Origin of the sequence: Pontibacter chinhatensis (assembly GCF_900113285.1) — a bacterium.
Taxonomy (GTDB): domain Bacteria; phylum Bacteroidota; class Bacteroidia; order Cytophagales; family Hymenobacteraceae; genus Pontibacter; species Pontibacter chinhatensis.
This window is the reverse complement of record NZ_FOOT01000001.1, coordinates 865,072-1,280,063: the sequence shown is the minus strand read 5'-3', so window position 1 is coordinate 1,280,063 and position 414,992 is coordinate 865,072. Positions and strand designations below refer to the sequence as shown.

Annotated in this window: 342 protein-coding genes, 5 tRNA genes and 2 riboswitches (1 of these 349 running past the window's edge); of the genes, 185 read left to right on the top strand and 162 right to left on the bottom strand. The window is 52.8% G+C overall.

Translation table 11 applies throughout. The features are described 5' to 3' along the window. Nucleotides 1-798: 798 nt before the first annotated feature. Nucleotides 799-1,563 (bottom strand): transcriptional repressor AgaR, encoded by a 765-nt coding sequence (gene agaR, locus BM040_RS05350; RefSeq protein WP_092099413.1) that lies wholly within the window; start codon nt 1,561-1,563, stop codon nt 799-801. 929 nt (nt 1,564-2,492) lie between these two features. Between agaR and BM040_RS05345 the strand changes: the two genes are divergently transcribed. From BM040_RS05345 to BM040_RS05310, 8 genes are all read left to right on the top strand, one after another. Beyond that, entirely contained in the window at nt 2,493-5,675 is a 3,183-nt protein-coding gene (locus BM040_RS05345; protein WP_217646693.1) for a SusC/RagA family TonB-linked outer membrane protein, read from the top strand. Between the two features lie 22 nt (nt 5,676-5,697). After that, complete coding sequence (locus BM040_RS05340) at nt 5,698-7,281, top strand: RagB/SusD family nutrient uptake outer membrane protein (RefSeq protein ID WP_092099494.1); 1,584 nt, start codon at nt 5,698-5,700, stop codon at nt 7,279-7,281. Between the two features lie 197 nt (nt 7,282-7,478). Beyond that, nucleotides 7,479-9,218, top strand: a complete 1,740-nt coding sequence (locus BM040_RS05335; protein ID WP_092099493.1) for a GMC family oxidoreductase — start codon at nt 7,479-7,481, stop codon at nt 9,216-9,218. A gap of 28 nt (nt 9,219-9,246) precedes the next feature. Then, a complete protein-coding gene (locus tag BM040_RS05330; RefSeq protein WP_092099412.1) occupies nt 9,247-9,915 on the top strand; it encodes a gluconate 2-dehydrogenase subunit 3 family protein in 669 nt (222 codons plus the stop codon). A 56-nt stretch (nt 9,916-9,971) separates the two neighbouring features. Next, a complete protein-coding gene (locus tag BM040_RS05325) occupies nt 9,972-10,745 on the top strand; it encodes a 3-keto-disaccharide hydrolase (protein WP_092099411.1) in 774 nt (257 codons plus the stop codon). Between the two features lie 264 nt (nt 10,746-11,009). Continuing rightward, entirely contained in the window at nt 11,010-11,399 is a 390-nt protein-coding gene (locus BM040_RS05320; protein WP_092099410.1) for a hypothetical protein, read from the top strand. 142 nt (nt 11,400-11,541) lie between these two features. Then, a complete protein-coding gene (locus BM040_RS05315) occupies nt 11,542-13,020 on the top strand; it encodes an alpha-L-fucosidase (RefSeq protein WP_092099409.1) in 1,479 nt (492 codons plus the stop codon). A 55-nt stretch (nt 13,021-13,075) separates the two neighbouring features. Next, the gene (locus tag BM040_RS05310; RefSeq protein ID WP_092099408.1) at nt 13,076-15,472 is read left to right on the top strand and encodes a glycoside hydrolase family 3 N-terminal domain-containing protein; all 2,397 of its coding nucleotides are present in this window, start codon (nt 13,076-13,078) and stop codon (nt 15,470-15,472) included. A 60-nt stretch (nt 15,473-15,532) separates the two neighbouring features. Here the strand turns inward: BM040_RS05310 and BM040_RS05305 are convergent, their stop codons facing one another. Then, nucleotides 15,533-16,090, bottom strand: coding sequence for an RNA polymerase sigma-70 factor (locus BM040_RS05305; RefSeq protein ID WP_092099407.1), 558 nt, complete (start codon nt 16,088-16,090; stop codon nt 15,533-15,535). 541 nt (nt 16,091-16,631) lie between these two features. Between BM040_RS05305 and BM040_RS05300 the strand changes: the two genes are divergently transcribed. The 10 genes from BM040_RS05300 (at nt 16,632) to BM040_RS05255 (ending at nt 31,803) form a co-directional block, all read left to right on the top strand. Next, entirely contained in the window at nt 16,632-17,825 is a 1,194-nt protein-coding gene (locus BM040_RS05300) for a FecR family protein (RefSeq protein WP_092099406.1), read from the top strand. A gap of 113 nt (nt 17,826-17,938) precedes the next feature. Next, on the top strand, nt 17,939-21,487 hold the full coding sequence (locus BM040_RS05295) for a TonB-dependent receptor (protein ID WP_217646691.1): 3,549 nt from the start codon (nt 17,939-17,941) through the stop codon (nt 21,485-21,487). Nucleotides 21,488-21,513: 26 nt separating this feature from the next. Beyond that, the gene (locus BM040_RS05290; RefSeq protein ID WP_092099404.1) at nt 21,514-23,250 is read left to right on the top strand and encodes a RagB/SusD family nutrient uptake outer membrane protein; all 1,737 of its coding nucleotides are present in this window, start codon (nt 21,514-21,516) and stop codon (nt 23,248-23,250) included. 13 nt (nt 23,251-23,263) lie between these two features. After that, nucleotides 23,264-24,226, top strand: a complete 963-nt coding sequence (locus tag BM040_RS05285) for a sugar phosphate isomerase/epimerase family protein (RefSeq protein WP_092099403.1) — start codon at nt 23,264-23,266, stop codon at nt 24,224-24,226. A 61-nt stretch (nt 24,227-24,287) separates the two neighbouring features. Continuing rightward, nucleotides 24,288-25,973 carry a BACON domain-containing protein gene (locus BM040_RS05280; protein ID WP_092099402.1) on the top strand — a complete coding sequence of 562 codons (1,686 nt, stop codon included), beginning with the start codon at nt 24,288-24,290 and terminating at the stop codon, nt 25,971-25,973. A gap of 150 nt (nt 25,974-26,123) precedes the next feature. Beyond that, nucleotides 26,124-27,371 carry a hemopexin repeat-containing protein gene (locus BM040_RS05275; protein ID WP_092099401.1) on the top strand — a complete coding sequence of 416 codons (1,248 nt, stop codon included), beginning with the start codon at nt 26,124-26,126 and terminating at the stop codon, nt 27,369-27,371. Nucleotides 27,372-27,412: 41 nt separating this feature from the next. Beyond that, nucleotides 27,413-28,297: a phosphodiester glycosidase family protein gene (locus BM040_RS05270; protein ID WP_092099400.1), complete on the top strand. Its 885-nt coding sequence runs from the start codon at nt 27,413-27,415 to the stop codon at nt 28,295-28,297. 143 nt (nt 28,298-28,440) lie between these two features. Further along, entirely contained in the window at nt 28,441-29,532 is a 1,092-nt protein-coding gene (locus BM040_RS05265; RefSeq protein WP_092099399.1) for an SGNH/GDSL hydrolase family protein, read from the top strand. A 488-nt stretch (nt 29,533-30,020) separates the two neighbouring features. Then, entirely contained in the window at nt 30,021-30,854 is an 834-nt protein-coding gene (ygiD, locus tag BM040_RS05260) for a 4,5-DOPA-extradiol-dioxygenase (RefSeq protein WP_092099492.1), read from the top strand. Between the two features lie 454 nt (nt 30,855-31,308). Continuing rightward, entirely contained in the window at nt 31,309-31,803 is a 495-nt protein-coding gene (locus BM040_RS05255) for a hypothetical protein (protein WP_139217765.1), read from the top strand. Nucleotides 31,804-31,838: 35 nt separating this feature from the next. On the opposite strand, the gene BM040_RS05250 is transcribed toward BM040_RS05255, so the two are convergent. After that, entirely contained in the window at nt 31,839-32,486 is a 648-nt protein-coding gene (locus BM040_RS05250; RefSeq protein WP_092099397.1) for an SIMPL domain-containing protein, read from the bottom strand. A 215-nt stretch (nt 32,487-32,701) separates the two neighbouring features. On the opposite strand from BM040_RS05250, the gene BM040_RS05245 reads away from it, so the two are divergent. Next, the gene (locus tag BM040_RS05245) at nt 32,702-33,208 is read left to right on the top strand and encodes a cupin domain-containing protein (RefSeq protein ID WP_092099396.1); all 507 of its coding nucleotides are present in this window, start codon (nt 32,702-32,704) and stop codon (nt 33,206-33,208) included. A gap of 84 nt (nt 33,209-33,292) precedes the next feature. Here BM040_RS05245 and BM040_RS05240 read toward each other — a convergent pair whose 3' ends face one another. From BM040_RS05240 to BM040_RS05225, 4 genes are all read right to left on the bottom strand, one after another. Beyond that, entirely contained in the window at nt 33,293-34,330 is a 1,038-nt protein-coding gene (locus BM040_RS05240) for an SDR family oxidoreductase (protein ID WP_092099395.1), read from the bottom strand. Nucleotides 34,331-34,505: 175 nt separating this feature from the next. Continuing rightward, nucleotides 34,506-35,825 (bottom strand): toxin-antitoxin system YwqK family antitoxin, encoded by a 1,320-nt coding sequence (locus tag BM040_RS05235; protein WP_092099394.1) that lies wholly within the window; start codon nt 35,823-35,825, stop codon nt 34,506-34,508. Between the two features lie 216 nt (nt 35,826-36,041). Further along, entirely contained in the window at nt 36,042-36,599 is a 558-nt protein-coding gene (locus BM040_RS05230) for a HEAT repeat domain-containing protein (protein ID WP_245756107.1), read from the bottom strand. A gap of 102 nt (nt 36,600-36,701) precedes the next feature. Then, nucleotides 36,702-37,886 (bottom strand): acetyl-CoA C-acyltransferase, encoded by a 1,185-nt coding sequence (locus tag BM040_RS05225; RefSeq protein ID WP_092099392.1) that lies wholly within the window; start codon nt 37,884-37,886, stop codon nt 36,702-36,704. 307 nt (nt 37,887-38,193) lie between these two features. On the opposite strand from BM040_RS05225, the gene BM040_RS05220 reads away from it, so the two are divergent. Further along, complete coding sequence (locus tag BM040_RS05220) at nt 38,194-41,067, top strand: S9 family peptidase (RefSeq protein ID WP_092099391.1); 2,874 nt, start codon at nt 38,194-38,196, stop codon at nt 41,065-41,067. A 284-nt stretch (nt 41,068-41,351) separates the two neighbouring features. On the opposite strand, the gene BM040_RS05215 is transcribed toward BM040_RS05220, so the two are convergent. Next, complete coding sequence (locus BM040_RS05215) at nt 41,352-41,822, bottom strand: PaaI family thioesterase (protein ID WP_092099390.1); 471 nt, start codon at nt 41,820-41,822, stop codon at nt 41,352-41,354. Here BM040_RS05215 and BM040_RS21560 point away from each other — a divergent pair. Together BM040_RS21560 and BM040_RS05210 are read left to right on the top strand one after the other, a co-directional pair. Then, nucleotides 41,805-42,071, top strand: coding sequence for a hypothetical protein (locus tag BM040_RS21560; RefSeq protein ID WP_139217764.1), 267 nt, complete (start codon nt 41,805-41,807; stop codon nt 42,069-42,071). The genes BM040_RS05215 and BM040_RS21560 overlap by 18 nt on opposite strands. A gap of 64 nt (nt 42,072-42,135) precedes the next feature. After that, a complete protein-coding gene (locus tag BM040_RS05210) occupies nt 42,136-42,525 on the top strand; it encodes a VOC family protein (RefSeq protein ID WP_092099389.1) in 390 nt (129 codons plus the stop codon). Nucleotides 42,526-42,671: 146 nt separating this feature from the next. On the opposite strand, the gene BM040_RS05205 is transcribed toward BM040_RS05210, so the two are convergent. The 6 genes from BM040_RS05205 to BM040_RS05180 all read right to left on the bottom strand — a co-directional run bounded on the left by BM040_RS05205 (nt 42,672) and on the right by BM040_RS05180 (nt 45,337). Beyond that, the gene (locus BM040_RS05205; protein ID WP_092099388.1) at nt 42,672-43,307 is read right to left on the bottom strand and encodes an HD domain-containing protein; all 636 of its coding nucleotides are present in this window, start codon (nt 43,305-43,307) and stop codon (nt 42,672-42,674) included. 174 nt (nt 43,308-43,481) lie between these two features. Next, nucleotides 43,482-43,991 (bottom strand): acyl-CoA thioesterase, encoded by a 510-nt coding sequence (locus BM040_RS05200; protein WP_092099387.1) that lies wholly within the window; start codon nt 43,989-43,991, stop codon nt 43,482-43,484. Nucleotides 43,992-44,041: 50 nt separating this feature from the next. Further along, on the bottom strand, nt 44,042-44,635 hold the full coding sequence (locus BM040_RS05195) for a TetR/AcrR family transcriptional regulator (protein ID WP_092099386.1): 594 nt from the start codon (nt 44,633-44,635) through the stop codon (nt 44,042-44,044). 273 nt (nt 44,636-44,908) lie between these two features. Beyond that, nucleotides 44,909-44,982: transfer RNA gene (locus BM040_RS05190), tRNA-Arg, on the bottom strand. A 71-nt stretch (nt 44,983-45,053) separates the two neighbouring features. After that, a tRNA-Pro gene (locus tag BM040_RS05185) sits at nt 45,054-45,127 on the bottom strand. 123 nt (nt 45,128-45,250) lie between these two features. Next, a tRNA-Ser gene (locus BM040_RS05180) sits at nt 45,251-45,337 on the bottom strand. 349 nt (nt 45,338-45,686) lie between these two features. Here BM040_RS05180 and BM040_RS05175 point away from each other — a divergent pair. The 3 genes from BM040_RS05175 (at nt 45,687) to BM040_RS05165 (ending at nt 49,099) form a co-directional block, all read left to right on the top strand. Further along, a complete protein-coding gene (locus BM040_RS05175) occupies nt 45,687-46,658 on the top strand; it encodes a VWA domain-containing protein (protein WP_092099385.1) in 972 nt (323 codons plus the stop codon). Then, on the top strand, nt 46,655-47,587 hold the full coding sequence (locus tag BM040_RS05170) for a tetratricopeptide repeat protein (protein ID WP_092099384.1): 933 nt from the start codon (nt 46,655-46,657) through the stop codon (nt 47,585-47,587). Before BM040_RS05175 ends, BM040_RS05170 begins: the two co-directional genes overlap by 4 nt. 210 nt (nt 47,588-47,797) lie before the next feature. Next, nucleotides 47,798-49,099 carry a retropepsin-like aspartic protease gene (locus BM040_RS05165; RefSeq protein WP_092099383.1) on the top strand — a complete coding sequence of 434 codons (1,302 nt, stop codon included), beginning with the start codon at nt 47,798-47,800 and terminating at the stop codon, nt 49,097-49,099. Between the two features lie 159 nt (nt 49,100-49,258). On the opposite strand, the gene BM040_RS05160 is transcribed toward BM040_RS05165, so the two are convergent. Continuing rightward, nucleotides 49,259-51,784 carry a M14 metallopeptidase family protein gene (locus BM040_RS05160; RefSeq protein WP_245756102.1) on the bottom strand — a complete coding sequence of 842 codons (2,526 nt, stop codon included), beginning with the start codon at nt 51,782-51,784 and terminating at the stop codon, nt 49,259-49,261. A gap of 382 nt (nt 51,785-52,166) precedes the next feature. Next, nucleotides 52,167-52,267: riboswitch (SAM riboswitch) on the bottom strand. 288 nt (nt 52,268-52,555) lie between these two features. After that, nucleotides 52,556-52,659: riboswitch (SAM riboswitch) on the top strand. 458 nt (nt 52,660-53,117) lie between these two features. Here BM040_RS05160 and BM040_RS05155 point away from each other — a divergent pair. Both BM040_RS05155 and BM040_RS05150 read left to right on the top strand, forming a co-directional pair. Beyond that, entirely contained in the window at nt 53,118-56,102 is a 2,985-nt protein-coding gene (locus BM040_RS05155; protein ID WP_092099490.1) for a SusC/RagA family TonB-linked outer membrane protein, read from the top strand. 13 nt (nt 56,103-56,115) lie between these two features. Next, complete coding sequence (locus tag BM040_RS05150; protein ID WP_092099382.1) at nt 56,116-57,477, top strand: RagB/SusD family nutrient uptake outer membrane protein; 1,362 nt, start codon at nt 56,116-56,118, stop codon at nt 57,475-57,477. A gap of 408 nt (nt 57,478-57,885) precedes the next feature. Here the strand turns inward: BM040_RS05150 and thrC are convergent, their stop codons facing one another. The 4 genes from thrC to BM040_RS05130 all read right to left on the bottom strand — a co-directional run bounded on the left by thrC (nt 57,886) and on the right by BM040_RS05130 (nt 64,307). Further along, nucleotides 57,886-59,187, bottom strand: coding sequence for a threonine synthase (gene thrC, locus BM040_RS05145; protein WP_092099381.1), 1,302 nt, complete (start codon nt 59,185-59,187; stop codon nt 57,886-57,888). Beyond that, nucleotides 59,187-60,140: a homoserine kinase gene (locus BM040_RS05140; RefSeq protein ID WP_092099380.1), complete on the bottom strand. Its 954-nt coding sequence runs from the start codon at nt 60,138-60,140 to the stop codon at nt 59,187-59,189. Before BM040_RS05140 ends, thrC begins: the two co-directional genes overlap by 1 nt. A gap of 18 nt (nt 60,141-60,158) precedes the next feature. Continuing rightward, on the bottom strand, nt 60,159-62,609 hold the full coding sequence (thrA, locus tag BM040_RS05135; protein ID WP_092099379.1) for a bifunctional aspartate kinase/homoserine dehydrogenase I: 2,451 nt from the start codon (nt 62,607-62,609) through the stop codon (nt 60,159-60,161). 585 nt (nt 62,610-63,194) lie between these two features. Further along, nucleotides 63,195-64,307, bottom strand: a complete 1,113-nt coding sequence (locus BM040_RS05130) for an acyltransferase family protein (protein WP_092099378.1) — start codon at nt 64,305-64,307, stop codon at nt 63,195-63,197. A 486-nt stretch (nt 64,308-64,793) separates the two neighbouring features. Here BM040_RS05130 and BM040_RS05125 point away from each other — a divergent pair, with 486 nt between their 5' ends. The 4 genes from BM040_RS05125 (at nt 64,794) to BM040_RS05110 (ending at nt 70,268) form a co-directional block, all read left to right on the top strand. Beyond that, entirely contained in the window at nt 64,794-65,165 is a 372-nt protein-coding gene (locus BM040_RS05125) for a hypothetical protein (RefSeq protein WP_139217763.1), read from the top strand. A gap of 176 nt (nt 65,166-65,341) precedes the next feature. Beyond that, on the top strand, nt 65,342-66,151 hold the full coding sequence (locus tag BM040_RS05120; protein WP_092099376.1) for a FixH family protein: 810 nt from the start codon (nt 65,342-65,344) through the stop codon (nt 66,149-66,151). A 71-nt stretch (nt 66,152-66,222) separates the two neighbouring features. Next, on the top strand, nt 66,223-68,241 hold the full coding sequence (locus BM040_RS05115; RefSeq protein WP_092099375.1) for a TonB-dependent receptor: 2,019 nt from the start codon (nt 66,223-66,225) through the stop codon (nt 68,239-68,241). 698 nt (nt 68,242-68,939) lie between these two features. Then, entirely contained in the window at nt 68,940-70,268 is a 1,329-nt protein-coding gene (locus BM040_RS05110) for a DUF3472 domain-containing protein (protein ID WP_092099374.1), read from the top strand. An 89-nt stretch (nt 70,269-70,357) separates the two neighbouring features. Here the strand turns inward: BM040_RS05110 and BM040_RS05105 are convergent, their stop codons facing one another. The 5 genes from BM040_RS05105 to BM040_RS05085 all read right to left on the bottom strand — a co-directional run bounded on the left by BM040_RS05105 (nt 70,358) and on the right by BM040_RS05085 (nt 73,071). Continuing rightward, nucleotides 70,358-70,768, bottom strand: a complete 411-nt coding sequence (locus tag BM040_RS05105; protein WP_092099373.1) for a c-type cytochrome — start codon at nt 70,766-70,768, stop codon at nt 70,358-70,360. Continuing rightward, complete coding sequence (locus BM040_RS05100) at nt 70,755-71,438, bottom strand: SCO family protein (RefSeq protein ID WP_092099372.1); 684 nt, start codon at nt 71,436-71,438, stop codon at nt 70,755-70,757. Before BM040_RS05100 ends, BM040_RS05105 begins: the two co-directional genes overlap by 14 nt. Continuing rightward, nucleotides 71,422-71,856, bottom strand: a complete 435-nt coding sequence (locus tag BM040_RS05095) for a hypothetical protein (protein ID WP_092099489.1) — start codon at nt 71,854-71,856, stop codon at nt 71,422-71,424. The genes BM040_RS05100 and BM040_RS05095 overlap by 17 nt, the downstream gene beginning before the upstream one ends. 379 nt (nt 71,857-72,235) lie before the next feature. After that, complete coding sequence (locus BM040_RS05090) at nt 72,236-72,661, bottom strand: DUF2267 domain-containing protein (protein WP_245756101.1); 426 nt, start codon at nt 72,659-72,661, stop codon at nt 72,236-72,238. An 80-nt stretch (nt 72,662-72,741) separates the two neighbouring features. Beyond that, nucleotides 72,742-73,071: a DMT family protein gene (locus BM040_RS05085; protein ID WP_092099370.1), complete on the bottom strand. Its 330-nt coding sequence runs from the start codon at nt 73,069-73,071 to the stop codon at nt 72,742-72,744. Nucleotides 73,072-73,219: 148 nt separating this feature from the next. Here BM040_RS05085 and BM040_RS05080 point away from each other — a divergent pair, with 148 nt between their 5' ends. The 3 genes from BM040_RS05080 to BM040_RS05070 all read left to right on the top strand — a co-directional run bounded on the left by BM040_RS05080 (nt 73,220) and on the right by BM040_RS05070 (nt 76,772). Continuing rightward, the gene (locus tag BM040_RS05080; RefSeq protein ID WP_092099369.1) at nt 73,220-73,867 is read left to right on the top strand and encodes an SIMPL domain-containing protein; all 648 of its coding nucleotides are present in this window, start codon (nt 73,220-73,222) and stop codon (nt 73,865-73,867) included. 367 nt (nt 73,868-74,234) lie between these two features. Then, nucleotides 74,235-76,193 carry a DNA topoisomerase (ATP-hydrolyzing) subunit B gene (gyrB, locus tag BM040_RS05075; RefSeq protein WP_092099368.1) on the top strand — a complete coding sequence of 653 codons (1,959 nt, stop codon included), beginning with the start codon at nt 74,235-74,237 and terminating at the stop codon, nt 76,191-76,193. A gap of 309 nt (nt 76,194-76,502) precedes the next feature. Next, nucleotides 76,503-76,772 (top strand): hypothetical protein, encoded by a 270-nt coding sequence (locus BM040_RS05070; RefSeq protein WP_139217762.1) that lies wholly within the window; start codon nt 76,503-76,505, stop codon nt 76,770-76,772. Between the two features lie 155 nt (nt 76,773-76,927). On the opposite strand, the gene BM040_RS05065 is transcribed toward BM040_RS05070, so the two are convergent. Next, nucleotides 76,928-77,917, bottom strand: coding sequence for an IS110 family RNA-guided transposase (locus BM040_RS05065; protein WP_092099366.1), 990 nt, complete (start codon nt 77,915-77,917; stop codon nt 76,928-76,930). A 533-nt stretch (nt 77,918-78,450) separates the two neighbouring features. Between BM040_RS05065 and BM040_RS05060 the strand changes: the two genes are divergently transcribed. The 7 genes from BM040_RS05060 (at nt 78,451) to BM040_RS05025 (ending at nt 85,174) form a co-directional block, all read left to right on the top strand. Then, the gene (locus tag BM040_RS05060) at nt 78,451-79,044 is read left to right on the top strand and encodes a Crp/Fnr family transcriptional regulator (RefSeq protein WP_217646690.1); all 594 of its coding nucleotides are present in this window, start codon (nt 78,451-78,453) and stop codon (nt 79,042-79,044) included. A 24-nt stretch (nt 79,045-79,068) separates the two neighbouring features. Beyond that, entirely contained in the window at nt 79,069-79,521 is a 453-nt protein-coding gene (locus tag BM040_RS05055) for a RidA family protein (protein WP_245756100.1), read from the top strand. Between the two features lie 23 nt (nt 79,522-79,544). After that, nucleotides 79,545-79,865, top strand: coding sequence for a hypothetical protein (locus tag BM040_RS05050; protein WP_092099364.1), 321 nt, complete (start codon nt 79,545-79,547; stop codon nt 79,863-79,865). Nucleotides 79,866-80,379: 514 nt separating this feature from the next. After that, a complete protein-coding gene (locus tag BM040_RS05040) occupies nt 80,380-80,775 on the top strand; it encodes a rhodanese-like domain-containing protein (protein ID WP_092099362.1) in 396 nt (131 codons plus the stop codon). Between the two features lie 166 nt (nt 80,776-80,941). Beyond that, nucleotides 80,942-81,316: a hypothetical protein gene (locus BM040_RS05035; RefSeq protein WP_092099361.1), complete on the top strand. Its 375-nt coding sequence runs from the start codon at nt 80,942-80,944 to the stop codon at nt 81,314-81,316. A 345-nt stretch (nt 81,317-81,661) separates the two neighbouring features. Then, nucleotides 81,662-83,713, top strand: a complete 2,052-nt coding sequence (locus BM040_RS05030) for a M13 family metallopeptidase (protein WP_394333071.1) — start codon at nt 81,662-81,664, stop codon at nt 83,711-83,713. Nucleotides 83,714-84,331: 618 nt separating this feature from the next. Continuing rightward, nucleotides 84,332-85,174: a 1,4-dihydroxy-2-naphthoyl-CoA synthase gene (locus BM040_RS05025; protein ID WP_092099486.1), complete on the top strand. Its 843-nt coding sequence runs from the start codon at nt 84,332-84,334 to the stop codon at nt 85,172-85,174. Between the two features lie 65 nt (nt 85,175-85,239). Here the strand turns inward: BM040_RS05025 and BM040_RS05020 are convergent, their stop codons facing one another. From BM040_RS05020 to BM040_RS05010, 3 genes are all read right to left on the bottom strand, one after another. Further along, nucleotides 85,240-86,427 carry an acyloxyacyl hydrolase gene (locus tag BM040_RS05020; RefSeq protein WP_245756099.1) on the bottom strand — a complete coding sequence of 396 codons (1,188 nt, stop codon included), beginning with the start codon at nt 86,425-86,427 and terminating at the stop codon, nt 85,240-85,242. Between the two features lie 390 nt (nt 86,428-86,817). Next, nucleotides 86,818-87,960: a DEAD/DEAH box helicase gene (locus BM040_RS05015; RefSeq protein ID WP_092099360.1), complete on the bottom strand. Its 1,143-nt coding sequence runs from the start codon at nt 87,958-87,960 to the stop codon at nt 86,818-86,820. A gap of 351 nt (nt 87,961-88,311) precedes the next feature. Beyond that, complete coding sequence (locus BM040_RS05010; protein ID WP_092099359.1) at nt 88,312-89,253, bottom strand: DUF5996 family protein; 942 nt, start codon at nt 89,251-89,253, stop codon at nt 88,312-88,314. A 182-nt stretch (nt 89,254-89,435) separates the two neighbouring features. Between BM040_RS05010 and ppk1 the strand changes: the two genes are divergently transcribed. Beyond that, a complete protein-coding gene (gene ppk1, locus BM040_RS05005) occupies nt 89,436-91,556 on the top strand; it encodes a polyphosphate kinase 1 (protein ID WP_092099358.1) in 2,121 nt (706 codons plus the stop codon). A 140-nt stretch (nt 91,557-91,696) separates the two neighbouring features. Here the strand turns inward: ppk1 and BM040_RS05000 are convergent, their stop codons facing one another. Beyond that, entirely contained in the window at nt 91,697-92,599 is a 903-nt protein-coding gene (locus tag BM040_RS05000) for a Ppx/GppA phosphatase family protein (protein WP_092099357.1), read from the bottom strand. Between the two features lie 841 nt (nt 92,600-93,440). Further along, the gene (locus BM040_RS04995) at nt 93,441-94,799 is read right to left on the bottom strand and encodes a M23 family metallopeptidase (RefSeq protein WP_245756098.1); all 1,359 of its coding nucleotides are present in this window, start codon (nt 94,797-94,799) and stop codon (nt 93,441-93,443) included. Nucleotides 94,800-94,978: 179 nt separating this feature from the next. Between BM040_RS04995 and BM040_RS04990 the strand changes: the two genes are divergently transcribed. Then, nucleotides 94,979-95,824: a murein L,D-transpeptidase catalytic domain family protein gene (locus BM040_RS04990; protein ID WP_245756097.1), complete on the top strand. Its 846-nt coding sequence runs from the start codon at nt 94,979-94,981 to the stop codon at nt 95,822-95,824. Here BM040_RS04990 and BM040_RS04985 read toward each other — a convergent pair. From BM040_RS04985 to treZ, 8 genes are all read right to left on the bottom strand, one after another. Then, a complete protein-coding gene (locus BM040_RS04985) occupies nt 95,796-96,362 on the bottom strand; it encodes a thioredoxin family protein (protein WP_092099356.1) in 567 nt (188 codons plus the stop codon). The two genes, BM040_RS04990 and BM040_RS04985, sit on opposite strands and share 29 nt — an antisense overlap. A gap of 265 nt (nt 96,363-96,627) precedes the next feature. Next, the gene (locus tag BM040_RS04980; RefSeq protein WP_092099355.1) at nt 96,628-97,515 is read right to left on the bottom strand and encodes a dienelactone hydrolase family protein; all 888 of its coding nucleotides are present in this window, start codon (nt 97,513-97,515) and stop codon (nt 96,628-96,630) included. Nucleotides 97,516-97,629: 114 nt separating this feature from the next. Continuing rightward, the gene (locus BM040_RS04975; RefSeq protein ID WP_092099354.1) at nt 97,630-98,097 is read right to left on the bottom strand and encodes a hypothetical protein; all 468 of its coding nucleotides are present in this window, start codon (nt 98,095-98,097) and stop codon (nt 97,630-97,632) included. Nucleotides 98,098-98,176: 79 nt separating this feature from the next. Next, a complete protein-coding gene (locus BM040_RS04970; protein ID WP_092099353.1) occupies nt 98,177-98,746 on the bottom strand; it encodes a hypothetical protein in 570 nt (189 codons plus the stop codon). Between the two features lie 593 nt (nt 98,747-99,339). After that, complete coding sequence (gene malQ / locus BM040_RS04960) at nt 99,340-100,848, bottom strand: 4-alpha-glucanotransferase (protein WP_092099351.1); 1,509 nt, start codon at nt 100,846-100,848, stop codon at nt 99,340-99,342. Nucleotides 100,849-100,939: 91 nt separating this feature from the next. Continuing rightward, on the bottom strand, nt 100,940-103,645 hold the full coding sequence (treY, locus tag BM040_RS04955) for a malto-oligosyltrehalose synthase (protein WP_092099350.1): 2,706 nt from the start codon (nt 103,643-103,645) through the stop codon (nt 100,940-100,942). 2 nt (nt 103,646-103,647) lie between these two features. Then, entirely contained in the window at nt 103,648-106,071 is a 2,424-nt protein-coding gene (locus BM040_RS04950) for a DUF3536 domain-containing protein (RefSeq protein WP_092099349.1), read from the bottom strand. Between the two features lie 3 nt (nt 106,072-106,074). Further along, nucleotides 106,075-107,925 (bottom strand): malto-oligosyltrehalose trehalohydrolase, encoded by a 1,851-nt coding sequence (gene treZ, locus BM040_RS04945; RefSeq protein WP_092099348.1) that lies wholly within the window; start codon nt 107,923-107,925, stop codon nt 106,075-106,077. A 215-nt stretch (nt 107,926-108,140) separates the two neighbouring features. Between treZ and BM040_RS04940 the strand changes: the two genes are divergently transcribed. From BM040_RS04940 to glgB, 3 genes are read left to right on the top strand one after another with little or no spacing between them, the layout of a single operon-like run. Next, the gene (locus BM040_RS04940; RefSeq protein ID WP_092099347.1) at nt 108,141-110,162 is read left to right on the top strand and encodes an alpha-1,4-glucan--maltose-1-phosphate maltosyltransferase; all 2,022 of its coding nucleotides are present in this window, start codon (nt 108,141-108,143) and stop codon (nt 110,160-110,162) included. Between the two features lie 24 nt (nt 110,163-110,186). Next, complete coding sequence (gene treS, locus BM040_RS04935; RefSeq protein WP_092099346.1) at nt 110,187-113,525, top strand: maltose alpha-D-glucosyltransferase; 3,339 nt, start codon at nt 110,187-110,189, stop codon at nt 113,523-113,525. Further along, on the top strand, nt 113,518-115,833 hold the full coding sequence (gene glgB / locus BM040_RS04930) for a 1,4-alpha-glucan branching protein GlgB (RefSeq protein ID WP_092099345.1): 2,316 nt from the start codon (nt 113,518-113,520) through the stop codon (nt 115,831-115,833). Before treS ends, glgB begins: the two co-directional genes overlap by 8 nt. Before the next feature lie 142 nt (nt 115,834-115,975). Here glgB and BM040_RS04925 read toward each other — a convergent pair whose 3' ends face one another. Next, complete coding sequence (locus BM040_RS04925; RefSeq protein WP_092099344.1) at nt 115,976-116,575, bottom strand: DUF2179 domain-containing protein; 600 nt, start codon at nt 116,573-116,575, stop codon at nt 115,976-115,978. Nucleotides 116,576-116,974: 399 nt separating this feature from the next. Between BM040_RS04925 and BM040_RS04920 the strand changes: the two genes are divergently transcribed. Next, nucleotides 116,975-119,194: a bifunctional alpha,alpha-trehalose-phosphate synthase (UDP-forming)/trehalose-phosphatase gene (locus BM040_RS04920; protein WP_092099343.1), complete on the top strand. Its 2,220-nt coding sequence runs from the start codon at nt 116,975-116,977 to the stop codon at nt 119,192-119,194. A gap of 262 nt (nt 119,195-119,456) precedes the next feature. Next, complete coding sequence (locus BM040_RS04915; RefSeq protein ID WP_092099342.1) at nt 119,457-120,308, top strand: universal stress protein; 852 nt, start codon at nt 119,457-119,459, stop codon at nt 120,306-120,308. Between the two features lie 68 nt (nt 120,309-120,376). Here the strand turns inward: BM040_RS04915 and BM040_RS04910 are convergent, their stop codons facing one another. Both BM040_RS04910 and BM040_RS21660 read right to left on the bottom strand, forming a co-directional pair. Next, complete coding sequence (locus tag BM040_RS04910; protein WP_092099341.1) at nt 120,377-120,793, bottom strand: hypothetical protein; 417 nt, start codon at nt 120,791-120,793, stop codon at nt 120,377-120,379. Nucleotides 120,794-120,859: 66 nt separating this feature from the next. Then, entirely contained in the window at nt 120,860-121,504 is a 645-nt protein-coding gene (locus BM040_RS21660; protein ID WP_175490973.1) for a T9SS type A sorting domain-containing protein, read from the bottom strand. A 1,039-nt stretch (nt 121,505-122,543) separates the two neighbouring features. Between BM040_RS21660 and BM040_RS04900 the strand changes: the two genes are divergently transcribed. The 8 genes from BM040_RS04900 to BM040_RS04865 all read left to right on the top strand — a co-directional run bounded on the left by BM040_RS04900 (nt 122,544) and on the right by BM040_RS04865 (nt 132,679). Next, on the top strand, nt 122,544-122,843 hold the full coding sequence (locus BM040_RS04900; RefSeq protein ID WP_092099339.1) for an ArsR/SmtB family transcription factor: 300 nt from the start codon (nt 122,544-122,546) through the stop codon (nt 122,841-122,843). A 96-nt stretch (nt 122,844-122,939) separates the two neighbouring features. Then, nucleotides 122,940-123,338 (top strand): rhodanese-like domain-containing protein, encoded by a 399-nt coding sequence (locus BM040_RS04895; RefSeq protein WP_092099338.1) that lies wholly within the window; start codon nt 122,940-122,942, stop codon nt 123,336-123,338. Between the two features lie 184 nt (nt 123,339-123,522). After that, a complete protein-coding gene (locus tag BM040_RS04890; RefSeq protein ID WP_092099337.1) occupies nt 123,523-124,755 on the top strand; it encodes an exonuclease SbcCD subunit D C-terminal domain-containing protein in 1,233 nt (410 codons plus the stop codon). 230 nt (nt 124,756-124,985) lie between these two features. Further along, a complete protein-coding gene (locus tag BM040_RS04885; protein WP_139217760.1) occupies nt 124,986-125,531 on the top strand; it encodes a hypothetical protein in 546 nt (181 codons plus the stop codon). Beyond that, nucleotides 125,491-125,973 carry a hypothetical protein gene (locus BM040_RS04880; RefSeq protein ID WP_092099335.1) on the top strand — a complete coding sequence of 161 codons (483 nt, stop codon included), beginning with the start codon at nt 125,491-125,493 and terminating at the stop codon, nt 125,971-125,973. The genes BM040_RS04885 and BM040_RS04880 overlap by 41 nt, the downstream gene beginning before the upstream one ends. Next, nucleotides 125,970-129,623 (top strand): AAA family ATPase, encoded by a 3,654-nt coding sequence (locus BM040_RS04875; RefSeq protein WP_092099334.1) that lies wholly within the window; start codon nt 125,970-125,972, stop codon nt 129,621-129,623. Before BM040_RS04880 ends, BM040_RS04875 begins: the two co-directional genes overlap by 4 nt. A 119-nt stretch (nt 129,624-129,742) precedes the next feature. Further along, nucleotides 129,743-131,752: a tetratricopeptide repeat-containing sensor histidine kinase gene (locus BM040_RS04870; protein WP_092099333.1), complete on the top strand. Its 2,010-nt coding sequence runs from the start codon at nt 129,743-129,745 to the stop codon at nt 131,750-131,752. An 87-nt stretch (nt 131,753-131,839) separates the two neighbouring features. Then, nucleotides 131,840-132,679, top strand: a complete 840-nt coding sequence (locus tag BM040_RS04865; protein WP_092099332.1) for a thermonuclease family protein — start codon at nt 131,840-131,842, stop codon at nt 132,677-132,679. Between the two features lie 71 nt (nt 132,680-132,750). Here BM040_RS04865 and BM040_RS04860 read toward each other — a convergent pair whose 3' ends face one another. From BM040_RS04860 to BM040_RS04845, 4 genes are all read right to left on the bottom strand, one after another. Then, a complete protein-coding gene (locus BM040_RS04860) occupies nt 132,751-133,077 on the bottom strand; it encodes a HesB/IscA family protein (protein WP_092099331.1) in 327 nt (108 codons plus the stop codon). A gap of 12 nt (nt 133,078-133,089) precedes the next feature. Then, nucleotides 133,090-133,497 (bottom strand): hypothetical protein, encoded by a 408-nt coding sequence (locus tag BM040_RS04855; RefSeq protein ID WP_092099330.1) that lies wholly within the window; start codon nt 133,495-133,497, stop codon nt 133,090-133,092. Between the two features lie 14 nt (nt 133,498-133,511). After that, complete coding sequence (iscU, locus tag BM040_RS04850) at nt 133,512-133,925, bottom strand: Fe-S cluster assembly scaffold IscU (RefSeq protein WP_092099329.1); 414 nt, start codon at nt 133,923-133,925, stop codon at nt 133,512-133,514. Between the two features lie 86 nt (nt 133,926-134,011). After that, nucleotides 134,012-135,226: an IscS subfamily cysteine desulfurase gene (locus BM040_RS04845; RefSeq protein WP_092099328.1), complete on the bottom strand. Its 1,215-nt coding sequence runs from the start codon at nt 135,224-135,226 to the stop codon at nt 134,012-134,014. Between the two features lie 181 nt (nt 135,227-135,407). Between BM040_RS04845 and mce the strand changes: the two genes are divergently transcribed. The 3 genes from mce to BM040_RS04830 all read left to right on the top strand — a co-directional run bounded on the left by mce (nt 135,408) and on the right by BM040_RS04830 (nt 138,102). After that, entirely contained in the window at nt 135,408-135,809 is a 402-nt protein-coding gene (gene mce / locus BM040_RS04840) for a methylmalonyl-CoA epimerase (protein ID WP_092099327.1), read from the top strand. 101 nt (nt 135,810-135,910) lie between these two features. Then, nucleotides 135,911-136,486 carry an L-threonylcarbamoyladenylate synthase gene (locus BM040_RS04835; protein WP_092099326.1) on the top strand — a complete coding sequence of 192 codons (576 nt, stop codon included), beginning with the start codon at nt 135,911-135,913 and terminating at the stop codon, nt 136,484-136,486. 167 nt (nt 136,487-136,653) lie between these two features. Then, nucleotides 136,654-138,102, top strand: coding sequence for a CCA tRNA nucleotidyltransferase (locus BM040_RS04830; protein WP_092099325.1), 1,449 nt, complete (start codon nt 136,654-136,656; stop codon nt 138,100-138,102). Nucleotides 138,103-138,567: 465 nt separating this feature from the next. Here BM040_RS04830 and BM040_RS04825 read toward each other — a convergent pair whose 3' ends face one another. Both BM040_RS04825 and BM040_RS04820 read right to left on the bottom strand, forming a co-directional pair. After that, the gene (locus tag BM040_RS04825; protein WP_092099324.1) at nt 138,568-141,078 is read right to left on the bottom strand and encodes a PspC domain-containing protein; all 2,511 of its coding nucleotides are present in this window, start codon (nt 141,076-141,078) and stop codon (nt 138,568-138,570) included. Nucleotides 141,079-141,080: 2 nt separating this feature from the next. After that, nucleotides 141,081-141,419, bottom strand: a complete 339-nt coding sequence (locus tag BM040_RS04820) for a PadR family transcriptional regulator (protein ID WP_092099323.1) — start codon at nt 141,417-141,419, stop codon at nt 141,081-141,083. A gap of 283 nt (nt 141,420-141,702) precedes the next feature. Between BM040_RS04820 and BM040_RS04815 the strand changes: the two genes are divergently transcribed. Both BM040_RS04815 and porU2 read left to right on the top strand, forming a co-directional pair. Then, nucleotides 141,703-142,800, top strand: coding sequence for a putative type IX sorting system protein PorV2 (locus BM040_RS04815; protein WP_245756096.1), 1,098 nt, complete (start codon nt 141,703-141,705; stop codon nt 142,798-142,800). A 25-nt stretch (nt 142,801-142,825) separates the two neighbouring features. Next, nucleotides 142,826-147,892, top strand: a complete 5,067-nt coding sequence (gene porU2, locus BM040_RS04810; RefSeq protein WP_092099322.1) for a putative type IX secretion system sortase PorU2 — start codon at nt 142,826-142,828, stop codon at nt 147,890-147,892. A 69-nt stretch (nt 147,893-147,961) separates the two neighbouring features. Here the strand turns inward: porU2 and BM040_RS04805 are convergent, their stop codons facing one another. Genes BM040_RS04805 through BM040_RS04795 form a run of 3 tightly spaced genes read right to left on the bottom strand, consistent with a single transcriptional unit; the run spans nt 147,962 to nt 150,609 of the window. Continuing rightward, nucleotides 147,962-148,450: a dihydrofolate reductase gene (locus BM040_RS04805; protein WP_092099321.1), complete on the bottom strand. Its 489-nt coding sequence runs from the start codon at nt 148,448-148,450 to the stop codon at nt 147,962-147,964. A gap of 3 nt (nt 148,451-148,453) precedes the next feature. Further along, entirely contained in the window at nt 148,454-149,380 is a 927-nt protein-coding gene (gene fmt / locus BM040_RS04800; protein ID WP_175490972.1) for a methionyl-tRNA formyltransferase, read from the bottom strand. A gap of 2 nt (nt 149,381-149,382) precedes the next feature. After that, nucleotides 149,383-150,609 (bottom strand): exo-beta-N-acetylmuramidase NamZ family protein, encoded by a 1,227-nt coding sequence (locus tag BM040_RS04795; protein ID WP_092099320.1) that lies wholly within the window; start codon nt 150,607-150,609, stop codon nt 149,383-149,385. 65 nt (nt 150,610-150,674) lie between these two features. Between BM040_RS04795 and BM040_RS04790 the strand changes: the two genes are divergently transcribed. Continuing rightward, on the top strand, nt 150,675-151,883 hold the full coding sequence (locus BM040_RS04790; RefSeq protein ID WP_092099319.1) for an ABC transporter permease: 1,209 nt from the start codon (nt 150,675-150,677) through the stop codon (nt 151,881-151,883). Beyond that, the gene (locus BM040_RS04785; protein ID WP_139217758.1) at nt 151,876-152,205 is read left to right on the top strand and encodes a hypothetical protein; all 330 of its coding nucleotides are present in this window, start codon (nt 151,876-151,878) and stop codon (nt 152,203-152,205) included. The genes BM040_RS04790 and BM040_RS04785 overlap by 8 nt, the downstream gene beginning before the upstream one ends. Before the next feature lie 81 nt (nt 152,206-152,286). Here the strand turns inward: BM040_RS04785 and BM040_RS04780 are convergent, their stop codons facing one another. From BM040_RS04780 to BM040_RS04770, 3 genes are all read right to left on the bottom strand, one after another. Continuing rightward, nucleotides 152,287-153,129, bottom strand: coding sequence for a mechanosensitive ion channel family protein (locus tag BM040_RS04780; RefSeq protein WP_092099317.1), 843 nt, complete (start codon nt 153,127-153,129; stop codon nt 152,287-152,289). Between the two features lie 78 nt (nt 153,130-153,207). Further along, entirely contained in the window at nt 153,208-153,912 is a 705-nt protein-coding gene (locus BM040_RS04775; protein WP_092099316.1) for a peptidoglycan DD-metalloendopeptidase family protein, read from the bottom strand. A gap of 54 nt (nt 153,913-153,966) precedes the next feature. After that, the gene (locus tag BM040_RS04770; RefSeq protein WP_092099315.1) at nt 153,967-154,536 is read right to left on the bottom strand and encodes an HNH endonuclease; all 570 of its coding nucleotides are present in this window, start codon (nt 154,534-154,536) and stop codon (nt 153,967-153,969) included. A gap of 258 nt (nt 154,537-154,794) precedes the next feature. On the opposite strand from BM040_RS04770, the gene BM040_RS04765 reads away from it, so the two are divergent. The 3 genes from BM040_RS04765 to BM040_RS04755 all read left to right on the top strand — a co-directional run bounded on the left by BM040_RS04765 (nt 154,795) and on the right by BM040_RS04755 (nt 158,769). Continuing rightward, complete coding sequence (locus BM040_RS04765) at nt 154,795-155,880, top strand: ferredoxin--NADP reductase (protein WP_092099314.1); 1,086 nt, start codon at nt 154,795-154,797, stop codon at nt 155,878-155,880. Nucleotides 155,881-155,996: 116 nt separating this feature from the next. Continuing rightward, nucleotides 155,997-157,730 carry a M3 family oligoendopeptidase gene (locus tag BM040_RS04760; protein WP_092099313.1) on the top strand — a complete coding sequence of 578 codons (1,734 nt, stop codon included), beginning with the start codon at nt 155,997-155,999 and terminating at the stop codon, nt 157,728-157,730. Between the two features lie 235 nt (nt 157,731-157,965). Then, the gene (locus BM040_RS04755; RefSeq protein WP_092099312.1) at nt 157,966-158,769 is read left to right on the top strand and encodes an META domain-containing protein; all 804 of its coding nucleotides are present in this window, start codon (nt 157,966-157,968) and stop codon (nt 158,767-158,769) included. A gap of 73 nt (nt 158,770-158,842) precedes the next feature. Here BM040_RS04755 and paaD read toward each other — a convergent pair whose 3' ends face one another. From paaD to BM040_RS04730, 5 genes are all read right to left on the bottom strand, one after another. Beyond that, nucleotides 158,843-159,328, bottom strand: a complete 486-nt coding sequence (gene paaD / locus BM040_RS04750; RefSeq protein WP_092099311.1) for a 1,2-phenylacetyl-CoA epoxidase subunit PaaD — start codon at nt 159,326-159,328, stop codon at nt 158,843-158,845. Between the two features lie 104 nt (nt 159,329-159,432). Then, nucleotides 159,433-160,188, bottom strand: coding sequence for a 1,2-phenylacetyl-CoA epoxidase subunit PaaC (gene paaC, locus BM040_RS04745; RefSeq protein WP_092099310.1), 756 nt, complete (start codon nt 160,186-160,188; stop codon nt 159,433-159,435). Next, a complete protein-coding gene (locus BM040_RS04740; protein WP_092099309.1) occupies nt 160,188-160,823 on the bottom strand; it encodes a phenylacetic acid degradation b in 636 nt (211 codons plus the stop codon). The genes paaC and BM040_RS04740 overlap by 1 nt, the downstream gene beginning before the upstream one ends. A 116-nt stretch (nt 160,824-160,939) precedes the next feature. After that, complete coding sequence (gene paaA, locus BM040_RS04735) at nt 160,940-161,926, bottom strand: 1,2-phenylacetyl-CoA epoxidase subunit PaaA (protein ID WP_092099308.1); 987 nt, start codon at nt 161,924-161,926, stop codon at nt 160,940-160,942. 111 nt (nt 161,927-162,037) lie between these two features. Beyond that, nucleotides 162,038-162,613: a TetR/AcrR family transcriptional regulator gene (locus BM040_RS04730; RefSeq protein ID WP_092099480.1), complete on the bottom strand. Its 576-nt coding sequence runs from the start codon at nt 162,611-162,613 to the stop codon at nt 162,038-162,040. Nucleotides 162,614-162,842: 229 nt separating this feature from the next. On the opposite strand from BM040_RS04730, the gene BM040_RS04725 reads away from it, so the two are divergent. From BM040_RS04725 to BM040_RS04675, 11 genes are all read left to right on the top strand, one after another. Continuing rightward, nucleotides 162,843-163,616 (top strand): enoyl-CoA hydratase/isomerase family protein, encoded by a 774-nt coding sequence (locus tag BM040_RS04725; protein ID WP_092099479.1) that lies wholly within the window; start codon nt 162,843-162,845, stop codon nt 163,614-163,616. Between the two features lie 49 nt (nt 163,617-163,665). Further along, nucleotides 163,666-164,157, top strand: coding sequence for a sterol desaturase family protein (locus tag BM040_RS04720; protein WP_092099307.1), 492 nt, complete (start codon nt 163,666-163,668; stop codon nt 164,155-164,157). Continuing rightward, nucleotides 164,138-165,013, top strand: coding sequence for a MerR family transcriptional regulator (locus tag BM040_RS04715; RefSeq protein ID WP_092099306.1), 876 nt, complete (start codon nt 164,138-164,140; stop codon nt 165,011-165,013). The genes BM040_RS04720 and BM040_RS04715 overlap by 20 nt, the downstream gene beginning before the upstream one ends. A 250-nt stretch (nt 165,014-165,263) precedes the next feature. Then, entirely contained in the window at nt 165,264-165,779 is a 516-nt protein-coding gene (locus tag BM040_RS04710; protein ID WP_092099305.1) for an RNA polymerase sigma factor, read from the top strand. A 24-nt stretch (nt 165,780-165,803) separates the two neighbouring features. Continuing rightward, on the top strand, nt 165,804-167,300 hold the full coding sequence (locus BM040_RS04705; protein ID WP_092099304.1) for a phytoene desaturase family protein: 1,497 nt from the start codon (nt 165,804-165,806) through the stop codon (nt 167,298-167,300). Between the two features lie 17 nt (nt 167,301-167,317). Continuing rightward, nucleotides 167,318-168,154, top strand: a complete 837-nt coding sequence (locus BM040_RS04700) for a phytoene/squalene synthase family protein (protein WP_092099303.1) — start codon at nt 167,318-167,320, stop codon at nt 168,152-168,154. After that, nucleotides 168,155-168,688 (top strand): hypothetical protein, encoded by a 534-nt coding sequence (locus BM040_RS04695; RefSeq protein WP_092099302.1) that lies wholly within the window; start codon nt 168,155-168,157, stop codon nt 168,686-168,688. A gap of 135 nt (nt 168,689-168,823) precedes the next feature. Further along, the gene (locus BM040_RS04690; RefSeq protein WP_092099301.1) at nt 168,824-169,522 is read left to right on the top strand and encodes a lycopene cyclase domain-containing protein; all 699 of its coding nucleotides are present in this window, start codon (nt 168,824-168,826) and stop codon (nt 169,520-169,522) included. A 5-nt stretch (nt 169,523-169,527) separates the two neighbouring features. Then, the gene (locus BM040_RS04685; protein ID WP_092099300.1) at nt 169,528-170,379 is read left to right on the top strand and encodes a 4-hydroxy-3-methylbut-2-enyl diphosphate reductase; all 852 of its coding nucleotides are present in this window, start codon (nt 169,528-169,530) and stop codon (nt 170,377-170,379) included. Between the two features lie 163 nt (nt 170,380-170,542). Continuing rightward, the gene (locus BM040_RS04680) at nt 170,543-171,235 is read left to right on the top strand and encodes a fatty acid desaturase (RefSeq protein ID WP_092099299.1); all 693 of its coding nucleotides are present in this window, start codon (nt 170,543-170,545) and stop codon (nt 171,233-171,235) included. A gap of 103 nt (nt 171,236-171,338) precedes the next feature. Then, complete coding sequence (locus BM040_RS04675; protein ID WP_092099298.1) at nt 171,339-171,935, top strand: hypothetical protein; 597 nt, start codon at nt 171,339-171,341, stop codon at nt 171,933-171,935. A gap of 213 nt (nt 171,936-172,148) precedes the next feature. Here BM040_RS04675 and BM040_RS04670 read toward each other — a convergent pair whose 3' ends face one another. The 3 genes from BM040_RS04670 to BM040_RS04660 all read right to left on the bottom strand — a co-directional run bounded on the left by BM040_RS04670 (nt 172,149) and on the right by BM040_RS04660 (nt 175,234). Further along, nucleotides 172,149-172,505 (bottom strand): heavy-metal-associated domain-containing protein, encoded by a 357-nt coding sequence (locus BM040_RS04670; RefSeq protein ID WP_092099297.1) that lies wholly within the window; start codon nt 172,503-172,505, stop codon nt 172,149-172,151. Nucleotides 172,506-172,540: 35 nt separating this feature from the next. Next, on the bottom strand, nt 172,541-174,751 hold the full coding sequence (locus BM040_RS04665; protein ID WP_092099296.1) for a TonB-dependent receptor: 2,211 nt from the start codon (nt 174,749-174,751) through the stop codon (nt 172,541-172,543). Nucleotides 174,752-174,835: 84 nt separating this feature from the next. Then, complete coding sequence (locus BM040_RS04660) at nt 174,836-175,234, bottom strand: HYC_CC_PP family protein (RefSeq protein ID WP_092099295.1); 399 nt, start codon at nt 175,232-175,234, stop codon at nt 174,836-174,838. Between the two features lie 382 nt (nt 175,235-175,616). Here BM040_RS04660 and mraZ point away from each other — a divergent pair, with 382 nt between their 5' ends. From mraZ to ftsZ, 13 genes are read left to right on the top strand one after another with little or no spacing between them, the layout of a single operon-like run. Further along, nucleotides 175,617-176,084 (top strand): division/cell wall cluster transcriptional repressor MraZ, encoded by a 468-nt coding sequence (gene mraZ / locus BM040_RS04655; RefSeq protein WP_092099294.1) that lies wholly within the window; start codon nt 175,617-175,619, stop codon nt 176,082-176,084. After that, nucleotides 176,084-177,004 (top strand): 16S rRNA (cytosine(1402)-N(4))-methyltransferase RsmH, encoded by a 921-nt coding sequence (rsmH, locus tag BM040_RS04650; protein WP_092099293.1) that lies wholly within the window; start codon nt 176,084-176,086, stop codon nt 177,002-177,004. Before mraZ ends, rsmH begins: the two co-directional genes overlap by 1 nt. A gap of 27 nt (nt 177,005-177,031) precedes the next feature. Beyond that, complete coding sequence (locus tag BM040_RS04645; RefSeq protein WP_092099292.1) at nt 177,032-177,463, top strand: FtsL-like putative cell division protein; 432 nt, start codon at nt 177,032-177,034, stop codon at nt 177,461-177,463. Then, on the top strand, nt 177,453-179,552 hold the full coding sequence (locus BM040_RS04640; protein WP_092099291.1) for a penicillin-binding protein: 2,100 nt from the start codon (nt 177,453-177,455) through the stop codon (nt 179,550-179,552). Before BM040_RS04645 ends, BM040_RS04640 begins: the two co-directional genes overlap by 11 nt. Further along, complete coding sequence (locus BM040_RS04635; RefSeq protein ID WP_092099290.1) at nt 179,552-181,015, top strand: UDP-N-acetylmuramoyl-L-alanyl-D-glutamate--2,6-diaminopimelate ligase; 1,464 nt, start codon at nt 179,552-179,554, stop codon at nt 181,013-181,015. The genes BM040_RS04640 and BM040_RS04635 overlap by 1 nt, the downstream gene beginning before the upstream one ends. Before the next feature lie 49 nt (nt 181,016-181,064). Next, nucleotides 181,065-182,285: a phospho-N-acetylmuramoyl-pentapeptide-transferase gene (mraY, locus tag BM040_RS04630; protein WP_092099289.1), complete on the top strand. Its 1,221-nt coding sequence runs from the start codon at nt 181,065-181,067 to the stop codon at nt 182,283-182,285. Between the two features lie 32 nt (nt 182,286-182,317). Continuing rightward, entirely contained in the window at nt 182,318-183,661 is a 1,344-nt protein-coding gene (murD, locus tag BM040_RS04625; RefSeq protein WP_092099288.1) for a UDP-N-acetylmuramoyl-L-alanine--D-glutamate ligase, read from the top strand. Between the two features lie 24 nt (nt 183,662-183,685). Further along, nucleotides 183,686-184,852 (top strand): FtsW/RodA/SpoVE family cell cycle protein, encoded by a 1,167-nt coding sequence (locus BM040_RS04620; protein WP_092099287.1) that lies wholly within the window; start codon nt 183,686-183,688, stop codon nt 184,850-184,852. Next, a complete protein-coding gene (gene murG, locus BM040_RS04615; protein WP_092099286.1) occupies nt 184,845-185,957 on the top strand; it encodes an undecaprenyldiphospho-muramoylpentapeptide beta-N-acetylglucosaminyltransferase in 1,113 nt (370 codons plus the stop codon). The genes BM040_RS04620 and murG overlap by 8 nt, the downstream gene beginning before the upstream one ends. Beyond that, nucleotides 185,954-187,366, top strand: coding sequence for a UDP-N-acetylmuramate--L-alanine ligase (murC, locus tag BM040_RS04610; protein ID WP_092099285.1), 1,413 nt, complete (start codon nt 185,954-185,956; stop codon nt 187,364-187,366). Before murG ends, murC begins: the two co-directional genes overlap by 4 nt. Further along, entirely contained in the window at nt 187,350-188,111 is a 762-nt protein-coding gene (locus BM040_RS04605; protein ID WP_092099478.1) for a cell division protein FtsQ/DivIB, read from the top strand. Before murC ends, BM040_RS04605 begins: the two co-directional genes overlap by 17 nt. Before the next feature lie 11 nt (nt 188,112-188,122). Continuing rightward, on the top strand, nt 188,123-189,421 hold the full coding sequence (ftsA, locus tag BM040_RS04600; RefSeq protein WP_092099284.1) for a cell division protein FtsA: 1,299 nt from the start codon (nt 188,123-188,125) through the stop codon (nt 189,419-189,421). A gap of 43 nt (nt 189,422-189,464) precedes the next feature. After that, nucleotides 189,465-191,021 (top strand): cell division protein FtsZ, encoded by a 1,557-nt coding sequence (gene ftsZ, locus BM040_RS04595; RefSeq protein ID WP_092099283.1) that lies wholly within the window; start codon nt 189,465-189,467, stop codon nt 191,019-191,021. Nucleotides 191,022-191,185: 164 nt separating this feature from the next. On the opposite strand, the gene BM040_RS04590 is transcribed toward ftsZ, so the two are convergent. The 4 genes from BM040_RS04590 to BM040_RS04575 form a co-directional block, all read right to left on the bottom strand. Beyond that, on the bottom strand, nt 191,186-191,710 hold the full coding sequence (locus BM040_RS04590; protein WP_092099282.1) for an NADPH-dependent FMN reductase: 525 nt from the start codon (nt 191,708-191,710) through the stop codon (nt 191,186-191,188). 190 nt (nt 191,711-191,900) lie between these two features. Next, nucleotides 191,901-192,653, bottom strand: a complete 753-nt coding sequence (locus BM040_RS04585) for a succinate dehydrogenase/fumarate reductase iron-sulfur subunit (RefSeq protein ID WP_092099281.1) — start codon at nt 192,651-192,653, stop codon at nt 191,901-191,903. A gap of 116 nt (nt 192,654-192,769) precedes the next feature. Continuing rightward, nucleotides 192,770-194,704 carry a fumarate reductase/succinate dehydrogenase flavoprotein subunit gene (locus BM040_RS04580; RefSeq protein ID WP_092099280.1) on the bottom strand — a complete coding sequence of 645 codons (1,935 nt, stop codon included), beginning with the start codon at nt 194,702-194,704 and terminating at the stop codon, nt 192,770-192,772. 22 nt (nt 194,705-194,726) lie between these two features. Further along, the gene (locus tag BM040_RS04575; protein WP_092099279.1) at nt 194,727-195,401 is read right to left on the bottom strand and encodes a succinate dehydrogenase cytochrome b subunit; all 675 of its coding nucleotides are present in this window, start codon (nt 195,399-195,401) and stop codon (nt 194,727-194,729) included. Between the two features lie 232 nt (nt 195,402-195,633). On the opposite strand from BM040_RS04575, the gene BM040_RS04570 reads away from it, so the two are divergent. The 4 genes from BM040_RS04570 to BM040_RS04555 all read left to right on the top strand — a co-directional run bounded on the left by BM040_RS04570 (nt 195,634) and on the right by BM040_RS04555 (nt 200,822). After that, entirely contained in the window at nt 195,634-198,399 is a 2,766-nt protein-coding gene (locus BM040_RS04570; protein WP_245756095.1) for a T9SS type B sorting domain-containing protein, read from the top strand. Beyond that, nucleotides 198,399-198,824 (top strand): thiol-disulfide oxidoreductase DCC family protein, encoded by a 426-nt coding sequence (locus BM040_RS04565; RefSeq protein ID WP_092099278.1) that lies wholly within the window; start codon nt 198,399-198,401, stop codon nt 198,822-198,824. Before BM040_RS04570 ends, BM040_RS04565 begins: the two co-directional genes overlap by 1 nt. Before the next feature lie 149 nt (nt 198,825-198,973). After that, nucleotides 198,974-199,852 carry an ACP S-malonyltransferase gene (fabD, locus tag BM040_RS04560; RefSeq protein ID WP_092099277.1) on the top strand — a complete coding sequence of 293 codons (879 nt, stop codon included), beginning with the start codon at nt 198,974-198,976 and terminating at the stop codon, nt 199,850-199,852. Between the two features lie 160 nt (nt 199,853-200,012). Then, nucleotides 200,013-200,822 carry a CPBP family intramembrane glutamic endopeptidase gene (locus tag BM040_RS04555; RefSeq protein WP_092099276.1) on the top strand — a complete coding sequence of 270 codons (810 nt, stop codon included), beginning with the start codon at nt 200,013-200,015 and terminating at the stop codon, nt 200,820-200,822. 7 nt (nt 200,823-200,829) lie between these two features. On the opposite strand, the gene BM040_RS04550 is transcribed toward BM040_RS04555, so the two are convergent. The 5 genes from BM040_RS04550 to BM040_RS04530 all read right to left on the bottom strand — a co-directional run bounded on the left by BM040_RS04550 (nt 200,830) and on the right by BM040_RS04530 (nt 204,044). Next, nucleotides 200,830-201,375, bottom strand: coding sequence for a GNAT family N-acetyltransferase (locus BM040_RS04550; protein WP_245756094.1), 546 nt, complete (start codon nt 201,373-201,375; stop codon nt 200,830-200,832). Nucleotides 201,376-201,510: 135 nt separating this feature from the next. Then, the gene (locus BM040_RS04545) at nt 201,511-202,140 is read right to left on the bottom strand and encodes a DUF3885 domain-containing protein (RefSeq protein ID WP_092099275.1); all 630 of its coding nucleotides are present in this window, start codon (nt 202,138-202,140) and stop codon (nt 201,511-201,513) included. An 80-nt stretch (nt 202,141-202,220) separates the two neighbouring features. Further along, the gene (locus tag BM040_RS04540) at nt 202,221-202,646 is read right to left on the bottom strand and encodes a hypothetical protein (protein WP_092099274.1); all 426 of its coding nucleotides are present in this window, start codon (nt 202,644-202,646) and stop codon (nt 202,221-202,223) included. A gap of 74 nt (nt 202,647-202,720) precedes the next feature. Then, nucleotides 202,721-203,206: a 2-amino-4-hydroxy-6-hydroxymethyldihydropteridine diphosphokinase gene (folK, locus tag BM040_RS04535; protein WP_092099273.1), complete on the bottom strand. Its 486-nt coding sequence runs from the start codon at nt 203,204-203,206 to the stop codon at nt 202,721-202,723. Then, on the bottom strand, nt 203,199-204,044 hold the full coding sequence (locus BM040_RS04530) for an alpha/beta hydrolase family protein (protein WP_245756093.1): 846 nt from the start codon (nt 204,042-204,044) through the stop codon (nt 203,199-203,201). The genes folK and BM040_RS04530 overlap by 8 nt, the downstream gene beginning before the upstream one ends. Nucleotides 204,045-204,226: 182 nt before the next feature. Between BM040_RS04530 and BM040_RS04525 the strand changes: the two genes are divergently transcribed. The 3 genes from BM040_RS04525 to BM040_RS04515 all read left to right on the top strand — a co-directional run bounded on the left by BM040_RS04525 (nt 204,227) and on the right by BM040_RS04515 (nt 206,407). Continuing rightward, nucleotides 204,227-205,204: a polyprenyl synthetase family protein gene (locus BM040_RS04525; RefSeq protein ID WP_092099272.1), complete on the top strand. Its 978-nt coding sequence runs from the start codon at nt 204,227-204,229 to the stop codon at nt 205,202-205,204. A gap of 8 nt (nt 205,205-205,212) precedes the next feature. Beyond that, on the top strand, nt 205,213-205,554 hold the full coding sequence (locus BM040_RS21655) for a hypothetical protein (RefSeq protein WP_092099271.1): 342 nt from the start codon (nt 205,213-205,215) through the stop codon (nt 205,552-205,554). A 235-nt stretch (nt 205,555-205,789) separates the two neighbouring features. Continuing rightward, a complete protein-coding gene (locus BM040_RS04515) occupies nt 205,790-206,407 on the top strand; it encodes a class I SAM-dependent methyltransferase (RefSeq protein WP_092099270.1) in 618 nt (205 codons plus the stop codon). A 653-nt stretch (nt 206,408-207,060) separates the two neighbouring features. On the opposite strand, the gene BM040_RS04510 is transcribed toward BM040_RS04515, so the two are convergent. Next, nucleotides 207,061-208,236, bottom strand: coding sequence for a peroxiredoxin family protein (locus BM040_RS04510; RefSeq protein WP_092099269.1), 1,176 nt, complete (start codon nt 208,234-208,236; stop codon nt 207,061-207,063). Nucleotides 208,237-208,511: 275 nt separating this feature from the next. Between BM040_RS04510 and BM040_RS04505 the strand changes: the two genes are divergently transcribed. Further along, the gene (locus tag BM040_RS04505; RefSeq protein WP_092099268.1) at nt 208,512-210,785 is read left to right on the top strand and encodes an aconitate hydratase; all 2,274 of its coding nucleotides are present in this window, start codon (nt 208,512-208,514) and stop codon (nt 210,783-210,785) included. Nucleotides 210,786-210,888: 103 nt separating this feature from the next. Here BM040_RS04505 and BM040_RS04500 read toward each other — a convergent pair whose 3' ends face one another. Next, nucleotides 210,889-214,113, bottom strand: a complete 3,225-nt coding sequence (locus BM040_RS04500; RefSeq protein WP_245756092.1) for a S8 family serine peptidase — start codon at nt 214,111-214,113, stop codon at nt 210,889-210,891. A gap of 263 nt (nt 214,114-214,376) precedes the next feature. On the opposite strand from BM040_RS04500, the gene paaN reads away from it, so the two are divergent. Then, nucleotides 214,377-216,050, top strand: coding sequence for a phenylacetic acid degradation protein PaaN (gene paaN / locus BM040_RS04495; protein ID WP_092099267.1), 1,674 nt, complete (start codon nt 214,377-214,379; stop codon nt 216,048-216,050). 54 nt (nt 216,051-216,104) lie between these two features. Here the strand turns inward: paaN and BM040_RS04490 are convergent, their stop codons facing one another. Then, nucleotides 216,105-216,401, bottom strand: a complete 297-nt coding sequence (locus tag BM040_RS04490; protein WP_175490970.1) for a sll1863 family stress response protein — start codon at nt 216,399-216,401, stop codon at nt 216,105-216,107. Between the two features lie 331 nt (nt 216,402-216,732). Between BM040_RS04490 and BM040_RS04485 the strand changes: the two genes are divergently transcribed. Further along, nucleotides 216,733-217,182: a response regulator gene (locus tag BM040_RS04485; protein WP_092099266.1), complete on the top strand. Its 450-nt coding sequence runs from the start codon at nt 216,733-216,735 to the stop codon at nt 217,180-217,182. Nucleotides 217,183-217,210: 28 nt separating this feature from the next. Here the strand turns inward: BM040_RS04485 and BM040_RS04480 are convergent, their stop codons facing one another. The 7 genes from BM040_RS04480 to BM040_RS04445 all read right to left on the bottom strand — a co-directional run bounded on the left by BM040_RS04480 (nt 217,211) and on the right by BM040_RS04445 (nt 224,145). Beyond that, nucleotides 217,211-218,563 carry a sensor histidine kinase gene (locus tag BM040_RS04480; protein WP_092099265.1) on the bottom strand — a complete coding sequence of 451 codons (1,353 nt, stop codon included), beginning with the start codon at nt 218,561-218,563 and terminating at the stop codon, nt 217,211-217,213. Nucleotides 218,564-218,569: 6 nt separating this feature from the next. Further along, the gene (locus tag BM040_RS04475) at nt 218,570-219,613 is read right to left on the bottom strand and encodes an ATP-binding protein (protein ID WP_092099264.1); all 1,044 of its coding nucleotides are present in this window, start codon (nt 219,611-219,613) and stop codon (nt 218,570-218,572) included. Then, entirely contained in the window at nt 219,603-220,007 is a 405-nt protein-coding gene (locus BM040_RS04470; RefSeq protein ID WP_092099263.1) for an anti-sigma regulatory factor, read from the bottom strand. Before BM040_RS04470 ends, BM040_RS04475 begins: the two co-directional genes overlap by 11 nt. Further along, nucleotides 220,000-220,410 (bottom strand): STAS domain-containing protein, encoded by a 411-nt coding sequence (locus tag BM040_RS04465; RefSeq protein WP_092099262.1) that lies wholly within the window; start codon nt 220,408-220,410, stop codon nt 220,000-220,002. Before BM040_RS04465 ends, BM040_RS04470 begins: the two co-directional genes overlap by 8 nt. 11 nt (nt 220,411-220,421) lie before the next feature. Beyond that, nucleotides 220,422-221,297 (bottom strand): STAS domain-containing protein, encoded by an 876-nt coding sequence (locus BM040_RS04460; RefSeq protein ID WP_092099261.1) that lies wholly within the window; start codon nt 221,295-221,297, stop codon nt 220,422-220,424. Nucleotides 221,298-221,832: 535 nt separating this feature from the next. After that, nucleotides 221,833-222,549 (bottom strand): acetolactate decarboxylase, encoded by a 717-nt coding sequence (locus tag BM040_RS04455; RefSeq protein WP_175490969.1) that lies wholly within the window; start codon nt 222,547-222,549, stop codon nt 221,833-221,835. A 552-nt stretch (nt 222,550-223,101) separates the two neighbouring features. Beyond that, complete coding sequence (locus BM040_RS04445; RefSeq protein WP_092099259.1) at nt 223,102-224,145, bottom strand: alpha/beta hydrolase; 1,044 nt, start codon at nt 224,143-224,145, stop codon at nt 223,102-223,104. A 21-nt stretch (nt 224,146-224,166) separates the two neighbouring features. Between BM040_RS04445 and BM040_RS21550 the strand changes: the two genes are divergently transcribed. Beyond that, on the top strand, nt 224,167-224,349 hold the full coding sequence (locus BM040_RS21550; RefSeq protein WP_139217757.1) for a hypothetical protein: 183 nt from the start codon (nt 224,167-224,169) through the stop codon (nt 224,347-224,349). 129 nt (nt 224,350-224,478) lie between these two features. Here the strand turns inward: BM040_RS21550 and BM040_RS04440 are convergent. Then, a tRNA-Pro gene (locus tag BM040_RS04440) sits at nt 224,479-224,552 on the bottom strand. 173 nt (nt 224,553-224,725) lie between these two features. Here BM040_RS04440 and BM040_RS04435 point away from each other — a divergent pair. Continuing rightward, complete coding sequence (locus BM040_RS04435; protein WP_245756091.1) at nt 224,726-225,280, top strand: DUF4136 domain-containing protein; 555 nt, start codon at nt 224,726-224,728, stop codon at nt 225,278-225,280. 4 nt (nt 225,281-225,284) lie between these two features. Here the strand turns inward: BM040_RS04435 and BM040_RS04430 are convergent, their stop codons facing one another. Beyond that, nucleotides 225,285-225,863 carry a serine acetyltransferase gene (locus tag BM040_RS04430; RefSeq protein ID WP_092099258.1) on the bottom strand — a complete coding sequence of 193 codons (579 nt, stop codon included), beginning with the start codon at nt 225,861-225,863 and terminating at the stop codon, nt 225,285-225,287. Between the two features lie 769 nt (nt 225,864-226,632). Here BM040_RS04430 and BM040_RS04420 point away from each other — a divergent pair. The 19 genes from BM040_RS04420 to BM040_RS04330 all read left to right on the top strand — a co-directional run bounded on the left by BM040_RS04420 (nt 226,633) and on the right by BM040_RS04330 (nt 246,818). Next, nucleotides 226,633-227,310 (top strand): response regulator transcription factor, encoded by a 678-nt coding sequence (locus BM040_RS04420; protein WP_092099256.1) that lies wholly within the window; start codon nt 226,633-226,635, stop codon nt 227,308-227,310. A gap of 1 nt (nt 227,311) precedes the next feature. Further along, on the top strand, nt 227,312-228,694 hold the full coding sequence (locus BM040_RS04415) for a sensor histidine kinase (RefSeq protein WP_092099255.1): 1,383 nt from the start codon (nt 227,312-227,314) through the stop codon (nt 228,692-228,694). A gap of 390 nt (nt 228,695-229,084) precedes the next feature. Next, nucleotides 229,085-230,416 (top strand): porin, encoded by a 1,332-nt coding sequence (locus BM040_RS04410; protein WP_217646689.1) that lies wholly within the window; start codon nt 229,085-229,087, stop codon nt 230,414-230,416. A 29-nt stretch (nt 230,417-230,445) separates the two neighbouring features. Next, complete coding sequence (ureA, locus tag BM040_RS04405; protein ID WP_092099253.1) at nt 230,446-230,751, top strand: urease subunit gamma; 306 nt, start codon at nt 230,446-230,448, stop codon at nt 230,749-230,751. Between the two features lie 31 nt (nt 230,752-230,782). Continuing rightward, a complete protein-coding gene (gene ureB, locus BM040_RS04400) occupies nt 230,783-231,178 on the top strand; it encodes an urease subunit beta (protein WP_092099252.1) in 396 nt (131 codons plus the stop codon). A 28-nt stretch (nt 231,179-231,206) separates the two neighbouring features. Next, nucleotides 231,207-233,042 (top strand): urease subunit alpha, encoded by a 1,836-nt coding sequence (ureC, locus tag BM040_RS04395; RefSeq protein WP_092099251.1) that lies wholly within the window; start codon nt 231,207-231,209, stop codon nt 233,040-233,042. A gap of 50 nt (nt 233,043-233,092) precedes the next feature. Then, complete coding sequence (locus BM040_RS04390; RefSeq protein ID WP_092099250.1) at nt 233,093-233,572, top strand: urease accessory protein UreE; 480 nt, start codon at nt 233,093-233,095, stop codon at nt 233,570-233,572. 9 nt (nt 233,573-233,581) lie between these two features. Further along, nucleotides 233,582-234,268 carry an urease accessory protein UreF gene (locus tag BM040_RS04385; protein ID WP_092099249.1) on the top strand — a complete coding sequence of 229 codons (687 nt, stop codon included), beginning with the start codon at nt 233,582-233,584 and terminating at the stop codon, nt 234,266-234,268. Between the two features lie 24 nt (nt 234,269-234,292). After that, nucleotides 234,293-234,919 carry an urease accessory protein UreG gene (gene ureG / locus BM040_RS04380; protein ID WP_092099248.1) on the top strand — a complete coding sequence of 209 codons (627 nt, stop codon included), beginning with the start codon at nt 234,293-234,295 and terminating at the stop codon, nt 234,917-234,919. After that, nucleotides 234,912-235,829 (top strand): urease accessory protein UreD, encoded by a 918-nt coding sequence (locus tag BM040_RS04375; protein ID WP_092099247.1) that lies wholly within the window; start codon nt 234,912-234,914, stop codon nt 235,827-235,829. Before ureG ends, BM040_RS04375 begins: the two co-directional genes overlap by 8 nt. 56 nt (nt 235,830-235,885) lie before the next feature. Beyond that, nucleotides 235,886-236,230: a hydrogenase maturation nickel metallochaperone HypA/HybF gene (locus BM040_RS04370; protein ID WP_092099246.1), complete on the top strand. Its 345-nt coding sequence runs from the start codon at nt 235,886-235,888 to the stop codon at nt 236,228-236,230. A 19-nt stretch (nt 236,231-236,249) separates the two neighbouring features. Then, nucleotides 236,250-236,966, top strand: a complete 717-nt coding sequence (gene hypB / locus BM040_RS04365) for a hydrogenase nickel incorporation protein HypB (RefSeq protein WP_245756090.1) — start codon at nt 236,250-236,252, stop codon at nt 236,964-236,966. A 24-nt stretch (nt 236,967-236,990) separates the two neighbouring features. Then, nucleotides 236,991-237,452: an urease accessory protein UreE gene (locus tag BM040_RS04360; RefSeq protein WP_092099245.1), complete on the top strand. Its 462-nt coding sequence runs from the start codon at nt 236,991-236,993 to the stop codon at nt 237,450-237,452. 196 nt (nt 237,453-237,648) lie between these two features. Then, the gene (locus tag BM040_RS04355; RefSeq protein WP_092099244.1) at nt 237,649-238,662 is read left to right on the top strand and encodes an ABC transporter substrate-binding protein; all 1,014 of its coding nucleotides are present in this window, start codon (nt 237,649-237,651) and stop codon (nt 238,660-238,662) included. Continuing rightward, nucleotides 238,659-239,666, top strand: a complete 1,008-nt coding sequence (locus BM040_RS04350; RefSeq protein ID WP_092099243.1) for a FecCD family ABC transporter permease — start codon at nt 238,659-238,661, stop codon at nt 239,664-239,666. The genes BM040_RS04355 and BM040_RS04350 overlap by 4 nt, the downstream gene beginning before the upstream one ends. Beyond that, entirely contained in the window at nt 239,663-240,424 is a 762-nt protein-coding gene (locus BM040_RS04345; RefSeq protein WP_092099242.1) for an ABC transporter ATP-binding protein, read from the top strand. Before BM040_RS04350 ends, BM040_RS04345 begins: the two co-directional genes overlap by 4 nt. Before the next feature lie 6 nt (nt 240,425-240,430). Further along, nucleotides 240,431-240,979 (top strand): GNAT family N-acetyltransferase, encoded by a 549-nt coding sequence (locus tag BM040_RS04340; RefSeq protein ID WP_092099241.1) that lies wholly within the window; start codon nt 240,431-240,433, stop codon nt 240,977-240,979. A gap of 15 nt (nt 240,980-240,994) precedes the next feature. Next, nucleotides 240,995-243,439: a TonB-dependent receptor gene (locus BM040_RS04335; protein WP_092099240.1), complete on the top strand. Its 2,445-nt coding sequence runs from the start codon at nt 240,995-240,997 to the stop codon at nt 243,437-243,439. A gap of 781 nt (nt 243,440-244,220) precedes the next feature. Continuing rightward, on the top strand, nt 244,221-246,818 hold the full coding sequence (locus BM040_RS04330; RefSeq protein WP_175490968.1) for a family 20 glycosylhydrolase: 2,598 nt from the start codon (nt 244,221-244,223) through the stop codon (nt 246,816-246,818). A 350-nt stretch (nt 246,819-247,168) separates the two neighbouring features. Here BM040_RS04330 and BM040_RS04325 read toward each other — a convergent pair whose 3' ends face one another. Next, the gene (locus BM040_RS04325; RefSeq protein WP_092099238.1) at nt 247,169-248,146 is read right to left on the bottom strand and encodes a ring-cleaving dioxygenase; all 978 of its coding nucleotides are present in this window, start codon (nt 248,144-248,146) and stop codon (nt 247,169-247,171) included. Nucleotides 248,147-248,382: 236 nt separating this feature from the next. On the opposite strand from BM040_RS04325, the gene BM040_RS04320 reads away from it, so the two are divergent. The 7 genes from BM040_RS04320 (at nt 248,383) to BM040_RS04290 (ending at nt 256,148) form a co-directional block, all read left to right on the top strand. After that, complete coding sequence (locus tag BM040_RS04320) at nt 248,383-249,144, top strand: SDR family NAD(P)-dependent oxidoreductase (protein ID WP_092099471.1); 762 nt, start codon at nt 248,383-248,385, stop codon at nt 249,142-249,144. Nucleotides 249,145-249,221: 77 nt separating this feature from the next. Beyond that, the gene (locus BM040_RS04315; protein ID WP_092099237.1) at nt 249,222-249,884 is read left to right on the top strand and encodes an NADPH-dependent FMN reductase; all 663 of its coding nucleotides are present in this window, start codon (nt 249,222-249,224) and stop codon (nt 249,882-249,884) included. Nucleotides 249,885-249,958: 74 nt separating this feature from the next. Further along, nucleotides 249,959-251,425 (top strand): MFS transporter, encoded by a 1,467-nt coding sequence (locus BM040_RS04310; RefSeq protein WP_092099236.1) that lies wholly within the window; start codon nt 249,959-249,961, stop codon nt 251,423-251,425. A gap of 39 nt (nt 251,426-251,464) precedes the next feature. Beyond that, entirely contained in the window at nt 251,465-252,730 is a 1,266-nt protein-coding gene (locus BM040_RS04305) for a M20 family metallopeptidase (protein WP_092099235.1), read from the top strand. Between the two features lie 19 nt (nt 252,731-252,749). Beyond that, nucleotides 252,750-253,400: a trimeric intracellular cation channel family protein gene (locus BM040_RS04300; protein ID WP_092099234.1), complete on the top strand. Its 651-nt coding sequence runs from the start codon at nt 252,750-252,752 to the stop codon at nt 253,398-253,400. A 417-nt stretch (nt 253,401-253,817) separates the two neighbouring features. Then, nucleotides 253,818-254,006 carry a hypothetical protein gene (locus BM040_RS21545; RefSeq protein ID WP_139217756.1) on the top strand — a complete coding sequence of 63 codons (189 nt, stop codon included), beginning with the start codon at nt 253,818-253,820 and terminating at the stop codon, nt 254,004-254,006. A gap of 393 nt (nt 254,007-254,399) precedes the next feature. Then, complete coding sequence (locus BM040_RS04290; protein ID WP_092099232.1) at nt 254,400-256,148, top strand: amino acid permease; 1,749 nt, start codon at nt 254,400-254,402, stop codon at nt 256,146-256,148. 305 nt (nt 256,149-256,453) lie between these two features. Here the strand turns inward: BM040_RS04290 and BM040_RS04285 are convergent, their stop codons facing one another. The 3 genes from BM040_RS04285 to BM040_RS04275 form a co-directional block, all read right to left on the bottom strand. Then, entirely contained in the window at nt 256,454-256,939 is a 486-nt protein-coding gene (locus BM040_RS04285) for an SRPBCC family protein (protein ID WP_092099231.1), read from the bottom strand. A 29-nt stretch (nt 256,940-256,968) separates the two neighbouring features. Further along, the gene (locus tag BM040_RS04280; protein WP_092099230.1) at nt 256,969-257,382 is read right to left on the bottom strand and encodes a DUF2569 family protein; all 414 of its coding nucleotides are present in this window, start codon (nt 257,380-257,382) and stop codon (nt 256,969-256,971) included. Nucleotides 257,383-257,775: 393 nt separating this feature from the next. Then, nucleotides 257,776-257,849: transfer RNA gene (locus BM040_RS04275), tRNA-Arg, on the bottom strand. Between the two features lie 145 nt (nt 257,850-257,994). Between BM040_RS04275 and BM040_RS04270 the strand changes: the two genes are divergently transcribed. Continuing rightward, a complete protein-coding gene (locus BM040_RS04270) occupies nt 257,995-258,417 on the top strand; it encodes an organic hydroperoxide resistance protein (protein ID WP_317040159.1) in 423 nt (140 codons plus the stop codon). A gap of 408 nt (nt 258,418-258,825) precedes the next feature. Here BM040_RS04270 and sucC read toward each other — a convergent pair whose 3' ends face one another. Then, nucleotides 258,826-260,022: an ADP-forming succinate--CoA ligase subunit beta gene (gene sucC / locus BM040_RS04265; RefSeq protein ID WP_092099470.1), complete on the bottom strand. Its 1,197-nt coding sequence runs from the start codon at nt 260,020-260,022 to the stop codon at nt 258,826-258,828. A gap of 180 nt (nt 260,023-260,202) precedes the next feature. Between sucC and BM040_RS04260 the strand changes: the two genes are divergently transcribed. The 5 genes from BM040_RS04260 (at nt 260,203) to BM040_RS04235 (ending at nt 266,930) form a co-directional block, all read left to right on the top strand. Further along, nucleotides 260,203-261,273 (top strand): AI-2E family transporter, encoded by a 1,071-nt coding sequence (locus BM040_RS04260; protein WP_092099228.1) that lies wholly within the window; start codon nt 260,203-260,205, stop codon nt 261,271-261,273. A 119-nt stretch (nt 261,274-261,392) separates the two neighbouring features. Next, nucleotides 261,393-262,061, top strand: coding sequence for an ABC transporter ATP-binding protein (locus BM040_RS04255; RefSeq protein WP_092099227.1), 669 nt, complete (start codon nt 261,393-261,395; stop codon nt 262,059-262,061). Between the two features lie 493 nt (nt 262,062-262,554). Next, nucleotides 262,555-263,337 carry a hypothetical protein gene (locus BM040_RS04250; protein WP_092099226.1) on the top strand — a complete coding sequence of 261 codons (783 nt, stop codon included), beginning with the start codon at nt 262,555-262,557 and terminating at the stop codon, nt 263,335-263,337. Between the two features lie 135 nt (nt 263,338-263,472). Then, nucleotides 263,473-264,243 carry a transporter gene (locus tag BM040_RS04245; protein WP_092099225.1) on the top strand — a complete coding sequence of 257 codons (771 nt, stop codon included), beginning with the start codon at nt 263,473-263,475 and terminating at the stop codon, nt 264,241-264,243. A 776-nt stretch (nt 264,244-265,019) separates the two neighbouring features. Then, complete coding sequence (locus BM040_RS04235; protein WP_092099223.1) at nt 265,020-266,930, top strand: RecQ family ATP-dependent DNA helicase; 1,911 nt, start codon at nt 265,020-265,022, stop codon at nt 266,928-266,930. Here the strand turns inward: BM040_RS04235 and BM040_RS04230 are convergent. Beyond that, nucleotides 266,927-268,414 carry a DUF6056 family protein gene (locus tag BM040_RS04230; RefSeq protein ID WP_092099222.1) on the bottom strand — a complete coding sequence of 496 codons (1,488 nt, stop codon included), beginning with the start codon at nt 268,412-268,414 and terminating at the stop codon, nt 266,927-266,929. The two genes, BM040_RS04235 and BM040_RS04230, sit on opposite strands and share 4 nt — an antisense overlap. A 211-nt stretch (nt 268,415-268,625) precedes the next feature. Here BM040_RS04230 and BM040_RS04225 point away from each other — a divergent pair, with 211 nt between their 5' ends. Beyond that, nucleotides 268,626-269,360 (top strand): head GIN domain-containing protein, encoded by a 735-nt coding sequence (locus BM040_RS04225; protein WP_092099221.1) that lies wholly within the window; start codon nt 268,626-268,628, stop codon nt 269,358-269,360. Between the two features lie 5 nt (nt 269,361-269,365). Here BM040_RS04225 and BM040_RS04220 read toward each other — a convergent pair whose 3' ends face one another. Both BM040_RS04220 and BM040_RS04215 read right to left on the bottom strand, forming a co-directional pair. Beyond that, nucleotides 269,366-269,617, bottom strand: a complete 252-nt coding sequence (locus BM040_RS04220; RefSeq protein WP_092099220.1) for a hypothetical protein — start codon at nt 269,615-269,617, stop codon at nt 269,366-269,368. Nucleotides 269,618-269,673: 56 nt separating this feature from the next. After that, nucleotides 269,674-269,901: a VF530 family protein gene (locus BM040_RS04215; protein WP_092099219.1), complete on the bottom strand. Its 228-nt coding sequence runs from the start codon at nt 269,899-269,901 to the stop codon at nt 269,674-269,676. Nucleotides 269,902-269,973: 72 nt separating this feature from the next. Between BM040_RS04215 and BM040_RS04210 the strand changes: the two genes are divergently transcribed. Both BM040_RS04210 and BM040_RS04205 read left to right on the top strand, forming a co-directional pair. Next, on the top strand, nt 269,974-270,594 hold the full coding sequence (locus BM040_RS04210; protein WP_092099218.1) for a hypothetical protein: 621 nt from the start codon (nt 269,974-269,976) through the stop codon (nt 270,592-270,594). Between the two features lie 45 nt (nt 270,595-270,639). Next, nucleotides 270,640-271,167 (top strand): DinB family protein, encoded by a 528-nt coding sequence (locus BM040_RS04205; RefSeq protein WP_092099217.1) that lies wholly within the window; start codon nt 270,640-270,642, stop codon nt 271,165-271,167. A 7-nt stretch (nt 271,168-271,174) separates the two neighbouring features. Here the strand turns inward: BM040_RS04205 and BM040_RS04200 are convergent, their stop codons facing one another. The 4 genes from BM040_RS04200 to BM040_RS04185 form a co-directional block, all read right to left on the bottom strand. After that, the gene (locus BM040_RS04200; RefSeq protein WP_175490967.1) at nt 271,175-272,566 is read right to left on the bottom strand and encodes an amidohydrolase family protein; all 1,392 of its coding nucleotides are present in this window, start codon (nt 272,564-272,566) and stop codon (nt 271,175-271,177) included. A 187-nt stretch (nt 272,567-272,753) separates the two neighbouring features. After that, nucleotides 272,754-274,043, bottom strand: a complete 1,290-nt coding sequence (locus BM040_RS04195) for an acetyl-CoA hydrolase/transferase family protein (protein ID WP_092099468.1) — start codon at nt 274,041-274,043, stop codon at nt 272,754-272,756. Between the two features lie 169 nt (nt 274,044-274,212). Then, entirely contained in the window at nt 274,213-275,415 is a 1,203-nt protein-coding gene (locus tag BM040_RS04190; protein ID WP_092099216.1) for a phosphoglycerate kinase, read from the bottom strand. A 141-nt stretch (nt 275,416-275,556) separates the two neighbouring features. Further along, a complete protein-coding gene (locus BM040_RS04185; protein ID WP_092099215.1) occupies nt 275,557-276,144 on the bottom strand; it encodes a nitroreductase family protein in 588 nt (195 codons plus the stop codon). A gap of 243 nt (nt 276,145-276,387) precedes the next feature. On the opposite strand from BM040_RS04185, the gene BM040_RS04180 reads away from it, so the two are divergent. Both BM040_RS04180 and BM040_RS04175 read left to right on the top strand, forming a co-directional pair. After that, complete coding sequence (locus BM040_RS04180; protein WP_245756089.1) at nt 276,388-277,638, top strand: PAS domain-containing protein; 1,251 nt, start codon at nt 276,388-276,390, stop codon at nt 277,636-277,638. A gap of 44 nt (nt 277,639-277,682) precedes the next feature. Continuing rightward, complete coding sequence (locus BM040_RS04175) at nt 277,683-278,039, top strand: CZB domain-containing protein (protein ID WP_092099214.1); 357 nt, start codon at nt 277,683-277,685, stop codon at nt 278,037-278,039. Between the two features lie 65 nt (nt 278,040-278,104). On the opposite strand, the gene BM040_RS04170 is transcribed toward BM040_RS04175, so the two are convergent. Together BM040_RS04170 and hppD are read right to left on the bottom strand one after the other, a co-directional pair. Beyond that, nucleotides 278,105-279,838 (bottom strand): phospho-sugar mutase, encoded by a 1,734-nt coding sequence (locus BM040_RS04170; RefSeq protein WP_092099213.1) that lies wholly within the window; start codon nt 279,836-279,838, stop codon nt 278,105-278,107. 203 nt (nt 279,839-280,041) lie between these two features. Continuing rightward, entirely contained in the window at nt 280,042-281,166 is a 1,125-nt protein-coding gene (gene hppD, locus BM040_RS04165; protein WP_092099212.1) for a 4-hydroxyphenylpyruvate dioxygenase, read from the bottom strand. A 144-nt stretch (nt 281,167-281,310) separates the two neighbouring features. Between hppD and BM040_RS04160 the strand changes: the two genes are divergently transcribed. The 5 genes from BM040_RS04160 (at nt 281,311) to BM040_RS04140 (ending at nt 284,928) form a co-directional block, all read left to right on the top strand. Continuing rightward, nucleotides 281,311-281,709 carry a hypothetical protein gene (locus BM040_RS04160; RefSeq protein ID WP_092099211.1) on the top strand — a complete coding sequence of 133 codons (399 nt, stop codon included), beginning with the start codon at nt 281,311-281,313 and terminating at the stop codon, nt 281,707-281,709. A gap of 235 nt (nt 281,710-281,944) precedes the next feature. Then, on the top strand, nt 281,945-282,316 hold the full coding sequence (locus BM040_RS04155) for a hypothetical protein (RefSeq protein ID WP_092099210.1): 372 nt from the start codon (nt 281,945-281,947) through the stop codon (nt 282,314-282,316). Between the two features lie 92 nt (nt 282,317-282,408). Beyond that, on the top strand, nt 282,409-282,957 hold the full coding sequence (locus tag BM040_RS04150) for a hypothetical protein (protein ID WP_092099209.1): 549 nt from the start codon (nt 282,409-282,411) through the stop codon (nt 282,955-282,957). 213 nt (nt 282,958-283,170) lie between these two features. Next, nucleotides 283,171-283,719 carry a hypothetical protein gene (locus BM040_RS04145; protein ID WP_092099208.1) on the top strand — a complete coding sequence of 183 codons (549 nt, stop codon included), beginning with the start codon at nt 283,171-283,173 and terminating at the stop codon, nt 283,717-283,719. A 291-nt stretch (nt 283,720-284,010) separates the two neighbouring features. Then, complete coding sequence (locus tag BM040_RS04140; protein ID WP_092099207.1) at nt 284,011-284,928, top strand: hypothetical protein; 918 nt, start codon at nt 284,011-284,013, stop codon at nt 284,926-284,928. A gap of 9 nt (nt 284,929-284,937) precedes the next feature. Here the strand turns inward: BM040_RS04140 and BM040_RS04135 are convergent, their stop codons facing one another. Genes BM040_RS04135 through BM040_RS04125 form a run of 3 tightly spaced genes read right to left on the bottom strand, consistent with a single transcriptional unit; the run spans nt 284,938 to nt 288,976 of the window. Continuing rightward, on the bottom strand, nt 284,938-286,608 hold the full coding sequence (locus BM040_RS04135; RefSeq protein WP_217646688.1) for an efflux MFS transporter permease: 1,671 nt from the start codon (nt 286,606-286,608) through the stop codon (nt 284,938-284,940). Between the two features lie 3 nt (nt 286,609-286,611). After that, nucleotides 286,612-287,643 carry an HlyD family secretion protein gene (locus tag BM040_RS04130; RefSeq protein WP_092099206.1) on the bottom strand — a complete coding sequence of 344 codons (1,032 nt, stop codon included), beginning with the start codon at nt 287,641-287,643 and terminating at the stop codon, nt 286,612-286,614. A gap of 13 nt (nt 287,644-287,656) precedes the next feature. Next, nucleotides 287,657-288,976 (bottom strand): TolC family protein, encoded by a 1,320-nt coding sequence (locus tag BM040_RS04125; protein WP_092099205.1) that lies wholly within the window; start codon nt 288,974-288,976, stop codon nt 287,657-287,659. A gap of 154 nt (nt 288,977-289,130) precedes the next feature. On the opposite strand from BM040_RS04125, the gene BM040_RS04120 reads away from it, so the two are divergent. Beyond that, on the top strand, nt 289,131-290,033 hold the full coding sequence (locus BM040_RS04120) for a helix-turn-helix domain-containing protein (protein ID WP_092099204.1): 903 nt from the start codon (nt 289,131-289,133) through the stop codon (nt 290,031-290,033). 1,050 nt (nt 290,034-291,083) lie between these two features. Here BM040_RS04120 and BM040_RS04115 read toward each other — a convergent pair. Further along, complete coding sequence (locus BM040_RS04115; RefSeq protein WP_092099466.1) at nt 291,084-291,296, bottom strand: cold-shock protein; 213 nt, start codon at nt 291,294-291,296, stop codon at nt 291,084-291,086. A 363-nt stretch (nt 291,297-291,659) separates the two neighbouring features. Between BM040_RS04115 and BM040_RS04110 the strand changes: the two genes are divergently transcribed. Then, nucleotides 291,660-292,040 carry a methylglyoxal synthase gene (locus BM040_RS04110; RefSeq protein ID WP_092099203.1) on the top strand — a complete coding sequence of 127 codons (381 nt, stop codon included), beginning with the start codon at nt 291,660-291,662 and terminating at the stop codon, nt 292,038-292,040. A 320-nt stretch (nt 292,041-292,360) separates the two neighbouring features. Here the strand turns inward: BM040_RS04110 and BM040_RS04105 are convergent, their stop codons facing one another. The 9 genes from BM040_RS04105 to BM040_RS04065 all read right to left on the bottom strand — a co-directional run bounded on the left by BM040_RS04105 (nt 292,361) and on the right by BM040_RS04065 (nt 301,810). Then, nucleotides 292,361-293,524, bottom strand: coding sequence for an acyltransferase family protein (locus BM040_RS04105; protein ID WP_092099202.1), 1,164 nt, complete (start codon nt 293,522-293,524; stop codon nt 292,361-292,363). Between the two features lie 178 nt (nt 293,525-293,702). Next, complete coding sequence (trpS, locus tag BM040_RS04100) at nt 293,703-294,677, bottom strand: tryptophan--tRNA ligase (RefSeq protein ID WP_092099201.1); 975 nt, start codon at nt 294,675-294,677, stop codon at nt 293,703-293,705. An 86-nt stretch (nt 294,678-294,763) separates the two neighbouring features. Then, on the bottom strand, nt 294,764-295,324 hold the full coding sequence (locus tag BM040_RS04095; RefSeq protein ID WP_092099200.1) for a copper resistance protein NlpE N-terminal domain-containing protein: 561 nt from the start codon (nt 295,322-295,324) through the stop codon (nt 294,764-294,766). 306 nt (nt 295,325-295,630) lie between these two features. After that, a complete protein-coding gene (locus BM040_RS04090) occupies nt 295,631-296,542 on the bottom strand; it encodes an EamA family transporter (protein WP_092099199.1) in 912 nt (303 codons plus the stop codon). Between the two features lie 247 nt (nt 296,543-296,789). Beyond that, complete coding sequence (locus BM040_RS04085; protein ID WP_092099198.1) at nt 296,790-297,569, bottom strand: queuosine precursor transporter; 780 nt, start codon at nt 297,567-297,569, stop codon at nt 296,790-296,792. A 269-nt stretch (nt 297,570-297,838) separates the two neighbouring features. Beyond that, entirely contained in the window at nt 297,839-298,762 is a 924-nt protein-coding gene (locus BM040_RS04080; RefSeq protein WP_092099197.1) for a ribonuclease Z, read from the bottom strand. Nucleotides 298,763-298,776: 14 nt separating this feature from the next. Beyond that, entirely contained in the window at nt 298,777-299,154 is a 378-nt protein-coding gene (locus BM040_RS04075; protein WP_046313463.1) for an STAS domain-containing protein, read from the bottom strand. Between the two features lie 54 nt (nt 299,155-299,208). Beyond that, nucleotides 299,209-300,156, bottom strand: coding sequence for a phosphoribosylaminoimidazolesuccinocarboxamide synthase (locus BM040_RS04070; protein WP_092099196.1), 948 nt, complete (start codon nt 300,154-300,156; stop codon nt 299,209-299,211). Nucleotides 300,157-300,331: 175 nt separating this feature from the next. Further along, on the bottom strand, nt 300,332-301,810 hold the full coding sequence (locus tag BM040_RS04065; RefSeq protein ID WP_092099195.1) for an SDR family oxidoreductase: 1,479 nt from the start codon (nt 301,808-301,810) through the stop codon (nt 300,332-300,334). A 148-nt stretch (nt 301,811-301,958) separates the two neighbouring features. Here BM040_RS04065 and BM040_RS04060 point away from each other — a divergent pair, with 148 nt between their 5' ends. Then, nucleotides 301,959-302,396 carry a nucleoside deaminase gene (locus tag BM040_RS04060; protein WP_092099194.1) on the top strand — a complete coding sequence of 146 codons (438 nt, stop codon included), beginning with the start codon at nt 301,959-301,961 and terminating at the stop codon, nt 302,394-302,396. 225 nt (nt 302,397-302,621) lie between these two features. On the opposite strand, the gene BM040_RS04055 is transcribed toward BM040_RS04060, so the two are convergent. From BM040_RS04055 to BM040_RS04045, 3 genes are all read right to left on the bottom strand, one after another. Then, nucleotides 302,622-303,671: a CNNM domain-containing protein gene (locus tag BM040_RS04055; RefSeq protein WP_092099193.1), complete on the bottom strand. Its 1,050-nt coding sequence runs from the start codon at nt 303,669-303,671 to the stop codon at nt 302,622-302,624. 81 nt (nt 303,672-303,752) lie between these two features. Then, nucleotides 303,753-304,124 carry a hypothetical protein gene (locus BM040_RS04050; RefSeq protein ID WP_092099192.1) on the bottom strand — a complete coding sequence of 124 codons (372 nt, stop codon included), beginning with the start codon at nt 304,122-304,124 and terminating at the stop codon, nt 303,753-303,755. Between the two features lie 96 nt (nt 304,125-304,220). Beyond that, on the bottom strand, nt 304,221-305,648 hold the full coding sequence (locus BM040_RS04045) for an aldehyde dehydrogenase (protein WP_092099191.1): 1,428 nt from the start codon (nt 305,646-305,648) through the stop codon (nt 304,221-304,223). Between the two features lie 334 nt (nt 305,649-305,982). On the opposite strand from BM040_RS04045, the gene BM040_RS04040 reads away from it, so the two are divergent. Together BM040_RS04040 and BM040_RS04035 are read left to right on the top strand one after the other, a co-directional pair. Further along, the gene (locus BM040_RS04040; RefSeq protein ID WP_092099190.1) at nt 305,983-306,828 is read left to right on the top strand and encodes a hydroxymethylglutaryl-CoA lyase; all 846 of its coding nucleotides are present in this window, start codon (nt 305,983-305,985) and stop codon (nt 306,826-306,828) included. Nucleotide 306,829: 1 nt separating this feature from the next. Further along, entirely contained in the window at nt 306,830-307,570 is a 741-nt protein-coding gene (locus tag BM040_RS04035) for a (Fe-S)-binding protein (RefSeq protein WP_092099189.1), read from the top strand. An 84-nt stretch (nt 307,571-307,654) separates the two neighbouring features. Here BM040_RS04035 and BM040_RS04030 read toward each other — a convergent pair whose 3' ends face one another. Beyond that, nucleotides 307,655-308,326, bottom strand: a complete 672-nt coding sequence (locus BM040_RS04030) for an outer membrane beta-barrel protein (RefSeq protein WP_092099188.1) — start codon at nt 308,324-308,326, stop codon at nt 307,655-307,657. Nucleotides 308,327-308,471: 145 nt separating this feature from the next. Next, a complete protein-coding gene (locus BM040_RS04025) occupies nt 308,472-309,119 on the bottom strand; it encodes an outer membrane beta-barrel protein (RefSeq protein WP_092099187.1) in 648 nt (215 codons plus the stop codon). 163 nt (nt 309,120-309,282) lie between these two features. Here BM040_RS04025 and BM040_RS04020 point away from each other — a divergent pair, with 163 nt between their 5' ends. After that, nucleotides 309,283-310,152, top strand: coding sequence for a TIGR02587 family membrane protein (locus BM040_RS04020; protein WP_092099186.1), 870 nt, complete (start codon nt 309,283-309,285; stop codon nt 310,150-310,152). A gap of 15 nt (nt 310,153-310,167) precedes the next feature. Next, nucleotides 310,168-310,584, top strand: coding sequence for a hypothetical protein (locus BM040_RS04015; RefSeq protein WP_092099185.1), 417 nt, complete (start codon nt 310,168-310,170; stop codon nt 310,582-310,584). A 600-nt stretch (nt 310,585-311,184) separates the two neighbouring features. Here BM040_RS04015 and BM040_RS04010 read toward each other — a convergent pair. The 3 genes from BM040_RS04010 to BM040_RS04000 all read right to left on the bottom strand — a co-directional run bounded on the left by BM040_RS04010 (nt 311,185) and on the right by BM040_RS04000 (nt 313,366). Beyond that, the gene (locus BM040_RS04010) at nt 311,185-311,514 is read right to left on the bottom strand and encodes a 2Fe-2S iron-sulfur cluster-binding protein (RefSeq protein WP_092099184.1); all 330 of its coding nucleotides are present in this window, start codon (nt 311,512-311,514) and stop codon (nt 311,185-311,187) included. Next, nucleotides 311,514-312,527, bottom strand: coding sequence for an NAD(P)/FAD-dependent oxidoreductase (locus BM040_RS04005; RefSeq protein WP_092099183.1), 1,014 nt, complete (start codon nt 312,525-312,527; stop codon nt 311,514-311,516). Before BM040_RS04005 ends, BM040_RS04010 begins: the two co-directional genes overlap by 1 nt. A gap of 101 nt (nt 312,528-312,628) precedes the next feature. Beyond that, nucleotides 312,629-313,366, bottom strand: coding sequence for a DUF72 domain-containing protein (locus BM040_RS04000; RefSeq protein WP_092099182.1), 738 nt, complete (start codon nt 313,364-313,366; stop codon nt 312,629-312,631). Nucleotides 313,367-313,666: 300 nt separating this feature from the next. Here BM040_RS04000 and BM040_RS03995 point away from each other — a divergent pair, with 300 nt between their 5' ends. From BM040_RS03995 to BM040_RS03985, 3 genes are all read left to right on the top strand, one after another. Then, nucleotides 313,667-314,179, top strand: coding sequence for a hypothetical protein (locus BM040_RS03995; protein WP_092099181.1), 513 nt, complete (start codon nt 313,667-313,669; stop codon nt 314,177-314,179). A gap of 143 nt (nt 314,180-314,322) precedes the next feature. Further along, nucleotides 314,323-315,033, top strand: coding sequence for a hypothetical protein (locus BM040_RS03990; RefSeq protein ID WP_092099180.1), 711 nt, complete (start codon nt 314,323-314,325; stop codon nt 315,031-315,033). Between the two features lie 140 nt (nt 315,034-315,173). Continuing rightward, nucleotides 315,174-316,037, top strand: a complete 864-nt coding sequence (locus BM040_RS03985) for a pirin family protein (RefSeq protein ID WP_092099179.1) — start codon at nt 315,174-315,176, stop codon at nt 316,035-316,037. A gap of 4 nt (nt 316,038-316,041) precedes the next feature. On the opposite strand, the gene BM040_RS03980 is transcribed toward BM040_RS03985, so the two are convergent. Next, the gene (locus tag BM040_RS03980; protein ID WP_092099178.1) at nt 316,042-316,449 is read right to left on the bottom strand and encodes a hypothetical protein; all 408 of its coding nucleotides are present in this window, start codon (nt 316,447-316,449) and stop codon (nt 316,042-316,044) included. A gap of 121 nt (nt 316,450-316,570) precedes the next feature. On the opposite strand from BM040_RS03980, the gene BM040_RS03975 reads away from it, so the two are divergent. Beyond that, nucleotides 316,571-317,149, top strand: coding sequence for an AraC family transcriptional regulator (locus BM040_RS03975; RefSeq protein WP_092099177.1), 579 nt, complete (start codon nt 316,571-316,573; stop codon nt 317,147-317,149). Nucleotides 317,150-317,231: 82 nt separating this feature from the next. On the opposite strand, the gene BM040_RS03970 is transcribed toward BM040_RS03975, so the two are convergent. From BM040_RS03970 to BM040_RS03945, 6 genes are all read right to left on the bottom strand, one after another. Next, nucleotides 317,232-318,644, bottom strand: a complete 1,413-nt coding sequence (locus tag BM040_RS03970) for an MBL fold metallo-hydrolase (RefSeq protein WP_092099176.1) — start codon at nt 318,642-318,644, stop codon at nt 317,232-317,234. A 182-nt stretch (nt 318,645-318,826) separates the two neighbouring features. Then, complete coding sequence (locus BM040_RS03965) at nt 318,827-320,314, bottom strand: S8 family peptidase (RefSeq protein WP_092099175.1); 1,488 nt, start codon at nt 320,312-320,314, stop codon at nt 318,827-318,829. A gap of 229 nt (nt 320,315-320,543) precedes the next feature. Continuing rightward, nucleotides 320,544-322,838 (bottom strand): patatin-like phospholipase family protein, encoded by a 2,295-nt coding sequence (locus BM040_RS03960; protein WP_092099174.1) that lies wholly within the window; start codon nt 322,836-322,838, stop codon nt 320,544-320,546. 183 nt (nt 322,839-323,021) lie between these two features. Further along, nucleotides 323,022-324,431: a sugar MFS transporter gene (locus tag BM040_RS03955; RefSeq protein ID WP_092099173.1), complete on the bottom strand. Its 1,410-nt coding sequence runs from the start codon at nt 324,429-324,431 to the stop codon at nt 323,022-323,024. 135 nt (nt 324,432-324,566) lie between these two features. After that, nucleotides 324,567-325,610 carry an aldose epimerase family protein gene (locus BM040_RS03950; RefSeq protein ID WP_092099172.1) on the bottom strand — a complete coding sequence of 348 codons (1,044 nt, stop codon included), beginning with the start codon at nt 325,608-325,610 and terminating at the stop codon, nt 324,567-324,569. Nucleotides 325,611-325,774: 164 nt separating this feature from the next. Then, nucleotides 325,775-326,446 (bottom strand): RNA polymerase sigma factor, encoded by a 672-nt coding sequence (locus tag BM040_RS03945; RefSeq protein WP_139217755.1) that lies wholly within the window; start codon nt 326,444-326,446, stop codon nt 325,775-325,777. A gap of 345 nt (nt 326,447-326,791) precedes the next feature. Here BM040_RS03945 and BM040_RS03940 point away from each other — a divergent pair, with 345 nt between their 5' ends. Continuing rightward, the gene (locus BM040_RS03940; protein ID WP_092099170.1) at nt 326,792-327,715 is read left to right on the top strand and encodes a mechanosensitive ion channel family protein; all 924 of its coding nucleotides are present in this window, start codon (nt 326,792-326,794) and stop codon (nt 327,713-327,715) included. A 137-nt stretch (nt 327,716-327,852) separates the two neighbouring features. Here the strand turns inward: BM040_RS03940 and BM040_RS03935 are convergent, their stop codons facing one another. The 8 genes from BM040_RS03935 to BM040_RS03900 form a co-directional block, all read right to left on the bottom strand. Beyond that, entirely contained in the window at nt 327,853-329,505 is a 1,653-nt protein-coding gene (locus BM040_RS03935; protein ID WP_092099169.1) for a M1 family metallopeptidase, read from the bottom strand. A gap of 124 nt (nt 329,506-329,629) precedes the next feature. Further along, complete coding sequence (locus BM040_RS03930) at nt 329,630-329,914, bottom strand: GNAT family N-acetyltransferase (RefSeq protein WP_092099168.1); 285 nt, start codon at nt 329,912-329,914, stop codon at nt 329,630-329,632. A gap of 54 nt (nt 329,915-329,968) precedes the next feature. Beyond that, on the bottom strand, nt 329,969-331,042 hold the full coding sequence (gene namA, locus BM040_RS03925) for an NADPH dehydrogenase NamA (protein WP_092099167.1): 1,074 nt from the start codon (nt 331,040-331,042) through the stop codon (nt 329,969-329,971). 114 nt (nt 331,043-331,156) lie between these two features. Then, nucleotides 331,157-332,209: an FUSC family protein gene (locus BM040_RS03920; protein WP_092099166.1), complete on the bottom strand. Its 1,053-nt coding sequence runs from the start codon at nt 332,207-332,209 to the stop codon at nt 331,157-331,159. Between the two features lie 83 nt (nt 332,210-332,292). Beyond that, nucleotides 332,293-332,697 carry a response regulator gene (locus BM040_RS03915; RefSeq protein ID WP_175490966.1) on the bottom strand — a complete coding sequence of 135 codons (405 nt, stop codon included), beginning with the start codon at nt 332,695-332,697 and terminating at the stop codon, nt 332,293-332,295. A gap of 223 nt (nt 332,698-332,920) precedes the next feature. Further along, a complete protein-coding gene (locus tag BM040_RS03910; RefSeq protein ID WP_092099164.1) occupies nt 332,921-334,042 on the bottom strand; it encodes a PAS domain-containing sensor histidine kinase in 1,122 nt (373 codons plus the stop codon). A 60-nt stretch (nt 334,043-334,102) separates the two neighbouring features. Further along, nucleotides 334,103-334,498 carry a response regulator gene (locus BM040_RS03905; RefSeq protein ID WP_092099163.1) on the bottom strand — a complete coding sequence of 132 codons (396 nt, stop codon included), beginning with the start codon at nt 334,496-334,498 and terminating at the stop codon, nt 334,103-334,105. After that, complete coding sequence (locus BM040_RS03900) at nt 334,491-335,981, bottom strand: sensor histidine kinase (RefSeq protein WP_092099162.1); 1,491 nt, start codon at nt 335,979-335,981, stop codon at nt 334,491-334,493. Before BM040_RS03900 ends, BM040_RS03905 begins: the two co-directional genes overlap by 8 nt. 354 nt (nt 335,982-336,335) lie before the next feature. Here BM040_RS03900 and BM040_RS03895 point away from each other — a divergent pair, with 354 nt between their 5' ends. The 6 genes from BM040_RS03895 to BM040_RS03870 all read left to right on the top strand — a co-directional run bounded on the left by BM040_RS03895 (nt 336,336) and on the right by BM040_RS03870 (nt 349,124). Next, complete coding sequence (locus tag BM040_RS03895) at nt 336,336-339,155, top strand: DUF4961 domain-containing protein (RefSeq protein ID WP_092099161.1); 2,820 nt, start codon at nt 336,336-336,338, stop codon at nt 339,153-339,155. 102 nt (nt 339,156-339,257) lie between these two features. Continuing rightward, entirely contained in the window at nt 339,258-341,840 is a 2,583-nt protein-coding gene (locus BM040_RS03890; RefSeq protein WP_092099160.1) for a cellulase family glycosylhydrolase, read from the top strand. Between the two features lie 189 nt (nt 341,841-342,029). Further along, nucleotides 342,030-343,058, top strand: coding sequence for a FecR family protein (locus tag BM040_RS03885; RefSeq protein ID WP_092099159.1), 1,029 nt, complete (start codon nt 342,030-342,032; stop codon nt 343,056-343,058). Between the two features lie 8 nt (nt 343,059-343,066). Beyond that, on the top strand, nt 343,067-346,399 hold the full coding sequence (locus BM040_RS03880) for a SusC/RagA family TonB-linked outer membrane protein (protein ID WP_245756088.1): 3,333 nt from the start codon (nt 343,067-343,069) through the stop codon (nt 346,397-346,399). 15 nt (nt 346,400-346,414) lie between these two features. Further along, complete coding sequence (locus BM040_RS03875) at nt 346,415-348,004, top strand: RagB/SusD family nutrient uptake outer membrane protein (protein WP_092099158.1); 1,590 nt, start codon at nt 346,415-346,417, stop codon at nt 348,002-348,004. A gap of 79 nt (nt 348,005-348,083) precedes the next feature. Then, nucleotides 348,084-349,124, top strand: coding sequence for a SusE domain-containing protein (locus BM040_RS03870; protein WP_092099157.1), 1,041 nt, complete (start codon nt 348,084-348,086; stop codon nt 349,122-349,124). Nucleotides 349,125-349,272: 148 nt separating this feature from the next. Here the strand turns inward: BM040_RS03870 and BM040_RS03865 are convergent, their stop codons facing one another. Further along, complete coding sequence (locus BM040_RS03865; protein WP_092099464.1) at nt 349,273-350,928, bottom strand: M28 family peptidase; 1,656 nt, start codon at nt 350,926-350,928, stop codon at nt 349,273-349,275. A 298-nt stretch (nt 350,929-351,226) separates the two neighbouring features. Between BM040_RS03865 and BM040_RS03860 the strand changes: the two genes are divergently transcribed. Together BM040_RS03860 and BM040_RS03855 are read left to right on the top strand one after the other, a co-directional pair. Next, nucleotides 351,227-352,381: an acyl-CoA dehydrogenase family protein gene (locus BM040_RS03860; protein WP_092099156.1), complete on the top strand. Its 1,155-nt coding sequence runs from the start codon at nt 351,227-351,229 to the stop codon at nt 352,379-352,381. A 6-nt stretch (nt 352,382-352,387) separates the two neighbouring features. Continuing rightward, the gene (locus BM040_RS03855; RefSeq protein ID WP_092099155.1) at nt 352,388-353,926 is read left to right on the top strand and encodes a sensor histidine kinase; all 1,539 of its coding nucleotides are present in this window, start codon (nt 352,388-352,390) and stop codon (nt 353,924-353,926) included. Between the two features lies 1 nt (nt 353,927). Here the strand turns inward: BM040_RS03855 and BM040_RS03850 are convergent, their stop codons facing one another. From BM040_RS03850 to BM040_RS03815, 8 genes are all read right to left on the bottom strand, one after another. Then, nucleotides 353,928-354,437, bottom strand: coding sequence for a hypothetical protein (locus tag BM040_RS03850; protein ID WP_092099154.1), 510 nt, complete (start codon nt 354,435-354,437; stop codon nt 353,928-353,930). Between the two features lie 654 nt (nt 354,438-355,091). Further along, nucleotides 355,092-356,033, bottom strand: a complete 942-nt coding sequence (locus BM040_RS03845) for a radical SAM protein (RefSeq protein ID WP_092099153.1) — start codon at nt 356,031-356,033, stop codon at nt 355,092-355,094. Continuing rightward, nucleotides 356,030-356,767, bottom strand: a complete 738-nt coding sequence (locus BM040_RS03840) for an ABC transporter ATP-binding protein (protein WP_092099152.1) — start codon at nt 356,765-356,767, stop codon at nt 356,030-356,032. The genes BM040_RS03845 and BM040_RS03840 overlap by 4 nt, the downstream gene beginning before the upstream one ends. After that, nucleotides 356,767-357,528, bottom strand: coding sequence for an ABC transporter permease (locus tag BM040_RS03835; protein ID WP_092099151.1), 762 nt, complete (start codon nt 357,526-357,528; stop codon nt 356,767-356,769). Before BM040_RS03835 ends, BM040_RS03840 begins: the two co-directional genes overlap by 1 nt. Then, entirely contained in the window at nt 357,521-358,399 is an 879-nt protein-coding gene (locus BM040_RS03830; RefSeq protein WP_092099150.1) for an ABC transporter permease subunit, read from the bottom strand. The genes BM040_RS03835 and BM040_RS03830 overlap by 8 nt, the downstream gene beginning before the upstream one ends. Continuing rightward, nucleotides 358,362-359,579 carry an ABC transporter substrate-binding protein gene (locus BM040_RS03825; RefSeq protein WP_092099149.1) on the bottom strand — a complete coding sequence of 406 codons (1,218 nt, stop codon included), beginning with the start codon at nt 359,577-359,579 and terminating at the stop codon, nt 358,362-358,364. The genes BM040_RS03830 and BM040_RS03825 overlap by 38 nt, the downstream gene beginning before the upstream one ends. A 298-nt stretch (nt 359,580-359,877) precedes the next feature. Continuing rightward, on the bottom strand, nt 359,878-362,934 hold the full coding sequence (locus BM040_RS03820; RefSeq protein WP_245756087.1) for a TonB-dependent receptor: 3,057 nt from the start codon (nt 362,932-362,934) through the stop codon (nt 359,878-359,880). 89 nt (nt 362,935-363,023) lie between these two features. Continuing rightward, complete coding sequence (locus tag BM040_RS03815) at nt 363,024-363,713, bottom strand: TIGR04282 family arsenosugar biosynthesis glycosyltransferase (protein WP_092099147.1); 690 nt, start codon at nt 363,711-363,713, stop codon at nt 363,024-363,026. Nucleotides 363,714-364,685: 972 nt separating this feature from the next. Here BM040_RS03815 and BM040_RS03805 point away from each other — a divergent pair. From BM040_RS03805 to BM040_RS03785, 5 genes are all read left to right on the top strand, one after another. After that, nucleotides 364,686-366,071, top strand: coding sequence for an NAD(P)/FAD-dependent oxidoreductase (locus tag BM040_RS03805; RefSeq protein WP_092099145.1), 1,386 nt, complete (start codon nt 364,686-364,688; stop codon nt 366,069-366,071). An 8-nt stretch (nt 366,072-366,079) separates the two neighbouring features. Then, nucleotides 366,080-367,624 carry a 4Fe-4S binding protein gene (locus BM040_RS03800; protein WP_092099144.1) on the top strand — a complete coding sequence of 515 codons (1,545 nt, stop codon included), beginning with the start codon at nt 366,080-366,082 and terminating at the stop codon, nt 367,622-367,624. Next, the gene (locus BM040_RS03795) at nt 367,624-369,093 is read left to right on the top strand and encodes a cellulose synthase family protein (RefSeq protein WP_092099143.1); all 1,470 of its coding nucleotides are present in this window, start codon (nt 367,624-367,626) and stop codon (nt 369,091-369,093) included. The genes BM040_RS03800 and BM040_RS03795 overlap by 1 nt, the downstream gene beginning before the upstream one ends. Nucleotides 369,094-369,096: 3 nt before the next feature. Continuing rightward, entirely contained in the window at nt 369,097-369,462 is a 366-nt protein-coding gene (locus BM040_RS03790) for a hypothetical protein (protein WP_092099142.1), read from the top strand. Nucleotides 369,463-369,540: 78 nt separating this feature from the next. Further along, complete coding sequence (locus BM040_RS03785; protein ID WP_092099141.1) at nt 369,541-370,443, top strand: hypothetical protein; 903 nt, start codon at nt 369,541-369,543, stop codon at nt 370,441-370,443. An 843-nt stretch (nt 370,444-371,286) separates the two neighbouring features. Here BM040_RS03785 and dinB read toward each other — a convergent pair. Continuing rightward, on the bottom strand, nt 371,287-372,369 hold the full coding sequence (gene dinB, locus BM040_RS03780) for a DNA polymerase IV (RefSeq protein WP_262502444.1): 1,083 nt from the start codon (nt 372,367-372,369) through the stop codon (nt 371,287-371,289). A gap of 117 nt (nt 372,370-372,486) precedes the next feature. Further along, entirely contained in the window at nt 372,487-373,875 is a 1,389-nt protein-coding gene (locus BM040_RS03775) for an FAD-binding oxidoreductase (RefSeq protein WP_092099139.1), read from the bottom strand. Nucleotides 373,876-374,193: 318 nt separating this feature from the next. On the opposite strand from BM040_RS03775, the gene BM040_RS03770 reads away from it, so the two are divergent. The 4 genes from BM040_RS03770 (at nt 374,194) to BM040_RS03755 (ending at nt 378,469) form a co-directional block, all read left to right on the top strand. Further along, nucleotides 374,194-375,501, top strand: a complete 1,308-nt coding sequence (locus BM040_RS03770; protein ID WP_092099138.1) for a PQQ-dependent sugar dehydrogenase — start codon at nt 374,194-374,196, stop codon at nt 375,499-375,501. 79 nt (nt 375,502-375,580) lie between these two features. Next, on the top strand, nt 375,581-376,261 hold the full coding sequence (locus BM040_RS03765; protein ID WP_092099136.1) for a type 1 glutamine amidotransferase domain-containing protein: 681 nt from the start codon (nt 375,581-375,583) through the stop codon (nt 376,259-376,261). Between the two features lie 124 nt (nt 376,262-376,385). Continuing rightward, the gene (gene cysM, locus BM040_RS03760) at nt 376,386-377,273 is read left to right on the top strand and encodes a cysteine synthase CysM (RefSeq protein WP_092099134.1); all 888 of its coding nucleotides are present in this window, start codon (nt 376,386-376,388) and stop codon (nt 377,271-377,273) included. A 341-nt stretch (nt 377,274-377,614) separates the two neighbouring features. Beyond that, on the top strand, nt 377,615-378,469 hold the full coding sequence (locus BM040_RS03755) for a pirin family protein (RefSeq protein WP_092099133.1): 855 nt from the start codon (nt 377,615-377,617) through the stop codon (nt 378,467-378,469). Nucleotides 378,470-378,559: 90 nt separating this feature from the next. On the opposite strand, the gene BM040_RS03750 is transcribed toward BM040_RS03755, so the two are convergent. The 6 genes from BM040_RS03750 to BM040_RS03725 all read right to left on the bottom strand — a co-directional run bounded on the left by BM040_RS03750 (nt 378,560) and on the right by BM040_RS03725 (nt 385,749). Continuing rightward, the gene (locus BM040_RS03750; RefSeq protein ID WP_092099131.1) at nt 378,560-379,594 is read right to left on the bottom strand and encodes a pseudouridine synthase; all 1,035 of its coding nucleotides are present in this window, start codon (nt 379,592-379,594) and stop codon (nt 378,560-378,562) included. 149 nt (nt 379,595-379,743) lie between these two features. Continuing rightward, nucleotides 379,744-380,718, bottom strand: coding sequence for a 23S rRNA pseudouridine(2604) synthase RluF (rluF, locus tag BM040_RS03745; protein WP_092099129.1), 975 nt, complete (start codon nt 380,716-380,718; stop codon nt 379,744-379,746). A gap of 186 nt (nt 380,719-380,904) precedes the next feature. Further along, nucleotides 380,905-381,327: an STAS/SEC14 domain-containing protein gene (locus BM040_RS03740; RefSeq protein WP_092099128.1), complete on the bottom strand. Its 423-nt coding sequence runs from the start codon at nt 381,325-381,327 to the stop codon at nt 380,905-380,907. Nucleotides 381,328-381,507: 180 nt separating this feature from the next. After that, nucleotides 381,508-382,851: a branched-chain amino acid transport system II carrier protein gene (gene brnQ / locus BM040_RS03735; RefSeq protein WP_139217754.1), complete on the bottom strand. Its 1,344-nt coding sequence runs from the start codon at nt 382,849-382,851 to the stop codon at nt 381,508-381,510. A gap of 232 nt (nt 382,852-383,083) precedes the next feature. Further along, nucleotides 383,084-383,986, bottom strand: a complete 903-nt coding sequence (locus tag BM040_RS03730) for a universal stress protein (protein WP_092099126.1) — start codon at nt 383,984-383,986, stop codon at nt 383,084-383,086. A gap of 176 nt (nt 383,987-384,162) precedes the next feature. Then, the gene (locus BM040_RS03725; protein ID WP_092099125.1) at nt 384,163-385,749 is read right to left on the bottom strand and encodes a M20/M25/M40 family metallo-hydrolase; all 1,587 of its coding nucleotides are present in this window, start codon (nt 385,747-385,749) and stop codon (nt 384,163-384,165) included. Between the two features lie 250 nt (nt 385,750-385,999). On the opposite strand from BM040_RS03725, the gene BM040_RS03720 reads away from it, so the two are divergent. Continuing rightward, the gene (locus tag BM040_RS03720) at nt 386,000-386,260 is read left to right on the top strand and encodes a hypothetical protein (protein WP_092099123.1); all 261 of its coding nucleotides are present in this window, start codon (nt 386,000-386,002) and stop codon (nt 386,258-386,260) included. A gap of 107 nt (nt 386,261-386,367) precedes the next feature. On the opposite strand, the gene BM040_RS03715 is transcribed toward BM040_RS03720, so the two are convergent. Beyond that, nucleotides 386,368-387,762 carry an NAD(P)-binding domain-containing protein gene (locus BM040_RS03715; protein WP_092099122.1) on the bottom strand — a complete coding sequence of 465 codons (1,395 nt, stop codon included), beginning with the start codon at nt 387,760-387,762 and terminating at the stop codon, nt 386,368-386,370. Between the two features lie 706 nt (nt 387,763-388,468). Beyond that, nucleotides 388,469-390,916, bottom strand: a complete 2,448-nt coding sequence (locus tag BM040_RS03710) for a zinc-dependent metalloprotease (protein ID WP_092099120.1) — start codon at nt 390,914-390,916, stop codon at nt 388,469-388,471. Nucleotides 390,917-391,093: 177 nt separating this feature from the next. Here BM040_RS03710 and BM040_RS03705 point away from each other — a divergent pair, with 177 nt between their 5' ends. Then, nucleotides 391,094-391,549, top strand: coding sequence for a c-type cytochrome (locus BM040_RS03705; protein ID WP_245756086.1), 456 nt, complete (start codon nt 391,094-391,096; stop codon nt 391,547-391,549). Nucleotides 391,550-391,589: 40 nt separating this feature from the next. Here the strand turns inward: BM040_RS03705 and BM040_RS03700 are convergent, their stop codons facing one another. Continuing rightward, entirely contained in the window at nt 391,590-392,216 is a 627-nt protein-coding gene (locus tag BM040_RS03700) for a class I SAM-dependent methyltransferase (RefSeq protein WP_092099117.1), read from the bottom strand. A gap of 120 nt (nt 392,217-392,336) precedes the next feature. Here BM040_RS03700 and hutU point away from each other — a divergent pair, with 120 nt between their 5' ends. The 3 genes from hutU to hutG all read left to right on the top strand — a co-directional run bounded on the left by hutU (nt 392,337) and on the right by hutG (nt 397,138). Further along, nucleotides 392,337-394,049, top strand: coding sequence for a urocanate hydratase (gene hutU / locus BM040_RS03695; RefSeq protein ID WP_092099115.1), 1,713 nt, complete (start codon nt 392,337-392,339; stop codon nt 394,047-394,049). Between the two features lie 698 nt (nt 394,050-394,747). Then, on the top strand, nt 394,748-396,067 hold the full coding sequence (gene hutI / locus BM040_RS03690) for an imidazolonepropionase (RefSeq protein ID WP_317040157.1): 1,320 nt from the start codon (nt 394,748-394,750) through the stop codon (nt 396,065-396,067). Between the two features lie 96 nt (nt 396,068-396,163). Continuing rightward, the gene (hutG, locus tag BM040_RS03685; RefSeq protein ID WP_092099113.1) at nt 396,164-397,138 is read left to right on the top strand and encodes a formimidoylglutamase; all 975 of its coding nucleotides are present in this window, start codon (nt 396,164-396,166) and stop codon (nt 397,136-397,138) included. 104 nt (nt 397,139-397,242) lie between these two features. Here the strand turns inward: hutG and BM040_RS03680 are convergent, their stop codons facing one another. From BM040_RS03680 to BM040_RS03640, 9 genes are all read right to left on the bottom strand, one after another. Next, nucleotides 397,243-397,647, bottom strand: a complete 405-nt coding sequence (locus BM040_RS03680) for a hypothetical protein (protein ID WP_092099111.1) — start codon at nt 397,645-397,647, stop codon at nt 397,243-397,245. Between the two features lie 60 nt (nt 397,648-397,707). Next, nucleotides 397,708-398,625 (bottom strand): DUF1835 domain-containing protein, encoded by a 918-nt coding sequence (locus tag BM040_RS03675; protein ID WP_092099109.1) that lies wholly within the window; start codon nt 398,623-398,625, stop codon nt 397,708-397,710. Nucleotides 398,626-398,725: 100 nt separating this feature from the next. Continuing rightward, the gene (locus BM040_RS03670) at nt 398,726-399,601 is read right to left on the bottom strand and encodes an SMP-30/gluconolactonase/LRE family protein (protein ID WP_092099108.1); all 876 of its coding nucleotides are present in this window, start codon (nt 399,599-399,601) and stop codon (nt 398,726-398,728) included. Nucleotides 399,602-399,660: 59 nt separating this feature from the next. Then, a complete protein-coding gene (locus BM040_RS03665) occupies nt 399,661-400,773 on the bottom strand; it encodes an AMP-binding protein (RefSeq protein WP_092099106.1) in 1,113 nt (370 codons plus the stop codon). A 181-nt stretch (nt 400,774-400,954) separates the two neighbouring features. Continuing rightward, on the bottom strand, nt 400,955-401,410 hold the full coding sequence (locus tag BM040_RS03660) for a DoxX family protein (protein WP_175490965.1): 456 nt from the start codon (nt 401,408-401,410) through the stop codon (nt 400,955-400,957). A 143-nt stretch (nt 401,411-401,553) separates the two neighbouring features. Next, a complete protein-coding gene (locus tag BM040_RS03655) occupies nt 401,554-401,997 on the bottom strand; it encodes a DoxX family protein (RefSeq protein ID WP_092099103.1) in 444 nt (147 codons plus the stop codon). 197 nt (nt 401,998-402,194) lie between these two features. Next, nucleotides 402,195-403,898, bottom strand: a complete 1,704-nt coding sequence (gene menD, locus BM040_RS03650) for a 2-succinyl-5-enolpyruvyl-6-hydroxy-3-cyclohexene-1-carboxylic-acid synthase (protein WP_092099101.1) — start codon at nt 403,896-403,898, stop codon at nt 402,195-402,197. Between the two features lie 142 nt (nt 403,899-404,040). Next, nucleotides 404,041-405,231 carry a chorismate-binding protein gene (locus tag BM040_RS03645; RefSeq protein WP_245756085.1) on the bottom strand — a complete coding sequence of 397 codons (1,191 nt, stop codon included), beginning with the start codon at nt 405,229-405,231 and terminating at the stop codon, nt 404,041-404,043. 28 nt (nt 405,232-405,259) lie between these two features. After that, on the bottom strand, nt 405,260-405,679 hold the full coding sequence (locus BM040_RS03640) for a hotdog fold thioesterase (protein WP_092099099.1): 420 nt from the start codon (nt 405,677-405,679) through the stop codon (nt 405,260-405,262). Between the two features lie 53 nt (nt 405,680-405,732). On the opposite strand from BM040_RS03640, the gene BM040_RS03635 reads away from it, so the two are divergent. Together BM040_RS03635 and BM040_RS03630 are read left to right on the top strand one after the other, a co-directional pair. Further along, nucleotides 405,733-406,362 carry a histidine phosphatase family protein gene (locus BM040_RS03635; RefSeq protein ID WP_092099098.1) on the top strand — a complete coding sequence of 210 codons (630 nt, stop codon included), beginning with the start codon at nt 405,733-405,735 and terminating at the stop codon, nt 406,360-406,362. A gap of 206 nt (nt 406,363-406,568) precedes the next feature. Beyond that, nucleotides 406,569-408,272, top strand: a complete 1,704-nt coding sequence (locus BM040_RS03630; RefSeq protein ID WP_092099096.1) for a pyruvate dehydrogenase complex dihydrolipoamide acetyltransferase — start codon at nt 406,569-406,571, stop codon at nt 408,270-408,272. A gap of 446 nt (nt 408,273-408,718) precedes the next feature. Here BM040_RS03630 and BM040_RS03625 read toward each other — a convergent pair whose 3' ends face one another. After that, nucleotides 408,719-411,310 carry a M1 family metallopeptidase gene (locus tag BM040_RS03625; RefSeq protein ID WP_092099095.1) on the bottom strand — a complete coding sequence of 864 codons (2,592 nt, stop codon included), beginning with the start codon at nt 411,308-411,310 and terminating at the stop codon, nt 408,719-408,721. 277 nt (nt 411,311-411,587) lie between these two features. Here BM040_RS03625 and yjjX point away from each other — a divergent pair, with 277 nt between their 5' ends. The 5 genes in view from yjjX to BM040_RS03600 are tightly spaced (at most 19 nt apart) and all read left to right on the top strand, a layout consistent with a single transcriptional unit that may run on beyond the window. Beyond that, complete coding sequence (gene yjjX / locus BM040_RS03620) at nt 411,588-412,142, top strand: inosine/xanthosine triphosphatase (RefSeq protein WP_092099093.1); 555 nt, start codon at nt 411,588-411,590, stop codon at nt 412,140-412,142. Between the two features lie 19 nt (nt 412,143-412,161). Beyond that, nucleotides 412,162-412,896 carry a 5-oxoprolinase subunit PxpB gene (gene pxpB, locus BM040_RS03615; protein ID WP_092099091.1) on the top strand — a complete coding sequence of 245 codons (735 nt, stop codon included), beginning with the start codon at nt 412,162-412,164 and terminating at the stop codon, nt 412,894-412,896. Then, nucleotides 412,887-413,900, top strand: a complete 1,014-nt coding sequence (locus tag BM040_RS03610; RefSeq protein WP_092099089.1) for a 5-oxoprolinase subunit C family protein — start codon at nt 412,887-412,889, stop codon at nt 413,898-413,900. Before pxpB ends, BM040_RS03610 begins: the two co-directional genes overlap by 10 nt. After that, nucleotides 413,897-414,658 (top strand): LamB/YcsF family protein, encoded by a 762-nt coding sequence (locus BM040_RS03605; RefSeq protein WP_092099087.1) that lies wholly within the window; start codon nt 413,897-413,899, stop codon nt 414,656-414,658. Before BM040_RS03610 ends, BM040_RS03605 begins: the two co-directional genes overlap by 4 nt. 6 nt (nt 414,659-414,664) lie before the next feature. Next, nucleotides 414,665-414,992: the start of an NRAMP family divalent metal transporter gene (locus BM040_RS03600; RefSeq protein ID WP_092099085.1), read on the top strand. 863 nt of this gene lie beyond the right edge of the window; only the first 328 of its 1,191 coding nucleotides appear in the window; it begins with the start codon at nt 414,665-414,667; the stop codon falls past the right edge of the window.

Sequence of the window (414,992 nt, the reverse complement as noted above, 5' to 3'; positions counted from 1 at the left end):
TGCTTATCATCGCTGTGTGAATGGTTATGGAAGTTAATAAAAAAGGTCCGAACTTGCGCCCAAACCTCCATTTACACAGTTAATTAGATACTGCCGGATTAGTGGTTTGATTTTATACTTTAGCTGTACTTTATACTTGCTGACTCACACTTTATACTTTCCTAGCCACTGCTTCCTTCCACTTGAACCAAGCTATCCTTGCTAGCTTCCGTTCATCCTCCAAACTTACATACCTATCGTTTCATCTACACTTTCTGCCCTCCTAGGCCGGGAGGCCTCGCCTTCGGGCATCGCGCTGCTTTCGCTTCCTTTGCTCCTGACGTCGCAATGCCTTTCAGGCACCGGAACCTCTCGAGGCGCTCAACCCAAAGGCTGGGAACAAGTTCGATAGCCGCTGCTGATGCAACTTCACCCAAAGTCCCCCTTTGAAGGGGGTAGGGGGATGTAATCGTACGCAGAAGTTCCCCTCCTCGCAGGGGTAAGGGGTGGGTTTTACATTGTGCGGACAGGTCGTGACCTGTCCGCACGGGAGCAGATACTATGAAATTTATACTTTGGAGAAAGTAATTACAAGCTCCCCTCCTTGGCTAAGGAGGGGTAGGGGTGGTTGGACCCGGTTTGGTAGGAACTTCCTATTCTTAAACTGGGGGAAAGTATCATTGCTCTTTCATCAACAAGCCAATAAGTTAATCGGAACAGCTTATAAGATAACAGGAACCTTTGCCAGGGGCACAGAACAGAAACAAAGCCTTAACAAAAGAGCCGCATTACTGCGGCTCTTTTGTTAAGGCTTATACTTTACACAATCGTGACTTTAATGCCCATTCCCTCCAATGCCCTTACCACATAGTCGGAAACGCCTTTGTCTGTGATGATCTGGTCGATATCCTCAAAGCCACAGATCTTACCGAAACCTCTTTTACCGAATTTTGTGGAATCGGCTAAGAGGATTGTTTTCTGGGATACTTTGATCATCTGCCGGTTGAGGTGCGCCTCCATCACGTTGGTAGTAGTCAGTCCAAACTCAAGGTCTATCCCATCAACTCCTAGAAACAACTTGCTGAAAGAGAAATCCTCTAAAACACCCTCTGCATAAGGACCCGTTACCGAAGAAGAGCTTTTCCGGAGCAACCCGCCCAGTTGAATTACTTCGATGTCCGGATGCTTTATCAGTTCTAAGGCTACATTCAAGGCCGAGGTAATAACTGTAAGGTTGCCTTTCGGCTGAATGTTTTTGGCTAGTGCCAGAACCGTGGTGCCGGACGCAATCAGGATGGAATCGTTAGGTTCTAAAAGCCTGGCGGCGGTGGCTCCTATGCGCATCTTCTCACTCGACTGAATCTTTTCCTTTTCGTTTACGGAGCGGTCGATGGTGTACGGGTTGTGCAGGGTAGCACCGCCATGTGTCCGGAAAAGCAGTCCTTTGTCCTCTAATAGCTTGAGGTCCTTTCGGATAGTGACCGAGGAAACGTTCATGTCGGTGCATAGGTCGGCCACATTGACTTTCCCTTCCTTTTGCAGTCTGTCAATGATCTGCTGATGCCTTTCGGCTATACTTACCATATTGTGCTATTTGCTTAAACAAGGAATGAGAGGTTGAAAATAGCATTTATTTTGCACCGGACATAGGGAAAACCTAATAATTATCGAAGAATTGGTGGCCGACATAGTAGGTTATTTCCTCAGCGCTGCATTGGGTGTATAGCTCCACAGGTCCGCTCCTAACCTGAAGTAAAAGACGCCTTGCGCATCCATTGCCATCACAAATGAACTCCCAAGTGTTGCAAAACTGGCTTTACCGTAAATAATGTAGTAGCAAGAACTGCACTAGCCCACATGATAATGCTTTAGCTAAGCTTATTTGCCTCATGGGGACGATTATATAGCGCCATAGTATATGTGCAGAATAGCACTGATGGTAGATGTTTAATGTCACTATATTTTAATATATTATTTTAAATCTTTTTGTATTCTGCTCTCGTTATCAAAAACTTCAAGTATTCCGTAAAGGGCTTGTTATACTAGCTTATAAGTAAGAATACATTACTTCTTTTTGTACCTTTTTCTGCTGTTCCATATTGAATTAACAGCTTTGTAGGGCGGGCTCCGCTCTACAGCATGCTGTTTTAAGGGTAGCGCCCATAAGTTCACAGGGATTTTATTTAACATGTTGGTAGGTGTTTCCTTAATGTCGATAAGTCGAGTTCCATTGTATTAATTCGATAACTGACTTACGCTGGAACGCCTTACTTTTAGGATAGTTTTTATCAGTGACATTACAGATAGATGCTTAAATAGCAGGTTTCTGAATTGGCTTACTGATTTTCTGCAAGGTGATTTTGCATTCGTAGAGGGTGAAAGGATAGTTGTTAGGTATTCTTCGCTCACACATAGTGGAGCGAAGAATGGGAGATGCAAAAGTGCTTATGCTAAATCGTTTTTCCGTAACGATTTGCTTGGTTTAGAACTCATCTTATAACAAATATATCCCTATGAAACACTGCTTTACGGAATTGCTTAACAGTAGCCATGTGAAGGAAAAGGGGCAGGTATGGCGCGCCATACTTTTCTCTGTAACCACAATGTGTGCGGGAATGAGCCCGGCGCAAGGCTATTCTGCTGATCATTATCAGCTTCAAATGACCTCCTTTGCTCTGGCCCTTAGCCCAGAAGTCAGCACGGCTGTTGCTAGCAAGTATGAATTTCAGATAACAGGCACGGTACGGGATGATAATGGCGTTCCGCTGCCTGGGGTTACGGTGCTTGTAAAAGGAACCAGCCTGGGCACCTCCACCAATACCGATGGTAGTTTTACCCTTTCTTTGCCTGATGAGCAGAGCAATGGCACGCTTGTCTTTTCTTTCATAGGCTTTGCAACCCAGGAGATCCCGATAAGCGGCCAAAGAGTCATAGACGTGACGATGGCAACCGATGCTAAAGCGTTGGAAGAAGTAGTGGTGACAGGGTATGGCACACAAAGAAAATCGGATGTAACTGGCTCGGTTGGCGTGGTAAGTTCAGAGGAGTTGCTCAAGGCGCCTGTTACGAACGCACTGCAGGGGTTGCAAGGTAAAATCGCCGGCGTGAACGTGAAGCTGAATTCAGGTTCACCGACCAGTAGCCCCCGCGTGGTTATCAGAGGGGTCGGGACGATTAACTCTTCCTCCAGTCCGCTTTATGTAGTGGATGGCGTGGTGATGGAAGATATCCAGTTCCTCAATCCGAATGACATAGAAAGTATAGAGGTGTTGAAAGATGCCTCTTCTACAGCTATTTACGGAGCGCGCGGAGCTAATGGTGTCATTCTGGTGACTACCAGAAGGGGAGCGGCGACGGAAGGGGTTGTCGTAGGGTATGATGGCTTTGTAAGCGTTGGGAAAATGCGCAAGAAAATGGACCTGCTCAACGCCGAGGAGTGGCTGCAGGTGGTGGAGACAGGCATGGCGAATACGCCCAAGTATCGGCCTGGTGTCACGCCAACCTTCACTAAATCAGACCCCAGACTTTTCGACGCCAGCGGCAACCCCTTGTATGATACAGACTGGCAGGAGGAAGCCACCCGCACGGCTATCTCCCATAACCACCAGCTCTCCTTACAGACAAGAGGTAATACGTCTTCCTTTGGAGCTTTCCTGAACTACGCCAAAATGGAAGGCATCATGCTGAACAGCTGGTTAGAGCGCGTGAACGGTAAGGTAGCCTACGATGCCACTCCTAAAAAATGGCTTTCTGTTGGCGTGAACCTACTCGTTAATTATACCCGCGAAAACGAGGCAGAAGAAGGCGGTGGGCACCAGATGCCGCGCCGTACCATGATAGAGATGCCCCCAATCTTCCCGGTGAAGTTCCCGGACGGTACCTGGAGTAACAGTAGCTTAATCAGCGATGCCTACAACCTGGAGGGAATGGCCAATCCGGTGCACGTGCTCCAAACCCAGGATCGCTTGAGAGATCGCACGCAGTATTTTGGCAATACCTACCTAACTTTCCACCTGTTACCCGGTCTCGATTTACGGACGCAGTTTGGCTTCGACAAGCACAACAGGAGCTTCAAAGAGTATTACCCTACTGACCTGCTGAACATTTCGAGCCCGTTGGGAAGAGCCTTTATCGGGGATTACTACATGAATTACTGGCAGGAGGAAACTTTCCTGTCCTACAACAAGGAACTCGGAGACCACCGGATCAACTCAGTGCTCGGCCTGAGCTGGCAGGAACGCTCCTACGAATACAACACAGCGGAAGCCAGAGGTTTTGCTGACGATTTTTTCAGGTACCATAACATGGGGGCAGCCAGTCAGCCGGGTGCGCCACAGTCAGGGTATGAGAAATGGTCTATGAACTCCTACTTCCTGCGGGGCGGCTATGCTTACAAAGACAAGTACTTGCTGACGCTGACCGGAAGAGTGGACGGCTCCTCTCGCTTCGGGAAAAACAACAAGTATGGTTTTTTCCCTTCCCTGGGTGTAGGTTGGGTGGTATCGAATGAGCCCTTCCTGCAGAATGCTACCCTCCTGGATCATCTTAAGTTCAGAAGCAGCTACGGGGTCACGGGCAACACCGAAATACCCACCTACCAGTCATTGGCAACCGTTTCCTCCGGCACAGTGCTGATAGGCGGGGAAAGACAGACGGCAAGCTTTCCATCACGCATGCCTAACCCGGATCTGAAATGGGAAAGGACCAAGCAGTTTGATGTGGGTTTTGATGCCCGCCTTTTCAATAACCGGGTAGGGCTGGAGTTTGACTACTACTATAAGCTGACCACTGACCTGCTGCTCGACCGGCCTATCCCTCACTCCACAGGCTTCAGCTCTGTTAGGGACAACATCGGTTCTGTGTCTAACCGGGGCATCGAGGTGATGCTCACCACCACCAACATCGACAACAGCGCCTTCAGATGGGAGTCTACCCTGAACTTCAACTACAACAAGAACAGGATAGAGAAGCTGGGAGAAAATGATGAAGACATTGAGATGGGGCCGTGGTGGGTATCAGGTAGCCAGACCATCCTGCGTGTTGGGGAGCCTGTCAGCTCTTTCTGGGGCTATGAACGCCTAGGAACCTGGGGCACAGACGAGGCGGATGAAGCCGCCAAGGTAGGTGCCGTACCGGGCGAGGCAAAGCGGGCACGAGAGAAGTCCATACTTGGCAAAGGCCTTCCGGATTGGACGGGCAGCTTCATCAACAACTTCCAGTACAACAACTTCGACCTTTCTGTTGACCTGCAGTTTGTTTACGGTGTGGATATCCTGCAGCAGTTTTATCACTCCACCGAGGATAGATCCGGCATTGCCAACGGTCTGCGTACCATTTTAACTGAAGGCTGGACACCGGAAAGACAGAACACCATGGTGCAGGAAATACGAAACCAGGCCTACGCCGGGCAAAACAGCGAGGTGGACAGCAGATGGGTAGCCAATGGTTCGTATCTGCGTGGCAACCTTATCTCGCTGGGCTACAACTTTGACAACACCTTCTTGCCAGCGCTGAACTTGAAGGCGCTAAGGGTTTACGCAAGTGTACAGAATGCTTTTGTCATTCACGCGGACGAGTTCCAGGGATATGACCCGGAAGCTACCTCCTGGGGAGGCGATCAATGGGGGCAGAACATCTTCTTCTTCCAGTATCCCAGACCGAGGACTTATACCTTGGGCTTAAACGTGAAATTCTAAAAAGACGCAAATGAAAAGCAATATGAAAAAGATAAGTGTAATACTCGCGTTGACAGGCTTAGTATGCTTTTCCTGTGAGGACTTTCTGGATGAGGTGCCAAAAAACCAGCTAAGCGCTGAGCAGAACTTTACCTTGCCGGCCCACGCCTATAATGCTGTGAACTCCCTGTATCGGAACGGTGCCCCGCAGCTATTTGATGGTGGAGTATACTTTGGAGCCGAAGCCATCATTGGCAACTATATGTCCGGCTTCTTCGACAACGAGTACAAGGGGCAGGAGGTGCACGTGCAACATGCCCAGCAGCTTACGCTGAACGGCAACAACCTAAATGGCTTCCTGGGAGGCATCTGGGACGACCTGTACCGCGGTATCTCGCGGGCGAATAATGCTATCAAGTATATTCCCACCACACCAGACTTAACAGATGCCGAACGTAACAAGCTGCTGGCCGAAGCCAAATTCTTCAGAGCCTATGCCTACTTTTACCTGGTTAGAATGTTCGGAGAGGTGCCTGTCGTAACAGAGCCCTACGAATCGCCCACTGACCTTTATGCTGCGCGGAATTCAATAAAAGAAGTATATAACCTGATTGAGGAGGATCTGAAGTTTGCCGTTAACGAAGGTGGCCTTGCCGAAACATCCATGGCCAACAACGGTAGCCGTATCACGAAAGGAGCTGCAGCCACTTTGCTTGCCGATGTTTACCTGACTATGAGCGGCTACCCGCTGCGGGAGGACAGGTATGCTGATGCAGCGGCCATGGCAGAGAGCGTTATTAACAGCGGCGCCTACAGCCTGACGCAGCACGACAGGGCAGGAGGTAATGTGGTGCTGGAAAACAGCGCCTACAATAAGCTCCGCAAAGGCGATGCCTCAGCTAATGAGTATGTGCTATACCATGAGTACGCGGTGGGCATTTCGGATAATGCTTATCCACAGTGGTCCTATCCTGTGTCGATGGCGCAGCACGTGGCTTACGCCCTCACCAACGGCGCCTACCAGCCAGTAAGGGCCTTTTTACTTGGGTATGATTCGGCGAAAGACCTGAGAGCACAGGAAAAGCAGTACTTCCACACAACACTCACGCTAGGAGACGGCAAGGTAGTCACGTTTGAGCCTTCGCCCTACATGTGGCACGACGACAATGCCATTTTTGAGACAGCCAGCTCCGGCAAAGACGTTGTAATGTACAGCTACTCGGATGTGTTGTTAATTGCGGCTGAGGCAAAAGCCAGATCACAGGGAGTATCGGCTGTAACTGCAGATTACCTGGCCCAAGTGAGGGGAAGAGCTTATTGGAAAGAGGACATGGCACAGATTAGGAATGGACTTGCCTCACTGTCAACGGAAGCTTTTGTGGAAGAAGTATGGAAGGAGCGATACCGGGAGCTGGTGTTCGAGTTCAGCTTATGGTTTGATATGATACGGACCAGAAAGTATCCCGAAACATCCGCTAGCAAGCCTGGTGAGATCACCTTTGTGGAACTGGTAGGGCATGCCAACAACTGGAATAAGGTATTCGAGGAGAAGCATCTGCTCTTCCCTATCCCAGAGGCAGAAAGACAGCGAAACCCGAGCCTGGGCGCTCAAAACCCGGGCTATTAATCGTTTCTTGAACTGAAGCAGCTTGCTAGTCCTGCTTGCAAGAGTTCAAAGCATAAATAAATTACAATTTCCTACGATTGCTTTTGTATATTAGATCTTAGCAGCCTTTCAGAAACTCCCTGGAAAGCCGCTAAGATCTACTATATTATGGTAACCATCTTCTCTGGTAGCCGACAACACCCTTGATAAAAAAGCATATGAAAGATTTTCAGGTCAAAAAAGAAGCAAAAAAGTACGATGCCGTGATTGTCGGCTCAGGCGCGGGAGGGGGCATGGCCGCCTATGTGCTAGCCAAGGCAGGGCTTAAAGTATGTATGTTGGAGGCAGGGGCAATGTACGATCCCGCCACAGACTCAGCACAGTTAAAAAATCCATGGGAGTCTCCCAGAAGAGGGGCTAGTACCAAGTTCAGGCCTTTTGGTGATTTTGACGGCTGCTACTGGGGATGGGAAATAGACGGCGAGCCTTACACAAAGGCAGAAGGAACCGAGTGGGATTGGTGGCGTGCCCGCATGCTGGGCGGAAGAACAAACCACTGGGGCAGAATCTCCCTGCGCTTTGGACCAAAAGATTTCAAGCACAAAAGTATAGATGGCCTTGGGGAAGACTGGCCCATCGGCTATGAGGATGTAAAACCATACTACGATAGGGTGGACAGGCTGATAGGGGTGTTTGGTACAAACGAAGGTTTGGAGGATGAACCCGACGGAGTTTTCCTGCCGCCACCGCTACCGCGTTTGCACGAACTGATGATCAAAAAAGCGGCCACCGGAATCGGCATCCCTGTTATACCTTCGCGCCTGTCGGTACTTACCAAAAAGATTAACGACGAGCGGGGGCAGTGCTTTTACTGCGCACAGTGCGGCCGTAGCTGCAAGGCTTACGCAGATTTTTCCTCTTCCTCCTGTTTAGTTAAGCCTGCTGTGGAAACTGGCAACCTGGATGTTATTCCGCATGCCATGGCACGCGAAGTAATCACGAACTCAGAAGGCTTGGCAACCGGTGTGTCTTATGTGGATACCCTGGACATGCAGGACTACCAGGTGGACGGAAGAGTAGTTATTTTGGCGGCAAGCGCCTGCGAAAGCGCGCGTCTGCTGCTCAACTCAGTTTCCCGGCGTCACCCGAACGGCTTGGCCAACTCCAGCGACGTAGTGGGCAAATACCTGCACGACTCCACCGGGGCTGCGATGGGAGGAGTGCTCCCGCACCTCATGGGCCGCAAGCGCTACAACGAGGATGGTGTCGGTGGCATGCACGTTTATACTCCCTGGTGGCTGGACAACAAGAAGCTGGACTTCCCGAGAGGTTACCACATTGAGTACTGGGGAGGCATGCAGCAACCAGCGTATGGCTTTGGCTGGGGAATTGAAAACCTGAATGGAAAGATGCAGGTGCATGGCAAAACCAAAGAGGCGGGCGGCTACGGTAAGTCCTTGAAAGACGACTACCGGTTCATGTATGGCGCGGGTGTAGGTATGGCCGGCCGTGGAGAAGCCATCGCTTTTGAGCACAACTATTGCGAGATTGACCCCAACGTGGTGGATAAGTATGGCATTCCGGTGCTGCGCTTTAACGTGAAGCACTCTGATTATGAGATTAACCAGGCCAAACACATGAACGAGACCTTCAAGGAAATCATGCATGAAATGGGTGCCGTCATCACATGGGGTGGCGACAACGGACCTCACAACAAATGGGGTTTGGAGAATCCCGGCAAGATCATCCATGAGGCGGGCACCGTGCGCATGGGCAACGACCCAAAGCGATCAGCCTTGAACAAATGGAGCCAGGCTCATGATTGCAAGAACCTTTTCTGTGTAGACGGAGGGCAGTTTGTATCCCAGGCAGACAAGAACATTACCTGGACGATTATGGCCCTGTCGATGCGCGCCTCCGAGTACATCGTGGATCAAATGAAGAAGCAAAACCTCTAGGAATATTTCCGATTAAAATCAGAACAAAATGGATAGAAGAGAATCATTCAAGGCAATCGTATTAGGTGCTGTTTCTTCGGCGATACTCCTGGAGTCCTGCGGTACCAAGACTGAGGAGAACGTTGCAGAAGTTATTGAAACGCCTGCCGGAGAACCCGGACGCATGCCGGAAGAGGTGGCGCACCAGGAAGCGGTAAGCTCTAAAACTTTCTTTGCAGAGCATGAGATGGCTACCATCACCTTGCTGGCCAACATCATCATCCCGGCAGACGAGAAAAGCGGAAATGCAGAAGAGGCGGGTGTGCCGGAGTTTATCGAGTTCATCGTCAAAGATAAGCCTGAGTTCCAGACTCCCATGCGCAGCGGCCTGAAATGGCTGGATATAGAGTGCCTGAACCGGTTTGAAAAAGCCTTCAAAGACTGTGATGAAAAGCAGCAGATGCAAGTGGTGGATGCCATCGCTTACCCTCAAAAAGCTGCACCTGAGATGAAGAAGGGCGTCGCCTTCTTTAGCCTGATGCGCAACCTGACAGCCACCGGCTTCTTTACTTCTGAAATGGGAGTAAAGGACCTGGGCTATGAGGGAAACCGCCCGAACCTTTGGAAAGGGGTGCCGGACGAGGTTTTGAAAGAGTATAACCTGGCCTATACCGAAAAAGAATTGCGGGAGTGCGTGCGGTATGATGACCTAGCCTGATGAGGCATTGCTTCAGTAAAAAGTAATAAGAATGTGTATTATTAGCTATACCACATATGAAGTATAAACTACTCTTCACCGCTATTTTAACAACTACTTTAATGGCAGCGCAGGCGCAGCAAAAAGCAAAACCGGAAGACACGGAAGTATGGGAGCCGGTCCCGAAGGTGGTGCAGCCCGGGCAGGTGCACCTGCAGGCCCCCTCAGATGCTTTCATGTTGTTTGATGGGAAAAACCTGGACCAGTGGGTATCAACAAAAGACAGGACCCAACCTGCCGGGTGGACCGTCGCCAATGGGGTGATGACCGTGAACAAACCGGCCGGCAACATTGAGACAAAAAAGACCTTTACCGATTACCAGTTGCACATCGAGTGGCGCATTCCGGAGAACATTAACCTGGAAGGGCAGTCGCGGGGCAATAGTGGGATTTTCCTGGCCTCCACAGGGAAAGGGGATGATGGCTACGAGCTGCAGGTGCTGGACTCCTACCAGAACAAGACCTATGTAAATGGCATGGCGGGCAGTATCTACAAACAGTTTGTGCCGTTGGCAAATCCAGCTAAAAAGCCTGGCGAGTGGCAGAGCTACGATATTTTCTGGAAAGCGCCGGTGTTCGAGGCAGATGGCACCATGAAGTCTCCGGCACGCGTCACGGTCCTGTTCAACGGGGTACTGGTGCAGAACAACGTGGAGTTGCTTGGGCCAACGCAGTATATCGGAACACCCACCTACAAAGCGCATGGTGCCAGCCCCATCAAACTACAGGCGCACGGAGACAAAAGCGAGCCCATTAGCTTCCGCAATATCTGGATAAGGGAGTTGAAATAGCCTGTTAACGGGTAAAAACCAGCCGTTTATACTTGGTTGAGCTACCTTCTCTAAACGAGCAAGTATAAAATGGCTCAGGTATTTAGATGATAGGTTGTGAGTTATTAAGTGAGGTTAATTGATGGTCCTGGCTTTAGGTAATGGAGTCAGGACCACCTTGCTTTCACGACATCAGGAAGTATAAAAAACTCCGGTGCTATCGAGGAATGTTGGCAAGCAGAGGAGAACTTCCCTATACTTCTTAATTAGGCACTAGCTAATTTCATGAACGAGAAAATTCAAACATATTACCTTCTGCATTTCATCTATTTGCCGATTATCTTGATCGTATCCTTAATAAACGAAGAAGGGGATATAGGTACAATAGGATTGGTGATGTTTTTATATACAATTATTCTAGCGCTGAATTATCTATTCAATATGGCTATCACCATAGTCACTTTAAAATTGATTAAGAATAGGAATTACAATATTGTTGGTTATTTGATGCCTGCTGTTATTGCACTAGCATTGTTTAACCCGCTACAAGGATTGATTGAATTTCTTGACCTCGGAGGAGCTAATTTATATTGGATGCTTATCGGTAACTCGGTAATTATGAATTTGATTACTTACTTGATAATTGATAGAAATAGGAAAAAAGCCAGTGCCTGACAAAGTTCAGCCTACATGCTTCGCCTCGCCCATAGGCTGCACCAGTTCAGTATAACATGCATCTTCGTGCTATCCTGTAGCTTACTATCTTACTATAAGGTAAACACTACCATTTCTTTCCCATAAACCCTAAAACCTACTGATGAAGAAATTAAGCATTTGGCTGGCAGCGGCATGTACCGGCGCCTTCCTTTCCTGTTCAAACAGCAGCAACACCTCTGTCCAGGAAGTTGCTCCTCCTCAGCCCCTGCTTCCTGTTCCGACGGAAGCGCAACTGGCCTGGCACGAGATGGAAATGAATGCCTTCATCCACTTCACCACCAATACCTTTACAGACCTGGAGTGGGGCTACGGAGACGAAAGTCCTACCATCTTCAACCCTTCTCAACTGGACGCGGAGCAATGGGTGCGCACGCTGAAAGAGGCAGGCTTTAAGGGCGTAATTCTTACCTGCAAACACCACGATGGCTTTGCCCTGTGGCCTAGCAAGTATACGGAGCACTCGGTGAAGAACAGTCCCTATAAGAATGGACAGGGAGACGTGGTAAAAGAGGTCGCTGAGGCCTGCCGAAAGTATGGGTTGAAGTTTGGCGTATACTTGTCGCCCTGGGACCGGAACCGGGCAGATTACGGGCAGCCTTCCTATGTGGAGTATTACCGGAACCAGCTGCAGGAAATATTTGCCAACTACGGCCCTGTGTTCGAGATGTGGTTTGATGGAGCCAATGGCGGCGACGGGTACTACGGAGGCGCACGCGAAAAGCGCAACATCGACCGCAGAACCTACTACGACTGGCCTAACACCTTGCAAATGGTAGAAGGATTGCAACCGGAGCCTAAAGTGCTATTCTTTAGCGATGCCGGTCCGGACATCCGGTGGGTGGGCAATGAAAAGGGCTTTGTGAGCGAAACGAACTGGAACACCATCAGCAACGATACACTTTATGCAGGTCAGGCAGGTATAGAAAAACTCCTGGGCACAGGCGCTGAAGACGGCGACAAATGGATTCCGGCAGAGGTGGACGTCTCCATACGGCCCGGCTGGTTCTACCATGCCAAGGAAGACTCGCTCGTAAAAACGCCTGAAAAGCTGTTTGATATATACCTGACTTCCGTGGGGCGCGGCTCTACCTTGCTGCTGAACGTGCCTCCCGACAAGCGTGGGCTTATTCATGAGCAGGATGTGAAAGCACTGCAGGAGTGGAGGCAAATGCTGGACCGGGAGTTTAAAACCAACCTGGCGGCGAAGGCAAAAGTGAAAGCCGACTCTTACCGCGGAAACGCAGAGGCCTTTGCTGCTTCTAATGTGACGGACGGGGACAAAGAAACCTACTGGGCGACAGACGATGCGGTTACCTCAGGTATACTGGAAGTGGATTTAGGCAAAACACAGCCCGTGAAGTATGTACTGCTGCAAGAGTACATCCGGCTGGGCCAGCGGGTAAAATCCTTCTCCGTGGAAGTATGGCAGGACAATGCCTGGAAGCCGGTGGCCGATGCCACCACTATCGGGTATAAACGCATCCTCAGGCTCGATAGCCCAATCAACACCGATAAAATCCGCATCCACATTAGCGAGGCCAAGGCAAGTCCAGTCATCGCTAATGTAGAAGTATATTAGAGTGCCCATCAGCAAAGTATAAAATCTCAAGCACCTATACTTGATCCATCTCGGCATGATCAGAAAGCTTATACTTGGCCTGTGCCTGTTTTGCGCGACAACAGCGGTGGCGCAACAGGCAAAGCCGCTTTACAAAAACAGCAAAGCCCCTATCGAAGATAGGGTGAAGGATTTGCTCGGGCGTATGACGGTGGAAGAGAAAGTGGGGCAGCTGTCCACCTTGCTTGGCTGGGAGATGTACCAAAAGCAGGGCAAAAAAGTGACGTTCAGCCCGGAGTATAAGAAAGCGGTGGATGAGCGGCATATCGGCATGCTGTGGGCCACTTTGCGGGCCGACCCCTGGACACAGAAAACCCTGATCACCGGCCTGAACCCTACCTTAGCTGCCCAGGCTACCAACGCGCTGCAAAAGTATGCCGTAGAGCAGACCCGGTTAGGCATACCGTTGTTACTGGCTGAGGAGTGCCCGCACGGACACATGGCCATCGGTACGACCGTTTTCCCTAGCTCCATCGGGCAAAGCAGCACCTGGAACCCGGCCCTGATTCAGCGTATGGCGGCGGCCATTGCCGCAGAGGCGCGCGCCCAGGGCGCTCATATCGGCTACGGGCCGGTGCTGGATTTGGCGCGGGAGCCGCGCTGGTCGAGGGTAGAGGAGACATATGGCGAGGACCCGGTGCTCACCAGCCAGATGGGGATGGCCATGGTCAAAGGGTTTCAGGGGGATAACCTGAAAAGCGGCGCCAATGTGATCTCCACGCTGAAGCATTTTGCGGCTTATGGTGTGCCGGAAGGCGGGCACAACGGTGGCAGCATCAGCACTGGTCATCGCGAGCTGCACCAGAGCTACCTGCCTCCGTTCCGTGCTGCCGTAAAGGCCGGTGCCTTGTCTGTGATGACGGCTTATAACTCCGTTGATGGCGTTCCTTGCTCCTCCAACGAATACCTGCTGTCTGATTTGTTGCGGGATGAATGGGGTTTCGATGGCTTTACCGTTTCGGATTTGGGAAGTATCTCCGGCCTGGTGGGAAACCACCGGGTGGCAGCCACACCCGCCGAGGCCGCAGCACTGGCCATTAACGCGGGCCTGGATGCCGACTTGAGCGGATACGGATACGATAAACATTTACTCGAAGCCATCAGGAGCGGCCAAGTATCGATGGCTATACTTGACCAGGCCGTGAGCCGGGTGCTGCGGGTAAAGTTTGAGATGGGCCTGTTCGAGAACCCGTATGTCGACCCTAAGAAAGCGGCCAGGGTGGTGCGGAACGAGGCGCATGTGCAGCTGGCCCGCCAAGTGGCGCAGGAATCAATCGTGTTGCTGAAGAATGAAAAGCAGCTGCTCCCGCTCAGCAAAAACCTGAAAAGCATTGCCATCATCGGTCCCAATGCCGATAATAGCTACAACCAGTTGGGCGACTATACCGCCCCCCAACCAGAGAGCAACATCACCACCGTGCTGGAAGGCATCAAGGCCAAAGTATCCGGCCAGACAAAAGTTACCCATGTAAAAGGAAGCGCCATCCGCGACACGACTGCTGTCAACATTGCCGAGTCGGTGGAGGCAGCAAAAAATGCCGAGGTGGCCGTGGTGGTATTGGGTGGCTCCAGCGCACGCGATTTCAAAACCGAATACCAAACGACAGGCGCGGCCACGGTTTCAACTCCGGAAAAGGTGCAGGGGTTAAGCGATATGGAAAGCGGTGAGGGTTTCGACCGTGCTACGCTCGACCTGCTCGGCAAGCAACTGGAATTGCTGCAGGAAGTGGTTAAAACCGGCACCCCCGTAGTGGTGGTGCTTATTAAAGGCCGTCCGCTCAACCTCAACTGGATGGCCGCGCATGTGCCCGCTATGCTGGATGCGTGGTACCCAGGGCAGGAGGGAGGCCATGCGGTCGCGGATGTGTTGTTCGGAGACTATAACCCGGCTGGGCGCCTGTCCATTTCCGTGCCGAAGCATGTAGGGCAGCTACCTGTTTACTACAACGCCAAACGACCCGCCAAGCATGATTACGTGGAAATGGATGCGCAGCCACTGTATAGCTTCGGTTATGGGCTGAGTTATACCACGTTTGAGTACAGCGGTCTTGAGGTTAATTCAGCAGAGAACCAGGGCAATGTAGAGGTGAAGGTGCGTCTCCAGGTGAAGAATACCGGCTCACGCGACGGGGATGAAGTGGTGCAGCTATACTTGCGCGACAGGGTAAGCTCGACGGTTACACCGGACAAGCAACTAAAGCAGTTCCAGCGAATACACCTGAAAGCAGGAGAGCAGAAAGCTGTGGAGCTGGTGCTGCAGGCAGAGGACCTGATGCTGCTGAATACAAAAGTGCAGTGGGTCGTGGAGCCCGGTGATTTTGATGTAATGGTAGGCGCCTCGTCTGATGATATCAGGTTGGAGAGCTCCTTTAAAATCAGGCAGGCTATTCAACCGCTTTCGCTGGAGAAATAGCGCTATGGCTCGTTTTAGTAGTATAAGTGGCCAGCAGCCTGAGTATGAAATTTGAGAAATCTAAAGCTCCAGGAAGAGCAGCATAGCACACAGTTCAGGGTTTAGCTTTAGGCGCAGCAGCTGCAGGGCCCTTTTTTTCTGTGTCTTTACTGTGTTAATGGAGATTCCCAGTTCTTCAGCTACCTCCTGATTCTTCTTCCCATCCAGATAGCACATCCTGGAAATCTGCTGACAACCTTCCGGAAGCTCACTTAGGGCGCTGTGTAGCTGGGCTAATACTTCGGCATGAATGATAGCACTGTCCAGGCTTTCTGTAACTGCCGCCATTTCGCTGAGGCTGGCGGCATAATCCGCTTTTACCTTCTGATGCCGCGCTACATTTAAGCTGGCATTTTTCACCGTACTATACAGGTAGTTCTTAATGGCCAACGGGTGTGGAAGAATATCGTATCGCTGGTTCCAGTATTTAATGAAGGCATCCTGGGCGATGTCTTCGGCAGCGGCCTGGGAGTCTACTATCTGGGCGGAGAAATATACCAGACGGGTATAATACCTGTCGAAAAGCTGCTTTAGGTCTGAATTATCGCTGGGTACAGGCTGATCCTCGTTCACGCTCATTTGGAAGTACTTTTATTTAATGCAACTTGTATTCGTAGGATAACTAGAGTTTAAGTATGGATATGGGAGCAGCGTCATTCTTGCTGCTGAAAAGCTGTTTTGTCGAACAAGCATTTGCTAAACTTACAAAGAAAGGAATCGAAATCAAATATAAGTCTATAATGAAAGTAAGCGCTCGCTTTTGACACCCTTTTCATTGCTCCTTTTTGCTACTCAACCACTGATTTATAGTAGCTTTATTTATGCTTGCACCGCCGCTGATTACCTCGTTTTAAAGTAGCAGCAATGGGCACTTGCTCGTCCCGATTCCCTTGTTCCGATGCCCCAAAGCTATCCTTAAAATCATTTATCATGCCCAGTTAGCTGGTTAAGTTAATGTTATGTTTAGGTTAAGGCGCTGAGATGCCCCTTTGCATGAGCCTGCCATACTTGCCGCGAAGGAGAAGGCACTTTTCTCCCACTACCTAAACCAGGATAAAATTTTTTGTATTCCTTTCACCCCTTTTGCTTCCATAGGTGTCTTTACTGCAACATAACCCTTATGGAGAACAAGCAAGAACAATTCGAAAGAGCCGACCTTATCCTTAAATACCTTAGAGGCGAACTCACCCTGCAGGAAGAGCAAGAAATGGAGGCATGGATAGCGGAGAGCGAGAGGAACCGGCACTTTTTTGACAGAATCCAGAACGAGCAGGCCTTGGAGGAAGAACTCGAGTTCTTTTCGAGGATAGATACTGACAAAGCCTGGCAGCGGATCGCTGCACAGACAGTAGACCAGCAGAAAACCAGAAGCCTGTGGAGCAGCAGGTCAGTATGGAAGTATGCCGCAGCCATCACGCTGCTGCTTGCCACTGCTTTTCTTATTTACCAGTCACAGCGAAGTAAACATGCCGCTCCGGCTGCCATAGCGGAAGTTACACCAAACAAGCAACCGGAGGAAATACTCCCAGGTGGCGACAAGGCAAAGCTGACGTTCAGTGACGGCTCTGTCTTCCTGCTGGAGGACATGGAAAACGGCACGGTGCGCGAGGAGCAAGGTGTAAAGGTTGCCAAACTGGATGGTATTGTCTCCTTCGAAATTGCCGACAGCAAAAGCGAGCAGGTGTTCTATAACACCATTTCTACACCAGTGGGCGGGCAGTACCAGGTCGTGTTGCCCGATGGCAGCAAAGTATGGCTCAACTCCGCTTCTTCCCTATACTTTCCATCCGCCTTTGCAGGAAACGAGCGGATCGTGGAGCTGACAGGTGAGGCATACTTCGAGATAGCCAAAAATCAGCAAAAACCCTTCAGGGTTAAGGCTGACAAGGCCACCGTGGAAGTATTGGGAACGCATTTCAACGTGATGGCTTACCCTAATGAGGGGCAACCGACAGCCACGCTACTAGAAGGTTCTGTGCGGGTAGGAAATGGCTCGGTGAGCAAGGAAATAGTGCCAGGCCAGCAAGCCACCATCGGGGAGGATATCAAGCTGCGAAAGGTGGATGTGGATGAAGCGGTAGCCTGGAAGAACGGGCTTTTCTACTTCAACAGTGCTGACATTACCACGGTGATGCGGCAGTTGGAGAGGTGGTACGGCATTGAGGCGGCTTATTCCGGTAAAATGTCTTCCAAGCACTTCTCCGGAATCATCTCACGGAATACGGAAATCAGCAAAGTGTTGGAAATGCTGGAGCTGACCGGGTCAATCCAGTTCAAGAGAGAGGGAAGAAGGATTGTTGTCTCAACGATCTGATGGAAGAGCCGGGGTGCCGAAAGTATAAAGTGCCCCCGACGGAAAGTATGGATTAAGCGCAAGTACAATCACTAAATAACTGTCTTTACCAATTACCCAAACACCCTTCTTTTATGAAACAAAATCTACTACACAGGAGCGGCAGAGGCATCTGTAAATGGCTGCCCAGGATGGTTCCTGCCAAGAGGATAACGATTATGGCCTCGATGGTGACGTGTATGCACCTGCACGCCCACGGCTTCTCGCAAGGGATCTCCATCACAGAGAAGAACGCTTCCCTGCAGCAGGTGTTTAAGACCATCAGCAAGCAAAGCGGCTACCTGTTTCTCTACAACGACGAGCTCTTGCAGCTGGCAAAACCAGTTTCGCTTGATTTAAAAGACGCCGACCTGGAGCAGGCCCTGGCGGAGATCTTCCGCAACCAACCGCTGGCCTACAGCCTGGTAGAAAACACCATTGTGGTGAAGCCTGCCGAGCAAAGTATAAAGCGGCAAACAGGCATTACGGTTACAGGAAAGGTTACCGACAAAAACGGCGTTGGCCTGCCCGGCGTAACGGTGGTGCTTAAAGGAACAAACAAAGGAGCGCCAACGGACGGGGAAGGGAACTACTCCATCGCTGTCCCGGACGGCAATGGTACCCTGATCTTCTCCTACATCGGCTTTATAGCCCAGGAGGTAGAGATCGGCAGCCGGGCTGCAATCAACGTCACACTGTTAGAAGATACCAAAGCGCTGGAAGAGGTGGTGATTGTGGGCTACGGTACCCAGAAAAAAGCTAACCTGACCGGCGCGGTAGACCAGATAAATGCCGAAGACATCGCCCTTCGCCCGGCTAATGACATCACCAGTTCCCTGCAGGGCCTGCTACCCGGCCTGAACATACAGGTGAATACCGGTGACCCGACTGCTACGCCGGACATCAACATCAGGGGCTTTAACTCCATTAACGGCGGCGGGCCGCTGGTGCTCATCGACGGCATCGAGGGAGACATCACGCGCGTGAACCCGCAGGATGTGGAGAACGTGACGGTGCTCAAGGACGCTGCCTCTGCGGCCATTTATGGTGCCAGGGGCGCTTTTGGGGTTATCCTGATCACGACTAAAACAGGTAAGGCCGGCGACATGGTGGTGAACTACTCCAACAACTTCGGCTGGACCACACCTACTACCCGCACCGATTTTATCTCAGACCCCTATGTGTATGGCAAGACGGTGGATGCCGCTATTTTTGGCTACAATGGAACATCCTACACCGGCTACAACGACCTCGACTGGGAAACAATCCGAATGGTATCCAGGGGAGAGATTGCGCCTTTCCATGAGCTGCAGCCAAACGGCACCTACAAGTTATTCTACAACACCAACTGGTACGATTACCTCTTCAAGAAATACCAGTATTCAAACATGCACAACATCTCTGTATCAGGTGGTACGGAGAAACTAAAAGGCTACCTGTCGGGCAGGATTTTCGAGCGGGAAGACATCAACAACATTGCTAACGGGGGCATGGACCGCTACAACCTGAAGGCCAACGTAAGCTTTAAGCCTAACAAGTGGCTGGAGGTGTCGAATAACATCCTCTTCAACCAGGAAAAGGACGAGCAGTTTGGCGGCTACCGCAATGGCTACGGCGGCATGTGGAGTACCACCACCTGGTACTACCTGTATCCCTTCCAGCCCAACATGGTAGATGGCGTGCCAGTGGACGTGTATGGCCAGGGCGGTCCGGCTGCGATGGAGTATGCACAGAACTGGGAACGCACCAATATCGAAGAGCTGACGAACACCTTCAGGGCCAGACTCACGCCACTGAAAGACCTGGAGTTCAACTTCAATTACAGCAACCGCTTCACCAACGAAGCCAGTTCTACTCGCCTCAACTCGTTTGAGTACCTGACCGGCGCACGCCTGGATAGGCAGACAGTAGGCCTTAACCGCCTGAATGAGTGGCGCTGGAAAGATAACTACAATGCCCTGAATGCTTACGGTACATACGAGCGGGAGGTAGGGCGTAACCACCACTTTAAATTGATGGCGGGCTTTAACCAGGAGGATTTTGAGCGTGACCGTGTGTTTGCCCAGCAGGGTGGACTGTTGATGCGGGACCTGGCTAACCTGGCACTTGGCACCGAATTGATGGCTGCCGACGGGTCGGCAGAGCTGTGGTCGGTGCAGGGTTACTTCGGACGTTTTAACTACGATTTTGACGGCAAGTACCTGCTGGAGGTAAATGCCCGCTACGATGGCTCCTCCCGCTTCCCAAGCGAGAGCAGATGGGGGTTGTTCCCTTCTGTGTCGGCAGGCTGGCAGATGAACCGGGAAAGTTTCTGGCAACCCCTGGAGAACGCAATCAGCTTCTTCAAACTGAGAGCCTCTTACGGATCACTGGGTAACCAGAACATCAGCACCAATACCTTCCAGCAAACCATGGGCGTCGGCAGGTCCGAGTGGCTCGATGGTGGGCAGAGAATCATCTATGCCAGTGCTCCCGGGCCACTGCCAAAAGTGGTAAGTTGGGAAACCACCAGCACGATCAACTTCGGGGCTGACTTGGGCTTCTTCAAAAACAAGTTAATGGCCTCCCTCGACGTGTTCCAGAAGGAGACAGAGGATATGTACCTGCCGGGCACGCCACTGCCAGGAGTGTTCGGGGCAGCCGAGCCAAGAGAGAACCTGGCCTCCCTGCGCAACAGGGGCTTTGACCTGAGCCTGAGCTACAACAACAGCTTTGACGTGGGCGGATCGCCGCTTTCTGTACGCGCCACGGCCAGCGTGTCCAACTTTAAGGGCGTGATTACCAAGTTTGATAACCCGAACGGGCTGATGAGCACTTACTGGGAAGGGCAGGAACTGGGCCAGATTTGGGGCTACCATGTGGCCGGTCAGTTCCAGACAGACGAGGAAGCACAAGCTTACCAAAACTCTTTCGTGAACCCTGGCAACAGCCTAGGCAACGTGTATAACTACATCCTGAACGTGGTGCAGAACAACGATTGGAACAGGCTGCGCGCCGGCGACATCAAGTATGTGGACGTGGACGGTGACGGCCGAATCGACCGTGGTAACTATACACTGGAAGACCACGGGGACCTGCAGCCAATCGGTAACGCCATGCCGAAATTCCCATTTGGTTTTAATGTGAGCGCCAGCTGGAAAGGCTTCGACCTATCCGTGGCCGGTGCCGGCGTGGCAAAGCAGAACTGGTACCCAACCGGTGATATTTACTGGGGCACTTACCAGCGGCCATACTTGTCCTTCCTGCGCAAAGACCTGGTAGACAACGCCTGGACACCGGAAAACCCTGGCAAGTATCCGCAGATAGAGCGTGGCTACGCCTCGCTGAACGGCGGCCGATCCCTCTACGAGATGAACGACTATTACCTGGAGAATGTGGGTTACATGCGCGTGAAGAACCTGACCTTTGGGTATACCTTGCCGGAGGCCCTGACCTCCAAAGTTAGCGTGAAAAGGCTGCGGGTATACTTTAGCGGGGAAAACCTGTTCACGGTGCGCTTCGGCGGCCTGAGCAAGTACATCGACCCGGAGCAGGCAGGTTCTGCCATCAACTATTCTAACCCGAGCAGCGCCGTGGGTAGAGCCGACTTAAGAGACTATCCGATGGGTAAAACGTATTCGCTGGGCATTAACGTGACGCTATAACTCACCCTGATGATTTCTACTAAAAGATGAAAAGAATATACATAACTTCCGTTTTCGCTTCCATCGCCCTTCTTTTTACCGGTTGTGAGAAAGACTTTCTCGACAAGCCCCCGAAAGACGTGGTGGACGCAGAATTCTTCTTCAAAACCGCTACGGACCTGGAGGTAGCCACCAATGATTTTTACACCATGTTGCCTACCACCGGGGTGTACAGCGATGACGCCTCTTCGGACAACATTGTGCCTTTGACTGCAGCCGACAGGGTACGTGGTAACCGCATTGTGCCTACCACCCGTGGCAGCGGCGGCTGGTCCTGGGGCAGGTTGCGTGACATAAACTTCTTCCTGGAAAACTACCACCGGGTGCCCGACGAGGCAGCCAAGCGCAAGTATAGCGGCATCGCCCGCTTCTTCCGCGCCCACTTCTACTTCGACAAGGTAAAGCGCTTTGGGGATGTGCCTTGGTATAACAAAGTGCTGGATGCCGGAGACCCTGACCTGTACAAGGCCCGCGACCCGCGCAAACTGGTGATGGACTCGGTGATGGCCGATATTGACTATGCCATTGCCAACATTCCGGCGGAGGTAAAACTAAACCGCATCACCAAGTATACTGCCCTGCTTCTGAAAGCGAGAATCGCGCTGCATGAAGGCACCTACAGAAAATATCATGGGCTGGGCGATTATGAGGGGTTGCTGCAGCAAGCCGCTGCCGCCTCAGAGGAACTGATTAATTCAGGAGCCTATAGGTTGTTTACGGCAGGCGGGCCTAATGTGGCTTACCGCGAGTTGTTTTCCCGTAACGCACAAGATCCTACAGAGACTATCCTGGCCAGGGACTATGAGCGTGATCTAGGCCAGCACAACCTGGGCTACCTCATGACGGCGCCTACCCAAGGGGCCTGGGGTATTACCAAAGATCTGATCAACAGCTACCTGATGAAGGACGGTAGCCGGTTCACAGACCAGGCAGGGTATGAGACCATGGAGTTTTATGAGGAGATGCAGAACCGCGATCCCCGTCTGACGCAGACCACCGCCGGACCGAATTTTACCGTGTACGGTGAGAGCACGCCTGAGCCGGTGAATCTGAACGGCACCACCACCGGTTACCGCGTAATTAAAGCGCTTCCTTCCCGTGATCAGTGGACAGCCTCTTACATGGACATCATCATTTTCCGTTATGCTGAGGCCTTGTTGGTTTATGCGGAAGCCAAAGCCGAGTTGGGCACTCTTACGCAGCAGGATCTGGATATCAGCATCAACAAGCTCAGAGACAGGGTAGGCATGCCGCACCTCAACCTGGCACAGGCCAATGCCAACCCCGACCCATACTTAGCGGCCATGTATCCGAACGTGGACGCAGGAGCTAACAAGGGGGTGATCCTGGAACTTCGTCGGGAGCGCAGGATTGAGCTCTTCAACGAGGGGCACCGCTGGGATGATTTGATGCGCTGGAAAGAAGGCAAGAAAATAGAGCAGCCGATGGTGGGCATCTACTTCTCCCGCCTGGGCGCGCACGACTTCAACAACGACGGCAAAGCCGATGTGTTCCTGCACGATGGCAATGCCTCCGGTGCGCCGAAAGAGGCTTCCACTATCATCAACATCCAGCAGCGGCCCTTAACCAACGGCACCTCAGGCTACTTGAACCCTTTCCAGTTGGGTGGCTACTTCGACGAAAGCCGGGACTATTATTACCCGCTGCCGATCGAGGACCTGCGGTTAAATGAGAACCTGGAGCAAAACCCGAACTGGGAGTAAAATTTTCACACCCATGAAAAGAACCGAAATGTTAACAATACTACTTGCCTGTTTCCTCAGCTTCAGCGCCTGCGACTCGGGAAAAGATGAGCCCAAGCCGGAGGAGCCAGCGAAAGAAGACCCGGTAGCGCCCCTGAAAATTGGCTATGGCTTAGCCATCGGCAACTTTACTGCCGAAAAACTAACCTACGCCAAATCGGTGGGGGTGAGCTATGTGGAGGCCTCGGGTATGAGCCTGTTCCTGGACGGGAACCGGAACTTTAAGCTCTCGGATGAGGAGATCATCAAGCGACTGACGGAGGCGAAGAAAGCAGCGGACGCGGCCGGCATCAAAGTATGGTCGGTGCACATGCCCTACGGCCAGAACATCGACCTCTCTATCATCAACGAGGAGGACAGGCAGGATGTGGTGGACAAGCACAAAAAGCTGATCGGATTCCTGAAGATTCTGGAGCCGCAGATTATACTTTTCCACCCGAGCTACTACCTGGGCCTAAATGAGCGCGACAGGCGCAAAAGCCAGCTGATCAAGTCGGCTACGGAGCTCGACAAAGCGGTGCAAAGTATAAACGCCACCATGGTGCTGGAGAACATGCTCGGCCCGGAATTAACGGCCAGCAATGGCCGGGAGCGCCCCCTGATGCGCACGGTAGAGGAGACGGTGGAAATCTTTCAGAGACTGCCCAAGACCATCTACTCAGCCATCGACATGAACCACATCAAGAACCCGGAGAACCTGATTAAGGCCATGGGCAGCCGCCTGAAAACGGTGCACATCGCGGATGGTACCGGGGCGGCGGAGAACCACTTCTTCCCGTGCACCGGCGAGGGCAAGAACAATTGGAACGCCATTCTGGCGGCTTTGGAGGAGGTGAAGTATACCGGACCGTTCATGTACGAGAGTGCCTTTGAGGATGAGAAGGACTTTGCCACGTGCTACCAGTCGCTTTATACCAATTATATCAACAGCAAATAAGCAGGGTGCCGGCGGGGCAGACCTGTCCCGCCGGCGCCATTGCTAAAAACCAGCATCAACCATGAACAGAATACGACAATTCAGTTATATCACGCGGTTCTTCCTGGCTGCCTTTTTACTTATCGCGGTGGCGGGCTGCAAGAAGGATGAAGAGGATTTTGAACCCAAGCTGTTTCTGGAGAACGAGGCATTCTCCGTGGCCAACACCAGCAGCAAACACGCTGTTGTTTTTCTAACCAACCAAGCCTGGCAGGCAGCGACCGACGTGGATTGGATTACCCTGGAACAGACCGCTGGCGAGAAAGGAAAAGTGAACCTCTCTTTCACGGTGCAGGAAAACGATGACGATGAGCGAACCGGCAAAATTACGGTAACAGCCAATGGCGTTACGCAGCAGGAAATTGTGGTAACGCAGGAAGCCGGCAACCGGGATGACATCTACGTGAAGGTAGGCGGCACGGGAGAAGGCTACTCCTGGGACGAGGCCACCAGCCTGGAGAATGCGCTGGCCATCGCGGTGAGCGGCAACACCATCCACATCGCAGAAGGCGTTTACACGCCGACTGTGACCGTAACCGGTGGTGAGGCAGGAGACGCAGGCGACGTGACCTTTGAAATCAGCAAGTATATTCGCTTAAGAGGGGGCTACCCGGCTGATGCCACAGAGGGCAGCGAGGCAAATCCGCAGCAGTATAAATCCATACTTTCCGGCGGCGGCGTGGCCTATCACGTGGTAACTGTGTCGGCACCGAAAACAGAAGGCCAGAAAGTAGTGCTGGAGGGCCTGAAAATCACGGAGGGTAAAGCGGGTGCAGCCACCACTTCGGCCAAAATTAACGGAACAAACTTCCGAAGAGACTACGGCGGCGGCATCACCATCGGTAACGCTGTGGTAGACATCCTGGACACCGAGATTGTGGACAATAACTCTGAGAAGAACGTAGCTGGCCTGTATGCTTTCGGCGGCTCGGTGGTCACCATCCACAGAAGCAAAATAAACAACAACAACTCGGCTGGCAATGCCGGTGGCGTGTGGATCAGCGAGTCTGTTGCTAACATCTACGACACGGAGGTGATAGGCAACTCTGGCGGAACAGCCGCAGGTGTGCACGGTTACCCTGAAGCCACGGTGAACATGTATAATTCTGTTATTGCCGATAACAAGGGCCGGTCTTATGGTGCCGCCTACTACATCCGCCAAAATTCCAAGGGCCTGCTGGTAAACTGCCTCATCTACGGCAACACCAGTACCTCTGCCAACGGGGGCGGTGGCGTAATGCTATACCAGGACAACGAGGCAACAATTGTGAACACCACCATTACCGGTAACGCCATCGCCGGACCTGGCGGTGGTATTTACAGAAGAGCAGGGGTTAACAAGGTGAATATCTACAACTCCATTGTGTCAGGCAACACGCAGAAAGACGACGGGCCGGATGTGGATGCCTACGAAGCCGATGCGCCAGCACCGGTGGTGCAGTCCTCGGTGTTGGGAAGTATAGCCTACGACGCGACCGGCGAGGCCATCGAAGGAGCCAGCTTCAGCGCGGGCACTATGTTGACTGAGGCCTATGTGCCGGTGGGGGAAAACAACCCTGCCCTGGAGCATGGTATGAGCACTGATGACCTAACCAGGTTGGGTGGTAGCCTTACCCCTGCCGTGGAAAGCAGCATGATAACAAAGGACCAGCAGCAAAAGAGCCGCTCCGGCTTGCGCACCATGGGCGCGCTAACTGGCGGCAACTAATTACTTATAAAGTATGGGGAGTTATACTTTATACTCCCCATACTTTTTATACTTGTTGCGCTACGTTTTCTTGACGGAGGGCATGTAGAAAGTATAGGTGCTGCGGTTGCCAAAACCCGACACCTTTTTGTGTAAAAATAAGAGCGTATTATGAGAAACGGAATCCTCGGCAAGCTATCAATAAGGTGGGTATTTATACTTTTGGCGATACAGGTAACCAGCCTGCAGGCCGTGGCGCAGCAACAGCCGGCCGCCCAGCGGAACGGCATGCTCATTTTAGGCTCTGCCGACCGGAACACGCTGGTGGAAAGGGTGGAGGTGGGCTACCGGCTCTTCGCCTCGTCCCCCTCGTTCGATTACATCGTGGTGTCAGGTGGGTGCGCCGCGCATCAATCCAAAATCTGCGAAGCCTCTGAGATGAGGGAACTGTTGGTAGCCAAGGGCGTACCGGCAGAGATTATCTTTGAAGAGGAGAAATCCAAAACTACGGTGCAGAATTATACTTATAGCCGCCTGCTCCGGAAGGCCGACGGCACCAAAGTCATAAGGCCCGGCGACAAGCTTTACGTGGTCTCCAACCACTGGCACGCCATTCCGGTGGCAGCGCGCTTCACGGCCAACGACAGTGTCACGGCCGTGTACCACATCGAGGGCGGTATCCTTCCCAAAAGCACCGACAAGGTAAACTACACGAACATCTTCGACCCGCAAGTAAAAAGCGAGGTGTATGTTGCCAAGGCGCTTTGGCCCATGGTGGGCGCAGGCTTTACGGTGGAAAACAAGAAGAAACGCGAACACACGACTTATCGCCTGATAAACGACCTGGTGTATGTGGAAAGCACAGGAAAGGCTGGCAGTGGAAGCGTTGAAAAGATTGCCCATACGTTGCCTGCCATTCCCGCTGCCTGGGTTGGTGAGGTAGACGCCGTTTACTTTAACAGCAGTGATAACAAGGTCTATATCTTCAAAGGTACGGAGTATGCCCGCTTCTCCCCGGAGGCCAAAACGCTGGATGCGGGCTTTCCAAAACCCTTGGCAGACCTAGTGAAAAACCTGCCCACCCATTGGCACAAGGGCTACCTGGATGCGGCCTTCTATAACCCGAAGAGCAAAGAAGTTTTCCTCTTTAAAGGGGAGGAGTACCTGCAAGTGCCGGCTGGTAAAAACAAAGGGGCGGGAGAACCTCAGCAGATTAGCACGCTGGTGTCCGACTGGCCTTTTGCCTGGGGAAGCGGTAACCTGGATGCCGCCGATTACAACAGCCGGGAGAACAAGGTATACTTGTTCCGGGGGAAAGAATACGTCGTGATATCGCTGGAGGGAGGTATGAAAGTGGAGCCGGACTACCCGAAAAACATAGAAGTGGCGTGGCCGGAAAGTATACTTGGAAAGAAGTAAACCGCTGCACGCTGAAATTCAACATCGCTTAAGAATTGCATATGAAAAAACTTTTAGCCCTATTGTTGCTCCCAGCCATGCTCTTGGCCGGCTGCTCGAAAGACGAAGTAACGCCGGACAACACGCCACCTGTCGTGCAGGTGCCCCAGACCGTAGCCGAACAACTGGCCAACGCAACCTGGGAAACCAAAAAAGTATCGGAGTCTATTGTCTGGAAGTATAAGCACTTTGATAACCTTTTCAATTCCAACCAAAGCATCACCATCCTGGAAATCGACCTGAAAGACGAAAAACTGAAGGTGGATATGCCTTACGTGACGTCGGGGTTCCTGAAGACAAGCGAGGGCGCCGCCCGCGTGAGGGCCACCGCAGCCATCAACGGTTCATACTTTGATACTTCCAAGGGAGGCTCCACCGTCTTTTTTAAGAAGGATGGCCAGGTGATTAATACCACCCGGAGCGGCTTTACTCCTTACCGCGAGAACGCAGGCTTTGCCATAGCGGCGGACAGAAGTATCTCGATTGAGAAGAAACCCGCAGCAGGCTGGAGCTCGCTAAGCGAAGCCAATACGTTGCTTACCTCGGGGCCATTGCTTGTGTACGAAGACAAGCCGGTAACGCAGGTGCAGGAAGTCTTTAACACCAACCGCCACCCCCGGACGGCAGTGGGGCTTACGGCCGATAACCGCCTGATTGCGGTGGTGGTGGACGGCAGGTTTTCGGAGGCCCACGGCATGACCACCGAGGAACTGGCCACCGTGATGCATGCCCTGGGTTGTGTGGAGGCCATGAACCTGGACGGCGGAGGCTCTTCTACTGCTTGGCTCCGCAACCGCGGTGTGGTTAACTACCCCTGCGACAACAAGAAGTTTGACCATGAAGGTGAGCGTGGCGTGGCCACGGTCATTGCCTTTGTGGAGGAGTAAAATGAAATATCAAGTATAAAACGAGTAGGGCAGGCATGGGGAATATTTCATGCCTGTCTCGTTTCCTAGCCAAAGCCTAAGCTTAAAACGCAACGCATGGTGGCTGCCAGCCATCGTTTTGACCATCGCATAAACCCCAACAGATGAAAGAATTTAAACTTACCTGGGCGCTGCTTATACTTTTCCTTGCCGCTGCAAATCCATCCTTTGCGCAATCTACCGTCTATACACCTGCCACCGATTTAACGTTGGTTGGCAAGGTGCTACCCACCCAGCAAGTATACCATCGGGTGGATACGGTGGATCACCCGGATATGCCTAAGGCAGTAAAAAGACTTCTGACCAACTCAGCCGGCCTGGCCATCGCCTTCAAGACCAACAGCACGACAATCTCTGCCAAGTGGTGCACCAGTCCCCGCACCACCTTGTCTAACATGACGGCCATCGCCTACGAGGGGCTGGACCTATACATTAAAAAGGATGGGCGCTGGCAATTTGCCGGTGTGGGCAGGCCCAACGGCGACTGCACCGAGTATACGCTGGTGCGCAACATGGCCGAAGGAGAGAAGGAATGCCTGCTCTACCTGCCCCTCTACGATGAAACCACCAGCCTGGAAATCGGCGTTGCCGCCGGGGCCACCCTGCAGCCACTGCCTGACCCTTTCCAGAAGCGCATCCTGATGTATGGCTCCAGCATTTTACAGGGCGCCTCGGCCAGCAGGCCGGGAATGGCCTACCCGGCGCGGATGAGCCGCGCCACAGGACTGAACTTTATGAACCTGGGCCTGAGCGGCAGCGCCAAAATGGAAAAAGCGGTGGCTGATATGATTACCACCATCCCGGCGGATGCCTTTGTATTGGACTGCGTGCCCAACTCCTCTCCGGACGAGATACGCGAGCGAACCGCTTACCTGGTGAACACCATCCGGCAGCATCATCCGAAAGCACCCATTTTTGTTATTCCCAGCACCGTGCGGGAGAACGGGGCCTTTGACCAGGAGGTAGGCAAGCGGGTGCAGGCGCAGAACGAACAGATAAAGCAGGAGGTGGCGAAGCTGCAACGCAGCGGCGTGAAGGATTTATACTTGCTTTCCTATCCCCGGCAGCTTGGCGATGACCACGAAGGCACCATAGACGGCAGCCACCCCAACGACCTGGGCTTTGACCGGATGCTGCAGCAACTGCAGCCGCAATTGCTGAAAATACTGCGCAAGTATGACCTGGCCGGCAGGTAACAGAGAGGGGTATCAGGTTAGGTGTATACTTCATCTATACTTGTAAAACGCTGAATCAGAGTTTAAACAGTAAAGCGAAGCCTGCTTGCAAGAAGATAAAAAGTATAGAATAAATTTTTCTTAATAATGTGTTTGCGTGTTCGTACACATTTTATATATTTGTGATATGATAGGTTAAGTTATTAGGGGCTATTAGTGACATTTTAGTTTTCCTGATTGTGTTAAATGCCTCCGCAGATGCGGGGGCATTTCTCGTTTGTATACCTGCATAGTTCAGCACATCCCCAAAACCCTTCACCGCATCCGCAAACAGCTCTCCACCTGACGCATTTCTTAACCTAAATCAAGGCGCGGGAGGGGGCAACGGTGGTACCTTTGTAAATGAAGGTACAGTTATACTTTGGCAGGCTGTACGGTTAACATTTATTAAGAACTGAAACATGAAGCGAAAGCAGTTCATTAAAACACTTGTAGCAGGAACAGTAGGTATGACCACTTTATCAGCATTCAATAGATTTACAGAAGACCTGGGGGAACAGGACCAGCTGATGCCGGTGCTGTTTATGGGCCACGGCTCCCCGATGAACGGCATCCTGGACAACGAGTTCAGCCAGAAATGGGCCAAGGTAGCCAAAGAGATTCCGACACCGAAAGCCGTGTTGGTGGTGTCGGCGCACTGGCTGAGCAAAGGCACCCGCATCACGGCCATGGATTTCCCGAAGACCATCCACGACTTTGGCGGCTTCCCGCAGGAGTTGTTCCAGGTGCAGTATAACGCGCCGGGCAGCCCTGAGCTGGCCAAGGAAACAGCTTCCATCATCACCTCCACGCAGGTAGAAATGGACCACGACTGGGGCCTGGACCACGGCGCCTGGACGGTGGTGCGCCACATGTACCCCGAGGCCAATATCCCGGTGCTGCAGCTAAGTATAGACTATACCAAAGGCCCGCAGTACCACTACGACCTGGCCAAGGAGCTCATGAAGCTGCGCAAGAAGGGCGTACTGATTATGGGCAGCGGCAACATGGTGCACAACCTGCGCATGGTGGCTTGGGACAAACTCAACGACGATGAGTACGGCTACGACTGGGCCATCCAGATCAACAACAAGTTTAAGGAGCTCATCCGAAACGGGGAGCACGACAAACTCATTAAGTATGAAAAACTTGGCCGCGAGGCAATGATGGCCATCCCGACGCCGGAGCATTACTGGCCATTGCTTTATACTTTAGGTTTGAAAGGCAGCAAGGATGACATCACCTTCTTTAACGACAAGGCCGTAGCGGGCTCACTTACCATGACCTCGGTACTGATTGGGTAAGTGTTCCTTTGTTAGCTCAAGACAAGATTTTATACTTTACACCCGGCGCAGCAGCAAGCGTCGGGTGTTTTTGTTCTCGCCCTCACCGGGATTTTAGCAAACCGCCTTTTTTGTCCGGTTGCCGGTAGGTAGTATTTCGCGAAAGAGGTGTGGCGGGAAGCGGTGCTTGCGTAGAAACTACTAAGCGGGTATGGTGCACTTTAAGTTTTGTACTTAGTTGGCAAAGACTTCTCCGGAGGCTACCAAAAAGTATAAGGTAACGGAAAGTATAAAATCTGTTTTGTGTGCTGAATCCTTTTAATCATAAAAGAGTTTCTACCTTTGCAGCCATGTAGTGCAGGCAAAGGGCTGCCTCTTATTATTTTGTACTTTTTATACTTTGCTCCGGTAGTTCTCCATACCATGAGGGCTGCTGGTAATGATAGTTTATTATATGGCGAACAGGGCTGATAATTTGAAGAGGCGCACGGACGAAGACCATGTAGGGGCTGGCCATAACTACATGCCAGAAGCCTGTATGTCTGTGTCAGGGAAAGGCGACGCCGACAGGGAGTTGTTGTACCACACGGATTACGTAGATATTATTTTTGACAAGCCCAACAACCTGCTGCATGTGTGCTGGCGGAGGTCGGTCAAAAGCCACGAGTACCGGGATGGAATAGAGGAGACCGGCAGGCACCTGCTGCGCCTGGATGTAGGAAAGTTGCTGGTCAATAACCAGCGCATGGGTGTGCTCACCATGGATGACCAGGGATGGCTGGCCAAAATCTCCATCGAGGTAATCTCCAAAAGCCACCTGAAGTACCTGGCTATCGTGTCCTCCACAGATGCGCTGCAGCAAATGACAAACGAGGTGCTCGACAAACGGGTGAAGGTTAAAGCTCCGCCCTTTATTACCCAGTATTTTCTCTCAGAAGAGGATGCCCTGGAGTGGCTGGTTGCAGCATAACTGAGCCAGGGCTATCCTACCTGCCTGTCAGCCTTCTAACCTATCTTCCAGGTGATGGTAATGGTCTCCGATACATCAATGTCATCGGGCTCAAAGTCGGGGGCAGCATCGTAGGTAGACACTACATCCGTTTCATACAGCCGGTAGTCGTGGCGCTGGGAGCGGATGGTAAGCTCCCGGAAGGAGTAATCGATGTCGAGGATTTCCTGTAGCTGCACGCCGGTGGCCTCCGCGATGAGTTGGGCGTTTTCCTTGGCTTTGGCTATGGCCTGCAACACCAGTTGCTGCTGCTGTGCGACGGCGTCGCGCACCCCAAAAGCGATGCTGAAATCCAGGTTGTCGAGCTGCTTTGCGAGCTGACCCAGCAGGCGGTTGAGCAGGTGTTTGTCCAGCGGCAGCTCCAGCTCCAGGTGGTGCGTGGCCCTGAAACCGTTGAATTCATGCTTCTCAGTCTTCTTGTTCCAGGTCGTTTCCTTCCGGATGCTGAAGTCTTTTGTCTTCAGGTTCTTGCGTTCCACGTGCACGCTCTCTAATATGGCACGTAAACTTTCCACCTTATTGTTGAGGGCATCTACCGTTTTCTCGTACTCCCATTCGTGTGCCGAGGCATCAAAAGAAAGTATAACGATGTCTGGTGAGACGGACAGTTTGCCCCGCCCCGTTATCTGCAGTTTTCGCTCCATGGATGTGTGGGTTTTATATCAGCAAGTATAAATATAGTTAAATTATTCAGAAGCAGGAGCGAAGTATAAAAGTATACCTGGAGGGGGCTCATACTTTCTCTTCGGGTTAGACATTTTAAAGTCCTTCTGAATTTTTAGGAATTTCTGACGTTATTTGCGTAAGGCTATATTCGGCTCTTAAAATAGAACTAAAGTATAAAATAAAAGAACGAAGGATGACAACGGAAGCAGAAACGAAAGACAGGCTTTTCGCGGAACTGGAGCAGGAGCTGCAGGCAAAAGGCTTTAACATAGACAAGCAGGACCGCACCCGCCCCTGGGGAGGCTTTTTTGTAATCGACGAGTCGCAGGCCCAGTGCTTTGCCGATACTTATTTTAACGGCATTTCGGTGGATGACCTGAAGATTTCCGGCAAACTGAGCCCGAAGATTCTGGTAGTGGCCCCGGAGAAACGTTTGTCGTGGCAGTACCACCACCGCAGAGCCGAGATCTGGCGCGTGGTAAAGGGCACTGTGGGCGTGGTAACGAGCGATACTGATGAAGAGGGAGCGCAAAAAGTACTTAACCCCGGCGATCAGATAAAGCTGCAGCAAGGCGAGCGCCACCGCTTGGTGGGTCTGCAGGACTGGGGCGTACTGGCCGAGATATGGCAACACACCGATGCTGCCCAGCCTTCTGATGAGGAAGACATTGTGCGCGTGCAGGACGACTTCGGCAGGTAAGTTATACTTGCTACAACATCAAAAAAGCGGCCGCTGCTTATTCAGCAACGGCCGCTTTTGTTATTGTATACTTGTCCGGTCGGTTTATGCTTCCTTTCCGTTCCAGTTTTTGGCAAACAAGCTGCCAACTACAAGTGCTCCCAGGGCCAGGGCACCGGTGAGTACCTCCTGGCGGTGCAGGCTCAGCCATGTCTGCGGGCTGCTGTAAGTAGCCTGGTCGTCGAAGGTGCCGTGCGCGCCGTGGTCGCCGGGCAGCGGCTCGTAGAGGTTGTCTTTGCGGTTCGGGTCTTCGGGCTGGTCTGTCTGCTGCCCGTCAAAACCTGTGTTAGCCAGTACATAGTCGGCATACCAAGGGGCGATTTTGTTGCCGATAATGGCCTTCAGGGTAGGGTAGCCCACGCGGTACTCGCGGCGCTCGTGCTCGGCGGCATATACAATCACTTCGGCGGCCACCTCGGGCTGGTAAATGGTGCCCATCGGGCGCGGCTTGTTGGGCAGGCGCGACTTCACGAAACCGAACTGGGTGGTGTTCATGGCCGGCAGCTGCACCATCGTGATTTTCACATTGCTTTTGTCGTGCATCAGCTCAGTGCGCAGCGAGTCGTAGAAGCCCTGGATGGCGTGCTTAGCCCCGCAGTACGCCGACTGCAGCGGAATGCCGCGGTAGGCCAGCGCCGAGCCCACCAGCACAATAGAACCACGGTCTCGGGGCAGCATGCGTTTAAGCGCCGACAAGGTGCCGTACACCTGGCCCAGGTACGTTACGTCGGTCACGCGTTTATAGTCCTCAGGCTCCATTTTCTTTACCGGGCTGAAAACGCTGTTCATGGCGTTGTTCACCCATACGTCAATCTCGCCCAGTTCCTGCTCTATTTTCACGGCCGCTTCTTCCACCGCCTTTGCATCGGCCACATCCACCTGCACCCACACGGCCCGGCGGCCCATTTGCTCTATTTCCCGTTTGGCGCCTTCCAGGCCATCTTTGCCTCGGGCCAGCAGCCCCACGTCATACCCTTGCTTGGCGAACTCGCGGGCGCAGGCGCGGCCTAACCCGGCAGAGGCACCGGTAATCACCACTACGCCTTTAGAGGCTCCGTTTCGGTTATTTTCATCAGTCGTCATGTTGTATATCGCTTCTTGAGTTTATACTTTCTGTTTGCTGATGTTACGCCTGCCTACCTTTCATAGTTATGTGAAGCGGGGAAGGGCGAAGTATAGCTTGCTATACTTTGAAGCAGCCTAAAAGCAAAAAGCACCCACTGTGGAGTGCTTTTATACTTTGGAAAGCCGTTTGTACTTACTTCTCTTTTTCCTCCATGACCTGGCCGTTGCGGTAGACGCGGGTTTTAATCACTTTGCCCTCGGGACTGTGGTACTTCCAGGTGCCGGTTTCGCGGTTGTTGCGGAACTGCCCCACGACTTCTGTTTTGCCGTCCTCGAAGTATGCCTTGTAGGGGCCGAAGCGCAGGCCATCTTTGTGGTTGGTTTCTGATTTGGTTTTGCCGGACGGATAGTAGGTATAGCTCACCCCGACAATTTTACCGTTCTCATAGACGTGCTTTTCCTGCACCTGCCCGTTGTCATAATAGCTCAGTCGCTCTCCCGTCAGCCTGCCGGTGTTATAGTTTTCGCTTAACTGTACTTTCTTGCCCGGGGCATCAAAGTATACCTTCCAGTTGCCATGCTTTTGTTTGTCTTTGAGCTGCTCCTCGGCCTGCGGGTTGCCGCTCAGGTAGTAGCGCACAGTTTTCACGTTGCTGCCGTTGCCGCTGGCGGTAATCTCCTCTTTGAGTTTCCCATCCTCATAGAAGTACTGCGCCGTGCCGTTTATTTCGCCGTTTCTGTAGTTGATGACGCTGCGCGGCTGGCCGTTCTCAAAGTATGATTTGGCCGGACCGTGCATCTTGCCTGCCAGGAACTGACCCTCGGTGCTGAGCTGTCCGTTGCGGTAGAAGCTCTTGAAGGTACCCTGCTTTTGCCCGGCCACGTTCTGCACCTCGGTTTCTACCTGGCCATTGTCGTAGTAGGTTTTGTAGGAGCCCTGCAGCATGCCGCCGCGGTAGCTGGCCTCGGTTTCGAGGCTGCCGTTAGGATAGTAGGTTTTGGCCGGGCCGTTCTGCTTGCTGTTCTGGTAGGTAATCTCAGACTTGAGTTTGCCTGTAGGATAATACTCCCGCACCACGCCCTCCGGAAAGCCGTTCACGAACTCGGTCTCTTTCTGCACCGTGCCATCGGCATAGAAGGTTTTGTACAGCTTGCTCTGCTTATCGTTCTCGAAGTAACCCTCCTGCAGCAGCTTGCCATCGGGGCGGTACGCCCGGAAAGGGCCCTGCTTTACATCCAGGTGGTAGCTGATCTGCATTTTGGGCTGGCCGCTCGGGTAGAACTCGGTGTACACGCTGTCCTTTTTGCCCTCCACAAACTTTATCAGCGCCTCGCGCTCGCCGGTAGGGTAGAAGCGTTGGTAATAGCCCACAATGGCAGAGTCGGGGGTGATATAGTACTCTTCCTTAATTTGGGTGAACGCCTCGTCGTGGTAAGTGGTGACCTGCTGTTGCGCCAGGGCCATACTTTGCACCAGGCCCAACGGAAGCAGTAATGCCAGGAGTTTACGCATGTTCTTTAACTGTGATGTTATACTTTGTCAGCATTAAGGGAAACAGGATTTATACTTCAATCATTCCCAACCTGCTTGCTATCAGGTGGTTTGTAGCAGGAACAGGCACCTTATACTTTCCCGCAAGTATAAAGTATAATACTGTAAGTATACTGCCTTCCTCCTGCTCATCCTAAAATTCTGTCCATCCTGTTCCAAAATGTGAATTGGATAAGGTTATACTTTCTTTTTCGTGATCTCCTTAGAAACCAACTTCAGGAAGGGGTCTGTGTCTTTCAGAAATTTTTGTGCTACTTCAACCGCCTTAGGATGGTTGACTTTGCTCAGGCTCAACAAGGCCCTTCTTTTTATATACTTGTCGTCGTTGCGGTTAATCAGGTTAAGCAGAATCTGCTCTCTGTTCTCCACATCCACATTTCCGAGCAACTCGGCAATTTGCCATTTAGCCTGTGGTTGGTTTGAATTAACTGCTTTTTTAACAAACCGCAGCTTGCTTTCCAATTTCTCCTCAACAATCGCCAGAACTTGTCCCGATTCATTGTCTATGGCAAGGGCATAAACGAGCTGCTGGGCCAGGTCATGGTTAAATTCAGTGTTCAGTTGCACAACCACTTCCTTTGCTGCCTTATACAAAGCCTCCCAATCCGTGTACTCTGTTTCCCACTCTCCGAGGCCCCTGTTTTCAGGGTAAGTCTCGGGCGTCATGCCGGCCCATTCCCAAAATTTAGCTAATTCGGTTTCTAATAACATAGGCTCTCTAGAATTGGTAAACATCAAAAAGATAGGAATCAGTTTAATACACAGGCTAAAGTATAAAAAGAAAGCCTTACGCGCTTAACGTAAGGCTTCCTGCAAATTATATACCGAAGGTACAGGTTATACTTTCTCAATCACGATGGCAGAGGCGCCGCCGCCGCCGTTGCAGATACCGGTCACCCCGATCTTGCCGCCTTTCTTGTCGAGCACGTTGCAAAGGGTGGTCACGATGCGGGCGCCGGAGGCTCCCAGCGGGTGGCCCAGCGATACGGCACCACCAAACACGTTCACGTTACCGCCTTCCAGGCCCAGTTTCTGGTTGTTGGCGATAGAAACCACGGAGAACGCCTCGTTGATTTCATAGAAGTCCACTTCCTCCGGAGATACGCCTGCGTTTTTCAGCGCCTTCGGAATAGCCAGCGATGGGGTAGTGGTGAACCATATTGGATCCTGCTCGGCGTCGGCAAAGCCACGGATTTTGGCAATTGGCTTCACGCCCAGTTCCTCAGCTTTTTCCTTGCTCATGAGCACCAACGCCGCGGCACCGTCGTTCAGCGTGGAGGCGTTGGCGGCCGTTACCGTTCCCTCCTTGTCAAACACCGGCTTCAGGCCTGGTATTTTCTCGAAGTTTACTTTTCTGAATTCCTCGTCTTCGCTAACCATCAGCGGGTCCTTGCCGCGCTGCGGGATTTCTACCGGAACGATCTCGTCTTTCAGCAGGCCGGCCTCAGCGGCAGCAGCCACTTTTTTGTAGGAGCTGATGGCGTACTCGTCCTGCATCTCGCGCGTAATCTTCAGCTCGCGGGCCGTGTTCTCAGCAGCATTGCCCATGTGGAAGTTGTTGTACACATCCCACAGGCCATCCTTCAGTAAGCCGTCAATCATCTGGCCGTGGCCAAGCTTGGCACCGAAACGGGCTTTGTCTAGGTAGAAAGGTACGTTGCTCATGCTCTCCATACCGCCTGCCACGATCACATCCTTGTGGCCCAGCATGATGGCCTGCGCAGCAAACATAATAGCCTTAGAGCCGGAGGCGCATACTTTGTTGATGGTGGTGCACTCTACCTCGTGGCCAAGGCCGGCAAAAATGGCTGCCTGGCGGGCCGGAGCCTGGCCCACGTTGGCCGACAGCACGTTGCCCATGATCACTTCCTGCACCTCTTTTTTATCAACGCCGGCTCGCTCCAGGGCTCCCTTGATGGCTGCCGCACCCAGCTGCGTAGCCGAAAGGCTGGCCAGTGCACCACCGAAAGAACCGATCGGAGTACGAACCGCCGATATAATATATACTTCTTTAATCTGCATAGTTTTGATGTTTATTGGGTTTGGTTGTGAAGTTACAGGGATTTGCGCTCAAAACCAAACGAGCGTTAGGCCTGATAGCCCCTAACGAATAGACCAAACTTAAGAGTATTAGAGTTCCAACTTTTTAACTTTCTAACCTTTTAACTTTCTAACTCCTAAACTCTCTAACTCCATTTATACTTTTTTTCTGTGTGCTATAAACTCCCGGGGTATTTTACTGTCTAAACTGCAGAACGGCTATACTTTTGGCCGATATTGTTTAGCTTTATTCACAACACTTACCTTATTATCAAGCTTTTCACCCGAAATGAAGAAACTTTTATGCCTGGCTGCTCTCTTTGGCGCCAGCCTCCTGCAGGCCGAGGCACAAGGACAGGCAGCTAAAAAAACACTTTCCCACGATGTATACGACAGCTGGAATGCGCTGGGTGGGGATGAACTTTCCCGCAACGGACAGTACGTGCTCTACAGCATCAACCCGCAGGAGGGCGACGGCGCGCTCCACATCCGGAACCTGCAGCGCAATGCCACCTCCACGTATAGCCGGGGCACCAAAGCCAGCTTCAGCACCGACAGCCGCTATGCTGTTTTCCAGATAAAGCCCGAGCATGACAAAGTGCGCGCCCTGAAGCTGAAAAAGAAGAAAGGCGACGACCTGCCCAAAGACTCGCTGGCGATTGTGAAGCTGGAGGACATGAGCGTGGTGAAGCTGCCGCGCGTGAAATCCTACAAGCTGCCGAAGGAGGGAAGCGGCTGGCTGGCCTATCACCTGGAAAAGCCGCTGCCAGAGAAAAAGGAAGACAAGAAAACGGAGGCAGCCGAAGGTGAGGCAAAAGCAGAGGCCAAGAAGCCGGCTCTCAAGCCAAACAAGGACGCCAAAGGCACCGATCTGGTGCTGCGCAACCTGAGCACCGGGCAGGAGCACCGTTTCCCACGCGTGGTGGACTACATTTTCTCCGAGCAGGGCAACATGCTCTACTTTGTGAAGGATGAGCTCGACTCGTTGCATCGTGCCGGTGTGTTTGCCTTCAACACAGCTGAGCTTAAGGAGTTGCCCATTGATACGGGCCTGGTGACCTACAAAGGCATCAGCACCGATAAAGTGGGCAACCAGCTGGCCTATGTGGCCACAGCCGACACGCTAAAAGCTGATATCCGCTACTTCAGCCTGAACTACTGGAACACCAAAGACCGCAAAAAGCAGGTGCTGGCCGACACGGTGGCCAAAGGCATGCCGCAAAACTGGATGGTGAGCGAGCATGGCAGCCTGAACTTCTCGGAAGATGGCAAGCGCCTGTTCTTCGGCACCTTCCCGCGCCCGGTTCGCTACGAGAAAGATACCACTCAACTGGAAGAGGATAAGGTAAGCCTGGATATCTGGACCTACAAAGACCCGCTCATCCAGCCGATGCAGCTCAAGCAAAACGACCGCACGCTCAAGCGCTCCTTCCTGGCCATGTACGACCTGAGGGGCGGTAAAATGCAGCAGTTGGCTACCCTGGAGATGCCGGACGTATACCTGGACGCGAACAAAACTGGCGATGTGGCGCTGGGTGTGAGCGATGAAAAGTATAAAATCACCATCGGTTACGATACCCCCACCCGCAAGGACGCTTTCCTGATCGACCTGAAAAAAGGAACGGTAAAGCAGGTGCTGACCGAGTCAAGGGGCAACCCGCGCCTTTCGCCGATGGGCAAGTATGTGTACTGGTACGAGCCGCTGGACAGCAGCTGGCACGTGCTCGGCACAAAAGGTGGTGCCAGCCTCAACCTGACTAAAAAGGCAGCTGTGCCGTTTTATGAGGAGGACAACGACATGCCGATGCTACCGGGTAGCTACGGGCTGGCCGGCTGGGTAGAGGGCGACAGCCACCTGCTCGTTTACGATCGTCACGACATCTGGCAACTGGACCCAACGGGCAAAAAAGCCGCTGTTAACCTGACCGACACGTATGGCCGCCAGAACAACCTGCGCCTGCGCTACGAGAAGCTGGACCCGGAGGAGAAGTTCATCCCGGCCAATGCGGAGCTGGTGCTGGCCGGCTTTAACTATGAAACCAAGGCAGCAGGCTACTACAAAGACTATGTGGGCAGAAGCGCTCAGCCGCAGCCGCTCATCAGCTCTGACCATGCTTATACCTCGTTGAGCAAGGCCCAAAACAGCAACCGCGTTACCTTCCGCCGCGGCGACTACCGTAACTACAACGACCTGTATACTTCGGATCTGAGCTTTGCCAAGGTAGACAAACTCACCGACTCCAACCCGCAGACCGCAGAGTATAAGTGGGGAACAGTGGAGCTGGTAGATTGGAAGTCCACGGATGGTATTCCGCTGCAGGGCCTGCTCTACAAGCCGGAGAATTTCAACCCGAATAAGAAGTACCCGATGATGGTTTACTTCTACGAGCGCTCTTCGGACGGCATCCACAATCACCGCGTGCCGGCCCCAAGCGCCTCTGTTATCAACATCCCGCTCTTTGTGAGCAACGATTACCTGGTGTTTGTGCCGGACATCGTGTACCAGGATGGCTACCCGGGCGAGAGTGCGATGGACTGCATCATCCCGGGTGTGCAAATGCTGGTGCAGCAGGGCTTTGTAGATGAGAAGAACATGGCGCTGCAGGGACAGAGCTGGGGTGGCTATCAGATTGCTTACATGGTGACCCGCACCCACCTGTTTAAGGCCGCCATGGCCGGCGCACCGGTATCGAACATGACGAGTGCTTACGGTGGTATCCGCTGGGGCACGGGCCTGAGCCGCCAGTTCCAGTATGAGCGCACCCAGAGCCGCATCGGCGGTACGCTGTGGGAGAAACCGATGCAGTTTATCGAGAACTCGCCACTCTTCTTCGCCGACCGCGTGAAGACGCCGCTGCTCATCATGCATAACGACAACGACGGCGCTGTGCCGTGGTACCAGGGCATCGAGTATTTCATGGCGCTTCGTCGCCTGAATAAGCCTGTCTGGATGCTGGTGTACAACGGCGAGGAGCACAACCTGATGGAGCGCAAGAACCGCAAGGACCTCTCCGTACGCATGTCTCAGTTCTTCGACCATTACCTGAAAGGAGCTCCGGCTCCGGTATGGATGGAGCAGGGCGTGCCATCAGTGGTGAAAGGCAAGAACTACGGCCTGGAGCTGGTAGCCGAGCCGGAAGTAGCCGGAGAGGCAAAAGAATAATTTATACTTTCCGATAAACAGAAACGGGAGCAAGGTTATACTTGCTCCCGTTTTTTATGCTGTTAGCTGATGTATAGTTGAAGTATGGTTGGAGTATAGTTTATACTTTTTAAGCCGTTCTCGCTCGCCTCCGGCGAGTGTGCGCTATCCCCAGGCCTCTGGCCTCTAAAGTTTATACGTTATGCTTTGGTTATACTTTTATACTTGTTGCGTAGCGTGGCGGGACGCCATCTAATACCTCACACTCGCCGGAGGCGAGCGAGAGGCCTATACTTTCTAACCTTCTAACTTTCTAACTCTTTAATTCCTAAACTCTCTAACTCCCCAACTCCTAAACTTTCCAACGGTTGCGTGGTGCGCACAAATTGGCCGGTGCCGAAGGCCACTTCCTTGCCGCGTTCGTTGTAAAGCGTGGCTTCCGCAATAAATAGATTCTTGCTTTGGGAGCGCAGGGTGCCAACCGCTTTTAGCACACCGCTTGTTACAGGGCGCACTAGGTTTAGCTGGAAAGAGGCCGTGACAATAAACACATCGCGCACCACGGAGGCTACGGCAAAGTAAGCAGCATCGTCGAGCAGCTTGAAGTAAACCGCCCCGTGCAGCGCGTTGGCCCCATGAAAGTAGGCATCCCGGACGGGCAAGGTAATTTCGGAGCGGCTGTGGCTTACGCTGATGGAGCTGCCACTGAAGAGTTCCTGCACCTTGGCCTGGTGGTAGAGCCGCTCCAACCGCTGGTAATGTTCCTGGTGTTGCATGAGGCAAGTATAAGTATAAATCAGGAAAACCGGCGCTTGACAGGTCGGTGCCAAAGTATAAAGTATAGCTTGGGCTACCAATATGACTCACGCGGACTAGGAAGTCCGCAGCAGATTAGTTCCGGACAGGGATGTCCGGAACAGCGAAGATATATTTGGAAGTATAGCCGCAAGTACAAGCATGGCAAGTATAGTCACGGCATTTCAGGTACGTTATACTTCATCATAGGCCAGCGGAAGCAAGTATAAATGTGACGCCGCATTCTTTTCCGGATTTTTATACTTTAGTGGACATTAAACGCGAATTTAAAGTATGGCATACAAGTATGGCGTGGGCATTAGCCACCTGGAGTTCTGGGTAAAGGACCTGGAAGAATCGCTGGCGTTTTACGGGAAACTGTTTCCGATGATTGGATGGGATGCGCTTAACAAGACCTCCTTTAGCTGCGGCTTGCACGAAATATACTTTAAGCAGATGCCCGTGCAGCTGCACGATAGCCTAGGCGTGCGTCATATCTGCTTCCATGCCCAAAGCCGGGAGGTAGTGGAGAGAGTAGGGGAGTGGCTCCGAAGTATAAACGGCAGCATCATCCGCGGACCGCAGGCCATGCCGCAGTATACACCTGAGTACTACACGGTAGATTTCCGGGACCCGAACGGCTTTGTGCTGGAAGTGGCCTATGCTCCAGACATTGAATTATAAAAAAGCCCCGGCTTTTTGGTGCCGGGGTTAATCTTATCAAAAATGCATGGCTTAAAGCGCGCGGCTGCCTTCTTGTTGTACCGCACAAAGTAATTTATCCTGATGGCGCAACATCTGTAAGACCCAGTGCTAATGTGTTGTTTGGCCTATACGGTGAGTGCTTGTTTTAACAGGCGTTCTTTAACAGAGGCTACGCTTATGCCGCCCTCTTCCATTTTCTGTACCGCCTGTTCTTCAATCAACTCCCTTAACTGATCCAAGCAGGAGTCGAACCAGGTATGGTTGTCCATTCGGAAAACAGCCTCCTGCTCTACCTCCAGCCAAGTATCCAGGGCGGCGTGGTTGTGCTGCAGGCGCAGTTCGAGTTTGTCCAGGGCGTTGGCTACACGCGCCTCGTACGTGAGCTTGTCCTCAAACTCGTGCCAGAGCTCGTACACATGTTGTCCCAGCCCGTGGCCAAGGGCCTCGCGCAGGTTCTCGATAGCTCGCAGCTCCTTCTGACGCTTCAGTTCCTTCAGCGCCAGGGTTTTTACCTCGAAGGCAGGTATATCGCCGGCCTCGGCCTCCACCAGGTCGTGCACAATCACCATTTTAAGGGTGCGCGCCACGTCTATCTCCTGATCCAGGTAGGGTTCCAGCAGCACCACCATCAGCGACATGCGCCACGTATGCTCTGCCACGCTCTCCTGCCTGCCATTCGATAGCCAGCTGTGGCGCAATTCATACTTTAGTTTTTCAGCAAGGGTAAGTACTTCAAGCACCTGTCTCAGTTGCTCCTTCATAAATTTATTTTGATTTGAAGATGGAGGCTGATCTTATGATAGAATCCGAAGCAGAAGGTTTAAAAGCATGATCAAAAGTAATTAAATAAATAAGCTGCCGGCAGCACAGGTCATATCTAAAGCCCTGTAGAACACAGCCCTTAGAGTATTACTGCTTGCCTGCCCGCTGAGGGATTATTCTGCAACAGCCATAGTGCGCAGTTCCCGGACGCGCTCCTCAAAATACTGGTCTGGTTTCCCGGCGCCTTTTACTGCGGCTGCTTCAAACAGCTCCGCCAGCTGTGGCTCATGGGTGGCTTTTATACCTTTGCGTACGTTCAGGTAAGCGAAGCGCAGCCAAACTACTGCCTTCACCCTGTCCGTTTCGGGGTGGAGCATCAGGCCTTCCATAAACAGGTCAGATGCTGTAAACCAGCGCAGGCTGGTGCGGATGATTACTTCTTCGTTCAACTTCACTTCCTGCAGATAAGCCACCTGGCTGGATGCCACGACCCATACATTGCCGGTTTGCTGCATGTGCTGGTAAATATCGAGCTGGTAATGTTCCCGCAGCTGGTCTTCGCGGGCATTCATAAAATAGTCGATATAGCGGCCGTTGTTCAGGTGCCCGAAAGGGTCGCAATCCTCAAAGCGGATGCGGACTTTGCTTTCCAGTTGTTGTGCGATACTTGTTGCTTCTTTCATGGTTTGATTAGTTTAAAAAAGACCGATTGGTTTGTTTTTGGGTAAAAAAATTATACTTTCAGTTCCTGCTCTATCAGCTGCTTCAGGTGCTGCAGCCCGGTATGCAGGTATTTTGCTTCGCCGTAGGCCTTCGAGACCATCATGCCGCCCTCAATTATACTTACAAAAAGTATAGAGAAGCGCTCTGCGTCTGTGTCGGCCTTAAATTCTCCCTGTGCCACGCCCTGGCGCACGATGTTGGCCACCGATTTGTGCAGTTTGTTCAGCACCCGCACCACACTTGCCCTTAGCAGCGGATTGGTATCGTCAGCCTCTACGGATGTGTTCAGCACCGGGCAACCGCCTTGTATAGGAGGTGCGTAAAGGTATGTTTTGTAAAAGGAGATAATTGCCTCCAGCTTTTTGGTGGCAGAAGTATGTGGCGTGATGTTGTCGCTGAGCAACTGCAGCAGGTGCGCGGCAGCGTACTCGAATGCTTGCAGGGCTATTTCCTCTTTGCTCTCAAAGTGGCCATAAATCCCGCCCTTTGTCAGCCCGGTCGACGCCATGATATCCTGCATGGAGGTGCCGGCATACCCTTTCTGGTTAAAAAGGTGGGCCGATTTCTCGATGATCAGTTGGCGTGTGCGTTCTGCCTTGCTCATGGGGCGCTACTTATACTTTGGTAAACGCAAAATAAACCGATTGGTTTTTAAATTGCAAGTACAATCCCGACAACTTAAGCATTAAAAGAGAATTAGCAGTAAGATCCCTGCTTTATGGAACTCGGCCTGCTTAGCGATACTTAAGGCCAGACTGTGATAATAAACCTTGCCCGAAGTAAGAGTTGGAGGCACGTATGATACTGCCCTCGGCAAAATGTGTGGAAATAAAAAAAGCACCTATAAGTTTTAGCTTATAAGTGCTTGATTTTCAGGTGATCCCGTTTGGATTCGAACCAAAGACCTACTGCTTAGAAGGCAGTTGCTCTATCCAGCTGAGCTACGAGACCAGCGTTTGTAAGGAGAGCGGATGCTCTACCCTTAAACAAAAAATTTCGGAATCTCTTCCGAAATTTTTTAGTCGGGGTGGCAGGATTCGAACCTACGACCTCCACATCCCAAATGTGGCGCGATACCGGGCTACGCTACACCCCGAACTATGGTTCGCTTTCGGATTTTCCGGTGTTTGAACCGTGTTATCTGATTGCGATGCAAAACTAAGGAAGATTTCAGATTAGCAAAAGTTTTTTTTAACTTTTTTTCATCATCATCTTGCTGCGGAGAGGGGGGGATTCGAACCCCCGGTACCGTTTCCAGTACGGCAGTTTAGCAAACTGCTGGTTTAAGCCACTCACCCACCTCTCCGTGGAAAATTCTCTTACTGCTTAAGAGACTGCAAACATACTACATCGTTCTGTACAACGCAATACCCTTCCGCAAAATTCACGCGAAACATTTCAACTCCCCTCCCCGCTCAAAAGCTAAGTCATTGATCCATCAGCCCTTCATTTGAGAAAAATATTTAGAAATTTTTAGAAAGGCCCTCCTATACCCTCCCTTTGCCCAATTGCGGTTATCGAAAAGGACATTTTTATACTTAGCTTCTCACCACCGAAAAAATGACCCTCCGCTGCAGTATGGTACCGGTTTAGTATATTTGTAGCTGTGGCACGGGTTTGTTCATAATCTGGCGCCGCACTTTAACTACTTTATAATGACTTGGTATCAGAGCCTGACCTTGCTGGAGCTACTGCTTGGCGCTGCCTTTCTGGTGTTGTACACCGGCTATCTGTTGCGTGTGCGCAGGGTGGCGCTGTTCTTTAAGCAACGGCCGCACGGCGTCTGGTTTAAGTTTGTGCTACGCCACCTGTACCTGGTGCTCCTTATCGTTGCCATCCTCGGCCCCTCTTTCGGTGCCATGAAAAAGGAGATCCGTACCATAGGTAAGGACCTTTACATCGCCGTGGATCTTTCGCTTTCCATGGATGCGACGGATGTGCAGCCCTCGAGGCTGGAGAGGGCAAAACACGTCACACAGCGCCTAATCTCCCGCTTTAACTCCGACCGTATCGGGCTAATGGTTTTCTCTGACGAGGCACACATCCAAAGCCCGCTCACTTACGACCAGAATGCCCTGCAGCTCTATACCCAGACGCTGCGCACCAGCCTGCTCCCCCACACCGGCACCAGCTATGTCCCGGTGCTGGAGCTGGCCCTGGATAAACTCCGGCAGCGCTCTAACACCGCCGAGGAAGAGCAAAAGGCACGGGTGCTGGTGCTCATTAGCGACGGGGAGGATTTTGGCAGTGATGTAACGAGGCTGGCTGGGCAACTGCAGCGGGAAAACATACGGGTGTATGCTCTCGGAATCGGCACAACGGAGGGAGGCCGCATCCCGGCAGGGCAAGCCTTCAAAACCGACCAGGAAGGCAGGGAGGTGATAACAAAACTGAAGCCGGAGCCCCTGGAGCAACTGGCAGAGTTAACGGATGGTGCATATTTTGAGGTGAATGACCGGGTGAGCGAAACAAGCAAGCTCATCAGCGCCATCAATAACATAGAGGGCGAGCTGCGCGAGAGTAAAACCATCGATGTGACCGCCAATAAGTATGTATACCCGCTGGCGCTGGCCCTGTTCCTCATCCTGCTGGACATCCTGATCACCGTAAAACTTATCCGGATATGAAAGGCCTTACACTGGCAGCTATACTTTTGGTGAGCCTCTTCAGCGGGGGGATTTCCATTGTCACGCGCATCAACCAGCACACGCAGGAAGCCGCCGTCGCCTACAAGCGCCAGGACTTTATTGAGGCCATCGCCTCCTACAATTACCTGCTGGAGGACCTGAATGTGGATGACGACCAGCTGCGCCTCAACCTGGCGCACTCTTACTACCAAGCGGGTTTACTGCCACAGGCTACAGCCGCATACCAATACCTGGCCGACCATCCGCAGCCGAAGCTGCGCGCACTCGCCCACCTGCAGCTGGGCAATATCTATACCCGCCAGAAAAAGTATAAGCGGGCGCTAGCCCTATACAAGCAAGCGCTGGTAACAGAACCAGGCAACGAGGCAGCCCGGTATAACTTTGAGCTTCTGAAAAAGTACCTGCTGCTAAACCCCGAGGCTGGCATAGAGGAGGAACCAGTGGAAGATACGGCCGGAAGTATGGATCAGAAGCCTGCGCCACCCGCCACTGCCGATAGCCCCAAACCAAGGCAAAACCCTGATGAGCAAGGCGACCAGCAAGAGGAAATAGACAATCCTGAGCCCGATCAGAATGGACAGGAACAGCAGCCCGCAGGAAGCCAGGAGCAGCCGCAGGGCGAGAAGGAGCGTGAAGAGGCCACCGGAGAGGAAGAAGGCGATGAGCGGGGCCAGAAGCAGGACAATCCCTTCGATAAGAACGGCCAGCAGCACAAAGGCAGTGCAGAAGGAATCTCTGCCGAGGATGAAATGGCGCAAACGCGCCGCGCCCGCCTGCGCCAGGCTAACATGAGTCCGGAGAAAGCCCGACTGTTGCTGGATGCTATGCGCAACGCGGAGATGCAGTACATCCAGCAACTTCCCAAGCAAAGTACTAAACAGCCAGACCGTAGCAAACCCGACTGGTAAGATGCCCCGCTGCAGAAAGCAAAGCTTTACTTTGAATCATGAAGTGCGTTCAGCATCGTGTCCTTTTGCGAAATGAGGTACTGAAATACCCGGACAGTCTGTTGCTGCTATAGTAGTTGGTTCGATTCGTAGTAAGACTTGTAAGGCTTACTTTTACAGGCTGTTCCCTCAGTGCATATTTGCTCCGTTACGCTATACAATGATAAAACTATGAAACGTACATTAGGTAATGCCTCCAAGGGTGGCGTTCTGCTCTTTCTGCTCTTATTCATTTCTTTAAGCTCCTTGTTCGGGCAAACGCATGAGCCGTATGGCCTTTACCGACGGAAAGACCTTTCGGCCCTTTCCCAGTTGATCCGGGACAACGGGCAGCTTGACAGGAAGACGAGACAAATATATCAGGCAACGGTTTACAATGCCTACGGGAAGGCAAAAAAGTCAAACAAACTTCTCAGGTCTGCCAAGGCAGGTGCTACAAACCTGTCAGCCGAGGATACCTTGTCTTATGTTGCCTTGAAAACCGCCTACGACAACCATATAAAGCTATTTGATTACCAAAGCGCTGCCCGGACAGGAACCCTGCTGCTTTCTACCTACAGGGCGTTTTTCACGCCGGAGGAGTACCAGGAGGAAGCAGAGGCGCTAAAGATCTGGAGGCTGCTCTCCGGCGTGCCTTCGCAAGTGGTGGAGAAGGTTCGCGGTTTGGAGATCCAGTTAAAGAAGGACAAAGCAGGCCTGTTAAACATTCCGGTGCAGGTAGGGGAACAGGTGCACGACATGGTATTTGATTCGGGGGCCGGTTTATCCGTACTGTCTGAGAGTTATGCCAAAGAATTGGGCTTTGAAATTGTGAGTGATTCGACGATACCTGTGAAGAGTGGCATTACCGGCCTGGCTACGCCTGTGAAACTGGCGCTAGGGGAGCGGTTTCGCGTCGGGGGCATTGAGGTTTCCAATGCCGTGTTCCTGGTCTTCCCTGACAGTGCCTTAAGCTTTGGAGGGGGCTTTTACAAGATAAATGGTATCATAGGCTTTCCCATTATCAGCCATTTCGGGACCTTAACCTTTACCGACCGGACGCAGCTCACGGTTAATGGGGAGAAAGCGAAGAGGGATGTAAAACCCAACATGATTATTGACGGGCTCAAGCCGGTGATTTACCTTTCTTTCAACGGCGAAGAGCTCCCCTATACTTTTGATACGGGCGCTGACAGGACGAAGCTGAGCGATAACTTTTTCAAGAGGTATAAACCCACTGTAGAGGCAGAGGGCACTTCGCAGGAACTTAAGGCAGAAGGCACGGGTGGCGGTCTGGTGCTAAAAGGGTATGAAGTGCCGGAGCTTACCTTCTTCCTGAGCGGGAAGCCCGTCAGCCTGAAAAAGGTGTTTGTCAGCCAGGATCCTATCTCTACGAACGGGGAGATTTATTTTGGCATCATCGGCCAGGACTTCATTAGGCAATTTAGAACCATGACAATCTCCTTTGAGGGAGCCTACGTCGCCTTTGAGTAGCGTGGATACAGGAGCCTGGATTGTTAGCAGGAAAGAGTTGCTAATGAATGTTCATACAGATAGAAAGAGCCTGCACTTATAAGTGCAGGCTCTTTCTATCTGTACAGGAGCTAATATAACGCTTGGCTTATCGTGTAATCGCTCCAGGCTGCAAGATTCCTAGTGTTCAGTTGCCACTGCCGTGCCAGGTGTTTTAATCACCGATCCGAAGAAAAGAGCATTAAAGAACAGGCGGTTGGTGCCGTACCAGGTGCCGCGGAAGTTCGGGTTGTCTGAGAACAGGATCACGCGGCCCTGCCCCTGATCGCTGACCAGCAGCGCCGCTGAATTTTTGATCTTGTTCAGGTTGGCCTTCGATACATAGCCGCTCAGCCACGGCTCATTCGTATACTGAGCCACTGTGCTGTAAGGGTTTTTGGCAGGCGCCAGAATGGTGGTACTGTTGCGGTACACCGGCAGCTTACGGTTAGTAAAGCCAAAGCCCAATGGGTGTGAGGTATCCAGGTCAACCTCATAAATCGAGCCTCCTACCGATTTGGCTCCCTCTGTCGGGCGGGCATCGGCAAAATCAATGCGCGCAGCATTGCTGGCTGTGTCTTGGGCGGGTATGGCCTTGCCCTGCGCCAGCCCTTGTTTGATGGCCCACTCCGCAGCCGACTTGAAGGTAATCAGCGTGCCCCCATCTGTCACCCAGCGCTTGAGTTTTTCCACCGAGGCTTTGTCGAGGCTGTTGTACATGCCGCTTACCAGCACGATGGTGTTGTAGCGGCGCAGGCTCAGGCGTGGAAAGGAAGCCAGATCCACTTTGGAGATAGGCATGTGGAGCTGCTCGTCGAGCAGAAACCATACTTCGCCAGCCTCATACGAGGTGATACCCTGGCCGGTGAGCAGTAGCGCCTCTGGCTTGCGCAGCGTCTGGATGTTGTTGCTGCCCAGGTCAATGCCGTTCAAACTCAGGCCAGTCTTCACTGACTCAAAGCTGATCTGCTTTAGCTGCGCGACCTCTGTTATCACTTTATATAACGAATCAGAAGAGATCTGTTGCGACGCCACCGGTATGGTAATCGTGCCAGGCTGGTAGGCTTTAGGTCCGGAGGAGGTGGAGGCTGTAAACGGTTTAAAGATCGTTTGCGTGATCACGCCTTTGTCCTGCAGCAGGTACAAAGCACCGGCCGCGTTATAGTCTGCCCAATCCAGCAGGTACGCATAGTGGCTTTGCGCTGGTACGTTAGGTGTTAGAGGCGCCAGTTCGGTAATGCGTTTGCCCAATGCTCCCTTAGCCTTCAGGCCTGCGTGCGGCAGGTTATAAGCCAGTGCCAGCGTCCAGGTCGATGCGTCGTAAAACACGCTGTCGTCAAACTCTTTTGTTTTGGCAAAAATGGACTCCACCAGGCGGTATTGGGGCTGTTCGGTTGGCACAACGTAGGCCTTGCCTTTCTCGAACTGCTGCCCGTTTATACGTTGTGATTTCTCCAGTTCATACACTTCAATGCGGTGGGCCAGCAAAAGCTCGGTGAACTTGCGCAACCGGGTGGCGTCGTAATTCTCACCGTAGATGTATGCCCGCACCCCGTTCCTGCGTCCGTCGGCCAAGGCCGACTCGTAGAACTCGCGCTGATGCCTGAGCAGCGTCTCACGGTTTTCGACGGCTGCTTTTACCGTGGCCAGACCAGTGGTCAGGTGGTTGCGGATGGTGAAGGCAAAGGTGAGCACGCCCAAGGAGTGCTCCTGCTTGTTGCCCCGGGAACTGGCCTGCTCAAACGTAATGCCTACCCCTCCCTGAAAATCCGGATAAGTAGAACCGTAGCCCGGGTAAATGTTGTCGTACTGCTCCTTGGTAAAGTATAGCGAACCCAGCTCATCCAGCGCCTCGGCATGGTACCTGGCCATTAATACATTCAGTCCGTCGTAGGTGCTGCGTGGGATCAGGCGGTTTTCCGAACTGTAGGGTTTGCTCGGCTCAAAGTAGTAAGTCGAGTTAGTGCCCATCTCATGAAAATCGATGAACACGTTGGGCAGCCACTTGTGGTAAAACTCCATGCGGTTGCGGCTTTCCACGTGCGCCAGCGGCAGCCAGTCACGGTTCAGGTCGAACCAGTAGTGGTTGCCACGGCCGCCTGGCCATACTTCGTTGTGCTCTCGGTCAGCGGGGTCGCTTACGGCGGGGTTGCCCTGGTGCATGCTGACCCAGTTGGTGTGGCGGTCACGACCATCGGGGTTCTGGGCCGGTTCGATGAAAACCACTGATTCTTTGAGGTAGCGCTGGGTTTCCGGATCCTGGTTGGCCGCCAGGTAATACGCTGTGAGCAGGGATACTTCAGTGCTGGACGATTCATTGCCGTGCACGTTGTAGGCCAGATGCACCAGCACCGGCATGTTGGTAAGGGCTGGCGCCGCCTTGGCCGGATCGGTTAGTTGCAGGTGCTCCTGGCGGATCTGCTCCAACTGGCCGTGGTTCTCCGGCGAGGTGATGGTGACAATCACCTGCGGGCGGTGCTCGTAAGTATACCCAATGGTCTCGATGCGCACCTTATCGGACACCCGGTCTAGCTCCTGCAGGTAAGCCACCACGCGGTCATAGCGCGTTTGCCGCTCCCCGATGCCGTAGCCCAGGAATTGCTCCGGCGTCGGAATTTTCGGATCAAAGTTTTTGGTTTTGGGAAAGTAGTAGCTGTTCTGCGCCAACAATGGCAGCGCAGCAAATGCCCATAAGACGAGAGTGAAGAGAAGCCCTAAAGCAGGCCTCCGGGAGTTGGAATGCATGGTGAGTTCAAATATAGATGAAAGAAGGACCAGGCGCAGATGCCTTGTCTGAATAAACAGGTTGAAAAGGCTGGCTCTGAAGCAGGTGAGCGAGGAGGTAGCAGGCAGAAAGCCTGCAAACGCAACCAAACGCTCCTTGTTCCTAAAGACTTGAGAGGGTACTTGCCGTGTCGGCTGGCAACTGCCGAAGCCAAAAGGTTACTTGCTACAACAGCAGGAAAGCGAGTAGGAGGTAATGCTCAGGAAAGAGATGAAGAAACCCGTGCGCCCCGGAAAGGAGCTGTAGACTGTTTGCATGATGTAAAACTTATAGTTCCCAAAAATTGGGCAGGACGTAGCACCTGGTTCATCAACTGGTTGCTAGAAGGTCATGGAGCCTGCTCTCTCGCTTCTTCGGTATAAATTCATGGCAAAGGTATGCCCGCGACATTCAGAATTCCAAATATTTTTTTAGGGTTTCATTTCACCAATGACATTTCATACCAGTTATCGGATGTTCTTTGCAACCGGAAACAAACAGGTGAATCACCCGAAAAAGGGGGGAGGAGTTGCTTTTAAGTAGTTTTGTGTTTTAGCAAGATGCCTTCCAAGGTGGTTCTGAATCGTCTGATTTAATTTTAAAATGAAAATAATTTTGACAAAAAGCTTGCATCACTAAAAATCCTGCCCTTACCTTTGCAGCATCTTTATCAAGATTTATAAAGAAGAGGGAAGAGAGCAGGCTCCGTGAACCTCTAGCAACCAGCAGTCATACTGAAAAGGTGCTAACTCCTGCCCAATTTTGGGACATATAAATTGAACGCATGAACGCACAGCACACCAAACCAGCATTTTTGACAACCGTTTTATCATTTGAAGCAGCGCCCGCTGCCCTGATGTGTTGTTATAGCTGTTGTTGTTAAGCTCCAACCATTTCTCTGTTTGCAGCTAAAAGCACCCTGCCGGTGCAGCAACTTCTTCGTATTCTTTTCTACCCATTTTTTTAATCTTGTTTGATCATGGGCAATCATCTACCCCAGATTACGCCATGCCTTTATGCACTGGCCTATGCTTTCCGGAGGTTCATTTCTTCCTCTTTCACGCCGGTTCACCAGCGAATGTGCATGTGCAACTGTTGTTGCTAGCGCAGTAGTTGCACTAATCCCATAAATCCTTTTCTATAATTTGCCATTACTGCAAACTTCCCATTTGCAGCATGGGAATACTTTGTCTAATTATTAACGCTAAAATGCAAACATATACTATATCCAAACTTGTGCGGCTGCTACTCTCGCTGGGCCTCTTGCTGGCCTTCGGTGGCAGTGTGCTGGCACAAAGCACCCTAACACAGGGCACAGTGAAAGACGCCAAAACCGGTGAGCCCCTGATCGGGGCCCGCGTGCAGATAAAAGGCACTGACAAAGGCACCGTAACCGGTGTGGACGGCAGCTTTAACCTGCCAGTTGAAAATGGCCAGACGCTTATCATTTCCAGCCTGGGCTATACTTTAAAAGAAATAAAAGCAGAAGGCCAGGCCTTGAACGTAACCTTGCAGGAAGACACCAAAGCCCTGGAGGAAGTGGTGGTTGTAGGTTACGGTACACAGTCGCAGAAGGCTGTTTCCAGCGCCGTGACCTCGGTTAACCCACAGGAGCTGAAAGGCATACCGGCTCCGTCCCCGGACCAACTGTTGCAGGGAAAAGCGTCGGGGGTGCAGATAGCGGCCGCTAGCGGCACGCCCGGGGGAGGTATCTTCGTGCGTATCCGGGGCAATACCTCGATTAATGCCAGCAACGAGCCGCTTTACGTGGTCGACGGTGTGTTTATTAACAACCTGTCCCTTTCAGGCCTGAGCCTGGGCGGGCAAACGACCAACCCGCTGGCTGACCTGAACCCGGCAGACATCGAAAGCATCGAAATACTGAAGGACGCGAACGCCACGGCGATTTACGGTGCGCGTGGCGCAAACGGCGTCGTGCTCATCACTACGAAGCGCGGCAAAACCAATGCCGGCACGCGCATCAATTTCCAGACTTATTTTGGCGTTGCGAAGGCGCCCAAGATCTATGAAACCGTGAACGCGCAGCAGGAAGCGGAGCTCATCAACGAAACGCATCTTAACGATGGGGGTAGCCTGTCCACCCTGCCATTTCGCCCTAGGAGCGAAGGCGGCTTAGGTTTGCCGGAAGAGCAGACCACCTATTCCCGCATTCCGGATGTGTTCCAGACAGCAACTACGCAGAGCTATGACCTATCGGCCTCGGGCGGCGGCGAATCCAACCGCTTCTTTCTGGGCGGCGGGTACTTTAAGCAGGAAGGCATCGTGAAGCCGGCAGAGTTCGAGCGTTTCAGTGGCCGGTTCAACTACGACCATCTGGTAAACAAGCGCCTGACCATCGGTACCAGCACCTCCATCTCGTATAGCAAGCGCAACCAGAGCCGCAACGACGACAGCGCTCAGGGCGTGATTAACTCGGCTTTGTACGTGCCTACTTACCTGCCGGTGTTTAACGAAGATGGCAGCTACGCGCGTCACTCAATCTTCGATAACCACCTGGCCCTGATCGAGAACCTTAACATCCAGGGCGAAAGCAGCCGCCTGATTTCCAACCTCTACGGGGAGTATGAGATCCTGGACGGGCTGACCCTCAAGTCGAACTGGAGCATCGACTACAATGCGTATGCCGACAAAGTATACAACAACACGCAGATCAGCGTGGGCCTGCCGGCAGGTAACGCCAGCCGCAGCGAAAGCAAGCTGGTAACGCTCATTAACGAGCAGCTGCTTACCTACAACAAGCGCCTCGGCAACGACCACTTCCTGAACGTGATCTTGGGTAACACGGTGCAGCAGACCAAGTATAACTTCCTCTCGCTGACTGGCCGCAATTTCCCGAGCGACAACTTCCAGGAGATTGCCTCCTCGTCTTTGCAGACGGCTTCAACCAACTCCAGCCAGAACGGGTTGATATCGTTCTTCTCCCGCGCCGGCTATACTTTCAAGGACAGGTACAGCATCGACGGCAGCGTGCGTGCCGACGCCTCCTCCCGTTTCGGCACTTCCAACCGCTGGGGCGTGTTCCCGTCGCTGGGTGCTTCCTGGATCATTTCCGAGGAAGCCTTTGCCCAAGACCTGCCTTTCGATTTGATCAAGCTGCGCGCCAACATCGGCGTGACGGGTAACCAGAACGGCATAAACGACTTTGCTTCGCTCGGGCTATGGAGAGCGGGCCGCAACTATGAGGGCCTGCCGGGCATCAGCCACCAGCAACTGGCCAACCCGGACCTGAAGTGGGAGACCACGCGTCAGTGGAATATCGGCCTGGACCTGGGGCTGCTCCAAAACCGCCTGAAAGTGGAGGCCAACTACTATAACAAGTATACCAAAGACCTGCTCCTGGAAGTACCGGTGGCGTCTAAAACCGGCTTTAGCAGCGTGTTCGAAAACCTGGGAGAGATCAGCAACAAAGGTGTAGAACTCAACATCTCTACCACCAACATCGAACGCGAGGACCTCACCTGGACCACCAGCCTGAATATTGCCCGCAATGTGAATAAGATCGAAAAGCTCCCGATTCCGATTAACCAGCACTCCCGCGATTGGGTACGGATGGAAGAAGGCGGCTCGGTGTATGACTTTTGGGTGTACAAGCAGCTGTACGTAGACCCACAGACCGGCGACGCCGTGTACGACGACGTGGACCAGAATGGTAGCATTACGGTGGCTGACCGCCAGATTGTGGCCAATGCCGCCCCGGACTTTTTTGGTGGCCTGAATAACACGGTGCGATACAAGAATTTTGATCTGGGTGCCTTAATCTATGGGGAGTATGGCAACGAGATCCTGAACCTGAACCGTTACTTTATGGAGCACGGGGGCACACGTAATGGCTCCATCTCTTACCTGCCAGGCCAACTGAACCGTTGGCAGCAGACGGGCGACATGACAGACATGCCACGCCTGACCAAAAAAGGCAACAACTATACCTTGCCAAGCAGCCGCTTCATCGAGGATGGCTCGTTCCTGCGCCTGCGCTCGGTAACGCTGGGTTACACGGTGCCTTCTGCCGCCCTGAGCAAGTATAAAATTTCCAGCCTGCGCGTGTATGTCTCGGGCACTAACCTCTGGACCCTGACCAACTACAGCGGCTTGGATCCGGAAGTGAACGTAGCCGGCAACAATCAGAACGTGCGTGGCATCGACCACGCCGTCGTACCGCAGCCCCGCTCGTTCCAGGCAGGTTTAAATGTTAGTTTCTAATCAGGCAATTATCATGAAGAAAATATTGACCAACTATAAAGTACTCGCGCTGGCCCTGCTGGTATCGCTCTCTGGCTGCGACAACATCCTGGAGCCAGAGCCAAGGCTGGACGTTTCCACAGCTCAGGCCATCACCGACAAACGCAGCGCTGAAGCGGCCCTGTTAGGTGCCTATAGCGAACTGCAGAGCAACAATTACTACGGCTTCGAGTACCCGGCCCTGGCGTATCTGTCTGCCGACGAAGTAGACTGGTCCGGCTCCTACAACTTTTACCAGCAGTTTGATTTGAACGCCATTCCGGCTGAGAACAGCTCCCTTAAATCGGTATGGAGCCAGATCTACCGGGTGATCAACGTGTCGAACAACCTCATCGACAAAGTGCCTGCTATCGAGGACCGCAACCTGACGGAGGCCCAGCGCCAGAAGATCCTGGGGGAGGCGTATTTCCTGCGGGCCCTTTCCTACTTCGACCTGGGCCGCGCCTGGGGCGGAGTGCCGCTCGTGCTCAAGCCAACAATTGATAAGAACAGCGGTGCGGGCATCAAGCGGGCTACCCTGCAGCAAACCTACGGGCAGGTGCTGGCCGACCTGGACCAGGCAGAAGCTTTCCTGCCTTCGCTCACTTCCCGTGCCAGGGCTTCAAAGGAGGCAGTTTGGGCGCTGAAGGCCAGGTTATACTTGTACCAGCAGAACTGGGAGAAAGCCGAGGAATATAGCACGCTTGTGATCAACAGCGGCAAGGCCAGCCTGATAAAACCATACAGCGCGTTTTACAAAGGTAAGCTTACCGAAGAGAGCATCCTGGAACTGGTGTACGATAACTCTGACCGGAACTCGCACGCCAACTACTGGCTGACCAGCAGCAAAGGCGGCCGCTACGAGTGGAAGCCTTCGGCCAGTATCATTCAGGACTTACGCAACCCACAGGTAGGTGGCTCCCGAAGCGCTGTTTTGGGTTCGCAGGTAGATAACGGCAAGGAGACTGTGTACGGGCAAAAGTATAGCAAAATTGCCACTGGCGAGGACGGTGCCTTTATACTGCGCATTGCTGAGCAGTACCTCATTCGGGCTGAGGCCAGGCTGAAGCAAAGTAACTTGCTGGCTGGATTGTCGGACCTGAACGAAGTTCGCAAAAGAGCTGACCTTACCCCGCTGGTTCTAGCTGATCTGAACGCAGCCCTGCTGGCCGTGGAACAGGAGCGGGAAGTAGAACTGGCCTTTGAGGGCCACCGCTGGTTTGACCTGATACGGACTGGCAGGGCCGAAACAGTGTTGGGTATCAGTGACCAGAACAAATTCCTGTTCCCGATTCCTAACAGCGAAATTCTGGCTGATCCGGATCTGGGACCGGAAGAGCAGAACCCCGGTTACTGATTTAACCTAAATAGACTGGCCGACTAAAGTGAGGCGGTCAGTCTATTGTAAGGGCAGACAAGTGTTCTGCTGCGTGGCATCTGTGGATGCTGGATTAGCCATTCTCTATTTAATTAAGGGGAAAGCTAAACCAGCATCCATTGCCATTTTTTGAAGGAGATCAGGTGCAATTGGTCAGGAGCTGCAAGGTTTATAACCATGTCCCAGGTAGAAACCCCGGCTAAAGAGGAATCGAGTTGCTTCGGAACAGGTCAGGCTGTAATTTTTGAAAAAGGCTAAAGGACGTAGGTTTTCCCTCCCGGACAAGGCCCTGTCAATTGGCAAGCCTCCGGGTAAACATATATCATCCTTGCGATTTGGTACCATAAACGGTGCATCTTGACACTTAAGTGGGCCATCCCTCTTCCTTTATACTTCCGAAAGTATACTCTTCAACTCCTCAAAGCTATTCTGCATCGGCACGATGTGTTCCTGCTTTTCCGCAAATCGCTGTAGCTTGGCAGGTATGGCAATAGCCTCTCCCAACGTATCTTCCATGACTTCCCTGAATTTGGCCGGGTGCGCTGTTTCCAGAAAGACGGCAATGGTTGGTTCCTTGGTTTGGGAAAGGAGTTTCCGGGCTCCGCTGAAGGCTACTGCTCCGTGCGGGTCCAGGAGGTAGCCGTTCCGCTGGTACACCTCCCGTATGGTTTTTTGGGTTTCCTCATCGGTGAAAGTATAGCCAGCGATGCGACGGCGGAACTGCTCCAGCTCTCCACTAAATAAGGCTTCCATGCGGGCGTAGTTGCTGGGGCTGCCTACGTCCATGGCATTGCTGATGGTTTGCACGGAGGGCTTGGGTGCGTATACCCCGGTCTGGAGGTACTGCGGCACGACATCGTTAGCATTGGTGGCGGCGATGAAACGGTGTACCGGTAAACCCATGGCGGCGGCGAGCAAGCCACCAGTCAGGTTACCGAAATTGCCGCTGGGTACGCTGAACACGATAGGCTTATCCTGCTGCTGCAGCTGGCCATACGCATAAAAGTAATAGAACGACTGTGGGATGAGCCGTGCAATGTTGATGCTGTTGGCCGAGGTGAGCAGATGACGCTGGTTGAGCTCCTGGTCGGCCAGTGCCTGCTTGGCCAATCGCTGGCAATCGTCAAACGTGCCTTCAACCTCAATGGCCGTGATATTATCGCCCCAGGTGGTGAGCTGCTTTTGCTGCAGTGGGCTTACCTTTCCTTTTGGGTAAAGGATGTATACCTGTATACCCTGCACCTGGTGGAATCCGGCCGCCACGGCGCTGCCCGTATCGCCGGAGGTAGCCACGATCACTTTCAACGCCTCGTTTTTACCCCGGGTGAAGTAGGCCATCAGCCGCGACATAAAGCGGGCGCCCACATCCTTGAACGCCATGGTCGGGCCATGGAACAGCTCCAGGCTATAGATATCCTTTTCCACCTTGACCAGCGGAATCTCGAAGTTCAGGACTTCCTCCACCAAAGATTTTAGAACCTGAGCCGGAACATCTTCCTGCAGAAATGCAGAGGCGACGGTATAAGCTATTTCCTGGAGAGAAAGCTGGTGCAGGCTTTCCAGGAAAGCCGGTGGGAGCACAGGGACAGACGCAGGCATGTAAAGGCCTCCATCATCGGCCAGCCCTTTTAATACCGCCTTCTCCAGAGGTACGTGTGTTGTTAGTCGGCTAGTGCTGCTATATAACATTATGCTTTGGCTAAAACAGGTTGAACGTTTTTTACTACTGGCCCCTGCAAGTTTATCTCCGAGACATAGGCGGTGCTGCCGATGCCCGCCTCGGATAGCTTTGCCTCTAAGGCGGCTGTTACCTTATGGGCAACGGCGAGGCTGCTGCAAAGTGCAAATACAGAGGGGCCGGAGCCGGAGATACCAAAGCCGAGCGCCTGCTGCTCCAGCGCAAGCTGCCGCAGTTCATCGAAGCAGGGGATGAGCATGGCGCGCATGGGTTCTATCACCACGTCCTGCATGCTCCGGCTGATCAGGCCCAGGTCGCTGGTACAAAAGCCCGCCACCAGACCTGCCACGTTACCCCATTGCGTCACAGCATCCCGAAGCGGGATGTGCGTCTTGAGAATCTGCCGCGCCTCCCGTGTGGGAATTTCTACATGCGGGTATACTAATGCGCAGGATAGTCCCTGCGGTACCGGCAGCCGGACCACATCCAGTGGATGGTAGCTGCGCACCAGCACCAGGCCGCCCAGCAGGGCAGGAGCCACGTTATCGGCATGGGCGTTGCCACAGGCCAGCCGTTCCCCCTCCATGGCAAAAGGCAGCAGTTCTTCTCTCGTCAGGGGCTGCCCCATTAGCTCATTTATTGCCACCAGTCCGGCCACAGCACTGGCGGAGCTGGAGCCCAGGCCACTGCCAAAGGGCATCAGCTTGTAGAGCTCAATGCTCACTCCCTGCGTTACCCCTAAGTGCCGAAGGTAGCTGATGACCACGGCGCTCACCGTATTCTTCTCGGGGTTTCGGGGCAAGCGTCCTTCGTCACCCTCCAGCACGTCCAGTGTCACCTGTCCGCTGTTGTTGAGGTGCATGATCACTTCATCGCCAGGCGCATGCACGGCAAGGCCCAGCACATCATAGCCGCAGCTCAGGTTGGCGACAGTGGCCGGGGCAAATACTTTTATTGATTTCATGTGTTCTTCTTTTTAAGGTTAATAAGCTGCCACCCGTACCAAGTCTGCCAATACCCCGGCGGCCGTTACCTCGGCGCCGGCACCTGGCCCTTTGATCACCATCGGGTTTAGCCGGTAGCGCTCTGTGGTAAAGGAGATGATGTTGTCGCTGCCGGAAAGGCCAAAGAAGGGGTGTTCGGGACCGGCCATGACCAGCGCTATCTTTACCTTTCCATCCTCCAGCGAGCCGATGTAGCGCAGTACTTTCCCTGAGGCCGCCGCTTCTTCTTTCAATCTGGCAAAGTAAGGTTCAGATTTTTCCAACTCCTGGTAAAAGGCCTCCACCGTAGGGGCAGCAACGCAGTTTTCCGGCAGAATAGGTTGTATCTGCACCTCCGGCAGCTCCATCGGAAGCCCTGTTTCGCGGGCCAGGATGAGCATTTTCCGGGCAAAGTCCAGCCCGCTGAGATCATCCCGCGGGTCGGGTTCTGTAAAGCCTTTCTGCTGCGCCTCCCGCACGACCGCTGCAAAAGTTTTGTCGCCTTTGTACTCGTTGAAGATGTAGGAGATAGTGCCGGATAGAATGGCCTCTATCTTCAGCACCTGGTCTCCGCTGATAAGCAGGTCGTGGAGTGTCTTGATGACCGGCAGGCCGGCACCCACATTTGTCTCAAAGTAATAGTCCACGCCATACTTGCGCACCACCTGCTTGTCCTTGTAGTAGTCAGAGAAGGTGCCGCAGTTGCGGATTTTGTTGCATGTAACGACTGAGAAACTCTGCTCGAATAACTGCCTGTAGCTACTGGCCACGTCAGCGCTGCCGGTGTTGTCTATAAAAACGGAGTTGGGCAGGTTGAGAGACACCGCCTGCTCCATAAAGCGCTCCAGGTCGGCCTGCTCCCCATTCTCCACGAGCTCGTCTTGCCAGTTTTTAAGGCTGATGCCGTCACGGTTCCAGAGCATCTGTCGGCTGTTGCACACGCCCGCCAGGTTGATTCTCAGGTGCCGGCTGGCCTGCAGGTGCTCCTGGTGCTGCTCCAGCTGCCGGAGCAGGGTGGCGCCGATATTGCCGGTGCCGCAGCAGTATACATTCAGCGTTTTCACAGGCGACAGAAAAAGCGCGTCGTGCACAGAGTTCAGCGCCTTGGACAGGTCTTCGCTGCTCACCACGACGGAGATGTTAAGCTCAGAGGAGCCCTGTGCGATAGCATTGATGTTCACGCCACTGCGCCCGAGCGCGCTGAAGAGCTTGCCTGACAGTCCGATGGCCTGCTTCATGTTCTCCCCGACTACAGCCATCACGCTGTACCCTTCCTCTACCGTGGGTTTGGAAAGCCTGCCGGACAGCAGCTCATACCCGAATTCTGCCTCAATGGCGGTACTGGCAGCCCGGGCCTCCGCTGGTGACACGGCAAGGGTGATGCTGTGCTCCGAGCTGGCCTGCGTGATGAGGATGACGTTTACGCCTGCCTGGGCCAGGGCGCTGAACAGGCGGCCGCTAAAGCCCTTGTACCCGACCATACCGCCACCCTGCACCGTGAGCATGCTGACTACAGGAATAGAAGTAATACCTTTCACCAGGGAGCCGTTCACAGAGGCTTTGGGGCCAATGAGGGTCCCGGAAAAGGAGGGGTTAAAGGTGTTTTTGACCACAATCGGGATACCCTTGGCAATAGCCGGCAGCATGGTAGGCGGGTGCACGACCTTGGCGCCAAAGTATGAAAGCTCAATGGCCTCGTTGTAAGACAGTTGTTTGAGTGGAAAAGCCTTCTTTACCAGCCGCGGGTCTGCTGTCATGAAGCCATCCACGTCTGTCCAGATCTGCACCTGGTCGGCGCCCACAGCGGCGCCTACCAGAGCGGCCGTATAGTCGGAGCCTCCACGGCCCAGCGTGGTGGTGTTACTGTGCAGGTCGGAGGCGATAAAACCTGTGATCACGGGAACGGCGCTGGGGTGCTGGCTGAAGAAATCGTTTACGAGCTGGTTTGTCAGCGCTTCGTCCACGGCGGCGCTGCCATGGTTGCTGTCCGTTCTGATGAGCTGGCGGGCATCGGCAAACACCGCCTTGACCCCATGCTGCCTGAGCACGTGCGCGATGGTGTAGTTGGAGCAGAGCTCGCCGTAGGCCACTACCCGATCGTTGGTTCGGGGAGAAGCTTCGCCCAGTGCCCGGACTCCTGCCAGCAATTCTTCCAGCTCATTAAAGTATAGCCGAAGTCCCAGCAGGGCTACATTCTGGTGCTTTACCTCCAACAGGGTCTTCACCAGCGCAAAATGGCGGTCCTCGATCGTCTTTAGCCCGGTCCCATATTCTTTGCCTGCCGACGCTTCTGCCACGAGCTGTAAGAGGGTGTTAGTCACCCCGCTCATGGCCGAGCAGACGACGGCCACTGCCTCGTCCTGCTGCTTTTGCTCTTTAACTAGTTGCACCAGGGTGCTGATCGATTGCGCGGATCCGACCGAGGTACCTCCGAATTTCAGGATTTTCATGTTGTAAAGGGGTTAAAACAAAAAGGCCTTCCTCAGGAAATGAGGAAGGCCTTTTTGTAGGTTATGATGTGTTTTTTCTAACTCATACTACGATAATATTCCTTACCCCATGTGCAATAGCCTGTTGTCCCGGTAATCGTAATGATCCCGGTGGAGATAATAATGGTAGTTGAAAACAGGTTGTTGCTCATGGATTGCATGCCGGTAATATGGAAACTATTTTCTATATATGCTAATTAAATCGACTTTAATGTGTTAATGGTCAATATATTAAAGTAAGAATGCTGATTTGGAGTGTTTACTAGAGCTAAATCAATGTTATGGATTGTAGCTCAGAACGGGTTCTTTTTGCTGAAAACGGAGCAGGGCAGAAGCCAGTTGTTTTGATGCTGTTCGTTGGCCTTATCCCCGCGGTTTTGGTAGCTGACTTTGCGGGAGCATTCCGTTGTTGAGCGGGGGCAGGGCCTGATTCGAATGCTCCCCGAGATCCGGATTTCTATTGCTTAAAAAGAAAACGGCCAGCGGAGGAGTCCTCTGCTGGCCGTTTGGAAAGGCGTGGCTAAAGTATAACTACGGTTGCTAAGCCTATTTTTGATGCCTCTTGCTGCTCAGGTACCTCCTCACAGGCACATCATACACTACCATCACGAGATAGGCAAAGCCCACCAACAGAAGTGTTCCTATCGACACGATAAGAAACAGCTCGTTTGTTCCGGGCTTTTGGCTTGTGAAATAGTTGCCAAATATCCAGATGACGGCGTAGTGGGTCATGTAGAGGGGGTAGGAGATATTCCCGGAGAACACGCAGAGTTTTTTAACTCCTGGCGACAGGCTGGAACCGGCTCCTAATGCAACAAGTAGCGGGAAATAAAACAGGACAACCAGCGCCTCTGTTACCCAGTTCCATCCATCAAAGTGGGGCATCACAAAGGCCAGCGACAGCAAAACAGCCAGGCCGATGAAGCCGAGGTTGTTTTTGATTATCCAGTTAGAACGGTAGATTAACAGTCCTGCAGAGAAGGAGTAGGCGATACGCGCACCGCCGTCCAGGAAGTTCTCTCCTGCCCAGCCGCCCAAGAGATTGCCAGCACGGTAGCTAACAAAACAAAGGGTAATCGCGGCTAGGGCTGTCAAAACAACTAAGCTGCGGCGGGAGAGCCTGTAGAGGACAAGGGCATACACAATGTTAGCAACGTATTCCCAGAACAAGGACCACGAAGGGGCATTGAGGCCGAACAGGTTGAACGCTCGCTCTTCCATCACTGGATAGGGAATGAGGAGCGCGGAGCAGAGGAATAACAGGAAAAGTCCGCCTGCGGTATAAGCTTCTGAAGGAGCGGCGAACGGATCAAAGAGGAAAGCCAGCAGGCCCAGCACCGAGCCAAGTATAACCAGCGGGTGCAGCCTTATCAGCCTCGATTTAAAAAATTCCTTAACGCCCATTTTCCCAATGCGGTCGTCATAGGCGTACCCGATTACGAACCCTGACAAACAGAAAAAGAAGTCTACGGCCAGGAAGCCATGCCCGATGAAGATTTTGCCGGAGTCTGGCGGGTGAACCCACTCCGCGAAATGGAAAATAACAACAGCCAGGGCCGCTACCCCTCTTAACCCATCGAGGATAACAAAGTGCTGTTTTGGTTTGAGAAGGCCCGAGTTAGCCTCCAGGTTGCCTGTGTTTACTTTAAGCTTATTCATCTATTTTGATAAGGGTGAAGCGCCATAGCAACGAGCCTCTAAAAGGAACCCTTTGCAACAGCATCTATTAGATAAGTCCGTAAGATATTAAGTTAATCGCATTTAAGCGCAGAAACCTAAGCGTAAAATGTTGTAGACGCTATGCGTTAAAGCTTGAACTGTCGGGCTTACTTAGCTCTAGCAGCCTATCGGAGGGCTGCACAAGTGGCTAAAAAAGCTGGTAAGACAGCTGCAAATTCATGTGGTTAAAACATTAGGATACTTGCTGCATCTGCGCTTCCTCGGAAGAACCAAGTTCTGGTGTAATGCCCGTCTGTCCCTCCATCAGCCATTATACTTTTGGCTGATCAGTTCCCAAATCTGAAACAATGGTGGCATGAAGTCTTGCCTTTGAATTATATTTGCGGCGATCCTGACAATTGCTGTACTTCCAGGTGATGGATGTCATTTAATTAGGCAATGCGTGGCCATACCTTTGCCATTGAAATGAGACCGACGATAGCTGCCATATTGCTCTTGCTCTTAACCTTGCAGGTAACCTACAAGGGCATCGTGTTCTCGTCTTATTTCGCCAACAAAGCCTACATTGCCGCGGTGCTCTGCGAGAACAGGGATAGGCCTGAACTGGAGTGCGAGGGCAAGTGCTACCTCAAAAATCAACTGCAAAAGGCGGATGCTCCTGAGAGCAACGCTTCCGGGCTCAGCCTGAAGTTGGAGATAAGCCCCTTTACTGCCCCGACTATCTTCTGGAGCCCGCTTCTTCCTGCAAAACCCGAAACCACTCTGTATTATACTTTTAGCAGCGGTGCCTATCTTAGCGCCTACCTCTCCGACTGCTTTCACCCTCCCCGGATATAAGCTGCCGTTTCCTGCGTCCCTACGCAGCGCCACCTGACGTGCTGTTGCTGCTAGTTGGGACACTGCCTGCACCCACAGAAACGTGGAAGCACACGTATGCGTGGCCCTTGCGCCCCGCCAGCTAAACCTATATCCAATTATTACCCTTCATCAGGGGACAAAGAAGTATAAGCATCATGAAAAAGTATAACTGGCTCACCTTGTGGGCCCTCGCAATGATAACATTTTTCTCCACCGGCTGCGACTCTGAGGATGTTGCGCCCATGCCAACGATAAACTACCAAAAAATCGCCGGAGGCCTGACAGAAACGGCCGATATTAAAGTGGAAGTATACAGCACGGACAAACTGTTTACAGGCTATAACCCGCTGCACATTGCCCTTTTCGATGCTGCCTCCGGTAAACAGATAGAGCAGGCAAGTATAAAACTGCAGCCCATGATGCACATGATGGACAAGCAGCATGCGGCTCCGGCAGAGAACCCAACCACCGACCGTGCAGTGGATGGACTTTTCAGTGGGGCAGTGGTCTTTACCATGCCCTCCGGCGACATGGGTTCCTGGACACTGGTAGTAGAAGTAGAGGCCGATGGACGGAAAACCAAAGCGACGGTGCCTGTAACGGTTGTAGAGTCAGCTACCTCCCGCCTCAAATCCTTTGTATCGAAGACAGACGGGGCCAAGTACCTTGTGGCCTACCTGCAGCCGCAGCAGCCCAAAGTTGGCGTGAACGACCTGGAAGTGGCGGTATACCGGGTGAACAGTATGATGGACTTCCCGGCAGACAGCAAGCTGACACTGGAGCTCAATCCCGAAATGCCTGCTATGGGCCATGGCTCCCCCAACAATGTAAACCCGGTGCATCAGAGCGTCGGGCACTACATAGGCAAGGTAAACTTCACGATGACGGGCTTGTGGCACCTGCACCTGACGCTGAAGGACGGCGCTGAAGAAGCAGGCAAAGTATACTTCGAAGTCAATTTTTAGCAGGCCGGCAGCCGTGCTGAAGCAATAGCCATAAGTACGGCTGCCATCCATTTATCTTAACAGCGAAGGACATGAAAACGCCTATCCTGATCGGGGGCTTTGCGTTGGCAGTACTGCCAGCCTGGGCCCAGCTACAGCCCATACCTGCTGACTCTATCCGCACGATTCTGCTACAGGAGGTAGCCATATCAACTAAAAGGCACAACCACCAGCAACACCTGCAGGAGTTTTATACTGCCAACAAAGCTGCCACCACCGAAGAACTGCTGTCACGCATGCCGGAAGTATCATTCATCCGCCGGGGCAGCTATGGCATGGAGCCGACCATCCGGGCCTACAGCGCCAGCCAGGTAAGTGTAACGCTGGATGGCATGCGCATACAGGGGGCTTGTACCGATAAAATGGACCCCGCTACCATCTACATCGAGCCGCTTAACCTGCAAAGTATAGAAGTGCAAACAGCCGGCGGAAGCGCGATGCAGGGCGCGGCCATTGGTGGTAGCCTCAACATGAAGCTGGCTGAGGCCGAGCTGGCAGATGAGCCCAGGCTTTCGGGGGCTGTCAGTACAGGCTATCAGTCTGCGGCCAATGCGGTGCTGGGAGGTTTGCGCCTGAATTACGCCACTCCAACCTGGGGCCTGCGTGCCTCGGGCACCTACCGCAATGCCCAAAGTTACCGCAACGGCAACAGCGAAAAGGTACTTTATTCACAGTATGAAAAGGCCAATATCGCGATCAATGGCAAGTATTTGTTGCAGGAGGACCTGATACTGAAAGCTGATTTTATTGCGGATGACGGCTGGAACATCGGTTTCCCGGCCCTGCCGATGGATGTGGGAACAGCCAAGGCGCGCATCGGTTCTATAAGTTTAGTGCGGGAAAATGAGGAAAAGCGCTGGACCCGGCTGGAAGCCCGCCTTTATGCCAACCGCATTGCTCACTCCATGGACGACAGCGCCCGTCCGGATCTGCCGGTGCGCATGGACATGCCTGGACTGAGCCGTACCAGCGGCTTTTACGTGGAGGGCACCACCGCTCCGGGAGCCAACCAGCAGCTCAGCGTGCGCGCCGATGCGTCAGCTTCATACCTGGAGGCCTCCATGACGATGTACCAGGAAGGACAGGCACCCATGTTCATGCTGACCTGGCCTAACAACCGGCAGCTGCAATCGGGGGTGGCGGCACAGTACAGCTGGCAGGTAAACACCAAAACCCAGCTACAGCTCAACAGCCGCCTGAACGTGTCTGACTTCTCGGTTACCAGCAGCGAGGGCCGCGACCAGATGGCTGTGTTCGGCTCTACCGGCACAGAGCGCCAGTTCGTCATTCCGGCTGCCACGGTGCAGCTAAGCCGCATGGTGTATAAAAAACTTAAAGCTTCTATTTCGGGGGGGATAAACGGGCGTACGCCAACGGCCAGCGAGCTTTACGGCTTCTACCTCTTCAGTCAGTTTGATGGCTACGACTATGTGGGCAATCCGGATTTGAAGCCGGAGCGAAGCATGCAGGGAGAGTTTACCTTGTCCTGGCAGGAGCCGCGGGTGCGGGTGCAGGCCACCACCTATGCCTCCAGGGTGGAAAACTATATCGTGGGCGCTCACAAGCCCGAGCTAAGCGCTATGACCATGGGCGCGCGTGGCGTGAAAGTATACTACAATGCTCCTTATGCGCTCCTGATGGGGGCCGAGGCCAGTGCCGTGTACAACATTAACGGGTATACCCAATTGGTAAGCACGCTAAAGTATAGCTACGGAAGAGACGCAGCCGGAGAGCCGCTGCCCATGATTGCCCCGCTCCGTCACGTGAGCTCGCTCCGCAAATACTTCGGGGATAACCTGTGGGTGCAGGGAGAGACAGAGATAGCCGCCGCTCAGCACCGTAACAGCGAAAGCTTTGGAGAGCAGCCCACCGATGCCTTCATGCTCTGGCACCTGCGCGCCGGTTACCAGAAAGAAACCGCCAGGAAAGTATGGCAGCTCAACGCGGGGGTAGAGAATATCTTCAACGTCAATTACCGCGAGCACCTCGACTGGGGACAGATTACCCGTCCGGGACGGAATATGTTTGTGCAGCTAAGTATGAGTTTCTAGTATACACGGGCTCGAGTATAGGCAGAAGGGGAGGCGCTGGAAAGAGTCTCCCTTTTTGTATTTGATGAGGTAAGAAAAACTTGGCAAGCCTGCGCTTCTGAGTTAGTCAGTACAATGCGTGGCTATACTTTCCGGGATGAAAAAAACATATGCTCACAAATGCTCTTTCGGATTTGCAATCCGAAAGTATAGGAACCGCGGATTTGTAATCCGCAGCGGCAAAGGCTATAGCTATCAGCAAAAAGGCGGATTACAAATCCGCTGTTAAAAAGCTCCGGATGGCAAATCCGGAGCAGCAGTAAGGACCGCAGCAGCATAATGCTTGGCCATACTTTGATTACCTAACTTCTTGCTCATGTAAACCCACCCCAGCCCCTCCCAGGAGGGGAATTTGCAAAGAGTAAGTTGCTCGCCTCCTCCTAAAGAGTTGGGTAGTTTAATCGCAACTAAAGCTCTGGGCTATGCTTTCCGGAGATGATGTGAAAATAAGCGTGTTCGTTAACACTTTTCTTCTGAAATATTTGCATAGCTGAATACTATTGCAGAATTTGATAGCTGTAAAGGCAGGTAAAACCAGGCCAGGATGCGTGTTCGAATAACATCAAGGCTGCATTTTTATACTTGCTATACTTCCACACGGGCTGAACTTATGGCGGTTTATACTGCCAGTTAACGCCCCATACTTTAGAGTTGCTTATATGACTACAGCTTACAGATTCTCTTTTGCCTTATTGGCTTGCCTGGCAGTGCTGTTTAGCTCCTGCGCCAGCAAAAGTATAACCGCCTCACCTGAGGGCACCGTAACCAACAGCAGCGCCGTTTACACCATCCCGCTCGGGGGCAACACCTACCTTACTTCCGGGGCTGGCTCCGGGGATAAGGTAACCGCAGATGGAATTACGAGCTGGAGCAATCCGCAGAGCATCTTCTCCACTTACTTTAAAACCGAGAGTGCCGGCAGGGTGCAGCTGCAACTAGCCTTGGACGGACAGCAAGCAGGAAGCACCATCAAAGTAAGTATAGATGGGCAGAGCCGGGAGGTAAAGGTAAAGCCGGGAGACCAGCTGGTGGAAGTCGGAAAGTATGACCTGAAAGCGCCGGGCTACGTGCAGGTGGATGTGCAGGGGCTGCAGAAGAGCGGCACTGATTACGGAGCGGTAAAAGAGCTGATCGTGAAAGCGGATCAGGATCTTGGGCTGTCCTTTGTGAAGGATAACGAAGCCAGCAGGTTTTACTGGGGCAGAAGAGGGCCGTCGGTGCACCTTTCCTATACTTTGCCGGCGGAGAAAAATTTCAAATGGTTCTACAGCGAGCTGGAAGTACCGGAGGGCGACGAGCCTATCGGTTCATACTTTATGGCCAATGGCTTTGGAGAGGGATACTTCGGCATACAGGTAAACTCGCCTTCGGAGCGACGGGTGTTGTTCTCAGTCTGGAGCCCGTTTGTAACCGACAACCCGGAGGAGATACCCGAGGAGGAAAAGATAAAGCTGCTCAAAAAAGGCGAGGGCGTGTATACCGGTGAGTTCGGCAACGAAGGCTCCGGCGGGCAGAGCTATTTTAAGTATAACTGGAAGGCCGACAACACTTACCGCTTCCTCAACTCTGTGGAGCCCGACGGCAAAGGCAACACCATCTATACTGCCTACTTTTACGCACCCGAAGAGGGAAAATGGAAACTGATTGCCAGCTTCTTAAGGCCCAAAACCGACACTTGGTATAAAAGGCCGCACTCCTTTCTGGAGAACTTCCACGACACACGAGGCCACATCAGCCGCCGCGGGCTGTACAAAAACCAGTGGGCCAGGGATGTGGACGGAAATTGGGTGGAATTGACTGAGGCCCGTTTCACAGGTGACGACATTGCCAGAAGAGCCTACCGCCTGGATTACAGCGGCGGCCGGGAAGGAACACAGTTCTTCCTCCGAAACGGCGGCTTTTTCGATGAGACGGTGGCCATCGGCACAATGTTCAACAGACCCGCCTCCGAAACGCCACCTGTTGTAGATTTCGACAGCCTGCCCTAATCTGGCAGCGCACTGGCAAAGTATACTTTCTGCTAAATGAAAAAAGAGGCCGGCTGTGACAACAGCCGGCCTCTTTCAGTTCCAAAAAACTACCGCTCTGGCGGGCAGCTTTCCAGCAGTTCTTGCACCTCCGTCAAAGTATAGCGCGGGTTGTTGTTGCCGAAGTTGGTCTGGATGTAGTTGAGCAGGTTTGTTATATGGTCCGCTCGCAGGTCAACGCCCGGCATTTCCTTGTTGTACTCCACGCCATTCACGATAATAGAGCCATCCATGCCATGCCGGATAATACAGGGCAAGGCATCGCGGTGCGTCTGCAGGTAGTCGGCGTTGGCCAGGGGCGGGATCAGGCCCTTCAGGCCGCTGCCGTCATCCATGTGGCAACTCTGGCAGTGCTGCTCGTACAGGCGCTTTCCTTCGTCCTTCTTCTTGGTAAAGCACTGGGTAAGGGTGGTCAGGGCGAAGCCTGCCATCGCCACCATCACCAGCTTATTTTGTCTCATGCTCCTTCTGGCTTAGTAGCAGCGGGATGTCTTTTATCAGCCTGTCCACATCTTCCTCCAGGGTGCCGTTGTAATGCCCCCTGATGCGGCGCTGCTGGTCAATCAGGTAAAAGTCGCCGGAGTGGGAGAAACCGCCCTCTGCGTTGGCATCCTCTTCTACGGCGGCCAGGTACTGCTTGGCAATGTCGTAGATGCTGTCCATATCGCCCGTAAGCATGTGCCACTTGGCCGTTTCAATTCCCAGCCTGTCGGCATAGTCCTTCAGCACGGCCACCGTGTCGTGGTCCGGGTCGATGGAGTGGGAGAGCAGCACCACGTTCGGGTTATCCTTGTAGGCCTCATACACGCGCAGCATCTGCGATTTCATTTTGGGGCAGATGGTAGGGCAGCTCGTGAAGAAGAAATCCGATACGTATACTTTGCCCGCCACTGTTTCCTGCGTTACCAGCTGGCTGTCCTGGTCCACGAACGCGAAATCGGGGATCTGGTGGTAGATGGTATCAACTACCGTTTCGCCGTTTACCACGCGCTCCACCGGCTCCCGCTCGCCATAAATGGGCAGGGTTGTAGACTTGCTGCCGGAGTCGCAGCTATAAAAAGCGGTTGATGCCAGGGCGAGGAATCCAGCCGCCAGCCCGGTTTTCAGGCTTAGATTATTTCTCTTGCTCATACTTCTTTGCGGTTTCCTGGGCAGCGGAAATAGTGCTGTCCATGATCGTCTGTACTCGTTCTATCTTCTTCAATTCAGTTTGCAGATACTGCATGGCTTGCTCATGTTGCAGGGTATCCGGGGAGCTATACTCGCGCATCCATTGCCGCATGGCCTCATCCGCCTGCTCCAGGCCGCCGATCTCCTGCTCCAACGCGCGCAGGGAGGCAGTATCAGCCTGCTGTGCCTGCAGGGTATCGCGCACGTTGCGCAGCGAGCGACGCAGCTTCAGGATTTCCCCCATGCGGGCCATGGCCTCGTCGTGGATGTGCAGCACCTTTGCCTCCAGCTCAGTTTTCTCCGTTTCCGGGGAGGAGCCTCCCTGGCAGGCCGAGAACAGCACCAGGGGCAGGGCAAGCAGTATCAAATATTTCTTCATGGTAAACTTTATCTTACAAAGCATGGCCACTGCCATCTGTCTTTAAAATGATTTGAAAGGGGAAAAGTTTGCTGCTCATAGGCTTTTTCCAACATATGGAACAGGCACGCCACTGCGGCTGAAAGGGAGCGAAAGGTAAAGCCAGGGTGATGCCGGGCTCAGGTAAAGCAATCGGTGTGGCAGGCACTGCACGGCCTGTGCAAAATCACGGAACATAATCAGCAGGTACACTACCGTAAAGCTGAGGCTTATAACATTGCTACGCCACATACTACAAAGGTAGGGGCAAAGGCCGGCAACTGCAAGCATAAAAATGCCCGGCCATAACCGGGCATAAGGGATTACAAAGTATAAATGAGCCTGGGGAAGTATAAAAAGCCTAGGCCGGTACGGTGATCTCGGAGTGCAGTGCCTGCGACACCTGACGGTACTGGCCCTCGGAGATGTGGTCGCGCAGGAAACTCATCACGTCATGGTAGGCGTAATAGGCATGGTCCAGCGTCGGGAAATCGGCCTGGTCGGCACCGGAGTCCTTGCTGCGAATATACTCCAGCCACTCATCTTCGTGGCGGATGCGCACCGGGTCGTGCAGCGAGAAGCCATCGAAGTAAATGCCCTTCCAGATGATGGGGAGCTGCGCCCCCAGGTGAATGGCCTCTCCGGGCTGTATGCGGTCGCGGATGGCGTGCAGCACGGATCTGAAAATACGGGCCGCCTTCATCTCGTCATCAATGCCCAGGTAAGTACACAGCTCGTGCAGCCATGTCTTACTTTCCTTTACATAATTATCAAAATTCATCGCCATAGTTTGTCTTCGGTTTTAGATGGAACATACTCTCCCTGTAAAGAACGAAGACACCATGGAAGGGTTTAGGCGACAGTTAGTTACCACTTTTTAAACACGAAGAAGACTGCGGCAAGTATAAGTATAAAACCCACGATGTAATTCCACTTCACCTCCTCGCGCAGGTACAGCACCGAGAATGCGATGAACACCACCAGCGTGATAACTTCCTGAATGGTTTTGAGCTGAAAAGCGGTGAATTGCCCGTGCCCGATGCGGTTGGCCGGCACCTGAAAGCAGTATTCGAAGAAGGCAATAAGCCAACTTATCATGATCACTTTCCAGAGGGCGGTTTCTTTAAAGCGCAGGTGGCCGTACCAGGCGAAAGTCATGAAGATGTTGGAGATGAGTAGCAGCAGAACCGTTTTCATACTTCTTTTTCTTGCAAATCTGTGCATTTTACCCTTTTCAAAGTATAGCTTTTAAAAAAATATTTGGCAGGAACACAGGCTATAGTTCCGGTACGGCACACTTTTCGTTAGCGGCATTCTAAATATCCATCTACTACTATAAAAAACTATGAAAAAGATGAATGCCTGGGTACTGGCCGCGCTGCTAGGAGCAGTTACCCTGAGCGGTTGCCAGACCCGAACCGCCAACCCGGAAGAGGATTACCTGCAGGTAATTGGGGAGTATGAACAGCCCATGCCCGAAGCAGGCTACCGGCTGAGCCTGACCTACAACGGCCCCATGAACATGCGCCAGGAGTTTATCCATTGGGCTGATTCGCTGCGCGAGGAGGTGCCCAGCATGATGCTCACCAACGACAACACCTACTTCACCTACATGCCCGAGCAGATGGCGAAGGAAAAAATAAAGCCGTCCATGTTCCAGACCAGCATGACCTACAACATCGTGGTGCCCGACAGCGCCACTTACGGCCGCATCATCCAGAGTGTGCTGGATAAACGCTTCCCTTTCAACCTGAATGTGTCGGGTACTTTTGTGGAACCTGCGGAAAAGCAGAAGCTGCAACAGGAGCTGATGCAGAAAGCCCTGGACAACGCCAAAGCCAAGCTCAACTTCCTGAGCGGGGGAGAGGGCAAGTATAAGATTGTGAGAATCGAGGAGATGGACAACATGCAGCCCTATGGCCCGGAATACTATGAGTTTAACCGCAAGATGGCCTCACGGGTAAAGGTGAAGGCCCGATTGACCTCCAACTAAACGAACCTTGTGCTATTTTACTCCGCCCCTTGCCAGCGCAAGGGGCGGAGCTGTTTTAGGGCAGGCCATAGGGCACCTCCCCAGTAGCTAGGCCCAGGATGATGGAAGCAGTAAGTATAAAAACAGTAGTTTCCAGCAAAAGAAAGGGCGCTTTTTAAAGCACCTGCTATTTGTGTTTTTTGAGGGCAAAAAGTAGCTGATAAGGCACCTTTAAGGTAGGTAAATTGTTATATTTTAGCCATTTATACTTTGTAGAGCCGGGCCGGACGACCATCGGGTGCGGCAGCGTGGTTTTAGCGCTTCAAAAGTATAGTTTAAACGAAATAAAAGTGGTAATTTTACCTATTCAATCTACCCTGATACATACATGAGTGAAGTAGAAGAAAAATCATTAGCAAACGATTATTCAGCAAATAGCATCCAGGTACTGGAAGGGCTTGAGGCGGTTCGCAAGCGCCCGGCCATGTACATTGGCGACATTGGCATCAAAGGCCTGCACCACCTGGTGTGGGAAGTGGTGGACAACTCTATTGACGAGGCCCTGGCCGGTCACTGCGACGAGATCAACGTGACCATCAACCCCGAAAACTCTATCACGGTATCGGATAACGGCCGTGGCATCCCTACGGATTTCCACCAGAAGGAAGGCCGCTCGGCCCTGGAGGTGGTAATGACGGTGCTGCACGCCGGTGGTAAGTTCGACAAGGACACGTACAAAGTGTCCGGCGGTCTGCACGGCGTGGGGGTATCCTGCGTGAACGCACTCTCGAGCGACATGCACGTGACCGTACACCGCAAAGGCAAGATCTTCGAGCAGCATTATAACATTGGGGTGCCGGCCTTTCCGGTACGCGAGATTGGGGAGACAGACAAAACAGGTACTATCGTAACTTTCCACCCAGACGCCTCCATCTTTACGACTACCGAGTATAAGTATGACACCATTGCCAGCCGCCTGCGCGAACTGGCGTTCCTCAACAAGGGCATCCGCATTAACCTGCAGGACCTGCGGGAACTGAATGAGCAAGGTGAGCCGCTGAGCGATACCTTCTACTCTGAAGGCGGCCTGAAGGAGTTTGTGACTTACCTGGACGAGACGCGCGAGAACCTGATTCCGGAGCCGATTCACGTGGAAAGCGAGAAGAACGGTGTGCCGGTAGAGATTGCGCTGCAGTACAACACTTCCTATACCGAGAACATTTTCTCGTATGTAAACAACATCAACACCATCGAGGGCGGTACGCACGTGGCCGGTTTCCGCCGCGCCCTGACCCGTACCCTGAAGTCCTATGCCGAGAAATCCGGCATGCTGGATAAGGTGAAGATCGATATCAACGGTGACGACTTCCGTGAGGGCCTGACGGCCGTTATCTCCGTGAAGGTAGCTGAGCCGCAGTTTGAGGGACAGACCAAAACCAAGCTGGGTAACTCCGAGGTTTCCGGAGCCGTGGACACCGCGGTGGGTGAGATGCTGAACCAGTACCTGGAGGAGAACCCGAAAGAGGCCCGCACCATTGTAAACAAAGTTATACTTGCTGCCCAGGCCCGCCATGCAGCCCGCAAGGCCCGCGAAATGGTGCAGCGCAAGAGTGTGCTCTCCAGCACCAGCCTTCCAGGCAAACTGGCCGACTGCTCGGATAACAACCCCGAGAACTGCGAGATTTACCTGGTGGAGGGTGACTCGGCGGGTGGATCGGCCAAGCAGGGCCGCGACCGTAAGTTCCAGGCCATTCTGCCGCTGCGCGGTAAGATCCTGAACGTGGAGAAAGCCCAGGAGCACCGCATCTACGAGAACGAGGAGATCAAGAACATGATCACGGCCTTCGGGGTGAGCTTCGGTACGGCAGAGGACGACAAGGCGCTGAACCTGGAGAAACTGCGCTACCACAAGATCATCATCATGACGGACGCCGACGTGGACGGCTCCCACATCCGTACCCTCATCCTGACGTTCTTCTTCCGCTACATGAAGGAACTCCTTGAGAAAGGCTACATCTATATTGCACTGCCTCCGCTGTACCTGGTTAAGAAAGGCAAGGAAGAGCGTTACTGCTGGAGCGAGCAGGACCGTATGGATGCGATTGCCGAGCTTGGCAAGGGCAAGGATGAGAGCGTGAACGTGCAGCGCTACAAAGGTCTGGGAGAGATGAACCCGGAGCAGCTCTGGACCACTACCATGAACCCGGAGGTGAGAAGCCTGAAGCAGGTAACGATCGAGTCTGCCGCAGAGGCCGATCACCTGTTCTCGATGCTGATGGGCGACGAGGTAGGCCCACGCCGCGACTTTATCGAGCGCAACTCCAAATACGCCCGCGTAGACGTGTAAGGCTTAGGCTTTAGCGATAAACAGGAGCGGCGGCTATACTTTAAAAGTATGGCCGCCGCTTTTTTATTAACTAAATGCTATATTGAGTAGCAGATGTATGTGGATGAGTATCAGCAGTTACGCACATAGTGCAGTTAAGTGTATGGTTACATTTAGCTGGTAGTTAGCCAAAATGAAAGTTATAGAATGAAGGGATTCACTTTATCAATCTTTACCATACTATCAGTCCTTTATTGTCTTCGCTTCGGCTACATCTGGACAGCCTATGGGCATGGGGGGCAACTGATGGGTATACCCTTCGCTCTAATTATGATTGGCTTAACAATATGGTATGTGTCAGCAAATAATGAAATAAAAAAAGAGAAGGTGTTCTACGGAGCTCTATTTTACTTTTTGTCGTTGGCCTTTTTCAGCATAACTATAGAAATAATCAGAAGCACTAACCCGAATCACTTTGAGCTACTTTATGTAGAGCCAGAAGATATAGTAAATAAAATTTTCATGGGGCTTGCAGCAGCTGGAATTTTAGCCACAGTTCTGAAATTTCGACAAATAAACAAGCAGGAAGCTGTGCAGTAGAATCTCTTTGGCTAACAAGGCGTTCTATTAGAAAAGCAAGTTTCAAAGTAGAATTTTTTTAAGCTGTACCAGCGTATAGTCAATAGGCTACTGCCCCTCTAACTTTTCTTAGAAGGTGTCCCATATTTCCGCTCCCATTATGCCGCCCTTTCTGTCTACAACTGCAGCGCCACATACGGCGTGTTGCGTCGCACCACGGCAAACATACGACTCAGGAGCTTGTTGCGGATGCTGTTAAGCACGACCATGTGGTGCTTTCCCTCCTTGAGCTTCCGCTCATAATACTTCCTGTACTCGCTTCCCCGCTTGAGGGTGTTGACCGCCCCGATGGTCATCAGCCCCTTGAGCCGCTTATGGGCGATGTGGGAGACCTGGGTGCGGCCCCGCACGCTGGTGCCGGACTGCCTGGGAAAAGGGGCCGTGCCGATGAAGCAGGCAAACTTGCGCCAGTCGCGGAACCTGGTGAAGCCCTCACTGAAGGCCAGCACGTGGGCGGCAATCATCAATCCCACACCCGGCACCGAGCGCAGCAGCCGGTACTGTTTTGAAAGCTCCTGCTCCGTCTCAAGCAATTGCTCGATCTGCTCGTTTACCTTCTCCAACTGCTTTTTGACCTGCTCGATCTGCGCCCGCAGCGAGGCGAGGATGAAGCTGATGTCGAGCACACCGGCCGCTAGCTTAGTCTCGGAGAGGGTGACTGTGAGGCGGCTCTTGTGGCGGATCAGCCTGGCCCGGTGCGCAAGCAGGAACTTCAGCTCGGAGAGCCTAGTGGAGGCGAGCCTGTGGGGCGTGAGCTGGTCGTGAAAGCGGTGAGCGTAGCGGGCGATCATGGCCGCGTCCGTCTTGTCTGACTTGCCCCGGACGATGCCCATCGAGTGCTTGATGCGGTAAGCCGACTCAAGTACGTAGTCGAGCCCAGCAGCCGAGAGGAAGTGACAAAGGGAGAGGGAGTAGACGCCGGTGTCCTCCAGGCAGAGGAGACACTGCTCTGCAGGGGCATGCTGCTTTACAAAGGAGAGCAGCTTTTTAAAACCCTTGGCTGCGTTAGTAAACTGTCCGTGGTGCTGTTTCAACTCCGGAACGAGCAGAGAGACATCAAGCGTAGCCTTGCTCACGTCGATGCCGATAAACACGCTTTTTTTCATAACTTGAATGAGTATAGGTGAGATAAGGGAAGTAAAAGTTGAACCAACCACCACCTTTATGAGGCCTTGAAGCCTAGCGTTCTATCAGGTCAGGTGTTCAACCCAAAGCAGCCGGAGGACTAACACCTTGTCAAGGTACCAAGCCTACACATAAGCAAAAGTTCTCCCCCGGTTGCTTATAAGTTAAGTAATTGTATTTATTTAGGAGGGTAAAAATAAAGGCATATAAGCCTTACTTCGGCTGCGGCTCGTTCATCAGCTGCACGAACACGTTATAAGCCATTTTAACCGACAGACAAATCCGTAATTTTGATAGACGAATGACAACGACATAAAATTACTTTCACAACTAACTGCAGTGCTCACAAAGGTCAAAAATGGCAAAGAATTAATAGAGTACTTTTTAAATTTGATTAGGACAGTTAGAAGAATGCTGTCAGCTTCGCTTGTTTTTTTCGAACGTTCGGAAATACGACGAAAATGCATTGGCGAAAATGCTATCTCTTTAGGACAAAACTGAAACCCTAACAATTTTGATTAAGAAATCCATGCAAAATGCTGACCTTTCTATCAAAAAAGATGATATAGACCTGTTCGAAAACCTTACTGACAGTGAGTTTCTTGAGTTAAAAGACCTTTTTCATTATAAAAAATACAAAAAAGGAGCTTTCATCATTGCAGAAAACGATATGGTTAAGCACGTTTATTTCATTCGATCAGGCTTAGTAAAGCTCTCCTATTTTGATGATGATAATAAAGAATTTATTTTATCATTTGCTCAAGAAAATTGGTGGGAAACAGACTTTCCAGCTTTTTATAATCAGACCAAATCATCATTAACACTTCAATGCATAGAAGACACCGAAACTTACGGGTTGAGTTTCGATGATTACACGGCGATATTGGATAAACACAGCTTGTCAAAATATTTTCTTGAGAAATCTATAAAAGGGCATATCGCCAATCAAAATAGAATTCTTTCCCTACTGAAGCACAAGCCCAAAGAACAATATGAACAATTCCTGCAATTATATCCCTCTCTTTTACAGAGGATTCCAAAATCCGTGCTATGCTTATACCTTGGCATTTCGAGAGAAACTTTGAGCCGATTGTATAAAACACGCTAAGAAAGTGATTTCGGTCACACGTCCATGCCAATAGATAATGGGAATTTTGCATCAATTAAAATATGTAAAATTTTAAATGAATCAGAAATGGTAAAAAACATTATCAATCCTTGGTCTTGGCAGGATGAGAGAAATTATGTACAGGCAGTGGAAGTGAAAAATATTGAAGGCACTTTGTATGTTTCAGGACAAACAGCTATTAGCGATGAGGGCATCTCCAGTAATGAAGATATGCGTTCACAATTAATCCAGACCATTCAAAGTTTAGAAAAAGTTATTAGGAAAGCTGATTATGAATTGAAAAACATTGTACGATTAAATATTTATACCACTTCAAACACCGAATTGCTTGAAAATTTTGACATCATTCAAAATTGGATAACTGAAAACAAAATCAAACAAACATCGACCGTATTGGAAGTAAAAAGTCTTTTTGAAACATTAAAGGTGGAGTTTGAAGCAACGGTAGTAAAGTAAGGTTAAAAAAATCGGTTTATTATATGGTATTGCCAAAAGCGGGGCTAAATGGACTCGATTCCACGTTTGTGCAAAGTTCGACATTCTTTCTTCAATTGAACTTTTATGATAAAAATCCCCGCCTTCGGCAATACCTTTACCGTTGGGTTAAGCTTGCAGCACAAAATTCCAAACAAATTAAAATGGACAACCAAACATTGCTTCTCCTCTCAGTATTAGGAGTAATTGTATTCTCATTTATTGCAGGGTACTTTTACCGATATGCAGACGGAAAATTCAATATTCAAGAGGGTGATAAAAAGAAAAGTATCTGCAATGGCAGGCGACTCATGGAGCCAGTGTAAAAAAAGTAATTACAGCCTTATCAATCCTGTTTGGAGTCCTAATGTTTTTTCAAATATTAAGTGTATTATAGGAAGCCCAGACATATGATACATCATCAGCCCGCATCTACGAAAATTTAAAAAGAGATTCGTCTTTGTATTGAAGGAAAATATTAGCCGGCTAGAATCGAGAACGAGTTTTAGGGCTGCTTTTCTGGAAAATGCTTACATAGTAAACAGCGAACAAGATGATTAAAGGGTATTCCTGAAGAACAAATTTGCCACACTACCTAAACGTCAGCCTTTGTAGATGGCTGAGCCCAGCTCTGACCGCAAAAAACATGTGAGGGCAGAATGAGTAAAGTATAAACCCGCCGCTTTCCGCCCATAGCTTTCCAATTAAAAGAAAAACGCGCCCTGCTAAATTATTGACAGAGCTATACTTAGCCACTATATCCTGGGCAACCATTCAAAGCACCTTCCGCTATAATAGTATATTTTATAGTTAGGTTATACTTTAAAGTACTGTAAAGCGATGAAGGAGGGAAAATCCGCTACCGACATGGTGGCCGAGGCAAAGCAGCAGGTGGAGAACCTTTCTCCCGACCAGGTAGAAGCAGAGCTCGCCAAAGGGAATGCAACGCTAATCGATATCCGGGAAAGTGAAGAGCTAAAGCAGTACGGCAAAATTGCAGGCTCCGTGCACGCGCCTCGCGGGATGCTGGAGTTTTATGCCGATCCGGCGCAGCCTTACCACAAACCGGAATTTGATAAAAACAGCCGGCTGATTCTGCATTGCGCCTCTGGCAGCCGCTCCGCATTGGCCACAGCTACTTTAAACAAAATGGGCTACCGCAACGTGGCACACCTCGATGGGGGCTTCAAAGCCTGGAGGGAATGCGGCAAAAGCGTAGAGCAGCACGAGGAGTAAACCTTTCTTATTGTAAAGTATGTGTAAAGCAAGCCTCGTCAGTTTGGTATTGATGCAGGCCACGGATATCTTTGGGCTTATACTCCAGGTAGTTGGATGATGGTTAGTGCAGTTGGCAAGCTACCAGGAACATTGCTGGAAAGCTTAAGTCTAAATCGAACCGCCCATGAAAACCACCGTACTCGTTGCTAGAATCCTGCTGGGGCTAATCTTTCTGGTGTTTGGCCTGAACGGGTTTTATACTTTCATACCGGTGCCGGAGTACCATCCCTTCATGGCATTACTGGTATCAAGCGGGCTGATTTTCTTTGTAAAGACCATTGAGGTACTAGCAGGCCTGCTGCTTTTGCTCAACAGGTTTGTGCTGGCTGCCTTGGTGCTTTTAGGTCCGGTGGTAGTCAACATCGCATTGTTTCACTTGCTCATCGATCACCGCAACTGGCCAATCGCCCTAGTCAACCTGCTGCTGTACGGCATTCTGGTCAGTAACTATTGGTCGTATTTCAAAGTCTTTCTTAAGCCCAAAGTGGAACAGCTGTAAAGGGTTTTATACTTGCCACAGGCATTTTCCAGCTCATGCTTATTTCCACCCCGATCGCTGCACGGCGAGCTAATGATTTATACTTCCTGATTAAACTTTATACTTCAAATACACTCTAAGAGCACGGCGGTTTATACTTGCGGAATGGTAATCTGAGTATCGCTATACCTGTAAGTATGAATTTTATAGAGGCCTTTCTTGTTAAAGGTGAATAAAAGCCGCTAAAATACGCTGCCGTACGGCTGTTTTTATATGAAAGTGCTATTTTTGGGCCGGGGAAGTTACCACGTGTGGCGCTCCGGCATTAGTCTATACTTTACAACCTAAAACAAAGTCGATTTAAACATGTCGAACTGGAAAAATCACCTGAAATTACTGCTATTCGGTGCTGCCGTGCTGTATGGCGCAGAAGCATCCGCGCAGCAAAGCGCATCACCTAAAGGGCCCTTTATCGATAAGGCCAACATGGATCTGTCCGTAAAGCCGGGCGACGATTTTTACAACTACGCCAGCGGCGCCTGGGTAAGAAGCAACCCGGTGCCAGCTAAAGAAACCCGCTGGGGCAGCTTTAACCTGCTGCGCGATTTTAACATTCAGGCCGTAAAAGACATTCTGGATGAGGCCGCTGCCGACAAGAACGCCGCAGCAGGCTCTGTAAACAAGCGCGTGGGCGATTTCTACGCCTCTGCCATGGATAGCGCCGCTATCGACAAACTGGGTTACAAGCCAATCAAAAAAGACCTTAAAAGAGCCGGCAAGGTAAAGAACCTGCAAGGTGTTCTGAACGAGGTGGCTTACCAGCGTACGTCTGGTGTGGGATCTCCGATGTTCGGTTTCTACGTGGGTCAGGACCGCAAGGACCCGAACACCATGATTCCGCAGTTCAGCCAGGGCGGTACTACCCTGCCGGACCGCGACTACTACCTGAAGAATGACGCCCGTAACCAGAAGATTCAGGAGGCTTATAAAACCTACATCACGCAGTTGTTCACGCTGACAGGTACGCCGGAGGCCAAAGCCAAGCAGCATGCCGAGACTATCTTCAACCTGGAGAAGAAAATGGCCGAAGCGCAGATGGCCCGCGTGGAGATGCGCGACCCTTACAAAACCTACAACAAGTTTGCTGTTGCCGATTTTAGCAAAACCACGTCAAACATCGACTGGCAGCCGCTGATGGCCAAAATGAAGGTAACCGGCGAGGACACCATCCTGGTGAACAACCCGAAGTTCTTCTCAGAGCTGAACGACCTGCTGACTTCAACACCAATCGCTGACTGGCAGACATACCTGCAGTGGAACATCCTGAAGTCTTCTGCACCCTACCTGAGCACGCCGTTTGCCGACGCTAACTTTGCCTATACCCAGGCCCTGACCGGCCAGAAAGTACAGACGCCACGCTGGCAGCGCATGTCTCAGCTGACAGACCGCACCATCGGCGAGCTGCTGGGCCAGCTGTATGTGCAGAAGCACTTTAAGCCGGAGGCTAAGGCCAGAATGAACGAGATGATCGCCAACCTGATCAAAGCCTACGAGATCCGCATCAACAAGCTGGAGTGGATGAGCCCTGCCACCAAGGAAAAAGCGCTGGCTAAGCTGCATGCCTTCCGTCCGAAAGTAGGTTACCCAGACAAGTGGGAGACGTACGACGGCCTGGAGATCAAGCGCGACGCCTTCTTTGCCAACGTACGTAACTCCGGCGAGTGGGGTTACAACAAAATGGTGAACCAACTGGGCAAGCCGGTAGACCGCGAGCGTTGGGGTATGACGCCTCCGACCGTGAATGCCTACTACAGCCCGGTGATGAACGAGATCGTGTTCCCGGCCGGTATCCTGCAGTTCCCGTTCTTCGACCCGAAAGCGGATGACGCGGTGAACTACGGCGGTATCGGTGCAGTAATCGGTCACGAAATCTCCCACGGTTTCGACGACTCCGGTAGCCAGTACGACAAAGACGGTACGCTGCGCAACTGGTGGCAGGAAGAAGACCTGGCTAAGTTCAAAGCTAAGGCTAAGTTGCTGAAAGAGCAGTACGATGGCTACACGGTGCTGGACTCTATCCACGTAAACGGCCAACTGACACTTGGCGAGAACATCGGTGACCTGGGTGGTCTGGCTGGCGCTTACGAGGCCTTTAAGATGACCAAGCAGGGACAGTCTAACGAACTGATTGATGGCTTTACGCCGGATCAGCGTTTCTTCCTGTCGTGGGCGCAAGTATGGAGAGGCAACATTCTGCCAGAAGCCGCTGCCCAGCAGATTGTAACCGACCCGCACTCACCAGGCCAGTACAGAACGATTGGACCGCTGGTGAACATGGATGCCTGGTACGAGGCGTTCGACGTGCAGCCTGGCGACAAGCTCTACAAAGCACCGGAAGAAAGAATCAGAATCTGGTAATTCGGTTCTGAATCAAGTATAAAGTATGAAAAGCCGCTCCGGAAGTATAACCGGAGCGGCTTTTTTGTTTTTAGTGGCTATACTTTTTTCCTATGGCGCGAGCGTCCACGCTCGTGACGGGCTATAGTTTGGGCCTCCGGCCCAGCCGGATTGCAAATCCGACCTCATAAGTAGGCACGGGTTGCAAACCCGCGCCAGCAATAGTTTATGCTCTGTAGGGATAGGTCGCGGCCTGTCCGCGCGAGGACTGTGGCTATGAAACTTATACTTTAGACACAGCAAATTCAAGTTCCCCGCCTTTGACAAAGAGGGGGGAGGGGTGGTTGGACCCGGTACTGCAATCCTTTCACCCTCTAAATATTTATTAAGACAAAGTATAAACTGTAGCTGCGGCCTTGGCACGCTTTGATTTTTAAAACAAGGCAGTTACAAACTGCCCTCATGCAAGCCACAAGTTGCACTTGCGCTAAACTTGCTGCATATATGGGGTTGGATAAAGCACAAGCAAACGGATCCCAAAGTATAAACTACAGCCTCAATCACACCCAAACCACCAAATCCTCCCCTGAATTGGCAACGAAGTTTGAAAAGCCGTATTTTTACAAAAAATCTGAAGATATGAGCAAAGCTAACTGGACAACAGTCAAAGAATACGAGGATATCACCTACAGAAAATCAGGTGGGGTGGCGCGTATCGCGTTTAACCGACCGAACGTGCGCAATGCCTTCCGTCCCAAAACGGTGGCAGAGCTGTTCGAAGCTTTCCTGGACGCCCGTGAGGATACTTCCATTGGCGTGGTGCTGCTTTCTGCCGAAGGACCTTCTACGAAAGACGGAGTATACTCTTTCTGCAGCGGCGGCGACCAGAACGCGCGCGGTTTTCAGGGTTATGTGGATGAGGCAGGCATGCCGCGTCTGAACATCCTGGAAGTACAGCGCCTGATTCGCTTTATGCCGAAGGTGGTGATAGCCGTAGTGCCGGGCTGGGCTGTGGGTGGCGGCCATTCGCTGCACGTTGTTTGCGACCTGACACTGGCTAGCAAGGAGCACGCGATTTTTAAGCAGACCGATGCCGACGTGACGAGCTTCGACGGGGGCTATGGCTCGGCTTACCTAGCTAAGATGGTAGGGCAGAAGCGCGCTCGCGAAATCTTCTTCCTGGGCCGGAACTACTCCGCGCAGGAGGCCTTCGATATGGGCATGGTAAACACGGTGGTGCCGCACGAAGAGCTGGAGGATACCGCTTACCAGTGGGCGCAGGAAATCCTGGCCAAATCACCAACCTCTATCAAAATGCTGAAGTTCGCCTTTAACCTGACCGACGACGGTATGGTAGGGCAGCAGGTGTTTGCCGGCGAGGCTACCCGCCTGGCCTACATGACCGAGGAGGCAAAAGAAGGCCGCAACGCATTCCTGGAGAAGCGCAAGCCGGATTTCTCCGACATCAAGTGGATTCCGTAATTGGGAAGTATAACAATTATAAAGCAGCAGGCGAGCCTTTGGGTTCGCCTGTTTTGCTTAAAGGCTCAGTCCGCACCAAATCGCCAGCCCACCCGCGCGTCCAGGAAGTCAGCCACATGGCGGTGCGCCTTCAGGTTGATGCCAAAGTATAAACCCCTGGCTGTGTGATACTCCAGTCCCCAGCGCTGGTATACCGGGTCGCGGGCCTTGTGGGGCGAGTAGACATAGATGCCGAGCATCTGGTTAAACCGGAACCTGCCGATGTAAAACTCATGCCCTGCCAGCAAGGCACCCCGCCCAAAGGCAGTATGCTCCTTTTTTTCGTCCAGCTCGTCTTTTATAGAATAATCTGCCACCCACTCGGCCCCGGCTGCCAAGGCGCTTAACCTGCCCACCCGCTGGCTGGCATAGGCCGTAAGCCCCAGCAACGGAAACTTCTCTGTGGCGTCGATTCTCCCATCCTTACCGGTGCCCAGTAAGGCGAGCAAATAATACCGCTCCGGCGCCTGCGGGCTATACGTTTGCTGCTGGCGTTCCGGGAAATCAGCTGGGCGCAGGGCATAGTCAACCCCAACTGTGGCCATCGGGAAGTTAATGCCTTTGTTAGGCTGGCGTATTCCCCCGTTGGAAATATGGCTGTATGTGCCGCCGGCCCGTAGCATCCAGGTATCGTTTAATTTATAATTGCCCATCAGGTTTGCTGTCAGCGGGAAAGCTACTTTGGTGCTGTAAAACTGGTTCTGCGGATTGCTGATGGAGTCGTAGACATTGCTTTGGTAGGAGAGGCCGGCCCCAAACCGAAAGGACAGGCTGAAACGCCGGTGCGCCGATAGAAAAGGCTCCACATAAAGTATAAACGTATACGCATCGCCCAGCACCTGCGGGTTATCGAAGTTGATGTAAGAGAAAGAAGCACCGAGCCGGGGGTAGCCTTGCAGGAATTGCCAAGCCTTTTCGCTTGTAAAGTGCAGGCTTAGGTCCAGTTCCAGGGCGCGGGGGTGTGAGTAAGACACCTCCCGGATGGCCTCGGAGTGGGGGATGATAAAGCCGTAATGCGTGCGCAGCCCCAAGTTAAGGGCAGGCTTGGTGGCTTCCGTTTGTGCTGCAACCGGTGCAGCAGGAGAAAGCATAAAGGTAAAAAGCAGCAACAGGTACAGTGCAAGGAAGGTCTTACTAATAAAATAGGGCATCACAGAGCTATACTTGATCGGAACCATCAGCGGCCATACTTGCTGGTGTAGGCGCTTAACCACACGGCGTGGTTGGTGAAAGTATACTTCGTAAGTACTGCAGTGGTTTTGCAGAAAGCTTTACCTGGATGTGCTGCACATGTAGGGCTGAAGGGTTTATGTGCCCTCGCTCGCCTCTGGCGAGTGTGAGCTATAGGGCGGCCTCTGGTCGCTTTAATTTTACTGTATAAGTATAAGTATAAGTATAAATGGCGGGACGCCATCAAATGACGCACACTCGCCAGAGGCGAGCGAGGGCACAAGCTAAGGAGCACAGCTTATTCAATATTGGTATTACAGAAAAACTTCGCCCTGAAGTGCAGCACATCCGAGCCTAAGTGTTAGTGTGGAAAACTATACCTAATACATTCTGCAAAGGCTAACTTCTGTTAAGAACCAAGCCCGCTACCTTACTTAAGACCCAGCTAAATCAATCTCTTCTGTCGGAGTCAGGGGTACGCGCTGCCCCATCTTTTTCTGGATTACCTTGAAGTGGTGCTCCTCTTCCGGGGAGATAAGCGAAATGGCTTCGCCGGAAGCTTCGGCACGGCCGGTGCGGCCAATGCGGTGCACGTAGTCTTTGGGAGAGCGCGGCAATTCGTAGTTAATCACGTGCGGCAGAAACTTGATGTCGATGCCGCGAGCCGCCAGGTCGGTAGCTACCAGTACGCGCAACTTGCCCGCTTTAAACTGGCGCAGCGCCTCCGTGCGGGCGCCTTGGCTTTTATCCCCATGGAACGCGGCGGCTTCGATGCCGTTTTTTACCAGCTTGCCCACCACGTTGTTAGCCGTGCGGATAGAAGAGGCAAATACCAGCACCTGTTGCATGTTGTGTTGCTTAATGAGGTAGCGCAGCAGCGGCCCCTTGCGCTCCGCGGCCACCTGGTAGGCTGTCTGGTTAATCAGTTCAGGTACAACGGCTTCTTCCTCTATTTTAATTTTAACAGGGTTGTGCAGGATATCGGCCACCAGAAAAGCCACCTCCTCATCCAGGGTAGCCGAAAAGAGCACGTTTTGCCGCCGGGCAGGCAGCAGGGCGAAAATCTTCTCCATCTCTTCCTTAAAACCCAGGTTCAGCATCTTGTCAGCCTCGTCCAGCACCAGTACCGCCACCTCTGAGAGTTGCACCGCCTTGTGTTCCACCAAGTCGAGGAGGCGGCCGGGTGTGGCGATAAGCACATCAGTGCCGTGCAGTTTCATCATTTGCGGGTTAATCGACACGCCTCCGAACACCGCCATGGCTTTTACCGGACGCGGCAGGCCGGCGGAGAAGGACTGCACTACCTCGCCTACCTGCATGGCCAGCTCACGTGTCGGTACCAATACCAGTACGGGCACGGACCTGTTGGTGGTGGGCGCCTGGCGTTGCAGCTTCTCCAGAATGGGCAGCACATAGCTGGCCGTTTTACCGGATCCGGTTTGTGCCAGACCCAGAATGTCTTTGCCCTGCAACATCGCCGGAATGGCCTGTTGCTGGATAGGGTAAGGGGAGGTATAACTTTGCTGCGCTACAGCTTTTACCAGCGGTGACGATAAGCCAAGGGAAGAAAAGGACATGCGTGTCAAAATAATGTTGCCTGTAATGCGGTAAAGATACGGCTTATACTTTAGAAGGGAGGATATCTTTACTTTATACTTTGATAACGCAAGTTTTATACTTTGCTGAGCTTGCGATTTGCAATGTGATATGAAGGTGAAAACCCATTCAACTTGCTGGCGCGGGTTTGTAACCCGTGCCTTGTTTATGAGGTCGGATTTGTAATCCGACTGGGGCGGAAGCCCAAACTGTAGCCCGTCACGAGCGTGGACGCTCGAGCCATCACAAGTATTGAGCTAGCGCGAGCATAGGTCCAAGGGGTGGGGCTAATCACAACTTGGGATTTATACTTTGTTTTAGCCGATTCTCACTTATAGCGCCTGCAGCGGCTTTACCGTCAACTCCTCCACAGGCCATTTGGCCAATTTGGCCCCGGCCTGGTAAGCACTTTCCAGAAAGTCGAGCAGGGCCTGGCGTGGGGCGTCGAGTAAGCGGAGTTCCTCGTAGTTGAGGACGGCCATCGGGCTTCCGTTCGCGTCCTGCCAGGTTGCTTGCTTGGGCTGTAACGGCTCCTTATCCAGGCCTTCAGGGGAGGGGAAAGTATACGAGTAAAAGGCTGGAAAGCGCACATCGTTATCGCCGGGCCAGAAGCCGAAGCTAATCACCTCATGCGAGTAAGCATCCTTCTCCACAATACTTGCTTCCGGTTTCACGGGGATTCTCTTGCCCGAGAAGCGCGTCACGGTCAGGTCGAGGTGGTGCCAGTAGAGCTGCACCGGGCAGGTTTTGCCGTAAAAGCGCCCGCTGAACTCTTCCAGCACCTGGTCTATGGTGACGAGGACGCGCCAGTAGCGGTGCACCTGCTCGGGGTTATAGGTGGCATGGGTGTGGTCCTGGGCAAAGGGAATGCTGCTCTTGTTGTCGTAAGGCTTGGCCAACAGCTCCACCTGGATACCCAGCACCTCCAGCGCCTTCATCACCTGCAGGTAAAACGCCGACACGCTCAGTCCATCCTGCAACTTTATACTTTCAGTGGCGCCCGTGCTGGTGCGCAACAGCAGCTGGTGCTCTATCAAATCAAACTCACACTCAAACGTATAAAACTTGTAGGGGATAGGGCCCGTACCCAGGCCGCGGCTGGTGACGTAGAGCGTCACGTTCCACCAGTGGTTGCGGCGGGGCATGAGCTTTAACCTGATTTTGCCCACCACCTGCAGGTACAGGTGCAGCGTGTCTTTGGTTTTCTCCCACTCCTCGAGGGGCAGCGGCGGAAACTCATCTAAAACGGGAGGACTTACAAGTGTTGAGGCCATAGCGGTTTTTTAGGTTATTCCCCTGTTGTACGCGGCAATTTGGACCACGGTACAAACGGAAACCCGGCCGCTGAGAAAAATTCCGTGAATATGGAGGTTAAGCTATACTTTATCCCTATATTTTGAGTTTATGAATGATAGCGGGCGCTGACACCCAAAGTGGCCCCAAATAAGGAGAAAACATGCTTATCAGTAAGGTTTCTGACCAAATAAAGAAAAGTAAATATATCAGCCGCGACCTGAGCTGGCTACGCTTTAACTACCGTGTGCTCGACCAGGCCCGCGACGCAAACAAGAGCCTCTTCGACCGGCTAAAGTTCATGGCCATTACCTCGTCTAACCTCGACGAATTTTTCATGATTCGGGTAGGCAGTTTGTACAACTATCTCGACTACGGCAAGGAGCGCCTCGATTACTCGGGGCTGCGCGAACTGCCCTTCCGCAAGAAGCTGCTCGACTACGCCCACCGCTTCGTAAACGATCAGTACCTGACCTTTAACAACGAGCTAAGGCCGCTGTTCCACAAGGGTGGCTTCGACATCCTGAAGGTGAGTGAATTGACGGAGATAGAGCAGAAGAAAGCCGATTCATACTTTAAGAACACGATTTACCCGCTGCTCACGCCCATGGTGTTCGATAACTACCATGGTTTCCCGCTGCTGATGAACCAGCTGCTCACCTTCGGCGTGGTAACCCGCACCACCGACGAGGGCAAGCCGCAGGACCGGGTGACGTTTGTGCAGATACCGCAGAATTTGGCGCGTTTTTACGAGATAAACCGCAAGGACCGGATCATTTTTGTGCCGATTGAGGAGATTGTGCGCTGGAAGATAAAGAAGCTGTTCCGCAACGTGGATATTGTGTCGGCTAACCTGTTCCGCATCACGCGCAACGGCGATTTTACCCTGGAGGAGTCGGATGACCTGGAGGCGGACTTTGTGCAGGAGATCAAATCGAAGCTGAAGACGCGCAAGAAGGGCCGCGTGGTACGGCTGGAGATTGAGCGCAACCCGTCGCAGTTCATGATGAAGATCCTCAAGGAGCGCTGGACCATCGACAATGCCAACGTGTTCACCATTAACAGTCTGCTGGATTTGCGCGGCCTGTGGCAGATCATCAACCACCGCCAGTTCCGGGACAAGGGCTTTAAGCAGCCGGCACCGGTAACGCCGCTTAGCCTGCCAAGCGATGGGGTGGATATGTTTGAGTATCTGAAAGAGCACGACGTGCTGCTGCACCACCCTTACAACAGCATGGAGCCGGTCGTGAACCTGCTCGAGCGCGCCGCCGAGGACCCCTCGGTGCTGGGAATCAAGCAGACTATTTACCGCCTGGCCGACCAGAGCCGCATCACAGCCGCCCTGCTGAAAGCTGCCGAGAACGGCAAGCACGTATCGGTATTGTTCGAGGTGAAGGCCCGCTTCGACGAGGAGCGCAACCTGCGTGAGGGCGAGCGCCTGGAGAAGGCCGGCTGTTTTGTCATCTACGGCATCAGCAAGTATAAAACGCACACCAAGATGATGATGATCATCCGAAAGGAAGGGGAGAAGGTGACGCGTTACGTGCACATCGGCAGCGGCAACTACAACGAGCAGACAGCCCGCCTGTACTCAGATATCAGCCTGCTGACGACGAATGAGATCTATGCCCACGACGTGTCGGAGTTCTTCAACGTAATCACGGGTCACTCGCGCCCGAACGAGTACAAGTACCTGATGACTTCGCCCAAGGCGATGCGTGCCCAGTTGATGGAGCTGATCCGCATAGAGGCCCGCAATGCCAAAAAAGGCCTGAAGAGCGGTATTGTGGTAAAAATAAACTCGCTGGAGGATAAAGAGATCATCGATGAGCTGTACAAGGCCTCTAAGGCCGGTGTGCCGATTAAGTTGATAGTGCGGGGCATCTGCTGCCTGCGCCCCGGCCGCGAGGACCTGAGCGAGAACATCACCGTGAAAAGTATAGTGGGGGAGTACCTGGAGCACTCGCGGCTTTACTACTTCCATAACAACGGCGACCCGAAAGTATACAGCGGCAGCGCCGACATGATGGTGCGCAGCTTCGACAGGCGCATCGAGGCACTCTTCCTGATAACTAACGCCGAGCTGAAGCGGGAGGCAATCAACATCCTCTACTACAATCTGCAGGACAACCACAACTCTTACATCATGCGGGAGGACGGTACCTACATTAAACGCCGCCCTGGTGCCAACGAGGAAGTGGTGGACATCCACAAGTTGTTCTTCAACAAGGCCTACGCAACGGAAGATGTCGAGCTTTTTGAGCAACTAAAAGTGAACAGCTAACACTTATCAGTTATCAGTTATCAATAAATAAAAAAGGCTGCAGCCCTTCAGATGAAGTATACTGCAGCCTTTTTTGATATGATGAAGCGTAATGAGTTTACTGATAAATGTAAATTGATAACTGTTAATTGACAAATGTTTCAGCTGATGCTGCTGATAACAAAGCGCTCCGGGTGGTAACGCTCGTAGAGAGCATGCAGCATGCCGTCTTTCAGGCCAACCGCAGGCACGATCATACTTTCCAGTTTGGCCCACTTCATGGCAGACAGATAGATCTCAGAGGCCGGAACTATAACATCGGCCCGGTCGGGGTTGAGGAGCAGATCGGTGATGCGTTGCTCCATGGTAAGGCTGGCAATGTAAGAGGCTACCTCCTCTATCTGCTTCCTGAAGATGGGTTTGCCCGCCGTTTTACCTGCTATTTCAAATATCTTGTTGATGTTGCCGCCCGTGCCTACAGCGCGCGACAGGTGATATTTTTTGGCGTTTTCCTCAATCCATACTTTCATCCTGTTCCACAGCTCCTCTGAGTCGCGGCCCTGCATGTGGCGGATAGAGCCCTGCTCAAACGACTGTGAGGCAACTTTCTGGCGGTTTACGTAGATGTTAAACTCGGTGCTGCCGCCGCCCACGTCGATGTGCAGGTAGTTGCGCTGCTCATCCAGAAAATTGTAAATAACCTTGTTGATAAGCTCCGCTTCCGACTCCCCGTCAATCACCTGGATTTCCATACCAAGCTGCTGCTGTACCCGGTCAATTATCTCCTGGGCGTTGAAGGCGTTGCGCATGGCCGAGGTGGCGCAAATCATGTGGTAATCCACGTCGTGCACATCCAGCAATAGCTGAAAAGCATGCAGCAGCTTTACAAATTTCTCTACTTTCGGATCGCTGATGTAGCCGGAGCTGAATACATCCTCGCCGAAGCGGATGGCATAGCGCACATACTCCACTCTTTTGAAAAACACTCGCCCGTTTTGGTTAAGCACACTGGAGATCTGGCATCTCACCGCATTCGATCCGATATCTATCGCAGCTAATTTCAAAGGCAACTAAGGGTAGGTTTTGAGCTTGTAAAGTTAATAATTATCGTTTATTGTGGAGGCATCAGGGGGGATAAAAGGTGAAATAACTGGTGTTTGCACTTTTCCGGTCCTCCTTGTCCGAGGCTACTTCTGCTGTAGATTTCTAAATCCGTGTAAATCATACATGCTTTTATACTTGCCGGTTTATACTTTCATAGCCGCTGCTTCCAGCAATTTGAACCGAGCTATCGTTTCTAGCTGCCGTTCCTCCTCCAGCCTTACTTAAGCTATTGTTTCATCTCTTGCTTTGGAGCTCTCAAGCCCGAGAGGGCTCGCCTTCGGGCATCGCGCGGTGTGCCTGAAGCTGCCTCCGCGCTGCTCCGGCTGCCCTGGTGGGCACCGCAACATCCACAAGGCGCTCAACCCAAAGGCTGGGAACAGAATCGATAGCCACTGCCGTTACTGTCATCTCGACCTTTGGGAGAGATCTGAAGAGAATTCCAGATAGATCTCTCACTGCGTTCGAGATGACAGAGAAAGTAGCAAGAACAAACTGTCCCCTTGAGGACAAGTGAGAACGGGAGTTCGAAACTTGCGAGCAAAGCTCAAGAGGGGTGTAATCATCTGCTGGGTTTATACTTTGTAGGGACAGGTCGCGACCTGTCCGTGCGAGAACTGCAACTATAAAACTCATACTTCACCCGCAGTAACTACAGAACTCCCCGCCTTGGTTAAGGAGGGGTTAGGGGTGGTTGGAGCCGGCACTGCTGAATCCTCCCTCCCCTGTGTTTGGGAGGGTTAGGGGTTTATACTTTGCAGAAGCACAGTCACAGGAAAACCGCAAAAACCAACTTAAACCACACTACCGTAAACTCACCGTCTGTTGCGGGTTAATCCAGCCCAATTCCCCGGCTTCATTTCGAACAAGGTCGAAGCCCTGGTAGCTGCCAAGTATGGCAATACTTACGCCGGCGGGCAAACTGTCTTTCGCGGCGGCCTGCGGGTGTGCCTGATCCAGTAAATCGGTTTCGGAGGCGAGCTTTTTGTAGGTTACCGGCTGGTTGGCTGGCTCTACGACACTGCTGGCTATGTAAGCCTCCTTTCCATCAGGCAGGGCCACCCGGTACCAACTGGAGGTGCCGCCTGTAACCTGCAGTGGCGTGTGCTGTGGCAGCGTGCGGTACACGCCCGATGCGGAGCCTGGCTGTAGCCGCACATTGGCATTCCGGCTTCGTACCCGTACCCAGTTGCCTACCAGCTCGGCGTTAATCTTAACTGCCGGCACGGGTGCAGTAGGTTGGTGCACGTAAGGGTAAGGGTTTGTGGCGCCACGGCCGTAGCGGTAAATCCCGAAGTGCAAATGCGGACCAGTGGTGCGGGCATTACCGGTATTGCCAATCAGTCCCAAAGTGTCGCCGGCCTTTACTTGCTGCCCCACCTGCACCAGCTGGCTGTCGAGGTGGGCATAGTATAAACTTTGCCTTCGGTTAAGGTCGGTGAGCCATACAACCTTACCGCCGCGAGGCGAGGTGCCTACCTGCCGCACGATACCGTCTGAGGCGGCAACGGCTGGCGTGCCGCGTTTGGCAAACACGTCAATCCCTTCGTGGCTGCGGGCACCGGCGTCGCGCGGGTCGCCCCAGATGCTGGCTATGTGGCGGCTGCTCTTGCCGGCAACCGGAAAAGCAAGTATGGGCTCTGCCTGTATGGTAACGGTATACTGGCCGCTTCGCAGCAGCTCCGGCTGCACCCGCAGGATATGCTGCTGGTTTTCCTCCACCTCATAAGCCAGGGTCCTGGCAGCCGTATCGGCGGCAGCCACATGCTCAGGCTTTCCTCCCTCCGTCTCAAACAAATCCATAAATACCTGTAGCTGCTCCCGGGCCTGTACTTCCAGGTTCACGATAAGGCGCTGGCCACGCTGGGCTGGTATGCGGTACCCCAGTGCCCGGGGCTTGTCGGCGGCAAAATAGCCTGTTTCCTTAAAAGGCAAGGTGATGGTAATGGAGTCCTGCAGCGCCTGCTCGCTGGCCTGTAGCCACTGTTGCCCCAGGGCCGTTTCGTGCAGGTTAGCAACCTTTAGTTTGGCTGCGTATTTCTCGTGTGGCGTCTGGTTTTTAAACACACCGCGCAAGGTCTGCTGCTGGCTACAGCTGGCAAGTATAAAAATCAGAAAAGTATAAAATAGGGCGCTTGTAAAGCTGCGTCTGTTTCGATACATGTAGAGAATGTTAAACTGAGTATAAGTAACACGGATACAGGCAAAAATGGTGCCTTTAAAAGAATAAACTGCTGTGATATAGTTGCTTGTGGGAGATAAGTATAACGTGGTGCATATGCCATATGTTAAACCGTGCCGGAGCCATCCCGTAAAACCAATAAGTATAAAATTGTGGAGATATGAGAAAGCCGAGATGGAGATACATGCGCCGCAGACTGAGCCGCAAAATGCTGCCCCTGTTTGCGCCACTTATACTTTCGCCGCTGGCAACACCCGCGAATCAGGGCACTGCCATGCCCCACCCGGATGCTGCCACCCTGAAACGTAAGATGACGAATATCAGGCTGATGCACTTTAACCAGGTGGCCTATAACCTGTACAGTACCATGGGCTTGCAGGAGGCCGGAATGCGGTTCGAAGTGTTTAACAAGGCGCTCACTGGTTTTTACAACATGCGCCATAACAACGAGGTATCAGACAAACCATACATCACCATTGTGGATTTTACCAAGTCGTCAAATGAGAAGCGGCTTTGGGTGATTGATGTGGAGAAGAAGGAGCTGCTGTTCAATACCTATGTTTCGCACGGCCGGAACTCCGGGCAGGAGTTTGCAACGGATTTCTCTAACGAGAACAAGTCGTTTATGAGCAGCATTGGCTTTTACGTGACCGAGGACATCTACTACGGCAAGCATGGCCTTTCGCTGCGGCTAAACGGCATGGACGAAGGCTACAACACCAACGCCAGGGAGCGCTGCATCGTGATGCATGGCGCCGAGTATGCCTCAGAGGCTTTTATCGAACAGGCAGGCCGGTTGGGCAGGAGCCTGGGTTGCCCTGCCATCCCGATGGAGGATCATGAGGCAATCATCGGGGCTGTAAAAGGAGGCACTACTATGTACATACACGCCGAGAACAATGCCTATACTTCGCAGTACCTGGACCACGTTTCGGCCATGACCGAGCTGGTGCACGAAAATAAGCGGGATATACCGCCTACGCCGGGTTCGGAGCCCGCCACTTAATGCCGCAGCCGATACTTGGGTGCTGCTCCTCAGCCACAGGTTTGCCTGCCAGCAAGGCATCCAGCGCCTGACTCAGGCCCTCGCCTGTAACAGGTATGTTGTTGCTGGGGCGGGAGCCGTCAAACTGCCCGTGGTAAGCTAGGCGCAGGCTGCCATCATACACGAAAAACTCAGGAGTACATTCAGCCTGGTAGTTGCGCGCAATCTGCTGCGTCTGGTCGTTGAGGTAGGGGAAGGGGAACTGCATCTCTCGGGCCAGCTCCTTCATCTGCTCCGGTCCGTCTTCCGGCGAAACAGCAACATCGTTGGCATTGATGGCGACAAAGTTTACACCCTGGCTTTTATACTTAGCGGCTAGTGGCACCAGTGTCGGCAGAATGTGCTTAACGTAAGGACAGTGGTTACAGATAAACATGATAACCGTAGCCTTGGGCGAGGCCACATCCTGCAGCGTCACGATTTTATCAGAAACCATATCCACCAGGGCAAAATTGTGTGCCTTAGATCCAAGAGCTGTCTGTATGCTTTGCTGTGCCATAGTTTTAAGGGTTAGAGGGTAGGGGTAAAATCGTTTGTTACCATGCTTTGATACTAATATAAGCTTTTGCCCGGATATAACCAACAGTATGTAAGCAGGTTAAACTTCCGGTAAAGTATAGCTTCTCCTGAAAATATACATTAAGAGAAAAAGCCGTGGCTGGTATTCCCTGGGGTTTACCGGCCACGGCTTTTTGCTTTAAGAAAGTATAAAATACAATAGGGAAGGCCTGGAGTCCTGCTAGTAGGAAACTGTTCAGCTATACTTACCTCAGCTCCTTCTTAAAGAAATCGATGGTGCGTGTCCAGGCCAGCTCGGCTGCCTCTTTGTCGTAGCGCGGAGTGGTGTCGTTGTGGAAGCCGTGGTTGGTGTTGGGGTAGAAGTAGGCTTTATACGTTTTGCCGTGCTCTTTCAGGGCTTTTTCATACTCCGGCCAGCCGGCATTCACGCGCTCGTCGTGCTCGGCGTAGTGCAGCAGCAGGGGCGCCTTAATTTTCGGGACATCCTCGGTGGGAGCCTGACCACCGTAAAAAGGCACAGCCGCTGCCAAATCCGGAATGCGCACGGCCATCATGTTCGAAATCCAGCCTCCGAAACAGAAGCCCACCACACCTACCTTGCCGTTGCAGATAGTATAATTTTTCAGGTAATCGTAAGCGGCAATGAAATCCTCCAGCATCTCGTTCCGGTCGCGTTTGCTTTGCAGCTCGCGGCCCTCGTCGTCGTTACCGGGGTAGCCGCCGAGCGGGGAGAGGGCATCCGGGGCAATGGAAACAAAGCCTGCCAGAGCGGCTCTTCGGGCTACATCCTCGATGTGCGGGTTCAGACCCCGGTTTTCGTGCACTACCACGATACCGCCCAGCTTTTTCTTGCCGCTGGCGGGCATCGACAGCAGGGCCTTTATCTTGCCGCCACCGTTTGGCGACTGGTAATAGATGTATTCTGATTTGATGCGTGGGTCTCCCGATTTTATCTGTATGGCGCCTTGGTAATCGGGCATCAGAAAGCTCATCAGGGAGGTCACGGTCAGGCCACCAACGGCATAAACGGAAAGCTTCTGCACAAAGTCGCGGCGGTTGATACGGTTGTGCGCGTAGTCATCGTAGAGGTCAAATACTTCCTGTTTGATGTCTTCTTTTATGATTTCGTCCATGGTGGTTGGGTTTTATATACTTATGATGTTGGGTTGAGAAGAGTAGTTTATAAGTTAGTCAAAAACAACAGCATTGTAAAATCCGATGAGCCAAAAGCAGTCGTGGCATAAGGTTTAGTTCTTTCTGAAGGCTTCCCACTCTTCTTCAGTGAAGCCTTTTGAGCCAAACAGCGTCCCGGCGCCGAAGCTGCTATCCTTTAAATCAACTAACTCTCCCCGAAAATCCTCGCTGACGGTAAATTTGATAGACAAGCCAAAAGCTGTATTTAGTGCAAGGATATTATCAGAGGGATCATAGGTGATTTCGTTTATAAAATGATTGTCTCTGAACCTCTCGTCTATACCTTCTAACTCTATTTTACTAACCCCTGATAACCTGATGACGGAGGTTTTGCCGCCAAAGCTGGTGCTGGTCCAAAACAGGAACTTCTTCCTTTTCACCCTTTCAAAGCATCGTCTTTCTATCTCAATGGCTATGGGCTTTTCTATACTTAAGCCCTGAAGATCCTCGAACTGAGCATTCGCATCAAAAATCAAATGATTTATACTTTCCAGATCTGCTACGTCAATCTTATAAATCATACTTTAAAAGGCTGGTGTGGGGTAACGAATTAGTTTAGGCGGCGAACGAGGCGCAGCCGAGTTTGGAACCTGTGCCGTGTTATACTATGCTTTTTCTTCTAAAATGACTCATGTAGAAACCAAAAACTATTAAAGCCAAGGCAAGAATGGCTACAACAGCTATCAATAACACCTTTTCGTTGTCACCTTTGCTTTCTATTTCATAGTTTTCACCAAAATAGGTGTTTAAAAAACTTACTTGAGAAGATGCTTCTGCGATTACAGCATTGTCGCTGCATAAGTAAGTGTACAATCCTTTGTCGCACTTATGTACAACAATCAAATACTCTTTTCCTACTTCGAATATTTCTCCGCAGTCACCTTGTCCTTTCCCGCCTTGAATTACCTGTGTGCCACTGAGATTCCCTTTGTAGGAAAAATCAGTTTGTATGGTATAGAGGTAGCTTGTTGTAAACTCATAATCATTATTTCCTTCAGGGTAACTGCAAGTCACCCATTCAGACTTTTCTGATGTTACCTTACCTACAACTATGTCATATGCCTTGTCTACTTCCCTGTCGATACTCTGGTCGGGGCATTTGCATGCGTACCCTTGATTTGATACAACAAGGAATGCTAATATGAACAACATCACTACAGGTTTCTTCATAAATTAAGTAAAGTATAACGGGCTGGTACATGAGGTGAGCCAGGCGAAGCCGCAGCTTGGCTCATGTGCTGTGTTGGCTTAAGTAGTTCTCTGTTCAACAGTAGCTATTCCATAGCGTTGCTTTTCTTAGCTTTACTTTCACTTGATGTATTCTTTGCGCGCATTAGATATACTACGAACCAAGTGATAAGCAACATTATGGATTGAATGCCTAAGACAGGATAAATGTTTTTACTTTCTGCATACCTGTACCCAAAGCTGATAATAGTTACTGGAAAAGTGGCCAATAGCCCCCATAATGACCATCCACCATACAATGGGTCAGCAGGGTAAACAGACAAAACTGACAGGGTCCCTAAACCAACGTAGGCGAATGCTCTGAAAAACGATTTTTTTATTCTATCCATTATTATTTACGCCAACTAGCAGCTAAACAGAAGTCTATTCGGGTTATCAGTATTATATGCGGAGGTGACCTAACTATAACTTTTTATTAAACATAGTCTTTTAACCAAGGTAACATAATTCCTGCAGTCATAAAAGAAGTATAGCCTCAGCTATACTTCTTTCGTTTCATCTTCCTCCGGTTCCTGCTAGCGGCCATACCTTACAGCCAAATCCCTCAGCTCCTGTATGTGGGCTTGGGTGAATTGCTGGGGTTGCAGGCGCCACTCCCAGTTGCCGTTGCCGGTGGAGGGCTTGTTCATGATGTGCTCGTGGCCCAGGCCCAGCACGTCCTGTAGGGGCAGCACGGCCAGTTGCGAGACCGAGCTATACGCAAGCCAGTTCAGAATAGTGTGCACGTTAGCTTGGTTTACGCGGTGGGTGCTGTAGGCACGCAGGCGACGTTTGTCGTCGCGGGAGGCGTCCTTGTCGTACCAGCCGCGCGCGGTGTTGTTGTCGTGGGTGCCGGTGTACACGATACTGTTTTGGGTGTGGTTATGCGGGGCGTAGAGGCTTTGCGGCAGGTCCTCGCCGAAAGCGAACAAGAGCACGCGCATGCCCGGCAGCTTAAACTTGGTCATCAGGTCACGCACGGGCTGGTCTATCTCGCCCAAATCCTCGGCTACGATGGGTAACTCCTTGAACTGTTGCTGCAACAGCTTGAGCAGCGGCGCGCCGGGCGTTTTCACCCATTTGCCGTTGATGGCAGTTTCCTCACCGGCGGGCACTTCCCAGTAAGCCGAAAAGGCGCGGAAATGGTCGAGGCGGAGCAGGCCGAACAGACGCAGGTTGTGCTCGATGCGGTGCAGCCACCAGGCAAAATCCTGCTCCTTCAGCGCCTGCCAATCGAACACCGGTGTGCCCCATAGCTGCCCTGTCTCACTGAAATAATCCGGCGGCACTCCGGATACAGCAGTGGGTTTGCCATCACGGTCGAGCTTAAAAATACTGGGGTGGCTCCAAACGTCAGCGCTGTCGTGGCTCACGTAAAAGGGCATGTCGCCAAAGAAAAGGATGCCTTTGCTGAGGCAGTACTCCTTCAGCCGCTGCCACTGGCGATAGAACAGGAACTGCAGAAACATCTCATACTCCACCTGCTCGCGCAGCTTTTCGGCCAGCTGCTCCACAGCCTGCCCGTCGCGCCACTTTATCTCTTCGGGCCACTCTGTCCAGCTCTTGTTTTTGAAATGATGCCTGAAGGCGACAAAATGTGCGTAATCCTGGAGCCACCGCTTCTGCTCCTTCTGAAAACTGGTAAAATCTTTCCAGAGCACGTCCGGTAGTTCCTCGCTAAAGTTCTGGTAGGCCTTGCGCAATAGCTTCAGTTTATACTTTGTCACTTGCTCAAAGTCCACACGGGCATCGTCAGACTTCTCTTTGTGCTGCAAATCCTTGTTGTGCAGCAGGCCATCGTGCACCAGTTCCTCCGGGCTGATGAGCAGCGGGTTTCCGGCAAAGGCCGAGTGGCTGCTGTAGGGTGAGTTGCCCGTACCAACCTCGGTAGGGTTGAGCGGCAGGATCTGCCAGTATCGTTGCCCCGCCTCCTGTAGCTGGTCGGCAAACCTAAACGCCTCCGGCCCCAAGTCGCCGATGCCGAAGCGGGAGGGAAGGGAGGTGATGTGAAGCAGAATGCCTGCGCTGCGTTGAGGTACAATCATGGGGAGTTTGGGAGTTAGAGAGTTGTAGAGACGCAATATGTTGCGTTTTTCAGTTAGAAAGTTAAAAAGTTAGAAATCTAATAATTAACAATTAAGAACCGGCAGATAAAAGTGCTACCGGGAACGTTTTAAGAACGTCCGCTACTGGCAGGGCATTGGTTGCGTTTAGAGTGCCGTTGCCAAGTGCCTGCTGCCATACTTTCGGGGCGTTGTCCGGCAGGATTATACTGGTGTCCTGCCATACTTCCTGGCCCAGCGGCTGCTCGTGGCTGCCTACCAGACTTACCAACAACAGTGGAACGGCCACCAGCGCCCACTGCCCCTGGTGGTGGCGGGCGAAGGCCAGCACGTGCTCCTGCTTTGGCCCCTGCACCTGCAGCGGAATGTACTCCCCCTTATCGTAAAGGGCTTGCAGGTCGCGGCGGGTGGTGAGGGCTTTGTGCAGCAAGTATAACTTCACTTTACCGGTCTCAGGATGTTGCAACAGCGCCTCGTGCAGCTTTTCTATACTTTGCGCCTCTGCCTGCTGCAGCTCCTGCAGGTAGCGGCGGCGCTGGTCGTAATCCACAGGGCGGCGGTTGTCGGGGTCTACCAGGCTCAAGTCCCAGAGCTCGGTGCCCTGGTACACATCCGGCACGCCGGGACAGGTGATTTTGAGCAGCGTCTGGCCAAGCGAGTACAGCCAACTATAGTGCGCCACTTTCAGGAAGAACGGCTGAAAGGAGTGCATAAAGTCCTCGTCCTGCATCAGCAACTGCTGCACCAAGTCCTTCATGGCCTGCTCATACTTCTCGTTCGGCGCCGACCAGTCGGTTTTGTTTTTGGCCTCCCGCAGCGCTTTTTCCAGGTATTCCTGCACCCTTGTCACCAGGGTTTCGTCAACCTCGCCGTTCAGCGGCATCACGCCCAGCAAGGTCTGCAGCAGAAAGTATAAATCGTTCTCCACCGGCTCCGAAGTACACTTTCTCGAGATCTCCATCCACTCTTTTGCCTTCTGTTCCCATTCGTCAACCAGCTCCGTCAGCACGTTCAGGCGCAGGCGGGCGTCCTCGCCGCGCTTGGTGTCGTGGGTGGCGGTGGCGTTGATGGAGTGTGGGTAGGTACGCTGCCGGTATAGCATGCGCTCATGGAAGTCCTGCGCACTCAGATGGAATATTTCCGGGCTGTTGCCCACTTCGTTGAGCGAGATAAGCCGGTTATAGTTGTAGAAGGTTGTGTCCTCCACGCCCTTGGCCGCCAGCGGTCCCGTAAACTGCTGACTGCGCATGACAAAGTATAACTTGTGGTGCTTCCGGCTTTCGGTGTCCTCCGGCTCCAGTATAAAAAGCGAGTGCAGGTGCTGCAACTGCTCTTTCAAAGCCGGAGCTTGCCTATGTGCTTCCTCAAACGCCTCTTCCACCACCTTCAACTCTTCTTTGGCGATCGGCAAATCGTTGCTATAGATACGGTACACCGGCCAGGCGGCCAGCAGTGTTGCCAGGGCCTTTCGCCACTGCTCCTCCGGCTCCAGCGGTATCAGCTGGCGCTCCTGCAGTAGCCGCAGCAGATTCTCCAGCTCCCCCTGCATGTAACTAGTCAGGATGAACATTTTCTTGTCGAACACCAGCTGCTCATAGTCAGTGGCGGCATCGGCTACCAGGCGGCTATAGGCCTGCGTGATCTGCTCGCGGCCGCTGGCGGAAGTATAAAGGTTGCTGATCCAGGCCAGGAAGTCGTAGCCGCTGTTGCCCTGGATCGGCCAGTTCTCCGGCATGTGCTCCTCGCCCTCCAGAATCTTCTCCACCACCACATATTGCTCCGGCCCGGCCAGCTGGCGCAGGCGCTTCAGGTACGTAGCCGGGTCAAACAGGCCATCCACATGGTCCACGCGCAGGCCCTGCACCAGCTCCTGGTCACAGAGCTGCTTGATGAACTGGTGGTACTGCTCAAACACCTCCGGCTTCTCCATGCGCAGGCAGATCAGGTCGTTTACGGTGAAGAAGCGGCGGTAATTTATCTGCCGCTCCGTATCCTGCCAGTGGCAAAGTGTAAAGTGCTGCTTCTGCAATAGCTTCCGTAGCTTCTTATCTTTGCCGTTTATACTTTGCAACACCTGCTCCAGCGCCTGACGCAGGGTTTCGTTTTTGTACAGCTTCCGCTTAAAGTTGCCCCAGGCAGCAGGGTTTATACTTTCCTCCGCCTCGTGCAGGGCCAGCTCCTTCATGCTTTGCTCCGCCAGTGGCGTTACCTCGGGGTTGCCCGACACCTGCAGCGCCTCCTCCAGCAGCGGCCGGTAACACGAAACACATAACGGATAGGCATTGTCAAAATAGTTGATCGAGATGCCCTTATCGCTCAGTTTCAGCTCCAGCTGGTTCTGCTCCAGCACCTTCTCCAGCGGCTCCCCCAGAAACGGCACCATCACCTGCCCGCTGAAATCCGGGTGGTGGAAGTGAATGTCGAAGAAAGTGTAAAAGTGCGACTGCGGCCCCTTCTCCAGCACATCCATCAGCCACACGTTGTCGGGGTGAAAAGCCATATGGTTAGGCACGATGTCTTGCAGCCAGCCCATGTTGCGGCGCTTCAGCTCCAGTGCTATCTCCTGCAGCTCCTTTTTGGTGCCGATATCGGGGCTAATGTCGTAAGGGGCGGTAACGTCGTAGCCATGCTCACTGCCGGGGCGGGCGCAGAAAAAGGGGGCGGCATAGATGGTGCTAACGCCTAGCTCGTGCAGGTACGGGATCAGCTGCCTGATGTCGCTGAGCTTCAGCTTTGGCGAGATCTGCACACGGTAGGTGGCCGAGGGAATATAGGTCATAGTTATACTTTCAGGTTGAGGTTTTGGTAGAGCTTTTCAAACTTTTCGGTCCATGCTTTGGCCTGCTGGTCGCCTTGTTCGCCGCGTTGTTTCAGATCCTGGTAGCCATCCTGCTGCATCCGGAAGGCGATGTTCTGGGCCTGCCAATAGTCAGTTTGCAATTTGGAGTTCGCCACCACCTCCAGCAGCTCTATCAGCAGGTTCATGGTGGCTTCGTCCTGCGGGTTTTCCTGTAGCTTTTTCATCATCTGGTCCACGCGCTGCGTCAGGGCAAATTCCAGATCCTCGTAGTTCAGCGTTACGTCCATGCGCTGCACTTCCTCCAGCAGGCGCTTTACCTCCTGCGGGATGGGCTGCTCCGACTCAAACTCGTGCAGCAGGCTTGTGTTTACGATGTAGTCCACAGTGGTTTGCAACGGGCGCGGCATTTGCATGCCGATGGTCTGGATGGCCGAGATAAGGGAGTAGTTGTTGTCGTAGAGTTGCTGGAAGTCGTTCTCCAGGTTCTCCATTGTTTGGGCCAAAACCTGATCGAGTATCTTTTTCTGATCATCCTTGAACAGGTGCCAGAACGAGTAGTTGTGCGACTCAAAGTGCTTGTCGAGCAGCATGATTACCTCGCTGACGTAGCCGCGGTCAAAAGCCGAATTGAGTGCCTGCGACAGCCGTTCATAGTCCTCCGGGCCCATAAATTCGCGCACCCCGCCAAAGAGCTGGTGGTCGCCCAGGTGCAGCACGGCAAAGGTGACGGTTTGCTCTTCCCAGGTTATTTTACTCTTGATGCGGGCCCGCCCCACTGCCAGTTTCTGCCGGCCGGCTTGTTTGTACTCATACGCCTCGGAGGTGGCGGCGTAGCTGTAGAGCTCCATCACCTCACCTTGTTCGCGGAACAGGGAGGCCACCGCATAGTGGGCGCCCACACGCAGCAGGTCTATCATGGTTGGCTTTACTGTGCGCATGTAGCTGGCGGCGGCGTCGCCACGCTCCTTGTAGTTGCTCTTGGCCTGGCGCAGGCGCTCTACAAATTCAGGCTCCAGGTCGCGGCTGCCCAGGTTTTGTGCTAGTTGTAGGACGCGGGCGGCATAGAGGATGTCCTGCACGGTTTCGATGCCGGTAACCTCATCAAAAAACCAACCGCAGCTGGTGAAGATAAGCAGAGCATGGTACTGCATTTCCATCAGCTTCAGAAAGCGCACCTGCTCCTCCTTGGAGAGCTCCCGGGAAGTATGGCTTTTGATAAAGGTGGCCACATTCTCCTCCGAACGGTCCATGATCACTTCTATATAATCGTTGCGGGTAGACCAGGGGTCGGCGCCAAGCTTGGTAAGCTCCTGCTCATAAAGCGGAGTGATCTCATCGCGTAGCCAGTCGAAGGCTTCGCGGATGGGTTTTCGCCACTCCTGGTTCCAGGTGGGGTGGCTGCCGGTGTTGCAGCCGCAGTTGCTGCGCCAGCGCTCCACGCCGTGCGCGCAGCTCCACGAGCTGGGCTCGATGATCTGCACCTCATACTTTGGCGGGTACTTGGCCATAAACTCACCATACACCGTAACCTGCGCCATTTTTTCCTCCTGTATATGATGGAGGGCATAGGAGAGGGCCATCTCCCCGAACCGGTGGTGGTGGCCGTAGGTTTCGCCATCGGTGGCAATATGCATCAGCTGCGGCTCCTTGCTGCCTTCCTCAAAGGTGCTGCTCAGGCGGTCGGCAAAATCCTCGCCACGCGAAAGCAGCCCCTCAAAAGCGATGCCCTGCGACACCGGCCCGTCATAGAAAAACAGCACAATCTCCTTGCCCGAGGGCAGTTTGCATAGGTAAGGGCGGCGCGGGTTGATGCTGCCTCCATTGGCATCCGTCCAGTCTTTATCTCCGATCTTACGGAAAGCCTTGGCCTGGTAGGGCGACAGGATGGTGAACCGGATGCCGTACTCGGCCAGGACCTCCAGTGTTGGAATGTCAGCGGCCGTTTCAGCCAGCCACATTCCCTCCGGCGCGCGCTCAAAGCGTTGCTTAAAGTCGTAGATGCCCCAAATAACCTGCGTGTGCTTGTCGCGCTCGTTGGCCAGCGGCATGATGGCGTGGTTGTATACCTGCGCCAGCGCCGAGCCGTGGCCGGAGAAGCGTTTCATACTTTGCTTGTCGGCATCAAGTATAGCCTGGTACGTTTCCGGGTCTTTTTTCTGCATCCACTCCAGCAAAGTGGGGCCGAAGTTAAAGCTGATGTAGCTGTAGTTGTTGATGATATCGACGATGTTGCCGTCGCTGTTAAGGATGCGCGAGGCGGAGTTGCGGGCATAGCATTCGTCGGAGATGCGCTCGTTCCAGTCGTGGTAGGGGGCCGCAGACTCCTGCAGCTCCACCTCGTTGAGCCAGGGGTTTTCGCGCGGCGGCTGGTAAAAGTGCCCGTGTATGCAGATGTACTTGTTCATGGGCTATTGCTGTTGTTGAAGTATAAGTACCGACTTTGGAGGCAGCGTCACTTCCGACTGATGCTCCATCGTCTCGGGTAAGTTTGCGTTCGCACCGCCCCATGCTGTTGAGGCGGAATGAAGGATGGGCTTCCAGCTGCCGGAGGTCTCCAGGGCTGGGGACAAAGTGGTGCTTTGCTCCGCGTCGCTGAGGTTGAAGAGGCAGTACAGGTTGGGCTCTTTTGTCTGGTGCACCAGGTGCAATACGGTTTCCTGGGCATCCAGGCGGGCCGAAACCTTGTCTTTGTCGGGCCTTTGGAGGGCGACGGAGGTTTTGCGCAGCTGCAGCAGGCGCTTGTAAAACTCGCGGAGCTGGTTTTGCCGGGTATCCGAAGTATAACTGCGGCTGATTTTGGAGCGGTTAAAGGTGTCCTCGCTCTGCGGGTCCGGCGCCTCGCCCTGCCAGGCAAAGCTCTTGAATTCCTCGCGGCGCCCTTTGCGCACGGCCTCTATCAGTTCCTCATCGCCGTGGCTCACAAAGTATAAAAATGGGTTTTTCTCGCCATACTCCTCGCCCATAAACAGCATCGGCACAAAAGGCGAGAGGATCACCAGGCCGGCCACCAGTTTTAGCGTCTCAAAATCCACCAAATCCGACAGGCGCTCGCCCAGCATGCGGTTGCCCACCTGGTCGTGGTTCTGTGAGCAGACCACAAACTGCTCGGCCCGGTTGTGCTCGGTGCTGCTGCCGAAGGTGCGGTGGCGGTGCTCGGAGTAGAGCCCGTCGTACATAAAGGCTTTTGTCATCACCTTGGCCAGTTGCTCGGGTTTGCCGAAGCCCACATAATAGCCTTCCTGCTCGCCGGTTACCAGGGTATGCACCACGTGGTGGAAATCGTCGCTCCACTGCGCATCCAGTCCGTAGCCGCCGCGCTCCACGGGGTTTATCAGGCGCACGTCGTTCAGATCGCTTTCAGCAATAAGTATAAAATCGCGGCCGACTTGTTGCTCCAGCTCCTGCACGTGCTCCTGCAACTCCTGCAGAAAATGGCGGGCACCCATGTCGTAAATGGCGTGCACGGCGTCCAGGCGCAGGGCATCTATGCGGTAATCGCGCAGCCACATCAGGGCATTCTGGATAAAGTAGTTGCGCACCGCATCCGAGTGGTTGTCGTCGAAGTTCAGGGCCGAGCCCCAGGGCGTTTTATACTTGTCGGTGAAGTAGGGGCCGAAGTCGTTAAGGTAATTCCCCTCAGGCCCCATGTGGTTGTAGACCACGTCCAGCACCACGGCTATGCCCTGCTCATGGCAGGCGTTGACGAGTTTCTTCAGCCCCTCGGGGCCACCGTAGGAATTCTGCACGGCAAAGGGAAGCACGCCGTCGTAGCCCCAGTTGCGGTTGCCGGGGAACTGCGCCACCGGCATGATCTCGATGGCGGTGATGCCCAGGTCCTTCAGCTCCGGCAGGCGCTCTATCATACTTTCGAAAGTGCCCTCCGGGGTAAAGGTGCCCACGTGCAGCTCGTAGATGATGTACTCGTGCAGCGGCAGGTTTTTCCAGTTTTTGTCGCTCCAGGCAAAGGAAGTATGGTCTACCACGGCAGAGGAACCATGCACGCCGTCGGGCTGAAAATGGGAGGCGGGATCGGGCCGCTCGGTCTCTTCGTCAAGTATAAGGGTGTAGCGCGTGCCGGAGTTGGCAAACTCGCTCAGGGCAGTCCAGTAGCCCATGGCTTCCTGCTGAAGGGGCACGCGTATGGGCTCCGGCTTGTGCAGCAACACATCCACCTGCTTTGCCTTTGGGGCCCAAACGGTAAAAACTGTGCCTTCCTTCTCCGGCGAATAATGCGCTCCTATCTCTCTTTGTATGGCCATAAAAAACGTGATTTTACTCAGCACGTATTAACTGACTTTGCGGGTAATAGGTTGTGCGTTATCCCGGTGCAAAAGTATAATAAGGCCTCTTTTTAGTGATTTGGCAGGTAATGCCAGGAGCGCCGGCAAGCCTTGGGAGGCTATCACTAAATATTCAACGAAACATATTTATCCAGGATAAGTACGTACAACGGGTAAAGTATAAACAAAGCTTAATGGAACAGCTCGAAGGAACAAAACGTGTAGTAATTGAGAATGTAAAACCTGAAATAAACGGTGGCAGGTTTCCGGCAAAAAGGGTAGTGGGAGAGGAGATAACCGTTACCGCCGATGTGTTTTCTGATGGACATGATGAGGTGAAGGCGCGCCTGCTGTACCGCCACACACGCCGCCGGAAATGGGAGACAGTGCCCATGGAGTTTCTGGGCAACGACCGCTGGCAGGCCTCTTTCACCCCGGATGCGATGGGCCGCTACGAGTATACCATTGAAGGCTGGGTAGACCACTTTTATACCTGGCAGAAAGGGCTGAAGAAGAAGTTTGAGGCCAACCAGGACGTGCGCGTGGAGCTGCAGATAGGTGCCCAACTCATGGATGCCGCCGCCGAAAAATCCAAGCCCGGCCAGCAGAAGCGCCTGCGCAAATGGGCCGAACAGCTGCGCAACAGCCACTCTCCTGCCGAGGATGTGGCCTTTGCCACCGGTCGCGATGTGAGCGAGCTGATGGATGTGTGCTGCGAGAAAGAGAACGTTACTACCTACGATAAAATCCTGCAGCTGGAAGTGGAGCGCCAGAAAGCACTTTTCAGCGCCTGGTACGAGTTTTTTCCACGCTCTGTGGGGCAGGAGGCGGGTCGCCACGGTACCTTCCAGGACTGTATCCGACTGTTGCCGCGCATTGCCGAAATGGGTTTCGACACTATTTATTTACCGCCCATCCACCCCATCGGCCGCGCCTTCCGCAAGGGCAAGAACAACTCCGTTACCTCCGAGCCGGGCGAACCGGGCTCTCCCTGGGCCATTGGCGCGGCAGAGGGCGGACACGACGCCATCCTTCCGGAGCTGGGCACGCCGGACGACTTCCGGGAGCTGGTGCAGCAGGCGCGGGAGCACGGCATCGAGGTGGCCCTGGACTTTGCCATCCAGTGCTCCCCCGACCACCCTTACGTGAAAGAGCATCCCCAGTGGTTTAAGTGGCGCCCCGACGGCACGGTGCAGTATGCCGAAAACCCGCCCAAGAAGTACCAGGACGTGCTGCCCGTGAACTTTGAGACGGAGGATTGGCCGAACCTGTGGCGCGAGCTCAAGCGTGTGCTGGTGCACTGGATTGAGCAGGGCGTTTATGTGTTCCGTGTGGATAACCCGCATACCAAGGCCTTTGCCTTCTGGGAGTGGGTGATTGCTGACATCCGCAAGCAGTACCCGCAGGTGATTTTCCTGAGCGAGGCCTTTACCCGTCCGCGCGTGATGGAGCGCCTGGCCAAGATTGGCTTCACGCAATCCTATACGTACTACACCTGGCGCAACTCCGCCGAGGAAATCCGCCAGTACATGACCGAGCTGACGCAGACCGAGCTGCGCGAGTACTTCCGCCCCAACTTCTGGCCCAACACGCCCGACATTCTGCCCTACGCGCTGCAGGAGGGCGGCGAGCCGGCGCATATCACCCGCGTGGTGATGGCGGCCACGCTTTCCTCCAACTACGGCCTCTACGGGCCGGTGTACGAGTTCGGCATCAACCAGCCGGTACCGGGCAAGGAGGAGTATTATGACTCAGAGAAGTATGAGATCAGGCACTGGGACTGGGGCAAGCTCAACAAGATACGCGAGGTGATCACGCTCATCAACAAAATCCGTAAGGTAAACCCGGCCCTGCAAACCACCTGGAACATCCACTTTGGCGACTGCGACAACCAGGCCATCCTCAGCTACGCCAAGTGGAGCAGCGATTACAAGAACAAGATTTTTGTGGTCGTGAACCTGGACCCGCATAACACGCAGAGCGGCTGGGTGAAAGTGCCCCTCTGGAAGATGAAGATGCCGTCCGACAAGCAGTACCTGGTGCACGACCTGTTGACCGAGCGCAAGTATACCTGGACCGGAGAGTACAACTTTGTGGAGCTGCGCCCGCACGAGATGCCTGTGCATGTGTTCCGTATAGAAGAGGCCAATCCGGGCATGGGCCACGACAACCTGGACGATACCTGGCTACCATCCGACCACCACACCAACGAATAAGCAAGAACCCTTTTGACCACAATTATGGCAGACGAAAAATTCGAGTTTGACGACAACATCCACTGGTACAAAGACGCCATCATCTATGAGCTGCACATCAAGGCTTTTAAAGACGGGAACGGCGACGGCATAGGCGACTTCAAGGGCCTGATGCAGAAGCTCGATTACCTCGAGGACCTGGGCGTGACGGCCATCTGGCTGCTGCCCTTTTACCCTTCGCCCCTCCGCGACGACGGCTACGACATTGCCGATTACTTCAGCATCAACCCGAGCTACGGCACCATGCAGGACTTCAAGCTGTTTGTGCGGGAGGCGCATAAGCGTGGTCTGAAAGTGATTACCGAGCTGGTTATCAACCATACTTCCGACCAGCACCCCTGGTTCCAGCGCGCGCGCCGCGCCAAGAAGGGCTCTAAGTACCGCGACTGGTACGTGTGGAGCGACGACCCGAACAAGTATAAGGACGTGCGCATCATCTTCACCGACTACGAGCCGAGCAACTGGAGCTGGGACCCCGTGGCCGGACAGTACTACTGGCACCGCTTCTTCTCGCACCAACCCGACCTGAACTACGACAACCCGGCTGTGCAGAAAGAGGTGTTCCGGACGCTTGACTACTGGTTCGATCTGGGAGTGGACGGCTTCCGTCTGGATGCTGTGCCATACTTGTTTGAGCGCGAGGGCACGAACGGCGAGAACCTGCCCGAGACGCACGACTTCCTGAAAAAACTCCGCGCACACGTGGACCAGAAGTATAGCGGCAAGCTGCTGCTGGCCGAGGCCAACATGTGGCCCGAGGATTCGGCGTCCTACTTTGGTAACGGCGACGAGTGCCACATGAATTACCATTTCCCCATCATGCCGCGCCTGTTCATGTCGGTGAAGATGGAGGACCGCTACCCGATCATCGACATCTTTAACCAGACGCCGCCCATACCTGAGAGCTGCCAGTGGGCCATGTTCCTGCGCAACCACGACGAGCTGACGCTGGAGATGGTGACCGATGAGGAGCGCGACTACATGTACAAAGTATACACCAAGGACCCGATGGCCCGCATCAACCTGGGTATACGCCACCGCCTGGCCCCGCTGCTGGGCAACGACCGCGCCAAGATAGAGCTGATGAACGTGCTGCTCTTCTCGATGAAAGGCACGCCGGTGGTATACTATGGCGACGAGATCGGCATGGGCGACAACTACTACCTCGGCGACCGCGACGGCGTGCGCACTCCGATGCAGTGGAACGACAACCGCAACGCCGGCTTCTCCGACGCCAACCCGCAGAAGTTATACCTACCAGTCATCATCGACCCGGAGTATAAGTATGAATCGGTGAACGTGGAGACGCAGAACCACAACGCCAACTCGCTGCTGTGGTGGATGCGCCGCATCATCAACATGCGCAAGCGTTACAAAGCCTTTGGCCGCGGAAGTATAAAGTTCCTCAACCCGAGTAATGCCAAGGTGCTGGCCTTTGTGCGCGAGTACGAGGACGAAACCATCCTGGTGATTGCCAACCTGTCGCGCTTCCCGGAGGCGGTGGAGCTGGATTTGCACGAGTACAAGGGCTACACGCCGATGGAGGTATTCAGCAAGAACAAGTTCCCAAGTATAAAAGACGAGCCATACCTGTTCACCATAGCCGGCCACGGCTACTACTGGATGGAGCTGCGGCCGCAGGTGGTCGTGCAGGAGTCGGAGCAGGACCAGGCCAAGCCAGCCCTGAAAATGGGTAACCTCCGGCAGCCGTTTGACGCCCGCACCCTGCGCGAGCTGGAGAACCGTGTGCTGCCGAACTATATCTGGCAGCGCCGCTGGTTTGGGGGCAAGGCCCGCACGCTGCAGCGCATGCAGGTGGTGCAGAACATTCCGCTGCCGATGCTCAAAGGGGGAGGAGCCTCCCTTTTGTTTGTGGAGGTAAGCTACAACGAAGGCCTGCCGGAAGTATACCAGCTGCCCATAGCCTTTGCCGCCGGCGATCTGGAGCAGCAGCTGCGCGATCACTGCCCTGATGCCGTTATTGCCCGTGTAAGTATAGACGGTAAAGAAGGTATACTTTACGATGCTCTCTACAGCGACGATTTCCGGCAGATGCTGCTGCAGCTGATGGTGCGCCGCAAGAAGCTTCGCCACGAAGGGGCAGAGCTGGTGGGCTACAGCCACCGGGAAGTAGCCTCGGAGCTGAAGAACATAGAAGGGCCGCTCACCTCTAAAATCCTGTCGGCCGAGCAGAGCAATACATCCATCGTTTACAACAACGCCTTCTTCATGAAGGTATACCGTAAGCTGGACCGCACCCTGAACCCGGACGTGGAGGTGGTGCAGATGCTGACCGAGCAGGTGGGGTTCGAACATGTGCCGCGCTACCTAGGCTCGCTGGAGCAGCAGGAGGGCAACAAACCGCCTATGGTACTGATGATGCTGCAGGAGCTGGTGCCCAACCAGGGCGATGCCTGGAGCTATTTTGGTGACTCGCTCAAGCGGCTCTACGAGCGCCTTAAAACGCAGACGGAGCGCCTGAAAGCGAACGCGGTTTCTGGTTCCCTGTCGCGGCCGCTGGCTTTCACTGAGATTCCGGAGGAGGTGCAGCTACAGATAGGCGGCGCCCACGTGGAACGCCTGGAGTTGCTAGGCAGCCGCACTGCCGAAATGCACCTGGCGCTCGGCTCCATCAACGACAACAAGGATTTCGTGCCGGAGAACTTCTCGCTGCACTACCAGCGCTCGCTTTATTCCTCGCTCACTTCGCTGGTGCGCAGCAACTTCGATAGCCTGCAGAAACACCTGCCGGAGCTGCCGGAGCAGGTGCGCGCAGAGGCCCAGGAGGTGTTGCAGATGCGCGGTGAGATCCTGGATCGCCTCAAGATGATTTTTGCCCACAAGATAGATACCCAGAAGATCAGAACCCACGGCGATTACCACCTGGGCCAGGTGCTGTTCACAGGCAAGGACTTCTACATCATCGACTTTGAGGGTGAGCCGGCCCGCTCTTTCAGCGAGCGCCGCCTCAAGCGATCTGCCCTGCGCGATGTAGCGGGTATGATCCGCTCGTTCCACTATGCCGCCTACAGCGCCCTGTTCCAGGAGGAGGGGCTGCGCAAGGAGGATGTGGATTACCTGGAGGCCTGGGCCGAGCAATGGTACCACTACGCCAGCGGCTTCTACATGCACGCCTACCTGGGTAAAACCATGGGCACTGGCATTGTACCGGCCAAGGAAGAGGACTTTGAGACACTCATCCATACTTTCCTGCTGGAGAAAGCCATCTATGAGCTGGGCTATGAACTGAATAACCGTCCGGATTGGGTGCTCATCCCTATCAGAGGCATCAAGTACATCATGAAAAAGTATAAGAATGGCTAAGAGAAAAGAAAGCAATACCCCCGAGACTACCGATCAAAACAAAGTAACCGAGGCCAACACAGGCGCTATAGGAGGAACGCAGGAGAATTCGCTGGCCCCTGAGGAAGCGGCGGCTGCAGCCAAGCCCGCTGCCAGGCGAGGCCGCAAAAAAGCAACGGAGATTCCTGCCGCTGAAATGGGAGCGCCCCTGACAGCACCGGAAGCCGCGCCTGCCAAGAAACGCGGGCGGCCCAAAAAGGTGGATGAGGTGCCGGTGCAGGTAGCTGCCAAGGAGGGGGTGCAGGAGGTGGTGAAGGCCAAAACCCGCACGCGCGCCAAAGCCACTGCCACCAAGGCGCCTGCAGCGGCCACTAGTGTGACTGCGCCGGCGGAGCAGCAGCCGGACCAGCCGGTGTGGTATGCCAGTCTTTTCACGGACTTCGACATTTACCTGTTCAAGGAAGGAAAGCACTATAGCCTGTACCAGAAGCTGGGCTCTCATCCGATGGAGATGCACGGGCGGCCGGGAACATACTTTGCCGTGTGGGCCCCGAACGCGGAGGAGGTTTCGGTGATGGGCGAGTTCAACGGCTGGAACCGCGGTAGCCACCAGTTGCACATCCGCCAGGACGGTTCGGGCATTTGGGAAGGATTTGTCCCTGATGTGCGCACGGGCATGATGTACAAGTACCACATCAAATCCAAGTACCACCTCTACCACGTGGAGAAAAGCGACCCCTTTGCCTTCTGCCGCGAGGTGCCGCCGCAAACCGCTTCCATTGTGAGCGAACTAAAGTATGAGTGGCAGGATCAGGCCTGGCTGGAGGAGCGTAAAAACAAGGCGGGGCAGCCGCAGCCCTACAGCGTGTACGAACTGCATCTGGGCTCCTGGCGCCGCAAGCCGGAGGACAACAACCGCCCGCTCACTTACCGCGAACTGGCGGAGGAATTGCCAGCCTATGTAAAGGATATGGGCTACACGCACGTGGAACTGATGCCCGTGATGCACCACCCCTTCAGCGGCTCGTGGGGGTACCAGATCACCGGCTACTTTGCGGCGCACAGCCTGCTGGGCTCCCCAACCGATCTGATGCACCTGATTGATGTGCTGCACCAGCACGGCATCGGCGTGATCATGGACTGGGTGCCCTCTCACTTCCCTTCCGACGAGCACGGGCTGGCCTACTTCGACGGAACGCATCTGTTCGAGCACGCCGACCCGCGCAAAGGCTTCCATCCGGACTGGAACAGCTACATTTTTAACTATGGCCGCAACGAGGTGCGCTCCTTTTTGATCAGCAATGCCTTGTTCTGGCTCGATAAATACCATGTGGACGGACTGCGGGTGGATGCTGTCGCTTCGATGCTATACTTGGACTACAGCCGCAAGGAAGGCGAGTGGATTCCGAACGAGCACGGCGGACGCGAGAACCTGGAGGCGATCTCCTTCCTGAAGGAGTTCAACCAGGCGGTGCACAACACCTTCCCGGAGGTACTTACCATTGCAGAGGAATCTACGGCCTGGCCTGCCGTGACGGGGCCGGTAGAAAATGGTGGCCTCGGCTTTAACATGAAGTGGATGATGGGATGGATGCACGACACGCTGCACTACTTCTCCAAAGACCCGATCTACCGCCGTTACCACCAGGGCGAGATCACCTTCAGCCTGGTGTATGCGTTCTCAGAGAGGTTCATGCTGCCGCTCTCCCACGACGAGGTGGTGCACGGCAAGGGCTCCCTGCTTGGCAAGATGCCCGGCGACGAGTGGCAGCGCTTTGCCAACCTGCGCGCGTTATATGCCTATATGTACGCCCACCCGGGCAGCAAGCTGATGTTTATGGGTGGCGAGCTTGCCCAGGGCAGCGAGTGGAACCACGACAGCAGCCTGGACTGGCACCTGCTGCAGTACCCTAACCATCAGGGCATCCAACAGCTGCTGCGGGAACTAAACGCTATCTACAAGGCAGAGCCTGGCATGTACAGGCACAGCTTCAGCCCGGAGGGTTTCGAGTGGGTAGACCTGAACGATGCCCATAACTCAGTGATGAGCTTCCTGCGCAAGGCTGACAAGCCGGAGGAGGAGATATTGGTGATATGCAACTTTACGCCAGCTCTGCATGAGCATTACCGCATCGGCGCCCCGCACGCCGGCCAATGGGTGCAGATCTTTAACTCCGACGACAGGCGCTACGGCGGCAGTGATGTGCACAACCTGGAGCCTGTTCAGACAGTAGCAGAGCCGTTCCACGGCCAGGCCCACTCCATGACCCTGAAGCTGCCGCCGCTGAGCGTGGTATACTTTAGGCTTGCAAACGGGCAGCAACAATAGTGACATAGGGAGTGATTGAAATCACCTCCGGTTAAAGTATAGAAGGCGCCCTGCCAAAGTATAAATCATACTTTGGCAGGGCGCCTTCTTGTGTGATGCTAGAGTAGCGCGAGCTTATGCTCCTCGCTATACTTTCATCTTGTTATTTACCTTTTCTGAGCGGGAAAAACCGCGACATTCTAGCCTGGCGCCCTCCCTTAGCTTGTGGCACCTCCACATCGGCCACGGAGCGCACATCCTCTATCGAGTAAAACGCCTGCGGGTTGTAGCTACGGATGATATCGAGCACATGCTGCAGCTTTTTACGTTTCACGATCATAAACAACAGGTTCACCTTGCCTCGGGTGCCGCGGGCATCCACGCAGGTAAGGCGGTAGCCGTGGCCGGAAAGCCGCTTGATAAGTTCATCGGCTGGCTCCACGGTAATGACGCGCACCACCATTTGCCCCAGCGCCAGCTTCTGCTCCACCCGCAGCCCTAGAAAGTTGCCCATCGCAAAACCGCCGGCCCAGGCCAAGTAAGAAGCCACGTTGTCCAGGTTCTCCATCACCTGTGTAATGGCAACAAGCCAAATCAGCACCTCCAGAAATCCAAGTATAGGGGCCACTACCTTATTGCCTTTTGACACAAACACAATGCGGAGGGTGCCCAGGGTAACGTCGCAGATACGGGCTAAGAAAATAAGGGCAGGTATGATTACCCAATCTACAATCGTCGGGTCAATACCATCGAAAAAATCCATAGTTAATGCTTTTATAAGGGCAGTAGCTAAGTTACGAAAGCCTTGCTACAGCGGCAAACCAGGCCGGCATAACCTGTTGCCTTAAGTAATTTTTGAGTATGAATACAGCAGGACCAGGAGCAGTACGTAAACCGGAAACTCAGTGTTTATACTTGCTGGTGAATGTATACTGCCATAAAAAGAAGGTCTGTTAACGGACGCTCCAAAGGGATAGTACCTGCTAACCATTGGTCAATATATATTTTCCTATATTATAGAACGTGCTGCGCCGATTATACGTATGTGAGGTAGGTTGATGTGTGTCAGCCAGAGAAATAAACAATTACCCGGCGCAAATTGCAGTAATTTTTTACAACTAAACTCCCGCTGTACGGCTTGCCGGGGAAATTACCACAGAGCATGGCAAAACTGATTATCGTATCTAACAGGCTACCTGTTAAGTTGCAAGAGAAAGACGGAGAACTGAGCTACAAAACCAGTGAGGGAGGCCTGGCTACCGGCTTGGGCTCCATCTACAAGCAGGGAGACAACGTTTGGATTGGGTGGCCGGGGCTGGTAGTGACAGCGCTGGAGAAGCAGCAGCAAATTGCCTCTGATCTGGTAGGGGAGAACATGAGCCCCGTTTTTCTGACGGAGACCGAGATAAAAGAGTTCTACGAAGGCTTCAGCAACGAAACGCTCTGGCCTACATTCCATTACTTCAGCCAGTATGCCATCTACGACCAGCAGCTCTGGGAAACCTACGTGGAAGTGAACCAGAAGTACTGCGAGGCAGTAGTGGCACAGGCCGGTCCGGAGGATACAATTTGGGTACACGATTATCAGTTGCTGCTGTTGCCAAGCATGCTGCGCGAGCGGCTGCCCGACAGTACCATCGGCTTCTTTCAGCACATTCCGTTCCCCAGCTACGAGGTGTTCCGTCTGCTGCCCTGGCGCAAGGAGCTGCTGGAGGGCATGCTGGGGGCCGACCTTATCGGCTTCCATACTTACGATGACATGCGCCACTTCCTGAGCTCGGTGAACCGCATTGTGGGCTACGGCAGCATGCACGGCTGGGTCAACACGCCAAACCGCTCGCTCCTGGTCGACTCCTTTCCGATGGGCATTGACTATGAGAAGTATGCGGGCACTGCCGCTACCGACGAAGTAATGAAGCGCGAGCGGATTTATAAAAGCAACCTCAACGCTGAGAAAATCATACTTTCCATCGACCGCCTCGACTACTCGAAAGGTATACCGCAGCGCCTGCGGGCTTTTGAGCTGTTCCTGGAGAAATACCCCGAGTTTCATGACAAGGTAACGCTGCTGATGCTGGTGGTGCCTAGCCGCGACGCCGTGGAAAAGTATAAAGAGCTCAAAGAGGAGGTGGACGAGCTGGTGGGCCGCATCAACGGCAAGTATAGCCACATCAGCTGGAACCCGATACAGTACTTTTACCGCTCTTACCCGATCGAAACGCTTTCGGCCTTCTACCGCATGGCCGATGTGGCGCTTGTAACCCCGATGCGCGACGGCATGAACCTGGTGTGCAAGGAGTACGTGGCCAGCAAGCTCGATCAGAAAGGGGTACTTATACTTAGCGAGATGGCCGGAGCCTCCAAGGAGCTTTCCGACGCCGTTCTCATTAACCCGAACGATATCAACCAGATGGTGGAGTCCATCTACCAGGCGCTTACCATGCCGGAAGAAGAGCAAATTCAGCATATGGCCAACATGCAGGAGTCCCTGCAGCGCTACAACATCCATCACTGGGTTAGCATGTTCATGGACCGCCTGTCTTATGTCAAGATAAAGCAGCTGTCGCTGGCCACTACTTACCTCGACGAGTCTACCTTCCTGGAGATGAGCAACGCCTACGATTCAGCCAGCTCGCGCCTGTTCTTCCTGGAGTATGACGGTGCCCTGGTAGACTACCGCAACCGTCCGCTGATGGCACGCCCTGACGATGACCTGATGGACCTGCTGGAGCGCCTGGGCAATGATCCGAAGAACAGGGTGGTAGTCATGAGCAGCCGCGAGAAAGCTACCATGCAGGACTGGCTGGGCCACCTTAACATTGATATTATCGCCGAGCACGGCGTTTGGATAAAGCAGCGCGGCACGGGCTGGCAAACCATGCTCAGCCTGATGGATGACTGGAAAAAAGACATCCGCCTGATTCTGGACCTGTATGTAGACCGTACGCCCGGCTCCTTTATAGAGGAGAAAGAGTATTCGCTGGTGTGGCACTACCGCCGCGTGGAGACCGGCCTGGGCGAGTTGCGGGCCCGCGAGCTGGTGAGCCACCTCAACTTCCTGGCCACCAACAGCAACCTGCAGGTGCTGGATGGGCAGATGGCCGTGGAGGTGAAGGCGCAGGAGATAAACAAAGGCAAGGCGTCAAGCTACTGGCTGAGCAAGTTCCCGCACAAGTTTGTGATGGCCGTAGGCGATGACTGGGGCGATGAGGATATCTTTAAAGCCATGCCGCGCAACGCCTATACTATAAAAGTGGGTAATGCCTCCTCTGTGGCCAAGTATCATGTGGATACTTGCCAGGAGGCCCGCGAGATGCTTGAACGCTTGCTGCAGGGCACTAACCAGGAGCAGGCGACGGGCGGCGCGCTCATGACTGGCTGATGAATCTTAAAGTATAAAAGCCTCACCCGTTAACAGTGTTCGGGTGAGGCTTTTGCTTTTTTGTACCAGTTGCTGCAACGTGTAAAGATGCTTCGGTGGGCGTAATTGGATTATTAATGGAACTAGCGTCTGCAGCGCCGCCTTTGGCTGGTATTTTATAAGAAGCGGTTAAAAAATTATTGAATCATCCTTTGTATATTTCCTTTATAGATAGTAATATGTTGATATAATCAAGCATGCAACGCAACCAACAAACACGAGAATGAACAAAATACTATGTCCTACGGATTTCTCCGGCACGTCGGATAAAGCCGTAGAGTATGCAGTGCATATCGCACAACATGCGGGGGCCCACCTCACGCTGTTGCACGTGGTGCACCTGCCTATTGTAGACACGTCCGAAACGGCGTTGGTAGCAAGCGAGCTGCTGGGGGAGCAGATGCGCAACGCTACTGACAAGCTGAAAGCTACTGTGCTACATTTGGAAGAAATATACGGCGCCAACCGCGATGGCGGCTTCACCTGTGATTATCTGGTTAAGGAGGCGCTCCTAACAGATGTGGCCAAGCAACTGAGCAAGCAGGAGAACTACGACCTGATTGTGATGGGGACCACTGGCTGCGACAGCACCATGGAGGAACTGCTGATAGGGAGCAATACTGAGGCTGTGATGGAAGAGGTGAAGTGCCCGGTTTTCTCTGTACCTCGGGATGCCGCTCCAGCCAAAGTGGAGCGCATCGTATATGCATCGGATTACAGCGAAGAGGACATTGCTGCAATGCGGGAGGTGGTGCAACTAGGCAGTTGCTTCGGAGCCAAAATAGATGTGGTGCACATTGTAAAAAAGCCGGGGGAGCAGGATGGGGAGGATGCCGCCGCCTTCAGGCTGGAAATGCAGGGGCTTTTCCCGGATGTGCCGCTCACATTTCAGGAAGTGGTAAACAGGCACCGCGACGAGGGGCTGATGGAGTTCTATAACCAGGCTGGCGGTGATGTACTGGCGATGGTAAGAAGAGAGAAGGGCTTTCTGAAAAGCCTGTTCACGCAGAGCCTTGCCGAGCGCATGACTTACCAGGCAAAGGTGCCGCTCTTAATTCTGCACGGAAAAAAGTAGGTCCACTATAAGATAAATCTGCCGTACTGCAGTAAACAAAAAGCCCCTGCCAAAGCAGGGGCTTTTTGCTACGCGCCCATTTCCCGGACAGCGTCTTTATCAAATATAACGTCAAGGTCTTTGCTGCACTCCTGGCAGTTGTAGCGGCCAAAGTCTTCTATGGCGCGTGGCAGCAGCAGGTTCCGGAACGAGCCCTTGCACTTAACAAGCACAGGGCAATCGTGCTGCACATGGAAAATGTCGGACACATTATCCTCGCAAATCCAAACACGCTTCCGAACCATATCCTCGGGTATCACGAAAAACTCCGGGGCGGGTCTCTTTGCTGTTGTGTCTGCTGCTGCTGTCGCTGTTTCGGCTACGGTACCGGCTTCTGCGCTGTCTGCTGTTTCCGTTGGCTGGCAAGAGGCCATTGCGCAGAGGCAAAGTATAAAGGCGATGTTTGTAATGCTTTTGTAGAAGGATGTTGTCAAGTTCAGTTTCATATTTATGTGGCCAGGAAAAGCCAAAGGTATGAAATTAGCCGAACATGCTGCAACCCATCCTGCCTGCTATTGCTTTACAAACCTTTTCACGTGGCGTTTGCCTTCAATATCCAGCAGCACAAGCACATAAGTGCCACTATCAAGCCGGCTTACGTCCAAGCTATACTTTGTTATAGCACTCTGGTACTGCTCTTTCAGGTGGCTGCGCCCCATGGCATCCACCACCATTACCTGCTGAACTCCCGTTCCGGAGCTAATTTCTAGCCTATGAGAGGTGATGGTGGGAAATACAGCCACTTCCTGTGTTACTGATCGGGTAACAGCTACAATGTTAGAGTAAGTATAAGTCTCATCCTCGTCCACCTGCTTCAGCCTGTAGTAGGAGGTGCCTGGCAGCGGCACCAGATCCAGGTAAGTATAATTGGTGGAAACTACCGTAGTGCCCTTGCCCTCAACCATACCAATGCTTTCAAAAAGCTTTCCATCGTGGCTGCGCTCTACTACAAAATGGCTGTTCTGGTCTTCGCTGGCCGTTTGCCACTTCAACGTGACGTGCTCCTTGCTGGCGCTTGCCCTAAAGTAGGCCAGTTCTACCGGTAGCGGCGCCGGCATCTGCATCATCTGGGGTTGGGTATGCCAGGTCACGGTTACATCGTCTATGGCTAAGCCGTGGTCAGCTTCCTTCTCGTCACTATCAAGCCATCGAAGCATGAGATAATGACCAGTAGGTACCTCAATTTGCAATACTGCCCGTAGTAATTCCCGGTTATCTGCAGCATTCCCGTCTAATTCTGTGCCTTTTGTTCCATATTTTGGTCCACTAAACTTTAACTCCGACACTTCTGTCCAACCCTGGTTTGACTTGAAAGTAGTGTTAAAACCACTTATATCGCTACTGATAGCGTACCAGAAGGTAAGGTGGTGCTGTGGCGCACTTATATTGATGAGGCGCCACTGTTCCCCTGTATAATCTACTTCTACTGCTTGAATAGCTGTACCCGTATTATTCTGCAGGAGCAAAGTATACATGAACTCACCAGCATTGGCAGAAGCGATCGAGCCTAAGGCCCGCTCAGTTGAGCCTGTAGCCCCATAACTTAATAGACCTCCCGTATTACCGGAACCGTTGTTGGCAGTTATTAGATTATTTGCTATCGAGCGATAAACAGCCCATCCGGGAAAATAATATGCACCACTTTCCCAAACACCAGTCCCTGAGGCGGGCAACCCGTTAAAGTCCTGGCTGTAAGTGTTGATGCGTGGCCCCATACTGATTTGGGCAGCGGCCGAGGTGTTGATAAGAAGGGTGAAGCAAAGTATAGCCACTTTGCAGGCAGTAGTAAAAGTTGTTTTCATTAGCTTGGAAAGGATAAGTGGTTAAGTGTTAGGGTTTCATGTGAAAAAAAAGTTATAGCCCGAACTATACAGAACTTCATAAAGTTCAATCTAGATCTAAAATTTATCCTTATATACTTACAGATGTCGCCACAGCTATTAATAGCGAGCTACAGAGATCTGCATACCGCTCAAGCAGAGGAAGAAAACAGAATAGCAAATGGCGAGATCAGAGGCAGTGAACACGATCAAACCATCTATACCAGCAGCATGATTTTATACTTTCCAATCAGGTCTGAAGCATCCACCTAAGTCGTGCGGCAGGAACTTTAAGCAAACAGGAATTGTACTAAAGTATGCCATATGAAAATATGTTCATGCATACTTCCAACCTAATATTACAGATTACCCTTACATGGATAAGTTAAAAGTTCGGGTGGACCAGAAGAAGCTGGAGAGAGCTGCCTATGTGCTGAAGTGTTTGGCGCACCCGGTACGGATTAGCATCATAGACTTGCTGGAGCAGCGGGAGCGCCTGTCGGTGAGCCAGTTGCAGGAGGTGTTGCAGGTAGAGCAATCGCTGCTGTCGCACCACCTGACCAACATGCGCGATAAAGGCCTTGTGGAGACGCAGCGCGAAGGCAAAAATGTCTACTACTCGCTCAGCAATGCTGCCGTTACCACCATCATCAGCTGTATTCACGGCAAGCTATAGCACCTGTCGTGAATTCACATTGCACGCCAAAGTATGAGTATAAATAGCACAGGATACCTATCTTTACAGGATAGCATCAGCAAGAAAGTATAAGAAATGAGAATAATTATCATAACCCTGTTGGCAGTGCTTACGCTTGGCTGCACCCGCACGCCACAGCAGGTACCGGCCCAGGTGCAGCGCTTAACGCCAAATGAGTTTAAGGAGCAGCGGCTGACCAGCAAAACAGTGGTGGTGGATGTGCGCACACCTGAGGAATATGCTGCCGGCCACCTGGATGGCGCCACACTATCGGATTTCAGGGGCGGGGAATTTGCACAGGACATCCAAAACTGGGATAAAAACAAAGTATACTACCTGTACTGTGCCTCGGGCAACCGCAGCGGTAAGGCCGCCGAACTCATGAAAGAGGCCGGCTTTAAGCACATCTTCGATCTTGGCGGCTATCAAACCCTGAAAGAAGCAGGTCTGCCCACCGAAACCGGGCAGGAATAGAAGTATAACATCTGCAAAGGAGGGGCAGGAAATGGCTATGGCGCTGTTGCTGCCCCTTTTTCTTTACCCAAAGTATAAAATGCCATTTCCATACTTTTATACTTTAAAGAGATAATCACCTGAAACTTCTTGCCATATTCCTATATTCTGATGTATCTTTAGGCGGATTTGGAGAAGAAGAGCTATGCGCGTACTACACACCTCAGACTGGCACCTGGGCCAGCGCCTCGTTAACCTCGAACGCACCGAAGAACACCAGCATTTTCTGAACTGGCTGCTGCAAACCATCGAGCAGGAGCGGGTAGAGGTCCTGCTGATGTCCGGCGACGTGTTCGACAGCGGCGCTCCCTCCAACACCGCGCTAAAGTTATACTATGACTTTCTGCGGAAAGTATGCGCTACCTGCTGCCGCCATATCATCATCACGGGGGGCAACCACGATTCCGTTTCTACGCTTAACGCTCCAAGGGAACTGCTCGAGTGCTTCAATATTTACGTCATTGGAGGGGCCTCTTCTGATCCGTTGGATGAACTCATCGAGCTGAAAAACGAGCAGGGGGAGGTGCAGTTGGCCGTCTGTGCCGTGCCTTTCCTCCGCGACCGCGACGTGCGTTTGTCTGTGCCTGGCGAGAGCTTTGAGGAGCGGGAGCAGCGCATCAAGCAGGGCATCGCCGCGCATTACCAGGCCTTTGTGCCGCATATCCAAACGTATAAACAGCAAAGTATACCGGTGGTGGCCATGGGCCATTTGTTTGCCGCCGGCGGCTCGGCGTCCGAAAGCGAGAAGGAAATCCACGTAGGCAATTTGGGCCAGATAGGAGCCGACCAGTTTCCGCAGGAGTTCGACTACGTGGCCCTGGGCCATTTGCACCGCCCGCAGCAGGTAAATAACCGCCACCACATCCGCTACTCGGGCTCACCGATTCCGCTTAGCTTTAGTGAGGTGACGGACAAGAAGGTAGTTTTTATACTTGATTTTGAAGAAGGCAAACTGACTGACCTGCGCGAGGTAGCGATACCTGTTTGCCGCCAACTGGTGCGCTTTAAAGGGCCGCTGGAGAAGGTGAAGCAGCAGATAGCCCTGTACGATAACAGAGCCTACACGCTCACGGCCTGGGCCGAAATACAGCTGGAGTTGGAAGCACACCTGCCCGACCTGAACCAGCAACTGGAAGAGGTGCTGCACCTGAAAAAAGACGAGCTGCAACTGCTTATTCACCGTCCGCCTATTATTCAGAAAGCCGCCCAAACCCTGGAGCAGCAGGTGCAGGAAGAGGCTGATCTGCACACCCTCCGCGAGCAGGACGTGTTCCTCAAACGTTGTGAGAGCGCCTTCCCCGATGCGGACCATTCGGAACTGGTGGCCACTTTCTCGGAGCTGCTGGAGCTGATGGGGCAGGAGGAGCTGGAAAGTTAGAAGGCTAAAAAGTTAGAAAGTCTTGGGAGCTTATAGTGTCTCTTCAACTGGTGTAATCTAGCGGTAATATTCCAGATAAAGTATGGGCAGCGTGTTCAAATCCAGATTCCGATAAGTATAAAGTATAGCACATGAAGAACCTCCTGTTATTTATACTTCTGTTGCCATGCCTGGCAAAGGCACAAACCCTGAAGTCAACGGAGTTGTGTGGCAGGTATAAAAAGGAATATGTGCATCATTTAAAAAATGGTTCTGTAACAACAGCGGCTTATACGGTTACCTTAAAAGATGCAGGGGAATTTCCGCTGGAACCGGTCCATGAAGAAGCGGCTTTACAACATCAGCGAGAAAGGGCGGCATGTGCGGAGGAAAGTTTCATCAAAAAGCAGGTCAGAACGAAAAAGTTGCAGGCGCAACTGAGGCAGAACCATACTATACTGGAGGAGAAGCTCTACCGGACAAAAGATAACCTGCTAATCGGCGTGCTGAAGTCTGTGTCCGGTGACACTTATAAGCTTTACTCCAATACCCTTATCTTGGTGGATGGGGCTACTATCCATAGCTTTACTGACCGCAGTGAGGAAGATTTTAACATCACCCTACACGGAGCGGAGAAAACTGGGGATTATTATGCGCTCTACGGTATGGAAGACGAAAACCAGGGTTCTTTATACTTTGGCAAATTCGTTATCCTGTCCAACACAGAAGAACAGGTCAGGTTCTATGAAAGATATCATGAAAGCAACCGATACCTTCGAGTCCAGGTTTCCGGTTAATTGCTACAGCATCTTCCCTAAAACACTGGTGGTGGCTGCACTTGTGTATGCTTTCTCAGAGAATTGGTTACTAACGATAGCAGGCGGTGTTCCGGCTGGTTTGCTCCTGCATTTCATCCCGAACGCATACGATTGTAAAGTACGCCTCGAAGGCTCCCTGCTTAGCTTTTACTTCTTTCGGCCATGGTTCAGGAAAGAAGCATACGATTTGTCTAAAGTAGATAAGGCAGCTATTGAACCTGAAAATGCCGAGCAAACTTTAAAAGAAATTTGGTGGCGGTCTGATAGGCTCTGGCCTTTAGGAAACAGCAGGCTAAAGCTATACAGAAACAACCAGGTTGTTTATACTTTAAATTTCAGAACAAACCCAGAAGATACCCGCAGGCTGGCCGAGCTTATCAGCCTTAGGTTCCCTACTGAAACACATATAGTTCACCCATGAAAATTCTCTCCGTACGCTTCCAGAACCTGAACTCGCTGAAAGGTGAGCACGAAATCCGTTTCGACCAGAGTCCGCTGGCAGAGGCGGGCTTGTTTGCTATTACCGGCCCTACCGGCGCGGGCAAAACTACCATTCTGGATGCCATTACGGTGGGCCTCTACGGGCTGGTGCACCGCCACAGCAACGACAAGCCGCTGGAGCTGATGACGCGCCACACGGCTGAGAGCTTTTCGGAGGTGGAGTTTGCGGCCAACGGCAAGCGCTACCGCTCCAAGTGGCACCTGCGCCGCAGCCGGGGCAAGGTGGACGGCAACATACAGCCGGTGCACATGGAGCTGTATGCCTTTGAGGAGGATGAGCTGTTCGATTTAAAGCCCAGCGAGGTGCCGGGTAAAGTGGCTGTATTGTGCGGCCTGGACTATAACCAGTTTCTGCGCTCGGTGATGCTCTCGCAGGGCGATTTTGCCCGCTTCCTGAAGGCCAGCCCCAACGAGCGCAGTGGCCTCCTGGAGAAAATCACGGATACTGGTATCTATTCGGAGATCTCCAGATTTGCCTATGAGAAGGCGAAGCAGGAGCGGCTGAAGTATGAGGGCCTGGAGCAGCTGCTGAAGAACACCCAACTTCTGCCCGAGGAGCAGCGCGAGGCCTATGCGCAAAGTATAAAAGAACTGGCCGGGCAGGAAGCCATACTTCAAACAGATATTGTAGGCCTGCAACAGAAACTACAGTGGCTGCAGCAGGTGGCCCAGCTACAGGCCAGACAACAGCAGCACCAGCAGGCGCTGCAGGTGCAGGAGCAGAAACTGGCGCAGTTGCAGCCGGAGTTCATCAAGCTGCACCAGCATGAGCAGGCACACCAGTTTGTAGGCGAGTTAGCCGAAATCCGTAGTGCTAACAGCAAAGTGGCCGAGGTGCAGGAGCAGCTGCAAACGCTGCAAAAGCGCGTGCCGGTATTGGAAACAGAGCTGGAAGCCGCTGGGAAAATAGCCACCGAAGCTACCAAGGTGCATCAGCAGCAGGAGGAGGCCGTGCAGAAACTGGAGCCGCTGCTGGCGCAGGTTTCGAGGTTGGATCACCAAATCAGTACTATCCGCGAAGCTTACAGCAAAAACAAGAACGCCTATGTGGGCTTTGAGCAGCAACTGCAGCAGGAGCAAGCCCAGCTGCAGGCCAGGCAGCAGGAACTGGAGAAGCTGACGCAGGAGGCGACAAGTATAAAAGCCTGGCTGGAGCAGCACGCCCAGCTACAGGATTTAAAAGAGCACCTGCCGGAGTTCAAAGCCACCCTCCGCGATTTGCAGGAGGTAGAGCAGCGCATCAGGGGCAACCAGCAGGAGCAGCAGGAGCTTGAGCAGCAACGCCAGCGGGAGGCAACACAGCTGGCCGACCTGCAGCAGCAACAAGCGCAGCAACAGGCGCAACAGAAGCAGCTGCAGCAGCAGAAAGAGGAAAAGCTCGCAGCGCTGCAAAGCATACTGGCCGACAAAAGTATGGAGGAACTGGAGCAGGCGTCTCAGTCGCAGCCGGCGTTGGTGGCCCGATATGAGCGCCTGCAGGAGCTGGCGCAGCAGCACGCGGGGCAGCACCAAAAGCTCCAACGTATAAACGAACACCTTTCGCAGCTAAGGCAGCAGCAGGAACAGGCACGTGCAACGCTACAGGACAACCAAGCGAAGTATAAACAGGCCGATGAACATCTGCAAGCGCTGCAGAAACTGGTGGCTCTGCAGCAGCAGATACAGCAGTACGAAGAGGCCCGCCATACGTTGACTAAGGAGGAACCTTGCCCGCTTTGTGGCTCCACGCATCACCCTTTCGCCGAGAATGGTTATGCTTTTGACCTGCCGGAAGAAGTGCAGAAGCGCGACAGGCAGCTGGAACTGGTCAAGGAGCTGGAGCAAGGTATAAACCAGCTGCAACTGCAACTCGGCTCGCTGGAGCAGAAACTGCAGTTGGGCACTACAGCCAAATCAGAAACAGAAAGTGAACTGAATCGCCTCGGTTATACTTTTGAGCAGCTTGCAGAGGGGCTTCCGCAACGTGTAAGTATAGCAGATGTAGCGCAGCTGGCCCAGCTGAAGCAGGCGCAACAACAGTCAGCCTCGGCCTTGCAGCAGCAACTGGCGCAGGCTCGTGGCCTGAGCCGCGAGCTTGAAAGTATAAACCACCAGAACCAGCAGCTACGGGAGGCGCAGGTACAGGCGCAGGGCCAATCAAACCAACTGCAGGCATCGGATAAGCTCCTGCAAAACCAGCTGCAAAAGCTTCAGGAAAAACTTGCCGATGAGCTGGAACAGCAGCAGGCGCACACCCAAACGGCCGAATCCTTTGCCGCTACCTTTGGCCTGAAGTATAAACCAGACGAGCGCCATACGTTGCTGCAGACCTTGGAGCAGCAAGCGGCGGCCTATGCTAAGAAGCAGCAGGCGCTGGAAAGTATAGAGAAGCTTCAAACTTCTCTGTCAGAACAAGTAAAGCACCTGACAGTGAGGGTAAATGAAAAGAGTGAAGAGCTTAAGGAACGACAGCAGGTACTTAGAGAGGAACACCAACAGCTTACTCACCTCAAGACCGAACGTTATACTTTGTTTGGGGATAAAAATACGGAGCAGGAACGCACGTTGGCCGGCCAGGAACTGAAAGCACGCGCCACACAGGCGGAGGAAGCGCGCCGCCAGCTCTTGCAGAAACAGCAGGAACTACAGCAAGCCCGAGCACGGCAAACGGAATGCCTGCAACAGCAGCAGCAGAACCAATCAAAGCTAGAGGATTTACGCCGAGGGCTGCTGCATGTGCTCCAACAAAAAGGCATCGAAACGATTGAGGCGTTGAGCCAGATGCTGTTGCACCGCGACGAAGCCGACCGCCTGGCAAACCTGAAAGCCCAGACCGAAAAGCACCTGACCGAGCTTCGCAAATCTTTAAGCGATGTGCAGCAGGGGCTAAGGCAATTGCAGCAAATGCAGCTGACCGAGGAAAGTATGGAAACCCTGCAGGCGCAGCATCGGCAGAAAACAGAACAGCAGCGGGAGCTGATCTCCCAGCGGGCCCGCCAGCAGGAGCGCCTGGACCAGGACGCGCAGCAGCGCGAGAAAAACCGGGAACTGGCCGAACAGCTGAAAACGCAGCTGCAGGTGTGCCATCGCTGGTCGCAGCTGGCCGACCTGATTGGCTCTGCCGACGGCAACAAGTTCAGTCGTTTTGCGCAGGGGCTCACGCTGGCACGGCTGGTGGAGCTGGCCAACCGCCACCTGCAGAAGCTAAACGACCGCTACCGCATCCTCAAATCCGCAGCCGAAGACCTGGAGCTGTTGATTGTGGACATGTACCAGGCCAAGGCTGTTCGCCCGATGAACACGCTGTCGGGCGGTGAGAGCTTCCTGGTAAGTCTGGCGCTGGCGCTAGGCCTATCTGACCTGGCAGGTCGTCGTACGCAGATCAACTCCCTGTTTATTGATGAAGGCTTCGGTACGCTGGATGCAGAAACGCTGGACGCTGCCATCTCCACCCTGGAGAACCTGCAGGCCAGCGGCAAGATGATCGGCATAATTTCGCACGTGGAGGCGCTGAAAGAGCGCATCAGCACCCAGATCAAAGTACAGCGACAGGCAGGGGGCGTCAGCAAAGTGGAGGTGATAGCAAGCTGAGCAGGCCAGGCTTGAAGTAGAGGGCAGCTAAGTATATGAGTCAGAAATATATAAACCTATAACTGTATATTTTAAGATTCATATAAATCAGTATATTTGATGAGTCTAACCCACTCGGCATGAAGCACATCCTACTTCTGGTTTTACTGCTGGCTTTTTATCCGGCGCTCGCCAACCACGATAAAATCTCTGAACTCAAAACGAAGCTGGAGACCACACACGATGCAGAGGAGAAGGTTTTCCTGCTCTGTGAGCTAAGCAAGCTGTACTGGAACTCCTCGTTTAGCACCTCCCTGAAGTATGGCAACCAGGCACAAGTACTGGCGCGTGAGCTGAATAACCAGAAGGCGCTGGCCCTGGCCTATAATAACATCGGCGTGGCTTACGACATTTACGGCAATTACAGCGAGGCCGTAAGCTACTACTATAGATCGCTTCGGATAAGGGAGTCCATAGGCGACACAGCCGGTTTGAGTGCCAGCTACAACAACATCGCCATCGCTTTTGCCTCTCAGAACGAGCTCGAAAAGTCTATCGAGCTCTATAACAAGTCACTGGAGATTTCGAGGGCCACACACGATACAATTGGCCTTGCCTTGAGCCTGAGTAATATCGGGTCGATTTACCAGCAAAAGAAAGACTATGACCAAGCCATAAGCTACGTGCTTCGCGCCCTTCAGCTCCTCGACCCCAACAGCAGTGTGTCCCTGATCAGCATGAACAGCGCGGGCTTTATTTATTCTGAGATGGGGGAGTGGGAAAAGGCGCTCTCTTACCACCACAGGGCCCTGAACTTAGCCCGTAAGGTAGGAAGCAAGATAGATGAAGTGCACGCATTGTGTGGGCTGGCTGAGGCCTACATGGCGGCCAAGCAGCCTGAGATGGCGCTGCCCTACGCCCACCGGAACGTGGAACTGGCCCAGGAGATAAACTCCAAGAATGAGGTGAAGATCGCGGCTGAGCTACTCAACAAGCTCTACACCCAGGTTGGCGATTTTAAGAATGCCCATAAATATCTAACCCTCCAGAAAGAGTATGCTGACAGCGTGCAGGCTGCAGCCGTTAAAATGCAGCTGACCGAGCTGGCGTTTAAACATGAGAATGAGAAGGCGATGCAGGAGAACCTCCTGTTGAAAGCCCAAACGAACTTGCAGCAGCAGATGATTGAGCGAAGAAACGCCGCACAGGTTTTTACCGGTGCCATGCTGCTGCTGGTAGGGGTGTTGGCCGTAGTGTTCTTCCTGGGGCGCCGGCGCATGCACCGCCTCAACGACTTGCTCACGCAAAAGAACATTGACATCCTGGAGCATAGTGAGGCCCTGGCAGCCAAAAAGGAGCAGCTGGCGCTGCAGGCTAACCTGCTGCTTGAGCAGAAGGAGGAGCTGGAGAAACTGAACTCTGTAAAAGATAAGCTTTTCTCCGTGATAGCGCATGACCTGAAAGGTCCCCTCACATCGCTGCAGGGGCTGTTGCAACTCATTTCGAAGGGGGCTGTGCCGCAGGACAAGCTTGGGCCATTTATGGCCTCGCTCGAGGCGAGTCAGCAAAACTCGCTCTGGCTGTTGGATAACCTGCTTTTATGGTCCCGGGTGCAGATGCGCGGCCTTACGGTTAAGCCGGAAGAAACTAACCTGGCGCTGCTGGTAGAGCAGAACCTGCGTTTGCTCGAGCCGCAGGCCAAGTTCAAGCAACTGCAGTTCGCCTGTCAAATTGCCGACGTACATACTCTTTATGCGGATAAAGAAATGGTAAACCTGGTCCTGCGCAACCTGATCGGCAACGCGATTAAGTTCAGCAAGAAAGGCGGGGAGATCCGAATCAGGTCCGAAAGGCATGGAGGGTGTGTTACCATATCAGTAAAGGATACCGGCATTGGCATGGCGCCGGAAAAGCTCGCTTCTCTTTTCAGCGGGGGTAGCAACAGCAGCAGCAAGGGCACTGCAGATGAGCGGGGCAGCGGGCTGGGCCTGCAACTATGCCAGTATTTTATTGAACGCAACCGTGGCAGCATCTGGGCCGAAAGCGAGACAGGCCAGGGCAGCACGTTCTTCTTCAGGTTACCGGCCATGCCCTCCCTCCAGGAGGATGCAAACGAAGTGATGGAAGCAGAGGCGGTGGAACTGGCATAAGTGTTTCGCTTGGCATCCGCTCTTCATTTTTATACTTTTGTGCCGTCAGGCAGCCCATGCCGTACAAAGTGTAAGACCCGGTTTAGCATGAAAAAATTTATATACCTGCCCTTAGCGCTGCTTGCTCTGTTTTCCTGCAAAAGCGATAGCAAAGATGCGCAGCAGCAGTTCAGGGAGCGGCAGCGTGCCATTGAAGAACGCAGCAGGCAGGGGGGAGATGGTGCCGCAACAGCATCCGACACTATTACGGTCGCGGAGCAGCCGAGCAAAGAAGCTGCAGACAAACCTACCCGCACCCCAGCTACCACTGCCGGGGATAAAGTAGTGGGGGTAAAGGATGGCGATACGATTGTGTTGCTGGTAAATGGGGAGGAAGTAACGGTTCGCCTGTATGGGGTGGACACGCCGGAGAAGAACCAGGCTCATGGGCAACGTGCCAAGCAGTATACTTCCGATCTGGCTTTCGGCAAAACGGTTCGCCTGATTGTGAATAACAAGGATAGGTATGGCCGCACGGTAGGCACTATTATACTACCGGATGGGAAAAATCTGAACGAGGAACTGGTGCGCAATGGCTTTGCTTGGCACTATAAGGAATACTCCAAGGACCAGAACCTGGCTAACGCAGAGGCCGATGCCCGCCGCTTTAAACGTGGCTTATGGCAGGACCCGAACCCCGTGGCACCTTGGGATTTCCGGAAGGAACAGCGCTCAGGCGCCTCAAAACCCAGCACCGCCAATGCTCCTATACCTGCAGGGGCTACCAAGCGCACTGTTTATATCTGCAACAGCACCAACTCCGCTGTATACCACTACGACAGCAATTGCCATGTGCTCAAGCGCTGCAAAGACGAGGTAATCAAAACCACGGAGGCCTTAGCCATTCGCGAACACGGCCGCCGTGCCGACAAAACCTGTTCGCCTTAACATCAGCAAGCTAAAGTATAAAAAAGGCTCTGCCGCAGTGGCAGAGCCTTTTTAAGTGATATTATTAGATATTATACGGAGAAGCTGTCGCCGCAACCGCAGGTACGGCTGGCATTCGGGTTGTTGAAGAAGAAGCCTTTGCCGTTCAGTCCGTCTGAGAAATCTAGCTCAGTGCCGGCCAGGTACAGGAAACTCTTCATGTCTACCACCACTTTTACGCCCTTGTCCTCAAATTCCTGATCCATGGGTTTCACCTCATCGTCGAAATCAAGGTTGTAGGACAAACCGGAACAGCCACCACCTGCTACAGAGGCACGCAAACGAAACGTATCGTCAAGCTGCGCTTCCTGCTTCAGCTTTATAACCTTCTCTTTTGCTTTATCTGAAACTGTGATCATAATCTTTAAATTTTAGGAAACCGGATTCATTACAACACTAAAAACAGTGATCGTGTTCATGTCCCGGCCATAGTACAACTTATCTAACGCCTCATACATATTACGGGCCCTGAAGTAGGAAGTGTTCAATTCCTTGTCGTTGCGGGCCATCCACTGCACTGTAAAAGAGCTCTCGCGGTCGCGGTAGTTCTTTACGTAGGCCAGCATCTTGCGCAGCACCTCCAGGCGGTCAAAGCCTACCTCCGAGTGAAAGAGGAAGGACTGCTGGTGGCGCGGGTTCACCGTTATCAGATCGAGGCGCGTTTTATTGTCGAGCTGCCGGAACTCAAAAAGCAGACTGCTACCGCTTATGCCTAAGTGGTGCTCAATCTGCTTTTGAATACGGGCACTCTCAACGTGTACGTCCGAAGTTGACTCCATTGAGTCCGTTTTTCTTAGTGGTGAGACTTAGGCAGTTCCAGCTCCGGAAGGCCGTTCTTTACTCTGTAGTCGTTGATCGCCGTTTTGATGGCATCTTCGGCAAGTACAGAGCAGTGAATCTTAACCGGAGGCAGCGCCAGCTCCTCTACAATCGCCATGTTGTCGATAGCCAGTGCCTCGTCAACGGTTTTGCCTTTCAGCCACTCGGTGGCAAGAGAAGAAGAAGCGATAGCCGAGCCGCAGCCAAACGTCTTGAACTTGGCGTCTGTAATTACCTGGTTCTCGTCTACCTCAATCTGCAGGCGCATTACGTCGCCGCACTCAGGGGCACCAACCAGGCCAGTACCTACGTTTTTCTTACCCTTATCAAGTGTACCAACGTTGCGTGGGTTGGTATAATGGTCGATTACTTTATCTGAATAAGCCATAGCTGTATTTAATTACTAATTGTTAATGATGAATGACTAATAAAGGCGAGTAATTATTCATTACTCCTTTTCCATTATTAATTATCTTAATGTTCTGCCCACTCAATAGAGTTCAGGTCGATGCCTTCCTTAAACATTTCCCACAGCGGAGAAAGGTCGCGAAGCTTGGCTACAGCCTGTTTCACGTGGTCGATGGCGAAATCAATCTCCTCCTCAGTCGTGAAACGGCTCAAGCCAAAACGCAGGGAAGAGTGTGCCAGGTCGTCACTCAGGCCCAGGGCCTTGAGAACGTAAGATGGCTCCAGAGACGCAGAAGTACAGGCAGAACCAGACGAAACAGCGATGTCTTTTACACCCATCATCAGGCCTTCGCCCTCTACATACTTAAAGGAGATGTTGGATACGTGCGGCAGGCGGTGCTCTGTAGAACCGTTCACGTAAGACTCCTCGATGGTAAGTAGCTCGCGCTCCAGTCTGTCACGCATGGCGGCAATACGCTTCGTATCAGCTTCCATGTCCTGCTTGGCAACCTCGGCAGCTTTTCCAAGGCCTACAATGCCTGGCACGTTCAGGGTGCCGGAGCGCATGCCACGCTCGTGGCCGCCACCGTCCATCTGGGCAGTAACTTTAACACGCGGGTTCTTGCGGCGCACATACAGGGCACCTACACCTTTAGGGCCATACATTTTGTGTCCGGAGAAAGCCATCAGGTCAATGCCGTCAGCCTCTACATCCACCGGAATTTTACCTACCGCCTGCGTCGCGTCTGTAAAGAACAGGATGCCGCGCTTCTTGGCGATGGCAGAAATCTCACGGATTGGCTGAATAACACCGATCTCGTTGTTGGCATACATCACGGAGATGAGGATAGTCTTATCGGTGATAGCCTCCTCAAGCTCTTTCAGGTCGATAAGGCCTTTGTCATCTACCTTCAGGTAGGTAACCTTGCCGCCCAGCTTTTCGATGTGCTTGCAAGTATCCAGCACCGCTTTGTGCTCGGTGGTAACGGTGATGATGTGGTTGCCTTTGGAGGCATACATCTCGAACACGCCTTTGATAGCCAGGTTATCCGACTCTGTGGCACCTGAGGTAAAGATGATTTCCTTAGGAGAACAATTAATCAGAGACGCGATTTGCTCGCGGGCGTAATCCACGGCCTCCTCAGCCTGCCATCCAAATGGGTGGTTACGGCTGGCAGCGTTACCAAACATATTGGTCATGTAAGGCATCATTGCGTCCAACACACGCGGGTCTAGCGGCGTAGTAGCATTGTTATCCAGGTATATCGGTAGTGTTAACATAGTAACTGCGTTTCTTTTGATATTATTGGCACTTTGAATTAACATTTCAACAGCGTCCGGCATATTTTGGTTCTAATTCCTTAACACACATCAGCTGAAAGAGTTTAAGCGAAATATAGTAGTTTTGAATCCGGTACAAAAATAGTAAAAATTCTCTACTTAGACTAATTACAAACTATAAATGAAAAACGTAGAACATATAGGAATAGCGGTCAGGAACTTCAGCGAGGCCAACGGGCTATACTTTAAACTGCTCGGGGTGGAGCCGTACAAGACTGAGTATGTGGAGTCGGAGGCGGTGAATACTTCCTTTTTTAAGGTGGGGGACACCAAGATAGAATTGCTCGAAGGAACCACGCCTGACAGCGCCATCAGTAAGTTTGTGGAGAAGCGCGGGGAGGGCATCCACCACATTGCCTTTGAGGTGGAGGACATCTACGCGGAGATGGAGCGCCTGAAGGGGGAAGGATTTATACTTCTGAACGAGCAACCCAAGAAAGGCGCCGACAATAAGCTCGTTTGCTTTGTGCACCCCAAAAGCGCCAACGGCGTGCTGGTAGAACTGACGCAGGAAATAAGATAAACCGTTATTGGTTGTTAGTTATGCGTTATCCAAATAGTATTTTTAGATGCTACAATTTACGAGCAACGAATAACTGACAATCAAAAACCAACTAGAAAACTATGAGCCAATTAGTGAAAGAAATACAGGCGGCGGAGGAAGAGGTATTACTGGGCAACGTGATCCTTTACCCTACCGACACAGTTTGGGGCATAGGCTGTGATGCTGAGAACGCAGAGGCCGTCCGCAAGATTTTCAAGATAAAGGAGCGCGAGGAGTCTAAGTCGATGATCCTGTTGGTAGCCGACCACAACATGCTGCGAAACTATGTGGAGGAGCTTCCGGAAGACTTTGAGGAGATGGTAAAGCAGCAGGAAAGGCCAACCACCTATGTGTTCTCTAACCCGAAAAACCTGCCCCAGGAGGTGCTGGCCAGCGACGGTTCAGTGGCCATTCGGGTGGTGGAGGGGGATGAGTTCTGCCACCGCCTTATCCGGCAGGTGGCCAGGCCTATTGTTTCTACCTCGGCCAACATTAGCGGAGAGTCGGCCCCCAAAACTTTTGCCGAGATTAGTGAGGTGCTCAAGAAGCGGGTTGACTTTGTGGTGAACTGGCGCCAGGATGAAGATATGGCCTCCAACCCATCCCGCATTGTAAAGATTGAGCCAGACGGTAGCCAGCGCATCCTGCGGGATTAAGGCAAAGTATACGGTATGGCAACTATACTTACGGACCGGCGGCAGGTGGCGCGCAAACCAAAGTATAAGCAGCTAAAAGTATAGCCTTTCTTAAAAATTGAGAGGCTTATGCGTACTTTTGTCCCTCAGGCCGCGCTGCAGTAGCCTGAGGTTTTTATTTTTTTAGAATGGAGAAAGTACAGTTACCAGAACACCCGATTTTCAATGTAATAGCCGAGGCGGCCGGAGAGCTAGGCGTAGATGCCTATGTGATAGGCGGTTTTGTAAGGGACCTGGTGCTGAAGCGGCCTTCCAAGGACATTGACGTGGTATGCGTGGGCGATGGCATTGTGCTGGCCACACAGGTGGCGCAGAGACTGCCGCACAAACCCAAGGTGTCCGTCTTCAAGAATTTTGGCACTGCCATGCTGCGCGACGGAGACTGGGAGGTAGAGTTTGTAGGGGCACGCAAGGAATCTTACCGGGAGCACTCGCGCAAGCCGGAGGTGGTGCAGGGCACACTGGATGATGACCTCAAACGCCGCGACTTTACCATCAACGCACTCGGCATCAGCCTGAACAAGGAGAGCTATGGCGAGCTGATAGATGAGTTCGAAGGTATAAAAGACATGCGCCGCCAGATCATCCGCACTCCCCTGGAGCCCGGCATCACGTTTTCAGACGACCCCCTGCGCATGATGCGCGCCATCCGCTTCGCCTCCCAGCTCGGCTTCGACATCGACCCGGATACTTTTGACGCCATCACCGACAATAAGGAACGCATCAAAATTGTGTCGCAGGAGCGGATTACCGACGAGTTGAATAAGATTATACTTTCGCCGGTGCCCAGCTATGGCTTCAAGCTGCTGTTCGCCTCGGGGCTGCTGCACCTGATCTTCCCGAAAATGGTGGAGCTGCACGGGGTGGAGACCATTAACGGTAACTCGCACAAAGACAACTTCTACCATACGTTGCAGGTGCTCGATAACGTGGCGCAGGTGTCGGATGATTTGTGGCTGCGCTGGTCTGCTATACTGCACGACATTGCCAAGCCCGATACAAAACGCTATCACCCCAAGGCAGGCTGGACCTTCCATGGCCATGAGGACCGCGGCGCCCGCATGGTGCCCCGTCTGTTCCGCGACCTGAAGCTGCCCCTGAACGAGCACATGAAGTATGTGCAAAAACTGGTGCGCCTCCACTTGCGCCCCATCGCCCTAGTAAAGGAAACCGTGACCGACTCAGCCATCCGCAGGCTTCTCTTCGAGGCTGGTGACGATATTGATGGCCTGATGAAACTCTGCCGCGCAGACATTACCTCTAAAAACGACACCAAGGTAAAACGCTATCTGCAGAATTTTGACAAGGTGGAGCGGCGCCTGGTGGAAGTAGAGGAGAGCGACAAGCTCCGGAATTTCCAACCGGTCATCACTGGCGAGATCATCATGGAAACTTTCGGACTGAAGCCATCCAAGGCGGTGGGGGAGTTGAAAGAGGCGCTGACAGAGGCTATATTGGAGGGAAAGGTAAAGAACGAATACGCCGAGGCCTACGCCTTTATGGTTGCCTTAGGAGAGCAGAAGGGGCTGTCGGTGGTGCAGAATCTGGCCATTCCCGGCAATCAGGGCGACAACTAGCCTATCAGTTTTAAGGGTAGTTTATACTTTATCAGGGGTGCTTGCGCGAATGACTCGGTAGCTCGCTCGAAGATTATACTTCATCTATACTTTTATACTTGTTGCAAAGTATGGCACTGCCCGCGAGTGCAAAGCGAGAGCGAACAGGAAGAGGGCGACACGCAAGTATAGTTTCGTTAGTGAAAAGTATGGGAGGAACAAGTTCAGCCCCGGCTAAAGTATAAAGGCAGTGCCAGGGAACAGTAGTAGCAGGTTTTCTTAAGGATTATAAGCGACGAAGCCCATCCGTGTTATAAACAGGATTGGGCTTCGTGACTTATACTCAAACAACTAAACAAACACTACTGTAAGTATAACCCGGAGTGGGCTGATATTATTGTGGGGTATAGTTTTATCTTGTACTAAGAGGCAGCGTAAGGGCTGACGGATTGATTAACTGGTCCGTCAGCCTTTCATAATTTTAGATTAGCGCGATTTCACGGTGCTTGGGCCGGAGCTGTCGATCACTTTATCTTTAGGATTGCCGCGGTACACGATATGGCTGGTTCCGGAGGCATCGGCGCGTAGGGTATTGGAGGCATATACTTCGGCAACGCTCGCACCGGTCACATCGGCGTCTACATAACTGGCTTCCAGTTTATCAGCGCGGATAACGCAGGCACCGGTGGCGTCGAGCTCAAAGCGCTCGGCTTTGCCGAAGAAGGTACTCGCTGTGGCGCCGGCAGCGTCTACACGCAGGTTGCGCACGTTCAGGTTAGCCACCGACTGTATCGCCCCCGACAGGTTCAGGCGCAGGTTTTCTCCTTTTATAGTTCCCAGGTCCGCTTTGATGGCGCCGTTCAGCTCAATCGTATGAATGTCGGGAGCTGTGATTTGTATCAACACCGGATCCTGCTCACTAAACAGCCTGAACACTTTCTGGTCGCTGCTGATTTCCAGCTCATCACCGCTCATGTCAAGCTCCATGCGCTTCAGGTCCTGCTCCTTGGCACGCACCACTACAGCGTAACTATCACCCTGGCGCAATTGCACGTGGTAAGGGCCGCTTACCGTGATACGCTTGAAGTCGCGGAAATCGAAAGCCTGGGAGTTGCTGCTGTAGTCGCTCTCGTTTAAGAGGACACTTTCGCCTTCGCCCATGTCGGTGGTAAAGCCACCCATACTTGCATCAGTCTCTGCATCTAGGGTATCGGCGGCGCAGGTCAGGCACTGCAGACGGTTTCCGTTAACTTGCCAGGTGTTTCGCAGCACCTTTGCGCGGCTATAGTCGCCTTCGAGGGCACTACCGGGCAGCAAGTGGTAAAAGCTGTTGGTCAGGCGCAGGGGCTTGTCTTTCGGCAACTTCAGCGTCAGGCTGAGTTCCTGGTCTCGGAACACTGCTCCGGGTTTAAACTCGTAGCTGTCGTCAAAGCGCAAGGTGGAGTCGCGCAATACGGCGCGGTAAGTTATCATGCGGGCATTCTGCTGTGCCTCCTCCTCCGTTCTGCCTTTGGCCTCCACGCGCTGCACCAGTTCTACGTCGGCGCCGCTGCTTTCCTGAACTTCCATGTAGATGCGGTCGAAGCTCATCCCGGTGTCATAGGCATCCAGGGTAAGGGTTCGGACATCGCCCACAGGTATGGTTCTGGAGGTAACTACCTCACCGCTGCGTTTGAAGTTGGTTCCGAACATCACGCTGGTGGCGATTAGGGTGAACAGGGCCACCAGCCACACACCGAACATAGACCAACCCACGATAGGGCGCATGAAGGTACGCTTGATTAGCAGGCTAACGGCCAGCACCATCAGCAGCAGAAGCGGAATTAAACCTACAAAGAAACCAGCCACCAGTCCGAGCCTGGGAAAGCCTCCGAACACGGCGGAGGCAGGAAAGTTACCAAAGGTAAAGTTTTCAGGTTCGGTGATAATGCCAAGAGAAACAAAGAACGCAGAGAAGAGGGCAACAGTAAGGCCTATCGAAATTATAAGGAGCAGGATACCGGCCGTCACGCGGATGAGAGAGATAAGGAAGGCCAGCACAGGGCCAAGCGCTCTGCCAATCCAGTTAACCACTTGCGATACCAGGCGAATAGGCAGCAGTAATAGTTTAGCCAGCGTGCTTTCCTCGCCGTTGCTGTCGCGCATGTTCAGGTTCTCCTTCAGCGTGCGCTCAATGCCTGCCAGGGTTACAGGGTCGCCCTGCATCTGCATACGCTCCGTCAGTGTGACTGCCTCCGGCATGGCTATCCAGAGCACAATGTAAGCAAAGATGCCAAAGCCGCCCAGGAAGATGGAAACCAGGAACAGGAGCCTCACTACGGTTGCGTCTACGCCAAAGTATTTGGCAATGCCGCTTGCCACACCGGCCAGCTTCTTGTCGTCCGGGTCGCGAAACAGCTTTCTTACCTTGGTCTCGGGCAGCAGGTTTGTCTCCGGCATGGCAATCCAAAGTATAACGTAAATAATCATACCCGTGGCAGCCGAAACACCCGCCGAGAAAACGCCCAACAGCACCAGCAGCACAAAGCAGAGCCGTATCCAGAGCGGATCGATGCGCAGGTAGTTGCCAATGCCCGATGATACACCGGCGATAACCTTGTGGTTCATGTCGCGGTAGAGTTTCTTCGGTCCGGCGGAAGTATGGTCGTAGGCGCCGCTGGCAGTGCCTTCCTCGGCAGCACCCGCACCAGCACCGGCCGTAGCGTGGGCATGGGCAGTCTCCTCTTGTGGCTCCTCTACCTCAAAGTCCGTTACGTTGCCCATGCGGGTGATGAGGTATTGCACATCCTCCTGGGTAATCACCTGCTTGGAGGCAGACACGCGGGCAGAGAAAATCTCCGCTACGCGGGCCTCTATGTCGGCTACAATCTCCTCGTGGCCCTCATAGTTAGAAAAGTACGTTCTGATAGAGGCGAGGTAGCGGCTAAGCTGCTCATACCCATCTTCTTCAATCTGGAAGATGATGCCTTGCAAGTTTATACTTATATTCTTTTTCATGATTACTGGGCTTTCTTGTTTCGGATAATGAATTCTGTGGAGTCAACTAGCTCGGACCAGGTTTGCCGGAGCTGCTCCAGAAACTCTTTGCCGGTATCGGTGAGGCGGTAATACTTTCGCGGCGGGCCTGAGGTAGATTCGACCCAGTTGTATTCCAGAAGCTGAGCGTTTTTGAGGCGGGTTAGCAGAGGGTAGAGCGTACCCTCCACAACGATCATTTTGGCCGCTGTGAGCTCTTCCAGCATGTCGGACGCATAAACTTCACCACGAGAGATAATCTCCAGTATGCAGAACTCCAGAATTCCCTTCCGCATCTGCACTTGTGTGTTTTCTACTTTCATGATGATTCCGTTATAATGTTGAGGCAAAGTTATAATAAGGTACTATGTAAAGCAAGGTACTGTTTAAATTTCTTTACGCCCTTTTTTTATAATGGTTGTAGGACTGCTGAATTGTTGATATAAATGATTATTTTTGGACAAAAATAAATTCAGGCCGGAGTCAACTTAAAAGCCTCACTGCGTGTTAAGGAGGCACAAAAAGAGAGGGGGAGAGCCGCTGGGGCATACTTTGGTAAATGCAATAAAAAATTTTTATAGATTGATATAACCTATACTGTCGAGGATGAATAATTTTTTGCTTCGCTGCCTGCTCGCGGTGATGTTTCTGCTGACGGTGTCGGAGGCCTGGGCGCAGGTATCCACTCCAAAGTATAGCAACGAGTTCCTGAACCTGGGGGCGGGGGGCAGGGCCTTGGGCATGGGCAATGTGCAGTCAGCCCTGGCCGATGACGCCACGGCGGGCTACTGGAACCCGGCCGGCCTGCTGCGCCTGCCGCACAAGTATAATGTGAGCCTGATGCATTCCGAGCTTTTTGCCGGCATCGTGAAAAATGATTTTGCCAGCTTTGCCATGCCCCTCGACTCCAGCAGTTCCCTTGCCGTGTCGCTCATCCGGATGGGGGTGGATGACATTGCCGATACCCGGCGCCTGCAAAATGAGTATGGCTACATCCAGTACGACAGTATCCGTTTCTTCTCGGTGGCAGACTATGCCATGTTACTCTCCTATGCACGCAAGAGCAACCTGGTAGAAGGCCTCCAGCTGGGTGCCAGCGCCAAAATTATCTACCGTAATGTAGGGGACTTTGCGAACGCCTACGGCTTTGGCATCGATGCAGGGGCACAGCTGCAGCGCGGCACCTGGCAGTTCGGCGTCATGGCCAAAGATATCACCACCACCTTTACCGCCTGGACCCACAACATAGAGGAGCTGGAGGAGGCTTACCTGCAAACAGGAAACGACTTGCCTGAAAACACAGCTGAACTAACCTTGCCCCGGGTTATACTTGGTGTGGGCAAATCCTTCCGCTTCACCGATAGCTTTACCGCCACTCTGGCCACCGACATCGACTTTACTTTTGACGGAAAGCGCAACGTGCTGCTAAAGTCCGATGTGGTTTCGGTTGATCCGCATGTGGGCCTGGAACTGGCTTACGCCAACTCCGTTTTCGTGCGCGGCGGGTTGAACAACTACCAGCAGACGCAGAATTTTGATGGCAGCACTGCCAAACGCATACAGCCCAACTTCGGGGTAGGTATCAAAACAGGTGGCCTAAACCTGGATCTGGCCATCTCCCGCATCAATAACAGCGAGAACAATGCGGTGGGCAGCCGCAACACTTCCTCCGTTATAGTTTCATTAGGATACGCATTCGACTAAAGTATAAGGTTTTAGCAATCAGCACATGTATAAGACTTTTACCATAAAGGCATTTTTTACGGCAGTTATACTTGTATGGGCGGGCTTTACGGCAGGCACAGCACAAGCGCAGCAAGTATATGGGAATGAGTGGATAGACTACTCCAAAACCTACCATAAGCTGCAGGTGGTGGAGACAGGCCTTTATAAGCTGGACTATGCTTACCTGCAGCAGTTGGGCCTTGAAAGTGTAAATCCGCAGCACCTGCAGCTCTTCCGCCGCGGAAAGGAAGTACCCATCTATGTGGCCGGCGAAGCAGACGGACGCCTAGACCCGCAGGACTTTATGGAGTTCTACGGCGAGCGTAACGACGGCGCTCTAGATGAGGAACTATACAAGAATCCCGCGCATCAGGTGCACCAGCTCTACAGCATGTATACCGACACCGCTGCCTACTTCCTGACCGTGAATCCGGCCGGTGGCAACAAGCGCATGCGCGAGGTTAATCCTTCCCCTAACGGATTGACGCCTGAGCCTTACCATTGGCAGAAGGCTTTGTTGGTAAGTACTGGAGTTTATAGCATTGGAAGGGCGCGTAGTGAGCAAAGTAACTTTATGCCATGGATGGATGAGGGAGAGGGTTATTTCTCAACGGTAAGTACTTCTGCTAAAACATTGACTTTTGAGTTTTCGGGAATTTCTAATGTTGAAACAAGTGGTGGTGTTAATCCAGCGCTAAAGCTTGTAACAGTTGGACCAAATGAAGGAAATCACAAATTCGATGTGAATGTTATCGGGGCTGCTACTCGTACGTTAACTAATATTGAATACGGAAACTTCGGAGTCTCTAAAACTTCTCATATTCTTAATTTCTCAGATATAAACCTGAGCAATGGAAAGTTTTCGTTCCAATTTGTACCCCAGTCTGTTAATGGAGCTAAAGCAGTTGGAGTTGGTTTAGCTTATGCACAGCTTACTTATCCTCAGAAAAGTATTTTCTCGGGGCCCGCGATGTTTATTTACTCTGATTCTACTCGGTCAGGTAATTTATACTATGAATTTGCTCAGGTTCCAGCCACTGTGGTTGGCTATGATGTAACTGTAGCTGGGGATGTGATAAGAATACCCGGAACAATAAGAGAAGGGAAAAAGGGTTTTGTGCTTAGCAGCAGTAACCAAACTAGGAAAGTACTTTTAGCTGATCTTGACAGGCCGCTACTCCCTGCCTCTTTTACTCGGAACGTAAGGTTTAGAGCCATAAATCCAGGCGAACACAACTTTGTTATTATCACAAATAAAGCCTTAATGAAGAGGGCGGGAGGTAGCAGCCTTCCGGCTCCGGTGGAATATGCCTCTTACCGAAGTTCCGCTGCTGGGGGTGGGTATGACACGCTCCTGGTATTTATGGATGACTTGGTAAATCAGTTCCATTACGGCGAATTCTCTTCTAATAGCATCAGAAGGTTTTGTTCATTCCTAAATACTTCTGAACGTGAGAAACATTTGCTGCTACTGGGCAAAGGGGTAGAAATTAATACAATAAAATATAGGGATCCGGCAGCAAGAGCATTTGACCTTGTGCCTACTTTTGGAATTCCGGCCTCCGATCTGTTATTTTCTACCGATTTTAGAAACAATAGCTATGTGCCTTCTATAGCTACTGGAAGGGTTTTTGCTCGAACACCTGAAGATGTTATCAACTATTTGAATAAAGTAAAAGAGTACGATGCGCTGCCTGATGGATTAGAGTGGAGAAAGAATGTATTGCACTTGGGCGGAGGAAAAAATATTAAGGATATACCTAAGTATGCTGGTTACATAAAGAAGTACACGGCAAAAGTCAAAGGGCCTTTATTAGGAGCCAACGTTATAGAGAAGACCAGGCAAAACCTTAGTGATGTAGTTGAAAACATAAATATTTCGAAAGAAGTAAATGAAGGCCTCTCACTTGTTACCTTTTTTGGGCACAGCGCACCTGGAATTACTGACTTGGATATTGGATATCCGTCTATACCGACAAATAACTACAGAAATGCAGGCAAGTACCCTGTAATATTAGTTAATGGGTGCAATATAGGTAATTCATATGTAGTGAGTGATCCATATGTAAGCAACTTCAAACCGCTAGGGGAAGATTGGGTTAATGTGCCAAATAGGGGAGCAATTGCTTTTCTAGCTCACTCAGCAACAGGCTACGACCAACTACTTGACGCGTACACGACTATAATGTACTCAGTTGCTTTCAATGAAGAAGAGCATTATGGCAAGGCACTTGGCAACATGCAGCGAGAAGTCATCAGCCGTTTACTAAGAACATATAGAAACAGCGCTTATGAAAATTTTGCTATAACACAAGCCCTTGAAGTTGTGATACAAGGGGACCCTGCCATACATTTATACAACCCTGCGAAGCCTGATTATTTAATTAAGGCCAATAGCTTTAGTTTGAAAGACCGTTCCGGAAGCGTGGTGACTGCAGCGTCTGATTCTCTGATTTTAAATTTTGACATCAAGAACTTAGGCAAAGCTATAACTGACTCTATTTATATATCTGTAAGGCGAACATTTCCTGACGATTCAGTAATCCTCCATGACTCTATCAAAGTGGGACCAATTTATAATGAGAGTTCAGTTGCTGTCATGCTCCCTAATTCAGGCTCCTCTATTGTTGGTATAAATACTTTTGAGGTAAAGCTTGATATCCCAAATAACATTGAGGAATTAGATGAGGAAAACAATACCGCAACCTACCAAAAGTTCATCTCTGCGAGTGATATAACCACTGTTTATCCTGTTAAATATAGTATCGTTGGTATTAATAATGTCTCCCTCATTGCCCAGTCTACTATTACTCAGGAGGGAAGGGGAATATATTTCGAGATTGACACAACAAATACCTTTGACAGCTCCTGGCGCAAAAACACCACTGTTGAGAGATCGAGCTTTGCTACCTGGGATGTTAACCTGATTAATAGTGTCAAAGACAGCGTAGTATACTTTTGGAGAGCCAGATTTAGTACGTATAGCCCCGGTGAAGATACCATATGGGTCAATAACTCTTTCAGATATATTCCTGACGTTAAGTCAGGATGGTCGCAAAGCCACAAGGGGCAATTTGCAGAGGCTAAGGCAGAAGACTTTAAGCCAGTAAAACAAATTACTGATAAATGGGAGTTTAAAGAAACACGTAGATTCTTGAGCTTAAGGACTGTAGGAGGTGGAGTCAGATTTGCCCACCCACCGCAAGGCTTATATATAGATGGTACCCAAGTGTTAAGCTGGCAATGTGGTAACCCGAATCATAACACTTACGGGCAATTATTCATGGTCGTCTATAACGATGCTACTTTAGAAGCCATGACTAACCTAGGGGGAACTGTTACTTGCTCTGCCACTCCTTATATATTTACTACGCTTAACCTTTCAACTGCAGCAAACAGAGCTAAAATAAAGCGCTTCATTGATGCTGTGCCGGAAGGATATTACGTAGCAATCATGACTGCGAATAGTGTACCCTTTGATGCTTTCCCAGAAGATGCAAAGGCAGCGATCAGAGGCATTGGTTCAAAGTTAATCGATGAATTGAAGACAGGTGATCCATTTGTTATTGTTGGCCGCAAGGGGGCAGCCCCTGGGACCGCTCAGGAAAGAACTTACTCAAAAGAGGAGGCTGAGCGGGAAGGAGGCATAGACCGTGCCTCGCAAAGTACAGTGCTGGATGTTACGCTGGAGTCGAACCGCCAGTCCGGAACCATTACTTCGACTATGATTGGCCCGGCTCTGAGATGGGGCTCGCTGCACCACAGCATCAAGCCTTTTGCGGGCGGGGATGACACGTATAAACTGAGCCTGATCGGCGTTAACACTGCCGGAGAGGAAGTTATGTTAGTGGATGAAGTAAATGAGAGAGCCTTTGATATCTCGCATATAGATGCTGCTCAGTACCCAAGCCTGAAGTTGTCGGCATTTCTCTCGGACCCCACCATGCGCACAGCACCGCAGCTGAAGGAGTGGTTTGTGCTGTATGACCCGGTTCCGGAAGGCGTGATAAGGCCCGATCTGGTGAAGGCAAGCAGTGAAGAACTGACGCAACTGGCTGGGCGGGGAACATTGACGGTGCCCATGGCCTTCCAAAATGTTACCTCTACAGCATTTACTGACTCTCTTACAGTGGAGGTTGTCTTTTCAGGAAGCGGCATCTCTTCTACTACATCGCGCTTTAAAATAAAGCCGGTGGGTCCGAATGAAACAGTATACTTTAACCACACACTTGCCACCTCTGATCTAGATGGTGATTACAGGATAAGTTTCTATGTGAACCCGCGCCTCATCCTGGAGCAGGAGTACTCCAATAATATCTATGAGGTAGACTTCGGCGTGAAATCCAAGCTGCACCCGATTATGGATGTGGCCTTTGATGGCATCCATATCCTGGACGGAGATATTGTGTCGCCGAGTCCGCTGATTAGTGTGACGGTGAAAGACGAGAACAGGCATGTGTTTTTGCAGGATCCGTCTAAGATGTCGGTGGTGCTAATAACTGAGCAAGAAGGCGGCCACAAGCTCGAAAAGGATATTAACTTGGTGAATAACCCTGAAGTAACGTATACGCCGGCTACGGAGACAAACGACTTTAAGCTGGAGTATAGACCCTCAAAGCTTACTGACGGCAGCTATACATTACAGGTGAGGGCTACCGATGCGGCCGGCAAAGAATCGGGTGTCTCTCCGTATAAGATTGGCTTTAAGGTGGTGGGCGAGTCGAGTATTTCGAATTTCTATCCTTTCCCGAACCCGTTCTCTACTAAAACCAACTTCATCTTCACCATCACCGGCAGCACCATCCCGGAGAATATCAAAATCCAGATCCTGACGGTAACTGGTAAGGTGGTGAAGGAAATCATGAAGGAGGAACTTGGGCCGCTGCGCATCGGTAACAATAAAACAGAGTATGCCTGGGATGGAACCGATATGTATGGCGATAAACTGGCCAACGGCGTTTACCTCTACCGTGTGGTGATGACCAAGGGCGAGGAGGAGATGAAGCACCGCAACACCTTTGGCGATGGAGCTTTCAAGAACGGCTACGGCAAACTTTATATCCTGCGCTAGCCGGGCAAAGTATAAAGTATAAAAAAGGGGCACTGTACGCAGTGCCCCTTTTTTATACTTTATACTTTGCTATTTCCTTGTCAGCGTCAGGAAGGTATAGCTATACTTGTTTTTCTCGTCCGGCTCGTGGTGTTCCTGTTCCACCACCTGCCACTCGAGGTCGGACAACTCCGGAAAATAGGCATCGCCTTCAAAGCTTGCATGCACGCGGGTCAGGTATACTCTGTCAGCCAGCGGCAGTGCCTGCTGGTACACCTTAGCTCCCCCAATGATGCTTACCTGGTCAGCATCCAACTCCCTGCCTTTCGCAATGGCCTCCTCCAGCGAATGAACCACCACGCACCCTTCCGCCTGATAGTCTTTCTGGGAGGTAATGATGATGGACGTTCGGCCGGGAAGCGGTTTACCAATCGCCTCAAAGGTTTTGCGGCCCATGATCATCGGGTGCCCCATGGTCAGGCTTTTGAAATGCTTCAAATCAGCTGGCAGGTGCCAAATCAGGTCATTATCCTTCCCGATGACGTTGTTCTCTGCGGCGGCTACTACAATGGCTAGCATAGCTTATATCTCAAATTTATACCCGCGCAGCAGGTCCTGCACCGGCATGCGCTTTTTGCCCTCCATCTGCAGGTCAAGTATGGCAATGGCCCCGGCTGCTGTCTGCAGGTGCAGATACGTTTTGTTATCGGTATGGATGGTGCCCGGCTCGGAAGTATAACCTGTACTTTCCAACGCCTCTACTTTGAAAACCTTGAAGTTCTTGCCATGAAGTATGGTCCAGGCGGCAGGGTAGGGGCTCAGGCCGCGTACAAAGTTGCGCACCTGCTCGGCAGGCTGATCCCAATTTATCTGGCAGGTATCCTTAAAGATTTTCGGGGCAGTCTTGGTTTCGGAGGAAACTACCTGTGGCTGCGTTTGAACCTGGCCACGCTCGATGGCCTTTACAGTCCGCAGGGCAAGCTCCGATCCGGTATACTTTAGCTTTTCATACAGTGTACCAAAATCATCCTCTTCCAGTATCGGCACGCGCTCCTGGAAAATCATGTCACCGGTATCTATCTCGTGCTTGAGGAAAAAGGAGGTAACACCAGTTTCTTTCTCGCCGTTGATGATGGCCCAGTTGATAGGCGCCGCGCCGCGGTACTGCGGCAACAGGGAGGCATGGATATTAAAAGACCCAAGCTCAGGCATGGCCCAAACTGCCTCCGGCAACATTCTGAAAGCGACGATAATCTGCAGGTTAGCCCTGTAGCTTCGCAGTTCCTCCAGAAATGTCTCTGACTTGAGGTTTGTCGGCTGCAGTACCGGGATTCCCTGGGCTACGGCATACTCCTTCACCGGCGACTGGCTGAGCTTTTGCCCACGTCCGGCCGGCTTGTCGGGCGCGGTGATAACGGCTACGACTTTATACTTATGTTCGACAAGTGTCTGCAGGGTAGGCACGGCAAAATCGGGCGTACCCATGAACACGATGCGTATATCTCTCATACTTAGTTAAAGTCCGGGTAAAGCAGGTACTGCTTGCGCAACGTTTTGTACTCGGTAAGCGCCGGCTCCCAGCTGGCTCTTATCTCAGCCTCCGTTTTACCGGCAATTACTTGTTTTCGTAGGTCAGATGTGCCGGCCAGCTTCTCGAAGAAGTTGTTAAAAAACTTCTCCTTGTTGGTAGAGTTGTTATACATCTCCAGCAGGTAGGCCAGCGTAAACGGCTGGGCATGCGACGGGTCGGTCAGGTCCAGGCCATAGCAGGTAACGTCTTTATGCGGCGGGTTGGTAGCGCCCGGCGTGCTAACCGGCGTAAAGCTGAAATCCTTTTTCTGATAGTATGGGCTCCCGATGATCTGGAATGGCGTAGGGGTGCCGCGGCCCACGCTCACGTCAGTGCCTTCGAACCAGCAAATGGAGGGGTAAAGCGCAATAGACTGGGCGTTAGGCAGGTTAGGTGAAGGCCTTACGGGCAGGTTGTATGGCATGTTGTGATCGTAATTGTCCATCGGAATAACCGTCAGTTTTGCCTGACGCCCGCCATCCAGCCACTTTTCTCCGTTTATCATGTTTGCCAGCTCGCCCACCGTCAAGCCATGCACAATCGGAATAGGATGCATGCCTACAAAAGATATGTGCTCCTTCTCCAAAACAGGTCCATCTACGTAATGTCCGTTAGGATTTGGCCTGTCCAGCACCAGTACTTCCTTGCCGTTCTCGGCGGCGGCCTCTATCACGTAATGCATCGTGCTGATGTAGGTGTAGAAACGGGTGCCGACATCCTGAATGTCGAACAAGAGTACATCCAGGTCCTTTATCTGCTCTGGTTTTGGCTTTTTGTTGCTGCCGTAGAGCGATATGATGGGCAGGCCAGTTCTGGAGTCGGTGCCATCCTTAATGTGTGCGCCTGCGTCAGCCTCCCCGCGGAAGCCGTGCTCCGGGGCAAAAATGGTTTTTATTTCTATTCCGCGGCTCAGGAGCGTGTCCACCAGGTGTGTTTGACCAACCATCGAGGTCTGGTTCACAATCATGCCGACGCGCTTACCCTGTAGCTGGGACAAGTATAGCTCCATTTGCTCGGCACCTAGCTTAAGTGGCTGTGCTTGTTCCTGGGCAGGGGCAGCCGCTGTGGCTTCCACTTCAGAAGCCGTATTGGCAGGAACTTGCTTTGAGTTGCAGCCGCCCAGGGCGAGCAGCAAAGATGCGGATAGTAGCAGGTAAGGGTTTGTCATCGTTTTTCTAAGGTAGAAGTCAAAATTGATACCTATCTTTAAGGCCGTTAATCTGATTTACACGCGTGAACATCTCCAAATACATATCCGATAAAACATCAGAAGTACAGGCCGGCTCCTTCACGCAGTCGGTTACAAAAATAGCAATTATAAGTATAGCAGCAGGCATAGCTATCATGATTGTGTCTTTTGCCATACTTGAGGGCTTTCGCAACGAGATCCGGGATAAGATCTTCAGCTTTGGTGCGCACCTGCAAATCAGCAAGTATGATACCAATAATTCTTACGAAGGCGCGCCCATCAGCCAAAACATCGGTGTGACGGAGGAAATACCAGGTATCAAAAAAGTGCAAGGTTTTGCCCGCAAGACGGCCATTATCAAAACGGAAGACGAGGTGCTGGGCGTGGTGGTGAAGGGCGTGGATAAGGACTACGACTTAAGCGCCATGCAGCAGAACCTGGAGGCCGGTAAGCTGATCTCCTTCCCGGATACGGCTGCCTCGCTGGACGTGCTGGTGAGCAAAAGTATAGCCAGCAAACTTAAACTGGGTGTGGGCGATGAGGCGATCTTCTACTTTATCCAGAACCCGCCCCGGGCCCGCAAGCTGAAGGTAACCGGCATTTACAATACCGGGCTGGAGGAGTTTGATGAGGTCTTTGTGATTGGGGATATCCGGCTGATTCGGGAGCTGAACAACTGGCCGGACACGCTGGTGGGCGGGGTAGAGGTAGTGCTCAACGATTTTGAGCAGATAGACCAGGCCGCAGAGCAGGTATTTGAAAGTATGAATTATGATTTGCAGCTCGAGAAAATCACCGACCGCCACGCGCAGCTGTTCGACTGGCTCCGGCTGCTGCAGAAGAACGTGGTCATTTTTCTGGTGCTCATCATCTTTGTGGCCACCTTCAACATGGTTTCCACAGTGTTTATCATGATCATTGAGCGGATAAACATGATTGGCGTGCTGAAGGCAGTGGGGGCCACCGACGCGCAAATAAGGCAGGTGTTTTACTTTAGGGGCCTGAAGCTAACGCTCAAGGGACTACTGTGGGGCAACATCATCGGGATAGGCTTCTGTGCGGTGCAATACTACTTCGAGATTATTCCGCTGGACCCGGAAAACTATTACATGGACCGCGTGCCGATTAACTGGAACATTCCGGCCATACTTATACTAAACGTACTTACCCTGGTGCTGACCATGCTGGCTATACTTATACCTGCCGCCATGATTGCCCGCATCAAGCCGGTGAAGGCGATAAAGTTTGACTAAGGCTGGCAAACTCAGGTTTACTGCAGTTGCTTCACTGACAGGCGCCGCTGCGCTTAGCTGGATGAACCTGGAGGAGTGGTATCGGATAGCTGTGCTAGATGAAACAGGCGGTTATCCCTTTGGCCACGAAGGTCCTGTGCCATACTTCTACAAGTTCCCGGAGCTATATGCAATGGTGGCTGCTACCTGGGGTACTATTTTCTTAACGCTATCTTTAGGTAGCCTTTATACTTTGAAGTATGGAAACTCTAGGGTGCTGCTTCTAACTGGCCTGGTATTTATTGTAGCGCTTGTGCTTATGCTGCTGCAAGCTGCCTTTTAAAAGCCGGAACCAAAGCATAAAGAGGCAGTTCCAAAGTATAAAGCAGCCTTTAAAAGCTGCTTTATACTTTAGGGGGAATGATTAAACCGCTGCTTTGGCCGGAGCGCCTCCGCTCTGCTGCAGCACCTCGCGGCGTGGAACCGGAAGGGCGATGTCATTTCGCTCAAATGTATCCTTAGCGCGTTCATTCATGTCCCAGTACAGTGCCCAGTAATCTTCGCGTTTGCACCAGATGCGGGTGCTTATCGTAATGGAATGCTCTGCAAAATTCGTAACCACGATGGCCGGGGCCGGCTCCTTCAGCACACGCTCATCCTGGCTTATCAGTTCTGAGATTAACCGGCGTACCTTGCCAATGTCATTGTTCACCGAAACTGTGAAAAGCAGCTCCACACGGCGCGTACTTTCCACTGAGTAGTTTACCACCACCGCTGAAGCCAAGGGACCGTTGGGAATAAAGATGGTCTTGTTATCGGCAGTTTTGAGTACGGTATTGAAAATATTGATGAGCTGCACGGTACCGCTTTGGCCCTGCGCCTCTATAAAATCTCCTACCCGGAAAGGTTTGATGGTAAGTATAAGTACCCCACCGGCGAAGTTTGCCAGGCTACCTTGCAAGGCTAGGCCGATGGCCAGGCCGGCGGAGCCCAGCACTGCAATAAAGGAGGTCATCTCTAAGCCCAGCTGCGCAATTACCAGCACAAGCAGCAGCACCCATAGCGCAATGCTAAGTATGCTTATCAGGAAGGGCCGCAGCGACTCATCCACGCTTTTGCGCAGCATGATGTTGTTAAGGAAAGCTTTCAGCCGCCTTATAATCCAAGCACCAATAACCAGAAGGAAAATAGCTACTACTAACTTCAGGCCATACAGCACGGCAAAGTTCACAATCATTTCCCGGATAGAATCAAAATCCAGTACCATAGATGGGTAAGAGTTAAAAGTTTAAAGTTAAGAGTTTAAAGTTGACGGCTCAAATCGCGGGATAGTGCATGTAAGAGCTTAGCAAGGTGGTAGGTGGCGGCAGTTCAGCACCAGGTTGGGGTCAGGACACAGCTGCGCATACTTAGCGCGCTCTGCTGTGGTAGCCACGCCAGGATAGTCGCCATACCTGTTGCCCATATCGGCAATAATCTGGAAGTGCAGGTGCGGTGGCCAATGCCCGTTTTCGGGGTAGGGTCCCACCTCGGCAATCTTGGTGCCTTTAGAAAAGTGTTGCCCCTGCTGCAGGCCGAGAAGGGAGGCGCGGCTCAGGTGGCCGTACAAAGTATAAAACGTCACCCCCTCCAGTTCATGCTGCAGGATGATGGTTGGACCGTAGTCGCCGAAGTTGTCGTTATCCTGAAAGCTGTGCACCATAGCGTCCAGAGGCGTGAACACGGCGGTGCCGGCGGCGAGCCAAACATCCACCCCCAGGTGCAGGTTGCGACTCTGGGTCTCCGCATCGAAATGGCGGCTCCGGCGGTAGATAAAGCGATCCTCCAGGTAGCCTCCTACGCCTATGGTGGCCTGTTGCTGTTGCAGCAGCTGTCCCACGGCGGCATTGAAAGCATCTGTGTCTTGCAGGTCAGTATGCTGCAGCAGCTGGTTCTTCTCAGAAAAGTCGAGTAAGCACACGCCGTCGGCGTTCAGGTCAATATCCAGAACAGGGGCAAAGGTGTGGCGGTGCCTCCTTAATAAGGCGCTGAGGGTTGTTTCTTCTTTCATATACTTGCATAAAAGGCACGTAAAGGAGGTGCCTTTCATGCAAGTTAAGCAGAATTAGCTTAATGGTGCAGACTCCTCTTCTTCCAGCACCTTGGAAAAGGTCTTCAGGCTTTTGGTTTTACCGAAAAGCTCCTCTGATTTTCTGCTGTAAGCCAAGGCGGCCTCCTGTAGTGTCTCGAAAGTACCCAGGTTAATACGCTGCTTGTTATGGTGGATGATGGCCCGGTATTTCTGAGCCTCCTTGTGCACACCGCGCACGCCGAGCTTATTCTCGGTTTTGGTGGTGTTGCGCACGATTTTGCAAAGCGGGGCCCACTCCAGGTTCTCGCGGCGGCAATCGAGCTTGTTGCCGTTTTTAAAGTGTACGTACAGCTTCAAGTCGCTCTCCGGTTTGTCCAGCAGCTGTTCGCCAATCATCTTGTGCAGATAGATGGTTTCGTTACGGTACTTTCCGTTCTTGAGCGGCCAGTTTTTCTGGAAGAAGGCGTACCCGTTGGAGTGAATGCGCAGGTGCTTCAGAAACTCAATTTGCTGCAGGTATGCATTGTTTTGAATGTAATCATACGTAGTGTCGTCCACCACTACCGTTTTTTCACAGTTTTTTAGCGTTAGTTTGTACAGCATGTTGTTGTTTTCATGTTAAAAGGATGCGTTGATTATAGAAGTATGGGCACAGGCGTGAACCATTGCCATAGCAGCGTTCGGTAAAGTTCAGCTTTTTTTTAATATATTTTACAACTAATATTCAAAAATATTATTGTGTAGTCGGCTCCTGCATCCTAAAATTTATACGATACTTTCCAGTAACAGGAGGGATTGTCGTAACTTTCAGCACCAAAAGAAGTTTTACACCTTAGACTAATCAGAGCAAAGTATACGAACATGAGTAGCCCTTATCTAAACCTGAAGGTTGTAGAGATTACCCGCGAAACGGCTGACGCCGCCACCATACATTTTGAACATCCCCAAAAACAGAAGATAGACTACAAACCCGGCCAGTTCCTGACGCTGATCCTGCCCATTGAGGGCAAGGAAGTTCGCCGATCCTACTCCCTGTGCAGCACCCCGCACGAGGCCCCGCGCCTGTCGGTAACGGTAAAGCGCGTGGAGGGTGGCCTGGTATCGAACTACCTGCTGGATACCCTGCAGGTGGGGCAGGAGGTGAAGGTGATGGAGCCACTGGGCAATTTCTGCCTTACCTGCGCCCCCGCTAACCAGCGGCAGGTGCTGCTGTTCGGTGCCGGCAGCGGCATCACGCCCCTTATGTCCATCCTGAAGGCGGTGCTGCACGAGGAGCCCAACAGCAAGGTGACGCTGCTCTACGGCAACAGCAACGAGGATTCCGTTATCTTTAAGGAGCAGCTGCAGCAGCTGGAGGCAAATTACCCGGAGCGCCTGCACGTGGTCTACATCTACAGCCAGCCCAAGCAAGCCTGCGACTACCGCGGCCGCATGAACCAAAGTATGATTATCCGTATACTGGAGCGCCTGCAACTGGCCAAAATCAGCAACGGCGTTTACTTTATGTGTGGCCCTGAGGGGATGATGGAGGAGGTGCGGCACGCGCTGGATGTGCTGCATGTGCCGGCAGACCAGATTTTCCGGGAGAGTTTTGTAAGCACAAAGCTGCAGGACAAGCAACAGCAGGATCAGCACGGCACCGTGGTTTCATCAGAAGATGACGGAGGGATTACCACCCAGACCGTGACAGTAATTTACGAAGGCACGGAGTATAGCTTTGTGGTGGAGCCGGACCAAACCATCCTGGAGGCAGCTCTGGAGCAGGATATCGACCTGCCATACTCTTGCCAGGCTGGTCTTTGCACCGCCTGCCGCGGGAAATGCCTGAGCGGAAAGGTGCACCTTGAAGAGCGTGAGGGGCTTTCTGATGCCGAGATGGAAGAGGGCTATACCCTTAACTGTGTGGGACATCCGCTAACCCCTAACGTAGTGATTGAGATAGGATAAGCCAAAACTATCGTATACATAAGCAGAATCTGTGGAGATTTTTCCAGCTTCTGCTTATTTATTTGTACTTTCGTAAGAAGTGCCTATATTGTACTTCTGAAATATACATTGCTGTAATGACAATACACCATACACCTGACCTTACCATACCCAAGCGTTTGCCGCGTACCTACCTCTCTGAAGATTTTAAGGTAGAGAAGTGGGAAACCATACAACCATACTTCGAGGAGTTACAGGCCCGCCAAATAAACAGTGTAGAAGAGCTGGAGCAGTGGATGCACGACCGCAGCGAGCTTGAAAGCGTGCTTTCTGAGGACTTGGGCTGGCGCTACATCCGCATGACCTGCAACACGCAGGATGAGGAAACTACAAAGGCTTTTCAGTACTTCGTTTCGGAGATAGAACCCAACATTGCGCCACTGGACCACGAACTGAATCTGAAGCTGATGCACTCGCCATACGTGAACGGGCTTGACAAGGAAAAGTACAAGATTTACCTGCGTGGAGTAGAGCGGGCGTTGGAAATTTTCCGGGAAGAGAACGTGCCGTTGCAAACGGAAATCAGCACCAAGCAGCAACAATATGCGGCAATTACCGGTGCCATGACCGTGACGCTGGACGGGGAGGAAATGACCCTGCAGCGTGCTGCAGACCGCCTGAAGCGCACAGACCGCACGGTGCGGGAAGAGGCCTGGCGCGCCGTGCAGGAGCGTCGCTACCAGGATCACGAAAAGCTGGACAACCTGTTCGACGAGCTGTTGAAGCTGCGCCACCAGGTAGCAGCCAACGCTGATTTTGAGAACTTCCGCGACTATATGTTTGCCGCCATGGGCCGCTTCGACTATACGCCGCAGGATTGCTTCGACTTCCATACTTCCATCGAAGAAACCATCGTGCCCCTGCTCACGCAAATTGATGAAGAGCGCAAGCAACAGCTGGAGCTGGATACGCTCCGGCCATGGGACCTGGACGTGGACCCGAGTGGCAAAAAGCCGCTGGAGCCCTTTAAGAAAGGGGAGGAGCTTTTAGAGAAAACGATACAGGTTTTCTACAGGCTGGATACCTACCTGGGCGACTGCCTGGCTATTATGCGCGAGATGGGGCACCTGGACCTAGAATCGAGAAAGGGAAAGGCGCCGGGCGGCTATAACTACCCGCTGGATGAGATCGGGGTGCCGTTTATTTTTATGAATGCTACTTCCAGCCTGCGCGATGTGATCACCATGCTGCACGAAGGCGGCCACGCGGTACATTCTTTCCTTACCCGCGACTTGTGGCTTAACTCCTTCAAGCATCCGCCGTCAGAGGTAGCTGAGCTGGCCTCTATGTCGATGGAGCTGATTTCGATGGATTACTGGGATGCTTTCTTTGAGGATGAAGACGAACTGCGCCGCGCCAAGAAAACACACCTGGAGAGCGTGCTGGAAACCTTCCCGTGGGTGGCTACCGTGGACAAGTTCCAGCACTGGATTTACGAGCATCCAGAGCAAACGCAGGAGCAGCGCCATCAGGAATGGCTGAATATTTTCGAGACCTTCAACCACAAAACCGTAAGCTGGCAGGGGCTGGAGAAGTATAAACCGTTTATGTGGCAGAAACAGCTGCACATCTACGAAGTGCCATTCTACTACATCGAGTATGCCATGGCCCAGCTCGGCGCCATTGCTGTCTGGAAAAACTACAAGGAGAACACTGCCGAAGGGCTAGCGGCTTACAAACGCGCCCTGAGCCTCGGCTACACGGTATCCATCGGCGAAGTATATGAGGCGGCTGGCATCAAGTTCGACTTCAGCACCGAGTACATCAAGAGCCTGGTGGATTTTGTACGTGGCGAAATGGAGAAGCTATAAGTACAGGTTCCAGTTTATACTTATAAATCGCCCCGCTGTCGTCACTTGGCAGCGGGGCGATTCTTTTTTTTAAGAGGTATAAGTCTGGTTACCGGAGTGTTACTTCTGTAGCGGTATTCCTGGCAAAGAGAAAGTATAGCAGAAGCTTAATACTGGCATAGCTTTTGGTTTGGGGTTGAGCGTCCGCAGCAGAGCGGAAAACGTTAATTATGTTACCCATTATTCTACTAAAACTATGTTAAAAACCAAATTTTACCTGCCCCTGTCACTGTTCATACTTTTGCTGGTCAGTTCGTGTGCCTCTAAAAAAGCGGTTACTCATCAGCAAACCGATACGCAGAAAGCTGCCACACCAGAGCAGGTGGAGGACAACCCGAAGCTCTGGCAAGAGAAGTTTGAGCAGGGTATTGATTTTGTTGCCACAGGAAACGAGCCGTTCTGGTCGCTGGAGCTGGATGAGGAAGGCCAGCTTACGTTTAGGACGCTGAGTGAGGGAGACCAAAGTATAAAAATACCGATGCCGGCTGCTGAAAAGGTTTCCGGGGAGGAAGGGACCGTCTACAAAGCACAGACAAGTTCCGGACCTTTGGAAATAAGACTGTTGCGCCAGCCCTGCGAGGATACGATGTCTGGAAAAAAATCCCCTTACACGGTAGCGGTGCGCTACAAAGGCCAGGAGTATAGCGGCTGCGGCAACTACCTCAGCGACGCCAGGCTGGAGCGAACCTGGTTGCTGCAGCAACTTCGTGGGAAAGAGGTGACCGGTGAGCGTTTGCCCTTCCTGAGTTTTTCTCTGTCTGAAAGCAGAGTGTCTGGCAACGCGGGCTGCAACCGTATCTCCGGAAGTATGGAGGCCCGAGGTAACAAGTTATACTTTGGCGCAATAGCCGCTACCCGCATGGCCTGCCCGGATATGGAAATTGAAAATCAGGTGCTACAGGAGCTGAGTAAGCGCGAGTTTGAGTACCAGATTGAGAAAGATAAGCTGCGGCTGCTGCATAACGGAACTGAGGTGATGGTACTACAGCCTGAGAAGTAATTTATACTTTCCAAATACCAGAAGCGCCGGCTAAAGTATAGCCGGCGCTTCTGGTTTATACTTTATGGGTTGTCTATAGCGGCTTAAACTGCTCGAACATCTGGCGGCAGTTGTTGCAGTAGTGCATGGAGCGGCAAAGCGTGGGGCCGAAAGGGGTTCTAAGGGTGGTATCCTCGCTGTCGCAGTAAGGGCACCTGACGTGCTCCAGAATATCCAGGTCCAGGATCAGGTCATACTTGGGCGGCGGGGCGAGGCCAAATTCTTTTAGATGCTGCCGGCCTCTCTCGCTAAGCTTGTTGCTGTCCCAAGGTTTGTCGAAACTCATGTTAACCGTATACTTGCTGATGCCATACTTCTCCAGAGTGCGCTCCACGTCCTTTTTCATGTAGTCCATGGCCGGACAGCCGGCAAAGGTTGGCGTCATGTTTACGGTTACGTGGTTCTCTTCCGAAATGTCCACCCCCGTAATCACCCCCAAATCCACCAGCGACAGCACCGGAATCTCCGGGTCTTTCACCTCCTCCAGCAAGGTTAATATGTGTTCTTTGGTCAGGTTCATAATTTGGATACTAGACAAAAGACTATGTGACAAAGGACAAAAGAGATGCGTTACTTATGAATAGAGTCGGTTGTCCTTTGTCAAAAAGATATTTCGTCAAAAAATTACCATTCAGCAGTCGGGTCAATTTTGAAGACCTCGGCCATCTCGTCCAGCAGCGGCTGCAGGTGCTCGGTGTGGTTGCCATAGCGTCCGCCATACCTGGGGGCTATACTTTCCAGGTCAGGCAGCTTCAGCTCCGTCTTTTCGATGACAGCCTGTATGCGCTTGAGCCATTCCGCTTTCACTGCTTCTTCTCCTGCGTACACACCAGAATCAATCAGCTCCTGCTCATACTTTGAGGGTTCGAACATTCCCAGGGCATAGGGCAGCGCCTCGTTTAGCGATGACTGCAGACGAAGTATGGCTTCTTCCGTGGAGGAGCCGAGGTTCTTTATCCAGGTGTTGGCGTGCAGCACGTGGTACTTCACCTCGCCCTTTAGTTTGGTGGCTACCTTGGCAATCGGCTCGTAGCTCGACTGGCTCAGCATCTCAAAGCGGATGATTTCAGCGTTGTCAAAGAGGAAGTGGCGAATTAAACTAAAGTCATACTCGCCGTTTGGCAGCTCAACCAACTGGCTGTTGTGGAACTGGTTGGCGTTGCGCGTAAACGCCACTGTGTCCGGGTCAGCCTCGCCAAGCTCCTGCAGCAACGTATAAAATGCCAGGCTATGCCCAATCTTATCCTGCGCCATCGACGAGAAGGCAATGTCCTCCTCCAGTATCGGGCCGAAGCCGGTCCACTCGGAGTTGCGGTGGCCAAGTATAAGCTGGTCGTCGGCCAGTTTGTATAACAGGTCTTTTATCGCTTGCTCGTTCATTATGGGGCTGTACTTTTTTGTTCCTCCTTATACTTTGTGATCTTGTCCATCACCTTATAGGCGGTGGCTTCGCGATACTTCTTTTCGGGCACCGTCAGCCACATGTCCTTGTCCTCTTCGGCCGACTGCAGCACATGTTTCGACTTTACCACCCACACATTCACAATTGGGCCTTTGTCGCCGAACTGCTGCTTTGCCTCTTGCAGCGCCTCCTGGTAGGAGGTGGCTATCACACGACCGGCATGGGTATGGGCTTTGCCACGCTTCTTCAGGTGGAAGATTTCGTAAGGCTCCCGCTGTTCGCTGCGCTCGGTGGGCTCCTCCAGGCGGATCACGTCGTACACGTTCTCAGCATCGCCTACATAGGGCGTTACCATGATGTGCGAGGTGCGGGCCACCCACATGCCACTGCAGGCGGCGCGGCGGCTGTATTGCTCCTTCGAGAAAAGGAAAGCGACCTCCTCGTTAGGGGCATGCACCGGCCCTACATAAGTATAAGCAGCGCCTTCTTTTTTCTGATGGAAAGTCTCGTAGGTTTCAAACTGATCCAGCTCAGGCTTTGGCTCCGCAGGAGGCAGTTCGCCCTCGGGCAGGTTCAATCGGGTTACTCTCGGGTCTAATGATGTCAAAGACATAAGTTATGAGTTAAGAGCCTTGATTAGTTAAGAGTTAAAAGTTGAGAGCTAAGAGTTGTTTGAGTGAATCATTTTTAACTCTTAACTCTCAACTTTTAACTGAAGCCGTTACGCTTTTAGGCTAACGGCTTCACATACTTTGCTTTCGGATGGAGCAGGGCACGGCGTACCCAGGCGCCGCGTTCTTCGGCAGTGCGTCTCACGGCCAGGCGCTCGGTGTTACATGGACCATCTCCGTTGATGACGCGCTTGAACTCCTCCCAATCCGGCTCAGTGTAGTCCCATTTACCGGTCTCCGGGTTCTTCTTCAGGTTCGGGTCCGGAACTGTCAGGCCAAGTTCCCAGATCTTGGGCACGTACATGTCCAGAAACTGCTGGCGCATGTCGTCATTGCTGGCCATTTTCACTTTCCAGCGCATCAGGATCTCGGTGTGCGTGCTCATCTTGTCGGGTGGCCCGAAGAAGTGCATAATAGGCGTCCACCAGCGGTTGAGGGCGGCCTGAATCATCTCGCGCTGCTTAGGCGAACCGGTGGCCATGTGCACCACGGCATCGTGGCCATACTTCAGGTGGAAGGCCTCCTCGGCGCAAATGCGGTCCAGGGCACGGCAGTACGGGCCGTAGCTGCCCTTGGCGTTGGCCAGCTGGTTTACGATTGCTCCCGCGTCAATCAGCCAGGAGATAATATTGGAGTCGGCCCAGGTAAAAGCCGGGTAGTTAAACACGTTCGAGTACTTGGACTTGCCATTGATCAGGTCGGTCAGCATTTGCTCGCGTGACTTGCCCAGCGTCTCGGCGGCAGAGTATAGGAGCTGGGCATGGCCCACCTCGTCCTGCACCTTGGCCATCTGGGCCATTTTGCGGCGGAAGCCGGGGGCACGCGTAATCCACGTACCTTCAGGCAGGGCGCCGATGATCTCGGAGTGCGCGTGCTGCTCGATCATGCGGATGAGCTGCTTGCGGTAGAGTTCCGGCATCCAGTCAGTAGGCTCTATTTTTTCGCCGCGTGCGATGCGCGCCTCAAACTCGGCCAGCTTTGCAGGGTCTTCGTTCTGCAAGGTGTCGAACTTGGTGGCCTCAAAAACGTTTCCTCCTCCGTACATAGTATTTACAGTTTTAGGGTTCGGTAAAAGTGCCGGGCCGCGTTACCAGCCCGGCGATTGTTTGTTTAAGGTGTATTAAGGTGAGAGTAGGTATTGTATATGGCCTTTGCGTTAGCTCCGCAGGCCGTTTAGTAGCATCTCCGATAGGTTCTCGGCAATCTCTGTTGGCGTCATTTTACCCTCTGGCTTGTACCAGGTGTGTATCCAGTTAAGGGCAGAAAGTATGGTAAGCACGGCAAATTTTTCGTCCGGCACCGTAAACTCCCCGCGCTGAATGCCTTCGTGTATAATCTCCCGGAAGCGGGCCTCATACTTATCGCGGAGGGCCAGAAAGTTGCTGTGCAGCGGCTCGCTCAGGTGGCGCCACTCGTGCAGGAAAACGGCCGAGGCTTCTGTGTTCTGCGTCAGCACCTGCACATGGGCGGCAATGGCGCGCTGCAGGCGCACGGTGGCGGTGCTTTCCATACTTTCGGCGGCATCCAGGGCATCAAAAAACTCGTCGGCCATCTTAAAGCACACCCGCTGCAGTATCTCCTCTTTTGATCGGATATGCGAGTAAATGCTGGCGGCTTCGATGCCAAGCGCATTGGCCAGATCGCGCATTGAGGTGGCCGCGTATCCCTTGCTTTTAAAAAGGGCCGTGGCGGTCTTCTCGATTTGCTCTTTCCTGGTCAATACTGCTTCCATACCATAAGTAACAAACATACACAACCTAACGTTCGTTAGCAAATTTATTTTATAAACGTTTATACTTTTAGAAGGTTTATAGGAGTACGGGCCAAGTATTTTGAGGGGAAATCATATGTCTCCGATTTAATGTAGCGTTGCTTCGGCGGTTCCGTATATTTACAAAGCCCTTATTTACTAAACGACAAACATCATGACTGACCTGACTAATACGGCCGAGCGGCTGACAATGGAGTTCGTGCACTATGAGGTAAAAGAGCGGGTAGGGTACATCACCCTGGCCCGGGCAGAGAAACGCAATGCTTTAAACTATGAAGTAGTATCTGAACTGAAGCGCGCTTTCAGCATCGCCGAGGAGGACGAGGCCTGCAAAGTGATTGTGCTGCGGGCGGAGGGCAAAGTATTTTGCGCCGGTGCCGACCTGGAGTACATCCAGCGCCTGCAGGAAAACGATTACCACGAGAACCTGCTGGACTCTACCCACCTGATGGAGCTTTTCCGTTTGATTTATACTTTAAAGAAAGTGGTTATCGCCCAGATACACGGCCACGCCATTGCAGGCGGTTGCGGGCTGGCTGCCATCTGCGACTTTGGTTTTACCGTTCCTGAAGCCCGGTTTGGCTATACAGAGGTGAAAATCGGCTTTATCCCGGCGATTGTGAAGGTGTTCCTGCTGCGCAAAATAGGGGAGTCGAGGGCCAAGCAGCTGCTGCTGACAGGCGATTTAATATCGGCTGAGGAGGCCGAACGCTATGGTTTGGTAAACTATGTGGTGCCCGTGCAGGAGTTGGAGGAGCGGGTGTTTGCCTTTGCCCAGAAACTCTGCGCCGAGAACTCCAGACAAAGTATGGAGGTAACCAAAGAGATGGTTGCCCGTGTACAGAGTATGTCGCTGGAGGAGGGGCTGCAGTATGCCGCCGAAATGAATGCCGTGGCGCGCGGTAGCGAGGACTGCCAGCGCGGAATTGCCGCTTTTCTGAACAAAGAAGAAATAAAGTGGTAGCCTTCTGTTTAAGTTTTTTAAACTATTCCTTAAACTTGCTGTTTTGTGTATGCTGACAGGCATCGGAGTTATGCTTCTGACTTTTGTGGCGATGGAGGGCGTGGCGTGGCTCATGCATAAGTATGTATTGCACGGCTTCCTGTGGTTTCTGCACAAGTCGCACCATACACGCCATCAACACGCTTTTGAGTGGAACGACCTGTTTTTTGCCTATTATGGGGCGCTGGCGATGCTTTTTTTCATCTTCGGCACTGACCCCATAGATTACAGGTTCTGGATCGGCGCAGGCATTACCCTGTATGGGGTCGCCTACTTTCTGATTCACGATGTGTTCATTCACCGGCGGTTAAAGTTGTTCGGTAAAACGTCTAGTGTTTACCTGAAAGCTTTAAACATGGCGCATAAGGTGCACCACAAAGAACAGGGCAAGCATGGCTCAGAGTCATTCGGAATGCTGTGGGTAGCCCCGCGCTATTTCCGGTTGGCCCAGGAATTAGTTAAGAAACAGGAACAGGAGAATCGTGGCTCAGTATACTATTAAAGAACTTGAACATCTTTCGGGCATCAAGGCCCATACCATCCGGATATGGGAGCAGCGCTATGGTATCCTCAATCCCATGCGCACCGAAACAAACATCCGCTATTACGACGACGCCGATCTGAAGTCGCTGCTCAACATCTCGCTGCTGAACGAACGGGGCTACAAGATCTCCAAGATTGCGCAGATGGATGAGCAGCAGATACAGGAGACGGTGCAGCAACTGTGCGAGCAGCCCTGCGCAGGGGCACACCACGTAAAGGAGCTGGTGTCGGCGATGGTGGACATGGACGAGCAGCTTTTCGACCGCGTGCTCTCCAAGGCTGCCCTGCAGATGGGCTTTCAGGAGACGATGCGGGAGGTGATTTACCCTTTCCTGAACAAGATTGGCGTGCTTTGGCAAACCGGAAACATTACGCCGGCACACGAGCATTTCGTCAGTAACCTAATCCGGCAGAAGCTGCTGGTGGCCATAGACGGCCAGACAGCCCGATGGGCGGAGGACGCCCCCGTTTATATTTTATACTTGCCTGAGGGGGAGCTGCACGAGCTGGCGCTGCTGTACATGAACTATGTCCTGCGGGCCCATCATCAGCGGGTCATTTACATGGGGCAACACCTGCCATTTAAAGATCTGGAGCTCACTCATGAGCAGTTTAAGGCAGAATACCTCTGCACGGTGCTCACCACCGTTCCGGAGCGGGAGCAGGTCCAGGCTTACATCGATAAATTGTCGGCGCGTTTCCCCGATAGCACTGTTTACCTGTATGGCTACCAGGCACAGCACGACTTCCTTGTGTTCCCTGAGAATGTGGTGCGCCTAACCTGCGTGGAGGACCTAATAGCCAAAATAAACTAAAATTTTTGCACCATTTCCCGGTCGGGCCACCGCTCTTTTCGTTTAAAGGGAGCGGTGGCCCGATTTTGTTTGGCTCCCTTTCGTCGGGCTATCCTGTCGTTTACCCTGAAAATATGTACGTACACGGGTTAAGAATGCGTTATTTGTCGAAATTGTTTAAGTAAATGCAAAAATAGATTACACAAACCTATTTTTATTTGACAGATAATCGTATATTTGTTTATGGTTTAACCATAAAACTTTAAACAGAATGACAGCTCTGGAATTTAATACCCTTGTACAAAATGTGGCGCAGTCGCTACGGCCTGCTGCCATGAACCTTACCCGCAACCTGGACGATGCCAAAGACCTGGTGCAGGAAACCATGCTGAAAGCCCTTACCAACCGCGAGAAGTTTAAAGCCGGAACTAACCTGAAGGCCTGGCTCTATACTATCATGCGTAACACCTTCATTAACAATTATAATAAGGTAACCAAGCGCAGCAGCAATGTTGACAGCACCGAGTACCTGCAGTACCTGAACACCGACGAAAACTACGTGACACAGAACAAAGGCACGGCAACTTTCGTCATGAATGATATCAACAAAGCCATCGCTGCGCTGAACGAAGAGCATCGCACGCCTTTCATGATGTACTATGTGGGCTACAAATACCTGGAGATTGCAGAAAAACTGCAGATTCCAATCGGTACGGTGAAAAACCGCATCCACATTGCCCGCAAGGAGCTCAAACAGATGCTTAAGGTATACCAACTGGATGCATAATAAAGTATAACCTAAACCTACTATATGGGTGGAACACGAGTGATCGTTATCGGCTCGGGCTTTTCGGGTTTGTCAGCTGCTACCAGCCTGGCTGCCAAAGGCTATGAGGTAACCGTGCTGGAAAAGAATAGCAGCCCCGGTGGCCGCGCCCGAAGCTTCACCGCCGATGGATTCACGTTTGACATGGGCCCCAGTTGGTACTGGATGCCTGACGTGTTCGAGTCATACTTTAACAGGTTCGGGAAAAGCACTTCCGATTATTACGACCTGCGCCGCCTGGACCCTTCCTATACGGTTATCTTTGGCGAGGACGATTTTGTAGACATACCAGCCCGGCTGCCGGAGCTGCAGGCGCTCCTGGAAAGTATGGAGCCCGGCAGCGCTGCGCAGCTGGATTTGTTTCTGGAGCAGGCCGCCTATAAGTATGAGGTGGGCATCAACCAGCTCGTGTACAAACCCGGCCGCTCCGTAACCGAGTTTATGAGCCCGCGCCTGCTGCTGGATGTGCTGCGCCTGGATGTGTTCCAGTCGTTTCACAAGCACATTCGCCGCTTTTTCCGGCACGAGAAGATTATCAAGCTCATGGAGTTCCCCATCCTGTTTTTGGGAGCTTTGCCGCAGAACACCCCTGCCCTGTACAGCCTCATGAACTACGCCGACATCAGCCTGGGTACCTGGTACCCGATGGGCGGCATGTATAAGATTGTGGAGGGAATGGTGCAGCTGGCGGAGGGGAAGGGAGTACGCTTTCTCTACAACCAGGATGTGCAGCGGCTGGAGGTGCAGGCCGGAAGTATAAACCAGGTGGTGACTACTACCGATGTGTTTGAGGCAGACGTGGTAGTGGCCAGCGCCGACTACCACCACGTGGAGACGGAGCTGTTGCCGAAATCCAGCCAGAGCTACTCTAATACTTACTGGGATAGCCGCGTGATGGCGCCTTCTTCGCTCTTATTTTACGTAGGGGTGAATAAACGCCTGCAGCACCTGCGCCACCACAACCTTTTCTTTGACGAGGACTTTGGCCCGCATGCCGAGGAGATTTATACTTCACCGCAGTGGCCCCGCAAACCGCTTTTCTATGTTTCTGCGCCTTCCGTAACCGACCCTAGCGTGGCGCCGGAGGGCTGCGAAAACCTGTTTATACTTATCCCTGTCGCGCCGGGCCTGGAGGATACCGAGGAGCTGCGCGAGAAATACTTTCACCTGGTGATGGACCGCCTGGAGCGCCTGACGAAGCAGGAGATCCGAAGCCATATTATTTACAAGCGCAGCTATGCGCACCGCGATTTTATACAGGACTATAACGCTTTTAAAGGCAACGCCTACGGCTTGGCCAACACGCTGCTTCAGACGGCCATCCTCAAGCCCAGCCTGAAGAGCAGGAAAGTCCGTAACCTCTACTATACCGGGCAACTCACCGTGCCCGGGCCTGGCGTGCCGCCCTCACTTATATCAGGGCAGGTTGTGGCGAAGGAAATTGAGAAGGAATACGCACCGCCGGTTACCGTACATGTATAACCCAGAACCCATAGCGTATGGAGCAGCTCTTTGAAGACACCTGCATGCAATGCAGCAAGATTATTACCCAAGCCTACAGTACCTCATTTTCCCTGGGCATCAAGTCGCTGGACAAGAAGTTTCACCTGCCCGTTTACGCCATCTATGGCTTTGTGCGCTGCGCAGACGAGATTGTGGACACGTTTCACAACCACGACAAACGCAAGCTGCTGGCCGATTTCAGGCAGCAAACCTACGAGGCCATCGACCAGAAACTCAGCCTGAACCCGGTGCTGCACGCCTTCCAATGCGTAGTCAACAGGTATGGCATCGACAAGGCGTACATTGAGGCCTTCCTTAAAAGTATGGAAATGGACCTGGAGCCACACGAATACGACCGCGAGCTCTACAACGAGTATATCTACGGCTCGGCAGAGGTGGTGGGGCTGATGTGCCTGAAAGTGTTCTGCGAAGGGGACCAGGAGATGTTCTCCAGGCTGGAGAAGCCGGCGCGCAGCCTGGGCGCGGCCTTCCAGAAAGTGAACTTCCTGCGCGACATGAAGAGCGACTTTGATGAGCGCGGCCGGGTATACTTCCCGAAGGTGGAGTACAGAATGTTCAGCAACCAGTGCAAGGCCGAGATAGAGCAGGATATCATGCAGGATTTTAACCGTGCCTACGTGGGTATCATGGCCTTACCTCGCTCGGCCCGCATGGGCGTGTACCTGGCGTATGTGTACTACCTCAAGCTTTTCCGCAAGATCCAAGGCCTGCCGGCAACCCATATCCTGAAAGAGCGCGTAAGAGTACCTGATAACACTAAGCTGGCACTGCTGCTTAGTTCCTACGTCAAGTACCGATTTAACGCGATTTAGATGCTGCATAAATTACCCCTTATATTTTTACTGTTTATGGCCCAGGTAGCGCTGGCTGACACTAAAGCCCGCTACAACCTGAGCGAACTGCGAAACGAGTACCTGGAGGCAAGCCTGGACAAGGCCGCTGCCGAACAGTTTAACAAAAAGATGGCTGGCTATAAAGGAAACGACCCCCTGATGCTGGCCTACAAAGCCGCCTCGGAGGCGGTGATGGCCAAGTACGTCTGGAATCCCTATAGTAAGCTGAAGCAGGTGAAAACCGCAGCCGCCCTTTTCGAGGAGGCGGTGCAACTGGATGAGAAGCATCCGGAGATTCGGTTTCTACGCTTCACGGTGGAGCATTACGTGCCCCGCTATCTCAACCTGAGCCCCAACCTGGAGAGCGACAAGCGGGTGATGATCAACAGCCTGAAAGCACACCCTAAGTCGGGTGTTTCCACGGAGTTTGCCCGCACCATGCGCGACTTCCTGCTCTCCAAGGACCATTGCACCGAGGCGGAGAAGGAGGAAATCCGTAGCATCAGGATTTAGGGGAAAGTATACGGGGTGGTTGGTGCGTGCCTGTTGCTAAACCAAAGTATAGGGTGTGGTTAAAGTATAGATGCTGTCAAATTTGTTTCCTTAATCTTTTACCCATTACCCGTTCTTCATTAATCATCCGGAAGTATGTACCTCTACCTGTATCTGAATATTTTCACTATTTTATTCCCTTTTCTGCTGTCCTTCGACCGCAAAGTGGCTTTCTATAAAGATTGGGGGGCGCTGTTTCCAGCCATCCTTGCCAACGGAGTGTTTTTTATAGTATGGGATGCCCTGTTTACCGAGGCGGGTATCTGGGGCTTTAACGAGGAGTACCTGACGGGAATCTACCTCTTTAATCTGCCGCTGGAGGAGGTGCTCTTCTTCCTGACCGTGCCTTATGCCTGCGTGTTTATCTACGATGTGCTCAACGCCTACATCACCAAAGACCTGCTGCAGCCATACGCTAAAACTATTGCTGTGGGGCTGATGCTGGTGCTGCCGCTGATCGCCGTCTTCCATATGAGCCAGATTTATACTTCCATCACTTTTATGCTGCTCACGCTCCTGCATTTGGTGCACCTCCGGTTTTTTGGCACGCGCTATCTGGGACGTTTTTACCTGGCGTACCTGGTGCACCTGGTGCCGTTCCTGCTGGTGAACGGCGTACTTACCTACATGCCCATCGTGTGGTACAACGATGCCTACAACCTGGGCCTGCGCATCGTTTCCATTCCGGTGGAAGATACCTTGTATTCCATGCTGATGCTTTTGCTGACAATCTCTGTGTATGAGGGGATTAGGAGGCGAAAAAGCGTTAAACAATATCGGCCTGTAGCGGTATAGAGAGTATGGGCACCCTGCACGTAACAATCGATAATAACTCCGGCTTCTGCTTTGGGGTAGTGTATGCTATCCAGATGGCAGAGGACATGTTGGAGGAGCAGGATTATTTATACTGTCTGGGGGATATCGTGCACAACGATGTGGAGGTGGAGCGCTTGCAGCGCCGCGGCCTGCGCATTATCTGCCATGAGCAGCTCCGCGAGCTAAAGAACGAGACCGTGCTTATACGCGCACACGGCGAGCCGCCCGAAACTTACCAAATCGCCCTGCAAAACAACCTGACGCTCATCGATGCCAGCTGCCCGGTGGTGCTCAAGCTGCAGAACCGCATCAAGTCGTCCTTTGATAAAAGCGAGCAGATTTACATTTACGGCAAGCACGGGCACGCCGAGGTGATGGGCTTGCTGGGCCAGACAAACAACCAGGCCGTGGTGTTTGAAAGTATGGAGGAGTTGCTGCAACACCAGTTGCCGCCCAAAATCACACTCTACAGCCAAACGACCAAGAGCACCGATAATTTCTATAGTATAAAACAGCGACTGGAAGGCCAGGGCTACGAAGTGGACGCCAACGACACCATTTGCCGTCAGGTATCTAACCGCGACAAGGAACTGCGCACCTTTGCCGCTAAATTCGATAAGGTAGTGTTCGTGTCCGGAACCAAGTCGAGCAACGGAAGGGTTTTGTACCAGGTGTGCAAAGATACCAACCCGCAGACATACTTTGTCTCCAAGGTAGAAGAGCTGCAGCCGGAGTGGTTTGCCGCCGGTGAGTCGGTGGGCATTTGCGGAGCTACTTCCACACCCATGTGGCTGATGGAGCAGGTGCGCGACGAACTGCTGAAGTATGAACTTTAAGCGCGAATCACGCAGTCCGTATAAGGTATCACAGCTGGGTGTTTGCCGCTTTAACAGGCTACTTGGTAAAGGATTTTAAACCTCAGGTATCTTAGTCTTTTGTCCTTTGTCACTAAGTCTATTGTCCTGAATTGGGATACGGTAAGCGAGACGTATAAGCAAAATGGCCATAGCAAGAAAGAGCGATTTCCGGGGAGTATGGATTGCGGCAGGTATACTTGTCTGCTGGGCCGTGCTGTTGGTATACTTGCTAACAACCATCACGGTAAACTTCGCCTCGCCGCTGACTTATCTCTTTATCCTGCTACAGACACACCTCTACACTGGCCTGTTCATCACGGCCCATGATGCCATGCACGGCGTGGCCGCACCCGGCAAACCCAAGCTAAATCGGCTAATCGGTACCCTCACGGCCTTGCTGTTTGCCTATAACTGGTACCCGCGCCTGTTGCCGCGCCATCATCAGCACCACCGCCACGTGGCCACTGAGCAAGACCCCGACTACCACCACGGTTCTTTCTGGCCATGGTACCTGAGTTTCCTGCGGCAATACATTACCTGGTGGCAGTTGCTGCTCATGGCCCTCACGTTCAATGTGCTCAAGTTATACTTCCCGCTGGAGAACGTAGTGCTTTTCTGGATGCTTCCTGCCATCCTGGCGACGTTCCAGCTGTTTTACTTTGGCACCTACCAGCCGCATCGGGGCGAGCATCCAGATGAAAATCCCCATAAATCCACTACCCAGGCCAAAAACCACCTGTGGGCTTTCCTGAGCTGTTACTTCTTCGGCTACCACTACGAGCACCACGACAAGCCTTACATTCCGTGGTGGCAGCTCTATAAAACAAAAGTATAGGTGGATAAAGTATAAATTGTTGCACCCTGTTTCGCAACAGCAGCGGGGTGGCTGCCGTATCGGTAAAGGTTTATAAAGACGTTAACCTTTGCCATTCCTCTACATGAAATCCAGATCAAGCTTTTTGGCTCTTGGTGCCCTGCTGAGCCTGTTGGTGCTGTGCCAGCCCCATGCGGCTGCGCAAACCTTTGTAAATGGGGGGGCAGGAAAGGAGCCTGCTTCGGTAAAAGCAGGCGTCAGTTTTGTGTGGCTTTCCGAAAACGACAGCCAGGGACTAATGTTTAGCAATAACTTTAGCCATTACCTGGGCAAGCGCCTGGCGCTGGGGCTCAACCTGGGCCTGTTGTCTGCCAAGCGCTACGACGATGCCAAGCAAATCTATACTATCCAGAATACCTTTTACATGGGCTCTTTAGAGGCTGCCTTTGATGTAATGAACGGCGAAAAGGTGGATGTGCGATTCGGGGCAGGCCCGGCCTTCCGCCACCGCGCCGAGATTAACTCCGACCCGGAGGGGCAGGGGACGCAGGACGGCTCTGTTACCCACATCAAAACGTCCGACGTAGGCTTCCACGGCTTTCTGGAAAATGACTTTGACATACTCCGCAACGGCATCGCCGGGGGTAAAATATCTTACTTCCACTTCAACAAGGGTACGCCCATACTTTCCATCGGCCTGCACCTGGGCTTCAGGTTTTAGAGAGCACAACTGCAAAGTACAAAGTATAAAAAAGGAGCCTGGTCAGGCTCCTTTTTTATACTTTGTAACTCAGGCTGAGACCTGTACTTTTTGTATGTGTAAACCCACTCCCGCCACTCCCGAGAGGGGAATTCCTGTAGAAATAAAGATACTCCCCTCCTCGGAGGGGTTAGGGGTGGGTCTGCCGCAACCTGGACTTTAACTTTAAAAAGCCTAGTGGTCGCCCGCTTCTTTCTTGCAGCAGTCGTCGAGGCGGTTGTAGGCGCGCGCATCGGCCGGAAGCTCGTTGGCGTCGTAGCCTGCCTTCGTTACCGCCTTCAGCACGTTGTCGGTGTTGGTCTTGCGGGTATCAAACACCACGGTCAGCACCTTCGATTTCACGTCCAGGTTCGAGGACTTTACCCCCTTTTCGTAGGCCATGGCTTTCTCCAGCGTGTTTTTGCACATGCTGCACACGGCAGAGGTTTTAATCTGTACGGTCTCGGTATTGCCTTTCTGGCCTTGTGCGTTCGCGGCCATACTTACCAGGGCCAGCGCCATCGAGAAGAATAAGATACGTAGTTGTTTCATCTGTAGTTGATTTTAAGGTATAACAGGATAAAAGCTTAATTAATTCTGAATCGCAAGCCGGCATAGATAATGCGGCCGGTTACCGGTCCCCAGACCATGCTTGCATCAAAGTTACTGCCAAACGGGTCGTTGGCACCCATGATAGGATCTGCCTGGCGGTAATTTAAAAGGTTTTCTGCCCCCAGGTAGATATCCCACCCCTTAAACGCACGGGTAATCTGGGTGTTGACCGTGGCAAAGCGCTTGGAGGTCTGCACCGGTTCCTCAGCGTTTCCGGTTACAGGCGCCAGCGGCATCAGGCCGAAGTACTGGGTGGTCAGGTCGGCGCGCCACTTGTCAAAGGGGGTGGCAAAGCCGAGGTTTACAAAGAAGCGGTGCTCCGGTATCATGGGCCGCTGCAGCAGTTCTCCTTGGTAGCTGGTCTTCACGTCGTAGTACTTGTAGGCGGCCTTGGCGTCCAGCCCCTTCAGGACCTCATACTGCAGTTCGGCCTGGAAACTGTTGGAGTAGGAGCGACCCTCGAGGTTGTAAAACAGCACCTGTCCCGGCTGGCTGTACATATCCGCCACCACCTGATTGAGGAAGTCTGTGTGGTAAAAGTCCGTCACGAAAGCGCCCGGTCTTCCGGCTAGCTCAAAATAATGGGTAAATGATCCACCCACATTCCATGCCTCTTCAGGCTGCAGTTCTTCCTGCACAGTAAGCCTTCTGGAGCTGACAAGCGCGGAAGTGTTCTCGGCTATCGCGTTGGCTACCCGGAAGCCCTTGCCAGCTGCCAGGCGTACGATCGTATTGGGCGTGAAATCATACTTTACATTGAGCCTTGGCGTGAACACGTTGCCATAGAGGTTGTGAAAATCCAAGCGCGCCCCGGCTACCACCGTTAGGTTTTCGGCGTTGTTGTAGATGTACTCAGCAAAAGCGCCCGGTACTTGCTCGGTGCGGCTGTAGGCGGAATCAGTTAAGCTCTCTTGGTAATCCTCAAAAGTATAGCTCAGGCCGGTTTTGTACGTATGGCGCGTGTCGCCGATAATGGACTGGAAGATAAGCCGGGCGTTGGCGCTGTTCTGTTCCCCGTTGTAGGTGCGCAGGCCGTACTGTGAGTCGAACTTGTGGTGCGTAGCGGAGGTAATGAGGCCCAGGCTCTGGTAAGGCTTTCCGGGGAAAGTATAGGAAGTCTTGTTGAAGCCCGAGAGCCGGTCCACTTCCGATTCGGTGCCGTAGTAAGGTTGCTCGGCTTGCGGGATGTCCTCTTTATACGCCATCTGCCCACCCACCTTTGTCTCGCGCAGCGCATTCAGCCCAAACTCCGATACCCAGGCGCCGTGCTCATACTTCCACTTGTTCAGCACGTTGTACTGCGAGCCCAGCGAGAGGTCCATAAAGCCGTCGTCGTTGCGGTCGGTGCGGTTGTGGAGCTGGTTGGTGTGCAGCATGAGCAGCGTGCTCCACTTTTTGCCCAGGCCTGTGGCCAGGTTCAGGTTGGCATCGTAGCGGGCCAGGCTGTTGCCATAGAGGTTAAAGTATAGGCGCTCGGCCTTGGCCGGGTCACGCAGCGTCACGTTCACCTGTCCCGAGATCGACTCATAGCCGTTCAGCACCGAGCCCATGCCTTTGATGATGTCGATGGACTCAATGAAGGTGCCGGACAGGTAGTTGAGCCGGTACGGCGTAGCCAGTCCGTGCAGGGCAGGCACGTTATCGGTGGTCAGCAAGGTATAGGAACCGTCCAGACCCAGCATCTGTATCTGTTTGGCCCCGGATACGGCGTCGGTCATACTTACCTCCACCGAGGCATTGGTCTCGAAGCTTTCAGCCAGGTTGCAGCAGGCCGACTTTTCCAAATCCCGCCGGGTGATGATTTCCGTCTGGGTAGGGGTGATGGCCGAATGGCGCTCTATCTGTCCCTCTATCACCACCTCTTTCAACCCGGAAGCGGGGCTCAGCGAAAGTATAACCTGGTTTTTGCCGGCCACATCTACCGTGTCGGCAGTATAGCCAATATAGGTCACCACTACCTGGGGCGTAGCGGCATCGGCCAGTTGGAGGGTGAAGTTGCCGGAGCCGTCGGTGGCGGTGCCTTTGTCAGTACCCAGCCACACCACATTGGCTCCTATCAGGGGCTGGGCAGGATTGGTTTTATCTACCACTTTGCCCTGCAGTTGCTGGGCAGTGGTTTGTTGTATGGAAAGGATGGCAAGCAGAAGGAGCAGAAAGCCTCTGGTGTTGCCGCTTATGTTGGACATTGGAAGTAATCGTTAAGCCTTCAGGATGAAAAAAGTATAGGCGCAGGACAATGGGCCGCGCACAGAATGGTTTTCCGAAGCAAGCTAAACGATCAGGGTCTGAAGGAAATGCAGCAACCGCCTGCCGTACAGCGGGGGCGAGCTGTCGCTGTAAGTATAAACGCGTTGTGATGGGGCTTCGGCTGCCAGAAAGGGGAGAGCAGGGCGCAGCGCGGCACTGTGGGCCAGCAGGGGCTGGGGCAGGTGGAAAGCCTTGTGTTCCTGGACCGGCTCCAGCTTTTCGTAAGACACCTGCTTTTCGCAGCAGTCATCCACCTCCCCGTCCTCCGGATGCTCACAACACGCGTCTGGCTGCGCGGCAACCGCATATGGCGTAAGGCCGGTCACCTCGCAAAAACGGGTGCTCAAAGCCACCCCGAAGGAGCCCAGCAGTATGCTCAGGCTCAGGGCCAGCAGAACCGTATGTCGGAAGCTGTTTTTCACGTCACAAATATACGAAAATCTCTCCCACTTTGCTCCACCTTGGTATAGTCCCTTCCACTTTCTCCCACTTTTGCCACTTTGCCCCACTTTGGGTGTGGGAAAGTATAAAAAATAGCGGATGTTCTATGCTGTATGGTTAAAGCATTGTAAATCAATATGTTGAGATTTGACAAGCTCGTATTTTACAGATTTTAGGGATACGTAGCAAATTTAGTTATGCCCAAAATTAGGGGGCGGTGGTGTGGATAATGTGGATAAGTGGTGTGGATTACCATAATTTATCCACAAAGTGGTAAAAAGTGGTAGATTGTGGTTGCTATCTTTGGTTGAATGGCTACATTTGTATAGTCCAAAGTCTATACGGACCAAAGCGACATCGTCTATGAACTTCCTCTCTGGCGAATACGAATGCAAGATCGATCCAAAGGGAAGGTTGGTTTTACCTGCAAAGATAAAATCCAACCTGCCGGAGGCGTCTGGCAATCATGTGGTGCTGATGAGGGGGTTTGAGCCGTGTCTGGTGCTGTATCCGAAGGCAGAGTGGAAAGTGATTTACGACAAGGTGGCCGGCCTGAATGAGTTTAACGAGGAGTACCGCCACTTCCAGCGTAACTTCTTCCGGGGCAACACCGAGATAGAGCTGGATGGCGCCGGGCGCTTTATCGTGCCCAAGACCATGGCCCGTTTCGCGGACCTGGAGAAGGAGGCGATTGTGGTGGGGCTGGGCAACCGTGTGGAGATCTGGAACCCGGATAAGTATGAGGAGTTCCTGATCAAGGACCAGCAGAATTTCTCGCAGCTCGCCCAGAAGTTTTTGGGTGATAAACCGGCAGAGGAGACAAGTATATAATGGAATATCATCGCCCAGTTCTACTGGAGGAGTCGGTTGAAGCGCTGGCCATAAAACCGGACGGAATATATGTGGATGTGACGTTTGGGGGCGGAGGCCACTCAGCACGCATCCTCAAAGAGCTGACAACCGGTAAGCTCTACAGTTTTGACCAGGACAGCGACGCGCAGGAGCAGTCGAAGAAGCTGGAGGGGCCAAACTTTCAGTTCGTGCGCGCCAACTTCCGGGACTTGAAAAAGTACCTGCGGCTGTACGGCGTGAAGAAAGTGGACGGGATTCTGGCAGACCTGGGGGTGTCGTCGCATCAGTTCGATGTGCCGGAGCGCGGGTTTTCCACCCGCTTCGACGGCCCGCTGGACATGCGCATGAACCCGGACGCCGGCATTACGGCACAGGAGGTGCTGGAGACTTACTCGGAAGAGCAGTTGCACCGCATCTTCGGCATCTATGGGGAGGTGAAGAACGCCAAAACCCTGGCCCGGACGGTGGTAGAGAAGCGTAACCGCCAGCCGCTGGAAACCATCGCGCAGTTTAAGCAGGCCATCAGCTCCTGCACCCCGAGGGGGAAGGAGAACAAGTACCTGGCGCAGGTGTTTCAGGCGCTCCGCATCGAGGTGAATGACGAGATGAAGGCGCTGGAGGAAATGCTGGAACAGGCGGCTGAGGTACTGAAGCCGGGTGGAAGGCTGTCGGTGATTTCGTATCACTCGCTGGAAGACCGGATGGTGAAGAATTTTATTGCAAAGGGAAAATTTTTCGGGGAGGTGGAGAAAGACCTTTTCGGGAACGAGATAAAGCCGCTGGAGTCGGTGTATCGCAAGCCGATCACGCCAACAGAGGAGGAGCTGCTGCAGAACAGCCGCTCCAGAAGTGCCAAGCTAAGGGTGGCAGAGAAGAAGGAGGAACGCGAAGAAAAGTAACGAACTTATTAGCTAGAGGAAACAAGTATGGCTTCTAATGTACTCATTAAAAATACAGACGCCCCGAAAGCAAACGCGGCGCGAGTGAAGCAAGAGGCAGAGGAGCCGGTAAGGCCAAAGAAGAAGGGATTCAGCCTGTTTGCACTGCTGGATAAATACGCCAATGTTGATGCCTTGTTTGAAGAGGGGGTGCCGCTTAAGTATATGCCGCGCGTTCTGTTTCTGACGGGCATTACGCTTTTATACATAGGCAATACCCATTTCGCCGTCAAAACCATACGGCAGATCGACAAGGTGAAAGTGGAGGTGGAAGACCTTCGCGCCGACTACTCCACGCTCAAGTCGGAGTACATGGAGGCGAGTAAGCAATCGGAGGTGGCCCGCAACGTGGCCCCGCTCGGCCTGGAGGAAAGCTCCCGGCCGCCATACCAGGTTATCGTGAGCCCAGATGAGTATTAAGAAATCCATACTGGTTCGGGTTAGGCTGGTATTCTTGTTTGTCTGCCTGTTTGCATGCGCGATCGTGTATAAGATCGTGCATATCCAGTTTCTGGACGGTGACAAGTGGAAGAATATCTCCAACGAGCGCCGCATCTTCTACAAGCCGGTGCACGCCACGCGAGGCAATATCCTCTCCGATAACGAGAGCATACTGGCCACGTCGCTGCCGTTTTACCGGGTGGCCTTCGACCCCGCGGTGGCAAAGCCGGAGGTGTTCAACGCTGGGGTAGACTCGCTGGCCATGCTGCTTTCGCGCTTCTACGGCGATAAGTCGGCTGACTACTACCGCCGCAAAATGAAGAACGCGCGGCACTCCGGCAAACGATACGTGCGCCTGAACAGCAGGCAGATAGGCTACCAGGATAAGAAGTTAATGTCCCGCTGGCCCATCTTCCGGGAAGGCAAGAACAAGGGTGGGGTGATCTTTGAGAAAGTAGAAAAACGCTTCAAACCATTTGGTATACTAGCCGAGCGTACCATTGGCTTCATAAACGAGGATAAGAACGGGGCCGGCCTGGAGTATAGCTTTAACGGCAATTTGTCCGGGGTGGACGGGGAGGCGCTTTTCGAGCGCATAGCCGGTGGCAGCAAGCCTATCTACGACGGAACAGAGGTGAAGCCGCAGCATGGCTATGATATCAAAACCACGCTGAACGTGAACCTGCAGGACGTGGCCGAGAGTGCGTTGTACAAGGCGCTGGAGCGCACAGACGCGGAGTACGGGACAGTGATCCTGATGGAGGTAAAGACAGGCGAGATAAAAGCCATTGCCAACCTCGGCAAAACCAAGGGCGGTTATATAGAGGACTATAACTACGCGGTAGGCAACCAGGGACGCACCGAGCCGGGTTCTACGTTTAAGCTGGCCTCCATGATGGCGCTGTTCGAGCATCGCCCGGACATCAGCCTGACCGATACGGTGGACGCCGGGGATGGCCGCTATCGCATCAAAAACACCATTATGACCGACGCCAAAATCAATGGCTACGGCAAGATAACGGTACAGCAGGTTTTTGAGAAGTCATCCAACATCGGCATTGCCAAGCTGATGGAGCAATATTTTGGGCATGAGCAGCAGGCTTATGTCGATTACCTGAACAAGTTTGGATTGAACAGCACCCTGGGTTTTCAGATGGATGGGGAGGCGGTGCCTTACATGAAGAGCCCGCAGGACAAGGACTGGTACGGCACCACGCTTACCTCCATGTCCATCGGGTACGAGCTCAAGCTGTCGCCCCTGCACACGCTGGCCTTCTATAATGCGGTGGCCAATAACGGCGTGCTGATTCAGCCGATCATCGTGAAGGAGATCCGCAAGGTGGATGAAGTGGTGCAGTCGTTCCAGACCCGCGTGCTGAACGAGAAGATCTGCTCAGATGCAACGCTGAAGAAGCTGAAGTTGATGCTGGAAGGCGTGGTAGAGAACGGAACAGCCCGTAGCATCCGCAACGCTGACTATAAAATAGCAGGAAAGACCGGTACGGCCCGTAAAGTAAAGAACGGCCGCTATGTGCGCGAGTACTCTACTTCCTTTGCCGGTTACTTCCCGGCCGATAATCCGAAGTATAGCTGCATCGTGATCATCGACAGCCCAAAAGGGGTGAATGTGTACGGCAGCGACGTGGCGGCACCGGTGTTCAAGGAGCTGGCCGACAAGGCCTACGCCTTAGACCTGGCCATGCACAAACCCATGCACGAGCGTGTGGTGCCAGACAAGGAAAGCTTGCCAGTGGTGGAAGCAGGAAGCCTGGACGATCTGAAGCTGATCTACAACAACCTGGGCGTAAGTACCCGGGCAGGTGTAACGGAGGAGGACTGGGTGAAGGTGGAGCCGCAGAGGCGCTCCCTGGAGTTTAAACCCAACCCGGTGCTGCAGAACAAGGTGCCGGATGTGGTGGGAATGACGCTGAGAGATGCTTTGTACATACTGGGCAACCAGCATCTGAAAGTGGATGTGCAGGGGATGGGCAAGCGTGTGAAGAAACAGTCTTTAGCGCCCGGAACCGATATAAATGAAGAGAAAACGATAACTATTATACTTGGCTGATGCAGCTACTGCAGAACATACTACAAAATGTAAACGTGCTGAGCACCCACGGTCCGTTGGACGTGGCGGTGCAGGGCATTACGTTTGATTCGCGGCAGGTGCGGGAAGGAGTGCTGTTTGTAGCGGTGCGCGGGGTGCAGGCTGACGGCCATACGTTCATTCCTAAGGCAGAAGAGGCCCGCGCCGTAGCCATCGTATGTGAGGAGCTGCCGCAGGAGTTAAACCCAAGTATAACCTATGTGCAGGTGAAGAACTCTTCCGAAGCACTGGGCTACCTGGCCGCTGCCTTCTATGGCAACCCATCCGCGAAGCTGAAGCTAATCGGGGTGACCGGCACAAACGGAAAAACCACCTCTGTAACACTGCTCCACAAGCTTTTCCGCGAGCTGGGCTACCATGTCGGGCTGATTTCTACAGTACAAAACCAGATAGACGAGGAGGTAATCCCCTCCACCCATACCACACCGGATGCCGTGAAGCTGAACGAGCTGCTGGCGCAGATGGTGAAAGCCGGCTGCACGCACGTGTTTATGGAGGTAAGCTCGCACGCGATGGTGCAGCACCGGGTAGTGGGTATAACCTTTGCCGGGGGTGTTTTCACCAACATCACCCACGATCACCTCGATTACCACGGCACCTTCGATGAATATATCAAGGCAAAGAAGTCTTTCTTTGATATGCTGCCGAAAAATGCTTTTGCCCTGATTAACGCAGACGATAAACGCGGGCCGGTAATGGTACAAAACACCAAAGCCAGCACGCATTTTTATGCTTTACGCAAGGCAGTGGAGTTTAAGGGCCGCATCATCGATAATACTATTCAGGGATTGCACCTGGAGGTGGATGGGCAGGAGATATGGGCCAAACTCATCGGAACTTTCAATGCTTACAACCTGCTGGCTGCCTATGGCGTGGCCGTGCTGCTGGGAGAGGAGCCGACCGAGGCCCTGACCGTGCTCTCCAGCCTGAACTCTGCAGCCGGGCGTTTCGATTACATTGTGTCGGAGTCGCAAATAACTGGCATCGTGGACTATGCCCACACGCCGGACGCGCTGGAGAACGTGCTGAACACCATACAGCAGATCCGAAACCCTAACCAGAAAGTGATAACGCTGGTAGGCTGCGGCGGAAACCGCGACGTGGCCAAGCGCCCGTTGATGGCCGATATTGCCTGCCGCCTGAGCGATAAAGTTATACTTACTTCTGACAACCCGCGCTTCGAGGAGCCGCAGGCTATATTGGAAGATATGCAGAAAGGCGTGAAGCCGCTGGATTATAAGAAAACGCTTTCGGTGCTGGACCGTAAGGAGGCCATTAAAACTGCCTGTATGCTGGCCGAGCCGAACGACATCATCCTTATTGCCGGCAAAGGCCATGAGACATACCAGGAGATAAAAGGGGTGAAGTATGATTTCGATGACAAGCAGGTGCTGCGCGAGCTGATGCAGCAACTGGGAAAATAAACGATTAGCCAAAACAATTTTTAGCCAAAGGATACTGATTACAGAGTAAATGCTTTACCACCTTTTTACATACCTCGACCGCGAGTTCGACCTGTTTGGTGCCGGCGTGTTCCAGTACATCTCGTTCAGGGCGGGTATGGCGACACTTGTCTCGCTGCTGATTGCGATGATTTTTGGCGGCAGACTGATAAAAGTGCTGCAGCGCAAGCAGGTAGGCGAGTCCATCCGGGACCTGGGCCTGGAAGGGCAGATGGAGAAAAAAGGTACTCCCACCATGGGCGGCCTCATCATCCTGCTGGCCATCCTGGTGCCGGTGCTGCTGTTTGCCCGCCTCGACAACGTGTACGTGCAGTTGATGATCGTATCCACCGTGTGGCTGGGTCTGATTGGCTTCCTGGACGATTATATCAAGGTTTTCAAGAAGAATAAGGAAGGTTTGGCCGGGCGTTTCAAGATTCTGGGCCAGGTGGGCCTGGGTTTGATCGTGGGCCTGACTTTATACTTTCACGAGGACGTGGTAGTGCGCCAGTACATTTTTGCCGACGGCAGCACCTCTGCGGTGAATGCCTCCAGGCAGTATACCGACGTGCACAGCATGATCACCACCATTCCGTTCCGCAAAAACAACGAGCTGGACTACTGCAACCTGTTTTCCTTTGCGGGTCCGCTGTTCGAGGGCTGGTCTTGTTACTTGTACATCCCTTTCGTGATCCTGGTGATCACGGCCGTATCCAACGGCGCTAACATCACAGACGGTATCGACGGTTTGGCGGCAGGCACTTCAGCTATTATTGGTCTGACGCTCGCCATTTTTGCCTGGCTATCAGGAAACACCATCTTCGCCGATTACCTGGACATCATGTTTATCCCGAATTCCGGTGAATTGACAATCTTCTGTCTGGCCTTCGTGGGGGCCTGCGTGGGCTTTTTGTGGTACAATACTTACCCGGCGCAGGTGTTCATGGGCGATACAGGCAGCCTGGCTATTGGCGGCATCATTGCGGTGCTGGCTTTGATTGTGCGCAAGGAACTGCTGATTCCTATACTTTGCGGCATCTTCCTGGTGGAGAACCTGTCGGTGATGCTGCAGGTGAGTTACTTTAAGTATACCAAAAAGAAGTATGGCGAGGGCCGCCGCATCTTTAAGATGTCGCCGCTGCACCACCATTACCAGAAACTGGGCTACCATGAGTCCAAAATCGTGGGCCGCTTCTGGATCGTGGGCATCATGCTCGCAATTCTGACACTGGCAACGTTGAAACTTAGATAGCCATCGGCTAACAGAAAACGAACATTAAAACTATGAAGATAGCGATACTAGGAGCAGGGGAAAGCGGAGTAGGGGCAGCTTTGCTGGCAAAGGCAAAGGGGCTGGAGGTATTCGTGTCTGATAAAGGTGAGATTAAGGAGCAGTACAAGGCTAAGCTGGCCACGGCTGCTATCCCTTTTGAAGAGGGAAATCATACTTTAGAAACCATACTCAACGCCGATGAAATCATTAAAAGTCCTGGCATTCCTGGTAAAGCTGCAGTTATCAAAGAGGCAACCAAGAAACAGATACCTGTAATATCTGAAATTGAGTTTGCCGGCAGGTACACCGACGCGAAGTTCATCTGCATTACGGGCACCAACGGTAAAACCACTACCACGCTGCTCACTTACCACCTGCTCAAAAACGCAGGCATCAACGTGGGGCTGGCAGGGAATATCGGAGAGAGCCTGGCAGAGAAGGTGATCGAGAACAAGCACGACTACTACGTGGTGGAGCTGAGCAGTTTTCAGCTCGACAACATGTACAAGTTCCGGCCGCACATTGCCGTGCTCACCAACATCACCCCGGACCACCTGGACCGCTACGAGTATAGCATGGACAAGTACGCCGCCTCCAAGCTGCGCATCGTGCAGAACATGACGAGCGATGATTTCTTTATCTACAACGCTGATGACCAGAACATCAGGAAGGCTTTTGACGCAGCCGGCTTTGGCGGTGTTACCGTGCCTTTCTCGCTGCAAGGTGCCGACGAGGCGAAAGTATACGTTGAGGGCAGCAGTATAAAAGTAGCTGCTAAATCTCATGAGGGAACGGTGGATACCTCAAATTCCGGCCTCATTGGAAAGCACAACCAGTACAACACCATGGCGGCCGTGGCCGTGGCCAAGCTGATGGGCGTGGAGGATGCGCAGATTGAACAGGCGCTGGAGACGTTTGAGAATGCTGACCACAGGCTGCAACTGGTGGCTATTGCCAAGGAGGTCAGCTACATCAACGACTCCAAGGCGACCAACGTGGAAGCCGTGTGGTATGCGCTGGAAGGTATAAAACAGCCCATTATCTGGATTGCAGGGGGCGTGGACAAAGGCAACGATTACAGCACGCTGGTAGAGCTTGCCCGGGAGAAGGTGAAGGTGCTTGTGTGTTTGGGCAAAGACAATGAGAAACTGAAGGAGGCCTTCGGGCGCGTGGTGCCGATTATCGCCGAGACCACCTCGATAGAGTATGCCGTGCGCCTGAGCCGTTCACTGGCAACGCCCGGCGATGTGGTGCTGCTTTCGCCGGCCTGCGCCAGTTTCGACCTTTTTAACAATTACGAACACCGTGGGCAGCGCTTTAAAGAGGCTGTGGAGAAAATCGTGCTGAAGAAGTAAAGTATAAAAGTATAAGCCGAAGGTATGGTAAAGCAGTGGTTACAGAAAAACCTGAAGGGAGACCCGGTGCTATGGGGCATCGTGATCGCGTTCTCGCTGATCAGCGTGGCCGTGGTATACTCTGCCACAGGTACCCTGGCTTATAAGAAAATGGAAGGAAACACGGAGTACTTCCTGTTTAAGCATACTTCCCTGATTCTGGTGGGGCTGGCCTTTATGTGGCTGGCGCACAAGATCCCGTACCGCTTTTACTCCAAGCTTTCGCTGGTGGCGCTGGTGGTGTCTGCCCCGCTGCTGTTGGTGACGTACTTCTATGGCTCCAATATCAACGAGGCCTCCCGCTGGATCACGATTCCGGTTATCAACCAGACGTTTCAGCCTTCGGACTTGGCGAAACTGGCGTTGATCTCCTACCTGGCGAGCATGCTGTCCAAAAAGCAGCAGTACCTCGAGGACTGGAAATCAACGCTGGTGCCGATGATGATCTGGACAGTAGCCATCTGCGCTCTGATTGCCATGACCAATACCTCGACAGCCATCTTGCTTTTTGCAACCTGCATGCTGCTGATGTTTATTGGCAGAGTGCCGATTAAATACCTGGCAATCGTGGTGTTGGCAGGCCTGGTGATTGGAGGAGGGGCGCTGGCAGCCGGCCAGCGTATGGGTACGGCCATTAGCCGCGTGCAGGACTTTATGGATCCGAACGAGGTGCCGTTCCAGCTGGAGCAGTCTTATATTGCCATTGCAACCGGCGGTTTGGTGGGCAAGGGACCCGGCAACAGCGATCAGCGCGACATTCTGCCACACCCTTACTCCGACTTTATCTATGCCATCATCCTAGAGGAGTATGGCCTGTTTGGAGGTGTGTTTGTCTTGTTTTTATACTTGGCCTTGCTTTACAGGGGGCTGGTAACAGTTAGTAAAAGCGATGGAGCTTTTGCAGGTTTGCTTTCTGCCGGGCTGAGCTTTAGCCTGGTGTTGCAGGGCATGATCAATATGGCCGTAGCCGTTGGGCTGGGTCCGATCACAGGTTTGCCGTTGCCGCTGCTAAGTATGGGTGGTACTTCCCTGATCTTCACCGGTATCTCCATCGGCATTATACTTAGTGTAAGCCGGCAAGATATAAATGAGGAACGTCCTATTGGCGCAGCAACTGCGAAATCAACAGTGAAAGGAGCCGTGCATGCCTAGGCAGGGGAAACCATATCGCGTGATCATCAGCGGTGGCGGTACCGGTGGGCATATATACCCGGCCGTGGCTATTGCGAACCAACTTCGGGAAATAAATCCGGAAGCTGAGATCCTGTTTGTGGGAGCGCAGGGGAAAATGGAAATGACGCGTGTGCCGGAGGCGGGTTATAAAATTGTGGGGCTTTGGATAAGCGGGCTGCAGCGACGGCTGACGTTGGACAACCTATCGTTTCCGCTGAAAGTGCTCAGAAGCGTGCGTGCCTCACACAAAATATTAAGAGAGTTTAAGCCTGACGCCGTGGTAGGGGTGGGCGGTTATGCGAGCGGTCCGTTGCTGTATGCGGCCACCTCGCGTGGGATTCCGGCCCTGATCCAGGAGCAGAATTCCTATGCGGGCATTACCAACAAGCTGCTGGCTAAACGGGTGCAGAAAGTATGCGTGGCTTACCCGGGTATGGAAGCTTTTTTTCCGGCGGATAAAATTGTGCTGACCGGCAACCCGGTGCGCTCCGACATCATGCACCTGGAGGGAAAGCGGGAAGAGGCATTGCAGCATTTTGGTCTGAGCCCGGAGAAGCAGACGATACTGGTGATTGGCGGGAGCTTGGGGGCCAGAACCATCAACCAAAGTATAGCCGCACAGCTGCAAAGTATAGCAGAGGCAGGTTATCAACTTATCTGGCAGACAGGAAAGGTATTTTATCCGCAGGCTCAGGAACTGGAGGCAAAATATAAAAACCAGGGTGTTCGCGCACTGGATTTTATCAAACGCATGGATCTGGCTTACGCTGCTGCCGATGTGGTGATCTCCAGGGCCGGCGCTTTGTCCATTTCAGAGCTCTGCCTGGCCGGAAAACCTGCGGTGCTGGTGCCGTCGCCCAATGTGGCCGAAGATCATCAGACCAAAAACGCCATGGCTCTGGTGCAACAGCAGGCTGCCATACTTGTGCGGGATGCAGAGGCCATGGAGAAGCTGGTGCCCACGGCACTGCAGCTTGTAAATGACGAGAAGGAGCAGCAACGTCTGCATCAAAATATACTTAAAATGGCTCGCCCTAACGCGGCAGCAGACATTGTAAACGAACTGGTAAAATTGATCAGGTGAAACTGGAGGACTACAGCTATATCTACTTCCTTGGCATTGGCGGCATCGGCATGAGCGCCATTGCCCGCTGGTTCAAGGCCAAAGGCTATCCGGTGTGGGGCTACGACAAAACCCGCACCGCACTGACCGAGGCATTGGAGCAGGAGGGAATAGCTGTGCACTACGAGGACAACCTGGTGCATCTACCTGAAGAGATCCTGCAGCATAAGGAAAAGACCCTGGTCGTGCTGACACCGGCCATACCAGCCGATCATAGCGAGTGGGCTTACCTGAAAGAGCAGGGCTATACGATCAAGAAGCGCTCAGAGGTGCTGGGCATCATCACGGCCTCGGCCTATACGGTGGCAGTGGCCGGTACGCACGGCAAAACCACCACTTCCAGCATTGTGGCCCACCTACTGCACCATGCCGGCGTGGATTGCTCCGCTTTTCTGGGTGGAGTTTCTACCAACCTGAACTCAAATCTGCTGATAAGCAAGGGAACAACAGAGCAAGAAGTGGTAGTGGTGGAGGCCGATGAGTATGATCGTTCCTTCCTGACGCTGTTCCCGGATGTGGCCATTGTGACTTCGGCAGACCCGGATCACCTGGATATCTACGGCGACCACGAGGAGATGATCCGGACCTTCCAGCGCTTCATCAGCCAGGTAAAGCCCGGGGGCTTCCTGTTCCTGCACGAGGGGTTGGATTCCCGTCTCACGCAACTGGTGCAGGAAGGAGTAAAGGTGTACCAGTACAGCCTGAACAGCGGGCAGGCGCATGTGCAAAACCTGCAGGTAAACGGACGCTGGTTTGAATTTGACGTGGTAAGCCCCTTTGGGAATATTGACGGTTTGAGGTTAGGGGTTCCGGGTTTCCATAATACCGAGAATACATTGGCGGCCATACTGGCAGCGCAGGTGCTACAGGTGCCGGCGCAAAGTATAAAAGCCGGAGTAGAGGCCTTTGCCGGCGTAAAGCGCCGCTTTGAGTTTGTGTATGAGGGGCAGGGCAAAGTATACATTGATGATTACGCGCACCACCCGAAGGAGATCGACGCCTTTATGGGATCACTGCGTGCGCTGTACCCGGACAAGCGGCTAAAAGTGATATTTCAGCCGCACCTGTTTACCCGCACCCGGGACTTTGCCGCTGAGTTTGCAGCAAGCCTCAGCCATGCGGATGAACTGGTACTGTTGGATATTTACCCGGCCCGCGAAAAGCCTATACCTGGTGTTACCTCAGCGATGATTCTGGAGCAGGTGAACTGCCCGGTAAAGGAACTGCTGCACAAGGAGGATGTTGTGGCAAATCTGCTTAGAAACAGCGATTTTGACGTGCTTGCCACCGTTGGTGCAGGCGACATTGACACGCTTGTTAAGCCTATCAAAAATATTTTAGGAAATGGAGGGTATGGGCTTGAAAAGTAGAATAAAATCTTTAATTTTTGCATGTTGTAGCATCCTCTCCATTGGGGGCTTGGCGGCTTTTGCGACATCTAAGCAGAATGAAAAAATCTGTGAAAAAGTGTCAATTAAAATTGATAATGAGTACAATAATTACTTTATTGGTGATAGCGAAGTACGAGGGCTGCTAACACGGGAGGGCGAGCGCAAACTTGAAGGGCTGCCTAACCAGAACATCGACCTGAAAAACCTTGAAAAACGCATAGAATCGCATAAATTTGTGAGAGATGCGGAAGTGTATAGAGGGTTAGATGGAAACATCCAGGTATTTGTAAAACAGAACAGGCCTATTGCAAGAATTATACGACAAGATCAAGATGTCTACATCGATGCTGAGGGGAACATTCTGCCTCTCTCCGACAGATACACGGCGCGTGTAATACCAATAACTAAGTCAGCACAATTAAAACCAACTGACCGGGGATTCTTCAGGGATTCTTTAGGCCATTCATACCTTTCTTTGCTCCAGTTTATTGAAAACGACGAGTTTTGGAAGGCACAGCTTGCCCACATGCACATAGACGGCAAAGGCAAGGTTTCTTTTCTACCCCAGGTAGGCGAGCACACGATTGAGTTCGGCAAGCCGGAGAAGGTGGAGGAGAAGTTTAAGAAGTTAGCTATTCTTTATAAGAAGGTACTGCCCACCATGGGATGGGACCGCTACAAGCGAGTTAACGTGGAGTTCGAAGATCAGATTATTTGCGAATAAGAAACATAGATATGCAGAACGACAAAATTGTAGTAGGCTTGGATATTGGGACAACCAAGATTTGCGCACTTGTTGGTCGGAAGAATGAATTTGGCAAGCTGGAGATATTGGGCATGGGCAAAGCCGTGTCTGAGGGAGTGGTGAGAGGCATTGTGAGCAATATCGACAAAACGGTAGATGCCATCAAAAAGGCCATCCGTCAGGCCGAGGAGCAGTCAGGTATCAACATTGGGGTGGTTAACGTGGGCATAGCCGGACAGCATATCAAGAGCTTGCAGCACAACGGCAGCATTACGCGTCAGGTATCGGACGATGAGATTACGCTGGAGGATGTAAACCGCCTGACCAATGACATGTACCGTCTGGTGACACCTCCGGGAAGCGAGATCATTCACGTGATGCCACAGGAGTACAAAGTGGACTACGAGGAAGGTATAGTTGATCCGGTTGGTATGTCGGGCGTGCGCCTGGAGGGGAACTTCCACATCATCACGGCGCAGTCGAATGCCATCAACAACATCAACAAGTGTGTGTCCCGCGCCGGACTAGAAGTAGAGCAGATGATACTGGAGCCACTGGCGTCAAGTATGTCCGTGTTGAGCGATGAGGAGAAAGAGGCTGGGGTAGCACTAGTGGATATTGGAGGTGGCACCACAGATTTGGCAATCTTCAAAGACAATATTATACGCCACACTGCTGTTCTTCCATTTGGGGGCAACATCATCACCTCTGACATTAAGCAGGGTTGCATGGTGATGCAGAACCAGGCCGAGCAGCTGAAGGTGAAGTTCGGTCGTGCCATCGCCGATGAGGCTTCTGAGAACGAGATTGTATCCATTCCGGGCCTGCGTGACCGCACGCCAAAGGAGATTTCCCTCAAAAACCTGGCTTACATCATCGAGGCAAGGATGGAGGAAATTGTGGAGCTTGTGTATGCAGAGATCGTACGCTCCGGGTACGCCAACAGCCTGGCCGGTGGTATCGTGATCACTGGCGGCGGCGCGCAGCTTCAGAACCTGGTGCAGCTGGTAGAATACATCACCGGTATGGATACCCGCATTGGATACCCGAACGAGCACCTGGGCAGATCGAAGATAGACGCCGTGAAGGGACCAATGTACGCGACCAGCGTGGGCCTCGTGCTGGCAGGGTACTACCCGCTAGACCAGCGCATAGAGCGCCGCTCGGAGGTGCCGGAACAAGTATACAATAAAGTTACCGAGCCGAAAAGCACCAGCACGAGCAGCACCAGTAGCAGTGGAGGTTTGCTGCAGAAGCTCAAAGGATTTTTATCAGACGATATAGACTAAGAACAAAGAAATTACAACCCATAAAGAAGCAGGAGACATTAGTATGACATCAGCATATGCATTTGATTTACCAACCGGCGGTAAATCCATCATCAAGGTGATCGGTGTGGGCGGTGGTGGCAGCAATGCCGTAAACCACATGTACAGCCAGGGCATCAAAGACGTAGAGTTTATCATCTGCAACACAGATGCACAGGCTCTGCAGAGTGCAGCTGTGCCAAACAGGCTGCAGATTGGCCAGAATCTTACCGAAGGCCTTGGAGCAGGCGCTAACCCTGAAAAAGGAAAGCAGGCGGCTCTGGAGAGTAAGGAAGAGATTCGGGATATGCTCAGCAATGACACCAAAATGGTGTTTATCACTGCCGGTATGGGCGGAGGTACCGGAACCGGTGCTGCTCCAGTTATCGCAAGGGTTGCCAAAGAGCTGGGTATACTTACCGTGGGTATCGTAACGGCTCCTTTCGCTTTTGAGGGTAAGAAGAAGAAGGTAGCCGCAGAAAACGGCGTGAAAGAGCTGAGCGAAAATTGCGATACCATCTTGGTGATCCTCAACGACAAGCTGCGCGAGATGTTCGGTAACCTGACCATCCGTGAGGCTTTTGCGAAAGCGGATAACGTTTTAACGACTGCTGCCAAGTCTATTGCTGAGATCATCACGGTTACTGCCGAGGTAAACGTTGACTTTGAGGACGTTAAAACTGTAATGAAAGACTCTGGTGCCGCAGTGATGGGTTCTGCGACAACAGAGGGCGAGGGCCGTGCCCTGCGTGCCGCCGAAGAGGCGCTTTCATCTCCGCTGCTAAACAACACTGATATTCATGGTGCTCAGAAAATCCTGCTTTCTATCATGTCTGGCGAGCAGGCCGAGCTGGAAATGGATGAGCTGACCGAAATCACAGAGTATATCCAGGACAAAGCCGGTCAGGAAGCTGAGGTTATCTTCGGGCATGGTATTGATGCGGCCTTGGGTCAGAGCATCCGTGTTACGGTTATCGCCACTGGTTTTGCCAGCGATGCCGAGAGCATCATTGAGCCGAAGAAAACGGTATTTGACCTGGACAGCCAAAAAAAAATTGAGGTAGCAGAGCCTGCTAAACCAGAGGTTGCTCCTGAAATTACCACATTTGCCAAGCCTGTAGCGCCTGCTCCGGTTGTTGCTCCAAAGCCTGCTTCGCCACAAGCGCCAAGCACTTTTGACAACAACAGCAGCGCCATGCGCCCGCAGCCGGCACAGCCGCAGCGTGTAGTGTTTGATCTGGAGGGTAACTCGCATAACGACATGTTCCAGAACAATAGCTTTGCGCGCGAAGAAGAAGCACGTGAGGCTCGTGAGAGACGTGAAGCAGCCCAGCGTTTGGCTGAAGAGCGTGAGATCATGCAGCGTCGTGCCGAGGAGCGCCGCGAGCGCCTGCGTATGCTGAGCGCCGAGACTACTTCGGAGGCTATCAAAGAGAAGCTTGAGGTGCCGGCTTACCTGCGCCGCAATGTTGCCCTGGACAGAGTAGCACACTCTTCTGAGCGTAATATCTCCCGCTTCAACCTGAACGACGATAACGAAATACTGGGCGATAACCGCTTCCTGCACGATAATGTAGACTAATCGCCTGGATTCAAAGTATAAAAAAGGGGCTGCAGCGATAGCTGCAGCCCCTTTTTTATACTTTGAAATTCTTAGAGAAAGATAACCCTAGGACATACCCATTCCTGACATACCTTATATAAGTATAAATTGCTGGTACTTATACCTTCCCGGAGCATCTGACGCTAGAACTTCAGAAACTGCTCCACATGTTGCTCCAGTAATTCCTGGTAAAACTTGTTGGTGAATTGCTGGCCATCAAAATTTTTCTCGATGTGGGCCAGTTTCATCCGCATTGCCATCACGTGCATTCCCAGATAGTTTAGTACATCTGAAAAATGACTTAGCGCGATGCCACTACCCTGCATGCCCGAGGACAATCCTATCAAAGCCCCTTTCTTATCCTTTAGGGTATTGGGATAGGCCAAGCCATCTATAAAAGCCTTCAGGACACCCGGGAAGGAGGAGTTATACTCAGGCACCACAAATACGATTTTGTCAGAGGTTGCAATCTTGGAGGCCAGAGCGTTAAACTGCTCGTTTTTTCCGGTGTTTTCGTAAAGAGCGGTTTCGATAAAGTCAGCAGGGAGGTCTGCCAGGTCCAGGATCTGGTAGGCTTGCCCACGCTGCTCCAGCATAGAAGCGTACAGGTTAACTATGGCTCTTGAAGTGGACTGAGCCCTGTTCGTGCCCGATATCAGTGTAATCATACTTTTGTTGTTGCTTCAACGGCTGTTCATGGGGCCTATCTTTTAGCCCACAACCAAACCGCGAGTACAAGTATACTAATTTATACTTGGAGGAAGTATAAAAAAGATTGCCAATAGGTAGTGCGGCCTAAAATAGAAAAGGCGGGAACAGTAACTGCCCCGCCTTTCCGTATGTTGCTTGCAAAGCTACTTATATATTTTCTGAAGTAGCTTTCGCGTATAAGTACTCGCTTCTAAGCATGTTGATGTTCTCCATGGAGATACCAACCGGGCACTCAGCAGCGCAGGCTCCTGTATTACTGCAGGCACCAAATCCTTCGATATCCATTTGGGCGACCATGTTCTCCACGCGGGTCTTACGCTCTGCCTTACCCTGTGGCAGCATCGCCAGCTGAGAAACCTTGGCAGACACGAACAGCATAGCTGATGCGTTTTTACAGGCAGCCACACAGGCACCGCAACCAATACAAGTAGCCGCATCAAAAGCCTTATCAGCAATAGATTTTGGAATCGGAATAGCATTGGCATCCGGCACACCACCCGTGTTTACGGAGATATAACCACCTGCCTGCTGAATACGCTCGAAAGCCGAACGGTCTACCACCAGGTCTTTATGAACCGGGAAAGCGGCTGCTCTCCAAGGCTCAATCGTGATGGTGTCTCCGTCTTTGAAGTGGCGCATGTGCAGCTGGCATGTGGTTGTGCCACGCTCAGGGCCGTGTGGACGACCGTTGATGTAGAGGCTGCACATACCGCAGATACCCTCGCGGCAGTCGTGGTCAAAAGCGATTGGATCTTCGCCTTTGCGCAGCAGGTCCTCGTTCAGAACATCCATCATCTCCAGGAAAGACATATCCGGAGAAATTCCCTTTACAGGGTAGGTCACCATTTGGCCTGGTGAATTTTTATCTTTTTGGCGCCAAACCTTTAGTGTAAGGTCCATTGGTTTAGCATTTGGATTACTTCCAGCCATTTTCTTATTAATTACGAATTAAGAATCTCTAATTAAGAACCCGAAACCGCCTGCTTCCAGACGCATTCTTAATCATTCATTAATCATTATTTATAGCTACGCTGCGTTAGCTTCACGTTCTCGAACTTCAGCTCCTCCTTGTGCAGCACAGGATCGTTGCCTACACCCGTAAACTCCCAGGCGGCTACGTAAGCAAAGTTCTCGTCATCACGAAGGGCCTCGTTCTCAGGGGTCTGGTACTCCTCACGGAAGTGACCACCGCAAGACTCGTTACGGTGCAGGGCATCTTCTACCATCAGTTCACCCAACTCCAGGAAGTCAGCAACGCGGTTGGCTTTCTCCAGGGTGATGTTCAGTTCCTCGTTCACGCCAACTACTTTCACGTCGCGCCAGAACTCGTCGCGCAGCTTGCGGATTTCCTGCTTGGCGAATTGCAGGCCTTCTGCGTTACGGGCCATGCCGCAGTACTCCCACATAATGTGGCCAAGCGCCTTATGGAAGTCGTCTACAGTGCGGTTGCCTTGGATGGAAAGCAGCCTGTTGTTGATATCGATAACGTTTTGCTCGGCTTCTTTGAAGGCAGGGTGGTCTACCGCTACCTTGTCGTAAGGCATTTTCGCCAGGTAATCACCGATGGTGTAAGGCAGTACGAAGTATCCGTCAGCCAGACCCTGCATCAGCGCAGAGGCACCCAGGCGGTTTGCACCGTGGTCTGAAAAGTTTGCCTCGCCGGCAGCGTAAAGACCCGGGATGTTGGTCATCAGGTTATAGTCTACCCAAAGGCCACCCATGGTGTAGTGCACGGCCGGGTAGATGCGCATCGGCTGTTCGTATGGGTTCTCGTCGGTGATCTTCTCATACATATCGAACAGGTTGCCATACTTGGCTGCAATAGCCGGCTGGCCTTCACGTCTGATAGCATCGGCAAAGTCTAGGAATACGGCAAGGCCGGAGGCACCAACGCCGCGTCCTTCGTCGCAAACCAACTTCGCGTTGCGGGAAGCCACGTCACGCGGCACCAGGTTACCGAAGGCCGGGTACTTACGCTCCAGGTAGTAATCACGGTCCTGCTCGGCAATATCGTTAATTTTGATTTCGCCTCTACGGAGCTTCTCAGCTGTTTCTTTCGTTTTCGGTACCCATACGCGTCCGTCGTTACGCAGCGATTCTGACATCAACGTCAGTTTAGACTGGTAATCGCCGGAAACCGGAATACAGGTTGGGTGAATCTGAGTATAGCAAGGGTTGGCGAACAAGGCACCTTTCTTGTAGGCTCTCCAGGCCGCTGTGGCGTTAGAGCCCATGGCGTTGGTAGAGAGGTAGAACACGTTGCCGTAGCCACCGGTTGCCAGCACCACGGCGTGCGCGCTGTGCGATTCTATTTTACCAGTGATAAGGTTACGGACTACAATACCGCGCGCTTTGCCATCCACCATTACCAGGTCCAGCATCTCAGTGCGCGGGTACATTTTTACCTTGCCGTAAGCTATCTGACGGTTCAGGGCAGAGTAAGCACCCAGCAGCAGTTGCTGTCCGGTTTGGCCGCGGGCGTAGAACGTACGCGATACCTGCGCGCCACCGAACGAGCGGTTAGCCAGCAGACCGCCGTACTCACGGGCAAATGGAACACCCTGCGCTACGCACTGGTCAATGATGTCAACAGATACCTGGGCCAGGCGGTATACGTTGGCCTCACGGGCACGGTAGTCACCACCTTTAATCGTATCGTAGAACAGACGGAAGATAGAGTCACCGTCGTTCTGGTAGTTCTTGGCGGCGTTTATACCACCCTGTGCCGCGATAGAGTGCGCGCGGCGGGGAGAATCCTGGAAGCAGAAAGCTTTTACGTTGTAGCCCAGTTCTCCGAAAGAAGCAGCGGCAGAAGCACCGGCAAGGCCCGTACCCACCACGATAATATCGTATTTACGCTTGTTGGCCGGGTTTACCAGCTTTACGTTGAATTTATGCTTGTCCCACTTCTCGGCTAAGGCGCCTTCCGGGATTTTTGAATCTAATATCATAGTAATGATAGATAGCTTTTAATTACACAAAGAAGAAGAAGTACAGCGGAATGCTCGCGAAGCCAAGGCAAATAAGGATGGAGAAGGCAACGCCGAACTTCTGTATGAAAGGAGTGTATTTCTTGTGGTCAAGGCCCAGGGTCTGGAAGGCGCTCTGGAAGCCGTGAATCAGGTGGTATGCCAGGGCTATCATGGAGATAACGTAGATAGCCACGTATATCGGGTTTTTAAACGCCAGTACAATCTCGCTGTAGAGGTTGTCGTAGTCTTTGTCCGGAACGGCCTCCAGACCGCCGAAACGAGCTGGAACGAAGAAGTTCCAAAGGTGCACAATCAGGAACACCAGGATAACAGTGCCTAGCAGGCCCATGTTGCGCGAAGCCCAGGTGCTGTTCTCCTCCGGGTGGCTGTTGGCGTAAGAAACAGGACGGGCAGCTTTGTTGCGGCGCGTCAGAACGAGGGCATCATAAATGTGAAACAGGAACCCCAGTACAAGAATGATCTCCATGAAACGGATGATGCCGTTGTGGGCCATGAAGTCTGAGTAAATGTTAAAGGCCTCTCCACCATCGTTTCGGAACAACTGAAGGTTACCGATCAGGTGCACTACCAGGAAGGAGCAAAGGAAAAGGCCCGTAACAGACATTACGATCTTTCGCCCGACTGTACTGGAAAACGTTTTAGTAAACCAATTCATCTGTGTTTGTTATAGATTTAAATTGTGATTAAGCGTAGTGTTTTTACTGCCCAAAGGTACACGGAGGCCACGTAGAAAGCAATTTCTCCACAATATTTTGAATCAATCTAAATTGAAGGCCGTAATTCAGAGAAGCAACATCTTTTTCCCCGCTGACAGCCCATATACACAACATTTTAGTATAAGTTTAGTTTAAGATTATACTATATTTACCGCCTAACCCAAATGATCTATGCTAAACCATTTACGCCATAAGTATCTGCTGCATGGGAGTCTGTTGTGGGTGTTGATTCTGTTGCTGTTGGGTGCTTCTCCGGAGGCACAGGCTACTCATATTAGAGCAGGGGATATTACTGCCAAGCGGGACACGACGCCAAACCCTAATCCCCGCCGCTTCTTTTTCACCATGATTATTTATACCAACCACCTCTCGCAGGCCGAGGACCCGGAGGTAACTATTTATCCAGGGGTTGGTACCACGTCCATCATCGTTCCCCGCAAGTCCGTTACCCCGATTAACTCCGAAACTGACCGCGAGGTCTTTGAGTGGGAGTACACGTACCCCTCAGATGGTACTTATACGACGTACTGGGTAGGCGAGAACCGCGACAATAACATTTTGAACATGGCAGCTCCGTCTGACCAGCGTTCCTTCTTCATCTCCACGACCATCGATATAAACGCCCTGCGCGGCTTTAACTCCACCCCGGTACTTACCGTGGAGCCCATCGATGATGCGGCGATGTTCCGTAAGTTCGTGCACAACCCCGGCGCTTATGATGCCGACGGTGACAGCCTTTCTTTTAAGCTAGTAGCCCCACGCTACCGCGATCCCAGCGGTGCTATTACCGTAGTGCCCGGCTACCGCCACCCCGACCAGGTGGCCAACTGCCGTACCTCCGACGATAGCGGCCCTGCCTTCTTCCGGCTCGACCCCATCACCGGTCAGCTCACCTGGGATGCCCCCTGCCTTGCCGGCAGGTACAACATTGCCTTTGTGGTAGAAGAGTGGCGGCGCGGGCCGAACGGTGGTGCCGTGAAGATAGGTGAGGTAGTGCGCGACATGCGCATTAACGTAGAGGAGAACGAAAACCGGCCGCCTGTACTGGAGCCCAAGGATACCTGCGTGGTAGCTGGAACCACCCTCCGCGGCATTGTAAGGGCTACCGACCCGGATGGCGACTTGATCAACCTGACTGTTGCCGGTAGTGGTATTGTGCCTCCGGCGACCTTTGAGCAAAGAACCAACAACCCGGGCTCTGCCACAGGTTTGTTTATCTGGAACACCGAATGCGCCGATGTGCGTCGCTCGCCATACCAGGTGATTTTCCGTGCTGAAGACGTGAGGCCGCAGGGCGATAAGCGGTTGGCAGACCTGCAGCCCTGGAACATTACCGTGATAGGGCCTGCGCCGGAGAACCTGGATGCCACCAGCGCTGACCGCAACGTCACCCTCACCTGGAACTCCTACACGTGCCAGAATGCCGATAAAATACGCATCTACAGGCGGGAAGGACCGAGCAACTTTGTACCGGATTATTGCCAGACCGGTGTGCCTGCCTCTACGGGCTATGTGCTGATAGGAGAGGTGGATGCCGGTGAGACAACCTTCTTCGACGACGATCCGAACCTGAAGGCCGGGGTGGAATACTGCTACATCATCTATGCGACTTTCCCGGCTCCGGGACGCGGGGAGAGCCTTGCCTCTCTGGAGGTGTGCGTGGTTATCGACCAGGATATCCCTTACCTGACCAATGTGACCGTGGATGAAACCAGCACCACCAACGGGCGGATAACCGTGAAGTGGACCCAGCCGATTGACGTGGAGAAGCTCACCCCGCCGCTGGAGTACCGCCTGTACCGTAAGGTGGGCATGGAAGCTGGCAACGGCTTCACGGAGGTAAAGCGTACCCGCAATATGGCCGATACTACTTTTGTGGACAGAAACCTGAACACAGTGGAGAACGCTTACCGTTATCGCCTGGAGTTTTACCGCAGTCCGGCGCCTGGCGGACAGCCTACCTTGCTGCGCGATAGCGCCGAGGCTTCCAGTGTATACCTGAACCTAACGCCTGCAGAAGGCGAAGCGAAAGAGGTCGCCTTAAACTGGACCTACAACGTTCCGTGGAAAAACGAGGTGCTGCAGCATTATATCTACCGTCAGGCTACGGGTGGCGAGTTTGTGCTGATCGATAGCGTGTCGGCGACGGCTACGAGTGGCTCCTACACTGACAGAGGCACGTTTAATGGCGAGGAATTGGTGCGTGGGCAGGAGTACTGCTATTACGTGGTAACGGCCGGTACCTACCAGGTTAAGGGGATACCCGAGCCGCTGCTCAACTACAGCCAGCGTGTTTGTGTTACCCTGCCGAAGCTGATCTGCCCGCCGGAACTGAGTATACAGCAGCTCGACTGTAACGCGTTTAACCAGAACCCAACCGAGCCGCCTTACCAGAACGTGCTGAACTGGGTGCCGAACATTACGGGCGACTGCACGGATGAAATTGCCTATTACACGGTATACTTTAAACCGACACTGGATGCCGAGTATACCCCGCTGGACACCACCACCGAGACGACCTATACGCACAGCGGCCTGGAAACCTTTGCCGGCTGCTATGTGGTAACGGCTACCGACGTGAACGGGCGCGAGAGCGCGTTCAGCAACGAGGTGTGCAACGACAACTGTATCTCGTTTATACTTCCAAACATCATCACGCCGAACGGCGACAACCTCAATGACGTATTCCGTCCTAAAGTAAGGGCCTTTATCAGGAGCATGCGCTTCAGGGTTTACAACCGTTGGGGTGTGCAGGTGTATGACGGAGGCACCATTACGCAGGGAGAGGGCCGCTACATTAACTGGCCAGGTGTGGACAACGATGGCAACCGCCTGACCGACGGCACCTACTACTACGAGGCAGAAGTTGAATTTTATACTTTAGACCCGGCCAAGGCGCGCGCCACGTACAAAGGCTGGGTAGAGATAGTACGCTAATGAAAAACTTACCAGACCTGGAACAGCTGCAGGACAAGCCCGTTGTGTTTTACGACGGCACCTGCGGCTTTTGCCAGGGTAGTGTTCAGATAGCCTTAAAGTATAACGCTAAGCAGCATTTATACTTTGCCGCGCTGCAATCAGGGGTGCTGGAGGCGTTGGTGCCCAAGGCCCAAATCCCGAATCCACTTCCGGACTCCATGCTTTTTTACGAGAAGGGCAGGCTCTATACCGAGTCGGAGGCGGCGCTGCGCATTGCCGGCCACCTCGATTTTCCGCTGTCCATACTTGCTGTGTTTCGCATTATTCCCTTATCTTTCCGCAATTTTGTGTACCGGCTGGTGGCTAAAAACCGCTACCGCATTGCCGGCCGCACCGAAGCCTGCCTGCTGCCCAGCCCCGAGCAAAGGGCCAGGTTTTTTTGAATTGCTATATTGTTAATTGTTGAATTGTTGGTTTCTGTATAGGTTTACAAACCATAGGCCTATTGTTAAGGGAGCAACCATTTAGCAACTTAACCATTTAGCCATTTAAGCATAAAACGATCAGCAATTATCAATTAACAATAAAAGGAATGAAAGCATACGTTTTCCCGGGACAGGGTTCTCAGTTTGTAGGGATGGGCAAAGACCTGTACGAGCAGCACGAAGAGGCGAAGCAGCTGTTCGACAAGGCAAACGAGATCCTGGGTTTCAACATCACCGAGATCATGTTTAACGGCACTGACGAGGAGCTGAAGCAGACGAAAGTAACGCAACCGGCTATTTTCCTGCACTCTGTGGCGCAGGCGGCCGTAGCCAAAGACTTCGCCCCGGATATGGTGGCTGGTCACTCGCTGGGTGAGTTTTCTGCCTTAGTAGCTAGTAAAGTGCTTAGCTTTGAGGATGGTCTGCGGCTGGTGTCGAAAAGAGCGCTGGCGATGCAGGCGGCTTGTGAGGCCAACCCATCTACCATGGCCGCTATACTTGGCCTGGACGATGCGAAAGTAGAGGAAGTATGTGCCTCTGTGGAAGGCGAAGTAGTAGTAGCCGCCAACTATAACTGCCCCGGCCAGCTGGTAATTTCCGGCTCAAACAAAGGCATCGAGATTGCCTGCGAGAAAATGAAAGAGGCCGGTGCCAAGCGTGCCCTGCCGCTTCCGGTAGGAGGCGCGTTCCACTCGCCGCTGATGAAGCCGGCCGAGGAAGAACTTGCCAAAGCAATCGAGGAAACCACCTTCGCGCAGGGCATCTGCCCGATTTACCAGAACGTGGACGCCAAGCCGCACACCGATCCTGCCGAAATTAAGCAGAATTTGATCAAGCAACTGACAGCCCCGGTACGCTGGACGCAGTCGGTGCAGCAGATGGTAGCCGACGGTGCCACGCATTTTGTGGAGTGTGGCCCAGGTAAAGTGCTGCAGGGACTGGTGAAGAAAATTGAGCGCACCGCCGAAGTTAGCTCAGCAGAATAATCTCCTTTAGAAAGTATAAAAGTATAAACGCCCTCTCTGGCCAAGTGCCGGAGAGGGCGTTTATACTTTGGGGAAGTATGAAATTGAGCTAGCAGCAAAGTATAACCTGTTGACAGCAAAGTATAAATAACTACATTTACCGCTGCATACTTTCTGCTATATGAAAAAGCAAACCCCGCTGGCAGTTTGGCTGCTCGGCTTCGTGCTGCTGAGCCTGTACGTGCACCTGTTGCCCCGCTTTTTTGATGCCGGTCACGTGCCACATTGGTTTGCCTACTGGGCGGGCTTTTTTGTACTGGCCTACCTGGTGAGCAGGTTTCTGCTGAAGCTGCAGGGGCTAGGGCAGCTGGGCATGGAGCGACACAGAGGATGGCTGAAAAACCTGGCCACCGGGTTTATGATTGGCTTTGGTGTGTATGCCCTGAAGTATTTTGCCTTCTGGCGGCTGGGCAAGTTCGAAGTGGCAGGGCTGCAGGAGCTTGCTTTTATTCTTCCGATGCTGGGGCAGGCGCTGCTGGCCATGTTTTTCTCCTCCATCCTCAACGACATCACCATTCGGGGCTATTGGTATGCCTTTTTCCGGCGACGACAGCTGCTGGCTTGGTATGTTTTCGCGGCCACTATACTTTATGCGCTGGATGATGTTTGGAACGCCGGCCCGGACCCAATGAACCTGGTGTTCTCCGCCATACTTGGGGCAACCTTTGCCTACACTGTACTTAAAACTGGCGCCATCTGGATGTCGCTGGGCTTGCATTGGGGCGGCAACATGATGTACCGTGTGCTGTATGGCTTCGATGGGAACGGCGTATGGCAGCTGGAAAACGTGCGCGAAGCGCCGTTTTACGATTGGGTTAGCTTGGCGGTAACAGCCCTTATGCTGCCTGCGGTATACTTTGTGCTCAAATCAAAGTATAAACAGCCGTTGCAACTAGAGAGGAGAGGCGATTTACCTCAAAGCTATACTTAACCCGGTCTTACAGGGACAGCTCGTAGAACATCAGTTCTTCGTTATCGTTGGGCAGTTTTACCATTCTGCTATACTTCAGCCCTAGCTTTTCCAGCAATTTCTGGGAGGCAAGGTTATCTTTTGTGGTGATGGCGACGAGCTGCCTAATGCCGTAAATACTGAATGCCGCCTCTTTTACTTTACTGGCTGCCTCAAACGCATAACCCTGCCCGCCATACTCCTTCAGGAAAGCAAAGCCAATGTCGATGCCCTCCAGGCCATCGCGGTCGTAGAGGCCGCAGGAGCCAAGTTTGGCACCGTCGGACTTACGGATAACCGTGTAATTGCCGTAGCCGAGGCGTTGCAGTTGGGGCATCATTCGGGTGCTGATGTACTCTTTTGCAGCTTCTATACTTTTTACATTTCGGTCGCCGATAAACTGTATCCACTCCGGCGTGTTGAGTAACTCTAATACAAAAGGAGCGTCTTCGTAAGAAGTAGGTCTAAGGAGCAACCGCTCAGTCTCAAAAGTCTGAAAGGTTCCCAAGGTTCGTTCGTTAGTCTGTTCGTCCATTTTCAAAGTTTTAGGCCGCTGCTATGGTGTTCGGTCGGATATAGAAAGAATGAAGGTGGTGGGAGGGGTTGTGGGATGTGACGGTTGGGCTATGGTGCATTTATGCACTATAGCTGGTGTTGTAATATGTTTTTCTTATTTGAAGAAAGCGTCTATTTCAGGTCTGTGGTAATCTACAATCCATTCGTTTAGCTCATCATAGACACTCTTTATTTCTTTTGAAGTGGCACTAAAAACAAAGCACCCCCTGTCGTCATACATGTAGAACCCTTTGCTGGAATGCACATCAAAAAAATAAACTTGCTGTGGTATGGCAGGTTCAAAACCCATTTCCAGATTAGCAATGCCTTCAAGTATGTCTTTTATACCTATGTCGGCTAGCTTAACTCTTCCAACAATGATTCTACCTGCTACCCAATCTTCATCTGTTAAGTCACCTACATTGATTTGGGCAGCTTCATTGTAAAATCCCTGAAATTGTTCTTTTTCAATAAGAGTATAGATGTAGCCTTTGTCCTTAGTGAAGGGAGAATTACCGTCATAGTCATAGACGATAAGGTATACCTGCTTATCAGACTCTGGAAAGGTGCTATGAAATATTTTCTCTGCTCTACCAACTGCCTGTTCAACCCTTTCTTTGGTTGCATTTGTGAGCTCTCCGCCTAATTCAAATCTAATGTGAATGTCACCACCTAATGAAAAGGGAGAGTCAACTTTAGAAGCTTGATATACCCTTGCAAGATACTCTTCAAACTCTTCTTTCATACTTTAAATGAATCACAACGAATTTGTGCAGCCGAAGCCCGCAGCGTAGCGAGGATTAAGGCTGCACTGGGTTAGTGGTTTTAATTCTTTGATTTAATCTTGGCGATGTCTTTAGCTGCATATTGTTCAGGCAAAGCCATTCTGAAGCACTGGTGATATTCTAACTTTTTTTCTTTCTCATTCCAGAACGTAAAAACCAAATATGAGCTGCCTTCCATAAACTCACCACCGCAGTCAGATGATTCTGCTATTAACATTATAGTATCTGATTTTTTACCTTTGTATACTTCTTTTGGCTTAAATTCTATTACATAATATTGTTGCCAATCATATTTTGGCTTTACAAGTGTTTTGTAGCCCTTTATAGAAATTACTTTTCCCAGAAATACCTTGGGAGACTTAGCTAATGATTCTTTTAATGGGACTTCTCCGTCACAGTCACAGGCAAATGAGGGAGCCACAAAAGCAAGAAAGCACAAAATGAGAAGTATAAATTCTTTCTTCATGATTACTTATTACCACACAACTAAAGTATAAACGTAAACCTACGCTTATCTGCACTATGTGCAAAGGTTCTAAATCATTCCTCAAACGCCCACACCTCCAGCTCATCCGGGCACTCCTGTAGCAGCTGGTTTATACTTTTTCCGAGCACCGGGTGTACCATTTCCGGAGCCAGTTCCGCCAGCGGCAATAGGGTAAACCGGCGCAGGTGCAGCTGCGGGTGAGGGATGGTGAGGCGTTGCGTTTGCAGCACCAGATCGTCGTAGAAAAGTATGTCGATGTCGATGACGCGGGCTCCCCAATGCTCTTGCCGCACCCGGCCAAGCTCCTGTTCAATACCATTTATACTTTGCAGCACCTCTTCCGGCGTAAGCTCCGTCTGCACCTCTAGCACCTGGTTCAGGAAGTTGGGCTGGTCAGTTTTACCCCAGGCGGCCGTCTCGTATACTTTGGAGCTGCGCGTGAGGGTGCCTACCTGCCGGTTTATACTTTCGCGGGCCTGTTGCAAGTATAAGGTGCGGTCGCCGAGGTTGCCGCCCAAAAGCAAGTATACCTTAGGCATGTCGGCGGAAAAAGTCTATCGTTAAATCAGCTGCCTGGCGGGCAGCCTCCGGAAGCTCCTCCTGCTCGTAAGGATGCTTGCCACCAAAAGAGTGATCGGCTTCGGGCAACAGGTGCAGCTCGGCGTCGGGTTTCCAGCTTTGCAGGTCGTGGGCCATCTGGGTGGGCAGCGTTTCGTCCTGCTCACCGTGGAGCAGGAGCAGGGGCTGCTGCAGGCGCTTTACCACGGTGGGGATGTCCAGGCGGTAGTGGTTCTCGATAAAGTTTTCCACTATCTGGTAGTAGAGCGGCATTTGCATCCCGGTGCGGGCATTAGGCACATACTGCACGCCATCTTTTTTCCACTGCTCCATTTGCAGGTCGCTCCAACGATTGTCGTAGCGGTTCACAGCGGCCCAGGTGGCGACGGCCTTTACGCGCGGTTCCTCTGCGGCTTTTAAGATCACGGCTCCGCCTCCACGGCTATGCCCGATCAGGTAAATGCGGCTCAGGTCCAGCTCGTTTTTCGCTACGGGAGGGTTTTCGGAGTGCAGCAGCTCAATCAGGGCCTGCATGTCGTCGAGCTCCAGGCTGAAGTTATTTTGCCCAAAGGCCTCCATGTCGTGCATGTCGGCGTGGTTATCCACCGTGGTGCCATTGTAGGCAAAGTTAAATTTGATGAACACGAACTCCTGCCGGGCAAAGTAGGTAGCTAACAGGTTAAAGTGCCCCCAGTCCTTAAAACCTTTAAAGCCGTGGGCAAAAATAACCACAGGTTTTGGGTTGCTGTCGGGCCAATAGGTGGCGTCGGCGGTAAAGGGGCGTCCGTGCTCAGGGTATACTACAAAATCGACTTTCATCTGTTATAGGATTGAATGGCTAAATTGCTACTTGTTTGATTGTTTGGTTTACGGAGGAGCGGGTGCAAGGGCAGCATCTACCTCTACAATTTAACCATTCAGCAATTTAACAATTAAATGCTGTTTTGCCAGCCCGGGTTTGGAAAGCACTGCCAGAGACCGTAATATTGCGGACCCAACACATGAGCATAAGTTTAAACGAAATACAGGCGCCCATTGCGCCCGAGATGCAGCAATTCGAAAAGAAGTTCAGGGCTTCGATGAAGACCCGTGTACTGCTTCTGGATCGGATCATGAGCTACATCGTCAAGCGCAAGGGAAAGCAGATGCGGCCTATGTTCGTGTTTTTCACCGCCAAGCTTTTCAACGAAAGTATTGCCGAGGCCACTTACCGCGGTGCCGCCCTCATCGAGCTGCTGCACACGGCCACGCTGGTGCACGACGACGTGGTGGACGATGCCAACTACCGCCGCGGCTTCTTCTCCGTAAATGCGCTCTGGAAAAACAAGATCGCCGTGCTCGTGGGCGACTACCTGCTTTCCAAAGGCTTGCTGCTCTCGCTGCAAAACGACGATTACGAGTTGCTCAAGATCGTGTCGAACGCGGTGAAGGAGATGAGTGAAGGAGAGTTGCTGCAGATTGAGAAAGCCCGCCGCCTCGATATTACCGAGGAAGTGTACTTCGACATCATCCGCCAGAAAACCGCCTCGCTGATTGCCTCCTGCTGTGCCGTGGGCGCTGCCTCTGCCGGTGCTTGTAAGGAGGAAATTGAGAAAGCCCGCTTGTTCGGGGAGAAAGTAGGCATCGCTTTCCAGATTAAGGATGACCTGTTTGATTACGGCACCGCTGAGATTGGCAAACCCGTAGGCATCGACATCAAGGAAAAGAAGATGACCCTGCCACTAATCCACGCCCTGCGCGAGGCCGATTGGCTGACCAAACGCCGCGTGATCTACAACGTGAAAAACAACAACGGCGACAACAAGCGTGTGCAGCAGGTCATTGATTTCGTGAAGCAATCCGGCGGCATACAGTATACCATTGAGGTGATGAACCGCTACCATGCCGAGGCACTGGAAATCCTCCATACTTACCCCGAATCCCCATCCCGCCGCTCGCTGGAGCAACTCATCGCTTATACTATTGAGCGGGAGAAGTAGGCGCTTCCATGAAGCTGATCTATAGTTATACCGTACTTTCTCTTGTCGTTTTAGCTATCATCCTATTATATAGCAAGGCCTATTATCATTTCCAGTTGCGCAGGAGGCTGAACCCCGAACTAGCAGATGCTAAATTTCTGCACTTGTACTTTAACCCGATCCTTTTCTACGGCAACATAGGCTTATTCTTTCCAATCTATATCAAGTTTAAAGACTTCGAGGATCCAGAAACCAACAGGTTGCAAAACAAAGTGATGCTTTATGTAAATCTGTTTTGGATTTCTTTCGGAGGAGTAATAGCGTTGGTTTTTGTAGCGGCTATTCTTGGAGTAAATGAAGTAACATTTTGATGCTGCATGCTCTGGTTGTGTGAGAGTAGTATAAGCAAACGCTTGTGTCGTAATCTAGAAGTATGAACGACAATTAACCAGAAACTAACAGACTTCAGACAAAGTATAAACCCTGCCAATTAACTCAATCCTAAAAGCTCCACTTCGGACAAATTTGTAATCCTCAGCCGGAATTATGTAAAAGGCAGTATAGGATCAGTAGGTAGCTTTGCACCAGCAAAATAACCTATGAAAAATGAGCCTGAACACGAACGCCTGGAACCGTCTGCGGTATACCTTGTACCTGCCCATCTACGATTTTATAGCCGACCGCATTTTCCGCAAGTATAGAAAGCGCTCCGTACAATTGATGGGTGCTAAGCCTGACGATGCCATACTTATACTTGGCGCCGGCACCGGCCTCGATCTGCCGTACCTGCAGGGTTACACCAACCTCACGGCTATCGACATCACGCCTGGGATGATCAGCAAACTTAAGCAGCGGGCAGCGGAACTGCGTATCCCCGTAAAGGCGCAGGTGATGAACGGGCAACAGCTAAGCTTTGCCAACGCCTCTTTCGATGCGGTTATACTTCACCTCATACTTGCCGTGATTCCAGATCCCGTGGCCTGCATCAAGGAAGTGGAGCGTGTCCTGAAGCCGGGCGGAACGGTGATGGTGTTTGATAAGTTTCTGCCCGACGGGCAGCAGCCGTCCATACTTCGCCGCCTGCTCAACCAGGTTGCCAGCACACTGTTTTCAGACATCAACCGAAGTATAGGTAGCATCGTGCGCCATACTTCCTTGCGTGTAGAGTTGAACGAAGCAGCCGCCTTTAACGGCACTTTCAGGGTGGTGAGATTGCGGAAGTAGCATTGTCTGGCTCCTTGCTGTTCTTGAGGCCTTACTCACAAAGGAGAGCTTTGCAGGCCCGGGTCCAACCACCCCTAACCCCTCCTTGTCCAAGGCGGGGAACTTGTGGTTACTGTTGCCGAAGTATAAGCTTCGTTGCTGCTGTTTCTGCAAAGTATAAACCCACCCCTAGCCCCTCCCGAGAGGGGAATTTATACTTACCGCTCCACCTGTCATCTTGAGCAGGGCGAGAGATGACAGGTGGAATTCCCTTTAGTTCTCTCCCAAAGGTCGAGATGACAAAAAGCAGCGGCTATCGAGTAATTCCCAGCCTTTGGGTTGAGCGCCTTGTGAGATCCGGTGCCCGTTAAGGGCATGCCGAGCGAAAGCGAGGCAAGGAGGGAACACAGCGCGATGCCCGAAGGCGAGGCCTCCCGGTCTGGGAGGGAGCCAAGTTAGAGGTGCAACTGTAGGTATGTAGGTCTGGAGGAGGAACGGCAGCTGGTAAGGATAGCTTGGTTCATGTTAAAGGAAGCGGCCGCTAGTAGCGGACACAAGCGGACGCTTGCGCCAGAAAAGCACGGAGATAAAAAGCGAAGGCCGCTACTGTTAAAGTAGCGGCCTTCGCTTTTTATACTTTCCGATTAACGAAAAACGAGCAACGGATAACGAAACTACTCCGCCAGCAACACATCCATCGTCTTGTTAAAATCAGCTACCCATTCCTCGTAATGCTTGCCAGTGCCGGGGCCTGAGAAGCCGGTGTGGATCTTGCGTACTTTGCCGTCGCGGCCGATGAAGATGGTGGTGGGGTAGGAGAGCACATGGTTAAGCGCTGGCAGGGCTTTGGCTGCCGCCTCCTTATCCGACGTGCCGGCTACCAACAGATCGTAGTTCACGTTCAGGCGCTCCTGCATCTTCTTCAGGCGGGCTGCGGCCTTATCGAACTCAGGGCTGCGCTCGAAGCCCAGGCCGATGATTTCCAGGCCGCGGTCCTTGTTCTTGTCGTAGTAAGGCGCCAGGAAGTTGGTCTCGTCCATACAGTTGGGGCACCAGGAGCCCAGCAGCTGCACCAGCACCACCTTGCCTTTATACTTGTCGTCTGCCAGCGATACCTGCTCGCCCTGCAGGTTCGGGAACGTGAAGGAGAGGGTTTCGTAGCCCGGCTTCAGGTACGTGAGCGTGTCTGCGCTGGCGAGTTGCACATCAGGGTTGCGCTTGGCCGTCCAGGTTTCGGAGTAATTCATGCCCGAGTAGAAGTTGCCTTGCAAGGTGCTGTCGTTCTCCGGAGTAGCCGTGAACAGGTAGGCGTGGTTGCCATCAAAGGTAGAGAGCTTCAGCTCGTTGCCGGCTACCTGTCCTTCCAGAAAACGGTAGTCGCCGGTCTCGGTCATAAACGTGCCGGTGGCGTAATTATCTTTCTGCTTAAACTCGCCGATAGCCTTGTAGCTTTTGCCGTCGCGGTCGGTGAACAGCACTTCCCACTTGCCATCAAAATTGAAATCAGCTGGAGCAGGATTTTCCTCAAACCGGTTGCTCTTCCCGTGCTCAGCAGTAAAAGGCACCGAATAAGGAGTAGCCGTATCGTTCTTCACAAAGCGGCCGGTCATTTTTTCCCCTTCTACCTTCGCTATCAGGTCGGCGTCGAAAATGTGGAGGCCAATTTTTACAGAATCTCCGGCTTGCTCAATTTCATCTACCAGGATGCGCTCCTCACCGTTTATCAGGTACAGCACTGTTTTGCCGTTTTTTTCCTCGGCTTCCATTACAAACGGAATCTCTTTCCCGTCGGCGTGCTGCAGGGCTACTCGCCAGCTGCCGGGCTTAATGGTGTTGTCGGTAGATGTCATAGAGGTACAGGATGTTATAAGCTGTGGAATTAGAAGAGTAAAAAACAAAAATAGGGTGGCACGGGTATTAGTATAGGAAAGTTTCATGTGCGGAATTTGATAATAACGTAGTACAAAAGTAGGGCATAAGAACCGAAAAACCTGAAGCTGCTAATTATGCCTGCATATTCGTGTAGCAACATATTCATGGAGGCTAATGTTTTTACAGAGATTTAGTTTTCGTACATTTGTGAACCTCATAAAAAAGAGTATAAAACATTAACAATAGCAAAACTATGGCATTTGATTTAGGAATGATCAAGGCAGTGTATGCCGGCATGGATGAGCGAATTGCTGCTGCCCGCCAGGCAGTTGGGCGTCCGCTTACCCTGACAGAGAAGATCCTGTACGCTCACCTTTTCGATGGTACAGCACAGCAGGCTTTTGAGCGCGGAAAGTCTTACGTAGATTTCGCTCCGGACAGGGTGGCCATGCAGGATGCTACAGCGCAAATGGCCTTGCTTCAGTTCATGCAGGCTGGTAAGCCAACCGTGGCCGTGCCTTCTACCGTGCATTGCGACCACCTGATTCAGGCCCGCGTGGGTGCTGATTCTGACTTGCAGGACGCTTACTCAGAGAACAAAGAAGTTTATGACTTCCTTGCTTCTGTTTCCAACAAGTATGGCATCGGTTTCTGGAAGCCGGGTGCTGGTATCATCCACCAGGTAGTGCTGGAGAACTATGCCTTCCCGGGCGGTATGATGATCGGTACCGACTCGCACACGCCTAACGCGGGTGGTCTGGGTATGATCGCCATTGGTGTGGGTGGTGCTGATGCCGTGGACGTGATGGCCGGAATGCCTTGGGAGCTGAAGTTCCCGAAAATCATCGGTGTGAAGCTGACCGGTAAAATGAACGGCTGGACTTCTCCGAAAGACGTGATCCTGAAAGTGGCCGGAATTCTGACTGTAAAAGGCGGAACAGGTGCTATCGTGGAGTACTTCGGCGAAGGCGCTGAGTCTATGTCTTGTACAGGCAAAGGCACTATCTGTAACATGGGTGCCGAGATCGGGGCTACTACTTCTGTGTTTGCCTACGACAACAGCATGCGCGCTTACCTGAACGCTACAGACCGTGAGGAGATCGTGCAGATGGCTGACGAAGTAGCCCAGCACCTGCGCGCTGACGACGAAGTATACGCTGACCCTGCTGCCTTCTACGATCAGCTGATCGAAATCGACCTTTCTACGCTGGAGCCGCACGTAAACGGCCCTTTCACGCCGGACGCTGCCTGGCCAATCTCTCAGTTCGCCGCTGTGGTGAAAGAGCACGGCTGGCCAGCTAAACTGGAGGTAGGTCTGATTGGTTCTTGTACTAACTCTTCTTACGAAGACCTGACGCGTGCCGCCTCTGTGGCAGAGCAGGCGATAACTAAAAACCTGGTTGCCCAGGCTGAGTTCACTATTACGCCGGGTTCTGAGATGGTGCGTTACACTACAGCCCGCGATGGTCTGCTCGACACGTTCGCGCAGATGGGCGGTGTGGTACTGGCAAACGCCTGCGGTCCGTGCATCGGCCAGTGGGCACGTCATACCGACGACCCAACCCGTAAGAACTCTATCATCACTTCCTTTAACCGTAACTTTGCCAAGCGTAACGACGGTAACCCGAACACGCACGCATTCGTGGCCTCTCCTGAGATCGTAACGGCTTTCGCTATTGCCGGCGACCTGACGTTTAACCCGCTGACAGACACCCTGACAAACAAGGATGGCCAGCAGGTGAAACTGGACGAGCCAAGAGGTATCGAGCTGCCAACCCAAGGCTTTGCCGTGGAGGATGCCGGTTATGTGGCTCCTGCTGAGGATGGAAGCAAAGTACAGGTAGTGGTTGATCCGGCTTCTGACCGTCTGCAGCTGCTCGAGGGCTTTAAGCCATGGGAAGGCACAGACCTGAAAGGCCTGAAACTGCTTATCAAAGCGCAGGGTAAGTGTACGACCGATCACATCTCGATGGCAGGTCCGTGGTTGAAGTACCGTGGCCACCTGGACAACATCTCCAACAACATGCTTATCGGTGCCATCAACGCGTTCAATGGTGAGGCTAACAGCGTGTACAACGACATGACCCGTGGTTATGACACGGTGCCTGCTACAGCCCGTACGTACAAAGCTGCCGGTATCGGTACTGTAGTGGTTGGTGACGAGAACTACGGTGAGGGATCTTCCCGTGAGCATGCGGCCATGGAGCCACGCCACCTGGGTGTTCGTGCCGTGCTGGTGAAGTCATTTGCCCGTATCCACGAAACCAACCTGAAGAAGCAAGGTATGCTGGCGCTTACGTTTGCCAACAAGTCGGATTATGATCTGATCGAGGAGAACGACTCCATCGACATCATCGGACTGGAGAACTTCACACCAGGACAGCCGCTTAAAGTGGTTCTGCACCACAAAGATGGCAGCCAGGATGTAATCCAGGTAAACCATACGTATAACGAAGGCCAGATCGCGTGGTTCAAGGCAGGTTCTGCCCTCAACCTGATCAGCCAGCAGCAGAAGCAAAACGCTTAATTGCAACGTTGCTAAGTATAAACAAAAAGGCCCCGCCACAGCGGGGCCTTTTTGTTATCTATGGCTTCGGCTTAATTTATACTTTGAAGTATAGGCCAAGCCATTATTTCCTCACCAGCACCTTCTCCACAAAAGTCTCTCCCTGATAGGTGATGTGCGCGATGTACAGGCCTGCATTCAGCTGGCTCAGATCGTACTGAAGTTGCGTACCCACTACAGATATGGGGGTAGCCGCTATACTTTTGCCGGTCATATCTGTGAGCCGGAGCTGTGGCTGAGAGTTTTGCAACTCCGTAAGCGGGGCAGTCAGGCTCAGGTTGATGCTGCCCGAGGCTGGGTTAGGGTATAAGGCCGGACTTGTGGCGTACACATCCAGCACCCGTTGGTAGGTGCTGCGGGTGCATTCCAGCACATTCGTGACCGTGAGCGATATGGTGTACGTGCCCGGCTTTTTGTACTGGTGCAGCGGGTGTTGTTCAGTCGACTGACTTCCATCCCCAAAATCCCAGAGCCAGCTGGTGGCATGCAGGCTGTTGTCCTGAAACTGAACCCCCTTGCTTACCTGTGCAAAGTTGTTTCCCGGTTTAAAGCCAGCTTCAGAAGCCGACAGTATCTGCACGTCCATTGGCACCAGATCGCTCAGGTAAATGGAGTCTGCATTCGCCACGTAGATAGTGCTGTTCTCAAGCGCCTCTGTTAAAGTATAAGTAGGGCCCGTGCCAAGCAGGACCGAGGCAGTTGCATCAGTATAGAAGTTAAAGGAGCTTCCGCCTTGCGGGGCAATCACCACGGCATCTGCTACACAAGCCTGAAAGGCCATCGGTACCGGCTCCGGCCCCGATTTGATACCCCTATACTTCAGTTGTGCTGTTCTGGCGTGCTCCTTCAAAGCCTCCAAATCATCACCGGCAAGTATGGCAATGGCCAGCGTTTTAGTTTGGCCCGGGGCAAGGTCGATGGCGGTGGCGCCCAGGAGGTGCGAGATGCTGTTGCCGTTCTTCCCTCCGGCTTTCGTGCGGCTCACTCCTTTGGAGATTACTTTATACTTTTCTGCATTGGAGAAACCGTCGTCCACGGTTACGGTAGAGTCGTTGCTGCCGATGTTGTCAATGGCATGGTAAATAGGGAGCGTCTCCGGCGTCAGCAGTGTCAGCCCGGTATAAGGCAAGTCGGCGTAGGCATGGTAGGCATACCCGAGTTGCAGGTCTTCGTCCCAGCCAGCCTTGTTTTCGGTGTAGTTGCCAATGTCCCAATCTGCAAAGAGGCCCGCGTGCAGGTAGGGAATAGTTTCGGAAGAGCGGTTGGTAAGCTTATACTCCATTATCACGAAGTCCTGGTAAGGCGACTCAGACCAAGCGTAGGCCACTGTTTTTACCTCTACCTCCGGGTGCCCGCTCACGTCGGTCTGCATAATACCCCGCAGCTCCTGGTTGGCCATGCTGGTGTTGTAGTAGGCCCGGGTAAGCATACTCGGCTTAAAGCCCCGGTTATTCTGCCAGGAGGAGTTATGCACGTTATCGGCTACCTTGCCGCTGTCGGCAGAAAGTATAAGCCCGCCCTCAAAAAGCAAAGAAGCACTGCCTTTATACTTTACTCCAACGCCTTGGCTCATGTTCAGGCCGTTGTAGCCGATGTTGCCCTCGCTGTTGAGGCTCAGGTGCAGGTTGTTGGCCGTCAGGGTAGCGAAGTTATGGTTAATAACGATAGCAAAGTGTTGAAAGTCGGTATACTCCCCGTCGGTAAAGCCCAGGCGCAGGTATACTTTCAGGTTGGCTGGGGAGCGTTCGCTGATTTTGATGACAAAAGGCTCGTTGGTAGAGGCGGTGCCCATGGTGCCCATACTTCCCAAGGTGGTCTGCCCGCGGGTTACCAGCACGTGCGGAGATAGAGAAGTGAGTTCTACCTGCAGCCCCTGCACCGGCGCCAGGAAGTTTAAGAAGCTGGCATCAATGGTTACCTCGTTCCCTGCCACCAGGCTTTGCTTGGGCGAAGGGGAGAAGGACACGCAACGCACCGACTTCGGGTTTTCCAGCTTCAGTGCCCTTTTCAGGTTAAAGCGGCCGGTGCCCAGCATCTCCAGGTAAGGGCGGTTGCCGTCCAGGTGGTAGATGCTGTCGGTGCTGGCCCGGAGGCGTTCGGCTACCTGGCGGGCGTTAAGTTCGGGGAAGCGGGCGCGGACAAGGGCTGCGCCACCGGCTACCGTAGGGGCAGCAAACGAGGTACCGCCCACGTTGCCATACCGCTCATCACCGGACTGCGAGGTGCTGTAAATGTTGATGCCCGGAGAAATCAGGTCGATGTTATAGTTGTAGGTATGGTCTTTATACTTAACATCCTGGTTGTTGGAGCCGCCTACCGAGATAACGTTATCATAAGCGGCAGGGTAAATGTCCACGAAGGCGTTGGTGTTGCCGCCTGAGGCAATCACCACCACGTCTTTCTCCAGTACAGCGTAATTAATGATATCCTGTTCATACTTAGAGAAGCCAGTTCCGCCCCAGGACAGGTTAATAACCTTACATCCTTTGTTAACGGCGTAGACAATGGCCTCATATCCGCCAAATCCTCCGCCAGGATAGGAAGAGAACACCTTCAGGGGCAAAAACAGGGCATTGTACCCGGTACCGGCAATGCCGATGCCGTTGTTGGTGGCTCCGGCTGCCACTCCCGCCACGGCCGTGCCGTGACCCTTCCAGGCAGTATCGTCCGACACGTCGTTGTCGCCGTCGGCAAAATCCCAGCCGCTGAAGTTGTCAATCAGACCGTCGCCATCGTTGTCAATCCCATCCACCGGATCGTCGTAGTTATACTTTACCTTGGTCTTCAGGTCGTGGTGGGAAAGACGGAAACCAGTGTCCAGGATGCCGATGACGATGGTGGTATCGGCTTGCTCGACGGCCCAGCCAGCGTAGGCTTGTATCTTTTTGAGGTAATACTGTGTGGTCTTGGTCGAGTCGGAGGCAGGGTCATTGGGCTGGTGGAAAGGCTCCCGGATGTAGAGCGGTTCCACGTATTCTACCTGTCCGGTGGCTATCAAAGCGGCCTGCACCTCCTCAAACGTATGGCCGGAACCATACTGTAATTCGTATAGGAGCGAGAGGTCTACGGCTGGGGCTGCTTTGCGGGCGTTGGAAAGGGTTTGCCGGGCCGCTACTTCCGGAAACTTCTGCACGACGTCGCGTGCCCCTATTTGCCGCAGGGCATTGGCCATGCCGTCCCCGGTTGGTTTGCGCAGTTGGGCGGACTGTTGTGGCTTGAGTTTATAGACGACTCTGCCTGGGATGGTTTTAGCTCCAAAGTCCAAAGCAGGGCGCTGTGCGTACAGCAAAGGTACGTAGAGCAGCAGAAGGACTGCAAAAACAAAGCTGCGCCTGGGCAGCGGGATAAGGGTAAACATCTGCTCGATAAAAGTCCTGTTAATACCTGGTTCCGAATATGTAGAATATCATGGAAGGGTATTGCAAAAGTACAAACTTCCACGACAAAAAAATCTGATGCAGCCTTGTCTTACAAATAAATTATGTATATTTCCTTCAACTGATATTTACAAATAAATGTTTCTATTTTGCTATTAAATATTAAAAAATAACTATGAATCTGGAATTAGCTGACAAACACCGCGAAACATTACAAAAGGCTGTGCAGGCTTTGCACCAGCGCACCTTCTTTGCCCATTACCCGGAAAACCCATCCCCGGAGGTGTATGGCGAGACCGCCGACAAGGAAGGCCGCGAAAAGTATAAAAGCACACTGAACAATAAATTTACCGAGCTGCTGCAGGAAGGCGAACAGGCTTGGGTAGGGCAGGAGGAGTCGCCGTATGAGCAGCAGCCACTGGGCATAAAGTATCCGTATTTTGAACCGGAGGCACTGGTGAGCCGGGCTGAAGAGGCCTTCCACCAGTGGCGGAAAGTAAAGCCGCTGGACCGGGCGGCCCTGCTGGTTGAGGCGCTGGAGAACATGCGCAACCGCTTCTTCGAGATTGCCTACGCTACCATGCACACCACCGGGCAGGCTTATATGATGTCGTTTCAGGCATCGGGTCCGCACGCCGCTGACCGCGCCCTGGAGGCCGTGGCCGCCGGTTACGAGGAGCAGACCCGCTTCCCGGAGAGTGCCGAGTGGGAGAAGCCCATGGGCAAGTATAACCTCAAGCTGAATAAAACCTGGAAGGCGGTACCCAAAGGCGTGGCCCTGGCCATCGGCTGCTCTACCTTCCCGACCTGGAACACGGTGCCCGGCATGTTCGCCAGCCTGGTAACAGGTAACCCCGTGATTGTGAAGCCGCACCCGAAAGCCGTGCTACCGATTGCCATCGTGGTGGCCGAAGTACAGAAGGTGCTGCAGCAGAACGGTCTCAACCCGAACATTTGCCAGCTGGCCGTGGACGCCGACGACCGCCTGATCACAAAGGAACTGGCCGAGCACCGGAAGGTGAAAATCATTGACTATACCGGTAGCTCCGAATTTGGCAATTACATCGAAAGCCTGCCAGGCAAGGTAACGTTTACCGAGAAAACAGGCGTGAACTCCATTATCCTGGATTCGGTGGAGGATCTGGATAAGGTGGTGCAGAACCTGGCTTTTTCTATCTCGCTATACTCAGGGCAGATGTGTACTGCCCCGCAGAACTTCTTTGTGCCGGAGAGCGGCGTGAAAGTTGCCGGCGAAACGGTGCCTTACGAGCAGGTGGTGGAGAAAATAACCGGCGCCGTGACCGCGCTGGTAAATAACCCGAAGGCCGGGCCGCACATTTTGGGCGCGATTCAGAATCCGGCCACGGCCGAGCGCGTGAAGAGTGCCGCCACCGTGAAAGGCCGCGAGGTGCTGAGCAGCTGCGATTTCGAGAACCCAATGTTCAGCAACGCCCGCACCTGCACTCCGGTTATTTATGAGGTGGATGCGACTGAGAAAGAGAGCTACAGCCGCGAACTGTTCGGCCCTGTGGCCCTGATCATCAAGACGCAGGACACCGACCAAAGTATAGAAATTGCGAGCGAAATGGCCTCTAAGTATGGCGCCATATCCTGCGGTGCCTATACGACGGATGCTGTTGTGAAGGAAAAGATCATGGATGAGATGAGCCTGGCCGGAACGCCGGTGAGCTTCAACCTGACGGGCGGCATCTTCGTGAACCAGAACGCCAGCTTCTCTGATTTCCACGTGACGGGCGGCAACCCGGCGGGCAACGCTTCTTTCACCAACCCTGAGTTTGTGATCAAGCGCTTTACCTGGGTAGGCTTCCGTGAGCCGGTGGCAGGCTAAAAAGTATAAATTTATATTTACAAAAAAGCCCCTGCAGCAATGCAGGGGCTTTTTTTATTTCATCAGGCCGTCGGCATCGTTGTGGAGGTTACCAATGTTCTTGTGCAGGTCGCTCCAGTGCTGCTCGTTGTTGTTGGGGTCTCCCATCTTCTGCAGGATCAGCTCGCGCTTCCGCTCCAGCCCGGCAATGTGCTCATGATAGGTATGGTTAGAGTCTGCTGTGGTGGCGTTTACACGGGCTTTTAGGGTCTTTATTTTATTATCCAGCTCATCAAGGCTCTTCTGTACCTCGCCCTTGGTAAGGTGCTCCGGCACGCGCATGTTTTCGGGTTTCAAAGGGTAATTATCCATAGTATAAATGCTAGGTTAATGATCTTGGGCCAGTGGCCTCCTACACCTCATACTTATACTTTGTCTAAAAGGATATGCCGGATAGGGGCGGTTTGATGGAAATAGAGTTGCTGTGGCAGGTTTGGTTAATTTAATTCCCAACCTCGTGCCACAAGGGAGAGCGTGATTGTATCATATAGGAGCCTGAGCACTTACATGTTATAAAATAGTAAGAAGTCACTTTTGATATTAACTACACTAATGCGATATTCGCAGGTGGTAAACAGATCCTCCCATGGCAAAAGTATATGCTGCAGGAGAGAGATTAAACTTTGAGGGGACATAAGGCACTATGAGTAGCTTGGTTAAGTCTTATAATTATCCGTTGGATCTGGTGTTGTTAGTAGATGATGATGACACCACAAACTACCTGAACGAGCGTTTGCTTCGGGAGATGCAGGTAGCTAAAACGGTACTGGCTCTAAAGAACGGGCAGGAGGCGCTGGAGTATCTTAACAAGGCGAAGCAGCCAGGGAACGAAGGGGAGTATAAGATTCCGGATCTAATTTTTCTGGATATCAAAATGCCCGTGATGGATGGGTTTGCCTTTCTGGACAAATACCACCAGGTAGCGCAAGAGGAAGTGGATCCGATTATCATACTTATGCTTACTTCCTCGGCCAGCTTCTACGATTTGGAGCGCCTAAAATCTTATTCAAAGGTGAAGAAACATTTCTCCAAAGCCCTCACCAAGTATGACGTGGATGAGATTATGAGAGAGTTCTTCAAGAAGAAAAAATAAAAAAGGTGCTGTCCAAACAGCACCTTTTTTATTCCTCCAGTATCAGTTCATACGTTGGCCAGGTAAAGGTAAAGCGACTGCCACGGCCTGACGAGTCTAACCATATACTACCGCCTTTTTCCTCTACCAGCTTGCGCACAATCGACAGGCCCAGCCCGGAGCTGTTCTCCCGCGGGAAGGAGTGCCCCAGTTCATACATGTTAAAAAGCTGCCTGTGTCTTTCGGCAGGGATGCCTGGCCCGTTGTCCTCCACAGTAAAGTATAGGAAGTCTGGTTTCAGCTCATAGCTAATCTGCAAAAGCGCCTGTTCCGGTTGATCGTGGTACTTGATGGCATTGCTGATCAGGTTGCTGAAAACCTGATACAAGTATATCTCCTGTGTGTATAGCACCGGCAGGTTCTCCTGAATTTCTATCCGGAAGGTAGCGGGTACATTAAGCGACGCGACAACCTGGTGTAGCAGCACCTGCAGGTCCAGAGCTTTTTTGGGCAGGTTGCCATGTCCTGCCAGCGAGTAGGCAAGTATACTTGTGATGAGGCGATCCATTTTTTGGGTCTGTTGCCGCAGCATCGGGAAAACGTACGCCGCCTCTTCCAGTTGCCCGGCCTCTAGGCAGGCTTCCAGAGCGGTGGAAATGCCGTTTATGTTCTGCAGCGGGGCGCGCAGGTCATGGGAAACAGTGTGGGCAAAGGCATCGAGGTTCTGGTTGATGTCCTGCAGCTTCAGGTTCTGCTTCTCCCTGTCCTCCAGTAGCTTGTTGATCTCCTGGTTCGACTGCTGCAGCTGCGTGTTCAGGCGGCGAATTTCCTGCAGCTGCTGCTCGGCCTCCAGGTTGCGCATGCGCAGCTGCTCCAGGACCTCCAGCAATTGCATGTTCTGCCTCTTTATCTCTGCGTAGGGCGAAATAACGGCCTCGTGTTCAAACTCCTGTATCCAGTGCTTTAGCATTTCCCGGCCGATGGCAGGGCTGGATTGGGGCAGGCTTTTAGCTAGCCTTACGCGCGTGCCCCGCTCAAAATCACTCTCAATCTCAAACAGGTCCACCAGCTTTCTCGAATTAAGAATGCCGGTGCCACGGTTGTTGTACGATACAAGGTCTGTGCGTTTCAGGATATCATCTAGGTTGCCTATGCCCCGACCTCTGTCTGAGACCAATGCCTCCAGGTACCTGCGCCCTGCTACTTCGGCAAGGCTGTACTGTATGCTGCCACTGCCCACATACTCCACCACATTGCGGCAAATTTCAGATACCGCTGTGGCAAACTTGGTTTGGTTGGCCTGTTGCATCCCCAGCCGCTCAGATAGCTGCATGGCGCGCTTGTAGGCCAGCACCACGTCCAGCTCATTGTTTATCTCTATTTTGAGTATGTATTGTGGCATAACGGGTTATGGTTTACTGCGGCACACCACCACAAGTGCATCATCGGTTTGGCGGCTGTGGTCTTTATAAAGCAGCGCGGCAACGGTAGAGGGCAGGTGGCGGTTCAGGGCGTGGTACCTGCTCAGGTCCCACCTCGATTTAAGCCCGTCGGAGTGCAGTATCAGCATACGGTGGTGGCCCCACTCCAGTTCCTGGCTGTTCAGGGTTGTTGGGATGTTGTGGCCAAGGATGCCGTTATAGGAGATGATGTTCTTGTAAGAGCTGCTGCCATAGGAACCATCAGGGCCGTAAAGCTTACCTGCTATGTTGCCTATTCCGCAGTAACTGAGCCTGTTGCTCCGGGTGCTGATGTTGGCCGCAATGCCCACAGCCCCACGGGTGCGTTTTATACTTTGGTGGATATTGCGAAGCGCGTCGGCCGGTAGCAGGGCAGGGGAGGAGGTAAAGAACTGTACCGCCAGTTGGGAGGCCTCGTGGGCGCTTGCGCCGTGGCCAAGACCATCCAGGGCAAGCAGGTAAACGCCTTTCTCGTGCTCTAGTATGGCCAACCCGTCGCCGCATAAGGTTTCTTTGGGCTTTGGCACCAGCACATAGCCAACGTCGTAGTGGTGGCTGGCAGCCTGGGCACCGGCTGTGCTTTTATTGTTGAGGTATATCCTGGAAAGTATAACCGTGCCTACGCCCTGCTGCGAGTATAAGTCAAATACATCCGACTGCCTCTTAATGGCCCCAAGTCCTTCTCCGGCTGTACCGAGTGTAGAAACACCGTCCTCCTGCATTTTGGAGGGGTCTGCCATGCCGGGGCCGCTGTCGAGGCAGATTACTTCAATTCCTGGGTATGGGGCGCCCAGCACACGCACCAGCAGTTCGCCACCCAAAGCGGCGTGCTTTGCGAGGTTAGATGCCATTTCTGCCACCACAATGTTCAGCTTTCCTACCCCGTTGGCAGACATGCCAATACCTTCAGCGATACGTGTTACCTCCCGCTTTGCAATACTGGCATACGATTTATCTGGTATCAGAAAGCGCTGGTGTTGCTTAACGTCCATGCTTCCAGTGTATTATAGTTACCGTAGTGCCTTGCCCTACGGTGCTTTTAATGTCAAATTCATTTACAAGCCGCTTCGCTCCCGGCAGGCCAAGCCCCAGGCTTTTGCCCGTCGAAAAGCCATCGCGCATGGCTTGCTGCACATCGGCTATGCCCGGGCCTTCATCTGTAAAAGTTAATCTGATGCCTGCCTGTGCGTTTTTGCTGATAGTCTCCAGCAGCACCTTGCCGCCGTTCGCATACTTAAGCATGTTACGCACGAGCTCGCTGGCAGCGGTTATGAGTTTCGTCTGGTTCACCAGGCTCATGCCTATCTTGGTGCTAAGCTCCCTTACCCGGTTCCGAAACGGTACTACATCCTGCTCCCGCACGATTTGCATCGTGTCTTTAGTCATTACTATCATCCTGGTCCTCCTCCTCGTCTTGCTCAGGATGTTCTGAAATACCCATCTTTTCCTGCAACAGTTCCATCCCTTTCTCAACGTCCAGGGCGGTGTGAACACCCTGTAGGGTAAGGCCCAGTTCAACTAAAGTGATGGCCACGGCAGGCTGCATGCCCACTACCACGGTTTCAGCATCCATAATACGAGACATGGTGGCAATATTGCCCAGAATGCGCCCCATAAAGGAGTCTACTATGCTTACGGCAGATATATCAATGAGTACTCCTCTTGCGCCGGTTTTACTGACCATGTTAATCAGGTCGCTTTCCAGGTTAAGGGCAAGGCGGTCGTACAGGTCCACTTGTATGGTTACAAGCAGGAAAGGGCCCATTTTCAGGATTGGAATTCTCTCCATGGTACGCTAGGCTATCTACTTAGATTTAGACCTTTATTTTTGTTCATGTTCCGTACTTCCACATTACGCATGCTAAATGCCAGGTGCAGCGCACTGGCCAGCGTAGCCTTGGTTTTAATGTTGGATAAGTCGATGCCCAGGTGCACAATGGTTTGGGCAATTTCGGCGCGAATGCCGCTGATGATGCACTCGGCGCCCATCAGGCGTGTGGCGCTTACGGTTTTGATCAGGTGCTGGGCCACTAGCGAGTCTACGGCAGGCACACCGGAAATATCAAGGATGGCGATGCTGCTGCCGGTGTTCACGATCTCCTGCAACAGGTTCTCCATAACGGTCTGCGTACGGGCGCTGTCCAGCGTTCCGATAATCGGGAGCGCCAGGATGCCTTCCCACACGCGTATAACCGGGGTTGAAATCTCGTTTATCTCATCGGTTTGACGGAGAATAACCTCCTCGCGGCCCTTGATATAGGTCTCGAAAGTAACCATGCTCAAGCTGTCGATCAGGTTGGTGAGTGTCAGAAGTGATTTGTAGAGCACATCCGGTTGAGTGTTGTAGTTCTCCTCCAGCACCTGGCTGATGGCTTTCTTCAGGCTGAGCACATACATGCCTGTTTCGCGGGGCGAAAAGCCCTGGCGGGCTCGGGTAATGGAAATATCGCTTAGTATCTCAGTGACTTGCTCATACTCCGGGGCATGCACATTTTCGGTGCTGCCGTTTGCAACAGCATGGGCCAGGCCACTAAGCAACTCTTCTGACTGACGGCGTAACTCTTCGTTAGATATCAGATCATCCCGCAGCGATACATCCGACAGTTGGTTTTGCATCCAGATCTCCAGGATTTTCTTCTTGTTGTTTTGTAGTACCTTCGCTAATGTGTTGTCCATGGTGGTTTTGAATGAGCGTTTAAATCCTTGTATGAATGATAAGCATAAAGATACATAGAGAAATAAGCGTTTCCCTATACTTTGCCACATATATCTTTATTTAGCCCCATACTTACGGAGCCGGGCAATAAAAGTAAGTATAAGCCTGAAGGCGTAGCAGAGCAGCAGGAGCGTTTTTATGGTGCTGGAGGAGTAGACGGTAATACAACTAGAATACTCAGGAACAACTACGTGCACCCGTGAGTGCTGCATTATTTAAAGTCGCATCACAGCAGACAGAGGCGCTTTTGTACCGCGACTTATACTTTCTATGGACCAACTGCCCAGGTTCTTCTCTTCTGTTTATACTTTCCGAAAGTATAAGATGGATGGTTTACGTATCCACTAACCTAAATGTTGGTTGTTAGAGGTGCTATGGAGGGAACGGGCTCGTGCTGTGTGTAAGGCCGGGTTTTGTGAGTAGAGTACTGTTATCACTAAAAGCGCTTAGAAAGGAGTATAATATTCCGAAAAGGCAAAATACTCTTCATGCCTTTCAGTCTGTAGGCAAGTATAGTTTCATTGTCCCTTTTTGAAACAACGCCTCGTCTAAGTGTCCCATCTTTTGTCTGTCTGCGGTGATGAGGTGCATGTGTAAAAAAGTATCGTGGTGCGTAAAAATTGCTTTGTGCTCGGTTGAGAAAAAGCCGACGATATCAGCATGCTCGTTATTCACTTGATAGTTCACCTGACCTTCATGCGCTTCGGCCGGGGAGCTAACCTTTGAGCCCTCCGGCAGATTCACAACATGAATTGTTGCCTTGTCAACTGCTCCTGAGAGTTTGAACATAAAAGGTCGCGTTGAAGCCACAGTCACCTCGTCAAGGTATTGTTCAAGTTGTTGAATTGTCTGGATACTGTCGGGCAGCGTCTGTTCCGTCCATTTAGCGATGTTGGCGTACCCAAAAAAGGGCGCTTTGATATCAAACGTTTCTTCAACTTTCATGGTCGAGTCGGAGATAACCGTTGATCTGTAGGATTTCCCGTCCAGGATTAACACTTCTCCTGCTAAATATTCAAGAGGGCCAAGCCCATGTAAATGTGTTTTATCGGAGAGGGTGTCAAGATGAATGTTCCCGTAGAGTTGCCCTTTCCACATCACATTTTTCATCTCCCCAACAATCTTAACGGTGTTGCTTGCCTGTTCAATATTTGAAGAGCAATTCGTCAAGGTTAAAAGTGTTAGGCCCAGAAGCGCGGTTTTAGTATTCATTTTTAGCATTTATCATCAGGCTGGTAAGTATCCTAAGAGGAGGCTTAACAGCTTATAGCAGGATTACACTTACACTATAAAGGTCGTGTGGTTGACATATATTTTCAGAGAATGAATATAGGAAGAAACAATTAAAGTAAGTGGAGCATGCTTAAAGATCTTACAGGAGTGGCAGAATGAAAACAAGGAGAATTGCTCTCTAACAGCTCCAGTGCTAGTTTGGCCAGGAAACCTGCATCAATTAACCTCACTTTTGCGTCAACAAAAAAGCCTTCTACATGCAGTAGAAGGCTTTTTGCAAAGTCGGAGTGGCGGGATTCGAACGCAAATACCATCAACTCATGCTATGTAAAAATGCCTCAGAAGCGTAGGTTAAATGTTGATTTCCGTTGAAATTTCGATGTTTTTAACTCCAGCTGACGCAGCATCTGACGCAAGCGCTACTGACGCAGGAAGTGACGCAAGTTCATTTTGACTGTCCTGGCAAAAAGCTGGCATAGCAGCTTTACTGTCGTGGTTGTAGCCAGTTTCTACAATTAACTTATTAATTTATTAACGGAGATTTAAGGCCTTTTTTACCGCCTTATACTGCGCGTCAATCACTGCTTGGTTATGCCCGTGTGCAGCACCCGGCACAAGCACGAACTCTTTCTTAGGAGCTTTCAATTTATCAAAATACGCTTTGGTAAGATCTGGCGCGGTTAGGATATCTTCCTCACCCTGAATAAAGTATACCGGGATCTTATAGCGTAGCCCATCCTTGCTGAAATTCACCGCTTCCTCCATGGATTTAATTCCCATTCCCTTATGGCCTGCGAAGTATAAAAAGGAATAATCATCTCCATTATACCTGTCATTGGTGTCTTTCTCATTGTCGTATTCGCTCGCCACCTTCCACCAGGAGGCGGGGGCAGGTATTGAGTTTTCCCGCTCATACTTTTTGATGATGCGCATGAGCTGGCCTGATTTTCTGGCATCGCCATAGGGAGGAGGGCCTAGGGCCGCTAACTTATTTAAAGACTCCTCGTCGTTAGCGGTCTGGGCCAGTTTGGACACTTTATTGAAGGCATGACGGAACCCTTCTTGCCCATCGACTATTTGTGAATGGGCTATGTAAGCAGCGAAAAGTTCTGGCCGCTTTAAGGCCATGCTGGCTCCTAAGACTGATCCCCAGGAAGTTCCTACAAGCGTTATTTTTCGCTTGCCGAGGTGCTTGATCAGGTACTCTGACAGCTCGATGCCGTCAGCAGTCATGCGCTCTACGGTCAGAGGGTTTTCGATCCAGTAATCCTCCGTTATGGTTTCAGGTGCATTACGGCCAAAGGTTCTTCCTGCTCCACGCTGGTCCCAATACACCAGCACGAAGTCCTTTTTCCAGTATCCGTAGATGGCATCATCGTACTGGCTCATGGTGCTGCCCGGACCGCCATGCAGAAACAGGATAACAGGTTTGTCCCTGTCCTCTCCGCTGATCGTTACCCACTGCTCTATACCGCCTATTGAAACAAAACTTGCCTCGTGGATGGGCTTTGTTTGAGCAGCTTGTCCGCCTGTTATTAAACAAAGAAATAAAATCAGTAGCAATGTATGCTTCATGTCGTAGCAAGCTTAAAATGAATGATGATGGATTTAGGTAATGCTTTATATAAGTTGGCAGCAACCATTGTAAATGTGGAATACCAGTCGCTACCAGCTGCACAATATATGGAATTACATTGTAATATAGGGAGAAATAATAACGACTGGAGAGGCTTGCTTGGAAATTCTACAGGAGTGGTGGGACAAAAAGCGTCACTTTGAGCGCTTGGAGATGTAAGAAAGAGCTTACGGTTTTTGCAGGTGGTTTTCTTGCCTGAATTCCTGCGCCAGCTAGCGCATTTTACATTAACAAAAAAGCCCTCTACATGCAGTAGAAGGCTTTTTGCAAAGTCGGAGTGGCGGGATTCGAACCCACGACCTCCAGCACCCCATGCTGGCGCGATACCAGGCTACGCTACACCCCGATTTTAATGCCAAATTACAGCCACCAAATCAAATTTGCAACGTTTGCTGCCCCGAAATTTAGAGGGCTCTCTCCATAATCTGGTTGCCTTATACTTTGGGTATGCCACCCCGCGGGTAACAAACGCATCTAAACGTATGGCGTATAGCCCTTTAAAGTATAACGCAATTTTTAATGATGAAGCTAACGTCCAAAGTATACCTGTTTCTATCTTTCTGCTGGCTGGTGGTGGTGGCATGCTCGCCCGTCCGGATTCTGGAGACGGAGGCCGACGCGGGGTTCCACCTGGCCAACTACAAAACCTTTGATTTTTATGAGGTAGAGGCAAGCGGCGTAGAGCTGGAGCCCTACTCCCATCAACTGGAGCAGGTGAAGGCAGAGATAACCCGCCAGTTGGAGCAACGTGGCCTGAGCCGCAGCACCTCGCAGCCGGACCTGAAAGTGAACCTGGGCGTGGTAGTGGCCGAGAAAGTCCAGACGCGCGAAACAAACATCCTCACCGACCCGCCATACTATGTTGGCCAGCGCCGCTACACCTGGAAGAGCAGGGAAGTAGAAGTGGGCCGCTACAAGCAGGGTACACTCTCGCTGCACCTGGTGGATAACAGTCGCAACGAACTGGTGTGGCAAGGCGCAGCGGAAGGCGTGGTACCCGAGGATAACGATGAAAAGCTGCAAAAACGCATCAGCGAGGGCGTTGCCAGGTTAGTAGCCAAAATACCGCAATAAGGCTTTAAGCGTCCACAGCGCTTACTTCCTTGCCAGGCGCTGCTATACTTTGCACCGGTGCCACCGGTTTGTTTGTAGCGTCAACAGGCTCCAGGAACTTCACCACCCGGGCCGGATTGCCTACCACCACGGCGTTGTCGGGCACGTCTTTCACCACCACCGATCCGGCGCCAATCCGGACGTTGTTGCCTACGCGCACCTCCCCAATAATGCAGACGTTGGAGCCAATCTCCACATTGTCGCCGATGATGGGGGAGCCGGAGTAGGAGCCATCCGGCTTGCGGATGTTGCCCAGCGTGGTGGAGTGCCTGATAAAACAGTTGCTGCCGATAACCGAGCAGCCGTTCACCACCAGCGCCTGACCGTGCCCCAGCACGAGGCCCGAACCAACACTCGTCCAATGCGGCAGCTCAATGCCCAGTATCCATTCCACAAAAACTTTGTAGAAGGCAAGGTACGGAAGCCACAAGATCCGGAAAAACTTATTGATAGAGGCGGGGCGGGCTAAGCGGAAGAGCACCATCACGAGCCGCCCTTTCAGATTGCCTTTGTTGGCAGCCCAATCCTGGAAAATATACGTCATACTACACTTTTATACTTTACATACTAAGTATGGGCTTACGGTTTAGGGGCTGGTGGCGTTGCAAGGTGGGTTTATACTTTAGAGCAGGAGAGTATAGGGCTGGAAGTACAGGTATAAAGTATAAGCCGCCCTGCAATTTTTGTTACAGGGCGGCTTATACTTTCACCGGAAGTCTTTTTGCTACTTCCGTCTTGGGTGGTGTAGCTGTTCGTGCTTGCGGCGCGGAGGTTTGATATAAACTTTATAAATAACCATCGCCACGAGGGCAAGCAGAACCACCAACGAAATAATTAATGGCTCCATAGTATGTATTGTTTTATTTCTCCTTTTGGGAGGTTGTTAGATATGTGTTTTGCCTTCCTTATACTTTAGCTGTCTGCACCGGCAAACCTTCGGGAAGTATAACACAGATGCATGTCTGTACAGGTTGGTGCAGGAAGAGCAAGAAGTATGGGGAGGTACTTATACTACAAGCATCGTGGCAAAAGGTTTTACCTGCTGCCTCTGCACCTGCCTTATTAGTTCGCTGATGCCAGGATAAAACAGGGTAACTCGCAGATAATTTTCTGCCAACAGCACTTTCCGGTAAACCAAACTGCTGCCAAGCTGGTTTGTAGCGTTTAAGTAGGAAAAGGTAGCCGCCAAGCATGCCGTGGCCATTTCTTCACCACACAGAGCGAATGGAAAAGTCTGGATTTTCGTACTTACTTTATACTTTAAGATGCCATTGGTGTGCTATAACAGATGACACAGGCAGGAATAAGCGCTTATGAAAGTATTGTTATTAGAGGATGAGCCGAAAGTTGTCTCCCTGATCAAACGAGGTCTGGAAGGGGAGGGATATGAGTTTTCTGTGGCCATGGACGGGTACACCGCGCTGAAAATGGTTGGGCTCAACCACTACGATATCATCATTCTCGATATTATGGTTCCGGGCCTCAGTGGCTTGGAGGTATGCAAGCAAATCAGGGAAGTTGACCTCAAGACCCCCATTCTGATTCTCTCGGCACTTGGCTCCACAGAACATATCGTGGCCGGCTTTAACAATGTGGCCGATGATTACATGGTGAAGCCGTTTAACCTGGCAGAGTTGCGCGTGCGCATGCAAAGCCTTGTCAGGAGGGCAAGCAGAGATCTGGCTCAGCACAACGTCATCACCTTGGCCGACCTGAAGGTGGACTTCGATACTATGGAAGTGACCCGGAATAACAAAGTGATTTCGCTGACCGGCACGGAATTCCGGTTGCTGGAGTACCTTATCAGAAACAAGCGGAAAGTGTTGCCGCGGCTGGATATACTGGAGAACGTGTGGGGGGCAGAGTTCGATATGGGAACCAATGTGGTAGATGTATACATCAATTACCTGAGGAAAAAGATTGACAAAGGATTTAGCTCCAAACTCATCCATACGGTGGTGGGCGTTGGTTATGTGATGCGGGCGCAGTAAGATGAAACTTCAATACTCGTTTATACTTATTTTCACAGGCCTGATGGCTCTGTTACTGCTGGGTATTAACCTGGTGATGTACTCGATGTCTTCCGGCTATAGGGAGCATGAGTTTTTCATGAGTATGGAAAACAGCGCCACCATTGTGGCCAGCGCCGTGCTGCAGCAGGAAAAAGCGGAGGATTTTTATGCCATCCGCAATAACATCCTGCAGCACCTGGAAGACGAGGAAGAGTACATCCTGCGCATCAAGCCAGGGAGCAACGACATCCAGTTTCCAAAAGAGCTGCCACTGGACGAGTCGTTTTACCGGCAGGCGATTAAGGAAGGCAAAGCCCGCCATTACGAAGGTGGTATATACTATGTCGCCCTTTTCACCAACAACGACGGAGGCGAGGATGACATCCTGGTCATCTCCACAGCCCGGGACGCAGAGGGCGATGCCTACCGCAAAAGACTGAGAACCACGCTTGCCGTTACCTACCTGGGCGCTGTTCTAACGATGGGCCTTACCAGCCTGTTTTTTTCCAGAAAGATTTTCGGGCAGATGGTCAAAATAATCCAGAAGGTGAACAGCATCAATGTCTTTAACCTGAACGACAGGCTGGAGAAGGAGCAGAGCCTGGAGGAAATAAGTGAGCTGCAGGATACGCTTAACGAAATGCTGAACCGCATTGAGGCGGCTTTCAAAGCACAGCAGGACTATGTGAGTAACACCTCTCACTCCCTCCGCACCCCACTCACCATTATTGCAGGAGAGGCAGAACTGGCCTTGCGCAGCATCGAGAAAGGCCACAAAGCAGAGTATTCGCTTCAGATGATCATGCAGGAAACAGAAAAGCTAAAGCACACGGTGAACACCCTGCTGGAGCTCGTGAAAGAAATTGGAAGCGGCCGGAAAGACTCCTGGAAAGTAACCAGACTAGATGAGGTGCTTAGCAGCGTGGTGCACACCATAAGCAAAATGGACGAGAGCTTTAAGATGCGGATAGATTACAGCGACTTGCCGGACAACGACTCTATGCTCTGCGTGAGCGCCAACGAGCACCTGCTGGATCTGGCGCTGTCCAACATCATCCTGAACGGGTTTAAGTACTCCGGCAACAAAGAGGTGAAGGTGAAACTAACCCCCGGAACGGATTTTATCAAGGTGGAGGTGACTGACTACGGCATCGGTATACCGAAAGCGGAGCAGGAGTTGATCTTTACCCCTTATTTCAGGGCCTCCAACACCGAAGGCTTCGAAGGGTTCGGCATCGGCCTCCCGCTTGCCCTTGAAATCATGCGCATGCACAACGGCGACATACAGGTGAACTCCAGAGAAGGGAAAGGAACCACCGTTCAGGTTATCCTACCTGTTGCTAAACCGGCGCAGGAAGTATAGATGTTCATGCCCTGAAGTATAATGTAGTATTTTTTAAGTATAAAGTTACGCGAGCGATCCGCCTCACCAGAAGTCCTCTCTAATATTTAGGGAGGATTTTTTATTTCCCTCTTTCTCAGCAGAATAGCGCAATTAAGCCTTTCTGAGACAAAAAACTCCCTAAAAAGCAGATTCTAATCTCATTCTAATCTCATTCTTAAATGAGCTTAATACCCCGGCCTTACCTTCGTGACTAATAGTACTTTTATTCTGTAGGCAGCCCGGTGTAAGTGCCATGTTTTGAGGCTGTTCGATTTGGTAACATTAGTTAAAGGCGGTTAGAGCATGTTTAGAAGATTCTTAGGTGTATCCTTATTCAGTTTGGGCGTTTGCCTTTTTATAACACAGCCTGTGAAGGCACAGTATGCCCCTGAGTATAACGAAGGCCTCAAAATCAATCTGAACGATAAGGATGACTATTACATCCGGTTTATGCTCTGGAACCAGATTTGGGCCCGGGCTACGGAGCAGAACCCCGGCACGCTGGTAAACGGTACGCCGCAGGACAGGTCTTTTGATATTGGGGCGCGTCGCCTGCGCATGCTGGCCATGGCGCAGCTCTCGCCTCGGTTCATGATCATGACCCACTTTGGCATCAACAGCCAAACCTTTGTAGGGGGAGGAGCCGCAGGCAGCGGCGGTACGGGCAACTACGGCGCCGGTAAAAAGCCGGGTATGTTCTTCCACGATTTTACCAGTGAGTATACCCTTTTCCCGGCGGTTAATGCTTACACCGGCCAGCGAAACAAGTTCTCGATGACCCTGGGAGCAGGAATCCATTATTGGATGGGATTGTCACGCATGACCATGGCCAGCACCACCAACTTCCTCACCCTAGATTCTCCTGGCTTCAATTTTCCAAACGTTGACCAGAGCGACCAGTTTGTGCGCATGTTCGGGATATTCGCCAAGGGCAAGGTAGACAAGTTAGAGTACCGGGTGAGTGTGAACAAGCCCTTCGCCACCAACCTGGTGCCTCAGGAGGAGAATGTGGCCGTCGACAACAACGGCAGCAGCAAGCCTTATGTAGGCGGTTACTTTGAATACCAGTTCCTGGACCAGGAGTCGAACACACTGCCTTTCAAGGTAGGGTCTTACCTGGGGCAGAAGCGCGTGTTTAACATTGGCGTCGGTTTCAATGCCCAGCAAGACGGCACCATGAGCCTGCAGAACGGCCAGTATAAATCCCATAACATCGCCATAATGTCGGGAGATATGTTCATAGACCTGCCCTTCAACGTCGGCTCGAAAGACATGTCCCTGACTTCCTACACTGTTGCCTACCGCTACGACTACGGCCCGAACTACATCCGTCACTCGGGCACCATGAACCTGGGCAGCAACGACCCCCATTACGATGGCCCCAGGTCTATCTCAGGTCCCGGTAACGCCAGGCCTATGATGGGCACCGGCGATATCTACTACTCGCAGGCAGGCCTCCTGCTGCCCCGCTTAGGCGAGCAGGACAAAGTACGGCTCCAGCCCTTTGTGGCCTATACCCGAAAAAACCTGGAAGCGCTGCAAAAAGGCGGCGACTACTGGGACTTCGGCAGCAACCTGCTCATCCAGCAGCACAATGCCAAGGTGTCCTTTCAGTACTCGCTCCGGCCCAATTACATAGCAACTGATCGCATTGATGGTAACAGGGGAGAGTTTATAGTTCAGTTTCAGACTTTCCTGTAAAGAGTTCCTATTCATAAACATAAATAACTATGCACTTAAACCCAGTTGAACAAGAAAAGCTAATGCTGCATATGGCGGGGGAGCTCGCCGCCAAACGGTTAAAAAGAGGTGTAAAACTTAACTACCCCGAGTCCGTCGCCTACATCTGTGCCATCCTGATGGAGGAGGCCCGCGACGGGAAGAAGACGGTGGCCGAACTCATGAAGTATGGGGCCCAGCTCCTGAAAAAGAACCAGGTCATGGAAGGGGTGTCAGAGATGATACACTTCGTGCAGATAGAAGTAACCTTCCCGGACGGGGTGAAGCTCATCACAGTAGACCATCCGATCCGCTAATTCAACTCAAACTAAAAACTTATTTACAACTATGATACCAGGTGAATATATACTGAAAAAGGGAGACATAAAGGCCAACGAAAAGGGCAAGACTGTGCGCGTGACCGTCGCCAACACCGGTGACCGCCCGATTCAGGTAGGCTCGCATTATCACTTCTTTGAAACAAACAAAGCGCTGGACTTTGACCGGGCCGCTACACTGGGTATGCGCCTGAACATACCTGCCAGCACAGCCGTGAGGTTTGAGCCTGGAGAGAAGAAAACTGTGATTCTGGTAGAGATTGGTGGGCAAAAGCTCATCCACGGCTTCAATGGCCTGACGGAAGGAGACGTGACCAAGAAAAGTATCCGGGAGAACGCGCTTAAGAAGTCGCAGAAAGAAGGGTATAAAGGGGCTACTACCACCAAGCCTGCCAAAAAGAAATAGATCACCATCAACACTTAATTAAGGAACCATGGCAAACTGGAATAGACGTGAATGGATAAAAGTAGTGGGGCTTTCCACGGCCGGGCTCTCCCTGCTGGGGCTCGACGCATTGGGAAGCGACGCTTCTTCTGTAAAATATATCGACGGCGAACTCTACATCCCAAGAGACCGCTACGCCGCCCTTTTCGGGCCGACCACAGGGGATAAAGTACGTTTGGCAGATACCGAATTATTCATCGAAATCGAGAAGGACTACAACGTTTACGGGGACGAGAACAAGTTCGGGGGTGGCAAAACCATCCGCGACGGTATGGGCCAGTCCGTTGGGGCTACCCAGGACGAGGTGCTGGATCTGGTGCTGACCAATGCTATCATCATCGATCACTGGGGGATTGTGAAGGCCGACATCGGCATCAAGAACGGCAAAATTGTGGGCATCGGCAAGGCCGGTAACCCAGACACCCAGCAGGGAGTCACCAAAGGCATGATCATCGGCGCTTCCACTGAGGTGCACGGCTGTGCCGGTAAGATTGTAACAGCAGGCGCTATTGACACGCACATCCACTTCATTGCCCCGCAGCAATTTGATGTAGCCATGTTCAGCGGCACTACCACGTTGATTGGCGGTGGTACAGGCCCTGCTGACGGTACCCTGGCTACGACGGTAACACCAGGCAAATGGTGGCTGGAAAGTATGCTGGAAGCCTCTGAGAGCACCCCACTGAACCTGGGCTTCTTTGGAAAAGGCAACACTTCTTCCTTTAAAGCGGCCGCCGAGCAGATCGAAGCTGGTGCCTTGGGTCTTAAAATTCACGAGGACTGGGGAGCAACTCCTACCACTATCGACAATGCCCTGACTGTAGCCGACAAGTATGATGTGCAGATTGCCATTCACTCCGATACGCTGAATGAGGCGGGTTTCCTGGAAGATACGATGAAGGCAGTTAACGGCCGGGTCATCCATACTTTCCACACGGAGGGTGCCGGGGGCGGTCACGCACCGGACATCATCAAGATTGCCATGTACCCGAACGTACTGCCGGCATCGACGAACCCGACCAAGCCTTATACCATCAACACTGTGGACGAGCACCTGGACATGCTCATGTCAGTGCACCACCTGGACAAGAGCATCCCGGAGGACGTGGCTTTCGCCGACTCCCGAATTCGTCCGGCCACCATCGCGGCCGAGGATATCCTGCAGGACATGGGCGTGTTCAGCATCATGTCTTCGGATAGCCAGGCCATGGGCCGTGTCGGGGAGGTGATTTCCCGTACCTGGCAGACGGCTCATAAAATGAAGATACAGCGTGGCCCGCTGCTTCAGGACAAAGGCAAGGACAACGACAACTTCCGCGTGAAACGCTATGTGTCCAAGTATACCATCAACCCGGCCAAAGCGCAGGGTGTAGACTACTGCATCGGCTCGGTGGAGGTAGGCAAGTATGCTGACCTGGTGTTGTGGGACACGGGCCTGTTTGGCGTGAAACCCGACATGATTTTGAAAAACGGGATGATAGTTGGTGCTAAGATGGGTGACCCGAACGGCTCTATCTCCCTGCCGCAACCGGTTATCTACCGCTCCATGTTCGGCTCCTTAGGAAAATCCATCGGGCGCGCCGGCTTCAACTTTGTTTCAGGTGTCTCCCTGGAGAATGGCAACATCAACCGCTTGGGTCTGTCCAAAAACTCCCTGGCAGTAAAAGGCTGCCGCAAAGTGAGGAAGAAGGACATGGTGCACAACAGTGCCATGCCGAAGCTGGAGGTGGATCCGGAAACCTACACCGTAACAGCAGACGGCGAGGTGTTGACCTGCGAGCCGCTGAGTGTGGTGCCGATGGCGCAACGCTACTTCCTGTTCTAATAATTAAAAACGTGTTGCCGGTGCAAGGCTGGCAACACGTTTCCTAAAGTATGATACTGGTAGAGAAGGTACTTGGCAATCTGGCAACTACATCCCCTGGCGGCAGGAGCGTCGACCTGTTGGATGTGGACTGGTTCGATACGGGGAAGACCACGCTTCGGAAGCGAACCCGGGCCGGTCAGGAAGTAGGCATCCGAAAGAACACGATTCCGCTGGAAGATGGCGATATCCTTTACATGGACGCGGAACGGGTCATTGCAGTCAACATCCTGCCCTGCGAGTGCATCGTGTTTAAGCCCCGCAATTTTCGTGAGATGGGCACCATCTGCTTCGAGATCGGGAACAAGCACATCCCCATCTTCATCAACGAGGAGAATGAAGTAAGCGTGGAGTTTGAGCGCCCGCTATACGCCCTGCTGGAGAGGTATGGGTACCAGCCCCGAAAGGAAGTGAGAAAGCTTTTGAAGACGCACGCGCTGGTCGTGCGCAGACATGAAAACAACTATAACCGGGTAATCACCATCAAATAAGGTACGCTTATGCAACCATTGTTAACCTTGCTCCAAATTAACGACTCCATGTTTCCGATTGGGGGCTTTACGCACTCGTATGGCCTGGAGTCTTACGTGAGCCAGGGGATTGTAAAAGACACTCCCACTGCGACAACTTATGCCCGTGACATGCTGTCGCATAACATCTATTACAACGACGCCGCCTTTCTGCAGATGGCCTGGAAGCTACTAGAGGCGAAAAAGCCGGCGCGGGAGTTTCAGAAGCTGGATGAGTTTATCACGGCGCTCAAGGCTCCGTCTGAGATCCGGATGGCGAGCAAAAAACTGGCTGTGCGCTTCCTGAAGCTGACGCAGACGCTGCACCCGGTCAAGCGCTGCAGCAACTACCTGGCTAAAATTCAGGAGGGCAAGCTGCATGGCCACTACCCGGTAGCCTTTGCCATGTATGCCTTCGCCCACGGCATCTCGCTGAAGGACGCGCTGATGGCTTTCTACTACAACACGCTGAACGGCATCGTGACTAACTGCGCCAAGCTGGTGCCCATCAGCCAGAACGATGCGCAGAAGATCCTCTTTAACCTGCAGGCAGATATCAGTCAGCTGGTGGAGCAGCAGGAGGAACTGGACGAGATGCTGGTGGGGCTGTGCTGCATCGGACAGGAGATCCGCTGCATGCAGCACGAGAAGCAGTATTCAAGACTATACATCTCTTAAAGTATACTATAAACAATAGAACCTATGTCAAAAACACATGTGAGAATAGGGGTGGCAGGGCCGGTAGGCTCTGGGAAAACGGCTTTGATAGAAAGGTTGACCCGCAAAATGGGGGAGGAGTACAGCATCTGCGTGGTGACAAATGATGTGTACACCCGTGAAGACGCTGATTTCTTGATAAAAAACTCGAGCCTGCCCGCCGATAGAATTATGGGCGTGGAGACAGGCGGTTGCCCGCATACGGCTATCCGCGAAGATGCCTCCATGAACATCGAAGCGGTGGAAGAGCTGGTAGAGCGCCACCCGGATACCGAGATTGTTTTCATCGAAAGTGGCGGGGATAACCTCTCGGCCACTTTCAGCCCGGACTTGGCCGATGTGACCATCTTTGTAATCGACGTGGCTGAGGGCGACAAAATGCCGCGTAAAGGAGGCCCGGGCATCACCCGCTCCGACCTGCTGATCATCAACAAAACGGACCTGGCTCCCTATGTAAATGCGGATCTGGCCATGATGGATCGCGACTCGAAGAAGATGCGGGGCGAACGGCCTTTCATCTTCACCAACCTGATGAAACTGGAAGGACTAGATGCGGTGATCCAATGGATCAAAACCTATGCCTTATTAGAAAAAGAGGAGGAGCATGCTTAGTAGAATCGGAATAAATGCGGAGAGGGAGGGGGAGCGTACCCTGCTAAAAGACAGCTACCATAATGCACCCTACAAGGTGGTGCATTATGGCTCGCGTCATTTGCAGAAGCATCTGGAGCTTATCCTGATGAGTTCCTCCCCCGGCATCATGGATGAGGATGATATCACGATAAACGTGGATGTGCACGAAAAGGCACACCTGAAGCTGTTTACGCAGTCTTTCAGCAAGTTGCACCCCATGAAAAAGGGAGCGGTGCAACGCACCAACGTGACTCTAAAGAAGGGAGGGATATTCAAGTATATTCCGCATCCGGTTACACCCTTTGCAGGCTCAATTTTTAAGACTGTCAATGACATCCAGATGGCTGGCGACGCTACGCTGATCTGGGGCGACATCATTGCCTCCGGCCGCGTGTACTCCGGGGAGTCTTTTGCTTTCAAGAGCTTTCACAGCGTCACCAAAGTAACCTGCGACAAAAAGCTGGTCCTGCTGGATAATCAGTTGCTGGAGCCTGAGAAGCAACCCATGGGATCCATCCTTTTCTATGAAGGCTATACCCACCAGGCCACGCTGTTGTATATGTCGCCTTACGCCGAGGAGTTGAAGGCGGAGCTGGACGAGATACTGGTAGAGAAGTATGAGCAGATTGACTTCGGTTTTACACAGTGTGCACCTAATGCTGTAATGCTGCGCGCCATGGGGAAAGACGGAGGCGTGCTGCACGACTGGCTGAGTACCATGGGGCAGCTGTGCTGGCAGTTTACCATGCTCAAAAACCAACCGGAGGCGGAAGAGCAGGAGTTTGACGGGGATCAGCCACAGCTCGAACCGGAAGCCCCTGATAGGCAGCTGGCTGGTAAGAATCACCAGGCGGAACCTGTGCCGGCGTTGGCAACACAGGTGGAGTAGCGGAACAAACGTAAACTATCAATTGAAACATATGCACCAGCAAAGAAGGAGGACACATGCATGAGATATCCATTGTGAGGAACGTGTTTGACACCCTGCAGGAAACTTACCCGGACAAGTTCGAGAGGATCAGCAAGGTGCAGATGGAGGCCGGCTTGCTGAGCAATATCCAGCCCATCCTGATTCAGAACGCCTTCGAGGCGCTCATCGTGGAGGAGCCTGGCTTGGCTGATATTGAGCTGGAAGTGGTGCAGCTTCCGATTATTGCCCATTGTGAGGCCTGTGAGAAAGATTTTGAGGTGGTGCGCCACAAGTTTGTGTGCACCTGCGGAACTCCCTCCAGAAAGATTGTGCAGGGAGAGGAATTACAGATAAGCAAAGTAGAATTCATCGGGAATTAAACAGATAAAACAGAAAGATATGAACACGCCAAAATATCCAAAAAGCAACCAAATGCCGGTAGGCTCGGTGCAGTGTGATAACACGACGCTGAACCTGCTGAAGGCCAACGATTTTGTGGCCAAAGCCATCCGCGAGAAACTATCGGACGTGCTGGTCATCAACGTGTGCTCCTCGCCGGGCAGCGGCAAGACGACCCTGATGCAGGAGACGGGCAAGCGCCTGAGCGACAAGTTGAACCTGGCCGTGCTGGTGGGCGACCCGGAGACCGACCGCGACGCGGTCAGGATGAAGGAGGTGGGCATCAACGCCCTGCAAATCGTGACCGGGGGCATGTGCCACATCGAGGCGCAGATGATTCTGCAGGCCCTGGACCACATCGATTTGGCGGGCGTGGACCTGCTCTTCATCGAGAACGTGGGCAACCTGGTGTGCCCGGCAGCCTTCGATTTGGGTGAGGACATCCGCGTGACGGTGCTGGCCGCCACAGAGGGAGACGACAAGCCCAAGAAGTACCCGCGCATGTTCCTGACCAGCGAGCTGCTGGTAGTGTCCAAAGCCGATCTGCTGCCCTATGTGCCTTTCTCCGTGGAGGCCGCCGCACAAGATGCCCGCGAGGTGAACCCAGCGATTGAGGTGATGTCTATCAGCAGCCTGAAAGGCGATGGCATGGACGAGTGGTGTAACTGGCTGCTGGAAAAGGTGCAGGAGAAAAAAGCCAAATTAGAGACAGCCTAAGTATAGGCGCATACTTCTTAAGTGATGCTGAGTGAGCCGATAGAAGTGACACATGCGTTGGGCAAGGACCTGGATACAGGCCAGCGAAACGTGGACGTGCTGGAGGTGGAGTGGCATGAAACAGCCAAGTCGCGCATGCGCCGCAAAACCAAGGGCGGGCAGGAGGTGCTCATCAACCGGACCGACAGGGGCAGCTTTCAGGATGGCGATATCTTATACTTGTCGGATAAACGGGTGATTATGCTTCGCATCAAGTCCTGCGACTGCATTGTGCTGCGTCCTGCCAGTTTGCAGGAAGTAGGCACCATCTGCTTTGAGATTGGCAACAAGCATGTGCCCATCTTCATGACGGAGCAGGAAGAAGTATGCGTGGCTTACGACGGCTACTTGTACCAGATGCTGCTGAGCGGTGGTTTTGCGCCCGCCATAGAGGAGCGGGTGCTGCACCCTTTTCAGATGGTGAAGGCTTATGGAAATATGGCCTGAGCTATACTACAAACGCTATAAGATTTTAAGTGAGGGTTGGTTAAGTAGATGGCAGCCGGACTTGGTGTAATATCGGGTTTGGCTGCCCCTTCCACATGCTATAGTAAAGTATAAAACCAGGTATAGCCTTTCAGGAAAGTATAAAAGTAAGAATAAGAAGGGGGAAAAGAGTCTTGTGAAGTTGCGTGTTAGAGATATGAACCGATTAGTTGTTTTTTTGAGTGTTTGCCTCCTGTTGCTGAGCGCGTGTTCGGAGTATAAGCCGGATAGCGCAGCTGCTGAGACCGATATTGTGGCCACGGACATCAGGGGGAAGGAAGTGCGCCTCAAAGAGCCGGCTAAACGTGTTGTTGTGCTTTATCAGGGCGCGCTGGATGGTATGTATATGCTCCATGCGGAGCATACCCTGGTAGGCATCCAGAACAACATTTACACAAACCCCGAGACCTTTAAATATTTCAGCAAACTCGATCCACGCATTGCCAAAAGAGAGCTACCGGCGCCGGGCAACTGGGAAACATCTACCAACATCGAGAGCGTGGTGGCGCTCAAGCCGGATCTGGTGATCATGGCCTCCAACCAGACCGACGCGATAAGCTTGCTCGAAAACCTGGGCATAAACGTGTTTGCCGTAGAGGCCCAAACTAACCAGCAGCTGTACGACGAGTTGGAAGGAATTGGCAAACTCACCGGCACCCACGAGAGGGCCTTGGAGCTGCTGGCCTATACTCGCCAGAAGCTGGAGGAAATCCAGCAGAAAACAGCCGATATAACACCGAAGAAGTCCGTTTATTATGCCTGGTCTGGTGGCCGTATCTACTCCACTTCGGGCCGGAACAGCCGCATGAACGAGTGCTTCGAACTGGCAGGTGTGGTGAACGCCTGTACAACAGATTTGGACCAGCCGAACATCAACCCGGAAACGCTCATCTCCTGGGACCCGGACCTGATTCTGCTCTGGAGCACAGACCCTAAGGAAGTTTACAATAAAAAGGAATTGTCGGTGCTGAAGGCAGTCAGAAACAAGGAGGTACACGTCCTCGAGCCGCCTTTCTTTTACGATCCGCATACGCTCAAAATCATGGTAGCTGCCTTGGAACTGCATAACCTGAGTTACGGGGAGCGTGGCAGCTTTAACCTGGAGCAGGACCGGCGGGAAATCATGACAGGCCTGTACGGTGAGGCGAAAGCTAGTGCATTGTTCGAATGAGAAAATACATCATCGGGTTTTTGATATATGGCTTACCCTTGCCGCTGCTGCTGTATTCGCTTACGGTCGGCCCCTCGCAGGGCCTGCACCTGGCGGACTACTGGGCATGGGCGAAGGCCGTGCTTGCCGGCGGTGTAGCAGACACTTCGGGCGAGCTCTACCTGATCAACAACATCATTGAGAACGTGCGGCTCCCACGGGTGATTCTTACTTTTATCATCGGGGCGGGGTTGGCCGCATCGGGTGGTACGTTGCAGGGGATTTTCCGGAACCCACTGGTGGATCCGTATGTGCTGGGCATCTCCTCCGGTTCGGCTTTTGGTGCGGCGCTGGCTATTGCCTTTCCGCTTATCAACATCAACCTGTCGGCCTTTGCATTGGGGGTGGTTTCCGTTATCCTGACCTACTCTTTCGCCTTCTCCAACAAAAGCGCCTCCATTGTCGCGGTTATACTTTCGGGAATGATCGTGTCGGGTATTTTCACGGCCATGCTGACGATAGTGCAGTACATCAGCGACCCCTACAAACTACAGGCGATTGTGCAGTGGACGATGGGCAACCTGCACCACGCCTCCTGGGACAAGATCAACAGCGCTGTACTCCCCATTTCAGTGGGCGTGGCTGGGATGTATTTGCTTCGCTGGCGGCTGAATTTGCTGGCTTTGGGTGATCAGGAGGCCAAAGCGGTAGGGGTAAACCCTAACCGGGATAAGATCATCCTGGTAGTGCTGGCTACCTTAACCACCTCCTCCTCGGTAGCCGCCGCGGGCATCATCAGTTTGTACGGGCTGTTTGTGCCCCATCTGACGCGCATGATGGTGGGCCCCGATAACCGGAAGGCCATGCCAGCCAACATACTTTTCGGGGGCTCTTTCCTCCTGATCATCGACAACTTCTCCAGGTCGCTAATGGAGTTTGAGATTCCGATTGGCATTTTCACCATGCTGCTGGGGGCGCCTTTCTTTATCTTTTTAATGAAGAAAAACAAAATAAACTGGGTATGACAAAGCAGGCAATCGAGGTAAGCAACCTGAGTTTTAGTTATGGCAACACGCCCATTCTGGAGGATGTGAATGTCACCTTCCCGGAGGGGAAATTCTCAGTGGTGCTGGGGCGCAACGGCAGCGGCAAATCCACGCTCTTCAACATCCTGTCCGGCATGGCCGACTACAAGCATGGATCGGTGAAGCTGATGGGCCGTGAGCGAAAAGATATGTCGTTTGCAGACTGTGCTACTATGATGGGCTTTCTGCCACAGTTTCACAAATCCATATTCCCCTTTCAGGTACGTGATGTGGTATTAACCGGGCGCGCCGCCTTTTCATCTTTCAGCCCTAAAAAAGCCGACCTCGAGAAGGTAGAGCAGGCTATCGAAGAGCTGGAAATCACGCACCTGATCGACAGACCTTATACCGAGCTATCGGGCGGGGAGCAGCAGTTAGTGATGATTGCGCGGGTGCTGGTGCAAAACCCAGGGATTATACTTTTGGATGAGCCCACCAACCACCTGGATGTATACTACCAGACTTTCGTGCTGGAAAAGCTGCGCAAGCTGTCTCAAAACAACTTCACGGTCATTGCCATCATGCACGACCCAAACCTGGCTTTCCTGTACGCCGACCATTGCTTTTTTATGAAGAACAAAACGGTCGTGAAAACAGACCTGGCCAACCACGACAGCGAGCTGCTGCAGTACGTATACAACGTGCAGTTCACGGCCGTGCAGGTGAAAGAAAAAATGATTGTGGTACCTACCTTATAAGACGCTATGGCCATACAAATCAGAGAAATAGAGAAGGATCGGATTGCCGAACTGGTAACCTACGTGAGGAATTTTCGGAAGGAGCTTTTCCCCATGATTGACCATAGCGTAGTACCCGAAGACCTGGCCAATTTTGAGGCATGTTATATGGCCGATGATAACGCGGTTTTCCTGGTTGCCACAGACGCGTCTGGGAGCATCATCGGCACCATTGGCATGAGAAGGTACGACCACCGTTTTGCGCATTTGGACTACACCGGGCAGGTAATAAACGAGGTGCTCAAACTATACGTCGAGCCGGCTTACAGGAGGAAAGGGCTGGGTCGCGCTTTGGTTAACGCCCTGAAGTCGGAAGCCTGGCAGCGGGGCATTGAGACCTTATACTTGCATACGCATCCTTTTTTATCCGGCGCCTACGAGTTTTGGGCAAAGCAGGGTTTTCGGATGGTCTGCCAGGACGATACCGAAATTTTCCGCACCATACACATGGATCTCGCCATGATAGGGGCTGCAGGCGCGGCCGAGATAGACGCAGAAATCATACTGGAATTATAAAAAGCATTTGGTGAGATGTACCTAAAGCTGAAGTGGATGGCGATGTTGATGGCGCTGCTCCTGGTGCCGTCTGTCGTGTTTGGAAGTGGGGCTGGAAGTGTCAGCGGCAAGGTGCTGGATAAAAACGGCCGTGCGTTGGTAGGTGTTTCCGTGAGTATAGGAAGTATAAGCAAAGGGGATGTCACCGGCCTGGATGGCAGTTTTCGAATTTCGCAGATTCCTTACGGAAACTATGTGCTGCTGGTAAAGGGGTTGGGGCTGGAGGAGAAAAAAGTCCCCCTGACGCTAAACGAGCACACAGAACACGTGCAGCTGGAAATAAAGCTCAATCGGGTGTCCCATGCCATGCAGGAAGTGCTAGTGACGGGCCGCAAGGAAACCAACTATGTGAACGATTACAGCTTTGTGGGCACCAAACTGCAAAGCCGGGTGGTGGATGTGCCGCAAACCATTTCTTCTGTCACCAAAGAGCTTATAGAAGACCAGCAAGCTTTTCTGGTGACGGATGTGGTGCAGAACCTGGCCGGCGTGAACCAATACTCTGCTTACGACGACCTGACCATCCGTGGCTTCCGAAACGGCTTTGATACGGGGTATAGGCTGGTGAATGGCCTGCGCTCCGGCTACGGCTACGGTACGAGCTTTTTTAGGGTACCGCTCACCGTCAACCTGGAGAGCGTGGAGGTGCTCAAGGGGCCCGGTGCCGCACTCTTCGGCGACATCAACCCGGGCGGAACGGTGAACCTGGTAACCAAAAAACCGCTGGAGGAAGCCCGGAAAGCAGTAAGTTTCTCAGTGGGCAGCTTCAACACCATGCGCACCACCCTCGACATGACAGGCCCGCTCAACGAAGATAAGTCTTTGCTTTACCGGCTCAACATCGGCTACGAGGATACGAAGACCTTCCGGGAGGTAAACGACCGCAGCTCCCTGATGATCGCACCCACCGTTACTTTCCGGCCCACCGAAAAGACAACGCTGAACGCCGAGCTGGTCTACAGCAAATTCGACGGCTACCTCGACCGTGGCATGGGCATCCGGGGCGGTGACCTGTACGCGCTGCCGAGGTCCTTTACCCTGAGCCAGCCGAGCGATTACTACCGGGTGAATGATGTGTCGCTGAACGCCTCCCTCAACCACCGGTTTACCGACTGGCTTTCCTTCAGCGCGGCTTACATGAAGTTTGTGTACCACGAAGAGCTGAGCGAGCACCGCACCCTCAACACCTTTGCCGATGCCCCGGCCAACACCATCATGAACCTGCGCTACCTGGAGAAGAAAATCAACGACTATACCGACAACCTCTCCGCTTATTTCTCTATCAACGGTAGAACCGGAGGCCTGCGCCATGAGGTGGTGGCAGGGATGGACTATGTCAAGTATGAGGCAGATAAACGCGGGCACCAGTGGGAGGCTCGCCAGATGGAAGTGAACGGGCAACCCGTTCCCCTCACCTTCGACCTCAACAACCCGACTTATGAGCTACGCGACCCTAGCAAGTATATCCGCCTGCCCCTGTCGCCTTTTTTTGTAGACTACCTCAACACCAGCTACAGCACCACCGGACTATACCTGCAAGACCAGGTAACTGTAAGTGACCGCCTGCGCCTGCTACTGGGCCTGCGGCAGGAATTCTTCCGCGATCAGCGGGTGTATGACAACGGAGAAGAAAAAGTACACCAGAACGTGCTCCTCCCTAGGGCAGGGCTCACCTACAAGTTGCGCGACAACCTAAACTACTTCGCCAGCTACAGCCAGGGCTTCAAGCCCATTGACCCTGCCTTTGTCCGCAACCCGGAAAACTACGGCAGTACCGAGCCCTTTGATAATGAGAGCAGCTTTCAGATAGAGACGGGGCTGAAAGGCGAATTCCTGGACAAGCGCCTTTTCTCCACCTTGTCCTTCTTCCACATCGAGAAGCGCAACACGCTGGTGAACACCGGGCAAGTGACGGAGGCAGGTAACCCGATTTACCGCCAGAACGGGCGCGTCAAATCGCAGGGGGCGGAGGTGGAGGCCACCGGAAGTATAACACCCGCCTTGAACCTGAGCGTGAATTATGCCTTCAACCACACGGAGGTAGTTAATTCGGGTCTGGAGGCCGAGGAAGGAGCGATGGCACCCAACGCGCCCAAGCATTCAGCGGGCCTGTGGGCCAAGTATAAGTTTACCGGTGCCGGTCTGGAGGGCTTTGGGCTGGCCTTAGGCGGCAACTATGTTGGAGACAGGAGGATGGAGCTGCAGGTGCAGGATGTTCAGACAGGGGACTGGGTGTGGAAATACTGGCCTTCTTATACCGTGGTGAACGCGGCGGCTTTTTACCGGGTGAACAAGTTCAAACTAAGCCTGAACGTCAACAACCTCTTTGACAAGTATTATTTTGTGGGCGGCTACGATTACCAAAGGGCTTTCCCGGGCGCGCCGCGCAACTTTATACTTTCCATGGGCTATACTTTCTAAGTCCAGGCACAGGCTTGCACGCGGTAGCACTTCTGCCTGGAAGTATGGCTGTCTCTATACTTTGCCGCTTAGCTACAAAGGAAGTGCTGCGCTAGTAGCCGACTCCGATTTAAGGCATGGGCGTTTCGTTTCTATTATTTTGTCATCCTGAAAGGATCTTGGTAGCGAGTAGTACAGGCTTAACCTCCGGTGGGAGGGGCCCTCTTTCTCTATCAAGTTTCTTAACAGCATAACAGAAGGTGTGAAGGCTTTATACGCAGAATGAAATAGCCCTGCGCTGCTATGTAATACCGACTCACGTGATCCACTAGGTATACTTTTCTGAGCGATCAACAACCCTGTTACCTGAGGACTTCAATAACAGGAATGAGAGCTCTCCGGAAGAAGTGCTGATATAGACTGCAGAGCATAACCCCTCCTAAGCCACTATCAATTCGTTCTATGGCTATACTCCAAAAACTTGTTTATACTTTCTGCTTCTTGTGCAGTTACCCATCATGCTTAAGTGTGGTGCCACCCTCTCAATACAGCAGGGCATTTAGCTAGCCAGGAAAAGCTGAACTGCAGGTCAGCGCTATTGCACCGTACAAATAAAATATTTGCGTTAACGAAAACATTGCGTATTTTCCCACAATTCTCATCATGTTGTCGGTTGTACCGCACCTAAGAAGGAGGGTAGGATCTCCTTTTCTGGGTGCGCACATCGGCGAGACTGCATAAGCTTTAAAAACCCTTGAAAATAACAATGAGTAGAACGCGAACCTCTGAATCTCTAGCCCTTATGCGGAGGCTTACTATCCTGCTGTTCCTTTTTATACTTTGCCATGACACAATGGCGCAGGTAAAGCCGGTGCAACTGGCCGACAGCCTCTTCTCTACCTACTACCACCAGCGCGTGACGCATTTCCGCAGCCTGCCCCATACTTCAGGAGACATCATCTTTCTGGGCAACAGTATCAGCGACGGAGGGGAGTGGAGCGAATTGTTCGACGACAAAAGGTTGAAGAACCGCGGCATCAGCGGCGATGTTTCTGCCGGCGTGATGCACCGCCTCGATGAGGTCGCCAACCGCAAACCAACTAAGGTGTTCCTGCTGATCGGCACCAACGACCTAGCCCGGGGCGTAGCGCCGGACAGCCTGCTCAAGAATATGTACTGGATAAGTTCGTACCTGAAACAGCAGAGCCCCACTACCAGGCTGTATGTGCAGAGCATCCTGCCGGTAAATGAGCAGTTCGGGAAGTTTGGCGGCCATACCAGCAAGCGCGAACTCATCAAACAGGTAAACGCCCAACTTCAGGCAAAGGCCCCGGAGTACGGTTATACTTACCTGAATCTGCACGCTCCCTTCTCTGATAATACCGGAAGGCTCAAAGCCAGTTATACCAACGATGGCCTGCACCTGAGCGGAGATGGCTATATGCTCTGGAAGCACCTGGTTTACCCTCATGTACTCGACCTGCAGGCAAAGCCGGCCATCCTTCCGGCGCCCCAGCAGCTGGAGTGGACGAATGCGGTATTCCCCCTATACCGGGCCCGCAGCATTGTGGTGCAGGACCCTAAGCTGCAGCAGGAAGCGGAGCGACTCAAAACCATGCTTGCAAAGCAGGGAATAGCCGTGCAGCTAAAGGCGAAGGCTGTACCCGGTGAGCCAAGTATAACACTGGCGCTTGCCTCTGTCAAAGCCCCTCAACAGGAAAGTGAGGCCTATACTTTAGAGGTGACGGAAGATAAGGTACAGCTACAGGCAAACACGGCACATGGCATCTTCAACGGGCTGCAGACCCTGGACCAACTCATGCGGGATGGCAGTTTTATACCGGGTAGCAAAATACAGGATTGGCCTGCTTATGAGTGGCGTGGGTACATGGTAGATGTGGGCCGCAATTTCCAGTCGATGGAGATGCTGAAAGAGCAGATAGATGTGATGGCCAAGTATAAACTCAACATCTTCCACTTCCACCTGACTGAGGACATTGCCTGGAGGCTGGAGACACCCCGTTATCCGCAGTTAACCGCTCCAGAGCACATGACGCGTAACAAGGGCGCCTATTACTCAGTAGCCGAAATGCAGGAGCTGATTCAGTACTGCAGGGACCGCCACATTACGCTGGTGCCGGAGATCGACATGCCGGGGCATAGCGCTGCCTTTACCCGGGCTATGGGCGTTGACATGCAGAGCGAAGAAGGACTGGCCTACCTGAAAAATATTCTCAGCGACTTCTGCGATACCTACGATGTGCCTTATGTGCATATCGGGGGCGATGAAGTGGAGATCACCAACCACGATTTCCTGCCGCAGGTGACGGCCTGGCTGCACGAGCGTGGCAAGAAAACAATTGGCTGGGACCCAGGCGGCAACCTGGATAAAGCCACTTACCGCCAACTGTGGATGCAGGAAGGACCTGTAAACCCAGACTATACCTACATCGAATCCCGCCACCTGTACCTAAACCACATGGACCCGCTGGAGGCTGTAAACACCATTTTCAGCCGGCAACTGGGGGACCGTGTGGCAAGCGGCGGCAATGTGTTGGGCGCTATACTTTGTGTATGGAACGACCGCAACGTGCTGCAGCAGGAGGACGTGCTGCGCCTGAACCCGGTATACCCCGGCATCTTGGCCTTTGCCGAGCGCAGCTGGAAAGGGGGCGGCTATCCAGGGTGGATTGCCAATATCCCGGTGAATAATCAGGAGCGCGTGAAGGAGTTTCAGGAGTTTGAGGGCAGGCTAACAGACCACCAGGCGACTCATTTTTCAGATCTGGATTTCCCCTACGCCGCAAATTCAAATATTTCCTGGCAACTTTTTGGCCCCTACAAAAACAAAGGCAACTTGTCTGCTTCCTTCGCTCCGGAAAAGAAGAACTTTAAGTTTAAAAAACCTGATGCCGAGGCGGTAGGAGGCACGGTGGTGCTGCGTCATTTTTGGGCTCCGCTCATTAAGGGAGTGCTGGAAAAGCCAGAAGAAAACACCACCTGGTATGCCACTACCCGATTCTGGAGCGAGACAGATACCATTGGCCATTTCTGGATTGGTTTCCAGGATTTGTCCCGCTCCTACAACTCCGATACTCCAGCCGAAGGGACCTGGGATAATAGAAGTAGCGCCATCTTCCTGAACGGGAATTTGATAGACCCGCCTAAGTGGAAGCGAGCCGGGCAGAAGGGAAATGCCGAAATGCCACTCTATGATGAGGGATATTCTTACCGGGAGCCGGTGGCTTTGCCGGTGAAGAAGGGATGGAACACAGTTCTGGTGAAGCTTCCGGTTGGCAGCTTTAAAGGGAAAGATTGGCAGAACCCTGTGAAGTGGATGTTTACCTTCGTGCCGCTCAACATTGCAGCGGAAACTCCGACAGGAAAGGTGCTGCAGTAAGGCATATAGGTTCAAAATAAGTATACCAAATAAGTTCAGAAAAAGTATAAACTGCACTTAAACGGAGGCCTCCAGCTCAAATGCGCTGGAGGCCTTTTTGCTTTTTACAGGTAGCCTAAAATCCAGGATGTGTGGCTTCGTTATATTTCCTACATGGCAGACGACTCTTAAGTATTTAGAAACCTCTGCCAATTTTATACTTTGATTTTTACCTTAATTCAAATTGCGATTAACCCACCCCCAACCCCTCCGAGGAGGGGAATCACCTACTCTCTTGCTAAATTCCCCTCTTGGGAGGGGCAGGTTTACACCTTCACCAAAGTAGTAAATCACAACTTGAGATTTACTACTTATTCCTTACTGAATTCTTTCGTGCTTCTGGTGGTATCGATCGGGCGGACCAGTTTTTCTATTTGCGCGCGCTTGGGCTCCAGGAAGGGAGGTAGGGATAATTTTTCCCCCAGCGTTTCGTAAGGCTCATCGCCCATAAAGCCAGGTCCGTCTGTGGCGAATTCAAACAGGATCTGTGGCGCCACTCTGACGTATAGCGACTCAAAGAAATAGCGGTTCACGTACCCCGAGGTAGGAATCCCTATCCTGGCCATCCACTCCGTCCATTCATCTAACACCTTCCTATCCGCTACCCGGAACGCGGCGTGGTGTACTGTGCCAAAGCCTTGCCGGGCTTGCGGAGGATTGGGGTTATCTTCTACAATGATGGAGGCGCCATTTCCGCCTTCGCCTACCTCAAATAAATGGAATGCCCCTTCCTGCTTAGTCTCCTTAAATAGGAGGACCTTCTCCAGCATCTCTTTAAAATAGCCGAAGTCTGCGATTTGGATGCAAACCGGCCCCAGGCCTGTAATAGCATACTCCACAGGGACCGGACCTTTCTGCCAGGGTGTACCCGCGGCTACTCCTTTATCAAGCTCATCCGATACGAGTTGATACTGCTGCTCATCAAAATCCACGAAAGGAAGCGTTTTCTTGCCGAATTGTGCTTTAATTCCGGAGTGCTTGACTCCTAATCGATCAAATCGTTTCACCCAATATTCTAATGCCGCATCGCTAGGCACACGTAAGGAAGTTCTGGAGATTTCGTTGGTGCCATGCACCCCTTTCGGGATGCCCGGAAAGTCGAAGAAAGTGATGTCGGTTCCTGCGCTGCCCTTATCATCGGCAAAAAACAAGTGATAGGTCTGAATATCATCCTGGTTCACTGTTTTCTTCACTAAACGCATTCCCAAAGTATATGTGAAGAACTCGTATATTTTTTCTGCACTGCTGGTTATCGCAGTTACGTGGTGTACGCCTTTTAACTGATTCATACTTCTCCTTTTAGAATTCCCGACCATAGGTTACATGTGGGTGAGCTGCCTATTCTTGATGCAAACAATTGACTGCTGCTCATCAATAAATAGTTCTTACGATAGATTTTATCGGGGGGCTAGCCTTTGATTTTCCAGAGGCAACGTTTTAGCATGAGGCCCAACGTTCCTATGCCAAGAACGTTACTTTAATTGGGTTAGAGGTATAGTATATTCATTTCCAGTTGATTGCTATTATGAAAAAGCTAGAAAACAAAGTTGCCATTATCACGGGCGGTGCTGGCAGTATCGGAAAACTAACAGCTAAGTTATTTTTAGAGGAAGGAGCCAGGGTAATGCTCGTTGACCTGAACGAGGATGCCTTACAGCAGGCTGTGGTAGAGCTGGGCCTCGAGAATGTGCAGTACTGTGCCGCCGATGTGTCAAAATCGGAAGATGTGCAGCGCTACGTGGACACTACCGTGAAGGCTTTCGGCAAGATTGATGTGTTCTTTAATAACGCCGGTATTGAAGGGGTGGTAAAACCGATAGCCGAGTACCCGGAAGACATGTTCGACAAGGTAATCGCAGTCAATGTAAAAGGAGCCTGGCTGGGAGTGAAATACGTGCTGCCGCAAATGAACGATGGGGGCAGCATTATCAATACCTCATCGGTGGCGGGCATCAACGGAAGCCCGAATGTTAGTGCCTACATCACCAGCAAGCATGCCGTAGTGGGCATCATGCGGGCAGCCGCTGTGGAGGCCGCCCCCCGAAAGATACGGGTGAACTCAGTGCATCCCTCTCCGGTCGATAACCGGATGATGCGATCCCTGGAGGAAGGGTTTGCTCCGGGCCACGCCGAAGCCGCCAAAAAAGAACTGGAGAAGACGATTCCGCTGGGCCGTTATGCTACCCCTGAGGAAATTGCGCAACTGGTGTTGTTTCTGGCCAGTGATGAGAGCCGCTTTATAACCGGTACCACCCAGGTAATAGATGGTGGCTTAAGCGTAATGTAAAAAGTCCTTAACGGCTGCTTACCCGCTAAGTGATGATGTAACGGGTTTGGACAATTAATCCCAATCGATAGAAATAAATGACAGAACAGCAAAATACTAACCGGCAAGGCCATACGAGCTTTCTTATCTTCTCGGCCTCTCTTAGAGAGAATTCCATCAACACAAGGCTGGCCAAACTAGCGACGCAAGTTATCGGCAAGAATGGCGGCACCGTCGACTTTGCAAGTATGAGCGAGTTTGACTGTCCTTCCTTTAACCAGGACCTGGAGGTAGACAACTACCATCCGGAGGGAGCGCAGGAATTTAAGGAGCGTATTTTGGCAAACGATGCCTTTATCATCGCAGCGCCAGAGTATAACGGCTCCATGCCCGGTATCCTTAAAAACATGATCGACTGGGTCTCCCGCTTTCGCCCGCAGCCTTTCCACCAGCACCATGCCTTGCTGATGTCTGCCTCTCCGTCGATGGCTGGCGGTAACAGGGGGCTATGGTCTCTGAGAATTCCGCTGGAGCACCTGGGCACCAGGGTTTACCCGGATATGTTTTCACTGGCAACGGCCCATGAAGCCTTCGATGAGAATGGAGGCCTAAAAGATAAGACCTTAGCCAAAAGGTTCGAAGATAACTTAGTCGGGTTTATGAACCTGGTGGAGGCATCCAAACATTACCCTTGCATTAAAAAGGCTTGGGTGGAATTTCTGGGGGAAAAGACAGATAAGGAAACAGAGCGAGTGGAGTAAAAGAAGTATATTTTTTCTTTTTCCGCTATTGTTTTGGAGCCAAATACGTTTAAATAAGAAATAACAATGCGCGTATGGCTTCTATTAACCCAACCCTGGCTACTACTGCCAATTACCGGGGAACAGACAGGCTTATTCTAGGAATTGTCTTAGCCGTTGTTACCTTCTGGCTATTTGCCCAAACAACCCTGAACATTGCCCCGGCAATGCAGGAAGACTTAGGGATTAGCTATGACCTGAACAACCTGGCGGTTAGTATCACAGCGCTTTTCTCGGGTATATTTATAGTTGTAGCCGGCGGCTTAGCAGACCGTTTAGGTAGGGTAAAGCTGACATACATTGGCTTGCTGCTGAGTGTTATCGGCTCCATACTTATTGTCGTCTCGCCTTCGGGTACTGCTGTTTTTCTCCTGGCAGGGCGCATCCTGCAGGGGCTTTCAGCAGCCTGTATCATGCCGGCCACCCTGGCCCTGATGAAAGCTTATTATGAAGGGAAAGAGCGCCAGCGGGCGCTTAGCTTTTGGTCTATCGGCTCATGGGGCGGCTCCGGCCTTAGCGCGTTATTTGGTGGCCTGATAGCCTCTACCATGGGTTGGCGCTGGATTTTTATTCTGTCTATACTTGTCGCTGTTATAAGTTACCTGCTCATAAGAGGAACTCCGGAAAGTAAATCAACGGACACAGTAGAAAAGGCCTTCGACTGGGCCGGGCTTATCGCCTTTATCATCGCCATGCTGGCCATCAACATCGTGATCGGGCAAGGCGCCAGCCTTGGCTGGTTAAGCCCTGCCGTACTTGCAGGAATCGCTATTTTTGTCATTTCCACCATCATCTTTCTTCGGATAGAAAAGAGGAGCGAGAACGGCTTTGTTGACCTGTCTCTCTTTAGCAACCAAACATTCTCGGGGGCAACGCTGTCCAACTTTCTGCTAAACGGGGCTGCCGGAACACTGCTTGTGTCGCTTGCGCTCGTACAGGCAGAGGCGGGCTTGTCTTCGTTGCAATCCGGCTTAGTTACGATCGGGTATTTAGTGGCTGTGCTGAGCACCATCCGGGTAGGTGAGAAACTGCTCCAGCGTTTGGGGCCTAGAAAACCTATGCTGATGGGCTGCGCAATTACGGGCCTTGGCATTGTGCTCACCAGCCTTACCTTCCTGATGGCTGGCCAATACATTATCGCCGCGTTTATAGGCTTCACACTATTCGGTATTGGGCTTGGTTTTTATGCTACCCCTTCTACAGATGCAGCCCTAAGTAATGTTCCGGGCGACAAAGCAGGCTCAGCTTCGGGCATCTATAAAATGGCCTCGTCATTAGGGGCTGCTTTTGGCGTTGCCATCTCTGCCGCCATCTTTTACGGCCTTAGTGATATGGAAGGATTACCGCCAATGGCTGATCTCTTTATGGGCAGGACCGATAACGTGGACGTACGCTTTGCCGCCGGTATGGGCCTGCTGTTTAACGTGTTTATGATTGTGGTGGCCATTGTTGCCATCATGATAACCATCCCGAAAGGCAAGCCAACGGAAGTAATTGAATAACCCGAAGTATAACCTTTAGCGCGACTTAACCTGATAGTTATGGAGATTACCCAAATCAAAACCTTCAATGATAAACTGGACAGCGCTATAGAGCAGCTGTTACCCGAATTGGAAGCGATTTACAAAGATATTCACCAGAACCCGGAGTTATCGATGCAGGAGTTTCGGACAGCCCAGATAGCTGCAGACTATTTGGCTCAATGCCAGTTCGAGGTTTCAACGGGAGTTGGGGTAACCGGTGTAGTAGGTATTTTAAAGAATGGCGAAGGGCCTGTTGTGATGCTTCGGGCGGATATGGATGCGCTTCCTGTAACAGAGGACACGGGGTTACCCTATGCAAGCACGAAAATAGCCCGGGATGAAGAGGGGGTAGAAGTGGGGGTATCGCATGTATGCGGGCACGACCTGCACGTAGCCTGGCTGATGGGCGCGGCCAGACTGTTTTCAGAAAACAGAGACCTGTGGAGAGGCACGCTGATGGCCGTTTTTCAGCCAGGCGAAGAAGTCGGCCGGGGTGCCCAAAGTATGATAGATGATGGTATGGTGGAGCGTTTCCCCAAGCCGGATATCATTCTTGGCCAGCACGTGATGGTGGGAGAGGCGGGCACGGTCAGGTACCGCAGCGGCCCTATACTTTCTGCCGGCAACAGCCTGAAGATAAAACTCTTTGGCCGGGGATCGCATGGTTCCCAGCCCCATACTTCCATTGATCCGGTGGTAATGGCTGCGGCTACTACTATGCGCCTGCAAACCATCATTTCCCGTGAGGTGGCCCCGGTTGAGAACGCCGTGCTGACGGTGGGCTCGCTGCAGGCCGGCACTAAAGAGAATATCATCCCCGAAGATGCCACCCTGAAGCTTAATATCCGCACTTTTAATGACAACGTAAAGGATCACATACTTTCAGCAGTGAAGCGGATCTGCTGTGCCGAGTGTGCTGCCTCCAATGCACCTAGAGAACCGGAAATTACCGAAATTGTCAGTTATCCGATGACTGAAAATGATGCCATCGCCACGTCAAGAGTAGCGGCGGCTTTTGAAGCGCAGTTTGGCGACAAGTCGTTCGAGGGGAAGCCTGCCTCAGCCAGTGAAGACTTCTCTATTTTCGGGCGTAGCTGGAACGTGCCGTACGTTTTCTGGTTTGTTGGCGGCACCGATCCCCAGACTTTCCTGGCAGCTAAAAAAGAAAATCGAATTAATTCTATACCTAGCAACCATTCTCCTAGGTTTGCACCAGTAATTCACCCAACTTTAAAAACCGGCTTGCAGGCGATGATGACTGCCGCCGCAGCCTGGTTTGACTAAACTGGTCTGGGAAAACAGAATGGAAAAACTACACTCCCTGTATTACTTTCTTGAAATGGCGGGGACCTTTGCCTTTGCCATAAGCGGGGCAACCGCAGCAAGAAGACGTAATCTTGACTTATTTGGCATATGTGCCCTTGCCTTTACGGTAGCCTGTGGCGGTGGTATTGTTCGGGATCTTTGTATCGGGGCTATCCCACCCGCTGGCCTGTCGAACTGGCAGTACTTGGTAGTAGCTATTATCGCAGCCGGAATGACTGTCGGTTTATACTCCCTTGTTGAGCTACTCAACCGGCCTGTGCTATTTTTCGATGCCGTCGGCTTGTCACTATTTGCCGTGACTGGTGCACAGAAAGCGCTGCACTTTGGACACAATGGAGAGGTAGCCGTGCTGCTGGGGATAACGACTGCGGTTGGAGGCGGGGTCATTCGCGATATATTACTCAACCGTGTCCCCATTATTCTTGAGAAAGAGATCTATGCCTTGGCAGCGCTGATAGGGGCTCTGATAGTAGTGTTAGGAGAATACCTCAATTGGATATCGAGTGATTGGGTGGCGGTTATTGCGTTAACGGTATGCTTTACCTTGCGAATGTTAGCACTCCGCTATCACTGGAATCTTCCAGTACCTTCTAACAAGAAGTCTGACGCATCAGATAAACAGCCTTAGTTTATCAGGTAAGTCTGAGTTAGAAGGAGAGATATTAGTTTTTATACTTTATTCCTCCCTGCTACTCAAAAAACATACTAGGTTACTAGCGGCGGCTGGTGCAGGAGCTGTTGGTAAAATATTGGTCTATACTCTTACCTTCATGAAAGTTGTGTCTGATAAATACTGTCAACCTCTGGTGACTATTTTATACTTTGAAATTAAATCCTCCACCTATTGATTTAGTCTGAACAACCGCATTCCTTTGCTGTGATGAAATTAACAGGTATACAGTTGTTTAAAAAACTGAGTGTGCTGCTGGCAGTATTGTTGTGCAGTGTATTTGTGTTTGCAGCACATGTTGCCGTAAAGGCCGCGCCTTCTGATGACGTGGCTCAATGGGAGAGTGTTTCTCCCACCAAGCACCCTCTTGAACTTGTGGCTGGAGAATCCTGTGCCGGCGAGGTGAAGGGCATGCTGGAGGTAGACCGAACGATGCTCACGGGCCTGCTTCAGCACTTTATCGATTTTTACCCACAACCTGTAGACGCTGTACCTGTCCTGCGGTCTTTCCCATCCTCGAAAGACGATTGCGGACTGCATACTATCTTTATTAAGGGGCCGTAAAATATCCTTTCTCCTCTTCTGTAAGAGAAGGCTCTTTTGCCTTTCCTCATTTTCCAAACTTTTACTTTTTATCTTTATTAAGGGGCCGTAAAATATCCTTTCTCCTCTTCTGTAAGAGAAGGCTCTTTTGCCTTTCCTCATTTTCCAAACTTTTACTTTTCTGGCTATTCCTTTCAGGAGCTACTTCAGCACCTCTTGGAACTGGTCCTATACTTTGATCGGCCTCTAGCTGATAGGTAGAGCCCCTGTGCTCTCTGGACACTTATTCTACAAACCAAGCGATTGTCTGAGTTGGATAATAGCTCCGTGAAAGTTGAGAAAGTACCCCTGGTGATCATGCCGGCAAAGCTACCGGAACGCGAGCGTGTGACGGGTTAAATTCAGAACTACAACATGAGTCAACTCTTTAAGAACCTGACGCGCCGCAAAAGCGCCACGGAATTACTGGCAGAGCACCAGCCGGATGACAGCATCCACGGCAGCGACCTGATACGTTCGCTTCAACTTAAAGATCTTATTGCCTTTGGCATAGCCGCCATTGTGGGCGCCGGCATTTTCAGTACCATCGGCAATGCCAGCGCAGCCGGGGGACCGGGTGTATCTTTGCTGTTTATTTTCACGGCCATCGCCTGCGGGTTTTCTGCTTTGTGTTATGCGCAGTTTGCCTCCACTATACCTGTGTCGGGCAGCGCCTATACTTACGCTTATGCTTCTTTCGGGGAGCTGATTGCTTGGATTATTGGCTGGGACCTGCTCATGGAGTATGCGATTGGCAACATTGCCGTGGCCATCTCCTGGTCCGATTACTTTACCGCCGTGATGCATGGCGTGGGGCTGACTATACCGGAATACCTCACCATGGACTTCCTGAGCGCCTCGCGCGGCTACCAGGCAGCACAGGAAATGATGGCTCAGGGGCAAGCCTTTGCTGCACTACCGGATTCTAAGCAGGAAGCTTACCTTGCCTGGCAGCAGGCACCCACGATTGCAGGTATAAAACTGGTGGCAGATATCCCGGCCCTGGGTATTACGATATTGATCACATACCTGGTCTACATCGGCATCAAGGAGTCCAAGCGCACGGCCAACCTGCTGGTATTGCTTAAGCTGATCGTCATACTTCTGGTAATCACGGTGGGTGCCTTTTATGTGCGTACCGATAACTGGACGCCCTTTGCCCCCAACGGTATTTCTGGTATCCTGAAAGGAGTGTCGGCTGTGTTCTTTGCCTACATCGGGTTTGACGCCATATCCACCACAGCTGAGGAGTGCGAGAACCCGCAGCGTGATTTACCCCGGGCCATGATATTTTCCCTCGTAATCTGCACGGTACTGTATGTGGTGCTTGCCCTGGTGCTGACAGGGATGGTACCCTTCCAAGAACTGGCTGTAGGCGACCCGCTGGCCTATGTGTTCTCGAGGGTAAACCTGGATGTGATTGCTGGCATTGTGGCCGTTAGCGCTATTGTTGCCATGGCCAGCGTGCTGCTGGTGTTCCAGTATGGGCAGCCGCGCATCTGGATGACTATGAGCCGCGACGGCCTGTTGCCTGGTGCCTTTTCCCGCATCCACCCAAAGTATAAAACACCATACTTTGCCACCTTCGTTACCGGAGTAGTAGTGGCTGTACCGGCCCTATTCATGAACCTGACGGAGGTGACGGACCTGACAAGCATCGGTACCCTGTTTGCCTTTGTGCTGGTGTGCGGTGGTATCCTGCTGCTGGAAGAAAAACAAAAAGTGGCCACAGCCACACACAAAGGCTTCCGGGTGCCTTATATAAACGGGAAGTACGTGCTGCCCTTATTGGTCTTAACTGCCGTTGTGCTGCTGAACCAGTTTGGCCAGGCAGAGGTGGCTGCTTTCTTTAGTATGAGCGGAGGCTGGGAAAGTTTTCAGCACAAAATCCCGCTGCTCGGCTTTGTCGGGGTGACCGCCATATTTACTGTACTCACCTTCATTAAAAACCTCTCTTTGATTCCGGTGCTAGGCCTGCTCACCAACTTATACCTGATGACGGAACTAGGCATCACGAACTGGACTCGCTTTCTGGTATGGCTGGTACTGGGGCTGGTCATCTACTTTACCTATGGTTACCGAAACAGCAAACTGAACAAAGCTGCTGCAACTGCTAAAGTATAAAGTTAAGGGAAAGCTTCATACTAAGGATGAAGTCTTGCTTGAACGTTAGATTGTGCTGGCGAAGAGTTTGAGCCAAGTATAAGATCGGCTCCTGGGAAACGTCTGCTGGTCTTTAGTACCAGTGGCGTAATTCCAACCTCAAACTATAAAAGTGTTTTGTTTGCTTGTATGTGGGAGAAATAAGGCACATAAACAGCTTACATTCCAACACAATAAAGGAGAACTGGGAACAACCATCCTATTACCTTCATTTTAAACCTTCACAGCAAGAGTTCTATCTATTGCAAAGATTTAGACACTGCTAACTACCTGTCGGTATTTAATAAGCTTTTCCACTGTCCGGATTCAGCGTAGTGCTTTATCACATTGTTGCGCTCTAAAAGCAGGCTGGTTATATATCTTTTCAGAAGAAGCTTATCAGCCAGCTTGCCCAATAGGCCGAAAGGTGAGGTATAGTCAAACACGTCCCGCATCAGCGTGTTGCTGTTTCCAGATTCCTGGAAGTGGTGCTCATGTTTGAAACGCTGGAACGCACCTTCTACCATTTCATCGGCAAAATAATAGGGGCGCTCATACTCGGTAATTCTGCTGGTAAGGTGCTGCCAAACCCCAAAATGCTTTGCCCTCCACGTTACGGATTCACCAGGACCTATTAGCCCTGATGTTACGCCTGCAATTGCCCGCTCGCCAGTATGCTTGGTTGAGATAACATGTAAGTTTATGCTTCTGGATAAGTCGAAGCATACTTCCACCGGTGCGTGGATAGTTGTTTTAAGGCTTATGGTGGGCATAGGCTTTAGCGCTATGGATAAGCTTTACCTTACTTTACAAAAACCTCTTTTGCCCTTTCTGAACGCAGCATGTAAGGAATCACGATGATGCACATCACGACTACCCTTACTAGGGAGAAATAGTCAATTTGCTCGGGGAATTTAGAAGAAAGGGCAATAGAGATATACACTAAGTAGACCAGATTCAGCAGGAAGAAGCAGATGAAAAGCAGCGGAGTCCACCGCTTTCTGGCAAAGAAGCCCACGGTTGTTGCAGTGGCTATCAAGACCAGAAGAAGCGAATAAATTAGGTTAACCAAATCCAATGTGGCGTTTTGAAACAGCCCCATAGCTGCTTTCAGCCCGTTGTAGGCTACCATAAACAACAGGAGGTATAGCCATAAGCCGTAACCAGTTTTCCTGCCCTCGTCTTCGAATGCGTTCTCGTTCAATATACTTTTCATACACGCTTATGTTATGCTGTTCTCAATACCAAGGTATTTGTCCTGCGTACGATAGGCTTACTATCTAAGTATGACAGGTATTGAATATAGTAAAAATATCAACCTCAATCTATCATAATCTATGTCTTCAAGATTATAGAAGAGCTGCAAAAACGAAGGATTAATTTAATTACGAAAATCGCTGATACTGTCAATGCAACCTGAAAGGGCTTTAAGGAGATTGATTAGTAAAGTCTTAGATATAATAATTTGAATTAAGAGCAACCAAACCTAAACCAAACAATAGCGCCTTTTACTCAAACTTATTTAATAATTGTTTGAGTAAAAGGCGCTGGTTTAAATGCAAAACGCTGGCTATTAATTAGATAGCCAGCGTTTATGTTTTGTAATAAGTGCACCCGAGAGGATTCGAACCCCTAACCCTCGGAGCCGAAATCCGATATTCTATCCAGTTGAACTACGGGTGCTTGGGAATGCAAAAATAGCAAGTAAACGCACATAACGAAATATCTGCCCCGAAAAATATGCACAATACTTAAAGTATAGCTTTGTGGCAAAACCATATGCCTTGTTTGGCAGTTCTAACATGTACTAATAAAACCAAGAAATATTATGGCTATGGAAAAAGTATATACCGCGGTGGTTACTGCAACAGGGGGCCGCAAAGGCCGAGTAATATCCGATGATGGAGTTATCGATATGAAAACGAGCTTGCCCGAGGGACTTGGCGGTCAGGGGGGAAGCACCAATCCCGAACAGCTTTTCGCGGCGGGCTATTCCGCCTGCTTCCAGAGTGCGCTGCTTGTGGTGGCAGGCAAGCAGCACCTGCGCCCTGACCCTGCATCTACGGTAACAGCCCACGTAGACCTGAACCGAAGAGACGACGGCGGTTATGCCCTAAGTGTTAAGCTGGAGGTGGATTTGAAAGGCATTGATAAAGACAAAGCCAGGCAACTGGTAGAGGAAGCACACGAAATCTGCCCCTACTCTGTAGGCACACGCGGCAACATCGAGGTGGATTTGGAAGTCGTGTGAGTTAGAGAGTGTGGGAGTTTAGGAGTTAGAGGGTTGAAGAGTTAGAAAGTGGGGGGCGCGCAAGTTCTGTGTAAATGTGGCTATACTTTATACTTTTGAGATTGCTGAAGTATAAGCTGTTGAAGTATAACTCCCTCCATTACACTCACCCATGCTGTGTGTTCGCCAGCATGCACAAAGGGCGTCAAAGTATGAAAAGCTGTTAAAGTATAAATTGTTAGTGAGAACACGAACAATGGCTGGGGCGTATAGGTGGCGCAACCATTTTATACTTCAGCAGCTTTTTAATTCCCAAACTCTTAAACTCTCTAACTCCTAAACTCCTCCATTCTCAAACTCTATCAAAGTATAAAAACAGAAAAGGCTGCCATACGTGGCAGCCTTTTCTGTTTTTATACTTTGCTCAGATTAAACTTGAGCTAAAACCTGCTTTACTTTGTCAGCGGCTTCTTTCAGCGCCACGGCAGAGTATACTTTCAGGCCTGACTCGTCGATGATGCGGGCGCCTTCCTCAGCGTTAGTACCTTGCAGGCGCACGATGATTGGAACGCGGATGTCACCGATGTTCTTGTAAGCTTCCACCACACCGTTTGCAACACGGTCGCAACGCACGATACCACCGAAGATGTTGATTAGGATGGCTTTCACGTTCGGATCCTTCAGGATGATGCGGAAGCCAGCTTCTACGGTCTGCGCATTGGCGCCACCCCCTACGTCCAGGAAGTTGGCAGGCTCACCACCGGAAAGCTTGATGATGTCCATCGTGGCCATAGCCAGACCAGCACCGTTTACCATACAGCCCACGTTGCCATCCAGCTTCACGTAGTTCAGGTTAGAAGCGCTTGCCTCTACTTCCAACGGATCTTCCTCTGACGTATCGCGCAGGGCAGCCAGGTTCTTGTGGCGGAACAGGGCGTTATCGTCTAAGTCAACTTTGGCGTCTACGGCCAGTATCTTGTTGTCTGAAGTTTTCAGCACCGGGTTGATCTCGAACATAGAAGAGTCAGTGTCCACGTAAGCCTTGTACAGGTTGGTCACAAACTTCACCATCTCCTTGAAAGCCTCACCCTCTAAGCCGAAAGCAAAGGCAATCTTGCGAGCTTGGTATCCCTGCAGGCCAACAGCCGGGTCGATCCACTCCTTGATGATTTTCTCAGGTGTTTTCTCAGCTACTTCCTCAATGTCCATTCCTCCTTCAGTAGAGGCCATGATCACGTTCTGGCCTTTGGCGCGGTCCAGCAGGATGCTCAGGTAAAACTCTTTCGGCTGAGACTCGCCTGGGTAGTACACGTCCTGTGCAACCAGCACTTTCTGAACCAGCTTGCCCTCAGGACCTGTCTGATGCGTTACCAGCGTCATGCCCAGAATCTGGTTGGCGAGTTCCTTCACCTGGTCCAGGTTCTTGGCCAGCTTCACACCGCCACCTTTACCACGGCCACCCGCATGGATCTGAGCCTTGATAACGTGCCAGCCTGTGCCGGTTTCCTCAGTCAGTTTCATGGCAGCTTTTACTGCCTGGTCTGGCGTTTCAGCCACGATACCCTCCTGGATGCGTACTCCGTAGCTCTTCAGAATTTCTTTAGCCTGATATTCGTGTATGTTCATGCTTTCAGTTTTATTGGACGCACGAAAGTAAGCCATTATCGGCTTAAATTCAAGTAATGTGTTTTTAAAATATAACTTGTCAGGCTGCTATTCAGCCCTGTTCCGTAACGTGGATTACGCTAATTGAGTAACAAAGTATACTCTTTGGGAGCTTAATAATGCTATCTAATCCCCGATTTTATGCTGAATGTATACTTATATGCCAAGCGCGTTGCTATTGCCGCCTTGGTTGTGCTGCTGATTGGAACCGGGTTTTACCTGATGGGGCGCCATGCCTACTTTTTCCTGCTGGTTTTTGCAGCCATCCTCCTGGCTGTGCTTTTCTGTGGCATGACAGACTGGATAGTGGATAAACTGCACCTGAAAAGGGGCTGGAGTTTACTGCTGGCGGTGCTTCTGTTCTTCGGGTTAATAATAGGCGCTTTCTGGTTGATTGCCCCTACCGTGAGCGAGCAGGTGCAGGAAATGCAGCAAACAATACCCAAAGCCTTAACGCGCGTGCAGGATTGGCTGAGCCAGTATGGCTGGGGCCAGAAGCTGGTAGAGCAGGTGCCCGATGACATGAGTAAGGCCATGCCAGAACAGGATGCGCTCCTCTCAAAAGTATCCGGGGTTTTCTCCTCAGCCCTGAGCTTTCTGGCAGATTTCCTAATTGTCATCATCACAGCGCTTTTTCTGGCCTCAAACCCCTCGCTCTACACGGTTGGCTTCACAAAACTGTTCCCGGTGCGTAATCGATCGCGCGTGATGGAGGTGCTGGGCAAGAGCTATGCAACCCTGAAATCCTGGCTAGTAGGGATGCTTTCGGCTATGGCCATCATCGGCGTAAGCTCCGCGATTGGCTACAGCCTGATTGGACTACCGCTGGCGCTCGCCCTGGCGCTGATTGCCTTTTTTCTGGCCTTCATACCGAATGTGGGCCCCTGGATTGCGGGGGTGCCGGCCGTGCTGGTGGGGCTTACAGAAGGGCCGCAGATGGCCCTGTACGTGGTGTTGGTCTATGGAGGCATTCAGATGGTGGAGAGCTACCTCATCACGCCAATCATCTTCCAGAAAACGGTAGATATGCCGCCAGCGCTGCTGCTGTTCTTCCAGGTGCTGTTAGGTATACTGCAGGGTGCTTTGGGGCTGTTACTGGCAGCGCCTATACTTGCTGTGCTGATGGTGTGGATTCAGGAATTTTATATCAGGGATGTGCTGGAGGCTGAGCCCCTTGACGCAGCGGAGGAACATGCCGTTGATAGCGTATAAACTCGCCCGCTGGTAAGTATAAAAACCCACCCAACGTATAAGCTACCTAACAACGGCAAATTTTTTGTAGCTTTGGCTCACCATCATAGGTTTAAAGGGCAATTTATACTTTTCAGAACGTGCTGCAGGTAACGAATATCCATAAAAAATACGGGGCGCTGGAGGTGCTGAAGGGCATCGATCTGACCATTAACACAGGGGAGGTTGTTTCTATTGTGGGAGCCTCCGGAGCTGGAAAAAGTACGCTGCTGCACATACTAGGCACCCTGGATACGGCCGACACCGGCGAGGTGCTGTTCGACGACAGGAACATAGCCCGGATGAGCGCGACGGAGATGGCCCGTTTCCGCAACAGGCATATCGGCTTCATCTTCCAGTTCCACAACCTGCTGCCCGAGTTCACGGCTCTAGAGAATGTATGCCTTCCGGGCTTTCTGGCCGGAAGGCCGGAGAAGGAGGTGCGCCAGCGCGCTGAGGAGCTCCTGAACATGCTGCATCTCTCACACCGCCTCGACCACAAACCTTCGGAAATGTCGGGTGGTGAGCAGCAGCGCACGGCTGTGGCCCGGGCCTTGATAAACTCACCCAAGGTAATCTTTGCCGACGAGCCTAGCGGCAACCTCGACTCCAGAAACGCACAGGAGCTGCACGACATCTTCTTCCGGCTGCGCAACGAGTTTAACCAGACCTTCGTAATTGTTACCCATAACGAGCACCTGGCCTCCATGGCCGATCGTACCCTGGTGATGAAAGACGGCCAGATAGTGGAGGAAGTGAGAGTGGGGTAAGTTAGAGAGTTTAGGAGTTAGAGAGTTTAGGAGTTAAAAAGTTAGAAAGTTAAATGGGGGGCAGGCTGCGAGGCTTGTCCTTTTTTGTTTTATGCTTCTGCGAGCCTTGCGCTTCACGCATTAAGAGCATCTTATACTTTACGCTGTAAGTATATGCTTCTCAGCGCAGCTAAAAATTTATACTTTCCTACCCAAATACTATATGTGGTACCACTACCATCCTTATTTAACTTTTTAACCTTCTAACTTTCTAACTCCCAAACTCCCAAACTCTCTAAATCTCAACGCCTAGTATTTCCGTATTTATACTTCGCCCTTCCTTCAACTTTTAGCTTCTGAGCTACCTGAGCAGTAGCGCGTAAATACTATAAAAAATAATTTGTAACTGGTTGATAATCAGCAATATAGAATACAATTTTTTTCTTATTTTTTGCACTATTTACTATGCTGCTCTGTTAGGTATATGTAACACAACTATGAAAGCTAAATGAGTATGAATCAACCGAATAAAGAAATCAAGGAGATGAAGAAGCCGAAGGTTGAAAGCTATGATATAGCCAAATCTGATGAGACGCTACACCTGGCTACTGACCTTGCAAAATTTATAAAAGAGAACCGTCTTTTCCAGAACATCCAGGGCAAGGAGTATGTGAACGTGGAAGGCTGGCAGTATGCCGGTTCGCGCTTGGGTATCCTGCCGGTGGTGGAGCACGTGGTGAACATCAGCACGGATGATGAAATAAAGTATCAGGCAAAAGTAAACCTGCTGGATCTGCGTAGTCAGTTGGTGGTGGGTGCGGGCTTTGCCATCTGCTCCAACCGCGAGCAGGGTAAAAAGTATTACCAGGAGTTCGCGATTGCCTCAATGGCGCAGACGCGGGCCATCGGTAAGGCTTACCGTAACATCCTGGCCTGGGTAATCCGTGCGGCAGGGTATGAGCCAACTCCTTCGGAGGAAATGGACTATGGTGGAAATGAGGCGGCTGCTAAGCCTGCTGTGCCAACTGAGAAGAAGGCGACCATGAAATCCTCCAGGGAGACACCTGTAGCGGAGGCTGAGAAGCCTGAGGAGCAAAGCGGCAGCGTTCGCTATGCTTCGGCCAAGCAGAAGGAGGAGATCATCCGCCTGCTGAACAACCCGACCATTACACGTCAGGAGAAGACCAAGATGCTGCTCAACATCAACCGCTTCGACGAGGAACGCGCCGCGCAGGCCATCGATAAACTGAAGAAAGTTATCGAAGAGCGCGAAGACGGCCAGTCGGCAGCCGCTTAACCTGTACAACATTAATAACCAGAATCCCCATCTCTTAAGAGGTGGGGATTTTTTGTTTCTGCCGGGTATGGGAAAGTATAAAAGTGGCCACAGGAACTGCGGTGCCGTATAGGGAGCAAGACTTTTAAACAAAGTATGAAGCAGACACTTTACCTTGGATTTATACTTTTGCTCATACTTTCCGGAGCAACGACAGCTTTTGCACAAGGCGAGGAAATAGAGACAGACCGGCCCGACCAGACAGAGTCGTCCTCGTTAGTGCCAAAAGGGACACTGCAGCTGGAGGCAGGATACTTCTTCCAGAAAGCGACCGAGCAGGGGCTGTCGATTAGAACACACGCTTACCCCACTGCCCTGGTTCGGGTGGGGGTGTTGGATTGGCTGGAGCTGCGGGTGCTGAGTGCTCTCAGGGATTCAGTGACAGAAAACGGGAAAGAACGTGAAGTGAGCGGCCTTGCTCCCTTAAACCTGGGTGTAAAGGTTAAGCTCTGGGAGGAGCAGGGTTGGCGACCGGAGGCAGCTTTCCTCGTGCGGGCAGCCCTACCGGTAGGTTCCCGTTCCTTCCGGCCAGACAACCCGGAGCCGGAGATACGCCTTATGTTCACGAATGGGATAACGGAGAAAATTGACCTAGCTTATAACTTGACCCACAGCTGGGTGGAGGGCGAGCCCCAAAAAGGCTATACCCTTAGCCTGAGCGGCGAATTACTAGACAAGCTGACCGTTTACGGAGAAGTGTTCGGAAGCAAGCGGAAAGGGGAGAAGGCAGAGCACCAGGCTGACATAGGCGTGTTGTACCTGCTTCTACCCAACTTACAGCTGGATGTCGCTGCAGGCAAAGGCTTACACGCATCCGCCCCCGATTTCTTCGTCACAACAGGTGTTTCGTATCGATTGCCAAGGTAGTAGCCTGAGTTTATACTTTGTGGTGAAAGCTACAAGTATAAATCCACCCTTTTCACCTTTTCTTAGGTGAAGTGGAGTTTTTGCAGTGCCGGGACCAACCACCTCTGCTAGCCCCACCCCAAACCTCCCCTAAAAACAGGGAAGGGAGTTTCTACTACTTCTGTTGTCATCTCGAGCTGCGCGAGAGAACTATCGGGAATTCTAAAGAGTTCTCTCCCAAAGGTCGAGATGACAGAATAGCTACAGCTATCGAACTGATTCCCAGCCTTTGGGTTGAGCGCCTTGTGAGATCCGGTGCCCGCCAAGGGCATGCCGAGCGAAGCGAGGCAAGGAGGGAACACCGCGCGATGCCCGAAGGCGAGGCCTCCCGGCCTGGGAGGGCAGAAAGGTAGAGGTGAAACTATTGGCTTGTGGGAACTAGAGGATGAACGGTGACTTGAAAAGTACAACTTGGTTCAAGTTTGAAGGAAGCAGGGGCTAGGCACAGGCGGACGCTTATGCAAGAGAAAGTATAAAGTATAACTATGGCTTTTTGAGCCACTTGGATTGCAAATCCGAACACATAGAAAGTCACGAGTTGCAAACCCGCGCCAGCGGAAGGATGGAAGTATAGCCTAAGTATAAAATCCTGTTCATCCATTCATCCCGAAAATCCTGATTCAGACAAGTATAAAGTATAGCCAAAGTATAACTCCATAAATTTAGGCTCCGCCTAAAGTATAAATCAAAATCTTCCCGGTATACCTTATCTTCGCAGAAAAGAAACCAGCCTTACCTTGCACAACATCCACCACATACTCAAAACCTACTGGGGCTACGACAGCTTTAGGCCCCTGCAGGAGGATATCGTGCAGTCGGTACTGGCAGGTCAGGACACGCTGGCGTTACTGCCGACGGGCGGTGGGAAGTCCATTTGTTTTCAAGTGCCGGCTATGGCGCTGGAAGGGATTTGCCTAGTCATCACGCCACTCATCGCCCTGATGAAAGACCAGGTGGAGAACCTACAAAAGCGGGGAATTCCGGCCGTGGCGATCTACTCCGGCATGAGCCGACGCGAGATAGACATTGCCCTGGATAACTGCGTGTACGGCGGTGTAAAGTTTTTATACCTGTCGCCAGAGCGCCTGCTCACCGATCTTTTCCAAGAAAGGGTGAAACGCATGAAGGTGGGATTGATTGCCGTGGATGAGGCACACTGTATCTCACAGTGGGGCTATGATTTCCGGCCACCTTATTTGCAGCTGGCTGAGTTGCGCGAAGCATTGCCCCAAATTCCGGTCATTGCCCTTACGGCCACTGCCACCGAACAGGTAAAGCAGGATATTCAGGAGAAGCTCAAATTCCCGAAACCGAACGTTTTCCAGAAGAGCTTTGCCCGCGCCAACCTTTCCTACTCCTGCCTGCAAACAGAGGATAAAGCCAACCGTTTGCTGGAGATCCTGCAGCGCATGCCCGGCCAAAGCATCGTGTATGTGCGCAGCCGGCGCCAGACCGTGGAGATGGCCAGGTTTCTGCAGAGTCGCCGCATTTCCGCCGCTGCCTACCATGCCGGATTAAAGTTCGAAGAGCGCAGTGCCGTGCAGCAACGCTGGGTAGAGGACGAGTTGCGGGTAATTGTAGCAACCAACGCTTTCGGAATGGGCATCGACAAGCCCGATGTACGCCTGGTGGTGCACCTGGATCTGCCCGAGAGCCTGGAAGCATACTATCAGGAGGCGGGGCGTGCGGGCAGGGATGAGCTCTATGCCTACGCTACCATCCTGCTGGGGCCAAACGATGTAAACGAGTTACTGAAGAAAGTAGAAGAGTCGCACCCGCCGGTAGAGTTTATCCGGAGGGTGTACCAATGCCTGGCCAATTATTACCAGCTGGCGGTGGGCAGCGGGCAACTCAGCAGCTTCGATTTTGATGTGGCCGATTTTGCCAAGCAGTACAAGCTCAACCCACTCGAAACGCACCATGCCGTCAAGCGGCTGGAGCAGGAGGGCTATGTGCAACTGAACGAGAGTTACTACATGCCCTCTCGCCTGATGCTGGCCCTGGAGAATACGGAGCTCTACAATTTCCAGCTCAAGAACCCGGAGCACGATAAACTCATACAGCTTATACTCAGGATGTATGGTGGCGAGGCTTTTGTGAACTTTGTGAAGGTGCGCGAGCGGAAGATGGCCGAGCTGCTGAAGATGCCTGAGCCTGAGCTGCGCCGCAAACTGGAGTACCTCCACAAGCTGCAGGTTGTGCATTACGAGCCGCAGCACGACGCTCCCCAGCTTGTTTTTACAAGCCCACGCGAGGAGGCCAGCCGGGTTATCCTCAACACAAAAAAACTGATCACCCTGCGCGAGCGGGCGCTGCACCAGGCACAGGAAATGAAACGGTATGTGGAGACGGAAAACCGCTGCCGCACCCAACTGCTGCTGGAGTACTTTGGAGAAATTTCCGATAAAAGCTGCCGCATCTGCGACTACTGCCTGGCTGAGAGAAAGAAGCAGCGGCAACAAGGGGAGCTTTCCTCGCTGCGTAGCAAGGTGCTGGAGCTTTTGCAGGTAAAGCCATACTTGCCCAAAGAATTGGTGCAGCAGTTCGAGCCGAAACACGCTGAGGCTATAACCGAATTGGTCCGGGAACTGCTGGACGTGGGCAAGCTGCGGTACCAGGAGAGCGGGAAGCTAGAGTTACAGGATTAGTAAAAAAGTTGATTACGCCATTTCTTGCCAACTTCAATTAAAGTGCTGTAGTTATCCTGTATGGTGGCGTTTGGTGTCCGGGTCACAACAGACTCTTTTCCCCAATAAGCAGCATATTCTCTATTTACCCATTGTTTTCCCGTGCTTTCCGCTGTTTGCAGACTTATAAAATACATGGAGGCAGGAATTACTGACAATGGCTCTACAATGCACTGCTGGCAACTACTTCTTGCTATTGATATGTCCCGTTCTCTTAATTCCGACTTATATTGAGCAGCCTTACCTGATAATAAATCAAGGTAGGCAGTGCTAATATTGTTGTTAATGTTAAGCGTTGTTAAAAGCACTAAAATAGATGCTGTAGCCATAACGAATCTAGTCGGACGTTGGGTTTCAAACCAATTTGCTTTCTGGTTAATAAATACTTGAAGTGCATAAAACCAAGAAATCAGCAGATAAAAGAATATTACATTTTGTAGTCTTAGCGTTGGGCGATCGCCAGTTGCCCACACAAATAAAAAGTTCATAAGGAACACTGTGCCTACTATACAAATTAGCAGCATAGGCAATGAGACTTTGAACAAGCTAGAAAGTTTTGGTATTGATTTTATTTTTAGTCCAAACGAATATACATAGAGCAAAGACAAAATTAATAGAAGACTAGTCCATTTGTAAAGGGTTGAGATGGTAAGTAAACCAGCATAAATGAGAGACCAAAGTGGCTGTGCTGCCTGCGAGTGTGATTCCATCCTATTAAAATTTCCAGGCGCGAGAGTAGCTGCTAAACTCGCAGCCAAACAGATGATAAAAATCACAAGAAAGTAAAATCTACTAGATGAGAAGGAAAACCAACTTGTACTAAGTATAAACAAGAGCGTGCTCATTAGGCACAACATCGCCATTTCGTTGGCTCCTGCTATAAGCACACCTATTAATGCTGCCGCTACTGTGTATATCAACTTGATGCTTTTCCGGTGCGTCTGGTGTAATTTGTAGAGCAGCAGCAGTATAAACAAGAAAAGTATGTTTGGAAGTGTGTAACCCAAAAAACCTGTTAGCCAAAACATACCTTCAGCGGTGCTTGGCAGGTGCATCAGGTACACGGCTAAAAGTACTGATGCTAAGCCTAATATTTCAATCAGTCTTAGGTGAGGTCGGAGTATATAGTATAGTACGACTATAAAACTAACTGCAACAGCTGAGACTAAAACAAAGATCAAGAAAGGGTATGTGTCAATCGAATCGTATATGAGGGGATTTATTCGTAAGATGGCTGTCCCAAAATAGCGGCCTGACCATTTTGAGTAGGTTCTTACCTGCGACTCCCAAAACCCTAATTGTTTGTCTCTTAAGCCAAAGGGATAATCATCAGCCTGCGGGTAAGCATAAAGTGCAAGGAGAAGGAAGGGCAACAAACAATAAGCCCCCAGAAGTATCAGCGAAAAGTGTAAGCCTTTATTTTTTTGGAAAAGTTTAGCAGACATGTTTTCTCATTGTTCAGTTCAAAGGTAAGTATTTGGAAGATATGATAGCCTCCTGTAGTTTTTCATGAAGTGAGCTGCATTAATTACCTTCACCTCTTAATAAGTATGATTAACTTGTTTTTAGAGGCTTTAACAATGTTAATCTATTTTACATGCAACTAAGCTGTACTTTCCGGAATCTTGTTACCATTAACTAATACTAAGTAAAACTATGAACAAGATTACCAGAAAAGTCGCAGGAATTGGAAGCAAACTGCTGGTTGCGGTGCTGGCCACCTTCCTCATCAGCGCCTGCGAAGACAACAACTGCATTAAAGGTGAGGGTGCGGTGGAAACACGTGAACTGAACCTGCAGCCATTCTCCAAAGTAGAGACGAACGGCGATTTCAAAGTATACCTCACACAAGGCCAAACACAGAAAGTGGAAGTGAAGGGCGAGCCGAACATTCTTGACCGTTTGAATACAAGTATAAGCAACAGCACCTGGGAAATTGAGCACCGCGACTGCGTCAGGAAAAGTAAGACCGTAGAAGTATACATTACCATGCCGACTGTGCAGTCGATGTCCTTAAATGGTTCAGGACATATCCGGAGCCAGGATGTATTCGAGGCGGATGAAATGTTGGTGGAGGTAAACGGCTCGGGGGAAATAGAAGTTGGCGTGAGCGCAGCCAAGATGATAACGCGTGTAACCGGGTCCGGCAGGGTGGCACTGCGGGGCCAGACAGACCTGCACCACATCAACATGTCGGGTTCGGGCAAGGCCGCCGCTTTTGGGTTGCAGGCAGAAGACGTGACCGTAAACTTATCCGGCTCTGGTATGGCCGAGGTCTATGCCAATCAGTCCCTGACAGCCGATATTACGGGAAGCGGTGTTGTGTACTACCAGGGCAATCCAACTGTAAATACCAATATTTCCGGTTCCGGCAAGGTGGTGAAAAGGTAAGCTACTTAAGGGGTAGGTGCTTTGCTATTTCGTTCCTTACGCACGGTACTAACAGCCAAAGCCACTGAAACGGGCAAAGCGATGGCGGCAATACTGCCGAAATCCAGGGCTCCCAGGGCAGCTGACCAATCTACGGGCTCACCTGCCAGCAGGCAAGACCAGGTATCCCATAGCTTTAGCAGTGTGGCTCCAATCGCAGAAGGCAAAAAGTACAGCAGCCCATACTTTACTACCAGCAGTTTGTCGTTCGTCTTCACTTTTCTTTTCCAAGGATAAAGTATAGTTTATAGGCTGATTGTATAAGGCGGTGGCTTTATCTGATCTTGCGGCGGGTATACAAGTATAAATGCTCTACTTTGTCGCGGGCCCAAGGTGTGCGGCGGAGAAACGTGAGGCTGGATTTTATACTGGGGTTGTTCTTAAAGCAATTGAGGTTGATCTTTTGGCTCAGGTGCTCCCAGCCATATACGTCCACCAAGTGCTCCAGCATTGCCTGCAGCGTCACGCCGTGCAGCGGGTTGTTTTTCTGTGCTTCTGCCATACTTCAAAAGTACGGATTTTCAGCTGAAAGTATAACCATACCCCACAGCGGTCCCTACCGTATAAGGGGGCTATGCTAGAAGAACTCATCATCCGGTCGCTTGCCGACACGTTGCCCAATCATACATTAGATGCGCTGTTTTTATTCGGACAGACAGCAGACAACCAGGAGTCGGGGTTTGCGGCGGCCGAACGAATGGTGCGGGAGGCGCAGGTTCAGAAAGTGTTGTTCCTGCAAACCAAGCCCCTCAGCGGCTACCCCGGCTACGAAGTATGGCACCGGCAACTGACAGCGAAAGGTATACCTGCGGATAAGCTGGAGGGCATCCCAGACCCGGGGAAGGAGTACCTGCACACGCTCATCGAGGCAGAAGCCATGGTGAAACATGCTAAGGCTAAAGGCTACAAAAGTATAGCTGTGGCGGCCGCGCCTTTCCAGCAGCCGCGCGCTTTTATGACGGCCGTGACTGCCGCACACCGGCACTACCCGCAGCTATACTTGTACAGCTTTCCTGGCAAAGCCCTGCCGTGGTGCCGTGAGGTAACGCACTCGCAGGGGAAGGTAGAAGATACCCGCGCCGGCCTGATTGCCGGGGAGATGGAGCGCATCCGCAAGTATAACGACCAAGGCGACCTGGACTCAGTGGAGGAGGTGCTGGGCTACCTAAACCGCCGCGACCGGAGACAGCTTTAATTCCGGGCATCCGTAAGTATAATCCACATCCGAAAGTATAAACGTATGGCAAAAGAGAATAAACCGGAGGCCTGGATGAGCGGGCCTGTAGAAGGAATTCCGCCCCTGTTGCAACCCGTGGCGCACGCCCTGCTGCAGGCAAGGGAAGAGGTGCATACTTACTTGGAAGGCTTCCCGGACAAGCTGCTGTGGGAACGACCGGCCGGCGTGGCTTCTGTGGGCTTCCACCTGCAGCACCTGAAAGGCGTACTCGACCGGCTCTTCACCTATGCCCAGCGGCAGCAACTCACCGAGGAGCAGCTAAGTTATTTGTACGCCGAGGGCAAGCCCGCCGAGAACCAGGCTTACCACGTGCAGGACCTACTACAGGCTTATGATGAGCAGGTAGACAGGGCATTGGAGCAACTTAAAAGTATAGATGAAAGTGCCCTCACCGATTTCAGGGGCGTGGGCCGGAAGCAATTGCCTTCTACGGTACAGGGCCTGCTTTTCCATGCCGCCGAACATACCATGCGCCACGTGGGGCAGTTGTTGGTAACAGCAAAAATACTGCTCCACCAGGAGAAAGGGTAGGGGAGCCCTACCGCTTCTCCAGCTTCTTCAGTTCCTGATCGATGTACGCTTTCGGGAGCCACTGCTTGCCTACCAGCACTCCCTCAATGTTTTGTGTCTCCCTGATGTTCTCCAGCGGGTTGCCTGCAACCAGAATCAGGTCAGCGACAGCGCCAGCTTTTAGCACCCCCAGGTCTGGGCGGTTGTAGAACTTGCCGACGTTTATTGTCCCGGTCTGAAGTGCTTCGTAGGGAGTCAGGCCGGCATCAACCAAGTATTCCAGTTCCTGGTGCGTGGAGAAACCCGGTACGTTAAAAACCTGTGGCGCATCGGAGCCCAGCAACAGCCCGACACCATTCTTCTGGCACTCGTAAATCAGTTTGCGGCGCAGTTGCATGTAGCGGTCGATGGCTGCCGGATCATACTGCGGATGCGCCATATACTTTTGTTTGGTGGCTACCCAGCTGTCCAGTGTCTTTGGGTTCATGTAGATCATCTCCGGACTCTTGCGAAGCTGCTCGGGGGCTTTGTCGGCGGCAATCCAGCGTTCGGCCAGCGCCTGCGTGGGCACCACCCAGATGTTCTTTTCCCGCAAAGCACTTACGAGTTTGGGGATACGCGACGCATCAGCCTGATCGGAAATGAACATGGCAAACAAACCTGCTTCCTGCTCGGGTATACTTTCCAGGTTCGGTATGAGGCTCTCCACAAAGCCATCCAGGTGATCAATGGTTGCATAGCCGGCCTCAATGGCGCGCCACACGCCTACTTCATACGACACATGCCCGGCAAAGGGAATATCCTCAGCTTTGGCTGCCTTGGCGATGGCTCCGAAGGTTTCCGGCGTCAGGCCCGGGTGTAGCTTCAGAAAGTCGTATCCTGCCTGCTTTTGCTGGCGCACCATCTCTGCCCCTTGCTCAGGGCTCTTCACGCTGCCGCCGTTAAACGAGGGGCCGGAAGTATAAAAGCGCGGGCTCAGTAACTCTCCCTTCTCAATCATGCTGCGCAGCTCCAGGTGGCGCGGGTGGCCCAGCATGCCCCGGATGGTCGTCACGCCCTTCAGGGCGAACAGCCGGACAACTTCCTTCATCGGTTCCAGGTCATCTACAGGAGGCACGTGCGCATGCATCTCAGCCAGCCCGGGCATCAGGTATTTTCCTTTGGCATCTACTACCAGGGCTCCCTTGCCATACTTCACCTTTCCCGTACTGCCCAAGGCGGTAATCTTGCCGTCCTTCACCACGACATCCTGGTTCTGCAGCACTTGCTCCTTGTCCATTGGCACCACATGCACAGCGCGAAACACAATTTCCCGGTTAGCCGAGTTTACCGCCTCCTGCGCCTGCACCATACTTGCTGAAAGTATAAACAGGCAGGAGAAAACCAGTTTCAGAAGGTAAGCGTGTAGTGTGTGCTGCATATCCTGTGTGTTAAAAGGTTGATGATCTGAAGAGTCCTTGATTTTATACTTTCCCTGCTATACGGAACACTTGCATTTTTCGCTGTGCAGGGTAAATCCCTGTAATAAGGGATGGAAAGCTGCAAATGAAAAAACCACCCTGCCATTTTCAGGTAGCAGGGTGGTTTATACTTTGATTTTGTATCTGTTATAAATAGCCGTAGCGCTCCACAGCCTCACGCTCCAGCCGCTCGCGGTGGTCCGGGTGAGCAATGTTGATAAGGGCCTTGGCCCGCTGGCGCAGGTTTTTGCCATACAGGTAGGCCACGCCATACTCGGTCACCACATAATGCACGTGCGCGCGGGTAGTCGTCACGGCAGCCCCTTCGTTTATCAGCGGGGTAATTCTGGAAATGCCTTTGTTTGTTACCGAAGGCAGCGCGATGATAGGCTTTCCGCCCTCGGACAAGGCCGCTCCACGGATAAAGTCCATCTGCCCGCCGATGCCGGAGAACTGGTGCTTGCCAATGGTATCAGCCACTACCTGGCCTGTCAGGTCTATCTCAATCGCACTGTTAATAGCCGTTACCTTCGGGTTGGAGCGGATAATGGTCACATCGTTCACGTAGTCGGTGCGCTGCATCAGGATGAGCGGGTTGTCATCCACAAAGTCGTAGAACTTGCGGTGCCCCACTATAAAGCCCGTGGCAATGCGACCCGGGTGTCGGTACTTGTGCTCGTTGGTGATTACGCCTTTCTCCACCAGCTCCATCACCCCGTTCGACATCATCTCAGTATGGATGCCCAGCGCCTTGTGGTTGGTCAGGCTGCTGAGCACGGCATCGGGTATGGCGCCGATGCCCATCTGCAGGGTAGCCCCGTCTTCCACCATTTCGGCAATGTAGCGGGCAATGGTTTTTTCCTTCTCCGTTACGCGCAGGCTGTAGTCCACCTCCGGCAGGGCCTCGTCTACCTCCACCAGCACGTCGAAACGCTTCATGTGGATCAGGCCGTCACCGTGGGTGCGCGGCATTTGCGGGTTTACCTGGGCGATCACGTGCTTGGCGTTCAGTACGGCCTCCCGGGTAATATCGACCGATACACCCAGCGAGCAGTAGCCGTGGCGGTCAGGCGGCGATACGTGTACAATGGCCACGTCCAGCGGCATCAGACCAGACCTGAACAGGCGTGGAATTTCGCTCAGGAAAATGGGCACGTAGTCGCCGCGGCCGGAGTTAACGGCATCGCGCACGTTAGCCGATACAAACAGGGAGTTGATGAAGAAGGAGTCTTTGTAGCGCTCCTCTGCCAGCGGAAACTCGCCGTAGGTGGTGATAGTTACCAGCTCCACGCCGCGCAGTTCGTCGGCCCGCTCGGCCAGCTTGCGCACCAGGTACTGCGGTGTGGCAGCGCTGCCTTGGATGAACACCCGGTCGCCGGACTTGATAACAGCCAGGGCTTCTTCGGCTGTTTTATAGGTTGTGTTGTAGGTACTCATAAGCATGTTGTCTTGCACTAAAGTTACCAAACATCGGCGACTTTAGGACCGCTTTTATACATGAAAAAAAGCGGCATGTGAGTAAATACTCATTAAGGTACAAACAAAGCCAGGTAAACTACAGGCGGGCTTGCCGGCCATAATTTACCTGGCGTATACTTTAAGAAAATTAGTAGTCGGTTCGCTCGATGGCAGCTACACCCGGCAAGGTTTTACCTTCCATGTACTCCAGCAAGGCGCCTCCTCCCGTGGAGATATAGGACACGCGACCGGCGTAACCCAGCTTGTTCACAGCTGCCGCAGAGTCTCCACCACCTATCAGCGAGTAAGCGCCTTTGGCTGTGGCGGCCACCACGGCATCAGCTACCGCCTCCGTGCCCACCGAGAAGTTCGACATCTCGAACACGCCCATCGGACCATTCCAAAGAATGGTTTTGGAGTTGGCGATAACGTCCGCATACAGCTCGCGCGACTCCGGCCCAATGTCCAGGCCCATCCAGTTCTGCGGGATGTGGTGGCTAAGTTTGGTGTCGATATTGGCATCGTTGCTGAAGGCATCGGCAATCACAGAGTCCACCGGAATCATGATGTTCACGCCCTTCTCCTTGGCTATGCGGATGAGGTCGTTGGCCAGGTCCAGCTTGTCTTCCTCCACCAGAGAGGAACCGATCTCGCCCCCGTCAGCCTTCACGAAAGTATAAGCCATGCCTCCGCCAATGAGCAGGTTGTCCACGCGGTCGAGCAGTTTCTCGATGATCAGAATCTTGTCAGATATTTTGGCGCCGCCCATGATGGCAGTGAAAGGACGCTCGGCATTTTCCAGCACCTTTCGGGCATTATCCAACTCGGACTGCATCACGTAGCCCATCATCTTGTCGTTCGGGAAGTAGCGCGCGATAACGGCCGTGGAGGCATGTTCGCGGTGAGCCGTGCCGAAGGCATCGTTCACATACACATCACCCAGGGTGGAGAGGGCTCTGGCAAACTCGGCATCTCCTTTTTCCTCCTCCTTATGGAAGCGCAGGTTCTCGAGCAGCAGTATTTCGCCAGGCTGCAGTTCCTGTGCCATTTGCGCTGCCTCCGGGCCTACACAGTCAGGGGCGAAGGCCACGCGGGTGTGAAACTCCTGCTCCAGGCGCGGCACCAGGTGGCGCAGCGAGAATTTCTCCTCCGGCCCGCTCTTGGGGCGGCCCAGGTGCGACATCAGGATCACGGCACCGCCATCGTTCAGGATTTTCTGGATGGTGGGCACTGCCGCGCGGATGCGGGTGTCGTCAGTAATCCTGTAATCCTTGTCGAGGGGTACGTTGAAGTCCACGCGCACCAGTGCCTTTTTGCCGGCGAAGTTATACTCGTCTATATTCCTTGTCATGTTTGGGTATGGTTTAATTGTGAAAGCGTTACTCGTTGTTCGTGAATAGCGTTGTTTTTGTTACCCTACAAATATAGTGTTTTGCCTATAGTGATGTGCGCCAGAGGCGAAAGAAATGACACGCAGGCGTTTGCACAATTACTACCTCACCCAGCTTACTTTCTCTTCGAGTGGCACCTGGCGTTTGCCCGGGTGCGCGGCGTTGTCGGCACAGCCCAGGTACAGGATGCCCAGCACGATATCCTGCTCCCGCAACTGCAGGTGCTTTTTCATGGCGGGGTGGTAGGCCATGCCGCCCGATCCCCAGTAGCTGGCCAGCCCCAAGGCGCTGGCACCCAGCAGCAGGTTCTGAATGGCGCAGGAGGCGGCGGCAATCTCCTCCAACTCCGGAATTTTAGGCAGGTCGCCGCGGCGCATGTAGGATACCAGGATGTGCGATGCCTGATCGCCCATGTGCCGAAGCTTTTCATACTTGTCCTGGATAAATTTATCGGCTGGCAAATGCTGTTTGTATAGTTCGGCGTGCTGCTGGCATAAGTGCTGACGGGCTTCATCCGAGTAAACTATAAAGCGCCAGGGCTCTGTATGCCCGTGGGTGGGGGCCCAATCGGCAAGCTGCAGCAGTTGCATGATTTGCTCGTCGGGGATGCGCTGCCCGTTCATTTTGGGCGGCTTGGTGGTGCGGCGCGTCTCAATTACCTGCTTTATACTTTGAAAAAGGTCGCTCATGGTGTCGAATACTATTTGATATGTCTCTACTAAGGTAAGCGTATAATCGCGCAAAAGTTATTTTTAAGTATGGATGTGGCCCGGAACCGACGGTTTTTACTTCGGGAAACCAGCGGCACAAATTCAGAACAAAGGATACAAAACCCAGAACACTTTGCCGCTTTCAGCGTTGAGCAGCTTGTAGTACGGTTTTTCCTGCTTAACTTTATACTTATTTGCTTTTAGAGCGTGACACCTGCCTGTATGATGAATTTTGAAAAGCTATTTGCAAGTATACCAGAAGCCCTGGTGGTAGTGGCGCCGGAATATGATTACCCCATCCTGGCCGCCACCGATTATTACCTGCAACTTACCATGCGCAAACGGGAGGATATACTCGGCCTGAAGTTTCTGTTGGAGGCCTACCCGGAGCGCGATGTGTCTTACGAGGAAAATAAGGTGCGCAAATCGCTGGACAAAGCCTTGAGCACCCGCCAAGTAGATTACTTGGACGTTATCCGCTACGATCTGGTGAAGCCAGACGGAAGCTACGATGTGCGCTATTGGGAAGCTTCGCATACGCCGGTGCTGGATGAGCAGGGACAGGTGCTTTACATTATTCAACACACCTCGGATGTGACGGAGCGGGAGAGGGCAAAGGATGCGCTGAGCGCCACAAGAGAAGAGTACCGCTTTATGGCAGAGGCCATGCCGCAGCTTATTTTCACAACCGATGGTGCGGGCAAGCTAACCTACTTTAACAGACGCTGGGAAGAGTATACCGGGATTCCGTTGCCTACACTCCTGGAGGAGGGATGGCAGGACATCATTCACCCGGAGGATTTGGCTTCCACAGCTGCCAAATGGGAAAGCTCCATGAAGTCAGGCGAGCCTATGCAGGTTGAGCTCCGAAAGCGTGATAAGAACGGCGTATACCGCTGGCACCTTTGCCGCTCGCTGCCCATGAAGGACAAGGAAGGAAACATCACCATGTGGGTGGGCAGTTCGACAGACATCCACGAGACACGCAAGCTGGTGCAGGAGCTGCTCGAAACCAATGAGCAGATGGCCCTGCTGGCGGACCAGGTTAAGCTGGCTTATGAGAAAGCAGAGTCGCGACGGGGGATACTGGAGCGGCTCATCATGAAGGCTCCGGCCATGTTCTGTGTGCTGGAAGGGCCTGAGCACCGCTTTGAACTGGTCAATGAAAAATATCAGATGCTGTTCCCTAATCGGCAGCTGGTTGGTAAGACGGTTGCTGAGGCACTGCCTGAAGTAATTAACCAGGGCTTTGTAGATTTGCTGGACAACGTCTACGAAACGGGGAAAGAGTTCGTGGCGGAGGAAACTCTCGTTAAGCTCGACAGACAGAATAATGGGCAGCTGGAAGAAATATACATCACCTTTATTTACCAGGCTATCTACGAGAGGGATGAGGTTACAAGCATCCTCGTCTTTGCCTACGAGGTAACCGAACAGGTGTTGTTCAGGAAAAAGCTACAGGGGCTTGCATAAAGTATAAGGATAGGGGCAAAGCGAAGGTTAGAAGGATCCGGTAGATGAATTTAGCGCAAATAGATTTTCAACAGCTTAGGATAAAGCACATCCTATACAAATCCAAAGTACGATCCGTGCTTTATGGAGGCGTGTACGATGAGACCTTTTTCTCGCGCGCTGGGCCCGTTCATCAATGGTTCTCGACGGTAGGGAGGGTAAGGTATCTGAATGAGCCAGAGTTGCATGAGCTTGTTACGGTGCACCAGGAGTTAAATAACACCGCGCACCAGCTGTTCAGCCTGTATAAAGGCGGAAAGATAGACCAGGCACACGAGGGAATGAAAAGCGTTGAGCTTAACTCCGATAGGTTTCTGGAACTGCTGGCCAGGCTGGAGAACCGACTGAAAGATAATGCATAAAAAAGCCGCCTGACTTTAATCAGGCGGCTTTTTTTGTGCACGTTGCTGTAACAGCAGGAAAGGGGTTATTTCAGCTTCAGGTCTTTCAGGATTTGCTCTATTTTTTGGTTCAGCTTCTGCTCTGTCGCCTCGTACGCCTCAGTAGAGGCCAGCGGTTCTTTCACGCTGATGTAGAACTTGATCTTTGGCTCGGTGCCGGATGGGCGCGCCGATACTTTGGTGCCGTCCTCGGTCAGGTACTGCAGCACGTTCGAGCTCTCGAGTAGCAGCTTGTGCTCCTCGCCGCTGAGCAACACTTTGCGGGTGCTCATCTTGTAGTCGTGTACCTCTACTACGTCAGAGCCACCGAGCTGCTTGGGCGGGTTGCTGCGCATGTCGGCCATCATCTGCTGGATTTCCTCCGCGCCGCGTTGCCCCTTCTTCGTGAACGAAACCAGCTCCTCTTTGTAGAAGTTATACTTGGTGTACATCTCCACCATCATCTCAAACAGCGTCTGGCCATTGTCCTTGGCCACGGCAGCCATTTCAGCAATCAGGGCGCAGGCCGAGATAGCATCCTTGTCGCGTACGAAGTCGCCGATCATGTAGCCGTAGCTTTCCTCACCGCCGCCAATGTATACTTCCTGGCCTTCCTTCTCGCGGATAAGCTGCGCGATGTACTTAAAGCCGGTCAGGGTCTCGTACATGGTTACATTGTAGCTGTCGGCGATTTCCTTGATCAGGTCAGTGGTTACGATGGTCTTTACCACGTACTCCTTGCCGGTTAGTTTATTGGCTTTTTGCCAAGCCTGCAGCAGGTAGTTTATCAGCAGCGCGCCGGTCTGGTTACCGTTCAGGAGCACAAACTCGCCATCCTGGTTTTTCACGGCGATGCCCACGCGGTCAGAGTCCGGGTCGGTGGCCAGCACCAGATCGGCGTCAATTTCACGCGCCTTGTTCAGGGCCAGCGTCATGGCTTCTTTTTCCTCCGGGTTCGGGTATACTACGGTTGGGAAGTCTCCGTTCGGCTCGGCCTGCTCCTGCACCACGTGCACGTTCGTAAAGCCAAAGCGCTTGAGCACCTCCGGCACCAGCACGATGCCCGTGCCATGGATGGAGGAGAAAACGATCTTCAGGTCGTGCTGGCGCTGGATGGCCTCCTGCGAGATGGACAGCTGCTGCACCTGCTGCATGTAGGCCTCATCCAGCTCCGTGCTGATCAGCTCGATAAGCTCCGGGTTGGGCTCAAACTTCACCTCATCGATGCTGGTGATCTTGTTTACCTCGGAGATGATGTTTTTGTCGTGCGGGGTCGTTACCTGCGCGCCATCGTTCCAGTATACTTTATAGCCGTTATACTCTTTGGGATTGTGCGATGCCGTTACCACCACACCGCTCTGGCAACCCAGGTGACGGATGGCAAACGAGAGCTCCGGCGTCGGGCGCAGTGCCTCGAACAAGTATACTTTAATGCCGTTGGCAGAGAAAATCTCGGCAGCGATGCGGGCAAAGACATCGGAGTTGTTGCGGCAGTCGTGGGCGATGGCCACTTTTACCTGCTCTCCCGGGAAGTTCTGCTTCAGGTAGTTGCAAAGGCCCTGCGTGGCCATTCCCAACGTATAGCGGTTCATGCGGTTGCTGCCCGCACCCATAATGCCGCGCAGGCCGCCGGTGCCGAACTCCAGGTCCTTATAGAAAGCATCCGACAGCGCCTCGTGCTCATCGCGCTCCAGCATGCCGCTTATTTCTTGTTTGGTGGCTTCGTCGTAGTTGCCGGCCAGCCACTGGTCAATCTTCTGTTTTACAGATGGTTCAATCATAGTCTGTTCTTGCTGATATTATAGTAGCAGTATACTTTTAATTGAGATGCTGCGGCCTGAAAATGCAGGCGCAGGTTAGGACAAAAAATCACACCAGCCCTCGCCGTACGCAAAGCACAGCCCCAGAACTGGTGTGAAGTATAGCAATATCAAAATAAAGATATTTTAGCCACATTTACACGCGGCTATACTTTATTTTTGGCCTAAAGGTTGCCCCGTAGCGCCTGCTCGCGCTCAATCGCCTCGAACAAAGCCTTGAAGTTGCCCTTGCCGAAAGACTTGGCTCCTTTGCGCTGGATGATTTCATAAAACACGGTAGGGCGGTCTTCCACCGGCTTGGTGAAGATTTGCAGCAGGTAGCCCTCATCGTCGCGGTCCACCAGGATATTAAGCTTTCGCAGGTCTTCCATGTCCTCGTCGATGTGGCCGATGCGCTCAATCAGGTCTTCGTAGTAAGTCTCGGGCACGTAGAGGAACTCCACGCCTCGGCGGCGCAGCTCGCTTACCGTGTGCAGGATGTCGTTGGTGGCTACGGCAATGTGCTGCACGCCTGCCCCGCGGTAAAACTCCAGGTACTCGTCAATCTGCGACTTCTTCTTGCCCTGCGCCGGTTCGTTTATCGGGAATTTGATGAAGCCGTTTCCGTTCGATACCACCTTCGACATGAGGGCGGTGTACTCGGTGCTGATGTCATTGTCGTCGAAGGTGAGCAGCAGGTTAAAGCCCATCACTTTCTCATAGAACTCCACCCACTCGTTCATGCGGCCCAGCTCCACGTTGCCTACGCAGTGGTCTACGTACTTCAGCCCAACGGGCTCTATCTCCAGGGTGCTCTGGCGCGGTACATAACCTGGCATAAAAACGCCTTTGTAATTTTTGCGCTCTACAAATGTATGGATGGTGTCGCCATAAGTATGGATGGAGGCGACCTTTACCTCGCCATGCTCGTCGGTGAGGGTGGTAGGGGCATGGGCCGGTCTGGCGCCGCGCTCCACTGTACCTCTGAACGAAGCCTCGGCATCGTCCACCCATAGGGCCAGCACTTTCACGCCGTCGCCGTGCTGGTGCACATGCTTTGAGATTTCAGAGTTAGGGTCCAGCGAGGTGGTGAGCACCAGGCGGATTTTCTCCTGCTGCAGCACATAGGAGGCGCGGTCGCGCACCCCGGTTTCAGGGCCGGCGTAGGCCACTAGCTGAAAGCCAAAAGCGGTCTGGTAGTAGTGGGCTGCCTGCTTGGCGTTGCCCACATAGAACTCAATGTGGTCTGTGCCGTTAAGGGGAAGGATATCTTTGGTTGCTGTTTCGGAAGATGCGGTTTGTGTACTCATAGTTCGTTGATTAGTTTATAAAGAAGTACGTAAAAATACAGCTTTTAGCGGTTTATCAAAACGCCGGCAGCGGCAGCCAAATTATCAATCTATTTCTTGGAATTGCTGAGGCATGTTTCCAACTTTGTAAAAAAACGAGACAACATGAATGCAAAAGCCCTGAACGAGTCCATTGTGGCCATCCTGGAGAAAAAGCAAGAGTTAAGAGCGCTTGACTACAACGATGCGCGCTATGATGACATAGAAGAAGAGCTGCACGACCTGGAAGACGATTTTAACGAGGAGTTTGGCGAAGAGCTGGAGGAAGTGCTGGAGGATGTGCACGGCAAAATTAAGTCGGATGCCGATATCCTGCTGCCAACCGCTTACCTGGCCAGCTCGCTGGATGGCAAAGAACTGGAAGACGGCGACGAGACCGAAGGTGTTTGGGTAGAGTCGGATACCTTTCCGGGTGTAGAGATGCGCCTGGTGCTGGTAGCCAACCCGCCACGCGTGCTGCTCATCCTCGCAGACCAGGAGCGCGTGCTCTGGACAGCCGAATAGAAAAAGAACTTATACTTTGAACAGTAGCCCTCGTGGCAGCTGTTTCTACTTGCCGCACTTGCCAAGGCTTTGAGCCAAGGTGGGTGCGGCTTTTTTATACTTTGCTGGTGGAGGTTTTTAAGTATATTGTGGTTGCTATATTTTTAAGTGGCTGAAGTATAGATTGGATCTCATACTCAGGCAGAGGAGTGAAGGAAGTTGTTTATAAAGTAGTTGTATGTAACTGAAATTGAGAATGGAACCAATAACTATACCTTACCATCTTCTGCTTCCCACTATAATCAGCTTCTTGTGTTTTTCTGTCATTCTTCTTAAAAAGAAGAAGCTATTCAGAAACAATAGAAAAAAGTCCTTTTGGATAACTGTTACTGTACTACTTCTCTTGTATAGTCTCATCGTTGGGGCAGCTACTTATGAGTATATATATGCTCAATGGAATGCGAACAGGTATGACCTGGACGGAGACGGTTTCTTTGCTGGCGATGAAATAACTGAAGCACAAGAAGCGGCAATGCTCAGGTTGACGAGTGACGTTGGTCGAAACTTCTCAGTTTTTGTAGGCTTGATATTCACCGCTGTGCTGGCTCTGCCAATCTACATTTGGTAAGATTGATAGTGAATACAAAACAGCATCATACAACAAAACCTGAAGCACACCAAAGCATGCTCTAGACGAGCACGTTGTAAGCCATTAAAAATATGATGAAAGAGTTCCTCAGAAAGATTAAGCTAGTAGGTAATCTAACTACTGAAATTGAAATTCAGCAAAAAGAGTTTGTAGCTAGACTCAAAGAAAATGTGGACAAAGGAAGCACAGGTCCTCTCTCAAACATGTTTGATGTATTTTCTTCTAGTTCTAATGAATACAAAGGGACTATAGGAATGGAGGGATTCGAGCTAAGAAGAAGGAGGAGATTTTTTGATATGAATATAAACACAGCTGTAGCAAAGGGAACATTTACGCAGAAGGACAATATCCTAGTAATTCAAACTGAAATAAACGGCTTCAGTGGAATGATGATACCATTCTACATCTTCGTACTAATATTTTATTCGATTTTTATTTCTGCGTTTCTGTTTGCTGATAACATAGAAGGAGATGGAGCCGGTTTCTTTTTTCCCTTTCTATTTATACATGCTGCTTTTATGTTAGGGATTCCATATTTAATGATGCGGAGAAGTGTTGATAAAATGAAATATGAGTTGGAAAGAGAATTCTATTATATGACTAAGAGTAGAACACCTTAAACAACAACTAAAAAGCGCTGAAGCACATTTTATTCAAGCCCGGAACTGTTATTTTCGAACCCTTTGGTTACTGGGGCTACAACCTCAAAATGACCATTGAAGCATTGGGAAAAAGTACAGAACAGAACGCATAATCTATAACTGAAGTATGGCAGATGTACTTTGGCTATACCACCCTTAGCGCATGCACAAGTAACGTTCTGGGGTATGTAAATGATGAGAAAAGACAAGAAGTATAAGTTGAAGCTAAAATTTCCCTATGAAGCTGTTGTAGCTTTGCTGCTCCTTTCATCCATGCTGCTTGTATGCATCTGGCAATACTTTATCAAAGGTGAGTATGATTACTTGGTAATAGCTTTGGGGATATTTATTGCTAAGTGCTTCTTTGGTTGGCTTTTCAACTATAGCTACAAGAGCCTTGAGATTAGAGGCGAAACACTGAAAGTGAAATACTGGCTTAGGCTTAACGCAAAAACACTAAAGAGACAGGACATAAAAGGGTATATAATAAAGGAAACATACACAAGACATGGAATTGATTACCATATCCAAATTGTCCTTGTCGACGGCAATAAGATTGAGTTCATTAGAGACGCTTATGCAAATTATGAAAGGTTGGAATTCTCTCTCAAGAACTTTGGTGTCCGCTACATTGGGTCCGAAAATATAAACTCGCCATATAAAAAGATGTTAGCAAGAATAACCGTTTGGGGTACAGCAATTAGCGCTACACTTTTTCTCTTGCTTCAGCTAATGAAGTAGGCCCAATAAAGATATTGTTATAATAATTTGTAGATATAGAGGCAATTGACGCTGAGACCGGGCCGCAGATTTTTTACAAAATAAAGGAGCAGTAACAAAAAGGTATTACAGTATTTAAGCTGTAGAGGAAGTGCTAACAAAGTATAAACTGGAGAGAAGGTGTCTCCGGTTTTTCAAGATTGGCCGAAAGTAGAGAGGGCTTTAAATAGCATTTTTTATACTTTCCGGAAAAGGAATAAAGTATAATTGCACCTATTTTTACATCATCAACCTACGTAACATACCCATCATATGAAGCAACTTTTACTCTTTGCCTTTATCCTTTTTACATCCTTCAATTCCTTCGCGCAAATTAACCCGGAAGACTCCACCGTTCAGGTTATCGGTTACTGGGATCTGAACGAAAAGCAAACCTACGAAGTCACCAGGGAAAAGTATCGGGTAAAGGATGCAGATACCACCCGCAGAGAGCTGGTGAAGTATGAAGTAGATATCACAATCATAGATTCTACAGCCACCTCTTATACAATTGAGTGGTTGTATCGTCACGTCAGCCCGGCTACAGATAACTCTTTTGAGCGCAAGCTTGAAGGTATCACAAATAACAGGAGAGTGGTGATTAAAACCGATGAAATGGGGACGATAGAAGAGGTCGTGAACTGGCAGGAGATACGAGACGAAATCAAAGAAACGACCAAAGTCCTGCGCAAGGAGTTTAAGCACATCCCAAACATCAACCTGGCGATTGCCAAGGCAGAGGGAATGTTCTCAACAAAGGAAGCCATTGAGGCTATGGCAATCAAAGACATTCAACAGTTCTATACTTTTCATGGGGCGAAGTATGCGCTAGGGGAGGAAGTAAAGGGCCAGCTGCCTATCTACAATAACCTGGGTGGGGAGCCATTCTCTGCAGACGTGACCATTCTGCTGGATGAAATTAACGAGGAGGACAATAACTTCGTGATTTGGGTGTGGCAGACCATTGACCCCGAGCAGTTAACAGAGGCTACTTATGCTTTTCTGAAAGAGAACACTCCAAATACCGGAACAACTATTCCGAGCAAAAGCGAGTTTCCTGCCATGCAGAACGAGACAACCACTGCAGCCCGAATTCATGGCTCCGGTTGGGTTTTGTACAGCAGGGAGACAAAGGAGATTACGGCTGATGGTACGCTAGCTTTCGAAGAGCGCACAATCGAGATAAAGTAACGCCACACATTAATACTTGCTGACAACCTTCTCTTCAGCAGTAACACTTAAAACCAGCCGCGCCTGCCTCTTAAAGAGGAAGGCGCGGCTGGTTTTAGGGTTATGGCTTGCCGGCTCAGGCAATTTCCCGGCGCAGGTCCCGGATAATGGCCCTGGTTCTGGGGTAATGCGTGAGTTTAGGTAGGGGTAGCGGTAAAGTATAAACACTGCCATACAGGCTAGCGCAAACAGCACCAGGTAGCCGTACAGCTCCTTAAACGACACCAGCAGCACCTCGCTTTGCAACTTCCCGAAAACCGCGCCCATGTCTGCCCGCTGCAGCTTGTGGTTTACGTGGTCCAGGTTGGCCGAGAGCAGCGTGAAGTTTTTGGCAGTAAGCTCTTTTAAGGCGTTTTGTATCACGGCTGTACCCAGCACGCCGCCAAACCCCGCGCTTACAAACGCCTGTACCGAAAGCGCCTGCCAGAAGTGTTGAAAAGGCACCTTCACCAGGTTAGTGAGCAGCACAATCGCTACCACCACATACCCAAAGTTGCGGAAGAAGATAGGCGCCAGCAGCAGCTCCTTGGTGGTCGTGTAATCAATCAGGAAGTACATCATCACCAGGTAAAGTATAATACAGGCAAAGGCGATGAGGAACATGGACTTGTAGGAGTGCTTCTTGAGCGCAAAGAAGTAGTAGGCAAACAATGCGCCCAGCACCACGCCTGCCCATGCTACCCAGTTCATCGAAATCACGTGTTCGGCATCGTAGTGCAGCACGGCCTCCAGGTAGATGTGCTCCACCAGGTGCGCCGGCGCTATAAAGATATCCACGATCAGGTACAGGAAGAACGTCATATAAACGGCCTTATACTTGAATGTCTGCAGCGAGATAAACGGGTGCCGGATAAAGGAGGCCCGCCAGATGCTGAGCAGCAGCAGGATAGCCAGAAAGACCACCGCCGTCTGGATTTCTTCTGAGCTTAGCCAGTCGTAATGCTCGCCGTAGATGCAGATAAAATTGATAGTCAGGATGATGAGTCCCCACATGAGCCCACCCAGCCAGTCGATGCCGAACAGTGGGAAGGGGCGCATCATGCGGTTGCCGTTAAACAGCAGCAGCGTGATCAGCACCACAAACAGCAGCAGCCCGATTACCGCCCAGTGGATGTACTCCCAGTTAGCGAACAGCGACACGTAGGTGTTCGAGATACCCGACAAAAGTATGGCGCTCTGCACCAGCAGGTAAATGTAGCAGAAGAAAATCGACAGATCCCGCTTGGGCGTCAGCCACAGCTGTATGGTGGAGTTGCACTCAAAGGTGGCCCACATCCGGAAAATGCCCGCAAAGAAGCAGGTGCCCACCAGCACCGGCATGCTCGTGTTGGAGATGCAGATGAGGTTACAGATGATCAGGGCAATGCTGCAAACCAGAAAAGTGAAGCGCGAGTTAAAGCGCATCTTCAGGCGCAGCATGATGGTAAACGTCAGCGCCATGCCGATCATGGAGGCGTAGCCGGCCATCAGGATGTCCTCGTGCAGCAGGGCGGTGGCACCCACCATTTCGTTTGCCGCCGCCAGGTAAATACCGCCCGAGAATTGGAAGATGAGCACCATGAAAATGATGAGCCAGGGCTTCCACTTCTCCGGCACGGTATCGTTTATGGCAGGTATTGAAAAAGGTCCTTGATGCTGCATGGGTTAGTATTTAACGAAGCACTCCACGTTCATGCCGGCACGGAGCCTGCCGAGCATGTCCATGCTTTCCTGGGCAAACTCGATGCGCACGGGGATGCGCTGCTCCACTTTCACAAAGTTGCCGGCGGAGTTATCCTGCGGAATGATAGAGAAGCTGGAGCCTGTCGCGCCGGAAATGGATTTCACCACGCCCTTCAGCGTCACGTCCGGCAGGGCGTCCACGTGCAGCTCCACTTCCTGTCCCTCCTGAATGCGGTGCGTCTGCGTTTCTTTATAGTTGGCCACAATCCACTTTTCGTTGTTGTCCACGATGTCCACAATCGTCTGGCCCGGCTGGATGAGTTGGCCCACCTGGATGTTTTTGCGGCCGGTGTAGCCATCCGTAGGCGCCACAATGACGGTGTAGGAGAGGTTTAGCCTGGCCAGGTTCAGGGCGGCCTCCGCTAGCTTAATGGCGGCATCGTTCTGCTCCAGGCGCGTGTGCTGCTCGTCCTTCACCAGCACCATCGATTGCTTCTGGCGCGTGAGCGCCTCATACTTGGCCTTCATCGACTCGTATCGGGTCGCCACCTCATCAAATTCCTTCTGGGTAACCGACTCCTGTTCCAGCAGGTTCTTGTAGCGCTTGTAGTCTGTCTCGGCGTTTTTGAGCAGGGCTTTTACCTCGGCTATGCTGGCATCCGAAACGGCGATGTTGTTCTGGGCCGTGCTCACAGAGGAGGAAGCCACCATTTTGCCGGCCAGCGCGTTCCGGTAATCGGCCTCGGCCTGCGCCAGGCGATGTATAAACTCGGAGTCTTCGATGATGGCCAGCGTGTCGCCTTTCTTCACCGGCTGGTGCTCGGCAAAGTATACTTCCTTGATAAAGCCCGGCACGCGGGAGTTAACCGGTACAATCAGTTGCTTTACCTGGGCATTGTCGGTATACTCCACATTGCCCAGGTGGATAAACTTAGAGCTCACCCAAACCAGTCCGCCCACCACCAGGGCGATGACAACAATATTGTAAAGGAGTTTTTTTGTTTTATGTCTCATTTCTGTGTGCTATTTATAAAGTGCCCGTTAGCTTTTTAAGATTGTAGTAATTGAAAAGGATATTGATCTGTGCGTTGGCGGCCTGCAGCTCAGCGTCCAACCGGGCGTTTTCGGCATCCAGCATTTCGGTGATCAGCACCAAATCATCGAGGTACCTGTTCCGGATAACTGTGTAGTTCTCCTGGGCCAGTTCCTGGTTCTTCAGGTGCGTTTCGTATACTTTAAAGGACTCCTGGTAACGGATGTGGGAGGCGTGAATGTCCTGCAGCAGGTTGTCTATTACCTGCTCGTTTTGCTCCAGCACTTTCTGCGTGTTCAGCTCGGCCATGTCTACCTTGCTTTTGCTGTTGTAGAGCGAGGCAATGTTATACTTCAGCCCCACGCCTGCATACCAATAGTTAAAGTTTTTATCAATCGGTGGAATCTCGATTACAATCGGGCCGTCCAGCTTATCACCGGCGAAGGCAACCACCTGCGGCAGCTTATCGGCTTTGGCCAAGGTTTCGCCGTTCTTTGCCTGCTCCACGTGCAGCCCCAGCTGCTTGAGCACCGGCGAGTTCTCCAGCGCCAGCTGCTGCCAGTAAGTCGGGTTGCTTTGCTCGTCCTGCCCGATGTACTGGATGTCATCCACAGCTATTTGCGTGCCTCTGGGCAGGTTCAGGGCTGTTACCAATTCGCTGTTGATGATTGCCAGGCTGTTCTCCAGCTTCACCAGGTTCAACTCCAGCGTTTTGAGTTGCAGCTCGTAGCGGGTCACATTATTGCGCAGGGCCAGTCCCTCTTTATACTTAGCGTTTATCTGATCCAGTAGTTTCTCGGTTTGCTTGATGTTGCTTGCCAGCACCTGCCGCTGGTTGTTGAGCTTGGCCAGCTCCAGGTAGTAGCCCGTCAGCAGGAACCTGACGCCCTGCCGGTTGTTGTCCTTCTCCAGCTTGGCCAGCTGCTGGCTCAGATCTGCGTTTCTGATAGTAGCGTCCACCGCTCCCCCCGCGTAAATCACCTGGGTTGCCTCAATGGCAAAATTGTTTCCGAAGTGGGGGATAGGGGTCTTCATCCCACTTGAAAAGTCACGATCAATGAGCCGGCCATCGCCCAAGTAGCTGGCCGATACGGAGACATCCAACGAGGGCAGCGCCTTCTTTTTGGCATCCACTACAGCTGCCTCAGCCAGCTTTTGGTTGTAGTCTGAGATTTTCAGGCTGCGGTTGCCTGTTTCCGCTTTCTCAAAAACCTCCTCCAAGGTGAGTTTTAAAACCGGGGCCTCCTGAGCGAACGAAGGCCCCATACCTAAGTACAGGAGTGTCAGGAAGAATATATATTTCCCTCTTCGCATGAATTGAATCTTTAAGGTACTATGGTTCAAATAAAAAACTCCTGCAAAGTTCGGGGTTCTAGACCTGGAAGCACTCTTCCAAAATTTGACAAAATTGGTTTGTATTGAATATATTTGTCTGGTGTACCCACAATGAAACGTACAGGTAGAAAGTATGAGACCCATAGCAGATATCATCACCGATGTAGAGATATTTGAAAATATGCATCATTTCAGAGGATTAGGCCCGAAAGTGAGCAGCTTTGAGCTGAACAGAAATGGGATGAACACCTTTATTAAGTCCTCTGTCTATCTAAAGTCATCGTTGTTTGTTTTGGTTTTAAGTGGAAGCGCCCGTCTGCAGGTAAACTTTAAGGAGTACAGCCTGGAGAGCAACAACCTGCTACTGTTGTCTTTTGGTCATTTTTTTATGTTCACACAGGTGAGCGAGGACTTCCGGTGCAAGTGCATTTATGTGAGCAAGGAGTTTGTGGACGAGATGTTCTCCACGGACATGATCTACAAGCGGGTGAAGTATGGGGTGAAGATGCACAGCAGGCCCATTCTGCCGCTGGGCAGAAAGCAGGCTGGTTTGATGCAAAGGCGGATGGGCTTTACGGCGGAGATGATTGAGGAGGTGGAGCACAACTACTACAAGGAGATTATTCTGAGTTCGCTGCTGATTTTCTTCCTCGACCTGAGCAACATCATCGAGCATGAGCCAACCATCACGCAGAGCTCTACTCTGTCCCGGGATGAGATCATCATTCAATCTTTTATTGAGCTGCTGGCAGACCACTACAAGAAGGAGCACCATGTACACTTTTATGCCAACCAGCTGCATATCACGCCGCACTACCTCACGCTCGTCGTCAAGCGGTTGACGGGCCAGACGGTGGCCGACTTCATTTTTCAGATGCTGTACGGGGAGGCCCGCTTGCTGCTGCAACAACCCCAGCTGTCGATTCAGCAGATCTCCGAAATGCTTCACTTCTCTGACCAGTCTTCGTTCGGCAAGTTTTTTAAGCGCAAGAGTGGCCTGTCGCCAAAGCAGTTCCGGAAGGCAATTGTTGGGTAACCAGACGGGATATACCAGTTAGAGTATAAATTTTTGGTGTGCGGTTAGTTTACTGCCTGACATTCTGGAGAGAGGAGGGGGCTAAATAGATTTCTTGCTCTGGTTGAGATGGCAGGAAGGGCAGGGGACTATTGCCATACCGGGTCCAACCACCCCTAGCCCCTCCTTGTCTAAGGAGGGGAGCCTTTAGTTACTGATGCTGAAGTATAAGTTCTATAGCTGCAGGTATCCATGCGGACATGTCGCGACCTGTCCCTACAGGTGTAAACCCACCCCAGCCCCTCCGAGGAGGGGAATTATACTTGCTTTCATTCCCTGTCATCTCGAGCTGCGCGAGAGGGCTATCTGGAATACTCTTCAGATCTCTCCCGAAGGTCGAGATGACAGTAAAGGCAGCAGCTATCGAACTGCTTCCCAGCCTCCCTGCTGTTCCGGATTTGCAATCCGGAACCACCTACTCTAAGGATTTGTAATCCGTTGCTTGCCAGTAGCCACTGCCTTTGCAGTTCGGATTACAAATCCGCCGTTCCATACTCCCGGATTGCAAATCCGAAAAAGCAGGTATAATAGCGCCAAGGAAAGTATAAACTCAAGTATAAAGTATAACTGCAAGTATAAGTATGGCTCTGCGAGCCACTCGGATTGCAAATCCGAGAAGATAGGAAGGCACGGGTTGCCCTGTCCCAAAGCATTTCAGCGAAACCCGCGCCAGCAATAGGGGATTCCGGAGCAGCAGGAAGTATAAAAGTATAGCCAACCTATAAAGTATGGCTTTTCAAGCCAGCCAAGTTGCCCTATCCCGAAGCATTTCGGGGAAACTTGACACCATGGTAGGACACAAGTTTGAAGACTTGCGCCAGAGAAAGGGGAAAGTACAGGGTGATAGCCGGCAAGTATAATGTATAGAAGTAGAGTAATCCGGTTAACCGGGTTTCCCTGCCTATAAAAACAGTCCTGGCCCGTTGCTGAAGTATAGGTTTATACTTTCATAGTATACCATAATCAAAAAAGGCAGGTTAGAATCTGGTTCTAACCTGCCTTTGGCCTTTGTTACGCTTTATCGTCTTCATCACTTTTTTTGGGTTCTTCCGGAGGAGTGTCGGTAATGTTGCCGAACTCATCCACGTAAGCAATCATGGCTTCCAAGCTTCCGCCGGCAGAGTTCTCATGGCGCTCCTGCTTGCGCTGCATCTTCTCTTCTTTCTTCTTTTGCTTCAGTTTCTCGCGTTGTTTCTTCAGGAAGGTGTTCTGTGATCTGGCCATAGGCGGTATATAGTTAAAGTAGGACATGTGCCACAGCCAACGCAGCGGAAGGCCGTAAGGCATACAAACAGGCGCAGCTTTTATACCTGAGGGCATTGCTGCCAAGGTGTGCTGCAGAAGTATAAACCCTGATAGGAAATTTCTGATTAGGCCTCAGGAAGGAAAACCAAAGGGAGGCGAAATGTATGATCAGAGCGGGATCAGGATGTTGTAATACTTCAAATTTAGTCATTTTTTGCGAGAAAAGCACGGTTTCTGCCGCATTTCTTGCCAAGCTACTCTCTCTGGATTGTACGCTTTTTTCAAAAATAAGAGTAACTTTAGGCAAGGCATCTACAACAGAGGCCACCAAACAAATTGCATATGAAAAAAACTACCATTGCGTTAATCGCCCATAACCAGAGAAAGACAGAGCTGCTGAACTGGGCCAAGGTGCACCGCGAGGAGCTCGTAAAGCACGAACTGATCGGCACCAGCAACACCTCCAAACTGCTCAACGACATGCTCGAACTGGACGTGAAACCCTTCGGCCACGGCCCAAGCGGCGGCGACATCCTGCTGGCTGCTAAAATCCTGCAGCACGAGGTGCACAAGGTTATCTTCTTCATCGATGCAGAAACGCCTCACGGACACGAGCACGATATCCAGACCCTGATCCGCACAGCCGTAATCAACAACATCCCGATTGCGCTGAACCGTGCCTCCGCCGACCTGATCATCATGGAAGGGGCAGAAGAAGTATAGATTCCTACTTTCGGTTACAGTTCCTGCACTTACTGCTAAGGCGTAAGTGCTTTTTTTATGCCCGCGCAAGTATAAAACCTCTGCAAATAACCCACTCCTAAGAGCTGCGCTAGCTAGCTCAAAACTCCCGTTTTGGCTAGTCCACAAGAGGGAATTATTAAACAGCTTGCAGTAATTCCCCTCCTGGGAGGGGTGGAGGTGGGTTTGCTCCATCACTACAGAAGTAAATAGCAACTTGAGGTATAAAGTATAGGCAAACAAAAAACTCCCGCCGGCTATACTGTAGCCGACGGGAGTTTATACTCTGGGTAAGTATAAATTTATACTCTGATGTAGATGCGTTTGCGGTCCATGATGTAACCCATGAGCCAGTGCACGAGCATGTACGCCAAGGCAAACATGAGGGAGGCGAATTCCCCTTCGCTCCAGCTCAGGAACCAGTTCTGGTAAATCCAGCGGCTCAGGCGGGTCTGCTCGTCCATTTTAATAAAGCTCAGGGTTTTGATGATGAGGATGGACATGGCGTAGATAAAGAGCGGGTTCTTGCCGAAGACCTCGAAGAAGTAGGCCCATTTCCGCACCTTCAGCACCTCAATCAGCAGCATAATAGCGGCCAGGACCAGCATCACCAAGCCAATGGTATGCAAGGTATAGGAGCTCGTCCAGAGGGCTTTGTTGATAGGGAATACCAGGTCCCACACCAGGGCAATCACAATCAGTGCGGCGCCCATAAGGTTAAGTTTGAATACGGTGCTAAGGTTGTTACCGAACTTCTGGATGGCCATACCCACCAGGTAGCCGGCAATCACGTTCACAGCGGCAGGCAGTGTGCTCAGTAGTCCTTCCGGGTCAAACGGAATGCCATAGCCTTTGTAGAGTACCACCGGAGAGAAGAATAGCAGGTCGAATTTCAGGGCGGCATTGCCTTCGAGCGAGTAAGGGTCCGGTTGGTCGCCGAAGAAGTATAGCACCGCCCAGTAACCCAGCAGCACTACGCCGCTGAAGATGAAGGCCCCCTTTGTTTTGAGGTAATGCACCACCAGCGAACCAATCAGGTAAGCCAGTGCGATGCGCTGCAGCACGCCCATGATGCGGATGGCCGTAAAATCAATCACCTCCAAACCGCCCCCCTCGGCGTGTGCCACAAACGGGAAAGCCCGGAGGCCCAGGCCAATCAGAAAGATGATAGCGGCGCGCTTAAACACTTTTTTCAGGAAAACGCTGTCGGGCTGCAGCGAGAACTTGCGCATGCTGAAGCTCATGGCGTTGCCCACGGCAAAGAGGAAGGCCGGGAACACCAGGTCGGTGACGGTGAAGCCGTGCCAGGTAGCATGCCGAAGCGGTGCGTAGATGGTGCTCCAACTGCCGGGCGTGTTCACGATGATCATCAGCGCCACGGTGAGGCCCCGCAACACATCCAGCGAGAGGTAGCGCTCCGACTTTTTCTCGGTCAGAGGGGTTGTTTCTGCAACTGCGTTTATCATATGCTTGATACTTGGGTGGTTAGGTTAAGTATAGTGACTCCCCAAGATATAGATATTACAGGATATGTTAAATCTATTGAAGCATATAAGTTAAGAAAAGAAAAACGGCAGCCGGTTTATCCGGCTGCCGTTCTCTGGTAAAGTATACTTGTAATGCTTCTTACCTGCCGGTCTATACTTAGTAGCCCAGTTTCTGGCGCACGCGCTGCAGTACGGGGGCAGCAATGTCTTTTGCTTTCTCGGCACCAAGCTGCAGCTTCTTGTCAAGCTCCGGCAGGTTGTTCATGTAGTAGTTAAATATCTCGCGCTCTTTGGCATACTTGCTCACAATGAGTTCGTAGAGCGCCTGCTTGGCGTGCCCGTAGCCGTAGCCGCCCGCCTCGTAGTTCTGGCGCATCTTCTCAACCTCCTCCGGAGAGGCCAGCAGGCTGTACAGCTTAAAGGTGGTGTCGTCGTCCGGGTTCTTGGGCTCCTCCAGCGGGGTGCTGTCTGTAACGATGCTCATAATCGTTTTGCGCAGCGGTTTATCCGCCACAAAAATGTCGATGATGTTGCCGTACGACTTACTCATTTTCTCGCCGTTGATGCCGGGCACAGTCATCACGCTCTCATCTACCTTCGCCTCTGGCAGCACAAACGTGTCACCGTAGATGTGGTTAAAGGCGCTGGCAATGTCGCGGGTGATTTCCAGGTGCTGTATCTGGTCTTTGCCCACCGGCACAAAGTTGGCGTCATACATCAGGATGTCGGCCGCCATCAGCACCGGGTAGGTAAACAAGCCGGCGTTCACGTCAGCCAGGCCCCTGCGGGAGGATTTATCCTTGAAGGAGTGCGCGTTGGCCAGCATCGGGAACGGCGTGAAGCAGTTCAGGTACCAGGTCAGTTCTGTCACCATCGGCACATCCGACTGGCGGTAGAAAATATGCTTGTCGGTGTCGAAGCCGAAGGCCAGCCAGGAAGCGGCTACCGAATAGGTGTTGTGGCGCAGTGTTTCTGCATCGCGGATGGTCGTGAGCGAGTGCATGTCTGCGATAAAGTATAAAGCCGCCTCATCAGAGGCCTGAGAGAACTTGATAGCAGGAATAATGGCACCCAGCAGGTTGCCCAGGTGGGGCCTGCCAGTCGCCTGTATTCCGGTTAGGTAACGTGCCATAGTAGGGATAATGGTTTATAGCTGCAAAATAACGCAAAATGCTCAAAACACGCCTATCCCGAGGAGCACATTTCCATACCTATACTTTAAAGTTTGTGGATGGAGTAGTTCTGAGAGTCGCTTATTTCGCCCTGCTGCCGGTTCAGCAGCTTCAGCTCCGAGTCGCTTACCTGCAGGAAGTACATCAGGTCCAGGTCGCCATCCGTTGGAATGAGCTGCAGGATTACAGCGTCCGGGTCTTGCTTGTTGCCCTTTGCCAGGAACCACTTGCCACTGCCGGTAACGATGCTTTTGTCAGCTGGCTTGCCCACAAAGGTCTGCTTCATGGTAAAAGTGCGTTTAGCGTCTTTGGGGCTGCCGGTCAGCACCAGCTCCGTGCGGATGCCCTGGCAGTCGCTGCAACCAATCGTGCCCCGGAACGTGCCGCTGGGCGGGGCCAGGGCAGGAGCGGGGGCCGCATCGCTTGCCTTGGCGGCAGCGGCCTTGCCTTTACCTTTGGCAGGTGCCTTTTTAGAGGTAGCGGCCGTTTTGCTTTTGGCGCGGCTTTCTTTCAGCCAGTCCTGGTAGCTCTTGCCCGACTGCGCCTGTGCCTGCTGCAGGCCGAGGGAAAGAAAAAACAGTATAAAAAATGCAGCTATCTTTCTCATAGGGTTGTACTTGTTTGGTTGGGGTGATACAATCACAAAAAATGCCAGATTTTAAAAGGCGCCTGTGTTATGGTGCCCTCTCTTTGTGATAAACTGCTGCCGGGCACGAATTATTATACTTTGCAGCTAGCGGGAAGAGGGGGATAGGCCTTTTGCCAGGAAGTGGGATACGGAGGCGTGGCTGCAAAGTTTGTTTAAAAAACCCTTAATTATATCCTGGCATCCGCTAGCCCCGGAAACAGAAAAGCCAGGCATCTGCACGGGGCAAAGCCTGACCTTCCTGTAATTAACCATCAACAAAAGATTTTAAGCATTGGCAAATTTGTGCTGCCGCCTCCTCTGCCTGAGGGAGTTGATGTTGGACAACACAATGGCTAAGAGTATAAGCCCAACACCCGCCCACTGCACAGGCCAAACTTCCTCCTGCAACACCATACTCGACATCAGCACCGCCACAGGAAGCTCTGTAGCGCTAAGAATGGCGCTCAGTCCCAGCCCTGTTTTAGGAATACCGTAGGCAAAGAACAGGGGCGGAATGACCGTGCCGAAAAGCGCCAGCACCAACCCCCACTTCAGCAAGCCTGCCAGCAAAGCCCCGTTCACCAGAAAGGCGGGTGGGAAGATGCTTAGCACCAATATATTGGCTCCGGTGAGCAGGAGCGCGCTTTTCGTAGCAGGGTGCAGCGAGTTGCCCACTGAGCTGTTTATCATCAAAAAGCAAGTATAGCAAAGGGCGGCAATCAGGCCGTAGACAATGCCTGCCAGGTCGAAGTTGGGAATACTGCTGCTGAAAAGCCGGCCGGCCAACGCTGTGCCTATGAGCACAAGCACCACCATGCCCATTTGCACCGGACTGGGCAGTTTACGTTTAATAACAGACTCCAGCAGCAGGCTCATCCAGGTAAACTGCATCAGGAGCAGGATGGCAATGGAGGCCGGCACCAGCTGCACGCATTTGTAGTAGAAAATACTGACCAGCCCGGTGCTGGTGCCCATGGCAACCAGCTTAAGCTTTTCCCTGAACGGCGTGTTGCTGCTTTGGCTGCCGCGCAGCTTCCGCAACAACACGATGGTCCAAAGAATAATCAACCCAAAAAATACCTGTGTGCCCGTTACCTCACCCAGGCTGAAGCCCTCTTGGTAGGCCAGCTTAACAAAAGTAGAAAGTATGCCGAAACTGCATGCGCCCAGAAATACCAGGGCGATTCCTCTGAACATAATTGTCCCTCCCGTGTAAAAAATCAATCAACCAAAAATAAAAAGGAAGGGCATTATAGCCCCAATAGAAGATGGGTGAGCTACTACAAGTCGTGCAGCTCGTAGCCTGTGATGAAAATCTGAGTAAGTGCTAAATGTGCAGGCATTTTCTATTTTGCAAGACTGCAAAGATAGGTTAAGTTTTGCGGGATTCAAAAATTATGGGGCTGATTTGGCATGTCAGCCGTCCTGTTGCTAATCTTACAGCTTAGTCCCGGCTTTCCAGCGCAGCCTCCTCTATTTGCGCTTCCGCCTGCCGGTGCCCCAGGTAACCGTCTATCAGGTAGTGGGCCAGGTAGAGCAGTGGGGTAAGCAGAATGGCCACGCCAAACTTGTACATGTAGTTAATGGCCGCCACCGACAGCACCTGCTTCATGCTCCAGTTGCCAAACACGAAAAAGGCAACAAACAGCACCACCAGCGAGTCGATGATCTGGGAGACGAGGGTGGAGCCGGTGGCGCGGAGCCAGATTTTGCGGCTGCCCGTAAAGCGGCGGAGCCAGTGAAACACGGAGGCATCCAGGAACTGCGATATCAGGAAGGCGGCCACGGAACCAAGTATAATGCCCAGTCCCTGGCGGTACACGCTGTTGTAGGCATAGTTAATGTCGAAGGGCCTGCCCATGTCATCGGTGCTGTTCACCTCCAGCCAGAACTGCGCGGGCGGCAGTCCCGTGACAACAGATATCACCAGAAATGCATACAGTATAAGTATAACCGTGAGCACACTTACCTTCTTGACGCCCTCCTTGCCGAAGTATTCGTTGATGATGTCGGTGGTGACAAACACAATGGGCCAGATGATGACGCCTGTTGTCAGGTTGAAGTCCAGCCTTTCGCCGCCTATGGGAATCTGCGCTCCCGGCAGCCCCAGCAGGGCCTCGCCTGAGAAAATCTTCACCCCAATCAGCTCTGCCAGCAAGGCGTTTGCGACGAAGATACCGCTCAGTACCAGGAATAGGTTGTTGCGCTTGTGACTAGGACTCATGGAATTTAAGGATTTACAGGATATTCTGCTTTGCACTTACAGCTGGCGAAAGTATAAGTATAACTAAAAGTATGGCTCATTCAAACTGGAAGCGGCAGAAGGGGGGCAACTCTTCCCGCTGCTAAAGTATAAACTCCTGAGTTGTAGCCTCACGCGGACAGTTCGTGTCCTGCTTGCATAAGCTAGGAGCCTAAACTTTATGAGTCACGATCAGGATTACAACAACCATACTCAGGCAAGCATCCTAAAATTCATTAATCCTACGAATCCTAGTCCCGCTCCATCACACTAAATATAGTGCCCTCTGTTGCTAATTCCGTATCTGGGAACACCTCCCGGGCCTCTTCCAGCAGCGGGTTCAGGTCTTTGTAACGCACCGAAAAGTGGCCAATGATAAGCTGGCGCACTTGGGCCGCCGCAGCCAGTTCGCCAGCCTGCCGGGCGGTGCTGTGGAAAGTATAGGCGGCCCGCTCACGCAAATCGTCAGTAAAAGTGGCCTCGTGGTAGAGCAGGTCTACGTGCTGCAGGTAGGGGAGTAGGGCGGGCTTGTAGCGGCTGTCGGAGCAGTAGGCGTAGCTGCGGCTGCGCTTTGGCGCCAGCGTCACGTCAGCATTGCGCACCAGTATATTTCCGGCCTCGTCTTTGATGTCCTCGCCCCATTTCAGGCGCACCAGTTGCGGCGGGCGCAGAAAGTCCGGCAGTTTCTCTTTGATGAGCGGGCGTGGCTTTGGCTTCTCACGGAACAGGAAACCGCAGCACGGGACGCGGTGCTCCATCGGGATGGTATGCACCGTTACACCTTTATCCTCAAAAATCTTTTTGTAAACGGTAGTATCCAGCTCATGGAAAACAAGCTTAAAGTTAAGGTTGGTGCCGGAATACTTAAACTGCAGGCTGAGAATTTCGGAGAGGCCGGGAGGTCCAAAAAGGTGCAGTGGCGTTTGGCGGCCCTGCAGGTGCATGGTGGAGATGAGCCCTGCCAGACCGAAGTAATGATCGCCGTGGAGATGGCTGATATAGATGTTACAAATGCGCTGATGCTTTACCCGGTAAAGCATCAGCTGCATTTGTGTTCCTTCGCCGCAGTCAATCAGGTGGTGCTGATTGCCAATGGTTAAAACCTGGGCGGTATGGTGTCTGTTTGTCGAGGGTGTGGCCGACGAACTTCCCAGAATCCTGAGTTCGAATTCCACAACGGCGTTTCTACTTAGTCTTCCTTGTTAGTCAGGTCCTGCTCAATTTCGTGCAGAAACACGCGGTCAATGGCCTCTTCCACGGTTGGCAAAATGTTCAGCACCGACTCCAGCTTAGAGATAGAGATCAGCTTCATCACATGGTCCTGCAGTCCGGTCAGGATCAGGAGGCCGTTGGAGGAGTTGCACAAGCGGTTAGCAATCAGGATAGAGCTAAGCCCGGAAGAGTCTGTATATTTAACCTCGTTAAGGTCTAGAATCAGGTTGTTTATCCCTTCAGCATTAAGTTTCACGAATTCAGACTTCAGGTCCGGCGCGATTGAAGTATCCAACTTCTTCTCATCAATCGTGATAATCGTGTAGTTTTCTTTCTTATCTATCGTGTACTTCATGGTCAACCAGTAAAGGATTTAAATGCGAATGTACCAAAATATAACTTAACAAACTTAATTTTTGGTAGTAAAAATGTTGTCATTAATATGCTTCTCAATGCGTTCCAACACCGAGTTATAGGTTTCCTTCCGGAACTTTTCCCCTGTAAACACCTCGTATAGCTCTATATAGCGCTCCGATATGCCTTCCACTACGGCGTCGGTCATTTCGGGCACCTGCTGGCCATCTTTTCCCTGAAAGCCATTCTCGATAAGCCACTGGCGCACAAACTCTTTCGAGAGCTGGCGCTGCGGCTCGCCTTTCTGCTGGCGCTCGGCATAGCCTTCGCTGTAGAAGTAGCGCGAGGAGTCCGGGGTATGGATTTCGTCGATGAGGTAAACCTGGCCGTTGTACTTGCCAAACTCATACTTGGTATCCACCAGAATCAATCCACGCTGCTTTGCCAGCTCGGTGCCACGGTCAAACAGGGTTCGGGTATAACGCTCCAGTGTCAGGTAATCTTGTTCCGACACGATACCTTTTGCCAGAATCTCCTCCCGCGAGATATCCTCGTCATGGCCTTCGCTGGCTTTGGTGGTGGGGGTGATGATCGGCTCGGGCAGCTTGTCGTTTTCCTTCAGCCCCTCGGGCAGTGCTACACCGCAGAGCGTGCGCTTGCCTGCTTTATACTCGCGCCAGGCATGGCCAGCCAGGTAACCCCGAATCACCATTTCCACCTTGAACGGCTCGCAGTGGTAGCCTATTGTCACGTTGGGGTCAGGCGTACTGAGCACCCAGTTGGGCACAACATCCGCTGTGGCCTTAAGGTTCAGGCTGGCAATTTGGTTAAGCACCTGCCCCTTGTAGGGTATGGCGCGGGGCAACACCACATCAAAGGCGGAGATGCGGTCGGTGGCAATAAGGGCGAGCCTGTCTTCGAAGAAATAAACGTCGCGTACTTTGCCCCTATAAAAGCCGGTCTGGCCGGCAAAGGTGAAATTGGTTTCTTTAATGGCTTCCATTAAATCAGTGTCGTTATAGGCAAGCAAAGTTAAATATATTTTACAGGGCAGGAAATAAATATGGAAACAGTAAAAACAACAATGGTTACCACCAAAAATATAGTTACCAAAAGATATTGAAGTATACTAAGGGCATATCTTTTTGTTTTATACTATAGATGCTATAGTTTGCATATTAGCCTGAATCTCTATGCACGGCAGCTTTTGGTGGGGCTGAAGTATGCTCTACAATATTTCGCGCCATGCCACCAAAGATAATGAAGTGGAAGGGAAGCATGGCGTACCAGTACAGGCGACCCGGCAGTCCTTCAGGCCGGAAAACAGCCAACTGCTCCAGGTAATGGCCGTCTTTCTCCTCCACTATCCGGAACTGCAGCCATGCCTCGCCCGGCAGTTTCATTTCGGCGTAAAGCAGCAGGCGACGGTTTGCCTTATCGGCCAGCAGCACCCGCCAAAAGTCGATGGTGTCGCCGGCTTGTACTTCCGTGGGGCTGCGCCGCCCGCGCCTAAGGCCCACGCCACCCACAATTTTGTCTAGCAGGCCGCGTATTTGCCACAGGAAGTCGGTTTTGTACCAGCCACGCTCCCCACCAATGCTCCAGATGTTGGCCAGCACCTCGTCCTGGTTGCGGTCAAATTTGAGGTACTGCCGATCGGTGAGCACGCCGTGCTGGGGTATCTGCACAAAATCCATGTAGTTGAGCGGCATGGTGCCGCTCACCAGGGCATCCTTCCAACTCGAGACCACCTCGTTCTGCTCAATTTTAGCGTAAGCCAGCCGAACGGCCTCCTGGTAGGGCAGGCAGCGGTGCGGGAGCAGCTTGTTTATACTTTGGTCCTTTACCACGGCATCATTCCGGAGGCTATCCACCAGGCGCTGTGCCAACGTATAATTGGTACTGGTGATAAAGTATAGCCAGTAGGAGGAGAGGCGCGGGGTTAGGACAGGCAGGGTGATAATATAGCGTTTCAGATGGCGCGTCTCAGCCAACCCGTGCAGCATCTGCTTATACGTTAGTACGTCCGGGCCCCCAATCTCCAGTTTTTTGCCGTAACAGCGCGCATTGCCCAACGTATGGGTCAGGTAAAAGAGCACGTCGCGGATGGCAATGGGCTGGCAGCGGGAGTTAAGCCACTTCGGGGTAACCATGAGGGGGAGTTTTTCTACCAGGTCGCGGATGATTTCGAAGGAGGCGCTGCCCGAGCCGATGATGATAGCAGCCCGCAAGACCGTAAGGCTGGCCCGGGCCGAGCTAAGCACCTCCTCTACCTTTTGCCGTGAGGCCATGTGCCTGGAGAGGCTTTGGTCCTGGGAGAGGCCGCTGAGGTAAATGAGTTGCGTGGCGCTGGTCGTGTTCAGGTAAGCCACGAAGTGCTGTGCGGCCATACTTTCTGCCACCGAAAAGTCGCCGGCGCCCGAACCCATGGAGTGCACCAGGTAATAAGCTGCGTCCATATCGGTGGGAAGGTGCTGTAACGTGTGGGGCTGCAGCAAATCGCCCTGTATCACCTTCACCCGGGCCTTTAACGTGGCAGGTAACTCGAAGCGGCGCGGGTCGCGCACCAGGCACACCACCTCATGCTGCTGCTCTACCAGCAGGGGCAGCAGGCGCTTCCCGATGTATCCATTGGCTCCCGTCAGCAGTATTTTCATCGTATGACTTGAAAAGGCAAAAGTACGTACTTATACTTTCTCAACAGACAGAGATTATTTAAGTTAGGCCGCGACAGTGCTTTCTTTTGCCTCATTAAAAGTATAAATTAACCGGGAAGGCAATTCTGCTTCCCCTAAAGTATAAACCATGGATCAGTATTTACAGGCAGCTCTAGAGGAGGCCAGAAAGGGTTATGAAGAAGGGGGCATTCCCATTGGGTCGGTGTTGGTGCACCAAGGCAAAATCATTGGCCGGGGGCATAATAAGCGGGTGCAGCAGGGCAGCGTGGTGTTGCACGGCGAGATGGACGCACTGGAAAACGCCGGTCGGTTGCCGGCCTCCGTGTACCGCGAGTGTGTGCTCTATACTACCTTGTCGCCCTGCTGCATGTGCTCGGGCACTATCCTGCTATACGGCATACCCAAGGTGGTTATTGGTGAGAACCGCACCTTTAAAGGCGAGGAGGAACTGCTCCGCTCCAGGGGCGTGACGGTAGAGGTGGTGGATGATGCGGACTGCGCAGCGCTCATGCAACGGTTCATCGCCGAAAAGCCGGATGTTTGGAATGAGGATATTGGTGTGTAAGTAGCGCCCGGGGCAGAGGAAACAATAGAACTTGAGCTGCAATTTACCCACCCAAAGAGATTACAGTTACAGGAATTCCCCTCCGAGGAGGGGTAGGGGTGGGTTTACACTTCTACAGAAGTACAAATAGGAACTCAGGTTTTATTTTATCCTTTTGTCTGGAAGCTGAACGCTGCGGAGACTGGTGCATCAGCCTCCGCAGCGCCAAGTATACGTTAGCGCCTGCTATCCCGGGTTGTGGCCCAGACGGCGTGCCCGTTTTTCCCAGTTTTCCCGGGCCCACTCCTGCAGGTCGGCCACCTGGTCCAGCTCGTCTATAATCTCCATGCCCAGCAGGGTCTCGATGATGTCCTCCATACTTACCAGGCCAGCTGTGCCTCCGTACTCGTCTACCACCAGCGCAATATGCTCCTGCTGCTCCTGCAGCTTACTGAACAGCGTAGGGATGGCCATGTGCTCGGGCACTACCAGTATCCTGCGCAGCACCGATTTAAGCGGCTGGTTGCCCTGGTTGTCGATGATCTTGTGCAACACCTCATTTTTAAGGATGTATCCCTGGATATCGTCCAGGGTGGAAGTATAAACGGGGATGCGGGAAAAGCGCAGGTCCGGGAAGTCGCGGAAAAAGTCTGTCATCGTCATGTCTTCCTGGGCGCTTACGATAACGGTGCGGGGAGTCATGATATGCCGTACCAGGATGTTGTTGAAGCGCAGGATGTTCTGAATCACCTGCGACTCGCTCTGCCGGAATATTCCCTCCTTGATGCCCAATTCTGCCATAGCCGTAAAGTCTGCACGGCTGAGCACACTGCGATCCTTGTCTGTTTTCAGGCGCTTGGTTATCACCTGCGATAGAACAATGATCGGGTAAAGCGGGGAGTAAATCATGATTTTAAGGGTACGCACTGTGAAAGGAATCAACTGTTTCCAGTAGTTGGCTCCCAGCGTTTTTGGGATGATCTCGGTCAGGATCAGGATGATGATGGTTAACACGACGGATACAACCGTCAGGTACTCCTCCCCCCAAAGCCGCTGCGCCTCCGCACCCACGCCTGCTGCCCCGATAGTATGCGCAAAGGTATTCAGGGTAAGTATGGCTGCCAGCGGCCTGTCAATGTTGTCTTTAAAGTGCTTCAGGTCTTTGCCGAGGGACGGGTTCTCCTTGCTGACGATGGCTACATGCGAGGGCGTTACGCTGAGCAGTGAGGCCTCCAGCAGGGAGCAGAGAAAGGAGAAAAACAGCGAAATGGCCAGGTATAAGAGAAGTAATCCCATGTGGTGATGCGAAGGTTGACAAAAGCAATGTTGCGCGAAAGTATCTTATTAAGCTTTCGGGAGCAATAATTTTGTAAAAAGTTAATGCACCACCCGCAAAATCGGCTCGGGTAGCGGCTGGTGCGTTTCGTGGTCGGTGGTAAAGTACCCCACCATGCTGGGGCCATAGCCCAGGTTCACCTCAATAAACTTGTCTTTCTCGGGCAGCATTGCTACTATTTCAGCCCTGAGCGTTTCCAGGCGCTGCCTCATTTCCTGCAGTTGGTCTTCCGAAATATCGGGTACCTCTTGCAGGGTGGTGGCGGTGTTTTTGGCGGCTTCTTCCACGGGGCCTTTTTTGGTGAGCATGTCTACTTCCTGCTTCCGGATGTCTTTCTCCAGGTTCAGGTACTCGATTACCTTTTTCTCCAGGGGTACCAGTGCGTCGTCTAAATATTGAATCAGGTTTTCCATAGCTTTATACTTTTAGGGTACAGCCTTAGCCAAACGGTGGGCCATACCTTACCTGAAACGAAGCTCGTAGGCGCTGGGTTAAAAATGCTTGGTGCCTTAGAGCCATTTAAAGGCCTTGCGCAGCAGCTGCAGGCGGTTGGCATAAGGCGGGTAGCGCATGGGCAGGTCGAGCCAGGTGCCGCGGTGCAACACGCTTTTCTGCTGCGAAAACAGGTCGAAACTGCTCTTGCCGTGGTAGCTGCCCATGCCGCTGTTTCCCACGCCCCCGAAGGGTAGGTTAGGGTTGGCCACATGGGAGATCGTGTCGTTAACGCAGCCGCCCCCAAAGAACGTATGGGCCAGCACTTGTTCCTTCTTCTCATTGTCTGAGGTAAACAGGTAGAGGCCCAGCGGCTTCTCGTGCTGCTTTACTGTAGCTATAGCTTCGTCTAGCTGCCCGAAGGTCAGCACCGGAAGTATGGGCCCGAAGATTTCCTCCTTCATCACCGGGTGCTGCCAGGTCACCTTGTCCAGCAGGGTGGGGGCGATGTAGCGGGTAGCCGCATCGGTAACGCCACCGGTGCGTAGCACGCCGTTAGTGAGGTAGCTGCTCAGGCGGTTAAAGTGCGTTTCGTTGATGATGCGGGCAAAGTCGGGGCTCTGCTGCGGGTCCTGCCCGTAAAACTGCTCGATGTACTGGATGATATGCTGGATGAGGTCTTCTTTTATACTTTCCTGTACCAGCAGGTAATCCGGGGCGATGCAGGTCTGGCCGGCGTTCATGAACTTGCCCCAGGCAATGCGGCGGGCGGCAAGGCCCAGGTCAGCGTCCTCGGTAACAATGGCGGGGCTCTTGCCGCCCAACTCCAGGGTAACCGGCGTCAGGTGCTCAGCAGCGGCCCGCATCACAATCTTGCCTACCTTGGTGCTTCCCGTAAAAAAGATATAGTCAAAGCGTTGCTGGAGCAGATGCTGCGTCGTGCTGACACCACCCTCCACGGCTGCCACGTAAGCTTCGTTGAAATGCGCGCGCAGCATGCGGGCCACCACGGCGGAGGTGTTGGGGGTGAGCTCAGAAGGTTTCACGATGGCGCAGTTGCCGGCGGCCATGGCCCCGATGAGCGGTGCCAGCAGCAGCTGAAACGGGTAGTTCCAGGGCGCGATGATCAGGGTAATGCCGTACGGGTCGGAGTGGATGTAGCTGCGGGAGGGAAAATTCAGGAGCGACTCTTTAACCCGCTGCGGCTTGACCCAGCTGCTAAGATTTTTCAGCACCAGTTTCAGCTCCAGCTCTATGAACCCTATCTCCGTAGCATATGCCTCTACCTGAGGCTTGCGAAAGTCGGCATACATGGCATCCAGAAGCTCCTGCTCGTGCTGTAGAATGGCCTGCTGCAACTCCCGCAGGCGCTCCAACCGGAACTCCAGGTTTAAGGTATGGCCGCTGGCGAAAAACGCGCGCTGCTTTTGAAGCAGTGACCGTACTTGCTGCAGGTCGGTATCTGCTGGCGGTGCGGCGGTGCGTATAGTATTGGTGCGTGGCATATGCTTTATGTATGTCGTCGGTTGGAGCCGGAGCTGTTTTTCCCGGATCCTGCCTATCGAAGTATAAATCTGGTAACTTCACTTCGTCGGTATGGCAAAGTATAAGTATATAATCTGATGCACTGTGTAGAGCCTGTTCCGGAAATGCGCCCTGTTATGAACCTAAATAACGGCTAGCTTCTGACGCTCAAGTTGCAACAATGTGATTTTAGAATAAAAATATAAGTAAAAGTAGCGTGCTGTCAAAGTATAAGATTGTACTTTTTTAGCTAAAAGGATAAATGTATCTTTGGGTGAGGCAGCCTTACGAGACTTTAAAGTTAAACGCTGGACCATGAAACTAATCGAGTGCCCCCGCGATGCCATGCAAGGCATCAAGGATTTTATACCCACGGAGGTAAAGGCAAACTACATCAACCAACTGCTCAAAGTCGGCTTCGACACCATTGACTTCGGGAGCTTCGTGTCGCCCAAGGCCATCCCGCAGATGGCAGACACAGCCGAGGTGCTGGATAGGCTGGAGCTGGACAATACAACCTCCAGATTGCTGGCCATTATCGCCAATACGCGCGGCGCGGAGGAAGCAGCAAAGTATAAGCAGATAGACTACCTGGGTTTTCCGCTGTCAGTATCCGAGACATTTCAGCAGCGCAACACCAACAAAAGTATAGCCGAGGCCATGCAGCAACTGGCCGAGATCCAGGATATTTGCCACAAGCACGGCAAAACACTGGTTACCTACATCTCTATGGGGTTTGGCAACCCTTATGATGACCCTTGGGATGTGGAAACGGTGCTAAACTTTGTACAGGAGCTCGACAAACTGCAGGTTAAAATTGTTTCTCTGTCCGATACGATTGGCGTGGCCACGCCGGAGAACATCACCTACCTGTTCAGCCACCTGATACCGGCATTCGGGCATATCGAGTTTGGGGCGCACCTGCACACCACGCCTGCTACCTGGCAGGAAAAAGTGGAGGCGGCCTATCATTCCGGTTGCCGCCGCTTCGACGGGGCCCTGCGCGGCTACGGCGGCTGCCCCATGGCCAAGGATGAACTGGTGGGCAATATGCCGACTGAAAATATGATAAGCTACTTCGAAAATATTGGCGTAGATTTGCACCTCAACAAAGCTGCTCTGCAGGCTGCCATGGCCGAATCAGGGGCGGTGTTTCTATAGTATGCTAAGAAGACACATAGTTGATATATTTGTTCCGTGCTTCGTGGACCAGCTCTTCCCCGACACGGCCATGAACATGGTGAAGGTTTTGGAAAAGGTAGGCTGCGATGTGCGCTACAACCCCAACCAGACCTGCTGCGGACAACCAGCCTACAATGCCGGCTTTTTTAACGAGGCCCGCGAAGTAGCTGATAAGTTCCTGGAGGATTTCACAAGCGATACGTCCCATTTCATCGTGGCGCCCTCGGCGTCGTGCGTGGGCATGGTGCGCAATGCTTACCAGGATATTTTTGTGAAGTCGTCGAAGTTGGTGCAGTATAGGGCCATGCAAAAGAAAGTGTACGAGCTGACCGAGTTCCTGACCGACGTGCTGGGTATTACGCGCATCGAAGGGGCTTCGCTGCCAGGCCGCTATACTTACCACGACTCCTGCAGCGCCCTGCGCGAGTGCGGCATCAAAGCGGGCCCGCGCGAACTCCTGAGCAACGTAAAAGGGCTGGAACTTGTGGAGATGGAGGATAATGAGACCTGCTGTGGCTTCGGGGGCACCTTCGCCGTGAAGTTTGAGGCGATTTCCTCTGCCATGGCCGAGCAAAAGGTAGACAATGCCCTGGCCACCGGCGCCGATTACATCGTCTCCACCGACAGCAGTTGCCTGATGCACCTGGAGGCCTATATCAAAAAGCAGAACAAGCCCATCAAAACCATGCACATCGCCGACGTGCTGGCCAGCGGCTGGTAAGTATAATTCTGCCAAAGTATAAGAAGAGGGGCCTGCGCAAACTATACTTGCGCAGGCCCCTCTTCTTATACTTGCTGTACCTGGTTAGCGACTGATGTAGTAGCCGAAGCTAAAGGAAAGGGTGCTGCCATCCAGGTTCAAGCCAAAGTCTGAGGATTTTGACTTAAAGTCGTACTCTTCAATTTTGTGAGTAGTATGATTATATCCTAAACGTCCGAAGTTTGCACTCAAGCCAATCTTCTCTGTAGGGAAAAAGGTGATACCTGGCCTAATGCCTACGCCGAATCCCGTGTCACTTCTATTAGATTCAGTTCTACTATACTCCAAGATTTCTGACTCATAACGGCTGTCTCCCTTTGAGAAGCTAAGATATGCTTCGCCGGTAAATGCAATTTTCTCAGAAAGAGTAAAGTATTTCTTCACATAAGGGGTTATAGCAAAACTCTTGTCTTTGCTCTCAGTGAGTGAATATGGTTCACGAATGCCCCACTGATTTAAATGAGCTGAGTTTGCCGTCTGGATAGAGGTAGTGAAACGAAAGCTGATGCCTGCCTCAAGGTTTTCTATGATCATGTATCCAATTCCCGGCGCAATAGAAAAGGATCTGTTTTCTGTAGAGCTTATTTCATCCTCGGTCTTGTCAGTGTGATCATAATAGCTTAGAGAGCCGGAGGCCACAACGGTACCTCGGGATGTTTGGGCGAGAGCAGCGGAACCGATGCAAGCGAGTAAAACAGTAAATAATAACTTCTTCATGGTTTGTCTTCTTTAGGAATTTAAAAGTTTATACATGGGTGTATCATCAGGCTCTCTACCAAGAATTATTTGTGTGCCAACTTCCTCGGCTCCATTCTCTGGAGAAGCAGAAAGTATAAGTACAGCATAGCGAATGAAGATTGTACTAGCGGTTGATATAATAGCTTAAACTGAAAGAAAGCGCATCCTCCAAGCTAATGCTTAAACCAGAGTTAGTTTTTACGGGTGTATCATTTGCTTCCGTTTTCTTTACTATCTGGTTATACAGCAGCCCGCCGAAGCCAGCGCTTATACCAAGTTTATCAGAAGGAAAGTAAGTGATCCCCGGGGCAAGCGCTACATCGAATGAAGTGCTCTTCTGCTGGGAATCAGCATTAGCGTCAGGCTTCCTTTTATAGAAGCTTAGTCCAGCAGAAAGCTGTCCTGTAAGGGCAAACTGCTCAGAGAGCATGAAATACTTTTTGAGGTAGGGTCTAATGGCAAAGCCATTTGCTTTTGTCTTCAATTCGTGGCTGTCACCCTCGCTATTAAATTGTATATTCTTAATTGTTGAATGGGTATAACCCAAAGCAGCACCAAGCTGAAAGTTATTGCCAAGCATATACCCAATACTTGGGCCCATTCTGAATGCAGTTCCACTGGATTTCTGGCTGATGGTATCGTTCAGTGTGGATTCCGAGGTGGATGTGCTAAAAGAAAGCCCACCCGTTACCACAACGGTTCCCTGCGAGGTTTGGGCGAAGGCACCTGTGCCCAGTAGAGCGAATACGGCTGCTGCTAGAAGCTTCTTCATGTTTGTTTTCTTAGTTGTATAAAAGGTTGTTTGCTGTCACGCGCAACAATTATAGGTAATATACTATGTTCTAACAAGCACTTTTCAAGTTTCCTGTACCGCAAAGTGTCACCAAAGCAGCCGTAATTCCCCTTCAGCCGTATATGGCACAAATTCAGAGGAAGTGACAGAGGAAAGAAAAAAACAAGAGGCTGGGAGCAACAGCCGACCACTGCGGCAGTCGCTGAAGGAATATGCGCGTGGGATAACAGGCGGCCTGCTGTTCAGCTTTCCGCTGCTATATACCATGGAAGTATGGTGGTCAGGTTTTATTGCCTCTCCGTTTCGCCTGCTGATCCTGGTGCTGGTGACGTACCTGCTGCTGCTGGGCTACAACCGCTATGCCGGCATGCACCCAAGCGTGTCGTGGCGCAGCGTGATGGTGGACTCCATTGAGGAGATGGGCATCGGGCTGGTGCTCTCTTTTTGTGTGCTGTTTGTGCTCAACCGCATTCAGCTGCACGACATGGCCCTGGCAGAGATCATGGGGAAAGTGATTGTGGAGGCGATGGCGGTGTCGATTGGCGTGTCCATTGGCACGGCGCAGCTGGGGGCGCAGGAGGATGAGGAGGAAGAAGATGAGCTGGAGCACGAGAAAGAGCCGCTCAGGTTCGGGATGTTGGTGCTTGCCACGTGCGGAGCGATTGTGATAGGGGGCAACGTGGCCCCAACGGAGGAAGTGCTGATGCTTGCAGTAGAGGCTCAACCTTACCATGTGCTGCTGATGGCAGTGCTCTCGCTGCTGCTCAGTGTGGTGGTGGTATACTTCAGTGATTTCAAGGGCACCTCGGGGCGCCACACGGGCAACCTCATTTTCGAATTGACCTTGGACACCTGCATTACCTACCTCATTGCGCTTGCTGTGTCTGCAGCGGCACTCTGGTTCTTCGGCAGGTTTAGCGGCGTTAGTTTCTGGGTGGCTTTTTCGCAAGTTATCGTGCTGGGTGTACTTTCCTCGCTGGGCGCCTCTGCGGGCAGGCTTCTGATAAAATAAGCTAATACATGCATCATGAACAATAAGGAATCGCAAAGCAGCAGTGAGGAAAAGGATATCAAAAACTGGTTCGAGTGGACCGTGTTTGGCCTCAGCCTTATACTTGTCCTGGCGATACTGGGCTACCTGGGCTATAAAGTATACCATCACTCCGAAACACCTCCAGAGATAGTGACACAAGTATGGCCATCCCCATCAGAAAATACACCCAACCGCTACCAGGTGCTGGTCGAAAATAAGGGCGGCATGTCGGCAGAAGAGGTGCGCGTACAGGTATCGATCCGCAGAGGAGGGCAGGAACTGGAGAAGGCGGAGCTGCATATAGCGTTCGTGCCGCAGGAGTCGAAGCGGGAAGGATGGGTGGTGTTTGAGCAAGCTGCCGGTAAAACGGACTCTGTGGTGGCGCGGGTACTCAGTTTCGAGAAGCCCTGATCAGGACATTCAGCAGTGACTGGAAGTATAAAAGTATAAGAGCCTAATCAATTAAGTCAACACTGCAGCCCTCGCTCGCCTCCGGCGAGTATGAGTTGTCCCCAGGCGGTGTGTATATTATCACTGCGGCAGGGCAGTTTATCCTACTCAGATTGCTCTTAAATTATCTGCCACTCTGTTCAGAAACCTGGAAGAGAAAGAGGGCCCCTACGCCCGGAGGATAAGCTTTTGCGACTGGCTACCAAGATCCTTTCAGGATGACAAAATAGAAGAGAATGAAATGGCCCAGACCCTCCAAGTAGTGGAATATTTTACTCTTGCAGGAATTCCCCTCTTGGGAGGGGCGGGGGTGGGTTATCACTTTTATCAAAGCAGTAAATCGTAACCAGGCTTAACTTTATTCTTAAACCTATACTAATATACTTGCTGTTGAGCGCAGCACAGTGACAAGTATAAATAAATCACCTCAAACAAAATATCTCATGAGCGAGCGCATGGGATAGTATCAGGCGGCCTTTTCGGTGAGCTTATAAAGACGTCGGGCTCCTCCCCAAATGAAGAGAAGCCCGACGCTTAGAAGATAACTTATGCTAGGAGCGGCTAGGCTTCCGGCATGATGCGCACCACCAGGCCATCCAGGTCTGGGTTTACGCGCAGCTGGCAGGAGAGGCGGCTGCTCTCTGTGGCATGAGGCAGTGATTCGAGCATGTACGCCTCGTCGTCGCCCATGTCGGGAAGCTCGCCCTGGCCGTTTTCCAGCACCTCCACGTGGCAGGTGGCACAGATGGCCATGCCACCACAAACCGCCTGCACCGGAAATTCGTTGGCCTTCAGCACCTCCATCACCGACAGGTTCATGTCCAGTGGGGCCTCCAGTTCAACGCGCTCGCCGTTGTCCTGCGCTACATATATCGTGATTGCGTCTTTCATTACTGTAGTTCCTGAATGCCGTTAACAGTGGTATACTTTAACACAAACTTCTTGTCCGGGTAAATGATGTTGTATGCACTCTGTGCCATCAGGGCTGCCTCGTGGAAGCCGCAAAGTATAAGCTTCAGCTTACCAGGGTAGGTGTTGATGTCGCCGATGGCATACACGCCCGGCACGTTGGTGGAGTAGTCATGTGTGTCCACTACAATGGCGCCTTTGTCCAGCTCCAGTCCCCAGTTCTCGATGGGTCCCAGTTTTGGCACCAGCCCGAAGAGCGGAATAAAGTAATCCGTGTCTATTTTGTAAGGCTCCTTGTTGTCTACCATCACCGTCACCGCATCCAGCCCGTCCTCGCCGTGCACCTCTGTCACGTTCGACTTCAGGAGGAGCTTGATTTGGTCTTCCTCAGCCATGCTCAGTACCTTGGCTGCCGACTCAGGGGCGCCCCTAAAGGTTGTACCGCGGTGCACCAGCGTCAGCTCTTTGCAAAGGCCGGCCAGGTAGATGGTCCAGTCCAGGGCGGAGTCGCCGCCACCGGCTATCACCACGCGCTTGTTGTGGAACACCTCCGGGTCGCGCACCATGTACTCCACGCCGTTCTTCTCATACTTCTCCAGGTTTTCGATGGCCGGCTTGCGGGGCTCAAACGACCCCAGCCCCCCGGCAATCACCACCACCTTACAGGCGATTTCGGTGCCATCCACGGTGCGGACGATAAACGAACCATCCTCCAGTTTCTCGAGGTCTTCCACGCGCTCGCCCAGTGTAAAGGTGGGGTGAAAAGGTGCAATTTGCTGCTCCAGGTTCTTTACCAGGTCTCCGGCCAGAATTTCCGGGAAGCCTGGAATATCATAAATCGGTTTTTTAGGATAAATTTCGGATAGCTGCCCGCCAACGGCAGGGAGCGCATCTACTACGTGGCAACGCATCTTGAGCAGGCCAGCCTCAAACACGGCAAACAAGCCTACCGGGCCCGCGCCCACAATGCATATATCCGTTGTTATTTTGCTCATTATTTATGTTAGGGTTTCGGTTAATACAACAGGTAAAGGTAGCCACCATGCAGCAGCTTCCATAGTAAATTTCATACTTTTTGAGCAGTTTGTCATCCAATTCATACTTGCTGCTTTGCCACAAGCTCCTGTAAGCGAAGCGCGTTGAAGGCCGCATACCCCAGTTGGTCGTTATCGAAGTACACATACACGTCCAGGCCCGCCTGTTGCCATGCCAGGCATTGCCGCGCCCATCCCTGCAGAGCCTCCTCGGTATAAGACCCGCTATACTTCCCTTGAGGGCCGTGCAGGCGCACATACACAAACGGGGCGGTAACATGAAACGGCGTAACATGCCCGTCCAACTCATAAATACAAAAAGCGGCATTATGTTTTCGGAGGAGGTCCAAAATTTCATCTGTGTACCAGCTCGGATGGCGGAACTCAAAAGTATACCTGTAGTAGGGCGGCAACTGGGCCAGAAAATTACGTAAGCGGCTGGCATTAACTTTCCAGCCCGGCGGCAGCTGGAAAAGCACCGGCCCAAGCTTGTGCTCCAGGGCGTTGGCGCTATGAAAAAAGCGGCTCAGCGGCTCTTGGGGATTCAGCAGTTTCTTCATGTGCGTGAGGTAGCGGCTGGCTTTCACGGAGAAGATGAAGTCGTCGGGCACGGCGTTGCGCCAGCTGGCAAAGGTCTCGGGCGTAGGAAGTTTATAAAAAGAATTATTGATTTCCACAGTACGGAAGAAGCGGGTGTAGTAACCTGTGAAGTCCTTTTGACGTACGTCCTTCGGATAGAAAGTGCCCACCCAGTGTTTATAGTGCCACCCAGACGTTCCGATGTGTAGCTGCTGCTCCATAAGCCTTTTTTAAGAAGGCTTATACCCTGTGATCAGTACAATTGTTTAGGTTCAGACAGGCTAGCGTACTGCCGGAAACTCCTATATCCGGAGGTTTATGCAGCTTGAGAAGTTGGGAAAAGTAATCCTAAAGCATACGTAAAATCGGTATATAGGGAAACAATTTATACTTTATAAATATTAAATAGTGTACAAATAAGGGTGAACGTGCCCTTTTAAGAAGTGGAGTGCAGAACTAGCTGTTTTACAGGAGCGTTTAAATAAATAATAGAATAGATTAACTTTTTTAATGTGCATATCATGAACTTGGACTATCGTAATGACCGCAACGCATTCGGGCAGCGTGATGTTGGCAGCAGCGAGGAGAGCAGCCGCATGAACCCGAACCCTGATAGGCAGCGCAACTACGGGCGTGATAACGCCAGTATGCGTGGGAACGATTTCTACGGCACCCAGAGCTACAACAGCGACTATAGCCGTGGCAATTACAGCGCCTCTACCTACAACAGCGGCCGCAAAAGACAGGGAGGATATGCCACCACCCATCCGGAAGGGCGGGAAAAGCAATATGTAGAGTTTCCTGACTACAGCAACAGGCCTACTTACGGTAGCTATGCAGGCAGCCGTTTGTACACAGACTTTATTGACCACAACTACGGCTATCCGGTTACTGAGCCCAGCAGTACCAGGTACAGCACACTTGAAGAGCATAAGCCTGCCAGCAGATCCAAGAGCCATAAAACCGGTACCCGTACCCCTTTCCGGTCTGCTGATCAGTCGCGCTATAGCGAGAACGATGGCCGCCGCCGGTAGCCGTTCTCCTGAAGTATAAAAGTATGGAAAGCCTGCCCCACGGGGCGGGCTTTTTCTTTGCCTATACTTTGCTACAATAACCGACAGAGGCTGATGCCGTTTATACTTAGCAGGATGAACGTTACATTTAACCCAAAGAAACTATGAGAGACGAACGAGATAACAGCAACTATTACCACGGAGGCCTGCATTCGGGCCGCGATGTTTATGACTTTAACCGCGACACCCGCGACGGAGACTTCGGGAAGGAGCACCAGGACCGCTACCGCCATGGCCATAACCCGCGCGATTTCCGTGACCGCCGGGACTTCGACGCCAACCGCTTCCAGACATATCCGAAGCTGGATTACGATATGGAGCAAAACTACTATGAGCACACGCAGGGCAGCGGGCATGAGCTGACCAACGTCCGGCAGCGGTATGGTTTCCCAGGTTTTGAGAGCAGCCATGATGAGAACGATGACCGAATACGGCACATGCAGCGAGAGCGCCGGGCACAGCAGGAGCAAGAATACCGGTCCGGCAGGATGGGAGGTTACAGCGGGTCAGCCTTTGGCGGGGCCAACTACAGCACGCACGGCGATTTTGGCGGGGCTGACCGTTACAATGCCATGAGTGGCAGCGGCGGAAACGCGGAGCACTTGCCCTCCGCCTCAGGGTACGGCAGCGGACACAGCAACAATTCGATGCATCCCGACAGAAGTACCCATACCGACAGGGGGGAGCCAAATTACTTCCATCAGGACCGCAACCCACGCGAGCGGCGCTACTTTGAAGGCAACAACCGGCACCACGATGAGTATGGCCGCCGCACCGACAGAGGCGGCTACTCCAATTATGATCCGAACTACTAAGGCAACAGACGCCTATAAAGCGACAGCACCTACCCTTGGTGGGTGCTGTCGCTTTTATATAGCCATATCTTTTTATACTTTGCTCCCTGTCAAAAACTTGTGTTCCGCATGCTTGTTATAAGTATAACTTTGCCTGTAAGATGAAAAACAGAACTGTTGCCCGCTTGCTCTATGCCGAGGAGACTACCTCCGGTGATTTGGTGGTGCGTCAGCCTTTTCCCACACAACAGGTAAGCCAGCTGGACCCTTTTCTGCTGCTGCATCACCTGGTGGTGGAGATGCCGGAGTACATTATCCCGCGACGCGAGGGGGCAGGGCCGCACCCACACCGTGGCTTTTCGCCGGTTACGTTTGTGTACAGGGGCGGTGTGCACCACCGCGACTCGCGCGGCAACAACAGCGTGGTATATGAAGGCGGTACGCAGTGGATGAACACAGGCAGGGGCATCATCCATAGCGAGCGACCGCCAGAGGATATACTGGAGCGGGGAGGGGTGCAGGAGATCGTCCAGCTCTGGATAAACACACCGGCCGCTCATAAAATGGACCAACCGGAATACATTCCACTGCCCGCCGAAGATACACCAGTTGTGGAGATAGATGGGGGAAAGGTGCAGGTGGTTGCCGGGGAGTTTGAGGGTGTAAAGGGTCCTGTACGACCAAAGTTGCCGGTGCTGGCCCTGCGCCTGGAGCTAAAGGCTGGCGCCAACTATACTTTCCCGGTGCCGCCGGAGTACAATGCCTTTTTATACTTGCTCGATGGTGCTTTGCAGGTAGCTGGGTATGGACAGGTGGAAGGCTTGCATCAGGTAATCTTCAACAGGGATGGGGAAGCCATTACGCTCACAGCCAAAGAAGACACGCGCGCGCTCTTGCTGGCAGGCAAGCCGCTCGAAGAGCCGGTGGTAGCCAACGGGCCTTTTGTGATGAACACCGAAACCGAGATAATGCAGGCCATGCGCGATTACCAGATGGGCAAAATGGGAATCCTGATCGAGGACTAGTATTTTAGTCGTTCATCTGGAGCCAGGCCATGGCAGCCTCGGCGCTGGTAAACTGCTCCACGTGGCCAATCAGGCTATAGTTTTGCTGTGCCCGGCGCAGCAGATCCTCGAACGTGATGTAGCTGAACACATCGGGTTGCACCACGCGCACAAACTTTTGCAGGCTGCTTGCCAGCAACTCAGGTATGATTTCCTTTATGATCCACTGCTGGTCCTCGAAGGTGACATGGGTAAGGCGGCGGGCGTCAACAAACCACAGTTTAATGCCGTGGTCTAGGATAAGCTGCCTGAGGTGGAGGAGCCCCTGGCGATACTCTCCGCTGCTAACACCGCGCAGCCAGGTGACGCAAAGCATGCTCTCCTCGGGTACAAGTTGCAGTTTCAGGTAATCAATAGAACCAGCGGATTCCATGGCAGTGTTTTAGGTAAGGCTACTAGGTTTTAAGATATAACAAGATACGTATTACTATATACTAAAGTGTAATTTTATACTTTGTAGCGGTAATAGAACTCAGAATGGAGAGACAAAACAGATGGCAACTCATAGAATAAGTATAAAAAACATGGTCTGCGACCGCTGCAAACGGGTGGTGGCAGAGGAACTACAGAAACTGGGCTACACGGTGCACCAGGTAAACCTTGGCGAGGCGGAAGTGTCTGCCAACGAAGGCAATCCGGACCTGGAGCAGATCCGGGAGATGCTGGAAAGCAACGGCTTTGAGCTGCTGGATGACCGCAAGACACAGTTGATAGAAAAGGTAAAACTGGCCGTAATTGAGCTTGTGCGCGAGGCAGGAGAAAGCGACCTGCACATCAACACCTCAGACTACATCGCAGAGAAACTCGACCTTGACTATAACTACGTCAGCTCACTGTTCTCCGCTTCCGAGGGCATCACCATAGAGAAATACCTCATTCTGCAGCGCATTGAGCTGGTGAAGGAGCTGTTGGTGTATGATGAACTGAGCCTGAAGGAGATAGCTTATAAGCTTGGTTACAGCAGTGTGGCCCACCTGTCTAACCAGTTTAAAAAAGTAACGGGCCTTACCCCAAGCCATTTTAAAAAGATCAAAAGCGACAAGCGCAAAACACTCGACAAGGTGCAGGAGTAGCCCTGCAAGTATAAAAGCAGAAAGCCGGCAGAGATTTATACTCTCTGCCGGCTTTCTGCTTTTATGAATTTTAAAGTATAAGTTATTTTAGCGTACTGGGGCACACGAAGTTAGTGCGTGGCAGGCTGGTCTCGGCAATGGCTTTGTAGCCCCCTTTGATATCTACCAGGTGCTGGTAACCCCTTGCCCGAAGTATGGACGCCGCGATCATGGAGCGGTAGCCCCCGGCGCAGTGAATGTAGAGGGTCTGGTCTTTGGGCAACTCCGCCAGGTGCTCGTTCAGGTAATCGAGTGGGGCGAAGTGCGCCGCCTGCAGGTGCTCCGCCTCATACTCGCCCGGCTTGCGCACATCCACAATAAAAATGCTGTTGTCCTGCGTATACTTCTCTTCCAGTTCTGCCGCCGTGATGGATGTGATCGTGTCCACTTCCTTGCCTGCCGCTACCCAACTCTGGAAGCCACCCTTCAGGAAGCCGATGGCATGGTCGTAGCCCACACGGGCCAGTCGGGTCACTACTTCCTCCTCACGGCCTTCATCTGCTACAAAAAGTATGGGCTGCTGTATGTCTGGTATCAGGGCGCCGACCCACGGGGCGAAACCACCGTCTATGCCAATGTTGATGCCGTTCGGGATAAAACCTTTGGCGAAGTCCTGGGGCTTGCGCGTATCCAGCACCAAGGCACCCGTTTCGTTGGCTGCCGCCTCAAAGGCCTCCGGCGTCAGCGCCTGCAAGCCCTGGTGCATCACCTGGTCGATACTGGCATAGCCCTCCTTGTTGAGCATCACGTTGAGCGGGAAGTAGTTTGGCGGGGGCAGCAGGCCATCTGTCACCTCTTTCACAAATTCCTCCCTTGTCATGTCGGCTCTTAGGGCGTAGTTGGCTCTCTTCTGGTTGCCCAGCGTATCGAATGTTTCCTTGCTCATGTTCTTGCCACAGGCAGAGCCGGCGCCGTGGGCAGGATATACCACCACCTCATCGGGCAGGGTCATAATTTTGGTGCGCAGCGAGTCGTACAGGTGTCCAGCTAGCTGCTCCTGTGTCAGGTCTGATTTTGCAGCCAGGTCAGGCCTTCCCACGTCACCTATAAAGAGCGTGTCGCCGGAGAAGATGGCATATTCGCGGCCCTGCTCATCCAGCAGCAGGTACGTGGTAGACTCCATGGTATGGCCGGGCGTGTGCAGCACCTTTATCGTCACTTTACCTAGTTTCAGCTCCTCGCCGTCCTGTGCAATATAGGCATCAAACTTTGGTTGGGCGTTTGGTCCAAACACAATCCTGGCGCCGGTTGCTTTCGCCAGGTCCAGGTGCCCGGAAACGAAGTCGGCGTGGAAGTGTGTCTCGAGCACGTACTTTATATCAGCCCCGTCCCTGGCAGCCTTCTCGATGTATGGTTTCACCTCGCGGAGCGGGTCTATGATGGCCGCCTCGCCGTTGCTTTCGATGTAGTAAGCGCCCTGTGCCAGGCAGCCGGTATATATTTGCTCTACTTTCATGGGTGCACGTTTCTGTTGATGATAAAGGCAAATATCGGTAAAATCTATACTTTCTGCAGTGACTTTTATCACAATCATACTTTTGGCACTTGGTGATGTATAAATTCTGAGATGAGAGCATTAAGTAAAAAGCCCCTCCTGCATCAACAGGAGGGGCTTTCTATAAGTTTATACTTTGTTTGTTACTGCAGGGCGGACACTCCCTTAAAGGCGTTCACGCGACCGTGGCCAAAGTATGGATCACGGCCCGGCTTGCCGATGTCGTCGGCAGAGGCGCGTAGAGCTGCTCTTACGTGGGCAGGGTCCATGTCGCCGCCGTTAGCACCGATGATGATGGCCGCTACGCCTGCTGCGTGTGGTGAGGCCATGCTGGTGCCGGCAGACCAGTACCAGCCATTGTTGCCGGTGCTGAACACCAGGTCGAATACGTATGCATACTGTCTTACAGGTCCGATGATGACGATCTCGTTACCTGGATACTCTGCATCGCCACCCGGAGCCGCAAAGTCCACATCGGTTACGCCATAGTTAGAGTAGGAAGCCAGGCCATCCAGATTAGCCGTTAACGGATTCAGGGCCCAGCCAACAGGAGCTGTGGCAGAGATGGAGATAACGTTGGCAGAACCGGAAGGAATGTGAATCAGCGACTTGTCTTTTTGACCGTTGTTAGCGTCGTTTCCGGCCGAGGCAATGAGCGTAACTCCTCGTTGTGTGGCGTAGTTAGTTACTTTGCTGATAGCATTGAGGAGTTCCTGAACAGCCTTAGTGTCGTTGATCACATTGCCGTCCTCATCCAGGAATTTTCCGTTAACCGGAAGCGAGGCACCTAAGCTCATGTTTACCACGTCTGCGCCCATTTCAACGGCATGCAGGATACCTTGCATCATCCAGGAGAAAGAGCCGCTACCAGAGTCGCGCAGTACCTTTACAAGTATAAGCTCAGCCTCTGGCGCCACTCCAATCACACCAAATCCGTTATCGGCTGCGGCTACTGTTCCAGCTGTGTGGGTGCCATGGCTAAAGGTGTTGTTTAGCATGTACTGCAGTTCCTCACCTACTACAAAGCTCCTGCTGGCAGCCAAATCAATATTTGGCGCCAGGTCTGGGTGGTCCAGGTCAAAGCCACCATCCAGAACGGCCACACGAACTCCCTTGCCGCGGTGTCCGGCGTTCCAGGCCTGTGGTGCATCCACTGCATCATGGCCCCACTGCAGCTCAAAGTATGGGTCATTGTCGCCGCTGAAGGGAGGGTCTCCAAACGCTTCAGCATCAAATGCCATCACCTTCATGTCGTCAGGGTTGTACCACTGTATCTCCAAATCAGGCACAACGGTTACGCCCTTTATCTTGCTGGCCTTAGCAGCAAAGGCAGGGTCATCGGAGGTAACGGTGGCGATGCCCACATTTTTCATGATGCCCGTTACGTTGCCTTTCATGCCCTTCACCTGGCTGCTCAGATCAGCTGGCAGCTCACTGCCGGAGGCAATCAGCATGTAGTGGCCTTTTTTGATTTTCACAGCCTGGCTCGCTGCCCCATTGGCAGCATTGGCGGTGGCGTCAGTGTTGAACGCTGTGGAGGGTGTTGCTTGCTCCTCGTCGGGGGTACAAGACAGCAAAAGTCCTAGCGCTAGCATGGGCAATGCAGCACGTTTCGTAAGGTTTTTGTACATAAGAGTTTGTTATAAGGTGAATGGATTGTTTATCGCAACAAATAAGTTTTGTTGCTATTCGACCTTAAACTGAAAAAGTGTACAAAAGGATGATACTTATAGGACTCTGTTTATCTGAAAATGGTAAAAGGATTTATATGGAGGGTGAATGGAGGTATAGAGGGGATGAGCGCCTTATAAATTTATAAGGGTGATGTTGTACCTTTCTATTGATGTTTATACTTTGTTATCACCAAGGCAGCCTGAACCCGAGGCTGATAAATCCTCTCCAATCCGATTTGTCCTCATGCGCTATACCTGCTGTTACAGGCCCGAATGGGGTGAGGTACCCTAGGGTGGCGCTGTAGCCCAGGCGAGTGGTTTTTCCACGCAGCGTACGGTAGCCGTGCAGCAAGCCGGTGTCCATTAGGGTAGAGTTTAGCTGCAGGTACAGCTTTCGTCGCAGGGCTACCTGCACTCCCAGGCCGGCATAAAGCAGGTTATCAGCAGAGTAGGCAAAGGGCTCAGCCGCCCGGAACTCCACCATGTTGGGCAACATCGAAGTATAACCGCCCACCAGGCTTTCCTCGCCTATTGGAAGGTCGTTGTTAGTATACATCACCAGGCCCTGGCGCAGTAGCAGGCTCAGGTTCTTCCGCAGCGGCACAAACCCATTGGCATGAAGCGCTACCCGGAAGTATGCGTCATAATGCTTACTTCCCATACTTTCCTCCAATTCGGCATGCTCTGGCCGTGCCCTTACCGAAAACCTGTTTCCGAAAAAATAGCTTCCCAGCGCCTCGGTGCGCCAGCCGCGGGTAGGGTATACCTGCCTGTCGAGGTTGTTGTGGCGGAAGAAAGTGGAGAGGCTCCAGTTTCTCACTTTTAGCTGCTCCAGGTGGTTGATGTCCACAGTTAGGGTGTCAATGTTCATCTGGCCCGCCACTTGTGGGTAGAGGCGCGAGAGTTTGTATTCCATCTGCTGCCCCAGGGTCCAGGTATTGTTGGTGGTGGTTTGCCAGCCCAGGGTAGCGGTGTTGCTGTTGCGCTGCAGAATCGCAATTTTGTTGCCGTTGTCGTTGAACAGCGGAAGATCGGTTTTGTAATACTGGCTGCCCAGCTTGGCGGCCAGATGATAGCGATACCCCATGTACTTGAGGTAGTTCACGTCGCTGCGGATGTTCTGCCCCAGGTCTACCTCTGCCACAAAGCGGGAGCCCTGCCAGAGCAGGTTGCGGCGCGTCAGGTTTACCGTGGCACCGGCCCTGTTTTCAGAATCATAATAGACAGCGGTTTTTAGCGCTCCCAGGGCCCCATCTTCCAGGTTTACCTGCAAATGATAACCACTGTCGGCAGGCACTAGCGCGTAGGATACCTTATTAAAATGCCCTGTGCCGTACAACACCTCAATGCGGTTCTCGATGGTGCTGACGGTGGTCGGTTCGTTTTCCCGGAGACGCAGGCGGCGGCGCAGGATGCGCTTTGGGGTGGTTTTCGAGCCACTGATCAAGATTTGGTTCAGCAGCACGGAGTCCTGCAGCGTGCCCAGGTCAGGCTCGTGCATCGGCTCCCGGAACGAGTTAAAGTAGGTGGCCAGGCTACGGAGGCTGTCTTCGTACTGGCGTGCCACCGATTCCCCAATCTCGATAATCTTCTCGGTATCAGTGAAGCTGCTGGTTTTGTACCCTTCCAGGTAAGGCAGCACGTCTATGAGCAGGTCTGTCTTCTTTTTCTCGCTCTCCAGGTTGGAGGCGCTCGTGAAAAAGGTGGCCTGCACCAGCACGTCCAGCATGGTCTTGAGGTTCTGCTCCGGCTCCAGCCCGCCGCCCACGTTCACACCAATCACAAAGTCTGCGCCCATATCAATGGCCTCCTGCACCGGAAAATTCTGCACCAGCCCGCCATCCACAAGCAAGCGGCCATCCAGCTTAATAGGAGTGAAAACAGTGGGTATGGCCATACTGGCACGCAAGGCCTCTGGCAGAAAGCCCTGCTGCAGCACCACCTTCTGGCCGGTAACCATGTCGGTGGCTACGCAGGCAAACGGAATAGGCAGCTTGCGGAAATCCTGGGTGCTGTGGGCGCCGCGTGTCAGCCGGATGAGCAGGTTGTTGAGCGCCTGCCCTTCTATCAGGCCGCTCGGGAAGCTGATCCGGGTACCGTTTACTGGTAGCTCCAGCAGATAGCGGCTATAATACTCCTTTTCCTCGAACGCGATCTGGCTCAGGGGCACCTGGTTGCTCAGCAGCATTTCCCAGTCCTGCTCCAGGGCAATTTGCTCGATCTCACTGGCTGAGTAGCCCAAAGCATACAGCGCACCCACCAGGCTGCCCATACTGGTACCTGTCACATAGTCCGGACGGATGCCCGCCTCCTCCAGCACCTTCAGAAACCCGATATGGGCCATGCCCTTGGCCCCGCCGCCGCTCAGCACCAACCCAATTTTGGGGCGCTTGGCGGGACGCTCTGGCAAAGCTTGGGCTCCTACCTGCGCGGGCACGAAAGTATAAAGCAGTAGCAATAGCAGTAACAGGTAGTGCCTCATCAGCCTCAGAGAATATTATACTTTTATCCTAACCTCCACTAAAGGAGTTTAGTACAGGAGCCACGGAGCCGGAAAGTTAAGCAATTCTGAGCAAGCAGCTAATGTATAAAACTGTTTCTGAGGGAAGGGGCATAAAAAAGCCAGCCCTGGTGGGGGCTGGCTTCTGTAAAGTATAGCTGGTCCTTACGCCGCCTCATTGCGGATTTTGTAACCCGAGAAGCCATAGTACATGATGTACAGGTAGCAAAGCAGGGGCACCAGGAAAGAAATCTGCAAATCGCCGGTAATGTCGGCTACGGCACCCTGAATCGGAGGCAGCACGGCGCCACCCACAATGGCCATCACCAGCAGCGAGGAAGCCTGGCTGGTGTGCACACCCAGGCCTTTGATGGCCAGCGTGAAGATGGTCGGGAACATGATGGAGTTAAACAGGCCGATGGAGATAACCGCCCACATGGCCACAGAACCTGTGGCAAAGCACGTGATAAGCAATAGCACCACTACCGTAGCGGCAAAGTAACCCAGCGTTCTGCTCGGGATGAATTTGCCCAGCATCAGCACCATAAAGTTCAGGGCTATAAGGCCCAGCACGATCAGCGCCTCATTCAGACCATAGGCCAGGAACAGCAGCACAAACACCAGCGCCGTTATGCCGCCCATAGCCACGTATTTACCGCTCGAGTTCTTGGTGTCGGACAGGGCAATAGCTCCGAAGAAACGGCCCACCATGGCGCCTCCCCAATAAAAGGCCAGGAAGTGACCGGCCTGCGCCTCATTCAACCCGGCAATCTCAGGCAACATGAAGAAGTTGATAAGCGCGCTGCCAATCGATACCTCGCCTCCCACATAAGCAAAAATACAGATGATACCGAGCAGCAGGTGGCGGTGTTGCAGCGCCTCAGCACCCGGTTTAATCTCGTCGCCGGAATGGATGTTGGGCAGCTTGGCCACTTTGATGAGCAGGGCAATGGCCAGTAAAGCAGCCGCTAAGCCCAGATAAGGCATCTTTACAGACTCAGCACCGGTTTGGGCGGCATCCACTGCTCCGAAAATAAGGTAGCCGCCGATAATAGGAGCCACTGTCGTTCCCAGGGAGTTAAGTGCCTGCGTCATGTTCAGGCGGCTGGCTGCCCCTTCAGGCGGGCCAAGTATAGCTACGTAAGGGTTGGCCGCAATCTGAAGTATGGTGATGCCCGAGGCAAGTATAAACAGAGCACCCAGGAAAAAGCCATAGCTATGAAAGGAGGCCGACGGGTAGAAAAGCGTACATCCCACTGCAGCCACTACCAGGCCCACAATGATACCGTTCTTGTAACCGATGCGGCGAATAGGGTCACCCTTGGTAACGGAAAGTATAAAGTATAGCAGCGATACAAAAAAGTAGGCACCAAAGAAGGCCGTCTGGATAAGCATGGCCTGCCACAGCTCCAGGGTAAACGCCTGTTGTAATTTTGGAATCAGGATGTCGTTGAGGCAGGTAATAAAGCCCCACATAAAGAAGAGCATGGTTACCGTCACAAGCGGACCCTTGTAATTGGTGGTAAGGGCCTGTGCCGGTGGTGTATTAATATCGGTGTGCGTTGAGCCAGCCATATAGTCTGATGAAAGTTTAAAATTAGAGTTGAGTAAGTGTAAGTATAGTTTGCTGCGCGTTGGGCTGCATCGTTCGGTTAGTAATGCTCTTCAGGCGCAACAAGCGCCATTTTTTGGTTATAGTATGGAATCAGGTTAATCATTCCGCACCGAGAGCCGGTACAGCGTCTGCTGCCGGTAGGTTTCGCCGGGCCGTAGTATGGCAGACGGGAAAGCCGGTTGGTTCGGAGAATCAGGGAAGTGCTGCGTTTCGAGGCAGAAGGCATAGTGCTTGGTATAAGCCTGGCCCTCTTTGCCGGTAAGCGATCCGTCCAGGAAGTTGCCAGTGTAGAACTGTATGCCGGGTTGGGAGGTGTATACTTCCAGCACACGCCCTGAAACAGGCTCAAACACCTCGGCCGCCTTGGTTATACTTCCTTCGGTGTTAGGGAGCACATAGTTATGGTCGTAGCCGCCACCCGGAATCTGCTGCAGGTGTTTGCCAATCGGCTGAGGCTCCCGAAGGTCCATCAGGGTGCCCGCCATGCTGGCCAGTTCCCCCGTTGGGATAAAGGTAGCATCAGCCGGGGTGTAGGTAGCGGCATTTATCTGAATGATATGGCTGCTTATGTCGCTGCTTTTGCCAGCCGAAAGGTTAAAGTAGCTGTGGTTGGTCAGGTTTACAGGCGTGGCTTTGTCGGTAGTGGCGCTGTAGTCTATTTGCAGTGCATTGTCCTCAGTTAAGGTATAAATTACCGTGGCTGTCAGGTTGCCCGGGTAGCCTTCTTCCCCGTCCGGGCTGTGGTACGTTAGCTTCAGGGCATTCTGCTGAGGGAGTTCCTCCGCCTGCCACACCACCCGGTCGAAGCCCACGTTGCCGCCGTGCAGGTGGTGCGGTGGGTCGTTTACCGGTAAAGTATATTCCTGCCCGTCCAGCGTGAACTTGCCCCTGGCGATGCGGTTGGCAAAACGCCCCACAATACCACCAAAGTGCGGATCATTAGGAATATAACCTTCAAGTTCGGAAAAACCTGCCACCACGTCCCCCATCCCGCCATTTTTATCAGGTGTTACAAAGGAGGTAACAATGGCGCCGTAGTTCGTGATCTTGACTAGAAGGCCCTGCTGGTTGGTAAGGGTATACAGGTATACTTGCTCTCCGCCCGGCGCAGTACCAAAGGATTCTTTCTGTATATGCATGCTATGTTGTTAGTAATGTGGGTGATGCCTTTTGCCTCCCTTTCAGCCTACGGCATACTTATTTTCGTAGCCAGGGTGCCTGTCGCGGAGTTGGGCAAAATCGGGTTATAAGTTAGCTCGTTTAGCCCAGAAAGCCAATAAGTGCGGGAGGAATATGGGAAATTCTAGTCAAAATTGAGCGCTAACTTACCGCCTGCGGGAAGCTTTTCCAGAGCCGAGGCAGTTTCTTCGGCAGGGGAGGGGGCCAGGCTGCTGGCTAACACGCGCACACGTTTGCGCAACGAGGCAGATTCCTGTTTCTCAGGGAGATGAAACAGCTTGTGCAGCTTGTCGATGGCTTTGTAGGTGAGCTTGTAAACGGATTTCTGGTCGATGCCCATGATATCGGCCATCTCATCGTACTGCAGGCCTGTGTAGTATTTTAAAAAGATAACCTCGCGCTGACGCTCCGGCAATTTGGTTAGCAACTGGCTGATGCGCTGGCTGTCCAGATCAGAGGTCTGCAGTTTAATGAGTTCTGCCTCATAAGATGCCTCAGTGCCTAGTTGGGAGTCATCGGGGAGGGACTGAAACTTGCTGATAAAAGTGGCTTTTTTGGCAAGCTCACACCGGAAAGCCTTTAGCAGGTAATTGCGCACACTGGGAGGCGTGGAGAGGTTCTGCCTGCTCTTCCATACCTGAAAAAAAACCTGCTGCACGCAATCTTTCACCAGATCCGGGTCAGAAGAAAGGCGGTGCCCATAGCGAAGCATGACAGGAGCATAGCGCCTGTACAGCAAGGTGAAATCGTGCTCGCTCCCTTCCCTAAACCTTTTCCATATTTCCAGCTCTTCCATACGAACCGTCGTAGTAATTGCGGCAGCCAGCCTGCAGCACTGTGCTTCTCCTCCGGCCTGGCAGTCCTTTTTAAGCGGCAGATACGGCAAATTTAGAAATATTGTGATACAATAAAAACTATAATAAGTTGCACACAGGTTAGTGTCAGAACAACGACCGGCTTAGGTGCTGTGCTGCAGTAGGTTAGTGAGTAAATTGTTTTGAAGGCAGTGTATTAGTACTCACTCATTTTACTTGATTGCCATACCTGGTAGGCGTAAATCTGATACCAAAAGTAACCATAGCGGCTGCGGGTAAAGTATAAATGAGGTGCATGCTCTGAACATCAGCATAACACAAGACTCATGCGTGAATTTTTTTACTGGCTTTCCGACCATACAGGGCTTTCTGCCGAATTTTTTGCTCAGTTGCTTTACTCGGTAGGGGTTCTCCTTGTACTGTGGCTTATCAGTTTGTTTTTGCAGCGCTTCATCAACAGGCATCAGGCCGATATCCGGAAGCGATACCAGTGGCGAAAAGCTACCAACTACAGCATCACGGTGCTTGGCTTAATCTTCCTGACCTACATCTGGTTCGATGGTTTCCGCTCTATTGCCACCTTTCTGGGACTGCTCTCAGCAGGTTTGGTGCTGGCTCTCCGCGAGCCTGTGCTTAACATGGCTGGCTGGGTCTTCATTATCTGGAAGCGCCCGTTCCATGTCGGCGACCGCATCCAGATTGGGGAGCATGTGGGGGATGTGATTGACCTGCGCTTGTTTCAGTTTACGCTGAACGAGCTGCAGGGCTGGGTGAAGGCCGACCAGGCGACCGGACGCGTGGTGAATATCCCGAACATGAAGGTGTTTACAGAGCCGCAGGCGAATTACAATTTCGGATTTCCGTTTGTGTGGGAGGAGGTATCGGTGCGCATCACCTTTGAGAGCAACTGGCAGAAGGCAAAAGGCATACTTTACGAAATCATGCACGAACATGCCGAACAGCTGACAGAAGCTGCCCGGGAGCAGGTAAGGCGGCAGTCGCAGCAGCACCTCATTTTCTACAATAACCTGGATCCGCGCCTCTACACCAGTGTGCGTGAAAACGGTATCGAGCTGACGATGCGCTTTGTGTGCAGCATGATGCGGCGGCGCCAAAGTGCCCACCTGATATGGGAGGATGTGCTCACCAAGTTCATGAGTGCGCCTGACATCCAGTTTGCGTTGCCGGCCACCCGCTTCTACCGCGGCGACGGCGGCCAGGAGCCAACAGACATACCCAGACGGGAGTAAGATTATACTTCCTCGTTGAAGTATAAGGTCCAGAACCTGATTTTGCCGGATAAATGAAGTATATTTCTGAACCTCTTTAAAATAAAAGACCGCCATCAGGAAAGGGGCGGTCTTTTTACTTTATACTTTGGGTGCGGCTAAGCAGCGGCGACGTTTTGTGCTGTTACGTAGAAGTTCGGGTCTACCTCCAGCTTCGACTTCTTCTTTTTAAGCTTCAGCTCCTGCCAGGCGGTAGTGGGTTCCAGCCACTGTGTCTCGCCATTCACCGTCACCCTTACCGGCATGTCGAACGTGTCCACCGTATTGGCCCAGCGGTACTGCAGTGTCTTGCCGTTCACCTTATACTCCAACCTTGGGATGCGCACATCGCGCAGATACTGATCGAAAACCGGGGTCAGGTCGCGGCCGACGTGCTGGCTCAGGTAACCCTCAATCTGCTGCGTGGTCACGGTCTGGTGGTAGAAATCCTTGTTGAGGCCGCGCAGGATGCTACGCCACTTCTCGTCGTTGTTCACGATCTGGCGCAGGTTGTGCAGCATGTTGGAGCCCTTGGGGTACATGTCGCCGGAGCCTTCCTTGTTCACGTTGTACACGCCAATAATTGGAATGTCATTCTGGATGATGTTGCGCAGCCCAATAACGTACTCGTTAGCCGCCTGGGTGCCGTAGTGGTAATCCAGGAAAAGCGACTCGGAGTAGTTGGTGAAGCTCTCATGTATCCACATATCGGCCACGTCCTTGTAGGTGATGTTGTTGGCAAACCACTCGTGCCCGGCCTCATGGATGATGATGAAGTCGAACTTCAGGCCCCAGCCGGTGCCACTCAGGTCGCGGCCCCGGTAACCGTTCTGGTAACCGTTGCCATAGGTCACCGCGCTCTGGTGCTCCATGCCCAGGTAAGGTACCTCTATCAGTTTAAAGCCGTCCTCATAAAAAGGATAAGGGCCAAACCAGTGCTCGAACGCCTCCAACATCTGGTGCGTCTGCGCCCATTGCTTTTTTGCCTTGTCCAGGTTGTAGCGCAGCGGGAAGAAGTTCAGGGCCAGCTCTCCTTTCTCTCCCTTGTAGGTTTCCGCGTAATGGGCATAATCCCCGATACTCAGGTTCACGCCATAGTTGTTGATGGGGTTGGCGACGTACCAATGGTAGGTTTTGCTGCCATCGGCATGCTCCTGCACGCCTTTAAGTTGCCCGTTGCTCACGTCCATGAGGCCCTTCGGGGCACGCACGCTGATGCGCATGCTGTCGGGCTCGTCGTACATGTGGTCTTTGCAGGGCCACCACAAGCTGGCGCCGTCGCCCTGGTTGGAGTTGGCTACCCAAGGCTTCCCGTTGGCGTCCTGCGCCCAGGTAATGCCGCCGCTCCAGGGTGGGTTCTCGCTTACCTGCGGCTTGCCGCTGTAGTATACTTTTATCTCGCCTTCCGTGCCCGCCTGCTGCGGTTCCTGCAGCTGCACAAACCAGGCGTTGCCATCCTGCTGTACCGGCACGTCCTTGCCCTGCTGCGTCACACGGCTAATGCGCATGGGCGGCTGCAAATCCACTTGCATGCGCTGCTGATTTGGCTCCAGCACTTTATAGCGGATGGTGTTGCTGCCCGAGATGCTGCTGTCCTGCGGGTTTACGGCGATGTCGAGGTGGTAAAAGGTGAGGTCCCACCAGGCGCGCTCGGGCGTGATGCTGCCGCGCAGGGTATCCTGCCGGGTGAACTCCTGTGCCTGCGCAGCGGCGGTGCCAAGGCAAAGTATACTTCCCAGAGCCATTGTTCGTAGCAAGTGGCGTGTTTTCATGAACAAGCGTTTTGTGTTGGTATGAAAAAAAACATCCTGCCTAAAATAAACATTAAGCAGGATGCGCTAGCTAAGATAGCTGATTTATACTTTCGGGCAACACGGTTGCCGCCATTTATACGTGTTACACGGGATGCACCATGTCCTTGTACTCGGGGTAGCGCTCAATGTAGGCCTCCACCACCGGGCAGGAGGGGATGATTTTATAGTTGTTCGACCGGGCGAACTCCAGTCCCTCTTTTACCAGTTTTCCTGCCAGGCCTTTTCCGCGCTGGCTGTCGGGCACGTACGTGTGCTCGAAGTCGATGATCTGCTCCTCGGTGTAAAAGTAAGTCAGCTCCGCATCTTCCTCTCCGAAGGATACATAGAACCGGAGGTCCTCCTCGTCATGAATAATATTATGGCTCATATTTCAGTTTATTAGTCTGTATACTTTAACGCTTGCCGAAGTTACTTGTTCGGCCTATTGCCGTGGTTTGGCGCGCTCATATTGCGGTGGCCAGGTATGATCGGCACCGAGTTCCTGCGCCGCGTGCATCGGGAAGTAGGGGTCGCGGAGCAGCTCACGGGCCAGCAGCACCACATCGGCCTGCCCGCTGGCCAGTACCTCCTCCGCCTGCCTGGCCTCTGTTATCATACCCACAGCACCCGTCAGAATCCCCGCCTCTTGCTTCACCTGCTCGGCAAACTTCACCTGGTAGCCCGGTCCAACGGGAATAGAGGCGCGCGGCACGTTGCCTCCGGTGGAGCAATCAATCAGGTCGACGCCCAGCCTCTTCAGTTCTTTTGCCAGCGCTACAGAGTCATCCACCGTCCAGCCGCCTTCTGTCCAGTCGGTGGCGGAGATGCGCACGAGGAGCGGGAGGTCCTCGGGCCATACCTGGCGCACGCGTTCAGTTACCTCCAGCAGCAGCCGGATGCGGTTTTCAAACGAGCCGCCATACTTGTCGGTACGCTGGTTGCTGATAGGGGAGTAAAACTCGTGCAAAAGGTACCCGTGGGCGGCATGTATCTCCGCCACTTTAAAGCCGGCTTCCAGCGAGCGCCTGGCGGCCGCCTCAAAGGCATCGATCACGTTTTCAATTTCGGGCAGCGAGAGTGCGTGCGGCACAGGGCCGTTTTCGGAGAAAACGATAGCGCTGGGAGCTACGGTTTGCCAGCCATTTTCCTCCTCCGGGAAGATGGGGCCGCCGCCTTCCCAGGGTCGGTGGCTGCTGGCCTTTCGGCCAGCGTGTGCCAGTTGGATGCCCGGCACAGCACCTTGCTCCGAAATAAACTTTGTGATGCGCTGGAGCCCTTCAATATGTTCGTCTTTCCAGATGCCCAGATCGTGGGGAGAGATGCGCCCTTCCGGCACCACAGCCGTGGCTTCCGAAAGCACAAGAGCGGCCCCGCCCACGGCACGGCTGCCCAGGTGCACCAGGTGCCAGTCGGTGGCAAACCCATCCTGGCTGCTATACATGCACATGGGCGATACAGCAATCCGGTTTCTTAAGGTGATGCCGCGCAGGGTGAGGGGGGAGAAAAGTATAGACATAGTATAAATTCGATTTTAAAAGTATAATTCGATACCAGTTAACAGATACCCCGCTGCATGGTTTCGGGTTTAGCAGTATAATGCAGGGCCGCACCAGGAGCAGCGGCGTAGGTGCTAGTGTGCTGCCTCGGCCAATATGCGGTTCAGGTCCGTCAGGATGCTGCCCACGTCGCGGATGGTGCGGTCGGTGCGGATGCTGCGCAAGGTGCCCAGGCAGTGGTTTTGCAACTTTTCAGCCTCCTGTATACTTGCCAGCAGGGCCGGGCGGTGCTTCTCCGGAGGACCCACCATCGTTTGGCTAAACAGGCTGATGCAAACAGCTGTGGCTTCCATGGCCAGTTGCAGCGCCTGCGTGTCCTGCAGTTCGCTCTCGAAGATGCGGCCAGAGTTAAGGTCAGCGATGCCGCGGCGGATACCCCTGATTTGTGTGGTGATATGCTCAAGCCGCTTCACGCCTATGGCCAGGCGGCTGAGCCGTGTGCGCTTGGGCGTCAGGAAAGGGTTATACTTCAGGCTCTGCTCGGCCAGTCCCAGCGATTTTATACTTTGCTCCGTGGCGGCAATGAGCGCGTCTGTTTCCTGGCGGCCCACCAGTTGCCCTTTGTCGGTTTGCCGTAGCTGCCTTGCCAGAAACTGCAGTGTCTTGGTGCCCTGCTCGCCCAGCGCCAGCATGCTGTTCTCTACCTCCGGGATGGCGTTCTGCGGCACGATCAAAGCGTTAATCAGCACTGCCACCACCGAGCCTACGACGGTCTCCACGATGCGCTCCACCGCATAGCCATCCTCCTGCAGCCCGAATGCCAGCACCAGCAGGGAACTGACCGCCACCTGCGATACAATCTGCGGGTTCATGCGCAACGCCCTGGAGATGCCCATCCCGATGATGATGACCAGGAAGATAGAGAGCGTGCTGATGCTGAGCCAGTGCCCGATCAGCAGGCTTACGGCCACGCCACCGATAATGCCGATGATGCGCTGGGTGGCTTTCTCCACGGAGTCGGCCACGGTAACCTGTACGGTAAGGATGGAGGCCAGCGGCGCAAAGAAAGGATACTCAGAGCCCAGCACGGTGGTTGCCACAACCCACGACACGGTGGCGGCCAGTGCCGTTTTCACTATCTGCAGGGTCAGCCCGATGCGGGCGAAGAAGTTTATGACTTGGGGCATACAAACCTATACCATGGACAAGCCCTAAAGTTATAAAATAGAGCTGAGACGAGCGGTAGGATGGGTGAAGGCAGGGGGCGGCTTCAGGAATTAAGCCCGTGAAGTATTTGTTGGATGTCGCTTTCCTCGAGGGGCTTTTGCAGGAAGCGTGCCAGGAAATCGTAGGTCTTTGCCTTTCGAACGTCCATGGAGTCTAAGGAGGAGGTGAGGATGTAGAGCCGGCAGTTTTGTTTCAGGAGCTCAGCGTGTGGAGAAAGCTTGTCCAGAAAATGCCAGCCGTCCATCTGGGGCATGTTCAGGTCGAGGAAAATGGCATTGGGTATACTTTCAGTTTGCTCCTGTTGCAGGATGGGCAGCAGCTGATGGATTGCATCGCAGGGATTCTGGAAGGTCTCATACTCCCGCGCAAACCCTTCCGCCTCCAGCATGGTCTGGGCAAGGAAAACACTGACCTCGTCATCATCAATGATATACACTTTCTCGAACACAGGAACCCTATAACAAGTATACAGCGCTTTTGCGGCAGGCTCATTTTGAACCGTCCTGATGCAGGCAGGGTGTAACGGCAAGCCAACGGGATGTACGGCTAAACAGGGTCAGAGTGCCTCAGGAGCTATACTTGCTTAGTAGAGGGAGGCTTAAATTTAGCCAATGACTCAGCGGGGCATCTGCAGCAGCACTGTGCCTGATAATAGGGAGGAAAGTATAAAATTAAAGTATGGGAAGCCGGAGGGTAAAGGTAGTGCCCGCGCCTGGGGTGCTTTCTACCTCTATGCGCCCGCCCAGCAGCCGTACCTGCTCCTTTACCAGGTAGAGGCCAAGCCCTTTGCCGTCTATTTCGTGGTGGAAGCGTTTGTACATCTTAAACAGCGAGGTGCCCACCTTTTCCAGATCCATGCCGGTGCCGTTATCCGCCACTGAAATCACGGCTTCGTTATCGTGCTGCTCCACTGAAACGATAATCGCAAGCGTTCGCCCCGGTTGCCTGTACTTAATGGCATTGGATAGCAGGTTGCGGATGATGCTGGTCAGGAAGGCTTTGACGGTAAACAGGTGCAGGCTCTCGGAGCCAGCCAGTGTTACGGTCGCCTCGGCATTGTTTATTTCCTGCTGCAGATCGCTCAGGCAATGCTGCACCAGCTCCTCCACGTCGCATAGCTCGCGGGGTTCGTCGCCCTGGTGGTGCAAGGTAAGCATCTGGTTCAGGTCGCGCACCATGCCGTCCAGCTGCTGCGCCGATTGCAGGATGGCATTCACGGCTGTTTGCTTTGTTTTCTCTGGCAGGTTGTCTTTTTGCAGGAGCCTGCCCAGGCCCAGCAGGCGGGCAATGGGGCTGCGGAAATCATGGGCGATGATCTTACGGAACAACTCCAGCTCCTCGTTCTGGCGCTGCAGTTCCTGTGAGGTCTGCAGTAGTGCCCGCTCGCGCTCTTTCTGCAGGGTGATATCCTTAGCGATGCCCAGAATGCCCACCATCTCGCCGTCCACCTTCAGCGGGAAATTGGTCACATCCAAAAAAACAGACTCCCCGTTCTCCCGCAGCACCACGGTTTGGTAACGTTGCGGAGCTCCCTGGCTGGCGGCCCTGAAGTACCCCACCGATTCCTCCCAGTGCTCCGGATGAATGAAAAGACTGAAACTTTGCCCAATGAGCTCCTCCCGACTGCGCTGCAGCACCTGGCATACGGTATTGTTCACCGTATGGAAGGCATTGTCCATCCCGATCGTGTAGATCGCGTCAGGGTAATTGTTGAAGTAGCGCCTGTTCAGCTGCTCCAGCCTCATAGACGCGAGCCCGGCGCTATGTTGCAAGGGTGAATAGAAAACGTTCATCGGGTGTTAAGTTTGTGTTGTGTAGTGTAATAGGGTGGTAGTGGTAAGTATGGTGTTGGCTTAGTAGCTCTTCTTAAGCTGAAGAACCCATTGGTCTTCCAGGGGCTTTTGCAGAAAGCCGGCCACCAGGCTGCTGCTGTTGGCGCGCCGGCGCTCCTGCTCGTCCACCGAGGAGGTAAGGATATAGATGCGGCAACGGCCTTTCAGAGCCTCCTCGTACGGGGCGAGGGCCTCCAGAAAATCCCAGCCGCTCAGAAATGGCATGTTCAGGTCGAGGAAAATAACTTCCGGGAGCGCCTCCTCGTTTCCTGCCGCGCTTTCCAGCAGGCTCTGCAGGGCCTGCTGCGCATCCAGGAATCCCCTGCATTCCGTGGCAAAGCTTTCGGCCTCCAGAATCGTCTCTGTCAGGAAGATGCTCACTTCGTCATCATCCACAATGAAAACCTTGTTATACATGTTTTGCTCCTAGGTATATCTTAAATGTGGTGCCCTGGTCGGGGGCACTTTCAACTTCTATTTTGCCGTTCAGGGCCTGCACCTGCGTTTTTACCAGGTATAAGCCTATTCCCTTGCCATGGGTGTTGGGGTGGAAACGCTTGTACAGCTGGAAGAGCTGGTGCCGCACCAGGTGCATATCCATACCTGAGCCGTTATCACGCACGGTAAGCACATACCCCCGCTTGTCACGCTCAGCCTTTATGATTAGTTCCAACTGCCTGAAATCGGATTTATACTTCAGGCTGTTAGAGATCAGGTTGTACAGGATGCTGTACAGGTAGGAGCGGATGGACATGAGCCGGAAGCTGGGGTCCACCTCTACCTGCACCTGCGCGCTGGTAAGCGCAATCTGATGCTCAAACTGATCCAGCACCTGCTGGCAAACGTGGCTAATATATACATTTTCGCGTTTGGAAACGCGGCCGTCCTCGCGCAGCGACAGGATCTCGTTGATGTCTTTCACCACAGTGTCGAGCTGCTCGATGGAGTCACGCAGCTTTTCGAGGGCGGCGTCATAGTTGGCTGTTTCTTTGGGCAGCCTGTGCACTAACTGCACAAGGCCCAGGGCGTTGGCAACCGGCGCGCGCAGGTTATGCGAGATCATGTAAGTGAACTGCTGCAGGTCCAGGTTGTGCTTGTACACATCGTCAGCCAGCTTGATGAGTAGTTTTTGCGACTTTACGGTTTCCGTGATGTCTTTGGCGATGCCCTGCGCCCCCTGCAGCTCTCCCCGGAAGTATACCGGCATCATCGACACGCTGACATTCCTGGTTTCGCCTTCTTTGGTAATGAGGCATACTTCCTGCGTCAGGGCCTGCCCAGCCCATATTTTCTCCATGGTCTCCGCCGCTGTTTCCAGGGAGTCGGGGTGCAGCAGCGTGTAGTAGGGCTGGTTGAGCAGCTCGTGTGCCTCGTAGCCGGTGAGCTTGTGCAGGTGCCCGTTCACCTTTTTGAAGGTGCCATCCAGGTTCAGGGTGAAAACGGTGTCGGGGTGCTCGAAAAACAGCGACTTGTAGTAAGCCTGGTGGTGGTCCAGGTCATAGGCCAATTTTGTGGCTGCTGTTACATCGCGGGAGCTGGTCAATATTCCCCGCACGTGCTCGTCGTGCAGCATATTCTTTCCGGTGCCCTCCAGCCAACGCCATTCGCCGCTCTTGTGCCTGAACCGGAAGGCCGGTACCTGAGCCGGCTCAAAAACCAGCAGCCTGTCCAGCGCCTCTCTTACTCCTGCCAGGTCCTCGGGGTGAATGAATGCTGCAGCAGGCTGACCCAACAGCTCCTGCGGGGTATAGCCAAGTACAGCCGTGACAGACTCGCCCACGAAAGTATAGGTATACTCCTCACTCAGAACAGCGATCAGGTCTATGCTGTTACCCACAATGGCGCGATAAAACTCGCGGGAGTAATCGTGGCTAATCTCTTTTAATACAGGAGGTTGCAAGCGGTTGTTTTTATATTTTGGCTAAAAGTTATAGGAGCATCATTTGTTAAATCGTACTTCTAAAACCGCTGTATGGCTGTGCGAAAATAATGCATAACTTCGCACGAATATACACAAGATTTACAAATCAAGTTCTGTTTTATGCTATTTTAATGAAAACTTCAAATCCGGCCTAAAGTATGGATAGGGCCGCAGGAAAGCGCTGCATTATTTATGATTAATAAGTGAAGTGGTAGTGTTTTTATCTAGCCCATAGTTCTTACCTTTTGCGGTCAGGCAAAGAGCCGGAGTTTAAGCACCCCGTATAGCCGGGCCTGTAAATAATACATCTCACCTTAAAACAATCGCTAGCCTATGAAGCTCTCTACTCCCATTTCTTATTTTCTGCTGCTTTGGCTTCTGTTATCCGGTTGGCGGCTGCAGGCGCAGGTAGTTACAACCGAGCCGGCCTTCCCGACGGCAGACAAGGCTGTTACCATCACCTTCGACCTGACCAAAGCCAAAGACAGCCGGGCAAAGGGCTTGCTCGGTAAGACCGGTGATGTATACTTATGGTCGGGGGCAGGGACTTCCGAAGATACGAATGCCTTTGAGTACCAGCCGGCCGGCCAGAACAACTGGGGCGCCCCCTTCGAGCCGGGCAAGATGACACCGCTGGGCAACGACAAGTGGCAGATTACCTTGGTGCCGCGGCAGTATTTTGGGGTGCCGGCTGGTACGCCTATCCGTAAAATGGGTTTGCTCCTGAAAAACGGAAACGGCACCGCTCAAACCGAGGATATCATTATTACCCTTTACGAAACCGCTTTTCAGGTAGCCTTTCAGCAGCCGGAGCGGGAGTTTTTCTTTGTCGCCCCCAACAGCACGATACAGGTAGAGGTAAAGGCCTCGGAGGCAGCCGAGCTGCGCCTGCTGCACGACGGCGTAGAAGTACGCAGGGCAAATGGAAGTGACAAACTCAGCTATACTTTACGCACTGGCGCTGACCAGGGGAAGCGCCACCGCCTGGTGGTGGAGGCGAAAACGGAGACGGAAAGCGCCACTGATGTATTAGAGTACATGATTAAGCCGACTTCTCCGGTGGCTGCCCTGCCCGCCGGGATGCAGGAAGGCATTAATTACGTGGATGAAGAGGAGGTGGTGCTGGTGCTCTACGCGCCCCGCAAACAGTATGTGTACGCGGTAGGTGAATTCAGCGACTGGCAACCAACGCAACAATACCTGATGAACCGCACGCCGGACGGGGAACGCTACTGGCTGCGCCTGACCGGGCTCCCGGCAGGGCAGGAGGTGGCTTACCAGTACCTGGTGGATGGCGAGCTGGCCGTGGCCGACCCTTACGCCGAGAAGATCCTGGACCCGGAGCACGACCGTTTCCTGACTGCTGCCAATTACCCGAATCTGAAGCCTTACCCGGAAGAGGCGACGGGCATTGTGTCGGTGCTGCAAACCCAGCGGCCCAAGTATAACTGGCAGGTAACCAACTTCGAAAGGCCCGCTGTGGAACAACTGGTGGTGTACGAGCTGCTGCTGCGCGACTTTGTAACTACCCGCAATTATAAAACGCTGACGGACACGCTGGGCTATTTTAAAAGACTGGGCATAAATGCCATTCAGCTCATGCCGGTTATGGAGTTCACCGGGAACGAGTCGTGGGGCTACAACCCGACCTTCTTCTTTGCCCCAGACAAAGCTTACGGCACAGCAGAGGATTTAAAAGCGTTTATTGATGCAGCGCACCAGGCAGGCATCGCCGTGATACTGGACATCGTGCTCAACCAGGCCGACTACGAATTCCCCTACGTGAAACTGTATTGGGATGGCACGAAGCCCTCCGCCGACAATCCATACTTTAACCAGCAGGCCACACACCCTTATAGCGTGTTCTTTGACTTTAACCACGACAGCCCGGCCACCCAAGCCCTGGTGCAGCGCGTGACGGAGTTCTGGCTTCAAGAGTATAAGGTGGATGGTTTCCGCTTCGACCTCTCCAAAGGCTTTACCCAGAAACAAACAGGCGATAACGTGGATGCCTGGAGTGCCTACGATGATGACCGCGTGGCTACCTGGAAGCGCATCTACAACGACATCCGAAGTATAGATAAGACCGCCTACGTGATACTGGAGCACTTTGCCGACAACGCCGAAGAGAAGGAGCTGGCTAATTACGGGATGCTGTTCTGGGGCAACGCCAACCACAATTTCCGCCAGCTGGGCAAAGGGCAAAATGCCAATCCGCAGTGGCTGTCGCACAAGGTAAGAGGGTGGGAGCAGCCGCACGTTATCGGTTATTTGGAAAGCCACGACGAGGAACGCCTGGTGTATGATGTGAAGCAAAACGGCAAGTCCACCAGCAGCTACAGTACGCGCAACCTGCCCACTGCCCTGAACCGCGCCAAGCTGGCCGCCGCCTTTGCCCTCACCGTGCCGGGGCCCAAGATGCTCTGGCAATTCGGGGAGCTGGGCTATGACGTGTCGATAGAGGAGAACGGCCGCACAGGCAACAAGCCCATCCGTTGGGAGTACCAGAACGACCCAGAGCGGGCTAAGCTCTACCAGGTATACGCTGAACTGATCAAGCTTAAAACCTCACAGCCCGCTTTTGCAACCGAAGACTTTACATTGGATCTGGCTAACATTGTCAAGCGCATCACGCTTCGCAGCGAGGACATGAGCGTGTTTCTGATCGGCAACTTTGATGTGCAGCAGCAGACGGCCCAAACAGATTTCCCGCAGGCGGGCACCTGGTACGATTATTTTACCGGGGAGGAGCTGCTGGTAACCGATCCGGAAAGGGAGGTCCTGCTTGAGCCGGGCGAGTTCAGGCTTTTCACGACCCAGCAACTGGACCAGCCGAAACCGAACCTGCTCCCCTGGGGCCGCATCATACTTTCCGCTGACGAGCTGCTGGTGGCCGGTACAAGTATAAAAGTATACCCGAATCCCACGCCCGGGGCTGTGAATTTATACTTGGAGAGCGATTACCGCGGACAGGTGCAGCTGCAGGTGCTAGATGTAACAGGCCGCGTTGTTTACCGTGATACACTGCACAAAACCCAGGAAGTATGGCAGCAACCGCTTCCCCTGCATAACGTTCGGGGTGGTTTATACTACCTGCACCTGCGCGCCGGCGACACCTACCATGTGCAGAAGCTGGTGAAGGTGGGTGAATAGCAGTTTTTTGCCCCCGGGAGGGATAAAAAGAGCCGCGTGGCGCTATAGGAAAGTATAGCCCTGCGCGGCTCTTTGCTTTGATCTCTTAACCATCATCCCGTTATGACACCTTTACTGAAAACCGCACGGCACCTGGTGCTTCTTCTTATACTTTTAACCCTACCTTACACCTCCCTTTTTGGGCAAAACAAAAGCGGTGTGTATGTAGACAAGCAGGGTGTGATGCGTTGGCAGAAGGGAGATAAAGAAGCGAACTTCTTCGGGATAAACTATACCGTGCCCTTCGCTTACGGCTACCGCTCACACAAGGCCCTGGGCGTGGATCTGGAAAAGGCCATTGATCAGGATGTGTACCATTTCGCCCGCATGGGGGTGAACGCTTTCCGGGTGCACGTATGGGATACGGAGATTTCTGACTCGGTGGGCAACCTGCTGGAGAACGAGCACCTGCGCCTGTTCGATTACCTGGTAGCCAAGCTGAAGGAGCGAAACATCAAAATCTTCCTGACGCCTATCGCTTTTTGGGGGCCGGGCTACCCGGAGCCGGACATGAAAACAGCCGGCTTCTCCAGCATCTACAACAAGCAGCAAGCCGTCACCGAAGAGGCCGCCTTTGTGGCACAGGAGCGTTACCTGCAGCAGTTTTTCAAGCACGTAAATCCTTACACAAAACTCTCTTACCAGGACGACCCAGACATCATTGCCGCTGAGATCAATAACGAGCCCAAGCACTCCGGACCCAAGGAACGGGCCACCGAGTACGTGAACCGCATGGTGCAGGCCGTGCGCGGCACCGGCTGGACAAAGCCCATCTTCTACAATATCAGCGAGTCGCCCACCTATGCCGATGCCGTGGCGAAGGCCAACATACAGGGCGTGACCTTTCAGTGGTACCCGACGGGTTTGGTGGCTAACCGCACCTTGCAGGGCAACTACCTGCCGCACGTAGATCAGTACCGCATTCCCTTCGATACCATTCCGCAGTATGCCGGCAAGGCCCGCATGGTGTATGAGTTTGATGCCGGCGATATACTCGACCCGTACATGTACCCGGCCATGGCCCGCAGCTTCCGGCAGGCTGGTTTTCAGTGGGCCACCCAGTTTGCCTACGACCCGCTGGCCACCGCCTACGGAAATACCGAATACCAGACACACTACCTCAACCTGGCCTACACCCCGGACAAAGCCATCAGCCTGATGATTGCCGCCGAGGCCTTTCTGCGGCTTCCGCGCCTGAAAAGCTACGGCGCTTACCCCGCCGATACCGTGTTTGATGTGTTCCGGGTGAGCTACAAGGAAAAGTTGAGCGAGATGAACACCCCGGAGAAATTCTACTACTCCGGTACCACCAGCACCAAACCAGCCAATGTCAACAAGCTGGCAAAAGTAGCGGGAGTGGGAAGCTCGGCCGTGGTAAAGTATAGCGGTACCGGCGCCTACTTTTTGGATAAGCTCGAAAACGGTGTGTGGCGGCTGGAAGTGATGCCGGACGCCATTCATGTGAGCGACCCGTTTGCCAAAGCATCTCCCAGGAAAAGCGTGACAAGCATACAGTGGCAGGAGCACCCGATGGAAATCAGCCTGCAGGATTTGGGAAACAGCTTTGCGGTGGAAGGGCTGAACGAGGGCAACAGCTATACTTCCAAAGCAAGTAGCAGAAGCTTCAACGTCAGGCCGGGGGTATACCTGCTTTCCAAGGGCGGCAAAAGTATAAAAAAGGCGAATGCCAAAGCCTTAGGGACCATTGGGTTAAGAGAGTTTGTGGCCCCGCAACCCACTACGGGAAAGGTATACCTGCGCCATACCCCTTTGGCAGAGGTGAGCTCCGGCAAGCCGTATACCATTCAGGCAACCATAGCAGGGGCCGATGCCAAAGCCAAAGTAAGCCTGGCTGCCAACAACCTCTCGGGTGTCTGGAATACGGTGGAGATGAAGCAGGTGCGACCTTATACGTATGAGGCAGCAGTGCCCGCCGAACTGCTCACCCCCGGGGCGCTGAAGTATAGAATCATCGTGGAGGAGCCTGACGAGGACTTTACCGTTTTCCCGGGAGGGCACAAGGGCAATCCCTGGGCCTGGGACTATGTACAGACTGATATGTGGCAGACGTATGTGGCCGCTGCAAATGGCGCGCTGTCCCTGTTTAATCCGTCAACCGATCAGAACCTGTTTATCTACCCCAACCTCTGGCAAGGCAATGAGCGGCAGGTTATCACTGGTAAAAAGCCCGGACAACTCATCCTCAAACTTACCAGCCAGGAAAAACCGCAGGAGGGCGTGATGGGCTTTCAGGTATATGTGGGGGATAAGTTGGCGGGGCGGCAGACAGAGTTGCCTACTTTTGACAAACTGGTGATCCGGGCTCGCGCAGCGGCTCCTGTTCAGGCAAAGCTGTCGCTGATTACTGCCGCAGGCTCGGCCTTTGCTGCAAGTATCAACCTCGATTCCGAGTTCAGGGAGATAGAAGTACCGCTCAGTAGCCTGACACCTTCCGCTTTTATACTTCTGCCAAGGCCATACCCCGGTTTTCACCCTTTCCGTTTCCAATCCGGTGCAGCAGCGTCCTTTAACCTGCGCCAGGTCGAAAAGTTGGAGCTAACCATTGGCGAAGGCGCTGCGCCCCAGACTTATAGTTTTGAAATAGAGGGCGTTTGGCTGGAGCAGGCAGAAAGCCAGCTAGACTAAGTATAACATAGCCTCTCCTGATTCTTGGTATTATACAATTCTAATAAATACTTGTAACTATCTGGCTTGTAATTAGTTAAAGTAGGTATAATCATTGTTTAAAATTTCCTGATTCAGGAGGGATATTTTAAGCGACTACTGGCTATACAGGTAAAGAGCAAGCGCTCACTTTATACCGCTGTTACGTACATGAGATACCAATTTGCCAGTGTCGCAGACCTTGCTGCAGACGAATTTTTTGCCCGGTGGGTAGTTTCGCCTACGGCAGAAAGTGACGCTTTCTGGCAGAATTGGCTCCTGCAATACCCCTCAAAGCGTGAGGAGGTGGAGCAGGCGCGCAGGCTTGTAAGTTTGTTATCCGATGATTTGTACCCGTACCGGGCTTCTGACGAAGAGGCTATCTGGCAGCGGTTGCAAAAAGAGGTACAGCAGGAGCAGGCTGCCACAGAACCCAAAGTGATGGCCATTAATAATTGGCGGCAGAAGCGGTATTACCTGAGCATGGCGGCCTCTGTGGCGCTTATACTGCTGGTATCGTCGCTGTTCCTGCTACGCCAGGCGCCGGTTAAGTATAGCACGGGTTACGGAGAGCAGCTTTCGGTACAATTGCCGGATGGCTCCAGGGTAGTGCTGAACGGAAACTCCGCCCTGACCTATACAAACGACTGGCCCGGCCTGTCGGACCGGAAAGTAGACCTGCAGGGCGAGGCTTTCTTTGAGGTGGTGCACAAGGGAATTGCGCAGCCGTTTGTGGTTCGGGCGGCAGATGATACAGAGGTTAAAGTTCTGGGGACAGCGTTTAACGTGACAAGCCGCAACCACACGAGCCGGGTGGTGCTGGCCTCCGGAAAAGTGCAGCTTACTTACACTAGCAACGGCGCTCCAAGCCAGCTCAGCATGCAGCCCGGAGAACTGGTGGAGGTAAGCCAGGGTGGCAGCCATGTACTGCAGCAGCAGGTAAGCCCGGAAGTATACACTGCCTGGAAAGATGACAAAGTGATTTTCGACAACACCTCCTTACAGGACATTGCCGACATGCTGGAACAGGTGTATGGCTATAAAGTGGTGATAGCGGACGCTGAGCTGGCCCGGCAAAGGCTCACAGCCAGCCTGAAAGGGCAGGGGGTGGACAAGATCCTGGCAACCGTCTCGGCCACGCTGGGAGCCAAAGTTACCGTGCAAAAGGAATCAAAAACTATACTTATATCTATTTCATAACCTATCGTATGCAAAACAAATATACCCGTAGAATCAGGGCCATTGGCCTTTCTACAGTGTTGTGTTGCCTTGGCTTGCCTGCCACCTCCCAAAACCTGTATGCTTCGGGGGATGTGCAGCTGGAACTGGCATCCAGCAGCCGCAGCGCAGCGCGGGGCTACACCAGCACATCGCTGAAGGCTGCCTTAAACGATCTGCAACGCAAGTTCGGCATTCAGTTTTCCTACAAGGCAGATGTGGCGGAGAACCTGCAGCTCCGCATGCCTGCCTCGCTCGATGGCGAAAAGGATGCCGATGCCTTACTGACCCGCATCCTTTCCCCTGCCGGCCTGAGCTACAAGAAGGTAGACGAAGTATACATTATCGAAAAGGCGGCTGCCACGCCAGCCCCTGCACCTGCCAGCAGGGAGACTGCCAAGTCCGGCACCAGCATCAACAGCCAGACCAACATAACGGTAAACGGCACGGTGAAGGATGAGGCTGGCACGGGTCTGCCCGGCGTGACGGTGGTGCTGCAAGGCACCACCCGGGGTACTTCCACCGATGCCAACGGTAACTTCAGCATTGCGGTACCGGAAACCGGTGCGGTGCTAGTGTTCTCTTACATCGGCTATACTACCCAGCAGGTAACCGTGGGCAACCAGACCTCCCTTAACATTACCCTTGCCCAGGATATGAAGGCCCTGGAAGAAGTAGTGGTGGTGGGCTACGGTACCCAGCGCAAGAGCGACATCACCGGCTCGGTAACCGCCATTTCCCAGGAGGACTTCCAGCAAGGAAACATCACCACCCCAGAGCAGCTTATTGCCGGTAAGGTAGCCGGTGTGCAGATTTCCTCGAACGGTGGTGCCCCAGGCTCTGGCAGCCGCATCCGTATCCGGGGCGGCTCCTCCCTGAACGCCAGCAACGACCCGCTTATCGTGATTGACGGGGTGCCGATTGACAACAGCGGCATCTCCGGAACGGCGAACCCGCTGGCGCTCATCAACCCGAACGATATCGAGACCTTTAACGTGCTGAAGGATGCCTCTGCGACGGCCATTTACGGCTCACGCGCCTCAAACGGGGTAATCATCATCACCACCAAGCGTGGCCGTGCGGGCGATAAAATGAACGTAAGCCTGAACTCGCTGGTATCGGTATCGCAACTGAGGGACAAGGTAGAGGTGCTGACCGGTGACGAGTACCGAGCCGCGGTAAACCAGTACGCCACTGAGGAAAACAAGGCGCTGCTGGGGCAGGCCAACACCGATTGGCAGGACCTGATTTTCCGGGATGCTGTGAGCCAGGACCACAACCTGAGCGTGAGCGGCTCTGTGAAGAACCTGCCGTACCGCGTGTCTGTGGGTTACTTGGACCAGGAAGGCATCCTGCTGACGTCTGAGATGAAGCGTGGAACCGGATCCGTAAGCCTGAACCCTACCTTCTTTAACGATCACCTGACCGTGAACCTGAATGTGAAGGGCATCAAGGCGAAGCACCAGTTTGCGAACGAGGGTGTGATAGGTACAGCTGTTCAGTTTGACCCAACCCAGTCGCCGTATGATTCGGACAACACCCGGTTTGGCGGCTACTTCGAGTGGGTGGACCAGAACGGCAACGTGAACACGCTGGCGCCGCGCAACCCGCTCAGCACCCTGAAGCAGACCGATGACAACAGCGACGTGAGCAGAAGCATCGGTAACATCCAGCTGGACTACAAATTCCACTTCTTGCCGGAGTTGAGGGCCAACCTGAACCTGGGTTACGATGTGTCGAAGAGCGAGGGCTCGGTGACGCTGCCTACCACACTTGCGTCTGTATTCACGCAGGGCGGCAGCTTCTCGCAGTACGAGCAGCGCAAGAACAACAACCTGCTGGACTTCTACCTGAACTATGTGAAAGAGTATGCGGAGCTGAAGAGCCGCGTGGATTTCACAGCCGGTTACTCTTACCAGAAGTTCAAAAACGAAGTGCCACCGTTTGCCACGCTGAACCTGGCTGGTGACACGATTACGAGGGCTCCGAACCCAATCGAGACCAACAACGTGCTGCTGTCTTACTTCGGGCGTCTGAACTATGCGTTTATGGACCGCTACATTCTGACGGCTACCATCCGCCGCGATGGTTCTTCCCGCTTCAGCCCGGACAACAGGTGGGGCACGTTCCCGGCGCTTGCTTTTGCCTGGAGAATCAACGAGGAGCCTTTCCTGCAAAACGTTACGGCCATCTCTGACCTGAAACTGCGACTGGGTTACGGTGTGACGGGGCAGCAGGACATCGGGCAGGATGCGTTCTACCCATACCTGGCCCGCTACGTGCCTAGCAACCAGGAAGCCAGCTACCAGATTGGCGATACCTTCTACCGCACGCTGCGTCCGCAGGGATACGACGAGAACATTAAGTGGGAAGAGACCAAAACCTACAACGTTGGCCTGGACTTCGGCTTCCTGAACAACAGAATCAACGGTAGCCTGGACTATTACTACAAGAAAACGGAAGACCTGCTGGCCATCATTCAGGTGCCTGCCGGCTCTAACCTGACTAACCGCCTCTACACGAACGTAGGCAGCATCGAGAACCGTGGCCTGGAGGCAGTCCTCAACTTCAACGTGATCAACACCGAGCAGTTTAACTGGGACGTTGGCCTGAACGGTACCTTTAACAGGAATGAGATCATCAAGCTGAGCAGAACGCAGGACGATGATGCCTTGGGTATCCCGGTAGGCGGTATTGGCGGTGGTGTTGGTAATACCATCCAGATCCATACTGTGGGCCATCCGACATTTGCTTACTACGTGTACAAGCAGGTGTACGGGGAGGACGGACGTCCGATAGAGGGCCTGTATGCTGATTTGAACGGCGATGGCCAGATCACAGACCAGGATTTGTACCGTTACAAGAGCCCTGAGCCTAGAGCCTACTTTGGCTTTAACACGCAACTGAGCTACAACAAGTGGAGCCTGGGCATGGTGCTGCGCGGATCTGTTGGCAACTACGTGTACAACAACATCAAGGCCAACGCTTTCTACAGCAACCTCGACTGGGAAGGATACCTGCTTACGATCCCAACTTTTATCAATGATTTTGGCTTTGTGGGGCCGGATGATCCGAACCGCCAGTACTCCGATTACTTTATTGAGAATGCCTCGTTCCTGCGCATGGATAACATCAACCTGGGCTACAACGTGGGCAGCATCCTGAACGACAGGGTAAACCTGCGCCTGACGGCCACCGGCCAGAACATCTTCGTGATCACGAAGTATGACGGCCTGGACCCTGAGGTGACCGGAGGCATTGACAACAACTTCTACCCAAGACCAAGAATCCTGTCGCTGGGCTTAAATCTGGATTTCAAATAATAGCTGAAGTATAAAATGAAGACGAAATATATAGCTAGTCTGCTCCTGTCGGGCCTCATCGGCTTCTCGGCTGTATCCTGTACAGATGACCTGGACCAGACTCCTCCTTATGAGGTAACGTCCGCCACCGTCTACAACGATTTTAACAATTACAAACAAGTGCTGGCCAAAGTATACGCAGGCCTTGCCCTTACCGGACAGCAGGGCCCTGCCGGCAACCCGGACATTACGGGCGGCGACGAGGGCTTCTCCTCGTACCTGCGCCAGTACTGGCAGCTGCAGGAACTCCCTACCGACGAAGCCGTGATTGGCTGGGGCGATGCGGGCTTGCCTGACCTGCACGACATGGACTGGACCCCAAACAACCAGTTCGTGACGGCGCTGTTTGCCCGTATCTACTACCAGATATCGCTCTCCAACGAGTTTATCCGCGAGACATCGGATGACAAGCTTTCTGGTAGGGGTATTTCCGGTGCCAATGCCGAAACAGCCAGGTTGTTCCGTGCCGAAGCCCGCTTCCTGCGTGCGCTGAGCTACTACCACGCGCTGGACCTGTATGGCAACGTGCCTTTCATTGATGAGACCAATACCGTAGGTGCCTTCTTCCCGGAGCAGATTCAAAGGGCTGACTTGTTTGATTACATAGAAGCCGAACTGCTGGATGTGGAGAACCTGCTGGTAGACCCGATGCAGAACGAGTACGCCCGCGCCGACAAAGCTGCTGCCTGGATGCTGCTGGCCAAGCTGTACCTGAACGCCGAAGTATATACAGGTGAGAACCGTTATGCCGACGCCATGACTTACGCCAAAAAGGTAGTGGACGCGGGCTATCCGCTGGAAGAGGATTACGATGACCTGTTCCTGGCTGACAACCACACGGCCAAAGGCATCATTTTCCCGATTGCTTTCGACGGGTTGAGAACGCAGACCTTTGGTGGCACTACCTACCTGGTGCACGCCCCAATCGGTGGCTCTATGCGTCCGGTGGAGGATTTTGGCGTGAACGGTGGCTGGGCCGGTCTGAGAACCACTTCGGCCTTTGTGGAGCTGTTCCCGGACCCAACCAACAGCCCGGACGACCGCGCCAACTTCTACACTGACGGGCAGTCGCTGGAGATTAACGAGATTGGTCCGTTCTCGAATGGTTATGCCATCGTCAAGTATAAAAACCTTACCTCTACTGGCCAAAAAGGCTCCCACCCAGGTATGGAGTTCGTGGACACGGACTTCCCGCTGTTCCGGGTGGAGGATGCTTACCTGATGTATGCCGAGGCAGCGCTTCGTGCAGGTGGCGACCTGGGGCTGGCCGTGGAACTGGTGAACAGGCTGCGCCGCCGCGCTTATGGCGACGACTCCGGAAACATCACACCAGGCCAACTGACGCTGCAGTTTATACTGGACGAGCGGGGCCGTGAGCTGTATTGGGAGGCTCACAGAAGAACTGACCTGATCCGTTACGGTCAATTCACCGGCAGCCAATACGTGTGGCCATGGAAGGGCGGCGTGGCAGAAGGACGTGCCGTGGGAGATTTCCGCACGATATACCCTATCCCAACCCCGGATATTATTTCCAACCCGAACCTGGTTCAGAACCCGGGATATTAATAGGTAAAAAAGCACTTGCCGGCACACCACTTAGAAGTGTGTGGGCAAGTGTATAACATCATACTTTTAAAGATGATATATGAAAAGCTGGTTTAACAGATCCATAGTATTCTTTGTCGCGGCGCTGGCGCTAACCAGTTGCGAGAAAGATGAAGATAGGGCGGTTGCCCGGGAGGGGGCAACCATTAACCTGACCACCTCCTCTAACGCGGTGGTGCTAACTGAAGAGGGGGCCGAGGCGGAGGCGCTGACACTGTCCTGGGATGAGGCTGACTTTGGCTACCAAGCAGCGGTGACGTATGCTTTGCAGATAGACACGGCCGACAACAACTTCAGCACCCCTTTTAACATGCCGCTGCAGGATGCCCGCGAAAAAGTGTTTACCGGAGCCGAACTGAACACCCTGCTGACAAGGCTGAAGTATGCCCAGGAGGAAACGCACGATGTGAACATGCGCATCAGAGCCACTGTGTCTAACCTGGTGGAGCCGATCTATTCCGCTGCGCAGAAAGTTTCGGTAACTACGTACTCTACCTTTGTGGAGCCGAGCTTTGTGTATGTGCCCGGCGACTACCAGGGCTGGAGCCCTGAAACGGCGCCTTCGCTTATCTCAGTGGAGAGCAACGGCATTTACCAGGGCATCATCAGCTTCAACAACAAGGACAACAACCTTAAATTCAAAATCACGGAGGGAAGAAGCTGGTCAGTAAACTATGGCGGCGGCGCTGCTGCCGGTACGCTGGCATTGAACGGACCGGACCTGGCTGTTCCAACCAAAGACAGCTACCGCATCACCGTCGACCTGAATAACATGACCTGGTCAGCAGCCAAATACTCGTGGGGCCTGATTGGCGATGCTACGCCCGGAGGTTGGGACAAGGACACAGACATGATCTACGACAACGAGGCCGGTGTTTGGAGACTCACGACTGCTTTAACAGCGGGCAAGATCAAGTTCAGGCTGAACGACGACTGGGGCACGAACTACGGCGAGGACAATGGCGACAGCGTTCTGGAAGCCGGAGGGGCTGACATTTCTGTTGCGGCCGGTACTTACGAGATCGTGCTGGACCTGGAGAATGAGGATGGCACTGCGACCTATACTCTCACCAAAAAGTAAGTATAAAGTATAGTATAAACGAAAACAGCCCGGAGGCCTAAGCTTCCGGGCTGTTTTCGTTTGTAGTAAAGTATAAAGGGCTGCAGCGTGTAAGCTATAGTATGTTTATACTTTGGGCTATACTTGCTGAGCGGTTATTAGTACTTTCTTATTCCTTTATACTTCCGAACCTGTTGCCGAAGAAGTCGCCCTCGTTCCAAGTAGGTCGTTGCGCATCCTGGGCCACCAGGTAGCCGATAAGGAAGTTGAGCTGCACATACTTTTTGGCCGCATCGAAGTCGAAGGTGCCACCCTCGAAGTTATCCTGCGGTTTGTGGTAATACTTCTCGCGCCATACTTTCACGGTCTCATCAAGATTGTTTTTGCCGTCGGCGGTTTTGTTGCCATACTTGATGTGGAGCGCCGGCACGCCCTGCACCACAAAGCTATACTGGTCGCTGCGCACGAAGCGGTTCTGCTCCGGCTCCGGGTCCTCTTCCACATCCAGGCCCAGGTAGTTGCTGGCCTTTTGCACCTCTCCCTGAAGTGAAGAATGGGCAGCCCCCAGCGGCACCACCGACAGCAGCGGCGCAATCAGCGTGGGCATGTCGGTATTTACGTTGGCCACCAGCTGCGAGGCAGGCACGGTAGGGTACTTGGCAAAGTATGCCGAACCGAGCAGGCCCATTTCCTCCGCCGTTACCATCACGATCAGAATGGAGCGCTTTGGCTTTTGCTTTAAGTTGTTGTACACACGGGCAATCTCCAGCAGGCTGGCTACGCCGGAGGCGTTGTCGTGGGCACCATTATAGATAGAATCACCGTCGATGGGCCTGCCCACGCCAATGTGGTCAAGGTGGGCACTGTGCACCACATACTCATTTTTCAGCACTGGGTCAGAGCCTTCAATCTTGCCTACCACATTCGGGCTCTCGATGTCTTCGTAGCGGTTGCTGTAGCTGGTTTCAATACTGAAAGGCAGGTTAGCGGATGCTGGCTGGCCGTTGCGGAGGTTGGTAGCTACTTGCACCAGATCAAGGTTAGCACCCTCCATCAGCTTTTGCAGCACGTTAAAGTGGAGCATGCCGAGTACTTTTATACTTTCGTGGTAGCTGCGCGAGGCGGCTACTTTCCCATCCGCCCCCATCACGCTGGACATGCCGCGCGAAGAAAACTCAGGCAGGTTGCCTGCTGGGTTGAGCGAGGCGACCAGCACGCCCACAGCCCCGTTCTTGGCGGCCGTATTCAGTATCGTCTGGTAGTCGGTGCTGTAAGAGGATACCGTGGAGGGAAATCCTTCAGGGGTACCGCGCATAATCACCACGATTTTACCTTTCGCGTCGAGGTTGGCGTAGTCGTCGTAGTTCATGTCGGGGGCGCTGATGCCGAAGCCTGCAAATACGAGCGGCGCCTCCACCGTCACCTGCTCCTGCCCGGCATTCGGGAAGATGCTGAAATCCTTGCCGTAGGCCAATTCCGCCACGCCGGCAGCTCCTGCGTCGAGTTGCATGGTGGCATCGGGGTTGGTGTAGGCGGTGCGCACCCGAACGGTTTGCAGGTAGGTGTTATTTTCGCCGGCAGGTTGCACGTTCAGTTTGCGGAACTGGTCAGTTACGTAGTCTACCGCCATCTGGTAACCCGGTGTGCCCGGTTTGCGGCCCAGCAGCTTGTCGTCAGCCAGGTAGGCAATGTGGTTGCGGATATCACTTGGCTTCACTTTCTCCATCGCCTTGGCCACCTTCTTCGGCACCTCCGGCGACTGGGCAAGGGCAGCAGGCAGGGCCAGAGCCAGGCAAAGTCCCGTGGCTATACTTTTCAGTTTCATAGTTGGTTTTTTGATCATCCTGTAAATAAAACAATTCAACGGCAGTTATCCCACCTCTAATGACCCGGCGGTGAAAAATCAGGCACTTTTCGTATCGCAGAAGTATGAAAAATAGTATGGAACATATGCGGTCCTGCCATCCTGCTTTTCTGTATGGTAAATCATTTGCGTAAAGGATAGTTAGGTTATCTCGCTGTATGCTTTATCTTTATACTATTTTAGATGCCTGCCATACTTTCTGCTAGCAGCAGCAAGAGGTATCTGTATAACTATCTTTCCGGTATACTGTTAGAAGCTCATGAACCTGGATAAAACGCTTGACCTGATCCGGCAGATTGCCGAAAGCACCGTTCGCGGCGAGGCCGACGCGATAGATAAAGAAGCCCGATGGCCGGAGCAAAGCATGCGCAAGCTGCAGCAGGAGGGGCTTGGAGGCTTTGTGGTGCCGCTGGAAAATGGCGGGCTGGGGCAAGGACTGCTGGGGTTGGCCAAGGCCTGCGAAATCCTGGGGGAGGAGTCGGCCTCTGCAGGCCTGTGCTTCGGGATGCACTGCGTTGGCACCGCCATGATAGCCGCCAAAGCCACCGCGTACCAGAAGCAGCACTTCCTCGGGCCCATTGCTGCCGGCGAGCACCTGACCACCCTGGCGCTAAGCGAGCCCGGCACAGGGGCACATTTTTACTTCCCACAGACACAACTCCTCTCGGTTTCCAATGACGCATTTATGCTGCGTGGTGATAAGACCTTTGTCACTAACGGGGGACATGCTGATTCGTACGTTATCTCCACGATGGGTGTGGACCCGGAGGCGATGCAGCATGAGTTTTCGTGCGTAGTGGTGGAGGCCGGCAGTGAGGGAATGAACTGGGGACAAGCGTGGGATGGCATCGGCATGCGCGGCAACTCGTCGCGCAGCCTGGCGCTGAAAGATGTGCGCGTACCGGCCCGTAACCTCTTGGGCGAGCAGGGCGACCAGTTGTGGTACATATTCCAGGTGGTGGCGCCCTATTTCCTGACCGCCATGTCGGGTACCTACCTGGGGCTGGCGCAGGCGGCGTTTGACCAGGCGCGGGAGCACATGATGCACCGCACCTACCGCCACAGCGGCACGTCGCTGAGCCAAATCCAGCTCCTGCAGCACCGCCTGGGCACACTGTGGGCAAAAGTTGAGCGAACCCGCCAGCTGGTTTACCACGCTTGCCGGCAGTACGACAGCGGAGACGCCTCCGCCATACTTTCCATCATCTCCTCCAAAGCCGAGGTGGCCCATTGCTGCGTGGAGGTAGTTAACGAGGCCATGACCATCTCGGGCGGCATCGCCTACCGCGAAAACTCCCGACTCGAAACCTTGCTACGCGATGCCCGGGCTGCCCACATCATGGCACCTACCACCGATGTACTTTATACCTGGCTGGGGCGCGCCCTGCTGGAGCAACCCATCCTCGAAAGCTAAGCTTCCATGACTGAGATTCTCCATACCGGACTTTACCCTAACACACTCGACCTCCTGCAGGAGCACTTGCAGGGGCAGGAGTTTGTGTTTAAGGAAGTGGGAGAGGGGGATGTACGGAAAATGGATGGCAACCTTAAAAAGTATGCTGCGCTGCTGGTGGGCGAGGAGACCAATAACCCGGTGCGGTTAGCGCAGGAAGCCTACGCCCGCGACAAAAACCTTTCGGTGCTGCTAATTAACGATGAGCGCAATTATGTGCGGGTGAAGCAGTCGCTGCAGTTTTCACCTTTTGTGGGACCGACGGTGGTGTGTGTGCCCAACACGGTTCAGGAGCGGCTGGCGGCCATGGTACAGGACGCGGCACAGCGCACGGAGCAGCGGCGCAGCTTCCAGAACCTGCGCAAGTCCATTGGGCCGGACCTGGACTTTAGCGTGGCGGCGCTGGAGAAGGTGCGCGGCGACTATACGGCCCGCGTGCTGGAGGAGGCTCCCATCGGGGCAGCACTGGTGTCAAAGTATGGCAAGGTGCTGACGATTAATGCGTATGCGGCCCACATTTTCGGCAAAACGGAGCGGGAGATATTATCGGGCCCCTTGCTGGCGCTTTTTCCGAAGGAGGAGCAGCCAGGTGTGGAGCAGTTCGTGAACCAGGACCCTATCACAGAACCTAAGCGCGTGTTCGAGCTACCGCTGGCTGCCGGGCCGAAGTACCTGGAGATTTCACTGGCGGAGGTTGACGACCGCAACCGGGAGAATTTTAAGATTCTCATCATCAACGACATCACCGAGACCATGCTTTCCCAGCAGCGCACGCAGGCCCACCTGGAGGAGTTGGAGCGGATGAATACAAACCTCATGCGCCTGAATGCCGACCTGGACACGTTTATCTACACCGCCTCCCACGACCTTAAATCGCCCATACTCAATATTGAGGGCCTGGTTGAGTTGTTGGAAGGGAGCCTGGGCGACAAGCGTCAGGAGGTGGCGCCAGAGTTGGAGCATATCAAGGCGTCGGTGCAGCGCTTTAAAAATACGGTGGAGGACCTGACAGAGGTGGCCCGCATCCAGAAAAGCTTTGAGCAGGAGGCCACGCTGCTGCAGGTAACAGAGCTGGTGGAGGAGGTAAAGCAACTGATTTCGTTTGATATCAAAGCTGCTGAGGCTGTGATTGAAGTAGACTGCTCCGGCGCGCGCCAGCTATACTTCTCGAAGCGGAACTTTAAAAGTATACTTTACAACCTGGTCAGCAACGCCGTCAAATACCGTTCTCCGGAACGTGTGCCACACATCCTGATTAAAACCTGGCAGGAGGAAGGCAACTTTTTGCTCAAGGTACAAGACAATGGGCTGGGCATCCCGGCCTCTAAGAGGGAGAAGGTGTTCGAGCTTTTCAGGCGCCTGCATAGCCACGTGAAAGGCACAGGCATCGGCCTTTACATCGTCAAGCGCATTGTGCAGAACAACGGCGGAAGTATAGCCTTGCAGAGTACCGAGGGCGAGGGCAGCACGTTCACCATAACCTTGCCGGTGAAGGAGTCTGTGTAGTTCACACTTCCCTGTCTTTGTCAGCCTTACTTGTCAATGCATCGGCGGCGAGGCCGGTGGCAATGGCGTAAATCCCATGGAGCAGCGCATCCTTGCCAACCGCTTCCGGCTCCCATTCCGTTACGGGCTCTGCCAGGTCCAGTGACGGGAGCATGATGAGTGCCGCGCCCCAAACAGCCCCGAAGTGTGTGGCCGTGCCGGCAGCGCCTCTACTCCCAAACTCCGCCAGCAAGGCTCTTGGAATGCCCCAGGCCGTTCCGTAGGCAAAATGCATCAGGTTGTTCACGGTCTCCTTCGACTCCTCGTCTTCGGCCTTCACGCCAAACACTTTCTTTGCTGCCTGGTAGGGCGTATCGCTGGATTCACGGCCGCTTAGCTGCATCTCAATCATTTGAGCAACAGTCATCACAGCTGTCCCTACAAGCCCGGCTACGATACCTTTGCCAATAGCGCCGGCTACCTGGGCTGCTGTATTAGAGGTGTCTTCTGTTGTTTGTTTGTCTGTTCGCATAGCTTTTCAGGTAAGTGGTTTTATACTTACTCTGTAGTGGAGGTTTGTGTTTTGGCTGGGCTTTATACTTGCTGGTTTATGCCTTATCTTGCTGGTTCATACTTCATGCTCCTGATGTTGCCAGCAACCTCTTGTGTATATCAATAACCCCTGGTCCCCCCAACTGGATACAAGCTATCCTTACTAGCTCCTGTTCATCCTCCAGACTTACTTAAGCTACTGTTTCACCTCCTGCTTTCTGCCCTCCTAGGTCGGAGGCCTCGCCTTCGGGCATCGCGCTGTGTTCCCTCCTTGCCTCGCTCGCGCTCGGCATGCCCTTGACGGGCACCGGATCTCACAAGGCGCTCAACCCGAAGGCTGGGAACAGAATCGATAGCTGCTGCTTTTTGTAATCTCGACCTTTGGGAGGGAACTAAATAGGATTCTCAATAGATCTCTCGCGCTGCTCGAGATGACAACAGGAGTAGCAAGTGTAATTCTCTCCTCGGAGGGGCTAGGGGTGGGTTTATACTTTGTAGGGGCAGAAGCTATAACACTTATACTTCTGTAACAGTAAAAACAGGCTCCCCTCCTTAGCCAAGGAGGGGTTAGGGGTGGTTGGACCCAGTCCTGCAAAAAATCCCCCCCTGTTTTTAGGGGAGGGCTAGGGAGGGGTTAAGAACACCCCCCACAGCTACGCTCCACCTTCTCCCCCTGGTAATGCTTCTCAAAAAACTCATCGCACCAGAGGCAGATGTTCTCTAGCTGGGCTGTGCGCTCCCGGGCATACGTCTCCGGTATTCCCATACTTTCGCCCAGGGCCAGGGGATTGCCTTCGTTTATCTTCTGCCAAATCTCTGATTTAGATACCCGCTGCAGCACGTCGGCCACTTTCTCGGTGCGAGCATCGCCGAGCGGGATGCGGGTGCCAGGGCAACAGGGGTTTATCTTCCAGAGCTGGATGGAGATTTCCTGCGGGATGTCTTCGGCACCGGTCAAAAAGCCTTTGCCGCCGGAGAGGATAGCGCAGAAGTTATGTTCGGGGTCTTGTTTCCAGAGCCCTTTTTCGTAGGCGCGGCCGCGGGCCCAGTTGCCGCCCAGCCACATGTCGATGGTCGCACCCCAGTAGCCCCAGCTGGCTTTGTGTTTGGTGATGTAGGTGTCCTTTTCGATGAGCGGGTCTTTGTCGTCGCCGTTCACGCCGCGACTATGGAAGATTTCGGCCAGTTCCATCAGGCGCGCGCCGGCGTGTTTGTGGTAGCGGTCGATGCTGGAGATATCGAAGCGTGTCACGCCTTTTTCCAGCAGGGTGTCCAGTATCTGTTCGTTGAGCAGGTCGCCGTTGGTTTGCAGCATGATTTGCACACGGCCCTGGTAGCGCTCCTGCAGGCGGTCCAGAATAGCATAGAGCAGCTTTTTATCCGCCAGGGGCTCTCCTCCGGAAAGTATAAGGCGCCCCATGCTAGGAGGCAGGTTGTCGATAATGGCCATGCACTCCTCTTCGGAAATGCGCTCGCCGTGCGGACCGGAGTTGTTGTAGCAGTGGTCGCAGTGGTCGTTGCAGAGCTGGGTGAACACCCAATAAACCGATTCGATATGGTGAAAGTCTTGTGTCATGGTTGATAAGTGGTTTGCTGTTCGAGCGCACTCCAGAAGGCCAGTTCGTCGCGCACCCCTGTTTGCGGGTCAGCGATGAAGGCATCCTTGGAAGTATACACCTGCAGTTTGCCGGCGGCCATGTAGGCAAACCGGTCACCCACGAGCAGCGCCTCCTTTACTTCGTGCGTCACAAACAGAGCGGTGATGTTGTACTTTCGGGCCAGGCGCAGAAACAGCCGTTGCATACTGGCACGGCTCTGGGCATCGAGGCTGGCAAAGGGTTCATCGAGCAAGAGGACGCGCGGCAGAAAGATGATGGCGCGGCCAAAAGCCACCCGCTGCCGCTGCCCGCCTGACAGATGGGAAGGCTTTTTCTGCGCGTGCTCCTGGAGCTCCAGTTCCTGCAGCATTTGCACTACTTTCTGCTGCACTTGGGCCTCCGCCTCTTTCCGAACACGCAAACCATAGGCAAGGTTCTCAAACACGCTCAGGTGCGGAAACAGCAGCGGCTCTTGGAACAGGTACACCATCTCCCGCTCGCGCGACGGCACGGCGTCCATACTTTCCCCGGCCCAGTTTATACTTCCAGCGTCTAGCGTCAGCAGCCCGGCCAAGGCTTTGAGCAAGGTGGTTTTGCCGCAACCCGAGCGCCCCAGCACCGCCAGCACCTGCCCCTGCGGCAACTCGAGCGAAACTTGGTCGAGCACGGTGTGCGTTTGGTAGGCTTTATGTAAATTTTGGATGGTCAGCATCAGATTCCTCTAAAAACAAATTTTTTATTCAACCACAGCAAGAGGGCAGGAGGCAGCATGAGGAGCAGCGAGGCCAGCGCCGCATGAAAAATATTGGCCTCGTTCACATACTTAAACACCAGAATGGTCAGTGTTTTTATTTTGCCCAAGCCGATGAACTGCGTCAAGCCATACTCGAACCAGGAGATGAGGAAGGTTTGGAAAAAGCAAATCAGCAGCAGCGGCTTTGCCAGGGGCAGCAGCACCTGCTGCAACGTATAAACCGCTGAAGCGCCCAACGTTTGCGACTGTTGCTCCATTTGTAATATCTCGTAGGTCCAGAAGCTCTGGAAGAAAATCACGGCAAACGGAAAAGCAAGTATAAACTGGCCCAGCAGTACGCCTATCACTTCACCGCTCATCCCAGTTAACAGAAAAAAGCGCTGCACCAGAATGGCCAGCACCACCGGCGAGAGCACAAAAGGCCAGTAAGCCAGCAGCAGCCAACGGTTTTTATACTTTGCCCGGGCGATTTCCTTGCTGATAACAAAGCCAGCCAGTGTAGCAAGTATAGCCACGCCCATGCCCAGCAGAAGCGAGAGCAACAAACTTAGCTGTAGCTCACTTTGCCCCACCAACAGCTCCTGCCAGTTGCTCAGGGTAAACCGCTGCGGCAAAATGCTCGGGTAAAACCAGGCTTGTCCCACCGACAGCACCCCGAAAAAGAGGAACGGCAATAGGATAGCCGTGATAAGTATAGCGGTCAGAATCCTTCTAAGCATGGCGCTGCAGTTTTTTAAAGCTGATAGAAAGCAGGAGCAGCACAAACAAGGTAAAAGCCACGCTGATGGCATAGCCTTGCGGGATGTCGAGGAGGTTGAAGCGCTGAAACTTCTGCACCGCCAGCACCGACACCATCTGGTGTTGCTGGCTGCCGATAAGCAGCGGGATTTCGTAGGAGCCCAGGATGAAAATGAAGTATAACAGCAGGTTGGGCGCGGCGGTTTTAAGTAAAGTAGGGATAGCGATGTGCCTGACAAAGTATGATTTGCCGGCGCCCAGGTTGGCCGATACCTCCTGCAGTTGCTCCAGGTTTTGCTCGCGGTAAATGGCATGGAAGAGCAGCGTCAGGAACGGCATGGCCATCAGCACATGCGCCAGGATAATCCCAAAACCCAAGGTATCGTGCACCAGACTGGGGAACCCCTGCAGGTTATCTATCCAACCAAGTCCATACACCACCCGCGAAAACAGCCCGGATTTGGTGAAGAGCTGAAACACCAGAAACCCCATCACCATCGCCGGAATCGTCAGGGGCAAGTATAAAAAGTAACTCAGGGAGCCGCTGCGGAGGCTTCTTTGAAAGTATAAGGCAAGGAACAAGGCAGCGGCTGTGGCCAAAGCGATAGCCACCAGGCCAATGTATAAACTATAAGCCAGCGAACTGAGCAACGCGCCACTGCTCCATACCTGCTGCCAATGCTGCAAGGTAAAACCAGTACTTAACGCACCCGTCAGGCCGAAGCTATAGGCCAGGCCATAAAGCAAGCCGCCTGCCACCGGCAGCACCGCCAGCAGCAGGAAAATAGCCCGCAGGTATACCCCGGCGCCTGCCTTAGTTTTGCTCGATAACCTCTGTCCTAAAGTCGTCATACAATCTAATCATATACTCGGGGGCCAGTTCCTCGAAAGCTCTGTCCTGAATGGCAGCGCGGTCGGGAGCATGCCGGCGGGCGGGAATGTGGCGGAACTTCTCCTGCCATTCGGCTGGTAGCTTTTCCGTTGCCAGCACCGTGCCGTCGCCCCATACTTCGGGACTTGCTTTCCGGTACTGCGCTTCCGGCGACTGCAGAAAGTTAATCACCACCAGCGCCCCCGGCAGGTTACCTGACCTCTTTAGGATGCCCAGGTAGTGCGTGTTCTGGATGGTGCCCGGCTCCGGCACATAAGCGCGGGAGGTCTCGGGGAAAACGCCCTGCAAAATCTTGTTGTCCACTTCGCTGTCGTTGTTGCTGAAGGTAAAGTTTATCTCGCCGTTGGCGTAGAGCTGGTGCAGCTGCGAAAGCGTGGCCGGAAAGGTCTGCCCCTGCTTCCAGAAGTATGGTTTCAGGTGGTTGATTTTCTGCCAGAGTTGCTGGCTATACTTTTGATACGTTGCCTCGTCGAACTCACCTGCCAGTTCCTCTTTCCCGGCCAGGGCTATCATCCAGGATTTCAGCAAGGTCATGCCGGTAAACTCATTGGGAATAGTGAAAGTGCCGGGATGGTTTTTAATGTAGCTTTCCAGCTCCGAAAAGGAAGCAGGCGGCGTTTTTACCTTATCCGCATTGTAAATAAAGGCCAGCTGCACATTGCCCCAAGGCGCTTCCATGCCTTCCACCGGTTGCTGAAAATCGCGGCCGATGAAAGGGTTTTGCCAATTCACGTACTGGTTGTTGGGCAGCAGCTCCGTAAAGGGCCCGTACAGCGCGTCGAGCTGGCGCAGTTGGTAAAAGGTCTCACCATTAATCCACGCCACATCCATCTCGCTGACAGTTTTGCCAGTTTCCTTCTCGCCCAAAGCCAATCCCACAATGTCTTTTCCTTGTCCGGAGTTGATGTCGAGCGTGATGCCATACTGCTTCTGTAGCTGCGGTTTCATGTAGTTTTGCATGTACTTGTTGATGAGCGGGTCGCCTTGCCACATCATCATTTGCACGGTAGTACCCCTGGCTGCCGCTTCTATACTTGCCCAATCCGCCTCCTGCACATTTAGTTGCTCCTGTGGGGTATTGCTCCCGCAACCGAAGCTCAGGAAAGTGATGAGTAGTAAAAGTATGCGTAGGTGTTTCATGATTTATACTTTCCTGCTGCAGTTTTTGCGCATCTTTTGGCTGTACATGAGGCAAGTATGTGACTTGTCTTGTTTAGCTGTTCTGTTCTAAAAGTGTGGGCCAAGCAACTGTTATTTGGAAGCCCCTGGCTTCCGTGAAGTCACAGACTTCACCTCATTAAAAGGACACAAGTCTGAAGACTTGCGCCATTAAAAACAACTTTCTAACCTTCTAACTTTTTAGCTTTCTAACTGTAGAGACGCAAAATATTGCGTCTCTACAACTCTCTAACTCCTAAACTCCCCAACTCTCAAACTCCTAAAACACATACCTCACCCCAAACTGAAACTGCCGGGGAGGGGCGGCGTTGCGGCGCACCAGCACGCCACTGCTGGCCGGACCCACCTGAATCTGGTTGCTCTGGGTGGCGTTGTTGCTGTAGCCACTCAGGTTCTCGGCGTTGAAGAGGTTGAACACATCCGCCCGCACTTCCAGCCCGCGGCTTCTATCAGCACCGAAAGGTATAAAATACTGCACACTTGCATCGAAGGTGTTCGACCAGGGCAGACGGTCGGAGTTGCGTTTCTCGCCGGGATGACGGTCGGAGTTGCCGACATAGGCATCCCCGAAAGCGGAGCCATCGCCGTTCAAATCGTTGGTAAAAATCGGCTCACCATTATTGTTCAGCACCAGGTTTCCACCTTGATCTACGACCTTGTATTGCGAGGCATCCGGGATGCGGTTGATGGGCTGGCCGCTTTGCAGGAGGGCCGCCACAGTGAGCGTCAGGTTTTGCACCGGGTAGTAAGTATAAATAGCGTTGATGACGTGGCGGCGGTCGTTGATGCTGGGACCCCATTCAGCCTCAAAGTTGTTTGCGTCCATCGCCCGGAAATTGATGTCCTCGGTGTTGTTTTCGAGGTAGGACAAAGTATAAATCAGGCGGTAAGAGAACTTGTCATCGGCTTTGTCTTTCTGCAGGTTAAAGCTGGCAGCATAGTAATTACTTTCTCCCCCAGATTCGGTCATCACCAGGTTCCGGGCCACGCCTTCCACCCGCTCTCCCTCAATAAGCGCGTAGTCTCCATAGATGGGGAGCGGACGCGTTTCGTCGGCCCAGGTGCTGCTGCGGGCAATGCCTTCTTCCTGACTTCGGTTGTAGTCCCAGGCGGCGGGGGCGTTGAGGTTGACGGTTCGGAAAAGATTGCGGCCGCGGTTATACACCAGGTCCACGTAAAACAGCTGGTGTGGCGCCATCTGCAGCTGATAGCCCAGCGAGAACTGCTGCGTGTAAGGGTTGTCGTAACCGCTGGGGTTGAGGATGCGGCGCTCGTTGCTGAAGAGATTACGCTGGCTGGCAAAGCTCCCAGCCGGGGGACCCTGCAGATACCCGTAAGGCAAGCCGGCATTATTGCTTTGACCTACGGTCAGGTTGCCGTTAAAAGTCACGCGGTCAAGGTCGGTATCAGCGGGTAGAATGCCTTGCTCCACAAAGTATGAAAGCTGCTTTTTAAAGGCGTCCGAGTTGTTGTTCTGTTGCAGGGCATCGCTGTAGACGGTGTAGAGAATTTTATCATAAAACAAACCGAATCCTCCACGGAGGGTGCTGTTGGGTGTGAGCTGGTAGTTAAAGCTCAGGCGCGGCGCCAGGTTGTTAACGTCGCCCTTGCTGCTGCCGCCCTTGGAGAGGTTGTCGTAGTCGTAACGCAGGCCCAGGTTCAGGTTCAGGCGCTCGGTGGCTTGCACTTGGTCCTCTAAGTATACCGTATAGACGTTCTGCCGCTTGCCAAAGGAAGTCGGCCGCAACTCCACGGCATACCGAGTCACCAGCACATCCGAAGGTATATCATTTATACTTAGACCCGAGCCCGGATTAGCTGCGCGCAAGCTCTCAAGTTGCCCCTGCGTGAGCTGCACGGTATAGCTGCCGTTGGGGTTGCCACCGCCAAACAGCGCGTGGTCGGTACTCAGGATTTCGGCTCCGGCTTTAAACGTATGGCTGCCCCGCGACCAGGTGGCTTTCTGCTGCGCCTGCCAGGTGTGCTGTATACTTTCGAAGGCGTAACCGGGGTGGCCCAGCACGGCCACGGTCTCGCCGGTGGGGCCCAGCACCGTCACGTCCGGACTCGTAGGGTTTTCAGGCTGCACATAATCCCAGCGGAAGCGGGCGTACTGCAGGTTCGTCTCCAGCGTCAGGTTATCCGAAGTATAAACGTTGGTGCTGGCCAGGTTGAGGGAGTTGCGCACTTGGTCACTGGCGGCGGAGGGAAAATTCAGGCCTCCCGTTAAACCTCCCGCCTGCCGGCCAATCCCTACAATGCCCACATTTGCCCGAAGCGCCGAGTGGAAGCGCTGTCTCCAGTAATGGTCGATTTTGCCGGAGAGGTAGTTAAAGTGGTTTTTGCCGCGCACCGTTTCATTCACACCCAAAGCCGGACTGCGCAGGATATTGTCTTTCAGGTCGGTGGTGTGCTCGTAGTTGAGAAAGTAAAAGGTTTTATCCCGGAGAATCGGGCCCCCCACGCCAAAACCTGCCTGGTAACGCTGAAAGCCATCCTTTACCTGGTTGCCGGATAAATCGCGCTGGGCGTAAGGGGAGGAGGCATCCAGAAAGCCGGGCCGTGTGAGAAAGAAGGCCTCCCCCTGCAGCTTGTTACTGCCTGACCTGGAAGTGATGTTGATGATGCCATTGCCCGTATTGCCGAACTCGGCGGAATAGTTGTTTGTCAGCACCGATACGTTCTGCACAAAGCCAACCGGCACGTTAAAGCGGGAGCCGCCCAAAAACTGCTCGTTGTTGTCCAGCCCGTCGATGAGGTAGTTGTTGAACAGCGGGTTGGCCCCGTTGATGCTGACGTTGGGCGCCTCCGGGAAAAAGCCCGTAGCCTGCGTGACGTTGGGCAGGCGGTAGAGCATCCTAGACACATCACGCCCCTCCACTGGCAGCTCCCGAATTTCTGAAATCCGCATCTCAGACGATACCTCGGCATTGTAGAGGTTGATGCGCGTGGTGCTAGGGGCATATACTGTCACGCCCTTCAGCGCTACTTCGCGCTTGAACGGCAGCACCAGCGTAACCGTGCGGGTAAAGTTAGAGCGAAGTATAATCGGCTCGGAGGAAACAAACGTATAGGTCTCATTTTCCGCGGAAAGAATGGTATAAGCACCGGCGGTATTGAGTCCGCTGAAGGTGGCGATGCCCTTGCTGTTGGTGGTGCGGGTGGCGCTGTAGCCAATGGCCTCGTTGGAGGCTGTAATTTGCACCTGTGGCACCGGCTCCAGCTTTGGGTTGAGCACCGTCACCTCAATGGCACCTTGCGCAAAAGCAGCGGCCATGGGGATGAGGTACCCAAGTAAGAGTAATAGAAATCGCATGCGCATGTAAAAGCGTGTTAGCTGATAAAGTATAACAGGAGAGATTGCTCAAAGTATAATGTATACCTAAGCTAAGTGTTGTGTGGGGATTAACAGCTAACAGGTGGGCCTCGCAGGCTAGTGGCAGCAGGTGTGGCTAGAGGTAGGCAGGAAGCATAAACTGTAAAGTATAACCTGACAGCAAACAGCAGCTCGCGCAGCCAAGCGGCCAATTTACCTAAAGTATGGTGTCCACTCAAGGCAAGAATGTCTTCAGCACTGTCGGCGTCAGCAAGTATAGGGGCAAGGATGGTGGTGCTGGCAGTGTCTGTTTGCTGGCAAAGCTCCTCGTATACGAGCGAGGTGTTCCAAGAGATAGCCGAAAAATCCAGCAAGGGCAAGGTATGGCGATGCATCCCCATCAAATACACGCCTCCGTCTGTTGCCTGACCGAAGACAAAACCCTGTTCCTGCAGCGCTTCAGCTGCAGCACGTAAGGTAGTGGCTGTCAGACCCGGCGTATCGTTACCCAAACAGATAACCTGCTCATAACCTTGTGCAAAAGTCTGGCTGAAGGCGTGGTGCAACCGTTCGCCAAACGTATGGCCTTGCTGCCGGGAGGAGTCAATAATCACTAGTTGGAGCCCTGCCTGCTGCACTAATTTCCGGGTGTGGTCGATGAGTTTTGCCGCGATAGCTTCGCTCTTGCTACGGCTGTGGCAAAAGCGTTTTACCTGCGCCTCCTCCGAAGGGGTACGGGTAAACAGTAAAACAGCGGTATGTGCGCGTGCAGACTTCAACTTCTATGTTTTACAGGAATACCTGCAAAATGTTTGTGCAAATATAGGGTTAATTCGATATAGGGTTTGGGTGGGAGTTGGTGGGGTCTTACATTAGAACAGATAGGGGCTTTTGCAATACCGGGTCCAACCACCCCCTGACCCCTCAGAGCTACGCTCGCTACCTTCGAACTCGCGTTCTCGGTAGTCTAAGGAGGGGAGTCTGGAATTGCTTTAGCAAAAGTATGAGTTTCGTAGCCTCAGTTCTTGCATGGACAGGTCGCGACCTATTCCTAAAGTATAAACCCACCCCAACCCCTCCAAGGAGGGGAATTATACTTGCTACTCACTATGTCATCTCAAGCAGAGCGAGAGAACCATCGGAAATTCTAACCAGATTCCTCACAGTTACGCTGGTTCTCTTCGGCTCTCGCCTCAAGAGGGTCGAGATGACAGCAATGGCGGAGGTTCCTTGTCTCAAGCAAGTGAGTCTCAGCAGTGCCGGGTCCAACCACCCCTACCCCTCCTTAGCCAAGGAGGGGAGTTCCGTCCAAGTTGTATCAGCAGCAGCTATCGATTCTATTCCCAGCCTTTGGGTTGAGCGCCTTGTGGATGTTGCGGTGCCCGAAGGGCAGCCCGCAGCGGAGCGAGGAGCAGCTTCAGACACACCGCGCGATGCCCGAAGGCGAGGCCTCCCGGCCTGGGAGGGCAGAAAGTCAGAGATGCAACTTTAGGTTAGTGGGGCTGGAGGATGAACAGTGGCTAGTAAGGATAGCTTGGTTCCAGCTGTGGAAAGCAGGGGCTAAGAGCAGCACAAGCAGACGCTTGCGCTAAATATGGGGAAGAATACCAAAGCAAGTATAACCCTTCATCTCTTCACTAAAAACCTCCAACAAAACACCCTCTAATTTACTTTATTGTATAATTATACAGCAGCAACAGGTAAATTGAGGTAAATTTGAGTAGGCAGTCATACTTCTGTTTAAGCACCCAATGAGAGAGCCACACGCAACAGGTGATTTTTGCATCCGGACCCCGGGGCGCCGCATTGTCATTATCGGCAACGGCATTTCGGGTATCACCTGCGCGCGCCACATCCGCAAGCGCGACAGCGAAGCCTACATCACCATCATCTCCGGCGAAACCGAGCATTTCTTCTCCCGCACCGCGCTCATGTACATCTTCATGGGCCACATGACCTATGCGCACACCAAACCCTACGAAGATTGGTTCTGGGAGAAAAACCGCCTCCACCTGGTGCACGACTGGGTGACACGTATAAACTTCGATCAGAAGGAACTGCAGCTACAGCAACAGGAGCCGCTGCATTATGACATCCTGATTCTGGCGCTGGGCTCGAAACCTAACAAGTTTGGCTGGCCCGGACAGGAACTGCAGGGGGTGCAAGGGCTCTACTCGTACCAGGACTTGCAAATGATGAACGACACTACCACTAACTGCCAGCGTGCCGTGATAGTAGGCGGCGGGTTGATTGGGGTGGAGATGGCTGAGATGCTGTTGAGTCGAAATATACCAGTAACGTTTCTGGTGCGGGAAGAGGGGTTCTGGCGAAGTATACTTCCCAAAGAGGAGTCGGAACTGGTAATGCGGCACCTGCGCGAGCACCACGTGGACCTACGGCTGAACACCGAGTTGAAGGCGATACGCGATAATGGCAGCGGGCGTGTTCAAGCGGTGGTAACGACGGCAGGAGAGGAGATTGCCTGTGGGTTCGTGGGGCTGGCGGTAGGCGTGCAGCCGAACATCAAGCTGGTGCGCGACACGGCGCTGGAGGTAAACAAAGGCATTTTGGTAGACCAGCATTTTGCCACCAACATCCCCAACGTGTTCGCCATCGGCGACTGCGCCGAGTACCGCGTGCCGGTGCCGCAACGCCAAAGTATAGAGCAGGTCTGGTACACGGGCCGCATGCACGGTGAAACGCTGGCGCACAGCCTCACGCATCAGCCTGTTAAGTATACCCCCGGCCCTTGGTTCAACTCGGCCAAGTTCTTCGATATCGAATACCAGACCTACGGCATGGTGCCAAATCGCTGGGAGGAGCCGGTAGATTCGTTTTACTGGGAGCATGCGGAGGGCAGAATCGCTTTCCGGGCGGTGTTCAATGGAGAAGATAATCGCCTGCACGGTGTAAACGGCCTGGGCATGCGCCTGCGCCACGAGTTTTTCGACCAGGCGTTGCGGGAAAACTGGACGGTGGAACAGGTGCTGGTAAAGTTGGGACAGGCCAACTTTGACCCGGAGTTTTATGACAGGCATCACCGCGAGATGCTGCAGGCCTATAACCAACAGTTCGGCACGAATCTGGAGCTGGAGAAGAAAGAAAAGAAAGGACTGCTGTCCTACTTTTGGAGGTAGTATAAAGTATGAAGGCAATACAGAAAATAGGCTTAGGGGGTTTCCTGCTGGCGCTGCTGCTCTTTAACGCGCTGCTTTTTATGGGGCAGTTCCGGCTAACGGAGGCGCAGCTGCAGGAGGCGGTGAAGCAGGAGCATGTGGAGGTGCTGCGGCAGGAACTGCAGCCGATGCTGGGCAAAACCTATACCTCCAGCTTCAGCTTCGCTACCGATTTTAACCGCCTCCTCGACAACTACAACGAGGAACAGCAGCGCAGCCAGCAGTGGGACCGCGTCATCTGGGACGACTACGCCTTTGCTCTCGCCAGAGTCGCCAGCCAGGGTTTTGTGGAGAACAACAAGCTGCTTCTGCTCTTTCTGACGGTCATTATGGGGGCAGCGGGTGCACTGCTCTACATCCTGCCCCAGCACCGGGGCGAGCCAGCCGGTATCAGGAACAACGGCGTCATGTTTTCCTCTAATAAGTCACGCGGAATGGTGGGGATAACGATTGGCGTGTACTTAACAGCCATTTACGTGCTGCTCTACTGGTATCCGGAGTATATCGTGAACTGGGCTTTGCTCGTGGACCCGCTTAGTTATACTTTAGCCGGAGGCCCGGCCAGCCAGTGGTTTTTGTATGGCACGATTTATACGTTGGCCATTCTGGTGATGGGGGTGAGGATGTTCCGCAAGTATAAAGGCAACAATTACCAACTGCTGCGCACCGCCTCAGTGATGTTTTTCCAGCTGAGTTTTGCTTTCCTGATTCCGGAGATACTCGTAGTGCTGAATTTGCCTTGGTACGACCTGAAAAACATCTGGCCCCTCGATTACGATTTTTTCTTCGAGTATAGCGTGGCCAGCATGCTGGGCAGCGGCAGCGCGGGCCTGTTCCTCTTTATCTGGGGGATACTCCTGATTATAGTGGCTGTGCCGCTGTTTACTTATTTTTACGGCAAGCGCTGGTATTGCAGCTGGGTGTGCGGCTGCGGCGGCCTGGCCGAAACTGCCGGCGACCCTTACCGCCACCTCTCCGACAAATCCCTGAAAGCCTGGAAAGTGGAACGCTGGATGGTGTACCCGATACTTGTTATCATCACCGTTATCACGCTGCTTACCATTGCTAATTATTTTACCGAATTTGCGCTCCTAAAACAGTCTACCGACATGCTGCACCAGTGGTACGGCTTCCTGATTGGGGCGGCTTTCGCTGGCGTGGTGGGCGTGGGCTTTTACCCGCTGATGGGCAACCGCGTGTGGTGCCGCTTTGGCTGTCCGCTGGCCGCCTACATTGGCATTGTGCAGCGCTTCAAGTCCAGGTTCCGCATCACGACGAACGGCGGCCAGTGCATCTCCTGCGGCAACTGCTCTACCTACTGCGAGATGGGCATCGATGTGCGCTGGTATGCCCAGCGGGGACAAAACATTGTGCGGGCTTCTTGTGTGGGCTGTGGCATCTGCGCCAGCGTATGTCCCCGCGGAGTGCTCAAACTGGAAAACGGGCCGGAGCAGGGCCGCATCACCGACATTCCGTTCCTGACTGGAAATGAATCAATCAAAGTACTGAATTGATGAGTCTACTGATTATACTTTGCCTGCTGGTTTACGGGCTTGCCATGCTGTTTATACTTTTTTACAGCATCGCGCAGGCGCACCTCCTGTACCGCTTCCGGCAGGTGCGCAAGCAAGGCAAAACACCAGCGCCGCCTACCCCTGACGTATGGCCACCCGTAACAGTGCAGCTGCCGGTATACAACGAAAAGTATGTCGTGGAGCGCCTCATCGATGCGGCAGCCGCGCTCGATTACCCCGCCGACAAGCTGGAGATTCAGCTGCTCGATGACAGTGACGACGAAACCACATCGATTATCCGGGGAAAGATAACCGAGTACCCGCACCTGAACCTGCAGCACATCCGCCGCCCTGACCGCAGCGGTTTTAAGGCAGGCGCCCTGAAGTATGGCCTGGCGCTGGCGCAAGGGGAGTTTATCGCCATTTTTGATGCCGACTTTACCCCGCAGCCCAGCTTTCTGAAACAGACCATTCCATACTTTGCCAACACCAAGCTGGGCATGGTGCAAACCCGCTGGACGCACCTGAACACAGACTACTCCATCCTTACCCGGCTGCAAGCACTGGCCCTGGATGCGCACTTTTTTATCGAGCAGGTGGGCCGCAACAGCCAGCACGCCTTCATCAACTTTAACGGGACCGGCGGCGTGTGGCGCAAAACCACCATTCTGGATGCCGGCAACTGGCAGGACGACACCCTGACCGAAGACCTGGACCTGAGCTACCGCGCCCAGCTAAAAGGGTGGCAGTTTTTATACTTGCCCGAGGTGGAGTCGCCGGCGGAGCTGCCGCCCGTGATGAGTGCGCTCAAGTCGCAGCAGTTCCGCTGGACCAAGGGCGGGGCTGAGTCGGCGGTGAAGCATTTGGGAACGGTTCTAAGTTCGGGCAAACCGCTGCAGACAAAGCTGCATGCGCTGGCGCACCTGCTCAACAGCGCCGTGTTTGTGGCCGTGCTGCTAGCTTCGCTGGCCAGTATACCGCTGCTGTGGGCGAAGGTAAACCACCAGTTGTCGTCTACAGCCTTTGAAATAGGGAAGATGCTGCTGCTGGGTTTTATGGTTATCAGCCTCGTATACTTTCAGGCCAACGCCCTGGGCAAGGCCACAGGCAGGAACCGTGTGGTTGGTTTTGTGCTGTACTACCCGCTGTTTCTGTCGGTGTCGATGGGGATGGCGCTGCACAATGCCGTGGCGGTGTGGGAGGGTTGGACGGGCCGCAAATCCCCTTTTATCCGCACCCCGAAGTTTAACCTGGAAGCGCGACAGCATACCTGGCAGGAGAACTTTTACCTCCACCTGAAAATGCCCTTTACTACTTACCTGGAGGGCCTGCTGGGGCTGCTGTTCCTGGCTGTGGCCGCCTGGAGTGTGACGCAGGGGGAGTATGTGATGCTCATCTTCCACAGCATGCTGGCGGTGGGGTACCTGCTTGTTTTTTATCATTCCGTACGGTCTTACAAACACACTTAACCTATGCCGCCAAAACTGCTATTCGTCTACAATGCCGAGACGGGCTTCTTTAACAAGCTGGTTGATTTCGCGCACAAGATTATCTCGCCCAAAACCTACCCCTGCAGCCTCTGTGCCCTCACCTACGGCAACTACACCATGTTTCCGGAGTGGGCGGAGTACCTACAAACACTGCCTTATGAGTTTGAGTTTATCTATAAGAATGAGTGGGGGCACACGGATGTGTATGACAAGTATCCGGTGGTGGCGCTGCAGCAGATTAACAAGGTGGAGGTGCTGCTGACGGCGGAGGAACTGGATGGCATGGAGTCACTGGAGGCACTAAAAAACCGGCTGAACCAGGTGCTGCAGCGGGTGCCTGAAGTATAAGATGTAGCTTCCTGTTTTTTTGAATTCAAAGTATAAATTACACAGAGGCATTTTGCTCAAAGCCTTTAAATTACTACGATGAAAAAGCTCCTGTACCTTTCCGTGTTTATACTTTTAGCCGGCTGCACTTCGGGTGGCTCCCGCAACATGGACTACGATGCCTTTGGCGCCTACTGGTTTCAAGGGAAGGCAGAAATTAATTCCTATACTCTGGAGCAATACCGCTACGGCGAGAAGCGCGACGGGGAGGCGGTGCTGATTTTCGTGACGGAGGATTTCTCCAGAAAGAACCAGGTAAAGCTCGATAACCCGGAGGCCAATGAAGATGACGCGCAGAAGGTGCTGAAGCTGAACCTCACCAAAAAGTTCGTGACCGGCATTTACCCCTACTCGATGATGCTTTCCGTCTTTACGCCCGTCTACGACCATGTTCCGGCCGTGAAAGTGACGGCCAGCGTGCAGGAATGGTGCGGGCAGACCTTTACGCAACTCAACCGCAAAAGCGGCAAGTATGATGCCCGGCTGTTTTCCTACTTCGAGCAGGAAAGTGACCAGCACTTCACCCTCGATGCCATTCCGGAAGATAACCTATGGACCGTGCTGCGTATGAACCCTGACCTGGTGCCCAAGGGGGAGGTAAGCCTCATCCCGGCCCTGCTGGGCCATCGCCTGACACATGAGCCGCTGAAAGCGCAGGAGGCTAACATCGACATCATAGAGGCCCGGGAAAGTATGGGCGGCATACCGGCGGCTAACCTGAAGGTGCTGGAGGTAACCTATAAAATCTACCCGCGCATCCTGCGCATTTTCTATACGTCGGCTTTCCCCTATGAAATTGCAGGCTGGGAAGAGGTCCACAAGCTCAAAAACGGGCAGGAGGAAACTAGCCGCGCTACCCGAAAAGCTAAAATGATAACGGATTACTGGACCAAGAACAGGAATGAGGATGAGCCGCTGCGGCGGGAATTGAAGCTGAAGTAGTCGCTTCCGCTGTTCCGGACATAGATGTCCGGAACCTCTCTGGGGCATATTTTATCCTTTAGCTCATACTTTTACCGGTTTATAATTTATATTTGCCGGCTTTTATTTCCATAGCCACTGCTTCCTTCTACCTGAACCAAGCTATCCTTACAAGCACGCGTTCATCCTCTAGATTTACATAAGCTACAGTTGCATCTCTAGCATTCTGCCCCCCTCGCTGGCGCGAGTTTGCAACTCGTGCCTCACTATGGTGTTGGGTTTGCAACCCGACTGGCTTGAAAAGCCATACTTTATACTTTAGCTATACTTTTATACTTTGCTGGCTTATACTCCCATAGCCGCCGCTTCCTTCTACTTGAACCAAGCTATCCTTTCTAGCTTCCGTTCCTCCTCCAGACTAACCTACCTATAGTTCCATCTAAACTTTGGCTCCCTCCCAGGCCGGGAGGCCTCGCCTTCGGGCATCGCACTGTGTTCCCTCCTTGCCTCGCTCGCGCTCAGCATGCCCTTGGCGGGCACCGGATCTCACAAGGCGCTCAACCCAAAGGCTGGGAAAGGATTCGATAGCCACAGCCCCTACTGTCATCTCGACCTTCGGGAGAGAGCTGATTAGAGTTTTCTAAAGTTCTCTCGCGCTGCTCGAGATGACAGGGAAAGTAGTAAGTATAATTCCCCTCTCGGGAGGGGCTGGGGTGGGTTATACTTTGACTATGAAACTTATGCTTAGCTAAAGTAATGACAGACTCCCTTCCTTAGACTACCGAGAACGCGAGTTCGAAGGTAGCGAGCGTAGCTCTGAGGGGCCAGGGGTGGTTGGACCCGGCCATTACAAAAAACTGCCACCTACAACTCCAGCGTCAGCTGATACCCCTCCCGCAGGCGGTCGTGCTGGTAGGTGAGGCTGGAAACGGAGATGCCCAACAGGCGCACCGGGTAGGGTGGGAGCTGCGGCAGGCGCAGTAACTCCCGGGCAATCGTGTAAATGGCATCGGCAGAGCTAAACTCGCTCAGGTAGGTTTTGCTGCGGGTGTTCAGCGTGAAATCGAAGTACTTTATCTTGAGCGTCACGGTTTTAGCGGTCGCCTGCAGGCGGGCCATGTCCTGGGCCACTTCCTCGGAGAGGTGCAGCAGGCGCTCCAGCATGTCGTCCTCCTCTGTCAGGTCGGTATCGAAGGTGCGCTCTGAACCGATGGACTTGCGGATGCGGTGAGGCTGCACTTCACGCTCGTCCTGGGCGCGGGCTACCCGGAAATAGTAACGACCTACCTTGCCGAAGTGGCGCACCAGTTCCTCCTCCGTACGCTGGCGCAGGTCAGCCCCGGTCAGGATGCCCATACTTTGCATTTTGGCTGCCGTTACCTTGCCGATGCCATGAAATTTCTCGATCTCCAGGCCTGCTACCACTTCCTCGGCTTTGTCCGGGGTGATGAGCGTGAAGCCGTTGGGCTTATCCATGTCAGAGGCAATCTTGGCCAGAAACTTATTGAAAGACACGCCTGCCGAGGCAGTGAGTCCCGTCTCCTTCAGAATCCGCTGTTTGATTTCTTTGGCGATGATGCTGGCCGAGGGCATGCCGATTTTGTTTTCGGTCACGTCCAGGTAGGCCTCGTCGAGCGAGAGGGGCTCTACCAAATCGGTATAGGAGTAGAAAATCTCCCGTATCTGCCGCGACACAGCACTGTACACGTCAAACCTCGCTTTCACAAAAATGAGCTGCGGACAGCGTTGGGCTGCTATTTTGGAGGCTAACGCCGAATGCACGCCATACTTGCGGGCTTCGTAGCTGGCTGCGGCCACCACGCCCCGCGCTTTGGAGCCGCCCACAGCCACAGGCTTGCCGCGCAGCTCGGGGTTGTCGCGCTGCTCCACGGAGGCAAAAAAGGCGTCCATGTCGATGTGGATGATCTTGCGGATGGGCTGTTCCAAAGTATGGCTTTTATACTTGCAAAGGTACAAAAACCGCTGCAGGAAGTACAGCGTCTGTCAGCCCTTTGCCATACTTTCAGCGGAACCATTCTGCACGGAAATGCCCCAAATGCATTTCTACGCCGGTACTGCCGGCTTGATGTTTTGGTTTACTTTAAAGAGGTTAGTAGGGTCATACTGATACTTGATGTGCGCCAGCCGGTCGTAGTTGTCGCGGTAAGTGGCCCGGATGCGCTCGTCTCCTTCCTCCATCATAAAGTTAACATAAGCACCACCCGCTGAGTAAGGGTGCAGGGCATCAAAATAGGTTTTCGTCCAGGTAGTGATTTTTTCCTTGTTGGCCGGATCTGGGTCCACGCCGACGATGACCTGCGCCCAGTTGGCATCGCGGTAGCTCCAGGCAGTGGCCTCTTTGCCCAGTTCATGCGCCGCGCCGTTAACGGGGTAGAGGTGCATGGTGGATTGCGGCGTCGGTAGTTTGCGGGCAAATTCCAAATGGCGGTCAATGGCTTCATCGCTGATCTCTTTAACAAAGTCGGCACGCCAGTACCATTGGTGGCCGGGTGGGTAAAGCGGGTCAAACATACTTTGCAAGGCCGGATGCGGAATCGGACCTACCAAATCAACGATAGGTTGGGGAGCCATACTTCGGATAGGGCCGAAGACCTGCTCCACTTTTTCCGGATCCCCGGTATAGCACCACACCACACCCCCTACAATCTTGTTATAGTGCTCAGCCGGGAAAGGTGCTACGGGTGGTATCTGTACGAAGGCAAAAAAGCCGTTCAAATCCTCAGGTGCCTCCAGTATAAAATCGCGCCACCACTGCATCACCTCCTTCACCTGGTCCAATTCCCACATCATCGGGCCCCCATAGTCCATACTTACAGGGTGCAGTTTAAACAGGAAAGAGGTTACTACCCCGAAATTGCCGCCGCCCCCGCGAATGGCCCAGAAGAGAGCTTCATGTGTTGTTTCGCTTGCTTTTACCAGGCTACCGTCGGCCAGTACCACATCCGCCTCCAGCAGGTTATCAATGGTTAGGCCATAAGCGCGCGTCAGGTGCCCGATGCCGCCACCGAGTGTTAGCCCGCCTACACCGGTGGTGGAAATAATGCCGCTGGGTGTTGCCAGTCCAAAAGCATGGGTGGCGTGGTCTACCTTGCCCCAGGTACAACCGCCTTCCACCCGCACCGTCATTTTCTCCGGGTTCACCTGCACCCCGTTCAGGTGCGACAGGTCTATGACCAGGCCGTCGTCGCAAATGCCCAGTCCGCCGCCGTTGTGCCCGCCACCCCTGATGGCCACTAGCAGGTTGTTTTCGCGGGCAAAGTTTACGGCATAGATCACATCGGCCACATCCTCGCACCTGGCAATCAGGCGAGGGCGCTTGTCTATCATAGCGTTGTATACTTTTCGGGCCTCGTCGTAGCCGCTTTCGCCGGGCTGTAGCACAGCGCCCCGCATACTTGCCTTCAGTTGTTGAATGTTGATATCCTCCACCATATCGGCCTCCCTTTTTAGTTGGGCACCCTAGCACAGCAATGTTCTTGGGGGATGGGGGTACTGCCAATACGACTGGTTAAGGTGCAATAAATAATTGATTGTCACTAAAGTATACGAGTGTAAAAAGGCAGCAGGAATTGGCTTTACAGAAAATGCGTAAGGGGAGATGACACGTCCTTGAAAGCTAACAAGGGGTGGGTAAAATGGTGGTGGAGAGCTTTCCTGTTTATCCCTATCAGGACTAAAAACAGTGTTTTCTCAATCACTAGGTAATTCATGCCGTATAGGAATTACTTCAAAAACCAAACAACTAGAACTATGAAAATAACGCACCTATACGTTGCGCTAGTAACCTTGCTTGGAAGTATAACCTTGTCCAGTTGCTCCGAGTCCGCACGGACGGTGGAGGAAGGTGACACTGATACCACGGCAGTGGCTGGTGCCACCGGAGCTGCTGACTCCCTGCTGCATCAAAACAATTCCAACTTGCAACTGCCGTCCCCGGATACCACGCACCGAGCCGAAAAAAGAAGCAAAGCCATTGGCTGGCCAGCGGGCAAAACCCCAACCGCACCGGCTGGTTTTACCGTCACCAAATTCGCCGGCGACCTGAAGCACCCGCGCCGCATCTACGTGGCCCCGAACAAGGATATTTTTGTGGTGGAGTCGGATGATGAAGGAAAGAGCGCCAACCAAATCACCATTTTCCGTGATACGAACAGCGATGGCAAACCCGAGCTGCGCGAGGTGTTTCTGACGGGCCTGAACCAGCCCTATGGCATGCTGGTGCTCAACAATTATTTTTACGTGGCCAACACCGACGGACTGCTGCGCTACCCTTACAAAGAGGGCCAGACCAAAATTACAGGGCAAGGGGAGAAAATTCTGAGCCTGCCAGCCGGGGGCTATAACCACCACTGGACGCGTAACCTGATTGCCCGTCCGGACGGTTCCAAGATTTACGTATCGGTAGGCTCTGCCAGCAACGTGGGCGAGTATGGCATGCAGGAGGAAGAGCGACGTGCGGCTATCCTCGAGATTAACCCGGATGGCAGCGGTGAGCGCATTTTCGCCAGCGGTTTGCGCAACCCGGTGGGCATGGATTGGGCTCCCGGCTCCAACACCCTCTGGACAGCCGTAAACGAACGCGACAACCTGGGGGATGACCTGGTGCCCGACTACCTGACCAGCGTGCAGGAAAGTGGTTTCTATGGCTGGCCATATGCCTACTTCGGGCAGAACGAAGATCCGCGCCGCAAAGGCGAGCGGCCTGACTTGGTTCAGAAAACAATCGTTCCGGATATGCCGCTGGGCTCCCATACTTCCTCTCTGGGGCTGGCATTTTACAAAGGAAACAAGTTTCCGGAGAAGTATAGAAACGGTGCTTTCGTTGGCCAGCACGGCTCCTGGAACCGCAGCGAGTTCTCCGGCTACAAAGTGGTGTTCGTGCCGTTCCAGAATGGCAGGCCTGCCGGAAGCTACGAGGATTTCCTGACCGGATTTATAGCAGATGCGGCAAAGAACGAAGTATACGGCCGTCCCGCTGGCGTAGCCGAGCTGCCCGATGGTTCGCTCCTGGTAGCCGACGATGATGGCAACACCGTTTGGCGTGTGGCCGCCCAGTAAAAGTATAGCTCCGAAGAGTATGACCAACGACTAAGGTGACAACGTATAAACAGGCCTAGTAACTACTTACAGACAAACTATGAAAGTATTATTTGTATTAACATCCCACGCAGAGTTGGGTACTACCGGCAAGAAGACCGGCTTTTGGGTAGAAGAATTTGCCGCGCCCTATTATGTGCTAACCGATGCGGGTGTTGAGGTAACGCTGGCCTCACCGGAAGGAGGGCAGCCGCCCATTGACCCCAGCAGCGAGGCGCCAGGTGCCCAAACCGACGCCACCAAGCGCTACTACCAGGATACAGAACTGCTGGAGAAACTGCAAAACACCAGGAAACTAAGCGAAGTAAAAGCGGACGAGTTTGATGCCGTGTTTTACCCGGGAGGCCATGGCCCGCTCTGGGATCTGACAAATAACGAGGAATCCATCAGGCTGATTGAAAGCTTTGCTAAGCAAAAGAAACCTGTAGCGGCTGTTTGCCACGCTCCGGCGGTGCTCACCAAGGTCAGAGACGTTAACGGAGAACCGCTGGTGAAAGGCAAAAAGGTAACCGGCTTTACTAACTCAGAGGAGGAGGCCGTGAAGCTAAGCGAAGTCGTGCCTTTTTTGGTGGAGGACGAGTTGCAGGAGCTCGGCGGAGTATACTCTAAAGTGGACGACTGGCAGCCGCACGTGGTGCGCGACGGACTGCTGATTACGGGCCAGAACCCGGCCTCCTCAGAGGGCGTTGCCGAAGAGTTGCTGAGCTTACTGAAAAAGTAGCCTTGAAGCCGTTGCTTTTTAGGCTGCACCTTCTAAAGTATAACTTGAGTACCACTTTATCGTCAGAAAACTTATGTGAACCATTGTACCGGTTGATGGTTTTCTTGCTGATACAGACAAAGCAATGGCTAAACTACTTGACTATATAGGCAACACCCCGCTGGTGGAGCTCACCCATATCAATACAAAATCAGGTGTCAGGTTATTTGCCAAGCTGGAGGGCAACAACCCCGGCGGCAGCGTAAAGGACAGGGCTGCTTATAGCATGATTAAAGGAGCACTGGACCGTGGGGAGCTGAAGCCCGGCATGAAGTTGATTGAGGCCACCAGCGGCAACACCGGCATCGCTCTGGCCATGATTGCCAGGTTATTTGAGGTGGAAATTGAGTTGGTGATGCCTGCCAGCGCCACTAAAGAGCGGGTGCAGACGATGGAGGCCTTCGGGGCCAAGGTTATACTTACGTCCGCCGAAAGATCGATGGAAGGGGCGATAGACTATGTGGCCGAGCAAGTGGAGCAGGGCGGTTACCTGGTCCTGAACCAGTTTGGAAACCCCGATAATTACCTAGCCCATGTGCGCACCACAGGCCCGGAGATCTGGCGCGACACAGAAGGGGAGGTAACGCACTTTGTTTCTTCTATGGGGACGACGGGTACCATCATGGGCGTATCACGCTACCTGAAAGAGCAGAACCCGCAGGTGCAGATTGTAGGGGCTCAGCCAGTGGAGGGGGCGCAGATACCGGGTATCCGGCGCTGGCCGGAGGCGTACTTGCCCAAGATTTTTGAGCCCGAGCGTGTGGACCGCATCATCGATGTAAGCCAGGATGAAGCCACAGCCATGACCCGCCGGCTGGCCAGGGAGGAGGGCATTTTTGCCGGTATGAGCAGCGGCGGGGCGGTACATGTGGCCACCAAACTGATTGAAGAACTGGACGAAGGCGTAGTAGTCTGCATCATCTGCGACCGCGGCGACCGTTACCTGTCCTCAGATTTGTTCGCTTCTAAATAAACAAGTATAAAAGAGGCGCTGTATCAGGCCATCACCTTTTATGCCATTCAAGAAGTGGAGCTGTTTCACTCTGCTTACAATACACCCAAACTATTTGTCATTCTGTTAAGAAACTTGGTGGAAGGGAGGTTAAGCCTATACTACATGCTACCAGGATCCTTACAGGATGACAAAAAAGAGAATCAAAAAGTATCAACATACAAGAGGGGCCGTGGAAAGGGTACACCAAAGTATAAGCATTCATCCACTCGCCGATTTAAACTCCCACAAAGTATAAATCCCCATGACTTGTACCACATCGCTGTGGTTTATACTTTAGTGTACCTACATGAAAGAATCTGATGAGGAAAATCAAAAAGAAACATAAAGCCATCAGCGCTCCCATTGGGGACCTGGTCACCTACCGGGCTTTACCCACCAACAGCGTTAACTACATCGACCCGTTCCTGTTTCTGAACCACCACGGTCCGCAGGTATACAAGCCGGGCAATCAGGGCCTGCCCTTCGGGCCGCACCCACACCGGGGCTTCGAAACACTCACGTTTATACTTGATGGCGACATTATGCACCAGGATACTGGCGGCGGGAAGGATGTAATTGCCGCCGGCGGCGTGCAATGGATGACAGCCGGGCGTGGTTTGATTCATGCGGAAGTATCCTCTGAAAAATTTAAGCAGGAGGGTGGCCCGATGGAGATTTTGCAGCTTTGGTTTAACCTGCCTGCCAAGTATAAAATGACGGAGCCGAAGTATATCGGGCTACAAAAAGAAAGTATTCCTGCCGTGAACGAGGATGAAGGCAAGGTAAAGGTGAATGTGGTTTCCGGCAACTGGCGCGAAACGCAGGGCCCGATACCATCGCTGAGCGACATCCACATGGCAAGTATAGAAATGCAGCCCGGTGGTTCCTTCACTACATCAGTGGAAGCAGCACGCAACATCTTTTTCTATGTGGTGCGAGGCTCGGTAAAGGTAAACGGCGAAACTGTGGAGAAACTGCACCTGGTGGAATTCATCAACGAGGGGGAGCAAGTAGAGGTAGAGGCGTTGGAAGATAGCTACATCCTCTTTGGCCATGCCCTACCGTTCAATGAGCCAGTGGTGGCGCACGGCCCCTTTGTTATGAACACCGAAGAGGAAATCCGCCAGGCCTTCCGCGATTACCAGGCAGGTAAGATGGGAAGCTGGGAGAGTTGAGGAGTTAGAAAGTTAAAGAGTTATAAAGTATAAAAGCCACAGCCCCTGCTATATTTGGTGTAGCAGGGGCTGTGGCTTTATACTTTATACTTAGCGGGTTCTTCCGCCTCGGCCTTTGGGAGCGGGGCCCTTGGCCGGACTGCTTTTTCTGGCTGCAGCGCTAGTGCCGGCGGCGCCAGCTCTTCCAGCTGTTTTAGTAGGGCCTTTACCGGGGCTGGTTTTTCTGCTGGTAGCACCGCTTCCGTAGGAACTGCCTTGGCCACCGCCTGCTTTAGGGCCTATCGTTCTTTTGGCAGCACTGCCACCCGGTTTGCTCTTGCCAATGCGGGGGCCGCTTCCTTCAAAAGTTTTAGGCCGGCTCTTTCCGTCTCTGCCACCGCTTCTTTCAGAAGAAGCTGCTGCTTGGCTTTTGCTGCCGCGGCTGCTGGCTATACTTGCCAGGGTTTCCACTTCGGCAGGGCTAAGCTTGCGCCAGTGGCCGTTTGGGAGTTTGGCAAGCGTAAAGTTTTCTATCCTTACCCGCTGCAGGTGTACTACTTTATACCCCAAATCCTCGCACATCCTTTTAATGTTGTGGTTGGTGTTAGGCCTGAGTATGATTCTAAAGCGGGTGGAACTCTCTTTAGCGATAAAGGTCTTCTGCAGCTTCTCTCCGCTCTCCGTTTCGCCGCCACCTATTAGTTTGGCGATAAAGTCCTGGCTGATGAGCTTGTCCACCGTAACGATGTACTCCTTCTCATACTTGTTATCGGCCTTCGTGATTTTGCGTACCAGGTCGCTGTTATTGCTCAGGAAAAGCACGCCCTCCGCATCACGATCCAGGTGGCCGATGGGCTGCAGCGAGGCTGGGTAGTTGATGGCCCGCACCACGTTGTCGCGCACGCCCATATCGGCCGTGGCCGACATGCCGGATGGCTTATTCAGGAGCAAAAACACCGGCTCCTCCTCGCGCACGGTCAGCAGCTGGTCGTCTATGCGTACTTTGTCTTTGGCGGAGACCTTCATGCCGGGCTCCGGCAGTTTGCCGTTTACCGTCACGCGTTCTTCCTCAATCAGCCGGTCAGCCTCTCTGCGGGAGCAAAAGCCCGAGTCGCTGATAAATTTATTTAATCGTTTCGATTCCATGGTATGTGGTGGCGTTTCAGGGCAGGTATATATGTAGTGTATTCGGCCTGCTTTGGTTACGCCGTTTCAGGAAGACAAACTTACGGGAAAAGGTTTGCTTTACCTATGCCGCACTGTATGTGACAGCTTAAAGTTGCAGATGCAGGAGCTTAGCGCCTTCTGCCACCTTTTCCGGATGAAGTACGGCCCCGGCCGGCGCTGCTTCCGCTTTTGGCCGCCCCGCGCGCGCCTCTGGCACTGCCCGAGCTTTTCGATTTGCCGGGTTTGCTGGCAGCGGTGCTTTTGCCACTTCTGGGGCTGCTACTTTGTTTGCCTGGCCTGCTAGTGGAGGAGCTGCTGCGTGGTTTACTGCTTTTGGGTTTGGAGGGGGCGACCCCGGAGGAGGCTTTCTTAACACTCGGCTCTTCCGCGGTTTTAGAGGAGCGCTCTACTAGGCGCATCATTTCGGCCACCTCGGCATCAGTCATATTGCGCCACTGGCCCAGCGGAATCTTAGCCAGCGACAGGTGCATGATGCGGGTACGCTGCAGGGTCTGTACTTCGTAGCCCAGTGCCTCGCACATGCGCCGGATCTGGCGATTCATGCCCTGAGTAAGTATGATGCGGAACTTAGTGGCTCCCAACTGCTCTACAAAGCACTTCCGGGTGTTCACACCAAGTATAGGCACCCCATTGCTCATCCGCTCCACAAAGTTCTGGTTGATGGGCTTATCCACCGTTACAATATACTCCTTCTCGTGGTTGTTGCCAGCCCTGAGGATCTTGTTTACAATGTCGCCGTTGTTGGTCAGGATGATAAGCCCCTCGGAGTCTTTATCGAGGCGGCCCACCGGGAAAATGCGCTCCGGGTAATTGGTGAAGCTGATGATGTTGTCCTTCTGCGAGGTGTCGGTGGTGGTTTCGATGCCGGGAGGCTTGTTGAGCAGCAGGTATACCGGTTCCACAGCATCCACTTCCAGCAGGTTTCCGTCCACGCGCACTTTGTCGCGCGTTGTTACCTTGGTGCCTACCTCCGGTTGCTTCCCGTTCACGGTTACGCGGCCTTGTTCAATAAGCTTGTCGGCCTCGCGGCGGGAGCAGTAGCCCGAGTCGCTGATAAATTTGTTGAGTCGTCTTGGTTCCATAGGCTCGCCAGGCTTCCATTAGGTAATTTGTGAAGTATAAATCCCTGGCAGTTTCAGTAAACGTTTGTCAGGAAAGTATACGGCCCTGCAAAGGTACAGGAATAGCCGGGCTATCCAATGCAGGTAGGGCAGGTGTATGCCAATGGCTATACTTTGAAATGAATACAGCCGGCGCAGCACAAAAAATTATGATGTCTGCTTGCCTAGCGAGAACTGCCGGAGCCATACCTCTGCGTCGCTCTTATCGTCAAAAACCTTCGTTTCAAACAGCTTGGCAGTTTTATGAAAGGTATCAGCCGTTGACCCTCCGAATGTCTCGGGGGTGGCTATCATGGCGAAGTGTTTTAACCCGGCATTGGCCGCCCGCGGAGACCATTCATTCAGCACCCAGTCCAGCGAGTGGTCCCACCCCCCGATAATCAGGCTGGTGTCGTTGAGCACACAGTTGTACCCGGCATCAACCAGCGCCTGCGTGTAGGCATTGACTCCGTTTTTTACATTATCTTCTGTCAGATAACCCATCCACCTTACATGGATCCACTTGTTGGCCCTGTTCGTTTCGATGGTTAAGTATACCCGACCAAATGGATTTGTGAGCTCCTGTATCATGCCAACTATAGATTCACAAATTTACTACAAAGTTAAAAAAAACAGCCCCTGCTTGGCTGCGTCTGCTACCCTGAAACAGCCGATCTGCCAAGCATGAAAAGGCAACACGCTGCCTGGAAGCAATAATTTTAAATTCTTACGAGGTTAACGCGGAGGTGTTCGTGAAATCAGGAATTGGTCTTAAGCCTTCTCCAGGACATAACTATTCTGGCGAAGCGAAACCAGAAATCCGATGCCCCCCCCAATGATGGCAGGCAGCAGCCAGCCCATGCCCAGGCTAAACATTGGAAGGTAAGCTGACAGAAACTCGTTCAGGGCGGCTGAGCCCAGACCCGCTGCATTCAGGCCGTCCGCAATACTTACCAAACCCGCAAACAGCACGGAGAAAGTATAAATGGCGTTTCTGTTCTTCAAGAACGGGCCAAACAGCGTGAGTACGATGAGGATAATAACGGTAGGATAGATGGTAACCAGCACAGGCACCGAAAAGGAAATAATCTGCGTCAGGCCCACGTTAGAGATAAGCGCACTGACCACGGACAGCACAATAACGTAGGTCTTGTAGGAAATGGTGGGGCGTATTTTACGGAAGAAGCTGGCACAGGCTACTACCAGACCAACACTGGTGGTAAGGCAGGCAAAGATTATGGCAGTACCGAGTAGCAACTTGCCATATACACCGAACTGCAGGTGAGAAATTTGGCTGATGATAAGGCCTCCGTTTTCCAGGTGGCCCAGGGTGTCCACGCTGGTGGCGCCGGCATAGCCCAGGCCGATGTATACCAGGGCAAGCCCGGTAGCGGCGATGAGGGCTGCGATGGTACATACTTTTGCAATCTGGCTGGGGTTGCTTACGCCCTTTTCGCGTATGGCGTTAATAACGATAAGGCCAAAGATGAAGGAACCGATCGTATCCATGGTCAGGTAGCCTTCCTGAAACCCTTTAAAGAAGGGCGCCCCCTCGTAAGCAACCAACGGTTCCTGAAAACCTCCCAGCGGATCGGCAAAGCTCTTGATCAGCAGCACCGCCAGGATAATCAGCAGCACCGGCGTCAGGATTTTGCCGATGCGGTCCACTACTTTGCCGGGGTTAAGTGAAAGCCAGTAAGTTACTGCAAAAAAGACGGCCGTATAGCAAAGCATGCTTAGTTTGGATGCTTTAAAACTCTCAGACAAAAAGGGCGCAACGCCAATTTCATAGGACACAGTGCCCGTTCTAGGCACAGCAAACAGAGGCCCGATGGTCAGGTAAATGACAACCGGGAAAATTAAACCAAAGAGCGGGTGCACCCTTGCTGAAATGGTTTGCACGTCTTCGTTTCTGGAAGCGCCAATGGCAATCACGCCCAACAGGGGCAGGCCAACACCAGTAGCAAGAAAGCCCAGAATAGCCGGTAAAAGGTTAGTGCCGGAAGCCTGACCAAGTGATAATGGGAAAATGAGGTTGCCCGCGCCGAAGAAAACGGCGAAGAGCAGCAGGCCAATAAAAAAGGTTTCTTTAAAGGAGAGATTGGTAGAATTCAAAACTTAATACTCAGGTTAGTAGGAAAATAGATGTTCTAACTGCAAGTAAGCAACCAGAGGCTCAAAATCCTACTTTTATCTTGTGTTTTGAGGCAAGAGAGCGCTGAGGTGGCCTTTTTTATACTTTTCATGCCAGCCGCTGCTGCTCTGCAAAGTATAAAAAAGGCCCGCCGGTGTATTGCATAAAACAATCTCCGGCGGGCCGCTAAAGGTTGGTAATATTAGGATTGTATCAGACCTCTGCCATACTTTCGCTGATATTTTGCGTGCTCTTCAGCGTGACAGAGGGCAGTGCCAGCAGCGGAACCTGCGGGTGCGCCGTGATTTTTCCGGTTATACTTTTATCGAGCAGGCGCTCCAAAAAGCTGTGGCGCTGCGGAATGAGCACGAGCAGGTCGGCCTGCTGCTCCTGGATAAACTGCTGGATGCCTTCTGCCACGTTCTCCCGTACATCGTAGGTAAAGTCCAGCGCCAGGCCCTGTAGTTTCTGCTCCACTTGCACCTGCGCCGCGCTTGGGTCGAAGTTGCCCAACTGCATGTTGTTGCGGTAGAGGTGCAGCACTTTCAGCGCTGGCTCAAACGGAAGCAGGAAATCGCGGAGCGGCTCCAGGTCGGCAGTGGGTGGCATCTTGCGCATGTTGGTGGCAAACACAACCTTGCGGAACGGCTTGAAAGGGATGTTTTCCGGCACGGCAAGTATAGGCACCTCGCACTCCTGCATCACCGAGATGGTATTGCTGCCCAGCAAGGCCTGGCTGATGGCGCCGCCGCCCTGCATCCCCATGATCACCAGGTCCGCCTCGTAGCGTTTTATCGCTTCCAGGATCATTTCATAAGAGCCTCCCATGCGGGCGCCGGCCTTTATGGGAATGGTCTTGTATACATCCAGGCGACCGTTTTCCTTGCCAATCTCAGCGAGGGTGGTTCTGCCGAAATCTTCCAGCGAACGTGCCTTTCCCTCTTCCAGGGCACCGATCACATCGGTGGTGTTGAGGCTGGCCGGTGGCGGCATGATAGGGTAGAAAGCATGGAAAAGAACCAGCCGGGCGCCGGTTAAGCTGGCAATCTCCAGGCCGTAGCCCAGGGCGTTGCGGGAGTGTTTGGAATAATCGATCGGTACTATTATTGTCTTCATGGCGGTAACTTCTGAAAGGTAAGGCAGCTAATTTCTAACCACATTACAAAGGTACTGCACCCACCGCCCTGAAAATATGCCGCTTGTCAACCCTAAAACTGAGGTTTATCAGCTTTTAAACAAAAGAGGCTACCGTAATGGCAGCCTCTTTTGGTGTATGCTGATGTTTCGGATACTTAATCCAGGCCTCCCTTGCGGGTTGGCTCTCTCAGTGCAGGCCATGTGCGCTGCTCGCCTGTTCTTGGGTCTACAGGCAGCTTGATGCGCTCGCGGTTGGCAAACTCAGGATCCTCACTGGCTTGGTAGGCAAGTATAGCTACCAGGATGGCATTGCTGCGCACATCGTCGAACACGATCTTGTCGTACGTGTCGCGGTTGGTGTGCCAGGTATAGTTGCCATACGACCAGCTAAGCGAGCTTAGCATGAAGGCAGGGGCGCCCGCTGCTACAAAAGATGCGTGGTCGGAGCCACCGCCGCCCGGGAAGCCAGGGAAGCTGGTTTCAATAGAGCTGGTAATCTCGCGGGGAGCAGCGCTCAGCCAGCGGCCCAGGAAGTCGTAAGAGTGCAGGAAGCCCTGTCCGGAAATGTTGGCTACGCGGCCTGTTCCGTTGTCCTGGTTAAATACAGCCTGGGTTTTCTCTACAATCTTCGGGTTGTCGGCAACAAAGGCGCGGGAACCGTTCAGACCCTGTTCCTCACTGCCCCAGTGGCCCACCAGGATGGTGCGCTTCGGGTTAGGGTACAGTTTCTTCAGGATACGCATGGCCTCCATCATCACAATCGTGCCGGTGCCGTTGTCCGTGGCGCCTGTGCCACCGTCCCAGGAGTCGAAGTGCGCAGACAGGATTACGTACTCATCCGGCTTCTCGGTGCCCTTAATCTCAGCGATGGTGTTAAAGGTTGGGGCGTTTTTCTGGTGCTTAGACTCTGCCTGGATACGGATCTGCGGCTTCTGTCCGGATTCTGCCAGACGGTACAGCATACCATAGTCTTCCAGGGCCATGTCGATGCTCGGTACTTTCTTGGTGTAAGCTCCGAAAATCTTGTTTACACCGAATCCGCGCGACCAGTTGGACGTTACCACGGCGGCAGCGCCGGCCTGCTCCAGCGCTCCTGGCAGCGTGCGGGCGTTATAACCTGTTTTCTTCATGCGCTCCGACCAAGCCTCTGTCTGGGCGTCACGCTCCTTCTTCATTTTCTCCAGCGACTCCTTGGTAGCGAACTCTTCCCAGTTATAGTCGGGGCGGCCGGTTGGCTGTGGCATGGAGATAAGCACGATTTTGCCCTTGACATTGGGCAGCCACTTCTGGAAAGCAACCGAGTCCTGTACGTCTGGCAGCATGATTACTTCGCCGGTTACGCCCTTGCTTTTAGTGGATGGGCTCCAGGCCAGTTGCGTCGCCTCCAGCGATTGCACGCGCGGGTGCACCATGTCGACGTGGGTTACGCCACGCTGCCAGCCACGCCACTCGCCCCACTTATCGTTACGGGCCTCGATGCCCCAGCTTTTATACTTTGCCACAGCCCAATCGTGGGCCTTCTGCATTTCGGGGGTACCTACCAGGCGTGGTCCTATGCCATCCAGCAGCTCATGTGCTAAAGCTTCCAGCTGTGAGTTCTCGTTCGCCTCCTTCACGATGGCTGCAATCACAGGGTCTTGTGCCTGCGTTTGCGTTTGGCCCTGGGTTTGTGCCTGCACCTGCACCATGCTACCGCACAGCAGCAGCGACAGTACAACGGCTTGCATCCTTTTTTTCATCATTTTAAGTATAAGGGTTAGTGTTTGATAATGCGTTTCAAGAACCTGCTATATTTGCCCCGCTACGGCCAGGGCTCAATCAGGCTTCGAAGTCGTTTAAGCTTCTAATGCGTAAATCCTCCTTTAGAGGCAAATTAGGCATAATGGTTTAATTCTGAAACCTGAATATTTGAATTATAAGCTCCAGGCACCTCAGATGAAACTTATTGCCTCCCGCTGGCCTTATTTATAGCTGAGTTTTCAAGTCCAATATATGCAGGAACATTCCATGTTTGAGCGGCTCCCTTTCCGGAGCCAGGCCGAGGTGATAGCCCGCGACGGGGTGGTGCTTGCCCAGCGCAAGTATAACCAGTGGCTGGTAACCCTGTATGCCGTCAACAACACGTTTGTGGAGTTGTGGGCCGGGGAAGAGGTGCAGGTTTACAGCACATTTAAACGCTCGGCCAATGCGGCCACCATCCTGGAGCCCTACGTGGAGGGGGTGGATGTGCGGGATGGCCTGAGCCTGCTTTAACTGTTTTTATAGTTTATAGTATACACGTACGCCCTGCTGAAGCTTTCTCAGCAGGGCGTACGTGTATTATACTTGCACTACAGGCTTGAGCTGTCTGCAGACGTTGTCTATTGTGCCTGTACCTGGTCCAGTTCCAATTCTCTCTCCGGCTCTGGCACCGGAGTTTCCTGCATGTAGCGCTCGAAGCTGTCGTCCATCTCGTCAAGCCAGCGGGTATGGTGCTGGGCGGCTGGCGTGCCTGTCATCACGGAAGTATAGGTTTTGTCACGGTAACGGAGAATGTCCTCTTCCTTGTCCTGGAGCCACTGCTTGAAAAGTACAGCCACTTTGTCCAAATCAATCGTTGGGTAGTCGGTCATGTTCATCAGCTCGCGCACGTACTCGGTCTGGAAGTCTATCTCATCGTCGTGGCTGCAGTTAGCGGCTGCCTTGTTCAGCCACAGGTTGATGTCCTTTTGCCTTTCTTCCTTACCTGGCAGTTGAATTTTGCCTTGGATGACGTCGCGCGCATACCAGGCCTGCACATCAAACATGTTGAACGTATAGTACTGGTCCTGCATGCCCAGGTAAATAAGCTGGGGCAACTCGTTAAAGAATACGCCTTTGTAGATTTTATCCGGGTAGAGGCAGTTCTTGGTCTTCAGGCGCAGCTCGTCGGGCAGGTATGGGAATTTGTGCTGGTAGCCGGTGCACATCACCACCGCGTCGAAGCGCTCCTGGGTGCCGTCGCTGAAGTGAGCCACTTCTCCCTCAAAGTGTGTGAGCAGGGGCACTTCTTTCATGCCCTCAGGCCAGTCCATGCCGATGGGGTTGCTGCGGTAGCTCAGGGTAACAGAGCGGGCGCCGTGCTTGTAGCTCTGCACGCCAATGTCCTCGGCCGAGTAGCTGCTGCCGATAAGCAGTACGTCCTTGTCGCGGAAAATATCTGCTCCACGGAAGTCGTGCGCGTGCATCACCAAGCCAGGGAATTCCTCAATTCCTTCGAAGTATGGCATGTTCGGGGTAGAGAAGTGGCCGGAGGCAACAATCAGGTAATCGAACTCTTCGGTATAGGTCTTGTTGTTGGCCAGGTCTTCCAGCACTACCGAGAACTGCTTAGTGTCCTCCTTGTACTCTACCCAGCGGGCGGTGGTGTTAAAGCGGATATAGTCGCGCACGTTGCATTTGTTTACGCGGCCCTGGATGTAGTCGAACAGCACGGGGCGGGGCGGGTAAGAAGAGATAGGCTTGCCAAAGTGCTCATCGAAGGTATAATCAGCAAACTCGAGGCACTCTTTTGGGCCGTTAGACCACAGGTAGCGGTACATGCTGCCGTGGATAGGCTCGCCATACTTGCCTACTCCGGTGCGCCAGGTGTAGTTCCAAAGGCCACCCCAGTCTGCCTGCTTCTCAAAGCACACGATTTCGGGTATGGCTTCACCTTTCATTTCTGCTGATTTAAACGCGCGTAGCTGCGCCAGACCGCTGGGGCCGGCTCCGATGATTCCTACTCTTAACTTCATATATACTTAAAATTGGTAAATGCAAAGCACAATAATCTGCCTCGAGATATGCTCTAAAGTTGGCTGTTTGGCGATCGGAAAAATTACAATTCCGGGTTTTCGCGCGAGGTTAAAACAGCCTGGCGGAAAACAGAAAGGGGTGCAGGAAGTATAAGAAAAAGAGGCGTTGGAATTGATGCCTTACAAAAGAAGCCGGTTGGCTAAAACTATACTAACAAAGCGCCCTTCTGAAATATTTATATCTCTATGTCAGAATGCCTGTTTTGCAAAGATACAGATTATATGGGTAAAATGATAATTTGCTCTTCAATATGTTGCCAGTGAAGTATAGTTTGGATTAGATAAAGAATGATAAAAATATTTTTAATACAAACTTTACATAAAGTATAAGTATGGCACTTTCGTTAGAGCCTCTTTAGGATAAGGATATTGCGATGGTATTATGTAAAGTGTTTAAAGTGAATATGTTGAGGTGCGTGTTTACAACCTTAGAGGAGCAGCAAAGGCTTGTATGAAAAGGCGAAGCAAGGGATACGGAGGCAAGCTGCAAGTAAGCAACAATAAAAAATTTAAGGTAGGTGATAAAGTATAGAAACCGGGTTGGTTTCCCGCAATAAGCCTGACTTCGTAATATGAGACCTTGTAAAATAATAAACCGCCCTCTCCAGCATGAAAAGGCGGTTTAGGTATGGTTTATACTTGAGTGTTACTCACACCTCATGTACTCCCCGCTTCCAATTGGGGCACCTGGTGGCAGGTCCAGTGTTTTGCCGGGCTTCACCTCTACAGTAACTGGGCGGGTGAGGCGCTCCAGCGCAAACGTGATGTGTGACTGGTAAGTATCCTGCGGGTTAAGGTTGTACCGATGACCTAGGTAATTATTTAAATCCTTGAGGGTAGCGGTAGCCAGGGCACGTGCCTGGTAAGAAGCATTCTCGTTTTGCGACAGGTCAAGCAGGTGTGTGAGTACAATCTGTTCGGTCTGCATTTGTATCAGTCCTTCCATACCGTCTTTTCGCTTGCTCTTCCAGGTGTTGTCCATCAACTGCCCGATTACGTCTTGCAGGCTGAGGCTGTTGCTGCGGGCACCCAGCTCGACCAGGCGCGAGGCACGCTCCGGGTGCAGCAGCAGCGAAATGGTAAAGGTAGCCGATGCCTCCGCGGCAGCCAGCGGGTCGAACGTTACGCCGGTGCGGCGCTCAAACAGCTCGCGGTTGTTGCGCAAACCCGGCGCGCGTGGCGGGATCATTGTGATAACAGGTTCTGGCAGCGTCAGCACCTCCGGCGAGATGGTCTTCAGCAGGGCATCCAGCGCTTTTTGCTGCTCCCGCTTGGCCAGCACGGCCGTAGCCTTTTGGCCATCTCCGCGCACGGTGTAGTTGTAGTAAACGCCGCCTACCATTTTGGCGGCCGCCTCGGTCTGGTAACGGTGGAAGTTGTAGATGGGCACCAGCACATCCTCCAAGGCACTCATTGGGGTACCGGGCTTGATGTTGTGCTCGGAGAAATTCTGCAGGGCTTTTTCCCGTACTTTGAGCACGTGCAGCAGCTCATCTGCCGCATGGGTGCCGTTGTCCCACAGGTGAGCGTCCGGGTGAGAACCACCTGGCGAACGAGCGTCGCGGTCGGTGATAAACTGCAGGCCTTTTTCTCTGCCTTTGGCCAGAATATCATTCAGGGCTTTTTGCTCGTCTGTTCCGGCCGGAAAATCCTGGTAGCCGTAAGCCACGGCCACTTTGTCCCACTCGCCAATGCTGGTGCCGTAGGCCTGGCTCAGGTCGATGTTACCGGCGCGGTCCAGTTTTACCTGCGGGTGCGGGTAGTCCATCACGGAAGCGTTGTTATTGGCGGCATAGTTGTGCATGATGCCCAGTGTGTGGCCCAACTCGTGCGCCGACAGTTGCCGGATGCGCGCCAGGGCCATGTCCATCATCTGTTTGTTTTCCTTGTTACTGTCTTTGTAGGGTGCCAGCAGGCCCTCGGCAATCAGGTAGTCCTGGCGCACGCGCAATGAGCCCAGCGATACGTGGCCTTTGATAATTTCGCCGGTGCGCGGATCTACCACGGAGGCGCCGTACGACCAGCCGCGCGTGCTGCGGTGTACCCATTGGATGATGTTGTAGCGTACGTCCATCGGGTCAGCTCCGTCCGGCAATACCTCCACCCGGAAAGCGTCTTTATAACCTGCCGCCTCAAAGGCCTGGTTCCACCAGCGGGCGCCGTCCAGCAGGGCAGTCCGGATAGGTTCAGGGGCGCCATTATCGACATAGTATACAATCGGTTTCACGGCTTCCGACACCCGGGCGGAAGGGTCTTTTTTCTGCAGGCGGTGACGGGCGATGTAGCGCTTCTCGATGTGCTCGTCCACCGGAGTAGCGTAATCGAAGAAGGAGATGCCGAAGTAGCCGGCGCGCGGGTCTGCGGCGCGTGGTTTATACTTGTTGTCGGGCAGCTGGATGAAGGAGTGGTGCTGGCGCAGTGTGATGGCCTGCACGTCCGGGGTTACCTCGCGCACATAGCGACCGGCATCATCGCCTCCGGTAAAAGTAAGCGTAGCCTCAAACTCCGTGTTTTCGGGGAAGTTCTTGGTGCGCGGCAGGTAGATGGCCGAGCGGGTCGGGTCGAGCTTATAGGTGCCCTGCTTGGTGCGTTTTATACTTCCAATTACATCGTGGGCGTCGCTCAGCAGGAAATCGGTGGCATCCACCAACACGCTATTGCCTTCCACCGCATGTGCCTTAAAGCCCCATAGGATGGATTTGGCAAAAGATTCGTCCACGGCGCGTGCCTCGTTTTTGTTGTCGGTGATGGCGCGGTAGGCGAGGTTTGGCTGCACGAGCATCACCTTGGTGCCGATTTTCTCGAAGTATACGACGCGCTGGCCGCCCAACTGACCGCGGTCCAAGCCGATGTCGTTGGAGCCGAGGCCGGAGGGCAGGGAGTTGACGTATAGGAACTCCTGGTTTACTTTATCTACCTCCAGCCATACTTTGTCAGTTTCCCTGTCGTAATAAAAGGTGAAGTAGCCGGGAAACTTCCGCATGTCTTTGGTGAAGAGGGTAATGGTAGGCAGTGCCTGGGCCAGCGCCATACTTGCCGAAAGCAGCGGCAGCACCAGCACGAGCCATAGGGTTCTGAGGAAGGGTGATGTCATGGTTATAAGGTTAGAAATGCGCTTGATGCTGTAATATAGGGATTTTGAAATTCAGAATTACAGGCCTACCTTCGCAAAGGTATCACGGCATGGCCGCGCGGGGCTCCCCGGGAGCAGATTCCGTAACAAACCATAGCCGGAGAAAGTATAGTTTTCAGAAACACTCAATAAACAATTATGAGCTCAAAATTTCTTTTTGCTGCATTAGGACTGGGGTTTATGCTCGCCTCCTGTGGCAACCAAAAATCAGAATACGACCGCTTTTACGAGCAGGATTATAAAGACTCCGTTTCCGAAGCCGTAGCCAACGCACCGGAGCCAGCGCCTGGCACCAGAACGCCGAGTGCCCCTGCCCAGCAGCAGCCTGCCCAGGAAGTACACCCAGGCTCCAAGCTTATTGCAGGCTCTGACTGTACAGCCTGCCACAGCAACCAGCAGAAACTCGTGGGCCCGGCCTATGTAGAAGTGGCTGCAAAGTATGAGGAGAACGATAAGAACAGGGAGTACCTGATCGGCAAGATTTTAGAGGGCGGTGCAGGCGTATGGGGCCAGGTGCCGATGCCTCCGCACCCGAACCTGAACAAGGATGACGCTGGTAAGATGGTAGACTACATCTTGTCGCTGAATAACTAACAATCCTACCTAAGGCCACACAAATTCAAGTTGTGTGGCCTTATACTTTTTTGCGCATCACCAGCGTGGTCATACTTCGCTCGTGCTCCACCAGCACGGTTTTCAGCGGTTCTAGCATCTCGGCCTGCAAGGTATAAATTAGCTCCCGCAGCAGCGCCTCGTCAGGCAGAAACCACACCGGCCCGTGCGGCATTTTATACTTTTGCGGCGACACCTGCTGCAGCTTCCCCTCCATACCAATCGTTGTACTGAAACGGCAGAAGAGCAAGCCTTCGGGCTTTAGCACGCGCCACAATTCCTGCACCATACTTCTAAAGTGAGCCTCGTCTTTGGCAAAATGCAACACGGCGCTGCACAGCACCACATCAAAGGAATTGTCCTCATAGGGCATCTGGCTCAGGTCAGTCACCACAAAGTTTTTGGACGAGAGGGTAGGGGCCAGCTCCGCTGCCATGCGCCTTACCTCCCGTATGGCTTCGTCTGAAATATCGGCCCCGTATACTTTCACACCGGCCTGCATCAGGTAGTAAATGTTTCGGCCAGCGCCGCAACCGGCATCCAGCACGCGCATCCCTTTGCGGATACGGCCTTTCAGCAATTGGTCGAACAGGTAAATATCAATGTTGCCGAACTGGGCGGGCAGGGACTGGATCGGGAGGTGGAACATAAGCGAAAGTATAGAATGCTAAGGACTGTTGGGGCTTTTACCTTTAAATTAGCACCGTTTTCCTGTTATATTTGATATAAATTTCAGATTATTGAACAAACCCATTCCGAATTAAAAACTATGACTACATCAGCTGCCACAGCATCATCACCAAAAGCAGGCCTCACGGCCGAGCAATTCATACAGAAATACGCCAACCATCCCACCTACATCCCGCCACGGGGGCCTGAGCTGCACTGCAAGAACTGGCAGGCCGAAGCTGCCCTGCGCATGTTCCTCAACAACCTAACCGACGAGGTGGCCGAAGCACCCGCCGACCTGGTGGTATACGGCGGCACCGGACAGGCGGCCCGCACGCCGGAGGATGCCCGCAAGATTATTGAAGTGCTGCTGGAGCTGGAGGAGGACGAAAGTTTGTTGGTGCAGTCGGGTAAGCCGGTGGGCAAGGTACGCACCCATTCTGAGGCTCCGCGCGTGCTGATTGCCAACTCCAACCTGGTGCCGCATTGGGCTACCTGGGAGTACTTCAACGACCTGCGCAAGCGTGGCCTGATTATGTACGGGCAGATGACGGCTGGAAGCTGGATATACATCGGCTCACAGGGTATATTGCAGGGCACTTACGAAACCTTTGCCGCCTGCGGTGATAAATACTTCAACAGCGATTTGCGCCACAAATTGCTTGTAACGGGCGGTCTGGGCGGCATGGGCGGCGCTCAGCCGCTGGCTGCCACCATTGCCGGCGCCACTTTCCTGGGCGTAGACGTAGACCCGGACCGCATTCAGAAGCGCCTCGACACCCGCTATATCGACAAAATGACCTATGACTATGAGGAGGCGAAGCGTTGGGTGCTGGAGGCAAAAGAGCGCGGAGAGGCCATCTCGGTAGGCTTGGTAGGTGATATAGGCGATGTGCTGGAGAAACTAATTCAGGATAACATTACCCCGGATATTCTTACCGACCAAACCTCTGCCCACGATCCGATTAACGGTTATGTGCCGAACGGGCTGACACTGGAAGAAGCCAAAGCCTTGCGCCAGCAGGACCCGGCAAAGTATAAAGAGCTGTCACTGAAAAGTATGGCCCGCCATGTGGGCTTTATGCTGGAACTGCAAAAGCGCGGCAGCAAAACCTTCGACTATGGCAACAACCTGCGCGAGTTCGCGCAACAAGGCGGCGAGGCCAATGCCTTCAACATCCCGGGTTTTGTGCCTGAGTATATTCGTCCGCTTTTCTGCGAGGGCAAAGGACCCTTCCGCTGGGCGGCGCTTTCCGGCGACCCCGAGGATATCCGCGTGACCGACGAGGCGCTGAAGGAGCTGTTCCCGGAGAACACGCACATGATTAAGTGGCTGGACGAGGCACAGGAGAAAGTAGCCTTCCAGGGGCTCCCGTGCCGCATTTGCTGGCTGGGCATGGGCGAGCGCGAGAAAGCAGGTCTGCTCTTTAACCAGTTGGTACGCGAGGGCAAGGTAAAAGCGCCCATCGTCATCGGCCGTGACCACCTCGACTGCGGCTCTGTGGCCTCCCCGTACCGTGAAACCGAAGGCATGAAAGACGGCTCCGACGCCATCTCTGACTGGCCGCTACTGAACCTGATGGCGAATACGGCCGGCGGGGCCACCTGGGTGTCGTTCCACCACGGCGGTGGCGTGGGCATCGGCTACTCGCAGCATGCGGGCATGGTGATATTGGCCGATGGCACCGACCGTGCCGAACGCTGCCTCCGCCGCGTGCTCCACAACGACCCAGCCATGGGCATCTTCCGGCACGCTGACGCGGGCTACGAAACGGCGCAGGAAAACGCCAGGAAGTTCGGGTTGGAGCTGTAGTCTTGTCTTTGTCTGAATAAGGATTTGTGGGATTTGGGGTGGCCAGGATTTGAGCAGTGCCGGGTCCAACCACCCCCAGCCCCTTAGAGCTACGCTCGGTACCTTCGAACTCGCGTTCTCGGTAGTCCAATGTGGGGAGTCTTTAACTACTTTGGTAAGGGTATAAGTTCTATAGTAGCTCTGTTTCTGCAAAGTATAAACCCACCCCAACCCCTCCTGAGAGGGGAATTGTCCGCAGGCAATTATCATCCCCCTACCCCCTTCAAAGGGGGACTTTGGCTGAAGTTGCATCAGTAATAGCTATCGACTTTATCCCAGCCTTTGGGTTGAGCGCCTTCTAGATTTCCGGTGCCGCTGTGGCGGCATTGCAACCGAAGGGTAGCAAAGGAAATGTAGACAGCGCGATGCCCGAAGGCGAGGCCTCCCGGCCTGGGAGGGCACCAAAGCAGGAAATGAAACGAGACGTTTGTGGGAACTAGAGGATGAACAGAGGCTAGAAAGTATAGCTTGTGTAAGATTGCGGGGAGCAGCAGCTATGAAAGTATAAACCGGAAGTATAGGCAAAGTATAAAGTATGGCTTTTCAAGCCAGTCGGGTTACAAACCCAACATCATAAAAAGACACGAACTGCAAGCTCGCACCAGGAAAGTATAAAGTATAAAGTACAGCCAAAGTATAAATCCGGCTTTTCAAACAAAATGCTGACTACTTTTAGCTCAGACAACGAGTATAAAAGTATAACGCGCTACATTATCAAACCAACTATGAAAGATAACAAAGACACCTCAACCCATACCTTAATCGGCCCTTTTAGCCAAATCCTGCCTATGACCAACCTGCCGGAGGCGGGTGCGCTGCAGGACGAGCAGCTAAAGGTAATCGAGCAGGCCGGGGTGCTGGTGCAGGAAGGCAGGGTGCAGAAGGTAGGCAAGTATGACCAACTCCACCGCGAGGCGCTGGATAACAAGTATAAACTCGAACTGATTGAGGAGCCGATGGTGCTGCTGCCTGGCCTCGTTGATGCCCATACCCATATTTGCTTTGCCGGAAGCCGCGCCAATGACTATGCCATGCGCGTGGCCGGGAAATCCTATTTAGAGATAGCCCGCAGCGGCGGCGGCATACTGGACAGCGTACGGAAAACCCGCGAAGCAACCTTGGTAGAACTGGTTGATTTGATGCGGAAGCGTTGCGACCGCCACCTGCGCGAGGGCGTTACCACCTGCGAGGTGAAGAGCGGCTATGGCCTAACGGTGGATGATGAACTGAAAATGCTGGAGGCCATCAGTCTCGTAAACAAGCATCATGCACTTGACCTGGTGCCGACCTGCCTGGCGGCACACATGCGCCCCCCGGAGTTCACCGACTCCAAAGTATACTTGCAGCATGTTTTGGATGAGTTGCTACCGCAGGTGCTGGAACAGAACCTGGCCAACCGCGTGGACATCTTTGTCGAAGACACCGCCTTTACGGAAGCGGAATCCCTGGAATTCTTGTTGGCTGCCAAAGAAATGGGCTTTGATATAACGGTTCACGCCGATCAGTTCAGCACGGACGGCAGCCGGGTAGCCGCAGAGGCCGGTGCTATTAGTGCCGACCACCTGGAGGCCAGCGGCGACGAGGAAATTGCACTGCTGCGCGATGCTGGTGTGGTGGCTACCGTACTGCCAGGAGCCTCGCTGGGGCTGGGCATGCATTACGCACCTGCCCGCAAAATGCTGGACGGCGGCCTTTGCCTGGCTATTGCTACGGACTGGAACCCCGGATCTGCCCCCATGGGCGATTTGCTGATGCAGGCGGCTATACTTGGTGCTGCTGAAAAATTAACTATCGCCGAGACCTTGGCTGCCATTACGACCCGTGCCGCCAAAGCGCTCAACCTCCCAGACCGTGGCAGTCTGGCAAAAGGAAACCTGGCCGACATGATCGCCTTCCCGACAGAAAACTATAAGGAGATTTTATATTTGCAGGGCAAGCTGAAGCCATCTAAAGTATGGAAATCCGGGAGACAAGTATAAGGTATAAGCGCTCGTGCGAATCACTCTAAGTCACGAAACCGAAGATTCGCATCAGGGGTAAAAACAAACAACAACAGACAATTAACAGCATAAAAAATGTATAAACCCACCGCACCTAGTACGTGGAAAGGCAGAGTAGACACGCTCGAAGGCGAAGAGGGCAAGCGCTGGCACCAGGGTATTAAACTGCTCAACCTGACTGACACCACAGAACCTGCCCTGGCAAACCAGGCTATCGCGTTTCTGGGGTTTTGCTGTGATGAAGGCGTGCGCCGCAACCAGGGCAGGGAAGGGGCAGTGGAAGGGCCGGCAGCGCTGCGGCAGGCCATGGCCTCCTTTGCGTGGCACCTGGAGGATGATGTGGCGCTGTTCGACGCGGGCGATGTATACTGCACCAACCAAAACCTGGAGGAAGCACAGAAGCAGCTGGGTCGGAAAGTGAATGCCCTGTTATCCAACACGTACAAAACGATTATACTTGGCGGCGGGCACGAAACTGCCTATGGCCATTTTTTAGGTATCAAGCAGGCCCTCCCGGAGGGGCAGCAACTGGGCATCATCAACTTCGACGCGCATTTCGACCTGCGGAGCTATGAAAAGCAAGCCAGCTCCGGCACCCCGTTCCTGCAAATCGCCGATGACTTAGGGGCGCAGGGCCAGGATTTTAATTACCTGTGCCTGGGTATACAGCAGCAAGGCAATACGCAGAAGCTGTTTAACACCGCCGCAGCCTATGGTGCCGATTACGTGTTTGCACCGGCGATGCAGGTGTATAATTATGAGGCGCTGCGGGAGCGGCTGCAGCAGTTCACGGAGCTGGTTGACCTGCTGTATGTAAGCATTGACATGGACGTGTTTGCCGCGGCCTATGCGCCCGGCGTAAGCGCACCTGCCGCCCTGGGCGTGCATCCGGAGATTGTGCTGTTGCTGTTGCAGGAGATTATCAGCAGCGGCAAATTGCTGACGCTGGATATAGTGGAGCTAAACCCCAAACTTGATGTTGACAGCCGCACGGCCAGGCTGGGTGCATCGCTGCTTTACCACGTGGTGCAGCAGTGGAGCCAGGTATAGTTTGAGGAGATTTCTGATATAAGGCAAGCTGGTGCCAAACCCGCAGCAAATCCACCTAAACGAAACGGCCCTGCATACTACTGCAGGGCCGTTTTGTTTTATACTTATTTCCCAACCTTAAATTTAGTCCAGTAGGTGGTGTCGCTGGTTTTTACTTCTATCAGGTAGGTATCAGGCTTAAGCTTGCCGAGCGGGTAACGCCAACTGCTGCGGTTGCCCTCGATGCTAACGGGCTCGGTGTATACTGTTTTTCCGGCGGAGCTTTTTACAAAAAGTACGGCGTTCTCATCCAGCTGCTGCGAGAAATCCAGCTCAAAGGTACCTTTGGCAGTGGGCTTGAGGTAAATACCCGACAGGGTTTCCTTGTTGGCGTTAGGATGCTCGGTGCTGACAAGTATGTGTTCTTTCTCCTGTGGAGGTAAGGGCGTGGTCTGTGCTTTGGCGAAGGTCAGGCTGAAAAGCGGCAGGCCCAGGGCCAGTGCTGCGGCATATGTTTGCTTCCTAATCATGTGTGTTCTGCTTAAAGTCTAAGTATAACACACGTTATTGCATTTTTGATGCCAGATTTATCAGGCGTGCTTGCGCAAGCTCCCTTTTTCTGCGTCAAAGCAGTAGGGGCAACTGCCGTTTACCTCTGAGCCGCCCAGCCAGCGCGTTTTGGGGATGAAAGAACCGTATCCCTCCAGCACCCGCTCCCCAAAGAAGCTTAAGGAAAGGGGCTCCTTGGCCTGCACCAGGTCAGGTTGCAGGCGGGCTAATATCTCCTGCAGTTGCAAATCGCCGAAGCCGTAGCCGGGGTCCTGTTGCCAGAACTGCTGCATAAGCGCATCTACGGTGGTAGTGCCAGCCTGTATCATACTGAGCAGCATGTGCTCGGGCTGGCTAAGGCCGTTGGTGCAAGCCGGGAAGCGGCGCAAATGCAGTTGCAGGGCCTGCTGCAAGTATAAAAGCGGCGCGGACTGTTGCTGTAAGTATACCTGTAGGTTAAGGTGGTTGGGGCCAGCGTAAAGTTGCCACAGCTGCTTGGCCTGCTCCAGTTGCGTATCATCCACCTGTATCCTCTCTTCAAACAGTTGCTGCAGTTCCTCCGGCCTCAGCAGCGCAATGTTTTTGCCTTGCACTGGTGTGCAGATTGATACCATGGGCGGTTTTTTCTGGTGCAGGCGCTGCAGTAAGTATAGCAGGTTTACCTGGCACATCAGGTCAGTGTCGAACCACAGCACCACCTCAAAGAAAGCCCCGATTCCCTCCAGCTTCTGCAGCTCTTCCAGCACCTTAGTTTTATACTTTTCCGCCAGCTCGCCATAGGTGGAGGTGATGTAGTCCTGCCGCTTTTGCCAGAACTCCGGCTCAGGCAAGGTATAGAATACCGGCCCCTCTGAGAGAATTTCGCGCCACACCATTACCTGACCGGGCAGCCCGGCTGCAGTGAAGGCAGGGACTGAGGCATCGCCGTTGAGGATGTGGAGGGTGGGAAGTTTTTTCATCGGTATAAAGTAAAAGTCGCCGGAAATGAGAAGGCAACTAACACGTAACGGTGCAGCTGCCTTACCTCAAACATTATAACGGTATAAGTATGTAACGTAATTACCTGCCTTTTAGTCTGTAAGCCACCACCCTGTTGTCGCGGAAAGTAGGCACCAGCAGCAGGCCGGGCTGCCGGGCATAGCTGATGTCGGCGGCATTGATGTTTTTGCTTTTCGTGTCCAGCACTCGCCAGTTGCGGCCTTCCTGGTTCACGTAATATACTTCACCGTCCCAGCTGGAGATCAGGTAATTACCATCTTCCAGTCGCGCAATGCCGTCGGCTGATTTAATGCCATCGGTCCAGTCTGTGAAGTCCTTTGTGCCGGGGTCCACCAAGCGCACGCGGCCGCTGTTAAAGAAGGCCACTAGCATGCGGTCGCCCTCGACAAAGATACCGTTCGGGTTCTCGCGTTTGGTGTTTTCTATCCAGGTGCTGATGCGGCCGTTGCGCATCTGGTAAATGCGTCGCTGCTCCGAATCCGTGATGTATACCGTGCCGTTGTCGTCCACTGCCACATCGTTCAGGAACTTGGCTTTCTCGGCTTTATACTTGCCCAGTACGGAGCCGGATTGCGTGGCAATGGCCACTACTTCGTCTGCATCGGCCACATAAAGCACGTTGTTGTGCAGAGCCATGCCCGCCGGGTTGTTCAGCCCGGTTACCCAGTACAGGTCTTCGATATTCCCTTCCGCATCCAGCCTGGAAATGAAACCGTCGCCGTCGTTGCGGTCTGAGGTGTTGTTCATGTTCGACACGTAGATCACGTTGCGCTGCGGGTCGAAGAGGGCGGACTCCGGTGTTCTGAGGGTGTTATCGGAAGCCCATAGTTCCTGCAGCTCCACGGGCGCACGCGAGGAGAACAGGTTGCCGCTACAGCCACTCAGGGCAAAGGTTGCCAGTAAAGTATAAAATCCGGCACGTATACTTTTTCTCATGCTTTCTGTTTTGGTTTATACTTCATACGGGCAGGTGCGCGCGCCGTTTTAATTTCAGGCTACTCGGTATACAGGCCAAGCTTCCGGAGTGTGCGCTCCCGCGATAATTTACCTGTGGAGGTTTCGGAGAATGCCTTGCTGTAGTACACTTCTTTTGGCATCTCATACTTTTTCAGTTTGCTGCGCAGGCGCTCTTGCAGCTGCTTTTCCTCTTCCTCGGATAACTGCTCGCACTCCAGCACCAGCACGATCTTCTCGCCCAGTACCTCATCGGGCTGCGGGGCTATGAAAAAGCGCGGTGAGTCCACATCATCCACAAAAGCCTCGGCAATGGCTAGCTCTACCGTCTCGGTCTGCACTTTCACGCCGCCGGTGTTGATGGTGTTGTCGGCGCGGCCAATCCAGCGGAAGCGGGTAGGGGTGAGCAGCTCCACGATGTCGTTGGTGATGAGCAGCTCGTTGTTGGTGATGTCGCCTTTGATGGTGAGGCAGCCGCGCTTGTCCAGCCCAACCTCAATGTTTTCCAGCACCTCGTAGTAATCGGCTGCGTCGTAGCCGTTGAGCTTGCGCAGGGCAATGTGCGAGGCGGTTTCCGTCATGCCGTAGGTATGGTACACCGGTGACTGTATTTGCTGTAGCTCGCGCTGCTGTGTGGGGGTAACCGGGGCGCCGCCCACCAGCATACCGTTCATGCCGTTAAGCTGGCCAAGCCGCTGCGGTGTTTCCTGAAGGATGGCGTGTAGCTGCATCGGTACAAAGGAACTGAAGGTGATTTTCTCCTCCGGGCTTACCAGGGTCAGCGGGTTGCCAATGGGCTCTACAATAATCATCCGCAGATCGGCCACAAAGCCGCGCACCAGCATCATCATGCCGGCTATATACTCAGTATTCAGGCAAATGAGCGTGCAGTCGCCGGGCTGCAGGTTGAGCAGTTTTATGGTGCGGCGGGCGCTGGCCTCCAGCTGCCTGCGGGTAAGGTTGATGGTTTTAGGCACCCCTGTGGAGCCGGACGTCTGGATGGGGAATTCCTGCACACCGTTGAGCCAGCTGCGGCAGAATTCAAGGGTTTTGCTTTCGTAGCCGTTCAGCGGAATGCTGTTGCGGAAGGAGTACGAGGCAATCTCGTCGTAATAGAACTTCTTGCCGTTCAGGGTCAGGTATTTGTCTGTCATGTAGCAATATCTTATAGGCCATCCCTTTGGCGCCTTTGCCCTGGGAATGGTGCCCCGTCATCATTTCACGTTAACACGTACGTGCTCCTGCAAAATTGGGGGAAAGCGCTATCAAAACAAACTATGCCGGCAAAGGTTTTTCTCCGGCTGCCTGCCCCTGAACTGGTACGAAGTGGCTAAACTAGTATAGCCAGTCCTTGTCAGGCTTGCGGATTAGCCGGTCGATGGAGAGGCGGCCGGAACCGAAGATCAGGAAGAAGATCAGCAGCAAAAGCACGATGATGGAGGACCACAATTCGGTATTCTCAGAGTAGAAACCACGGTTCGGGTTAATGAAGAAAACCGCTCCAATCAGGATCGGCAGCTGAAACAGAATGGCTACCCGGGTGACCAGGCCCATCGCGATCAGCAGGCCGCCTACCAGGTGAGCAAAGGCAACATAGTGCGCCAAACCGATTGAAATCCAGGGGAACTGGCTCTTCTGCATGATCCGGAACAGCGCCTCTGTGTCCTGAATGAACATAAAGCCCTTCACCATCAGGAAAACTCCCAAACCCATTCTCAAAAAATCGAGCCAAAGAGGGTGATGCGTGTCAGCCCAGCGCTCTACGCGGTACATGTCTTGTGCTAGGTTCATGGTTTTATAAATTTAAAAGTGAAACATGCTGACTATCATTTTATTAAACGTATTTCACCTTGAACCGGACAAATCTCAGTACAAATTATAGTATTCGTACCTGATGTCCTGGTAACTTCCAGATCAGCTGCCAGCCGTGGGGCTTACTTCTGTTTCCGGAGCACTTTGTTATCCACCGAATAGCGGCCCGGACCCATGATCATAAAGAAGAGCAGCAGGCCAAGCACGGCTACAGAAATCCAGAGTTCCGTGTTCTCCAGGTGCAGCCCACGGTGTCTGTTTACAAGCAGCACCGCCCCCAGCACCACCGGCATCTGGCAGAGCAGCGCCAGCCGGGTCAGAAAGCCCATGGCGATCATCAAGCCCCCGACAATGTGCACGGTGCTGGTTAAAACCGGCGCCTTCTGCAGACTGATAAAATCCTGGTTCTGGCTGAAGACGAGGAACACATCACTGGTATACTCCAGGAACATTACCCCCTTTATGAAGAGAAACAATCCTAAAAGTATGCGTAGCCCGTCCATCCAAACAGGGTTGCTGGCGCTGTTACGCTGGACAGGGTGACTGACTTCTTGTGTAAAGGCCATGATTAAAAGTGATTTAGGTAAAACATGTTCGTATTACTATATACGTCTAATGTTAGAACCCCGGATACAAAAGGCTTGAGTTTATGCCTAGCACCTGGGTTGGGAGAGCTAGGAAGTATAGAAAAACACCTTTAAACGAAAAGCGCCTCCCGGTCTGAAAACCAGGAGGCGCCATACAGGGAATTTATACTTTAAATTTATCTGAATCGCAGCTTTCTTCCTTCCGTACGGTAGGCGTCAAAAGCGGTGGCATTGGCGTTGCTTGCGGTGAAAATCTCCAGGATGCCAGCACCGGCTTCCGGCGAGAAGAAGGCCGGTAAGGCTTTTTCCAGCTCTTCCAGCGAGTGCACTGAAGTATAACCCATATTAAAATCACGGGCCGTGTTCTCAGCGTTCAGTTCCTGGCGTGTTTCAAAGTATGGCTCCAGCTCCGGCTGCTGCCGTGGCCCGTCTATCAGCCTAAAAATGCCGCCGGCATGGTTGTTCAACAGCACGATACGCAGGTTGGAGGGCAGGTAGTTGTGCCAGAGTCCGTTGCGGTCGTAGAAGAAGGCCAGATCGCCAGTGAGTAGCGTAGTGATGCCAGGGCTGGAAAGGGCGCAGCCCACTGCGGTGCTCGTGCTGCCGTCGATGCCGCTGGTGCCCCGGTTGGCGTACACCTGCACTTGCTGCGCTGCCTGCAGCCCCACAATGTTGGCGTAGCGCACAGACATTGAGTTGGCCAGGTGCAGGTTGCTGTTCGGCGGAAGTTGCTGCAGCACGCGTGCCACCACCGGAAGCTCGCTGTACGGCGCTCCTTGTGTATACTTCTGCAGGTAGTTTCCGGCTGATCTGTTGGCGGCGGCCCAGGCGGCGGCAAATTTCTCATCGGCCCGGGTGCTGCCGGCCAGCGCTGTAAAAAAGCTCTGCGGCAGGCAGCGCACTATCTTTGTCAGCGACTGAAACGTGTCGGCAACCTGGCCGGCGGGCTGCACATGCCAGTGGGCCTTGGGCTTATACTTGCGCAGGTATACTTTCAGTGACTTGGAGATGATGGACTTGCCAAAGGAAATCAGCAGGTCGGGCTGCAGTTTGGCCAGTTGCTCCTGGTCGTTGTTGCCAAAAATAATGTCCTGGTGCCGGATGGCCTGCGGCAGCTGGTGGATGTTGCTGATGATGTCGCCCACGACCACAGCTCCGGTAGATTCGGTAAAAGTATGCAGGCTTTTCAGCAGTGCCTCTTGCTCTTGGTCCTGTCCGGCCAGCACCAGCACCTTCCTATACTTGAGGATCTCCTCCTGCAACCGCAGCGACTGCGCCGCGCTTAGCTCGTAGGCTTGGGCTTCCTCGGCAATCACCTTCACCTGCGTGTTATACTTTAGCTCCTCGGTAGGGGCGGGGTAGAAAGGCTCACGCAAAGGCACGTTGATGTGCACAGGCCCGGCCGGAAAGTTTATGGCCTCGTTCAGCGCCTCCGACACCATCCGCTCGCTGTGCCAGGAAGCATCCGGGTGCGAAAAATCCGCGGGGAAAGTATAGCTCTGCTTGATGTGCTGCCCAAACACATTTTGCTGCCGTATCGTCTGCCCGTCAAGCTGGTCTATCCACTCGGGAGGGCGGTCGGCGCTGAGGATGAGCAGCGGCACCCGCTGGAAAAAAGCCTCTGCCACGGCTGGTGCGTAATTGAGGGCAGCGGTTCCGGAAGTGCACACCAGCACGGTCGGCTTGCCTGTCGTCAGCGCCATGCCCAGGGCTATAAAGGCGGCGGCCCGCTCATCGCTCACCGTCTTCACCTGAAACCCGCCATGGCGGGCAAAGGCAATCGTAATCGGGGCGCAGCGCGAGCCCGGCGACAGCACCACATTTTCTACCCCTTTCTGAGCACAGATTTCAGCAATATTGACAACAGGCGCTAAGGTCATAATGAGTGAATTAGTGAATGAGCGAGTGAATGTTGAAAGGTTATACTTTTTATGTTGAATGAATGGAAAACATAGATGTTTTCAGGTGCATCTGAAGACGAATGCAAACATACTTTTTGCCATGTCAAAGTCATTCACTCAATCACTCATCCACTCCTTCAAAATTAATAAGTACTTGCCGCATCGTTTGCATTTTGTGCTGTGTTTCAATCCACTCTTTCTGTGCGACGGAGCCTTCGGTGACGCCGGCGCCGGCGTAGAGGATGGCCTCCTGAGCCAGCAGCTGCATGCAGCGCAGGTTCACGTACAGGTGTGAGCCAGCAGGGCTGTTGACCGGGCCCAAAAAGCCACTATAATAACTACGGTTATAGCCTTCGTGATCAAGTATAAACTGCAGGGCCGGAGCTTTGGGTAGGCCACAAATGGCAGAAGTGGGATGCAGCAGCTCCAGCATGTCGGTGCCCAGGGTAGGGAAATGCACCTCCCGCAGGTTTACCTTAAAGTCTGTGCGCAGGTGCATCAGCCCTCCGGCAATTATCGTTCTGGGACCTACTTCGGTATACTCGCGCAGGCGCAGCTTCTTAAAGCAGCTCAGCACGTAGCGCTCCACCATTGCCTGCTCCTCAATCTCCTTCTGCCGCCAGATGGCATCGGCCACGTTTTCCACGGCGGGTTGCGTACCGGCCAGCGCCATGGTATGGAACACCTGCTGCTCGTCTATACTTACCAGTATCTCCGGTGTGGCGCCCATCCACGTACCCACGCCCGGCACCGACACCAGCGACACAAAGGCCCTGGGGTATTTCTCGGTCATCGCCCGGAAGGCAGCTACCGGAGAGAATCCGTCAGGCAAGGTTTCCTGGTCCGTTCGGGACAAAACCACCTTTTCCATCTGCCCGGCCTGTATCGCTTCCACTGCCTGGTGCACAGCCCCCACAAAGCCCTCCTCGGTCTGGAAGGCGTGGCGCTGCGCGCTGGCAGGCGTATGCCAGGCATTTATACGTTGGGGAGTATCCAACAAAGTATAGAAAGCCTGAAGCGGCTGCTGCGGTACCTCCGGGGCACTGGTCACACGCTCACCATCAAAGTATAAATCGGCCTTTATAAAAAGATTAGGTTCCTCTTTGGTAACCTGGAAGGGGCAGAAGAAGAAACCAAAGGGGCTGGTTTCCAGCTGTGGTTGCCCGGTAGTAAAGTGTTGCCCCAACTGCACACAGGCCTGTAGGTGGGGGGTATTCGGTAATCGCCAGACGGCCACTGCCTTTTGCCCGGCAATGGCCGCCTGAAAAAACTGCTCTAACGTAAAGTCTCGGGCTTGTTCACCCATCATCATATCTCCTCCGGCCAGTATGGCCGCTATTTTATTTTTTGTCTATCACTGCCACCGTCATGCGGCTGATGCAAACCAATTCGCCCGCCTCGTTGGTAACTTTCGTTTCCCATACCTGGGTGCTGCGCCCCACATGAATTGGGGTGGCTTTGCCATACACCCAGCCCTCGCGGGCGCTGCGCAGGTGGTTGGCGTTTATCTCTAAACCCACGCAGGCCTTTTTTGTTAAATCCACCTTCAGGGCTGCTCCCATGCTGGCCAGCGACTCGGCCAGCACCACCGAGGCTCCGCCGTGCAGCAGGCCCATGGGCTGGTGGGTGCGCTGATCCACAGGCATTCTGGCACACAAAAAGTCGTCGCCCACCTCCGTAATCTCGATGCCCAGGTGCTCTATCATGGTGTTTTTGCACCACTCTTTTACCCGCTCTACCGTATCTGTATTTTTATCCATAAGCTGCGATGCCTAAATTCGCGCTGATTTAGTAAGTAGGCAAAAGTAGAATAATTTTGATTAAGAAGATATACCTCATCCGCCACGGGCAAACCGACTTCAATCTCAAGAGCATTGTACAGGGAAGCGGCGTGGACTCCGTATTGAATGCTGAGGGGCAGCGGCAGGCGGACCTGTTTTTCGAGAAGTATAAGGACATACCCTTCGATAAGATTTATACTTCCACGCTGCAGCGCAGCATACAATCCGTTCAGAAATTCATTGATTTGGGCATCCCGCACGAGCGGCACGCCGGCCTGAACGAGATTAACTGGGGCACCCGCGAGGGCACGCGCATCACCCCGGAAGAAGACGCCTACTATCACAGCATCCTGCAAACCTGGTGCGAGGGCAATACCGCCGTGTGCATTGAGGGTGGGGAGAGCCCGGAGCTGGTGTACGAGCGGCAAAAACCCTTTGTGGATTTGATGCTGAGCCGGCCCGAGGAGGAAACCATCCTGATTTGCATGCACGGGCGCGCCATGCGTATCTTGCTGTGCCAACTGCTGCGGTACCCGCTGCGGTGCATGGATGAGTTCGAGCACCGCAACCTGTGCCTTTACCAGCTCGACTTTACCGGCAGCATGTTCTCTGTGAGGAAGTACTGCGACGTGGCACACCTGCAGGCGCCGGGGCAAAGCTGAGGCAGCAGTTTCCTGAATTTTAGAAATTGAGCTTGATTACGTATCTTGCTGTTTCGATTCAGGCGGACACAAAATGGGGTTGCCGCGGCCTTTGTTAGCGGGTTGCTATCTTTTGTGTACGAACATAGTTTGAATAGAATATTTTTAAATCTAATTTTGGGCGGATAATACAAGACCTATTGGGCGAATAAAACAACACGAAATTTATGGCTGAAGTTATAAGAATGCCCAAGATGAGCGACACGATGACTGAGGGGGTGATTGCATCTTGGCTGAAGAAAGAAGGCGATAAGGTGAGCTCCGGCGATATCCTGGCTGAAGTGGAGACCGATAAAGCTACTATGGAGCTGGAATCCTATGAGGACGGTACACTGCTGTACATCGGACCCAAAAAAGGGGACGCTGTTCCGATTGACGCCGTGATCGCCATCATTGGCAAGGAAGGGGAGGATATCTCCGGCCTGCTGAACGAGGTGAAGGGCGGAGGCGCCCCGGCTGCCAAAGAAGCGAAGCCGGAGGCGAAGGAAGAGCCGAAACCCGAAGCCAAGCCTGCTGCGGCTAAAGAGGAGGCCCCTGCGAAAGCTGTCGATACGAGCAACATCAAGGCTTCTGTTATCCGGATGCCAAAAATGAGCGACACCATGACCGAGGGGGTACTGGTGAGCTGGCTCAAAAAACAAGGCGATAAAGTGAAGTCCGGCGACGTGCTGGCGGAAGTGGAGACCGACAAGGCTACCATGGAGCTGGAGTCGTATGAGGACGGAACCCTGCTATACATTGGCGTTAACGAAGGCGACGCTGTTCCAATCGATGCCATCATTGCGATTATTGGCGAGGAAGGCGCTGATTACAAAGCCCTGCTGAGCGGCGCTTCTTCCACTTCCGGCAAACAGGAGCGTGAGGAGAACGCTCAAACGGATGAGGCTATTCAGGCAAGCGTGGAAGCCACTACCTCAGAGAAAGCAACGGGAACAACAGTGCCGGCACAAGGCGCGGAAGTGCAGGAAGTTGCCTCTGACAACGGCCGTGTGAAAGCTTCTCCGCTGGCCAAGCGCGTAGCGAAAGAGAAAGGCTACAACCTGGCGCAAATCAAAGGTTCTGGCGAAGGCGGCCGTATCGTGCTGCGCGACGTGGAGAACTTCTCGCCATCTGCCGCACCACAACAGGCTGCTGCACCTCAGGCGAAGCCAGCGGCTCCAGCTCCGGCTGCTATCCCGGGCGCTCCGGCCGAGGCATACGAAGAAGTGAACGTGTCGCAGATGCGCAAGGTAATTGCCCGTCGTCTGGCGGAGAGCAAGTTCTCTGCACCGCACTTCTACCTGACCATGGAAATTGATATGGACAAGGCCATGGAGGCCCGCGCCAGCATCAACGAGGTATCTCCGGTAAAGGTATCCTTCAACGACCTGGTGATCAAGGCCGCTGCTGCGGCGCTGCGTCAACACCCAGCGGTGAACTCTTCCTGGCTGGGCGATAAGATCCGTTACAACAAGCACATCAACATTGGTGTGGCTGTGGCGGTAGAAGAAGGCCTGCTGGTACCTGTGGTGCGCAACGCCGATTACAAGTCGCTTTCAGCTATTGCGGCGGAAGTAAAAGACCTGGGCGGCAAGGCTAAGAGCAAGAAACTGCAGCCATCTGACTGGGAAGGCAACACGTTTACCATCTCTAACCTAGGCATGTTCGGCATCGAGGAGTTTACGGCCATCATCAACCCACCAGATGCGTGCATCATGGCAGTAGGCGCTATCAAGCAGACGCCAGTGGTGAAGAACGGCAACATTCAAATCGGCAACGTGATGAAAGTGACCCTGTCTTGCGACCACCGCGTAGTGGACGGCGCTGTTGGTTCTGCCTTCCTGCAGACCTTCAAGAACCTGCTGGAAAACCCGGTGAGAATCCTGGTGTAACCACACGAAGTATAAGGTATAAAAAAGCCCTTCCAGAAACGGAAGGGCTTTTCTTTTTTAAGGGTACTTGGAGCGTCTAAACGTTTGAGGGGCTTGAAACCCTAGTTAGAATTTACGCCTGGGTGACTATTGCCCTCGCTCTCCTGCGGCGAGTGTGCGCTATCTCATGGCCTCCGGCCGCCTCAGGTTATAGTTTATAACCCCAGTTGCGATAAACCCACCCCCGCCCCTCCGAGGAGGGGCGGGGGTGGGTTTATACCTTTCGGCCAACTTAAATCGCAACTTGAGTTTTATACTTCTGGCTATACTTTATACTTGTTGTCAAACACTACTTGTGCGTGAGGTGGAGGGACGTCACCTTAAAGCGCACACTCGCCGGAAGCGAGCGAGGTTTTTATACTTCTAACTATACTTGCACCTGTTGAAAACTAGCCTCATCAAAGCCTCTACTCCTGCTGCACCAGCTTCTCTGCCCGGAACAAATCATCAGAAGCCTGCAGGATTTTGGCTTTTAGTTTTGGGTTATAGTTCGGGTTTGCTTCCAGGAAATCCTGCACTGTCTGAGCGGCTGTGGTGGTCTGGTAAGAGCCGAACGTGGCGCGCAGCCAGTTAAAAGGGAAGAAAATGTCGCCCGTACGCTGAATCTCGGCCAGTAGCTCCAGGCTTTGCGGCAGGTACTTCTCTGAGGTTTGGGCGCGCAGCGGGTGGTGGAGGTACCCAAGGGCTGAGGCCACCCAAGCCTCTTTCTCCCGGTTTTCAGCGTTCTTTAAAGAGGCGAAGAAGGCATCCCGCACCTGCACGTCTGATGAGAGCGCCGGCATCATGAACTCCAGCCTTTTTTTGCGGTCCGGGTTTTGGATGAGGGTAAGCTGCTCCTGCAGTATAGTTTGATTTGGATAATCTCTGACGGCCAGGGCAAGTGCCAGCGACGTATAATCGTCTTCATTCAGTTTTACACCTGCTGGCGGCTGTTGTTTTTGCCATACCTGGTATAGCTTGTCCTGTGCTTCCTTGCTAAGGGCTATACTTTGGTAGGTTTTAAAGAGAAGTTTCTTTACGTTCGGGGCCTGATGCTGCTGCAGTGCCTGCCAAACGTTTTGCTCCAGCTGCGCCGCCAACTGCTGGCGCTGTGCTGGAGAGAGGTAAACCCAGTACATATCACTCAACTGACCTGTCATGAGTTTAATGTTGAGCTCCTCCTGTTCCTGCGTCAGGCCTATTTGATAGAAGCTGAGGAGCTGCGCCGGTGTCAGGCCGCGGCCGTTGAGCATGTTTTCGTACAGGTTGATGTAGGCTGAGGCGCGCTGCACCGGGTCTTGCAAGGTATACAGCCGCTGCAGCATTGCCTCCTCCACCGGAAACACACCGTAGCCCTGCCCCGTGGAGTTGAAAAGTATAAACTGCGGTATTTCCTTGCCAACAGCCTGCTCTACTATTATTTCGGCCTTGGTCATGTCCACGGTCATTTCTTCCAGCCGGTCAGAGTACACCAAGGCAATTTCAAAATACTGCGGCCATACTCTCTCAGAGCCATCCTCGCCTCGCTGTGATACTCGCAACTGCTCAATTTTGCCGTTACTGGTTTTCAATTCATGCGTAAACACCGGGCGACCTGGCTCGTTCACCCATACCTGGTTCCACTGCGCCAGGTCTACCGGCGTTCGGGCATCGAGAATTTGAATCAGGTCGGGCCAGGTGGCGTTGCGGTAGGCGTAAGCTTTAAGGTATTCCTGCAGCCCTTTTCGCAGTTCTTCCTCGCCCATCAGACGCTCGAGTTGGCGCATCATAATAGGGGCTTTGTGGTAGATGATGCTGCCGTAAAGGGAGCCCGCATCCTGCAGGTTATCAAGCGGCTGGCGGATGGGATTGGCCCCGGTGGTGCGGTCGATGCTGTAGGCGGCGGGGAAGTGGTCCACCAAAAACTTCATGTCGTAGTTGGTGTTCTGCAGCGCCACCTGCGTCACCTTGTCGGCCATAAAATTGGCAAACACCTCCTTCATCCACACGTCGTTAAACCACTGCATTGTCACCAGGTCGCCAAACCACATGTGGGCCGTTTCGTGGGCGATGAGGTTGGAGCGGGCGATTTTTTCGTCTTTGGTGGCTGTTTCGTCCAGGAACAGGGTAGAGGCTTTGTACTGTATCGCGCCCACGTGCTCCATGCCGCCGTACTGGAAATCCGGTATCGCCACAAAATCAAACTTCTGGAAAGGGTAAGGGATTTGGGTATACGCCTCCATAAATTTGAGCGCGTCGCTGTGGAGCTGGAAGATGGGGTTTATACTTTCGCGGATTTTGGCCTCGTCCGTTTCGCGGTGGTAGAAGTGCATGGCGGTGCCACTCATGTCGCGCTGCACGTGCTTGAATTTGCCCGCTGCAAATGAGAACAGGTAAGTCGGAATGGTGTCCGACGTGGCGAATGTATAGCTTTTGCTGTTTTCAGCCAGGGTGGAGTCGACTAAGGCGCCATTAGCCAGTGCATTCCAGTCTTTGGGCAACGTAAGGCGAAGGGTAAAGGTAGCCTTCAGGTTGGGCTGGTCGAAAACAGGCAGCACGGTACGGGCGCGGTCGGGCACCAGCAAGGTATACAGGTATTCCTCATTGCGGTTGAGCGACATATCCCCGGCGATGAACTCCAGTTTCACTTCATTCTCCCCAACTTTCAGCCCGCTGGCAGGCAGGAGGATGTGCTCATTGTCCAGCCTGGCCTCCAGTTGTTTGCCGTTCAGCCATACTTGTTTGAGCTTCTCGGACTGCTCCTTAAAGTCAAGCTGCAGCGGCTGGCTGTTGTCGGAGAGACGGAAGGTGATGGTCTCAGAGCCAAGGATAGGTTGCTGTTTCTGGGGCGGAATCTGCAACGCAATGTCGTAGGCGATGTGGCTGAGCACCTGCTTGCGGTAATCGGCTAGCTGTTTAGACACGCCGGTTTCCACAGGTAGGATTTCTGTGGTGGCCAGTTGCTTGCTGCAGGAAGCCAGCGTGCCAGCGCTGAGCAGGGCTATACTTGCTAGGAGTAGGTTTCTGTTTCTCTTTTTCATACTTTTCAAATATACTTAGAGAGAGGGAGAGTTGGGGAGTTTGGGAGTTAGAGATTTAGAGAGTTTAGGAGTTAGAAAGTTAGAAGGTTAGAAAGTTATAGAAGTATGAATTCCCCTCCTTGGAGGGGTTAGGGGTGGGTTCATCAAATTCAAGATTAGGAAGTATAAACTAAAGTATAAATTCCCCTCCTCTGGAATTGCCAAAACGCAGGTTTTGAGCTAGCGAGCGCAGCTCTTAGGGGCGCGTCAAGCATAAAACTTATACTTTAAAACTGATATGGAACACAAAACATATAAAGTCATCATTGCCTCTAAAAACCCGGTTAAAATTAATGCGGCGCTGGATGGGCTGCAGCGGATGTTTCCGGAGGCTGAATTTATGCCTGAGTCGGTAAATGTGCCCTCTGGCGTAGCCGACCAGCCCATGACGGAGCAGGAGACGCTGCATGGTGCGCTTAACCGCGTGGCCAATGCCAGGGAAGTGCATCCTGAGGCGGAACTGTGGATTGGAATTGAGGGTGGCGTGGAAGTGATTGGCGGTGAGCTTGCCACCTTTGCCTGGGTGGTGGTGCAGGACAAAGAGCAGCTGGGCAAGGCGCGGTCGGGTACCTTTTTCCTGCCGCAGCAAGTACGCGAGCTGGTGGAGCAGGGGGTGGAACTGGGTGTAGCCAACGACCGCATCTTCAGCCACTCCAACTCCAAGCAGAAAGGCGGCGCCATCGGCATCCTGACCCATAACGTGGTGGACAGGCGCGAGCTGTATGAGCAGGCGGTGGTGCTGGCGCTGGTGCCGCTTCGCAACAAAGAACTTTACCTCAACCCGCAACCCTAGCAGCAAGTATAAAAACGCTATGCCGCAAGCCGCTCCACTTCCCTCCTTGTTTCTGTCTCCCCTCGGCGATAGCGCTGTGGTGTTGCAGTTCGGGGAGGAAATCAACCTTGCCATCCATGCGCGTATCCTTGCGGTGACGCATCTGCTGGAGCTGCAGCCATTTCGCGGGCTGGTTGATTTTGTACCGGCTTTTACCACACTCACGGTGTATTATGACCCCTGGGAATTGAGCCAACAGGGCACAGTGGATGCCTATAGCGAGGTGGTGCGGCATCTGGAGATACTGGTGGAGCAGGCGGCTGTTGCGGCTGTAGTGCCTTCGCGGGTGGTGGAGATTCCGGTGGTGTACGGAGGCACGTTTGGCCCGGACTTGCAGGAAGTGGCGGAGTATGCTGGGTTAAGTACGGGGGAGGTTATCCGCATCCATAGCCAGGGCAGCTACCAGGTATATATGATTGGTTTTGCACCCGGCTTCCCTTACTTAGGTGGCATGGATGCCCGAATTGCCGCCCCCCGAAAAGCTAAGCCTCGGGGAAGTATACCAGCCGGCAGCGTGGGCATTGCCGGTGCGCAAACCGGAGTATATTCCATCAGCACTCCCGGCGGCTGGCAGCTGATTGGGCGCACCCCGCTCAGGCTTTTCGACCCTTCCCGGCAAGAGCCGAGCCTGTTACAGGCCGGGGATAAAGTGCGCTTTGTGCCCATAACCGAGGCGGAGTACCTGTCTGGAAAGGAGGCGCGGGCATGGGGCTAACGGTTCTGAAGCCTGGCTTGCTTACGACAGTGCAGGATTTTGGGCGTTTTGGACACCAGCGCCAGGGCGTGGTAGTGGGCGGCGCCATGGACAAGATTGCGCTGCGCATCGCCAACCTGTTGGTGGGCAACCACGAGAACGCGGCCGCGCTGGAGCTGGCCATGCAAGGGCCGGCGCTTCGGTTTGAGCAGGACCAGGTCATTGCCCTGGCCGGAGCTGACCTGTCTGCAAGTATAAATGGCGAGCCAATACGGCTGTGGCGGCCGGTGCTGGTGAAAGCCGGAAGTATACTTCGCTTTGGCAAACCCACCTATGGTAACTATGCCTACCTGGCCGTGGCCGGAAGTATAAAGGTCCCGCAGGTGATGGGCAGCTGCTCGACTTACCTGCGCGCGGGCATGGGTGGCCTGGAAGGAAGAGCGCTACAAAAGGACGACACTTTATACTTTGGCGAGACCTCTGAGACGAATAAATTAGTCCTGAGCGCGCTCCTGATGCAGGCCAAAAAGGAGACATCCTTTACCGAGGCCAGCTGGTGGCCCGAGCCGGAGCTTTTACCCAGGTATGAACCAAACCCGGTGCTGCGCGCTATGCCCGGGCTGGAGTATAGTTGGTTCTCGGAAAACAGCCGGGAATACATCTGGCAGCAAAAGTATAAACTTACCGCGCAGTCCGACCGGATGGGCTACCAGGTGCAGGGCACTGCGCTGGCGCTGGAGGAGAAGCGGGAGCTGCTCTCCACGGCAGTCACGTTCGGTACGGTGCAGGTGCCGCCACACGGCGACCCGATTATCCTCATGGCTGACAGCCAAACCACCGGCGGCTATCCCCGAATTGCACAGATTATTACAGCCGATTTGCCTAAACTGGCGCAGGTGCAGCCAGGCGGTACCATTCAGTTTGAGGAAGTAAGCCTGGAACAGGCGCAGCACTGCTATTATCAGCAGGAAAAAACCATGCTTGCCCTGCAGCAGGCGATACACAACAAGCTAAATCAAGTATGAGCCAACTTACCGTAGACCTGAACTGCGACATGGGCGAGAGCTTCGGGACCTGGCACATGGGCAACGACAGCGAGCTGCTCACCTATGTCAGCTCAGCCAACATTGCCTGCGGCTTCCATGCCGGCGACCCGGCTACCATGAAAAAGACCGTGCGCCTGGCGCTGGAGAAAGGTGTGGCCATCGGCGCACATCCGGGCCTGCCCGATTTGGTGGGCTTTGGCAGGAGAGAGATGGCAGTGTCGGCCGAGGAAGTATACGACATGGTGGTGTACCAGGCAGGGGCGCTGATGGGCTTTGCCAAAGCAGAAGGTGCCGCGCTGCACCACGTAAAGCCGCACGGCGCGCTGTATAATATGGCTGCCGCCAATGCCACGCTGGCCGAAGCCATTGCCGAGGCAGTAGCCAGGCTGGATGAGCAACTTATACTTTACGGCCTGGCTGGCAGCGAACTTGTAAAGGCAGGGGAGAAGTATGGCCTGAGGACCGCCAGTGAGGTTTTCGCCGACCGCACTTACCAGGCTGATGGTACGCTTACACCTCGCCGTCAGTCAGATGCGCTCATCACCAATCCGGAGCAGGCCATCCGGCAGGTGCTGCGCATGGTAAAAGAAGGCAAGGTGCAGTCGCAGCAGGGAGCGGAGGTAAGTATAAAAGCCGATACCATCTGCATCCACGGCGACGGCCCCCACGCACTGCCCTTTGCCCGCCTCAACCATGAACGCCTCGTTTCCGAAGGAATCCTCATAAAAGCTCTCTAAGCAAGTATGACGCAGAAGAACCGGAGCGTGCTGCTGGGGGCAGCTTTCCTGATGGCGACCTCTGCCGTTGGTCCCGGCTTCCTGACGCAGACCACCGTTTTTACGCAGCAACTGGCGGCCAGCTTTGGCTTTGTGATACTGGTCTCTGTTATATTGGATATTGGCGTGCAGCTGAACGTGTGGCGGGTGATTGCCGTGTCGGAGCGGCGGGCGCAGGACATTGCCAATCTGGTACTGCCGGGACTGGGCGCGTTCATCTCTTTTCTGATTGTGCTGGGTGGGCTTGCTTTTAACATCGGCAACGTGGGCGGCGCCGGGCTCGGCTTCAACGTGC

Coding starts and splice junctions, on each gene's coding strand:
- agaR (WP_092099413.1), bottom strand. CDS start 1,563: ATGGTAAGTATAGCCGAAAGGCATCAGCAGATCATTGACAGACTGCAA.
- BM040_RS05345 (WP_217646693.1), top strand. CDS start 2,493: ATGAAACACTGCTTTACGGAATTGCTTAACAGTAGCCATGTGAAGGAA.
- BM040_RS05340 (WP_092099494.1), top strand. CDS start 5,698: ATGAAAAAGATAAGTGTAATACTCGCGTTGACAGGCTTAGTATGCTTT.
- BM040_RS05335 (WP_092099493.1), top strand. CDS start 7,479: ATGAAAGATTTTCAGGTCAAAAAAGAAGCAAAAAAGTACGATGCCGTG.
- BM040_RS05330 (WP_092099412.1), top strand. CDS start 9,247: ATGGATAGAAGAGAATCATTCAAGGCAATCGTATTAGGTGCTGTTTCT.
- BM040_RS05325 (WP_092099411.1), top strand. CDS start 9,972: ATGAAGTATAAACTACTCTTCACCGCTATTTTAACAACTACTTTAATG.
- BM040_RS05320 (WP_092099410.1), top strand. CDS start 11,010: ATGAACGAGAAAATTCAAACATATTACCTTCTGCATTTCATCTATTTG.
- BM040_RS05315 (WP_092099409.1), top strand. CDS start 11,542: ATGAAGAAATTAAGCATTTGGCTGGCAGCGGCATGTACCGGCGCCTTC.
- BM040_RS05310 (WP_092099408.1), top strand. CDS start 13,076: ATGATCAGAAAGCTTATACTTGGCCTGTGCCTGTTTTGCGCGACAACA.
- BM040_RS05305 (WP_092099407.1), bottom strand. CDS start 16,090: ATGAGCGTGAACGAGGATCAGCCTGTACCCAGCGATAATTCAGACCTA.
- BM040_RS05300 (WP_092099406.1), top strand. CDS start 16,632: ATGGAGAACAAGCAAGAACAATTCGAAAGAGCCGACCTTATCCTTAAA.
- BM040_RS05295 (WP_217646691.1), top strand. CDS start 17,939: ATGAAACAAAATCTACTACACAGGAGCGGCAGAGGCATCTGTAAATGG.
- BM040_RS05290 (WP_092099404.1), top strand. CDS start 21,514: ATGAAAAGAATATACATAACTTCCGTTTTCGCTTCCATCGCCCTTCTT.
- BM040_RS05285 (WP_092099403.1), top strand. CDS start 23,264: ATGAAAAGAACCGAAATGTTAACAATACTACTTGCCTGTTTCCTCAGC.
- BM040_RS05280 (WP_092099402.1), top strand. CDS start 24,288: ATGAACAGAATACGACAATTCAGTTATATCACGCGGTTCTTCCTGGCT.
- BM040_RS05275 (WP_092099401.1), top strand. CDS start 26,124: ATGAGAAACGGAATCCTCGGCAAGCTATCAATAAGGTGGGTATTTATA.
- BM040_RS05270 (WP_092099400.1), top strand. CDS start 27,413: ATGAAAAAACTTTTAGCCCTATTGTTGCTCCCAGCCATGCTCTTGGCC.
- BM040_RS05265 (WP_092099399.1), top strand. CDS start 28,441: ATGAAAGAATTTAAACTTACCTGGGCGCTGCTTATACTTTTCCTTGCC.
- ygiD (WP_092099492.1), top strand. CDS start 30,021: ATGACCACTTTATCAGCATTCAATAGATTTACAGAAGACCTGGGGGAA.
- BM040_RS05250 (WP_092099397.1), bottom strand. CDS start 32,486: ATGGAGCGAAAACTGCAGATAACGGGGCGGGGCAAACTGTCCGTCTCA.
- BM040_RS05245 (WP_092099396.1), top strand. CDS start 32,702: ATGACAACGGAAGCAGAAACGAAAGACAGGCTTTTCGCGGAACTGGAG.
- BM040_RS05240 (WP_092099395.1), bottom strand. CDS start 34,330: ATGACGACTGATGAAAATAACCGAAACGGAGCCTCTAAAGGCGTAGTG.
- BM040_RS05235 (WP_092099394.1), bottom strand. CDS start 35,825: ATGCGTAAACTCCTGGCATTACTGCTTCCGTTGGGCCTGGTGCAAAGT.
- BM040_RS05230 (WP_245756107.1), bottom strand. CDS start 36,599: ATGTTTACCAATTCTAGAGAGCCTATGTTATTAGAAACCGAATTAGCT.
- BM040_RS05225 (WP_092099392.1), bottom strand. CDS start 37,886: ATGCAGATTAAAGAAGTATATATTATATCGGCGGTTCGTACTCCGATC.
- BM040_RS05220 (WP_092099391.1), top strand. CDS start 38,194: ATGAAGAAACTTTTATGCCTGGCTGCTCTCTTTGGCGCCAGCCTCCTG.
- BM040_RS21560 (WP_139217764.1), top strand. CDS start 41,805: ATGTTCCTGGTGTTGCATGAGGCAAGTATAAGTATAAATCAGGAAAAC.
- BM040_RS05215 (WP_092099390.1), bottom strand. CDS start 41,822: ATGCAACACCAGGAACATTACCAGCGGTTGGAGCGGCTCTACCACCAG.
- BM040_RS05210 (WP_092099389.1), top strand. CDS start 42,136: ATGGCATACAAGTATGGCGTGGGCATTAGCCACCTGGAGTTCTGGGTA.
- BM040_RS05205 (WP_092099388.1), bottom strand. CDS start 43,307: ATGAAGGAGCAACTGAGACAGGTGCTTGAAGTACTTACCCTTGCTGAA.
- BM040_RS05200 (WP_092099387.1), bottom strand. CDS start 43,991: ATGAAAGAAGCAACAAGTATCGCACAACAACTGGAAAGCAAAGTCCGC.
- BM040_RS05195 (WP_092099386.1), bottom strand. CDS start 44,635: ATGAGCAAGGCAGAACGCACACGCCAACTGATCATCGAGAAATCGGCC.
- BM040_RS05175 (WP_092099385.1), top strand. CDS start 45,687: ATGACTTGGTATCAGAGCCTGACCTTGCTGGAGCTACTGCTTGGCGCT.
- BM040_RS05170 (WP_092099384.1), top strand. CDS start 46,655: ATGAAAGGCCTTACACTGGCAGCTATACTTTTGGTGAGCCTCTTCAGC.
- BM040_RS05165 (WP_092099383.1), top strand. CDS start 47,798: ATGAAACGTACATTAGGTAATGCCTCCAAGGGTGGCGTTCTGCTCTTT.
- BM040_RS05150 (WP_092099382.1), top strand. CDS start 56,116: ATGAAGAAAATATTGACCAACTATAAAGTACTCGCGCTGGCCCTGCTG.
- thrC (WP_092099381.1), bottom strand. CDS start 59,187: ATGTTATATAGCAGCACTAGCCGACTAACAACACACGTACCTCTGGAG.
- BM040_RS05140 (WP_092099380.1), bottom strand. CDS start 60,140: ATGAAATCAATAAAAGTATTTGCCCCGGCCACTGTCGCCAACCTGAGC.
- thrA (WP_092099379.1), bottom strand. CDS start 62,609: ATGAAAATCCTGAAATTCGGAGGTACCTCGGTCGGATCCGCGCAATCG.
- BM040_RS05130 (WP_092099378.1), bottom strand. CDS start 64,307: ATGAATAAGCTTAAAGTAAACACAGGCAACCTGGAGGCTAACTCGGGC.
- BM040_RS05125 (WP_139217763.1), top strand. CDS start 64,794: ATGAGACCGACGATAGCTGCCATATTGCTCTTGCTCTTAACCTTGCAG.
- BM040_RS05120 (WP_092099376.1), top strand. CDS start 65,342: ATGAAAAAGTATAACTGGCTCACCTTGTGGGCCCTCGCAATGATAACA.
- BM040_RS05115 (WP_092099375.1), top strand. CDS start 66,223: ATGAAAACGCCTATCCTGATCGGGGGCTTTGCGTTGGCAGTACTGCCA.
- BM040_RS05110 (WP_092099374.1), top strand. CDS start 68,940: ATGACTACAGCTTACAGATTCTCTTTTGCCTTATTGGCTTGCCTGGCA.
- BM040_RS05105 (WP_092099373.1), bottom strand. CDS start 70,768: ATGAGACAAAATAAGCTGGTGATGGTGGCGATGGCAGGCTTCGCCCTG.
- BM040_RS05100 (WP_092099372.1), bottom strand. CDS start 71,438: ATGAGCAAGAGAAATAATCTAAGCCTGAAAACCGGGCTGGCGGCTGGA.
- BM040_RS05095 (WP_092099489.1), bottom strand. CDS start 71,856: ATGAAGAAATATTTGATACTGCTTGCCCTGCCCCTGGTGCTGTTCTCG.
- BM040_RS05090 (WP_245756101.1), bottom strand. CDS start 72,661: ATGGCGATGAATTTTGATAATTATGTAAAGGAAAGTAAGACATGGCTG.
- BM040_RS05085 (WP_092099370.1), bottom strand. CDS start 73,071: ATGAAAACGGTTCTGCTGCTACTCATCTCCAACATCTTCATGACTTTC.
- BM040_RS05080 (WP_092099369.1), top strand. CDS start 73,220: ATGAAAAAGATGAATGCCTGGGTACTGGCCGCGCTGCTAGGAGCAGTT.
- gyrB (WP_092099368.1), top strand. CDS start 74,235: ATGAGTGAAGTAGAAGAAAAATCATTAGCAAACGATTATTCAGCAAAT.
- BM040_RS05070 (WP_139217762.1), top strand. CDS start 76,503: ATGATTGGCTTAACAATATGGTATGTGTCAGCAAATAATGAAATAAAA.
- BM040_RS05065 (WP_092099366.1), bottom strand. CDS start 77,917: ATGAAAAAAAGCGTGTTTATCGGCATCGACGTGAGCAAGGCTACGCTT.
- BM040_RS05055 (WP_245756100.1), top strand. CDS start 79,069: ATGCCAATAGATAATGGGAATTTTGCATCAATTAAAATATGTAAAATT.
- BM040_RS05050 (WP_092099364.1), top strand. CDS start 79,545: ATGGTATTGCCAAAAGCGGGGCTAAATGGACTCGATTCCACGTTTGTG.
- BM040_RS05040 (WP_092099362.1), top strand. CDS start 80,380: ATGAAGGAGGGAAAATCCGCTACCGACATGGTGGCCGAGGCAAAGCAG.
- BM040_RS05035 (WP_092099361.1), top strand. CDS start 80,942: ATGAAAACCACCGTACTCGTTGCTAGAATCCTGCTGGGGCTAATCTTT.
- BM040_RS05030 (WP_394333071.1), top strand. CDS start 81,662: ATGTCGAACTGGAAAAATCACCTGAAATTACTGCTATTCGGTGCTGCC.
- BM040_RS05025 (WP_092099486.1), top strand. CDS start 84,332: ATGAGCAAAGCTAACTGGACAACAGTCAAAGAATACGAGGATATCACC.
- BM040_RS05015 (WP_092099360.1), bottom strand. CDS start 87,960: ATGTCCTTTTCTTCCCTTGGCTTATCGTCACCGCTGGTAAAAGCTGTA.
- BM040_RS05010 (WP_092099359.1), bottom strand. CDS start 89,253: ATGGCCTCAACACTTGTAAGTCCTCCCGTTTTAGATGAGTTTCCGCCG.
- ppk1 (WP_092099358.1), top strand. CDS start 89,436: ATGCTTATCAGTAAGGTTTCTGACCAAATAAAGAAAAGTAAATATATC.
- BM040_RS04995 (WP_245756098.1), bottom strand. CDS start 94,799: ATGTATCGAAACAGACGCAGCTTTACAAGCGCCCTATTTTATACTTTT.
- BM040_RS04990 (WP_245756097.1), top strand. CDS start 94,979: ATGAGAAAGCCGAGATGGAGATACATGCGCCGCAGACTGAGCCGCAAA.
- BM040_RS04985 (WP_092099356.1), bottom strand. CDS start 96,362: ATGGCACAGCAAAGCATACAGACAGCTCTTGGATCTAAGGCACACAAT.
- BM040_RS04980 (WP_092099355.1), bottom strand. CDS start 97,515: ATGGACGAAATCATAAAAGAAGACATCAAACAGGAAGTATTTGACCTC.
- BM040_RS04975 (WP_092099354.1), bottom strand. CDS start 98,097: ATGATTTATAAGATTGACGTAGCAGATCTGGAAAGTATAAATCATTTG.
- BM040_RS04970 (WP_092099353.1), bottom strand. CDS start 98,746: ATGAAGAAACCTGTAGTGATGTTGTTCATATTAGCATTCCTTGTTGTA.
- malQ (WP_092099351.1), bottom strand. CDS start 100,848: ATGATTGTACCTCAACGCAGCGCAGGCATTCTGCTTCACATCACCTCC.
- treY (WP_092099350.1), bottom strand. CDS start 103,645: ATGACCTATATTCCCTCGGCCACCTACCGTGTGCAGATCTCGCCAAAG.
- BM040_RS04950 (WP_092099349.1), bottom strand. CDS start 106,071: ATGAACAAGTACATCTGCATACACGGGCACTTTTACCAGCCGCCGCGC.
- treZ (WP_092099348.1), bottom strand. CDS start 107,925: ATGGCCATACAAAGAGAGATAGGAGCGCATTATTCGCCGGAGAAGGAA.
- BM040_RS04940 (WP_092099347.1), top strand. CDS start 108,141: ATGGAACAGCTCGAAGGAACAAAACGTGTAGTAATTGAGAATGTAAAA.
- treS (WP_092099346.1), top strand. CDS start 110,187: ATGGCAGACGAAAAATTCGAGTTTGACGACAACATCCACTGGTACAAA.
- glgB (WP_092099345.1), top strand. CDS start 113,518: ATGGCTAAGAGAAAAGAAAGCAATACCCCCGAGACTACCGATCAAAAC.
- BM040_RS04925 (WP_092099344.1), bottom strand. CDS start 116,575: ATGGATTTTTTCGATGGTATTGACCCGACGATTGTAGATTGGGTAATC.
- BM040_RS04920 (WP_092099343.1), top strand. CDS start 116,975: ATGGCAAAACTGATTATCGTATCTAACAGGCTACCTGTTAAGTTGCAA.
- BM040_RS04915 (WP_092099342.1), top strand. CDS start 119,457: ATGAACAAAATACTATGTCCTACGGATTTCTCCGGCACGTCGGATAAA.
- BM040_RS04910 (WP_092099341.1), bottom strand. CDS start 120,793: ATGAAACTGAACTTGACAACATCCTTCTACAAAAGCATTACAAACATC.
- BM040_RS21660 (WP_175490973.1), bottom strand. CDS start 121,504: ATGCTTCGATGGCTTGATAGTGACGAGAAGGAAGCTGACCACGGCTTA.
- BM040_RS04900 (WP_092099339.1), top strand. CDS start 122,544: ATGGATAAGTTAAAAGTTCGGGTGGACCAGAAGAAGCTGGAGAGAGCT.
- BM040_RS04895 (WP_092099338.1), top strand. CDS start 122,940: ATGAGAATAATTATCATAACCCTGTTGGCAGTGCTTACGCTTGGCTGC.
- BM040_RS04890 (WP_092099337.1), top strand. CDS start 123,523: ATGCGCGTACTACACACCTCAGACTGGCACCTGGGCCAGCGCCTCGTT.
- BM040_RS04880 (WP_092099335.1), top strand. CDS start 125,491: ATGAAAGCAACCGATACCTTCGAGTCCAGGTTTCCGGTTAATTGCTAC.
- BM040_RS04875 (WP_092099334.1), top strand. CDS start 125,970: ATGAAAATTCTCTCCGTACGCTTCCAGAACCTGAACTCGCTGAAAGGT.
- BM040_RS04870 (WP_092099333.1), top strand. CDS start 129,743: ATGAAGCACATCCTACTTCTGGTTTTACTGCTGGCTTTTTATCCGGCG.
- BM040_RS04865 (WP_092099332.1), top strand. CDS start 131,840: ATGAAAAAATTTATATACCTGCCCTTAGCGCTGCTTGCTCTGTTTTCC.
- BM040_RS04860 (WP_092099331.1), bottom strand. CDS start 133,077: ATGATCACAGTTTCAGATAAAGCAAAAGAGAAGGTTATAAAGCTGAAG.
- BM040_RS04855 (WP_092099330.1), bottom strand. CDS start 133,497: ATGGAGTCAACTTCGGACGTACACGTTGAGAGTGCCCGTATTCAAAAG.
- iscU (WP_092099329.1), bottom strand. CDS start 133,925: ATGGCTTATTCAGATAAAGTAATCGACCATTATACCAACCCACGCAAC.
- BM040_RS04845 (WP_092099328.1), bottom strand. CDS start 135,226: ATGTTAACACTACCGATATACCTGGATAACAATGCTACTACGCCGCTA.
- mce (WP_092099327.1), top strand. CDS start 135,408: ATGAAAAACGTAGAACATATAGGAATAGCGGTCAGGAACTTCAGCGAG.
- BM040_RS04835 (WP_092099326.1), top strand. CDS start 135,911: ATGAGCCAATTAGTGAAAGAAATACAGGCGGCGGAGGAAGAGGTATTA.
- BM040_RS04830 (WP_092099325.1), top strand. CDS start 136,654: ATGGAGAAAGTACAGTTACCAGAACACCCGATTTTCAATGTAATAGCC.
- BM040_RS04825 (WP_092099324.1), bottom strand. CDS start 141,078: ATGAAAAAGAATATAAGTATAAACTTGCAAGGCATCATCTTCCAGATT.
- BM040_RS04820 (WP_092099323.1), bottom strand. CDS start 141,419: ATGAAAGTAGAAAACACACAAGTGCAGATGCGGAAGGGAATTCTGGAG.
- BM040_RS04815 (WP_245756096.1), top strand. CDS start 141,703: ATGAATAATTTTTTGCTTCGCTGCCTGCTCGCGGTGATGTTTCTGCTG.
- porU2 (WP_092099322.1), top strand. CDS start 142,826: ATGTATAAGACTTTTACCATAAAGGCATTTTTTACGGCAGTTATACTT.
- BM040_RS04805 (WP_092099321.1), bottom strand. CDS start 148,450: ATGCTAGCCATTGTAGTAGCCGCCGCAGAGAACAACGTCATCGGGAAG.
- fmt (WP_175490972.1), bottom strand. CDS start 149,380: ATGAGAGATATACGCATCGTGTTCATGGGTACGCCCGATTTTGCCGTG.
- BM040_RS04795 (WP_092099320.1), bottom strand. CDS start 150,609: ATGACAAACCCTTACCTGCTACTATCCGCATCTTTGCTGCTCGCCCTG.
- BM040_RS04780 (WP_092099317.1), bottom strand. CDS start 153,129: ATGGTACTGGATTTTGATTCTATCCGGGAAATGATTGTGAACTTTGCC.
- BM040_RS04775 (WP_092099316.1), bottom strand. CDS start 153,912: ATGAAAGAAGAAACAACCCTCAGCGCCTTATTAAGGAGGCACCGCCAC.
- BM040_RS04770 (WP_092099315.1), bottom strand. CDS start 154,536: ATGCTGTACAAACTAACGCTAAAAAACTGTGAAAAAACGGTAGTGGTG.
- BM040_RS04765 (WP_092099314.1), top strand. CDS start 154,795: ATGAGTAGCCCTTATCTAAACCTGAAGGTTGTAGAGATTACCCGCGAA.
- BM040_RS04760 (WP_092099313.1), top strand. CDS start 155,997: ATGACAATACACCATACACCTGACCTTACCATACCCAAGCGTTTGCCG.
- BM040_RS04755 (WP_092099312.1), top strand. CDS start 157,966: ATGTTAAAAACCAAATTTTACCTGCCCCTGTCACTGTTCATACTTTTG.
- paaD (WP_092099311.1), bottom strand. CDS start 159,328: ATGAACCTGACCAAAGAACACATATTAACCTTGCTGGAGGAGGTGAAA.
- paaC (WP_092099310.1), bottom strand. CDS start 160,188: ATGAACGAGCAAGCGATAAAAGACCTGTTATACAAACTGGCCGACGAC.
- BM040_RS04740 (WP_092099309.1), bottom strand. CDS start 160,823: ATGTCTTTGACATCATTAGACCCGAGAGTAACCCGATTGAACCTGCCC.
- paaA (WP_092099308.1), bottom strand. CDS start 161,926: ATGTACGGAGGAGGAAACGTTTTTGAGGCCACCAAGTTCGACACCTTG.
- BM040_RS04730 (WP_092099480.1), bottom strand. CDS start 162,613: ATGGAAGCAGTATTGACCAGGAAAGAGCAAATCGAGAAGACCGCCACG.
- BM040_RS04725 (WP_092099479.1), top strand. CDS start 162,843: ATGGAGTTCGTGCACTATGAGGTAAAAGAGCGGGTAGGGTACATCACC.
- BM040_RS04720 (WP_092099307.1), top strand. CDS start 163,666: ATGCTGACAGGCATCGGAGTTATGCTTCTGACTTTTGTGGCGATGGAG.
- BM040_RS04710 (WP_092099305.1), top strand. CDS start 165,264: ATGACAGCTCTGGAATTTAATACCCTTGTACAAAATGTGGCGCAGTCG.
- BM040_RS04705 (WP_092099304.1), top strand. CDS start 165,804: ATGGGTGGAACACGAGTGATCGTTATCGGCTCGGGCTTTTCGGGTTTG.
- BM040_RS04700 (WP_092099303.1), top strand. CDS start 167,318: ATGGAGCAGCTCTTTGAAGACACCTGCATGCAATGCAGCAAGATTATT.
- BM040_RS04695 (WP_092099302.1), top strand. CDS start 168,155: ATGCTGCATAAATTACCCCTTATATTTTTACTGTTTATGGCCCAGGTA.
- BM040_RS04690 (WP_092099301.1), top strand. CDS start 168,824: ATGTACCTCTACCTGTATCTGAATATTTTCACTATTTTATTCCCTTTT.
- BM040_RS04685 (WP_092099300.1), top strand. CDS start 169,528: ATGGGCACCCTGCACGTAACAATCGATAATAACTCCGGCTTCTGCTTT.
- BM040_RS04680 (WP_092099299.1), top strand. CDS start 170,543: ATGGCCATAGCAAGAAAGAGCGATTTCCGGGGAGTATGGATTGCGGCA.
- BM040_RS04675 (WP_092099298.1), top strand. CDS start 171,339: ATGAAATCCAGATCAAGCTTTTTGGCTCTTGGTGCCCTGCTGAGCCTG.
- BM040_RS04670 (WP_092099297.1), bottom strand. CDS start 172,505: ATGAAACAACTACGTATCTTATTCTTCTCGATGGCGCTGGCCCTGGTA.
- BM040_RS04665 (WP_092099296.1), bottom strand. CDS start 174,751: ATGTCCAACATAAGCGGCAACACCAGAGGCTTTCTGCTCCTTCTGCTT.
- mraZ (WP_092099294.1), top strand. CDS start 175,617: ATGAACTTCCTCTCTGGCGAATACGAATGCAAGATCGATCCAAAGGGA.
- rsmH (WP_092099293.1), top strand. CDS start 176,084: ATGGAATATCATCGCCCAGTTCTACTGGAGGAGTCGGTTGAAGCGCTG.
- BM040_RS04645 (WP_092099292.1), top strand. CDS start 177,032: ATGGCTTCTAATGTACTCATTAAAAATACAGACGCCCCGAAAGCAAAC.
- BM040_RS04640 (WP_092099291.1), top strand. CDS start 177,453: ATGAGTATTAAGAAATCCATACTGGTTCGGGTTAGGCTGGTATTCTTG.
- BM040_RS04635 (WP_092099290.1), top strand. CDS start 179,552: ATGCAGCTACTGCAGAACATACTACAAAATGTAAACGTGCTGAGCACC.
- mraY (WP_092099289.1), top strand. CDS start 181,065: ATGCTTTACCACCTTTTTACATACCTCGACCGCGAGTTCGACCTGTTT.
- murD (WP_092099288.1), top strand. CDS start 182,318: ATGAAGATAGCGATACTAGGAGCAGGGGAAAGCGGAGTAGGGGCAGCT.
- BM040_RS04620 (WP_092099287.1), top strand. CDS start 183,686: ATGGTAAAGCAGTGGTTACAGAAAAACCTGAAGGGAGACCCGGTGCTA.
- murG (WP_092099286.1), top strand. CDS start 184,845: ATGCCTAGGCAGGGGAAACCATATCGCGTGATCATCAGCGGTGGCGGT.
- BM040_RS04605 (WP_092099478.1), top strand. CDS start 187,350: ATGGGCTTGAAAAGTAGAATAAAATCTTTAATTTTTGCATGTTGTAGC.
- ftsA (WP_092099284.1), top strand. CDS start 188,123: ATGCAGAACGACAAAATTGTAGTAGGCTTGGATATTGGGACAACCAAG.
- ftsZ (WP_092099283.1), top strand. CDS start 189,465: ATGACATCAGCATATGCATTTGATTTACCAACCGGCGGTAAATCCATC.
- BM040_RS04590 (WP_092099282.1), bottom strand. CDS start 191,710: ATGATTACACTGATATCGGGCACGAACAGGGCTCAGTCCACTTCAAGA.
- BM040_RS04585 (WP_092099281.1), bottom strand. CDS start 192,653: ATGGACCTTACACTAAAGGTTTGGCGCCAAAAAGATAAAAATTCACCA.
- BM040_RS04580 (WP_092099280.1), bottom strand. CDS start 194,704: ATGATATTAGATTCAAAAATCCCGGAAGGCGCCTTAGCCGAGAAGTGG.
- BM040_RS04575 (WP_092099279.1), bottom strand. CDS start 195,401: ATGAATTGGTTTACTAAAACGTTTTCCAGTACAGTCGGGCGAAAGATC.
- BM040_RS04570 (WP_245756095.1), top strand. CDS start 195,634: ATGCTAAACCATTTACGCCATAAGTATCTGCTGCATGGGAGTCTGTTG.
- BM040_RS04565 (WP_092099278.1), top strand. CDS start 198,399: ATGAAAAACTTACCAGACCTGGAACAGCTGCAGGACAAGCCCGTTGTG.
- fabD (WP_092099277.1), top strand. CDS start 198,974: ATGAAAGCATACGTTTTCCCGGGACAGGGTTCTCAGTTTGTAGGGATG.
- BM040_RS04555 (WP_092099276.1), top strand. CDS start 200,013: ATGAAAAAGCAAACCCCGCTGGCAGTTTGGCTGCTCGGCTTCGTGCTG.
- BM040_RS04550 (WP_245756094.1), bottom strand. CDS start 201,375: ATGGACGAACAGACTAACGAACGAACCTTGGGAACCTTTCAGACTTTT.
- BM040_RS04545 (WP_092099275.1), bottom strand. CDS start 202,140: ATGAAAGAAGAGTTTGAAGAGTATCTTGCAAGGGTATATCAAGCTTCT.
- BM040_RS04540 (WP_092099274.1), bottom strand. CDS start 202,646: ATGAAGAAAGAATTTATACTTCTCATTTTGTGCTTTCTTGCTTTTGTG.
- folK (WP_092099273.1), bottom strand. CDS start 203,206: ATGCCTAAGGTATACTTGCTTTTGGGCGGCAACCTCGGCGACCGCACC.
- BM040_RS04530 (WP_245756093.1), bottom strand. CDS start 204,044: ATGAAAGTCGATTTTGTAGTATACCCTGAGCACGGACGCCCCTTTACC.
- BM040_RS04525 (WP_092099272.1), top strand. CDS start 204,227: ATGAGCATAAGTTTAAACGAAATACAGGCGCCCATTGCGCCCGAGATG.
- BM040_RS21655 (WP_092099271.1), top strand. CDS start 205,213: ATGAAGCTGATCTATAGTTATACCGTACTTTCTCTTGTCGTTTTAGCT.
- BM040_RS04515 (WP_092099270.1), top strand. CDS start 205,790: ATGAGCCTGAACACGAACGCCTGGAACCGTCTGCGGTATACCTTGTAC.
- BM040_RS04510 (WP_092099269.1), bottom strand. CDS start 208,236: ATGACATCTACCGACAACACCATTAAGCCCGGCAGCTGGCGAGTAGCC.
- BM040_RS04505 (WP_092099268.1), top strand. CDS start 208,512: ATGGCATTTGATTTAGGAATGATCAAGGCAGTGTATGCCGGCATGGAT.
- paaN (WP_092099267.1), top strand. CDS start 214,377: ATGAATCTGGAATTAGCTGACAAACACCGCGAAACATTACAAAAGGCT.
- BM040_RS04490 (WP_175490970.1), bottom strand. CDS start 216,401: ATGGATAATTACCCTTTGAAACCCGAAAACATGCGCGTGCCGGAGCAC.
- BM040_RS04485 (WP_092099266.1), top strand. CDS start 216,733: ATGAGTAGCTTGGTTAAGTCTTATAATTATCCGTTGGATCTGGTGTTG.
- BM040_RS04480 (WP_092099265.1), bottom strand. CDS start 218,563: ATGCCACAATACATACTCAAAATAGAGATAAACAATGAGCTGGACGTG.
- BM040_RS04475 (WP_092099264.1), bottom strand. CDS start 219,613: ATGGACGTTAAGCAACACCAGCGCTTTCTGATACCAGATAAATCGTAT.
- BM040_RS04470 (WP_092099263.1), bottom strand. CDS start 220,007: ATGACTAAAGACACGATGCAAATCGTGCGGGAGCAGGATGTAGTACCG.
- BM040_RS04465 (WP_092099262.1), bottom strand. CDS start 220,410: ATGGAGAGAATTCCAATCCTGAAAATGGGCCCTTTCCTGCTTGTAACC.
- BM040_RS04460 (WP_092099261.1), bottom strand. CDS start 221,297: ATGGACAACACATTAGCGAAGGTACTACAAAACAACAAGAAGAAAATC.
- BM040_RS04455 (WP_175490969.1), bottom strand. CDS start 222,549: ATGAATACTAAAACCGCGCTTCTGGGCCTAACACTTTTAACCTTGACG.
- BM040_RS04445 (WP_092099259.1), bottom strand. CDS start 224,145: ATGAAGCATACATTGCTACTGATTTTATTTCTTTGTTTAATAACAGGC.
- BM040_RS21550 (WP_139217757.1), top strand. CDS start 224,167: ATGATGATGGATTTAGGTAATGCTTTATATAAGTTGGCAGCAACCATT.
- BM040_RS04435 (WP_245756091.1), top strand. CDS start 224,726: ATGATGAAGCTAACGTCCAAAGTATACCTGTTTCTATCTTTCTGCTGG.
- BM040_RS04430 (WP_092099258.1), bottom strand. CDS start 225,863: ATGACGTATATTTTCCAGGATTGGGCTGCCAACAAAGGCAATCTGAAA.
- BM040_RS04420 (WP_092099256.1), top strand. CDS start 226,633: ATGAAAGTATTGTTATTAGAGGATGAGCCGAAAGTTGTCTCCCTGATC.
- BM040_RS04415 (WP_092099255.1), top strand. CDS start 227,312: ATGAAACTTCAATACTCGTTTATACTTATTTTCACAGGCCTGATGGCT.
- ureA (WP_092099253.1), top strand. CDS start 230,446: ATGCACTTAAACCCAGTTGAACAAGAAAAGCTAATGCTGCATATGGCG.
- ureB (WP_092099252.1), top strand. CDS start 230,783: ATGATACCAGGTGAATATATACTGAAAAAGGGAGACATAAAGGCCAAC.
- ureC (WP_092099251.1), top strand. CDS start 231,207: ATGGCAAACTGGAATAGACGTGAATGGATAAAAGTAGTGGGGCTTTCC.
- BM040_RS04390 (WP_092099250.1), top strand. CDS start 233,093: ATGATACTGGTAGAGAAGGTACTTGGCAATCTGGCAACTACATCCCCT.
- BM040_RS04385 (WP_092099249.1), top strand. CDS start 233,582: ATGCAACCATTGTTAACCTTGCTCCAAATTAACGACTCCATGTTTCCG.
- ureG (WP_092099248.1), top strand. CDS start 234,293: ATGTCAAAAACACATGTGAGAATAGGGGTGGCAGGGCCGGTAGGCTCT.
- BM040_RS04375 (WP_092099247.1), top strand. CDS start 234,912: ATGCTTAGTAGAATCGGAATAAATGCGGAGAGGGAGGGGGAGCGTACC.
- BM040_RS04370 (WP_092099246.1), top strand. CDS start 235,886: ATGCATGAGATATCCATTGTGAGGAACGTGTTTGACACCCTGCAGGAA.
- hypB (WP_245756090.1), top strand. CDS start 236,250: ATGAACACGCCAAAATATCCAAAAAGCAACCAAATGCCGGTAGGCTCG.
- BM040_RS04360 (WP_092099245.1), top strand. CDS start 236,991: ATGCTGAGTGAGCCGATAGAAGTGACACATGCGTTGGGCAAGGACCTG.
- BM040_RS04355 (WP_092099244.1), top strand. CDS start 237,649: ATGAACCGATTAGTTGTTTTTTTGAGTGTTTGCCTCCTGTTGCTGAGC.
- BM040_RS04350 (WP_092099243.1), top strand. CDS start 238,659: ATGAGAAAATACATCATCGGGTTTTTGATATATGGCTTACCCTTGCCG.
- BM040_RS04345 (WP_092099242.1), top strand. CDS start 239,663: ATGACAAAGCAGGCAATCGAGGTAAGCAACCTGAGTTTTAGTTATGGC.
- BM040_RS04340 (WP_092099241.1), top strand. CDS start 240,431: ATGGCCATACAAATCAGAGAAATAGAGAAGGATCGGATTGCCGAACTG.
- BM040_RS04335 (WP_092099240.1), top strand. CDS start 240,995: ATGTACCTAAAGCTGAAGTGGATGGCGATGTTGATGGCGCTGCTCCTG.
- BM040_RS04330 (WP_175490968.1), top strand. CDS start 244,221: ATGCGGAGGCTTACTATCCTGCTGTTCCTTTTTATACTTTGCCATGAC.
- BM040_RS04325 (WP_092099238.1), bottom strand. CDS start 248,146: ATGAATCAGTTAAAAGGCGTACACCACGTAACTGCGATAACCAGCAGT.
- BM040_RS04320 (WP_092099471.1), top strand. CDS start 248,383: ATGAAAAAGCTAGAAAACAAAGTTGCCATTATCACGGGCGGTGCTGGC.
- BM040_RS04315 (WP_092099237.1), top strand. CDS start 249,222: ATGACAGAACAGCAAAATACTAACCGGCAAGGCCATACGAGCTTTCTT.
- BM040_RS04310 (WP_092099236.1), top strand. CDS start 249,959: ATGGCTTCTATTAACCCAACCCTGGCTACTACTGCCAATTACCGGGGA.
- BM040_RS04305 (WP_092099235.1), top strand. CDS start 251,465: ATGGAGATTACCCAAATCAAAACCTTCAATGATAAACTGGACAGCGCT.
- BM040_RS04300 (WP_092099234.1), top strand. CDS start 252,750: ATGGAAAAACTACACTCCCTGTATTACTTTCTTGAAATGGCGGGGACC.
- BM040_RS04290 (WP_092099232.1), top strand. CDS start 254,400: ATGAGTCAACTCTTTAAGAACCTGACGCGCCGCAAAAGCGCCACGGAA.
- BM040_RS04285 (WP_092099231.1), bottom strand. CDS start 256,939: ATGCCCACCATAAGCCTTAAAACAACTATCCACGCACCGGTGGAAGTA.
- BM040_RS04280 (WP_092099230.1), bottom strand. CDS start 257,382: ATGAAAAGTATATTGAACGAGAACGCATTCGAAGACGAGGGCAGGAAA.
- BM040_RS04270 (WP_317040159.1), top strand. CDS start 257,995: ATGGCTATGGAAAAAGTATATACCGCGGTGGTTACTGCAACAGGGGGC.
- sucC (WP_092099470.1), bottom strand. CDS start 260,022: ATGAACATACACGAATATCAGGCTAAAGAAATTCTGAAGAGCTACGGA.
- BM040_RS04260 (WP_092099228.1), top strand. CDS start 260,203: ATGCTGAATGTATACTTATATGCCAAGCGCGTTGCTATTGCCGCCTTG.
- BM040_RS04250 (WP_092099226.1), top strand. CDS start 262,555: ATGAATCAACCGAATAAAGAAATCAAGGAGATGAAGAAGCCGAAGGTT.
- BM040_RS04245 (WP_092099225.1), top strand. CDS start 263,473: ATGAAGCAGACACTTTACCTTGGATTTATACTTTTGCTCATACTTTCC.
- BM040_RS04230 (WP_092099222.1), bottom strand. CDS start 268,414: ATGTCTGCTAAACTTTTCCAAAAAAATAAAGGCTTACACTTTTCGCTG.
- BM040_RS04225 (WP_092099221.1), top strand. CDS start 268,626: ATGAACAAGATTACCAGAAAAGTCGCAGGAATTGGAAGCAAACTGCTG.
- BM040_RS04215 (WP_092099219.1), bottom strand. CDS start 269,901: ATGGCAGAAGCACAGAAAAACAACCCGCTGCACGGCGTGACGCTGCAG.
- BM040_RS04210 (WP_092099218.1), top strand. CDS start 269,974: ATGCTAGAAGAACTCATCATCCGGTCGCTTGCCGACACGTTGCCCAAT.
- BM040_RS04205 (WP_092099217.1), top strand. CDS start 270,640: ATGGCAAAAGAGAATAAACCGGAGGCCTGGATGAGCGGGCCTGTAGAA.
- BM040_RS04200 (WP_175490967.1), bottom strand. CDS start 272,566: ATGCAGCACACACTACACGCTTACCTTCTGAAACTGGTTTTCTCCTGC.
- BM040_RS04195 (WP_092099468.1), bottom strand. CDS start 274,043: ATGAGTACCTACAACACAACCTATAAAACAGCCGAAGAAGCCCTGGCT.
- BM040_RS04190 (WP_092099216.1), bottom strand. CDS start 275,415: ATGACAAGGAATATAGACGAGTATAACTTCGCCGGCAAAAAGGCACTG.
- BM040_RS04185 (WP_092099215.1), bottom strand. CDS start 276,144: ATGAGCGACCTTTTTCAAAGTATAAAGCAGGTAATTGAGACGCGCCGC.
- BM040_RS04180 (WP_245756089.1), top strand. CDS start 276,388: ATGATGAATTTTGAAAAGCTATTTGCAAGTATACCAGAAGCCCTGGTG.
- BM040_RS04175 (WP_092099214.1), top strand. CDS start 277,683: ATGAATTTAGCGCAAATAGATTTTCAACAGCTTAGGATAAAGCACATC.
- BM040_RS04170 (WP_092099213.1), bottom strand. CDS start 279,838: ATGATTGAACCATCTGTAAAACAGAAGATTGACCAGTGGCTGGCCGGC.
- hppD (WP_092099212.1), bottom strand. CDS start 281,166: ATGAGTACACAAACCGCATCTTCCGAAACAGCAACCAAAGATATCCTT.
- BM040_RS04160 (WP_092099211.1), top strand. CDS start 281,311: ATGAATGCAAAAGCCCTGAACGAGTCCATTGTGGCCATCCTGGAGAAA.
- BM040_RS04155 (WP_092099210.1), top strand. CDS start 281,945: ATGGAACCAATAACTATACCTTACCATCTTCTGCTTCCCACTATAATC.
- BM040_RS04150 (WP_092099209.1), top strand. CDS start 282,409: ATGATGAAAGAGTTCCTCAGAAAGATTAAGCTAGTAGGTAATCTAACT.
- BM040_RS04145 (WP_092099208.1), top strand. CDS start 283,171: ATGATGAGAAAAGACAAGAAGTATAAGTTGAAGCTAAAATTTCCCTAT.
- BM040_RS04140 (WP_092099207.1), top strand. CDS start 284,011: ATGAAGCAACTTTTACTCTTTGCCTTTATCCTTTTTACATCCTTCAAT.
- BM040_RS04135 (WP_217646688.1), bottom strand. CDS start 286,608: ATGCAGCATCAAGGACCTTTTTCAATACCTGCCATAAACGATACCGTG.
- BM040_RS04130 (WP_092099206.1), bottom strand. CDS start 287,643: ATGAGACATAAAACAAAAAAACTCCTTTACAATATTGTTGTCATCGCC.
- BM040_RS04125 (WP_092099205.1), bottom strand. CDS start 288,976: ATGCGAAGAGGGAAATATATATTCTTCCTGACACTCCTGTACTTAGGT.
- BM040_RS04120 (WP_092099204.1), top strand. CDS start 289,131: ATGAGACCCATAGCAGATATCATCACCGATGTAGAGATATTTGAAAAT.
- BM040_RS04115 (WP_092099466.1), bottom strand. CDS start 291,296: ATGGCCAGATCACAGAACACCTTCCTGAAGAAACAACGCGAGAAACTG.
- BM040_RS04110 (WP_092099203.1), top strand. CDS start 291,660: ATGAAAAAAACTACCATTGCGTTAATCGCCCATAACCAGAGAAAGACA.
- BM040_RS04105 (WP_092099202.1), bottom strand. CDS start 293,524: ATGATAAACGCAGTTGCAGAAACAACCCCTCTGACCGAGAAAAAGTCG.
- trpS (WP_092099201.1), bottom strand. CDS start 294,677: ATGGCACGTTACCTAACCGGAATACAGGCGACTGGCAGGCCCCACCTG.
- BM040_RS04095 (WP_092099200.1), bottom strand. CDS start 295,324: ATGAGAAAGATAGCTGCATTTTTTATACTGTTTTTTCTTTCCCTCGGC.
- BM040_RS04090 (WP_092099199.1), bottom strand. CDS start 296,542: ATGTTCAGAGGAATCGCCCTGGTATTTCTGGGCGCATGCAGTTTCGGC.
- BM040_RS04085 (WP_092099198.1), bottom strand. CDS start 297,569: ATGAGTCCTAGTCACAAGCGCAACAACCTATTCCTGGTACTGAGCGGT.
- BM040_RS04075 (WP_046313463.1), bottom strand. CDS start 299,154: ATGAAGTACACGATAGATAAGAAAGAAAACTACACGATTATCACGATT.
- BM040_RS04070 (WP_092099196.1), bottom strand. CDS start 300,156: ATGGAAGCCATTAAAGAAACCAATTTCACCTTTGCCGGCCAGACCGGC.
- BM040_RS04065 (WP_092099195.1), bottom strand. CDS start 301,810: ATGAAAATACTGCTGACGGGAGCCAATGGATACATCGGGAAGCGCCTG.
- BM040_RS04060 (WP_092099194.1), top strand. CDS start 301,959: ATGGATCAGTATTTACAGGCAGCTCTAGAGGAGGCCAGAAAGGGTTAT.
- BM040_RS04055 (WP_092099193.1), bottom strand. CDS start 303,671: ATGGGATTACTTCTCTTATACCTGGCCATTTCGCTGTTTTTCTCCTTT.
- BM040_RS04050 (WP_092099192.1), bottom strand. CDS start 304,124: ATGGAAAACCTGATTCAATATTTAGACGACGCACTGGTACCCCTGGAG.
- BM040_RS04045 (WP_092099191.1), bottom strand. CDS start 305,648: ATGCCACGCACCAATACTATACGCACCGCCGCACCGCCAGCAGATACC.
- BM040_RS04040 (WP_092099190.1), top strand. CDS start 305,983: ATGAAACTAATCGAGTGCCCCCGCGATGCCATGCAAGGCATCAAGGAT.
- BM040_RS04035 (WP_092099189.1), top strand. CDS start 306,830: ATGCTAAGAAGACACATAGTTGATATATTTGTTCCGTGCTTCGTGGAC.
- BM040_RS04030 (WP_092099188.1), bottom strand. CDS start 308,326: ATGAAGAAGTTATTATTTACTGTTTTACTCGCTTGCATCGGTTCCGCT.
- BM040_RS04025 (WP_092099187.1), bottom strand. CDS start 309,119: ATGAAGAAGCTTCTAGCAGCAGCCGTATTCGCTCTACTGGGCACAGGT.
- BM040_RS04015 (WP_092099185.1), top strand. CDS start 310,168: ATGAACAATAAGGAATCGCAAAGCAGCAGTGAGGAAAAGGATATCAAA.
- BM040_RS04010 (WP_092099184.1), bottom strand. CDS start 311,514: ATGAAAGACGCAATCACGATATATGTAGCGCAGGACAACGGCGAGCGC.
- BM040_RS04005 (WP_092099183.1), bottom strand. CDS start 312,527: ATGAGCAAAATAACAACGGATATATGCATTGTGGGCGCGGGCCCGGTA.
- BM040_RS04000 (WP_092099182.1), bottom strand. CDS start 313,366: ATGGAGCAGCAGCTACACATCGGAACGTCTGGGTGGCACTATAAACAC.
- BM040_RS03995 (WP_092099181.1), top strand. CDS start 313,667: ATGAACTTGGACTATCGTAATGACCGCAACGCATTCGGGCAGCGTGAT.
- BM040_RS03990 (WP_092099180.1), top strand. CDS start 314,323: ATGAGAGACGAACGAGATAACAGCAACTATTACCACGGAGGCCTGCAT.
- BM040_RS03985 (WP_092099179.1), top strand. CDS start 315,174: ATGAAAAACAGAACTGTTGCCCGCTTGCTCTATGCCGAGGAGACTACC.
- BM040_RS03980 (WP_092099178.1), bottom strand. CDS start 316,449: ATGGAATCCGCTGGTTCTATTGATTACCTGAAACTGCAACTTGTACCC.
- BM040_RS03975 (WP_092099177.1), top strand. CDS start 316,571: ATGGCAACTCATAGAATAAGTATAAAAAACATGGTCTGCGACCGCTGC.
- BM040_RS03970 (WP_092099176.1), bottom strand. CDS start 318,644: ATGAAAGTAGAGCAAATATATACCGGCTGCCTGGCACAGGGCGCTTAC.
- BM040_RS03965 (WP_092099175.1), bottom strand. CDS start 320,314: ATGTACAAAAACCTTACGAAACGTGCTGCATTGCCCATGCTAGCGCTA.
- BM040_RS03960 (WP_092099174.1), bottom strand. CDS start 322,838: ATGAGGCACTACCTGTTACTGCTATTGCTACTGCTTTATACTTTCGTG.
- BM040_RS03955 (WP_092099173.1), bottom strand. CDS start 324,431: ATGGCTGGCTCAACGCACACCGATATTAATACACCACCGGCACAGGCC.
- BM040_RS03950 (WP_092099172.1), bottom strand. CDS start 325,610: ATGCATATACAGAAAGAATCCTTTGGTACTGCGCCGGGCGGAGAGCAA.
- BM040_RS03945 (WP_139217755.1), bottom strand. CDS start 326,446: ATGGAAGAGCTGGAAATATGGAAAAGGTTTAGGGAAGGGAGCGAGCAC.
- BM040_RS03940 (WP_092099170.1), top strand. CDS start 326,792: ATGCGTGAATTTTTTTACTGGCTTTCCGACCATACAGGGCTTTCTGCC.
- BM040_RS03935 (WP_092099169.1), bottom strand. CDS start 329,505: ATGAAAACACGCCACTTGCTACGAACAATGGCTCTGGGAAGTATACTT.
- BM040_RS03930 (WP_092099168.1), bottom strand. CDS start 329,914: ATGAGCCATAATATTATTCATGACGAGGAGGACCTCCGGTTCTATGTA.
- namA (WP_092099167.1), bottom strand. CDS start 331,042: ATGTCTATACTTTTCTCCCCCCTCACCCTGCGCGGCATCACCTTAAGA.
- BM040_RS03920 (WP_092099166.1), bottom strand. CDS start 332,209: ATGCCCCAAGTCATAAACTTCTTCGCCCGCATCGGGCTGACCCTGCAG.
- BM040_RS03910 (WP_092099164.1), bottom strand. CDS start 334,042: ATGAACGTTTTCTATTCACCCTTGCAACATAGCGCCGGGCTCGCGTCT.
- BM040_RS03905 (WP_092099163.1), bottom strand. CDS start 334,498: ATGTATAACAAGGTTTTCATTGTGGATGATGACGAAGTGAGCATCTTC.
- BM040_RS03895 (WP_092099161.1), top strand. CDS start 336,336: ATGAAGCTCTCTACTCCCATTTCTTATTTTCTGCTGCTTTGGCTTCTG.
- BM040_RS03890 (WP_092099160.1), top strand. CDS start 339,258: ATGACACCTTTACTGAAAACCGCACGGCACCTGGTGCTTCTTCTTATA.
- BM040_RS03885 (WP_092099159.1), top strand. CDS start 342,030: ATGAGATACCAATTTGCCAGTGTCGCAGACCTTGCTGCAGACGAATTT.
- BM040_RS03880 (WP_245756088.1), top strand. CDS start 343,067: ATGCAAAACAAATATACCCGTAGAATCAGGGCCATTGGCCTTTCTACA.
- BM040_RS03875 (WP_092099158.1), top strand. CDS start 346,415: ATGAAGACGAAATATATAGCTAGTCTGCTCCTGTCGGGCCTCATCGGC.
- BM040_RS03870 (WP_092099157.1), top strand. CDS start 348,084: ATGAAAAGCTGGTTTAACAGATCCATAGTATTCTTTGTCGCGGCGCTG.
- BM040_RS03865 (WP_092099464.1), bottom strand. CDS start 350,928: ATGAAACTGAAAAGTATAGCCACGGGACTTTGCCTGGCTCTGGCCCTG.
- BM040_RS03860 (WP_092099156.1), top strand. CDS start 351,227: ATGAACCTGGATAAAACGCTTGACCTGATCCGGCAGATTGCCGAAAGC.
- BM040_RS03855 (WP_092099155.1), top strand. CDS start 352,388: ATGACTGAGATTCTCCATACCGGACTTTACCCTAACACACTCGACCTC.
- BM040_RS03850 (WP_092099154.1), bottom strand. CDS start 354,437: ATGCGAACAGACAAACAAACAACAGAAGACACCTCTAATACAGCAGCC.
- BM040_RS03845 (WP_092099153.1), bottom strand. CDS start 356,033: ATGACACAAGACTTTCACCATATCGAATCGGTTTATTGGGTGTTCACC.
- BM040_RS03840 (WP_092099152.1), bottom strand. CDS start 356,767: ATGCTGACCATCCAAAATTTACATAAAGCCTACCAAACGCACACCGTG.
- BM040_RS03835 (WP_092099151.1), bottom strand. CDS start 357,528: ATGCTTAGAAGGATTCTGACCGCTATACTTATCACGGCTATCCTATTG.
- BM040_RS03830 (WP_092099150.1), bottom strand. CDS start 358,399: ATGACGACTTTAGGACAGAGGTTATCGAGCAAAACTAAGGCAGGCGCC.
- BM040_RS03825 (WP_092099149.1), bottom strand. CDS start 359,579: ATGAAACACCTACGCATACTTTTACTACTCATCACTTTCCTGAGCTTC.
- BM040_RS03820 (WP_245756087.1), bottom strand. CDS start 362,934: ATGCGATTTCTATTACTCTTACTTGGGTACCTCATCCCCATGGCCGCT.
- BM040_RS03805 (WP_092099145.1), top strand. CDS start 364,686: ATGAGAGAGCCACACGCAACAGGTGATTTTTGCATCCGGACCCCGGGG.
- BM040_RS03800 (WP_092099144.1), top strand. CDS start 366,080: ATGAAGGCAATACAGAAAATAGGCTTAGGGGGTTTCCTGCTGGCGCTG.
- BM040_RS03795 (WP_092099143.1), top strand. CDS start 367,624: ATGAGTCTACTGATTATACTTTGCCTGCTGGTTTACGGGCTTGCCATG.
- BM040_RS03790 (WP_092099142.1), top strand. CDS start 369,097: ATGCCGCCAAAACTGCTATTCGTCTACAATGCCGAGACGGGCTTCTTT.
- BM040_RS03785 (WP_092099141.1), top strand. CDS start 369,541: ATGAAAAAGCTCCTGTACCTTTCCGTGTTTATACTTTTAGCCGGCTGC.
- BM040_RS03775 (WP_092099139.1), bottom strand. CDS start 373,875: ATGGTGGAGGATATCAACATTCAACAACTGAAGGCAAGTATGCGGGGC.
- BM040_RS03770 (WP_092099138.1), top strand. CDS start 374,194: ATGAAAATAACGCACCTATACGTTGCGCTAGTAACCTTGCTTGGAAGT.
- BM040_RS03765 (WP_092099136.1), top strand. CDS start 375,581: ATGAAAGTATTATTTGTATTAACATCCCACGCAGAGTTGGGTACTACC.
- cysM (WP_092099134.1), top strand. CDS start 376,386: ATGGCTAAACTACTTGACTATATAGGCAACACCCCGCTGGTGGAGCTC.
- BM040_RS03755 (WP_092099133.1), top strand. CDS start 377,615: ATGAGGAAAATCAAAAAGAAACATAAAGCCATCAGCGCTCCCATTGGG.
- BM040_RS03750 (WP_092099131.1), bottom strand. CDS start 379,594: ATGGAATCGAAACGATTAAATAAATTTATCAGCGACTCGGGCTTTTGC.
- rluF (WP_092099129.1), bottom strand. CDS start 380,718: ATGGAACCAAGACGACTCAACAAATTTATCAGCGACTCGGGCTACTGC.
- BM040_RS03740 (WP_092099128.1), bottom strand. CDS start 381,327: ATGATACAGGAGCTCACAAATCCATTTGGTCGGGTATACTTAACCATC.
- BM040_RS03730 (WP_092099126.1), bottom strand. CDS start 383,986: ATGAAGACAATAATAGTACCGATCGATTATTCCAAACACTCCCGCAAC.
- BM040_RS03725 (WP_092099125.1), bottom strand. CDS start 385,749: ATGATGAAAAAAAGGATGCAAGCCGTTGTACTGTCGCTGCTGCTGTGC.
- BM040_RS03720 (WP_092099123.1), top strand. CDS start 386,000: ATGCAGGAACATTCCATGTTTGAGCGGCTCCCTTTCCGGAGCCAGGCC.
- BM040_RS03715 (WP_092099122.1), bottom strand. CDS start 387,762: ATGAAGTTAAGAGTAGGAATCATCGGAGCCGGCCCCAGCGGTCTGGCG.
- BM040_RS03710 (WP_092099120.1), bottom strand. CDS start 390,916: ATGACATCACCCTTCCTCAGAACCCTATGGCTCGTGCTGGTGCTGCCG.
- BM040_RS03705 (WP_245756086.1), top strand. CDS start 391,094: ATGAGCTCAAAATTTCTTTTTGCTGCATTAGGACTGGGGTTTATGCTC.
- BM040_RS03700 (WP_092099117.1), bottom strand. CDS start 392,216: ATGTTCCACCTCCCGATCCAGTCCCTGCCCGCCCAGTTCGGCAACATT.
- hutU (WP_092099115.1), top strand. CDS start 392,337: ATGACTACATCAGCTGCCACAGCATCATCACCAAAAGCAGGCCTCACG.
- hutI (WP_317040157.1), top strand. CDS start 394,748: ATGCTGACTACTTTTAGCTCAGACAACGAGTATAAAAGTATAACGCGC.
- hutG (WP_092099113.1), top strand. CDS start 396,164: ATGTATAAACCCACCGCACCTAGTACGTGGAAAGGCAGAGTAGACACG.
- BM040_RS03680 (WP_092099111.1), bottom strand. CDS start 397,647: ATGATTAGGAAGCAAACATATGCCGCAGCACTGGCCCTGGGCCTGCCG.
- BM040_RS03675 (WP_092099109.1), bottom strand. CDS start 398,625: ATGAAAAAACTTCCCACCCTCCACATCCTCAACGGCGATGCCTCAGTC.
- BM040_RS03670 (WP_092099108.1), bottom strand. CDS start 399,601: ATGAGAAAAAGTATACGTGCCGGATTTTATACTTTACTGGCAACCTTT.
- BM040_RS03665 (WP_092099106.1), bottom strand. CDS start 400,773: ATGACAGACAAATACCTGACCCTGAACGGCAAGAAGTTCTATTACGAC.
- BM040_RS03660 (WP_175490965.1), bottom strand. CDS start 401,410: ATGAACCTAGCACAAGACATGTACCGCGTAGAGCGCTGGGCTGACACG.
- BM040_RS03655 (WP_092099103.1), bottom strand. CDS start 401,997: ATGGCCTTTACACAAGAAGTCAGTCACCCTGTCCAGCGTAACAGCGCC.
- menD (WP_092099101.1), bottom strand. CDS start 403,898: ATGACCTTAGCGCCTGTTGTCAATATTGCTGAAATCTGTGCTCAGAAA.
- BM040_RS03645 (WP_245756085.1), bottom strand. CDS start 405,231: ATGATGATGGGTGAACAAGCCCGAGACTTTACGTTAGAGCAGTTTTTT.
- BM040_RS03640 (WP_092099099.1), bottom strand. CDS start 405,679: ATGGATAAAAATACAGATACGGTAGAGCGGGTAAAAGAGTGGTGCAAA.
- BM040_RS03630 (WP_092099096.1), top strand. CDS start 406,569: ATGGCTGAAGTTATAAGAATGCCCAAGATGAGCGACACGATGACTGAG.
- BM040_RS03625 (WP_092099095.1), bottom strand. CDS start 411,310: ATGAAAAAGAGAAACAGAAACCTACTCCTAGCAAGTATAGCCCTGCTC.
- yjjX (WP_092099093.1), top strand. CDS start 411,588: ATGGAACACAAAACATATAAAGTCATCATTGCCTCTAAAAACCCGGTT.
- pxpB (WP_092099091.1), top strand. CDS start 412,162: ATGCCGCAAGCCGCTCCACTTCCCTCCTTGTTTCTGTCTCCCCTCGGC.
- BM040_RS03610 (WP_092099089.1), top strand. CDS start 412,887: ATGGGGCTAACGGTTCTGAAGCCTGGCTTGCTTACGACAGTGCAGGAT.
- BM040_RS03605 (WP_092099087.1), top strand. CDS start 413,897: ATGAGCCAACTTACCGTAGACCTGAACTGCGACATGGGCGAGAGCTTC.